Here is a 461373-nt window from a genome sequence, read left to right as displayed (position 1 = left end):
CAACCTTATTCAGAAAAAAATGTCCTGGTATAATTTCGATAAAGGAATTTGCTACTCCAATAAAAGGCTTATCGAAATCGTTATCATTTACGCCTGTGGCCCGAAATAGGGCTCTATGGGGAGTACGTTGGTATCCCTTCTTTACTTCGTCGCTTCTCATTTTTTATTAGTTATATAGTAGATTTGAGCCTACTTAATGTTTCAGGTGATATCGCCAGATAAGCTGCAAGGTTGGCATTAGACAAACGCTGTACGAGCTCTGGATTATTTTTCAGTAGATCGCGATAGCGTTCTTTAGCGGTTTGGGTTAATAAGCTGCTGAGTTTATTATTTACAACAGTTAATCCATATTCGAGGATGTAGATATAAAAATTGTCCCAGCCAGGCATATTGTCTCTCAAAAAGGTAAAGTCAGTGTTGCTGATGCTGAGCACCTCCGTATCTTCTACGGCTTGGATAAATTCTGTAGCTGGCTGTCTTGAAATGAAACTGACGATAGAGGTTAGGAAAGTATGTTCAAAAGCCATGAACCGGGTTGCCGTTGATAGTTCGTCATTGCGAAAATATAGGCGCAAACAGCCCTTGCCGACAAAGAAAAGATAGTCTGCAATAGAACCTTCGTTGAGCAGATGGTCATTTTTCTTTATCGATTGGGGTTTGAAATAAGTTAGGGCCTCCGTTAATTGCTGTTCGGTTAACGACGCTTTTTCACGTAACAATTGTAATAGTTGCTCTCTCATCGCTTATTATTTATCGGTCAAAGATGCACTTTATATTAGGATATAGTCGTTGACATTGGTCAAAAACGTCAACGATTTATTAAAGTTTTAATCTCCTTTGATAATGGAACTTTGGTAAGTTTAAAGCTAACATAAAATTAAAATATGCGCCAGTTATTTCTTTTTAAGGTGCGAAACCTGTTCGTATGACTACGGTTGGAAGCAACGGATAGATTAAGTAGATTTAATTTTTACAAAACTTCTTATATGAATTTCCATTTTAGTTATTACTATTGGTCGGATTTTATACTGTCTTCTTTGCACAAAATGAAAAGAAAGCACTTAGCCATTTAGAATTTGAACAAAAGAGCTTATAAAAGAAATGAAAAAACATCACAATATGCGCGCTGTAGCCATTGCACTATTTTCGGTGGTATTTATTTTTTCGTGTATCTCTTGCACTTCCATATCGCCCAAGTATTTAGCACAAACTGCTGCGGCACATAGCGTTTCGAAGGGTAGAATTGAAGGAGACATACATCTTTGATAATTATCCCCAGAAGATAATAGGCCATAATCATAGCAGTCAGCAGAAGAGTGCAGTCTATAATGAATATTGCCTATGGAACTATATCGAACCAAATTACTATAAAACTGATAGTCTGCACTATCTTTACAAAACTTCATTGGAGCTCACCAAAAAAAATAAAATCCATTTCAAACTAATTGATACCTTAGGAAATGTCGTGCGTGAAAGAACGAGGAAAGTTAAGCCCGAACCACAAAACTTTGTTTCTTTCAGAAATACCGATCTTGACATCTATGTATTAGTCAATAGATTCTTTACCAAAACTATTTGCTTTGCACTAGATAAACATGGTGATTTAGTCGTGCCCAGTGAGTCGACAGCAGCCGGTTTTCTTATTCTCTTTCCGCTCGCCGGCGCCCTTAACCATGATGCATATACCTATCGTCGTGTGGATACAGTCGCCAATTGAAAGATATAGATCCGAAAGAAATAATTTTAGCGGATTTGTTTCCGTCATTCAACTATTTTTGAAAGACATTTTTGGTCTGTTGTTATTCAGTCTTCTTTAGTTAGATGCAACTGAAGAAAACCGTTTTTAAGCGTCTGTGCTTTGTATCTGAACGTTGAACTTAACTCCTCATTGTTTGCTAAAATTGCTCCAGCACCAGTGATTATAGGACTGACGTTAAAATAAATATCTGTAACCAAATTCTTGTCAAAAAAAGCGTTGAAAGTACCTGCTCCGCCTCCAACAGCTATTTCCCGCACTCCTTTTGCAGACATATATGCAATTGCCTCTTCAGGACTTGCTATAGTCTTGTAGCCATCAGCCGTATAAGGTTTATCGGCCAATATGATGATTTCTATTCCATTAAAATGTTCTTTTACTTGATCTGGAAAATTTAGAAAATTTTCAAATGTTTTCAATCCTATCACTACATTTCCAACCTGCCTTACAAAATGTACGTAAAATTCCATTGCTTCCGGTGGCAGTTTATGATGCGGATTATCGGATATCAAAATTCTTCCATTAGCCGAAATATTTGCGATTACTGTTACTTTCATAATGATTTTCTTTAAATTTTTGTACAACAAAACTATTGGATATTCAATATATATTTACTATTCATTACCTTTAGGAAAGTAACTATCTGATGAGCAATAAAAATATTGGTAAAGAAACTATATTGGCATTAAAAGATGGCATTGAATTGCTCAGTGGTAAATGGAAATTTTGTATTCTGCACAATTTGCAGCAACACGGCACAATGCGGTTTAAAGATCTGCAAGAGATGGCTCAGGGAATATCCCCAAAAGTTCTATCCAAGGAACTTCAGGAATTAGAAGATAATTTACTGATTAGTAGAACGGTTAATGACACCAAACCTGTAACTGTTTCTTATGCGCTTACCGCCTATGCTAAAGAAACGGAGGAAGTTGCCAATGCTTTAATTAAATTTGGTCTAAAGCATAGAGATAAAATTAAAGCAAAATGAGGTTTCTATTTTAACAGCTCATTTGGGGAAGTTTGGAGCCTTCTCTATGTAACAATCCGAATAATTATTCCTAACCTTATTAAGTATTGATAAATAATATTTATCTTTAAGCTAATGTTATTTATCCTATGCGGCTAATCTTAGGCGTGTAAGGTTAACCAAAAGCCTAATTTATGCGTATTATACAAAAGCTTAGCACTTATTTAAACGAGAAATTCGATGGATTAGTTTTAATCGGTTTGTTATTAGTTATGATTTTTTACAGTGCAGGTTTTATGCTTTTTAATCAATACATAGCTTTGTTTTACGGACTGTTTTCTGGATTAATATTAGTTCTTTTTTTTAAAAATTGGCGGACTGAATATTTCATCAACAGATCTGGGTTGGGATTATTAACTTTTGTTATAGTGCTAGAATTTGCATTTTTGCTATATGATCAAGTTCATTTGAAAGATGATTGGTACTTTTTACCGTGGGCGGTTCTGTTGGGTGGAGCTGTGATGGTAACCATTAGTATGTTAATCGGGTTAAAAAAAATCATTATTCCAAAAGCACTTTCGAAATTCTTTTATATAAGCGCTATTTTTCTCTTTTCAACTGTCTATTCCTACGGGCTGCTATCTCTTATAAACATTTTTAATGCGCGGCAAGTCGTTAAATGGGAGCGTGCTGAAGTGGGGCTACCATCCTGGGTAATTACTTTTGGAGGAAATTACAACGATGCCATATTTGAGAACAGAGAATGGGAACTCGGTGGATGAATTTATTTTTTTTGAAATGGGAAGGTGATTTTCCGCATCCGCCAACGACTGCCGAAGTAAAAGTTTTTAAAGGCAACCTTGGAAAAGATTATATGCTCAAAACGTATGATGAGGATGAAAAGAATGACGCAATACAAATCGACTAACATGGACAAAATTATATATCTTGATAACAATGCATCCACTCCAATGGATCCTAGGGTCTTAGACGAAATGATGCCCTATTTGACAGACAAGTATGGTAACGCAGCAAGTCGTCATAAACTAGGCAAATATTTAGATACTGCGGTCGAGAAGAGCAGGAGACAGATTGCTGATCTTATAGATACCAATGTAGATGATGTTTTCTTTACAGCTGGTGCTACTGAAGCTATCAATATGGGATTACGTGGATTATTGAGGCCCGGGAAACAACATATTATAACTGTACAGACAGAGCATCCCACAGTTTTGGATACCTGCCGGTATCTTGAGACCAAAGGTATTGCGGTTACTTACCTTTCTGTCGATAGCGACGGATTGATAGACCTTGAAGAACTAGATCGCGCCTTTACACCTCTTACAGCTTTAGTATGTGTGATGCATGTCAACCATGATACTGGTGTGATTCAGGACATAGAGCGAATTGCAGAAATAACGCATGCCCATGGAGCTCTTTTCATGACCGACGGAAGTCTGTCTGTAGGAAAACTTCCTGTTCGCGCACGATCATTTATAGATATTCTCTCTTTCTCTGCCCATAAATTTTATGGACCAACGGGTATAGGCGGTATTTATTTTAGTCCCAAGGTACCTATGAAACCGCTTATCTTTTCTGGGGGACATGAAGGGGAGGCGAGAAGTGGTACACTTAATGTGCCGGGTATCGTTGGTATGGGCAAAGCCGCTGAACTCGCAGCTTCGCAGATGAATGAAGATGAAGAGCGCATCGGAAAACTACGAGATATCTTAGAACAACAATTATTAGAAATCGGAGGAGCGAAGTTAATAGGTTCTAAAACACACAGGATCTATACAACAAGTACTATTCGTTTCGATGGTATTAACAGCGAAAATATTGTTCAAAAACTCGATAATATATGTGTTTCCAACTGCTCAGTACTCAGTTATTTTGAAGCAGCACCTTCTCCTGTACTTCAAGCTATGGGATTGAGTAGAGATGAGGCATTTAATACACTACGATTTAGTTTAGGGCGTTTCACTACAGCAGAAGAAATCGTACAAACTGTGGAAGCTGTAGGCAATATCATAAAGCAATTGCACAACAAAAATCGCTATACCGAAATTAGGATTTGAATAACATTTTCTAAGAAAGGAAAAGCTATTATCTCAAATAATCTAACGATCTTTACAATCGTTGACAAGATGTATATGTCTCTTGGGAGAAATGTTTTGTTATATCCAAAAATACTTCTCGATCAGCAATCGAGAATAAGAGCATTTCAGTATAGAAAAGTTGGTCGCATTTCTCTTTCTGTCCAATCCAAAGTCTTTTTGCAATCTCTTTAATGAGGCAATTGAGTGTTTGGTATGATCGCTCTTTACTGATATATAACTCGCTGTCTATTTTGCTAATATACTTTTTGTTGCTTAGCGATGTTTTATCTGGAGCAACATATTTATGTACATATTTTAGTCTGATCAGCGTATCCATATTGAAAGCGGACATTTTAGAATTGCGGCCTTCTGGAATTGGAAAAAATTTGTGACCCGCATTTTGAGAGAGTAATATCCAATTTAGGGAGTAAGCAACACGAGAATCATAAATAATGCAGTCTTCGGGGAACATATATGCCGCAACTTTTGAGATACTCGCAATACGGTCAAATTTGGCTACTCGACTTTTGAGAAATTCCTGTATTAATAGTTTGGTACTTTCTTCATTGGCGGCTTTAATACCACCCCATTCTCTAATAATCCACATTGTCAACTTTTCAAACAATATGGAGTCATTAGTATGAGCATCAATTAAATGCGGACGCAAAATAGCTTTTAGTGTTACTTCTTTTTCATAGAAACTTTTACTATTTAGTTCATCTACCATTTCTTGTGCCAGTATTTGCAGTGGAATTAGTGCTGCCATTCACAAACCGGATAAGTGCATCAAAATTGGCGAAGAACCACTCCAACTTACCAATTATGCTGCATTCTTATTTACCATTTACAACAAGGATTGCTGTAGCGCAGAATCATCCATCTGGAACATTGAGACCAAGCACAGCAGATAGAACATTAAGCTGTTTTGTAAACAAAGGAAGCCTGTCCAAATTCATTTACAGAACTTTGACAGACTTCCATTTTAGAATAATTGTGGTATGTTTATTTAGCGGCTAAAACGTCCAATTTCTCAATAGATGGCGGATTAGCTAACAATTCAGGTGCATTTTCCATAAGCGCCTTTGCTATCTTACCACCAAGATGTGCTTGTCTGCCTTCTTCATCTGAAAATGTGTCATAAATGCCAAATGTAGAAGAGTCAATACGAAACGCATACCAAGTAATAGTGCCGACTTCTTCATTAGCAAGTGGCAACGCACTTGTAATAAACTCTTCAACGTTTTTTTCTTTTCCAGCTTTTGCTTCTAGTCGAACTAATAATCCTAATTTTTTCATATCTGTTTATTTTTTTTAAAATACACATTTTTATAACAAATGTAGCTCATTTAAGTTTTTCAGGATTTTTTATTTGGTTCAAAAACTTATGAAAAAAGGTCAACTATCGTTATAACGTAGCCTTTGGGGATATCAATAAACCCATCTTAACTTACTGTAATAGAATGTTAGAATACCTGCATCAAACTGCCTAAAATAACGCTATTTTATGGTTTATCTGTTCCTGAATTGAATGGTCATTGGTTTTTGAATCCGGACGGCCCATGTTAATCAAGATCACTGGTCAACAAATTGATCGTGTCAAAATTCCATTTAAAACTCTTCGTTTTTTGGCATACTTTCCCATCTCTGATTAACACCTTCAAAGCTTACTAAATCAAATTGTCCAAATGCTTTAAATGCATATGTCCCCACCTACGCATATCGCGGACGATCGGATAAATGCTTTCGCCGTATTCTGTTAAATAATATTCAACTCGTAAAGGAACTTCATTGAAAACCTTTCGGCTGATAATACCATCAGCCTCCAATTCCCTAAGTTGTTTTGCAATTGTTCGCTCACTTATTGTTGGCAATGTCTTTTTCATCTCCGTAAAACGGTTTCTATTTTTCCCTATAAGCATAATTAATGTAGTCTTACACTTCCCCTTTATGACCTGCAGAAAAATATCCGACGGGCAAACTGTTTCAATCTTTTCTATTTCTGACATTATTTTATCCCTTGATAATCAATAAACTAAACTTTTGTGCAGTATGTGATTATTTTGTAAGTTATTGCTTTTTAGTGTTTTAATTTTCAAATTTACTCAAAATTATTTTTATGTATAATACATTCAGGGCCTTAATGGTCAGAGAATATGAAGGAATTTTCAAAAGCAAAGTTGAAGCTGTCCCTTTCGATGAGATAACCGAAAACGATATACTGATTAAATTAGCGTATTCATCCGTAAATTACAAAGATGCACTCTCTGCTTCGGGAAATAAAGGTGTAACGAGAAAATTTCCTCATATACCAGGAATTGACGCAGCAGGAAAGGTAGTTTCTTCTAGATCCAGTCGATTCAATAAGGGAGATAATGTGATTGTAACCGGATATGATCTGGGAATGAATACCTGGGGAGGATTTGGCCAATATATTAGTGTTCCAGCGGAGTGGATCATCCCATTACCGGCGGGACTAACCCCATTGGAAGCCATGTCATTTGGTACGGCAGGTTTGACAGCTGGTATTTCTGTTTATAACTTGATTAAATCAGGGATTACCCCAAACAGCGGGAAAATTGTAGTAAGTGGAGCTACCGGAGGGGTAGGGAGTCTTTCTGCGGCTATTTTGTCAAAGATCGGGTATAATGTCGTCGCCATATCCGGGAAGAGCACTGATTATTTTCAGCGTACTCTTGGTGTTTCTGAAGTCATATCAAGAGAAGATTTTATTGCAAAATATGACGCGCGTGCCCTATCACGTACCGATTTTGCGGCAGGTATTGACTGTGTAGGAGGGAAGATCCTATCCGGAATAATAAAATCATTGCATTACAATGGAGTAGTAACCTGTTGTGGAAATGTGGCATCTGGAGATCTAAATACAAGCATATATCCATTTATTTTAAGAGGCGTCAAGCTGATCGGAATAGATTCGGTGGAGCAACCATTACAATTTAAGGAAGAGATCTGGAATTTACTGGCAAAGGATTTCAAACCTGAATTTCTATCAGACATGGTGCAGGTAATCTCAATGGATGAATTAACACACGCTTTGGATACAGTTCTAAAAGGCGGCTCTAAAAGACGTTTTGTCGTTAAACAGTAATAGATCCCAGACGTAGGCAGTGCTGATCGGATCGTCTAAATACTTCATTGGCAGGGAACGAATGCTTGTTGCGTGGTGCGTCACTACGATGTTTTGTTTCGCTTCACTTGGACCAAGACTTTCCGCCAGCCATTGTCTGGAAACGACCATAAATGTGAACCACGCTAGTGCAAATAAAATTTTAATTTTTGGATGTTTCATCGGTCCTTCCTAAATGTCAGACCGGCAAAGTCAACCACCTGTTGATTGTCTTTTTCAGATAAGGAAACATTAAATCCTCCAAAACCTGCATTTATTCCACATGTAACAGCGTATTGAGGTGATATTACACGTAAAGGTATAGACCTGAAACTGCCAAATGTCGTGAGTTTCATCATTAAAACTTTTTCTTTTGAAATATAAATTTCAATTTCTCTAAATTTTGTATCTCCAATTAGCATCTGATAACCGAAATGCTTGTATTTTCCTAATGCATTCTCCCATGAAGAACCATCAAGGTTTTTGAGCTTTAGTCCATACTCGCGTTCACGATCTTCAATTCTTTGAAATAAAAAAGTTTCGGTATTAACTTTCTTAAAAACAAATCTTTTGTTATTTCTTTCCACTAAGCTATCATTTGGAAAAATTTCGATAGGCAGAAATTCATCCTTTGATAAAGGAGTAAGAAAATATTGTCTTTCCCCATCAATAAGTTTGAGACGATCTTTTTCTAAAATGACTTTGATATAACCTTCGGCCTGCGCATAATTACCTACATGTCTTTTCAGGCTATGCTTAGATAATTTGATTGGGGCCGCTGAACTGTGAATTTTTCCTGTTATAGGAGCAGGAAATAGGTCGCTAATCTTCAGTTGGTACTTGTTCAAGAAACTGAAACAAAATTCTTCTGCAATTGCACCACCTTCTGCTGAGTTTGTCATGACAATTACCGCAAATTTACTTTTTGGAATTAATAGCAGTTTTGCCTGTGCAAATCCTGCACTTCCAGCGTGATAGACAGCAAAATTGGAATCATTTTTAAACATAAACCAGCCTAAGCCTTTTTTATTACTTTCAATAGGCACATTTTGGTTCTGCAGCGAAAACATTTCATGGATAGTTGAGGAATCGACTATTGAAGAATTTTCTCCGTTATATGCTTTCATAAGACCAATAGCATATTTTGAAAAATCATTTATATTGGTGTAAATTCCGCCCGAAGCAATATCCCGCAATTCATATTCTTTTATTTCATTTCCTTCCAGATAGATTTTCGAACGATATTTCAAATTATCCATTGCAAATCCGGTTTGGTTCATACCTAGCGGAACTAAAATATTTTGATGTATGTAGGCTGCATAATCTTGTTTGCTCAAGGCTTTCACCAATGTTCCAAGAATATTATAGCCTGCATTTGAATACAAGCCTACCATACCAGGCGGATAGGTGATATAAGTTGCATTGATTTTATCCAATACGTCGGTGTAAATTCCAGATCCCAAATCTGAATTCCTCCATATATCGGGCTGAATACCCGATGTATGAGTAAGAACAGATTTTATGGTAATATTTTTTAAGTCAATACATTTTGTTTTAGGTCTAAATGCTGGCAGATAGCTGTTTAATGGCTCGCTTATGTTTAGTAAGCCTTTTTGCTGAAGCTGCATCACGCTTAACGAAGTAAATGTTTTGGTTATCGAGCCCATATTGACAACCGTATTTGTCGTCATTGGCACTTTGTTAAATTTGTCTGCGTATCCAAACCCATTTGACCAAATCACTGAATCATTTACGATTATTGCAGCACTTAAACCAACTATGTTTTTGTTTTGCTGTAAATTCTTATTAAAGAATTCCTTAGCTGAGTGTATGAGTCTCCGCGTCATACTTAAACTACTATCTGTCTGTGCTTCGCTCTTTACAAAGACAAAACACGAAAAAAAAATAATTAATAGTCTACTTAATATTATGAATGGCATCTTTATAGAAGTTTCGGCGGTTTACAATAGCAGGTCACAGGGAAATTTTTGGCGGAGTATAGGATAAAAGTAAACTTTAGTTTTCTTTCGATCAAAATCAGCCTATTTTATTCCGTGAAGTAAACTTATAAAAAAAATCCATATGGAAGAATAGCGCATGATAAAATAATGAAGGATTTTCAGATTCAAACTTTAACAGCGTAATTTATAATTTTGTATTCTATACGATTTCACCAAAATGAGTCTAGAAATAAATCAACTGGAGTAAATGTCGCTTGCAACCGATGGTCCACTTAAGGAAATAGTGGAAAGTATGTAGCATATCATCCGACAGATCATCAGTCAGTTACTGCCCTAATAATATCTGCAATGCTTTTTTGCCACTTTCATTGGAAGGGTTAATTTCCAATGATCGGCGATACATCATAATCGCTTCTTCTTTTTTACCTGTTTTCATCAGCGCTTCAGCATAACTGTCAAAAACGTTGAAACTGCGGGGAAAAAGCATGGTATTTGTCCTCAAAACATCAAGAGCTAGCAGCAATTGTCCGTTACGCATGAGCTCAATTCCTAAAAAATTCAATTCCCCTTCATTCAAGGAGAAACGTGAATCTGTTTGGTGTTGGCCTAAGACAGCTGCTGCGTAGTCAGGTCCCCTCGATACCAAAGCGCGGACATACAGCCTTGCAAGCGAACGTGGTCTAGTAAATTTTTTTCCGCTGAGTATGATATAGAGTTCGGGTGCGATAGGAGGGTTTTCGGCATTGTCAGCTACAAAGATAAACTGTTTTTTATCCAAGTTTCTTAGCATAAAAGTATTCATTCCTGGTATACCGCCACTGTGCCAAACCACTTTTCCTCCACTGGTATCTTTGAAAATAAACCACCCGAGGCCATAAGCGGCCTGGTCTATGCCTGATCGGCGATAAGGTATACTACCATCGTTCAACCGGTTTGGGGTGAACATTTGCTCCATACTTCGTTCACCAATCAATTTGCCATTGTAAAGTGCTTGGTCAAATGCAAGCATATCATGCACCGTACTGGCCATATTCCCGGGCCGCTGAAACCCCACCCAATTAAAGGTGAATCTTTTCAGCTGCTTTACCAATTCGATGGGACGGAGGGTATCTACATAGTGTATGGGTCTATCATATTTGCGGGCATAACGTGGGTCGTAATCGAAGTCTGCGTTCAGGATTTCAGAATTTAACATTTTCGCTGGTCTAAATATGAATTGCTCCATATAATTTCGAAAGGAAAATCCACTTTTACGTTCTATAAGTAATGCTAAAATACTATAATTGGTGTTACTGTATTCAAATTTGTCGCCCGCATTAAAATGCAGGGATTTGCCAAAGGATTTCAAGGCAGGAATGATATACTTATTTGTGTACTGACGTAATGAATCTTTTTGGAGTAGTGGACCAAATAGTTCATCGGTATTAGGTAGGCCTGAGGTATGCGCTAATAGATGGCGTACTGTAATTTCGGGATAAGGAAAAGCCTTGAGATATTGGGCAACTTTCCCGTCGAGCGATAGTTTGCCTTTTTCTATAAGTTGGAAGACTCCGACCGCTGTTACCGGTTTTGAAACAGAGGCCAGAACAAAACGAGTATTTAGCTCATTGGTTTTACCAGCTGCAGCATCGGAAATGCCATAAGCTTTTTCATATAGTATCTTTCAATCCCCGGCGATCAGGACATTGCCATTGATGTTATGATCGGCATCGAGATTATCTAAAAAAGTGTCGATTTGCATGACAATATTCTGCATTTGAGCCTTTGAATATCCACTGATAATCAAGCCCAGGATCAATAAACTAGCGATGCGTACAAAATTTTTCATTTTAGTCGTTTTTTATTAGACGCAGTAAGTTGGTTAATGTTGCACTGTATACCAAACCTATTCTTAAGCATCCTATTTTGTCGCTATTTTCTATAGATATTTTAAAATCTATGCACATAAATTTTAGAGCCCAAGCGTACATCTAGCCAATATGGCCTACCTCGTTAACCCCCCAAAGGTGGCCTTTTTGTTTAATATTGTAAAATGATACCGCTAGAAATCTTTTGCCGAAATCGGGTACTGTACGCTCAAATTACCGTGCATGATAAAAGCATGGGCATCAAAGATTATCATCTTTACAACAAAAATGGTCTTGCTTTTTATGTTTTCAGGAAATCTTCGCTTTGATACCGATGTGCCAGAGTTGTTTTATCATCATGGAAAACGCCAGGTAGTGGAAGTTCGGGCCAAGAAGTACAGCCTTTGGCATATTTATCTCAATAATGCTTATGTAGGAAGTATTCAGTATGACACCTTCACTAAGCAGTTCAATTACCACCTTGATGATAATTGCTTATTGACCGATGATCACGTACAAAAGTATATAGTCCTGATACAACGTGGGGAATTAAAGTGGATAAAGGACGATATTCGATGAAAAAGGATATAAAAGGAGTAAAAAAACCTTGAGTCTGGGAGGATCTCAAGGCTTCCTAATTACTACCTATTTTTGAAAAGTATTATTAATACAATATCGAATCCTGTTTGGTTTTAAAAAAATTATTTCTAGCTGTTGAGCACGGAGTATTAGCTGTCAAAAAGTATTCTGTTACCGTATTTCTAACTATAGTTATCATAGGCACTACTGTCTTTAGCGATATAGGAGCGAACTATGTCGATTTCTTTGGCGGTCGCTCTAGAGAAAACAATGGCGGAAATATTTTAGCCATCACATTTATTTCAATGGAAATTTGGTAAGTTTAGAGCCAATACTATAGTAAAAGATGCACCAGTTATTTCTTTGTCAATTTAAAGGAGAAGAGTATTTATCAATCGGTACCTTTGAAGAGGTAATGGCTATTGTGGAGCGTTATAAACCAGAAAACTGGAACGAATTTGAAAAGTATCTGCGACGTGATGATCCTCCTGGCTATAACGAGTATCTTGCTGAATTGTATGATGGAAGGTTGCCCTTCAATAATAGAAATTTAAAAATATTAACAATAGATCGTTATAAGGGTAAAGCTCTTGAAACTGTTTTGTTTGAACAATTACAGCATTTTAAGATTCAAAAAATTAGCTTTTCAGAATCCCTATTGGATATTGAGCTGCCTAAGAATGTACTGGAGGTAAGACAACTCTATTGCAATGGGAAATCGACAAAGGGAACCATCGATTTAAGTAAATTTGCGAGGCTTGAAGAAGTCCATATTTTGGATTTTAATAAGAGTATTAAATTCGAAAATCACAGTAATTTGGTAAAGCATATTACATTATGGTATTTCAACCCTACAAGTAGATCCTTTAAATCGATTGTGGATGCTTTTCCCAATGTGGAAGAAATATTGGTCCACCATACTAATGTGCAAAATTTGGAAAGTATCGAGAGGCTCAAAAATCTAAGAACATTTCGTATCGACTACGGCAGAAACTTACAATCTGTCAAGGACGTAAACGAATGTGAGCACATCGAAATGGTTATTTTCAATAATTGTAGAAAAATAGATGATTTCGAGCAGATAGAAAAGAGTCCAGGTCGGACTGTCCTGCGTACAAGATTTCCAGGGTAATTTTTAAAAAAATAAGTAATATGTTAGATACAATTTGGGTTTTTCATGGAGAGGGGGGGCGGTTTTCAAGTGGAGTTTTTACTTCAATTGAAAAGGCGGAAATATGGAAAGATAAACATAAGTTATCAGGAGTTTTAACAGCATATCCAATTGATGAAGGCGTATACGACTGGGCATTATTTAATGATTTTTTCAGTGTGAAAAAACAAGCTCAAATGGAACCCAATTTTATCCAACAATTTACTTCCGCAAGTCAAGAGCATTATCATTATGAAAATGGAACTAGGGATGATTGATCTTCGAATACTATTTCCAGTAACCGTTAAGGTATTTGCCAATCTGATTTCTGTTGCTTAAATCGGTTAATTGCAAGCTATTCCAGTCCGCTAAAACCATTTCGTATTCTTCTCCTAAGCTATTTGATGCGTCTTTAATCAATTTGAATTGTTCTCGTGAAATTTCCGTTCGAGAAGCTGTCGTGTTGATCGAAAGTCAAATATGTTTTAAAAATTCCTTTTATTAAATTAAACCGTGCTTTTCTGCATATTCTTTGAGCCTTGCTATTTGATGTCGATTATAATTTTCTTTTGATATTTTCCTGTATTCGACTCTGGCTTTATCCAGGAGCTTTAGCTCTGTGAAAAACATCATTTTAGCGGCAGTGTGCAGTAAGGTTTCAGAAGCTTCCAGTTCGTTGATAAGCTTTTGTACTGTGTTTAATTTTTCAAAGAATGGTAAAATAAAGCTTGAAATATTGTATTTCATTTCGGTAATTAGTTCTTCAATATCTGTCATCGGTGTTATATTATACCAAATATCGCGTAGGCCTTTCATGCCGCTAATTCTTTCTCTTATCATACACTCAGGTTCGGAAGGATATGCCGGTACATCTTTGTTATGATAATTAAAGCATGCTAACCAATACTCAGGTGAAAATATTCCAACGTTTATAGTGAAACGGATATCGTCTTTAGTGCTATAATAACTTTTTTGAATATTTATGATGTGACCGATTTTCTCAAGCTGCAAATAAAAATTGTTGGCCTTCTTTTTAAAACCAAGTGGTTTTAAGATTTCAATAAAGCTTTCTTTTATGATTCTGTCAAATTTTTCTTGAGTTTCTGTTTTCATAAATTACTGTGGTACTATATTATACTGATTCTGTTTTAGCATATAATTGTTATTTTACTCAAAAGTGTATTCCCAATAATGTTCTGTCTTGTCATTACAGAGAAAACCCTCAAACAAATCGTCAGCGATAAGCGTATCCATTTTTTTATGATCTGTTGCAATGAGAAAGAAGAAGCTATCCCATTCAATGGTAAAAAGAATCTCTTTATCGGCCGAATATAGGTAATAATCTTTATGCATATGATGAGAATAGCCCTAATAGTCATAGATCCTGTTTGCCTAATCAATTACACATGCTTCTATCCACATAAGTTTTGTTGCCGTTGGAGTTGATGTAATAACAACCTCCACGAGGGCCACGGATGTAATTTCTCGAAGAAGAACTACTTTTAGAAGAATTTGTTCTGCGCGGCGAAGGGGAGGAGCTCGTACTTTTAAATTGATTGATTTTTGATGATGTAGATTTGTCTTTTACATATTCCCAGGTTCCGTCGCTTTTTAATAATACTGTTTTTCCATCCGTCGTTGTTGCATACTTGTTTTGTGCGATTACAGGAAACGAGATTGTATACAGTAAAATAATAAACAGTATTTTTTTCATCATAGCTTTAAGGTATTATATCTAACGAATTTTCAAACCGAGCACCTTTTAATAAATGGCTATTGTAAATTAAATCATTACCATATTTCAATGGCATCTTATTGAGCTCCAGTCCGAAAAGATACTTCGTGAATAAGTTAACATTGTCAATTTACAGTTTTTCCTCCACTAACTAAAAAATTACACTATCTAAAGAAGTGAAATAGCATTTCGGAATTGAATTATATTAGGAGAATATTTAAACAACATTTTCTAATAAATTAACAACAATTATCTCAACTAATCTAACGATCTTTAAAATAGATGAATGCCCAAAGCCGGTTAACATCTAGCCCAAGCGGACATCTAGCCAACATGGCCTCCCTCGACGGTTAACGAGGGAGCAGAATTTGAAGATTATTTTCTAAAAAAAGGAATTTTAAATAAAAAAATCACATTTGGAATTTATAACCCAGAATCAAAAGGTAAATTATATACTTCAAAAATTGAATTAAATCCTAAATTCGTGGAGAGGTCACTAAACAGACATTCCGTAACAAACAGAAAGAATAAAATTGGGACTATTTGATATTTTTAAAGGACAGGACAAATCCAAAAGTGAAACTGAACAATCAGTAACACCGACAGGTTTTAAAACTCAACTTGACATAGTTGAAAAAGATATTTATGCCAAACTAAAACCAGTCGGCTTTAAGAAAAACGATAGGACGTTTAACAGACGACTTGACGATGGAATAGTTCAGGTAATCAATGACGACAAAAGCCCAAACCGTTGTATGCTATTTTAAAAAGACTTCCCTATATATTATGACTCTTGAAGAAATAATTAATCATCATAGAAATACTTACATCAATCAATTAATTTCCTTTTATGGAAACAGAGGTAATGGTGTAAAAGAAATATTACTAAAATTAAGTTCTGATGAGGAAATCTTATTATTTAATTTAACAAGACCTGATTTTTTGTCAAATAACGATGGAAATTATGGTATCGAAGAATTATACCCAGATACATTTTCAAATCATCAGCCTATAAATTTTGCATATAAAAATTTAAATATAGAATTACATCCTATATTTTGGCACGGAGTTGAATTTATTTTGGATACAAAATTTGCAGAATTTGAGTGGTTAAAAAGTTGGACTATTACAGCTCTGAAAGAGAACAATGATGAATCTACTAATGAATTAGATTTGCTTGAGGCTATACATAATGTATCTATTCCGAGTATTTCGGAAAAATCAACGATTTTCGCAGTAGACTTTGGCACTTCAACATCCGAAACATTTTTCGCGTTGTTGGATACTATTAACGAAATTGGAGCTAAAAACATTATCATAAATTCCTTTGATTTAATTGAAGAATAAAAACTGCATACAACATCGTATTGGCAATAGTGAGGCTGACAGTTGTAAGCTCAGAGTCTGTAACATGAACTTTAAATCGGGTAATGTACGCTCAAATTACCGTGCATGATAAAAGCATGGGCATGAAAGATTATCATCTTTACAACAAAAATGGTCTTGCATTTTATGTTTTCAGGAAATCTCAGGGCGTGTGGCAATTGGCATACGGTGTACTTGCCGATGACATCAAGGAAGCGTACATTGATGCTTTTATACTTCGTTTTGATACGGATGTGCCTGAGTTGTTTTATCATCATGGAAAACGCCAGCTAGTGGAAGTTCGGGCCAAGAAATACAGCCTTTGGCATATTTATCTCAATAATGCTTATTTAGGTAGTATTCAATATTACACCTTCACTAAGCAGTTCAATTACCACCTTGAAGACAATTGCTTATTGACCGATGATCAGGTGCAAAAGTATATAGCCATGATCCAACGTGGGGAACTAAAATGGATAAAGGACGATATTCGCTAAAAAAGGATATAAACGGAATAAAAAACCTTGAGTCTGGGAGGATCGAATCCTGTTTGGTTTTTAAAAAAAATATTTCTAGCTGTTGAGCACGGAGTACTAGCTGTCAAAAAATTTTCTGTTACTGGATTTCTAACTATAGATGATCTAAGCACCAAAAAATATTTTACATTGACGGATCAGGTGTGGATGATCATGGAAGAACTTTTTGATAAACGATGGTTATCATTATCGAAGAGTGGGTTGATCTGGAGTGTTCGCGAAACTGATAATACTATTTGATGAAGTGGAATAGCCTTTTGGATTTAAATTATTATTAGGATATAATTTTTGAACAACATTTTATAAGAAATGAACAACAATTATCTCAACTAATCTCACGATCTTTACAGTAGATGAATGCCCAAAGCCGGTTAACATCTAGCCCAAGCGGACATCTAGCCAAAATTGCCTCCCTCGACGGTTAACGAGGGAGGCCTTTTTGTTTATTTTATTGTCTTATTAAAACCGTTGAGTAAATCGGATACGGTTTCCCGTAACCAATCCTACTTTCAAATCAATACCTTAGCCTTACAGTTTGTAATAATCTTGAGAGTTAATATCTGTAAACATATTAATTCAGAATAAATAATGTATATTAGGCTTGGGTATTAACCTTGCCCGATTGAAAAGTATAATGCCATGATAGTAACCACGACCAATTCCATCGAAGGGAGGGAGATTTCACGCTATAATGATCCAATAGCTGCCAATGTTGTTATCGGCACCAATATCTTTAGCGATATAGGAGCGAGCTATGTCGATTTCTTTGGCGGTCGCTCTACCAGCCATGAGAAGAAGATGCAGGAAATGTACAAGCGTGTCAGCGAAACGCTCAAGCAACGCGCACAGGCAATCCGTGCTGATGCTATTATTGGACTTAGTGTAGATATCGAAGAAATCTCCGGAAATGAGAGCCAGATGTTTATGATTACGGCAGTGGGTACACCGGTACATCTTAAAGAAGTTGCTCGCGTTCCTGTGGAGAGGCAGTATGATCTATTGGAACGCAAATTGATTTAGCAAAAGGTCCGAGCACTATATTCTAGAATAAAGATGGGAAATTTTAACGCTATTTTAGTAATTCTTGCTTTTGTATAAAAAAGTTGATTTTACACTCATATTTTGAATAAAAACTATCATGTTAATATTTATCGATACTAATATATTTTTTAGGAATTGGAAATTGAAAAATGCCGATTTTTCTTTTCTATTTAATTTCATCACGAATGAAAATGGTGTATTGCTATTGTCAGAATTGGTTGTTTCGGAAATAGAGTCAATAAGGAATAGGGAACTTGAAGCATCTAAATTACAATTAGAAAAATGTATTAAATCCATCGATTCAATGTGTGAAAGTCCTTTAAAGATAGATATATCAGCTATAACAAAATCATATAGTTTTAAAGATATTTTGGCGCAGAAATTGGATCCAGAATTTATTAGATATATTGATTATAGTTCTATATCCCAGGAGGTGGTGGTTCGAAGAGCCATGGATCGTGTTCGTCCTTTTAAAGAGGGTGAAAAAGGATATAGGGATACGTTAATTTGGTTATCGCTATTGAATTACTTATCGGTCAACGAAATCAAAGAAAATGTTGCCTTCATTAGTAATAATTCTGATGATTTTTTAAATTCAAGAAAGACAGATTTTCATGCTGATTTAATCAAGGATATCGAAGCAATAAAACTTAACTGTTCTATTATTCCATATAGCAGTTTATTTAATTTTATTGATAAAAATGTTGATAAAAATGAACATCTAATCGCTCACAGTGAATTGGATGAGATCGAAGACCTTATTGAGGAATATACTATTGATTATTTGAACAATTGGTCGACAGAGGAACTTAAAATATCACTTCACTCTACTTATCCCCAAATATCATCCCTCTTATCTATTGATGATCATGAATTTATAATAGATGAGGGTATGGAAGACGGAACTATAGAGAGTAAAGAGCATATTAAAGGACGTATTGTTTATGTCAGCTATAATTACAATCTACGGATATGTACCTTAAAAATAACAATTTCACGTGAAGAGTATAATAGGGTTCAATATACAGTGCCTATTTGGCACAATGTAGAGGAGCTAGGGGAAGATTATTCTCAAATCGAAATCTACTGCAGAATTTATCTTTCATCTAGTTTTGAATATGATATGGAAAACAAAACTATAGATGGTTTTAGTGTAAATAGAATTGGATATCGTTAACACTTTTATAGCACGCCACTTATGAATTTAAAAGATATCCAAAAACAATTTAACCTTGATCAGGTATGGATCATGACCATACAGGCATCTTTCCAGAGAGCAAAAGTATACAGAGGCCATACAAGTAAAGATCAACGAAAACGTGAATTGAGGAAACAGATTGAAGATTTGGCTCATCAATATGATAAAGTGGTTTCAGATGAGCAGCACATCCAAAATATTCTATCGCTGAGGTGTCAGGACGATATTGGACTGAACATTAATTTCGGTGTCGCTCAAAAACTCTTGAATCTTTATCTTAAATATTTATGGACATTGGGGTATTTGCAATATCCACCCCCTCACTTTCCCGTCGATCGAATGATTCAACAGGCATTAAAATATGAATTCTTATTTAACTGGACAGAATTGAATAATGTCGAAACCTATAAACGATTTATTGAATTTGCCAAAGTTAGGATGAGTAAAGAATCATTTGATTCTATAGCTGAGTTAGAATTGGCAATATACAATGATTGGATTAATCAAAATGGGAAGTAAAAATATAATTTAGTTATTAGACTGAACAAAATGCATAGGTGAATTAAGAACTCCAGCTAAAAATAAATCCGATTAATTATTTCTGTAAAATCCATTATCTTTAAGCCTAGCGGACTATTATCTAACTATTGTGAATTCTATGATTGAAGAGTGGTTATATCTTACTAAGACCTATAAAGTGGCTGGTGCTCGAGCCAAGTTTGAAGAAATTTGTAAATCTCTTTATAAAAAGAAATTTCCTAGAGACAATGTAAAAGGAGTGAGGGTTGTTGTTGGAGATGGGGGGATTGATGTTTTTATAGGTAACTATGGTGTTGATCCTATTACAGTAGTTCAATGTAAATTCTTTATAAATGGAATCGGACAATCACAAGAGAAACAAATAAGAGAATCTTTTAAGACAGTAGTTGATTCTAATGATTTTACCTGCTCCAAATGGATTCTGTGTATTCCTGTCGAATTATCTGTAAAAGAACATAAATGGTGGGCAGGATGGAAAGCGAGAAAGGAAGAGATATATGGTGAGGATTTTATTGAATTGCAAGATGGTGCAGATTTGATTGATGATCTGAAACGATTTGACCTTTATGATACCGTTTTCGATGAACATTTAAAGAATAAGATAACGGACATTCATGATTTTTTAATAAATTCTAAAACCGATGTAGAATCGGAGTTTTTTTCAGCATCAACCCATCTTGCCAACCTGAAAAACTACTTTTCGGATGAAAGGGAGACTCATATTTTAAGAACAGAAACTAATAAGATTTTAGAATGGGTTACGTCAGACTTAGCCGGAAAAAGCCTCGAAGAAAAGATACTTATAGTTAAAGGAAAGAAGGGAATCGGGAAATCAACTATTCTAAGGGACACCTATTCGATCTTAAAAGATTCCGACAACATGCTAGTTCTCGGAATAAAATGCGACCAATATTATGGTAAAAACATACGTGATCTATATAAAGTACTATTTCAGACCATATCATCTTTACAAGAATTAGAAAAATATATTGCTTCTTCTGGAAAATCCTGTGTCATTTTACTGGATCAACTGGATGCGCTATCCCAAACACTGTCGTCTGATAGATCATACCTTTCAACTTATATCCGATTTATTGAAGAATTGATGTCTTTAAAAGATATACGTATCATAATATCATCGCGGTCTTATGACCTTCAATATGACGCAGAATTAAAACGATATAATGACAGCAGTTTTATAACGAAAATAAGTGTAGATCACCTATTAGAGGAAGATGTACGTTCAACTTTAAGAACTTTAAAAATAGAAAATGTAAGCGAACGTTTGGTAAACCTTCTTACCATTCCATACAATTTAGAGTTATTTACTAAAATACCTGATGTCAATAAGCTATTGCAGAAGAATAGATCTGTAAGCATTTCAAAAATCTATGATGAATTATGGAAACAGGTATTATCCAATAAAGATTTTTTAATAACGGAGTGCCTAGATTTTATCGTACATCAAATGTATGAGATTACACCAAATTTAGTCTCTGAGACCTTACTAACTAAATATATAAAGGAAATTGATTATTTATTATCCCATAATATTTTGGTTAGAAATTTAGGTAAACTGTCGTTTTTTCATCAGTCTTTTTATGAATACTACCTGGCTAGATGGTTCGTCTGCTCCGATATGAATCTAATTGAATATATTTTTGAAGAAGATCAAAGTCTATATGTTCGTTCACAAGTGAAAACAGTTATCGAATACCTTCGTGAGTCAAATCACCCAAAATACATAAGCCTATATGAGGAGATTCTCACACATGACAAAATTAGATTTCATATTAAATATTTATTTATTATCCAACTAGGTTGTGTTGAAGTACCTTCTAAAAAAGAACAAAGAGTAGTCGTTGATATTGTACTGCCGACTTTCAATGCGATGTTCTTGGAAGTGGTTGATTCTAAAGGATGGCTAGATTTTCTATTTGATAATTATCTTTTGTCCGGCAGTGAAGGAGAGATTTATAATATGTTCTTTAGAAATGTAAATTATAATCCCTATGCAGTATTATTTAATATTGAAGGAAGCAATTTTCCCAGTAAAAATGAAATGATTAAGGGGCTAATTCCTAATATTGAGAATTGGGACAATGAACTTCTTCAGTCATTTGAGAAATATTATCCTTATAGCAAAGATACTGAGCTTTGGTATTTCAATACTTTAAAAAAAATAGCGCCATTCCATATAATATTTGTTTTTCAAAAACTCCGCCCCGTAGTTCTAAAGGAAAGAGATAAAAATGAGAGAATTACGTTTGATCACAGATACGATAAATTAATTGATGTATTGTATAAGATTGATGCAAAAGCAACATGTGAATTTCTACTTGGTATTCAGCTTGATTTATTAGAATCGACAAAGTATCCTTATTTCGAATTTTATCCTAAAATTACCAGCCCCTTATTCCATTCATATGTCTATAAAAATCGAATCAGATATATACATTCCGCTGATGAAAAATCATTAGAGCATTATTTGATCAAATTTTACCAAAATTGTAATAATGAGTGTTTTAATGTGTTTTTTGATAAATATAAAACAAGTAATTATGTTCCGATACTTACGACTTTAGCGAAAATCTTAAAAGACAGAATAGACCATCCGACAAGTAAAATTATCGACTTATTGGTATTAATAGAATCCAAGAACGGGTTTATTGGACCCGATGATTTTTTTCAACTATCCGTAAGAAGACTAATTGCTAAAACTATTTGCTTACTAAATGATGATCAATATATTCTAGTAAAAGGCATAATTAATAAAATCTCACATCCATGTGAGATTTACATAAGTGTGGAGAAGAATAGAAAAGTTTATAGTCTTAATATCGGAAGAAAGAAATATCTTTTTATTAAATCTCTACCAAAGGAAATTTTCCTTAAAGATCAAGCATTGTGGACTGAGCTTAAAATGTTAGAAAGACGATTTGGGGATTTAGATCACAATAAATCTCTAGATGAAAGTTCATCAAGACTGGGAGTTGTTAGGGCTCCATTACCGAATGTAAATTACAATAAATTAACTGACATAGGCTGGCTGTTCAGTATGGAGGTTATTGATGAAAATTTTCAACCAAAGGATTTTTTAGCAGGAAGCTTAGTAGAACATGCTAGGGCTTTTGAAAGTAAGGTTTCTCAAAATCCTGAATATTTCTACCCATTAATTGAGCAACTATTTTCTGAAAAAGTTTCACAAGCGTATATTTCATATGGAATCTCGGGGTTGATCAAATCCAAATTTGATCCTGATAAGGTGTCAAATGCGATCCACCATTTTATTAATCTTGACCTGAAAGCTGAGTATCGATTGTATACAATCTGGAATTTAGATTATTTATTTGAGCATAGATTAATTAGTGATTCGATTGTTAATTTTCTTATTTCTTCAATTGGTTCAATCTATAGTGATTCTATTGACGCTGAAAATCCTAATAAAAATTATACTGTTTCAACTCCAGCTGCAATTTGCGATAGACTCTTTTCGTTAACTCAATATTCTCAGTATGAAGAACAAGTTTTCTCTACTATTGAGTTTTTGGTTGATTATCCAGAAGAGGTCGCTGATGAGGTATTATGTGAGATTATGACAGAGCTATATTATCTTAATCAATGGAATATCGATAGGTCTTTTAATATTTTCAAAAAGTTAGTCAGCCATAACAAAGAGTCTATTCTAAAATGTTCCAGTAATTCTGCCCACTTTTTTAATCATAAGTTTCATCATCAAATGCAATTTTACTTTGATGAAGTTTTAAAATATCCTAATTTATACGAACACTGTTATGTTTTTGTCAGTAGCTGGTTAATTGAGTCAATTAGTGACTTTGCAATTTATGATAGCTTTTTAAAACTAGGCAAAGATGCTGCTAAATGCGCATTAACAGTAGCAGAAGAGTTTTTGATAAATGAAGAAGGAGTCAACTTTCGTGCTTTGGATGTTATCGAGCATTGTTTGTCATTTGAGTACGATGATCTTTCAGGTAGAATATCGTGTATTGTTTTGAGAAAATTTAAAATTGAATATTTTCAAGAGCTTTCCAGCTTTATAAAAAAATATATAAGTACTATTCATTTCGCTCGCGATCCCAGATATTTATTATTATATCTGACAGAATGTTCGGCGGCATATCCATTGGAATGCTTGAATTTAATAGACGAAATGATAATTCCAGAAAATGTTGATATTGCAAAGAGGGGCTATTTGGACGATGAGCCACTAACATTGATCTTGGCCATATATTCCAAGCTGCAACAAGGACAATTAAGATATCGAAGCGAGAGGAAGCGAGCGCTAGATATATTCGATAGAATGTTAGGATTACCGGCTATTAGACAGAAAGCAACGAATGCGTTGGAAGAAGTGTTGCATTAAATCTGTTTTTGATAAAATATCCTCGAAGTTTAAGACTTAATATTGCACTTAGGTGGTTTGGCGATAGATAGAGTTCTGCATTGTTTTGACAGTCTTAGGAACTGTATCAATAACGATATAACTCAATTACATGGATTTACATTTTCTATATTCAATGAAACTTAAAGATTATAAGCGATAACACTTAGATAATGACAAAGAAACTAATGAAACTTTCAGCGAATAGAGCGTTAATTAATTATTCCTGCGAAGAACTCTCTTATACCAAAATGGTCTATAATCTTAGCCCAGCTAAATTTGGAAGAACATATGGCTTAGGATTTATAGCTTTTTATCTGTTTAGTTTAATAGTCTATAATTTCTTCTATTTTTCTATAGATGACGCAAAAACTTTATTTGGTCTTTCGGTACCCGCTATTCTTTTGAATTTCTTGTGGTTTTCCAGTGCTATTTTTTTGCGAAGAGGTAGAGAAAAAAAATGGTTACGACAATATAGTAATGGCAAAGGTTTAAAATTTTCTGATGCATTATTCATGTGCAGAATTGAAAAGATTGAACATAAAATCCAGGAGCTCGAAATCAGTGCTGAACAAATTGCAGTAATTATTTCTGAATTGGATTCCCAGCGAAAAGAACAACTTTTTCAGTTAGGTACCTTCTTTGCTTTACTCGGAGGCGCAATAGCACTTGCAAATGATTCTTTAAAGGAGATTTTAAAGTTCTATCTACAGGCCAAGATACCAATGGTTGTATCAGCTGTACATATATTTATTATAGCACTTGTCGTACCTTTCACATATCTCATATTGACCTCCATGTACAAACTCGATTATGGTCAATGGAAGGTGAAAAGTACATTGAAAGAGATATTACAGGAAATCGAATTGAATAAATTATAAGGTTTGATCGTAGTGATTAAAACTGTAGCGCTTTGACTACGGTTTCCCGTAGCCAATCCTACTTTTAAACCAATACCTTAGCCTTACAGTTTGTAATAATCTTGAAAGTTAATATCTGTAAACATATTAATTCAGCATAAATAATGTATATTAGGCTTGGGTATTAACCTTGCCCGATTGAAAAGTATAATGCCATGATAGTAACCACGACCAATTCCATCGAAGGGAGGGAGATTTCACGCTATAATGATCCCCATGTTGTTGTCGGCACCACTGTCTTTAGCGATATAGGAGCGAGTTATGTAGATTTCTTTGGCGGTCGCTCTACCGGGTATGAGAAGAAGATGCAGGAAATGTACATGTGTTTTACGGAATGACTTAATTCCAATATACCAATATAGTGAAAGCAAAGTAAGACAATAAGCCAGTATATTGTATTTCTTCTTAATATAAAGTTTGGGTTATTAATTTTTTAATTTAATATAAATATGATTAGTAAAGGATCTGAGTGGAATATATGGGATTTACATGTTCATACTCCTGCATCAATTTTCCACAGATATGGAAACGATGATGACGTTTGGGAAAAATATCTTCTAGATTTGGAAAGTCTACCAAATGAATTTAAAGTAATAGGAGTAAATGATTACTTTTTTATTGATGGCTATGAAAGACTAATAAAGGAACAAAAGGAGAATGGACGTTTAAGAAATTTACTGCTATTTCCTGTTTTGGAATTTAGAATAGAAAAATTTGCTGGTATAGAGTTTAAAAATGTCAAAAGGATAAATTTTCATGTAATTTTTTCACCTGAGCTCTCAATAGAGACAATTAAAAGCCAATTTCTTAATACACTTGAACAATCGTATACACTAGAATCCGATGGTAGAACCTGGACGAGGGCTATTACAAAAGAAAGTGTTGAAGAATTAGGTCGCAAAATTAAAGAGGGTATTCCTGCGGACCAACTTATTCATTATGGGGCCGATTTAAGTGAAGGTTTTAATAATTTAAATCTGAAAGAAACCCAAATTTTTGAATCTTTAAAAAAGGATTGCTTTGACAATAAATATCTAATAGCGATTGGTAAAACAGAATGGGATGACTTAAAATGGACCGATGCTTCGATTGCACAAAAAAAATCAATAATCAATGATGCAAATATAGTTTTTACAGCTTCTGAGAATGTTGAAAAATTTATTGCAGCTAAGCAAAAATTGAAGTCTCAGAATGTGAATGATTTTCTATTTGATTGTAGTGACGCGCATTCATTTTCTTACGATAGTAAGGAGAAGGATAGAATTGGTAATTGCCTTAATTGGTTGAAGTCAGATATATCTTTTGATGGTCTAAGGCAAGTAGTTATTGAAAACGAAAGTAGACTATTTGTAGGTGAGCAACCTGAAATTCACAGTAAAATCAATGCTAATCGTACAAAGTATATTGAATCTATAAAAATTAATCAAGTTTCAGGCTATGATCCGACAAACCACGGAATTTGGTTTAGTAACGTTACAATACCAATAAACCCTGAATTAGTAGCAATTATAGGTAATAAAGGTAATGGTAAAAGTGCTTTAGCAGATATAATCAGTTTATGTGGAAACTACGATGGAGAACATGACGATTTTTCGTTTTTAAATAAAAAACGATTCGGTGATAAAAACAGTCAAATATCAAAAAATTTTGAAGCGACGGTAAATTGGTTAAGCGGAAATTCAGATACGAAAAATTTGAGCGAAAGGGTAGACCATTCATTTAATCCAAAAATCAAATATCTACCTCAAGGCTATTTTGAAAGAATTACAAATGAATCATTGGACGACTTTAATAAAGAAATTGAAAATGTTGTGTTTACGCATTTAAGTGATGAGGAAAAATTAGGTAAAACAAATTTTAAAGAACTAATTGATTATAAAAACAGTGTAAGTAAGGAAGAAATTTTAAAGATTAAATCGAAGCTAAATCTTTTAAACGAATCTATTTTCAAAAAGCAAAAAAAGCTAAATCCTATATTTATCAAAAATATTGAAGAGCTCATTAAGCAAAAAGAGGCCGAATTAGGTGCATTGATTGAGCCTATTGAAATTAAGAATCCAAATGATAACTCTAGTAATACTGAACAAAATGCGAAAGTAAATGAGACTCTAACGAAATTAAATGCGGATATAATTAAACAAGAAAAGACAATAAAAGAAACAGAGGAATTTAAAAAAAATATTCACTTAGAAATAAATGAATTAAAATCAATAAAACAACGTATTGAAAATAAAATTAAAGATATAGAAGACTTTAAGAGTAGCTTAAGATCTGATCTCCTTAGATATCCTGAAATTGAATCAGATAAATTAATAGGTATTTACTCAAATCTAGAAAGTCTAACTTCCCTAATTTCTGAAAAATCCTCTAAATACCATGAATTCCAAGAACTTTTAGGAGAGTTACCTTCTGAGAAAGTAAATTTTAAATCATACAAGCTTTTATTAAACGAACTCTTATCTGAAAGAGCTCAAATTCAAAAAACTTTAGGGGAAGCAGACAAAACATATCAAAAGTATCTTTTAGATAAAAAGGAATGGGAAAACAATAAATCAAAAATTATTGGAAATATTGCTACTCCAGACAGTTTAGAGTATTATAAACGTGAGCTTAATTATATTAAAACCGAACTTGCGAATGATATTGAGAATGAAAAGAATGATAGATTGAAAATAACTGAGAAAATATTCGAACTGAAAGAGAATGTTTTAAATACTTATAAAATTGTAAAGCAAAAAATCGATTCAATAATTCATGAAAATGCAGATTTGTTGTCTGCATATCCTATAAAAATTGAAGCGGCGTTCTCATTAACCCAAAATTTTCAAAAAAGATTTTTGGATTTCATCTCTTTAAATAAGTCAGGTACTTATTATGGAAAAGAAAATTCTGAAATACAACTAAAAAGATTATTAGATAATATTGATCTTGATATTTTTGACGGTGTATCGGATTTATTAGATGTATTAGTGCATTCGTTATTTAAGGATTTAAAAAGTGAAAATAAATTTACTTACATTGAAGATCAAGTTGATGACGTTGTTGCCCTATACGATTATTTGTTCTCGCTAGATTTCCTTGATTACAATTATGAATTAAGACAAGGTTCAAAAAATCTAAATCAATTATCTCCTGGGGAGAAAGGAGCATTATTATTAATCTTTTATTTACTTTTGGACAATAATGACATACCTTTAATCATAGATCAACCCGAAGATAATTTAGATAATCATAGCGTCGCAAACATACTCGTACCATTCATCAAAAAGGCGAAGTCTAAAAGACAAATCATCTTAGTCACGCATAACCCCAATTTAGCGGTTGTTGCAGATGCTGAACAGATTATTTATACGGAATTGGATAAGGAAAACAATTATAAATTTTCTTTTAAATCAGGAGCGATCGAAAATCCTGTAATAAATGATTGTATTGTAAAAGTATTAGAAGGAGCGATGCCCGCTTTTAATAAGAGAAAAATGAAGTATTACGGAGATAATTAATTTTATTTTAAAGATTACTACTAACATTAGCATTCAGTCTAGTTTTGGTGGAAACTCTCGTATTAGCGATATATACAGATGTTGGCGACCAAATTTTATTTTTTGTATATTAACACTATTATATTATCAGTTAGAACTATATCGAATTGGAGTCAGGGCAATTCAAGTAGCTACAGCTTAGTATTTTGATAATATGGAACCTAGCCATGAATAGAGAAGAAATTATTGAAACATATTTCAAACTTTCAGATGAAACCCAACATTCTATCGGCATAGAGAAACGTAGAAGAGGGAAGGAATTTGAGCTTCTTCTTTCGAATTTGCTTGAAATTGAGGGGCTGGAACCTAAGGGTAGTTTTAGACCAATAGGGGAAGAGATGGATGGATCATTTGTTTTTAATCAACAAACTTATCTTCTAGAAGCGAAATGGGAAGCAAAACCTTTATCAGCTTCAAGTATTTATCAATTTAGAGGTAAGGTAGACGGGAAATTGGTTGGAACAATTGGAGTTTTTATTTCAATGTCTGGCTATTCGAATGAATGTGTTGACGCATTAATATATGGAAAGTCGCTTAATATTATTCTATTTGATAAAAACGATTTTGAGAAATGCTTGCATAGAGTTAATGGGTTTTCGATTGGTTTGATGGAAAAGCTTCGTGCTGCTGCACAATCCGGAGTACCTTTTTTTCCGTTAACTTCAATAGTAATTGCTGATGAATTTAAAAATATTGACATCGATTGCATAATCCGGAGGATATGCACCCAATATCCGGCTGTTAATCCAGGCTGAAAAGGAGCTGATATCTCTGCCATTCCGGCATTTATGCACCCAAAAACAGCGTAAAGGGAGCTGTTTAGGGAGAAATTCGGAGCTGCTCCGTCGTGATTCCGGAGGATATGCACCCAGCAGGTGGATCGGGGTATAGATCCGGGACGATTCCGGAGCATGTGCACCCAGAAAAGGCACGATAACCGTTGTTTTGATCTACATAAACAGCGATTCCGGAGGATATGCACCCAGTTGGACCCTATTATTTTCTGTGCTTTTTGTTTAATTGCCAATTCCATCAAGAAAAGGCATATGGCAGGAAAAACAAAAAGAATGAGCACGATAAAACAATTACTCCGTTTACATCTCCAGGGGCTGTCCAACCGTAAGATTGCCGAGCAGATCGGTCTTTATAAGGGTACGGTGAACCGTTATGTCCAGAAGTTACAGGTCATCAGCCGCCCTGTCGGAGAACTGCTGGATATGGAAGAACCTGTTCTGGAGAGGCTTTTTACGGCAGGATCCCCCGCCTACCTACAGGACCGTTTCGAAGACTTCAAGCCTCTTATACCATATCTGGAAAAAGAACTCGGCCGCAAACACGTTACCCGCAAACTGCTCTGGGAAGAGTACCGTGCGGAGCACCCTGATGGCTACGGTTATTCGCAGTTCTGTCACCATCTGAACCAATTATCGGTAGCCCGCAGGGGCAGCGCGGTCTTCCAGCACGACCCGGCACACCGATTACAGGTTGACTTTGTGGGCGATACGCCGGGTTATATTGACCGCGACAGTGGGGAGATCATCAAGGTACAGGTGCTGGTTGCCGTCCTCCCATACTCCAATTATACCTTCGCCATGGCCGTTCCCACCCAGCACACCGACGACTTTCTATATGCGCTGGGAAAATGTCTGGAACATCTTGGAGGCGTACCTCAGGTACTCGTCCCGGACAATCTGAAAGCGGCCGTTATCCGGGCCGATAAATACGAACCGGTACTGAACAAAGTGATGGAGGACTTTGCCGAACACTATGGGCTGGTGGTCATTCCGGCAAGACCCCGTAAACCCCGGGACAAGCCCCATGCCGAGAACAGCGTACGGCTGATCTACCGCCGTGTGTTCGCCAAGCTTCGCAACAGGGTCTTTTTCTCCCTCTCGGAGCTCAATGCGGCGATCATGGAAAAAGTACGCGAGCATAACCAGACCCGTATGCAGCGTGAACCCGTAAGCCGGCAGGAGCGGTTCCTTGCTGATGAAAGGCACCTGCTCAGGCCCCTTCCCGAAAAACACTTTGAAAAACGGTATTATGCGGAGCTGACGGTAAACACCAACAACTGCGTCCTTCTTGGGCGTGACAGCCGACATTATTCGGTGCCCTTTGCCTATATCGGAAAGAAGACGCAGGTCATCTATACCCGCACACTGGTCAGTATCTACTGCGAGGGGAAAAAGATCGCCGTGCATCCACGGGAGATGGGCGCGGGATACACGACCCGTCAGGAGCACTTTGCCTCCAACAGCGGACACCAGATGCGCCGTAGCCCGGACTACTACATCGGTCTGGCAGCGCAGCGCTCTGCCGGGCTGGCCCGCCTGATCCGGCGCATCTTTGATACGGAGAATATCCCCGAACTGGCATTCAGGACCTGTGACGGGCTGCTCCAGCTGCAGCGCAAGACCCCGCCGGATATCTTTGAAGAGGCCTGCAGTATAGCCTACGACAATGATCTGCTGGGCTATAAACGCCTGAGCGGGATCATACGGCAGTGTGCCCTTTCCAGGGCACAGCAGACCTCGGAACAGACCGTTTTACTGCCCCGGCACGAAAATATCCGGGGCAAGGGCTACTACAGTTAATTACATAATCAGATAAAACATCAAAAAATGGAAGAACAAAAATCAAAGCTACAGGCATTACGGCTATCGGGTATGGCCGGATGCCTACAGACCCTTTATGAGACCCGGAAAATACATGAACTCTCGCTGATCGATGGCCTGCAGATGCTGATACAGGCCGAAAGCGATGTCCGCTGGAACAACCGCTACAGCAGGCTGCTCAAGAATGCAAACTTCCGCTACACGTCATCTCTGGAGCAGATCGATACAGGAGGGCATCGGGGGATCGACCCGGGTATGCTCAGCACACTTGCCGTGGGAAACTACATCAAAAACGGAGAATCCATCCTGATAACCGGCGCTACGGGCGTTGGTAAATCCATGCTGGCAACGGCTCTGGGCCATCAGGCCTGTAGGCAGGGCTACTCGGTGATGTACTACAATACCCAAAAGTTACTGCCTGCTCTAAAAGTCGCCAGACTGGAGGGAGCACTGATCAAAAGGCTGGAAAAGCTGGCAAAAGCGGATCTGCTCATCCTCGATGACTTCGGACTGACCGCGCTGGACGGCCAGCAGCAGAATGATATCATGGAAATAATCGAGGACAGGCATGCAAGAAAATCGACCATCATCGTCAGCCAGCTGCCCGTGGCAGCATGGTTCGACATCTTCCCCGAGCAGACAATAGCCGATGCCATACTCGATAGGATTGTGCATACGGCACACCGCTTTACTATAAAAGGTGAAAGCTTACGTAAAAAAAGGTAACTTTGTCATGCTGAACAAAAAGCACAGGAACTAAAACTGGGTGCATATCGCCGGAATCCCTGGGTGCATATCATCGGAATATGCATCGATCCGGGATCCTTATCCAAACTTGTCATTGTAACGGGGGGACAAGGTGATCAACAGATCATATCCTTTTTAGCCAGAAAAATTTTAGAATTAAATAAGATAGAACGAGAAGTAATAATAAGGACCGCGGGAGGAAAGTTGGCAATTGCAGCCTTGGTCAATGCTTTTGATGATTTTAGTGATGGTGAAATTCAAGATTTCATGCTAGTTGCTGATTCAGATGGTGAAATAGAAGATACTCAAAGAGTCTTAACCACTATGCTTAATGAAAATCTTGAACCGACCATTGTATTGCCTGATCCTGAAATTGAAGTATGGTTTCAGGAATTTAAAATCTATGATCGCAACGATATGATTGGATATGCTAAGCATCACAGAACTTCTGTTGGTATTATAAGAGAATATCTTCTTAATCGTGTTAATATTGATTATCTGCGGAACAGAGATGCTAGTTTTAAAAAATTTTACAAGGCTATTCTTGGTCTATAATAAGTAGCCTCAGCTTTTCACACTAAAAAACAACCAATAACCTTAAGACTAAATTATGCATATAAAAAAAGTCATTATTTCAAATTTTAAATCATATCGTAATCCGTTTTGCTTGGAGCTTGATAAAGGTCTTAACATTTTGGTCGGTAATAATGAAACTGGAAAATCCACGATTTTGGAAGCTATTCATTTGGCACTTTCAGGACTATCAAACGGAAGATATTTTTTAAATGATCTTTCAGAATATTATTTCAATTATGAAGCAGTACAGGAATATCTCAAAAGTTTGAGTTCCAGCAGACCTTTGCCTCCACCGGAAATTAGCATAGAAGTGTTTATCGGTGGTGACGATCTTCCATTATTTGAAGGTGACGAAAATAGTATTCAGAAAAACGAGTGTGGCATTTGTTTTAAAATTCAAATGGCGGAGAAGTATCGAGCAGAATACAACGAGTACATTGCTGAAGGAAACATTTCAGCACTTCCAATAGAGTTTTATGAGGTTAATTGGACTACCTGTGCGCGAGAATCTATAACTCCGCGAAAAATTCCAATAAAATCTGCACTAATCGATTCAAGTTCCGCTAGGTACAAAAATGGATCAGATGTTTATATCTCGCACATTGTACGTAACCACCTTGAAGACAAAGATAAAAATGGACTAACACAAGCACATCGAAGATTACAGACACAATTTGTCAAAGATGAATCGGTTAAAAATGTCAATGAGATAATTAGTTCCTTAGCTATAGATGGTTCAGCAGCGAAGCGTCTGAAGCTAACTGTAGATCTGTCGTCCAAAGATGCTTGGGAATCCAGCTTTGTGACATCAGTTGAAGAGATACCTTTTCAACACATTGGAAAAGGAGAACAAGCTGTTATTAAAACCAAACTTGCACTGGAGCATAAGAAATCAAAGGAAGCAAATATTATATTGATTGAAGAACCTGAAAACCATTTAGCCCATTCTAAATTAAATCAGCTTATTAAGGCTGTACAGGATAAATGTACCGAAAAGCAAATTTTAATTTCCACACATAGCAGTTTTGTTGCTAACAAACTTGGACTTGAAAAACTAATACTTATTGAGAATAAAATACCATTAAGGCTAAATAGTCTGTCTGAGGAGACACAAGACTTTTTTGCTAAGCTTCCTGGTTATAACACCCTCAGATTACTTTTATGTAAGAAGGCCATTCTTGTGGAGGGTGATTGCGATGAACTTTTGGTTCAACGTGCCTATATGGACAAAAATAAAGGAAGGTTACCGATAGAGGATGAAGTTGACGTGATTTCTGTTGGGACTAGTTTTAACAGATTCTTACATATAGCTGAAAAAATAAAAAAGTCTGTATGCGTAGTAACTGACACCGACGGAAATATAGATGCTTTGGAAAGAAAATATGCTAGCTATCTTGGTGATAATGCTAAGCCATTCATAAAAATTTGTTACGATAATATTATTGACTCAGGGAATCTAGTTGTAGGGGAAAAAAAGAAACCTTTCAATTATAATACATTAGAACCTAAATTTTTGAAAGTGAATAAGCAAAAGAAAGTAAATAGAATATTAGGACTAGAAAAAAGCGAGGATGAGTTGCATTTATATATGAGAGCAAACAAGACAATCTGTGCATTAAAAATATTTGAAACTACTGAAAAACTAGAATTCCCCAAATATATTTCTGATGCTATTGAATAATAAGTTATTGATATCTGTTGCCGGATCTGGTAAGACCACCTATCTTGTCCGTAGCGCTTTACGTATTAAGGATCCATTGTTGATTACGACTTTTACGGAAGCCAATGAAAAGGAAATAAGAAAAAAATTTTGTGAAATAAATGGACACATTCCCGCAAATGTGACCATTCAAACATGGTTCTCATTCTTGATCCAACATGGTGTAAAGCCATACCAGGGATCAGTATTCACGGAAAAAATAAACGGTTTATTGTTAGTTAATGAGGCATCAGGGATCAAATTTACAACGAAGACGGGCATAAAAGTGCAATATTCAGAAGCAGAAGAATTTGAAAAGCACTACTTTTCTAAGAATGGTAAGATCTATTCGGATAAGCTCTCGAAGTTCGTGATTCGTTGCAATGAAAAGTCGGGTGGCTTAGTGATTAAGAGACTTGCCAAGATCTTCAAAAATATCTATTTCGATGAGGTTCAGGATCTCGCTGGTAATGATTTAGAGCTGCTAAAATTGATATTTAAAACTAATATAAAAACAATTTTAGTAGGGGATCCAAGACAAGTCACCTATCTGACACATAATGAACGGAAAAATAGTCAATACAGAGATGGAAATATTAAACAGTTTATTTTAGATAAATGCAGTAAATATTGTATGGTTGACGAACAAATTCTTCGTTATTCTCATAGAAATAGTGCTGAAATTTGTGGTTTTTCTTCTCTTTTATATCCAGAATTTGAAAAAAGTAGACCCTGTGAATGTTGCGAGTGTAGAAGTGGAATAAATGATCATTCTGGTGTCTATCTTATTAAAAGTACGGATATTGAAAAATACTGTTTAGAGTTCAATCCTGTCGTTTTAAGGCATCAATTAGCTGTAGAACCTGAATGGAATTTTGGAAACTGTAAAGGCTTAGGTTTTGATAGGGTTTTAATTTATCCTACAGGTCCAATTAGAGATTTTTTAAAGACAGGCTTACTTACAAAAAAAGTAAAAGATCGGTCAGGTTCAATCAAAGAAAAATACTCTTTAGATCGGGCAAAATTCTATGTGGCTTTGACCAGGGCGAGATATAGCGTTGCAATTGTATGTGATTATGATGAAAACGATATTTTCATTTCTGGGCTTAAAAAATATTAATAAATAATTCTCCTGCTTCAAAAGTTCAAAGGTAGAAGTTTGTCTCCTAACGATAGCGTTCTAGCATTAAGGGAGTGTAAACTGAACTGTGTCATTGGATAATTAACCAAAATCTAAAAGCCTCTATCAAGTTTGAGCCTATCCCCAAATTTAATGTAAAGTTGGGATATGGTCAAGCCCCAGTTATGCACTGGCATTGTCCACTTTTTAGAGATGTCCTTTATTATCAGAAACATCAGCTTCATAAGAGCCTGCTCAGAACTGAATGCACCTTTAGACTTCGTTATTTTTCGGATCTGACGGTGCATTCCTTCAATAGGATTAGTGGTATAGATCGTCTTACGCACCTGCTCATCATACTCAAAAAAAGTAGAGAGGTTTATCCAGTTATCGAGCCATGACTTAGCGGCTATGGGGTATTTCTTGCCCCATTTCTCTTCAAAGACCAGTAGTTTTTCATATCCCATTTCTTCGTTTACAGCTTTATAAATGGGCTTTAAATCTTCAATAACAGCCTTTTTGTCCTTTTCTGTAACGTAGCGCATGCTTGATCTAATCTGATGGACAATGCATAACTGAACTTTTGTTTTTGGAAAAATAGCTTCTATAGCTTCAGGAAAGCCCTTCAGTCCATCAATACAGGCTATCAGGATGTCCTCTACACCGCGTAGCTTTAGATCGGTGAGTACGGATAACCAGAATTTAGCTCCTTCGTTTTCCGAACTATAAAGCCCTATCAGGTCTTTGCGGCCATCCATTCCTATGCCCAGGATATTATAAATGGCCCGGGACTCAACCGTACCGTTCTGACGGACTTTATAATGCATGCAGTCTAGGAAAACAAAGGGATAGACGGCTTCTAGCGGACGACTTCGCCACTCGTTAACAGCAGGCATGACGCTTTCTGTAATACGGGATATTTCAGTTGCAGAAATCTCCATAGCATACATCTCACGGATAAAATCACTTATTGCACGTGTGCTCATACCTTTGGCATACATGCTCAGCACATGACCTTCCAGCTGTTCTGTTATAATAAGCTGACGTTTGGGAACTACCTTGGGCTCAAATGTACCAGATCTATCCCGTCCAGATTCAAGTTCAAATGTACCGGTATTAAGACCTCGAACAGTTTTTTTGGTCTTGCCATTCCGCCGGTTGCTATTGCCCGAAGCTTTCTCTTCGTTCAAATGGTTTTCCAGTTCTCCATCCATCATTGATTCCAACAGATGCTTCATTAACGGCGCTAGGACGCCATCATTGGGAGACAAACTTTTACCTTCGTAAAGACCTTGCATGGCTTCTGCCTTGAAGCGTTCAAAACGGCGAAGCCCTCTTGAGTTCCTTTAAAAACAAAATCTAACGAAAAATCGAATGGGTCTTTTTCTTTCATGACCGTGTCGTTTGAATAATTGAATATAAATAATCTTATTGAATTATTCCGCAGTTCATGTTACAGTCTCAGCATTAATGAAAACTAATTCTACCTGATGTTCATAAGCCCATCTATCGACCTCCTTGGAAATAAATTATTCACTTGTGCCTGTTTTTGGATATTACGGTTTGATTTGTTCCAGTCATTTCGGTCGGATGGTGCCAGCTATTACGGTTCAAATGATGCCACTTTAGTGGTATAGTTTTAGTCCTTCCATCCGTATGTTTTACGGTTTGAATTGTGCCACTTTAAAAAGATCAAGAAAGAATTACCTTGTCGCTTTAAATACAGCGATATGGCCAACAAACTTGATCCGATGGACTTAAAACAAATACTCACATTACATCTGGACGGTTACATCGAACATTACCGCCGTAAATATCCAAAAGAAAAGGGTTCAATGAAACTTCAGCATATTGTGGGCGAAGAAATGTTCGTGGACTTTGCCGGGAAGAAGTTGCAGATCATCGATAAACACACCGGAGAGGTTATCGCTGTGGAAGTATTTGTGGCCATACTACCGTGCAGCCAGTACACCTATATCCAGGCATGCAGGAGCCAGAAACGCGAAGATATGATATCCTGTTGCACAGCGGCACTTCGTTTTTATGGTGGATCGCCCAAAGCGATAGTGTCCGACAATCTAAAGTCCGCCGTCAATAGATCGAGCAGATACGAAGCGGACATCAACCGTAGCTTCAAGGACTTTGCCCACCATTATAACTGTGTCATCAACCCGACTCGTAGTTACGCTCCACAGGACAAAGCGTTGGTTGAGAATGCGGTGCATCTGGCCTATCAGCGTATCTATTACCCATTACGTGAAATGACTTTCTTCTCGCTGGAAGATCTCAATAGAGAAATTGCAGTACTACTGGAGCGTTATAACAATCTATTGTTCAAACGAAAAGAATCGAGCCGTATCGAGCTCTTCCAGAGTATTGAACGAGAATATCTCAAAGCCCTTCCCGCTGATCCATATGAACTGAAAGATTACAAAAGGGCCAAAGTACAGAAAATGGGTTACGTATACTTTTCTCCCGAGAAGTGTTATTATAGTGTTCCATACCGATATATCGGAAAGGAAACAATGATCCATTACACCAGGAGCCGCATTGAGATCTTTTATAATCATGAAAGAATTGCGCTACACCAGCGCAATCTGATCAAAGGTAGCTACATCACCAACGCAGATCACCTGAGCAGCACACATAAGTTCTATTCGGAATGGAGTCCTGAGTTCTTTAGAAAAAAAGCGCTGCCACATGGGGAATATGTCCTGGCATGCATCGAAAAGATACTTGCTTCCCATGATTATCCCGAAATAAACTACAAACGCTCCCTTGGAATTATCCACCTGCACCGAGCCTATGGATCCGGGCGTCTGAACAATGCGTGTAAAAGAGCATTGGATACAGATAGCTGCTCCTATCTACGGATAAAGAATATCCTGAAAAACAATATGGACAGGCTGCTTTTATCTGTGAATGAGCTTGAGCCCCAAAAACCACATATACCTTTTCACAGCAATATACGCGGTGCTTCCGCATATGAATAATAAACAAAAATCAAGAAAATGAACAATCAGACAGTTGAAAAACTACGCGACATGCGTTTAGGAGCTATGGCACAGTTACATCAGCAGTACGTTAAGGAAAACAGGCTCGAAGGTATGACCTGCGACGAATACCTCGCGTTACTTACTGACCATCAGTGGGAAGACCGGGAAAATAAAAAGATAGAGCGTTTGCTCAAGCAGGCAAACTTTAGGCATAATGCCAGTCTAGGTGATATAAACTACGCCAGCGAAAGAAATCTGGACAAAAATATGTTTGCGCGTCTGGGTACACTGGACTTTGTGCTCCGAAAAGAAAACATTATTATCTGTGGTGCTTCCGGCACAGGAAATGTAAACCATATGATAATGTAAAGTAATTTGCTAATGTATAACCAGAACCTTTAAACGGTATGGGATTGTCTAAAGTTTACTTTACATTACATTTCTCATCATCATGATGTTATTGTCTGTAAACAATATATCATGAATACAAAAAAACAAACAGTGGATGATTTGATGAACGACTTCTTTAATTACATGAGAAGCATCTATCGCACAGAAGGAAGCCTAAAGCGTTATAAGCGCATATGGCAAAGAATAAAAGATTTCATGTCTGCTCAAAAGCTTAAATACTACAATCCAGCAGTAGAACAGGCGTACTTAAAACATGAACTTGGAGATTACGATTATTATCAGCTTGATAGGAAAAAAAGGGATCTAATAAATATAACTGAGGCCCTCGGAGAGTTTCAGAAAACAGGCCGGCTGTTTATGGGGGCAAGAAAACATCGCCCTAAAGAGTTTCGTGGATCAGCTGCAGCAAGCATCAAAGCCTTCATTAATTATAAGCAGGTTGTGTTAGGCTTATCAGAAAACACTATTGGATCTTATATTTTCCATCTTTATGCATTTTGCAACTATATACATAGAAATAAGATCAATCTAAAAGCGATAAAAGCTTCAGAAGTCTTGCTTTATGTAGAGCAAATGAATGCCAATAAACCGGCAAACAGGTATGTGTCACTGAATATCCTGCGGAACTATTTCAAACATCTGTACGAGAATAATACGTTGTCCTTGGATTACTCCAGAATTATTCCCAAGGACAATTATAAGCAGCAGCCTAAGTTGCCATCCACATTTACAGATCAGGAGATAGCAGCCCTGTTAAAATCAGTAGATCGTGGTAATCCAAAGGGGAAACGGGATTACGCCATGTTGCTATTAGCAATTAGGTTAGGTCTTAGAGCTTCAGATATATGTGAACTGACCTTTGATAATATCATTTGGGAACAAAACATCATCCAGATCATTCAGTACAAAACAGGAAAAGCATTAGAGCTTCCGCTCTTGGCGGAGGTTGGCAACGCCATCGTAGATTACCTTAGATATGGCCGTCCCGTTACCAAGGATAATCATTGTTTTATTCACGTACAGGCTCCTTATGAAAGAATCCATTCCACAGATATGGGCAATATGGTTCGAAAATATATGACGCTATCTAAAATAAACTATTCTAACCGGAGGCATGGCCCCCATTCCCTACGTCATAGCTTCGCCAGCGCCCTTCTGAGAGAAAAATTACCGTTGCCAATCATATCAGAAGCCTTGGGGCACAGTTCTATGGAATCAACTATGCTGTATTTGCGTATTGACAAGGACTCCCTAAAAAAATGTGCAATTGAAGTTCCCCTAGTTCCAGTGTCGTTTTATAAACAGAAGTGAGGTAAGCTATGAACAGAATCTATTATAGCCTGTATGGGCCCTACATTGTGAAATTTATAGCTTTAAAAAACAGCCTTGGCTACAAATATAAAGACGGAGGAAATGCACTAAGGTTGCTGGATAACTTGGCGTTGAGAGAGGATGTCACTGAAGTTCCTATCACAAAAGAACTTACTAGTAAATATGCTGAAATAAGACCTAATGAATCAGAAAAGACCCGGTATAACAGAATGCAGATATTAAGGCAGTTTGCCCAATTCCTATGTGATTTAGGGCTGAGATCTTATATCCCCAGGCTTCCAAAACTAAGCCGTACGTTCATTCCCTACATCTTTTCACAGGATGAAATTCAAGCCATCTTTGCCGTTTGCGACGGGCTTTCACCATCCTGCCGTAACCGTAATTCCGGAGTATTCCAGATCCCTTTTTTGATAAGACTACTTTATGGTACAGGAATAAGGATCAACGAGGCTCTTTACTTGTCATACAATGATATAAACCTTGCTGAGAAATACCTTGTACTAAGAAAAACCAAAAATGGAAAAGACAGGATGGTACCAATGTCAGACTCCCTAAATGATGTATGCAAAGACTATCTAACCTACCGATCCCTGTTTACTGGAGCTGATAAAACAGAGAGAATATTCATGCTGCCCGATGGGACCCCATTGAATCAGTATACTTCTTATAAATGGTTCAGAAAGATTATCTGGTGGGCAGGCATATCTCACGGAGGAAGAGGAAAAGGCCCTAGACTACATGATCTGCGTCATACTTTCAGCGTTCACTCCCTAGCAACAATGGCAAGAGAGGGACTTGATCTGTATCACTCTATGCCTCTATTATCGACCTATCTTGGGCACCAATCTCTTGAAGCGACAGATGGTTACGTACGTTTAACTGCTGAAATGTATCCATACCTCATCAAAAAATCAACCGACTTATCCGCCAGTGTATTCCCTTTGCTTCACCTAAACCAAGATGATCATGAAACCGACTGACTTTTCCCGACATCTGACTAACTTTCTTTCACGCTATCTTCCGGGAGAACGTGGAATGAGTAACCATACGATATCATCCTACAGGTTTACCTTTATTCTGTTTATCTCATTTATTGAGCAGGTAAAAAAAATACGTGTTTCCAAATTGGTATTGAGCGATATTACTAAAGAAATAGTTGTAGAGTTCCTTGATTGGCTGCAGTCAGAAAGAAAATCCTCCGCTGCTACCCGAAATGTGCGGCTGGCCGCATTACATTCCTTCTTCAGTTTTATGCAATACCAGCAGCCAGATCACATGGCAGAATGGCAACGTATCCTCTCCATAAAAGTTAAGAAGATCGCAAAAAATGCTGTCAGTTATCTTTCTGTAGAGGGTCTTAAGCTCCTATTGGAACAACCTGACACCTCTAGTCGTAAAGGAAGAAGGGATCTTTCCATGCTGGCCTTGATGTATGATTGCGCTGCCCGGGTACAGGAGATAATTGATGCGGAACCATCCTTTATCCGATTAGATAAACCCTTTACAATGAAGATTACTGGTAAGGGAAACAAGGCCAGGGTAATTCCTTTGATGGATGAGGCGATTGTTCATATAAAAAGATATATGGATGAAAACCACTTACTGGAACCGCAAATGCGCACATCCCCCTTGTTCTGTAACAGTCGCAGAGAAAAACTGACTAGGGCAGGAATCAACTGCATACTGAAAAAGTACGCCTGCATGGCCAGGAACAAGAATCCAGGACTTATACCAGAAAAGATAAGCTGCCATTCATTAAGACATTCTAAGGCGATGCATCTTTTGCAGTCTGGAGTACATCTCGTTTATATAAGAGACTTCCTGGGACATGAATCCGTTCAAACTACGGAAATATATGCCCGTGCCGATTCACAACAAAAAAGAGAAGCTATAGAAAAAGCGTATGTAGATGTGGTTTCCAAGGAAATACCTGAGTGGGTTGAAAATAATGACCTTTTGGAGTGGCTGAAGGCCTTTAGATAAAGGCTAATATAATGTAAAGTGGATTGAATGATAAAAGCTTAACATAAGGATACTAAGTATAAAAAACTTTCTGCTTTACATTATCATATGGTTTACATTTCCTGTGTAATGTAAACTTTTACATTACTGTGGAAAAAGCTACCTGTCACAGGCTCTCGGACATCAGGCATGTATTACAGGGGTAAAAACCCTATATACAGTAACTGCAAGACTGATCAAAAGGCTGAAATTGAGCAAAGTTGATGGAACATACCTTAAAGAACTGGAAAAACTAACGAAAACGGAACTACTTATACTTGATGACTTTGGCTTACAGGCTTTTGATAGCCAAGATCGGGAAACACTGATGGATATTATCGATGACCGACATGGTAAAAGATCAACCATAATATCATCCCAGATACCGGTATCGGCCTGGTACGAGGTCATCGGCGGAGAGGGCACTATTGCCGATGCGATCTTAGACCGGATTGTGAACTCCTCACATCGGATAGACCTAAAAGGTGAATCGCTTAGAAAAGGAATATATAAAAAGGAATAATCAAATCCTTTTTATATAATTGTATGATCTTTTAAGTGGCACGGTTTGACCGAAATCACTGGCATCATTACTGGTTCTTCCCCACTTTTGGTGGTCATGAAGGAGAATATACCACACGTTTCCTCAACAGATCAAACCCAGCTCTCCCGTACATCTGCCGCTTAATCGTTTTCAGTCTATTAACGTTTCCTTCTACGGGACCATTGCTCCACGGTAGGCTGAGTGCATTTTCAACAGCCTTGCAATCGGCCAGCAGCCCTTTGGCGAAAGAGGCCATCTCCTTTACTCCGGATTTGTTTGATTTGTCAATCCATTCTTTCAGATCCGTATTACCTGACCGTTCAGACATCATTTTTCGGAAGGATTGAGCAAGCGTGAAAATCTCCTGCAGGTCTTCGGAAGATGTGCATAATTCGCTGATAAGCTTTTGCTGGCCTTCTTTTAACTTAGCTTGATCGGACACGAACCAGATCGCTGTTGATGCTGGTTTGAAGGATGCTCCAGCCTGCGTAGGCAACTTCTTTGTACGCCCAGCTTTTTTACCTACCTGTACCTCATAGTATTTCAAGGCTTCTGACAAGGTAGAATAGGCTCCTTTGTATCCCTGGGATTTTAACTCCTGCCATATTGTAGTCAGCAAGATGTCGGATTCCTCCTCCATAAGCTTTCTGATGTACGGAAAAAATTTTTCTATCGGGTTGTTACGGCTTTGTGATCTGCGGGGTAAGGTTTTCATATCCAGATATCTCTTGATAGTTCGCCTGCTCATGTTCAGATGTCGTGCCATCGCACGTATAGAGTGCCCTTTTCCCTGCAGTTCTTTAAGCTGTTTGAACCGTTGAAGGCGGATTCCACCTTGGGGATTCTCTTCGGACCTTTTGTCTCCACCAGAGATATTTTGGCCGCAGACCGCTTTTTCCGCTTCGTTCAGGGGTTGCTTCGGGGACAGCATAGCGTTGATTTTGCTATACTGCCTGACCAATACTTTCTGTACTGCTTCGCTTAGATTTTTCAACAGATGCCAACGGTCGGTTACCTGTATAGCCTGTGGTGCACCGGCGATGATGGCTTTTTGGTAATTACTGTATCTGTCCCGACTCATTACCTTAATCTCCGGACGCATTTCCAGCCATTTTCGCAACGTCTCTTCTTCCCGGTCAGGCAGAAGGTCGATAGCTCTCCCTGTGTGAAGATTGACCAGGATACTACCATAGCTATTCCGTTTTTTATAGGCCCAGTCATCCACCCCGACAGCAGTCACACCTTCTGATGGTGAAAAAGCCTCGTTTTCAATCAGTCGCAGTATAGTCGTGTCACTGGAAGGCATCGACACTAAGTCGCAGATTCGCTCAGCAGGTCTGCCTCCGGCCAGTAGTCCCAGCTGCCGGATCTTGTTTTCCAAACGGTCGGTCTTCCGCCTGTAAGGCTTAAAGTAATGCTCGAAACGTTCAGTGAATACTTTAAACGGGCATTCCTGATGACGGCAGTAAAACTTACGCGAGCGAAGAAAAATCACGGATGTTTTTCCAAAAACCGGAAGATCTGCGATTTTACGTGTGTAATAACTATGGATTCTTTTCGAGGGGATACAGCAGTTCGGACAGCTAACAGACCCGGTGCCACTCTGAACATAAATACGAAGTTCGTCCTGTCTGTTGTCAACCGATATCACTTTGAAGCGATCCCCGTTTGAAAAAACGAGTTTTGAGGCATTCATTATAATCTTAACGGTCTGCACACGACAATTATGATAAGATTACCACCAAAAGTGGGGAAGAACCCATTACTCCGAAATACCCACTAGCCTATAATTTTACTAAATTTTGTAAAACCAAAATAGTCAAACATAAATATAGGAAAACCACTTAGAACCGATATCGTTGAATCTTTCTCTATATATTTTTCTTTTTGATTCTCAAATATCTTCCCTTGTGTAAAAGATTGATTAGGTAAAATATAGTTATCTGTTACTATATAATTCATTTTGCTTAAATGAGTAATTAATAAAGACTTCCAAATTTCCATTGTATATTTTGAAAATTGTAGATATATTTTTCCAGCTTCTTCTGAAACTAACTTCTTATATTTGATGTTTTCTTTCGCCTCAACTTTTAAATTTTTGAAATCTAATTCATCTGAAAAATGTTTTATACTTTCAACCATAGGATAACTAATATAAAGTTTTCCTAAGTCTGTCTCTTCATCAAAAATTTCAAGCATTTTAAACAATGCATCATCAGAAGCCAGCGTTGAATGACCATCATAATCAAAAAAGAGATATATTTCGGCAAAATCATCACGATTAAAGTCTTTTAATATCTCTTTATTATTTGGAATATTTTTTAACAATGAAAATGTATCTAAATCTCCATCATCTGCTAATGCTCGGTGGAGTTGATATATTTCAGCACAAAATGCACAAGTAATTACGGATCTATCTTTGAAAACATGTTTAGTAAAACTTGTTACAATTTGATCCTCTGTTTTCTCACCTTCAAATACAAATAATATATTAGACATCGAATGAACCGGCTTTATACATTTTTTCTAAGTTATGAGCTTCTCTTAACTCTTTTTCAGTGCTTTTTGATAGAGACTTAATATTATCTTTATTCATAACAAAATAACAATCAGGTCTTAGCAAATCATTAGTCATAATAGAGGTATTATGCGTTGTTAATACAAATTGTATATCAAGCGTTTTCAATTCTTCTACTATTAATCGAGATAACTCATGATGATAAAATGCATCAAACTCATCTATAAATAAAAATGAAACCTTAGATTCTTCCTTTAATCTTTGCATCCAAAAATAAAAAAGTGTCAAAGCTTTTGTGCCTTGCGATGCAATTCTAAAAAAAGAAATAGATTTTCCTTCAAAATCAAATGCAATAATATTTTTTTCAGATTCTTTTACAACTTTCAATTTACATTCTATTCCAGCCTTATTTAAAAATAATTCAAGATCCTCTACATTACCTCTTTCGATAATATCTTCTTGAACATCCGTAGATCCAGTTTCAATCCCCATATATGAATTACCATCTAATGAACGGAAAAATAACATTCCATCAATAAATTTCAAAAAGCATAAGAAAATATTATTGAAATTATCAGTATCGTCTAGAACAGAGTTGTTTTTTATGTATTTAAGTAATGATAAATTTAAATTCTTGATATCTTTGTTTAAACTTTCGGTTCCTTTTAAATTTATTGTGGCTTTATTGCTAATCTCTCTGTCAATTTCAGCAATTAGATTATTATCAATTGTTAGTTTTTCATAAATTAAGTTTCGATTTTCATTTTTCTTGTATAAATAACTAACCTTGGAAGCACAAATTATAAAATCGTACTTGAATATTGCAAACTTCTCATCATTCAGAGCGTTTAAATAATGTGAATATTGAAATTCACCATGCTCAGAATCTGTTAAGTGGTCAATTACATCAAAAATTGCTAATCCTAAATTCGATTTTCCTACTCCATTACGACCATATACAATAGCATTTTCAACAACACCATCAATTACACTGTCTTTATTAAAATTATAACCATTTGTATCGTTTAAATCAAATACAAATTCCTCGTTAAAACTTTTAAAATTTCTTACGGTAAAGTTTGTTAACATCTTAAATGTTTATATAAGTTTAAGCAAATGTACAAAACTAAACTCATAATGCCGTAAAAAAAATACGGCAAACAAGAAAATATGAAGAACAACACTTAAAATTGATTTTGCAATAAAAACGGTTTAGGTTCAAACTTCTATTTATTTTATCCGCAAAACCATTATTTATTTTTTTTGGAAGTATATTTTTAATATAAGAGTTAATTATCAAGATAATGAAAAAAATAATTGTAGCTATATTTTGTATCATTATTCTCCACTCTCATACGTGTTATACAGGAATTTTTATATTCATATTTAAAATAATAGATTTTAGCAATCTCTACGCTGGATGTCTTCAAAATTTTGTCAAACACAGCGTTACACTGAATATAATATTTAGAATGATCAAATGGCAAGTTAACAGGTAGCTTTGCATTATACATAAAGTATAAGAACACAGAATTATTGTATTCTGAGTTTTTGTAGAAAATTTGATATTTCTCGCTGTAATTTTGACAATAACCTAATGTGCTATCACATTTTTCATTTAATAAGATTTGTAATAATCTATTATTTTCGTAAATGTAGCGGTAAGTGCGAGTAATAAATAATGATTTGTGATTTTCTCCTACATACCTCTTTTCAATTATCTTAGCTAATCTATCTTCCTTGTCATAGAAATATTCAGCGTCCATATCATAATGGATTTTGTTTAAAATAATCTTGTTTTTATCTACAACTATATTTTTAGAAGCTAAGGTGTCTGAAATCCATTGATCATTTTTATATGCTAACTCAATAGAATCTTCTCCATTGAAGTTTATTTTTGATATCTTCTTCATCTTATTCGAACAAGATGAAGAAGATATTAAAACGCCTATTAAGAAAATATACCAAAATTTACTATGCATTATCTTTTATTATTACAATAGAGATTGCGCCTAAACCTACCTTTGAAGTACCAGATTATTGGTTGCGATAGGATTTATTCTTTCTTACTCCCACTTATAGAAATTAATTTTAAAACCTCTTCCTTCGACATCTTTTCATACTTTGCAGCATGATCTTTGTGTATAAAGATCTTTGGCGAACTATTTTTAAACAGTGCTACGATCATTTGGTTGCGTGGAGGTTTGCTGAGGAGATTTGTGATTTCAGTAAATTTCCTTTTTTCGAGTTTTTTATCCATCTGTGAATGGAGATGCTTCGCTGTCGTTGGCTTATTCAGATAACCTTCCAAAACGAGACGATCTAGTTCGTTTGCCAATAAGTTCTCTGTTGATCTTAGCTTACCACCTGTACTTTCCGCTATTGCTGCCTGAGTAGGTGAGGGTAATTTTTTTAAGTCAATTTCCTCCTTAGAGAACTCCACAAAATTCTTATATGAAACTCCCCAGACACGTGTGGAAATTTTGTTAGCATCATCTAGATTCAATTTTCTTTTTAAACGTTCAAAGGCACTATAATCGGATTGTATAATGCCTGCAATTTTTGCTGTTGTTTCTTGACTTAATTTAAATTTAAGTCTTAAATATTTAAGTGCTCTCGAGAATTCTTCGTTGGCCATTTTTGTAAATAGATTTAATTTTATTTGATTTATTCTATTTATATCTCTATATTTGTCATGTAGTTATAGCGAAAAGTAGGGTGGTAAGCCCAACTTAACGATGTCACTCTCGTTCCGAAATCGCCAAATTCCCACGAGATGACCGTAGGTTCGCCATATCTCTGCGTAATGTTTATATTTGTAAAAATTACCAGAGGGTGAACCTTATGTCAGTCTTTTGGGGAACCCTAACTTCGGTTAGGTTGGCGTTTGGCGATGCCTGGTCAGAAGCATTAAGGTTCATTCTTTGGTTAATCTACTGCGAAGCCTAGAACATTAAAGAGAGACGTCGTTCACATAAAAACCAAAACAATTATGAGAACGAAACGAACACACATCCCCCATTACCCGCATTCGATCAGAGATCGCATGAAGAGGTATTCCCGCAAATCACTTTTAAAGAACATATTCCGCGCGCCTGAATAGGTTGCGCTCCATCAAAAACAGGCTGTAAAGAGTAGTAAAAAGGGGAGGTGTTGACTTTCCTTAAAATGAAAAGACAGCTGAACCCAGTTCAGTCTATTTCCCTCTTGATGTGCCTGTCACCGACCTATACACTTATATAATTGCATTAAAAGGTAATATTGGCCAATGTTACTGCTTGATTTAAAATTCGCACCTTAAAATTAAGCAAATTTTCATTGAGTCCAAACTTTTTACCCTTAGTTTTTATTGCAAGACGATATTGCTGTAGGTCGGTTTTTACTTCTTTCCGGCAGGAAGCGCCATAATGAACCCTATTTATGCCTTGAAATTGTATCTCGGCGCTTTTCGGACTTTAATCTTATTTGTCCATTTCGCATAGGTCGCATTTGATCTGTGCAATGACAAGCCTTTTGAACGCGAAAAAATCGCGAAGGGGAAAGCTATGCCTGTATCTGAGCGAGCATCCAAAGGTTTGTCGTCGATTAAACTAAATTATGAACCAAAAATCAAACAATCTGCTATCCTTTGAGCTAGCATGTTATGAAATATACGACAATGGATACGATCCATTAAATACCATTCGGGAGTTCTGGTCCCAACAAACAATAAATGATTGTCAGGAAAGCCTATGGGCACTCTTTGAAAACTATAGAAAGAGTGAGGAACAACAAGATGCTGCTGATGTAAAACAGATGCATACCTTTTTGATGAAAGTGTGCCGTGTGCTGATGGCTTATTTCTTGGTGCACTTTCGCAAGATCGAAATCGATGCGGTGCCATTTACCTTTGCTGAACCTGCCGACACCATTACGGCCGATCTGGAAGCCAAACAAAGGATCCACGATTTCTTTAACCGAATTGCTGAATAATACCGAATCCATAAGCAGATGATAAAAACATCAAAATCATTCACTGCCTTATTGGATAAGGTAGTCAATATTCCTGTTATACAGATTACATTACTTGTAATCTTATTCATACTAGTTTCTATGTTTAGTTTATCGGCTCAGACGCCCCGCAAGGACAGCGGGGCCGATGGGCTCAATGGACTAACCGTACTCAATCCAGGTGAGCCTATTCCTGATGCTGTCTGGAAAATACCATTGGAACTTAATTATTTTGATGGCAAGAAAAAGACAGTAAAGCTAGCTGATTTTAAAGGCAAAGTGATTGTCCTTGATTTCTGGTCTACGGGCTGTAAAGCCTGTATCGAGGGAATTCCTAAAATGGAATTGATACAGGATCGGTTCAAAAAGGATATGGTCATTCTGATGGTCAATAGCAAACGCAATAAGGATACCCCACAGCGGATCAAGACTCGTTTCCAAAAATATAGGGAGGATTTTAATTACGTTCCTAAATTAGGCTCCATATTGGACGACACCGTATTTACAACACTTTTTGAACACAATACCTTGCCAACAACTGCTGTGATCAACTCCAAAGGTGAGTTTGTAGCCACTACTAATGCAAACAACTTGACAGATGGTAATATTGAAGCCTGGCTCAAGGGGGCGAAGGGAAATATCAAAAACAAAGGGATCTATTATAATACAGGTGGAGAAGGAAGAGGAGGTGGTGGATCATTATTTGATACAACAAGCACCTATTACTATTCCGCATTTGCTAAACAAAGGGATAATTTTTTGGATAGCTATCCAAATACAGTTTATAGGGACGGCACAACTTACTTGCGGATCGGAAACCATACCCTGAGTTTTATGCTGAAGTATGCGTTCCCATTGGAGATGAAAGACTATAGTGTGAGGAATGCTTACTATGCGCCTGGATTGGGAATAGACTTTAAGCTCAAACTGATCCGCAATCGGTATTGGTACGAATATTTTAATCGGGATTCTGTAACCAAAAAGGAGATACGGGATGTTTATAGAAATGATTTTGTCCACTTTTTTAAAATTGCCGTAGAAAGACGAAAAGATACAGTCGAATACTATAAAGTATCTTACACGCCTGCATTCGAAAAATTAAAGACAAAACACAATATGGTCATATCGAAAGCGAGCTCGCCCGATAATGAATCTTATGCGCAAAAGATACCAATTTATACTATTCTGTCAAATCTGTCTTATGTTTTCGAAGTACCTATCGAAATAGATCAGTCGGAGATTACCAGTGTCGATATAACAATTCCCGCTGGTTTTATCTACCGAACGGAGAAGGAAAAGCTAGACTTTTTTAAAGACAAAGGCATTATACTGACGAGGACAAAGGCCTTTAAAGAATTTCCGTACATCTATCTCACAAAATAATCATGAGAGCATTTTGGTTGACACTGCTCTGCAGTGTGTGTTTCCTGTTGGGCAAGGCCCAGCAGGAGCAACGGATAGTGATACAGGGGGTAATTATAGATAAGGATGCACAGCATACCATCGCCGGTATTACTGTTCGTTCAAAATTGGGTAATAGTAAAACTAAAACCGACCGAGAAGGCAGATTTAGCCTGACAGGAATGAATCGGAAAGATTCGGTAATCGTCTCAGGTGTCGGTTACACAACCGTCACAGTTTCGGTAGATTATTTCTTTCAGAAGGAACCGCTATCGATAAAGCATTCCGACCAATATCTTGATGTAGTCGAAGTGAATACGGGCTATCAGACCCTTAAGCCCAATGAAGTAACAGGCGCGGTAGGTATGATAACCGAAGATATGTTGAAGCAGCAGACGGGTACCAATATTATGCAGCGGCTGAACAATATGGTACCAGCGGTACGGTTTGACAATCAGCCCATCCAAAACCCGATCATTCAAAAGTTGAATGTGTCTATCCGTGGCTTGAGTACAATAAATGGACAAATGGACCCCTTGATCGTGTTGGATGGTTTTATCTATGAGGGTAATATCGCCAACATCGACCCGAATACCATTGAATCGGTATCTATATTAAAAGATGCGGCAGCAGCAGCTATCTGGGGTGCCCGGGCTGGTAACGGTGTCATTGTACTTACGAGCAAAAAAGGGAAACTAGGGACTAATGAACGGTCGAAAATATCGTTTAACAGCACCTTTTTGTTCAATCAAAAGTCTGACCTGACACAGTTATACCGAATGTCAAATCAGGATTTTATTGGAGTGGAAAAAATGCTCTTTGACAAGGGATATTATAATGTTTTCCTCAACAGCGTAGCCTATGCTGCTATGACACCTGTAATCGATATCCTGGATAAAAGAAAAAAGGAGCTGATCAGTTCTCTTGATTCTGCCAAACTCATCAATAATCTATTGTTGCAGGATGGCTTAAAAAACTATGCTGATGCATTTTATGAAAGTCCATTTACACAGCAGTACAATCTGAATATTTTCGGCGGTGGTGCCAAACATGCTTATGGTTTTGCGACAGGCTATACCACGGACAGGTCACAGTTGAATGATAGAAATAGGAAGATCAATCTCTTGTTTTCGAATACGTTCAAACCGATCAGTAAACTGCAGATTGACTTCGGGATGAATTATACCAATGCTTTATCCAAGTCGGGAAGACCTGATCTTACCGGCCTGACCTACAATGGAAAATCGGTTCCGTACCTGCAATTTGTGGATGATAAGGGGCGTGAAATCCCATTTGAGAGGGATTACAGGCAACTCTATGTGGACCAGAAATACAGTACAGGATTTTTGGACTGGTCTTATTATCCAATGTCGGAATATAAATACAGCAATACGGCCTCAAAGCTCGCGGAGCTATACGCTACCTTTGGTTTGGCTTATCAGGTAAAATCATTTTTAAAACTCAGCCTTTCGGGTCAATATCAATTGCAGTCTATAAAGGGCGAAACCAATAGTACCTTGGAAAGTTATGATGCGAGATCAACGATAAATAAATTTATTCAGATGGATGCCAATGGAAAGCTGACTTATCCTGTGCCTCAATCGGGTCTATTAAGAAATTCGCTGACTGACGGACATTCTTATACGATCCGGGGACAGGGAAATGTTGATAAGCGTTTTGGGGCATACCACATCGTGGGAATCCTAGGTGCGGAAATCAGGGAAAATAGCCAGAAAGGCAATTCATTTACCGCATATGGATACAATGATCTGCCTTTGGCTTATGCTCCAGTAGATTATGTGACCTTATTCAAGACTAATCCTGATGATCTGTATCAGAATATACTCGGTGCACCTGATTTCTCGAAGACGGTCAATAGATACATATCTACCTTTGCCAATTTTTCAACAATTTGGAAGGAAAAATATGCTCTATCCGCTTCGCTCAGACAGGATGGAGCAAATATATTCGGTGCTTTGACCAACGACAAGTGGTCGCCCTTGTGGTCGGTTGGCGGTTTCTGGGAATTGGGTAAAGAGCAGTTTATGAAGAGAAGCTGGATAGATATGCTGAAGCTGAGAGCAACTTATGGTTACAGTGGAAATGTAGATGTTTCAAAAACACCACAGCCCGTTGCCAATGTGCAGACGGATTCGTACACGAAATATCGTATCCTCAATATTTCCAAACTCAATGACCCGTCATTACGCTGGGAAAAAGTAGGTACGATAAACTTTGGTTTGGATTATAGCTTGTTGAATGGTCGTATTAATGGTGCTGTAGATTACTATGTAAAATCGGGTAAGGATCTATATGGTTCTACAGAATATGATTACACGACGTGGGGAGCAAGTAATGTGATCACGAAGAATGTAGCGTCTATGAAAGGTAAGGGACTCGATATCAGTATCACTTCAAAGAATACATTGACAGGGGTAAAATGGGATACGCGGTTAAATCTCAGTACAAATTCCAATAAGACAACTGCTTACTATCAATCTTTGAATCAGGGAGTATTGAGTTTTCTAGGAAACGGCAACAAAATAACTCCGCTTGTCGGCATGCCGCTGAATGCGATCGCCGCATACCGTTGGGCAGGTCTGAACGAGCAGGGGATAGCTCAGGGCTATGTCAATGGTGAAAAGAGTACCGATTATTCCAAAATCCGGTCGGCTTCTGTGGAAACATCCACTAGCGATGGAAGTATCCGCTTCTTTGGCTCCGCCAAGCCACAGGTGTTTGGAAATTTGATCAACAGTTTTTCATGGCATGAATTCTCCCTCGCCTTCAATGTAAGTTTCAAGGCAGACTATTATTTCTTAAAACCTGCAACTTCTTATTTTAACCTGTTCCAAAGCGGAAATGCTTATCCGGATTTTGAAAATAGGTGGCAAAAAGAAGGGGATGAGCTGCACACTAATACGCCAAAAATGTCGTACCCGCTCGTTTCGTCTGCAGATGCATTTTATACGCAATCGGAAATACATGTTTTGAAGGGAGATCATATACGGCTCGAATACGTTAATTTCTCCTGGCAGAAGGCATTTGATCAAAAGGGCAATAAAACGAATGTAAGACTCTACGGAAACTTTGCCAACCTGGGTATATTATGGCGAAGTAACAGGCAGAAAATAGACCCTGAATATCCTTATCGATTATCCCCACCTAAGGTGTTCTCGATCGGAATCCAGATAGATTATTAATACATGTATTTGCCGATTTTAATATTTAAAAGATGAAAAAGATAATTATAATCATATTTTTATGTCCTTTACTCTTGTTGTCATGCAACAAGTATCTGGATATACAGTCCAACAATAGATTGGTCGTACCCAACAGTCTTGAAGATTTACAGGGGCTGTTGGATAACTCCAAAAACATGAATCTAAACTATTGTGGACTTGGCGAGCGCTCTTCTGATAATGTGTATATACCCCTAGAGAACCTAAATACCCTTGCGGTTGAATCAAAAGAACAATATCTATGGAAGGAAACAGTGTACAACTATGCCAACGACTGGTCTGCCATGTATACAACCGTTTATAATGCGAATTTGGTATTGGAGAAAATAGAGGCCATTCAAAGAGATAGCGGCAATGTGCTCGATTGGGACCGTATCAAGGGGTCTGCATTATTGTTTCGTTCGGCGGCATACCTTAGTCTTTTATGGACTCATTCAAAAGCCTTCGACACGAATACCGCGAAAACTGACCTTGGTATTGTTTTAAGAGAGACGTCGGATTTTAACGTCAAGTCGGTGCGCTCCTCTGTGGAACAAGGGTATAACCAAGTGCTCGCCGATCTGCATGCTGCCGAACCATTACTGCCGACAGAAGCAACACATGCGATGCGCCCCAGTAAACTGGCTGTTTACGGCTTATTGGCGAGAACTTATCTTTCGATGTGCAATTATAAGCAGGCGCTCGTATATGCCAATGCCTATCTCAACATAAAGCACGAACTAATGAACTACAATGACCAAGGGGATGTAAAAGCTTCGGCAAATTATCCCTTCGCGATTTTTAATAGGGAGACTGCTTTTTTTACCCAATTGCGATCGTCGACGGTTACAGCAGCTTATTCCAGTATCGAAACGCTCTTATATCTTGCATATGATACTAATGATTTACGTAAGCAGCTGTTTTTTAAGATCACTAAAGGTATTATAAATTTTAAAGGGCAGTATACTGGTGCACTTGCACTATTTGGAGGTATCGCGACAGACGAGATTTATCTCACTAGAGCTGAATGTCTGGCAAGAGAAGGGAAGTTAGATGCAGCGCTGGCTGATCTTAATCTATTACTGGAAAAACGCTATAAAACGGGAACATTTATACCAATCAACGTGATGAATGCCACAGATTTACTGGATACAATCTTATTGGAACGGCGTAAAGAATTAGTCTATAGAGGACTGCGTTGGATGGACATCAAGAGACTCAACCTCGAAGGTCGAGAAATCCATCTGATCCGGCAAGGAGAAGATGGGCAAGTGGAACTCAAACCAAATGACAACCGTTATGCCATCGCCTTGCCCGACGATATCATTAGGATCACAGGTATGCTACAGAACCCACGCTAAAAAGGAAAGGCGGCTTACTGGTGTAAGCCGCCTAAATTGCGATCAGTAAACCGATTGCACCAATTCTCGTCCTATAAAGTTCTATTTATAGGATCAAATTGTGTTGCATTGGAACTTGGTGCTTCACTAGGTAAATAACCATTTCCTTCTTCGGCCTCGATAGCCTCAATCTGAACTTTGGAATCATCCAGCGTACCGCCACTTACATCAGAAGCATCAACTTCAAGGGCACAGGCCGCTTCTTGCGCTTCATCACAGCTCTGACCATTTGGCGAAGTTTTCCAATTTGATTCATCTTCCACTTCCGATTTATTTGTCGGATCACCATGAAAGTAAAGCATCACGCTGGAAAACGATTTGCCGGATAATTTTTCAACAGCTTTTGCGCCATTGAAACATACTGCGAAGGCTATCGCTAACATCATGTAGCCTTTGCGATTGAAGATACTAGTCATATGACTATCCTCCTTTCTGTACAGCAGACCGCTGTTATTTTTCTTTTTTAAATACTTTTTGGTCTGCGACAATTTGTGTTTATAATTTACCATAGCTTTTTTCTGAAACTACGGTCTGGTTTTCCTATGCTGTAGCCGAATTACTGTAACCCCTCTACAAGCTCGTTCGGGAACGGGGCGCCCTGCATGGGGTAGTCGAAAGCATTCTTCGATTTTCCTTTCAACAGCGCTTGGACATGACCAATGACGATAACAATAAAAAATAGGAGGAACAGATTTATTCTGTTTTTATGGCTTTTATTTTGAATATGTTGAACTGTTTTATTTGATGTTTTTCTGCTGAGAAAAAGCCCTGCGAGGGTTAGGATAAATAACAGCGCGTTTATCCAGAGGTGTGTGATCCGATTGACGTTGGTCAAAAAGCTGCTGCACATGCAAGGCGCATTTTTTAATATGCCGAATACACCCAAGGCGATATAGATACTGAAAATAAGAATCAAAAGAAGGGATACTGACCAACCTAGATATTCCAGTTTCTTAAGTGGCATAAAAAGTAAGACGGCCAAAGAAATTTCCAACAGTGGCATCAACCAGGAAAGGACAGGCGCAAAGGAGCCAATAAGCGGTTGATGAACCAGTGAGAGCTCAAATGCATCATGGATCCATATTTTGTCCATGCCAACATAGAGCCAGAAGAAGATCATTCCGCATCTTAATAGTTGATAAGTCCAATGGTATATTTTAGCTCTTTTCATGTTATTTACGATTTATCTGCCGCGACTATTTCCTTGCCCGCTCAGGCTTCTCTTTTTCGCGACTATCTTATTCCAAAGTTCGTGAGTAAAAAGCAGGTGAACTTGACTGAATCTGGAGAGTAGTATATACAGGTTTGGAATAATGAAAGGGTATAGCAATAAAAAATCCCCTCGGGAGGGGATGCTACGGTTAAATTTTCAAAGGTATTGTGGTGGCTTCTTGGATAATCTCGTCAATGAATGCCAGATATTCGTTTTCGCTTTTAAAATTTGGCGAAATTTTCCGATCTAATCGATAAAGAATATGATCGTGTATAAAAGCTTCTTCAAAAACAGAACAGATGATTACATATTTATGTGTCAGGTCAATCTTCGAAAGAAGATGATTTACTTCAAGATAATCACCACCGCTGCTCAAGATCAGTATCTCGGCTTTCGCAGCAGACAGTTCCAGCGTTTCCTCACGGATTTCTATTAAACGTGGGTGCTTAGTGAGGGTTGTCACAATATTCACTTTTGATAGATTGATCATCTGCCATGCCACATAGCTATAGCTCTTTTTAATGGGTAATGGCTGCCGTGGTGCCTCTACCTTTCTCGCATTGGACAAGAGATAATAAAGCATACCTTTAGTAGAATAAATGTTGCCAGCAGCATTTGCTGCCTTGAGTACCTCTTCATCAAGCTGATAATTTTCAGGGAAATAGGAGGCGGCCATCTCGATACAAATACGTAGCGGGCCATATTTCCAGGCTCTATATTTTCCACAGACTTTTCTCGCAATTAGCGTGCTTTTGTCAGCTGGCTCAGCTACAAAAAATTGTCCGATCACGCTGAAAAATTTTACGCTTTTTTGAATGATTTCTTTCATGTTTTTAGGTCACTAGGTTAATTTAACAATAAATTTTATAAATAGTCTTGGTTATACCGCTTAAAAAACTCCGTAGCCGTCATGCCCGTTTTCTTTTTAAAAAAGCGTGCAAAACTGCTCGGTGAGGCATAGCCCAGTTCATAGGCGATTGCATCGGTAGACATACCCTCCACAATATATTTCTTGGCGAGATCCAGCATAAATTCTACCTTCAGCTCTTGAGGACTCTGTCCGTAATAAAGTTGGATAAGCTGATGCAGATAGTCCATACTGATCCCGAGCTGCCAGGCAATATCATCCAGTTTAAAATCCTGGCCAAGCTCGGCTACTGCCTGCTTAATGGCTGCATGGGCTTCTTTGGATTTGATTTGGGACTCCGAAATCTTGTCATATTCTTCAAAGATCTTTTCCTTCGATAGCTGGATCAGTTTCTTGATACCCCAGAGGATATTGACCTCACTGTCGAGGTCACCTTTCTTGATTTTTGACGCAATGGTTTTCATCAATGAAATGGTCCTGGTGCCGGCACGGAAATCGATGCTGCACCACGAATTCGGATCTTGTTTTCGATAGGCATGGATCAAGGGGTGAAGAAACTGGAAAGGACGCTCATTGCCATCGCGGAAAATGCTGCCGCGGAAATAAAAGTTAACGAGGGTATACCTTCCGGCAGGAACATGGATTTCATAATCACTTCTGGTTAAGTAGAAGTAGCGGCCGCGATTGCAAGAGATGCTGTAACTGATCCGCTTCTGGACATCCCTGATCTGAATAGCACGATCTTCTGTAAAGAGATAAAAGATATGCATATCCGACGCTGTGACTTGCATCGGAATGACAATATCGGCAGGTAGATGCAGATCCAATATATTGATGTAACCGAGCATGCCATCAAACTGCTGCAGGCAGGTTTGCCCATGTTGGTTTTCGTAATGTTGATAGTCCGCATTGGACATGCTTATTCTTGGCTTGAGCGTATCAGTTCTCGGACTGATCGGCTGGTCAAATACCTGTGCGATATCGATCTTTAGTGCTGTTTTCATAATGGTGTATAGGTCAATAAAATCCCCCCGGTCAGGATTTCGGTATGATCGGGGGAAATGGTTTTTGGATAACGTGGTGTTGGATTACTGCTGCGGACCGATGTAGGAAATCCGGATAAACAGGGGAGTGAACATCATTGTCGCCACACCATCCTGCCATTCATCGAGGCCGTGAACCATAAGCTCCTTAAATTCTGGATCATCATCATCTCCCTTGTCTTCTTTTTGAAATTGAAGTACGTTGCCCTGCATGAGATAATTGCTGATAGCCGTGCCAAGTTGTTTCCGAAACCCATTGGGAAAATTGTAGAGCTGTATTACCTGATGGGGATCGAGGTTAAAATTGTGTTCCATCCAGACTGCAAAATCGTCTTTAAGAAGTTGCATCTCTAGTGCTCGCTCCGCTAAGGGTAGCGCAAGAAGCGTGGCTACTTTTTGCGCCACACCTGGATTGTCAAAGTTCTCTTTCATACAAATTGTGTTTTTGCAAATATTTATTTAAATAGATCAAATTAGCAACCGACCTGTCCTAACCTCCGGTATTTTGGAGGATAATCTTCTTTTGGGTGATTAAATTTTGCTTAATATTTGATTTTATTTAGTAAATTGGTTCTGTAAACCAGTATAAACCTGAGCCATTTAAGAGAGCTTGACATAACATATGAAAGTATTAAAACTAACGGTGGAGAGTTTACTCATCTCCATGCTTTTTAATTTAATCGGAAATCACGGTATTTATCTGAATCGATTCTGGACACAGACCTATTGGATGTGGACAGTGGCATTTGCAATTGCGATTGGTGTTGCGGTCGTGTTCACGCAGATGTTTCTTAAAGCCTTTTGGACTTATTGGCAGAAGCGGTACCCTGATTTGATACTCATGAGCAAGGGGAGGGTCATGACCAAGAGTATACCCAAAGGTCAGCTCTGCTGTGCAATTCTTGCTACAACTATATCGATTCTATCGATTTATCTCTTCATTATCTATTGTTTCGCTTCTGTCCGCAGCGAAGATACGTACAGCTTGTTAAGAAGCTATCTGCTGCATTATATGCCTTTTATTGGTCTAGGCTTTATAGCCTACGTGATCTATGTTTTTCGTAACGGCAAATTATGGTGGCTAACAACTGAAAATGTGATGGCTTTGTTAGGGAAAGAGGTCATGTCGCAGGAAAACACAACAGATAGAGCGGGAACTATAGCACCTCCAAGTGCATTGGATAGGACTATCGTAATCGGATCACTCTATGATGTGCTGCATAAAGATTCGCCATTCAATTTAAAGACCTTGCAGATGGATGCTGTACGTATGTTTGATGTGCCCTTTTATTTTTCCCAAAAAAGAAAAAAAGAAGTCGTCCTGATCAATGGTATCCGTTTGGAAGCCCATCATTTCATGCAGGAGCTAGAAAGGTTGGGGCTTGATAAATGGTATTTCCGCATCAATAAAACCTGTAGGGTAAATATGATGCTCGTCCGTCAACCGATATTGCCAAATGCCACTTACCTGGAGTTTCGTAAGGAAGTGTTTGACAGCCTCAAGTTGAATATGACGGAATTGGAAATCAGCAACCTGCTGCAGATAACTGAATGGATGCGCAAAGAAAAAAAACTAAAGGATTTTTTGGATAACGTCAATAACCTAGCGCATGAGGGATGGGATAACCTTATTCGGCTCAATTGAATCATCCCACTTTATAAACTTAGATAGACCGAGCGCAGTAGACAACAGGTCTGCTGCTGCGCTGGATTTCGGCGGTTAGTCGAGCTAACCTTACCCGTTTATGTTTTTTGTAAAAGGATCTCCTGATCAACAGGAGATCACCCCCTGTTTTGTGTCCAATGCGACAGCTATTCACCTTAAAATCCACTATTCTTTTCAATTAAAATCAGGCATCGGATATACGCCCTTAGAGGCCAAGCTGGACCGTATCCTCGACCTGCTGCAAGAACAGCAGTATACGGAGCTCCACAAGCTGACCGGTACAATGACCATCCACGAAGTCGCCTATTTTTTGAGCAAAAGTGTGCGCACCATCGAGCGCCGTATCGCCAAAGGCCTGCTCAAAGCCACCTATAAAGAGGGCAATGCGGATCTCTTTCTCAAAAAAGATGTGGTGCAGCTGTATGTGGCCGAATATAAAAAATGGCCGCGGCAAATGCCTTAAATCCCTACACTATTCGTACCTGCTTCGTATTGTCTTCGGGGCTGCATGTAAAAGCAGCCACTGTTAATCCGTTGCTGAACAGTATTTCCCTGTTCGGAGACTGGTGAAGGTCTGGTCAGTATCTGTACAAGATCTATTGCTGATCCGAAGCAGGTACGGAGCTGGTCCGAAGCAAAGGCCCGAGACTGCTGCTCAAACCCGTAGTTTTTGAAGTGCCAGACGGCGGTGTACCTGGAATATGCCCGATTGCCTCCGACAACACGCCGACAAAAGACGGGCTACCGCCGACGAGTCTCCGCCAACCTGTTTTATGCTATTGACAAGGGGCTGTGTGATGTGGTATGTTTGTCGAAGTAAAGCGCTACATACCGGTATAAATGAAAGCTTTATGGGTTTTAACTTTTAAATAAAGAACAACATGGCAACAATCAACAATGGTGTAATCGGAAGAGCAAGTGGTAAAGTGGGCGCAGTGATCGCCTCGTCCTGGAAATCTATCAACTACCTTAAAGGTTTGCCCAAAAAGCGGACGAAAGGGATGTCCGAAGAACAGCTGATCCAACAGGACCGTTTTCTGAAAATCTCCAAATTCCTGATGCCGATCACGCCGATCCTGCAGGTGGGGTTTGGGCTCTCCAAAACCGAAAAGATGACGCCCACAAATGTGGCGCTGCAGCTCAATATCGCACAGGCGGTAACTGGTACTTATCCAAACTTTAGCTTGGATTACAGCAAGATCGAAATCAGTACCGGCTCTTACCTCAATGGCGGTGGCATGGAGGCTACTGTGAGTGATGGAATTCTTTCCCTCTACTGGGATACCATCCTGAACAGCCTGTACAAGACCAAGGCCGATGATCAGGTGATTATCCTGGTTTATTCGCCCGAAAAGGATGAATTTATGACCGCACCTACGCCGCCCACCCGTGCCGCCGGTACGATAGACATCGTCATTCCGGCCCACCTGCTCGGAGGCAAGGGGCATGTCTGGATTTTCTTTACAGACCGCAAGGCCGAGAAAGTATCCAAAAGTACGTATTTGGGCGAATTTGACCTGGCTTAGCCGCTAAAGGATTAATTGAAAGGGAGGAGCATGTGGCTCCTCCTGATTTTTGAACACAAAACGATAAGACATGCTGGTGATTTCTGAGTTTAAAAAGCAGGTTACAGATCCGACACGTAGGGAGGCTGCGCAGGAACGCTTTCGGCTGGCACGCCGATTTTTAAATCCGCTGTACCCGCTCATCCGCAAAGGTTTTGCCCATAGCAAGTGCACGGTGCAGGCGGCTTTTGGCCGTGCCATGTCACATACGCTGACGAACGTGATACAGGGGGAATATCCGGATTTTAAGGTGGTGCCCGCCCTGGCAAAAATTAGCAATGGCATGCTGTCTCCGCTCGCAGTGAATACCTGTGTGCGTACGTCCAATACGATACAGCTGAGCTGGGATGTAACCGAATCCAACATCAAAGATTATAACCAATGGGATGACCAGGTCATACTCTGTGCTTATGATATTATTGGGGAACAGGCAGCCATCAATGAACAACAGGTGCTGCGGAAGGATCTCCAGATGACGATCGAGCTGCCTTCCATTCTGCATGATCGACCGGTGCACCTGTACCTTTTCTTGCATGATCGTGATGAAAACCTGTATTCCAGAAGTCAATACCTCGGTCTTTTCTAATGAATAGCTAGCGTATGAAATCAACAATAAAAGTTCTCCGCACAAAACAGGGCAAGCATAGCACGTTGTCCGAGATCTATGTGAACAATCAGTTTGTCTGCTACGGACTGGAGAATATTCCGCGTCCCGTGAAAAGAAGGGGCGAAACCGCCATACCAGCAGGGTATTACCCGCTGGGTTTTAACCGCGGCGGAGCAATGAATGGCCGTTACTACGACGATTACCCAAAGATGCATCGTGGTATGCTTGAGATACTTGGTATTCATAATTTTAGCTATGTCTACTTCCACAAAGGGAATAGCTACAAAGAAACTGCTGGCTGTGTGCTGGTGGGCAGTCAGTATGTACTGGAAGATGGTGACTACCGCCTGCTAGCCTCGGGAGTCGCCTACAAAAAGTTCTATCCGCTAGTGGCCGAACTGATGCTGCAGGGGCTTGTCGAAGTACAGGTCGAGTGAGTAGCGGTTCCTGCTAAATAATTGATCATCCTTAAAAAAGTAAACATGAAACCATCATGATTTATTCAATCATATTGGGGAATGAATAAATCTGATAGCTTCATCTCAATTGAAAAACAAATTTATACAGATGAAAAAGATCTTCAATAAAATAGGACAGGTGCTGCAACTGCTGTTGGTGGCACCTGTAAAGCTGCCGGGTAAGGTGGGAAATGTATTAAAATACCTGGCTTTGGGGCTTGGTATCGTGGAAACAATATTGGACGAGGCTAAGCCGCAGCCGGAGGTGGACGATAAGGATGCTTCGGTGGAAGAGAACGGTAAGAAGCCGGCTTCTGAATTGGAAAGCGATAAGTTTACTTCGGAGGGCGTTGGAGATAACATGTCCGCTAAAAACGGAGCCGAAACTACAGGTGAAAGGAGCGCGATGGATGAAAGTGAATGATATCCGCGTCTCGGCTATTGGTGGTACCATCTGCTCCATCTGGGCCAGCATCTCGCTGGGCGATGTATTGCAGACCGCCCTGACAGCTGCACTAGGTACCTTGGTCAGTTTCGCAACAAGTAGGCTACTGGCGAAGCTGGGTAAACGCAAAAAATGAGTTGAACAAAAAGGCGCACAGGATCGTGCGCCTTTTTATCTTCTCTTAATTTCCGAAAACAGCCTATCGACATCTTTCGGCAGCTCAATTCATCGACAATTTACGATACAGAAAGTGTTAGTGGATGGTATTTATTATTTTATGTTTCAAGAAATATAATGTAAGCTATTTGAATTTTTAAAAAAAATTTCAGCTTTGATTTATTATTTGTAATTTTTTAAACACATTTCGTGTGTAATAATTTAAACTAAATGCGTTTCCCGATTATAAAAAATTCGACCAAATGGACTACGGTCATGAAGATGAAGACTATTCAGAAAAACCAAAAAAGTGTTTCTATGACCCATATACAGCAAGTTGGAATGATGACGAAGCAGCATAATTGCATAACAAAAATCAAAGGATACAATATTTTTTTTATTTTCTTCCTCTTGATATTATCTAGTTCTAAAAGTTTCAGTCAGGTGCTCCCTGAACGCTATCAAAAACTGATAGATAGCGCTAGAATTTATAGGAGTACTAATAAATATAAAGAGGCAGTAACTATGCTTGAGCGCGCATTTGCCGAAAATGGTGATAAAGGGCTTGTTCAAGATAGATATGAAGCGGGAAGATTATGGGCTTTAATAGGAAATTTAGATTCTGTTGAGAATCAATTTAATAAAATAATTAAAGTCGGATATGGTAGTTACATAGAAATAGAGGCAGATAGTGCATTTAAAAAGTTAGAAAATATTCCAAGATGGGAAAACTTAAAGAGTAAGATAAAGGCAAATTATTACTTCAATGATTCTATCCAGTCTAATAATTATGAGTCTCTTGACAAAAAGCTTATTCACATCTTAGATACTATTTATGAAAACGATCAGCTCCCCAGAATGAAACTTTTAAATGTAAAGGCAGATGATAGTTTGGAAATGAAAAAGCTTTATGGTGAAATGTCTAAAAACGATTCAGAAAATCAGAATCGAATTTCTTTACTGTTAGATAGCTACGGATGGCTAGGAGCAGAAAAGGTATCTCAGAGGGGAATCAATACAGTATTTCTTGTGCTTCAGCACGCGCCTTTAGATATTAAACAAAAGTATATCGATATGGTGGAAAGAGCCGTTTCGAAAGGAGAAATAAGAGCCACCGATTATGCGTTATTCCAGGACCGATATCTTTTACAGCGCAATGATAATCAGAAATATGGTACACAAGTTGGCAAATCGGGTTCTGCATACTATGTGTTGCCAATTCAGGAGCCTGCTAAAGTCGATGAGTTCAGATCCAAGATTGGCTTACCGCCAATGAAAGAATATCTTAAGAGATGGAAGATTATTTGGAGTCTAGAAAGGTATGAAAAAGATCTATTAAAATATCATAATAAATAATTGATATTGTCTCCGTGTTTTAGGGCTTGCAAATGGTATTTTATCATTTAATATTTAAAGACTGGTCTACTAGCCAAACTGGGGAAACGGAAAAGATGAGTAGAACAAAAAGGTGCACGGGATTGTGCGCCTTTTTGTAAGGCAACATCTTCATTTGTAAGGCAAAATCCTCAGTTTTTATCTTTTTTTAATTTCCGAAAACAGCCTTTCGACATCTTTCTTAGCGAACAGTCCGGTTCCCTGCGCCATCGTGGTCGCCGAGCCACACGCAATTCCCATTTGAAGGACATGCTCCAGATCGCCTTGTTGGGCTAAGACAGAAACCATTCCGGCGACCATACTGTCACCAGCGCCCACAGTACTGCGCACTTTTACCACTGGTGAAGGTAGCTGGATTTTTTCTGCTTTTGAATACAAAATAGCGCCCTGTGCACCTAGCGAGACCACGATCAGCGTAGCTTTACGCTCCGAAATTAGCTGCTGGGCGGCTATATCCAGATCGGAATGCCCCAATTCCTCTTTTCCCACAAGCGCTGCGAGCTCGCCGGCATTCGGTTTGATTAAATAGACACCTTCATCCAGTGCAAGGCGAAGTGCATCGCCAGATGTATCAATTAGTATTTTACTGCCCTTCGATTTGTAGTTATTGATCAGTGATCGTGTAAACTCGGGCGGCATACCAGCCGGCATACTGCCGCTGATAACGACAAAATCCGGAACATAGGTGAGTTCCTCAATTGAAGTCCTAATTCCCTCCAGCTCGTTGGATTCAACTTGTTCGCCTGGAAACCCAAATCGATATTGCTGATTCGTTGCGCTGTCAACTACAATAAAGTTTTCGCGGGTCTCGCCATTCACCCGAATAGGATCTATATCAATATCTTCCAGCTTCAATAAGTTTTCGAGCAGACTGCCTGTCTTTCCCCCGGATGTAAACAGAGCAGTCGAAGCCAAACCAAGTCTTTTCAGGGCCCGAGATACGTTAATTCCTCCGCCACCAGGTTCATATACAGGTGCTTCACAACGTAATTTCTTTTCAGGAACGATATGTTGTACACTGGTACTCTTGTCTACGGATGGGTTCAGTGTTATTGTTAAAATAGATTTTGCCATTTGTTTATGTTATAAATGTGAATCATTGCTGTTGGTAGACGAGGTCTTTGCTGAGGCAGTGTTCTTCCCAGGGTAGTGTTATAAGCCGGCTATGCGCGTTTTGGGGAATAATATTTTTTGATGTCGGCAGGTAAAAATGGTTTTTGTTCCCACTCCTCAGGGTATCGCGTAGATCGGGAATCTTTTTGAGGTTGCGCTGTAAGGCGGCAAAAAATGCTTTTGCGGATTTGTCCGCTTGCTTCATGATCTGGCGCAAGTGGATGATTTCTCTTGTCCGCTCCGTTTCATAGCCACCGTTTCCTGCGATTGTATATTCGGCTACTGGTGAGTCGTAGAAGAGACCGGAGCTTGTGACCGTCTCCCGATCTGAAAAGGGATAGGTGGACAGGTAAAAACCATGATAATCCGCTGATGAAAAGCTTTCCAGAAATGCCGACGGATTTTCCTTGCTATATTTCACATAACTCCGTTCGCCTGAACGACGGTTTATCTTCTCAATATAGGCCTGCGCACCATGTTTTTTTATCGTTTCGCCGCAATACTGAAAAAATAGCTCCGCTGGAATTGCAATCCAAAAGTATTGACCCATTTTCTTTCCTATATTATTTAATTGCCATCCATCTACTAGTTAAGTAAATATACTAAAGAATCTCTTTAGCTCCCTTATAATCGAACAGCAATACTGCTGCTAGAAGTCATGCTGTTCACTAAAATAGAATTACTTTTTGGCTTACGGCGCAATTTTAATTCAAATTATGTTACTTCTTTCTTGATTGTATTGGATTCAATCGTTCAAAATTAACCGCGTACAGTATTCAGCAGATCGTGCGGATACCCGAGGCTAATGGAGCTTAAAGCATCCAGTTTGGTCAGCTCATCAGCTGTCAAATTAATTTCAGCCGCTTTCAAGCTTTGCTCAAATTGATTGATATTGCGTGCTCCCAATAAGGGAAATGCCTCTTTTGATAAATTCCATGCAAAAGCGATCTGACCGGGGGTTGCTTCCTGTTTTTCCGCGATTGCTACCAGTTCATCAATGATCAGTTTGGTTTTCTCGTCTTCCAAATATTCAGCCTCAGAAGAATGACTGATGCGACCGGCTTCTCCCTTTCTATATTTGGCGGTGAGCAGTCCGCCAGCCAGTGGCGAGTACATCATCAGACCAAGACCAAATTCCTTCGCCATCGGGATCAGTTCGCGGTCTGCTGTACGTTGCAATAGATTATATTCAATCTGTAAAGCAGTGATTTTTGTTGCTGATGCAATGGCCGATACCTTCCATGCGGGGAAATTAGTGAGCCCCGCATATACTATTTTCCCTTCGCTGACCAGATCTTGAAGTCCCAAAGCTATTTCTTCCCATGGAGTTACACCATCATCGTAATGCGGCATATAAATATCGATGTATTCCGTCTTCAGTCTTTTTAGACTTTGTTCAACAGCCTGTCGCATAGATTTACGGTTGTTCCCAAAATTACTGATTGCAGGCTTGGGATCACTACTTCGGGTATATTTTGAGCAAATGATAAAGTTACTTCGTTGCCCCCTTAGATAGTTGCCTACGATTTCTTCTGCCTCTCCAAATTGATAGACATCCGATATATCGATAAAATTACCCCCTGCGTCTGCATAAGCTGTTAAAATCTTTTTTGACTCTTCGGGATCGGCTCCGTAGCCTTTTCTTGTCCCAAAGTTGGCTGCTCCCAAAATTATTTCACTGGCATGCAGTCCTGTTTTTGATCCAAATAACTTGTATTTCATATTTTTATATTTACTTTGTTGCAAAGTTAAGGGCATAAAGTACCCGTGTCAATTACGGATAAATTTATCTATACCCACTTTATACCTTCGTAAAATATAGCAGCTATGTACGAAAAAAAGCTTCCGGTCAATCTAGATTGCGGTTTACATCTGTTCCTACAGGTGGTTCAGGGAAAATGGAAAATAAACCTGCTCTGGGCCATTCATTCAGGTATCAAGCGCCCGGGTGAGCTGCAGCGGAAAATCCCCAATGCAACCCGCCGAGTACTGGATGCGCAACTTGGCCAATTGATTGACCATGGTTTGATCAATAAGGTCGTCTTTGATCAGCTTCCGCTGAAAGTAGAATATGAACTTACTGGGCTGGGGGAAAGCCTGATACCGGTCATCGAGGTAACAGCACAATGGGGCGAGGATCACAGAAATGAATTGGAAAAGATTTTGTGAAAAATCCCGCTCGGCTGGTGATGTGCCTTTTGTGGAACCTGAGCTTTTTTACCAAGTATAATTGAGCTTTTTTGCCAAGTTGATTTAGAATGGTACAGTTAATTTTGCTATATAAAATTAGCAACATGAAAACAGTCAATCAGATTTATAGCAACGGAGAATTTGTAATCCCCCACGGAACGGAAATTTATCATCTCATCAATCCGTCTAATAACGAAAAGATAGGAGAAGTTACTTTAGCAGATGCAACCGACACAAAAAATGCCATTGCAGCCGCTAAAGCTGCCTTCCGGACATTTTCAAAATCTACCGTTTCGGAACGTATCGGTTATTTAACAAGCCTGAAAACGGCAATTGAGAAGAGAAAGCAGGATTTTATCGATACGATGATCGAAGAGTATGGCGGAACGCATCAATTTGTCACCATGAGCAACGAGCATACCGGAGCCTGGTTTGACAGTATGATCGAAGTACTCAACAGTTTTGAATTTGAACGAGCAATTAACGCCGCGTCGGTGCAATTTCAGCCTGTCGGTGTTGTCGCTATCATTACGCCCTGGAACGCCAGCAACAGTTCAGTGGCCAGTAAAGTCGCTACCGCAATTGCCGCAGGATGTACCGTAGTCGTCAAACCCAGCGAAATGAGTGCTTTGCAGACGCAAGTGCTGATGGAAGCTTTTCACGATGCGGATTTACCGAAAGGTGTTATCAATGTGGTAACAGGTCTCGGAAATGTAGTGGGCACGAAACTAACCGAAAATCCTGATGTTGCCAAAATTTCGTTTACGGGTTCTACAGCTGTAGGAAAATCCATCGCAAAACGGGCGGCAGATACCATGAAACGCATCACGCTCGAGCTGGGTGGAAAATCGCCTAATATTATACTGGATGATGCAGATCTCGATAAAGCAATTCCGATGGCCGTATACGGCGCCTATATGAATAGTGGCCAGGCCTGTATAGCGCCGACAAGACTCTTGGTGCCACAGCATAAGCTGGATCAGGTAAATGCCCTAGCAAAGGCCACTGCCGAAAGTATGGTTGTCGGTCTGCCACAAAATGCAGATACCAACATCGGACCGATGGTGAGCGTGAAGCAGTTTGATAGGGTACAGCGGTATATTAAAACGGGAATGGAGGAAGGGGCAACTTTGTTGACCGGCGGATTGGGAAAACCTGAAGGTCTGGAAGATGGCAATTTTGTGAAAGCCACCATTTTTACAGCTGTCAACAATGCGATGACCATTGCTCGGGAAGAAATTTTTGGTCCTGTGTTGTGTATTATTCCTTATCAAACTGAAGCGGAAGCCATAGAAATTGCCAATGATACCCCTTACGGACTAGCAGCTTACATCTCATCGGCAGATCGCGAAAGGGCAAAACGTGTGGCGGCAGAAATCGATGCCGGGCGAATCTGTATCAATGGATTCAGTCACGACCCACTGGTTCCGTTTGGTGGATTCAAGCAGTCGGGCATTGGACGGGAATATGGCGTATATGGTTTGCAACCTTACCTTGAAATCAAAGCCGTACTAAGCTAATTTTTTATACATTTGACAAAGCGTAGTCGCATGGACGGCGCTTTGTCTTGATCGATCGTCTTATGCTAGAAAATTCCGATATTGTCTATTCCTGTTACCACCAAGTGAGCAGAAAAGGGGAAAATTTTGTAGCGCAGCATACAATTTCATATCAGCTGTCGGGTAGTTTTATGTTGTCCGACAATAAAGACAAGCATACTGCGAATCCGGGCGATTTTCATCTCATCAGAAAAAACCAGCTGGTAAAATTTGCAAAGATTCCACCACCAAACGGCGCCTGCGAAAGTTTGAATATCTATCTGAGTGATGAAACGCTAAAGAATTTTGCGCATGAGTATCAGCTGAAATCCGAACATGCAACCGTAACGGAAGCGCTGGTTAAAATTGATATCAATGCGGTCCTCGAAAATTTTATCCTGTCGCTGAAGGCCCTTCTCCAAAGCAATTTAAATAACAAGTCGTTAACTGATCTGAAAATCAAGGAACTTTTGTTGATCCTCCTTCAGACGAAACCTGAACTCAAAAATATCCTGTTTGATTTTTCGGAGCCGCATAAAATAGACCTTGAAGCGTTTATGAACCAGAACTACAGGTATAACGTCAATTTGGAGCGTTTTGCCCGCCTTACGGGTAGGAGCCTGGCCACGTTTAAGCGGGATTTTGAAAAAGTTTTTCAAACCTCGCCGCATCAATGGATACTCAGAAAAAGGCTGGACGAAGCACATTATCTTCTAATGGAAGAACAGCGATCTGCTTCGGACATCTTTGTTGATCTGGGCTTTGAAGATCTGTCGCATTTTTCTCATGCTTTTAAAAAACAGTTTGGCTACAGCCCGAAAAGTCTACCTATTACCGAAAAGCCTACCTAATATTTAAAAAACTAAGCGGCGTTCTGAACTTCTTTCTTGATTGATATACCCCTTAAATTGGCTCCGTCGCTTGGTTTAATTTTGAAATACTCGATTAAGGATAGCAGCGATAAGCCGGCAATTAACTGCAATGCCAAGCTAAAATCCCGCATCTGATAAACCGTATCCTGATAATAACTGCTTGCCAGGTGTAGTGTCACTGCGCCTAGGGCGATACCCATACCAAGTGCCATTTGTTGTGCCGTATTATACAGTGTATTTGCATTGCTCATCTGTTCGTTTGGCACGTCTGCATAAGCCAGGGTATTTAGGCTGGTAAACTGGAGCGAGCGTGTAAGTCCCGAGAAAAAGAATACAATTGCCACCAGCCAGATCGGCGTTTGTATGGAAAGGAGGGAAAGTCCGGCGGTTACAAGGGTTAAAATAATACCGTTGCCGATCAGGACCTTGCGGAAATCATACCGTCGTGTTATCCACATGGCTACGGGTTTCATACTCATACTGCCGAACATGTTGGCCATATAGAGGAGTCCCGCATGAAAAGGGCTCAGTCCAAAACCCAGCTGTAACATAAGGGGCAATATAAAAGGAGCAACATTGATCACCATACGGGTGATGGAGCCTGAATATACCGTAACCCGGAAGGTTTTTACGTTCAGAATACTATAATCAATCAACGGATACTTGATACGTTTGGAGTGCCAGATCGAAACGGCCATCAGCGCAAAGCTCGCCACAATTGTCGCAGCTGGCTTTGTATAATCGCCTTGAGCTGCGCCGATCATTTCAGTCCCCAACATAATGCCGGCAAGACCGATACCGCTGATAAAAAAACCGATAATATCAAGGGGACGGCTATTTTCGGAATCCATCGCTGGAATAAATTGATGCACTGCCCACAACGCAAATATGCCGACGGGTATATTGATAAAGAAAATCCAGTGCCAGCTAAAATAGGTTGTAAAAAATCCGCCCAGAACTGGACCGATAATAGGGCCTAACAATCCGGCCCAAGCAATATAACCGATCGCTTCAACCAGATCTCTCTTTTCGGTGTGCTTGAGCACAATGAGACGTCCCACCGGTACCATGAGGGCTCCGGCAGTACCCTGGCAAATACGCGCAATGACGAAAGATGTTAAGTTGGTACTCAGTCCACATGCGATCGAAGAAAGTATAAATCCGATAATCGCCATATTGAAAACCTTTTTTGCGCCGTAGCGGTCGGCAATCCAGCCGCTGATTGGAATAAATACAGCTAACATGACGGTGTAAGAGGTAATACCTGCACTGAGGTGTACAACATCACTCTCAAAATCATGTGCCATTTTGGGTAAGGCTGTCGATATCGCTGTGGTGTCGAGCATCTCCATAAGTAAAGTGCCACCAACAATGAGCGATATGATGCGCGATTCTTTCTTCATCTTGCTCTTCTTAAATCCCGAACGGGAAACATTTGCGACAAAAGTAAGCCTATCGTAAAAAAGAAAAGTCATTTAAAGGCAATTAAACGACCAACATGTCCGCGTATGTGTTTTCCGAAGAACAGAAGAAAAGAATTTATAATATTAATATTATTGAGCTGGAAGCCGTACCTTAAATGTGGTTCCTCCGGCCGAGTTGCTCTCCACAGCGATATGTCCATTATGCAGTTCTACAATTTCACGGCAGAGATACAGTCCTATGCCAAATCCAGAGATTGTTCCGACCTTATCTTTTCCTGCCCTGTAAAATCGCTCGAATATTTGATCCCGGTCTTCTTCGGCAATACCCATCCCTTGGTCGCTGACAAAAATTTCTATATCCTGATTTACCGTGGGCAAATAGCCAAATGTAATCTGGGTTCCTATCGGTGAATATTTGGCTGCATTTTCTACCAGGTTTTGGACTACCTGCGAAATTTTATTCGGGTCAGCAGCAATGGACAAACTTTGTGTCAGGTCAGCGACAATCTGATGGGAGTTTATCCTCAATTTAAATTCATCTTCAAGTTCAGCAAATAACTCCTTCAGATCAAACACTTCTCTTTCTATCATCATTCTGCCGGAGTCGAATCGCGAGATGTTCAAGAATCCATTGATTAAGTTCTTCATATTGCGAACTTGTCGAAGGGATTTCATTGTAATGTCTTGGTAATTCGTGTTTGCTGTAAGGAATGCCTGACGCTGCATCAATTGAAGATAGGCGTTTATAGAGGTCAGGGGTGTCTTTAGTTCGTGGCTAACGATGCTTATGAAATCATTTTTCCGCTGTTCCTCAGCTTTTTGTTCGGTAATATCCCGCAAAGTACCGTTCAGACTTACTGCTTTTCCCTTGGCATCGTAAAATACTTTACCACGTGCCTGCACGAGTCTAACGTTCGGGGACTGCGCATGGAAAATACGGTATTCAATAAAGTAATTGCCGTCCGATTCTTCGCTAAGTGCATCAGTTATGGCAGCCATTACACGTTGCCGATCCTCTTCTATGATGGAAGAAATAGCGGCTGATAAATCCAATTGTTCCTTATCGGCTAAACCAAACCACGATTTTAACAGCGCATTTCCGGAGAACAGATTATTTTTGGGTTCATAATAGAACGTCGCAAGCTCTCCGGCATCAATAGCCATGGACAGCATGTGTTGATCTTTTTCACTTTTCCGCCGTTCAAGGACTTGGTCGGTAATTTCTTCAAGGATAATCAGAATTCCCGTGACTTTGTTCTCAGTTGAAAAAATAGGTTGATAAATCGAGTTTACGATAGCCTCCCGCAGTCCGTCACTGTGACGCAGCAATATGGAAAGTTCATTGTTTGTTTTCCGTTCGCCTTTTTCGAACGCTTCCCGGAGCCACTGATTCACTGGCTGGCCTTGCAGCTCGGGCCTCGCGGTTTCGTGAGGCTGGCCCTGCACATCTGCTAACCGATGGCCCCATATTTTTAATATTGTCGGATTGGCTATGTCAATAATCAGTTCTGGACCCTTAAGCATCGCTATGCCAACCGGCGCCTGTTCAATAATTGTCCTCACCTGCTCACGGCTTTCTGCCAGAAGTTGTAATGAACTGTTGAGCTCATCATTTGTAGCGGTCAATTCTTCTAGCGTTGCGGCCATTTCCTCCATAAGCCCTTGTTCCTTTTTTTCTTTTTCCTCTATTTGTTGCTGATGCTGCCTTCTTAAAGTAACATTGTGGGCGGTGTTCAAAATACACCAGGTTTTATTGTTTTGGTCTAATAGGGCCCTATATTCATAATCGAAATAATCAGTCACGGGAACACCGTTTTTAATAAGTCTGGCTGGTGCTTCCTTAACGGAATAGGATTTGCCCGTATGCCAAACCTCCTGCAGAATTGATAAAAACGGCTGGTCTTCCAGTTCGGGAATAGCACTGATCAGCGCCTTTCCAATAACGGACGCGTCTTTCCCCCATACGCTAAGCATACCCGCATTGGCAAACTGGATGGTCATCTCTGGTCCAGTATAGATTGATGTAGGCTCGGGAGAACAGCTCAGTGCCTGTAAGATAAGGTCTTCGCCAAAAGAGGCACTGCCAAATTTTTTCTTGATGTCCATTAGACCAAAGATAAAGAATACATTTTATAGCTTAACATATTATCTTCCGCTCTGGGAAGTAAACTCTTATCGAAAGTCGGATCAACTGCTTTCGTTATGGAAATCCCCAAAGGTTGCCTAAGGCTTTGCATAAGGTAATCGTTCAATCCGGCTTGTGGTATGATAGCTGTCAAGACCGCTTGAGGTAACCGTCCCGGCTTCTTCAATATCGATATAACCATCCTCTTTTAAACAGTTATCGGGCACGAAAGCTGTTTGTAACTTTTAAATCCGCCCAGCGAGTTTATAAAATTTGCTCTGTATCTTCTTTCAAATGCAGCAATTGCGTTCTCATTATAAATCATCGTTTATGAATTTTTATTTTTAAGGTTTAGCTATTCTATTAATCATGCCCCTAAATATGAAGCCGTGAAAAGGCCATACGGCATACCAATAGAGCCTTCCGGCAAGGCCCAGGGGCCTAAAGGTCGCGGTCTGCAGCAGGATATTATCTTCGATTTTAAATTCTAGCCATGCATCTCCAGGAAGTTTCATTTCGGCATAGAGCAGTAATCTTTTCGTGGTTCTATCGGCGATCAGTACGCGCCAAAAATCAAGTGCATCACCTGCAGCCAGATCGCTTTTATTTTTTCGCCCTCTCCGCATACCCACTCCGCCGACCAATTGATCCATGAATCCACGGATTTTCCAGAGCCAGTTGCCATAATACCAACCAGAATTTCCTCCAATGGACCAGATTTTGGTCAATGATGCTTCACTATTGTGGAGGGGAACCGAGCGGACATCCTTAAAGCAACCATAACTGGGCACTTCCAGCAGCCTGCTGAGCCCGCCCGATAAAATGTGACTGGTCTGTGCGTCTTTCCAGCTGGAAACCACATTGTCGCTTTCAATTTTTTGAAAAGCTAATTGGATGGATTTCCTGTAATTGATCAACGTAATACCGAGTTCGTCCGCTAGATTATTGGGTTTACAGATCACTTCTACTTTCATGCTATCGACCAGATTTTTGGCCAGGTTATAAGACGTCGAGGTAACAAAATAGAGCCAGTAGGAGGAAAGCCGCGGCGTCATGAGCGGGATAACAAAGATCTGTCGCCTAAGTTTTCGTTCGGCAGCATATTGCAGCAGCATCTCTTTATAGCTAAGAATGTCTGGACCGCCAATATCATAGCTTTTGTTAAAGGTATGCGGGTTGGCGATAACACCGATCATAAATTCGATCACGTTGCGTATGGCGATAGGCTGACATTTCGTCTGCAACCATTTGGGCGTAATCATAACCGGAAGTTTTTCCACAAGATCCCGAATGATCTCGAAAGATGCGCTTCCCGAGCCCACGATGATACCGGCCCGCAAGGTGGTGATCGGAATCCGTCCGCTGGCCAGGATGTTTTCAACGTTTCTTCTCGAGTCGAGATGCTTCGATAAGTGATCCGAATTAATTATTCCACTCAGATAAATGATCTGTTGTGCGCTGGTTTTTTCCATAAAGTTCCGGAAGTTGGTCGCACATTGCGCTTCCATTTGCTGGAAATCACCTGACTGCGTCGCCATAGAATGGATCAGGAAATAAGCAATATCAATTTCAAGTGGAATTTCTTTCAGACTTTCTTTATCCAGGAAATCGACTTCAACAACTTGAACATGACCCGGAATTGCCGAGGTATCAAAACGATTCTTATCTCTTACACAACAAATAATTTCATGCCCCTGTTCTAACAACACAGGCAAAAGACGTTTTCCAATATACCCCGTCACTCCGGTCAATAGAATTTTCATAGCCTGATTTGTTAAGTTCAGCTGTTATTTACAGTATACAAATATACCAAAATGCAGCCTAATTTGTTTTTATTTGGTGTGTTTTTATTCTAATACAGCAAGGCGCACGCTATTGATCTTTTATTTCTTCAGTAAGCAAAACTTTAATTGCAACATCATGTGTACAGCGTTTTTGGCTCTGCCCTGGCTTCGGCCAGCTCCATTGGGGGATAATAAAGGCGCACGAGAGCGTGCGCCTTACAGTTTATGAATGCAGTTTTTGACAAGCTGCTTTGGTGGAAACACTTAACTTCTGATTTCCCTTCGCATAAAAATGTAATAGGACCAGGCAAAACAGATCATCATGGCTGCACAGAGTCCACTGACCTGTGGCCAGACCATCAGAAAACTTTCCCGAAAGGAAAGCGGTGAGGGGATGGCACCGACCATCTGTTCCATGGAAATGGGACCTAAGCTGCGTACAGAGGGCATCAATAGGGTCGTGGTGGCATCGGTATAGAGCTGGCTCGGTGATAAGCGGAGCAGATTTAAGATGAGCTCATTATAGCCGATGTACTCCTGCTCCGAAATATAATTGGGGTTGGGCAAAAAGGGGCGTATTGCCAGATTGACCAGGATAGGAAAGAATACCGTAAAAAACAACCAGATGCCGATCGCGGTAAGTGCTGAGGTGGCCGGCTGGCGAAAGCGGATCGACAACAGGATGGAAAGGCTCAGCCAGAAGGCAACATAGAGCACACTGATCAAGGTAAAACCGAAGATACGCAGCAACTCCTGGGGTTCTATCCGGACACCTGTACCCAGGAGACCGCCGCCGATCATCAGCATGACCAGCGCAACAAATAATGTGCCCACCACGGCCAGTGGCGCCAGAAATTTGGCGAACAGCAGGTTGTCTCGGTAAATTGGCTGCGCCAGCAAACGGGTGAGTGTTCCGTTGTTGTATTCTGCATTGACGGCGTCAAAACCCAGGGCTATGCCCAGTAGTGGCGCTAGAAAGTTTAAAAAAACATGAAATGGCGGAATGGAATTATCCGTTGTGGTCAGTAGCTTGAGATAAAGAAATGACTGATCAGGATCGCGCATATTGCTGACAGCGTCTTTGAGCCCCATGGATGAAACATAGAGGGATGCGCCGAAAGTCAGTACGATGAGCAGGATCAGTATAATAAAACGCCAGCTGCGGATATGTGCCGCAATTTCTTTGCGGACCAACACCTGCATCTGAAAGGATGGCCGTTTATTGGTATCTTTTGAAGAAACCCTTGGATTTTTCATAGGCATTATCTGTAGTTATGCTGTTCTCAAAATATGTATTATAAATATCGTCGAGCTGGTAGTCGTTGCGGTTCACGGAAACGATATCAGCGCCATTGTTTACCAGCATGCGTACCACTATTGCTGTCATATCACTGTCTGTCTTTAGTTCGATCGTAAATCCGTTCACTTTAAGATTACGGAGTCCGGGCAGGGCCTTTAATGCTTCTTCAAACCGTTTGGGGTCGCCCTGGGCATGGTCAAGGGTAATGACGGTACTGATACCTTTCTGCTGCTGCAGGTTTTGGGCAAGGCTTTCGAGCGATCCTTCAACCAGTAATTTTCCGCCAACAAAAATACCCACCCGATCGCATACACGCTGCACCTGGTGGAGGTGGTGTGAAGAAAGCAGTACCGTTAGGTTATGCTCCCTGCTGAGCAGCTTGATGAGCTCAAGGAATTCGTCAACACCCTTGGGATCAATGCCCAGCGTAGGCTCATCAAGGATGGCAACCTCGGGAGCCTTGATCAGCACTTCGGCCAAGCCTAGACGTTGTTTCATACCGCGGGAAAAAGCGCCGGTTTTTTTATGCATTTCCCGTTCGAGCCCCACGACATGTAACATGTCTTTTGCAGAAGCTTGTGCATAGGATTCCGAAAGGCCATTTAATCTGGCAATAAAGCTTAGGTTTTCCAGCGCCGTCATATCCGGGTAGAAACCTACATTGTCGGGCAGGTAGCCGACTTTTCGTTTCACGGCGATCGGATTGCGCGTGGCATTATGGCCACAGACATAGGCTGTGCCGGAAGTGGGTTCGGTCAGGCCCAGCATCATGAGGATGCTGGTTGTCTTGCCGGCACCATTGGGGCCGAGCAGGCCAAAGATCTCTCCGGGATAAATGTGCAGGTCCAACTGATCTACGGCGGTTACTTTGCCATAGCTTTTTGTCAGGCCTGTCAATAGAATGATAGGATCCTTCATCATGATAATCTTTTTGTAGCGCCCTTATCTGCGGCCGTATTTGCGGATGAGAAAATACACCAAACCAATGGCCAATACAATGACAAGCATACCGATCCACCCAGAAAGCAAAGAAGTTTTCACAATCATACGGAATGAAATGTCGGCGCTGCTGTTGGATGATTTGATCTCAAATTTGGAAGCATAGTCACCGGCAATAGTTTTGTCGGGAACTTTTAGGTTGACTTTGACGTCAATAGATTTACCTGCTTCGAGCTGTTTGATGTTCGACGGATCGAAGCTTGCCTCCCATCGGCTGGGTAATTGGGACGTCAGTTCCAAGGTATTGAGCGGCAGGGTGCCCGTGTTTTTGACTTTAAGTAGAATTTCTTTGCTGCTACCAGATACGACTTCGTCACTTAGCCGCCCACTGGGGGTGGTCAACTCAAGGGCATAGGAGCCTTTGATGACTGCTTCGAGCTCAAGCTTTAAGGTATCGGTTGAGGATATAGCCCGTATCGGAATTTTATATTTATCGGGCTTGGCCGTGATCGGACAGCTGATTTCAATGCTGATTTCCTGTGCCTTATTGGGCTGCATCTGAAGGGAAGTCACTTGCGAGCCTTCTACGCGGTAGCTAATCTGCCATCCATCGGGCAGCTGGGCATTCAGGTTGTAGTTAACCAATTGAGCGGATCCGTTGGTCAAGGTCGTCGTATAACGAAAAGGTTCGTTGCTGGGGGCCTCAATATTGATGAGCCTCGCTTCGAAACCGGATTTGAGGGGCTTCAAGGCTTGCCCCGATAGATAGAAACTGTTAGCCAGCACAATAAGTGCGATAAGAAATGGCCTGAAAGAAAAACGTCGGTCTGTGTTTGTAATTAGTAATTCTGTTAACATGATCCAATAACTAAAATTTATATTTAAATAGAATATTAGCTTTTAAAAAATGTCGGTTTGGGTATCAGCTACCTTTTTGAAAAACCGCACCCAAATTAAAAATCAATTTGATAAAAATCAAGATTGAAATAAAAAAATAGTGTAAAAAAATTGTGTTTAAATGGTCTATAGACTGATAGCTTGTGTTGTATGCTAAAGTGCACTTCCGTCAGTCAAAGTTTACTGAGCGGAAGGTTTTCTTGATGATAATCTTGGTATTCTCGGCCAACTCATCCAGTGTACAGTGGATGGATCGTAATTGTGTCCGCTGAATCGTAGCGTCGCTCAGGAGAAGATTAATGCGAAGACGTCTGCTGTCTGAGGCTTCATGCTCACCGCGCAGTTCATCAAACAGTTCATGAATAATCTTTTCGCAGCTTTTTTGGTCAAAACTGGCGATAGTGATATAATGTCCGTGGCTGTACATCTGTAATTCAATATAGTAATTCGACGTTTTCATAATCTTAGTATTAAAGACTGAAAAAATAGGTTAGCCTCCCGTGGAGGCTAACCAGTAAATTTGCTATTTGGATCTTTAGGATATTTCGATCATCCGCGGTTCTTTCTGTTTGGCTTCTTCTTTCTTCGGTATTGTCAATCGGAGCATACCATTCTCATAGCGTGCCTGGATATTGTCCTGATCGACAACCTCTTTCTGAAGTTCGAAGCTGCGTTGGAAAGATTGGTAGCTGAACTCCCTGCGGGTGTAGTTGTCCTTATGCTCCTCGTTTTGTTCTTCCTTAGCCGAGGATATGGTCAATAGATTGCCGTCGAGTGTCACCTTGAAATCGCCTTTGGCCATGCCAGGTGCGGCGACCTCCACTTCGAAGCTTTCTGCGTTTTCCTTGATGTTGACTGCAGGAACGGTAGTACTTGTTGATGAGTAATTTTTGTTGTCCCAGTTTAAAAGCTCGCGGTTAAAATTATCAAACATGGGCGAAAAAAGTGAAAAATTGTTCCAGTTTCTTTTTGCAAGTTTCATAGTAACCTCCTTTTAATGAAGTATAACAATAATTTAAATCTATCAGCCGGCCGACTGTATTAAAAATCTCACAAAAAAAGTACCGAGCTTAAAAAACTGAAATTTTTGCAGCAAAACTGTCAAATTTTACCTGATAAATTGACAGAAAAGATATACGCTCTGTACAACATACCGAAAATTGAAATTTTTTCAAACGATGTTCAGCTCAATCTTGTCCTTATAATAATCCATTTGATGGATAAATAGTTAGAAAAGACCGGGCTTCCTAGAGGTTTCTGGTCTTTTCTTTTTGGTGGAAGCTGCCCACTTCGATGGCACATAAAGGCCATAGGGAAGGGACAAAGAAATGAAGCGACGCGCTAATAACTAGGTTATTTTGACAAGGCCTCCAGCACTTTTAAATGCGATCTAAATGCTGTCCAGAAGCTCCGAAACTCGTTGTATTGTATTTTATATTCCTTGCAGGTCTGCTTCACAATCCTATTGAGCGCAGGATAATGCACATGGCTGATCTTTGGAAAAAGGTGATGTTCGACCTGAAAATTGAGACCGCCAAGCAACCAGGTAAGTACCTTGCTGCTCGTAGCAAAATTTGCGGTGGACTGAATCTGATGAATCATCCATTCTTCTTCGACCTTTGATTGGTCAATGGTTTTGAATTCGGTTTCTTCCACCACATGGGCCAGCTGGAATACTGTGGCCAGACTCATACCACACACAGTACCAGAAATCAGCAAACCGATAAGTGTGGGCAGCCACCCGACGAAAATGATCGGAATAATGACAAATAAGCTGAAGTGAATGAGCTTGCTGACCCAAAAAATAATACGCTCTTTGACCGGAAAATGAAATTGCTCAGTTTTATGTCCCATGCGCCCACGGAAATATTTCTCATAATCCTGATAAAAGATCCACGCTAAATAGGAGATTCCATAGAGCAGCGGAAAATAAAAACGCTGATAGCGATGGTGTTTCCGAAGTTTCTGGTCGTGGTGTATACGCATAAACTTTACTTCGATATCGTGATCTTCGCCATCGATATTTGTATAGGTGTGGTGTGCAATATTATGTTTGAGCTTCCAAAAGTAGATATTGCCGCCCAGTAGATTGAGCGAGTAGGAGAGCACAGTGTTCAGGTTTTTATTGTCCGAAAAAGAATTGTGCCCAGCATCGTGCATAATGTTAAAACCAATCGCAGCGAGGTTAGCTCCGAAAATGACACATAATGCTATTGCAATACTCCAATGCAAAGGTGCGAATACCAGAAGGAGATACAATACCGCAAAGCTGATCAGGAGGATAGCGGCTTTCAGATAGATTTTACGATTCCCGGTTTTTGGCTGAAGTGAATTTTGAAAATAGTTATTAATTTTTTGTTTTAACGTTTTAGAGAACAATGTATTTACATTGCTGAATTTTACAGACTGGGACATTTGGATTTTTACTCGAGAGATATGCTTAATATTTATTACGTTCGATCTTGAGCGATAGAACAATGTAAATATACGCTATAAAATTTGAAAGATCGCGGTAATAAAGTTAAAGATTGTTAAAGGTCATTCTGCCATCCTTGATTTCCCATGGCCCGGAATATACACCTTTTGAATTTTTGAAGCCTCCGGTATTTATTCCGCGCCGAGGTATCCTGCACGTTAATCAACTATTCCATATCAATTTGCCGGAGCGCAGGTTTCTTTAAATGTAATACACAACTCGCACTAAAATTTATTTTACACTGTTCTGTCAGTTAAACGATTGCCTGAATGCTAAAGGTGAAACATTGGTTTTTTTCTTAAACAGTTTGTTGAACGATTGCGGATGTTCAAAACCGAGCTTATAGGCAATTTCGGCCACGGAAAGGCTTGTTGCCGTAAGTTTTTCCTTGGCTTCTTCAATTAACTTGTCGTGAATGTGCTGCTGTGTGTTTTTACCGGTAACTGAACGTAGTAAATCGCTTAAATATCGTGCTGATACATGGAGGCTTTCGGCTAAATACTCTACGGTTGGAAGCCCTTGTTTTAAAGTTTCTTCGCTGTCGAAATAATCGTCCAGCAATTTTTCCAATTGGGTCAGCAGCGCATGGTTAACCACTTTCCGAGTAATGAATTGACGCTCATAGAAACGGTTGCTGTATTGCAAGAGCATATCAATTTGGGACAAAATAATGTCTTGGGTATGCTTGTCGATATGCTGATATTCTTGTTCGATTTTAAGAAAAATTTCTATAATGTCTTTTTCTTCCCGTTCGGAGAGATGTAATGCTTCGTTAAGCGCATACGAAAAGAAATTGTAGTTTTTTATTTTGGTGGCTAGGGGATGGGTATACAAAAAATCAGGGTGGAATAGGAGCATGTAACCTTTTCCGCATTCGACCTTCATCTTTCTGATTTCGGCAATCGTCAACGATTGAATCTGCTTGGGCGCAATAAAATTCATTGTTCCTTTGTCGAAATCGTAATATTGTTGGCCGTACTTTATTTTTGCAGTAACATCTTTTTTCAGCGAGATACTATAGAAATTCACGCAGAACTGCTCCCAGATGTCGCTTTCATCGGGTTTTATTCCAGCTACATCAATTACGCTGACGAGCGGATGTAATGGGGCCGGCAAGGACAATTGCCGATGAAATTCGGATATGGAATTGATACTATGCATCCTGTTTTTGTTATACAAATTTACAAAAAACAACTGCCTCGCAAGGCAGGTGCTGATTTAAAAAATTAGGCCTCAAATTGTTTTGCAATTTCCTGCCTGAACGCTTCTTTTCCGATTTGCAATCGTCTTTCATAGAGTGCATATGCATCTTCACCTGCCAGATAACGTACCTGATCTTTATTGTCCGTGGCGGCTTCATACACCACTTGGGCAATTTGCTCGGCTGTGGATGCATTTTGCATCATCAGACCCATTTGTTCGAACAGTTTGTCTTCGATGTCCTGATAGTCGGAAGCTCGGTTTAGATCCAAAGAACGACCTGCAAAATCTGTCGCTATTCCTCCCGGAGCAACTGTTTTGATGGCTATTCCAAATTTTTTCAATTCAAAGGACATGCTTTCGCTCCAGCCCTCCAAGGCGAATTTTGTGGCATGATACATCGAATGTAACGGGAACCCCATAAATCCACCAATTGATGTGGTTGAAATAAATAAACCACTTTTCTGTGCTCTAAAATGGGGGATAAAGGCTTGTGTAACCCGCAATACACCCAACAGATTCGTGTTGATTTGGCGAAGTATCTTTTCGTCGCTCAACGTTTCAAACGCACCCATTAAACCATAACCTGCATTATTGAAAACGACATCAATGTTACTTATAGCGATTGCTTTTGCTACAGTTTCTTTGATCTGGGCAGCATCGGTAACATCTAATTTTAATAGCCTGATGTTTTCGATCCCGGTAAGTTCGGTTTCATTTTCGGGATTTCGCATGGTTGCGATCACATTCCAACCCGCCTGTTGAAATAGTTTGGCAGTTGCTTTTCCCAAACCGGAAGAAGCTCCTGTAATGAAAATTGTCTTTTGCATGCTGTTATTGTTTGATTCCATACCACAAATGTCTAAAGAAGGCATCGGGTACCTGTTGCCAAATTGAGCTTGATTGTAGCCAAAATGACGAAATCAAAATGTGTGAAAAAAATCATCGCCAATGGAGCAGGAAATTCATCGACTTTGGCACGATTATTTGTTGATATTCGTTATAAAAATGATGCAATGTTAAGCTGATTTTTGCTCGATTTTATACTTTTTGGCGTATTCGTATTGGCGTAATTGCTGTATTTTAAAAATTTTAGAAGATCTATATTTATGCAAGGCACAATTGACGGGATAAGCGGGGAACCACATCGTTCACAGGTGTTCCGTTTAACTTACAAAGGACAGGATTATCAACTGGTGTTGTTGAAAAAGTCTTTATCAAAGCTCGATACGGAATTGCCAATTTCGCTTGATGGAATTGATCAAAAAATCGTAAAAAAAGGCGGCCAGTGGTTTTTTGAAAATAGGCATTCAGATCAGCATTTTGCGACAGAAATCTGGCGCAATTTATCGCTTCGATATCGCCTCTAAGATCAAAAGTCTGCTGTATGGTGGCCCGCCGCTCAATATGCAGCAGATTTTAAGGATGCTATCTTAGCTTGTAGCCATCTTCCGTCTAAACTCCAGTGGTGAGAGCTCCGTTTTCTTTTTGAATAAACGATTGAGTGACTGCGGTTGTTCAAAACCCAGCTGATAGGCAATTTCGGCAACGGAAAGCTCCGACCTGGACAGCAGATCTTTCGCTTTTTCGATGAGCTTATGTTGGATATGGTTCTGCGCACTTTCACCGGTCTGTAACCGTAATAAATCGCTTAAATAGTTTTTCGACATATTCAGCCGCTCAGCAAAGTAGCCCACCTGCGGCAAGCCCTTGTGTTGGGTTTTGGCTTCAAAATACTGATCCAACAATTGTTCAAACCGGCTCACCAAGGGCACATTGTGTACTTTACGCGTAATAAATTGCCGGTTATAAAACCGCTGCGAATACACCAGCAACAGTTCGATGAAACTGACAATGGCATCCTGGCTATAGCTGTCGATCGGACTGTCATATTCGCTTAAAATCCCTTTTCCGATATTTCGGATCTGCTCTTTCTCCCGGTCGGACAGAAAAAGTGCTTCGTTGACTTCGTAATCGAAAAAACTATAGCTGCGGATTTTGTGTGCCAGGTCATAGGTGCGGATAAAATCGGGATGGAAAACAAGGGAATAACCTACTTCGGCATGGGCAGTATCGGGATCAACACTGATCGTCTGCCCGGGTTTAAAGAAGGTCATCAGGCCTTCCCGGAAGTCGTACTGATGTGGGCCATAACCCAATACGCATTGTGCATCTTCTTTGATGGAAATGCAGTACAGGTTGAGCTGAAAGGTGGTCTCGACCGTTGGATGTATATGCTTGTTTTTGGAGAAATCGGTGATGCTAAAAAGCGGATGCTGCGGTTTGGGCAGCTGTAGCGCTTCATGATAGTCGGCGATACTATTGATCCTGATCAGTACGGGTTCTTTCTTTGACATGCTCTTTTTGCCTGTTAAATAATAGCCTAATTTAAGTAAAATGCCATGCGGTTTTTGCTCGCATGGCATTTATATTTTTTAAGATTGCAGCGGAATACTTACATCGCGGGATCCGGTATCCAGTCCGATCGGCAGAATAGCCTCAATGCGTTGCAGCTCTTCGGCGGTCAATAGGATGTCTGTTGCGGCGATATTCTGCTCCACATAGCGCACTCTTTTTGTCCCCGGTATCGGCACGATTCCTTTTTGGATCAGCCAGGCAAGGGCCAGCTGCGACGAGGTAACGTCTTTTTCTTTTCCAATCTGTTCGAGTTCACGCACCAGATCGAGGTTTTTATAAAACTGCTCGCCCTGAAACCTCGGGATAAGCCTGCGGAAATCATCTTCGGGGATATCGTCCGGCGACTTGATCTCACCCGTGATAAATCCACGGCCCAAAGGGGAGTAGGCGACCAGGCCTATACCCAGCTCCCGTGTCAGATCGTATACGCCATTGGTCTCTACTTCGCGTCCGAACAGGGAAATTTCATTCTGCACAGCCGTGATCGGGAAGGTCGCATGTGCCCTGCTGATCTGCTCGGCACTGACTTCCGAAATGCCCAGGTACCTGACCTTGCCCGCTGTGACCAGCTCGCCCATGGCACCTACGGTTTCCTCAATGGGTACATTGGGGTCGGGGCGGTGCATATAATAGAGGTCAATCACATCGGTATCGAGGTTTTTCAGCGAGCGCTCGATAGACTTTCGGATATAATCTGGCCGACCATTGATGCGCCAGGTCACCTGATCCTTATCATCAATCTCAAAGCCGAACTTGCTGGCGAGGATATAGTCGTTGCGCTTGCCGCGTATGGCCCTGGAGATCAACCTTTCGTTTTCAAAGGGCCCATACAGATCGGCCGTATCCAAAAAATTTCCACCCAGTTCCAACGAACGGTGGATGGTAGCTATGGATTCTTTTTCGTCGGCCTTGCCGTAGATATCGCCAGTGGACGCAAAACTGCTCATCCCCATACAGCCTAAGCCGATCATTGGAATTTCAAGTCCCTGCGTGCCTAATTTTCTTGTTTTCATCTGCTTCTTATTTTTGTTACCCAAAATTACGAAGCAGCGCCTGCAGCATGTTTACCCCAATTACGGAAACTTGTAACTGAATTACGGATCTAATCGCTAATTAAGCTACCCTGAATTTATCGTTATAAGCATCTTCCAGGTACTGTCCCAACGTTCTTGTCCGCTCGGTATCAATGGTACTGATGTAGCGATGGAACATCTGCTCGGTACTGTGACCTGTAGCTTCCATGAGTAGCGGAGTAGGGATTTTACCGTAAAAATTTGAAGCAAAGCTTCTTCTTCCGATGTGGCTTGTGATCGCTTCCCATTTTTGGACAAACATTTCTACCGCCCGGAAGCCCTTTCTTTTGCGGACTTTGACGAGGCTATTGATACCGGCAAGTTCTGCGACTTCCTTGATCTGCAGATTATACTTTTGCGCGGTAAGCTTCTCGGGAAATACGTTTAAATTGCCCGACAATATGGTCCGAACGGGTATTTGCTCCGCTTTACTTCACGGTTTTACGAAAGGTCGGCCCTGGATAGGACATTGATCAATTCAGGACTATTTTTTGACAGTGAAAGATCGCTCAAAGTCGTTAAAAGCCGGATAAAACAGGAAGAGATGAAGATGCAGATCATGGGAAATATCCAAGGTTATCCATCAAGAAACGCCGCGGTGACTTCGCTGATCGTGCACAACTTCATCGAGTCGGTCCTTTTACAAGGGATATGGGAAACAGATTTCGATAAGGAACTCAGCAGGGGTACGGACAGTACAGTGCAGGGAATGGCCAACCGTTTTTCCATAATCGTACACAAGCATTATAAAGAAAATTGCAACGTCAAATTCTATGCAGACAAACTACATATTACGCCAAGAAAGCTAACGAATCTATGTACGGAAGTCTGGAATAAAACGGCAAAGAATGCCATTATCGACATCGTTCTGAAAGAAGCGCTGCGTTATATTGAACATACGGATCTTTCTATTTCCCAGATCTCCTATGAAATGGGGTTTTCAGAAGAGTCCAATTTTCGGCATTTTATCAAAAAACATTCGGGTTCCAATCCACTGCAGTACCGTGAAAGAATGCGAACGGCGAGCGATGCATATGCGCATTAGCAGCTGTTTTTTTGTGCGGATTGGTGTAAAAAAATACTGGAACGAATCCCTTCGCCCCAGTGTCCATTAATATTATATTAAATAACAACCCGCAAAAAAGTTGTTATCCAAAAGTAGGGCGATAAAAGGTGTGAAAGTATGTGAATAGCGGCAATAAACGTGTAAAAAGTGGCTACCGAAAGGAGTGTGGGGGGATGTATAGCGGACCGAAGAAATCGAGATTGGGGCGAGAAGACAGGGGGCTGGTTCGGTATTGAATGGAATACTTTAAAATAAATTAAGTTATGGAAAAATTTGAAGATCAATGGCAGGATGGTGATGCGGATGTGGGACGTAAGATTAGAGAAGCCACATTCAATGATGAAGAGATCGGCCGATTAAGGGAGAAACTCAAATCACTTTTGGTAAAATTTGCCGAGCATAAGTTGGTTGAATGTGAGCTGCATCCATTCTTTAGGGATCAGAAGGTTCAGGAGGAATACGATCATACGGTTCTTCTGATCGAAAAGAGACATGCGGAGATAAAAGGGCTGTTTTCTGTTAAAGATAATTGAAGCTTTTTTAAACGATTTCAATCTGACTCTTGTCTTTCTATTAATCCATTTGATGGATAAATAGTTAGAAAAGACCGGTGCTTCTTTGAGGTTTCTGGTCTTTTCGTTCTAAAATAACCTGTCGATCTATGGGCTCGGCAAGATTGAGAACTTAACAAGCAAGATTGAAAAAGTAAAAAGACAAGATATGAACGGATTGAATAAAAATATGCTGGGCGGATTGATCGGTGCACTCGTCCTCAATATAGTGCACAGCGCTGCCAAAAGATTTGATTCCCAGGCGCCCGAAGTGGATAAGGTTGGTGAGGAGGCAATGAAAAAAACAGTACGCGTCGCCGGATTTAAACCACCCAAAGGTAATGCGCTGGTAGCAGCTACATTTGGCGCCGATGTGGCCTCAAATGCCATGTTATATACGCTTATCGGCTATGGCGGTCAAAAAAATAGACTGCTGAAAGGAGCTTTGCTCGGTACTGTGGTAGGGCTCGCAACATTGACTATTCCGGAACAGGCCGGACTCGATGCCAAACCCATAAAAAAGACCAATCGTACGAAGTTAATGACTGTTGCTTGGTATGTCATCGGCGGTATTGCAGCCGCAATGGCCATGAAAGCGATGGAAAAACGCTAAATTTTTTATAGCTCGGGCTTTGATTACAACTTTATAGGTACTGTACGCTACGCGGCTACGGTTCAACTGTACTCTATGCAGCTATGGTTCAATTGTACTCTACGCGACAACGGTTCAACTGTACGCTACACGGCAACGATTCAACGATAGTTAGCTGCGGTGCTGTAGCGCCATTTTATTGAACTGATTAGCCAACTGTTGCGAATATGAATTAATATCCAGCGGATTGTAAATGCGATTAGCCAGATTTCGAACAATAGAAGGAAACAACTGACAAAAAGTGTAATTTACATTAATATCAGGTCTCAAGATCAGATTTTAATCGTTTTGAAATCGCTAAATTAAAAGAATCATGATGAGAAAATATGTTGGTATAATGCTCTTTTTTATTGCTGCAGCGGGTAGCCTACATGCGCAAACGCTGACGACTAAATTGGTACCGATGCGTTTAGCTGCAAGTTTTGACCGCGTAAAAGAGGGCATCCCCGATATGTCCGGCCAGTTTGTCGACAGCAAGATGAAAATCACATCCCTGGGAAGTACAGATTCGACTGCCCGATTTGAAATCGAGGAGCAGGGGATAAGCATTGAAACGGTTGTGGATAACGAAAAAGAGTATCATAAATTGGTCACGGCTGCGGCAAAAGATGTTTCCAAACCAAGTATTCATATGCTGTATACGTACTCGTTAAAGAATAAAAAATTGAAAGTACCGCCGCCAAGAAAAGTCTTTTTCTCTCCGGAGTATGGGGTAATCTGGACTTTGACGTTAAAAAAAATAGCAGAAAAGGAAACCGAAGTTGTACTTAACTACAAATCACTATCGCCTGCATTCGCCGAGAAAATCGAAAGTGAGTTTGAAAGCGACACCTATTATAGCCATAAAATCGTAAAAATCGACGTCAATGATAAGCGAATGAATCACCTGATCAAGGAGATTTTGATCAATCAGATGCATGTCGACAGGGATTATCCCGCGCCAACCTATCCCGCGCGCAATTAATCATTCCACATTAATAAATAAAGTACAGTCGCCCAACCGTTGAATCTGAATCTGAATCTACCCTTATTTTGGTTAGAAATATCCTCAATTCAGCTACAATTGTCCGCCCATAGTTGCGGAACTTTGTCCTGTTACATTTAAATAAGTTTAACATGCAGACAAATGAAATAAAAGTAGCCCTAGTTACAGGTGCCAATACAGGTGTTGGTTTTCAGATTGCCAAAGCTCTTGCTGAAAATGGATATCATGTGTTTGTTGGATCACGAGATTTAGAAAAAGGAAAGGATGCCGCCAATCAGATAGAAGGTGAAGCGCATGCCATTCAGCTGGATATTACCGACAATAATTCAATCAGGAATGCTGTCAGTAAAATAGAAAATGAGTTTGGGTACCTTACTTTGCTGGTCAATAATGCGGCGATTTCAAACGCAGGGATCCCCGGCCGTACAATGTGGGAAATTCTGAGTGCGCAGAAGGCAAGCGTCACATCCATAGCTGAAATGCGCCAGGTTTGGGAAACCAATGTCTTTGGCACGCTTGCCATAACACAGGCCTTATTGCCCTTCCTCCGGAATGCAAAACAATCTAGGATCGTAACCGTTTCAAGTTCTCTAGGCTCACTAACCCTGAATGCAGATCCGGACAATACATTCCGTAGTGGATTTGATGCCGTATATGGCGCTTCGAAAACCGCTTTAAATGGTGTTTTCCTTTCTCTTGCAAATGAATTGGAAAATACAAATGTTAAGGTGCATCTGGTAAGTCCGGGTTTTACAGCGACAGCCCTGAATAACTTTGAAGGTACAGATACGGTGGAGGAAGGCTCACTTGAACCGATACGCGTGGCACTGGCGGAAGATATACCCAATGGAAGCTTTACGGGACCGGCGACCTATCGCACAGAACAAGGCGATCAAGTGCCATGGTAGAATCACACAAAGGAAGACCTGTAGCTATAAGCTACAGGTTTTTTTATAAATTTATTGTATGAAAAAGAAAGAGGATAAGTTAAAACGCTTTATTTCTATATCCGAGAGTCACGAAGCTTTTGGCCTGCCAAAACCGCAGCATCCCCTGATTAGCCTGGTCCATTTCAATCAGGATAATCCATTCAATACCGATATGGCACCAATATACGATGTCCTAAGTTTCTACAAGATCACTTTTATAACAAAAAACAGCGGAAAACTCAAGTACGGCAGGGGTTATTATGATTTTAATGAAGGAAGTATGCTTTTCTTTGCGCCCAATCAATTGGTGGGTAGCACAGAATATAATAGGGATACCTATGCTTATCTGCTGCTGATCCATCCTGACTTTTTCCTGGGTTCCCCTTTAGCCCATAAAATTAGGAAGTACGGCTATTTCTCCTATTCTGTGAATGAAGCGTTACATTTATCTGATCAGGAAAGAGAAACGATGATAGCGATCTTGAATTTCATGAAAAATGAACTTGACAACCGGATAGACGAATTTAGCCAAGAAGTCATTATCTCGCAGGTGGAGTTGATGCTGAGCTACGTCAACCGGTTTTACAAGCGGCAGTTCATTACGCGGAGAAATATCAACAATGATATTCTACTGAAGGCAGAAGCGCTGCTGGATGATTATCTGGATCATGATCATTCGGTAATTCAGGGAGTTCCAACGGTCCATTTTCTTTCGGAGCAGTTGAATGTGTCTGCGGGTTATCTAAGCGATATGCTACGTTCGCTCATTGGCCAGAGCACGCAGCAGTATATCCACCATAAACTTATTGAGCGAGCAAAAGAGAAATTATCAACGACACAACTTACCGTAAATGAAATTGCTTACGAACTGGGTTTTGAGCATGCACAGAGTTTCAGCAAACTGTTCAAAAAGAAAACCGCCCAGACGCCACTGGAATTTAGAGGGATGTTTAAATCAAAGTAAAAATATATGTTCGGAGTATAAACGAGCAGATCAAGTTCTGCCTGATTGGCCCAGATTATAACCCCTTCGCTGTTGACCCAATGCAGGGATAGGGAGGTTTTATTGTTGCAACCCTTCAAAGGTATTGATGTCCGCCATAGATCTTTCAGATAGAAAATTTTATTCATGAGCCTAAAATAGGTGTTACAGTCCAGTTTTGAATGGGCAAAATTACGTACTCTGCAAGGGTAATAATAACGTTAAACTGCGGTATGAATACAGGTTTCAGCTAATATATATGACAATATTATGTTTTGCGCAATATAAAATTATTTTAACTTTGTTTTGTATCAAAGCATCTTAATCTTGTTCTACAAGATATAAAACACACTAGACACTTTTACTTTATTAAAACAAACAGTTTATGCGCTAGGTGTGTTTTAAAATGCATAAAATCACAAACAAATGACGACAGAAATTAAAAACAGAATAAAAGAAGTATTCGAAAAACAGAAAGACTTTTTCGGCACGCAAGCAACGAAGGAAATCACATTCCGTAAAAGACAGTTGCAAAATTTCCGTAAAGTTTTTGCGAGTTATACGGATGCGATCTGTGAAGCAGTGAATATCGATCTTGGAAAAAGCAGGGCAGAAGCAGAATACGTTGAAGTTCAGATTGTTCTCGATGAACTCGACGATATGATCGAAAATATGGAAGAATGGGCAAAACCAACCTATGTCAAATCAAAACCGCATGCTTCGGGAGCGGAAGTCATCAGTAAGTACATTTATGAGCCCTACGGTGTAAACTATATTATAGGTCCCTTCAATTACCCGGTGCAGTTGACTTTCAGTCCGCTGATCGGGGCCCTGATGGCCGGAAATACGGCTATCATCAAACCTTCTGAAAACACGCCCCATGTTGCCCAGGTGATTGAAGATATTGTTAGCGAAGCTTTTGATGAACAATATGTTGCCGTTTTTCAGGGCGCTATTGAAGAAAACACCTATTTATTGAGCCTTGCTTTTGATTACATCTTTTTTACGGGAAGCCCTAATGTTGGCAAAATTGTCATGAAAGCCGCTGCCGAACAACTGATTCCGCTTACTTTGGAACTGGGCGGAAAATCCCCAACGATCGTACACCATGATGCGGATATCGAAAAAGCCGTTCAGCGCATTTCTGCCGGCAAATGGATCAATTGCGGACAGACCTGTGTTGCTCCGGATTACGTGTATGTGCATGAATCTGTGAAGGGCGCCTTTATCGATCAGTTGAAATCTTATCTTAAAGCTACATACAACGACGAATCTTTAGGGAAAATCGGCAAGATTGTTAGCCAGCATCAGATAGGGAATTTAGCGGGATACCTGGATGCCGCTCCCGAAAAAGTTATTTATGGGGGAAAATATGATTTGGAAACGCGCCATTTTGAAGCAACTTTGATGGATGGTGTCAACTGGAATGATGCGGTGATGCAGCAGGAAATTTTTGGTCCGATCCTTCCTATTTTAACTTACAGCAATATCGATGAAGTGCTGAAAGAGATTAATAGCAGACCCAAGCCATTGGCGCTTTATGTGTTTTCTGAAAGTCAGCAATTTGCCGATGACGTGATCGCAAGAACCACCAGCGGCGATGCGGAGATCAATAGTACATTGATCCACGTCGGATCGCATTATCTTCCTTTCGGTGGCGTAGGTGCTTCAGGAATGGGAAAATATCACGGCAGATTTAGTCTGGAAAACTTTAGTCACCAGCGTTCGATCCTGCAGGTAAAATAGCGATAATTCACGCAATGGCTATAATTCACGCATACAATTAATCAATTAATCAGGACCACCTCAACGGGTGGTCCTTTTTTTGGGGGGATATTTCCGGACGTTATATTTCCGTTCCAACCTCAGGTCGGGTTAGTTAACTGTTTAATCCTCAGATCAGATTAATTAACTGTTTAATGAAAATCACTTCGACCTAGCTACTCTTTCTAGCTATCGAAGCATATGGATTGATAACCACGGGACTACCTGCTATTTTGATAAGTGTGATAGCATTGTGAAACCCTGTTTTTTTTGATTGGCAGCTCAATTATTGATATTTGGTTTGAGAGATTCTAGCGGGGTAAAATGGCTTTGAGAGGCCAGAATAAGCGCTGATAGAATCTAAACCTGTAATCCAGCACGTCCACGGCAAATCAGTGGGCGATGGATTCAAATTTTCAAATTTATGGCAAATCAAGAAGTAAATGGAAAAGTAGTTTTGATCGCAGGTGGTGCGAAAAACTTAGGGGGACTGTTGAGCCGGGATTTTGCGGCACAAGGAGCAAAGCTTGTCATTCACTACAATAGTGAGAGCACAAGAGCCGAGGCAGAAAAAACATTGTCGGATGTAAAGGCGTTTGGTGCCGAGGGACTGCTTGTCCAGGGCGACCTTACACAGCTATCAAATATAAAAGCGCTATTCGACAAAGCCGAAGAAAAGTTCGGTAAGGTTGATATCGCAATCAATACAGTCGGTAAAGTACTGAAAAAACCATTTGTGGAGACTTCAGAGATTGAGTACGACAGCATGAGTGATATTAATTCGAAGGTCGCTTATTTTTTTATTCTCGAAGCCGGCAAGCGGATCAACGATAATGGCAAAATCTGTACTGTCGTTACGTCTTTATTAGCAGCCTATACAGGCCTTTATTCGACGTATGCGGGAATGAAAGCTCCTGTAGAACATTTTACAAGGGCTGCTTCTAAGGAATTCGGACCGCGTGGAATCTCAGTTACGGCGGTAGCTCCTGGTCCGATGGATACACCTTTCTTCTATGGACAGGAATCTGAAGATGCTGTGGCCTATCACAAGTCGGCGTCTGCGTTGGGTGGACTGACCGATATTAAGGACATTGCACCACTGATTGAGTTTCTGGTAACGGATGGCTGGTGGATAACCGGACAGACTATTTTCGCCAATGGCGGGTATACCACAAGATAACATGTGTAAGCAAAAGGCAGTCAAAGCTGACTGTCTTTTGATACAGAGATAACAGAGCATGATAACATAGCACAGCTTCATAATACAGCATAGCTTCATAACATAGCACAGCTTCCAATCCGATGTGGGTTCCAAATAGGATCAGCTTATGATCTCAGACAAGTGAAGATGATCTGCAGGAGGTTTTAGTGCTGATAACTGTATAAACGCTTATCGAGACGATGATGAATAGTAAGGACCTAGAAATAGGGCTACAGGATTTTGGGATTTGTACACTCGCCGAATTCCAACAAACCGAAAGTGATATAGCAAGTGATACTTATTACATCATAAAAATAGATGAACCGATCGTCATTGCTGTAAATAGGGAGTTTTATACGCTGAATAGCGGACAGCTACTATTTGTAGGGCCTAGGAAGCGAATCAAATTCATGAACGATGCGCCAATAGGGGGCTATGTGCTATCATTTACCGCGGCGTTTTATCTGAGATCGAAATCCGACGTGAAGATGCTCAACTCCATATTGTTCTATGGCATTCAGAATGCCATACAGATTGAAGGTAAAATGGGAAATCAGGCCTATTTTGATGGGGCTATTATTGAACGCATACAAATGGCGCGGGTACAGGGACCGGAAATATTGGATCTGGTCGCTCATCACTGTGTCGAGTCAATTTTGTTGGAAGGACATTACAGGCTCTCTCTTCAGGGGATTCTATCAAAGCTGTGCAGTTCATCGGAGCAGATTGTTTTTAATAGCTTTAACATTTTGGTATACAAGTATTATCGTGAAAGTACGTCCGTCAGTTTTTATGCCAATAAATTAAAACTTACAAGCAGAAGGCTTTCCGCGCTATGCGCAGCTAACAGCGGAAAATCTGCAAAAGCATTCATTTCGGGAATTGTAGTCCAGGAGGCTATCCGCTTGATCAGACATTCGAATCTATCCATTTTACAGATTTCTTTCGAAATAGGTTTTAGTAATGTCGCAAATTTCAGAAGTTTCATCAAGAAACATACCGGCAAACAACCCCATTTGTTCCGTAACGAAAGAGATCAATAATTTTGGATATCGTATATCATTTGCGGTCTAAGGGCTGGGATGAGTATAAACCAGACAGACCGGTGAGGGCAAGCAACCGCAAACCCTAAATGGCATTTCGCAAAGACTATTTTTTCAATGAAGCAGCCCCCGGGCTGCTTCATTTGTTATGAAGCAATATCCACTGCTTCATAAAAGGCTCTCGCAAAGCGTGACTTTGCTTTTTCAAATCGTGATTCAAATCAAGTATTTATTTCAATAAATTGATATTTGTTTGCTAATTTTATTAGTATGTAAATCGTTTTTAGTATATTTGTTTAGTCAACGAAACGTTTCCCCGGATGCAATATCACGCTCAAAGCATGAGGAATGTACATAGCGCAAGGGTACCTCAAGCTCATGGCCGAACAGCCGGATCTGCTGCACAACGTACCCATGCAATATATCGCATCGTTCCTCGGCATGAACCCCAAAAGTTTAAGCCGTATCCGCAAACAGATTATTAGATGATACTCTCCTTGGCCTATCTGATGGAACACCGGGAATTGCTTTAGTGCAGATCTTGAAAATTGAATCCCACACGGATCGCTTTCAGGCCAACCAGTCCCTGTAGATCTTCCACCTCAAACTGCTCGATATTGTTGTCTAGTAATCCTTTGTGCTGTAGTAGGTTAATGTATCCCAGGTATTCTGTTTCTTCATGTATATTGGAGTAGACAATAACCAGTTTGCCTTTTTGTGTGATGCGCTCCGTCGAGCCCTTGATCTTGGCTTTATCAATGCGTTTCTTGGCAATCTCGTAGCGCACGTTGTAGGAGCCGTCGATATCGAACTGCTTCTCGTCCATACGAAAGCGGATGGAAATGGGGGTGGCAAAGACCAGCACCAATGAGGTCACCTCCAGCTGATGCGGAAGGGCGGGCTGGAGCTGCCTAAACTCGCGTTCCATCGCACACATCACCTGCAGCTGCCACAGCCGTAAATTGCGTAGGTAGTAGAGTTCAAAATTCCGACCGGGAGCGATGGAGGCCCCGATATACATGTTGTGCTCGATACCATCTGTCTTGTAGCGCTCATAATAATGAGGAAAGTATTCTTGGGCTTCTACCTGCTTTTCGTCGAGGATGGCCACCAGCTTTTTGTTGATCAGGGTGATGGAGTTGTCATAATCCTGTCGGGCCTCATAAAAACCGCCGATAGAGAGGTTGATTCGCTCAAAATAGCGGTCGACGGCCTCGGTGGCGACGCTATTTTTGTTGTTTTTCCTGAAATTCTCCAGAATAGGGTGAATATCCTGGTTAAAATAATCGAGCATAAGCTGTTCCGTATCGGTCAGCAGCGCTTGCTGCAGCGTCGTCAGGTTTCTTTCCAAGTCGAAGACCTTTTGCTCAAAGAGCGGTAATCGCTGCGTTTGGTTGACCGCAGTGAACAATGCGATCAGTTCCTTGCTCTGATTCATCAGATCTTGGCGGATGGCCTGATTGCGAGATTCCGAGGAGCCCTGTACGTCAATCTGCCCATAGAGCGGATAAACATGGTCAAAGACGATTTCCTGCAGGGCATAGTCTTTTCCAAAGGCGCGGTCGTTGAGGAAATGCATGGCTTCTTCCTGAAACCGCCATTTGACACTCGGGTGTATAGCGGTATATTCCTTTTGGATCACCGCTTCGATCTGATTTTCAGTTTCTGCAAAGGCTTTCGAGACTTTATCTTTGATAAAGGGCAAGATGAAGTTGAGCTTGTTGGCATTGACCGAATTGAGTTCTCGCACCTTGGATGAGGACATTTCCAATAGACCGAGCACTTTGTCGCCTTCGACGAGGGGAACAAAAATAAAGCTCTTCACCTGTTGCTGCTTGAGCTTGTTGATAAAATAGGCCTGCTTTGGATCATCCAGTGGCAGCTTGTCAATATCCGGTACAACAAAATATTCGTCCTTGGTGAGCAGGTTCTCCAAGGTCTCGCTGCAGAGCATGTTTTCACATTCTTCGATCGTCGAATCGTAAAGTAGATGACTGTACAGATGTTTTTCGACAATCCGTAAGTTGTACTCGTTCCTGACCTTTTCAAAGGAGGTCAATCCGATGCGCAGATCATTTATTTTATAAATCGACCGGAAAATGCTTTCTATTTCTGCCAGCTGGACAGCACTTTTTTCGCGCAGCAGATTGCTCTTGAAGCTGGATACCGCATTTTCAATGGTCGCATCAAAAAGCGTCATAATGGAAAAGCCTTTCAGGATCCAGCTCTGCTCGGGGAATTTGGACTTCCATAGGGCAATATCCGAAAAGTTGTCGACCAGTTCGGTAATATCTTCAGCCGTAAGATCGAGTGCCCGTTCTGTTGGAAGGACATCGATAAAATCGGCATTGAATAGGACGCGGTAGTGATGGATGATATTATTCTTGTCTGGAATATCCAAAAAGAGGGGGGCATCCATAGCATCCACCTTAAAGCCGTAATACTGGCTGATAATAACACAGCAATTGAGAATATAATAGGTATCGGGCGAGATATCACGAAGACTAAATTCATAGTGATCGCCGGCATCCGCTAATATTTTTTCCAGTCTTGCGGTATGGTTGAACGTATGGAGATGGAAGGGAATGGTAATGGCCTTGATCTCATTATGTGTCAGTGAGCTCGGGAACAGGTCGGCCAGCAGCACCTTGATAATAGGCTCATAGCGCAGCACTTCTTCTGCTTTTTCGACCCCATCGATAAGTTCGGGGTATTTGCTGATTTCTTCCAGTAGCGATCGGGCATAGCTGGCCTGAAAGCCAACCGGCGATAGAGCCGCTGCTTCAAAGGATGGTATAATCTTATGAAAAGCGATCAGGGTTTTAAACGGACTGGAATCAAAGGCGAAGTTAAACTGCATAATGGTTGTTCCCGACTAAATTAGATTATTGCTGGAAGATGTACAAAAATATAAAATAATCGGCGAAAAGAAAACCCAAAGCGGACGGATAAAAACACTGCAATGACATTGGCGCCATTGAACTGTGTTTCCAAATAATGTTGTATGCTTCGAAAACTGCAGTGCAAGAATATGAACGAACTGATGCGGTTTCAGCAGTTTTTGTAGTGCGTATTACTTACATTTTTTGATTTTTTCTTTTAGCCTTTTGCTTGCAGTTCTGATGCTCTCCTTTTGTTCTTCCTTGTCGTTGATTAAGAAATGCAGCGATTTAAGATAGCCCTCTTTCGCTTCCGAATATCTTTTTAAATGATAGAGCGCATCGGCTTTAATTTCCAGATGCCCCCAAAAGTCAGGTGAGCTTTTTAAACGCCGTTCTTGTTCCTGCAATATATTTTGCCATTCCCACAGATCGAAAACATAGCTTAATCCCAATCCAATGCCTACAGTTGGTGTTGCGTTGTGACTGAATCCATCAAGCCGGTTTAGTCTGTACCTGATTTGTCGCTGATGCTTAGTCAGCAACCTGTCCATTTCATCGATGTATTTTGTGATCGAAATATCGTCCCAACGTTTGTTTCCGATAGCCATGTAAAAATCACCTGAAATTGAGTTGTTTCCTAAACTGTTAAGATCATTGAATAGGTCTTTTTTATTGGGCCAGTATGCTGGACTTACAGCAATGCAAGAATTGAACAGCTCATTGTTTGTCAGGTACAGATAGGTAGCAAAATATCCACCAAAAGAATGCCCAATAAGCGTAATTTTTTGTGTGTCGTATTGATTTGCTTTTAGGTGGGGGATCAATTCTTTTACGAGAAAAGCTGCTAACTTTTCTTTTTCAAGAAATTCTGTATTTCTATCGACCTGCATAATACCGACCAGATTTGATTTGGGCATTTCACCAGTTGCGGTAAGGTTATCGGCAGATTGCAAAACAGTTCCGTTTATGTGGGTATCGTCAGCATCGAAGTAGATAACGGTCTTCCTTGCCAACGTATCCGATTTGCCCATTAACGATTTGGTCAGTATGACTTTTCTATCGGAATTAAAGATTTGTGATTTAATTGAAAGGGTATCGGATTTTCCATACTGGGTAAATTGCTGACCCTGTAGGTGCTTAAGATTGCATAGTAAAAATAGGACAATGATCAATAGAGGTTTTATTGTATTCATCATACATTTTCTTAATAATCCAAATTTCATATAGATCTAACAGTGATTAATCCAACAAATAGATCTTCTTTTCTTTTAAATTGAATCCAAGCTTTTTGCCCAGCCAATTGATGCTGGTCTTTCCTTCATAGATCAATCCTTCAACAAATGAGACTGTAGGATGCTCTACTTTTACAGAAGAATTGGAGATGGATGCTATATGTCCTTTGTAATATTTTGTTTTTATCTCGGGATTAAACTCACTAGCTCTCTCCGTTATTTCCAGTTTGGACGGATCCAATCCCAAGATAGGGATAAACCGATCGCTAAACCAAAATGAATCATCGCCAGCCCCTGAATCTAATAAAATGTTGATCCTGTACTTGTCGTTTAGATATATGTACGTGGAGATATCAAGGGATTGATCGGCATTGGTCGTCAGTTGTATCGGAATAATTTTGTCACTTTTTAGTTTTGCCTTCGGAAAAATAAGCTGTTTCTTTGTGTAGTCTATTATAAACTCCGTGTCGTAAAGCATTGGAAGGGAAATTAGGCCATTAATACCGGCCAATTTCATGTCGAATGTTGAAAACGGAATATCATTAAACTCTTTACCATTGAATTTAATGGTAGAGGATCTATAAAGAGGGATTGTCATTTTTTCACCTGTTGCGCGAAATGCCGTGAGAAAATTATAGCTTTCATTTTTTTTCAGGTCTTTGGCAAAATCTTCAAAAAAAAGATTAATCCCCCCGCCTGTATCGAAGATAAAATTTCCTTTCTTTCCTTCGATTTCAGCTTCTACTACAATATGACCGGAGGGTAATAGTTGTAATGGAAGGCTTTGGCCCAAGGTGGCAAATGGTAGGATTATGATGGCGATTACGCTTAAATAAAATTGCCTCGTTAATACGGTTTTATACATGTTGGAGTGATTTTTAGAATTAAAGATGAAATGGTCATTTTTAATCGCTTTTGCCAGAATAGCTAAGCGAATCTTTATTTCAATATAAAGATAAATAAAATTGCTTATAGTTTCATCATCTACCTTTAAAACTGGACTGTTACTTATCAGGGAAATAGAATATACAGACTGAGCATGCTACTGACCGGAATGCTTATAATTGTCGTAACCGTCTTTGCTACATGCTTCGGCTATGGTCGCGGCAAGAGCCAGGGTACCTATCATGGTGATTTCGCTCATGTGCAGGCTTGGCTCTTGCATATAGTGTCCAATTACAACCACGGTAATCAAAGCGCATACAAAGAACACTGCGGACCCTAGTAGTGTTTTTCGCGCACCGAATAGGCGGTAAGAACCATAAGGCCATTTTTTGCCAGATAATGCCGCCATCGGATCACATATTGCCAAGGTGAGCAAGGGCAAATAATAAAAAATAGCCCCTTTGTCTAACAATGTCTGTGCGAGAAAGCAAAGATAGACTGCCGCAGGATAGGCCAGGCTACCGACAGATTTTCGGTCAATTGCATGGATAGAATTTAATAAATCGAACTTGATGGACAGCAATAAAATCAAAGTGAACAATCCGCATAGGATGAAAACAGACCAGTGGCTGCTGATCAAAATCGGAAATGACATGCAGATTATCCCCGTACCTACATGGACGAGTTTTCGGGTAAACTCTGCTTTGACCTTAAACTGTTGATACAATAGTTCAGCAAGCGCGAATAGCAGCAAGAAAAGGGTGCCTAATAGGAGCATGTTCTCTAAATCGTTTTTCATAATCTTGTTTTTAAAGATAAATTAGTCCGTACATGGCTCCACTGAATATAAAGCTGTCAAATCGATCCAGTATTCCGCCATGCCCTGGAATGAGGGTGCCGTAATCTTTAATTTGACAGCTTCGTTTGTACCACGAAGCCAATAGGTCGCCCAGCAATGCGGAAAAGCAAATAAAAAGGGCGGTCTTTAAAGTTTGCGTGATGGACAGGTCGATGGATGGAAAGAGGAAAAGGCTGGTACCAGTGCCAATGACCAAAGCGCCAATTAAACCTTCAACAGTTTTATTGGGACTAACCGAGGGAATAAGTTTTCTTTTGCCGAATAATTGACCGCAGAGCTGGCTGAATCCATCAAAAATCACCACCATAAAATAGATAAAACAAACCTTTTCTGTCGATGCCCTATGGCCGAAGTTTATAAACGCAGCGATAAGAGCGAGATAAAGGACCACTACAGGACATAAGAATAGCAGCGGTCGTTCTGAATATAGGTGGGCCTTGACAATTTCGTAAAAACCGGCTATTCCAATGCAAATAGCCAAAAGTCTGACATAGTCCATATAAATGGAAAAAAAGACAAGGATCAAAATCAGGAAGTAAAAACCCAGTTTTAACCAGCGTTCTCTGGTTTGTGCAACTTGACTATTCTTATTGAGATAGCCTGTGACCAATGCTCCGATGCCAAAAAATAACAACACTATATTCGCCATTAATACATACATAATCAAGCTTTTTTTTGTAATTGGATAAGAAATATACTTTTCAGATTGGATTGCAGCTTCGGGAGAATAATCACGAGGACCAATTCTTCCAAATAGGCCAAATAACTTACGGTTAGCATCAGGTGGAAATAAAAGGTGTTAAATCCGAGTACAAAATAGCTAAAGATAAATATCCCCTGGAGATAGCCTGTTAATTTATAGGACCATAAATGGAAGCTGGGAAAGCGTTTAAATCGGATAAGAGCATAGATCTGGGGAACAATCCACAGGACAATAAGTAGGATAAATTCGATTTTATAGGCCATTACAAATCCTTTTTCCAATGTTATCATGCCGATGAATGCCATGAGGTATGTTCCGATATCTGCGATCGAATCTATTTTGGCACCAAATTCCGTCTGAAGGTTAAATAGCCTGGCGATTAATCCATCGAGAATATCGCTGATCAGGTTGATGGACAGCAATAGGATAAACAGATCCCTGTCTGCCGTTAAAAGGGCATAGCTGATAAAGGGTAATGCCAGTATACGATAGGCGGAAAGTGCATTGGGCACATTCCATCTGTTTTCTTTTTTAGTTTCCATTTTATAGTGATTTTTTTCTGCCTAATTTTTGATGCGCCTGTGTAAAATGACCTGCCGAAAGGGCCGCGGCAATAGATAATTCTCCGGCGAGCGCAAGGGCTGCAGCTATTTCGGCATATTTTATGGCCTTCCCTTCGCCATAACAGTCCATCATTTCCAGGCACTCTCTTTGGGTCGGAAGTGCTGTTCCACCACCGATAGTGCCGACAATAAGATTGGGTAAAGTCACGGCTGCATAGAGTGATCCGTCTTTATTCTGCTCCATTCGCGTGATACCCGTTGCGGCTTCGGCAACACAGGCGACATCCTGGCCCGTTGCCAAAAACAAAGCAGCCAATCCATTGGCATAATGCCCCTGTGCACCTATAGCTCCACTTTGGATAACACCCATGGTGGACGTACGCCAATAGCGATCCATCAGCTCGGCTGAAGTTTTAAGGATTTCGGACACGATGTTGGCCGGTAATGTTATTTCAGCGGTTACCTTTTTACCCCTGACATGATTGAAAGCTGCGGCGGTCGCTTTTTTGTCTCCCGAGCTGTTTCCCTCAATAAACCAGTGACTGGGCTTAATAGGACAAGAGTCAATCATAAAGCGGCAGATGGCCTCTGTGCAGATGGTAACCATATTCTGGCCAGCCGCATCGGCAGTGAAATATTCAAAGGATATGGTTAAATGGTTGCCTTCAATCTGTATGCGGGTATCGGTTAACTTAGCAAATCTGCTTGTGCGTTTGACGATTTCCTGAAAGTTTTCTTCCTCTGCGAGGAACCAGGAAACGAAAAGACTTAAATCCTTGATGTTCTCAAATTTGAATACGGGGCTTCTTTGAACTCCTTCTTGCAGACAGATCGAGGTAATCCCGCCGGCGAGCAAACAGGCTTTAGATCCGCGGTGATAGGATGCAACCAATGCACCCTCAGTTGTGGCAAGTGGAATATGGTAATTTCCGTTGGCTGAAGTGCCATGAACTTTAAGGGGGCCGATGACCCCTGTAGGGACTTGACTCATGCCGATGAAGTTTTCAATGTTGCCCTGGAAGAGCGATGGCGATAGACGGGTGTCTGTCAAGATCGGGAATCGGCTTGCTAATTCCTCTTGTTTATTTATTACGGTTTTCATAGCTGGCTTTTAATAAAATATATGTTTATTGTCTTCCAAAGTTATTGTGATAATCGCAGTTAAAATTGTGGGAAACAATAATATAAATTTTTATTTTTGTGATTATCGCAAATAATAATTGGCTTATGTATCAGGAAAAGTTGATTCAGGAAATACAGCGGAAAATTGATCCTTCGAAATCTCTTATTGAGGTGATTGCAGACGCGCTTGATATTAGTTATGATGCGGCGCACCGCAGAATTTCAATGAAGAGCAAATTTTCAATAGGAGAGACGGTGCAGCTTGCAAATCGCTTTTCACTTTCTTTGGATAAGCTATTTCAGCAAAGTGATCACATCTTAGTAAAAAAAACAGCGGAAATCCAGTCCTTTAATGATCTGTCAAATTATCTAGAGCATTCGTTTAAATCGTTAACGGAGTTTGAATCCAATCTTCAGACCTACCTGTATTACTCGGCAAAGGATATTCCGATCTTTTATACCATCAATACAGGGCTTTTGTCTATATTCAAAAAATATGTATGGCTCAATTTGTTGAGTCCAGACGGTTTGGAATTGTCTTTCGAATCTTTTTTGTCGAAAACACCCATCGATAGTAGAGGCCAGAAGCTTTACGATTATTATTCGTCCATCCGGGTGAAAGAGATCTGGAATGATACTACAATTAACAGTACACTCCAGCAGATCATCTATTTTTCCCAGGCAGGCTTACTTACCGCCGAAAACGGAAAGATGCTCTGTGAGCAGCTTAAAGAACTGCTGTTTTCACTGGAGAAAAGTTGTACGCCAAACAATGACCAGTACCAGCTGTACTACCATGAGCTATTGATTTTAAATAATAATGTCCTAGTTGGAAATAACGACAGAAAGTCATTATTCGTTCCGCATACGATGCTGGGCTATTTCATTACCAATGATAAAGACAGCTGTCGACACGCCTTCAATTTCTATCAGCATCAGCTCAAAAATTCCAGGTTATTAAATATGGCCGGAACACGGGACAAGAAAATGTTTTTTAACAAGGTTTACCAAAAGATTGATCGCTATAAAGCACAGGTAAGTGCGGATAATGAAATGTAAGAAGAGAGAGCGATTGGTACATCGTTAAGGTTGAATTTGGGGAAACAGTCCATTTTAAAATGCTGTGGTGTATGGCAAGTTACGAAATATCACTCAACTTCATCTTTACTGCCAGGATGTGTTTGCAGAGGCCTCTGTTTGTCCGGTTATTTGTAAACCAGGTACAGGTACATTGCAGATCATTCCCTTTACCGACGACAATATGGCTCAGGTCAGCACTGCCTTTTACTTCGGCCTTAATACCATTTTTGTCATGCTGCAGGAGCAGCACAGCATCTTCATCAATCAACTTAACGGCATTTTGCAACCTTGGATTAAAGCGTTTTAAGCGTGAAAGTTTGAATGGAAGCTTTCTGTAAAAATAATTGTTGCTCCACAAATCGTAACCCAATAATCCCATACTGGATAATGAGGCTTGCATGGTTTCCATGGTGCCGAACTGAATGTCATGTTTTATGGAAAGTAGCGTAGGTTGAAAAACCTCATTGGTTCTAAAATAATTATTGATACCCAAGAGCCATTCTTCCGGCAGTTGAACAAGCAGGTTTTCGATATGCTTACTTTCACTAGAAAAACCTCGATAAACGCTTTCGGAAAGTAGAAACAGCATTTGTATGTCCTTGAAATCAAGTACTACCGCTGTACTTTGCTGATCTTCGTGTTTATAGAATGACACACTGTCTACATGTATAAGGAGGTTTTCGATCAGATTGAGCCGATGAATGCCACCTATTTTTAAACTGTTAGGCTTGGCAACAGCAGAAAAAGTATAGCTGTTGCCCGATTTAGATAAAAAATATTCAGGCTTAACCACGCTTTTAGGTATAGCTTTAAAGAGCTGCAATGCTTCAATTCTGTTCAATTGAAAGGCAAGCTCCATTTGCGATAAGTAGACCTGGACATTGCCCAGTCCTTTAATCCAGCGATCGGGCAAACTCACTTTTTTTTCTATAGTCTCTGCGCAAGAAGTGATGACCCTCAGCTCATTTGAACCTACACCGACGATCAATTTATCGGTGCGGCCAACGGAATTAAAAGCCCGGATCGTTACATCGTTAAAATCAACATTGGTACAGCCAGCTTGAATAAACTCCCCGTCAATTCCTGTTTGCAGCACGTCAATGCGCGCGTAAACACTGTTGCAGGATGAAAATGCTTCAAAATGAAGCTGGCCATTACCGACAGAAACGATCGGGTCGCGCATATTGATGCGCTGATCTGGGCTAATTGCAAAATGAGAACGTACTGTTTTACCGAGTGTACTTAAACATTTTGAAGCAACAAATGAATTGATAATGCTGCCATGAAAGAAGCAGGGAACCAGATTGTCCTGTTTGATTTCAGAACAATGCGCCAGGATGAACGATTTATCCTTACTCCCCATAGCGATCGTAGAAGTATGTTGATACTGATATTCAAAGTCTACATTCATTTGCGTTTTACTTTACTTAAAAATATCGGATTTACTTCCCTTTGAAGTTGGGCCGAAACCTCAACATAATGAGCGACCAATTTCTTGCTGTTTACAGGGAGACGTTCGCCATCCAGATGTTCCAAGGTTTTTTCCAGACATACGAATTGGAACTTTTTGATCTGCTGTGCTACAAATGGGCGATCTAAATATTCGATAAACCTGTTAACAGGTGCATATCCGGCAGCAAGTAGCCTACCGATGATATCAGCAAGGTAGGAAAGATCCTGTTTTTTATTTAAAAGTGCAAACTGCACATATTCTGTCGCCAGATCTCTTGAGATCTTCTTTTCAAACAATAAACAAACAGCAATATAGAGCCATCCGCTGCCCCGTACCTCCAGGCGATTATCCATCAAGAACTGCATCGGGTATAGGCAGTTTTCCATGTCCGGGACTTCATTTCCTGAAGCGGCATCTGGGATATAGCGGCATAACAGCGGACCAATGTATTGAGGTGTTAAGCTGAGTTGAAAGGCAATGGCTTCTCGAAATGTTGTCGAAAAAGGTGCTGTATGATAGAATAACGGTGGGTAATGTTTGGTTTCTTCCTGCCTGCACCAGGTATAATTCCAGTTGTGTTCCAGAAACATTCTGTGCCAGGTTGCGTATTCGTTTTTGTCGACGACAATTTCGAATGTGATCTCAAATGGATTTACGACAGCGGGATAGCTTTTAGCTGAAGTATGCTCAAATTCCGGAAATACCTGATCGGGCTGTTTGATCCGTGTTACCTGCGCCCAGAGTGCCAATACATCTGCTTTGGGCTTAACCTGGTCTGTAGCTCCCATAAAGTACTGCATCGCAGAAGCGTAATTTCCCTTTAAGGTCTTTACAAGACGAATAGTCTCTTCATCTGTTTGTTGATATAACAATCTGTTACAGGCGACGATTAGATCTTCTATTTCAATGGCAACCTTTTTTTGTTCATACGCGAGTAGGCGTTTTATCAGTACGTTAGGATGCACGTAAAAGGGGAGGTGACTCGGTGTCGACAGAAATGGTAAGCTGTTGTTGCTGGCGAGTTTTTGTCGCATCCAATCTAGCTTATGCTGTGCAAAGGGAATACTATCACTTTTATGGCCAGTTTTTTCGCCGCTATCTTCGCCAATCCAATAATGCATAAAATCAGCGAAAGAGCGCATGTAGTCAATGTCCCAAAAACGGCTGAACAGCTGTTTGCAATAGGGTTTCAATTGCTTTTTGTAGTCTTTGGGGATATCGTTCTGTAACTGATTCAGCCCTTCGAGGAAGAGGTCGAAATCTAAAGCAGACTTCGTTCTGATGAAATGACCGATCTGAAATAACAAAGCATCCCAATTTGAAGGAATCGTGACCTGTTCCAGTTGTTCTGCCAACTCTTCAAACGCGGGGTCTGCCATGGCGGTATCTGCCACGACGGGAGTCGCCTGAGCCAAGCCGAGAATTTCGAGGGTCTTAAGTTTTAAATTAGTGCGGTGGGGTTCAACGAGATCTTTCAGGACTTCCGGATCAGCCCGTTCTACTAAAAGCTGGGCACCTTTTTCCTGTACTTTTGAATCAGTCTGGAGTAACAGCATGGATAGATCTGCGGAAATGTCAAGTGATCTATATTCTTCTTTTTTCAGCAGGTGTTCGAGGATATCCAGGCAGAGCAGCAGTGATTTTTCTATTTTCTCCTTTGGGAAAATAGTACTCACATGATCAATAAATCCATTTTCATCAAAACCTTCCATTTTATAGATTGTCTTGATCTGTCTGACCGAAAAATTAATAAGGCTTGTATTCGAGGTATTCAGTAGCGAAAACAAGAGCTGTTGTTGCTGTAGATAATCGTGTTGTGTTGTATTAAATATGCCCAAAAGTCGGATATGCCAATCTAAATGTGGCTTTTTCCAGTTATTGAGTAAGGATTCCATTAAACCTGGAATAATAGCGCGGTTAAATACATAGCCCTTCTTCTGCATGATCTGTATGACTTCGGTCCAATATTCAGTCACTTTTTTACAGACATATCCCGTACGTGCTTCCCATTTGGAAAGGTCGAGTACTGGAATTTCATAGCGGTGGAATTGTAGAAATACGTTGTCGATTACCGCAGGATTTTTCAATAAAAAATCGGCTTCCTCTTCTGTATTTCTGTCATGCGTATCTACTGTCAACAAACGAGCAACAAAATAGCTTTCATCAAAGGTGATCCAACCTTGTTGGTAAAACGCCCATAGTACCTTGAAATCAATACCGTTGAAACGTGCCTTTTCTGAAGCCTTAACGATCTTGTGCAGATAGTCGGGCAGAAAAAGCCGATAAAAGGCCATTAAGGGTTCTCCGCCGATGGTTGGATTGCTTAAGTAGGACCTCAATGGGCACAATTGCCAAGTTCCATTTAAGCGTTTAATTTTAGCGATATCCTCAAATTGGCGGGTACAGGCAATAAGTGCAAAATTGAGCGTGGCGTAGACCTGTTGACGGTTCTCATAAAAATCAAGTCGTGCCGGGCCTTGTAAACTATCGTCATCCTTTGCTAAAATATCGCGATCAATATCCAAGGCATGTAAATATGCTATAGTTGCTGCACGTTCATTGGGATTGAGCACTTTACAGTGGTTCAGTACTTCTCCCCAATTTTTGTCTCTGATATACTGTTTGAGGTTATTCATACGGTTAATTAAACATTCAAAAATATCATAAATCTGACGAGCTCCTATAAAAAATGTTTTTTTCTTTCGTTGGTATTAATCCACTCCCCGGGTATAAATGGGGATCTTATAGATGGCTGTTGAAGCGGTGATAAATAAAACCGTACGATCTTTACCCCCAAAACAGACATTGGATGTCCATGGTTCATTTACTTCAATATGGCCGATCAGCAGACCGGTCGGACTATAAATAAAGACGCCTTTGCCCGTTAGGTAAATATTTCCTTGATGGTCCAATGTTATCCCGTCAGATCCCTGATCGATAAGCGCTGTCTGTCCGCTGAGCTTGCCGTCAGATTCAATGGTGTACCTATACGTTTTATTCCGTTCGATATCTGCGACATAGAGGTATCTTCCATCGGGCGAGCCGACAATGCCGTTCGGCTTGCTTACATCATCAACTACTACGATGGCTTTTTTCGCTTTTCCTGGAGGAAGGTAGTAGACTTTCTGCCCCGCTATTTCTGGCTTTTTCCGGGTATAATAATCGCGCAGATAAAAGGGGTCCGTAAAGTAGATTCCCCCTTTCTTGTCTGCCCAAAGATCATTTGGACCATTCAGTTTCTTTCCGTCGACAGCTGTCAGCAGGACGGTAACCTGACCATCTTTGCTGATTGACCAGATCTCGTTCTTTTCGTCGGCACAGGCAAGGAGCTGACCCTGATAGTTAAAGTACAATCCATTTGCGCGGCCTGCAGAATCTTTAAAAAGCGAAAGTTGCCCTTTGGTGCTATATTTCCAGATTTTGTTATTGGGCTGGTCGGTAAAATAGATGTCCCCGGTCTTGTCCACTGCCGGCCCTTCGGTAAAGGCAAACTGTCGGGCTATTAATTTTAGGCTGTCCTGATGAAACAACTGTGCGCTGAGGTCTAAGCCATTTAAGGAGAAGAGTACGGACAGCAGGAGTGTAGGCCAGTGCCTGCGAGAATGAGCTGAATGGAACATATCAACTAATTTATCAATTTTCCGGCAATAAATAATTTTCTTGGGCTATATCACCTGGCCTTTGTAATATTTCTTTCTTAACCAAAAAGCTACATTGACCAAGGCAATCAATGCGGGCACTTCCACGAGTGGACCGATAACACCGGCAAATGCCTGGCCACTGTTGATGCCGAAGACGCCAATAGCAACTGCAATAGCCAACTCAAAATTATTACCGGAAGCTGTAAAAGAAATGGCTGCATTTTTGGAATAATCTGCGCCCATTCGTTTACCGATAAAAAAGCTCACCAGGAACATAATGGCAAAATAGATCACCAAAGGAATCGCAATTCTGACAACGTCCATAGGAATCTGAACGATCAGTTCACCTTTCAGGCTGAACATGACTACAATTGTAAATAATAACGCGATTAAGGTGATGGGAGAGATCAGCGGTACAAATTTGCTTTGGAACCATTCTTTTCCATTTAACTTAATCAGGCCATAACGGCTGATTATGCCCATTGCAAAGGGAATACCCAAATAAATTCCGACACTTTCCGCAATCTGACCGATCGAAATATTGACATCAAGACCTTTCATCCCAAATACTGGAGGCAGAACAGTGATAAAGATATAAGCATAGACGCTGTACAATAAAACCTGAAAAATGCTATTGAGGGCGATGAGTCCAGCGGCATACTCGCGGTTTCCTTCTGCGAGCTCATTCCATACAACGACCATTGCAATGCAGCGGGCTAGCCCGATAAGAATAAGGCCGATCATATATTCGGGGTAGCCCCGAAGAAATACAATCGCCAGGATAAACATTAGAATAGGCCCTATGATCCAGTTCAGGAGTAGGGAAGTCCCCAGTATCTTTGTGTCCTTAAATACTTTGCCCATATTTTCATATTTCACCTTGGCAAGTGGTGGATACATCATCAGGATCAGGCCAATGGCAAGTGGAATATTGGTGGTGCCGCTTGAGAAAGAATTGATAAAATCAGACGAATACGGGAAAAGGAATCCAATAGATACTCCGATTGCCATCGCCAGGAAAATCCATAAGGTAAGGTATCGGTCGAGGAAACTCAATTTTTTCCTTTCATGTGCTGGGGCGCAGTTGTTGGCTGACATATTTTTTTGTTAGTGGGTATGTTTATTTATCGAGATTTTCCGCTACAAATTCAGCACTGTATGTTTTGATAAGATCACGTACCCTTCTGAATTCATTCATAACTTCTTCCTCCGTCCCGGTAGCTTTTGCCGGGTCTGGGAAATTGTAATGTAGTTTTTTAGCCCTTGAAGGAAAATATGGACAACTCTCTTTGGCATTATCACAGACCGTAATTACATAGTCAAAGTCTATTGCCGCATACTCATTGACATGATTAGAGGTGTGGGATGAGATATCAATGCCGGCTTCAGCCATAACCTGAATAGCTTTAGGGTTAACGCCATGCGTTTCTATGCCGGCGCTATAAACCTCGGCTCGGCTACCTGCGAAATGTCTTAAAAATCCTTCTGCAATTTGGCTGCGGCAACTGTTGCCGGTGCAGAGTACCAATATTTTTTCCATTTTTTAATGTATTGATTAGCAGCAGCCGCCACCAGGTTTACAAACGGGGCCATCAGCAGCCAGATTAACCATTTCCAGCTTTACAGGTTCGGCTTTAGCAACGGGTGCGCAGCATTCTTCTCCAGCTGACGTGTTGCCACAGCTTCCTCCACGGTTAATGGCTTTGCACTGGGTATAATCTGGAGTAAGGTTAACGATTAAATCTTGTCCGGACACGGTAAAATTACCCGGATACATTTGGCGTGTATCGAACTGCGAGTTGCCAAATTCAATTTTTACAATAGCATTGGGATTAAGCGGTAATTTCTTTTCAACGATATCCACGATAGACATCGCTTTACTTGCCTGCATTGCACGGCCTTCTTCTGTTTCCCTTGGTTCCCATAGTTGGACAATGATTTCAGTCCAGGAGTTCATTACGCCACCACAATCGACGGATAAGATCGGAGCCTGTTTGATTTCTGTGATATGGTAGGAGGGATCTACCCATTTACCTGCTGCATATTCAAATTGTAAAATTTGATTCGGGTTTTGCTGGAGCTGCGTTTTAAACGTTTCCCAGTTGATAAATGCTGTGTTGTTCATGTTATATTGCAATTTAACGATTAATTGATATAAATTTTTTTAGCAACAGTTTGTGTTCTCTTTATAAGAGTCAAAGAAAGCTGCCAGGTTTGTTTTCAATAATTTCCAGGCTTTCGGTTCAATGCAATAGCATACCCGTACACCCTCAATGGTGCCCTGGATAATACCTGCATTCTTCAATTCTTTAAGGTGCTGGGAAATTGTTGGCTGTGCCAATCCTAGTTCCTCAACCAGATCACCACAGATACACGAATTTGCACGGATGATGGATTGAAGGATCGCAATACGGGCAGGATGGCCCAACGCTTTGAGCATTGTGGCGAGCTGATTCTGCTCTTCTGTGAATATTTCTGTCTTAGTAAGTCCCATAATGTTATTGCAATATTACGATTAATTTTTCGAAAATGCCAAATTGGAAACAAAAATTATGTTACGATGATATTAATCGTAGTCTTGCGCTCAAATCGAACTCGAAATGGCCTAAAATTAAATTTGGGGCAAAGGTTTTTTTGGGTATAAAAAAAAGAGACAACCGATACTCGGCGTCTCTTTTTGTACCTAGGGCGGGAATCGAACCCGCACTCCCTTAACGGGAACAGGATTTTAAGTCCTGCGTGTCTACCAGTTCCACCACCTAGGCAGGTGAGCGAAAAACGAGATTCGAACTCGCGACCCCAACCTTGGCAAGGTTGTGCTCTACCAGCTGAGCTATTTTCGCATTGGAATTATTATTCTTTCAATCTGTCAGAACCTTGCGTTCTTCCTTTTTGGTGGTGCCAGCTGGATTCGAACCAGCGACACAAGGATTTTCAGTCCTTTGCTCTACCAACTGAGCTATGGCACCTTTTCAATTTAGCTGTCTGCCTTATTGATGATGCAAATATAGACGGATTATTTGAATTACGAAAGCTAAAAGCGCTTTTTTTTGCGTTTAAACGCCAACCTGCTGATTTTTAAGGAAAAAAAATAAGGGGCTATTCTACACGAATAGCCCCTCTATAGGATATTGGTCGAGTTGATTAAGACAATTTACCAACTTCTAATACCAAGTCAACGATTTTGTTTGAATATCCCCATTCGTTGTCATACCAAGATACAACTTTAACGAAGTTATCATTCAATGAAATTCCTGCTTTTGCATCGAAGATTGATGTACGTGCATCACCTAAGAAATCTGAAGAAACAACTTCGTCTTCAGTATAACCTAAGATACCTTTCAATTCGCCTTCAGAAGCTTCTTTCATTGCAGTTTTGATTTCTTCGTATGAAGCACCTTTGTTCAAACGTACTGTTAAGTCAACAACTGAAACGTCTGCTGTAGGAACGCGCAATGACATACCTGTCAATTTACCTTTCAATTCTGGAAGAACCAAACCTACTGCTTTAGCAGCACCTGTAGATGAAGGGATGATATTTTGGTATGCACCGCGACCACCTCTCCAGTCTTTTACTGAAGGACCGTCTACAGTTTTTTGTGTTGCTGTAACCGCGTGTACTGTTGTCATCAAACCTTCAACGATACCAAATTTATCGTTTAATACTTTAGCGATAGGTGCTAAACAGTTTGTTGTACATGAAGCGTTTGAAACGATGTGTTGATCAGCTTTCAATTCTTTGTGGTTTACACCCATTACGAAAGTAGGGGTGTCGTCTTTCGCCGGAGCAGACATCACTACTTTTTTAGCACCTGCATCGATGTGTTTTTGAGCCAACTCTTGAGTCAAGAAGAAACCTGTAGATTCGATGATTACTTCAGCACCTACTTCATTCCATTTCAAGTTTGCCGGATCTTTCTCAGCTGTAACACGGATAGTTTTTCCGTTAACAACCAAATTACCGTCTTTTACTTCTACAGAACCGTCAAATTTGCCATGTGTTGAATCATATTTCAACATATAAGCCATATAATCTGGTTCAACTAAGTCATTGATACCAACAATTTCAATTTCTGGACGATTGATAGCCGCTCTAAATGCTAAACGACCAATACGGCCAAATCCGTTAATTCCAATTTTCATATTCTTAATTTTTATTGATATAATATTTAATTAAATTATGTATCGGTTCTTTTACAACAGTACCAATACTGATATTAAATTCGTCTGTGGCAACTTCCCGAAGCAAGTGCTCATAATTAAACGCTACTGAACCCGTAAAGTTTACGTCACTGTCCGGATATTCTTTCATTAAGGGCTTGATGTAGGTTTTTATAAACGTACGAAGCCCATTTTTAACCAATTGACTAATGAATAGATGATCTTTATTTTCGAGGACAAAGTCGGTAAATGAATTCAGAAAATTTGTCGGTTGTGGGGAAATATACACCCTTTCCAAAATGGTTTTCTTATCGATGTTAAATTCTCTTTCCAGTTTGTCCCGCAGATCAACAGGTAAGGTATCCGTCATATAATGTTTGAGCAGCTGCTGGCTATTCCAGTTTGTCGCCCCCTCATCGGCCAGAATATAACCTAGACCATAGTTATTGTCAATGATTTTTTTCCCTGTATAATAAGCTGCATTTGATCCACTCCCAATGATGCCAATAATTCCCCTTTCGTCGCCGAAAGTGGAAATTGCCGAAGCAATGACATCATGATCAACGCGTACGCGCGCATTGACGAAAAAACGTTCGAGGACGTTTTTTATTTTATCTTTACGTTCCTTCGACGAAGATCCCGCTCCGAAAAAATAGATCCGTCTGATTTTTTCGGCGTTGTTGATCAGGTTGGTGTTTTTATGCAAATGCTGTAGTATGGAGCGCTCATCTTGAAGATAAGGATTGATCCCGTTCATGCGGAACCCCGTAGTGATCCGCCCCTTGTCGGCCAATCTCCAGTCTGAAAATCGAGATCCACTATATACTACTGCTATCATGTCTGTTCAAATTACGATTATAAAATCTCAGCCATTTCCAATAAATCAGGGCTAAGTTTAATTTCCTTATTGCTGATTGCTTCTTCAATTGGAGTTGTCTTGATTTCATTACCACGAAGCCCAACAGTAACTCGTGTGTTTCCGGCCAATAATTCATTGACAGCAGCAAAGCCCAATCTACTCGCAAGCACGCGGTCGAAACTCGTTGGAGAACCACCTCGTTGCAAATGCCCTAATATACTAACTTTCGTGTCGTAATGATCAAACTTTTCTTTTACTTTTTTTGCGACATAATAAGCACCACCATTTTGGTCGCCCTCTGCAACAATAACAATAGATGACGATTTCTTTTTAATGGCGCCGTCTTCTAAATGACGGATTAAATCGTCAATGGCCGTTTCTTTCTCTGGAAGTAAGATTGCTTCGGCTCCGCCTGCAATACCTGCATTCAACGCAATACAACCTGAATCCCGGCCCATTACTTCAACAAAGAAAAGACGTTCATGTGACGCCGCAGTATCTCTGATTTTATCAATAGCTTCAATGACTGTATTGTTGGCCGTATCATAACCGATGGTATAATCAGAACCGTAAAGGTCATTATCTATTGTACCAGGTATACCTATAATAGGTATCTCAAATTCTTTGGAGAAAAAATTAGCCCCTGTAAAGGTACCGTCACCACCAATAACCACCAATGCATCCACACCGGCAGCGATCAGATTGTCATAGCCTTTTCGACGGCCTTCCGGCGTCTTGAACTCCATGCAACGCGCTGTTTTTAATATCGTACCACCACGTTGTATAATATTGCTGACCGAACGCGTATCCATTTCTATGAAATTTGCATCGATCAGACCTTGGTATCCTTGATAAATACCCGTTACTTGCAATCCCTTATGTAATGCTGTTCGAACAACAGCACGAATACAGGCATTCATACCAGGAGCATCACCTCCCGACGTTAATACACCTATTTTTTTAATTTCTTTTATCACACGCTATATTTTAGGTTTTACGAATATAAGATTTTTATAGTGTATATTCTACACTTTGAATAAATTTTTCAATATTTTTTTGCGCATCACGTTTAGGAAGCGTATAATTGTTACAGATAACCCGATGATTAGTAACCGCTAAATTTAGCTCAGTATATTGCACATAAATAAATTTAGAAGTTTTGTATAGTAATTTTACCGTTGACTGTGTCATATTAGGCTTTCACGAAGGAGAATTAAAAGTTCTTTTGGCCGAAAGAAATGAATATCCTTTTAAGGATTGGTGGGCATTGCCAGGTTTTTTCGTGGATAATGACGAAGAGATGGAAGATGCCGTAAAACGAATTTTGTATGAGAATACAGGTTTGAAAGATGTATTTATGGATCAACTGCATTCCTTTGCCGGATTAAAACGGCATCCAAAGGGGCGCATTCTGACGGTGGCCTATTACGCCCTCGTGCAGCTGGACAATACCAAATTGAAAACCAAACCTGTTACAAACTATATGAAGCAGGCGAAATGGTTTCCCGTTCGGAATGTACCTGAACTGGCATTTGACCATAAGCAGATTTTGGACCTCTGTCTGGAGCGATTGCAGCGGCGTCTTGCTTATAAGCCGATTGCTTTTGAGTTGCTGCCCGAAAAATTTACCCTCACACAGTTACAGCTGGTGTATGAGGGGATCTTGAATAAACCACTCGATAAACGCAATTTTAGAAAGAAAATGCAAAATTATGGCTTTCTAAAAGAGCTCGACGAAGTGCAGACTGGAGTTGCCTATCGCGCAGCACGGCTCTATAAACTGGATAAACGAAAATTCTTAAAACATTTTCAGAACACGGTCGCATTCTAACAGATCTGTTCGTATAATAAAAGGCAAACTCGAGAGTTTGCCTTTTTTGTTGTCAGGTTAATATCAAAATTATTACAATTTCAAAATTTATTTTGCCCAAGATGTTACTTTTTATATTTTTGAACAATTTTTGATAAAAGTCAGAAAGTAGAAAGGAGTTTTTTGAAGAATGGAAGATAGAAAAGATCAAATCATTCATGCGGCGATAAGACGCTTTATGCATTACGGTTTTAGTAAGACTACGATGAATGAAATTGCGGAGGATATAAAAATTACCAAAGCGAATTTGTACTACTATTATTCGGAAAAGAATGCACTTATACGGGATGTGATTGTGCGTTTGACAGATGAATATAGGGAAGAGGAGGAGAAGATGGTGGCGGTGCACGTGGGCACCACTTACGAGCTGATCATGAAAATACTGGAACTGCGCGATGCATTCGTCCGGAAATACTATATGCTGCACATGAACGAAAATCTGGAATGGATCAAGGGACTTTCCATGCAGGATTTTTTTCAATGTCTCCACGACCGCGATGTGAAAGCCTTGTTTGAGATCCTTCAGATCGGTGCCGAAAAAGGTGAAATCGATGGGGAGCATCTCTATGAAACAGCCGAAATCTATGTGGAATTGATGAAAAGCTTATCCTTGATGTGCAATATTTCCGATATCATTTCGGGGATTCCAAATCAGGATCGGTTTGATGAAGTATTGCAGAAACAAAAGCTGGCTACCAAGCTGTTTTTTAATGGTATAAATAAAAAGTAGATATAAAATTAGGACAAATAAATTAGGAATGAAAACAATCAGAATACTAGCCAGCCTTTTATTAGGTACGATGGTTTTCCAGAGTCATGCACAGCAACAATTGAGCTTAAGTGATGCGATTAAATTTGCTTTGCAGAACAAAGCTGATGCGAAAAAGGCAGGACTCGATGTCATAAATGCCGAACATAAAATCGCGGAAGTTAAATCAGGCGCATTGCCACAAGTGAATTTTAATGGTGGAATTACCTACAATCCAATGATCCAAAAAGTTGCTTTACCAGGAGAGCTTGTTGGTCAGCCAGGGACAACCGTTATGGCAGCTTTTGGACAAAAATGGCAATCCACAAATTCAATAAGTTTAAACCAACAGCTGTTTAATCAAACGGTATTTACTGGATTGAAGGCTGCTAAAACTACACGCGAATTTTATGTAGTCAACAAGACTTTAACAGATGAGCAGTTGATTGAGAAAGTGGCAAATAGTTATTATGATGTTTATCAGTCCAAATTGCAATTGAAAACTGTAGATAACAACTTGGAGAGCACAACAAAAACAAGGGATGTTATCGAGGGGTTGTTTAAAAATGGGTTAGCCAAGAAGATTGATTTGGACCGTACAAACGTTGCCGTGACGAATTTAAAAGCCTCTAGACAACAGCTGATAAATGCTGTTGAGCTAAAGGAAAATGCGTTGAAATTTGTGATTGGCATGTCCATGTCGGAGCAGATTTCCATGCCGAGCTCCACCTTTGAGACCGTTGCCTTAGATGCTGTATATAATCCGCTAGACGTTTCTGACAGGACGGAGATTCAGGTGTTGGCAAAACAAAATGAATTGCTTGAATTAAATAAAAAAGCAGAGATCTCCAAATATTATCCGACGCTGTCGTTGACTGCCAACTATGGAAGACAGGGTTTGGGACCTGTTTTCCCAATATTTTCTAAAGCTGAAGGTGTAAATTGGTCCGGCTTTTCGGGTATCGGACTTAATCTGACCGTTCCTATTTTCAACGGATTCCTGACACGTTCGAAAGTTCGTCAGGCGCAAATTGATATTGATAAGTTACAGGTGGATATTGCTGATACGAAACTGGCCTTAAGTATGGCAGCAGAGAATTCAAAGGTTCAGATCAAAAACTCCTTGTTGACGATCGAGTCGAATCGCAAAAATGTGGATTTGGCGAAATCGGTATTGGAAGATACAAACAACAACTATAAAAATGGTCTAGCGACATTGACTGATCTTTTGGATGCAGAAAACGCTTATGCAGATGCACAAAATAATTTAAACACTTCCTTGCTGGATTATAAAATTGCTGAAGTTCAGCTGATCAAAGCAAATGGAAAACTTAAATCACTCATTAACGAATAATTGACTAATACAATATGAAACGCGGAATTATTACCCTACTTATTATTGCTGCTGGTTTAGCAGGAATATTTTTTGTGTTAAATAAGAATAAAAAGAAAAACGAAGCCGAAACTGCGGAAGTAGCCAAGAAAAATGTGGCTATTGCTGTGCGTATCGATACAGCAAAAGTATCTTCCATGGATTTACGCTATACTGCTAACGGAACATTTTCTCCGAAACAGGAAGTAACTGTTTCGGCTGAAACTGCCGGCCGGGTAGTGAAAGTATTGGTTGATGAGGGTTCGCATGTGAGTGCGGGACAGACTTTGGCAATCATCGAGGGTGATAAACTGAATGTTAACGTGGCGAATGCGCAAGCGGCATATACCAATGCGCAGGCTGATCTGAATCGTTTTGAAAGTGCTTTTTCTACGGGAGGTGTAACCAAACAACAGTTAGATCAGGTGAAATTGCAATTTGAGAATGCGAAAAATAACTTAAAAGCTTCTAAATTAAATGCTGGCGATGTAACCATCAAAACGTCGGTATCGGGTATCATCAATTCACGTAAAATCGAACCGGGCACTTACCTGAATGTCGGTGCTGCGGCCTTCGATATTGTGAATGTTGCGACCTTGAAATTGCGTGTCAATGTAGACGAAAAGAATGTAGCGACCTTAAAGATCGGTCAATCTGTTGATGTGACAGCGAGTGTGTATGCAGATCAACGCTTTACCGGTAAAGTAACATTTATCGCACCTAAATCGGACGGTAGCTTAAATTTCCCGGTTGAAATCGAGGTAAATAATGCATCGAACCAATTGCGTGCTGGTATGTATGGCACGGCCATCTTCGGCGAGGGCGTTGCCAGCAATACATTGATCGTACCACGAAATGCTTTTGTGGGTAGTGTGAGCGACAACAAGATCTTTGTGCTGAAAAACGGTAAAGCAATCGAAACAAATGTCAAATCTGGTAGAAACTTTGGTGATTACATCGAGATCTTAGGTGGTTTGCAAAATGGCGATCAGGTGATTGTTTCGGGTCAGATCAATCTATTTGACCAAAGCCCTGTAGAGATTATTAAATAGAGCATACTGTAATCAGTAGCAGATGCAACCCCGGTTGTATGGCTATTAAAAATAAATTATTCGAATGAAAATTACCGAAATATCGATAAAACGCCCCAGTATAATTATCGTATTATTTATAATACTGACATTAGGCGGGTTGTTTTCTTATACGCGATTGGGCTATGAATTGGTCCCTAAATTTGAAATTAACGTCATTACGGTACAGACGGTCTATCCGGGAGCTTCACCTGCAGAGGTTGAGAGTTCGGTGACAAAAAAAATAGAGGATGCCATTTCATCCCTGGAAAGTATCAAAAAGGTGGAGTCGACTTCGTTGGAAGGGGTATCAATTGTCATGATCACCCTCAACAACGGTGCGGATGTCAACTTCCTGCTTACCGATGCTCAACGGAAAATCAATGCCGTGATCAACGATTTGCCGGATGATGTAAAAACACCTTCACTCTCCAAATTTTCCCTGGATGATGTGGCCATCATGAGTTTGGCCGTAACGTCCAACTTATCGGAGAAAGAACTCTATGATCTTTTGGATAATAAAATCCAGCCGGTCTTTGCGCGGATCAATGGTGTTGCAAAAGTAGACCTGATCGGTGGAGAGGAACGTGAAATCCAGATCTCTGTAGATCCGAAGAAAATTGAAGGTTATGGACTGACAATTTCTCAGGTACAGCAAATAGTAGCTGCATCCAATCTCGATTTCCCGACAGGTAACGTAAGTACCCGCGATAACCGGACAACCATCCGTCTTTCGGGTAAAGTCACTTCGATCGAGGAGCTGCGTAACCTTCCGATCACAACGCCGGCAGGGGTGCAGATCTATCTGCGCGATATCGCCGATGTACGGGATGGTATCAAAGAGATTGAAAAAGTAGCCCGTCTTGACCGTCAGAATACAATCTTATTGCAGGTCTTTAAACAGTCTGATGCAAATGCGGTAGCGGTATCCGAAGCGGTCAAGAAAACGATTGCTGTACACGATAAAAACGGAAAAGTAATTAGCGGTGTAGAGAAGGATTATGCGGCACAGAATATTAAAATTCTAGTGGCCAATGACTCTTCAGAATTTACATTGAATGCGGCCGATAACGTGATCCACGACTTAATGATTGCCATTGCATTGGTGGGCTTTATCATGTTGTTCTTCTTGCAGAGTTTACGTAATGCGGCGATCACCATGGTGGCGATTCCTTTATCTTTGATTGCTACCTTTATTGGCTTGCTTCTAATGGGCTATACCCTGAATTTGATGTCTTTACTAGGTTTATCCCTGGTGGTCGGTATTCTTGTGGATGATGCGATCGTTGTTATCGAAAATATTCACCGCCACATGGAGATGGGTAAAAACAAGGTGCGTGCGGCATTTGATGGTGCTTCGGAAATTGGATTTACAGTAACGGCGATCACCTTGGTTATCGTGGTGGTGTTCCTTCCGATCGCGATGTCTACGGGCTTGGTGGCCAATATCCTGGCGCAATTCTGTGTGACTGTAATCATCTCGACTTTATTATCCTTATTGGTGTCATTTACGGTAGTACCTTGGTTATACTCGCGTTTCGGTAAATTGGAGCACTTGAGCAAAACATCTTTCTTTGGCCGTATTATTCATGGCTTTGAAAGCGGTTTGAACAGCTTCACACATTGGGTTGCAGGATTATTGACATGGGCTTTACAAAACGTTGGTACAAAACTAGCTACTTTGTTTTTGGCTATTGGTTTGCTTGTGGCATCGTTTTTTTTGGTCGGTATGGGTTATATCGGTTCGGACTTCTTCCCGAGTATCGACCGTAAGGAGTTTTTCATCCAGTTGGAACTCGATAAAGACGCTTCCCTGGAGAAGACCAACTTATTGACGCAGAAAGCGGAGGCTTATATTAAATCGAAACCCGATGTCAAAGAAATTATTACGACAGTGGGGCAGTCCTCGGACGGTATGGCCTCGACAACGGGTTCGCGTTACAAATCGGAGATCCACGTGATCCTCGACAAAGAAAATTTTGAAGGCAACTCACAGGTATATTCAGCGACGCTGAAGCGTGAACTCGAAAATAAACTGATCGGTGCAAAAATCAAAACGGTCAATGTGGGTATCATGGGAGCGGAGCAGGCGCCATTGAAGCTGACCATTATAGGTGCTTCTGTCGAAGATGCACAGGAATTTGCGGAGAAGGCGGCAGATCAATTGCGCAAGATCCCTGGAGCAGCGGGTGTCAAATTGACTTCTGAAGCGGGAAACCCCGAGATCAATGTGAAGATCGACCGTGATAAAATGACCTCTTTGGGGCTGAATGTCTCTACTGTGGGTATGACGATGCAAACGGCATTTTCAGGAAACACGGATAACAAATACAGAGCCGGCGATAATGAGTACGATATCAATATCCGCTATGCGGAAAATGGTCGTGCCAATATCGACAACGTGCGTGATCTGAAATTTATCAATAATCAGGGTGCTTCCATTTCTTTGGATCAATTTGCCAATGTAACTTATGGCTCGGGACCTACTTTGTTGGAACGTCGCGACAAGTCGCCGGCAGTATCCATTCAGGGACAGGCCATCGGTAGACCGATGGGTACCGTAGCGCAAGAGTGGCAGGCACAGTTTGAAAAATTGCCGCGTAAACCGGGAATCGTCTTTATCTGGGGTGGTAACATGGAGAACCAAACCGAAGGTTTTGGTACTTTGGGAATTGCCTTATTGGCATCTATTATCCTAGTATATTTGGTAATGGTTGCTTTATACGATAGTTTTATCACACCATTTGTGGTCTTGTTCTCGATTCCATTGTCGTTTATCGGAGCCCTGTTGTTCTTGGCTTTGGGAAATCAGACCTTGAATATCTTTACGATTTTGGGTATCATCATGTTGATTGGTCTAGTGGCCAAGAATGCGATCATGCTGGTTGATTTTGCCAACCATCGTAAGGAAGCTGGCGATAACACGCACGATGCATTGGTGGCAGCCAATCATGCACGTCTTCGTCCGATTTTAATGACGACAATTGCCATGGTATTTGGTATGATTCCTATTGCAATCGCTACTGGAGACGGTGCCGATATGAATAGAGGTCTTGCGATTGTTATCATCGGTGGTTTGTTATCTTCTTTATTTTTAACCCTGGTTGTTGTACCAGTGGTGTACTCCATTTTTGACAGTCTTCAACGTCGTTTTGGCAAGAAGGAAAAAACAAATTATGAAGCCTTGATGAAGGAAGATTATGACCATGCAGATGTGGCAGAACACTAAAAAATAATACATTTTACAATAGAAAAAGGCGACTAATAAAACATTAGCCGCCTTTTTTGTGTTAATTCTAGGTTAATCAATCGATTGCGTAGATATTTTTTATTACATTGCGGCGCATTAACAAAATATACACTTAAAATTGAGACATACATGTGTGGAATTGTAGGATACACAGGTTATCGTCAGGCGTATGGTATCGTCATTGACGGATTACAAAAGTTAGAATACCGTGGTTATGACAGTGCTGGAGTGGCATTGCATAAAGGTGAGCAGATCGATGTTTACAAAAAGACAGGTAAAGTCGCAAACTTGGAGGAGTTTGTGTATGGCAAAGATCTACAGTCGACCACAGGGATAGGCCACACCCGTTGGGCTACCCATGGTGAGCCTTCTGATCGGAATGCACATCCGCATTATTCCAATAGCGGGCGTATTGCGATGATTCATAATGGCATCATTGAAAACTATGCTTCCTTAAAATCAGAATTAATCAATAAAGGTTATACATTTAAAAGTGATACCGATACAGAGGTTCTGGTCAACTTTATCGAAGAGATCCAAGTGCAGAATGAATGCTCTTTAGAAGAAGCGATTCGTATTGCTTTGAAACGGGTCGTAGGGGCCTATGTGATCCTTGTATTGGAGGCTGGTCATCCGGATCGTATTATTGCAGCGCGTAAAGGAAGTCCTTTGGTGATTGGTATCGGTAAAAATGAGCATTTTTTGGGTTCAGATGCTTCCCCGATGCTAGCATATACCAAAGAAGTCGTTTATATCAATGACTACGAATTGGCTATTATCACTCCGGAGGAGTTGATCCTTAAAAATCTGGGTAATGAGCGCATCACGCCTTATGTCCAAAAATTGGATCTGGAGTTGTCGGCTATTGAAAAAGGTGGCTTTGATCACTTTATGTTGAAAGAGATCTTCGAGCAACCGCAAACGATCTTTGACTCCATGCGTGGACGTCTGGATCTGCAATCCCATCAGATTACATTGAGTGGCATTGAAAAATTTGCGAATGAGATCAGCAATACCAATCGCATTGTGATTGTTGCCTGTGGTACGAGCTGGCATGCCGGACTTATTGCAGAATATGTTATTGAGGAATTATGCCGTATTAATGTAGAAGTTGAATATGCGTCGGAATTCCGCTACCGTAATCCGGTTATTCATCCAGGGGATGTTATCTTGGCGATTTCCCAAAGTGGTGAAACGGCTGATACATTGGTTGCGTTGGAAAATGCGAAAAAACAAGGCGCTATCATATTGGGGGTTGTCAATGTTGTTGGATCTTCTATCGCACGACTTTCGGATGCAGGTGCCTATACACATGCTGGACCTGAAATCGGTGTGGCGAGTACAAAAGCATTTACGGCACAGTTGACTGTATTGAACCTGATCGCCTTAAAGATTGCTTCTTTGAGAGGCTCGATCAGCGAAGAACGTTATCAAAAACTTGCACAGGAATTAAATGAGGTGCCTGAAAAGGTCCAGTGGATTTTGGATACGCAGGTTGATAAAATCAAAACCATCGCCAAAAAGTACAAAGATGCCCGAGACTTCCTTTTCTTGGGTAGGGGGTATAATTTCCCGGTTGCCTTGGAAGGTGCGCTTAAACTCAAGGAAATTTCCTATATCCATGCCGAAGGTTATCCTGCAGCAGAAATGAAGCATGGGCCTATTGCATTGGTTGACGAGAACTTACCGGTTGTTTTTATCGCTACAAAAGATGCTTATCACGAGAAGATTGTTTCAAATATTCAGGAGATCAAAGCGCGTAAAGGAAAGATTATATCGGTGGTTACCAAAGGCGATGCTGTTTCAGAAAATCTATCGGATGATTTTATGGAAATTCCGGAGGCCGATGAGATCATTGCTCCATTGATTTCGGTTGTACCATTGCAACTGCTATCGTATTATATTGGTGTAGAGCTAGGCTTGGATGTGGACAAACCACGTAACCTGGCGAAGTCGGTAACTGTAGAGTAAGGAGGCCGATGAGTGTATTGAAGAAGAAACCTTTGGAACAGCTGGGCTATGGATTTATCCCAGATGAGTTTATTCCAACAGGACAGGACGAATATACCCTGCGCTTTCAGCAAAACCCGCGTAATGACTATCGTGATCTGACGGAAACGGAGGTTCAACAGTTGATTAACAATGGAAACTGGTCCAGAGACTGGTCCAAGGTCAAAGTATCGGCAGTCTTTGATCCGAATCAGGTTCAGCACTGTAAATTCTATGGTCTGGTCCGTATTGGCAATTTGAGTCCGAGTTACCTGGATTACCGCAATTTGCAGCTGCCCATTGGCCTGTATCATTCGACGATCATCAGTTCGGACTTTGGCGACGATGTTGCTGTCCACCATGTGGGTTACTTGTCCTACTTTATTGTTGGTAATGAAGTGCTGTTGAGCCAGATCAAGGAAATGGAGACCGGTAGTACAGCCAAATTCGGTAATGGTATTCTCCGTGATGGTGAAGAGTCAGAAAAACGGATCGAGCTGGAACTCTGCAACGAAAATGGTGCCCGTTCGGTTTACCCTTTTGACGGTATGCAGGCTGCAGATGTATACCTTTGGACCCGCAATCGACATGATCATGCTTTACAGCAGCGATTTGGAGAACTGACTGATCAGAAATTTGGAAGTCAACGGGGCTATTACAGTCAGATTGGCGACCGTTGCGTCATCAAAAATACGTTAACGATCAAGAATGTCAAGATCGGAACTGATGCTTATATCAAAGGGGTGAGTAAGCTGAAAAATGTAACCGTCAATTCCTCGCAGGAATCGTATACACAGATCGGAGAGGGTTGTGAGCTTGTTAATGGAATTATTGGCTATGGCTGTCGTATATTTTACGGCGTTAAAGCTGTACGTTTTATCCTGGCTTCCTATTCGCAGTTGAAATATGGCGCGCGCCTAATCAACTCTTATTTGGGAGACAACTCGACAATTTCCTGTTGTGAAGTGTTAAATTCCTTGATTTTTCCAGCGCACGAACAGCACCATAACAACTCGTTTTTATGTGCGGCATTGGTGATGGGCCAAAGTAATATGGCTGCTGGAGCAACCGTAGGATCCAATCACAACTCCAGAGCTGCGGACGGTGAAATTATTGCGGGACGTGGTTTTTGGCCTGGACTCTGTGTGAGCCTAAAACACAACTCCAGGTTTGCATCGTATTGCCTTATTGTAAAAGGGGATTTTCTGCATGAACTGGATATCAAGTTGCCTTTTACCTTAGTGAGCAATGACGTACAACATGATCAACTGGTCTTGATTCCGGGGTATTGGTTTATGTACAATATGTATGCTTTGGTACGGAATGCCAATAAGTATGCGGCGCGGGACAATCGACATTTTAAAAACCAATATTTTGAATACGATATGTTGGCACCGGATACGGTGAATGAAATGTTTGAAGGGATGGATATGCTGGCCTTGGCCGTGGCAGATAGTCTCCACAATGCAGTTGGGAAGGATAAGCACGAACGTATTGTTGCCGGCCGGGCACTGCTTGCCAACAACATGGACCTAAAAGATCAGACAATTTTGCTGCAAGGAGCCGAAAATTCACGCAGACCGACTGTTATTCAGAAGGTTGGCGAGGCTTATCATTTATATCGTTCGTTTATTAAATACTATGGTGTACTGCACCTGATGGATGCCCTCGAGGAAGACCTGTCACTGCAGGATATTATTGGAACCTTATCGGGTAGATCGCGTACGAGCTGGGAAAATATAGGTGGACAGCTGATCGAAAGCAATGCCCTGCAAACTTTCCTAGATGACGTCAAATCAAAAAAAATAGATTCATGGGATGATATTCATGAATTCTATCATGATAAAAGTAAAGCATACCCCTTAGATAAACGTGAACATGCACTCTTGTCTTTAATAGAAATCTTAAATTTGGAAGGTATGGTTCTATCAACAGATAAAATTGTATCTTTGTTGGATCAGGCGCTTGGACACCGTATCTGGATTGGTGAACAGATTTATAAATCCCGTGCCAAAGACTACAAAAATCAGTTCAAAAACATGGTTTATGCCAATGATGAAGAACGTGATATTGTGGTAGGAAAACTAGAGGAAAATTCTTTTATCAATCAACAACAAAAAGAATTAGAGATATTTAAGATAAGGGTTGCTAATTTGAAAGGGCAATTTTAAAAGAAAGGCTTCCGCTCGGAAGCCTTTTCTTTTTTTGTGAACCACGTATTAACGGTCTTGACAGCTGGTAATATCCCAAAAGTGGCGTTGTATATTCTTTTTCTGCGATAGCCAGAAGTGGTCAAACTTTGATTTCTTCCTGTGCTGTGAAGCGCATCGCAGGTCCTTAGTCGTTGATCTTATCAAGTGGTTTGCGTTTATTGTCTTTGATCTGCTTAAAGTGGCTTGGCGTCAATCCGGTTACTTTTTTGAATTGATTGCTTAAATAAGCAACACTGGAGTAATTGAGTTTATAGGCAATTTCACTCAACGTAAGTTCATCGTAAACCAATAACTCTTTGACATATTCAATTTTCTGGCCGATGACGTATTTTTCGATGGTTATGCCTTCAACATCCGAAAAAAGATTGGAGATGTAGTTGTAATCATGGTGCACTTTCGTGCTGATGATTTCGGAAAGATTAAGGGTGGTGTCGTTATGTTGATTACGGATAAGATCCAATACGATATGTTTTACCTGTTCGATGATGACGGTTCTTTTATCGTCAATCAATTCAAAACCAAGTGCCGAAAAATTTGAGGCAAGTTGCTTGCTCTCCGCTTTGGTCAGCTCTTCTTCAATCTCAACCTGGCCCAAAGAAATATGCTTAACATGGAGATTGAGCTTAGCCAATTCATTTTCAACAACCATAATGCATCTATTGCATACCATATTCTTTATTGCAAGTTTCATATATAAATTATTACTGATTTAAGTCTGCATCCAATGGTAGTTATGAATGCTTCACATATTGTCGTTTAGAGGTCCTATGGAATTTCCTGTTGATTTTGTGCAGGTGTATTTAATTCTTGGATGCCGTGCATGCTGTGATGTGGTCATCGGTATTTGTGTTTATCACATTGGATATTCCATCGGAATTATTTTAAATACAAGTTACTAATGTAAACTCAAAAATCGATAATTTATTAGACATGGGGTTGTAATATTTCGGGTTTATCTTGTAGTATTTTGAAAACGGGGTATAGGGTTAAATAGGGGGAACGGCTAAGCGGCCAGCGGATGAGCGTAATGGGCGGGCCATTCGACGCTTTAGCCTTGAGGACGTTAGGGGTATGTTTCAGTCAAGAGTTATTTTAGTTATGTCTTTATTCCAGTTAGGGTTTTATTTCAATAGCTGTGCCTATCGGAACAGCATCAAAAAGTTCGTCAATCTCTGCATTTGTAAGTGCCATACAACCGAAAGTCCAGTCCATGTGGCGCTGCAATTTACCGATAAAGCCTAGTCCGTTTCGAAGTCCGTGGATCTTGATGTCGCCACCGGCATCTTTTCCTAAACTTTTGGCGTGGGCAATATCCTGTTCATTTGGGTAGGAGACCCCCAGGTTTTTGTGATAGCTGCTATATTGATTTTTATCGTTGATCGTGTAAAGCCCTTCGGGTGTTTTTAAATCGCCTTCAAATTCTTTGGCGCCCACAGGTTGGCCGCCCAATGAAATACGGTAAGATTTTAGGAGCTTTCCCTTACTATAGGCCAATAGTGTTCTTTTTGATTTATAGACGATAAGCTTGTCTACTTTGGCATGCTGATCCAACGTTGGTTCTGGATAAAGATTATAGCCTATCAGGCCCAGGCAAAGTAAGATGACGAGGCTGATTACTGTTTTTAAAACTATTCGACGATTTCTTGGTCGCTTCATCTTGGAGATTGTTAGCTAATGGATAAAACGTTTAGACCGAGTGCCTAACCTAGGGCCCTGCACTCGGCCTACTAATGTATTTTGATGCTGCAGCTTAGAATTCGCGGTCAACATCTTTGTCGCCACGTCCCGAGAGGTTCACAATAGCGACTTTGTTTTTGTCTTTTAGCAATTTCACCGCAAGGGCAACAGCATGGGATGATTCAATGGCCGGAATAATACCTTCCAGTCGGGAAAGTAGCTTGTAGGCTTCAATCGCTTCTGCATCTGTCACGGGGTGATAGTTTGCACGATTGCTATCTTTTAGCTGGGCATGTTGTGGCGATATCCCCGGGTAGTCAAGGCCTGCAGACACCGAGGTTGACGGGATCGGGTTGCCCTCATCATCGACCAAACAGTACGAAAAGGTTCCCTGGAATACGGTTGGTTTGCCAAAAGAAAGTGTCGCAGCTGTTTTTGGATAAGTTCCGGTTCCACCGCCTTCGCCACCATGAATTTCGACCTCATGATCATCGAGGAAACCCGAAAATAAGCCAATGGCATTTGAGCCACCACCTACACAGGCGAAGATGCTGTCTGGAAGGCGCCCTTCCTGATCAAGTATCTGCTGGCGTGCTTCCTTACCGATAACGCTTTGAAAATAGCCGACCATTTTTGGATAGGGGTGCGGGCCGACATGAGATCCCAGTAGATAATAGGATGTTGGATTTTCAACGTAATACATCAAGGCCGCATCGACGGCATCCTTCAATGTACGGCTACCTAAGTTGGTCGTTACAACTTCGGCGCCTAACAATTCCATGCGTTTGACGTTCAGCGCCTGGCGTGCAGCGTCAATTTCGCCCATAAATACTTTACATGGTATGTTTAACAATGCAGCCGCTGTTGCTGTTGCAACACCGTGTTGACCGGCGCCAGTTTCGGCAATGATCTCTGTTGCTCCCATCTGTTTGGCCAGAAGAATTTGACCGATACAGTTGTTTATCTTGTGGGAACCAGTATGGTTGAGATCTTCCCGCTTTAAATAGATTTTGGAACCGATATACTCACTTAAATTCTTGGCGTAATATAAAGGTGAGGGACGACCGACATAATGTTTTAAGATTGCAATAAACTCTTTCTGAAATTCTTCTTTTTGGACATGGCTATCGAAAAAAGAAGCCAGTTTATTTAATTGCTCTTCCAGTACCGGGGGGATATAAGATCCGCCGTACGCTCCATATTGGCCATTGTATTGAAGCATCTTTTCGTTTGCTTCGACAGATGCTGCTTGTGTTAGACTCATTTTAGGCTTAAGTTTCTTGTTGTAAAAGGATATATTATTTATTGAAGCCTAATATAGTAATCTTTGTAGGTATTGGGAAAAAAAAACAGGCATCTTTTCTAGAAAAGATGCCTGTTAAATCTTGTATTTGCAAACAAGGATATATTGCGCCCTGTTTTAAGCTTTGGTTTTCCGGAAGATAAAGTAGAAACCCACCAGGATAAAAGGTATACTCAGTAATTGGCCCATGTTTAAAGCCATACTTTGCTCGAAGGCTTCCTGATCAATTTTAAAATGTTCCAACACCATACGTGCACCAAATAATAAGACTAGGAATATGCCAAATAATTGACCTTTTTGGCGATTGGGGTTCGATTTGAATAGGGAACCGATGATAATAAAGATCAAAATATAGGCGATTGCTTCATAAAGCTGTCCCGGATGGCGCGGTACATTGTCGACACGTTCAAATACGATAGCCCAAGGTAGATCTGTAGGCGTACCAATTATTTCAGAATTGAAGAAATTTCCGATACGGATAAGTGCACCGGCAATAGGGACTACGACAACCAATCGGTCCGCTAGCCATAGAAAGTCGGTTTTTGTTTTTCTGCAGAATAAATATAATGCGAGGATAATTCCGATGGCGCCACCGTGAGAAGCCAAACCTGCAAAGCCGGTGATATGAAATCCTGTTTTATCCCATTTAAATGGAAGGAAGATTTCAAGTATATGATCTTTGTAATAGTCAAAATCGTAAAATAGGCAGTGTCCTAATCGAGCTCCGATCAAAGTGCCCAGGAAAATATAAATTGAAAGCTGATCCAGCTGTTCTTGTGTGCGGCCTTCCTTTTTGAATATACGCAACATGATCACGTATGAAACAAAAAACGCTAATAACCAGCATAAGGCATAATAGCGAAGGGCAAAGGCGCCAAAGTTGAACATTTCAGGGTCAATATTCCAATGTATTGCACTTAATATTGAATTCATAAATTTTATAGCTGTTTAAATTACTTTGGAGTAAAGATAAGCTTTAATCTCATTTTTTATTCCTACAATTTGTTTTTAAATATAATATCATTGGGCTGCGAACTTAATTTATTCATCGTGAATGAAATATTGTCTTTTGCTGATCCTTTTTACTAAAATAAAGGGCTATGATCTAAAATAAATTGCGCAAACAATATTTCAAAAAACATTTTTACTTTTGCATTTCATTGAAATTTTCATATTTTGACGAAAGTAAATAGAAAAGGAAAAGATGGCAGAAAAAAACAAGAAAAAAGAGCCGAAGCACAACGCGGTTGTGACTAAAGATTCGCTTTCATTTTTTGAAAAATATATCAATAATGCTTCTCCTACAGGATTTGAGTGGGAAGGACAGCGACTGTGGTTGGATTATTTGAAGCCTTATGTCGATGATACATTCGTTGACAACTACGGTACAGCTGTAGGGGTAATCAATCCAAAAGCGGAGTACAAGGTCGTTATAGAGGCTCATGCGGATGAGATTTCTTGGTTTGTCAATTACATTACCAAAGATGGACTGATCTATGTGATTCGTAACGGTGGTTCGGATCACCAGATTGCACCGTCTAAGCGCGTGAATATCCATACGGAAAAGGGCATTGTCAAAGCTGTATTCGGCTGGCCGGCAATTCATACACGTTCGGGAGAGAAAGAAGAAAATCCTTCGCTGAAAAATATCTTTTTGGACTGCGGCTGTAGTACCAAAGAAGAGGTTGAAGCCCTGGGTATACATGTGGGTTGTGTTATTACCTACGAAGATACATTCTCTATCCTCAACGACCGTTATTATGTTGGGCGGGCTATGGACAATCGTGCCGGTGGTTTTATGATCGCTGAGGTTGCTCGTTTGCTAAAAGAGAATAAAAAGAAATTGCCATTTGGATTATATATCGTAAATTCGGTGCAGGAAGAGATTGGTTTACGTGGCGCCGAAATGATTGCAGATCGTATCAAACCGAATGTCGCTATCGTAACCGATGTGACACATGATACACAAACTCCGATGATCAATAAGATCACGCAGGGAGATCTGTTTTCAGGAAAAGGCCCTGTATTGTCTTATGCTCCAGCGGTTCAGATCAATCTGAATAAACTGTTGGTGAAGGTTGCTGAAAAGAATAATATTCCTTTCCAGCGTCAGGCTTCCTCTCGTTTTACAGGAACTGATACGGATGCATTTGCCTATAGCAATGGTGGTGTACCGTCGGCATTGATTTCCTTACCGCTCCGTTATATGCACACAACAGTGGAGATGGTACATAAAGAAGATGTTGACAACGTGATCAGATTGATCTACGAGACATTATTGAATATCGAGAACGGACAAGACTTTAGAACATTTACAAAGTAGAATTTAAGAATATATTAACTTATCATTAGAATTATTATGGAAAATAACCAAAATCAAAACGAATTGAGCATTGAGTTGACAGAAGAAGTAGCAGAAGGAACCTACTCAAATCTTGCGATTATCACTCACTCTAATACTGAATTTGTGGTTGACTTTATCCGTGTGATGCCAGGAGTGCCAAAAGCAAAAGTGAAATCAAGAATCGTTTTGACTCCAGAGCATGCAAAACGCTTGTTAGGTGCATTGGTTGATAACGTGAACCGTTTCGAAGCATTAAATGGCCCAATTAAAATGGACTTAGGTGTTGCTGAACAACCTCAACAAGGTGGCGATCCTACAGTTGCATTCCCTTTTGGAACGCCACAAGGTCAAGCATAGTTGAGAGCAGCTATCATTGAGATATCAGAAGCGCCAATTGAACATTGGCGCTTTTTTTTGGCTTTATTTTTAGTAAGTCTTTCCGATACTCCGATTCGGTTCATGTATGAAAAAGACGATGATCCTAACTGCCTGTTAAGATATTGGATCATCAAGATCTATATTAAAATTGAAACATCTGCATACTAGGTAGTAATTATTAACATTTTTTAATCAATGTTTAGACAGTAATAAGTCAGTGCATATTCAGTGTACACTGAGCAAGCACTGAACGAGCACTGAACAATCACTGAGTAAGCACTGTCTAAAATACGAAATTGTATGCCATCTGGTGTTCGCTTGTTGCCTATTGCTAGTTTTGGACTTGGCCTTTACTTTTACTAAATTTAAATAACTAATTTCAAAAAGGAGATTTATATGGATATTCAAGTGCGTAACTTGACAAAGAAGGATTATGTTGATTTGAAAAAATCGATGGAACAGGCTTACGATGGTGTTGGCGAAACCTGGTCAAAGGAAAATATTCAGGATTTGATAGAATTATTTCCCGAAGGGCAGTTATGTGTGGAGATTGATGGACATGTGGTGGCTTGTGCCTTGTCGATTATCCTGAATTCAAAGAAGAATAATATTTACGATAGTTATTATGATATTATCGATGACGGTAAGTTTACCAAACATAGTGATGATGGAGATACACTGTACGGAATAGAAGTGTTTGTTCATCCGGCACATCGGGCCCTACGTCTTGGACGCCGTCTCTATGATGCACGTAAGGAGCTGTGTGAACAGATGAACCTCAAATGTATTGTTGCCGGGGGGCGTATTCCCAATTACCATAACTATGCGGATAAAATGAGTCCGCGGGTTTACATCGAGAAAGTCAAACGTAAAGAGATCTATGATCCGACGCTGACCTTTCAGCTTTCAAATGATTTTCATGTCAAAAAAATACTTAAGCACTATCTGCCCGAGGATGCTGAATCCATGGAATTCGCTACTCTGTTGGAATGGAATAATATTTATTATGAGTCAGAGACGCGCTCCATTTCGACGACCAAGCAGACGATCCGCTTGGGGCTGGTGCAATGGCAGATGCGTTTGTTTGATAATCTAGAGGCATTTTATGATCAGATCGAGTTTTTTGTGGATACGGTGAGTGATTATGGAACAGATTTTATCATGTTTCCAGAATTCTTTAATACGCCACTCATGAGCCCCTATAACGATCTTCCGGAGCGCCTAGCAATGGAAAGGCTTGCCCAACATACATCCGAAATTATCGATCGTATTCAACAGTTTGCTGTATCCTACAACGTCAATATCATTGCGGGATCCATGCCCTTGATGGAAAACAAAAAGCTCTATAATGTTTCCTACCTCTGCCATCGCAACGGTAAGCTGGATGAGTTTAAAAAAATTCACATCACCCCAAATGAATTTAAATATTATGGTATGGTGGGCGGAAGTGAGGTGAAGGTGTTTGACACCGATTGTGGGAAAGTGGGACTGTTGATCTGTTACGACGTAGAGTTTCCTGAACTGAGCCGTATTTTGGCCGATCAGGGGATGCAGATCCTATTTGTGCCCTTTATGACGGATACCCAAAACGGATACATCCGGGTGCGTACCTGTGCACAGGCCAGGGCGATAGAAAATGAATGTTATGTGGCTATCGCAGGCTCCGTGGGCAATTTGCCGCGTGTGAATAATATGGATATACAATATTCGCAGTCCGCTGTTTTTACCCCTTCGGACTTTGCTTTTCCCAATAATGCCATTAAAGCTGAGGCGACACCGAATGCCGAAATGGTGCTTATTGCCGACGTTGATCTTTATGCCCTGAGAGACCTGCATGAGTACGGTACCGTTAAAGTCAAGAAGGATAGACGGAAGGATCTGTATGAAGTGAAACTTTTGAAGTAAATTTAAATACTCTTTTAATCTCTTAAAATATGATACAAAAAGTCAAATGGGGGACGCTATCCATGGTCTTAATGATGATGTCATGTCAGTCAAATAAGAAAAGCGATACTGCTCAGGAGGTCCGCACAAATTTTTTTGATGTCTCGGGCATGGACACTACAGTGAATCCAGGAGATAATTTCTTCCAATATGCGAATGGAAGCTGGATGAAAAATACCCAGATCCCGGCTTCTGAAACTGGCTGGGGTTCATTTTATATTCTTGCTGATGAAAACCTGGCAAACCTGAAATCTATTTTGGAGAGTGCGGCGAAGTCTGACAACAAAAAAGGTTCCGATCAACAAAAGGCCGGCGATTTCTATGCGAGTGGTATGGATACGGTGACGATTGATAAATTGGGCGCGAAACCGATCGAAGGGGCCATTCAAAAAATCAATGGGTTGAAAAGTATCGATGAATTGATTGCTTATGCTGCGGATGGATTTAAAGAGGGTGATGGTGATCTTTTTACATTTTATGTGGCTGCAGATGACCGTATCAGCACTAAAAATGCATTGCAATTTTTCCAGGGTGGACTCAACCTGCCTGAAGCAAGTTATTACTTGGATCAGGATGACAAAGCGAAGAAAATACGGGAGGCCTATGTTGCGTATCTGGTAAAATTATTTGGACTGATCGGCGAAGGGGCAAATGCACAAAAGTCGGCGGAGGAAGTGCTGCGTTTGGAAACAGAAATAGCCAAATCACATGCTACACCGGTGGAATTGCGCGATCCCATCAAAAACTACCATAAATTTGCGGTACAGGAATTTCAAAAGCAAACACCAAACCTTAATTGGAAAGATATTTTGCAACGTTTGGATGTAAAGACCGATACCATTTTGGTACAGCAGCCCAAATTTTATCTTGCTCTCAATAATTTGTTGAAATCACAGTCCTTAGCTAGTTGGAAAACAAAACTAAAAGCAGATTTAGCGAATGCTTCTGCGACGGCACTGAGCAAAGGTTTCAGAGATGCAAAGTTTGAATTATTCGGAAAAACCCTCAATGGACAGAAACGGGAGAAAGAGCGTTGGAAGCTGATGGTGAGCTCGGCCGACGAGAACCTTGGCGAGATTGTCGGAAAGTTGTATGTGGATGAGTATTTTAAACCCGAAGCAAAAAAACGAATGCTCGAATTGGTCGACAATTTGCAAAAAGTCTATAAGAACCGTATCGAGAAATTGGACTGGATGACGCCTGAAACCAAAAAGAAAGCAATTGAAAAATTGGAAGCGTTCACCAAAAAAATCGGCTATCCGGAGAAGTGGAAAGATTACAGTGATGTGGAGGTTGCCAAAGATACCTACTATGCCAATTTACAGTCTGCTGCAAAGCATGCCTATAAAGAAATGGCAGGTAAAATTGGTAAACCGGTTGACAAGGCCGAATGGCTGATGACGACACCTACGGTGAATGCCTATTACAATCCACCATATAATGAAATAGTATTCCCGGCCGGCATCTTACAGTTCCCATTCTTTGATGCCAATGCGGACGATGCGATCAATTATGGCGCTATCGGTGCCGTTATCGGACACGAGATGACACATGGTTTTGACGATCAGGGGCGTCAATATGATAAAGACGGTAACTTGAACGATTGGTGGACGGCAGTGGATGCGAAACAGTTTACGGAACGCGCCAATCAGGTAGCGAAGTTATATGGTGGCTTTACACTGTTGGACAATCAACATGTAAACGGTGAGCTTACTTTAGGTGAAAATCTGGCAGATATCGGCGGTTTGAATATTGCTTATGATGCTTTCAAATTAACCAAGCAAGGGCAGGGACAGGATAAAATTGATGGTTTTGCACCAGATCAACGTTTCTTCCTGAGTTTTGCGCAAGTGTGGCGCGTAAAGAGCAGCGATGAGCGCATGCGGTTACGTTTAAAAGTTGATCCACATAGCCCCGAACAATTTCGGGTAAATGGTCCCGTATACAATATGGAGGCCTTCTATAAAGCATTTAATGTACAGCCTACGGCAAAAATGTATGTAGCACCTGAGAAGAGAATTTTGGTTTGGTAAGCGAAAACAGGGGTGAACAGCATTGTCCCGATACGGATTAAGACAATGCTGTTCAACTGATAACGTTTAATTGGAAACGAAAAAGTAAATTTGTCTTTGAATTATGATAAAAACTGATTACTTTTGCCCTTCATTTAATAACACATTTAATTAATTAACAATGTACGCAATAGTAAATATAGCAGGACAGCAATTTAAGGTTGCAAAAGACCAGTTCCTTTTTGTACACCGTTTACAAGGAGATGAAGGCGCTAGTATTGAATTTGACAATGTATTGTTAGCAGAAGACGGTGGTAAATTTACCATTGGTACACCTAGCGTTGCTGGTGCAAAAGTTTCGGCTAAAATTTTGTCTCATTTAAAAGGCGATAAAGTTATCGTTTTCAAGAAAAAACGTCGTAAAGGCTACAAAAAGAAAAACGGTCACCGTCAACAATTTTCTAAAATCCAGATCACTGGTATTACGTTATAATTGAATTTTTAATCAGACAAATAGTCTTAAATTAAGATAAAGAAATGGCACACAAAAAAGGTGCGGGTAGTTCTAAGAACGGCCGTGAGTCACATAGCAAGCGTTTAGGTATCAAAATCTTCGGTGGTCAACAAGCAATCGCTGGTAACATCATCGTACGCCAACGCGGTACACAACACAATCCTGACACAAACGTTGGTATTGGTAAAGACCACACATTGTTCGCTTTAGTAGACGGTAAAGTAGTTTTCCGTAAAAAAGCTAACAATAAATCTTATGTATCTGTAGTTCCTACAGAACAAGCGTAAGGTTTTGCAACAATATTGGAAAGGCATCAAGAAATTGATGCCTTTTTTTGTTGTTTATACTTTTAGCTACTGTTCCGATGTGTCTGCTATCGGGTGATGCTGGAGCAGGATAGCAGGCTGCTCTGCGGAATTGCTACCTGGTATATTGAATTTATCGTGCTTGGTACTGAGCTTTTTAAGCTTTTTGGGCTGTTTAAATTGTTATTTTCTGTTAAATGTAACCGTTTTGGTACAATTTTTATAAAGGATAGGTGTTTTTAAGACAATAGGCAAAGCATTCGTAAATATCACTGGATGCAAGCACGATTGAATAAATACTTACATATGAAATACAACAAGTTTGGATATGGTTTGTGTGCCGGGTTATTTGCCTGTTCATTTTATTCCTGTAGTTCGATTTACATGCCCAATGTGCCTTCAGCGCCGATGTTTGCAGAAGCTGGCGAGGTCTATGTTTCCGGCAATATCAATTCAAAGGCCAATGTATCGGCCAACCTGGGGGTAGCTGTAACTGATCATGTGGCTGTCATTGCCAATGGTTCATATGTCGATAATAGATCCAATATCAAAGACTATGCACAAAAGATGGGTGAAGCGGGGATAGGCTATTTTACACGCTTTGGTCGGAAAAATAATCGTGTATTTGAGGTTTACGGGGGCTATGGGCTGGGTAATACCAGCGTGGTTGATAAGCGTTCGTCGACGATGGGACAGGCCGTTGTGGAAACGAAGGACATGGATTTTGACAAGGTGTTTGTGCAGGTGAACTTTTCATCGGAGAAAAAGGATGCTCTGAAATTGTTCGGCAACCGGCATGATATTGATTACGGTACCATTATCCGGCTGAGCAATATGCGTATGAAAAATTTTGCTATTGATGGTCTTCCGGCAGAGAAAGAAGATAATATGCTTATTGAACCTGTATTTTATACAAGAATGGGGTTAGGGAAAGGATGGAAGTTGCAATATACGAACGGTATGGTATTCGGTTTTAAAAGTAATACCTATTTAAAAGCAGGGTACCCATTGTTTACACTGGGAGTTTTATATAAATTTGGAGGAAAATAGTGGCTATGAGCAAGAAAATTTTATTTGGATGTTTGGTTCTGCTGGGGTTGTTTATTTCCGGCTGTGGTGTGAATCGACAAAAGGCACAGATCGAAAATTTGGCGAAATGTAAATTCGATGTGGAATCGGTAGATAGTATTCGATTGGCTGGAACATCATTGCAACGACTGATCAGGAATAATCAAATTGACCTAGGTGCCGCGCCGAGCTTGGCATTGGCCTATTTGCGGAAAGATATTCCATTGGATGCAGTTATCCGACTTAAAATTGATAACCCGACGCTCAAAAAAGCGTCTATTAATAAGTTCCAGTATATCATTCTTTACGGCGGACAGCAGCTTGTGGAAGGGATTGTGAATCAATCATTACAAATAGAGCCCGGAGAATCTACAGTGGCCAATGTGCGTATATCCACCAATATCTATGATTTGTTGAAGAATTCGGATCTGCAGGATTTTTTAATGTCAAGCGATGAGAATAAAAAGGGAATATTTACGTTAAAAGTTAAACCTTCTATCAATATTGCAGGGCAGTCGGTGTTCTACCCGGGGTATATTACCATCGATAAGGCGGTAAGTCGTAAGATTCTGCTTTAGACACAGGCATGCTGTGATAAGATATCGAGGTTTTCCATGAAAATGGAAAACCTTTTTTATTGATCTTGATTTTCAGGCTAATTAAGTTCCCCGAGGATCCTAATCAGTATCTTGCTAAATCGTTATTACGAATGGACTATTATGTTAAGAATTAAACTGTAATAAAAAAGTTATAGTGTCAAAGTGTAAAGTATACACCTTATTTTATATTTTAGTCTCTAATTACAAACCTAAATATGTTAAAAAGAATCTTTATTCCTGTTTTGTTATTTGCTGGCGTGCACGCTATGGCTCAGAAGACGTTCGAACCGTATGAGCAACCCATTGAAGGAACCAATCTGACGTTCAAAATGCTAGCAATCCCTGGTGGTAGTTTTAAAATGGGAACTACAAGCGGCGGGAAAGAAGATGAAAAACCTGCACATGAGGTGAAGTTGGACCCATTTTGGATGGGGCAGTATGAAGTAACCTGGGATCTCTTTGAACCGTTTCTGTATAAAGATTATGAGATCGCAAAGAGTAAGGACGGTAAAGTATCCAAAGAGATTGATGCCGTTACGCGACCTACCAAACCCTATTTGGATATGACTTTTGGTTTTGGAAAAGAAGGACACCCGGCCTTGGCGATGACCCATTACAATGCCATCCAATTCTGTAAGTGGTTGTATGTCCGTACGGGTGTGTTTTATCGTTTACCAACAGAGGCTGAGTGGGAATATGCAGCCCGAGCTGGTTCAAAGACAACTTATTTTTTCGGTGATCAAGCAACGCCATTAGCAGATTATGCCTGGTTTAAAGATAACGGTGAACAGAAAACACATATTGTAGGACAGAAGAAACCGAACCCTTGGGGCCTTTATGATATTTATGGCAATGTTGCTGAGTGGACTTATGACCAATATAAGGCCGATAGTTACAATGAAGGCAAAGGAAAGGTATTGACCAACCCCGTAGTTGTTCCGACAACCCTGTATCCACATGTTGTACGAGGTGGTGCTTTTGACAGTGGGGCCGAGGACATGCGCTCTGCAGCGCGTGGTGCTTCAGATCCCGTGTGGAAACAGTTGGATCCACAAATTCCAAAAAGTAACTGGTGGTTTCCGGAAGCCCCATTTGTGGGTATGAGACTGGTAAGACCCCTTAATCCACCCAGTCACGAAGAAATTATGGCTTATTACGACAAACAGCCAATCAAAGACTTTTAATATAAAATAATCAATATAAAACTGTTATGGAAAATCTAGAAAGAAGAGATTTTATTAAAACTTCTGCTGTAGTTGCTGGGGGCGCTGTGTTGAGCTCAATGCCTTTATCAGGTGCATATGCTGCTGGTTCAGATGTTATCAAAGTTGCCTTAGTGGGCTGTGGGGGCCGCGGAACTGGAGCTACATTTGATGCGTTAAGTTCGGGAATGAACATTAAAGTGGTGGCACTTGCAGATGCTTTTAAAGATAATTTAGAAAGTACTTATAAAACGCTGAAAGAAAAATGGCAAGATAAGATCGATGTAAGTGACAACCATAAATTTGTAGGGTTCGATGCGTATAAAGATGCAATTCAATTGGCCGATGTTGTTATTTTGGCAACTCCTCCAGGATTTAGACCAATGCATTTTGAGGAAGCGATCCGTCAAGGTAAACATGTTTTCATGGAGAAACCGGTAGCGGTTGATATACCTGGTGTACAACAGGTCTTACGTGTGGCTGCAGAAGCTAAACGTAAAAAATTGAATGTTGTGGTTGGTTTGCAACGCCGTTATCAAACGAATTACCGTGAGGCTATCAAACGTATTCACGAAGGTGCTATCGGTGATGTTACCTCTGGACAAGTCTACTGGAACTCAGGTGGCGTATGGGTGCGTCCGCGCAAGCCAGAGCAAACTGAAATGGAGTACCAAATGCGTAACTGGTATTATTTTAACTGGTTGTGTGGCGATCATATCGTTGAGCAGCACGTGCACAATATTGATATCGCCAATTGGGTAAAAGGCGCTTATCCCGTATCGATCCAAGGTACAGGGAGCAGAGCACACCGTACAGGCAAAGAGTATGGTGAAATCTATGATAATTTTGCATTAGAATTAACCTATGCTGATAACAGTGTTGTTTATAGTCAGTGTAGACACTTTGAGGGTATACATAACCGTGTAGACGAGCAATTCCAGGCAACAAAAGGACGTGCTTATCTTTCTGCAGGTGGACAGGCTGTATTGTACGACTGGAAAGGAAAAGAAATCTATCGCCATGATGCCAAGGGCAATCCAAATCCTTATCAACAAGAACATAAGGAACTTTTTACAGCAATTTCGAAAGGCGAATATAAATTTGATAATGCAGAATATGGTGCTTATAGTACGTTGACAGGTATTATCGGGCGTATCGCTTGTTATACAGGTAAGGTGATCAAATGGGATGAAGCCTTGAAATCTACTATCAAACTGGGGCCAGATGTACTTGCCTGGGATGCTAAACCAAAGTTACTTCCGGATGCAGAAGGTTTTTACCCTGTAGCGATGCCTGGTCAAAACACAAACCTATATATTTAAGTTTTGGGGCCGATGGGATTAAGGTGGAATTTGTGTCTTCTATTTTTTGTCACGATTTGTTGCATTGATGTACAGGCGCAAATACCATCAACGAAACTCCATAAAATTCGGCTGGAGGGACCCGCGCAGGGCACTCAATTCCATATCACTTACTTCGCTTCCGACAGTCTTGTTAGACGGTCGGAAGTTGACAGTATTTTAACGGCGATCGATTTGTCGATGTCAATTTATCGGAAGGACTCGAGAATATCCAAGTTCAATACAGATACGGTAATGTCTATCGTGATGGATAGTCATATGGCCAAGGTGATAAAAGCTTCCTTTAAATATCATAAATTATCGAAAGGTCAATTCGATATTACTATTGCCCCGCTAGTCAACCTATGGGGCTTTGGTGCTAATAAGAGTCCGGTCGCCCCAGATTCGGCGACAGTGCTAAAAGCGAGGGAACTGATGGGAATGCACTATCTGAAGGTTAGCGGCAATCGGCTGTTCAAAAAGAAGAAAGGGATTAAAATAGATGTCAATGGTATTGCCCAGGGCTATACGGTGGATGTTTTGGCCGACTTTCTTGGGCGAAAGGGAATTGCCAATTATATGGTAGAGGTCGGTGGTGAAATCAGGGCTTTGGGGACTCCGCCAGGTGGACAGGGCTTTTCCATTGGTATTGTTCAGCCCGATGATGCGGGCGGGGAGGAATTGATGACCGCTGTTGCGCAGCTCAAAGAAGGGGCGCTCACAACGGCCGGCAGTTTTGAAAAGTTTATTAAGTACAAAGGGAAAAAATTGGGTCATCATATCGACCCTGTTTCGGGTTTTCCATACATGACCGATATATTGAGTGTCAGCGTCTATGCGAAGACTGCTATGGAAGCAGATGCACTGGATAATTATTTTATGGGCATGGAACCCGAACAAATTAAGACAAAGGCCAAAAAATTGAAGGGTGTGGAGGTTTTTGTCATTTTTAAAAATAAAAATCAGTCCATTGAAGCGATTTATTCGGATGGATTTGGTAAATTATTTAAAAATTAATCAATTATAAATAAAATGAAGAGATCGGATTTTATTAAAGGTAGTCTTTTGGCCGCCGGGGCAGGACTAGCTGGGCAGACTTTTGCGTCAACCACTCAAAATACAGCAAATACGATGGATAAAGGAAAGACATTTAACTTAAATTATGCCCCCCATCAGGGGATGTTCAAAAATCATGCAGGTGACAATTTCCTGGATGAAATTCGGTATATGTATGATTTGGGATTTCGTGGAATAGAAGATAATGGCTATTTGGGCAGAACATTGGATGAGCAGAAGAAGATCGGTGATTTATTGGCTAAGTTAGGCATGACAATGGGTGTATTTGTTGTGGATGGCGGACAAAACTGGATGCCTTCTTTAGCGACGGGTAAACAAGAGTATTTAGACAAGTTTGTCGAAACATGCAAGAAGTCTGTCGAAGCTGCCAAGCGCTGCAATGCAAAATGGCTGACTGTGGTCCCTGGCTTTTATGAAAGAAAACTGCCTTGGGGTAATCAGTTCAGCAACATACTTACTGCGATGCGTAAGGGTGCTGAGATCTTTGAACCACATGGTTTGGTGATGGTGTTGGAAACCTTAAGTGATACACCAGATTTATTTTTGCAGCAAACACATGAGACGTATGCTTTATGTAAGGCCGTGAACAGTCCATCCTGTAAAATTTTATATGATATTTATCATATGCAGCGTACCGAAGGAGATTTAATTGCAAATATGAATCGTTGCTGGGATGAAATTGCTTATATTCAAATCGGCGATAATCCAGGCCGTAAAGAACCGACTACAGGAGAGATCAATTATAAAAACGTATTCAAACACATTCATAGTAAAGGATATAAGGGTATCATGGGGATGGAACATGGTATTTCCAAACCTGGTAAAGAGGGTGAGGATCGCTTGGTGGCGGCTTATCGGGAGGTCGATAGCTTTTTGTAATATTTTAATAGTGTACTATTGACAATTAGATTTAATTTCTTAAATTGAGCAGGTAAAACCAATTAGTAGTATTGTAAAACACCATTTTTTTTATGATTTCATCAACAATAAAATTTAAACTATCCTTCATGATGTTCCTCGAATTTTTTATTTGGGGGGGATGGTTTGTCACATTAGGTACTTTCTTGAGCAAAAATCTACATGCAACGGATTTTGAAATGGCCAATGTATTTTCAACACAGTCATTGGGTGCTATTATTGCTCCCTTTATTGTCGGAATGATTGCAGATCGCTATTTCAATGCGGAGCGTATTTTGGGTGTTTTACACTTGGTCGGTGCGGTATTGATGTATCAGATGTATGGTGCTGCAGATATGTCGACATTTTATCCGTATGTATTGGCCTATATGATACTTTACATGCCAACATTAGCTTTGGCTAGTTCGGTTTCCTTTCGCCAATTAACCAATCCGGAAAAACAATTTTCAGGTATACGTATCTGGGGAACAATCGGTTGGATTGTTGCAGGTCTTGCAATCAGTTATATCTTTAGATGGGATGCTGCTGCATCAGAGGGAGCCTTGAAAAATACCTTCTTAATGTCAGGTGTTGCCTCATTGGTACTCGGGGTGTTTTCTTTTGCATTGCCTAAAACACCGCCGGTTAAACTGGATGAAAATGAAAAACCATCCTTTGCATCAATCATTGGTCTGGATGCGATCAAATTATTGAAAGACAAAAACTTTTTGATTTTTTTCATTTCGTCGGTATTGATCTGTATTCCTTTGGCATTTTACTATTCAAATGCAAATTTGTTCCTTTCAGAAATAGGTCTGGAAAATCCAACGGGTAAAATGACAATCGGTCAGGCATCGGAAGTATTGTTTTTATTAGCCTTACCTGTATTTTTTACAAAATTTGGCTTTAAGAAAACAATCCTTGTGGGGATGTTGGCTTGGGTAATCCGTTACCTGTTATTTGCTTATGGCAATGCGGGTGAATTATCGTTCATGTTGTTGATCGGTATTGCATTGCACGGTATCTGTTATGACTTTTTCTTTGTTTCGGGACAGATTTATACAGATAGCAAAGCTGGTGTTAAATACAAATCAGCAGCACAGGGCTTGATCACTTTGGCAACCTATGGTGTTGGACAATTGATCGGCTTCTGGGTAGCAAGTTATGTCGGAGACAAGTACAAAGAATTGAAAGCAACTGATATGGCGGCATTCTGGAATCATACTTGGGTTGTACCTGCAATTATCGCAGCTGTTGTATTTTTTATCTTTTTAGCTTTATTTAAGGACGAAAAGATCGACAGTACAAATGCTGCACATTAAACAGAAAAAATAACTATTTAAAAACAAATAATTAGAAGAGAGATGGCAACAAATACTTATGACGCAATTGTAATCGGTTCGGGGATAAGTGGTGGATGGGCTGCGAAAGAATTGACAGAGAAAGGGCTGAAAACAATTATGCTGGAGCGTGGTCGTAACATTGAACACATCAAGGATTATACTGCGCCAAATAAAAATCCATGGGAATGGCCTCATGCTGGCGGTCGTACGCAACAAATGATCGAAGATTATCCGGTTTTGCGTAGAGATTATCCTTTGAATGAGAAGAACCTGGATTTTTGGGTAAATGAAAAAGAGAGTCCATATACCGAAGTAAAACGTTTTGACTGGTACCGTGGGTATCATGTTGGTGGACGTTCTTTAATGTGGGGAAGACAATCTTATCGTTTGGGTGATTTGGATTTTGAAGCTAACTTGAAAGATGGCCACGGTGTGGATTGGCCGATTCGTTATAAGGATATTGCCCCTTGGTATAGTTATGCTGAAAAATTTGCGGGTATCTCTGGAAATAGAGATGGTGTGCCATCTTTGCCCGATGGAGATTACATGCCTGCAATGGCGATGAACATTGTTGAAAAAGACCTGGCTGAGCGTTTGAAAAAACAATATGGTGGTCAACGTCATTTCATCATGGGTAGAACAGCAAACATTACCGTTCCGCATCATGACCGTGTAAATTGTCAATATCAAAATCAATGTTGGTTGGGCTGTAACTTTGGTGCTTATTTCAGTACACAATCGGCGACTCTTCCTGCGGCAAAAAAGACAAATAACTTGACATTACGTCCTTTTTCCATCGTAACAAAAATTATCTACGATAAAAACACGAAAAAGGCAAAAGGCGTTGAGATTGTTGATGCTGAAACAAACCAAACTTATGAATTTTTTGCTAAAGTGATTTTTGTTTGTGCATCTGCATTGAACTCGACTTGGGTATTGATGAACTCGGCTACAGATGTTTGGGAAGGCGGACTTGGTAGTAGCAGCGGTGAATTGGGCCACAATTTGATGGATCACCATTTCCGTTGTGGTGCTGGTGGTAAAATAGATGGCTATTTGGATAGCTATGTATATGGGCGTAGACCAACAGGTTTATATGTACCACGATTCGTGAACGTCGAAGGTGATACCAAAAAACGCGACTATGTACGCGGATTTGGCTACCAAGGTGCTGCGGGTCGTGGACGTTGGTCTGGTGCTGTTGCCGAGATGGAAGTAGGTGGCGCTTGGAAAGATGCAATCTGTGAGCCAGGCGACTGGACGGTTGGCTTCACCGCATTTGGGGAAACCTTGCCATATCACGAAAATAAAATTACACTTGACAAGAGCAAAAAAGATAAATGGGGCTTACCTGTATTGTCTTTTGACGCTGAGATCAAGGATAATGAATTGAAGATGCGTGGTGACATGCAAAATGAAATGAAGGAAATGTTGGAAAGCATTGGCGTAAAGGATACCTATACATACGATAACGTATATGGTCTGGGTCAAGGTATCCACGAAATGGGAACTGCCCGTATGGGACGTGATCCAAAAACTTCGGTATTAAATGGTAACAACCAAGTTTGGGATGCATTGAATGTTTTCGTAACGGACGGTGCATGTATGACTTCTGCAGGTTGTGTCAACCCTTCATTAACGTATATGGCGCTTACTGCTCGTGCGGTTGATTTCGCAGTGAGCGAATTGAAAAAAGGTAACATCTAATAGCTAAAGATTGATAACAATGGAAAATAACTCAAATAAGACGAGTAGAAGAGGTTTTATAAAGAGCGCGGCAACAGCTGCTGCGGCTTTTATGATCGTCCCTCGCCATGTATTGGGCGGAAATGGCTTTACAGCTCCAAGTGACAAATTACAAGTAGCAGGTATTGGTGTAGGGGGTAAAGGTTTTAGTGACATCAACGCATTCCATGATTCAGGAAAAGCAGATCTAGCTTTCTTGTGTGATGTGGACGACCGTCGTGCAGCTGGTGCGTTGAAACGTTACCCGAAAGCAAAATATTACAAAGACTACCGTGAGATGTTGGATAAGGAGCACAAACGTATAGAAGCCGTTTCTGTATCAACTCCAGATCATCAACATGCGATTCAAGCGCTTGCAGCTATGCAATTGGGTAAACACGTGTACGTTCAAAAACCGTTGACTCACGATGTATGGGAAGCGAGAGCATTGACGCATGCAGCTAAGAAATATAAGGTTGTTACCCAAATGGGAAATCAAGGTGCATCAAATGATGGACCGCGTTTTGTACGTGAATGGTACGAAGCAGGTCTGATCGGTGATGTACATACGGTATATTGTTGGACAGATCGTCCGGTATGGCCTTCAGGTATTGCATGGCCTACAGGTAAAGCTGAAATTCCAAAAGAATTGGATTGGGACCTTTGGTTAGGTACAGCGCCGCATAAAGAGTATGTTGACAAATTGGTGCCTTTCAACTGGCGTGGCTGGTGGGATTATGGTACTGGCGCATTGGGCGATATGGGCTGCCACTTGTTGGAAGTTCCTTTCAGTACTTTAGGATTGACTTATGTACAAGATGTACAGGCAACTGTTGGATCGGTGTATGTGGATGAGTTCAAACGCGGATATTTCCCTGAAAGCTGCCCTCCATCGAGCCATGCGACATTAACTTTCCCTAAAACGCCACGTACAAATGGTCCTGTTACCTTACATTGGATGGATGGTGGTATTCAGCCTGCCCGTCCAGATGAATTAGGTCCAAACGAAATTTTTGGTGACGGTGGTAATGGTATCTTACTTGTCGGTACAAAAGGTAAAATCCTTGCTGATACCTACGGCCAAAATGCACGCTTGTTACCTACTTCGAGAAAAGAGCAAGTGGCACAGAAATATGCCCGTGTTCAAGGACAGGAAGGCGGACACTATGCACAATGGGTTGAAGCTTGTCAAGCTGGATACGGCAAGAAAGAAGTGAGCTCACCTTTTGAAATAGCAGGTCCGTTGACAGAAGCTTTATTAATGGCTAACCTGGCGATCAGAGGGGCTGATTTACGTATTGATGGTAAATACCCTGGACGTAACTTAAAATTGTTGTGGGATAACGATAACATGCGTGTCACCAATTTTGACAACGTCAATCAATATGTAAAACGTAATTACAGAGAAGGTTGGGAAATGAAATATAATTTCTAAAATTAAGATATTTAGTAGTATGAATAGAAGAGAAGCATTACAACGAGTTGCCTTAATTTTAGGAGGTACCGTTATCGGCGCTAATTTATTTTTGGAAGGTTGTACACGCTCAGCAACAAAAGATGTACAAGCCTTGTTTGAAGCGAAGACAACTGATTTATTAGGTGACTTGGCTGAAGCAATTTTACCAGCTACCGCAACTCCGGGCGCGAAAGAAGCAGGGGTAGGAAGTTTTATTCCGGTCATGGTTCGCGATTGTTATACGGAGAAGCAACAAAAAGCATTTTTAACGGGTTTTGGGAGCTTAGATGATAAAGCAAAAGAGGTGAAAGGAAAACCATTCCTGGAGCTTTCTGCTGAAGACAGAACAGCTGTTGCCGCTGCTTTGGATAAAGAAGCAAACGAGTTTAATAAAAAGCAAGCTGAAGATCAAAAAGATATTCTGGAGAAAAATAAAGAAAAACAAAATCAATTGTACAATTATGTTGAGAACGATCCACCACACTGGTTTACGATGTTCAAACAGTTGACATTGACTGGTTTCTTTAACTCAGAACTGGGTTGTACAAAAGCTTTGCGTTTTGTGAAGATCCCAGGAAGATTTGATGGCAACCTTCCTTACAAAAAAGGAGATAAGGCATTTGCATAACATGATGCTATATGTAAAATAGAAGGGAGGCCCAAAGCCTCCCTTTTTATTTTGTTTCTATAGCCAAAGCAAAGTGGATTCGTTGCTGTTTAGTAACCGTCATAAAGTAACCTTGATCTGTTGCATCACCATTAATTTCTACCGTATCATTATAACGTAATTCACGCAGGTAATTCATCTCCAAGGATCTGATCTGATTGGTCAATACCAGCTCAATGGGCAATCTGTCCATACACCAATCCAGGTATTTTACATTGTTGGCGTGATTGACAATATCCAGGTCAGAGAGCTTAACGCTATATTCATCAATATTTTTGACGGTCTGGGAAATATCCAATTTTGAAAATGGCTGTTGTGTTGCCGGGCGATCAGGATAGGTGGTAAAATCTTCGGTGGAAATTGCGAGTGTTTCAGAGTTCCTTTTCACGGTATTGATGACAGCCCAATAACTGGTTGCAGTAACATAGATCTGTCCATTGACTGTAATTTCAAAATTCCGCGTTGAGCGTGCGCCCTCTAATTCTTGAACCCAAGTTTTTACCTTGACATGATCCATCCATTTGGGCAACCGTGCAATCTCTATGCGTATGCGGCTAAGAACCCAGGTTTGGTTATGTTTGGCCATTTCTTTAAAACCGAATCCGACAGCATTGGCATGTTCTCCCGCGGTAAGCTGCAGGATATTGGATAAATCGGAGAAACGAATACGGCCGTTAGAATAGCATTGTGTGAAATAAATTTCCCACTCTTTTTCAAAAACAGATTTTTCCATTTACATATTGTTTTGATCAAAAATAGGCAATATGAATGATTTGGGCTATAAATTCAAAATGAAATGACACTATATTTAGATATCTCGTTATAAATGCCTGTTGGGCTTGCTAGTGACCCTCAAAGTAATGCAGTGTGTCTAAAGTACAATCGTTTTTTTATTGTAAAATAAATGATAGTTTTCAAGGATTTTATTGATTTTTATCATGGGAATCGGTAGATTTAAATAAGCCAATGGCAGAAAGAGATAAAATAAGATTGGCTTTAAAGCGTTATAAAAGTAGCATAGCGCAAAACAATAATTTACACATTAAATGCTAGTATTATGGTTGGAGAACTAATAGCTAAAGAGGAAATTCCTCAATTTAAATTTATCCCGGCGAGTGAAGATAAGACAGCGACTTTTATGGATAAATTGAAAGGGGCACTTCGGTTGGGAAATGAGTTTAAATCCAAAACTGAAATCGCCTTTGAGACTGATTCCGGACCAAAGCGTATCGAGACCACTGTATGGTCGTTAACCGATAGATATATTCAGATTAAAAGTGGCGTTTTAATACCGCTGAGATCTATTATAGCGATTGACTATTAAATAGACAAACGAAAGGCTCCTCATTTAGTTAAGGAGCCTTTCGCTTTTAATGATAGATGCTGTTAAGAAGCGTATCAGTATTGTGTTCCTTTCTAAGAGGACCTCTTGCAAAAAGAAATTTCTAATACGTTTCGCCTGTTAATTCTTTTAGGCGTATCTCGGATACCTTCGCATCATATTGCGCTGTATAGCTACGTGTCATTACATTGATGTAGTTTAACTGCGCTGTTCTTACTTCTAAGGTTGTGATGGTACCGATACGGAATTTATCCATGGTGATGTTTAAATTTTCTTTTGCCAGCTCCTCATTTTTCCGTTCTACATTAGCCAGCTCCATATTGGTGATGTAGGTTTGGAATAGGGTTCTGACCTGAGCCTGGATATCCTGTTTTTGTTGCTGTATCTGTAGCTCGGAGCCTTTAATCTGAAATTTGGCAATCCGTTCGTTTCTATTTTGCAGAAATCCATTGAAAATATTAAGGGAAGCCGATACGCCGTAGGTAAGACCTCTATTTTTGTTCTCTGTCGAGAATCCGAGGGAGGAGTGGGATTCGTTCCAGTTGTACCCACTATTTAAGCCAATTTTGGGATAACGTTCGGCCTTAACTGCTTTTAAGTTGAGCTCGGCCACCCGATTGTTGATGATGGCAAGCTGAATTTGCGGATTTTGTCGATCGGCAATTTCGATCAGATTACCAAGTTTAAGATCCGTATCAAGTTTCATGTCGTCTTCAATTTGAAAATCTAGGCTCAAGTCGCGCGTCATCAGCTGATTGAGGTAAGTCTTGGTATTTTTGAAGCTTTCCTGTTGTCTGAGTAAGTTTGTCTGATCGGTATTTAAATCGACTTTTGCATTCAGGAGGTCAAGCTTGGAGCCTTTCCCGATCTCCAGGCGATTTTCGGCAAGCGTGACACGGTATTTCGATAAGGTGATGGTTGTATCTAGGGCATTTATCAGGCGCTTTTGCTGCACCAGATTGTAGTAGGTAGCCATGACTTCGCTGAGCTGGGTAATCACTTGATATTTAATCTCCGCTTCCCCTTGACGTTGTATTTCTTTGAAGCGGTCGCGACGGGCGAACATGCCCAATCCATCGAATATCGTCCAGTTTAGGTTAACTCCATAAGACATGTTATCATTTTTGGCATTGGAAATCTGCTGTATTTGACCATCTGCTCTGACCTGCCTTGAATTCTGGATGGAGTTGCTTCTATTGAACGTTCCACTTACCGCTGGAAGCATACCGGCGCTTCCCAGACTGGTATTCTCCATATCGATGTTATTGTCATTTTTAGCCAAAAGAATATTGAAGTTATTGCTCAACGTTGTTTTTAGCGCATCTTCCAAGGTCAGTATCTCTTGTGCACGAGCTTGAAACATGAGGGAGTAAAGTAATACTAGTAGGATGAAATTTCTCTTCATGTCTTTATTATTCGTAGCTTTTAATGTTATCAAATTCAGGTCTATGCTTTTTTTGTCTTGACCACATGTAATAGATTGCCGGGATAATGAACAAGGTTAGGATAAGGGAGAATATTGTACCACCAACGATAACAACCCCCATACCAATTCTACTCGTTGAAGCAGCTCCAAGTGACATGGCAATCGGTAATGCGCCCAAGGCAATGGCTAGACTTGTCATTAAGATCGGTCTGAGGCGTGATTCGGCAGAGTGCATAATTGCTTCAAATTTTTCCATTCCCTCTTCGCGCATCTGGTTGGCAAACTCAACAATCAAGATACCATTTTTGGTCACGAGACCAATTAGCATAATCGTTCCAATTTGGCTGAATATATTCCAGGTTTGATCAAATAACCATAGACTTATCAGTGCTCCGGCAACGGCCATGGGTACCGTAAGGATAATGATAAATGGGTCGAGGAAGCTTTCAAATTGGGCCGCTAAGATCAGGTAGATAAGCAACAAAGCAAGGCCAAAGGCAAATAGTGTATTGGAACTACTTTCAACGAAGTCACGTGATTCGCCACTGAGGTCGGTGGTGAAACTCTGATCGAGGACCTTTTCTTTTATGCGATCCATTGCTGCAATGCCGTCACTCATACTCATGCCCGGCGCCAAACCGGCTGAAACTGTAGCCGACATGTAGCGGTTATTGTGGTAGAGTTGGGGTGGACTGCTCTCTTCCTTAACGCTTACAACGTTGTCTAACTGGATAAGCTGTCCGAGGTTATTTCGCACGTAAATTGACGCAAGGTCTGTAGGTGTGGCTCTACGGTCGTTTTCAACCTGGCCTATGACCTGATATTGTTTGCCATCACGCATAAAATAAGCGAAACGTTGGCCGCTTAGTAATAATTGGAGGGACTGCGAAACGTCAAGTACGGAAACGCCCAGACTGAGGGCTTTCAGACGATCAATTTCGACATGCAGTTCGGGTTTGTTGAACTTCAGGTTGATGTCCGTTGTGGAGAATGCGGGATCGCTGTTGACCTCATTCATAAATTCGGGTATCTTTTCCTGAAGTTTTTCAAAATTTTGTGCCTGGATAATGTACTGAACAGGTAATCCACCTCTACGATTCATGGATATCGTCGGCGTTTGCGAAACATTGACGCGGACACCATCGTATTTTTTTGTCCATTTAGTGAGCTCTTTGGCAATATCGTCCTGTGATTTTTTACGCTCACTTGGATCAACGAGAGTCATCCGTATACGTCCGGAGTTGACTGAGCTTGCGCCGAAACCCGGAGAGGTAATGTTTAAACTGATTTTGTTCTCAGGAATGGAATCGTAGACCAATTTGTCCAATTCCTGCATGTATCGGTCCATGTATTCATAGGTAGCACCTTCCGGGCCTGTCACATTGACGGAGATATTACTTCTGTCATCATAAGGCGCCGTTTCTTTTTTAATGGAGGAGAAAAGGATGCCAATAATGACAAAACATAGGATCAGGATTGGAAAGCTGATCCATTTGAATTTCATGAATTTCTCCAGTGCATTGGCATAACCTTTATTCATTTTGACGAACATTGGTTCGGTCCAATCGTAAAATTTCGTCTTCTTGTGTCCACCACCTTTGATTAGATAGGCATTGAGCATCGGCGTGAGGGTGAGGGAAACAAATGCGGAAACCAATACGGCCGAGGCGATGACGACACCAAACTCCCGGAAAAGCCGTCCCACAAATCCCTGAAGAAATATAACGGGTAAGAATACGGCTGCAAGTGTGATTGAAATGGAAATAACAGCGAAGAATATTTCCTTCGACCCTTTCAGGGCCGCCTCAATAGGGGACATTCCTTCTTCAACTTTCTTGAAGATATTTTCGGTAACAACGATACCATCGTCGACAACAAGCCCCGTCGCGAGTACAATAGCGAGCAGTGTCAGTACATTGATAGAAAATCCGAAAATATACATAATAAAAAATGTCGCGATCAAGGATACGGGAATGTCCAATAAAGGACGTAGTGCGATACCCCAGTCGCGGAAGAAAAAATAGATAATTAGGGTGACCAGAATGATCGAAATCAGGAGTGTCTCGGCGACCTCCTCAACAGATTTTTTGATGAATGTCGTATTATCAGAAGCGATGTTGAGTATAATATCCTGCGGCAGATCTTCTTTGATCTGATCGAGCATTTTATAGAAATTGTTGGCAATATCGAGGTAATTTGTTCCTGGCTGCGGAATAATGGCAATACCGACCAGCTGTTTACCGTTACTGACCATTTTTGTTTCGAGATTTTCAGCATCTATTTCTGCCCGGCCAATATCGATAAACTTGACGATACGGCTGCTATCGGCCTTTAAAATGATGTTATTGAATTGCTCAGGAGTAGACAGGTTGCCGACGGTTTTTACGGTGAGCTCGGTTGTGTTTCCGACAATTTTCCCCGAAGGTAATTCAACATTCTGGCTATTCAATGCCGTACGAATATCCGAAGCTGTGATACCATAGGCAGCCATACGGTCGGGGTTGAGCCATAGACGCATGGCGTAACGTTTTTGACCATAGATCTGTGTGCTGCTGACACCGGGGATGGTTTGCAACCTTTCGGAAATCACATTTTCGGCGTAGTCGCTCAGCGAAAGTTTATCGCGCGTCTCACTTTGCAATGTCAATGTAATAATAGGATCGGAGTCCGCATCGGCTTTGGATACCACTGGTGGGGCATCAATATCCTGTGGTAGGCTTCGCACGGCTTGGGATACTTTATCCCGGACATCATTTGCGGCTTCCTCAAGGTTCTTTTTTAAGTCAAACTCAATGGTGATATTACTGGATCCTTGATTGCTCGAAGAAGAGATGTTGCGGATACCATCGATCGAGTTTATGGCCTTTTCTAGCGGCTCGGTAATCTGAGATTCAATGATATCTGGATTGGCACCGGCATAGTTTGTTCTGACGGAAACAATCGCTGGGTCAATAGAGGGGTATTCGCGTACGCCTAGAAAACTAAAACCAATATAGCCAAACAATATGATGGTAATATTGACGACAATAGTTAAAACAGGACGTTTAATAAAAACTGCAGATAAATTCATGTACAACTAGTTAGCTAATGATACCTTAACTTTTGCTCCATCTTTTAACGACAGAACGCCCGTGGTTAAAACGGTGTCACCGGCACTGATGCCAGATAGAATGACGATGTCTTTGTCGGTACGCGCACCTGTTTCAACCTTCACTTCCTTGGCAAGGCCATGCTGTAATACAAAGACCTTTTTTCCATCCTGTACGGGAACAATGGCTTCTGTTGGAATGGATATCGCATCGTTTTCCACTTCGATCGGCACAATCACATTGACAAAGGATCCGACTTTCAATTTACCCTGATCGTTCGTTGCTCTGGCGCGGACGGTGAGTGTTCTGGTGTTAAGTGATACTTGCGGTTCAACGGCGTAAATGTTTGCTTTTATGATGGTTGGGTCGTTGGCTACGCTGAACTCAATGGGCATGTTTATTTTAACAATATTGCTGTATTTTTCGGGAACTGCAAAGGTAATTTTGACAAGATTGTCCTTCACTAAGTTTGTAATCAGGGTACTGGATGAGACAATGGCTCCTACGGAAATATTCCGAAGTCCAATCATGCCACTAAAAGGGGCGCGGATGGTTGTTTTGGATATTTGTGCCTGAATCAACTGGATCTGTGCTAAGGAGGTTTTTAAAGCTGCACTGGCTATATCAAACTCCTCCTGACTGATTGCTCCTTTTTGCAGCAGCAGTTTGGCCCGACGTTCATTTTCGGCATTCAGCTGGTTTGTTGTTTGTGCTTGTCTTAATTGTGCCTGAAGTTCAATATCATCAATCTTGATCAAGGGTTCGCCCTGTTTGATGCGCTGCCCTTCGGAGAAATAGATTTTGGTGATTCGACCACTTACTTCACTTCTGATTTCAACCTGCTCTTCTGCGTCAATGCTTCCTGAGAGATTAATGGATCGATCGGCGACGGAAGATTTGGCAATGATAGCCTGTGCGGGGACTGGCATATCTTTTTTCCCATTGGGCTTATCAGCTTCTTTTTTGTCTTTTTTAGCAGTTATCAGAAAGTATCCACCTCCAAACACAGCACAAGCCAAAAGGAGGTAAATGATCGATTTTTTATTCATACGGATATAGTCTCTTATGTACTTTTTACATTTAACGGGTAAATATAGGTTTATTATTATGAGGATATCAGTTGTCAAAAGGATTTTACAATAGGACCAAAACTTTGCAAATGGACATCGAAATGGGCGTATTGGGAACGATTGGAAATAAAAAAAGCCAGAAATAAGTTTCTAGCTTTATTGACTACTATTTTTTTGATTTTGCTTTTTGTTCCACTTCTTTTGAAGCCCCATTTTTTACTTTTGGCTTGATGGCAGCTTTCGATACATGTGGTCTTCTTTTTCCAAAAGAACCATTTGATATTTTTCCTCTTCTGGTCTTGATATCACCTTTTCCCATAGTGTAAAATATTTTGGTTTTAACAAATTATATTGATTACCTAAATATAACACTTTCTTTTCGGATGTTCAACCTGTTCATTTTTAAATAATTGGAAAAATACGTTTTTGAATAGCTACATTGAAGTTTTGGTTAATCGTGTCGAAAAATAAATTATTGACGAGCCTGTTTTCAGCGACTAAATAGGGGATTTCCAATATTTTGTTCTTTAACTTGATACGGTAGTAGCCGTATAATAACCCTTTGGTCGTTTGAATTGATTCGATTTTCTGAACGGCTTCTATGTCCTTAAAAATGTTAAAAGCATAATTTTCTCCTTTTAGCTGTTCAATAAAAACCTCATTGGTTTTGGCATTGTACCATATTTGTTGGCTTTTGAGCTTACTAAAGTGGTTGTTGAACAGAAAGAGATAGCCCAACAAGAAAAAGGCAATCGGAAGCAGGAACAGGACAATTTTTATCTTCATGAACAGCAACACGGTGATCAAAATGAGGATAATCCCCATAACGGCATTGGAAACACTCTTCTTTAGATTTGCCTGGATGACTGGAGATGAAGCTTCAATCAACTGAAAACCTGATTTTAAATTTCTGGACATATCCTCGGTAAACCCAAATAGATTGAATTTTTTGCGTATCATCAGATAAGCAATAAGAACAATAAGCCCAATGATCAAAAACCGCATATTTTTCTTCTAGTATTGTTCGTCTTCGTTCGGGTATTGTACTGCTTTTACTTCGGCCACATAATTTGCTACTGCTGTTGTGATTTGTTCGTGCAAATTAGCGAAATGACGCATAAATTTTGGTTTGAAATCGGCATTCATTCCAAGCATGTCGTTAATCACAAGGACTTGTCCGTCGCAATCCGGCCCAGCCCCAATACCAACTGTTGGAATCGCTAGTTTTTCGGTTACTGTTTTAGCTAATTTTGCCGGTATCTTTTCCAGAACAATTGCAAAACAGCCCGCCTCCTGCAAAGCGAGTGCATCTTCTATTAATTTAGCGGCTTCTTGCTCTTCTTTTGCCCGCACACCAAAATTTCCAAATTTATTGATGGATTGGGGAGTCAAGCCCAGGTGTCCACATACAGGGATTCCTCCGGCAATGATTTTTTTGATGTTTTCGATGATTTCAAGTCCTCCCTCGAGTTTTAATGCGTGCGCACCTGATTCTTTCATCATGCGTACAGCTGCATTGTAAGCTTCATTGGCAGAGCCCTGATAAGATCCAAATGGCAAATCTGCTAATACCATGGCACGCTCGGTACCCCGAGCAACGGCAGCGGCATGGTAGATCATATTATCTAGGGTGATAGGCAAGGTTGTTTCGTAGCCAGCAAATACGTTGGCAGCGGAATCTCCAATCAAAATAACGTCAACACCAGCTTGATCTACCATTTTGGCCATGGAGTAATCATAGCTTGTAAGCATAGAAATCTTTTCCTGACGTTCTTTCATGGCTTGCAGCATTGCTGTGCTTACTCGTTTCATTTCTTTGTTTACAGACATCTTAACTTATATTGTGTGTTCAAAAGTAAGCTTTTTATCATACATTGACCAATATTCTGCCTTGTGTTTTGTATTTTTGCAAAATGATACAAAATGAGAATCGTCTATTTAAATTTCCCAAATTTTCAGAATTAATCATCCATGAGGATGAAAATTTGATTGTTATCAATAAACCGCCGTTTGTCGCTTCTTTAGATGAACGTGAGGGTGGGGAGGTCAATATTCTTCGCTTGGCGAAGAAATATCATCCTGATGCACAGGTATGCCACCGCCTGGATAAAGAGACCTCGGGTATTTTATTAATTGCAAAAAATCCAGAAACATACCGTACAATTTCCATTGCATTTGAAAAAAGAAAAGTGAATAAGATTTATCATGCAATCATAGGTGGTACACATACTTTTCAGGATTTGCTTGTCGATTTGCCCATCTTGAACCAAGGCAATAAAAATGTATCTATTGATCGTGCAAACGGCAAACCGGCAGAGACCATCTTTAATTCGATCAAATACTACAAGAACTATACCTTAGTGGAATGTAAACCCATTACAGGACGCATGCACCAAATCCGTATTCACCTAGCGACACAACATGCCGCTATTGTGGGGGATGACATGTATCGCGGTAAACCTGTGTATTTGTCCCAAATCAAGAAAAGGGGATATACATTATCCAAAGATGAAGAGGAACAACCCATTATGAAGCGTTTTGCACTACATTCAAAACATGTTGAATTTGAGTTGAACGGAGTTAAGATGGCTTTTGAGGCACCTTATCCAAAGGATTTTGCGACCTTGTTGAAGCTGTTGGATAAGTTTGATTCTTAATAGCGGGATTACCTATGAGTCCGAAGACAAAAAAGATAATCGGAAACGTTGTATTTGTACTGCTCATCGGTTTGTTGATCTGGCCAACAAGTAGAAGTTATTTTCAGCAATTTTTAATGAAAATGGGTTTTTTCAAACCTAAACTGGAGCTTAATTCAGCTTCTAAAGATTCCGATAGGGTGGCTCCAGGGGGCGCATTCAGTCATGTCTCCTTTGTCAATTCGCTGGGAGAAACAGTCAAGGTGGCGGATCTGAAGGGAAAAGTGGTGTTTATTAATTTTTGGGCAACGTGGTGTGCACCTTGTCGCGCAGAAATGCCTTCGATCAATGTACTCTATGATCGCTATAAAGATAACGCAAATATGGTGTTTTTGATTGTGGAGATAGAAGGCAGGAAAGCAAAAGCAGAGGCTTTTATGAAGGAACAGCAGCTGACTTTGCCGATTAGTTTTCCAAATAGTGATATTCCAAAAGAGTGGCTCTCGGGTTCAATTCCTTCAACGGTGATATTGGACAAAGCGGGTAATGTAGCGACACGGCATGAAGGTATGGCGGATTATTCAAGCCCTGATGTAGGTAAATTTATTCAAGATTTAATCAATAAATAATTTTAAGATCTCTAAATATAGCATGACAAGAGCAGAACTTATTCATCAAATAAAAGCGAAACGCTCATTTTTATGTGTCGGATTAGACACAGACCTCACGAAAATCCCGGAGCATCTCTTGGATGATGAGGATCCGATCTATAGCTTCAATAAGGCTATCATAGATGCAACGGCTGATTTGTGTGTTGCCTATAAGCCCAATATTGCGTTTTATGAATGTTATGGAATCAAAGGCTGGCAATCGCTTCAAAAAACCTGGGCTGCGTTACCAAAGGATTGTTTCAGTATTGCTGACGCAAAAAGGGGGGATATTGGCAATACGTCGGGACGTTATGCGATGGCATTTTTTGATGAAAAGACGTCTGGTCTTGGCTTTGATAGTATTACAATCGCACCTTATATGGGGAAGGACTCGGTGACTCCATTTTTGGATTTTAATGATAAATGGGCAATCGTACTTGCTTTGACATCGAATGAGGGTAGCTTGGACTTTCAAAATTTTGAAAACAAAGAAGGGCTGCAATTGTTCGAACAGGTGATCGATAAAGTCAATACCTGGGGGACACCTGACAATTTGATGTATGTTGTCGGAGCAACACGCGGAGAGGGCTTTATCAAAATTAGGGAACATGCACCATACCATTTTTTATTGGTTCCAGGAGTGGGGGCGCAAGGAGGTTCGCTTGAAGATGTTTGTAAATTTGGTATGAACAAAGATTGTGGGCTTTTAGTAAACAGCACAAGAGGAATTATCTATGCTTCAAAAGGACGTGATTTCGCTGAAAGAGCACGAGAGGAAGCCCTAATTCTACAGAAAGAAATGGAAGTAGAACTGTTAAAAGCAGGCATTATTTCCTGATTTGACATTTAATAATTCATTCGTAATACTTACCTTTGCAGCATGCCAGAAAAAATTATAATTCTAGACTTCGGGTCTCAGTACACACAGTTGATCGCTAGACGTGTCAGAGAACTAAATGTGTATTGTGAGATACACCCGTTCAATAAATTGCCAGATTTTGATGACTCCGTAAAAGGTGTTATCTTTTCAGGAAGTCCTTATTCTGTTAGACAAGAAGATGCACCGCAAATTGATTTTGTCGCTATTCAGGATCGTTTCCCACTTTTAGGAGTTTGTTACGGAGCACAATACATTGCTCAAAAATCAGGTGGTGAAGTGTTACCTTCTGAAATCCGCGAATATGGTCGTGCAAATCTGCAGTTTGTCAATAGTGAGAATGAATTATTGGCAGGAGTACCAACTCAATCGCAGGTATGGATGTCTCATGGAGACACTATCAAAGAAGTTCCTGCAAATTTTGATATTATAGCAAGTACGGATAAAGTTCGCGTTGCTGCTTATCAAGTAAAAGGCACCCGTACCTATGGTATACAATTCCACCCGGAAGTAACACATAGTACTGATGGGGCTATCTTATTGAAAAACTTCGTTGTAGACATTTGTGGTTGTGCACAGGATTGGACACCAGACGCATTTGTTGAAACAACAGTATCCTCTTTGAAAGCGCAATTGGGTGACGATCACGTTATCATGGCTTTGTCAGGAGGAGTAGATTCAACAGTAGCAGCAGTATTGTTGCACCAAGCAATCGGAAAAAATTTACATTGTATTTTCGTAGATCATGGTCTGCTTCGTAAAGATGAATACGAGCAGGTATTGGATTCTTACAAAAATATGGGGTTAAATATTAAAGGAATAAATGCCAAGGATTTATTTTATGGTAGATTAGCTGGGGTTTCTGAACCAGAAGAGAAACGTAAAATCATTGGTAATTCATTTATTGATGTTTTTGATGAAGCTGCAAAAGAAATCCAAAAGGAATTACCTGAAGGAATTGAAGCGAAATGGTTGGGACAAGGAACAATTTACCCAGATATTATCGAGTCGGTTTCAGTGAAAGGACCTTCAGCAACAATCAAATCGCACCATAACGTTGGTGGTTTACCTGATTTCATGAAATTGAAAGTCGTAGAACCACTTAAAACGTTGTTTAAAGATGAAGTAAGAAGAGTAGGAAAAGCTTTAGAAGTGGATCAGGCAATTTTAGGCAGACATCCCTTCCCTGGACCAGGTTTGGCAATTCGTATTTTAGGTGATATTACACCTGAGCGTGTACGTATTGTACAAGAGGCTGATGCGATCTTTATCAATAATCTGAAGGAAGCTGGCTGGTACGATAAAGTATGGCAAGCTGGTACAATTTTCTTGCCAGTGCGTTCTGTAGGCGTAATGGGTGACGAGCGTACTTACGAGCATGTTGTTAGCTTACGTGCAGTTGGTTCTCTTGATGGAATGACTGCGGATTGGATACATTTACCATATGACCTGTTGGCAAAAATTTCAAATGAAATTATCAACCATGTGAAAGGAATAAACAGAGTTGTATATGATATCAGTTCAAAACCGCCCGCTACAATTGAGTGGGAATAAAATATGGGTTGCGGCACTTGTAGCATTATGTCTTGCAAGCTGCACAACGAAAAAAAGCACAGTATTGCGTTCGCCTTCCTCTGGTCAAGGCGAACAGCAAACTGCTGTGACTAAACCGGCAGTTGACAAAGATAAGATCGTTGCCAAAGTGGGGGATATCCAGGATGTCAACGGCCATGCTGTGAAAAATAATCGCATCGCCTTGCTATTACCATTCGAGTTAAGTGGTATTGCGGGGACGATTACAAAAGAAGATGTGGAACGTTCTTCCTTGGCACTTGATTTTTATCAGGGATTTCAATTGGGCCTTGACAAAATTGCCAAAGAGGGTGCTTTATTTGATCTACAGGTAATTGATTCTCGAGACAATGTTGCCTACAATGCGACTTTAGGGACTTCGGCGAATGTCAAAGATGCCGTACTTGTGGTCGGTCCGGTATATCCGCGTGAGATAAAAAGCTTTGGGCAAACATTTGCAAATAAGAATGTGTTACAAGTTTCTCCGTTGGCGGCGACTATGGCTTCTGAATTTAGCTTACCTAATTTGGTTTCCATCACACCATCTATTCGTACACACTCGGAAACATTAGCAAAATATGTTGCTGATCAGTATTATACGGGTGATCAGATTCTGGTATACGATGCCGGTGACGATGAAAGCAAACAGTTTCTAGTCAATTTTGTTAGCGAAATTTCAAAGGCTAATGCACAGGCAAAAGTAAAAACTGTTATGAGCGTCAACGAGCTCAACAATAGCCTTGTGTTGACTGGAACTAATCATGTCATTTCTGGTACGGCCAATAAGAATTTGGTAAAGGGGCTTTTGGATGCTATGGACGAACGCTTTTTGAATCCAGGTAACCAGTTTAAGTTGTATGGACATCCAAATATGGCTAAGCTTTCGTTTGAGAATTTCGAAAATATGGATTTCTATGGACTTACTATTACCTCTTCCAACTTGGTGAATGAGGGTGATAGTGATACCCGGAAATTTATTGGAAATTATAAATCGGCTTATAAAGTAGACCCGTCTGAGTTTTCTTATAAAGGTTATGATGCGGCATTGTATTTCGGTCGATTGATTCATAAATATGGCGTGGATTATGTTAGCCGAATGACGCAAGATAAGTTTTCGGGATTGAATAGCGATTACAAATTTGAGTTTTATCCAAAATGGGGCTATGCTAATAGAGCTTTGGGTATAATGGTTTATCACAACAAAAAATTTGAAAGAAAATAATCTTTGAATGGCTGAATTCAGTGAAAGACGTGTTCATCAGCAAATACGTAATTTTGAGCGGGCAATGGATGGTTTTGAAGCTGATCAACCATTTTCGCGTTATTTGACTACTTTTTTTAAGTTGAACAAGCAAATGGGATCTTCCGACCGGAAGTCTACCTCCCGTTTATGTTATAATTATTTTCGTTTGGGAATGGCGGCTTCGCAGTTGTCGCAACAGCGTAGATTGGTGCTTGCGGAATTTCTATGTGAACAGGAAAGTCCCTTGGTGGCCCTTTTTGAGCCTTCCTATAGCGATAAACTCCATCTGCCGCTGAAAGACAAAATTGCATTTCTAGCGTCTGAGGGTATTTTTAAACTTAATGACCTCTTTCCTTTTGCGGATTATATTTCTGAAGAGGTTGACTTGGTGCAATTTTTAGAGAGCCAGTTGATCCAGCCCAACTTATATATTCGGGTGAAACGCGGGAAGACAAAGGTCGTGTGCGCTATTTTGGATAACAATCAGATTCCTTATTCCATGATTGGCGATCAGACTATCGCCTTGAATAATGGAACATCCTTGCAGCGATTTGATGTCTTGGATGGGATCATAGAAGTGCAGGATCTGTCTTCGCAGCGCACTTTGGATTATATGGAACCCGCTGAAAGAGAATCCTGGTGGGATGCATGTGCGGCTTCGGGTGGGAAATCGCTCTTGTTGATGGATGCTTGTCCATCTGTTAATCTTTTGGTTTCTGATGTTCGCATGAGTATTCTCCGAAATCTCGATGAACGTTTTGACCGTGCCAGAATAAAGCATTACCGAAAAAAAATACTCGATCTTACCAAGGATAGCTTCGCAATTCTTGGGAGCGAACGATTTGACGGGGTGTTATTGGATGCGCCTTGTACTGGATCGGGGACTTGGGGGCGCACACCAGAAATGGTTAGACAGTTTCGGGCCGCTAAGATTGCCGAATTCAATGCACTACAAAAGAATATTGCAAGTAATGTGGTGGGGCATGTTAAAGCGGGCAAGCCTTTGATTTATATAACCTGCTCTATTTTTAAAGCAGAAAACGAAGATGTTGTCAATTACATTGTAGATAATTTTGGTTTTGAAATAGAACGTATGGACTATTTGAAAGGTTATGAAGAGAAAGCGGATAGTATGTTTGTGGCGAGATTGATTAAAAAGTAATTTATATATATAATACAAGCAAAAAGGCTATTTTTTCCAATGAAAAAATAGCCTTTTTTTATACATATGGACCGTTTAATATCAGTCACATTTACTTGGAACAACGAGTACAGGGCAGGTAGATTTACGAATGACTGATTCGGATACAGAGCCGGAAATAAAGTGATCAAAGCCCGTCCGTCCATTGGTCCCCATAATAATAAGATCTGCAGACCACTCATGGGATGCCGCCAGAATTTCTTCTTTAATGGATCCGATTCGATTAAAAAGATATACTTCGCCTGCGCCTGTAAATTCGCGGCTCATTTTCTCAAGATATTTTTGTGCATTATCCTGTTCCATTTCCGATACTTCTGGAACGATGATGGGTTGCTGACCTAATAGCGGGTCCGCACCAAAGCTGGCCGGAGAAGTAGGGGGAACAACAGTGACAAGCGCTATGGAGGCTCCAAATACCGCGGCCATTTCTTTGGCATATAGTATAGCCTTTTCTGAGCATGGTTCGTCGTCAACAGCGACGAGTATCCTTTTGAATTTTGAATTTGTATTCTCCATTTCTACTATAATTAATTTATCTTCGTCATATAATATATAATCACATTTTTGACGATTTTGTTTTGTTTAGCACATGAAATATGGTATTTGTACACTAGCTCTCGTTCCGTTACGTTTAGAACAGGCACACCGTAGTGAGATGGTTTCTCAGGTATTGTTTGGGGAACTTTTTGAGATCCTTGATGAACAGGCCGATTGGACATCAATACGTCTGTTGGAAACGGACTATTTAGGCTGGATTCAAAACTGGCAGTTTCAGGAACTAAACGACTTGGATATGCAACATTATCTGACCGGAACACCAATTATCGTTGGTAGGGAAGGGGGAATTCTGTTTACTGATACCGCAAAATTTCAGCTCTGTCATGGAACCAAGCTTTACCTAGATGCAGAGAATACTGTCAATTTATCTCCATTGAGATTAACTTATCAAGGTAGTATCAATCCGCTATCCAAAAATCAGTTTGAAAGCGAGGTAATGCAATTAGCACGCAGTTATGAGAATACCCCTTATCTATGGGGTGGGCGTTCACAATGGGGAATCGATTGTTCCGGTTTCTCCCAATTGATTTATAGCTGTTTTGATCTTTCCTTGCCTCGTGATGCTTATCAGCAGGCAGAGATGGGGCAAACTGTGGATTTTGTTTCGGAAATACGGGTAGGGGATTTGGCTTTTTTTGACAATGCCGAAGGAAGGATTACTCATGTAGGAATTATGCTGGATCGCGATACGATTATCCACGCCTCAGCGAAAGTCCGTGTTGATCGGATGGATACGGAAGGTATTTTTAATGCTGAACAGAATCGTTATACACACAAACTCCGGATTGTTAAACGGTATAATTGATAAAGGTGGACATATAAAAAAAGGCTATAAGTAATTATAGCCTTTTCTATTGTCAAACGCCTTATTGACTAGAAGTGGAATTGTACACCTAAAGTTGGCGCTAATGAGTTAACATTCAAACCAAATGTATTTACTGCAACGTCATTCGTTTTATCTTTATTGTAGTTGTAGTATAGACCTCTGACTTTTAATTCGATACCGATTTTGCTTGTCGGGAAGTAAGCTAAACCCGGAGCTAGTTCCACACCATATGATTCGAATTTATTTTTTGTCTCTACGTTATTTACTTCAGTTGTAGTTGTACCCCATGCCATTGGAACTGATAATTGAGCAAAGAATCTTACCGGGCCGTTTGCAGAGTACTTTCTAGCGAAAGGTGATACCTGGAAAGCATCGTTTTTAATACTATTATCTTTACTTGTTTCAGTTTTTCCCCAGTTATAACCAATTCCAGTACCAATTGCCAAGTTGTCACTTACAAAGTAACCAACTGTTGGGTTGATTGAGAATGAATTATTTTTATGGTCAGTATCTTTCACTTTTGATGTTTCGAAGCCAAGTTGACCACCAACCATAATTTTTCCTTGTTCAGTTTGAGCTTGTGCTGCTATTGTTAAACCTGCAATGGCAGTCAATGTTAGTAAAACTTTTTTCATGTCTTTTTTATTTAATAGTTTGTTTTAATTTGCCAGTAATTACTTCCTGACTTTTTAAATTTGTTAGTCAAATATCGAAATCTTATTTTGATTTTTTGTCACTGGATTGTCTAGATGTTTTGTTATTATTGTAAATTATAGTGGTTCAATTGATTAAAATTTGATGTATTTTTATTTTTATCGTTTCTATTTAACAATAATGATATTAAGCTGACTTTTTGTTTTTAATTGTCAATTTCAAGTAAGAAGATAAAAAAAAGCCATTTGTCAGCAGCGGACAAATGGCTTTTTTTTGTATTTGAAAGACCGGTTTTAATCGAAATATTCTTTGATTCGCTCGAAGAATGATTTTTCACTTTTACCTGGTTGAGGTTTAAAGTTTGGCGATTCTTTCAGTTTGTTCAATAATTCTTTTTCTTCGTTAGATACGGCTTTTGGTGTCCATATATTAACGTATACAAGTTGGTCCCCTTTGTGATAAGAGTTGACTTCAGGAATACCTTTTCCTTTTAACCGTAAAATTTTACCACCTTGTGTGCCGGGCTCAATTTTGATCTTCGCTTTTCCATCTATTGTAGGGACTTCAACGCTTGTGCCTAAGGTCGCATCTACGAAATTAATGTATAGGTCATAGATCACATTTAGTCCGTCACGTTTTAAACTTTCGTGTGGTACTTCTTCGATCAGGATAATTAAATCTCCTGGTACACCACCACGCGGAGCAGCATTTCCTTTTCCACTCATGGAAAGTTGCATGCCTTCACTTACTCCTGCAGGAATATTGATTGCGATTGTTTCCTCACCGCGTTCGAGTCCTTCACCTCTACAAGTTGTACATTTTGCTGTAATTTCAACGCCTTCACCATTACAAGTAGGGCAAGTGCTTGTTGTTTGCATTTGTCCTAAGATGGTATTTGTTACTCTTCTAACTGATCCGGATCCCCCACAGGTTTTACAGGTATGGAAAGAAGATTTATCTTTAGCACCAGATCCGTCACAAGAATGACAGACCACTTGTTTGTTAACCTTTACCTTTTTCTCGACGCCTTTGGCAATTTCTTCGAGTGTTAATTTAACTTTTATGCGTAAGTTGCTTCCACGAGCTACCCGACGGCCACCACGCTGGCCACCACCGCCGCCAAAGAAACTTTCAAATGGATGTCCTCCACCAAAGATATCACCAAATTGGCTGAATATGTCTTCCATATTCATGCCGCCGCCACCGCCAAAGCCACCACTTGCCGAATTACCGGCATGGCCAAATTGGTCATAACGTTGACGTTTTTGTGGATTGCTCAAGATATCGTATGCCTCAGCAGCTTCCTTAAACTGTTCCTCAGCTTCATGATCACCAGGATTTTTATCCGGGTGGTACTTTATCGCCAATTTGCGATATGCTGATTTAATCTCCTTCTCGTCCGCTGATCGCGAGACACCAAGTATATCGTAATAATCTCTTTTTGACATCGTCTTAATATTATTGACCTATAACTACCTTTGCGTGACGGATCACTTTGTCACCTAAGTAGTACCCCTTTTCGATCACGTCCACTACTTTATTCTTTAATTCTGCTGTGGGTGCAGGAATTGCCGTGATAGCTTCTTGTAATTCAGGATCGAAGGCTTGGCCTGTAGCTTCCATTTCCTTTAACCCCAATTGCGACAACGTTTGTCTGAATTTGTTGTTAACAATATCCATTCCTGTTTTTACAGATTCAACATCTGTCGCAGTTTCCATGGCTGTTAATGCTCTGTCAAAATCATCTAGTGTAGGTAATAGCTTACTAATGACATCTTTTCCCGCTGATTGAATCAATTCAACACGTTCTTTGCTTGTACGTTTTCTATAATTGTCAAATTCAGCAGAAAGACGAATGTATTTATCCTTTGCCTCTGCCAATTCTGCAGCCAATTTCTCTTCAGTAGACAGTTCATCTGCTATATTATCAGCAGGCTGTTCTTGTTGTTCAGAAGAATTTGTTTCTACTGGATCTTGACCTTCATCGTAATAATTATCTTGCTCATTCATATCTTCAATGCTAAAATTAGATTCAAAAATTTACTCTATGCTTCGTTTGTCAAAGTTTTTGCCAAACAATAAAATTCCGACAGCTTGTCAGATTTTATTAAAAAAGCCTAACAATTTGTCGGAATCTCATTTTTTATATGTCAGTTTTCCGTCTAGATACTGACATTGTCCTGTAATACCCCATCGGTGGTTTTGATGATGCGGGATGGCATATTACGGATAATGGTATAATCGTGTGTTGCCATTAAAATAGCTGTTCCCGAATTGGCAATGTCACGTAATAATAAGACGATTTCTTCTGATGTAGCAGGATCCAAGTTACCGGTAGGCTCATCTGCCAGAATGATTTCGGGGTTATTTAGTAATGCGCGGGCAATTACAATACGCTGTTGTTCACCGCCAGAAAGTTCATGCGGCATTTTCTTAAGTTTGGAACGAAGCCCAACTTTTTCCAGTACATCCAATATACGGCTATCGATCATTTTCTTATCTTTCCAGCCTGTTGCTTTCAGTGCAAATTCGAGGTTTTTCTCGATGCTTCTATCGGATAAAAGATGAAAATCCTGAAATACAATACCCAATTTTCTACGCAGGTAGGGAACATCATTTTCGTGCAGCTTCTTAAGATCAAAGCCCGCAATCATTCCCTCACCATTGCCGATGTATAAATCGCCGTAAATGATTTTTAGTAAACTACTTTTTCCACTACCGGACTGGCCGATAAGATAAATAAACTCTCCTTTACCAATGTTTAAATTGACATTGGACAATACCAAATGTTTTTGTTGGAAGATATCAACGTTTTTTAATGTAATTACTTTATTTTCAATCATGGAAGCTAAAATTCTAATTTTTTAATTTGCCCAAAAGGCATTTCTTTAACCAGTTGCATGATATATTCTGCCTTTTCTCCTAATCCAATCTTATCGAGTGATTTATCTGGGCGGTCGACTCTAAAATATGCCAGCAAGGTGAAGGCATCATCTCTTAATTGAACATAATCAGGGATTTTGGCGACACCTTTTACTTTAATGATATACATGATTTCAAAGTTAGTATTTTTAATGCAATTTATTTACTATGAATTTAAAGGAAGCTTATTGGTTTGCGAATAAAAAATCCAGTGTATTCACGCCATCAGCAAAATCATCTAAAGCAGGGCATTGGCTTTCTCCAAAATGAAATACCGGCGACGGCACATTTAATGCTATTTCTGAAACAATACATTGGATATTTTCTTGCGCTAGTTTGAGCTTATTTTCAACTTCAGCCAGTGTTTCGTATGTTTCGTAATAAACCACAGCAAGGGGAGAAGCCGTGCGCTCATCTTCTTTGAGCAATAAAAATCCATTGTCAAAATGCTTGTCGCCATTGATCAGATAGATGGATTTGTTATAGTCGTAATTGTTATTGTATTTAAAATGCTCTGTTATGCTGTTAAAAGCAGCGATACCTTCAAAGAAGTGTGCTATTGGGTAATCTTTTGGAATAAATAGCTTTGATACAGAGCGACAGCCCAACCCAAAATAATCAAAGATGTCGTGTCCCAGTGATTCCAACTGGTTAGGAGATTCTTGGCCACCGACAACGGCAATACTATTTCTATTGCGACGAATAATATGTGGTTTGGTGCCAAAATAGTAATCAAAGTAACGGGAGCTATTGTTAGAGCCTGTTGCAATAACCAGATCGAAATCTTTTAGAATGTCAACAATTTCAAAGGCATCATTAAAGTATGGGTCAATTTGTTTAAGAAGGTTGAGCACATAGCTTGTCAATCCTGCATCGTCCGATGAGACTTTGATTTTTGCTGTAAAGCCGCTAATCAGTACCGATAGGATATCATGGAAGCCAACCAATGGAATATTGCCGGCCAGAATTAACCCTACAATTTTCGTTGAATGAAGATCTGGATAAGGTGCCAACCAGTGATTCAGTTTTTCTATTGTCAAATTGGCAGCAATGGCTTGAATGGCGCGTTCAACATTTTGAGGGGTATACCAGGGGTTTTTATGTTGGGCGAATTGAATGATTTGAATCAAATCTTCAGGGCGCTTTTGCAGCTGTTCGCCTAATTTTACAAATGCATTTATTCGTTGTTGCTTTGTCAAAATATTAAAATTTTAAAAGATGAATACACAAATTTGTATTATATTTGTGCTGTTAACATTAATCAACGTGAATCAACTAGCCTTATTGTTCAATCAGACTTTGTTTCATATTGATAATGCAAAAATAGTTTATTTATCATAATTGTGAGGTTATAAATGGCGATTAAAATTACAGACGAATGCATTAACTGTGGTGCTTGCGAACCGGAATGCCCAAATAATGCAATATACGATGCTGGTGTAACTTGGAAATTCTCAGATGGGACTGCTTTGGATGGGGTTATCGATTTTGGCGATGGTGTTACACTAGATGCCAACGAGTCTCAAGAAGCAATCTCTAATGAAGTCTATTATATTGTTTCAGATAAATGTACAGAATGTGTAGGTTTTCACGATGAGCCTCAATGTGCAGCGGTTTGCCCTGTGGATTGTTGTGTGGATGACGAAGATGTACGTGAATCGAACGATGAGCTATTAGCGAAAAAAGCTTGGTTACACGCGGAATAAATTTAGTACTCCGTTAAAATATAAGGCAGGATAAGAAATTTTCCTGCCTTTTTTGTGTCTTTCTATTTTGGCGAAATCGATATTTTGTTGCGAAACTCGGCTATTTGGAATAATAATATTTGCAAAAGCATAGTATTTTTTTATTTTTGTTTTTTTGACCATTAAAATCTTTTAAATGTTAAAAACCAAAATAGGGTTGATGACCCTGATCACAGTTACATTAGCTTGTATCATTGCTGTATTATACGAATTTGAGGTTGTAGGCTTTTCGCATGAATTTCTAATGGCTGTCCGTTGGATAGTTGCTACCGTTTTGGTTGTAAATGCGCTCTTTAAGAAAAATTTGACCACTTGGATTTTAACCTGTATGATTATGGGGATATTTGTCGGGTTGGATTTTCCAAATCTAGCGATTTCCCTGCAACCTTTGAGTAAAGGTTTTATTAAGTTAGTCAAGACGATTGTGGGCCCAATTCTCTTTGCTACGCTTGTTTATGGAATTGCAGGCCATTCTGATTTGAAACAGGTGGGACGTATGGCATGGAAATCCATGCTTTATTTCTTTTGCGCAACAACATGTGCTATTTTTATTGGTTTAGGTGCGATAAACCTGACTCGGGCAGGAGTGGGCGTTGATGTTGCACATATGCCACATGAAGAACTGCCTGTACCGAAAGAAAGTATGGATGAGCATATCCTCAAAACACTTCCGGACCATGTACATCCTGTATACAAGTTTACTTCTTTTATACGCGACTTGTTCCCTGAAAATATCGTCAAATCTGTTGCCGATAATCAAGTTTTACAGATTGTTGTATTTTCAATTTTGTTTGGGATTGGATTGGCAATGGTAGATGAGAAAAAGCGTAAACCCCTGGTTGATTTTACCGAGAGTATGTCTGAAACCATGTTTAAGTTTACGAACATGATTATGTACTTTGCGCCTATTGGAGTTGGTGCCGCTATGGCCTACACGGTGGGGCATCTCGGTGTCGATATTCTAAAGAATCTTTTCATGCTTTTGGCGACGCTGTATTTTGCTTTGGTGTGTTTTTTATGTCTGGTTCTTCTTCCGGTGGCACTTTATCTAAAAATACCTGTGAAACGTTTTATTAATGCGATTAAGGAACCTGTTTCGATTGCATTTGCGACTACAAGTTCAGATGCGGCATTACCGAAAGCAATGAGTGCGATGGAGAAATTTGGTGTACCACGTAAGATTGTTTCGTTTGTAATTCCCACAGGATATAGTTTTAACTTGGATGGTACTTCACTTTATTTATCATTGGCTGCGATCTTTGTCGCTCAGGCGGCTGGTATCCATTTGTCGTTTGGACATCAATTAATGATTGCATTTACATTGATGATCACCTCTAAAGGTGTTGCTGCTGTACCAAGGGCTTCATTAATTATTTTGATTGCGACAGCGGATCAATTTGGTTTACCAACATTTGTCATTGCTGCAATTTTAGGTATCGATGAACTCATGGATATGGCGCGTACCTCTGTCAATGTAATCGGAAATTGTTTGGCAACCGTTGTTGTTGCGAAATGGGAGGGCGAGTTTGATGAAGAAGCTCCTTACCGCGAAGATACTGAAGAGGCGATCTAATAGAAATAACTGACGAATATTCGTTGAAGAAAGCAGTCTTGACATTCCGTTGAGACTGCTTTTTTATTGTCTTTAGCTCGCGTTGATGATTTGGCTACGCTTATTTATTATATTTAGCGCTGTAAATACCGTTCTTTAAACCAAATAGAACTTTAAACCAAATTCGTACAGGGAAATGAGACGATCTATGTTTTATTTTTTGTGTGTAATGATTACGATCAATATGGCATTTGCTCAAACAAAGACGACTGTTGTCGATCGTGATTCATCCGTTTATATTGAAACCCAGGATGGGGTCAAACTTTTTGCGAAGTCTGCTGGAAATGGTCCGGTTTGTATTTTCGTACATGGAGGGCGAGGTGTCTGGAGTAAGTCGTTTGAGGAGATGGGAGGTCGTGGTCTTGAAAAAGCTGCTTGCAAGCTGTTGTTGACGGCATGGTATCCTTTACACTAGCTTGCAAGCGAAATATGTTATATCAACGTCCGTCAACGTAGTACCATAAATCATCTTGTTTTTTGAACGTAGACTTTTCATGGTGAATTTGAACTTCCATCTGTGGATCCAGGTAATGTGCTTCAAACTCGACAGTTTGGAATGTAGATTTAAGGATAGAGAGTTGCATCCATTTATTCTCCCGCGCCCATTGTCCGATTGCCTGTTTATTTTGGAACCGTCGTGTTGAGGGATGAAACGTATCGTATAGGAAATCGATCTGTTGTGCTACAAAGGCGCTATAACGTGCGCGCATCAATGCCTCTGCTGTGGTTGCTTTGGCATGGAAACGATGAATTTGCTGGCAGCATTCCCCATAGGTATTGCCAGAGCCACAAGGGCATAATTGACCTGATTCCATCACTTGAATGTTTAAAATTTTACCAGCCTTTAATAGCGCCATTTTTGAAGACTTTTTTTGCTGTCGCTTCTACTTCCGGTGACTGATACGCCTGGATAAACTGCTGCACCTTCTCATCGTTTTTATTATCTGAGCGGGCAACAATCAGATTGACATAAGGCGATTCTTTATCTTCTGTGAATAAGCCTTGTTTTTCGGGATCCAACCCAGCTTGAGAGGCGAAACTATTGTTGATGATAGCAATTGTAACTTGAGGATCATCTAGGACGCGAGGTAACTGTGGGGCCTCCATCTCTATGATCTTAACCTGTTTAGGGTTGCTGACAATATCTGTTACTTTAGGTTGGATACCTACATTTTCTTTTAGACCGATAATTCCCTCGCGTTGGAGAAGCAAAAGAGAGCGTCCTCCATTGGTAGGGTCATTTGGAATGGCAATAACGGCACCAGGTTGTAACTCTGTGATTGTTTTTATTTTCTTTGAATAGGCAACAATGGGGAATACAAACGTGTTTCCGACAATGGTTAATTTCGTGAAACCGCGTTGTTTGGATTGCTCCTGTAGATAGGGTTGATGCTGAAATACGTTTACATCGATATCACCCTGATTTAAGGCCTCATTAGGTACGACATAGTCGTTGAAAGCCACTAACTCAACATCAAGATTGAACTTTTCTTTTGCAACTTTCTTAGCCGTCTCCGCAAGCTCCTTTTCTGGGCCGGACACAACACCGACTTTGAGGATATTCTCTTTCTTTTCTCTGTTATTGCATGCTACAATCGATACGAGACTGAAGGCTAAAATTGCAAATGCATAGTTCAATTTTTTCATATGATATAATTTATGTTAACGATGGTTTACTTTTTTTGAGATGTAATCTCCTGTATATTGTAACAAGAATACTATTAAAATTAATAAAATTAGAACAGAATTCATGATAAAAGTATCATATCCGACATAACCATACTGATAGCCAATCTGTCCAAGTCCACCAGCACCTACAGCACCGCCCATTGCGGAGTAACCAACAAGTGTTATCAAGGTAATTGTCGCATTGTTTACTAGTGAGGGGAGAGCCTCCGGAAGCAAAACTTTGAAAATTACCTGTTGTGCATTTGCACCCATTGCTCTTGAGGCCTCAAGCAGGCCATTTGGAATTTCCAGAAGACTATTTTCCACAAGTCTTGCTATAAATGGGGCAGCACCTATGCTCAAGGGTACCAATGCTGCGGCCATACCGATTGATGTTCCGACAACGTTGCGTGTAAACGGAATCATCCATACGATAAGTATGATAAAGGGGATAGACCTAAACACATTCACCAGCAATGAAACAAGTTGGTGCATGGCTTTGTTTTCGAGCAGTTGATGTTTTCGGGTCAAGAACAGGTATATCCCGAGTGGGAGACCAAGGATAAAACCAAAGAAGCCTGATAAGAAAGTCATGGTTAGGGTTTCTAAAGTACCCGATAGCAGAAGATTAAATACCTGATCAGACATAGCCTAATATTTTAGTTTGTGAATGCTTTTCTTTTAAGAAAGATAGACTACGCGTTACATTTTCTTTTTCACCCGATAGTTCGGCCAATATAACACCAAATTTCATTTCGCCAATATAATCTATTTGAGCGGTAATGATATTTGTTTTGACTTGATATTGTTGCTCCAAATGCTGTATAAATGGGATGGATTCTTCATTTGAAGTTAGATAGATCTCTACGAGTGGGTTTCCAGCGCTTTTTAAGCGTTCCTGAAAACTTAGTGGAATTTCAACTTCAAGTGAAGACTGAATAAAGTTTTTAGTTGTTGTTTGCTGAGGATTGGCGAATATTGATTCTACCGGGCCGGTTTCAATTAATTCTCCGTGGTCTAATACGGCAACCTGATCGCAAATACTTTTTATAACATCCATCTCATGGGTAATCAACAATATCGTAAGGTCAAGCTGCTTATTGATTTTTTTTAGCAGTTTGAGGATGGATTTTGTAGTTGCGGGGTCTAAGGCACTTGTGGCCTCATCGCAAAGTAGAATGTAAGGATCATTGGCTAATGCTCGCGCGATAGCAACACGTTGTTTTTGGCCTCCGGAGAGATTTGCAGGGTACACGTCGGCTTTATCTTCCAACCCGACCAAACGCAATAGTTCCAACACTTTTTGGCTGATAAATTCTTTCGATTTACCTTCAAGTTCGAGCGGGAAGGATATATTTCCATACACTGTTCGTGATGATAGTAAGTTGAAGTGCTGGAAAATCATACCAATTTTTCTTCTTTTCAACATCAGACCAGTGGAAGATAGCGACATCAAGTCGTCATTTTCTATAATTACTTGTCCACTGTCTGGTCTTTCCAAAAGGTTGACGCAACGGATCAAAGTACTTTTGCCGGCTCCGGAAGCGCCTATTACACCAAAAATTTCACCTTTTTCAATAGACAGTGAGATGTCTTTTAAGGCATCAATACGTGCCGCTTTTACCTCAAAAGATTTGGATATGTTGTTTAGTTGAATCATTGACCCTGTAGGGATTTAGCAATTTTAGTTGGACAAATGGATGATGTTGATATAAATGTACACAAATGCCAGGGATAAAATAAAATCAAGTGAAAGAAAATGGGTCCTTTCAGACCGAAAAAGAATGAAAGAACCCAGATATATGTTTTTTACAACGCTTGATAAGCCGAAATCACTTGTTTTGCAGATCCGAGTCCATCGATGCCATATTCGATGATATCGCCATCTTTCAGGAATCTTTGTGGGGATTTGCCCATGCCAGATCCTGCAGGCGATCCTGTGGAAATGATGTCGCCTGGAAGTAAGCTCATAAAATGGCTTAAATAAGAAATCAATTTGGGCACACGATAGATAAAATCACTTGTATTGCCATCTTGCATAAGCTCACCATTGAGTTTAAGCCATATTTTTAAATTATCGATATCTGTGAATTCATCTTTGGTTGCTATAAATGGGCCAATAGGAGCGAAAGTGTCACATCCTTTACCTTTATCCCAAGTTCCGCCACGCTCGATCTGAAATTCACGCTCTGTAACGTCATTGTGTAACACATAGCCAAACACATGGTCCAAAGCTTCTTCTTCAGTAACGTAAGAAGCTTTTTTCCCAATTACAATGGCAAATTCGGTTTCCCAATCAGATTTTACAGAGAACTTCGGAAGGGTGATTCCATCAAAAGGGCCATTGAATGCAGATACAGATTTCATAAAGACAATAGGCTCGGAAGCTTGTTGCAATTTGGTTTCTTTGACGTGATCATCGAAATTAAGCCCTACACAAAGTATTTTGGACGGAGCTTCCAATGGTGTACCGATACGCTCGTCGTCGGCTATCTCTTTAAGCGTATCGCCTTTTTCATTTATATATGTTTGAAGTCTTTCTAAATTTGCAATATCCGCAAAGAAATCGCGGTTGTATTGAAAATTTCCCTCTGAAACATCATATTTCTTTTCGTTTAAAATGACTCCCGCTTTTTCGGAGCCCTTTGCGCCATATCTAAAAATCTTCATAAGCCGCAAATATACGGATTTTGTCCCAAAAAGGGCAGAAATTAACGCGAATTAACAATTAATCAATATGTAAATTATCTATACAATTATTGTCCAAAAGGGGATATTTAAAAGGGAATTTTTCATTTACTATCTTTTTGTTGCTTACCCAAGTGCCATTGAGCACCATTTCCTGACCTTTTTTTCCAAGCATAAATTTAATCAAAAAAGAGGGGACGGGTAGGGGAATATAGAATGGACCGTATTTATGTTTAGCTATTCTTTTTGCAAACTCCGCGAGGGGAAGCGGTTCGGATGAACAGGCATTATAAATTCCGGCTATGGTATCATTTTGTATGCCAAAGAGCAGCATTCGACAGAGATCATCCATATGGATCCAACTGAGTATCTGTTTTCCAGAGCCTAATACCGGAATTGAACGAAAGGGTAGGAAACGGTTAATTTCTTTGAGTAAACCTTGATCCTTGCTGATAACTACCCCAAAACGGAAGACAATGAGTCTTTTTCCCAATGTTTCGATAGGTTTCACGCTTCCTTCCCAGAGGTTACATACCCAGGAGAGAAAATTTCCACCTTGTGGATCTCCTTCTTCAAAAGGTTTTTTTTGGTACTGATCGTCTGTTCCATACCAACCTATAGCGGAGGCCGATATGACTGCTTTTACTTGATTTGGTATTTGTTTTAGACTTTGATAGAGCAGTTGCCCGCTTTCTACCCTGCTGGCAATAATTTCTTGTTGATATGATTTTGTCCAGCGTTTCGAATTGAGGTTTGCCCCCGCCAGGTTGATGATATAGTCGGCTTCCTGAATTGATTTGACATCAATCTCCTGTTTACTGGGATCCCAATGTACGTAACGGACATTGTTTTGTATGGGATGAGACTTCGGATTTCTGGTAAAAATAATAACTTCATAGAAATTGGCAACCAATAGTTTTGTTAAATGAAGGCCTATAGCTCCAGCACCACCTGTAATAATTACTTTTTCCATGAATTGAACCTTGTTTTATAATATACGCGTGTTATCATTTAAGCGAACCAATTTCTGTTGATAATAAATATACTATTTTGGTTTATAAAAATCGACCATTGCGGCAGCAATTACAAAAAAAGGTTTATCTCGTGGGGAGATAAACCTTTTAAGAGTCGATTAAACGACCTTATTTGTTAAAGCGTTTGAATTGTGCTGCCACATGTTAGCATCTGTGCGCCGTAATATGGATTTTTGATTTCTTTATGACGGCTTAACCAAGTCGCACCTTTGCCTTTGTTGAACATTGGACACTTTTGGTAATAAACAGAAGAAGACGGTTTCGAGTTTTTGGACAAACTATAGATATCTTCTGACAATAGCGCGAAGGCTTCTCGTTGTTTACTGATATCCTTTGCCTGTTGTAGGCTCTTCACTGTCGCTTTGAGTGATGTTGTTTTGGTTTTCCAGACCACCTCTTCCGCTTTCGTTAGATCAGCAGTTTGTATTTTAGCGATTGCATCGGCAAGATCGTTTGCTAGGCCTGCAGCTTGTTTACTATCCGCAGCTACAAGTGCATCTTTAAGCAGAAAGTATTGGTCATAGATCTTTTGAAAATTGCTTGCGTTGCTGATGTCATCTACTGAAGCTACCGGCTCAGTGCTTGCGTCTTGTGGGCTATCTGAAGCTGGAGAAGCTAAATTTCTTTCGTATTGGCAGCAAGCATGTAGTTTAGCATAAGTATCTTCCGCGGCAAGGTATTTTTCATTGTCATAGCCTGCTCCTGCGATACTTTTCAATACAGCATCTAAGGAAGTTTTCTTTGCGTCATAGGCTATTGTTGCTGTTTGGTTGTCTTCGTTCCATTCAACTTTAGCCTGAGCGGAGGCTCCTGCATTTTCTATTGTTTTTTTACACATACCGCAGTTTCCCGCAATTTTAACAGTGGTGTTCACGGTGTTGTTTTGTGCATAGTTTGTTAAGGACGATAGTATTAAAGCCCCTGTTATAATATAATGTTTGATTTTCATATGATTGGATGAAAGAATAAATAAAAATAAGTAATCAAAAATGATTGATAAATGATCAACGTATGGATTAACTTATTTTTGGCGGGACCCAAGGACAAAAATATCCCTCAGAAATAAATGTTGGCGCTATGGGTTTATAATTTTTTTTGATTGCTATACCGCAAAGTTCATGATTTTGTTCAAGGGGATTGGAAATTGCCAAAAATGTACCGCTATACGTGCATTGACAATTGCAATTTTTACATGGTTTGTGATGTTTACAAAAAGCCTTTTTTTGGGAAGATTTAAATTTTGAACAACACTGGTCCTTTTTGTCAGTGATAGCATTACCTTGTGTGTGACTACTGTGTGCATTCATTTTATGGCAGGCAAAAGCGTCGGGTGCGCTTAAAAGGAAACCGAAGGTTAAAAATAGTAGTATAAGTCGCTTAAGTGCCATATCAGCTCAAATATAATTGTTTTGGGTAGAATCTGCTTCCACTTTTAACTTTTTTTGGCATTATGGACTTTTTTATACGCTCCATGTTATTTGAGTTTGGGAGGACCAGATAACATGGAGCGACGTTTGGAATTCTTTTTTCGGAAAGCAAAGAAATACTTAAAACTTAAAACCAGAAAAAAAGCCGGGCTTTTTCCAGGTACGTTTATATTCATCAGCTAAAGGAGAATGATCCGAATAGGCGAGCACTTCATCAAGCAAATTGTGTGCTTTTTTCAGATTCCCTGTTTTATAGTTTGCATATGCCTCTGCTAATTTAACCGATTCGACATCATCGTCGTAGCCCCAATCGCATTGCTGATAAATACCGTTGAAAACATTGACGTATTTATTTACTTCGTTTATATCTCCGTTTTCGGCGAAAAGTTCAATTCCAAATTTTAACCAAAGGACATAATCATTAGGCTCCATGACTGACTGTACCCAACTGTCATACGTTTGGAATATTTCTATACCCGCGCTAAATTCCGTAAGATAGTAATGGCTTTTAACAATGAGATAGAGCGTCTTTGCTTTATCGAAATTATCGATGATAAATTCCCGTTTATTTTTAAGGTATTTCCGCGCAGCGAGGTTCATGGACTTGTAATTGCTCTTTTCATTATATAGCTGCATCAACACATATTGAGGCTGTGCTTCATGTGGGTACCGTTGTGCCATATTTTCGTAATAGGAGACACGTTGCTCAAAATTATCCGGCTCAATTATCTGATAGATAATATGTTCTATCCCATTTTTTGACGCTTCAAAGTCACGATAATGATAATCATCTAAATTGGGATGATCAATATAGAATTTGTAAATAAACTCGAGGAGCTGTTGGGCCCGGGATTGAATATTCGCTGATCGACCTAGTTGGTATTCAACATCGATTTGATGCATAAGCATGCGGTAACAAGGAGGAAATACAACAGACTCCATATCTTCAGCTTCTTCATCTTCTTCGGAGGTAAATTCTTGCTGCTCAAGGGTGGCTTCCAACGAAATCTGATAGGTGTCAAAGTATTGTTGAAGCACCTCCTCCAGACGTACGTAATCTTCCAATGCTGACAAGGTATCGGCTCGGGTGAAATGAAGTTCTTCAAAGTCGGAATAGCTTAATCCTTCGGTGGCGATAGCATAGGAGGTTTCTAGTTCACCGGCTTCTTTATACGCTAATGCTAGATTATTACAATTCATAGCTCTGTTGTGGGAGCCCCCAAAGTAGTCACTTTCATATTTATTCTGTTCAAAATACTCGTTGAAAGCGTCGTAGGCTTGACGATAAAGTTCGAGGACGAGCAATTGTAGTGCAGATTGATCAACTGTGGTTAAGTTGTCCTGAGCGTGAATAAAATCAGATAGCGTGACAGCTTCATTATAACATTCACGGGGAAGGTCATGGAAAGTAGGAACCTGATCGTAAACTGTTCCATTAGCTTTAAAGGTGCATTCAACTAGGCGTCGCCAGGATGTTGCATTCCATTTTCGTTCACCTACCATTGTTAGATGCGGAATAGCCGCGGCATACTGCCCCTCGTCATAGAGATAGGCTGCCGCAAAATGGTAACCGACATAAGAATCAGGATAGGCATCGACCAATTTGAGTGCATGGAGATAATAATAGTCAAGCGGGATTCCGATTTCTTCTGAGTAATTGCGCTCAATGATAAGCTGATAGTAGAAGACCTCAGGGTGCTCATACCCCTCGGCAATCAATTCCTCAAAACGAGTATGCCATTTGACCAACTCCTGATGGATATGCAGGGCTGAGTTTTCCCCTTTGATAAGCTTAAGTAAAATTTGCAGTGCTAGGTCGATTGCTTTATTTTCGTAAGCAATTTCAGCGAGATCCACATAATTCATTTCATTGCTGCTGATGAAATGCTTAAAATCAGCTTCCATTAAAGCTAAAATATTAGACTCATTGATCTGTTTGGTACGGTCAAGCAGGTATATTTTCTTTATCCAAAAGATGGAAAAATTATGATCCAAGGTTTCCCGTTCATCCTTGAATGTTTCTTTAACGAAATCAATGCTCGCCTCCAAAACTGGAAGCATCGCTGTATCGTCCTGGAGCCCTTCGTAGATATTGGTTAAATAGTTGTGCCCATATCCGGACATATTTGGGGAAGCGATTAGTTTTTTTGCGTATTCGATGAATAGACCTTTATTGCCTTCAGTAATATGAAATTTTGGACGACCAATTTGTGCTAATGTCGCTTGATTGTCCAAAACATAATTCAGTATATGATATAGGGTCGTTTCATTATCAGGTTCGATGGCCAATGCTTTTTGAAAATAGGGGATCATTTTTTCCTGAATAACATCGAAAATAGCTTCGTGGCCTTCATAGAATGCCTGATCATGATAGGCGATGGCTAGGTGTGTCCAAAGCGTAACATCTTGATCGTTTTGTCGCAGTTGGTTTTCTCCTTCAATGATAAATAAGTCTAGTTGTCCGCTGTAGAACAAATCATATATATTCTTTTCTTCCATTTATTAATTTTTATATGTATCCAGTATGTTAAAATCTGTGGAAAATACTATTTAGCCGTTGAAAGCTTTTCAAAGCTATTACCGTTCCATAGAAATTCTTCACTTTTTTTTGTGATCTTGAAATTCGGATTTTCTGCATCGTCGTCAATAGCTTCTCCCTCTTCGATGTATTTATAGATAATCTGATTATTTTTTCCGTGTTCGGAAGGGAAAAGAATCTTTTCATCGTAATAGAACACACCAGCATCACTAACAGAATACCTGCTGGGAAGATCTACAAGTCGTTGTCCTGTCCAGGCCACATAGTTGTACTCAGAAGGTATACCACAGGCTTCCCCCAGAAATTCGATGCGTATGATTTGTTTGACATTTTGCAGCCCCATGGCCGGCAGCAATTTACTCTGAGAGAAGGTTTGTTCTGAATAGGCGAAAGGGAAGGTGTGTTCAGCTAGAAAATTTCCTTTTGCGTCGAGAAGTTTTACCACTGTTGAAAAATGATCCTGTTCCTGTTCGTTGATACTTTTGGTAAAACGTTCAAAACCGTAAATATATTGCGAGCCGTCCGAAGCGGTTTGTTTTCCGAGCGCTAATAATCCGAGCCAAATAAATCCACTTTTTTTGATACTGCCTTCGAAATAGCTTATTTGGTGCCAAGGTGCATAAAAATTTTTCAGCGTATTTCCTTTGAAAGGCGCGCTGGTGATCGTAACGACATTTCCTACCGATAAAGAATCTACGATTGCTGCCTTAAGACTAGGTTGAGCACGCACATAAGCTTTTGTGGCAAAAACAGTTGCCGACTGACCCTTTTGTATGTTCCATAGGTTGAAATTATCGTCAAATTTTAAGTTTTCCTGCGCCTTTGAACAAAATGGTCCGATGACAAAGATGATTAAATAGCATCCCATTAGTTTTCTCATTTTTCACTCTCCTTTCCTGCAAAAATAGACGAATTGGTCCATAACCCTTATCACTGGTTTCAGGTATTTTTTGTGGAGTGTCCCGAACGAAGAAATAGCTTGCGAGGAAGTTGTAAAATAAAAAGGCTGGACTTTCGTTCGAGAGAAAGTATGTTGGAATCTTTAGATAAGTGATAGGGCTAGTCGGGTCGATCTTTTTAGCACATGAATTTTAATTATATTTATCATTGCGGAAATATGAAATTACATTTAAAATAGGGGGAAAGCTGTGGAAAATGAAAACAATAAGCTGCTCGTATTAGAAGCTGGTAAGTATATTGGGAACGAAGTTAGCCAAAGTTCTTTTGCTGGTATCATTACTTCTGATATTTATTACGAGGCTGGTATTATCTCTGATTGGCATTGTCATCAGAATCCACATTTTTCACATATTTTGAATGGTGGAAGTGTTGAAATCAGGCAGAATGAGAAAAATCGGCAGCAACAGGGTACTTCTCTATATTACTATCCCGATATTATCCACCAGAATATTGGTTATATAAAAGGGACAAGAATCTTTAATCTTGAATTTACCGAAGATTTTCTAACTAAATATGATTTAAATATACCAGATGAATCCTGTATGTTTTCGAATGGTATTCAATGGGGCACAAGCGGTTTAGTAAAGATAATGGGGGAACATTATTTAGACGACCAACAAAGTTTATTGGCAATGGAGCAACTTTCCGTCCTGCTTTTGACATGTACCACTCCCATTAAGCGTATAGGGCCAGCGTGGATTTTCCGTATCAAAGATTTTTTGTATGATCATTGGGATATTCCATTATCGTTAAGTTATATTTCTGAAGAAATGAATTTGCATCCGGTTACAATCTCTCGATATTTTCCTCAATATTTTGGTTGTACAATTGGAGATTATCTTCGGCGGATTAAAATTGAAAAGGCATTACCCATGATCAGATTAAAGAAGCTATCACTCACAGAAATAGCATTCAATTGTGGCTTTGCTGATCAGGCTCATTTTATTAAAACCTACAAAAGGTTTATGGGGATCACGCCGAGTCAGTATCAACGGATGTAGAAAAAAAAGTTGAGGCTAATTGGGTACAATTTTGTCTAGCGCGTTGATTTTAACTTTGATCATAAGGAAAATGGTCCAGATGGATTATTTATGATTAAAGCTTTAATTCCAATGAAAAAGAAAATTTTAACAACTGTATTGTTGCTCTCCTCTATCTTGTACTCGAGAAAATCTATGGGACAGCATTTAAGTGCTTTACATAGGCTATTTGAAAAATACTATGAAAAAGAGTGCTATTTCAATCCGCTCCAAGCAACAGCGGATGGTATTCATGTCTACGATGACTTGCTTCAGAACGAGGGTTCTTTTGATTTTTTAGTCGCTAAGAAAAATTTCTATCAGTCATGTTTAAACGAATTACAGCAATTCGATAGGCAAAACTTGACAGAGGCAGATCGTATTTCCTATGATGTATTGGATTATACGTTAAAAACGGGTTTAGAGGGGCTCTCTATGCATTTTGAATATATTCCTTTTAATCAGTTTACAGCTTCGGTTCCAACAGACCTTGCACTATTTGGTTCGACCAATGGTCCCCAGCCATTTCATACCATTGAAGATTATACAAATTGGTCTAAAAGGATGATCTCTTTTAAGGCCTGGGCAGATACTGCTATCGCAAATTTCGAGAAAGGGAAGAAAGCGGGAGTTGTTCTACCAAGGTCTCTGGTTGGCCGTATGATTCCACAATTGATCGCGCTCGGCGAAAGAGATACTTTAAAAAGTGTTTTTTACAGGCCATTGCAACAATTTCCGGAAAACTTTTCCCATGAGGAAAGGAAAAAATTGACAATACTATACAACGAAGTTATTCCTAATTATGTCTTGAATTCCTATGCGAAGTTAGCAAGTTATTTACAATACGATTATATGCCTTTTGCATCTTTACAATCGGGCTTGAATAGTCTTCCTGACGGGGATAAAATGTACCAGTACTACATCAAGTTATATACGACCAGCTCTACACTTAGTCCCGACCAGATTTATCAGATCGGGCTTAAAGAGGTGGACCGTATAACCCATGAAATGGAACAAAATATGGTTCTCAATGGCTTTAAAGGCTCTTTAAAAGATTATTTTAGATTTTTGCGCACAGATCAAAGGTTTAGGCCATTTAAAACCCCAGAACAGGTGCTAGACGCCTATCAAAAAATATATAATAAAATTCAGCCTCATTTAAAAGATATGTTTTTAGTGGAGCCCAAAACGAAATTTGTTATAAAACGCGTAGATCCTTACCAAGAGGCGTCACAAGGAGGTCCTTATTATATTAAAGGAAACTTAAAAGAAAAGAGAGCTGGCATTTTTTTCGTTCCGATACCTGACCCGACTAAGATAAATACAGTTTTTTATGGCCTAGAATGCACATTTATACATGAGGCAATACCTGGGCATCACTATCAGATTGCATTACAGCAGGAGTATAGCGAACTTCCTACTTTCCAACAACAAAATGCCCTATATGCTTACATGGAAGGTTGGGCACTGTATTGCGAATCCTTGGGTGAACAATTGGGATGCTATACAGATCCATATCAAAAGATGGGTGCGCTAAATAATAAGATCCACCGTGCGATACGTTTAGTAATTGATGTTGGTATTCATACCGGAAGGCTGACTGAACAACAGGCAATTGTATATATGATGGATCATGAATCAATAAGCGAAAATATCGCAAAGGCAGAAGTTGAAAGATATATGGCTTGGCCAGGACAAGCACTTTCTTATAAAATCGGGGAGCTAAAAATCAAAGAATTGAGAAAAAAATACCAAAACTTACAGGGCGAGAAATTTAGTTTTCAGGCTTTTCATGCCGCAGTGTTAAAATATGGTTGTTTGCCATTGGATGTTCTTGAAAATTTCCTGGATGACTGGAATGCTAAAATTTCCAATTAAAATTTGGAATATTATCTGGTTTGATCTTCTCATTGGTCCACAAACAACATTTTATGACCTTAGGCATGTCGCTGTTATTAGGGATTAAAAGAGCTATTTGGCCAACAAGTATATCAGTGGGAAGAGTGCTGCACTACTAATCTATTTTTTGTGAATAGGGGCCTGTTTTAATGTAATCATTTCTTCTTGGTAGTAGGTGAAATGAAAAATCGTTTATAAAATTCATCTATATGCTTTATCAAATCATTCATTTTGCTGCTTACGTTTTGAGAATCGATAAATTCAATGTTATTTTAATTCGATATTATTTTCTGTTGAGGGAGAATGGATAAATTTTCTCACACATATGGGACAGGTTCCCTAGAATCATATGGATGGCGTTCTGATCATGTCAAAGATGTTGATGGCGTCATTTGTTGCAAATAATTGGATAGGATGAAAAACAAAAATTATGATATAGAGCATTTCGAATATTTTCAGGAATTGAGGGCGACAAAAGAAGAGATTCTATATTTCAAGACTGAGCGGCAGATGTTTAGAAATGAGCCTATCGGACTTGATTTTTTTTCGTTTTTGTTGTTTGAAAGAGGTGGTGGCACGCATACTATCGATGGGGTTGCCTATGAAATAAACGGTAAGCAGTTACACATAGTCTTTCCTGGCCAGCTTCATCACTGGGATATTTGGGCAGGCACGAAATCACATACCGTATTTGTTTCCGGGCGACTTTTTAAGCATTTGAGAATTTCTTTATTTATCCGATTGAATATTGTAAAAAGAATCCTGTGATGAACCTTTCGACTCGGATTTTTCAAGTGATGTTGAGAGAGTTTAGGGGAATTGATCGAGAGCTTGCGTTCAAGCAGGGGATGAAGGAGATTATTTTTTCAAAATTTAGGATTATAGCATTAATGTTCAACCGAGAAGTTTTTGGGAAATTAAAACGTAAGAAAAAAAGGTAAACTTGAACGATCAAGTATTTTTATCCGTGTGTCCACAGCACGATTGAAATCAATATCCCATTGGGTTCCCCAATGAGGCTGGGAAACTAGGATAGGTGAATGTATCAGATCGACGAGATTTGTAATTGCGCTATTGCCGGATTTTATGGTATAGATGATATGTCCGGGGTATGCGCCGCTGTTGATTCTGTATGAACGCAGGAAAATAGTTGGTCGCCCGGTTCAAACAGCTGCAATTTAACCTTAATACCTAGAAGTGTTTTTCGTATTAAATCGATGCTAGATTGAGCAATTTCAGGATTTTCGCTCTTCGAAAAATCAAGACGATCTTATATCCAAATTTCAAATTCGGGTTTGGTCATTTTAATTTAAGATGCAAATTCCTAATAGAAGCAGCAGCTGTTGGTGTATATGTAATTAATTGTAATAATAAGAATGCCGTATCTTACTACTATTTCCAATATAATAAGATCTCCCTGCGCAGTAAGGCAGTCTGCCTTCCAGAAAACAGTTTCATGAACACCATTTTTGATGACTCATAATTGCCTGATTAGGTTGGTAGCTAATCAAGAACAAAAATAAAACGGAAACATTCTAATACCAAGCGGTAGGTAATAACAATATTCAATCAATCTTTAGACAGTGATTAGTCACTGCTTATACAGTCTATACTGAGTGATCACTGAACAAACACTGAACAAGCACTGAACAAGCACTGTAGAAAGAGATAATCTGACCACCACCTGATCTTCGTTTGCTGCTACCCAAAAAGTGTACGAGAGAATAAGCTGCGCTTGTGTAAAAAATAAAAATCGCTGTCGTCATTGAGGGGGACAAACTGCAACGCAACGATGGTGATAATCTGATCAGCAAGCGAAAATAACGCAAGTGGCTTTTACAATGAATTTAATACGAGTGTAGATATACTTTAAGTGCTGCCCCTGCTCCAAAAACAAAAAAAGGCTTTCTGATTTCTCAGAAAGCCTTTTTTTGTCTTGGCGGAAGAGGCGGGATTCGAACCCGCGGTACCGTTTCCAGTACGACAGTTTAGCAAACTGTTCCTTTCGGCCACTCAGGCACCCTTCCTCGTTTTGACATTGCAAACATAAGGCAATTATTTGATTCTGCAAAGTCTAAATATTAAAAAAAATGCAAAAAAAATGTAATGTTGCAATAAGCGTTTGAAATTCAATTTGTTGTTTGACAATTAAAATTACATTGTTTTTTTGCTTAAATCATAATCTACCCGAACATGGTAGATACTTTTGAGCATTGCCTTAAAAATAACTGCAGATTCGGTGATATCTTTTAGCGTAATGTTACTATTATTGAACTGCCCCCGCATCAATTTATGTTCGATAATTTTATCGACAAGGTTATTGATAGATTCTTCAGATGGTTCTTTTAATGCACGGGATGCGGCTTCGACCGAATCCGCCATCATAAGTACAGCTGTTTCCTTGGAAAAAGGAATAGGTCCGGGGTAGGTAAATAAAGACTCGTCAACCAGTTTATCGGGGTTGTTCTTGACAAAAACGTTATAAAAATAGTCAACACGCGTTGTTCCGTGGTGTGTGCGGATAAAATCCAGGATCACGTCAGGCAATTGATGTTTTTTGGCGATATCGACGCCTTTGATGACATGTGATATAATAATCTGCGCACTTTGTTCCGGTGAAAGCTCATCATGCGGGTTTTTTTCTGTCTTCTGATTCTCGATGAAAAACTGGGGATTTGTCAATTTCCCGATGTCGTGGTACAGGGCTCCGGCGCGGACCAACAGCGGATTCCCGCCAATTTTGTAGATAGCGGCTTCCGCTAGATTAGCCACCTGTAAGGAGTGTTGAAATGTTCCCGGAGCTTTAAAAGAGAGCTCCCGCAATAACTTGGAGTTACTATTGGTAAGCTCCATGAGTGTTAGATCAGATACAATACCAAATAACTTTTCGAATGCATAGATCATTGGATAAGCCAACAAGGTAATCATGACACTTACGAAAAAGGGAAGGAGGTCGGACCAGTAAATGGTGTCTATAGATCCATTTCTCGTGACGACCAAGCCAATGTAAGCAATCCAATAGGTACCGAGGATAATAGCAGAGGAAATGAACAGCTGCTCTCGTTTGACCAATGTTTTAATACTATATATCGCAACTATCCCCGCCATAAATTGTAAAAAGACAAACTCAAAACTATTCGGTACAAAAAGACCTGCTAGCAGAACCATCAACAGATGGATATTGAGTGCTACACGCGTATCAAAAAGGATACGAATAATAATGGGGACGGCGCAAAATGGGATGTAATAGAGATTAGGGATTTTGATTTTGATCGCCCAAGATAGGACAGCGAGCATACCAATGATCACAATCATGATAATGACCAGCAACCTATTGTTAAAATAGATGTCCTTACGGAAAAGAAAAAGGAATACCATCAAAATAGACAGGGCAAGCGAGATAATCAGAAATTGCCCAAGGGTCACATAGTTTTGATTTCCGCTGATCTTGCCTTCATCTTCATATACCTTACGAAGCGACTCGAGTTTCTGGTACGTCTCATTGGATATGATTTTCTCCTTTTCAGCGATCAGTTCTCCCTTTTGGACCACACCGCGCGTAGCCGATATGTTTGCAATGGCATTTTGTTCTAAAGCTTCTGTTTGTTGATCGTTGTAGATGTAGTTAATGGTAATGTAATTTTTTAAAGTTTCCTCCAGCCAGCTCTTTTGCTTTATCTTGGTCAATTTGGGCATAATTTCATCCATATAACCATAAGAGCTTTCGATGGTGTAACAGTCGGCCGTGTTTTTTTGGCTGGCAACTTTGTCCTGGATCAGTGTAAAGTTGTAATGCTTGGAAGCTGGAGATTTGTCATTGCTGCGGTTCTGAAACCGATTGTTCAATGACAGAATGCCTTTGCCATAGAGATGGCTTAAGATGGCATTACCGGCATTTCTATAATCTACTATATTTTCATGCGTTGTATCCAATTTGCTGCTTTGCCACTTTTCGGCAAGATCCGTGTTGAACTGATCAATTTGCTCTTTGCTTGTTGTCGTATTGGCATTATAAATCGGTTGAATCGTGTTTAAGATACTTTTCTTGTCCGCATTCAATTCCTCCTGCGTTTTTAATATGGCAAAATTATAGGGTGATATCAGATTCTCATGATTCCATACTTTTCCCTTTTGGAATTCATAGCGAAAACGAGGCTGTTTGGGAAGGAATATACAGATCAGAATAATGGTGATAAGTATTAATCCAATTTTTCGGACGAGGTTCTCCGTTGTATTTAATTCTCTTCTGTATTTTATTTTTAGTCTTCCCACGGTGAGCTGTATTTTATTGTCATGTTAATATACAAATGTAATTATAATTATTTTCTGCAGCTTCAGCCAATTGTCGTTTAGAGGTATTAAATCGGGTAAACGCTGTGATGAACCAAAAATACTTGTTATCTTTGCAAAAAAATACAACATGTCAACAAAATCACATATAATTGCACCATCCGTTCTTGCTGCAGACTTTGCAAAATTATACGATGATATCATCATGGTAAACAACAGTGAGGCAGATTGGTTTCATATTGATATTATGGATGGTGTTTTCGTTCCAAATATCTCTTTTGGATTTCCAGTTATGCAGGCTATTGCAAAACATGCTGCTAAACCTTTGGATGTACATTTGATGATTGTTGATCCAGACCGTTATCTGCAGGTATGTAAAGACTCGGGTGCAGCAATCATTACCGTGCATTACGAGGCCTGTACACATTTGCATCGTACACTGGCTGCTATTAAAGAATTGGGCTGTAAAGCAGGCGTTGCATTGAATCCACATACGCCAGTAGCACTTTTAAAAGATGTTCTTGCGGATCTGGACTTGGTTTGTATCATGTCGGTTAACCCAGGTTTCGGCGGTCAGAAATTTATTCCAAATACCTATGCCAAGGTACAGGAACTAAGGGTCATGGCACAGGGAGTGAATGATGGTCTGATGATTGAAATCGATGGGGGAGTAACGACTGCGAATGCAGCACAGTTATTGAAAGCCGGAGCAGATGTGCTGGTGGCAGGTTCATTTGTATTCAACGCGACAGATCCTCTGGAAACCGTGAAAGCATTAAAAGACATTGATATAACTGTAGAAAGTATATAAAACGAAAAGGTGATTTAATAATTTAAATCACCTTTTTTTTGAAAGAAATAAATACAATATAGCGGATTTCAAAAAAAGATGGCAGGATTGCATAAATGCTGTTTAGAACAATTCCAAATTGATTTAAATAAATGGAATGCATGCGTTTAAAGTTGGATTTTCACTATTTTTGTAATTAGTCATACAAGTTGATTTACGACAAATAGATCAGCTTCAAAACATGAAGTGGAAGGGCTAATTTGTGATTTGTCAGGGAGGACCCGATAGATGGCGTATTAGCTTAATTATATTACAGACATGGTAGCATAGAAAGACAATGTGTTTTTAGGCTGCCCATAAAATAGAAAGATAGATATCTATGAGTATTTACAACGATTACGTACAAGAGGTTGTAGAACGAGAAGGCCAAGGATTACATCCTAAGCCTATTGACGGAGCAGAATTACTAAGTGAGGTAATTGCTCAGATTAAAGATTTAAACAATGAAAATAGAGCTGAATCTTTAAGATTGTTTATTTACAACACGTTGCCGGGTACTACGCCTGCAGCGGGTGTTAAAGCGCAATTTCTGAAGGAAATTGTTTTGGGTGAATCAGTTGTTGCTGAAATTACACCTGATTTCGCTTTTGAATTGTTGTCACATATGAAGGGTGGTCCTTCAATCAAGGTTTTATTGGACCTGGCTTTGGGTACAGACCTAGCTATTGCAAAACAGGCAGCTGAGGTTCTTAAAACACAAGTTTTCCTATATGACGCGGATACCGCTCGTTTGAAAGAAGCTTTTGAACAAGGCAATGAGGTTGCAAAAGATATTTTAGAAAGCTACGCAAAAGCAGAGTTTTTTACAAAACTGCCTGAGGTTGCTGAGGAAATTCAGGTGATTACTTTTATCGCTGGTGAGGGTGATATCTCGACAGATTTATTGTCGCCAGGTAACCAGGCGCACTCGCGTTCAGATCGTGAACTACATGGAAAATGTATGATCACACCTGAAGCACAGCAACAGATCGTTGCCTTACAGGCGCAACACCCTGGTAAAAGTGTCATGTTAATTGCTGAGAAAGGAACAATGGGTGTGGGGTCATCTCGTATGTCGGGTGTCAACAACGTTGCATTATGGACGGGTAAACAAGCGAGTCCTTATGTTCCTTTTGTGAACATCGCACCAATTGTAGGCGGTACAAATGGTATCTCACCTATTTTCTTGACCACAGTGGATGTGACCGGAGGTATCGGTATAGACCTTAAAAACTGGGTGAAGAAAGTGGATGAAAATGGCAACGTAATCCGTAACGAGAAAAATGAGCCAATCCTTGAAGAAGCTTATTCTGTCGCTACAGGTACTGTCTTAACAATCAATACTAAGACTAAAAAATTATATAATGGCGAGCAGGAGCTGATCGATATTTCCAAAGCTTTGACTCCACAAAAAATGGAATTTATCAAAGCGGGTGGTTCTTATGCTATTGTCTTTGGTAAAAAAATCCAAACTTTTGCAGCGGAAACGTTAGGCATTCAAGCGCCGACAGTGTTTGCTCCATCAAAAGAAATCACGATTGAAGGACAAGGGTTGACTGCTGTAGAGAAAATTTTTAATAAAAATGCGGTTGGTGTAGCTCCAGGTAAAGTGTTACATGCCGGTTCTGACGTTCGCGTTAAAGTAAATATTGTTGGTTCTCAGGATACAACAGGTTTGATGACAGCGCAAGAGCTTGAAGCAATGGCTGCGACTGTAATTGCACCTACTGTAGACGGCGCTTATCAATCGGGTTGTCATACGGCATCGGTTTGGGATAAAAAAGCACAAGCGAATATTCCAAAACTAATGAAATTTATGAATGACTTTGGATTGATCACAGCTCGTGACCCTCAAGGTGTATATCATTCGATGACAGACGTTATTCATAAGGTATTAAATGATATTACAATTGATGAATGGGCGATCATTATCGGAGGTGATTCACATACCCGTATGTCTAAAGGTGTTGCTTTTGGTGCTGACTCTGGTACGGTGGCGCTAGCTTTAGCGACAGGTGAAGCTTCTATGCCAATCCCAGAATCGGTAAAAGTTACATTTAAAGGCAGTATGAAAGAACACATGGATTTCCGTGATGTGGTTCATGCTACACAAGCACAGATGCTGCAGCAATTTGCTGGCGAGAACGTTTTCCAAGGCAGAATTATTGAAGTTCATATCGGAACGCTTTTAGCCGATCAGGCATTTACTTTTACTGACTGGACTGCAGAAATGAAGGCGAAAGCTTCTATTTGTATTTCACAGGATAATACATTGATCGAATCATTGGAGATCGCTAAAAACCGTATCCAGATTATGATCGATAAAGGCATGGAAAACAAAAACAATGTTTTGCAAGGCTTAATTGACAAGGCGAATAAACGTATTGAGGAAATTAAATCTGGCGCTAAGCCTGCTTTAACTCCAGATACCAATGCAAAATATTATGCTGAGGTTGTTATTGATCTGGATATCATCGAAGAACCAATGATTGCTGACCCGGATGTGAATAATGCAGATGTTTCCAAACGTTATACACACGATACAATTCGCGACCTTTCGTACTACGGTGGCAACAAAAAGGTAGACTTAGGTTTCGTCGGTTCTTGTATGGTTCACAAAGACGATTTGAAAATCGTATCGAAGATGTTGAAAAACATCGAACAGCAAAAAGGTGTTGTTACGTTTGAAGCTCCTTTGGTCGTTGCAGCGCCAACGTACAATATCATTGATGAGCTGAAAGCTGAAGGCGATTGGGAATTCTTACAAAAATACTCTGGATTTGAATTTAGCGATGCTTTACCAAAAAGTACTGCACGTACTGAATACGAGAATATTATGTACTTGGAACGCCCTGGTTGTAACCTTTGTATGGGTAACCAGGAAAAAGCAGCTAAAGGTGACACGGTAATGGCTACTTCAACACGCTTATTCCAAGGACGTGTGGTTGAAGACAGGGATGGTAAAAAAGGGGAGTCTTTATTAGCATCAACTCCAGTTGTTGTTCTTTCAGCAATCTTGGGCCGTATTCCGAATATCGAAGAATATAAAGCTGCTGTGGAAGGCATTAACTTAACAAAGTTTGCGCCTATTCCAACAAAATAATGAGTGATTAGGGTTTAGTAACTTAATTAAACAACATAAATTAGAGAGATATGGCTTTTGATATAGATATGATTAAAAAGGTCTATAGCCAATATGACGAGCGCATTGCTGCGGCTCGTCAAGTGGTTAACAAACCTTTGACTTTATCTGAGAAAATTTTGTATGCCCACCTTTGGGATGGCAATGCTACTGAAGATTACAAACGTGGCGTTTCTTACGTCGACTTTGCTCCAGATCGCGTTGCTATGCAGGATGCAACTGCACAGATGGCATTATTGCAATTTATGCAAGCTGGTCGTCCAAAGGTAGCAGTTCCTTCTACTGTACACTGTGATCACTTGATTCAGGCGAAAGAAGGAGCAGACAAAGATTTAGCACGAGCTAAAAACGAAAGCTCTGAAGTATTTAACTTTTTGAGTTCTGTGTCCAATAAGTATGGTATCGGTTTCTGGAAACCCGGAGCAGGTATTATTCACCAGGTTGTTTTGGAAAACTATGCTTTTCCAGGCGGTATGATGATCGGAACAGACTCGCATACGGTGAACGCCGGCGGTTTAGGTATGGTTGCGATCGGTGTGGGTGGAGCTGATGCTTGTGATGTTATGGCAGGTTTGCCTTGGGAGCTTAAATTTCCTAAGCTGATCGGTGTAAAATTGACGGGTAAGCTCAGCGGATGGGCTGCAGCAAAAGACGTGATCTTGAAAGTTGCAGGTATCTTGACTGTAAAAGGCGGGACAGGTGCTATCGTTGAGTATTTTGGCGAAGGTGCGGAGTCTTTATCTTGTACAGGAAAAGGAACAATCTGTAACATGGGCGCTGAAATTGGTGCGACAACCTCAACTTTTGGGTACGACGAATCCATGGAGCGTTATTTACGTGCTACCGGTCGTGCCGAAGTGGCGGATGCGGCAAATGTGATTAAAGAGCACTTGACAGCGGATGCCGAAGTTTATGCTAATCCTGAGCAGTATTTTGATCAGTTAATAGAAATCAATCTATCTGAGCTGGAGCCTTCTCTAAATGGTCCTTTTACGCCAGATTTGTATACACCAGTTTCACGCATGCGCGAAGAAGCTGAAAAGAATGGCTGGCCATTGCAAGTGGAATGGGGATTGATCGGTTCGTGTACAAACTCTTCTTATGAAGATTTATCCCGTGCTGCCTCCATTGCAAAACAAGCAGTTGATAAAGGATTGATTACAAAAGCTGAATTTGGTATTAATCCAGGGTCAGAGCAAGTACGTTTTACGGCTGATCGTGATGGATTGCTGAAAACTTTTGAAGACCTCAATGCGACAATTTTTACCAATGCATGTGGTCCTTGTATCGGTATGTGGGATCGTGTAGGTGCCGATAAACAAGAGAAAAATACAATCGTTCATTCTTTCAATCGTAACTTTGCAAAACGTGCAGATGGCAATCCAAATACTTATGCATTTGTTGCATCGCCAGAATTGGTAGCTGCAATCGCGATTTCCGGTGATTTGGGTTTCAATCCGGTAACTGATACCTTGATAAACAATAAAGGTGAACAAGTGAAGCTAGATCCGCCTGTAGGGGATGAGTTGCCAACGAAAGGCTTTGCGGTAGATGATCCTGGATATCAAGCACCTGCGGCTGATGGTAGTTCGGTGGTGGTTGATGTAGCTCCTACTTCTGATCGTCTTCAACTGTTGGAGCCTTTTGCGCCATGGGAAGGTACGGATTTGAAAGGGTTGAAATTATTGATTAAGGCAAAAGGTAAATGTACTACTGACCATATTTCAATGGCTGGTCCTTGGTTAAAATACCGTGGTCACTTAGATAATATTTCAAACAATATGTTGATTGGCGCTTTGAATTTCTTCAATGAGAAGACTGATAGCGTTAAAAATCAACTCACAGGCGAATATGGTCCTGTTCCTGCAACACAGCGGGACTATAAAGCACACGGTATTGGTTCAATTGTAGTCGGTGATGAAAACTACGGTGAAGGTTCTTCCCGCGAGCATGCTGCGATGGAACCTCGTCATTTGGGTGTTCGTGCTGTTTTAGTTAAATCTTTCGCACGTATTCACGAAACGAACTTGAAAAAACAAGGTATGTTGGGATTAACTTTTGCAAACAAAGACGATTATAACAAGATTCAGGAAAATGATACCATTGGTATTCTCGGCTTGACAACATTTGCACCAGGTAAACCTTTAACACTTGTATTACATCATGCAGACGGAACGCAAGAAGAGATTTTGGCGAACCATACCTACAATGCGCAACAAATTGAATGGTTTAAAGCTGGTGGGGCTTTGAATATCATTCGTAAAAATCAAGGGTAACAATTCCTTGGAAATAAAATAAATGAAAAGCTGCTTTCCTGGAAGGCAGCTTTTTTTGTTTCTGGCGTGGAATGACATTTCTGTGATCTTCGTCATATTTTTCCAATTTCCATTGATTTTATTTGCTTATAAAATAGAATGCGGGTACTTTTGCCCAACGTTTTTAGCACCGATATGAGAAAAATATTTTTAACGATTGGAGCACTTGCATTAAGTGTTTCTGCCTTATTTGCCCAAGAAAATCCTGAGATAGGAAAAAGCATTTTCAAACCGAAAAATTTGAGAACAGAAAGTAACAAGGGCAAATTCTTCTTCTTTTGGGGGTACAACTTCTCTTCTTACGCAAAATCAGATATTCATTTTACGGGTCCTAATTATGACTTTATACTCCATGATGTAAAAGCGGGTGATAGGCCAACTAAATTTGGTTCGACGTATTTTGATCCAAGCCGGTTAACTATTCCACAATTTAATCTGCACTTTGGTTATTATATCAAAGATAATTATTCAATTTCATTGGGATGGGATCATATGAAATATGTGGTCGATATTCCGCAGCAGGTGAAAATTTCCGGTTTTATCGGTGAAGAAATTTCTAATCCTGGTATCCCGACGGGAAACCGCGCCGGTCAATATAACGGTGAATTGATTACTGTAGATTCTGCTATGCTGACATTTGAGCATACAGATGGTTATAACTTTGCCTCAGTAGGTCTGGAGCGTTATGATGACATCATCAATAATCGCAAAGGTCAACAGGTGCTGACAATGGAATCTGGTGTGGATGTAGGTCTATTGATTCCTCGTTCCGACGTGCATCTTTTTGGCGAAGGGGCCAACCACTTTTGGAACATTGCGGGTTATGGTGCTTCGGCAAAAGTTGGTTTGCACTACCGTTTTTATAAAGGACTCTATCTTCAGGGGAACTTCAAAACGGGCTGGACTGATTTAACAAACATTCGTACAACAGGAAGAAGAGGGGTAGATAAAGCATCCCAACAAATATGGTTTTTTGAGAATTATTGGGCTTTGGGCTTTAGATTCTAAACATATTCATGAAACAAAAAAAGGCTACTTTCAAAGTAGCCTTTTTTGTTTATCCTTTTTCATATCCTATTTGATCTTCTTTAAAAAGACCAGCTAAATCTCGCCTAGTTTGAAAATATCCTTTACCCGGATACCTTTTTCAGTACGTTGAAGTGTACAGCATTCATGTATGGGATCGTGTTCGAAAAATAAGATGTATTCATTATCGACGATCTCATTCCAATAGCTGTTGCGTTCCTCCATGGTCACGAGGGGTCTGACATCATAACCCATAACATAAGGAATGGGAATATGTCCCACCGAAGGCAATAGATCCGCCATATAGAGGATTGTTTTGCCCTTATACTGTATCTGTGGCAACATCATAGCTTCTGTATGGCCGTGTGCATAACGGATAGCGATATTGTTTCCAAAAGGATTCTGATGATCTTCGACAAATTTTAATTGTCCACTCCCCTGTATCGGTAAAATGTTCTCTTTTAAGAAAGAAGCTTTTTCGCGCGGGTTAGGATCGGTCGCCCAAGACCAATGGTCACTATTGCTCCAAAAATGAGCATTTTTAAAAGCCGGAACCAGCTGTTCACCTTCGCGCACTATAGCGCCGCCGCAATGGTCAAAGTGTAGGTGTGTAAGGATGACATCGGTGATATCGCTTCTGTCAAATCCAATATTTTTTAATGATTTATCCAGCGTTGCATCGCCGTGAAGATAATAATAGCTGAAGAATTTTTCATTTTGTTTGTCTCCCAGTCCTGTATCGACCAGCATTAATCGATTACTGTCCTCGATGAGGAGCAGGCGGTTTCCCCAGGTACACATATTGTTTGAGTCGGCCGGGTTTGTTTTGTTCCAGATACTCTTTGGAACAACACCAAACATTGCACCGCCATCGAGTTTAAAAAATCCCGTTTCTATAGCATGTAATTTCATTCGCAGATTATGTGTCGTTTAATGGTTATATAGCATATCCAGTTTATTTTAAGCACAAGCAACTATTTGTCAGATAGCATGAAAGCCACCCTGTGCTCTTCCGTGTTCGTGCTACAATTGTAGCTATTTCATCTCTTTATCTTTACTCATGTTAGTCCGTCGGCCTGGACATTGCTGCCACTTTCAAGGATCAATGGCTGATGGACGTTACATCTTCTGTTTTTTTACTTTATTAATATTTGTAAAGGTTGGAACAATTTACGAAAAATATGTGATATTTTTTGATAGTGATAAATTGATGTGCTAAAAAAATATGCTAAAAAGTTTAATTTTTTTTACTAGCGTAAGTTGTTGTTAATGAGTTGTTTGTTTTTGTGTTTTTTGTACAATAAGCTTGATTTTTAGATAATTAAGTTTTGTTTTTAGCGAAAAATGCCTTTAAATTTGGGCACATTTTAAAACAAACAAAAAATATGAAAAAGGGTAACATTGGAAACGCGCCTGATTTGAAATATTTAAAAATTGATAGTACAAAAAATGTATTTTATCAATTGCCTGTTTCTGAATTGGTCGAACATGCCTTAGCAAATCACGAAGGTCGGCTTTCTGATACGGGGGCACTCGCTGCTGATACGGGAAAATTTACTGGGAGATCGCCAAAAGATCGGTTTCTGGTCGAAGATTCTTTAACAAAAGATAGCGTTTGGTGGGGAGAGATCAATCAACGGATGTCTCCGGCTAATTTTGAAGCACTATTTTCGAAAGTAGCTGCTCACTTAAGTGATAAAATCATCTATGTAAGAGATTGTGCTGCCGGGGCTGATCCAGCTTATCAAATAGATTTGCGTGTTGTTACGGAGACAGCTTATCAAAGTATATTTGCCAATAACCTGTTTCTGCGTCCGGAACCAAATTTGGATGCTCAGCCTGCTTGGTCGATTTTAGCTGCCCCGACGCTGCTTATCGAAGAGCCGCATCAATATGGCATTATCAACGAAAATTTTGTTGCGATTGATTTTACAAAAAAGATAGTACTGATTGCAGGGACCGGTTATACAGGGGAGATTAAAAAGAGTATTTTTTCAATATTGAACTTTATTTTGCCATTCCAGCATAATGTGCTTTCTATGCACTGTTCGGCGAATACTTCGAAAGAAGGGGAGACTGCTTTGTTTTTTGGACTTTCGGGTACAGGGAAGACGACCTTGTCAGCTGATAGAAATAGAAAGTTGATCGGTGATGACGAGCATGGATGGAGCGAAAAGGGAATATTCAATTTCGAAGGTGGCTGCTATGCCAAATGTGTAGGTTTATCGGAGGACAAAGAGCCTGAGATTTTTCACGCAATTCGTTTTGGGTCTCTGCTTGAAAATGTTGTTTTGGATGAATTTGATCGACCTGATTACAACGATATTAGCAAGACGGAAAATACCCGCGTATCCTATCCAATAGATTTCATGGAAAATGCCGAAATGAGCGGTATTGGTCGTGAACCTGAAAATATTTTTTTCCTGACGGCAGATGCTTTTGGTGTACTTCCTCCCATTTCATTGTTGACCATCGATCAGGCAGTATATCATTTCGTTAGTGGTTATACAGCAAAGGTCGCGGGTACAGAGGTAGGGGTAAAGGAGCCTACAGCAGCATTTTCAACCTGTTTTGGACAGGCATTTTTGCCGCTTCATCCTTCAAAATATGCGGCTTTGCTGCGTTCAAAACTAGAGCAAAATCGCAATATCAAAGTTTGGTTAGTGAACACGGGCTGGATTGCCGGTCCTTACGGAATAGGCAGACGTATTAAGCTAAATTATACGCGATCGCTAATTCGAGCAGCAATAGATGGTTCACTGCTGGAGTCTCACTTCAACAAGCACAATATTTTTGGACTGGAGTATCCAACGAGCTGTGGAGAGCATGTTCCTGCACAAATTTTAGATGCGCGAGGCTTATGGAACAATGACGAGGCTTATGACATGCAGGCAAAACGCCTGGCGAAGCTGTTTATTTCGAATTTTGAAAAATTCAATAATGAGATGCCACCCTCGGTGCACGCAGCAGGACCTAAAATAGAAACTACGGTTCTGGTGTCCTAATTCGTTCTGCCATTATAACAAACAGGAGGAAATACTTTTCCTCCTGTTTGTTATAATTGTACCTTTCCTAATCGACGGACCTTTAATCGTGTTTTGTGACGAAAGAATCTATTTTTTCCTGTTCACTTCCAACAAGAGCATTGATAATAAGTTTGAAGGACGCCAGGCGAGCCTTTTTCTTATTATCTTTCGCGATTTCTAGCCAAGGCGATTTTTTTGTACTTGTCTTTTTAAATAAATCCTCAATATAGCCCGTATATACATCCCATTTCTCCTGTGCCTGCTGGTCTAGCACACCGATTTTCCATTGTTTTAGGATATCTTCTTTTCGCTCTTTTAACCTTTCGGCTTGCTCTTCTTTGCTGACGTTCAGGAATAATTTGATAAGGATGATGCCATCGTCGATTAACTGCTTCTCAAATTCAGGGACCTGGTTCATAAACAGCTCATGTTGCTCCTTGGAGCAAAATCCAAATACAGGTTCAACAACAGCTCTGTTATACCAGCTACGGTCAAAAATCACAATTTCGCCGGCATTAGGGAGCTGTTTGATATATCGTTGAAAATACCATTGCCCGGCTTCCTCTTCGGTTGGTTTGGGCAATGCAACAACGCGTACCTTTTTGGGATTTAGATATTGGGTTATGCGGCCTATTGTACCACCTTTACCCGCAGCGTCCCTACCTTCAAAAATAATAAGGACCCGTTTTCCTTTTTCAATGATTTCATATTGAAGCTTTAAGAGCTTGACTTGAAGCTCGTAAAGTTCTTTCTCATAATCGTAAACATCATTGAATTTTTTTATTTCCAGAATGCCATGTTGTTCCAGATAGTTTAAAACATCTTTGTTTTCGTGGATCTTCTGAAGTTCATTTAAATCGTACTCTGCCATATGATATTTATTTATATGTTCGTTTTCCTAAAGTTACTTATTGAATTGTTAAAAAATGTCAAATTTCACATAAATCCGTAAGAGCTGCGTAATAATAAGCTTATGGTTTACGTTTAATATTCAAAACAGCGAAAGAGGCTGTTTGTATAAATTAGACTTTTCATAAATTTAGGTTAATAATTGGTTAGGTTAGCTCGGAGTTCCCCACTTCGAGCTTTTTTTGTGAACAGGATCGGAGGATCCCTGACAAGAACACGAAAAATTATGGTTTTTGCCACGCTCAAATAGAGTTTAATATTAATCTCTTCTAAACGTTAAAAAATGTTAAATGACTATTCTTGTTATAATGAATTCAAAAATGTGGCGTTTTCATTACAAATACTTTTCATAAAATAGGTTAATATATGGCTAACGAAAGCTCAGAGTTCCCCACTCTGGGCTTTTTATTTTTCAGCTCCTTTTTTGACGTGCAGACTCTTTTTTTGACTTGAGTCAATGTTTAGCTTTTTGATCCGCGGCATATTTGCACTCGAAATATAGTTAAACAAAAATTTTATGAGTGTAATTTTAGAAAAAGGACAAACAATTGGCTTCTACAAAGCCATAATTCCCATTATTGTATCGGTATTTGGAGTCTATTTGACTATTGGAATTGCTTTGGGGCTGCTTCCGAAGTTTGTTGAGGGGAAATTAGGATACGACAGTTTTATTGTTGGTTTGGTCATTGGTTTGCAATCGCTCGCGACACTTCTTACACGCGCTTACTCGGGTAAAATTACCGATACGAAGGGGGCTAAGAAGAGCAAGATGTCGGGCGCTATTTTAGCTGTTTTAGCGGGATCAGCCTATGTTTTAGCTGTTTTTTTTCAATTTAGCAGCGGTACAGCGCTTGCATTGCTTCTTTTGGCCAGAGTAATGCATGGTATTGCAGAAAGTTTTCTGGTCACAGGAGCGCTTACTTGGGGGATCGGGTTGGTCGGACCGGCGCAGTCCGGAAAGGTGATGACCTGGAACGGTATTGCGATGTATGCTGGTATCGCTATCGGCGCCCCCCTAAGTATTTGGTTGGGACGAGTATCCGGAGACCTCTCCGCCTGTTTTCTTATGTTATTATTGCCAATGATGAGCTGGCTAGCCACGGTAAAACTGCCAGCCGTAGCCATTGATAAAGACCATATCCGTACACCGTTTTGTAAGGTGATAGGGGCGATTTCTGGACAAGGGCTTAGCCTGGCATTCTCTTCCATGGCATTTGGCTGTATTGCGTCCTTCATTGCCTTGTTCTTCAAGGCAATGAATTGGGGGGAGGCTTCATTGGCGTTTATGGTTTTTGGGACATGTTATGTGTTGACCAGAGTGTTCTTTGCATCATTTCCAGATAGATTTGGCGGTCTTAAAATAGCTTTGATATCATTGTTTATCGAAGTTCTGGGACAAGCGCTGATCTGGACTGCCACATCCAAAATGCTTGCAATAATAGGCTGCGGACTTACAGGTGTAGGGTTTTCCCTGGTATTCCCGGCTTTGGGTGTGCTAGCCATAAAAAAAGTTGCACCGCAGATGCGTGGTACATCACTTGGAGCTTATGTTGCGTTTGTGGATTTGTCGCTGGGACTGGCAGGACCATTGGCGGGAATGATCGCGGGCTCGTTTGGTTATCAGTCGGTCTAATTATTTGGGGGAATCAGCTGTCTGCTGTCTATCCTTATATTGATCTGCAACAGGAAATAAGCTTACGGAAATTCACAGCATGTTGCAGCAAAGAATTTCATTAAAGGCGAGAGGAAATTAAATTGATCTGTATAAATAAGACGGACCGGGTGTAGATCCCCTGAGTCCGTCTTATTTATTGTGTATTTCGTTGCTCACTAAGCAACTTCTCTTAGATCTACTGCAACTACACGGGATACACCTTGTTCAACCATAGTTACGCCATAGATGATGTCTGTACTTGCTATCGTTTTTTTATTGTGTGAGACCACGATAAATTGTGAATTCTTGGAAAAATCCCGGATAATATTATTGAATTTATCAATATTAGTATCATCCAACGGAGCGTCCACCTCATCGAATATACAAAAAGGTGCCGGTTTAGAAAGATAGAGTGAGAATAACAAGGCTGTTGAAGTCAAGGTCTTTTCACCACCCGAAAGCTGATTGATAGACAGCGGTCTTTTCCCTTTTGGTCTTGCAATAATGTCGATGTCTGAATCCAGCGGATTGCTTGGGTCTGTGAGCACCAGGTCGCAGCTGTCTTCTTCGTTAAATAGCGAACGGAATACCTTGACGAAATTATTCCTTACGGCATCGAATGTAAACATAAACTGAACTTGAGCGGTATCGTCAATTTCTTTTATTGTTGCCATCAATGAGCCTTTTGCTTCGATTAAATCAGCTTTCTCTTTGTTAATGAAATCATAGCGTTCATTCATCTCGTCAAAAGCCTCTTTTGCCATTAGATTGATCGTTCCAAATTCATCAAGCTGTTTCTTGAGTTTACTGCATTTGGTTGCCAATGTCGTCTGATCTTCTGTGATCTCAGGCACATCTTCACGGTCAATCAGGTCTTTCAGTTCAACGTTGAATTCAACAGAAAGACGTTCTTTCAAGGCATTGAGGTCGATCTGAAGACCCGTTTTTTTATCTTTGATCTCTGAAACAAGAAAGTCACTCTGTTCTTTTGAACGACGCTGCTGTGTCAGAGCATCTTCGAGGTTATTGATTTTCTGCTTATCTGCATAGTAGCCGTCTTCCAATTCTTTGAGACCATCTTCCAGGGCGATCTTCTGCTCATACATGGCAATAAGATCCTGATCTTCTTCATCTTCAAATGGAATGGTTGTTCTTAAAGCTTCCTGCACTTCAACTAATTCTGCACTGTTTCGCTCCACACGGATTTCGTGATCATCTTTCTGCGTCTCTCTAAATTCGAGATCTTTTGTGATATTGGAAACTTTGTTTAACTGTTGATGGTAAGCGATATTCTCTTGATTGTATGCGGTTGATTTTTCGTTAAGTACCTCAGATATTTCATGGAACTGATCTTGTAAAGTCGATAATTCGGCTATACTCTGTTCTTTTTCCAGACGGAGCTCCTGAAGCTGTGGCTCCGCAATTTTTAAATCCGATTCTATACCTTCAATTTTCTCCTGAATATCTTTTTTACGGGCCTGGGAGTTATTGATGAAGGCTTGGTATTGCTCTTGCTTTGTTTTGACGGTAATTAATTCATTATTCAGTCTATTGAGCTGAAAGCGCAGCTCATCTATTAACTCTTTCTGTGAATTGCCACGCAGTGCATCCAAACGAGCTGTTTCGGCCGTTATTTTATCTTCAAGTTTTGCTATTTCCTGATTTAAGGTTTTGATCTCTTGGGATAGCACTTCCAGATTTTTCGCTCTTCCGATACGTTTGCCCTCAAATAATCCCACTGAACCACCCGAAAGGCCTAAATGATGTTTCGAATAACGTCCATTTTTTTGTAGAATCACCTGTCCTAGAGCAGGTAGCTTTTCATCCAGCTCCTTTTCATTTTCATGTTTAAGGATGAAGACTTGCTGGAGCAGCATCGTACATAAAGCCTTGTACTTTTCGTCTACGTTAATCACATCTAACGCAGACATCAAATTGTCATTTGGTGCGGAGGCAGCGCTTGGGGAATCTACTATGGCATCTAAAACAAAGAAATTAGCTCTTCCTTTTGCTGCATCGCTCAATAGTTGGATAGCCTGAACGGCATCTTGTTGTGTTTCGACAACATAATGGTTCATAATAGGCTCTAGGTAGTTCTCAATAGCCACACGGTAATCTTCCTGACAGAAAAGGACATCTGATAGGAGTGGGGGCTGCTTTTTCCAGCCTGCATTTTTCTTGAGGAAGCGAATGGAATCGGGGAAACCTTCTAAATTATCAATAAGGGATTTCGTGAGGTTGTATTCGTTTTGTTTGGCATCTACCAGGCGGAGATCTTTGGCAAGCTGGGCCTTAAATTCCTCGAGGTTTGCCTGGCACTGATTAATCTGTCCTTGGAGCTCTTCTTCCTGCTGGTTTGCTGAATCGTACTGTAGCTGCTGTGCTTCTACACGGCCTTCCAATTCCATAACAGAGGAATTGAACTGCAGCAATTCGGCTTCTTTTGCTTCTGTATCTACACTATTGCGAACAGATTCTTGCAGAAGAGCTTCTTTCTGAATTGTGAATACCGCAAGATCTTTTTCTAATTTGTATATTTTTGCCTGTAATTCAGCATTGCTCTTATTAAAAATATCGAGCTTTCCCTTTGCAGATTGTTGCTGTCCTCTCAATTCGTCGACTTCGGTTTTATCCGATTCAAGATTTGTTTTTAACGAATCGAGTTTATTTTGCTCATCAAACAATTCTTCATTCAGTCGTTTGATGGTGTAGAGGACATGATTAAGCTGTTGTTTATCGCTGTTGATATCGAGGTTCAGTCGGTTTTCTTTATCTTGAAGATTTTTGACTTTTTCGTTTTTGATCTTCTTTTCCGATTCATAACCTCGGATTTTATTGACAAATTCCTGTGTTGTCTTTTGCTGTACCGAAAGGTTTTTTTCCTGTTCCAAATTTGTCTGGCGGAGTATTTGGAGTTCAGTTTCCGCGTTCAGAATATTTTGCTGTGCATTGACGGCATCTTTTTGAACCTTGGATTCTTGTGTCTGAAGTCTTTCTAATTCGGTCGAAAAATCAGCAATTCTATAATAAGCCAAATCTATACTGCTCTGGCGGTATTCTGCTTTAAGGGAGGTATATTTTTCAGCTTTTTTAGCTTGATTTTCTAATGATTTGAGATTCTTTGTGATTTCGTAAAGCAAGTCATCCACACGGGAAAGATCGGCTTCAGTATCTCTCAGCTTTGCTAAAGTTTGTTTTTTACGAACTTTATACTTCGAGATTCCGGATGCTTCTTCAAAGAGGTTGCGACGTGAATTATCTTTGTTGTTGATAATTTCATCAATCATTTTCAATTCGATGATCGAATAACTGTCGGCACCAACTCCGGTATCCAGGAACAGATCCGTGATATCTTTTAAACGACATTTGACATCATTCAATCGATATTCACTATCGCCGTTGCGAAACAGCTTACGGGTGACCGTCACTGTAGAGAATTCCGTTGGTAAAATATTATTGTTGTTGTTGAAGGTCAGCGAAACCTCTGCAAGGTTTGCCGGCTTTCTATTTTTCGTTCCATTGAAGATAATATTTTCCATTTTATCGGAGCGAAGCATCTTTGTACTTTGTTCCCCCAGTACCCAGCGTATGGCGTCGACCACATTGGACTTTCCGCATCCATTGGGACCGACAATCGCTGTGACACCATCATTGAAGTTGATCGTGATCTTGTCTCCGAAACTCTTAAATCCTTTAATTTCTAGTTTGGTTAACTGCATTTATACCAAATTTGTTTGTCGTTATAAGCTTGCGAAAATAGTAAAATTAAACAATAATTTTTTCTTTCTTTATTCACATTTTCCTGTTTCAGGATCACATGAAGGGCCTTCTTCGCCTCTGCGTTCAAGAGGTGCAGGCTGACCGGCCAGGCATTCATTTATTGTATTGTGAAAGACTTCCATGGGCTGTGCTCCGGGGATAGCGTATTTTCTGTCAAATACAAAGAAAGGAACACCTCGGAGTCCTAAGCTGACACCTTCTTGGATATCCTGTGCAACATCATAAGCAAATTCATCCGATTCCAATAAGTTTTTTACATCCTGAGCGGAAAGCTGCTCTTGCGTTGCGATAGTGACGAGAACCTCATTGTTATTTACATCGAGACCATCGGTGAAATGAGCCTTAAATAAGGCTTTTTTGATCTGAGTGCCTTTTTGCTGCGCCTGGGCAAAATGGATCAGACGATGAGCTTTTTTTGTATTTACAACGATTGCTTTTTCAAAATTCAGGTCAATACCCAGCTCTTTTCCCTGCGCACTGAGCTGTGAAGTCATTGCAACAACATCGTCCATGCTCATGCCTTTCGTTTGAACGAGGTAATCGTAGGTTGGCATTGCCGGAGCATCTTCGGGATAGTCGGGGTTAAGCTGATACGATTTCCAGATGATTTCAGCGGCTGGCTTACTTGCGGTTTGTTGAAGAGCCAATTCAAGCTTTGTCAAGCCAATATAACAAAATGGACAAATAATGTCCGACCAAATTTCTATTTTCATATTTCTTTTTTTACTGCGTATATTGTAATCAAAAATACATATAATAACGATGATTATCTGTTTACATTGTTGCTTGGATGTAAACAAGTGTTTCATGTACTTGTATAATTATGTTGGAGAAAGCTTTTTTGAATCGTAAAGTTACCCTTGTCCTGGGCGGAGGTGGTGCAAGAGGTCTTGTGCATATTGGTATTATTCGACGGCTTGAAGAGCTGGGCTTTGAAATCGATGAGGTGGTAGGTTGTTCAATAGGAGCACTTGTCGGTGGTATTTATGCGCAGGGGAAGATGGATGTTCTCGAAGACTGGATGCAGCGCCTGACGAAGAAATCGGTCTTTAATATGATGGATTTTAGCTGGAAGGGACTAGGAATGATGAAGGGGGTCAAGGTGTTTAACGCCTTGAAATCTGTGATCCCCGATGCTAATATAGAGACTTTTCCAATTTTGTTTAAAGCCGTTGCGACAGATCTAAACTACGAAAAGGAGGTTGTGCTGGATTTTGGGAGTATGTATGATGCCATTCGGGCTTCGATTGCAATTCCAGCTGTATTTACGGCGGTAGAAGAGGAGAACCATGTGTACGTTGACGGTGGTGTACTGAATCCATTGCCCATAAATCATGTAACCAAGAAAGAGAATTTAATCATTGCTGTCAATCTGGAATCTAAACCGGATAAACAATATTCTGTTATCAAAAAACTGGATCCGAGGACTTCGAACTCCTTGGATATTCTACAAGCCTCGTACTATGTGATGCGCAGGAAAATGAGCCGTATGATTGTTGATTTATACCATCCCGATGTGGTGGTGGATATTCCCTATAATATCTGTAACCTTTGGGATTATCACCGCTCTGAATTTTTGGTTCAAAAGGGACGGGAATATATTGACAAGGCATTAAAAAACAAAACCAAAGCAAAGTAGTTGAGACGATTAACGAACTGCTTTGCTTTGGTGTGGCTTGGTTTCTCTTGGCATTGAGATGAACTAGAACTCAATTTTTTTTATTCTAAGCGAAACAAGCAAGGTGTTTGTTAAAACAAATTGGGATAATCGCTAATGATTCCATCAACCTTTACAGCCTTCAGCTGTTCTATCTCGTCCTTTGTATTGACTGTCCATGGAATAACCTTGATATCCGCTTTGTGACACTGTGCAATAAAATCGCGTGTAGCTATTTTATAGTGCGGACTTATAATAAAAGGTGTAAAGCCCAAAGCTGCAATTGTTTGCTCAACGCTTTTGGTATAGTTTGCATCAATAAGATAAGAAACTTTGATTTGAGGATATGCTTTGTGCAGATATTTAATAGCTCTGCTGTCAAACGATTGGATGACGGTTCGTGAAGCAATTTTCTTATCAGTGATCACCTGCACCATAAGGTCCACAAATTCTTCTACCCTTGGATGGAAAATACCATCTTTATCTTCCTTACTCTTCACTTCGATATTATAAAACATCGGCGCTTTCCTTTTTACACTTGCGTAGGCTTCAGTACTGTCAATAAGGTCTGATAGTTTTGCTATACGCGTAACCTGTTTTTTCTGTTCAGGAAACTCTTTATAAAATTTCGATCCGATATCGTATTTAATCAGCTCTTTATAAAGCATATCATAAATTCTCAGTGGTTTATCTTTGTCAGAAATTTCGGAGCCATTGGGTTTCAGTACAAATTTTGGGTTAAGATAATCGTCGTGAAAGACCACAACCTTACGATCTTTGGTAATGTGGCAATCCATTTCCAGTGTGGTCACCTTTGCCAGATCTATTGCATTTTTCATGGCAGCGATAGACTCTTCAGGATATAGGCCGCGGCCACCGCGATGTGCTTCCAGACTAAGTTTAGGGAAATTGCCTGGATTTGATTTTGCTGAATCTTTCATAACTGAACAAGATACAAATGGTAATAACGTGCCCCAAAAGGCGATTCTGAGAAGACTTCTTTTCATTATTAAAATATTTAAACAAAATAGGGGAGTTGTTATATATTGCCCTTTTGAATAAGCGAATATACATATATATTTTACTTATACGTATTTTAACTGTTTCGAATATTTGGTTTTGCAACTTTATGAAGGTGGATTCGAAACAGAATAAAGTTAAATGAATTTGTTTCTGTCTGAAATAGACGGAAACAAAGTGGTTAGAGTGGCAAATTTGCTGGATCTGACAGCGTTTCTGTGTCGAGCTCAACTCCGTTGCGCGGTCCTTTGCTCTCGGATAAATTTCTTAATTGTTGACATGAAATCTATTTTTTTTGTCTTTTTTGCAAGAAATTATTGTCATTCCTTTCAGAATTCCCTTTATTTGCACAAATCTCAAATTAGATGGCGAAAAATTTATTGATAGTTGAGTCTCCAGCGAAAGCGAAAACGATAGAAGGGTATTTAGGAAAGGATTTTTTGGTCAAGTCAAGTTATGGACATATTCGCGACTTGGTGAAAACCGATGATGCAATTGATACCGAAAAGAATTTTGAACAAAAGTATGAAGTTCCCTCCGACAAAAAGGCGGTTGTAAGTGAACTGAAGAAATTGGCTAAAGCTGCAGAAACCGTTTGGTTAGCGTCCGATGAGGACCGCGAAGGAGAGGCTATTTCATGGCACTTATTTGAGACTTTGGGATTAAAAGATGAAAGTACAAAAAGGATTGTGTTTCATGAGATTACGAAGCCAGCTATTCTGAAGGCTATTGACAATCCGCGTAAAATAGATTATAACTTAGTAAATGCACAACAAGCGCGAAGAGTTCTAGATCGATTAGTCGGTTTTGAATTATCTCCGGTTCTATGGAAAAAGGTGAAGCCTTCCTTATCTGCTGGTCGGGTGCAGTCTGTTGCGGTTCGTCTGATTGTAGATCGTGAGCGTGAAATCAATAAATTTGAACCAGAAGCGGCTTTTAAGATCGTTGCTTTTTTTCATACGGGCAAAATTAAAGACAGTTTTAAAGCCGAACTTCCGCAGCGTTTTGCAACAGAAGTAGAGGCAACCAAATTTTTGGAAGATTGTAAAGCAGCGCTGTTTTCAGTAAAAAATCTAGAAACAAAACCTGCAAAGCGTTCACCAGCGGCGCCATTTACGACATCAACATTACAGCAGGAAGCAAGTAGAAAGCTTGGATTTTCGGTTGCCCGCACCATGCAGGTGGCGCAAAGGCTGTATGAATCAGGACGAATTACCTATATGCGTACCGATTCTGTTAATTTGAGTGATACGGCGATTGAGGCTGCTGAAAAGGAAATCAAATCGGCTTACGGCAACCAGTACCATAAACTCAGAAAATATAAAACAAAAACATCGGGTGCACAAGAAGCACACGAAGCTATTCGTCCTACTTATTTCTCTGAGCACACCATTGATGGTGATGCATCCGAAAAAAGATTATATGAGCTCATTTGGAAAAGAGCAATTGCTTCCCAAATGAGTGAGGCGGAGTTTGAACGTACATTGGCAAAGATCGACATCTCAACCCGTACCGAAGATTTGAATGCTTCGGGAGAGGTTATGAAATTTGATGGGTTCTTGAAAGTTTACATGGAATCCTTGGATGACGATCAAGACAACGCGATGGACGAAGATAGTGACAATGCTATTCTTCCGCCGTTAGCCATTGGTATGCCATTGACTTTGAAAAACATGTCGGCAACGGAGCGTTTTACACGACCTCCAGCACGGTATACGGAAGCTGCTTTAGTGAAAAAATTGGAGGAATTGGGAATTGGCCGTCCTTCAACCTACGCCCCTACGATTTCAACTATTCAAAACCGCGGTTATGTTGTAAAGGAAGAGCGTGAAGGTAAATCGCGCGATTACCGTGTACTGACACTAAAGGATGCCGAATTAACAGCGGTAACAAAAACCGAAATAACCGGTGCCGAAAAAGGAAAAATGTTTCCAACGGATATCGGTGTTGTGGTAAATGACTTTTTGGTTGAACACTTCAACGGTATTGTGGATTTTCATTTTACGGCCAACGTAGAAAAGGAATTTGACGATATTGCGCATGGACTGACCGAATGGACAAAAATGTTGCATGATTTCTATGGGCCTTTTCATTCTGAAGTAGAAGATACTTTAGTAAATGCAGATCGTGCGAATAATGAGCGTGAGCTCGGTGTCGATCCAGTTTCCGGAAAGCCCGTTTCGGTTCGTATTGGTAAGTTCGGCCCATTGGTACAGATTGGTTCTCCTGACGATGAGGAAAAACCTCGTTTTGCTTCCTTGCGGAAGGGACAAATGATCGAAACCATTACTTTTGAGGATGCCATGGAATTGTTCAAATTACCGAAAAAAGTCGGTTTATTTGAAGATAAAGAAATGACTGTCGCGGTGGGACGATTTGGACCTTATATACGTCACAATTCATCGTTTTACTCCTTACCAAAAGGTGTTGATCCTTTGGACGTAACAGAAGAAGAGGCGATACAGATTATCAAAGACAAACGTCAGAAAGATATCGAGAAAGTGATTCGGGTTTTTGATGAAAATCCAGACGCTCAAATCGAGCAGGGACGCTGGGGGCCATTTATTCGTTTTGGTAAGCAAAATCTGAAAATCCCTAAAGGAACTGAGATCGAAAAAATCACGTATGCGGATGTGTTGAAATGGGCTGAGGCGGATGCTCCGAAAGGAAAAGCGACCAAAGCAAAAACAACAGAAAAGAAAACTGTAGCAAAAAAAGCTACAGCAAAGAAGGCTCCAGCTAAAAAAACTACAAAGTCTAAATAAGGATGAAAGCAGATTTGCCTGAAAATATTGTCAAAGACATTATGATCGCCGTTGTTTTGGAAGGTGAGACGGTGGAGACAAAAAATTGGACTGTCTATGTGATCAATGACAAGAACATTGCCATTCAGAATGTGCTGATCAGCTCAAAAGGTTATGGTGAAAAGGATGGTCGGCAAGTAACAACAACGACTTTGCGTCATTTTATTGGAAATATAGAAGCTAAATCTTTCGATCGTGTTGAAGCGATTGACGAACAGGTATTCGGGTTGACAAATGAATATTGGTTGAGTTTTTATATTGATAATATTATTTACGATAAAAAATATATCTTTTTACCCGAAAGCATTGTGGATGGCAACCTGACTAAGGTTCCTTTGGTCAATCGTCCCGGTGTAATCATAGGAGGAAACGAATAATGAGTGGACGTCACAATTTTATTATCGCCATAGATGGTTTTTCCTCCTGCGGTAAAAGTACCCTGGCAAAGGCTTTGGCAAAAAAACTGAAGTTTGCCTTTATTGACAGTGGAGCTATGTATAGGGCCGTCACACTCTATTTTATCCGGCATGAGATAGCGCTGGATGATCAAGAAGCGATCGAAAATGCACTGAAAGATATCCACATTGATTTTATCCCAAATGCAATAAAAACAGAAATTCATCTAAATGATGAGGATATCTCGGAAGAGATCCGTCAGATGTATATTTCTGATAAAGTCAGCGATGTGAGTGCAATCAAAGCTGTTCGGGTTGCTATGGTTGCCCAGCAGCAAAAATTGGGTAGCAGACGAAATATTATTATGGATGGCCGTGATATTGGTACTACTGTTTTTCCAGATGCTGATCTGAAAATTTTTATGACGGCAGACCCTAAAGTACGTGCCGCGAGGCGTTATCTGGAGTTGACGGAAAAAGGAGAGGACGTGACTTTAGAAGAAGTCGTGGAGAATCTTTCTACACGTGACCGTATCGACAGTACGCGTGCGGAAAGTCCATTACGGCAAGCCGAAGACGCTATTGTTTTGGACAATTCAAATCTGACACCAGAACAACAGCTTCATTTTGTTGAAGAAGAATATTTAAAAGCTAGGGCTGCAAAAGCACAATCATAAAACAAAAAGAAGGCCGACTATTTAGTCGGCCTCCTTTTTTTAGCTATTTTACACTATTGATCTGCTGCTGTTCCAATAGTTTTCCAACGTTGTTTTTCTCTCCGAATTCTGCTGTCTGCTCTTGAAAAGACTCCAGAAGAGCTTTGATAGCATCTGAATTATCTGCTGTACGCTGATAGATATCGGGAATTGTTTTTTCAATATTCTTATCGCCGAGTTCAATGTTATCAACTTCGATTTTGCCTATTTTTTCCAAAACAGCTTGTTGACTATTTCTGACATCTTCTAATTCTCTTGCTATTTTTTCCATCAATTGGAATTTCTTCAATTTATCCATATGAAATCGTTTTGGTTACTATAATAAGAACAAGATGCCTCGAAAGTTTGTTTTGTTTTTTTTTAAAATGCAAATAGAAAAGGAGTTTATGGGAAGGAACTATAAAAAAGAAAAAGGCGGAACATGCCTGTCCCGCCTTTCGTAAGTCCTGTTATTTTGTTATTAACTTGTACGTCCCGGATACACTTGAAGAGCTTTCTCTAGGCAAACCAATGCTTTATTGAGATCATCTTGATTAAGCACATAGGCAAGGCGTACTTCATTTACACCAGCGCCCTCCGTACTGTAAAAACCCGTAGCGGGAGCCATCATTACTGTTTCGTTATTGTAAGAGAACTCTTCCAACATCCATTGGCAGAATTTATCAGCATTGTCAATCGGTAGTTTGGCAACGACGTAAAATGCACCACCTGGGTTAGGCGAGTAAACTCCTTCAATGGCGTTAAGTCCTTTCACGAGGGTATCTCTTCTTGCGGTGTATTCTTTGGATACTGCTTCAAAGTAACTGTCTGGTGTATCAACAGCAGCTTCACCAGCGATTTGACCTTCCAGCGATGGGCTTAAGCGAGCTTGTGCAAATTTCAGTGCAGTCTGATATAGTTCTTTATTTTTGGTAATGATACATCCAATACGCGCACCACAAGCAGAGTAACGTTTTGATACTGTATCAAAAATAACCACATTATTTTCGAGACCTTCTAAATGCATTGGTGAGATAAACTCTCTGCCATCGTAACAAAATTCACGGTAGGCCTCATCTGAGAAAAGGTAAAGATCATATTTTAGACAAAGTTCACGAAGAGCGTCGAGTTCTTCTCTGGAATAAAGGTAACCCGTCGGGTTATTTGGATTACAGATGCAGATCGCTTTGGTTTTAGGGGTAATTACTTTTTCAAATTCAGCGATAGAAGGTAATGCAAATCCATTTTCAATATAGGACATGATTGGTTTGATTACAACATCAGAGGAACACGCAAAACCATTGTAATTTGCATAAAATGGCTCTGGAATGATAATCTCTTCTCCTTCATTTAAACAGGCTTGCATAGCGATCATAATCGCTTCTGAACCGCCATTCGTTACTAATATATCTGTTGGCGCAATATTATAATTTAGCTTATTATAATATTCTGCTAACTTATTTCGATAAGAGGCTGTACCTTCAGAAGGTGTGTAGGCCCACACTTTGAACTGTATATTTTTCAAAGCATTAAGCATCACTTCAGGTGTTTGGATATCAGGTTGTCCGATATTGAGGTGGTATATCTTTTTACCTTCTTTTTTTGCTTGATCAGCATATGGCGTCAACTTTCTAATAGGCGACGCAGGCATATTCAGCCCTTTTTCTGATATTACTGGCATTATAGTTTTTTTAAAATTAGTAGTGCAAAGCTAACCAAAATAAAACGAAAAAAGCCACATGATTATGTGGCTTTTTTCGTTTTATTTACGAGCATTGTTATTCTACAATACCCTTAATATATAGCGTTTTTACAGGAGTCTTGGTGTTCGACTGTACCGTGAAACTCTTTGTGAATGGAGCTTTTGCCGCCGCATTGTAAGTTACTTTGATCGTTCCGCTTTCGCCTGGTTTAATTGGTGTTTTCGTAAATTCTGCTACAGAACATCCGCAGGTAGGCACAACATTTGAAATGATAATTGGCTCACTGCCTGTGTTTGAAAACTTGAAATTATACGAAACGGGCGTACCGGCCGGAATTTTGCCAAAATCATGGGTTTCTTTTTCGAATTTAAATTCCCCTTGTCCTGTCTGCATCGAAGAAAAACCTATAAAGGAAATGATCACTGCTAAGATTGTTATATACTTTTTCATGCTTCTAAAATATTACTTTACGATTAAAATAGTACAACTGATATGCCAAATTTAATATTTATTGCCAATTTATTGTACATCTAACAACTTTATTACAGTTATATTATACCTTCTTTCAATAGATCCTGTATGTGGATAACACCAGCATAATTCCCTTTGTCGGAAACCAGTAGTTGTGTGATGTTATTTTCACGCATAATATGGAGAGCATTGGCTGCCAATTCATTTTTGTCGATGATTTTTGGTGATTTTCCCATGATATCGGCGGCAGTAATTGCCGCTAAATTGGTGTGTTTCTCCAGCATACGACGGATATCACCGTCTGTGATGATGCCGAGTATGTGGTCAGCATCCAACACCGCTACAGCTCCCAGTCTAAACTTTGTTATGGTGATGATGATATCACTTACAGTGGCTTGCGGTTGGACACTAGGTTTGCCGTTCTGATCGGATAGATCGCCGACTCTTAAGTACAGTTTTTTTCCTAATGCTCCTCCTGGATGGTATTTTGCAAAATCTTTATCCGTGAAATCGCGGCACTCTTGTAAAACGACAGCAAGCGCATCGCCCATGGCTAGCTGAGCAGTTGTACTTGAAGTCGGCGCAAGGTTGTTAGGACAAGCTTCTTTCTCAACGGTGGTATTTAAAATATAGTCTGCATTTTTAGCGAGATAGGATTCCGTATTTCCGACCAAAGCAACCAAAACATTCTTTGTCTGTTTTAAAAAGGGGACAAGTACTTTAATCTCAGGTGTATTACCACTTTTAGAGATCGCAATAATTAAATCATTTTGTTGGATAATACCAAGGTCTCCGTGGATAGCGTCAGCTGCATGCATAAAGATCGATGGTGTGCCTGTCGAATTTAGCGTTGCAACTATCTTTTGAGCGATAATGGCACTTTTGCCGATTCCAGTTACAATGACGCGGCCCTGTAAATTTAGAATACGATCGACAACGGTAACAAAATCATCATCAATATATTGAGCTAAAGCAGCTACCGCCTTGGCTTCTTCTTGAATAGCTTGAATAGCTATATTTTTTATCTCGTAGTTGTTTTTCACAAAAAATACTCTTACTTTTATGTATTAGAATAGATTGCAAAAATAGATTATTTTTCAAGATTATTTCTTCATTTATCTATCTTATTTTTGCCCAAGGCGCAATGGAAATAGAAAAATCACTTTTCGACAATTTACAAGATTTTTTTGGTTTTGATACTTTTAAAGGGGATCAAGAGGCAATTATAACTAGTATTCTTCAACGAAGAGATACTTTTGTAATAATGCCAACCGGAGGAGGAAAATCAATTTGCTACCAGCTTCCTGCTCTTATGAGTGAGGGAACTGCAATTGTTATTTCTCCGCTGATTGCTTTAATGAAAAACCAGGTAGATCAGCTTCGTGCATTCGGTGGCGAAGATAGTATCGCTCATTTTTTAAATTCATCATTGAATAAGAGCGAAATTACAAAGGTTAAGGATGATGTACTCGCCGGGAAGACCAAATTGCTGTATGTAGCTCCAGAATCCCTTGCCAAGCAAGATAATTTGGAATTCTTACATCAGATTACCGTGTCTTTCGTAGCGGTTGACGAAGCGCATTGTATTTCGGAATGGGGGCACGATTTCAGACCAGAATATCGTAAAATACGCCAGGTAATCAACGAAATAGGTGCCAATATCCCTATTATCGCTCTTACGGCAACTGCTACTCCCAAAGTTCAGTCGGATATCCGTAAAAATTTACAGATGAATGATGCTGTTTTATTTAAATCATCATTTAATCGGAGCAATCTGTATTATGAGGTGCGGCCAAAAAAGGATGTTGTTAAGGAGATTGTTCGTTTTATCAAAACCAAATCGGGAAAGACTGGTATTGTCTATTGTTTGAGCCGTAAAAAGGTAGAAGAGATCAGTGAGGTTTTGAACCTAAATGGCATCAAAGCGTTACCTTATCATGCTGGTCTAGATGCGAAAACGAGAGCTGATACACAGGATAAATTTTTGATGGAAGACGTCGAAGTTATTGTGGCTACCATCGCTTTCGGTATGGGAATAGACAAACCTGACGTTCGTTATGTCATTCACCATGATATACCAAAATCTATGGAAGGATACTATCAGGAAACTGGACGTGCTGGACGTGATGGCGGAGATGGTTATTGTTTGGCTTTTTACTCGGAAAAAGATGTTGAAAAGCTGACCAAATTTATGAAAGATAAACCTGTGGCCGAACGCGAGATCGGTACGCAGATCTTAAAAGAGGTTATTGATTATTCGGAGTCTGCAGTATGTCGTCGTAAACAAATTCTTCATTATTTTGGAGAAAATTTTGACGAGCAAGGCTGTAATAATATGTGCGACAACTGTCGCTCGGAGAAAGAATATTTTGAGGCCGAGGACTCCCTGAAAAATGTACTGGGCTTCATCCAGGAGCAGGGCGAGAAATTTGATGATCATCACGTGATCAACGTCATGATTGGTCAAAATAATCAACCTGTATCTTCCTATAAACATGATGAACATCGTCTTTTCGGAACGGGTAAAGAGAAAGGTGTTATCTATTGGAAATCTTTACTTAGACAGGCAGTGCTTGATAACTTTATCGAAAAGGATATTGATCACTATGGCCTTTTAAAATTGACAGATATTGGCCGTCATTATCTGGATAACCCTTATCAACTAAAATTTGTTTTGAATCGTCCAATAGAAGGAGGGAATAGCACAAATTCGGAAGATACAGGGCACGGCACAGGAGCCTTAGATACCGTCTTGTTGGGGATGCTTAAAGACCTACGCAAGAAAATTGCAAAAGGGAAGTCACTGCCTCCGTTTGTGATCTTTCAAGATCCTTCGCTGGAAGAAATGTGTACACATTATCCAATTGCCATCGATGAGTTGAAACAGATCCAGGGAGTAGGGAATGGTAAAGCGATTAAATTTGGCGCTCCATTTATTTCCTTGATCAAAGACTACGTTGAGGAAAATGAAATCGATAGACCTGTAGATCTTGTCATTAAAAGTACAGCTAATAAATCGGCATTAAAGGTGTCTATTATTCAAAATATCGATCGTAAAATAGCATTGGATGATATTGCTTCAGCTAAGGGGATAACTTATGAGGAAATATTGAAGGAAATTGAGACGATTGTAAATGCGGGTACAAAAATCAATATCAATTATTTTATTGATGAGATTATTGATGAGGATCGCCAGGATGAGGTATACGACTATTTTAAGACAGCGGAGACTGATTCAATTAATGATGCGCTTAAAGAACTTGGCGGGGATGATTACAGTTATGAAGATCTCCAATTGATGCGAATCAAATTTTTATCAGAGCTTGGCAATTAATATTTTTATAATTATATGATTAACAAATACATTCCCGAAATAAAGAATGGGACATCGCAGAATTTCTTTTTAATGGCAGGGCCATGTGCAATTGAGGGAGAAGAAATCGCTTTGCGTATTGCTGAAAAGATTGTTACAATTACAGATAAACTTAATATTCCTTACATTTTCAAGGGATCCTACCGTAAGGCCAATCGGTCCCGTCTAGATTCATTTATGGGAATAGGTGATGAAAAGGCGCTGAAGATTTTAGAAAAAGTAGGGAAAACTTTCGGTGTACCGACGGTGACAGATATTCATGAGAGCCACGAAGCAGAAATGGCAGCTGCATACGTTGACGTTCTTCAAATTCCAGCATTTTTGTGCAGACAGACTGATTTATTGGTTGCGGCGGCAAAAACGAATAAGGTGGTCAATGTAAAAAAAGGCCAGTTTTTGAGCGCTGGATCTATGAAATTTGCAGTAGATAAGATCGTGGAATCTGGAAATGGAAAGGTTTTTTTAACTGATCGTGGCAATACATTCGGCTATCAGGATCTCATTGTAGATTATCGAGGGATTCCCGAAATGCGTGCTTTTAACGTCCCAACAGTGATGGACTGTACACATTCCTTGCAACAACCAAATCAGACTTCTGGCGTAACAGGAGGAAAACCAGCTTTAATTGAAACGATCGCGAAAGCAGCTATCGCCGTGGGAGCTGACGGTCTGTTTATAGAAACACATCCTGATCCGGCAAATGCGAAATCTGATGGCGCCAATATGTTACATTTGGATTTACTTGAAGGCTTGATGGAAAAACTGGTACGAGTTAGACAAGCTATTTTATAGTATAATAAATAAATCACAATAAAAAGGAGCCAATAGGCTCCTTTTTTATAATCAATTATATCAAACTTAAAGCTAAATTATTATATGTTATCAAAAGTTGCGTTGACAGCGTTTTTTCTGTTGTCTTTTTCTGCCATTAAAGCGCAGGAGAATTATAGTTGGTTTTCTCCACTAGAAGATAAACATGTAGAAGGTAGGTTGGAGAATCAGAAGCTTTCAGCCTTCAACAGACTTCCCGATGAATTGGAAAGTCAGGTACGTAAACCAGTATGGGAGCTAGGTAAGAATAGCGCAGGATTCTATATTGACTTTCAAACTTCTTCGCCTGAGATTACAGTTCAATACCAAGTTGTCGGAGGCTTAAATATGCCCCATATGCCAACAACAGGTGTTAGTGGGCTGGATCTTTATGCTTATGATACGGCAAAGAAAGAATGGAAGTGGGCTTATGGCAGTTATGATTTTTCCGATACTATTTCTTATACGTGGAAGAATATCGGGCGCAATGAAAAATTTAATTACCGTTTATATCTTCCGCTCTACAATACTGTTAAGTGGTTAAAGATTGGTGTGCCAAATACGGCTAAATTAACATATACTCCTACTACAACGGAAAAACCTATTGTTGTCTATGGAACTTCGATTGGACAGGGGGCCTGTACAAGCCGTCCTGGTTTGGCTTGGACCAGTCAGGTAGGAAGGGCATTTAATCACGAGGTGATCAATTTATGTTTCTCTGGAAATGGCCGGCTCGAGCAACCTATTTTAAATATGATGAACCAAGAAGATGCCGCCTGCTATATTCTCGATTGTATTCCCAATCTGGCTATTTCGAAAACGTTAACAGAAACAAAATTGGATTCTTTGTTGGTCCATGCGGTGACATTTTTAAGAAAAGAACATCCCGCAACGCCTATCATTTTGACCCAGCATAGCTCGGGGAGTATAGCAGAAGTCTTTAATGAAGATAAAAATGCAGAGTATCAGCAAAGCAGCCGGGTATTGAAAGCTGCGTTTGAAAAATTACAATCGAAAGGAGTTCGCCAGCTTTTCTTATTGTCGAGCCAAGAGCTTAATCTGGATCTGAATTCGACTGTAGACTATGCTCATCCAAATGATCAAGGTATGGAAAGAATCGCAAATGCGTATATTAAATTGTTGAAGAAAATTCTAAAGTAGGCTTACAGTTAACAGCGACTTCACGGTATCAGCGTCCGGAATTCACTGAATCAATAATAGGGCATCGTATATGAAACAGGTTTATTGGATTAGCATACATCCGTCAGCACAAGAAATAAAAATAGAAAAGGGAAGTTTTAAACTTCCCTTTTCTATTTTTATTTCTTTTTCATTTTCATCGTCATTTTTGCCTTTTCGCCGCCTCCATAATTAAAGGTCTTGGCATTGCTTTCTTTCTTTTGGTGAAAAGCCCCGCCACGGGAAAGATCTTCTTTATTATCTTCCTCCTTGCTCGACTTTTTCTTTTTGTCGGTGATGGGATTATAGATTGCAAGATCCTCAGGTAATTCCAAAACATCCATTCTTTTACCGACGGCCTGTTCTATTTTTTTGACCATTGGTAATTCCAGATCTGTTGTGAAAGTCAACACGACCGATTCTTCATTATCGTCATTTTTAACAAGATGATTTAAGAATTCCTCCTTTTCATTTGGTAACTCAAATTGAAAAATGAATGGAATAGCGGAAAGGTCCACATCGTTTGTATTTTCCCGTGCAATAATCAAGACACGAGATTGATTATTTTCCTTGAAATCTTCCATGGTTTCGTAGCCGAAATCGTCGTAGAACAATGGATTGAGGATAGCAATTTCTTCTTTATTTCTACTGAACAAACTGCTGGCCAACTTTTGGGCAGTAAGTTTCGAGTTTACAAAGACGACTACTTTTTGAAATACTTCTTTATCCTGCAACAGAAGATTTAATAAATTGATCTTTGTTGTGAAATTAGGAACATGATATAATAATAGATCTAGGGTGTCGACAGTGTCATTTTCAAGTTCATCTATTTCGACTGAGGCACAATTTTCATTCATGAAATTGTCGATCATGTCATAAAGTTTTTGGTGTTCAACAGTACTGAAAACCAGATGTTGTACTTTTCCACAGCTTTCGGCTAATTCCCTTACTGTATTTTGCATTCCTTGTTTGATAATCTCTTCAGCATCATCAATAATTAATGTCTGAATACGATTGAGATTCAAGGCCAATTTAAGATAGATCGCTCTTGCACGATTTGGAGTAGCTACAACAATATCTTTTCCATCAACCAGTTCTTCGATTTCTTCTTCCATGCTACCTGAAGCCCGCAATCCAATTATGCGAAGACCTTTATTTTTGCTTAATTGGTAGAATCTCTCAACAATTTCGTCGATACGTTCTTCATTAGGCGCCAGGATCAAAAACTTCGGAGCTTCATCTGTTGTGAATTTCAACTTCATCAAGGTAGATAAGACATAAGTTGTGGTTTTTCCAGCACCTTCCGGAGCAATGGCAATCACATCCTGTCCACCAAGAATTCTGGAAATGCATCTACTTTGAATTTCCTTTGGAGCTAGGTAACCGAGTTCGGTCATCGTAGCAGTCAATCTTTTGCTAAGTTTTAGTTTCTCTAACGACACGTATCCTTTTATTTATGTAAGTTACAAAAATACAAATTTAGATCTTAGATCAGCTAATGTGCGCCCATTTTTGAAAAGAGATTAATAATAATGACTCCAACGACAATCAAGACCATGCCGATAATGGCTGCTGTATCGGGGATCTGTTTGAATAAAAACATACCAATCAGTGTAATGGCTACAATACCAACCCCAGACCAAATTGCATAGGATATCCCGACGGGTAGGTATTTAAGTGTGATGCTTAAAAAATAGAAGGCAATGATATAACCTACAATACAGATGAGAGTAGGCTTTATAAGGGTAAAACCTGCAGACTTCTTTAGAAAAGTGGTTGCAAATATCTCAGCGGCTATAGCAAGAAATAGATAAATGTATTTCATTGTTACAAAGGTACAATTTTTTGTTCGGTAAGGTTCGGTTAATTAGGTCAATAACAGCGAGAAGTTAAGTTTTTTTCGAGTGAATGAATTGCGTATAAGGGCAAATTTATCTAAGTTTGGCCAATTCACATAGCTAGAACAATTATTTTTTTATGGGGCATATTCAAAATTTTTGGAGATCGGTACTAATATTTTTTGTTTTTTTGTGCCTTTGTAGTGATATTCTTGCCCAAGAACAGCTGCAAGAGTTAAAGAAATCATATTACAGTCTTGCTTTAGGAAGCAAGGAGCGGTTTGTATTGACTGGAAAATATGCGCAGGCCTTATATTTTAATAATGAAAAAGTACTGGCCAGTCAACTGCTTAATGATAATATTCAGTTGGCAAGAAATTATCCTGACAAGCAATATTATGCTTATTTGAATTGTATTGCAGCAATGAACAGCTTTAACGATCATGCATATGAAAAATCACGGTATTATTTAGAACATGCTAAATCTGTGCTACCGATTGTCCGCGATAATGGAATTAAAGGCTATGTATATTATTGTGATGGATGGGTTATGACACGGCAGAATAAGGAGGATGAAGCCGTTTCTCAATTTCATAAAGCAATTTCATTTTTAGAGAAAGCTTCACAGACTGACGCAAATATCGCTCGAAAACTAGCCGTCTATAAGAAACTGACAGCAATATATGCAAACCAACGCAATTATGATTTTCAAGAAAAGTATACCTCTCTTTTGTTAGAAACGGCTAAAGAAGGGAAGAATGTCAATAGCCTATTTGACGCCTACATGCAGGCTGGTTATCTATTTGAAGAGGAGTATAGATCAAATAATGCAGATCGTGATCTATTGAGGAAAGCTGAACAACACTATCTTGAGGCTTATAATTTGATCAATAACAATGAGAAGCATCTGGTTAATCCGACTGATCTAGCGTATGTTTCAGTTAATCTAGCGAATCTGTACCATGAGTTTTATCCTGATAATGGCGGTAAGAAAGCGATATCCTACGCCAAACAGGCTTTAGATATTGCTGCTGAAACGGGGCAATATGCCATTACAATACCTGCTTATGGTATCCTCGCTGATGAGTCTTTCAAAGTGGGGCATCGCGAGGAAGGGAAAAAATATCTGCAGCAGGCACTGTACAATCTTCAAAGAGAGGCCCATTACGATTATCAAGTGGGGCTAAGCCTATTTAGTAGACTGGCTGAAGTAAGTGTTGAAGAAGGTAAATATGAAGAGGCTTTCAATTATCAAAAAAGCTACATAGATGTATTTGAAAAAGCATTTAATTCGGATAAACTCGATAAGACGAAGCAACTGGAGCTGAAGTATGAGCGTGAACTGCAAAACCAAAAGTTAATGCGGCTTCGATTGGAAGGGGAGAAAAAGGAACAGCAAATCAAGTTGATGAAAGCCTTGAATGATAGGCAGCATCAACTGGTGGAGAATTTGAAATTAAATGAACTGAATCGAACCCAGCAACTTAAAGTATTGCAGCTCGAACGGGATAAGAAGGAGCAGGATCTGCAATTAAGCCGGCTGGAAAATGAACAACGCTTACAGGAGCTTGATGTTTCCAAAAAACAGATTGCTTTCAAATCACGGATGAATTCGATCTATATCTGGTTATTTATCAGTTGTTTGATTGTGATCGTATTGTTATTTTACGCCTATTGGCAGCGTTCAAAGGCATTGAAACAAAAGGAACATTTGCATGAGCTTGAGATAGAAAAGAATAATCAACAACATGCCATTAAAAACCTGACTGCGATGTTGGCTGGGGAAGAGAAAGAGCGTACCCGTCTTGCTCGCGACCTTCATGATGGATTGGGAGGTTTACTGTCAAGTACCAAATTGGGATTATCAGCCATCAATAAAAATGCTTTGGAGCAAGACACCATGAAAGCAGGAATCGATCGAAGCATTGATTTGCTAGACGGGGCTGTCGATGAACTTCGCCGTCTTGCGCATAATCTTATGCCCGATTTAATTGTAAAATATGGTTTGAAAGAAACTTTAAGAGACTATGCAAGCCGAATGAGTCAATCTACATGTCAAGTTGAATGTGAATTTTTACAATTTGAATCAAGCCTAAGTACGGAACAGGAGATTTCTTTGTATAGAATTATTCAAGAATTGGTGAATAACGCGTTGAAGCATGCCAATGCGACCAACATTTTAATACAGCTTTCTTCACATAATAAACGTTTACACATTACAATTGAAGATGATGGCAAGGGTTTTGATATGGAAAGTGTCGATTTGCAGCATTCTGCAGGAATGCATAATGTGCGATCAAGACTTTCGTTTCTAAACGGGGAAATGAAGGTTATGTCGGAGAATGGAGCGGGTACAACCATTGAATTGGAATTACCCATGATTTAAATTTTTGGAAAATGATAAAAATAGCGATTACAGACGATCACCCTTTGCTACTTGAGGGATTGAAAAACATAATAAATGCGCATGAGGATTTTGAAGTAGTGGGCATGTATTCGAGCGCGACTGAACTGTTCCATCGTATTGCCACTGATATGCCATTGGTATTGCTACTTGATATCAATCTACCGGATGCTAACGGTATCGATTTGGTTAAAGACCTGAAGGATAGTAATAAGGATTTAAAAATTATTGCGTTTAGTGTCCACAATGAATTTGCAGTGATCAACAGCATTTTAAATGAGGGGGCAAATGCCTATTTACAGAAAAATGCGAATGGTGATGAAATACTTGCTGCCATTTCCGCTGTTCTTGTTGGAAGAAGATATCTTTGTGAAAAAACTCAGGCTATCTTGAATAAGAAAGTGGAAATGGGGCTTAAGCAAGTGCCAAAATTAACACGTCGTGAGAAAGAAGTGCTTACTTTCGTAGCGCAAGGAATGACAACAAACCAAATTGCAGATTCATTGTTTATCAGTTCACATACGGTAGAAAGCCATCGCAAGAATCTAATGGAGAAATTTCAAACCAAAAGTGTTACTGCTGCAGTAAAATCGGCTATTGAATACGGATTAATTCGGGAAACCTAATTAAATTCCCCAATTCCCTGATTTCAGGGATGAAAAGATCTCCAGGCATTTGATACTTTTGCTATTACTGATTTAAAATAGGAGGTATCAAGTGCATTGTTGAAAACTAGTATTTTGCGCTATTTCAAGAGAAGACATTGTTTCGGTCTTCGATTCATTGCTCTATTTTAAGATTCATCGGTCTATTTTAAATAGAATCTGTTTCAGAACAAAATTTCGAATCTAGGTTTTTCTTAGAGCGCCTAATACTGCGAAATATAACTTTTTCAGCTTGAGGGATCTTTCAGAGGAGCTTTTAGGAGATAAACAACCAAAATTACTGATTCAATTGATATGATTAAAAAAATAATACTTTGGACGGTAGCTGTCCTCGTACTTTTGGCGATCGTTGCCTGGGGCGGTTACATACTACGACAGCAAGAATCCTACAAATCATTGGTCCATAAAAAAAGTAAGGCTTTGTTGACCGTATCATTAGATGATATTCTTTTGAATCAGTTTTTTAATAAATGGCAGTCAGCGCCGAAAGAGGGGCAAGATTTTGGCCAAAAACTAAGTAAACTCAAAGACAACGGAATTGATATCAAAGCGAATGTATTTCTTTTTGCTTTGGAGCCCCATCCCAAAAACTTTTATGCTTTTTTTCAGCTAAAGGATAAGCAACAATTTTTGACCTTTCTAAAAGATGTGATACAGGTTGGTGCAGTGGAAAGTAATCTAGTCCCTGATGTGAGCTATGCCTATCATCAACCGAGCAAAATCGCATTTATCTGGAAAGGGGATGATCTGCTGCTAAGTCTAGGCTTTGATCTTGATACAAAGAAAGAAGAAATGCTTCAGCTAATTCAATCAAAAGAAGACCGGGTTACCATCGAACAATTTATTAACCGTCCAAGTACATTGACAGGTAAATCACTGCGTTATAGTGATATTTCAACGGATAATTTTATTGAGCTTGATTTGAAAGGAAACCATCTCGATGTGTCTGGCGAATTTTTCTCAACAGATTGGAACTTTCCGAAGGAATATCTTGTTAGAGAACTTGTTTCCGCAAAATACATAGGTAAAGCTTGGATCAATATCCCTAATAGTCAACTTAAAAATCAGCTAAAGCAATTAGTTAGCGAACTTCCTATAGCCGCTGATTCTATTATGGCACATTTGGATGGAAATTACGTCGATATTGAAATTTTGAAAAACAAGGTCATTCAAATAGATACCATTATTAATTATGCGGTTGACGAAAATTTCGAAACGATCGAAGAGAAAACACCCTACGAAACGAAAGTTCCCGAAGTAAGATTAGCGATTCGTGGAGATAACGACATGCGCAGGTTCCTCCCCAGTAAATTATTTTATCAATGGTTTCAAAAACAAGATAAGGAGTTTAGTCTGCTGACCACGTCAAAGGATATAGATAAACTTAATGTGGCTTACAATAAAACAGCTGAGCTATCCCATGTTGCAGTTCATTTGGTAGATTGGCCAAATGAAGCTAAAATATCACCGATTCTATTATTGAAAACCATCGCTTCAGATATTACGCTGAGTCTGAAAGTTGTAGACCACAATCGCTTGGTTCTCCAGGGAACTATAGCGGACTACTCGCATTAAAACACACTAATTACAAACTTTCTTCGCTTCTCAATGGTTTGTTCTTGAGTACAAAGTACAAGAACATGGATGAACGAACTAAAAGTAGAAGTAAGGTGAAAACCTATTGGCGAATTTTAAAAAGTACGGTCTTGGGATTTTTGAATGAGGATTCGATGAAGTATAGTGCTTCATTATCCTATTATACTGTTTTCTCTATTGGTCCAATATTGGTTTTAATGATTGCCTTAGCCGGAATTTTTTATGGTGAGGATGCGATTGAAGGGAAAGTATTCTTGGAACTCCGTGGATTGGTGGGAAGCAGTGCCGCAAGACAGATTCAAGAGGTTATTCAGAATTTGCAACTTTCAGGAAAGTCAAACCTGGCATTGCTTGTCAGTAGTATTACATTGATTTTAGGAGCAACGACTGTTTTTGGGGATATACAGAATTCGATCAATAAGATTTGGCATGTAAGGGCGAAGCCGAAAAAAGGCTGGCTAAAATTGATTCAGGATAGATTATTGTCTTCATCTTTGGTAATTGGTTTGGGGTTCTTGTTAGTTGTTACATTGATTGTAAATGGTGTAATATTAGCATTGACAGATCAGCTACAGCATTATTTTCCGGACATAACGGTGATGTTAATGGATGGGATTAACTTTGCATTGTCCTTCGGAATTATATTCTTGTTATTTAGTGTCATATTTAAAGCGCTTCCGGATGTCAATATACATTGGCGGACAGTACGTGCGGGCGCCTTATTTACTTCAATTTTATTTGTATTGGGACGTTATTTAATTGGAGTCTACCTGGAGCATTCTGCAACCCAAGATACGTATGGAGCGGCAGGTTCATTTGTGCTGATCCTTCTCTGGGTCTATTACACAGCAGCCATTTTATATTTTGGTGCAATCTACACAAGGGAGTATGCCACTGTAATGGGAATCCCTATTGAACCCTCGCAATATGCTGTGCACGTTGAAACGCAGGAAATTGAGCGTAATGTAACCGAAATACCTCCAGCTCCTTTAACGCTTGACGAGCAGACGGTTACCGAAGAGGATGCTAACTTTCCCAAGAAACCATAAACTTTAGATTTGATGAATTTTTACGGCCAAATTCTGTAAATTTGGTCGTAAGATCGATCTATTGTTTATGAACAAATTACAATTATTACGTGAGAAACTCAATTTAACCCAAGAGGAACTAGCACAAAAATCAAGTATTTCAGTAAGAACAATTCAGCGGATTGAAGCGGGGCAGCCACCCAAGGGCTACACCCTTCGTGCACTTGCACAGGCATTGCATGTGGACGAATCGGAGTTTTCCGCATATGATATGCCTGCTGAATCCGAAAATCTCACATGGATCAAGATTATCAACCTTTCTTCCTTACCCTTTTCTATATTGCCTCCATTAAATGTTCTGGTGCCCATTGCAATCATGCTGTTAAAAAAACAGCATTCGTATAAGGTCCGTCAGTTAATCTCAATACAAATCTTATCTACCTTAATCGCGGTGTTACTGATGCTTGTTATTTTTATACTCAACGATTGGCTAGGTATTAAAAGCAATGTGAAATTGCTTATTCCGCTATGTTGGATCCTTATGAATATAATCGTTATACTGCGAAATGCGATCGGATTAAATAAAGGTGAAAATGCACGGATTTTGCCCGATATTTGTATTTTATAGCGACTATTATACAATTGTCGGGTAACTGTCGGGACATTGTCGGGATGCAAAAGTGTACTCTTCGTCTGGTATTTTTTTTCTTTGATCTTGAAAAAAATACAAAATTATGAAAACACGCTATCAAAAAAGGAAAAGCCATATGGCCTTGGCTACCTTTGTTATTTTTCTTTCTCTTTTTACGATGACGAACGTCTTTCCACAAAATAGGATACCTTTGATCAAAGCTTCATCTGAGAAAGTCGGTATTAAAGATGGCGCCTATTGCCATGTCGACTGGAAATTAGATCCTAAAGCAAACCCTGATGTCTATTTCGTGAATATTCCAACGAAAGAAAGCACAGTCGTTTTTAAAACAGATCAGGAGGAATTAACTGTTATGACTAAACCTGGAGCAATGTATGAGTTCATCGTACTATTGAATGGTACGGATTCTTGTCACATTCGTATAAATGCTCAACTACCACCTGATCTACCTGTATTGGATCAAAATGATCCGTTTCCTATGCCAATACCTTTTCGTCTTATTGGCTCAAGGATTTTCCTGAATGGAACAATTAACAAGAAAAATGTCGCGATACAGTTTGATTTAGGAGCAGGAACAGGTGTTGTTAATAGAAATAACTCAAAGCAGCTGGATTTATCATTTTCATCGTTTACGACAGTTTCGAATACCGACGGGGTCAATAGCGAGCGGACAAGCCTAGGCAATCAATTGCGTATTGGGTCTATGGTATGGAAAAATGTATCAATGACAGAGGTCGGCAATATGAAGTCCTTTGAAGATCTTATTATAGGTAACAGTTTCTTTCGAAATCACATTATTGAAATCGATTATGACAAAATGGAATTGGTAATTCATCGCGATCTCCCCACCAAAGCAAAGGAGTATACAAAGCTTCCGATATTTTACGAACAAAATCGACCAAAGTTTAAAGCTGCTTTTAGACATAATCAACGGCAATTTGATTTTTGGTTCCTTTTTGATACAGGTCGTGATGGCACGATGTTGTTAGGTGAAGATTTTACCAGTATAGGACACAATTGGGACGATCTAGAGCCACTTACCATGATCAGTAACCGGAAGATTATCCGTTTGAATGCTTCAATAGCTGGTGTTGAATTTAAAGATATTGTGACGAATGCCGCTGATCCGGCCAAGCGTAATGGCAGACCAAGTTTATTTGGAAATCAGATTCTGAACCATTTTAATGTCATTTTGGATAATCAGGAAGGATTTCTTTATCTGAAACCAAATGGTAGGATCAAGGAACCTTATTCAAACTATGAGGGATATTTGAACCAGATGTCTCAGTCAATACAGAAAAATTAAAGTGTGCAGCCAATGTCGTTTGTTCAGGTAGCAAATGACATTGGCCACTTATGGTAAGTATATATCTAACGAATAAAATCGGTCCATTTTTGTGTTGATTTTCCCGAGGCAATCACAGTTTCTAGGAACTTCATGCCACGCAGACCATCAGCTACGGTAGGAAAATCTGTATCTTCTTCTCGCGGCTCTATACCTTGCATAGATGCCAATAGCGTGGCTGCAAAATTTCTATAAATATTGGCAAATGCTTCTATATATCCTTCGGGGTGACCGGCTGGTAGACGGATGTTATGTTTGGCGATTGGTGAAAGGTACTGTTGACCTGCACGAAATAGCTGGGTCGGCGCATCGAGCTGTTTAAAGATGAGTGTATTTGCATCCTGCTGGTTCCATTCCAATCCCCCAAGTTCACCATATACTCTAATTTTTAATGCGTTTTCTTCTCCTGCGGCAACTTGAGATGCCGATAGTACGCCTGTGGCTCCATTTTCGAATCCAAGTAATATATTGCCGTCATCTTCAAGTTTTCTTCCGGTCACAAATGTTTGAAGATCGGCGCACATTTTAGTGATTTTTAAACCTGAAATATATTCTGCTAGATGGGCAGCATGTGTTCCAATATCGCCCATACAACCACTTTTCCCACTCTTTTCGGGATCTGTTCGCCAAAAGGCCAAAGAAAGACCATTTTCGATCATCTTACTGAGCCAACCCTGCGGATATTCTACCATAATCTTTCTAATCGAACCTAATTGGCCCCCTTTGACAAGATGACGAGCTTGTTTTACCATCGGATAGGCCGAGTAGGTGTATGTAACACAGAGTATCAATCCTGTTTCAGCTACCTTTTGTTGGAGCAATACGGCCTGTTCTGTTGTCAGCGTCATCGGCTTTTCAAGCACGACATGGAATCCATGTTCCAGCGCCATCATTGCTGGTTCAAAATGAGCAAAATTCGGCGTGACTATACTGACAAAGTTCATGCGGTCATCCGCTGGGCGCTTACTTTCCTTGACAATCATTTCCTGATAACTTCCATAGCTCCTTTCCTCTGGAAGACCTAAAAGCGCGGCGGATTCTTTTGCAACGAGGGGATCAGCGCTCAGTGCGCCGCAACATAATTCAATCTGACCATCAATTCCTGCAGCCATACGATGTACAGCCCCAATAAATGCATTTTTTCCACCGCCGACCATGCCCATTTTTAGTTTTGTATTGTGCATAAAGTTGAATTTTTAATGCCGATATCTTTTGTAATTATAAACCCAATAGTTTACGGTTAAGGCTATCATTGGTTTCGACGGCAGCAAAATTATCGAATGCCTTGTCAGTAACACGGATAATATAGTCTTTAATATGCAGCGCGCCTTCCCGCGCACCATCTTCAGCATTCTTGAATGCACATTCCCATTCCAGTACAGCCCAGCCTTGATAATCATATTGTGTGAGTTTGGTAAATATAGATTTGAAATCCACTTGGCCATCACCAATTGATCTAAAACGACCGGCTCTTGACTGCCAGCTCTGGAAGCCACCATAGACACCCTGACGACCAGAAGGATTGAACTCAGCGTCTTTAACATGAAACATTTTAATTCGCTCATGGTAAATGTCGATGAATTGAAGATAGTCAAGACATTGAAGAACAAAATGGGAGGGATCATAGAGAATGTTTGCCCGCTTGTGGTAATTTACATTTTCGAGAAATAAGTCAAAAGTAGCACCGTCATGGAGATCTTCTCCAGGGTGTAATTCATAACATAGGTCGACATCATACAAGTCACATTCATCGAGAATGGGTAACCATAATTTTGCAAGTTCAGCAAAACCCGTTTCGATAAGGTTAGCTGGTCTTTGTGGCCAAGGGTATATAAATGGCCATAGAAAGGCGCCACTAAAGGTTGCTAGCGCTTTAAGTCCGAGGTTGTTGGAAGCTTGTACGGCATATTTTAATTGCTGGATCGCCCACTGTTGTCTTGCTTGAGGGTTACCATGTAAATGCTGTGGTGCGAAGGCATCAAATAGATCATCGAAACTTGGATTCACAGCCACCAATTGCCCTTGGAGATGGGTTGAAAGTTCGGTGATTTCCAATCCAAATGACTGTACTTTAGCTTTTAGATCAAGTGCATAGCTTTTATCGAGCGCTGCTTTTTCTAGATCGATAAAACGGGCATCCAAAGTTGGTAGTTGTATACCCTTATAGCCAAGGGCTGCTGCCCACTGGCAGATTGAGTCCAAAGAGTTGAACGGAGCTTCATCACCGATAAACTGTGCGAGAAAGATGGCAGGACCTTTAATTGTTGTCATATGTATTGTGTTTTGAAAAAGACTATATTACGTACAAAACAGATCAATATTCCAATGCGATGGAAGAAATGGCTCAGTCTGTCGTTTATACTTTATAATTTGGTTATCCAAGCTACCTGCTTGTTTAATACAATATTACAAAAATTTGCAACCGGTTGCAATAAAATCAAAAAAAAACCTTAAACTTGTTTAGACGATTCATGCTTACACTTTCCAAAATATAAGAATGGAGCGTCTAAACTAGGTATAACTGTCAGGCATCTTTGCAGCGCTTGATTGTGGAGGAGACTTTATTTTAAAGGGAAACTTCCCTTTGAGTAATAACCAAATAAACCAATTATAAATAAATGGCAAATAATGTTTATGATGCAATTGTCATCGGGTCTGGGATCACAGGTGGCTGGGCAGCCAAGGAACTAACGGAACGTGGATTGAAAACCATCATGTTAGAAAGAGGACGCAATATTGAGCATATCAAAGATTACCCATCACCAAACAAAGATCCTTGGGAATTTCCGCATCGGGGTCGGGTACCTTTGGATCGAGCACAGCACTACTTACCTTTTGGAATTAAAAATCAATGGATGAACGAAGGGAACATCGACTTTTGGACTAATGAGACAGAAAGTCCATATAAGGAAATAAAACCCTTTAATTGGTTCAGGGGCTATCACGTTGGCGGTCGCTCGCTTATGTGGGGGCGGCAGAGTTATCGATGGTCGGATGTTGATTTTGAGGCAAATAGCAAAGACGGGCATGGTATTGACTGGCCGGTACGTTATAAAGATATAGCACCTTGGTATAGTCACGTTGAGAAATTTGCGGGTATTTCAGGTAATAGAGACGGTATAGCGGTGCTGCCCGATGGCGAATTTATGCCGCCAATGGATATGAATATTGTGGAAAAAGATCTTGCTGCGCGCTTGAAATCGCGTTATCAGGGAAAAAGACACTTTATAATTGGCCGGGTAGCCAACATAACAGTGCCCCATCACGGCCGTGTTAATTGCCAATACCAGAACAAATGCTGGCTGGGTTGCAATTTCGGCGCTTATTTTAGCACACAGTCTGCAACATTGCCCGCAGCAGTGAAGACTGGAAAACTTACCCTAAGACCACTTTCAATTGTAAAAAGCATTATTTACAATCGCGATACGCAGAAAGCTAAAGGAGTCGAAATTGTTGATGCGGAGACGAATCAAACCTACGAGTATTTTGCTAAGATTGTTTTTGTATGTGCTTCGACTTTAAATTCCACCTGGGTGTTAATGAATTCAGCTACTGATGTATGGGAAGGTGGTCTTGGGAGCAGCAGTGGTGAACTGGGACATAATCTGATGGATCACATGTTAAATAGTGGAGCTGGGGGAAGAGTTGAAGGATTTGAGGATAAATATATTTTTGGGCGACGCGCCAATGGATTATATGTACCCCGATTTGCCAATATTGCCGGCGATACCAAGAAGAGAGATTACATACGTGGTTTTGGCTATCAGGGCGGAGCTTCAAGGGGACAATGGTCAGGTAAGGTCGATAATAAGCGCGTGGGTGGGGCTTGGAAAGATGCTATCGCCGAGCCCGGAAGCTGGGGAGTAGGTTTTACTTCATTTGGCGAAATACTTCCATATCACGAAAATAAAGTCGTATTGGATTCATCTGTAAAAGATAAGTGGGGGCTTCCTGTATTGGCTATAGATGCAGAGATTAGGGATAATGAGCGGAAAATACGGATTGATGCAAGCAATGAAATGAAGGAAATGTTGGAATCTATTGGTGTCAAAGACGTAACAACCTATGACAACGGGTTTAGTATGGGACAGGGAATTCATGAAATGGGAACAGCACGGATGGGCAATGATCCGAAAACCTCGGTATTAAACAAATTTAACCAAGTATGGGATGCTAAAAATGTTTTTGTGACAGACGGGGCCTTTATGACTTCGTCTTCCTGTGTGAATCCATCGCTTACCTATATGGCATTTACTGCAAGGGCCGTAGATTTTGCTGTTAATGAATTAAAAAAAGGGAATCTTTAATATTTTATGATGCAATAATTATGAATAGACGAGAAGCAATACAACGTGTGGCCATGCTCATGGGAGGAACAGTTATTGGTGCTTCGTTATTTTTGGAAGGATGCCAGAGGTCTGCTTCGAAAGATATAGAAATGCTCTTTGATCCAAAATCAATCGATTTTTTGGGAGATCTCGCGGAGGCGATTCTTCCTAAAACTACTACCCCAGGGGCGAAAGAAGCTGGTGTAGGTTCTGAAATTCCCGTTCTAGTGCGAGACTGCTATAAACTTGAAGAACAGCAGGTTTTTTTGACTGGATCAGCCGGAATTGACGAACGTGCCAAGAAAGAATTCGGGCGTAATTTTCAGCAACTCGACAAAAAAGACCAAACTGCTTTTGTTGATATTTTGGACAAGGAAGCGCAAGATTACGATAAAAAGAAAGCAGCTAATGAACTGCCCCATTTTTTTACGCTGTTTAAACAGCTTACACTGCTTACTTTTTTTAGCTCAAAATTAGGCGCTACGGAAGTGTTCCGTTATGTGAAAATCCCAGGGAAATATAACGGCGATTTCCCTTATCAAAAGGGTGATCATGCTTGGGCAACCTAGCTAATAAATTGTATATTGACCCCTTGTCTTTAATTGGCAGCGGGGTCAATTAAAGAGGTTGTCAAGCCTATGAACTTTAAAAGATTTTTGCTATCGAAAAGTAAAGTGGTAAAATGTGTCCCTGTTTTCATTGTTAGTCTGGTACCACCCGGAAAAGAGCTTCCAGCATCAAGTTTTTCCTTTTTAACATTGTGTCGGCTGAATTTTGAGAGCGCCTCTTTGACTGTTGTTTTATTGATCGCAAGATCAAAAGGCAACCCTTCGACAACCAGAAACTTGTCTTCAGGGATATCAAAAAATAGTTCATTGACGGATTTATCAGCCCCATAATTGCTATAAAGTTCCAAGCCGGATTTTGTGATCCATTTTGCATACTTTTCTTCGTTGGCATCTTCATAGAAGACTGTTTTTACGTTTAATGTAGCGGCTATTTTATCTATTGTCTGGGGAAATACAAATTCACTGTTTTTATTTAGCAATGATTTTAACTCCGCTTTGTTCTGCGCGAAAGTCGTTGCAGCAAAAAGGAAAAGGCCTATATTTAATGTAAATGCTTTTATCTTCATCATATCCTTGTTATATGTTTGGCAGTTGTTTATGTCCGTTAGATTAAAATTAATCAAACGAGTAACAATATACAATAGTGCTTTATACTTGTTTTGATAGCGGGATCAACCAAAGTTTTCAGCATGCGTATCGCCTATAATCGATCTAATTTAATCCTAAAAGCGCATATAAGAGATCTTTTTTATTGCTCGCAATGGGGATAGTTTTTCCATTTGAAAGCTGGACTATATTTCCATTTAAAGATTGTATGCTATCTGTATTGACAATGAATGCTCTATGAATTCGAAAGAAACTGGTGTTATGTAAAATTTCTTCCATCGCCTTAAGGGTAGATAGGGTTTGATGTGCACTGTTATGTGTGACAATATTCAAATAGTTTCCCTGAGCTTCAATATATAGAACATCATTAAGCATAATCTTTATAAATTTATTTTCACTTTTTATAAAAATTCGTTCTGTTTTTATTGGGTGGTTATTTAGTTTGTTAAAGGGTGATATTTGTTCCTTTACTCTATTTGCAGCTTTCAAAAAGCGTTCAAATCGAATGGGTTTAATAAGGTAATCTACGGCACCTTTTTCAAATCCGTCAATGGCGAAATGTCGATGGGCAGTTATAAAAATAAAGTAAGGTTTTTGGGCCAGCGTTTCCAACAGATCTAAACCAGTTAAGCGGGGCATCTCAATATCGCTAAACACAATATCGATCGGATTTTCCTGCAGGAAAGCCATTGCCTCCAGTGGCTTACTGAAGGTCTTTTTTAATTCCAAAAAAGGTACTTGTTCGACGAAATCCGTAATAAGTTCAATGCCTAAAGGTTCATCATCGATGATGATGCAACTATATTTTTCAATCATGTGGTAATGCGATATTCAATGCAACGCTAAATTCATTGGAGCTATCTATGATGTGAAGGTCGCTTTGGTTTGGGTAAATCAATTGTAAACGCTTTTGTAAATTTTTAATACCGATACCCGTAAAGCTAGGTGTTTTCACGGTATTGAATACATCTTTGTCATTTTTTATTTTAAAGGCAACCTGATCTTTGCTGATGTGAATAGTAAGTATGACAAAGGATGCTTCTTCGTTTTTTAGCCCATATTTAAATGCATTTTCGATAAGGGTGAAGGTCAATAACGGAGCAATCGTTAAGGCGTGAGCATGCGCTCGCCCCTCTATATTTAGTTCAATCTTATATGATTTTGGGTAACGCATTTTTTCCAATGAAAAGTAATTCTCTATAAAATCCAGCTCTTTAGCTAAGGAGACGTATTCTGCATCCGAATCGTATAGTGTATATCCCATAATTTCGGATAAATTTAATACGACCTCAGGTGCTGTGTCGTCTTTTTTTAGCGTCAAACGATAGAGGTTGTTGAGCGTGTTGAACAAAAAATGTGGATTGAGTTGCGCTTTTAAAAAAGCCTTCTCTACGCTAATATTTTCCAATAACAATTTTGACTTCTGCTCTAGGATTCGCATTCGGTCTTTATTTATTCTTCTGATGTCTATTAATATTTTGGTAAAGAAAAAAGGAGACAATGAATAGATAACCGACAATGCATTTAATAGCACCGCTTTAAAGCTGAATACGGACCACAGGTTGGGAATGAAATCCTTTTCCTTACCCATTAATGGATACAAATTAGAAATATCAAAATCATATTTGTAAGCTAGCACATAAAACAAATTATTGATAAATAACCAAATAAAAATACATACTGGCGCAGTTAAGAAAGGTAATATCCATAAATTTAAGTTCCTCGCGTAAGGTATAACCAAGTAGAAAAATAGGTAAAACACAACAAGAGAAGACAATAAAACACGCGATGACAAAAATATTGATTGGTTTGAGGATATTCCAGTTACATAATAGTAGTTGCTGAACAGGAGCAGGGTAAATGTAAACCACATTCCAAAATGAAGTAGGATACGTACATTCGTTGTATAAAAAGTATCGAAATCTTGCTTCCTGAAAAATGTATCTGCTTTAGTGATGTATTGATTAAGTCGAGATTGTTTCATAAATCCTTAGATAGTTCAGTTTTGCGGCTCAATGAGCCGCAAAGATAAAAAATAGTGGTACATTTATAATCTTCCTTTCTCCTCCATACTGCTTGATTCCATTCGTTTTGCTTTAAAGGTAGTGCCGGTTTTGAAGTTATATAGTAAAGAAATGGAGCATACACGCGATTGCTCCTTGTGCATTATCCAGATTTTAGTATTGTTAAAATAACTTGTCGCCCGATAATTATTGGTAAAAAAGATGTCGCTAATATTTGCCTTGGCAACCAATTGATCTTTGATTAATTTTTTCTGAATCCCTAGATCAACGGAGCCGATGGCTTTAGTTACAATATTTCCAAGTAACATTTGGGGGGTGTAAAAAGCATTCAGATTTATACTATATCCTTTGCCAAAGGAAATTTCTTGTTCTGTCTGTAATATAAAAGAAGCTTTCTTTAGATTAAAATAGGGGGAAGTTGAACGTGTATGAGTGAATAAAATCGTGTTCGTACTTGACCAGCAGGGTAGCAATGAAATGGGAGCGCTCAGAGTGGCCGTCCATACTCCTTGAGTCCCCACGTTGTCTTTAATAATCGTTAACAGTTCTTCTTCTGCCTGGTTGCGTATAATTTGCGAGATCGCATTTTTGGTATGGGAATAGTTCAAAGCAGTATAATATTTTTCTTTCCATAATCCACTAATTTCGAACGAATTTGTGAACTGCGGTTTCAGAAAGGGATTTCCTGTCTGTACGGAATAATTATCTATATAATATTTATAAGGGTTTAAATCAAAATATGAGGGCCGTTTAATTCTTCTATTGTAGGTAAGTGATACATAATTGCTTCCCTGCGAGTTTAAATTCTTCTTTAAAAAAAAACTTGGGAACAAATTGAAATAGCCTTGTGCGAGTTTGTCCCTTTGCTCGCTCAAAAGTTGTCCTTGAATATTGGATTTCTCGCCTCTTAATCCCAATTGATAATCTATTTGGGCCCATTTTCCCGTATAATTTGCATAGGTAGCATAAATTCGTTCTTTGTAATCGAACTGGAAATCAAGGGCAGGCATTGGCATCCAGGCCTGATGAAAGACCTGGTATCGATTGGTATTCATGATATCCGTTGCGGTCGCTTTTACACCAATTGATAAATTGCTTCCAGATTTAGTTATCCAATTATACTTTGCGTCGCCAGTAAAAATTTTTGCTTCGCTGGGATAATCCAATCTGAACAAAGTATCACTGCGTATGTTACCATTCGCATCGAAATCGACACTATTGCTGATACTATTTCCGCTTCGTTGATTGTGTGTATAATCGATGGCAAGGCTGAATTTCGAATGTAAACTGTCTGTTTCCAAAACATAATTTAAACCGAGATTTTGGTAGTTAGATTTTGATTCAGATGGGAAGCTACCTTGCGAGCGGATGTTTTTTGCCGCATCGGGATAGGTAATTGTCGAATGCGCCATGGATGGTCCAAGGAAACTGCTGTATTGACCGGTGTAGGAAAAGCCTAGAAATTGTTTCCCCGTGAAATCATAGGTCGCACCAAGCCGTATACGGTCGTTTTTGTTGGTCTGAGTGTTTTCCGTTTCTTGCTGATATAATCCCTGATTTGGAAAATCTCGTCGTTGTTTTAGTTCCTCGTATGACTTTGCACGACTATGGGAATAACTTGCCATTAAACCAACTTTACCTAGTTGATAATTCAAACCTGCATAAGGAGTGTACGTTACATATTTTCCAAGCCCAATTGCATAGTCATTGCCAATATAACCATTGAGTCCCTGTTTATCTTGCTTTTTTAGCACAATATTGATGATACCACCACTGCCTTCTGCATCGAACTCTGCCGAGGGATGTGCGATAATCTCAATGGATTGGATGTCGTTGGAACGCAAGGTTTGAAGGTAGTTCCTGAGATCATTTCCCGCGAGGTTAATACTTTTGCCATCGACAAGAATACGTGTTCCTACAACTCCATTAATGGAGATTTGACCATTGTTAACGAATACCCCGGGAGCCATTTTAAATAATTCCAAAGCTGATTTTCCAGAAGCATTGGCGGTTTGTGCTACGTTCATAATGATGCGGTCAATTTTTCGCTGTATTGTTGGTTTGCGCTTATTTACTGTTACTTCATCTAACATGAGGTTGGATAGTAGTGATTTTGGGACAATGAACGCTAGCGGGGCTTTAAGGTCGTTAATTTCAATTTTTTGTTGCATTTTGAGTACATTTTCCACGCGAATCGAAACGAGGTAAGTCCCTTTTTCGGTAAGCGTTAACTGAAAATTTCCATGTTCATCTGTTATTTTTTCAATGAGAGAATCTTTCTTTACATCTAGTGCACGAAAGGCTAATGAAGCATAGGGGATTGACGCGCCATATTGATCCGAGACTTTACCAACAATGGCGGTTTGGGCGAACAGGAAGTTGTTAAGAAGAAAGGTGATGAGACTGAAAGTAATTAATTTGATCATAAATTTTGAATAATTATTCAAAACTAGTTTCGCTGGTGGCTTATTTCAATTTTTTTGGATATAAGGAAACCTTTTAGGGATGGAAGCCGTAAATTTAAGGATAAGCCATTAAAAGCGACGAGGTTTATTGTTATAAAAATGAGCGGAATAAAATATCATCGTGTCGAAAACAATTTAGCGTATTGGACAGTTACAATTTAAATTGTACTTTCATAACGTTTTTAATAAAGGAAGATATTTAATTTTTATGATCACAACCAAGTATTTTAACCATCGACAAATATTTAATTTAGCGGGCGCACATTTAATATGGCTGACGCTTTGGTGCTCTCTGGTGGCGGTCATCTATTATTTTTTTAATTGGCAGTGGATGATAATTCCTTGGGTGCCATTGGCTTTGATTGGAACCGCTGAGGCTTTTTATGTCGGGTTTAAGAATAATCAGGCCTATGATAGACTTTGGGAAGCCCGGAAAATCTGGGGAGGGATTGTCAATTCAAGTCGCTCTTTCACTGCAATGTTATATGCCTTTGATACTCAAGATGGTGATCATACCGATTTGGAGGAGCGGAGGAAAAGGATTGCCTATCGCCATATCGCTTGGTTATATACTTTTCGTGAGCAGTTGTTGATCCCGACAGAATGGGAGCATGTCAGTTTGAAAAAACACTTTGGTTCAATGAATGTTAAACGGAACAGGCTGATAAAGGCTGGCTTTCCTGATTACAGTAGAACATCGATTTTTTTGCGCAAATACCTTTCTACAGATGAGTTTAAGTTGCAGAGTACCTATAAAAATTTTGCAACGTATTTGATTTCTAAACAAGCAAAGGAAGTTAATGCATTGAAAAATGATCAAATCATTTCGGATTTTAACCAAACGCAACTGCAGAATTGCCTGAATCAATTTTACGACTATCAAGGTCAGGCAGAAAGAATCAAAAAATTTCCTTCACCGAGACAGTTTGCCAGTACAGCATTTGTCTTTAATGTTATTCTCATCATTCTGCTCCCATTGGGCCTAGTAAATGAATTTGCGAAATTGGGCGACTGGGGGATATGGACGAGTATTCCTTTTTGTGTGGTAATTGGATGGATTTATATTGTGATGGAATTGGTCGGCGATTATACCGAAAATCCTTTTGGAGGACTCATGTTTGATGTGCCTATGCTTTCGATTTGTCGAACCATAGAAATTGATGTGTTGCAAATGGTGGGAGATGAGGATCTTCCGGAAGCAATAGCATCAAAAAATGGTGTTTTGGTTTAAATTTTCTTACAGATCAATTGCAATCGTATTTTTCACCTCAGCGATCATAAATGAGCTATGGGTGCTTGTAATATGCTGTAAGCTCGTTAATTTCGTTAACATAAAACTGCGATAATCTGCCATATCCTGGACACAAATCTTTAGGATATAGTCGTAGTCGCCACTCACGTGGAAACACTCGGTTACCTCCTGAAGGTTCATGACCTCTTTTTCAAATTGTAAAATATACTCCTTTTTGTGCTGTGTTAATTTTACGTGGCATAATACAAGGAAGTCTTTTGCTATTTTCTTTTTGTCAAGTATGGCGACATAGCCCGCGATAATTCCAGTATTTTCGAGTTTACGGACTCTTTCATAGACCGCTGTTACAGACAAGCTCAGTTTGTAGGAGAGTTCTTTGGTCGTTTGTTTGGCATCTTCCTGTAGAAAACGCAATAGCTTACGGTCAATCTCGTCAAATTGCATAGATTTTTTTTTGGTTTTTACTAGCTCGTTTTAAATCAGCTAGATGTTTTAACTAATTATTGTTTGTATAATAGATTTATATTCTAAGATAAGTAAAATTACTTGTAATATAATTTGAAATATCTCAATTTTAAAGATAAAAACATGGAAAATTTTAATGCAGCAAATGAAATTCAAGATTTGCAATACTTTGGTGAGTTTGGAGGTGTGAACCCGTCAATTTCAGATAGCTCTACCTATACTTTTCTTTCCGCTAAAAAAATGTTCGACACATTTGAAGGGAATGCGGAAGGCTGTTATCTCTATTCAAGGCATTCGTCGCCGATGAATTTGTATTTGGCACAAGCCTTAGCAAAAATGGAGGATACCGCTGCGGCCAATGTAACATCTTCGGGGATGGGAGCGATTACAACAGTTCTTTTACAACTATGTAAAAGTGGTGACCATATCATTTCAAGTAGGACAATCTACGGTGGAACTTATGCCTTTCTTAAAAATTTTCTCCCGCCTTTCCAGATTGAGACGACATTTTTGGATATTAATGATGTCGAAGAACTCGAAAAATCGATAAGACCTAATACAAAAGTGTTGTATTGTGAAAGTGTGAGCAACCCTTTATTGCATGTGGCAGATTTAAGAAAACTTTCGGCCATCTGTAAAAAACACAAGCTAAAACTGATTGTCGACAATACGTTTTCTCCATTATCCATCTCACCAACACTTTTGGGAGCGGACATTGTCATTCATAGTTTAACGAAATTTATCAATGGCAGCAGTGACACAGTCGGTGGGGTTTATTGTGGAAGTCAGGAGTTTATTAATGAAACGAAAAATGTGAACACAGGTGCCTGTATGTTATTGGGGCCAACGATGGACAGCTTACGTTCGGCAAGTATATTGAAGAATTTAAGAACACTTCATATACGGATGAAACAACATAGTTATAATGCAATGTATCTTGCCGAACGGTTTGAGAAAGATGGATTAAAGGTATCTTATCCGGGCTTGCAGTCGCATCGAGATCATGAACTAATGAAAAACATGATGCATGAAACCTATGGTTTTGGTGGCTTAATGACAGTTGATGTGGAAACAACCGAAAAAGCCAATGAACTAATGGAACTGATGCAGGCTGAAAATTTAGGGTATTTAGCTGTCAGCCTAGGATTCTATAAGACCCTATTCTCCTGTTCGGGTAGCTCTACGTCGTCAGAAATTCCTGAGGAAGATCGTTTGAAGATGGGTATTTCCGATGGATTGATCAGGTTTTCCATTGGTCTAGATCAAGACATTGAGCGTACCTACCAAAAAATGAGAGCATGTATGCAAAAGACTGGAATTTTGGAGTAATAAGCAGTATTTCGGTTGGGTTCATTTATGGGATAATCAGACATCTTGACATGTTTTGGAGGAAACTATGGATAGTTTTCTGATTGATTGGAGTGCAAAAAGTTTCAATTGTCACATAGACATCACTATTTACGATGAAAGGGGCTGTAATAGCTCAAAAATCTCTTTTGGCATATCATTAGCAATTTAAAATCAATATTTTAGTTAATATGGCAAAGAGACTTTTACTGATATTATTCTTATTTGTTTTGGGTGATATCTATTTTTTTCAGGCTTTCAGTACAGTTATTCGTGGTTCGATTTGGCAGAACATGTATTGGGGGATTGATATCCTGTTGTTTTTTGGTGTTTTTACATTAATTTTTTTGCGGAGAGCGGGTTATGATGTCCAGGAGACAGCAACAAGTCTGATTACAGCATTTTTAATTGTTTTCATACCAAAATTGCTTGCTGTTCCCTTTTTATTTGTTGAAGATCTGATGCGTATTTTTCGTTCCTTTCCTCCACGTAGTATATTTTTGAGTGAGATTGTATTGTTTTTGGCGGGGGCCATGTTATTGGTTATTTTTTTCGGTTTAACGAAAGGTCGTTATTTTTATAAAGTGAGAGAGGAAGTATTGAGTTTTCCTGATCTACCTACGGCGTTTGACGGTTTTAAAATTACGCAGCTATCGGATATTCATTCTGGTAGTTTATCTGATATCAAAAGGGTACGTAAAGGTATCGAATTGGCAAATGCACAAAACAGTGATCTGGTATTGTTTACGGGTGATTTAGTCAATAATAAAGCTTCCGAAATGGAACCCTGGGTTTCGGACTTCAACCGATTAGAAGCTCCTTCGGGCAAGTTTTCAGTCCTTGGAAATCACGATTATGGGGACTACGTACAATGGGAAAGTGTTGAATCAAAAGCCTTAAATTTGAATAGGCTTAAGGAAATTCATCATGAAATGGGATTTAAATTGCTGCTAAATGAATCGATAGCAATAGAAAAGCAAGGTGAGCGTATTTCGTTAATTGGAGTTGAGAATTGGGGGAAAGGAGGGTTTCATCAATATGGTGATCTTGCTAAAGCAACCCTTGGATTGGACGCGGATACCTTCAAAATTTTGATGTCTCATGATCCTTCACATTGGGATCATGTTACTTTGGACTATGACCAACATGTCCATCTGACGCTGGCAGGACATACGCATGGTATGCAGTTTGGGATAGAACTATTTGGGTTAAAATGGAGTCCAATTCAATATTTTTATAAACAGTGGGCTGGACTCTATCAAAAACAAGGAAAATATCTTTATGTCAACCGCGGTTTTGGTTTTCACGGCCTAAAAGGTCGGATAGGTGTTTGGCCTGAAATTACGGTTATTACATTACGGAAAAGCGTTGTCTGATATTTTGGTATGAGAAACAACGCTCATCTGTTCTATCAATCGATAAGATTCATTTCCTTTAATCGGCTAAAGATAATCTGATCTACGGCAGAAGTCCTATGTTTGTCCTTATAGGTTAACCATTCAAATGTCTCGATTTCATTCGCTGGATGCAATACTCCTTCGAAATCAGAAAAGTAGCAGATCATTCTTACGAGCGTACCTTGATTTCGTCCATCGGCGATTGCTTCAAAGGTGCCCAAAAGGCGCATTGATTCTTCGACGATGTGCACAGAAAGCTCCTCCAGTATTTCTCTTTTTAAACAGGTAATATCGGATTCATTATTCTCTCGTTTACCACCAGGAAAGTAAAATTTTGTTTTAGTCTTGGAACGTGTGCTCAGGATTTTCCTATCTTTAATGCTAATTAAAGCAACTTTGTCTATTATTTTATGCTGCATATTGCAAAACTAGCCATTGAGAATGAAAAATCAGATAGCATAGTGAGATACTGCTTGAAATTTTATTCAAATTTAAGTTATTTAAAGGAAGATGAACCTTTATATTTCTGATGTTAGTATCTTAACAATTTCTTTGAAGCCTCTTTGTTTTGCGTGTTGCAAAGGGCTTGTGCCATTGAAGTCAGGAATATCCAATTTTGCCCCAGCATCTTTTAGAATCTGAATAATTTCCTGATATTTTTTACTTCCGTCACCGAGTACAACTGCTTCCATCAAAGCAGTCCATCCTAAACGATTGACATGGTCCAATGGGAAATTTTTGGTATTGGCCAATAATCTTACCGTTTCTACATATCCACGTTCACAAGCCGGGATTAAAGCTGTGCCATTATATCGATTAAATAAATCAAAGCGAGCGCCGTGATATAAGAAAAGTTTGACGAGTTCAACTTGCCCACTTGCTCCTGCGTATAAAAATGGGCTGTCCATATTGTCGGCCTGAAGGTTGACATCGGCACCATACTCTACCAATAATTTAGCCATTTCAATATTTCCGTTGTTTGTCGCGATAAGTAGAATAGAACGTTTATTCGTATCTTCACTATTCACGTTGGCATTATTTTCTAGCGCTTTTTTCACTCCCTGTAAGTCATTTTTGGTGACCAATTTAATAATCTCTTCCTGGGACGGATTTTCAGTATATGAGTTTTCTGTTAATGCCGATCGGCACGAATTTGTTATGCTCATCATTATCAGGAGTATTAAAGTTGTTTTCATCATTTTATTGTGCTGTAATTTTTTCGATAAAGCCGAAGAAGCTTCGCTGTTTAATACAAAAATAGTAGCTAAGGCTGTTTTTACAATGTGGTTTTCATTCCATCTGTTGGACAATTTATTACTACAGTGTATTTTAAGTGTCGTTCTCATTGGTCTCATGCTGGCTGAAAGCACATTCGTTGTAGTTTCACCTTATGCATACTGTTGAGCAAAAGTCGGCGCTGTGATAAATTGTTCAAGTATCGAGATGTATTCTGCAAAAGATCTGGGAGAATCATTGCGACCTTTGTTTTGGTGATACTGAATAATAAAAGTGGAAAAATAATACCGTTTCTATTGTCCGGTAATTTTTAGAGAAAAAGAATATTATCAAAATAAATATGAAAGCTAAAACATATATTTTAAAAAACGTACGGCTTGAGACAGGATTCGAGTTTGATGGAATGGAAGTTATAAGCACAAATACGGCTTTATTCTGTGTAGAAGTTGAAGAGGGTAAGATCAAAGGAATCAAACCAAATACTGCAAATGCTAATGCGATCGATGCAAAAGGACATTTGATGTTGCCGGCTTTTAAGGATATGCATGCCCATTTGGATAAAATGTTGTTTGGTCTGCCATGGGAAGCTGTATCGCCAACACGGCATACCGTAAAAGATATGATCGCGTATGAGCAGAAGATGATCCCAGAATGGTTAAGCACCTCAGTCGAAAGAACGGGCAAAATGCTGAATTTTCTGCAGGCATACGGAACTGATTTTATTCGTTCACATTTCAATGTTGATCCAACATCTGGACTAAAATCGTTAACAAATTTGGAAAAGGCACTGGCATCGAAAAAACACACGGTAGAAGCGGAGCTGGTTGCTTTTCCACAGCATGGCCTCTATTATACGGATACTTTACCCATTTTGAAGGATGTTGCAAAACTGGATGCTGTTAGTTTCATAGGTGGAGTAGATCCGTACTCTTTGGACGGAAGTATCGAAAAAAGTATGGAGCAGATTACACAGTTGGCGCTTGATAACAATAAGGGAATTGACATACACCTCCATGAAATGGGAGAAAGTGGTATGAAGACAATCGAGTTTTTGATCGACCGTACATTGGAAAACCCCCAATTAAAAGGGAAAGCTTTTGTTAGCCATGCTTTTGCACTTAGTCGTCTCACAAATGTCGACGCTGAAAAAATTGCGGCACGTCTCGCAGAAGCGGGGGTGGGAATCGTGTCCTCTGTGCCCTTTGGCAATATGATTATGCCTATTCCGACACTTCGGAAATATGGGGTGGAGGTTTTGATTGGAAATGACAATATTCAGGATCACTGGAATACGTTTGGCTCGGGAAACATGCTGCAGAAAGCGAATCTTATTGCTGAGCTTTATGGTTATGGAACAGAATTCGGCTTATCTAGAACACTTGCTTTCGCGACACGCTACAAATTGCCTTTGGACAATAATGGAAATCAACAATGGCCGAAAGTGGGTGATGAAGCAAGCATGGTTTTTGTTGATGCAAGTTGTTCCGCTGAAGCAGTTTCTCGTATTTCACCGGTGACTTCCTTGATACACAAAGGCAATATTGTATTCTAAGGAGACCATCTATCGGATAATTTAGCTGCTCTCTGGAGGCCAACTGTTTTCAGGATTCCAGCGAGAAATATTGAAAATAAGAGAACAATTTTGTTGAAGAGCCGGTTATTCTTAATAACTGGCTTTTTACATACATAGCCTTGCTTAAGTCCTGATGTTACTAAGGGTGTTCACTTATAACTACAGCGAGGATAATATTCGGTTGAATAGATAATAATTTATACGATGGAATTTTCACCATTTAACGGGGTTGTCAAACTTTGCCTAAAAGGCATACAATTGGAAGAAAACGGTAGACACGATGAAGCGCTGTCCTTTTTTGCAGAGGGTTATCGGGAGGCAAGCGATGACCATGAGAAGTTTATTGCAGCCTATTTTGTATCCCGGCAGCAGAAAACGGTGTCGGATCGTCTGAAATGGCTGCACATAGCCTTAGATCACGCATTGGTAATCAGTGATGATCGGACTACCAGTGCATTGCCCAGAATGTATTTGAAGATTTGTGCCTGTTACACAAGTTTAGGAGAAGAAGCAATGGCAAGTGAATATGCTAGGTTGGCCTCTTCTTATAAGAACATTCCCTTTGATAAGGGACCTTTTTATCACGGTACAAAAGCAGATGCACAAATCGGCGACTTATTGGTTCCAGGCTTCAATTCTAACTATCAAGCCGGCTTCAAAATGAATCATATTTATTTTACAGGTATGATGAATGGGGCCGGACTTGCAGCGGCCCTGGCAAAAGGTGAGCGCAGCGAGCGGGTATTTATTGTTGAACCTACCGGTGATTATGAGCATGACCCTAATCTGACGGACCAGAAGTTTCCCGGAAATCCGACACGTTCCTATAGATCTGAATTTCCATTAAAAATTATAGGTGAGGTTGCTGAATGGGTAAAACCAGGTGTTCAGGAACTTGAAAAATTTCGTGATAAACTAGATCAGAATGGTGGCGAGATTATCAATTAAGAAACCTGGAGCGGTTGCTCCGGCAATTGGAATTATGTCTTACTGATAACAATCTTACTGATGACTTCAAAATCTGAAATTCGATAATCGTCGTCAAAAAATAACCCGTTGATATAACGTTGTATAGGATAGAACAGATCGGACGGTGTATCACCGAAAAACGTTTTGAAATCGTTCGGAATAGAATACAGATAATTGTATTGCCCTTTACCCAAACTGATACCGCCGATCTTTTTGAGATAACCCGTTATCTTATGTTTATTTTTGTTGGAGAATGCTTCTTTCGTCTCTATAAAATAATCTTCAATGTAAAAATTACGGATATCCTGAAGATTAAGTATGCTATTTGGAGCAGGTTTGATACGTCTTGAATAGGATACATCAACCAAAATACAACTGGCTTTATGCGCTTTCGAGAGATCAATAAAGTAGCCTTCATCGACCATAAGGTGTTTACTGTCTTTATATACACCGAGCAGCATTTCATTGATCTCCCGATCCGAATAATCGGATATATTAGAAGATCTTCCCAACTTTTCAAATGCGAGGTCACTTTCACTCCAATTTTTTCTAATTCTATTAAGCTCGTGTTGTTGAAAAGTTTTTATTTTCTCCATATATAATTTGTCTAACCTTACTTTAGCGAGTTTAAAGATAATTTTAAAACTTTACTTTCATCAATCTTATCGCTTGCTAAGTGCAATTTGAATCAAATCTAATTTAACAGAGTCTTTGTTTAGTGTTGTAGCACAGCGCTAATGCGCTATTTCTGAGGAAGAATAAGTGCCACACTGTTGGATTTTCCGTGCCGGTATGAGGTGACATCACAGCCTTAAGTAGTCTGTGTGTAAAAGCAGCTCGAGTAAATTATGTCGATTCTCGGTGCGATTATTCAATGAAGGAAGAGCCGCCTGTATTAACAGAGGGCTCTTATGAGGTTTTTATTTTACAGCCTTAAGCACGATATCTAAGGTGAATTCATCATCGATGGCGCGATTGCCTAAGTCGGAGAAAAAGCTTGCTGAACGATACTGTATATCAAAGTCCAGTCGATTTACCTTAACTCCTATAGCTTCAGCAGAAAGTCCGTCTGCAGTTGTGGTGACTTTTGCTGGAAAGGAGATCGATTTTGTTTTATTCTTAATCGTCAGATTACCCGTTATGATTGGATTACCTTTGCTATTATCAACTTTACTGATGACAAATTTACTGCTGGGGTAGGTAGGCACATTGAAGAAATCTTCATTTTTTAGGTGCCCGGTCAATTTAGGAGCATCAGTACAAGCCATGGAATTCATATCTATGGTAAAACCACCGCCGGTAATTTTCCCCTTTTCTGTCTGTACCGTTCCATCTTGTATATTGATTGTTCCCACATGTCCCCCGACAACTTTTTTCGCATTCCATTTGATTGTCGAATTTTGCGTGTTCACTTTGTAGCTTATCTTTTGGGCGAAGGCCATTGATGTTAAGCAAATAATTGCTAGCGTTAGACTGGTTCTTTTCATTGAAGTGATTTATATGAACTCAAATATACATGGTCTTGTGCGGATAGTTCTATGTTTAAACTTGTTTTTTTGTTTGCGCAGTGTCAATATTGTGCCTGCCTTTCTTTATTCGTCATCGATACCCGCTAACTTAGTACAGCGTAAATAGGGGATCGAAGATATCTTCGTATCCAAATTGTGGTCTATAAAAAAAGATAATATGATTAAGTCGAAAGGTTATGCGGCGAAAGACAGTAGTTCTCCACTTGAATACTGGGAGTTTGAAAGGAGAGAGCTTGGTGCAAACGATGTTTTAATAGATATCTTGTACAGCGGGATCTGTCACTCTGATATTCATCAAGTACATGATGAGTGGGGTGGAACACAATACCCAATTGTTCCTGGGCACGAAATTGTTGGTCGGATAAGTGCAGTTGGTCCTGGGGTGACTAAGTTCAAAAAAGGTGACCTGGCGGGTGTCGGTTGTATGGTTGCTTCTTGTGGCGAATGCGATAACTGTAAGTCAGACCAACAACAGTTCTGTTCAGAAAAAAAGACCGTCTGGACGTACAACAGTAAAGATGTGATGCATGATCACAGCTTTACTTTTGGTGGTTATAGCAATAATATTGTTGCGGATGCAGACTTTGTTCTGCATGTGCCTGAATCTTTGGATATTAAAAAGGTGGCACCGCTACTCTGTGCTGGAATCACCACCTATTCGCCATTAAAAAGATGGAATATTAGCAAGGGGCATAAAGTTGGCGTGTTGGGCTTAGGCGGATTGGGACATATGGCTGTTAAAATTGCAGTGGCAATGGGGGCAGAAGTCACAATGATAAGCCATTCACCACGCAAAAAGGACGATGCCGCTCTACTTGGAGCACACAAATTCTTAAACACCCATGAGGCTGATGAAATAAAGGAATTCTCCTCGTATTTTGATTTTATTATTGATACCGTATCGGCACCACATGACTATAATCTCTATCTTGCATTATTGAAAACAAAAGGAGTTTATATTTGCGTGGGGATTCCAGCTGCACCCATGGAAATTAATGGACGCTCAATCATGGGGGGAAATAAGATCCTAACGGCTTCCAGCATCGGGGGAATACAGGAAACGCAGGATATGCTCGATTTTTGTGCTGAACATAATATTCTACCCGAAACAGAAATGATTGATATCGATTATGTAAATGAGGCGTATCAAAGAGTATTGGATAGTGATGTGAAATATCGTTTTGTAATCGATATGTCGTCTATTGAAAAGTAATGAAAAAACAGGTCGGTTAAAGAGCCGACCTGTTTTTTAAAATCTTATCCTTGTCTGAGTACTTCATATGATATGAATGCTCATCTTCTCCGATAATTTCGAAACCAAGACTAAAGTAGAGCTTTTGCGCTTTATTGGTTTTTAATACATTTAATGAAATCGACTTCCCTTCGTAAATTGCTTCATCTATAAGATCTTTTAATATCTTTTTTCCTAGCCCTTTCCCTTGGTATCGGGGATCGATCTGTATTTGAATCAACTCGATATGAGCCCGTCCTTTCTCGGTTTTCAAAAGTCCGATAGGGATATGGTTGTATTCAATGATAGCAGCATGTTCAAATTTGTATTTAATTCTTTGTAGATGTGAATCCCTCGTTGTGGGTAAAGCAGCGGCTATAAAATGTTGGGTCATTGTCTTTAATCGTAGATCTAAAAGAAAAGTCAAATCACTTTCCATTGCTGGTCTATATACTATTGGGATCATAGATGATTGGGTTTTATCAATGTAATCTGTTCAATCTATCGAAGGCTTTATCTGACATGCTCAAAGAAGGTCAGATTGATATGGGCCATGAGTACGAAGATAAGATTTTTAACTATGAGCACAATGATCTGATCGAAAGTCGGCTGCAATTTAGTATAATCATAGTAACTGCGTACTAAATTGCAATAGCGTACTTTACTCTTTTTGACATTTAGATGTGAAGAATGCTGGCGTGGCTCAAGATGAATACCGTAACTTTAGCTTTATAGCTGTACTTGCATAGCGATTTTTTATTTAAAGGAACAATAAACAGATAATTTCAATGAAAAAGGTAGAAATACAACACACAGATTTGCAGATAGCTCCAATTAATTTTGGCGGGAATGTTTTTGGCTGGACATTAGATGAGCAAAAATCGTTTGAAATGCTAGATAAATTTGTAGGAGCAGGATTTAATTTTATCGATACGGCAGATACGTATTCTTGGTGGGTGAATGGAACCGGCGGGCAGTCCGAAGAAATTATTGGGAAATGGTTAAAAAGCCGTGGCAACCGTCAAAATATAGTAATCGCAACAAAAGTTGGATCCGAGACTAAGGAGCACGGGTATGATATCTCAAGAAAACATATTTTGAAATCTGCTGATGAATCGTTGCGACGATTGGGAGTAGATCATATTGATTTATACTATACCCACTTTGACGATAACGTAACACCTGTGGAAGAGACATTGTCGGCTTATGCTGACTTAATAAAAGCAGGCAAGGTACGTTATATTGCCGCTTCTAATCTATCGCCGATGCGGTTAACGGAAAGCTTTGATGTTGCGGAGAAAAATGGTCTTCCTAAATATATTGCTTTGCAACCGCATTACAATTTGGTAGAGCGTGCAGGTTTTGAAACAGATTATGCGGGATTGGTCGAGAAGTACGGTTTGAGTGTATTTCCATATTGGTCCCTTGCTGCAGGTTTCTTGACCGGTAAATACCGTACTGAAGCTGACTTTGATAAAACGGCTAGGGGGGGTGGGATCAAAAAATATTTTGATGCTAAAGGTAAAGCTGTCCTAAAAGCGCTCGATGTTATCTCCGAGAAACACGGGACAAAACAGGCTACTGTAGCATTAGCATGGTTGTTGGCTAAACCGCTAATTACCGCTCCCATTGTAAGTGCTACAAGTGAGAGTCAATTGGATACGCTATGTGCGGCGCCGACTCTTAAATTAGATACGGAAGATATTGAATTATTAAATGAGGTCAGCAAATGAAATAGTGATAAAGCGTAAAAACAAAATCCCTACATTTCTTAGGGATTTTGTTTTTATTGGGAAGCCGTTCCTAATAGAAGGTAGAAATTGCTTACGCATTTTAACAAGTTTATCGTAAATTGGAGCCTAAATTGATCGTATGAAACAGTTCCTGATATTATTTTCTTTCATGCTTTTTGGCAGAAGTTATGCGCAAATACTTACACCTTATGAACGGGGTAATGGCAATCAATCGGCAACTTTTGAGGAAATGCGGGCATATTATCAGGAATTGGCACGGAAATATACAACAATTCACTATGAAACACGGGGAGAAGACGATAACAATAAACCAATAGATGTTGTTGTATTTAATCCGTTTGGAAAGACACTGGAAGTGGCTAGGGAAGAGAAGTGCGTTTTATTGGTCAACAATGGTATTCATCCTGGAGAGCCAGACGGTATTGATGCGACTATGATGCTTATGCGCGATTTGGCGACAGGAAAGATAAAGGCACCTCAAAATGTTATTGTTGTTGCGCTGGCGAGTTATAATGTGAGTGGGATGTTAAATCGTGGGAGCTTTTCCAGAGCTAATCAAAATGGCCCTGAAGAGTATGGTTTTCGTGGAAATGCAAGACACTATGACTTAAATAGGGATTTTATTAAGACAGATACTAAAAACTCGCGGAGCTTTCAGCGGATTTTCCAATGGGTCAAACCAGATGTTTTTATAGATAATCATGTCAGCAATGGAGCCGATTATCAGTACACCTTCACCTATATCTCAACAAACAAAGAACGTTTAGGAAACCTTTTGGGAAATTATTTTAACAGCCACATGCAAAAGAACTTACTCAAGGATCTCCAAAAGAAAGGATTTATGTCTGTTCCCTATGTCAACATCCACAACGATGTGCCCGATGGTGGTTTTCCAACCTTTATGGATTCGCCAAGATACGCAACAGGCTACACCAGTCTATTTAATGTAATCGGAACTGTTGTGGAAACACATATGTTGAAACCTTATCAAGAACGTGTCAAAGCGACTTATGACTATATGCGTTGTAACCTGGATTTTATCGAACAGAATTATAAGGTGATTAAACAAAAAAGAGCTGAAAACCTAAAGCAATATCAAATAGGGGATAAATATGCCATAGCATGGAAGCTTGATTCATCAAAATATGAATCGCTGGAATTTAAGGGCTTCGAGGCAAAATATAAACCAAGTGACGTTTCTTCGAAAGATAGGTTGTGGTATGATAGAAACGCTAAGTTTTCAAAACAAGTTAAGTTATATAATACATATGTTCCGACAAAAGAAGTGACGATTCCATCGTATTATGTCATTCCGCAGTCTGAATGGAAAGTTATTGAATTGTTGACACTCAATCAAATCAAGATGATTCCGCTTAAACAAGATTCTGTTATTGCGGTGGAACAGTATAGGATTAAGGATTTCAAGACAACTTCAAGTCCATATGAAGGACATTATTTACATTTTGACACCAGCCTCCTTAGGGACTCTAACAAGGTAAACTTCAGTGCCGGTGACTTTTTGGTCCCTTTGAATCAGGACGGTGTGAAGTTTCTGCTGGAAACCTTGGAACCTGAAGCAATAGACTCTTATTTTAATTGGAATTTCTTTGATGCGATCTTAGGACAGAAAGAATACTATTCAGCTTATGTTTTTGAAGATACAGCAGCCAAGCTTCTAAAAGAGAATAAAGATTTAAGATCTGCCTTTGAACGCGAAAAGATGAACAACCCTAAACTTGCTGCAAGTAGTAGTGCGCAGCTGGATTGGATATACAAACATTCACCTTATTATGAAGAGTCACATCTTCTTTATCCCATTTATCGCATCAATTGATGAGGGTGGCTTCATAGATACATGTCTGCATCAGTCAAAAAAATGCTATTTTATAAGTACATCCAATGTAATACCAATGAAAAGTATGACGATCAAATAGGAGAAAAAACCTATTATTGAAGCGGCAAATGCTTTAAAATAGTTGATCTTTTTAGCTTTATCAAAAAACTGTCCTATGGCCCAGGAGTAATATATACAAATTACTAAAGTTGCATATAGGATTAAACTTTGGTGCGTGATACCGTCAATTATTGCAAAAAGTGCATAAATTAACATTGTCATCCCCATAATAAAACATAATAAGATGATGATTTCAAAAAGATTATAACCGTATTTTTTAAAAAATAATTTAGTCCAAAGGGCAATAAAGAACCCCATAATAATGTTAGCATAACCATAATGACCTTGTAGCCATCGAAAGATGTTGGTTGTGATGACGAGTTTGCTTTCAATACCATGGCTGTCGATTGATTGCAAATAGCGCTCTTCAGTATGGAAAAAGTGGGCAATAATAGAATACACTAAAGATGTGACAATAACGAAAATAATAGGTTTGACCAGTCGGCTGCGATTTTCAGAAATGTAGTTTTGCACATTCTTACCTGGAGCTGTCACCAATTCTCGAATGGTATAGAGAATACCGCGTTCAAAGTGAAGCACATGTTCTATTTCGTGGGTGATGTAATGAGCGTCTATCCTTTTTAGCGTCGCAGGTTGGCCACAATCGGGACAGAATTTTGATGTAATGCCCGTGCCACAGTTTCTGCATGTTATCATGTTGAAGTGTTTCTTTAAGTAATTAAGGTTTGTTAATCTGTTTCATTCGAAAGTCGCCAAAAGAGTCTTTGCTTACCGATGGTTTTATTGAAGGTATTCGGCAACCTCTACGAGTTTGTATTTGGGGCTCCGTTGCAAAAGTTCACCAAGGAAAGCTGCGTGAGTAGCGCCCGTGATTAGCAAAATTCGATCCTGCCCAGTGACTGGGATCTGATTTAAATTGGAGAATATCCGTAGATTTCTTCGGTAGAATTTACTGGCTTCATCTGCTCCTTCAAAATTACCTTTTGTACTGCTGTAGGTTAAGATATCGGCGTTTACATTGATAAACTTTTGCAAGGTCTCTTTTTGATTAAATACCTTTAATTTTTCTAAAATGGAGAGTTTATCAATATGGGTGAATTCCTGCATAATTTTTCCCATGTAGCTTTTATAGGTTACACTGTCTACCTGATTCTCCAACTCATTTGCAATGTTGTAATTATAAGCAGCAGTTTGTTGTTCATCAATTCCATAAATTTTTTTTACCCCTGCAAGTTTGCCAACTTCATATGCAATTATGGCTATTTCACCACCGAACTTAGCTTTATATCCTTTATCTTTAATAAAAGAGCTGTAATCGCCGTTCAATTCTTCGTTTTTTTCAGGAATGATTTCCACGCAGATGATAGTTGGTTTAAAGTCTGCCAATAGTTTGGCTACTTGGTATGTTTCTTTTCTGTTTTTTTGATCTTTTTCGTCAAATTCCACTTTATGTGCATCAGGCGTATAGCTCATGTGAAATGTCCCAAAATTTAGAACCTCAATTTTCTGCTGTGCATAGCTGTTTCCAAAAAATAAGATCCCGATAGCGATTCCAATATTTCGAATTTGAATAGTGTTAATAAGCATTTGTGTAAGAAGTGGTTTTATGTTTTTTCCGGCTTTTCGTTCAGTTAGCTATATTTCTTAGCTGTTTTGTCCAAAAGTATTACAGTTTGTCCAAATAAAAGCTACACTTGAGTGTAGTTTTAATTAACTTCGACATTTAGAATTTCGTTATGGATTTTAACGCGCTATTTTCACAAAAAAATACTGTTGATCGTCTTTCAGAAAAGGACATCCAGCAGACCCACGGCTATATTGAGCTCGTCAAAGCCTTCTCACGGATTACTTATCAGAGTATTTACCTAATCGATTACCAAGCTAAAAGTTTTGAGTTTGTTTCAGACAACCCGCTGTTTCTAGCTGGTTTAACAGCCAAAGAGGTGATGGAAATGGGCTATGGCTTTTATCAAAAATATGTTCCATCTGATGATTTCCAGATGCTCATTACGATTAACGAAGCGGGGTTTAGCTTTTATGAAAAAATACCCATTGAGGAACGGAAGCTTTATGTTATATCGTATGATTTTCAGATACAAAATGCACACAACAAGTTTATTTTAATTAATCATAAACTGACACCTGTTTTTTTGACAGAAGAGGGGAAAATATGGAAAGCAATTTGTATCGTGTCTTTATCCACTAATATATCTTCAGGTAACGTGACTATCGAAAAGTTGCACTCCAACTTAGTATGGGAATTGGATCTGTTGACTGGGAAATGGAACTCCCAAAAAAAGATTAATCTTACCGAACGTGAAATAGAGATTTTACGTTTTTATCATCGAGGTCTGACCATTCATGAAACTTCGGAGAAAATTTTCGTTTCCATTGATACGGTGAAATTTCATCGGCGAAAATTATTTGAAAAGCTAGGGGTAAGCAACATGAATGAAGCATTGGTTTTTGCATTGAATAATAGGTTATTATAAGGGTAGCCTGAAGGATTCTGAAATGTTCAGAGCAAGCGCCTCCAATGAGGCGCTGCAGCCTATTTTTTTACCAATAATGGCAAATACTTTTCGTAACCCTGTGCTTTCATCTTGTCTTTTGGAATAAATCGAAGTGAAGCACTGTTTATACAATAGCGCAGACCACCTTTATCTGCCGGTCCATCGTTAAAAACGTGGCCAAGGTGTGCATCACCAGTTTTGCTGCGTACTTCCGTTCTGCGCATCCCGTACGAATTGTCGGAGTGTTCTTGAATCAGGCTATCGCTAATCGGTTTGGAAAAACTGGGCCACCCACATCCCGATTCAAATTTATCTGTAGAAACAAATAAGGGTTCTCCGGTTGTGATATCGACATAAATACCTTCCCTAAATTCATCATTATAGGCATTGTCAAACGCGCGCTCCGTTGCACTGTTTTGTGTAACATCGTATTGCAATGTAGTCAACTCTTTCTTCAAGGTCTCCTTATCTGCTTTTTTATACGTGTTTTTAACGTCCGCTTTCGCTTTTTCGGGGTTGGCATTTCGCGCAAGTTTAAATAAATCAGGGCTTATATGGCAATAACCGCCAGGGTTTTTGTCCAGGTATTTTTGATGATAAGCTTCAGCATTATAATAATTCTGTAAAGGTTCTATTTCCACCACGATTTTGCTGTTGTATTGACTTGCTAAAGCAGCTATCTGTTCTTTGATAACAGCGGCATCATCCGCATTGGTATAATAGATTCCTGTACGGTATTGTGTACCGATATCGTTGCCTTGTTTATTTAATGAAGTTGGATCAATTGTTTTGAAGAAAAGGTCTACGAGAAGCTTTAGATCGACAAGCTCCGGGTCGAAGGTTACCTTTACCGTTTCGGCAAAACCTGAGGTTCCTGTCGAAACTTGTGCGTATGAAGGGTGCTGAAGGTTTCCATTGGCATAGCCAACTTCGGTTGCCGTGACCCCGCGGACTTGTTTAAAGAAATGCTCAGTTCCCCAGAAGCATCCTCCGGCAAAATAGACAACATGATCTTTTTGATTTATAGTATTCATAGTATTTTGTATTGACGGTTTTGAATCTTTCCCTTTTTGTGAAAAGCAAACCTTGCTGATCAGAAATAAGCCTGTCGCTATAGCAAGGAGGACGAATAAGTGTTTCATGGTATGAATTGCTACATGAAAGAAACAACATTGTTTCTTTCATGTAAGCCACAAACACCGTACCTTTCTGGATGTTTGTCTTAGAAGATATAAGCAGTTTTGGTTCTTATAGATTCTTTTTACAATTGAAAGACGAAGTAAATCTATGAAAGGCATGTCCTGACAAAAAGACCTTTTAGGAAAGCTTCGCAAGCTGAATGTCTGACAGGGTCGGCCCTTTGCTGTTTAGATCCTATGATCAGACCAAATGATAGTTTAATCTATATTGTTTAAGCACTACTATTGTGACTAAGTTAACTGTTTGGGGAAGACTCGTTCGGCTTAAGGCTACACCCTGAGCCTGCCGATTCGAGCGGGCCCGTGTATAGCTGTCTCACCGTGGCGATAATAGCCTGCTTATTGTAGTAATAAAGTTGGTGAAGCTGTTGCTGTGTACCCTGTACTGCAAAAGTATCGGGCAAGCCAAGTCGCTTCAAGGTCGCTGAGTAGCCATGTTCGGTCATAAATTCCAGTACTGCAGTTCCTACTCCACCAGCTATACATCCATCTTCAACAGTGATGATATAGGAATATGATTGGAATACTTCATGTAATAACGCTTCGTCGAGCGGTTTAAAGAACCGTAGATCATAGTGCCCAACCTGCATGCCTTCCCGGAGCAGTTCGTTGCATGCGTCCTGTGCATATTGACCAACGGGCCCAAGAGAGAGTATGGCAATGTCTTGCCCTGAACAAAGCCTTCTTCCTTTTCCAATTTCAAGTCTTATAAATTTGTCTGATTGCTTCTCTCGACCACCTGGGCCTTTTGGGTAGCGGATTGCAAGCGGTCCGTCAAGAGTGATGTCCTGAGCCGTGAACAACAAATTTTTAAAGTCTGTGAGCGTCATGGGCGAAGCGCCTGCGATGTTGGGTATACAGCGAAGAAAAGCAATGTCGAATGCCCCCTGATGGGTGGGGCCATCGGGGCCGACAACGCCGGCCCTGTCGATACAGAACACGACCGGTAATTTCTGTAAAGCGACGTCGTGGATTAGTTGATCATAGGCGCGTTGTAAGAATGTCGAATAGATCACACAGAAAGGAAGTAGCCCATCAGCAGCAAGGCCTGCGGAGAAAGTAATGGCATGCTGCTCGCAGATACCAACATCAAAAACGCAGTTAGGCATCTGCTGTTTCATTGCCGTCAGCCTGCTGCCGGAAAGCATAGCTGGGCTTATAGCGATAATACGGCTATTATGTTGGGCGAGCTGTATCAGCGTTTCGCCCAGCACTTGCTGAAAAGTTTCCTTGTAGAGTTGCGGTAGTTGGTTTTCTAACCGTATACCTGTCAGTTTGTCGAATTTCCCTGTGGCATGCCATTCCGCCTTGTTTAACATGGCTGGTGTAAAACCTTTTCCTTTTTGTGTTACACAATGCACTATTTTGGGCCCGGGGATATGCTTCAACTGTTCAAATATTTTGATAAGCTTGTGGAGGTTATGACCATCCAGTGGTCCAAAATAACGTATTCCTAAGGCCTCGAAAATATTGCTCGAAGCAAATAGCCCTGTTTTTATCAATTTCTCTATTTTTCTAATCGCAGCAATTGACCATTGTGTCCGATCTTTATGGGATGACAGCAGCTTTTTGATCTGTGATTTGAACTGATTATAGGCTTGCCCCGAGGTCAGGTCGGTCAGATAGTTTTGTAGGGCTCCCGTACCGGCATCAATAGACATATCGTTATCATTTAATATAATCAATAGGTTAGGCTGTTCGAAACCTATATTATTTAAAGCTTCGAATGCTAGACCGGCAGTCATGGCGCCGTCGCCGATAACAGCGATGTGTTGACGGCTGTTATCACCCTTATACCTGGCTGCGCAGGCCATACCCAGAATTGCTGATAGGGATGTGGAAGAATGACCTGTACCAAAGGCGTCAAAGTTATTTTCTTCCATAACAGGAAATCCGCTTATGCCGCCTAGAAGTCTGTTCGAATGGAAGCGAGCCGCTCTCCCTGTGAGTAGTTTATGGATATAAGCCTGATGACCAACGTCCCAGATCAATTTATCCTTAGGGGTGTTAAATACATAATGAACTGCTATAGTAAGTTCTACAACACCAAGGCTTGAACTAAAATGACCGCCATGTGTAGCAATATGGTCAATGAGGAAGTTTCTTAGTTCCTGACTTAATTCGGGTAATACCTCCTGTGGAAGAGCACGTAATTCGCTAGGGCTATTGATTTGATAATTACCTGTCATTTCTTTTTTAGACAAATTTAGATTGATTAGATTTGCGATACAGGTACAGTATAGGTAAAAGTGATCAATACAGATGAAGAGCTATAAATTTGAAATTTTTACACAAGCAATTGAGAAAAATATAAAATCAGGAGTCTATAAACCGGGGCAAAAGCTGCCTTCAGTACGCGAGTTTAAAGATTACTACGGTTTAAGTATGAGTACTATTCAGTCAGGTTATGAGTATCTTATGATTATTGGTTTGGTGGAGAGCGTTCCGAAATCTGGCTACTATGTCAGTGCGAAGAATGAAATGCTGGCAGAACCGGAAGGGCGTCGACGTCCACCGGTAGTAAGGGATGCTGTCTTTGAGCAAGGGCTTGGTCTGACAACAGCGTCACCTGTGGGGCGGGGTTTTTCGGAATTTAATGTTGCTGCCCCAGGGGACCTTCTTGTTCCTCAAAAACTTTTACTTCGGACCATGCAGCAGGTCATTCGGGAACAAGGGGCAGGGTTACTACGCTATTATCCATCTAACGGTTCGGTACAATTGAAGGACAATATTATCAGGCGTGCGGCCTCCTATCAGACCTTACTGCATGCAGATGAACTGCTGATCACAGATGGCGCCCTGCAGGCTTTGTATATCGCCTTGGCTGCTGCATGTGAAGCCGGAGATATTGTTGCTGTGGAAAGTCCGTGCGTATTTTCTGTATTGGAGGTCATTCGGGTGCTCAAGCTGCGCGTTATTGAAATTCCTGTTCTTACTAAAGATGGTTTTGATATAGACTTTTTTAGACAAGCGTGTCAAGGAAGTGCTGTAAAAGCAGTCGTCCTAACACCGAATTTTCATAATCCAACAGGTATTTTGCTCTCAGATGAACAGAAAATTGCTTTATTGGCGATTGCTCATAAATATCATGTTGCTGTAATCGAGAACGATATCTATGGAGACCTGAACTTTCAGGGGAGCAGACCATCCACACTAAAACAATTTGATGAAAGCGGATTGGTCATGACGTATTCATCGTATTCAAAAACCCTGGCACCTGGAATTCGGCTGGGTTGGTTAAGCACAGGGCGATTTCTGAAAGATGCTGAACAGATCAAGTTTGCATTGGGCAGTACAGTTTCTCCTCTGAATCAGGAGACCGTAAACCGTTTGATCGGTAGCAGCAGTTACGATCGGCATATTCGTTCACTGAAGATGCAACTGGCAAAAAATGCCTATCTGGCCACCAACCTAATCGCTTCCAGTTTTCCTGAAAAAACCAAAGTGATCACACCTGCAGGTGGGTATAATCTTTGGGTTAAAATGCCTGAAAGTACAGATATGGCGGATTTTTACGCGCAGTGTGAAAAAATTGGTGCAAGATTTACGCCGGGCTATACGTTCTCTTTTGTGAATACTTTTGAACATTATTTTAGGTTGGTCATCGCGGACAAGTTTTCTGCTAAACGAATAGAAGCGATCCAGCATATAGGTCGTTATTTATGTGGGAGCCTGTACTGATGCTAAATGAACAATGTGTATCGAATAATAGCAAGTGATAGCATGTACATTTGTGTATTTAATAGTAGATGCACATATGAATATAGTCACAAAATTTACGGTAGCAACAGAGCAGGGAATTGAAGCGTTGTCAATGCTCACCAAAACTCTAGCCCTAGAAAAATTCGGCAGCTTAGTGGAGCCAGCTGAACTAGACAATTACATTGCTGATAGTTTTAATTCCAAAACACTTGTCAACGAAATAAACAGTATGTCAAATCAATGGCTGGTAGTATATGCTAACGATCAGCCGATGGGTTATGCCAGAATAACCTCGAAAGGGCAGAAGCCGGATGGCTTGGCAGGTAAACGTGTGATTCGAATCGCGGATTTCGGTGTCTGCCAGCATGAGGCTTTGCAGCAAATGGAGGTATCATTAATGGACAAATGTCTTGCCGTATGCAGTACCTACGACGTGATTTGGATCAATGAACCCTTAAGAAGTTCGTTGATCGGACTTTTTGAACAGAATGGATTTGTAAAACAACCAGGTATTAGCAGACTCGATGGATTGAACCTGGAATCAGTAGTATATCTCAAGGAGACTTTGTAGTTCAAAGAGTCTTTATATTGATGTATAAGCACAGCATAGTCTATGTTGAGCAAAAAAGTACACATATTAAGTGTGCTTTTTTTTGTTTAATGATAGATATTTTAGTGATATAATGTATTTTTAGGGATTTAAAAGAAGATGTTTGTCAAATTCTAATAATCTCTTTTTAACTAAAAAATATCATTTATAACCGTTTTCACAAGTGTTTAATGAAGAAAATATCTATAACGTTTCTATATCTTTTGCTCAGTGCATTAGCGCTTGGACAAGAATCTAAGGAGACAAAGCCAGACAGTATCGTTCAATATTTTAGTGAAATTAAAACTGCAACTAAAATTGGTTATTCGTTATGGAATAGGGATTTATATGGTGATATTATTTTGGTGGAGCCTCAGACACGACAGCTATTTAGTAATAACTTTGGTGCCGATAGTTCGTTTGTGCAATATAAAAATAGCTATATTGGTAAATTGCCCGACAGTGTAAATATTGCCAATACGTCTTTAACGTGGAATGGCCGCACTTGGGCGATGATTATGTTGCCTTTATCTAAAGATTATTATGCACGGATCAATTTGTTGGCTCATGAATTGTTTCATTCCGCACAATCGGCTTTGGGCTTCGTTCAAAATAACAGCGAAAGTACCCATCTGGATCAAGAGAATGGACGGATATACTTACGTTTTGAATTGGAGGCGCTTAAAAAGGCGGTTTGTTCAGACGCGCAAGATGAACAACGAATGCACTTGAAGGATGCTTTGATTTTTCGGAAGTATCGAAATTCACTTTTTCCAGGCTCTGCCCATATTGAAAATCAATTGGAACTTAATGAAGGGATTGCAGAGTATACCGGAGTAATGATCAGTGGGAGAGATAAAGAAAAAACAAAAAAACATTTCATTGATGTAATAGACAGATTTTTCAAGAATCCCACTTATGTAAGGTCTTTTGCCTACAATACCACGCCCATCTATGGATATATAATGAGTTTAAAGGATTCGCTTTGGAATCAAAAGATTTCAGTAAATACAGATTTAACTGTATTCTTTATGCGCGAATTGAACGTTGAACTTCCGAAAGATCTTGCAGCAACAGTAAAAGCCATTACAGCGGAATATAATGGAAAACAGATATTCACAGAGGAACAATTACGAGCGGAAAAAATAAAGAAGCAAATTGCATTATATCGTTCCTTGTTTGTGGAACAGCCTCATATGACCATTAAATTTGAGAAAATGAATGTGTCTTTCGATCCGAGAAATATCCTCCCAATCGCGGATTTGGGAACTGTTTATCCAACCATAAGGATCACCGATAACTGGGGGATTCTAGATGTCAAAAGTGGGGCGCTCATGGCGCCCAATTGGGATAAAATAACCGTTAGTAGGCCTACTAAAATCGAAGGACAGCGAATAGAGGGTGAGGGTTGGGTGATGCAACTCAAAGATCAGTATACTGTTCAAAAGGACGAATCGCTGAATAATTACAAGCTTATCAAAAAGCAGTAGCTGCACTATCTTGATTTTTATCCACTGTGCAGCCTTATCCAATCAATAACAAATATTGGTAAATGCATGAGTATCATTAAAATATCATAAAAAGGTTTATCCAACGATATTCAATTTTTAACTATCGAAATGAGAGATAGTCGCTGGACAAGTTTAAACATAATCCAATGCGTTTAATGCTCTAAATTTTCGCGGACTAAGACCAGTATGCTTTTTTATAAACCGTGTTAATGATGCTGATGAACTAAAGCCATAATACGAAGTCAACTCTTTAATGGGAATTTCAGTAGAAGCTAGCTTTTTTGCAATCTCACTTGCAACAATTTCCTTAACGATTGTGCTGGGTGAAGTTTCACTACTTGAAAGCGTCAATCGATGTAGCGCTATTCTTGATATATTGAGCTTTTTCAAGTAGAATTGGAGGTCCCAGTGATTCTGAGGATACTGGTGAATTAGGTTTTTAAATTCTACTAGAATGGGGTGTTCTGCTAGCAATGCTGAATTTTGATCCAATTGATTTAACGTTTCGTTTTGTTCCTTTATGTTGTTTTTCATGTTTTAAGATAATCGCTCGTTATTGTCCCACTATAGTGTCAAGAGCTATAGTTTAGGTTAAATGTTCCATCAATCTTATTTGAATGAAAGTAAAATTAGCGTATTAATTTCATAGTGTACTTTTCGAATTTAACGATTCGCTTTTTAAAATTATAATTTTTTATCACCGATTGTGGTAAAACTAACCTGCAGCAGACTCTCACTGGAGAAATAGGTGGATGAATAAAAATCCTTATTCCAATAACAGACAAATCGCTTTTTTTACTCTAATTTTTGAATGCTATTTTTTTATGATTTTATTTTCATTATTCTTTGTAGTATAGATGTTTATGTTTGTTATCTGTATTAAAAGTTAGGTATAGAAACAGGTGGGTTATAACTTTTGGTTATACTTTTTTTTAGGAGTTTTTAAACTTCACGTAATCATTAATCTACGTCAAGAGAATGATATATAATTTTATTGATGGTAACAGATGTGATGATTATGTGCTGCCATGTTAATCCCTTATGATGTAGTGTTCGAGGGAATAGCGTTGGGGCTGTGTAATTAGTTTGAATAACATCTAGCTTCTACAGCAGTAGAGAATAAGGGCGTTACTCGTTTCTTATCATTTTTTTAAAACAGATTTTCTTAATAATTATTTGAAATTTATCAAAGCGAAAAGCTTTTCGTTGATTGTGCAAACGTTTGATGTGGAGCGGTTGATTATTTTTCTGTACAATATATTATATCTTGCTTTTAGATTATGAACTAAAATACTTTGCTGAAGGTGAAGTGAATTCTTTGCATGGATCATCTGGTTTTCAAGTTTCGATGAACCATAAATCGATCAGAAAAATAAAAACTTCGAAACAGCGGCTTAGGCTTTGAAGGGTGATCGGAAAGAAGTGTTGACAATTAATACAAATTATAAACTTTATTTAAAAATTATGAGAAAGACCCTGTTTTCCTTAATCACGATTTTAGTGATCGCTATGACCACTTCTTGCCGGAAGGATGGTAGCTTAATGTACACTTTACTTAACGATTCCAGTGCAGAATCCTTAGCAATAGCGGATTCGGTCCAACGATTTAAAGTAAGTCCTTCGGCTGCAACTGAGGCTGATAGACTTCAGTTTCGAGCAAATCATAATGAAATGCAAATGACCGGATTTTATGTAGTGCCAAACAGTACTATAACGATAAAAGTCAAAGTCAACTCGGGGACGACAGCAGCACGCTTGGCGATCGGGACGCCTTTTAGAGACAATATTCGACCAGTGCGGCAGTATTTCAATCTGCAGGCAGGTACGCAAAAGTTCACAGTGGACCAATACGGGGGCTTGGTTTATGTGATTTATACAGCTGATAACTACACAACAACTGGAGAAATAGAGCTTTCTTTTGGCAATGGCTTTATCCCGGTGCCTTACTTTCAAAAGGGAATTACCACCCATGAGAAATGGGTAGCTACATTGGATTCGTTGAAAAATACCGTGCCGGATGTCGTCTTCTCGTCAGATCACACCATTATGGTAACCAAAATTGCCGATGCGCTATTGTATAAGAACGAAGATCAACAGCTTATTGTGGATAGACTGGATTCAATTATTGGTTTTTCCAATAGTATAAGTGGTTTGAATGGTACGAGTGGAGTCCATGCCATACCATATAATAAACACCTGATTACCGTGAGAGATTCGAGTGCAGGTGGTTATATGGCTGCCGGTATTTCTATTTATTTTACCGATGCTTTATCTTATCGTATGTTGCAGCCAAAATACTTGTCCAATACAAATGGATGGGGAATATGGCATGAAGTAGGGCATACCTATCAACAAAAAGCTTGGACCTGGGGCAATCTGACAGAAACAACCGTGAATGTCTATTCTCTAGCCAGTGAAAGGGGATTTAGATTGCCGGTAAGCCGGGTGACTGCCAATAATTCCTGGCCTAAATTGACGACTTACTTTCAGAAAAACATCGCGGACCGCAACTTTAATTCAGGAGATAATGATTTGAAAATGATTATGTTTCATCAGCTTTGGCTAGGGTTTGGTGATGATTTCTACATCAAACTTAGCAAAACTACCCGCGAGAACAGACCCACAGTTTCAACAGACGCAGAGAAAATGCGCTATTTTATGCTGTCGGCATGTCAGATTGCACAAAAAGATCTTTCGGATTTTTTTAGAAAATGGGGTTTTAAAATCGATGAATCTGTGTATACGGCGATAAGTGATCTGAATTTGCCGGCTCCTACACAAGATTTAACCGCTTTAAGAGATTAAACTGTCTTGCGTACTGTGGCGTTGAATCTGTTAGTACAGATGTATAGGAAGTATGTGCCTTATTGATAATAAAAAAATTAATCGTTGTTTTACAATAAAAACATTGAAAAGTATTATCTTTAGTATGGAAGTTAATTCCGATAACCACATATTTATTTAATTAATTGAGAAAATGGGTAAATTTGAAGTAAAAACACGGAAAAATGGAGAATTCCAGTTTAATCTAAAAGCTGGAAACGGACAGGTGATTTTAAGCAGTGAAGGTTATACAACTAAAGCAAACTGCTTAAATGGCGTTGAATCTGTAAAAAAGAACGCTCAGGACGATAACAAATTTGATCGTAAAACTTCTACGAACGGTAAGCACTACTTCAACCTCAAGGCTACCAATGGCCAAATTATTGGAACCAGCGAGATGTATGAAAGCGCAAGTGGTATGGAAAATGGCATTGAATCTGTCAAGAAGAATGCGCCTGATGCGACGGTTGAGGAGATAGCCTAAGTCTATTTTCAAATGCCGGACTATTACACGTAAGTGTAAGCAGTCTGTCAATAAGCACGTATGATTTGATAGTAAAGAGCCGGGTAAAAACCGGCTCTTTTGTGTTTATTTTTCTGCTGTCGGGAGTGGGATGGAAAACCAGAAACTGCTGCCCAAACCCACGGTGCTATCAACTCCTATCTGACCCGCGTGTTTTTTGATTATTTCAGCGGAAATATAGAGCCCCAGTCCAAGCCCCGAGTAGGATTTGCCTTCGTGATTAGCTCTATAATATCGATCAAAAATAAATGGCTGTACTGCCGGATTAATACCTTCACCTTGATCTTTGACGGTTATTTTGATACGATCTTGCAACTGTTCAACCGTAATATTGATTTCTCTCGATTCTGGAGCATATTTAACGGCATTATTGACAAAATTGACAAGGACTTGTTCTAGACGTTGTTCGTCGGCAAAGATATCTGCATCGAGATCGCCGGTAATATTAACTTGATGGTTGCCTTGGGATATGATATTGTGACAACTGGAGGTAAGTATCTTCGATGCCTTGAAGGTTGTTTTTTCGAGATGAAGCTGCCCTTCACTGATTCGATGCATATTGAGCAGGTCGTCAACAAGAGTAACGATCTTTTTGATATTGACAGCAGACTGATCAATAAGTCTTGAAATGATGTCACTTCCAGTTTTGTCCTTGAATCGTTCCAGCAGTTGAATTGTTCCCTTTAATCCCGTGACGGGCGTCTTTAGTTCATGGCTGGCAATACCCAAGAAATCATCTTTTTGAGACTCATAATTTTTCCGTTTTGTGATATCCGCCACTACACCAATGAGGTGAGTCGCATTACCTTCTGCATCGTATTTGGGAAGACCCGACGCATTGATCCAATGCAACGATCCATCAGGCCAACGTATGAGATATTCAGCGTGATAAGTGGTCTTGTTCTGGATAGCATCCAGAACTTTTTGATAGACCATTTCGCGGTGCTCAGGGACGATGCTTTGCATGAGGACGTCATAGTCAAAGCGATCGTTTTTAGTGAGGCCAAAATTGAGTTTACAGGTTTCCGAGCAGTCCATTTTACCTGTTCTTATATCGCGATTGTAAGAACCGAGTTCACCAGCTTTTAGTGCAATTTCCAGCTGATAGTTGAGGGCTTCAAGGTGTTCGTTTCTTTTGATACGCTCCGTAACCTCATTGGCGATGACAATAATAGACTCCGTTTCACCTTCATCATTCTTCAACGGCTCATAGGTGAAATCAAAATAATGATCGCCCAATACTCCCATAGACTCAAGTCTTGCGTAGGCAGTGTCTCCAATATAATTTTGGCCAGTAGTAAAGACATCATCCAATATTCCCAAATAAGGCTGTCCCTGTAATTCGGGAAGTGCTTGCTCAAGTGGTTTGCCAAGAATGATTTCTGTTTTGTGCCAGAGTTTGAGCATCATATCATTGGCAACTTCAATGACTAATTCACGACCTGTTAAAATCGCAAATGCTATTGGGGCCTTATCTATAAAGGATCTGAATCGACGTTCACTTTTTTTGAGGTTTTTGTTGAGCAGCACTGTCAAATCATAGGATTTGTTGAGCTGGCTATTGGTACGATAAAGTTCATCATTGGCAAGTTCCATCTCGTCATTAAGTTCGAGCAGCCGTTGTTGCATGGTTGCCATGGTAATATTGACACCCTCAAGCTCATCAATTTTATCTATGGAAGAACTTCGAAGCTCGATTTGGTCCATTGCGGTCCGTGCAAGACCTTCTAATATCTGTCGATCTGCTGTAGTGAAAACGCGTGGATGTTTGTCGATGACGCACAGCGAACCGATCATAAAACCATCATGGGTAATAAGTGGTGCACCTGCGTAAAACCGTAGTCCAAAATCTCCAATTACATTTGGATTGGTCAGTAGAATATCTTCTTTCAGTGTATCTTCAAAGACCGTTACTTTCTTGTCCAGAATAGCTAGACTACACAAGCTTTGCCCTCGGTTCGTTTCCTTTGTAGTGCCCATGCCAATATTTGCTTTGAAATAGACAGATTCTGCATCGACCAGTGAGAGTAATGCAATAGGGGCATTGAAGATTTGTGTGGCTAATTTTGCAATTCCATCAAAGCTGGCTTCAGAAGGGGTTCCAGTTATTTTATAGCGTCTGAGGGCATTCAGTCTGTCATGTTCATTTTCAGGCATTATATCCATTCCAAACGTATTCTCTATCATAGTGACCGTGTAATTCTTTTTATAAAGATATAGTTTTAATTACAAAAGCGGAGATGCATTTTTTTTTCTCTTCATCGGCAATTCAAAGATTCCCTGAAATGATTGTTATTCCGCAGGAATAACATACTCTAAGGCTAATAGTCAGCGTTAAAGACCGAATAGTGTCGGGGTCCGATATTGTTGTTCAAGGTCAAGCAGGATAGACTTATTGCGAATGCCTCCGGCAAAGCCAACGAGCTTGCCCGAGGTGCCAACTATCCTATGGCAAGGGGCAATGATAGCGATAGGATTTTTATTCAACGCGCCACCAACGGCCCGGACGGCTTTGCTGTCGCCAAGTTGCTGCGCCAGTTGACCGTAAGTCCTGGTTGTACCATAGGGAACACCTAAAAGCATTTTCCAGACCTTGATCTGAAAGGCTGTTCCCTGAAAATCAAGCGGAATATCAAATATCTGTCTTTTTTTTGCAAAGTACTCATTCAGCTGCAGTTCCGTCTGTATTAAAACGGGAGTCTCTTCATTGTAGGTTGCTGTAGGAAGTTTTGTGCGGATATAATCCTTGTCCGCCCAAACTAAACCTGAAAGTCCCTTTTCGGTAGCGATTAAGTGTATAGGGCCAACTGGTGTGTCGATGATTTTATATACATAATTGGCATTTGCTTCCATATTTCCTTTGCGTCAATGTGTATTAGGAGTAAATCTACAAAAATGAACCTATATTGAAGTACACAAAGTTTTTCTACCATAAATAATCTCATCAAAAATTTTCTAAACCTATATTTGGGTTAACAGCATGTAGGAACTTCGATCTTGGTTTGCTGCTTATGGCTGGGGCAGGATGGCAATCCAACTGTAAAAACGGATCCCTTATTGGGTGTACTTTGGATGTTCACAATACCTTTGTTTCGTTCAATAAGATCCTTGCATAAGACAAGGCCCACACCCGATCCGGGCTCGTCTTCAGTGCCAAAGGACTTTTGCTGAATTTCATTAAAAAGTGCAGCAGACTTCAAGGGGTTAATTCCTATTCCTTCATCCTGAATATGAATATGTGTATAGGTTTCATCCACGCTGGTGTAGATGTTGATATTCCCATTTACATAGCTGAATTTGATCGCATTGCTAATCAAGTTGCGTAAAATAATAATGGTATGATCCCGATTGGCAATTATCTGCGTGTTGTTTGGTATATTAATATTGATTTTTAGTTGTTTAGATTGTGTATTCTCATTAAAAACTTTAATAATTTGTTGTATCATAGGTTTGATTAATTGGGGTGATGCTTTGGTATTCATACCTTGCATACTGCTGCTGCCCCATTGTAGCAAATCATCCAAAGCTTGATTCTGCTGTGTAATCTGCTGATAGATCTGTTGGATATATTCCTGGGATGCCGTACTATCGAGCATCTGATTACGAAACATAAATATCAGTGCTTCCAGGTTGGCAAAAGGGCTTTTGATGTCGTGCGCGATAATAGAAAAAATTTTTTCTTTGTCCCGATTCATGGATTCTAAGTTGAGGCGTTGCTGCTCAATTTTTTTCATATTCTTATAGATGATATCAAGAAAAAAGTTGACCGCAACGACCATAAAAGCAAGCGCATTGATAATATTGAAAACAGATCTGGATCGTGGAACTTGCTGACTCAGGGGAAGTATATCAGGAAGCAGATATAACAGTAAAATCAGGAAAGCTACCGTAATACAAAGGACTATATGGATCTTTCGGTTGTCATACATCAACATCGAGACAATCAATGTGCACAATAGAAAATATTCGCCGCCATTTTTATAAAGTAGTGCCCCAGCGAAGAAAAACACAGAATTACTTATCAATAGAGTTGCCTTAGCGATATTGTGTTTCCCATAATATTGAAGCAGAAGGACCGTAAACGAACATATAGAATTGGAGAAATTAATCGCCGATAAAACATAGCGGTGGTCGATAAGATTGAGGATTGAAAAGAAAATTGTCGGAAATAAACATAACAATGCAATCAAATTTATCATGTGCACACGTTTGAAATCGATGTATGACATGCCCGGATGTGCACCAATATGGGAAAATAGTTTCCAATATTTACGAAAATGATTCATAGAGACGTGTCTGATTTTGCTTACAATTTCTAAACACTCAAAATTAGCCATAAATCAGGAGTCCAACAATGATTTTTCTTGAAAGCAGAATAAGATTGACAAAATTTGCCATCAAAGGAAGATAAAAGAGCTAGGTCGCTCGATTAATTTGGAAAAAATAGACGGATTTCGGTCCCTTGGTTCTCCTTACTGAAGATGGCCATCTGCGCTTTGAGTCTTTCAAGAATTTCCTGAACGATAAACAGCCCAATGCCTTTTCCCTGATAATCCGTTGAATTTGAACCACGGAGTCTTTCCATGCGTATATTTTCGAGTTCATGCTGGGGAATACCGATACCATTGTCTTTGATGATATATAATACACCGTTCGTTACTTTTTCACTATAGATATGCACCGCTGCTTTCTTATTGGCCGAAGAGTATTTGACCGCATTGTTGATCAAGTTTGTAAAGATTTGGTAGATTGCATTTTGATCACTGTTTACTGGAAAAAGGTCACCAAAGATAAGTTCAGTATGTGGGCTACGGTATAGTAATTTCGCTTCCCGGCACCAATTGGGCAATGTAAGATCTAAACGAACAGGTTGTTTCCGTAGTCTATTAATTGGAGCAAGACTCAGTTCGACCGTTTTGTCGATAATATCAGCAATGTTTTCAACTGATTGATCAATGACATCATACAATTCGAGCCGTCTATTGGACTGCATATCCAAATGTTCTTTTAGTACACCTATACCCAATTTAGCAAGAGCCAAAGGATTTTTAGCATCATGTGATAGCGTATAGGATATCATGCGCAGGTTGGTTGCGGGATTGATTGTTATATTTTCTTGATCTTCAAGTTTCTCTTCGTGTATCTTATGCGTGACATCTGTGGCTGTGTGGAGGATGGAATAAGTTCGGCCACGCTTATCAAAGAGGGGTTTGTATTCAAAATCAAAATAGCGTTTGATCTTGAAATCACGGTCAATGATCGTTGCAGGGGTTTCAAATGCCTTGTAGGTGACGCCGCTTTCCCAGACATTACGGAGTATATCTGTAAACCCTTCTTGGGTAAAAACCGGAAAAACCTCTCCAAAGGAATGTCCAAATATTTCGTTCTCTGTACGCCACATATTTAGCATTCGCGAGTTGGCGAATGCGATATTGAGGTTCGAATTATCATAAATCGCCGTTGCAATCGGCATCTGATTTAATGCTTCAAAAAAAATCGGAATATCCTTTTGAGGTTTTTGCATATTGGGTATTTAATGATTATCTGCTTACCGCAGTGCGACCGTAAAATTAATCAAAAATCAAGCCAATAGCGATGGTTTTTAATGTTTTTTAGGAAAAATACGGCCAATCGGTAGGGCTGGAAATAGCGCAATAAAAACACACTAAATTATTATTATATTTAATAAACTTTATAGGAGATGTAAGTTAACAATAGACAGGGATTTGTAATCATACCAATTATGGATAAGTATTTGGAAATTAGGAAATATGATGTTCAGGACAGAAATAAGCTGATCGATATTCTTCATATGAATATACCGAAGTACTTTGCACAGAGCGAGGTTGCCGATTTCACAGAATATCTTGACCAGGAAATGGAGACGTATTTTGTTGCGCTGGTTAACGGGCAAATTATTGGTGGCGGTGGAGTAGGTTTTTCTGATGATGAGCGCATAGGTTTTTTGAGCTGGAGTTTTTTAAATCCAAAATATCACGGATTTGGTTTTGGAAAAAATCTATTGCATCACCGTATTGACTTTCTGTACACCCATCATCAGGTTGAAAAGATCGAAGTCGGTACCTCTCAATTCACGTTCGGATTTTATAAGAAAAATGGTTTTATACTAAGGGAAATCCATAAAGACTATTGGGCTGAAGGCTTTGATTTATATGATATGGTCCATACAAGAGAATAGACAGTACCGTTAACACTGATTCGATGAAAAGCTGATAAATAAAGTGTAGCTCATTGATTGAATGAGACCAAGTTTTCCTTGATTTGATTCAGGTGGTGTAAGGGATGATAGCTCATCAGAAAAAACATTTCGCGAATACTGAGTTTGCCGAGCAAAGGATGTGGTAAAACAAGGCTATCGAGCTCCTCTTCATTGTACAGTACAAATAGCTGATTGATTTTAGCCAATACTTCTTCCAGTTGCGCAATCAGCCCCTCTTTCTGTGCGGGCAGGATTTCTTCAGGCAAAAATTGACTTGGGGCCTGCCGGCTTGTTTTGAGATAATTGTTACGCACCGTGTCGTAGTCCCAGGTTGCGCGTTGCAGGGATCCGAATTTTTGGGCTATATAATCTTTTGACTGAAGTACCTTTGGAAATGGTAGAAGCGTTAAGAGAATATGTTTTAGCTGCTGACCAGCCGTCCATTTTTCATGATTACGATATGAAAAATGGGGCTCAGGTAATGCCTGGATATAGGCAATAACCGTATGGTGGTTGTCAGAAAAAGTTTTGATCAGTTCTTGTCTATTCATCCTAATTTTAGTGATAAGTGATTATTTCGATCGTTTTTTCTAGCTTATTGATAAGTCAAAGTCAGTATGATCTACTAAAAATATAAAATTATTTGCTACCCTCAATTATGAATCTCACTTATTCGGTGTTGATCAAAGCTAAAAAAGGCCGGTACTATTTGTTATACCGGCCGTTTATTCTATCGATCTAAGTTTTAATATGCACCAAAATCTGCAAGATGAGAATAGAAGAAATCACCCCAAGAACTTGTCGACTCTATTTTAAGGTATTGGGTGCTAACGGATGTAGTAAGGTCGACATTGATCCAGGAGCCCGCGACTTTGCTCAATTGTGTCGTTTTGATCAAGGTCCAACTTACACCATTTGTACTTGAGTAAATATTGACATCTTTCATCGCTCCATTTAAATTATCGCGGTTACGGAAAGCAATACCTTTCACGGTGCGTAATGCACCCATATTGACGGAAAAGAAATGTGGCTGCGGGGTTTGAGTGGACGACCACGGAGTATGCCAGACCGTACTTCTATTCATATCCAATACATTGCTGGCTGGTGATCCAGGCTCATTACTATCGCTAGCTACAATTGACCAACCTGTTGTCGGTAACAGTTTATAGGTCACAACCTTCGATAAATCGGGTATATTGTTAACGAAGTTATAGGCGTATCCTAAGGTGGTACGGCTTCCATTGACATGGAGAAATCCTATTCTCATTTCGTAATTCCCTGTCAGATCATAAAAATCAGCTAATGGGCACTCAAATCGAAAACTATCCTGTCCAATTATTTTTGTCGACCATTGTACGGCATCATAATCGTTATTCACTCCAAATGGCTCCCTATCATGCCAAACAACAATGTCATTGACCGGTTTTGTTGTTGTAAATTTCCCGGAAACGATAATCTTATTGTTCACAAAGCTTGATGACAAGGATGTTATTTCTGCAGATGCGGATGCGTACCAGTCAGTTCTTACCACAGAGCTGAATACTTGGCTATTGTTAAATGTTGCTGCTGTGGTACTGGTCAAAGAAGTTGTAGAGATTCCATAGGTTGAATTGCCCGAACCCATCAATGCCGTACCTAAAGCTGGCGCTAACGTTTTGTTCATTCTGTTGTGGCTGGCATTTAAGCCATGGCCCAGTTCGTGAATCATTCCACCTATCCATACAGTTGCTTTCCATCCAATATCACCGCCTATTCCTAAGTTTTTGGCGTCCAGATTTACATAATCTAATGCGTAGCAGCTGGTACCTGTGCCATAGAATGGAGGGCCTCCCGGATTAGCTGGATCTGTATTGTAGGTTGGAATAATGATTAGATTGTGCTCGCTTTTTTTTCCTGACGGATTTTGATTAAAATAGCTGTCCACTTCGGCTTTCACAGCGCCGCTGCCCCCTGAGTACGGATAAGTAGCTTTGCCATATTTTCCAGCGATGTAATGGATATTAATCAGGCTGTCATTGAGCAGATCCAATCCGAAGGATTTTCTGCCGAAGCCTTCGCGATCCATATTATTTGCAAACATATTTTGGGCGTCCAACAGGATCTTGCTAAGACGCTTTCTGAAGTTGGGAATGGAATCCACATCATTTGGAACAAAATAGATGACGTTCAGCTTGTAGGGATTACTGTTCCATTCATTTGTTACCGAGCTAGTTGATGTTTTTGCTTTTAGAGTTTCGACACTTTCTTCGGTATTTACCAAGGTCTTGTTACAGGATGCAGCCCCTAAAGCGAGGGTTGCAAGCATTAGATTTAAAAGTTTTCTCATAATGGTTTATATTGTGTATCAATAAATATAAATAAGGCATCTTTTATTGGTGTGTAAAAAAATAAACTTTTATCACAATTAGTTTAGTCAATCGATTGATTAATCAACTTTGAAAAATGTTTTGTAACATTTTAATTTATTTGAGCATGAAATGGTTGAGAGTTAATAATGGCTGGATAAAATTTAACCGACTTCTTACTTGCTTTTCATCCAGGTCTTATTACATTTGATTGTATGAATATTTAAATCGTATGGAAAAAATTAAAAACCTGATATTATTGTTGGGCGCACCCAATGATGAGCAGGGGAATCTCAGCGTTATGGCATTAGATAGAAATGAATGTGCCTATAATTTCTATTGTCATAATGAAGGGACTACAATTTTGTGTACCGGCGGCATGGGTGAACATTTCAATCGGACAGAAAAGCCGCATGGCGCTTATGCTCAAGCTTATCTTATGGAAAGAGGTGTCGCGGAGAAAGATTTACTTCCATGTGTACTATCCACAAATACTGACGAAGATTTTATGCTATCAAAAGAGATCATCAAAAAGATCTCTCCGGATCTCTTCATCGTGATTACCTCAGATTTTCACATGAAGCGAGCGAAATTATTGCAAGAAAAACTCATTGACTACCCAAATGTATTGTTTATTGCTGCAAAGTCGACTGTTAGTCCCGACGAACTTAATTTGTTGTTACGGCATGAACAACAAGCTATTCGAAGAATACTGAAACGTTAAACAGGTGTATTGAATAGCACTATTTTTAGCGGTTGCCTCTTATGCCGGCAAATTTTTTATACATTAACCCAGTTTCTTTCTGAGCCATTTGCGGACAGGTTCGTCATACCATTTCAAGCTTACATAGGCCATTGTAATACTTCCTACCAAAATCAATAGGGCATAAGGCAAAGCTTTTATAAGCGTCATATCCTTATTGTTGCTGATCCAGGCAACATAAAAATAGACGAAAGGGTAGTGTACGAGGTATAGCGGGTACGAGATGTCACCCAGAAATTTACAAAGCTTGTTTTCTAATCTGCTGCTTGATATGCTGCTTGTCCCCAGGTAAACGATCAGGGGGAATACAATGATAATACATACCGACTCATATATCCCGTTCATCCAGAGCTGTTCTGCTCCACCTATACGAGGCATATACAATACAATGGCGATTAAAATACTACAGTATAAAAAAGCATGTCGGATACGGCTCGGGCTCGTTATTCTGGATAGCAGGAGTCCCGCAAAAAAAGGGTACATGGTGCGGGTGATTCCTATCCGCACTTGTTCAGCATTTAATGTCCAGCCACCGCTAACATCTCCAGTAGGACTTGTGATCGCCAAATGGGCGAGTGCCACAGCTGCAATAAAGACCAAAATGCTTAACCCTGTTTTGGATAGTTTGCGAATACCGATGGCATATAGCATATTGGCAATATATTCAAAAAACAATGACCAACCGACACTATTGAGCGGATGCATTTCCTGCCAGCCTCGAATATCCAAAGAGAGGGGAACTGGAAGAATCGTATAACCAATGAGCATGACCAAAAGCATTTTCCAGAGCGGAACGGTGTGAATAAGTGGCCAGATTGTAGAATCTGTAAAATAAAAGCCTATTGCGCCAAGAGTCATACCTAATATAACCATCGGCTGAAGGCGTTCAATACGGCGTTTAAAGAAGGTACCAATAGACATTTTATGCCAGCGATCATCATAGGCATAGCCGATTACAAATCCAGATAAAAGGAAGAAAAAATCAACGGCCAAATAGCCATGGTTGACCAAGATATCGAGATGTCCTGTTCCCAATGGCTCCGTGAGATGAAAGGTTACAACGATAATCGCAGCGACGCCTCGTAGTCCGTCTAAAATGGGATAGTGTGGCTTTGTAGAAAGGTTTTTATTGTTCATGGCTTCTGATTGTATTTCGAAGATGTCTATGGACTTGCTAACTGTTTATAAATGTTATTGAATGAATGGCTGAAAATAATGAAATAACAGGTTTAAATTTGATCAAATCGTATCAAAATCCCGATGGTTAGTCTCATTTTTTGTGATGTACCGAATCGTTTATGGGGATTCACAATTTTTATTGCTGGTACACTCAGCTGCCGGCATTTTAATGCTTATAGATTGTACATTCCGAGATCCAATGACCCAAATTTTTCATATCTTGTTGTCCAATTCACAAAGGCTTTCTTCGACTGTCAGTTTACGTGAAATCGAGAAGCTCCCTTTGCGCATTGAAAATTCCGCTGTGCATTTATAAACATAAATTAATAAAAGAAATGATCGTTGTTAAAGTAACCTATAGTGTCCATGATGACTATGTACACATGAATAAAAAAATGATTGAAAGCTTTCTCAAAGATTTCAGGAAGTTAGATGGAACACAATTCCTGTATACTATTTTGCAGGGTGGTGAAAGCAATACTTTCGTACATATTTCCCAATATAAGAATAAAGAGATACAGGATCAATTGCTGAGAATACCGAGCTTTGTCCTTTTTCAGGAACAAAGAGATAAAAACCTTGCTGTTGAGCCCAAAATTGAGTTTATGAACTTTATAGGGAGCTCAAACGATCCGTTTTAGCGAAGGAGGGACCGCGCTTCATGCAAAAGATATGTTTAATCACTATAGGCAATTAAACCACTTTGTTTGTTACTTGCAATGTCAAGTATTTGGATGAAGCTATTTATGTCAGTATCCATTTGGAGTCCCTTGTTTAGTATAATTTGCTCAATTTGTTTAATCAGAGCAGTATCCAGCCTGAAATCCGTATAATAGTCAAATCGTGTGGCGATTATGCCTTTTCGCTGAAGACTGCTGAAAGTTTTTTCTTCAAGTTGTCCAGCGAAAACCAATCCTGCCTTTTCAGGGAAATCTGGTTTTACTTGTTTATCATCAATAATATAAAAATCTAACATCTCAGGATTTAATTTTTGCATGTATCTGGTTATTACGACTCGATAATGGGCCGTTTACTTCAATAGCTTGTATACCAAAGTCGTCAATCCAATCGCGGAGTAAATCATTAACTTTAGATCTAAGTTTGGGTAGATCCGACTTGTGGCAAGGTATCAAATCGGGTTCTTCAATGGGGACAAACACCAAAAGATCAATTTCGGCCAATATAGCAAAGGTCTTTTCAAAAAGGAACTGAATATTTTTCTTTGGATCAAGAATATACAGATAAGCTAAGATGTCGAGTACACATCTATCGAATATTACATTGTCTCCGCTTTGTGAAATTAGCTGGGCGGAGTAGTTAAATTGTTCAACGAAATCTTCGGCAGTGGGTTCTTCAAGGAATTCATGCCCCGATGATTCCAGCTGATAGTAAGGTTCTACTTCCAGTGTATACCCGGGAAGCTTTTCTAGCAGCTCTTCTGCTAAGGTGGTTTTACCTACTTTGTGCGTGCCAAATAGAGCAATTCTCATTTTTTAAATTTATAAGATTAAAAAAATACGATATGATTCCAACTTCCAGCTGTATTAAGCTACGTGTTTTTTTTGATACTAGTTGTAAAATATTATATTTATATGAGATTAATTTATAATTATTTCATTTTAAGTGTGATGCAGTGTGCTGGTATTGTTTGAGTGTGGTTTAGGTAGCAGTTACTTATTCTTTGCTTCAGAAATCTTTATATATTATCTTGTAATCCTTAGAAGGAAAAAACAATACTGTTATTATGAATATTTTAATTGTTTACTGCCATCCTAGTAATCTGTCGTATACATTTGATATATATAATCACTTAAAAAAGATGTTGATTTCTGAGAACTGTTTTATTGAAGTTTCCGATTTGTATGCTAACAATTTTCAGAGTAATCTGACCGTAGAAGAATACCAGCGGGAAGGGGGGAACAATATCAAATTGTCTATTCCCAATGATGTGCTCGAAGAGCATCGAAAAATAGAAAATGCGGATTGTATTATCTTCCTTTATCCTGTTTGGTGGAGCGATTGTCCTGCAATGATGAAAGGCTGGTTTGATAGAGTTTATTGCCTTGGTTATGCTTATGGCCACGTAGCAGAGCTGCCAAAGATGAAAATAATTAAGCAGGGAATAGTGATCTGTACTGCCGGACATCCTAATAAGTTTTTAGAGGAAATTGGTATTGCTCAGAGCATGGAAAAAGTTATGCTTGAGGACAGACTTGGAACACGCTTTCAGCATAAAGAAATGTTAATTCTAGGCGGAACTTTAGCAATAGATGAAGTGAGAAAGGAGCACTTAGGTCAAATTAGTGAATTGGTAAAAAAAATAGGAGTAAAGTGCGATTAATTCTTTAAAGACATTTCTACATTGTATTAAACCTAGTCAATCCTCCTTTCGAACCCTAATATTCCTAAATTAATCAGAACCTTGAAAATAGTTGAAACTATTCAAAAGCAAATACTGGGTTTCGCGCTTCCTCAAATAGACAAGAAGTGTTAGGCATGTAAGAACGTTTTGGCATGGGTGTCGTTAAAAATTAACTTCAAAACTGCTTGCAGTAATAAACAAATAACAAAACAATAATTGGTATGATAGGAAAACTAAAATATTATCTTACAAACAACGCGAGTATCACTGAGGAACACATAGACCAGATAAGCAGATGCTTCACACTACAGCATGTAACAGAAATACTTGCCTCTTATCTTGATATTACACAAGAAACGTTGAGCAGGCTTAAATCGAAATGATTTTTTGACATACATCAACGCGTCTAAAGTTGGAATGTTTTAAATTTGATTAGTTACATTTTTAAAAATAATCAATATGTATTTAGATCCAGATAACCACGCCGTTAAACTTTGTGCCCAAGGTATGGACATCGAGGGAAAACCGGAAGAAGCAAGCAAATTATTTACTCAAGCTTGGAATGAAGCGATAAATGACTTTGAAAGATTTATAGCAGCCCATTATATAGCAAGACATCAGAAGAGTGTTGCAGACAAATTGAAACGGGATGAGACGGCCTTACATTTGGCTCAAGAAATAAAGAACAACGATGTCAGCGGGGCCTTCCCGTCGCTGTACTTGAACATTGCCAAATGCTATGAGGATCTAGGCGATGCTGAAAATGCAGAAAAAAATTATCAATCAGCACTTTCGTTCACGGACAAATTATCTGATGACGGATATGGAAATATGATTAGAGGAGGTATTTTGAACGGAATTAAAAGGTTAAAGTCATTGAGTGAGAATAGATAACATAATCGTCCAGTCTTTGTCATTTATAATTCATATAAACAAAAAAAGCTAATCTTGCGATTAGCTTTTTTCTGTGATCCCGCTGGGATTCGAACCCAGGACCCATACATTAAAAGTGTATTGCTCTACCAGCTGAGCTACGGAATCTTACTTCTTTATTTTTGAACTACCGTTCCTTGTTTGAAGTGATGCAAAAGTAGGGCTTTAATCCTATTCCTGCAAATAATTTTGGCTTAAAATCACGCTCTAATGCTTAATAAGCTGATTTTAAGCCAAAAAAATTAATCATTTTCCAAATCCATGATTTCTTCTGCCAACTGCTCCCAACTCTCCTGGAATTGTGTCAATAATGCCTTTGCTGAGTTGTAAGAACGTGTAGTTTCCTGTAACTTAGTCGCATCCGAATAAACCGCTTCGTCCGCAAGCTTCGATTCTAAGTTTTTGACTAAAATTTCCTGCTCATCAATTTTTTGTTCAAAAGACGTTAGCTCCTTATTTTTCTTGCTCAACAAACGTGTCTTATCTTCCGTAAGTGGTTGCTTCTCTTTCTTTACTTTGGGTTCTTCCTTGAATTTTTTCTCGGTTTTTACCTCCGTCTTCACAACGCGTTTTGCAGCCCATTCTTCATACTCCTGGTAAGTACCTGGGTACTCCTTGATCTGTTTGTCCTCAATGTACCAGATTTTGTTCGCCACATTGTCCAAGAAATACCGGTCGTGGGATACAACGATAAATGTACCTTCGTATTGCTGCAAAGCCTGGATCAGAATGTTGACAGACTGCATATCCAAGTGGTTGGTAGGTTCATCGAGCGCTAAGAAGTTCGCGTCTGCGGTTAATGCTTTTGCAAGAGCCACACGTGATTTCTCGCCTCCGGAAAGTACTTTGATCTTTTTGAAAGCATCGTCTCCAGTGAATAGAAAACATCCAAGAATGGAGCGCAATTCGGTCTCTGTATGCTTCGGTGCAAAAGTTTGTAACTCGGCAAGGATGGAATTTTCCAGGTGTAAGGCTTCCAGCTGATGTTGTGCAAAAAATGTTTGCGAAACATTGTGTCCCTGTTCTGCCTTTCCTTCAAACTCGTGATCCGCGTTAGCCACGATACGTAAGAGGGTAGATTTACCTTTACCATTGGCACCAATTAGTGCAATCTTATCACCCTTTTCTATAATTGCTGAGGTATTTTTTAAGATCTCCAGGTTAGGGTAGGACTTGGAAATATTTTCCAACGTTACAACGTGACGACCTGAAGGTTTTGAAAATTTAAAGCTGAAGTTTACTGTAGGGTTGTCATCGTCAACATCGTCAATTCTCTCCAAGCGATCCAACGCTTTGATCCGCGACTGCGCCATTTTGGCTTTGGAAGCCTTAGCGCGGAAACGCTCAATTAAACGTTCTTCCTGTTTTATCTTGGCTTGCTGGTTTTTAAACTGATTGGCCTGCAATTCATTCCGTAATTCCTTCTCTTCAAGATAAAAACTGTAATTACCTGCATAAAGTGTTAATTTTCCTTTACGTGATTCTACCGTTTTCTTGATGATGCGGTCAAGGAAATATCGATCGTGGGAAACAATCACAATGGCGCCATCAAATGCTTGCAGATAGTTCTCCAGCCATTTGATGGAAGGTAAGTCCATGTGGTTGGTCGGCTCATCCAGTAACAGAATATCCGGAGTTTGCAATAAGATACGGGCAAGCATAACCCGCATACGCCATCCTCCAGAGAAAGTGGCCAATGGTCTTTTTTGTTCTTCTTCCGAAAAACCTAGACCAGCAAGGATTTCGTGCGCCTTAAACTCGATGTTATAACCATCTAAGGCCTCAAATTCTACTTGTTTATCGCTTAGTTTATTCAGGATGTCATCCGAATAATCTGTTTCTAGTTTGTGGAGTAAACCTTCGATTTCGGCATGTAATTGATTTTGGCGTTCAAAAGCTTCCATGGCAACATGCAAAATGCTTTTGTCAGAATGGTACGACAATAAGTCCTGGTTTAAATAACCAATCTTAAGGTCCTTCGCCATGGAAATCGTTCCTGATGTGGGCGTATATTGACCGACAATAAGGCGAAGTAAAGTCGATTTACCTGTACCATTGGCACCGATCAAGCCAACTTTATCTCCTGGTTTGATATGCCAGTTTGCTTCGTCATATAAAGCGCGAGATCCTATTTCAAATGTTAAATTATTTATTGATATCATTTCAACTGCAAAAGTACAAAAGTAATGAATATTTCTTCTTCTTTGAGTAACTTTGCGATTATGTATAAATTAGTCAAACCTATATTCTTTACAATGAATCCGGAGACGGCTCACCATAAAGTGACCGGTGGATTGAATGTTTTCTCAAAAATTTGGGGCGCCAAACAATTATTGAACGCTTTTTTTACCGTGGAAGATCCACGTTTGGAACGCGAAGTCTTTGGATTGAAATTTAAAAATCCTGTGGGCCTTGCTGCTGGCTTTGATAAAAATGCGGAATATATTGCAGATATGACTAATTTGGGATTTGGTTTTATCGAAATTGGAACGGTAACTCCCAAGCCACAACCGGGCAACGATAAACCCAGGATGTTCCGACTTGTTTCCGATGAAGCTTTGATCAATAGAATGGGATTTAATAATCAAGGGGCAGACGTTGCCGCCACAAGATTGAAAAATCTAAAGGATCGAAAAGGATTGTTAATAGGGGGGAATATCGGTAAGAATAAGGTGACGCCTAATGAAGAAGCTGTCAATGACTACATTTATTGCTTCAATGCATTGTTTGACTACGTGGATTATTTTGTGGTCAATGTGAGCTCCCCGAATACACCGGGCTTACGCGATTTGCAGGAAAAGGAACCTTTAAAACATCTATTAAATACTTTACAGAGCCTCAATGTAGCTAAAACAGCTCCGAAGCCAATTTTGCTTAAAATAGCACCTGATTTGACGGATAGTCAATTGGATGATATCGTCGAGATCGTATTGGAGACACAAATTGCAGGCGTCATCGCAACGAATACGACAATTTCAAGAGAAGGCTTAAAGAGTCAACAGGAACTGATTAATGAAGCGGGCGGGGTAAGTGGACGTCCTTTGACCAAGCGTTCAACAGAAGTTATTCGCTACTTAAGTGAAAAGTCCAACAAGGCATTTCCGATCATTGGTGTAGGGGGGATTCATTCGGCGAAAGATGCCATTGAGAAGTTAGATGCTGGAGCCAGTCTCATTCAAGTTTATACCGGTTTTATCTACGAAGGTCCAGGCTTGATTGCAAAGATTTGTAAAGGCATATTGCAGACAGGAAGATAAGGATTAGCATGGCAGTTGATTTTGATCTGAAAGATTTCTTGGATAAGAAAGTTGATGAATATAATCAACCTGGTTTTATTCTAAATGATCCCATATCGATTCCGCATCAATTTTCAGCGAAGCAGGACATTGAAATCATGGGATTCTTGGCTTCCATTATGGCTTGGGGGCAAAGAAAGACGATTATCAATAAATGCAACGAGCTGGTGGCTCGAATGGATGGTTCGCCATACGATTATATCATCAATCACCAAGAGCAGGATTTAAAAACCTTACTGGGATTTAAACACCGCACGTTCAATGATACCGATATTCTTTATTTTGTTTCTTTTTTTAAGCATCACTATCAGCATTTCGAATCTTTGGAAGATGCTTTTCTCGTAGGGCAGGAGAACTGTGAAGAGGTCGATTTAGAAATGGCACTGAATGCCTTTAAAACCTATTTCTTTTCGTTGCCTGACTATCCTGTTCGCACACGGAAACACATTAGTAGTCCAGCACAGAAGTCAACCGTCAAGCGGATCAATATGTTTTTACGCTGGATGGTCAGAAAAGATACAAAAGGGGTAGACTTTGGGCTTTGGCAGCGTCTTTCCCCAAAAGATCTAATCTGTCCGTGCGATGTCCATGTTGAGCGTGTTGCCCGCAAATTTGGTCTAATTACATTGGATAAAGTGAATTGGAAAACAGCTCAGGAATTAACGGCCAATCTACGCCTACTAGATCCGTTGGATCCGGTCAAATATGATTTTGCGTTGTTTGGTTTGGGCGTAGAAGGGGAAATGTAAAATTAAGGCGTGAAGAAAAAAGCGTCCTTGTCAACTATAGCTGGCAAGGACGCTTTTTTTATACCGGAACCTATCGTAAGATGCTGCAGGGGTAGCTAGATTATACAAGCTTGTCGATCTTGATCAGGAGGTCAACCAAACGATTAGAATAACCAAATTCATTGTCATACCAGCCTACGACCTTGACCAGACCACCCACTACCGAGGTTAACTGGGCATCAAATACACATGAATAGGGGTTATTGATGATATCTACCGAAACGATAGGGTCTTCTGTATAAAATAATACATTTTTTAAGTCGTTTTCTGCTGCAGCTTTGAACGCTTTATTAATTTCTTCTACCGTGGTTTCTTTCTCAAGTGTACAGGTAAAGTCCGTCAATGAGCCATTGAGTACAGGTACACGTATGCCTGCGCCCCCTAATTTATGCTGCAAATGTGGAAAGACATTGGTTATGGCCTTAGCAGCACCAGTAGTTGTTGGAATGATCGCCGACGATGCTGCCCGCGCTCTCCTTAAATCTTTATGTGGTGCGTCGTGAAGATTTTGGTCTCCAGTCATGGAGTGAACCGTGGTAATATAGCCATCTTTGATGCCCCAATTTTCATCCAATATTTTAACTAGGGGAGCAACATTGTTTGTTGTACAGGAGGCATTGGATAAAATCGAAGCAGATAGATCAATGACACGATCATTAATGCCCAATACCACTGTTGGAATGTCTTTATCTTGTGCCGGTGCGGAAATAATCACTTTTTTTGCACCAGCTTCCAAGTGCAGCGACGCTTTGTCACGACTGGTAAAGTACCCCGTAGATTCTATGACGACATCAATCTGAAGCTCCTTCCAAGGCAGTTCCGCCGGATCTTTTTCATTGGTGACCAAGATGGAAAGACCATTGACAATAATATGTTGGTCATCGTGGGTTACGGTACCAGGAAAAGGACCATGTACAGAATCATATTTAAATAGGTGGGCCAACGTCTTGGTGTCTGTCAGATCATTGATAGCAATGACCTGCAGTTCATCGAAAGCCCCTCTTAAAAAGATATTACGTAGTGTATTTCTACCGATACGTCCGAATCCATTGATTGCTATGTTTAGCATTTCAGATTATTTATGAAATTGGCTGATTGCTTCGTTAATATTTTTTTCACCTTCCCAATGTGCTTTTAGCTTTCCATCAGCACCATACACATAATTTGCCGGAAATTGTGAAGGCACATGGATTGTTTGTATAAACGTTTGGTCTTTATCAATCAATACCTCTACGTTAGATGCTTTGGATAGTTTAGGAGCGAATGTGTCAAAAAAACCTAATACTAATGCCGGGTCATTCATGGAAATATAATAGATATTGACGTCTTTTATACGATCAATATTCTTTTCTAGCTCCGTAGCTTCATGTTGACAATGACTACATCCTGGATCAAATAGGATAAAAACGGTATTCTTGTCTTTGGCAACGTTTTCCTGCGTAACACGGATGCCCGAACGAAGCTGATAAAATGTGAAATTAGGGAGAATGGCTGCAGGGTCGGAAGATTGTGTTGGTGCAGCTTGACTATGGTCGTGGCCTGCATGATCGTGACTTGCATGGTCATGGCTTTCGGCGCTGGCTTCCTGGGTCGTATTTGCAGTATGATCTGTTTTCGGTTTGTTGTTGTTACATGAGGAAAGAATTCCGGCAGCCAATGCCACTGTCACTCCTAAGATTATCTTTTTATTCATAGAATACGTTTGCTTTTAAATCAGTTTTAGTGATTTTATCGTTTTAATATTTATGCTTAATAAATCGTCAAATTCTGCGTAGAAAACATTGAACAATCTATTGTATTAATGATTCAAAACTATAAAAAAAAAGGGATTATCAATCGTTGAATCTCATTTATGACAGTTTACTGGATATTGATGCATTTGTGATCAAATCAACTTAACCTATTGAAGTGCCCTTATTCTATAATGTCAGGGCTGTCATGAGTAGACTTTGTGTCTGTCAATGAGGTAGATTGAATGATTTCAGGCGTACTTCGTCCAAATTCAATACTGTAGACTTTCAGGAGTACGCTAACGCAGGATAAAATGAGCGGACCGAAGATCAATCCCAGCATACCAAATAGATTTAATCCTAACAATACACCGAACACGGTTATTAGTGGATGTACATCGCCCAACTTTTTCAATATGGTAAACCGAAGTACATTATCAATACTCCCGATGATAATGATCCCGTATAAGGCAAGACCTATTGCATTTCCGGACTGCCCATTCGCAAGTAGAAAAAGCGCTGCCGGTAGATAGACCACCATCGTTCCCAAAATAGGAATTATGGTGGAAACAGCGGTGAGTATCCCTAGAAAGATAGGGCTTTCCAAGCCAAAGAACCAATAGCCAAGACCGGCTACAATACCTTGGCACATGGCCAAAATCGGGATACCGATTGCATTGGATTTTACCATCATGTCAAACTCTTTCCACAATTCGGCTTTACTGGCCTTGGTGAAAGGGATCGCTTGATAGATAGTTTGTTCTAATTTTTTGCTGCTAACCAACATGAAATACAAAACAAACAGAGCAACCAATATATTGACACCCACTTCTGCAACGGAATTCAGAATATTGGGTATGAATTTAGCTGCTTTTTGAAGCGCTCCCATTAAGGCAGTATCTGAAAGATCAATATTGCTTAAATAAGGGCTGTCTTTAAAGTAGGTTTTGATCGAGTCAAACTTGTGCATCAGATCGTCTTTGTTGCTAATGACTTCTGTTACCTGAGGTACCATGTAGTTGATTAACAGATAGAGTGGTCCTACCAAGAATATGATGGTCAATAATATCAATAAAATACTGGCGAAAGATTTATTCCATTTTTTTTCTTCAGTCAACTTAAAGTTGATTTTTCTAAAAAGAACATATAAGGTAACTGCCCCCAGAAAACCGGGTAGGTAGTAAAATAAGCTTGTAAAGATCAATATACATATCGCCAGAATGATGACGATTAGCATGATTTGATTGATGGAATTATTGTTGATTTGTTTGTACTTCATATAGCTGACAAATATACTGTCTATCGATTGTTATTTATCGTATGACAATATTTTTTTAGAAAAGTTTTATCTTGTTAAATTAAACTTCCTTTTTTATAATTTCAATGATTTTTTGAATTTCTTTTTTTGTCCCCGGAGCAGTTTGGATGAGGTGGCTACATGAGAATGGCAATGACGCTATTTTGCATCCGGCAACTCCAAACCAATTGTTCACTTTTGGATAGAAAGATAAGCCTTTTTATTCGAATTTAGTTTTGATTCTGCGGCATTAAAACCTCCCTCAAGATCGTTAGGATATCGTATTGTTTGACAAAAAGCATGGATTGTGTTGTCCTTAATGGACTGGAATCTTTAGCTGAAAAGGTCGTGTTGACTACTGCTTTGGTCGCTTTATGAAAAAAAGGATGAGACCCTTTTCCTTTTTTGTTGTTTGAAAATAAGCCCATAATCTTTTGTTTTTGTTGGTTATAGCGATCAGGCTTGTTCAGCGGGACCGCTATAACTAATATACAAAATAAAACGGAATTAATTGATAAAAATTTGGCTACCTTGTTCTTCGTCCTTTTCTATCGAAAGGGACACTGGAATACGTTCTTTGAGTTCTTCAACATGTGAAATAATGCCGACGATCCGGTTTTCCTTATGTAAATCCAATAGCGTTTCGAAAACAATATTAACAGAAGTGATATCTTGTGTTCCAAAACCTTCATCGATAAAAAAGAAGTTTTTGGCCGCACGTGAATTTGACTGTACACTTTCTGCCAAAGCCAAAGCCAAACTTAGGGATACCTGAAATGCCTGTCCACCGGATAGTGTTTTTACGCTGCGACTTTTTCCTTCATTCAAATAATCTATAATTTCAAATTCATTGTTGTCGTTCAGCTGTAAGCTAAGCTGATTTCGGGTCATGCGATGGAAACGAATATTCGCATGATCACACAGCTGTCGTAGGTAAATCGAAGAAACATATTGTACAAAGCCCGCACCTTTAAAGAGATTAAAAAGTTGCTTCAAATTGTCATGGCGTAAGTTTAGTTTTACCTGTTGTTGCAGGAGATTTTCCTTTTTTGCATAGGCGATTTTTAGCTGATCGCGCTCCTGCTGAAGTCGGGCAACAGCTTCAGTGCTCGCTTTCAATTGTTGGGCGCTCTCATCCAAGATTTTTTCTTGTGCAAGAAATTCGTTCTCGTCATATACCTGGTCGACGAGTTTCTTTTCCAACTGACTGATCTGTGCCTTCGCAGTTTCAAACTGGATTTGAAACTGTTCAAGCTCTTGTCGGATCTGTATGACAGACAAATTCTCGGCAAGAATTTGCCGAATCTCTGCCAAAGTTTCAAAGGGTGAAGCCACAAGTAGCTGCTGGATTGTAGCATCGGTTTCTTGACTTTCACGACGGATATCTGCAAGCTGTTCAACAATCGTCTGTACCAAGCTGTATTGTGCTGCAAATTGACTGTTTAACTCATTTAATCGTTCGCTTAAAGTAATGTAATCGTGCTCAATATCCAGATTTGATCTTTTCAGTGCAATATATTCCTTTTCAACTGCTTCGGATTCCCGCATCTCATAATCAGACCAGCGCAGCGCTTTCAGGTTCCCCATATTTTGATTAATCTGGGCCTGTTTGCTTGCTTCATCACGTTCAAACTGATGCAGTGCTTTATTGTATTTCTCCAGCTTTTCCTCAACGGAAGCGAGTGTAGCCTGGTGCTCACCAAGCTGTTGCTCCACTGTTGTTATCTGTGTTTCGATCCGGGCAAGTTCCTGCTTATTTGATGTGTAGCTGGATTCATCCGTAGCGCTATAACCGATCCATGTAAATTGCTGAGCATGCACAATTTTGTTATTGGCATTCAGCTGAATTTTCGTGTTTAGATCTTGTTGCTGATCATTTAATGACTGCAAGCGCAGCTGGAGTTTTTCGACTTGGAATTGTTGCTCCTGTTGATGCTTAAGACTTTCATTTGCCTCGGCAATCAATTTTTCATTGGCGGCAACTTCCTGGGAAATATCCTGTCCTTGGTTGATAGCAGGATGTTCCAATGCTCCACATAGTGGACATGGGGATCCTGCTTTAAGGTTTTCTGCATATTGGGTCAACCTTTGCTGCAGGAGAAGATGTGATTTTTCATCTTGGAGAGACTGAAGTTTTTGCTCGACGGCACTGGCTACAAGGAGGTGATTTGATCGGAATTTTTCGAGGTCCGGATGAATGGCCTGGAGTTCCTGCTTCAGCACAGCTATACTTGTTTCTAAATCAATGGCCTGCTTGTTTAGATCGTCTTCCTGTTGTTGGATGCCCTGCTGTTTGGTGTACCACTGGCCCAGCTCCATGAGTTCATGGGCAGAAGGCTTTGATTGCTTTAGACTAGCGATCTGAATTTCTGTCTCTTGGATTTTGGCTTTAAAATGTCGTTGTTGCGCTCTTGTTTCCTCCACAAAATTGCGCCCCTTCTGTGCCCGATCCTGTAAACTCTTAATTTCATTTGAAAACGTAATCAATTGGCTTATCAATTCAAGATCCAGTTCCTGGACACGACGTTGCGGCAGCAGTTCGTATTGTGATTTCAACAGATTGAGATTTGAGGAATGCTCCTGCATCAGCTGCTGAATTTCGGCCTGTCTCTTTTTTTCGGTTTCTACTCTTTTATGTGCAATTAGGCCTTCTTGTGCTAATTTTTCCTTGGATTTAAGAATATGTAGAAAGTTGGTTTGCGCTTCCTCAAAGCGGTTTAACTTTAATCGTAAGGTCTCTTTTTCACCTTTTTGTTCTAGCAATTGCTGAAAGAGCGCCTTCACCGTACGAAGCTCTAGGACATCCTCTTTAAGTTTTTTGAGCCTTAAGAACTTTTCATGATGCGACTTGTACGACGATTCAATCGCGACAAAGGACTCGACTGCTAGTTGGAGATTTGTTTCGGTCGTTTCTATCTGTTCGCTTGTAACCTCGTCAAAACCTATTAATTGACCGTTGAGGTGATCCAGTTCGGACTGATTTTTTTTATAAAGGTTGGAAACTTTATCCTGCAGGTCAAATCGATGCAGTTGAAAAATCTCTTTCATCATATCTGTCCGTTCCTTGGCGCCAAGTTCTATAAACTCTTTGAACTGCCCTTGGGGAATGATGATTGTTCTTTTAAAGTTCTCATAGCTTAATCCAATGATATGCTGTGTATTGCTGCTTTCCAGTGGAACCCATTCTTCATTTATTTTTTCGTAGAGTACAACCGTGGGGGATTTTACATCATCGAAATTTTTGGAATTGCGTTTAAATTCGCGGGTAATTCTAAATGTACGGTCTTCGAAATTGACAAAATCAAGCTCGATATAAGATCGATTGGACTTGAGATTCATCATGTTATAAGCGCGTTTATCCCGTGCATTCAGGCGTTCCGTTTCTCCAAATAAGGCGTAGGTAATCGCTTCCAATATCGATGATTTACCGGAGCCTACAGCACCGAAGATACCAAAAAGCCCCGCTTGAGAAAGCGCCGTAAAATCGATCGTCTGACGTTCTTGATAGGAGTATATCCCCTCTAGAGTTAGCTTTAATGGAATCATGGATTAAGAGTTTAGGATTTCGCGAAAAAGATCAAGGATGTCATCATTGGGCGCCTGATTGCCATTCTTGGATTTGAAATAATCGTTGAATAAGGTCGACATGTCTTGTGTAAGATTGATTTCTTTGTTATCTAGAAGCGCTTGCTCCTCTTGTTTAACGAGCGGAATGAGATAGATTATTCCCGAATGGCTCTGATAGATTCGCTTGCGGTCCTCGGCTTTTAAGAAGGTTTCTGATTTTAGCGTGAGCTCCACCAAAGCATCGGGGTTTTCAGACAACCAGGATATGCACAGTTCAATATCGTCGAACGATTTTCGGATCAGTGGTTTGCCCTGAGTTAGTGGAATGGGCTCAACACTTGCTTGCTCGCCGGCCGATACATTGACCAGCGCAACGTATTTTACTTGCCCAGCCTCCGAAAAACTATAACATAGAGGCGAAGATGCATAAACCACCGGTTTTTCGGCAGAACCGATATTTTTATACCCGTGGAGATGCCCTAATGCGGTGTATTGGACCTGTGGTGGGATGGCCTCTGAATAGATTAAGTCTGCATTGCCAATTTTGACCGGTTTTTCGCCGTCAGGCTCCTCTAAAAGTGCGCTGCCCAATTTATTCATGTAAAGATGTGCCGTCAATATATTCACGCCTTTATCATCGCAATAGGTATTGGCTATTTTTTGCCAATTTGCTGCTAAGACCTCATTTAATTTACTTTCTTTCTCTTCGCCTAGATATTGTTTTAAGCGTATTTCGTTAGCATAGGCTGTATGAAGAATACGAATCGGGTAGTCAAATTGCGGTAAGCTCAATTCAATGAAGCCCGTATCTGACTGTAACACGGTGAAACCATCTGTTGCGAAAGGGGTAACCACAGCATGCGGATGCCCGATTAGGATGATGCCCGACGCTCGTGCCAAAGGATCGGGCGCGTCAATCAAATGGGGGGAATCGTGATTGCCCGCGATTGCTATTACTGGGCGTATACCATTCTTGGTAAGACGCTTGATTGTTCGGTAGAATAGCTCGATGGCTTCCACACCGGGATTGAAGGCATCGAACAGATCTCCTGCGATGATCACGAGATCCACGTTTTCCCGGTCTGCGATATCAACGATTTCATCCATGACCAGTACTTGTTCATCTATCCGGGAGAAACTGTCCAATCGTTTTCCTAAATGCCAATCGGCGGTATGCAATATTTTCATGTGAGAGCTTGGATATTTTGCGCAATGTTACAAACTAAGATAAATTTGGCATGAAATGCAATTATAATTGGATGGAATCTTTCAAATGATCAGTTTGGGCCAATATGGGATGAAGTCTTTGCTTTGTGCTAAAGTGTAATGCTGTCGCAGTTGAAATGTTAAAACATGTTAAATGCGTGCCATAAAAGTCATTTAATTGTATTTTTAGTGCTCCAAAATTAAGCTAGGTAGTCATAGACAAGAAATATGCGAAAAGTTTACCTGTATATCTGTTTTTTCTTTATGCTGTTGATGCGCGTAAACGCGCAGGAAATACACGCTATAAAAGGAGAAACTGCTTATCCTTTTTTATTGAAAGATGCCGCACCGGATTCTTTGGAGTCTGAAAAACAGCCTGTATTTGTGTTTTTGCATGGAAGAAGTTTGTCCGGGACAAATTTAGATCGTGTAAAGCGTTATGGTGTATTGTATGCCATCAACAAAGGGCAGGAGGTGCCTGGGATAATTGTTGCGCCACAGTCCCGGGGAGGATGGGATCCGGACAAAGTAATCGAAATTATTGACTATGTTATTGAACATTATAATGCTGACCCCGACCGTATTTACGTTTGCGGCATGAGTATGGGGGGCTATGGTACCATGGATGTGGCTGGTAAATATCCCGAAAGGGTGGCTGCTGCAGTAGCAATATGTGGCGGCGGATCGAGTCAGTATGCATCTAACCTGACGCAGGTGCCGATATGGCTTCATCATGGTACCGCTGATCGTGCCGTGCCAATTTCGGAATCCAGAAAAATTATGAATGCGATCAAAAGAGAAGATCCGGATGCAAATGTGAGCTTAAATGTGATAAAAGGGGGGACGCATGGAAGTGTGGAGCGATTGTTCCATGATGATGCAATTTACAATTGGATGTTGAAATTTAAGAAAAAGCATAAATCTTAGAATCGTGTTGGTCCGGTAGCGGTGTATCGAAAGACAATTTATAAATAAAAAAAGCCTGATGAAGTATTTCCATCAGGCTTTTTTTATTTATTAGCCTTCGTGATCAAATGCAGGCGGTCTTTTTTGAAATTGCGCCATCAATATATTGGGTTGATGGATCAAGTGTGTCTTTGTGAGATACTCGGAGTTGTCGGCATAAATAAACAACAACGTTCCATCTTTGATGGTGTTAATGATAGGGCCTGCAAATTCCCTTGGTACTGCGGGGCAGCCGTAGCTTTTACCGAGTCTGCCTAAGTTTGCTATTGTTCCTGTGCTACAGTAATCGGCGCCATGCATCACAACATATCTTGCTTTTGCATTGTCATTTATACCTTCTTCAAGACCATTTAATACCAAGGAGTAACCATTCTCGCCGTTGTACGTGTTTTCTGTTGTGAAGAACCCTAAAGAACTTTTAAGTGACTCCTGTTGATTTGAAAAATTGACAGCATAGTTTTCTCCGCTATTTTTTCCATGCGCAACCAGTGTGTTGAAAAGTACTCTTTTGTGCGCAAGGTCGAGTACCACAAGCCTTTTTTCCGTTGATGCCAATGAAAAGTCAATGACGGTCATGATGTCCTTGTTGTGGATCGGAAGTTCTTTTCTGCCTTCCATTGCTTGACGAAACGCTTCGTATTTTAATACTTTGCCTAGATTCATTTCATCATACAACGAGTCAACTTCGGTGCGTTGACGTTCGACATTGATACGATGAGTGCTGGTGGTTTGTTGATCTGTTGTTTTTAATTCTTCTTGTGAAGACAATGCTGTATTGAGTGCCATCAAAAGAAACATAAACGTATTTCCCATTCTTCTCCCTTTTCTGTGTAGATGTTTACAAAATTAATTATTAAAGTTAATACATATTTGATTTACAGAATGTTAAATATTGTTAATCAATAACAACGACCAGTGAAGCGAGGTCTTTTGACCGTTTATAGACAAATTGAGCGTGAGATGACGCATTTCTGACGCACATATGCGACTTGGGTGTTGTGCCTAGGCTCTCACTATATTCGATAATGCTGCCATTGGGATTGTTGACTGGAACTCCATGTATATAGGCCCCGGCGGTAAATCGGGTGGCATAAGGTGCGAAACCGGCGTAAGTTTTGGTACCGTCTTCATAATAAAACATCTTGGATTTGTGTTCCTGCACAACAAAGAGGCCTGTTGGAGTTTCCTGGGCATGGGGAGGTTTGTGCCGACCACTCGTCACAGGATTCATGCTTCGGACAAGCCATTCGTTTCCGACTTTTTCCAAGGTGCAGATATTTTGGTTTTTTACATCGACGACATTGATGATCTTGAACTGCACAGTGTCGCTAATAATACGCAGATACCTTTTGGGAACTGTATATTTTCCTTCGAATGAAATACCTTCAATCGGAATTCGAGCTATGCTGTCGGGGCCTTGTATGCGGACGAGCCAGCCGTCCCGACCGTAACGAACAGCTTTGGCGCTGTTAAGATCGTAGAGTGGTGCCGCTTGATAGCGTTCGACGTTGAAACTGTCGGATACGCGTTTATAAGAGTCCCGTTTATAGTCCTGTATTGTTGGGGCTTCGCCTTTTTCATTTTGATAATTCTGTAGAACCCCATACAGCGATGGCGTCTGTTGAAAATTTTCGATAAAGGCCAGGCGTTCTTTGATCTTTTCCCATTGAAAACTGCGTGTGGTGTCTTTGTAAGGATAGCTGTCTTCCAGGGTGTATTTGTTGTAAAGCAGCTCTTTTTTTAAGATAATATCCTCAGCGGTAAGTATTTTTTTCTGCTCAACCTGCTCTTTAGGGGGAGTAGGTTTTTGCTGCTCAGTTTGCTGATTGGTTTTTGCTGTGTTTTTCTTGTCCTGCTGGCATCCCGGCAATAGAAACAATATGCTTAGTATTAAACAGGTTAATCTTCGATTCATATATGGAAGTATAGATTATCGTTTTATACCTTAAACTTAGATAATTAGTTTATTATTTGCAATTTTATTGCAGTTGAAGGAAATAGATTTGCTGTTAAACCTTACTATTCGTTTTGTGAACTGTAACAGATTTTCAATGATAAGGCGTTTATTGCGGTAAAATTTTATTTTAAAGAGCTGTCTTGAATGCGGGGGAGATATTTCTTCGATGATGGATAAAAAGTTAGTTTTGTGATATGAAATAAATGATATGGACAAAATTGTTATTTGCTCGGCGGTGATGCTTGCTCCGGAAGGAGATTTGCTAATGGTTCGTAAAAAAGGGTCTAGCTATTTTCAGCTACCTGGGGGGAAGGTAGGGCCGGAAGAAAGCCGTGAGCAGACCTTAATTCGTGAACTGAAAGAGGAGCTTCGGTATGATGTGAGCAGCATGGAAATAAGCTTTATTGGTAGTCACAGTACACAGGCTGTAAATGAGGTAAATACGGTGGTCGAGGGCTATATCTATTTAATCAAACTGGCAGAGCGTCATGCATTTGAGGCTTATGAAGAACTGGAAGAAGTGCTGTGGATCAGTAGAGCTGATTGGCAAAGTTACCAATGGGCCCATCTGGCATCCGAGTTTGTTCTTCCAAAATGGCTTTCGGGTGATTTTGATCGTTAAATCGTGTAGGGTAAACAAATTAAACCTTTGTTTGTTAGAGTTTTATATAAACTATAAATAAACAAAGATTATGGAAAATCAGCTTTTAAAAGGGGCGAAGGACTTTTTTGACGAAGAGGCGGTCGCTCAGATAGGGCAAGTTTTAAATCAGGATAAAGAAGGGGTAAAGCAGGGTTTGAATGTAACAATTCCCGCCTTGTTTTTAGGTTTAAGCCAACATTCCGATTCCGGTAGTGGGATTTCGGCGATACTTGAAAGGGCTAAGCAGCACTTTGCGAATTTTGATTTCCGCGAGCTTCTCGGTAGTGTAACCAAAGCAGATGAGCCCGCAGCGGATCCTGCTGTGAAAGGCGAGAATGCTCAGGGTTTATTGGGATCAATATTTGGTGGCGGTCTGGATACTGTTTTGAGTACTGTTGCCGGTTATTTGGGGTATGATGGCAGTTCTATTGGGAAATTAATGAATTTTTCTTTGCCCGCGATATTCTCCAGTCTAACAAATAAGGGCCAAAATTGGGATTTTGATCGTATCGGTCATGTTTTGGAGGAAAATAAAACCGCTTTTGCTGCTGCTGTTCCAGCTGGGTTAGGCTTAGGCGCCTTTGGGAAGCTTTTTGATGGTGCACATTTTTCTGCGCCGGAAGAATCCGCGACTGAACATGCAATTCCTGCTGATGTTGTCAAGGAGGTCGATAGGCATAAGTCAAGCTCTATTAATCCGGCAAATGAACTGGAAGCACATAAAGAGCCCTTGTCATTGCCAAGAGCGGAAGATTCCAGGGCAGCAATCGCTGGAACTGGTTCTGGAAGCGGTTCCGGTGGCGGTTGGTGGAAGATTTTAATCGCCCTGGTCGTATTGGCTGCGCTTTGGTTTTTATTTGGAAAAGGCTGTAGTGGAAGCAAGCAAGACGGTGCTACCGACACCAGTGTAAACAATACAAAAGTAGAGTCAGATACTATGAAAACGGGTTCCAGTATGGTCGAGCGCGAGCAAACGGAGGTCATCCTACGAAACGGTGTCAAACTTGCTGCTTTTAAAGGCGGGATAGAGGATCACTTGGTCCAATTTTTAAAATCCGATTATAATTCGATGGGTGAAGATTCCCTGAAAAATACCTGGTTTGATTTCGATAACCTGAATTTCAAAACAGGTACAGCCGAGGTACTGCCTGAAAGTCAAGTGCAACTAAGTAATCTTGCAGCGATATTAAAGGCTTTTCCTGCAGCTAATATTAAGATCGGTGGCTCTACCGACAAAACGGGCAATGAGGATTTTAATAAAAAGTTATCGCTCGAGCGGGCAACGGTTGTAAAGGATTACCTGAGTAAAGAGCAGCTTTCCAAACAGGTGATAGGTGCAGAGGGGTACGGCTCACAGTTTGCCAAGTATATGGCAGATGCGCCAGAATCTGATCGTATTATGGATCGGCATGTTTCGATAAGTGTTCGATAATTGCTTTGTGCAGCATAGCTAGACCGCTGTGAAAATAAAAAAGAGCAGATTCCACTGGAACCTGCTCTTTCCTTTTAGATGTAATGCATGTTGTTTAGAAACTGTAGACACAGGCCAACAGAAATTGTCCTGCAGATTTGGTTGGGCTTAGATCGTTTTTGATGAATCGTTCGGTATTTCCTTTGTCAATTCTGATTTCGGGAATAAATTTGAATCCATGGTAATTATATTCTGCTGTCAAAGTGGTTGCTAGGATATTGGAACTAGGGATTCCATTTTCTTCCTCTTTATGCGTTTGGAAAAACTCTTCGCGTAATCCTAGGCCAAAATGTTCTGAAAAATGAATTCTTGGGTAAAGTGCTACTCCAGAGTAACCCCCACCATCTCTCTTTTTATAATTTGTAGCATTTAAACCAAGGAAAAATTTGGAGGTGAAATCATAATTAGCAACGAGATCGATCAAGGTTCCAGAACTGTAATTGGTTTTACCGCCAGCAGAGGATCCTGTCAGGAAATTGAGATAAAAGCTGCTTTTATCATTGGGGGTATAGGCTAGTTGGGAGCCGACATGGGAAACTCCGTTCATATCTTGATAGACATTCCAGTCGTTAAATAGTCCGACCATTAAAGCCACTTTATCTGAGAAACTATACGTAGCTTTTAAACCAGCGTCTTGAAATGGGCCGGCGCCGAATAAATAAGAAGTTGAATAATGGAAGTTGTAGGTTGGTGATATTACTTCAAAACCCACAAATGTTCCCATGAATCCTGCAGTAAGATTGAGTTTCTCGGTTAGATCATAGCCTACATATAGATTTTGGATATGAAAACTGTTTTTGTCGTCGCCAGCCTGGCCGTCGCCATTCATAATGGATCGATATTGCCCTCTGGGGCCAAAAGATAATTCTCCGACAAATGATGCCTTTTTAAACTTCTTTTTTACAGCCAAATCCACCATCCCAATAGAGACGGAGTTGTTGTCTTCGGTAAAGTAGGTGTTGATGTTAGGTTTGTTTTGAAAATCATATTTCCAATAAGTATCCACTGATCCGGATATTTCTATCCCTTTTTCTTTGGTTTCTTCTTGTGCTGTGGTTATTTTTATTAGAAATACTGATAAAAAGATGGTTGTTAGAAGTTTTTTCATGTTTTTTTGGTTTAAGTTTGATTTTTTAAGGCTTAATTCTTTTGTTTTGTCTGTTTTGTGTTGGTTTTTGTTTAAAAATTAATTGGTAATTATGGTTTTTGTGTTTGTTTTTGTGAAATTATGTAAAAAAAATCATAAAAAATAAAATAGCATAGTATTTTTTTAACAAAAAGACTTTATATTTGAAAAAATTATAAGGGAAAGTAGGTTTTTGTTTTGTTCTTGTATTTTTTTAACAATTTTATTAATATATTGAAAACACTAATCAGTTTAAACAAATGAAAAAAATTATTCCACTCATTGTTCTAGTTCTTTTGGGAGTATTGGGACTTGTATTTCCGTCCATCGACTTGTCTGATTTAAACAAGGCAGAATTTGATACGGGAGATACGGCCTGGTTGTTAACTTCTTCTGCATTGGTGTTGATTATGACACCTGGACTTGCCTTTTTTTATGGCGGTATGGTTAGCAAGAAGAATGTAATTTCAACGATGATGCAAAGCTTTATATGTATGTGTTTAATGACAATCCTCTGGGTCATTGTTGGCTTCAGTTTGGCTTTCGGCGATGATATCGGTGGTATTGTCGGTGATCCGCGTACATTTTTTATGATGAAAGGTACATTAGGGAATGTTGCTTGGGGAGCGCTTCCCACTATACCTTTGGTTTTGTTTGCGATGTTTCAATTGAAGTTTGCGATTATCACACCAGCATTGATTACGGGGGCTTTTGCGGAACGTATTCGTTTTAATTCATTTATGCTATTCATTATTCTGTTCAGTATTTTTATTTATATGCCGTTGGCACATGCTACTTGGCACCCTGAAGGTATATTGGCAAAATTTGGTGTTCTTGATTTTGCCGGGGGTACAGTTGTGCACATGTCGGCAGGTTGGGCAGCATTGGCAGCAGCGATTTATTTAAAAGGACGCAAAATGCAAATTCATAATCCGGCGCGCATAAGCTACGTGATATTAGGTACAGCACTCTTGTGGTTTGGCTGGTTTGGATTTAATGCAGGTTCAGCTGGTGGAGCAAATTCTTTGGCAGCTTACGCTTTTGCGACAACGACTACAGCATCAGCAATGGCCGCCATGGCATGGATATTTGTTGATATCATACGTGGAAAGAAACCTTCAGCAATGGGAGCATGTATCGGTGCCGTTGTAGGTTTGGTTGCGATTACACCGGCAGCTGGTTTTGTCAGTATTCCACATGCGATGATCATTGGCTTGGTTGGCGCGTTGGTTAGTAATCTGGTTGTATATCTGAGAAGTAAAACAAGTATCGACGACACCTTGGATGTATTCCCTTGTCATGGGGTAGGTGGCATGGTTGGTATGGTACTTACCGGTGTGTTTGCCCATCATAACATTAATCCTGTTGTTGTGGACAATGGTTTATTTTTTGGCGAAACGAAGTTGTTTTTTGTCCATATGGTCGCACTATTTGCCGTGTCATTTTTTGCCTTCGTTGGTTCACTTGTGCTATTGAAGATCACCGATCTTATTGCTCCATTACGCGTCGAAGAGACAGATGAAGAGCTTGGTTTGGATGTTTCTCAACATGCAGAAGCATTGTAACCTAGTGTCGCAGCATAACGCATAGTTTATCCCAAACAATCTACTGCTTAGCGGTACATTGTTTGGGATATTTTTTGCATTTTTGTCCTGCCAGGAGGGGAATGTATGATACTATGTGCTATTTCCAGCAACTGTGCCTCTAAAAAGATTTTCATGACTACTGAAATTAAAGATACTTTGCGTTCTGATTTTGAAAAAATGATGCGTTATTCCCTACAGAAAAATGGTGATTTCGGTTTTAACCTGTTTGGCGAATATGCAGTATCTGTATTAAATTTTTATGTCGGGAGTTCAATTTTGCCGCTCAACGAAAAACGTGCGGGTGCCCTGTTCCTTGTAAATCTCTACAATGCAGGTATCAGAAATGCAATCACGCCGGAAGATATTGAGGAAATAGCTGATGTACTCACACAGGACAAGACGCTAAACTACCCGCTATTAGCTCCGATCTTCGACTAATGTTTGGTCCATACAAGATCGCCGGTTTCATAGCCACATTGCAGGGCATAGGTTAAAAATTCATTTCTGATTTTATCTGGAATCTCCGTCTCACGGCCCAAAATCCACATATAGTCTAGATTGTCGCCAAAAATGAGTGCGTATTTATAATCCGGCGTTATTTTTACAATATTATATCCACTGTAGAAAGGACCAAAGAACGATACTTTGAGTGCGCCTTCATTGGGACTGTTGACAAATTTGGCTTTTCCGATAGACTGTTTCCAGCGTTCTTTGTCTTCGGAGTACCCTTGGTTATTGACACGTATCGTACCATTTTTATTTTTGCTATATTCCGCGGAAACTTGACTTAAGCCTTTTTCCCAATAGAAGTCGAGTCTAGCTATTTCAAACCATTTTCCAAGATATTTATCCAAGTCAAAAGGATCCACGACGTCAGGTCGCGAGACGACAGGTTTAAAGGCGTTATAAGCCACAGCCCCAAGTGCTATGCCAGTTAATAGTAACAGTGATTTTTTCTTATCCATGTTCATCTTCGAATATGTTTATTGTTAAAACAACAATTTTGATACCAATAAGGTTTAGACATACCGAGCTATTTTACTAATTTTGTTGACTAAAATTTTTATCGGTGTATTCAAGGGAAGAGATAAAACAATTGAAACAATTATTCTGGACGAAGTTTGGCCAATTTATGGCTTTACATGCATCGGCAGATGGGGAGAAGGCAAATTGGATTAACTATAAGACAGGTATTAAGCATTTATACTTCAGAATGGATGCGGATAAGAAGCTGGCAACTATTGCGATACAGTGGTCCCAACCTGATGCTGGGCTCAGGGCATTAATGGCAGAACAATTTCTTCAGTTTAAAGTATTGTTGCAGGATCTTCTTGAAGAAGAGTGGATTTGGGACATGGACGGAATGGACGAATATGGAAAGCCGATTTGTCGGATCTATACAAGCTTAAACGGTTACAGTGTTTTTAAAGAGGATGACTGGGCCGAGCTCATTTCTTTTTTTAAGCCTCGAATAATTGCTTTGGATGAGTTTTGGTCTTCGGCTAAGTATACGTTCGATATTTTCAAATAATTAACATTCAGTATAGTAAGATGAGTTATTACAGGTCTGATTCCGCTTTTCAAATCCAGTTTGTGGGGGCGAACGGCGTTTTTCTAACAGGTAGGAGCTTCGTCATCATTTAAAACAACAATCTAATGAAAAAAATGATCAAGGGTTTGCTGGCAATGGCATTGTGTTTTCAGCTTTCTTCGGTATTTGCGTGGGGGACAACAGGGCATCGTGTCGTGGCTGAAATTGCGGAACGCCATTTGACTAAAAAAGCCAAAAAGAATATTGGAAAAATTATTGGACAGCAAAAGCTGGCCTATTGGGCCAACTGGGGGGATTTTATCAAATCAGATCCCAATCCTGAATTTAAAAAACTGGGAAATTCTCATTTTATAAATTTAAACTCAAATTTACCCTGGGCCGATTTTCAATTGGGTTTAGAAAATTCAGCTGATGAGAATCTGTATAAGACAGCGCTCCGTATTGAGAAATCCTTTGCAGATAAGACTATTCCAATGGATCAACAAAAGCAAAACCTGTATTTCTTGATCCATATTCTGGGCGATGCGCATCAACCCATGCATGTTAGCCGTGCCGAGGATCAAGGTGGTAATAAGATTGAAGTAAGCTGGTTTGGAAAAAAATCAAATATTCACCGTGTTTGGGATAGTGATTTGGTCGACAATGAGAAGTATAGTTATACCGAGTTTGCAACTGTTTTAGATGTGAATAACAAAAAAGAGAATGAACAGCTGGCGGCTGGAGAGCTCGCTAACTGGTTGTATGAATCAAATCAATTGGCTGAAAAGATTTACGCTGACATAGCTAATAATGCCAATTTATCGTACTCCTATGTTTATCAAAACAAGGATATTATGGAGCAATGTATGCTAAAAGGTGGCTTGAGGCTAGCTAAAGTATTAAACCGAATTTTTGGTTAATATTACGGCTACCATAAATTATTAAAAAGGCGTATCCTGAAACGATACGCCTTTTTTGTCGTAGTACGTTATTGCGATCACATTGATTTTATGCTTTCATTTAAACAATGTCCCTAGATTAGTTGTTTCCTCTGTATTAAAATCAATTTCAATGACTATCCCGCAATTATTTAAAAAAATTGTTCCCTTTGCCAAACCTTATCGTCAGTTGATTATTTATACCTTGCTATTAACGGTAGTGGGGTCTTTTGCTGCGCAAATAAACGCTTTTATTTTACGTTATACAGTCGATCGGATTAATGATCTGATGGTCGCCAAAGAACCCTTATCAAAAGGCATGTATCTAGTAGGCATGATCAGTATTATTTTGTTAATTAAAGAAATTGTCTACGCTTTTGTTCAGTTTGGTCAGAAATTTTACGGAGAGAAACTTCGAATTTATATCGCACGGGACTTCTCTCAATCCATTGTAAACCGCATTTTAACCTATAAGTTAGCCTTTTATACCTCAAGTGATAATGAGAGTGGAAAATTGGCTACCCGAATAGACGCCGGTATTAGCTCGTTGACACGTTTAGTCCAAAATTTCTTTATTGATATTCTGCCTTTGTTTGCAAATGCAATCATAGCATTAATCTGTATGTTCTATGCTAATGTATATGTAGGGCTGGTGGGAGTGGCTGTTATTCCTTTGTACCTTTATATTAGTCAGACTCAAGCCTCCAAGTTGACAGGCTTTAGGCGGCAGATGCGCAATTACAGGGAGTCGAAAAATAACCGGATCATTAGTTTGATCGATTCAATTTTAGTAATTAAATCATTCGTTCGGGAGCCAGAAGAAGCTAAACGTCATGAAAAGATCCAATTTGAAATGACGGAGAATCAAATGGAAACTCGAAAAACGAGTTTTCTTTATGATAGCATTAAAAATTTTGTCGAACAGATTGCTGTCGTCATTATCATCGTTTTAACTGCTTATCTTGTTCTCTCTGGCCAAATTACTATTGGTGCGATTATGTTTCATATCATGTTATTTAATAACGTTTCGGCGCCGATACGTCAGTTGCACCGTATTTATGATGAGGTAAACGATGCCCTGATCTATTCAGAATCTTTCTTCGAAATTTTGGAATCTGACGAGCATATTGAATCAAAGGGTGATTATAAGCCAGCACATATTCAAGGACATTTGGCGTTACGGAATGTATTTTTTGAATATCCAAATGGAACCGTTGCTTTAAAGGACGTGAATTTTGAGATCAAGCCGAATGAAATCACAGCTTTAGTGGGGCTGAGTGGGGCCGGGAAAAGCACGATTATCAACTTATTGGATAAATTTTATGAACCTAGCAGTGGCCAAATTTTTTTGGATGGGGTAGATCTGGCAAAGTATGATACAGCGTTTCTCCGTCGACATATCGGTATGGTATTGCAGCGTAATCATATTTTTAAAGGGACTATCTTTGAAAATATCGAGTATGGTAAGATGGGAAGTTCTAGGGAAGAAATTATTGAAGCAGCCAAGAAAGCCTATATTCATGAGCAGATTATGGATCTGCCCAAAGGTTACGATTCAGATGCGCAGTCACTATCAGGGGGCCAACAGCAGCGGATCGCCATAGCCCGTTTATTTTTAAAAAATCCACCGATTATTTTTCTCGACGAGCCTACGGCTAATTTGGACGCCATCGCGACCGAACAGATTAAAAATAGTTTGGATGCCATAAAGAAAGACCGTACAGTAATTATCGTTTCCCATAGTATCTCTCAGATCATCGATTCCAATGCCATTGTGGTTATGGAAAAGGGAATGGTGGTGGAGAAAGGGCAACATGAAGATCTATACGCACATAAAGGAACTTATTATGATATTTTCTCAGCAATGGCCAATAGTTTAAACCTGAGTAAAATAAGCCGAACATTACACGCAGATGAAAAGTGAGGGTATTATTAACTTGTGCGACTATGTAGAATCATGCCAATGACCACCATGACAATACCAATACAGGAATATACATTCGGAAGCGCCGCCTGCAGGATAAGAATTTCGCCAACCAACGTAAAAATGACTTCCATGGCCTGTGTTGCCTCTACAGCTGCCAATGCTTTATGGTCCTGATGAACGAAATCGGTAGCTGAGAAAAATAAAAGTGTGGCAATTACTCCCGAACAGATGGCTACTAAAAAGGTTTGGAAAAGTTGACTATCAGTAGGCAGACCATTATCTAAATAGCCAAATAGGCTCAGGATAATCCAAAATGGCATACTACAGAGTGTCATACCGAGTGTACGTTGAAAAGCATCCAATCTATTGTTCGATATTTTCATCATTTTACGGTTACCTAAGGGATAGGCAATAGCGCCGATCAACACTGGGATGGTTCCCAATAGCATTGTATTTAAGGAAGTTGACTGAGCTTCTGAAATTTGCATCAAAAGAATACCTAAAAAAATAAGGATGGAGAAGAGGAGTGAAGCTTTTGAAATGCTTTTTCGTTGCCCTTTTTTATCAAGTAGCGGACCAATAAACATGCCGGCTATAATGGTGAATTCGAAGGTGCTAGCTACGAGCCAAGATGGGCCATAATTTGCGCCATAGGTAAGTGTTGCATAGAATAGCCCGAATCCGATCGTACTCCAAAGAAGCCATTGCCAAAGGTTGGATTTGATTTCTTTGAGTAAATCGATGAGGTTTCCTCTTATGGCAACAATGATAAGTAAGATTGGAAGCATCCAAATAAAACGTAAAGACGCTGTCCATTGCCAACTTCCTCCGGAGACTGCCATAATTCGGTTTAGAACAAAGGTGCTGGCAAAAAATAATGCAGCTAGCGTTCCTAAAAAAAGTGCATTTTTTTTATTCTTTTTTATTGTAAATTGGATTGGCATAAATAAAAGGAGTGCGATGTATACTTAACTTTGTGAAAGTAAGCAAATGTCCGTTCAAATGGAAATGAAACAAAAACTAATTGATTTTTATCGCGATTTTCTCATTTAAAATTCCTTATTTTGCCTAATCAATAAAACAAGTAGTAAGAAAATTAATCAAGATGATTATACAACCAAGAACTAGAGGTTTTATTTGTTTAACCTCGCATCCACAAGGGGCTGCGCAAAACATTAAAAATCAAATTGAATACGTGAAATCCAAAGGTGAGATCGCGAATGGTCCAAAGAAAGTATTGGTAATCGGTGCTTCTACTGGATTTGGTATTGCATCTCGGATTTCTGCAGCATTTGGTTCTGGAGCTGCTACAATCGGTGTATTTTTTGAAAAACCTGCGGCAGAAGGCAAGCCAGGAACTGCTGGATGGTACAATTCGGCAGCTTTTGAGAAAGAAGCCCATGAGGCGGGATTATATGCCAAAAGTATCAATGGCGATGCGTTTTCGGACGAAGTGAAAAAACAGACTATTGAACTTATTAAAAAGGATCTAGGACAGGTTGATTTAGTGGTTTATAGTTTGGCATCACCACGTCGTACGCATCCAAAAACTGGCGTAGCACACGCTTCTGTTTTGAAACCGATACAAGAGCCTTTTACCAACAAAACGGTAGATTTTCATACGGGTGTAATTTCAGACATTACCATTCAGCCAGTTGAAAATGAAGAAGATATTGCGAATACTGTAGCTGTTATGGGTGGAGAAGACTGGAAGTTTTGGATCGAAGATCTTAAAGCTGCTGGTGTGTTAGCTGAAGGAGCAAAAACAGTTGCCTATTCTTACATAGGTCCTGAACTTACTTATCCAATTTACCGTAATGGTACGATTGGTCGTGCAAAGGATGATTTAGAAGGAACAGTGCCTGCAATAAACGCGATTTTGAGCGATATTAATGGTGTATCCTATGTATCGGTGAATAAAGCCTTGGTTACGCAATCAAGTTCAGCTATTCCAGTTGTTCCTTTATACATTTCTTTATTGTATAAAGTCATGAAGGAAAAAGGTATTCACGAAGGTACAATTGAACAAATGCAACGTTTGTTTGCTGAGCGACTTTATACCGCTGACGGAAAGGTATTGCTTGATGACAAAGGTCGTATCCGTGTTGATGACTTAGAAATGCGTGAAGATGTTCAGGCTGAAGTTGCAGCATTATGGGAGAAAGCAACAACCGAAAATTTAGCCGAAATTTCAGACATTGAAGGTTACCGTAACGAGTTTTTCAATTTGTTCGGTTTCAATTTCGACGGTATCGATTACAACGCTGATACCAATGAAGTTGTTGGTGTACCTAGTATTGAAGGTTAATTTTAACGGATATACCTACAAAAAGAGCGGATAATGTTTAAACATTATCCGCTCTTTTTGTAGGTATATCTTTGATGCTATGTTTATATGTTTGGGAGACTATGGTGTCAGCTCCCGCCGCTTTTGATAGAGTAGGTTGCCAACAACGGCAAAACCAATAGAGACCATAATGGTACTAAATGGGTATATCGCTGTCATACCCATATTATTGGCCACAAAGCCAACTAAAGGGCCTGTGATACCTAGTGAAATGTCTATAAATAGTCCGTAAGCAGCCAGAGCAGAGCCTTGTTGACTTTGATCTACCCGCTTAATGGCTTCGACACCAAGCGCTGGAAATACCAGTGAGAAGCCAAAACCCGTTAATGCTGCGCCCAATAGAGTCCATAATGGATCAATAGCCACGGCGATAACCATGAGACCTAATGCTTCAACGAAAAGACTTACTAAAGCAACTTTAAGTCCGCCATATTGGTCAATAACCTTATTGAAAATAAGCCGTGTTAAAATGAAGAATACGCCAAATATAGTTAAGCAAGCTGCGCCATTTTGCCAATTGAAATGTTCATAGTAAAGCGTCATAAAAGTGGAGATACTGCCAAAGCCTAGACCTCCTAAAGCAAGACAGATTCCAAAAGGTGCTACTAAAAGCAATACGCGTTTAAAACTCACTTTTTCAGCCTTTTTTCGTGCCACTTGGTAGGGTGTTTTAGCGCGACAATAAAAATAACCAAGGAGGCCAACTGCACTGGTCAGTAGAGCCAAAGCTTCGTAATTGATATGATCCACCATCAAAACACCTAAGGGGGCACCAATAGCCAATGCACCATAGCTGGCTATTCCGTTGAAAGAAATCGCTTTTGCGGCATGTTCATCGCCGAGTTCCATTAATGCCCAATTTATTGGGCTCGCGCCCACCAGCCCCTCTCCAATTCCAGTAAACAAGCGGGTAATAAGCAGAAGCCCTAAACTGATAAAAGGCTGTGATTTAAATAAGAAAACAAGGAGCAGAAGAAGTCCAGATAATGCAAAAAATAACATGCTGCGCAAAACTGAAATCTTGGGGCCCTTGGTGTCCACAATTTTTCCTGCATAACCGCGGAGTAAGAATGTAGCAACATACTGAACACTAATGACCAATCCCGCAATAATTGTATTAAATCCTAAAGTCTGGTGAATAAAGATGGGAAGGGTTGCAAGCGATAGGCCGATTGTGAAATAACCAAGGAAAGTTAAAGAGACATAGCCTAAAATCTTTTGATTGACCTCCCGAAGAGAAATTGTCATTATAAAAAATTTTAGGCGAAATTACGTCTTTATGCTTGTTTTTAGAAATAAAATCAATAAACAACTGTCTCTTTAATATCACAATTTTTCTCGAGCCATTCTTGATCAAATTGTTTTGGTGAAATTCTTTTGCCTTGATAGATATAGTAAACTTTTTCAGATTCACCCTTTACTGGAGGGCCGGGGATTTTATTGACAATCTTCTCTTCAGGACAGTCTTGTATTAAAGCCTGTTCTTTGACTTGACGAGTTTTACATGAAGTGAACGCAATTACAAAAATAAAAAGGTACAATAGTTTATTCATGAGTTTAGTTTTAATACAGCTGTTAACGTAGGCACTGTCTAAAATGCGACATCAATTTATTCAATAGTGTACAACTTTTTGATCGACTCTTTGTTCTATAAAAGATACCTGAAAAGTTAGAAACGCGACAGGAGAAATTGACATAGGAAAAATTAAATAATTGATCGTAGAAAACATGAGAAGAAAAGCAACAGCCCAATGGAATGGCAATCTGAAAGAAGGAAAAGGTAGTCTGACTACAGACAGTACAGCGTTGGATCATACGCAATATTCATTTTCGACACGTTTTGAAAATGGTATTGGGACAAATCCCGAAGAATTATTGGCAGCAGCGCACGCTGGATGTTTCACCATGCAATTGAGCGCTTATCTTTCTGAGTCTGGTTTTGTTCCCGAGGAATTAACGACAGTGTCAACAATTGTATTCGAAAACGGTTCAATTGTGCGATCTGAACTGGAGCTGAAAGGAAAGGTCCCAACGATTACAGAAGCTGAGTTTCAAACAATAGCGCATAAAGCAAAGGAAAACTGTCCTGTGAGTAAGGCGTTCAGTTTCGAGAAAACCTTAGATGCAAAGCTAGGCTGATAAAGGTACAGTATTGAACAAAAACCCGGTCTTTTTTCGTAAAAAGGAGAAAAAGCTGTTATTTTGAGAATATCATAAATAATTAGCAATATTGAATTTTAATCAATTGAGTTTTGGTTCAGAGAAAGAAAAATAAGTTAAGTTCAGCAGCGCTTGCGGAAAAGAATCTGGAGGCTGGAAAGGTCTTTTTGGAAAAGTATGCACAACAAGATGGAGCTGTTGTATGTGCCTCGGGTTTGCACTATAAGGTATTAACAAAGGGGGCGGGGCAGATTCCCAAAAAGTCCGCGAAAGTTATCTGTCATTATAAAGGCGAGCTTTTAGACGGAACCGTATTCGATAGTTCGTATAAGCGGAAGCGTCCCGAAACGTTTTATATCAATGAACTCATAGTCGGTTGGCAAGAAGCAATTTCAATGATGCCTGTTGGGTCAATCTGGGAAGTGTGTCTTCCACCAAAGCTGGCTTATGGAAAGGAAGAATTGTTACCTCGAAAAGGAGGGGAATGTACGTTGATATTTCAGATTGAGTTGATTGCCATTTTAGCTTAACACAAAAAAGACTTTCATAAAAAAGCCCGCATCTTATTATGCGGGCTTTTTTATGAAAGTTTATTTTTTTATTCTACTTCTTTGATCTTAGCATTGATTTCGGCAGTTTTAGCTTCGTCTTGCATAAAAATATAGTAGTTCTTTAAATTCGTTAAAGCATCTACATTTTTGGGCTGCAAAGAAACTGCTTTCTCTAAGTACGGAAGCACTGGCTTTAATTCTGCTTTAATCTTATTTAATTCTGCATCATATTGGGCCTGCGTCAATTTTCTGTTATTATTAACAACATTTAATTTTTCACGTGTTTTGTTCATCAACGTGATCGCCAAATTTGTATTTGCTTCAAAAAAGTTAGGGTCGATCTCCAAAGCCTTTTTGTATGCTGCAACTGCTGCATCCTCATTTTTTGCTGAAGATTGGGCAATACCTAAGTAATAATTTAAGCTTTTATTGTTTGGATCTTTTGCTAATTGTGCTGTAATGGCATCAATTGTTTCTTTTTCGTGACCTGTAATCAAATTCAATTCGATGTTTTGAGTCATTGCTGCATTGTCATCTGGATAAGCTTCAGCTGCTTTTTTTGCATATTCAAGTGCTGAAGTCGTATCTTGCATAGAGAGGTACAATTTAGGTAAATCGACCATAATCGTTTTATGCGAAGAGAAATCTTTTCTTGGAATTAGTTCTTTATAACGTTCCACAGCATTCTTATAATCTTTGTTTGATAGTGCTGCAACGCCACTGTAATAAGTAACTAATGTATCTCCAGGAAGATATGTCAATGCTTTTGTAAAGGAGCTATAAGACTCAGCATATTTTTGTGCTTGATAGGCTTCTGCACCCAAATTGAAATTATATTGTCCCAGAATTTGTTCTGCAACAGTAATATTCGCTTTATTTGCACCGTCTGTATCGAGCTGTTTTGCTCTAGCAATTCCGTCCTCAGCCAATTTCGCTAATTCAGATGACTTATCTATTGTTGATAGGTTTGCATTTACCAATGCGTATACCGTCCATGCCTCAGCATTATCTTTTGTTTTGTCATTGACAACAGCTGCGTCAATAGCTTCTTTTGCCGATTTCAAATTGGAGATACCCAATTGAACTGTACCAGCGTCTTTCAATTCTTGGAATTTCGCCAGGGCTGACTTCGCCTTTTTAACATTACCCGTCTGCGCAAAAGAAACTGAGGTAGATACAGTACCTATTGCTGCTAATAATAATAGAGATTTTAAATTCATATCTATTTAACTGTTAATTGATTCAATAATAAATTCACTCTGTCTAATTGTGATGCGTCATCAATAAGCTTATAATATTTAGCCAAAGCTTTAAGCGCATTGACATCATAAGGCTTAATCTCATTTGCCTTCAACAGATACTCGATGGTCAACTCTTGTATATCTTGGTTGGAAGGTTCCTTTAATAAAGTCTCCAGATTAATTAGTCCTAATGCAAGATTAGATTCATAATTATTCGGATCCAACCGCAATACATTATTATAATACTCTTTCGCTCGTTTTATATCATTGGCGTTTTCATAAGAATAGCCCGCAATATAGTTCAGTTCGACATTTTCAGGTTCTAAACGAATGGCATCAGCAATGACATTTAAGATAGCGTCATAAGAATTATTGGCTGAATACACATCAATTAATCTAAAAAGTATCTGTTTATTTTCAGGAAATATAGCATGTCCTTTTTCAAGAACGTTCAAGACATCCTGTTTAGTACCTCCGAGCGAATAAATCTGTGCCAATTCAAGAAAGTAATTAGGTTTGGGATGTTCACTTTTAATGAGTTCGTCATAATATTTGATCGAATTCATATAATCTTTATTCTTGCCGGAGAGTACGGCCAGATTATATTTGAGATCATTATTTTTGAAGCCAAGTGAATCTATTCGAAGGTAAGCTTTATACGCTTTGTCAAACTTGCCATCTTTTAAAGCCAAAGCTCCCTGATAAGAGATGGCTCCAGCAAGATTTTGACGAATATAGTCCATCTCTGCAGGAAAGTTTCGACGTGCTTTTTTTTGATCCAGAAGCTTAAGTGATTTGATGGATACGTCGATAGGATCCATTTTATATGGCTGCTTCCTTGTTGAATCTGCAACTGCCAAGGAGCTATATACCAATGCTCTTAAAAGATTATTGTTGACAGAAGCTGAATCTTTCTTCGATTGGAAGGCGGCGTCTGCAAACTTTCGCGCATTTTCAAGATTTTTAAATTCGCCAGTTTTGGTATATAAAGCAAAACTGTTGCTGCCCTCTTTCAGATTGGATTGGGCAACAACAGTTAAACTACTTGCAGATATTAACAATGATATCAGTAAGTTTTTCATTAGACTATTTATTCTTCGTTTAAGTCCGTGTTTTCTTCAGAAGTTGAATCGCCATTTTCCGTTGACTCTTCGGTCAGTTCAGACTCTTCTTCAGATTCTTCTTCACGATCGACTTTCGTAATAGAAGCGATCTCGTCGTTATCTTTTAAATTAATGAGTCTTACACCTTGTGTTGCACGTCCCATTACTCTTAATTCTTCCACAGCAATACGGATAACAATACCAGACTTGTTGATGATCATTAAATCTTCGTTGTCTGTAACGCCTTTTATCGCAACGAGTTCGCCTGTTTTATCTGTAACGTTGATTGTTTTCACACCTTTACCACCACGATTCGTTACGCGATAATCCTCGATATCTGTCCGTTTTCCGTATCCTTTTTCAGAAACGACCAACACGGTAGTTTCCGAATCATTCACACTAATCATGCCAATCACTTCATCACTTTCGGCTCCCAAGGTGATACCACGTACACCTGTTGCCGTTCTGCCCATTGGACGAACTGTAGATTCATTGAAACGAATTGCTCGACCAGAACGGAGAGCCATGACAATTTCACTGCTTCCAGTAGTCAAACAAGCTTCAATTAATTGATCGCCTTCATTAATATTGATGGCATTGATACCGTTTGCTCTTGGGCGAGAATAGGCTTCCAAAGACGTCTTCTTAATCGTACCTTTTTTGGTACACATAATAATGAAGTTGTTTTCCAAATATTCTTGGTCTTTCAAGTTCTTCACCAGGATGAAGGCCTTGATTTTTTCTTCTTTTGGAACATTGATGATATTTTGAAGTGCTCGACCTCTAGAAGTACGGCTTCCTTCAGGAATCTCAAATGCACGCAACCAGAAACAGCGACCTGCCTCTGTAAATAGCAGCATATAATTATGTGCTGAGGCTGTGATGATATGCTCGGTAAAATCTTCTTCACGTGTGTTTGTGCCAATTGATCCACGACCACCGCGTCCCTGACGTTTGTATTCGGATAATGGAGTACGTTTTACGTAACTATTGTGGGAGATTGTGATAACGATTTCTTCATCATCAATAAAATCTTCCATACGCATATCTTCAGCAGAGTGTACAATCTGAGATCGACGTTCGTCACCGTATTTTTCCTTGATTTCAATTAACTCGTCTTTGATAATTTTCATACGAAGCTCTTCGTCTTCCAATATCGATTTCAAATAGTCAATTGTTTTCATCAATTCAGCATATTCCTCTTTAATCTTATCACGTTCCAGTCCTGTTAGACGACGTAAGGTCATATCGAGGATCGCGCGAGCCTGAAGGTCGGACAGGCCAAATTTTTCCATTAATCCAACGCGTGCATCTTCTGGTGTATCCGAGTTACGGATCAATTTGATGACTTCATCCAAATGATCTAAGGCAATTAAATACCCTTCTAGAATATGAGCACGTTTTTCAGCTTCTGCCAGTTCATAGCGTGTACGTCTAACGATTACATCATGTCTATGCTCCACAAACTCATGAATCATATCTTTCAGATTCAATAGCATTGGCCTTCCTTTAACTAAAGCAATGTTGTTTACTGAAAATGAAGTTTGTAGCGCTGTATATTTAAACAAATTGTTTAAAACAACATTTGCATTTGCATCACGTTTGATGTCGTACACAATACGCATACCCGTACGGTCAGATTCATCACGGATGGCAGAGATACCTTCTAGTTTCTTCTCATTAACCAGTTCGGCTGTACGCTCGATCATATTCGCCTTGTTCACCTGATAGGGAATTTCGGTAACAATAATCTGCTCTCTTCCAGACTTGGTTGCTTCTATTTCAGCTTTTGCACGCATGACAATACGGCCACGTCCCGTATTACAAGCATCTTGAACCCCGGCATAGCCGTAGATCAATGCACCTGTAGGGAAGTCTGGGCCTTTGATGTGCTGCATCAATTCTGGAACCTCAATATCACGATTATCAATAAAAGCGATTGTACCATCGATAACCTCAGATAGGTTATGTGGAGCCATATTTGTAGCCATACCTACAGCAATACCCGAAGCTCCATTTACCAGGAGGTTTGGAATACGCGTAGGAAGGACTGTTGGTTCTTGTAAGGAATCGTCAAAGTTATTTTGGAAATCAACAGTGTCTTTGTTGATATCGGATAGCATTTCCTCGGCAATTTTCTTTAATCTTGCCTCAGTGTAACGCATCGCCGCAGGTGGATCGCCATCAATGGAACCGTAGTTACCTTGACCATCTACCAAAGGGTAGCGTAAACTCCAATCTTGAGCCATACGAACCATGGTGTCATAAACGGACGAATCACCATGTGGGTGATACTTACCTAATACGTCACCGACGATACGGGCAGACTTTTTGTAAGGCTTGCCACTGGTAACCCCTAAGTCCAGCATGCCATAAAGAACACGTCTGTGTACTGGTTTCATGCCATCACGGGCATCAGGAAGTGCTCTTGATACAATGACAGACATGGAATAGTCAATGTAGGCAGACTTCATCTGATCCTCGATGTTGATTGGGATAATCCGGTCGTTTGCCGGAACAAGATTGTTGTCGTTTTCTGTTTCTTCAGCCATATGAATTTGGTTTCAATAAAACTAGTAAGCAAGCCCTGTAAACTGGCTTGCTACGCATGCGAAGTTACAAAAATTTAACCTCAAAAGCGAATGATTTAAGCCCTAATATACACAAAAAAGACAATCTTTTATGGATTGTCTTGGTACTTATGGGGTATCGTTTTTATTTGATTTTTTTAAAGCGGAGTCGAATCGAATTGCCTATGACAATTAAGTCTGAAAAGGCCATGCTTAAGGCTGCAAGCATAGGTCCGAGAAAGCCCACAGCGGCAAGCGGTATGGCCACAATATTGTACGCGAAGGCCCAAAATAGATTTTGTTTTATTGTCAATAGGGTATGGTGACCAATCTTTAGCAGCTTTTCAATGGATTTAAGATCATTGTTTAATAAAACCACCTTGGCCGATTGAATAGCAATATGTGTCGAATCACCGAGCGAGATGCCAACATCGGCAGCAGCTAATGCCGGAGCGTCATTGATACCGTCACCAACCATTGCGGTAGGGCCATTCTTTTTGAGCTTGAACAATATTTCTAGTTTTTCTTCTGGCGACTTATCCCAGTATACATCAGCAATACCAAGCTTTTGCGCTGTGCGTTCACATTTACTTTGTCGATCCCCACTCAAAAGAATAGGGCGTATCCCTTTATCTTTGAGGTATTGGATGAGTTCCTTTGCATAGGGCTTAATCTGATCTTCCAATACAATGCCAGCAATTACAACGCCATTGATTGTTAAGGCAAGATCATAGCGATTGGAGTAATCCTTTTCACCAAGTTTTGCATTGCAAATGGAATAGTTATTACCATTTGTGTCTGTAGCAAATATCCCTTTCCCTTTTATTTCATTGACTTCCTTAAAGATAATGCGGTAAGATTTTATCTCCTTGAGTTGTTTTCGGATCGACTTGGCAATCGGATGACTCGAATAACTCTCCAATTGTGCTATGATCGATTCGACTTGCGATTGTTCAATACCAAAGGTCTGAATTGCTTTGATATTAAAATCACCAGTTGTTAAGGTGCCCGTTTTGTCAAATACCATCTGTTTGAGATCGGACATCTCCTCAATGGTGCTTCCGCCTTTGATCAGTATTCCTTTTTTTGCGGCTCTTCCCAGACCAACCATGACAGCTGTAGGTGTTGCTAACCCCATGGCGCATGGGCAAGATACAACAAGTGTAGCTATCGCATTCATGAGGGATTGTTGGAGCGGTAATTGTGCAATAAAGTAAGTAATAAAAAAAGTGAAAAATGATATCGTAACGACGATTGGGACGAAATAAGCGGCTACTTTATCACCGAATTTTTGAATAGGTGGCTTTTTACTTTGTGCATCTTTAATTAATTGAATAATTTGATACAGTACACTTTTAGACCCAACTTTGGTCGCCACGATTCTGATATTTCCTTCAGTTAGTAACGTACCACCAATGACAGCATCATATTTGAGTTTTTCAATAGGTAGACTTTCTCCGGTTAGCATAGATTCGTCCACCCAAGCCTGTCCTTCCAAAATATCGCCATCAACAGGTATCTGATTTCCTGAATTTACCTTTAAAATATCACCTGATTTAATATCTCGGGCTAATATCTCTACTTCTTGGTCGTCTTCAATTTTAATAGCAGGTATATCCTGATATTTAACCAATTCTTTGATTGCTGATGTGGTTTTGGTAACGGCTCTTTTTTCGAGGACATTCCCCAAAAATACCAATGTTATAATTGTTGCGCATGTTTCGTAGAACTGGTAATCATGCCCTAGATTATAATATGTTCCAATGAGGCTATAGCTAAACGCAGCTGTAGATCCAACAAAGATGAGTACATCCATATTGGGCATTTTGTTCCAGATGGAACGGAATGCGCTGATTCCAAAATAGGAAAAACCAATGATATAAACTGGGACACATAGCGCAAGTTGGATATAGGGATCATGCAGAATGGGTAAGTCTGTAAACATGTGGCTCCACAGGGGGATGGTGAAGATGAGGCAGCAAAGGAACTTAAAATCAATAGATTTCCAAAAGCTAGGCTTCTTATCCTTACCCGAAATAACTTTGTAACCCAAAGACTCGATACCTTTGACCAGCACAGGTATTTGTTCCAGGGGGATCTCCGAAAATTTCACTTCATCTGAGGCGAAATCGACGTAGATATCCTTAGCGCCGTTGTTTTCTAGGTATTTGTGGATTGAAATAGCACAATTTGCACAATGCATTCCGCTTACGTTAAGTTCAGTCTGCACGTTCGATTCCTTCATTTAATAGCATGTAATGTCTTTAGGCAAAGATAGCTATTTCCTGATAATGCTTTTTACGTAAAGTAAAATTGTTTAGTTTAGCAAGCCTGTTTGGGACCGTTTTACATGAACTATCGTGCATAGCGAATGGGAGAACATTAAAATTTGACTAGACAGACAACTTAAGCTTGTGTAAAAAATGACAAAACCAATTTCAATTTCTTTTATTGTACGAATTATACTGCTGATTGCGTTAACGGCATCATTTGTTCAATTTGAAACCTTTTATATGCAGCGGGAGGTCATCCGGAATATGGCTTACGGCTTAAATACTTTTCTAACAGCTAGTGTCCTGATCTCAATCGGTCATTTTATCCTTGTAAAACTATACAACAGTCGAAATGAACAGCAGGTTGTCCGGGGTAATTTTGTGCTCGGAATTACACGTGTAGCTACAGTAGGCAATGTTTTTTTTATTATAGTCAGCCTAATGATAGCGGTTGGTATTAATCCAAAAGATTTTATCACCAGCATGACAATTGTCGCAATGGCGATTGCGGTAATTTTTAGAGAATATATCACGAATATGATATCCGGTTTGATTATTATGTTTTCGGATCAATTTTCCGTTGGAGATCGCATAAAAATAGGTGAATATCAGGGGAAAATTGTTGATATCACATTGGCCAATCTGGTTGTGCGCGATGAAGATGATGATGCTGTGATGATTCCCAATAATTTGGTGTTTACCGCGACTTTGGTCAATAAGACTTCTCAAAAGTCAAATAAAATTGTTGTAAAGTTTGAACTACCGATTGATCGCTCATTTGCAGTGGCGGAATTGGAACAGTATTTAAGTCCATTATTTCAGAAAAACCCAAATTTAGCTCATTCCCAGGGCTTTACAATCAAGGTCGCCGATATGACTAAAGACTATATCAAGTATAAAGTTGAGGTAAGTACAATCTCGTCCAGCAACAAAATACATCAGCAGGTCCAGAGCAACATATTAAATGAAATCCTCCAGTTCACAAGAATGCAGGGTTAAATCTTTCTTACTTTGACATTTTTAACAAAGTGGTGGCTTCCTTTTTCTAAAATGAGATCCGCGCGATATCTAGTCGGCAAAATGTTTTTAAGTAGATTGGGCTTATTAATTTCGTTCCAGATATTTACAGCCATGGCATGGCTTTCATCAGCTGTCATATTTGCATATTTATGGAAAAATGAAGCCGGATTTTGAAATGCCGTAGCACGCAGTGATTCAAATCGATTGGTATACCATTCAATAAGATTTTTCTCGCTGGCATGTACATAGATTGAATAATCAAAAAAGTCGGAAACGAATACGCTATGTCCCTTTCGTGGTCGTTGGGAATTGACTTGTAATACATTTATCCCTTCTACAATGAGGATGTCGGGTTGTTCAATCACTTGTTGTTGTTCGTCTGGTAAGACGTCATAGACCAAGTGGCTGTATACTGGTACCGCAATTTTTGGAGCCCCTGATTTCACTGCTGAAAGGAAATGAATCAATCTTTTGGCATCATAGCTTTCAGGAAAGCCTTTTCGGTTTAGAATACCACGTTCGATAAGTTGTTGGTTGGGGTATAAAAAACCGTCTGTGGTCACCAAATCGACCTTCGGCTTGGACGGAAGCAAAGTTAGGACACGCTGCAAAACCCGGGCAGTAGTACTTTTTCCGACAGCGACCGACCCAGCTATACCAATGATATAAGGCAGTTTGCTCTCTTCTTTGCCAAAGAACCGGTTTGTACGCTGGTGAAGGCTCTGGAAACGATCAATATGAATCTCAAGTAGATGACTTAAGGGAAAGTAGACTTCTTCTATTTCCTGATTTGTCAAAGGTTCATTCAGTGCATGTAGATTTTCCAGGTCTTCGACACTGAAATTGTGCAATACCTTCCCGTTTAAATTTTTCCAATCTTCCCGTTTGATCGATCTAAAAGGCGAGTCTATTGCTATTTGCGGATCCAATTGCATCGTTTGCTTTATTTTTATTACAAATATCTATATTGCAGGACTAGTAAACCTTTACTATTCGATTCTATCGACTATTAAAGGTCTTTTTTGCGCGGACAAATATAAATAGTGTTATCCGTTATCCCAAGAAACATTATAAATGATTTGAAGTTATTACAATAGGATTTGATAATATTTTATGAACAGGACACTTTTCAGCTATTTTAAACAAACGCTGCTTTTGAACCTCATCTAAATCTCCTTTAAAGCTAATAAAACATTGTATATAGGTCGTTTGTTGCTGTTCACTTGTTTGCACCTCATAAGATAAACGCACCAGCACCTCCTCCAGGGGCCAGTTTTTGCGGTCAGCATACATTTTGACTGTAATGGCTTTGCAGCTCCCTAAAGAGGATAGTAATAGTGGAGTAGGGTTTATGCCCTGATCTTCACCACCTACATCTTCGGGTTCATCAACCGTTATTTGATGTTTGCCGTATTGTACTGTAGTTGTATAGGGTGTTTTCCCTATTGAAACGATTACTTCATTGTCCATAAGCGATTAAAATTAGGATTCCACGTCTTCTAATAGTCCTTCAATGATGAGGCTTCCTGTTGCAGGGTTTGTTGCCAAAGGGACATTATAAAGATCACATACACGCATGAGCATTTGAATATCTGGTTCATGTGCGTGTTTCCCTAGTGGATCGCGAAAGAAAATAATACCATCAACTTTTCTTTCGGCCGCCAAAGCTGCGATTTGTGCATCACCACCCATGGGGCCACTCAATTTCAATTCCACAGGCAAGCCTGTCTGTCTGACGTAAGAGCCCGTAGTACCTGTGGCAATGATATTGGCGCGCTCCAATAATTCCTGGTGGTCTTTGACAAATGCGACCATTTCAGGTTTTTTGCCGTCGTGGGCTATTAGTGCAATTGTTTTTTTCATCAGTATATAATTATATGTAAAAGAATCGGCTCAAATCTAAAAACAGAACCTTTCTAGATCCGTTTTGTATACTATTTAAAAAATATATAGGATATAATAATTGCGGCTATCACACCAGCCAATTCAGCTAGCAGAGCGCAGGGTAATGCATGCCGTGTACGCTTTATTCCCACTGCACCAAAATATACCGCGAGGACATAAAAAGTAGTTTCTGTTGATCCCTGAATAACACAAGCAACCCTGGCAGCGAAGTCCATTGGCCCCTTGGCATTCATCAAATCGACCATAAGTCCACGTGCACCGGATCCACTGAGCGGCTTCATAAAGGCTACAGGTAAAGCGTCTACAAACGATGTATCTAGACCACATAATGCGATAGCTTTGGAAATTCCAGCGACCATATAGTCCATGGTTCCTGATGCTCTAAATACAGCGATACCGACAAGCATCGCGACGAGATAGGGTATTATTTTTACAGAGACTTCGAAGCCCTCTTTGGCACCCTCTATAAATGAATCGTATACATTCACTTTACGGAAAAGAGCCAAACCTATAAAAGAGGTGAATAAGCTAAATAAAATAAGATTGCCGAATACCTTGCTGAATATTTCAATTTCTGTTTGTTGCAGTCCCGAAAAGTAATAAAGTAGTCCACCGATAAATAGTCCCATTGCTCCCAGGTATCCTAGAATTACACGGTTAAATAAATTGATTTTTTGGTAGATGGAAACGAGAATCAATGCCACCAATGTGGAAAAGAAGGTTGCGATCAGAATTGGCAGAAATACATCTGAAGGATCTGGTGCACCAGCTTCTTTCCGATAAGCCATAATTGAAATAGGCAAGAGGGTTAAGCTAGATGCATTGAGCACAATAAACATGATTTGTGCGTTGGTAGCTGTTTCCTTATTTGGATTGAGCTCCTGGAGTTCTTTCATGGCTTTAAGCCCCAATGGCGTTGCCGCATTATCTAATCCTAGTGCATTAGCCGAGAAATTCATAAGAATAGAACCAAGCGCAGGGTGATTTTTGGGTATCTCTGGGAATAGTTTATGGAAAAAAGGTCCCACGATTTTTGCGAAGATATTGATCATACCACCTTTTTCGCCAATTTTCATAATCCCAAGTGCAAAACTCATCATGCCGATCAGTCCTAAAGAGATTTCTGCTCCTGTTTTTGCACTGTCAAAGATTGAATTTACAATTTGCTGAAAGATTTCCGTATCTCCGAAAAAGATTAGTTTTACAAGGGCTACGGCAAATGTGATTAAGAAAAATGCAACCCAAACGTAGTTTAATGCCATATAGATTTAAAATATGCGTAAAAGTAATCTTTTAGAACTTATCCATCAACTGGCTCCATGGATTTTTCTTCTTATTTTGACTCTTTTCTTTAATGAGATGCGCAACGATATAATCCAATGTATCCTCATGCTCACTGATCATTTTATCGGATAAGGAGATCAACTTCTGTATATTATTGGACGAGGCTGCATCTAATGATGCATTGATGCTCGATAGATTGGCTGGTTCTATGCGGAGATAATTTTGTTGCTTACCGTTACTTTGAAATAGTTGCCGAATAAAAAATTCGGTACTTTCAGAAGATGCACTTGTCATAATGTCAACTAAAGCAGGACCGATTTGTATAGCAAGTTTCTTCTTAAAATGTTCGTAATTATAAGCTGTTTTTGACATTCCGGTACCTAAGGATACCATAAACATGTCGTTTATCTGCGTACTGTTAAAAGCCTTTAAAACTTCAAGTAAACCACATATGGAGGGGTTTTGAGCAAACACACCGCCATCAATCAAAGGATATCTTGTTTTTGAAAGCGAATAGATCTCTGCAACAGGAAAAAATGTGGGTGCAGCGGACGTAGCCTTGCAGACATCTTTAAGATAGAAATCCCGCGCTTCCCCGTGCGTAATTGCCTTTTGTTGTCTAAAAAAATGATTCTTCCGCAATTCAATGTTATACGCAGTGATGATACAGGGTTTGATAAGATGGCTCAATCGTGCATTTTGAAAATACTCATCCAAAACGTCTGATAATGTGTTGGACGAGTAGAGCTCGCTGACAAGACCAAATCCACCTAAAAAACGCCGCCATTTGGAAGCGTTGAAAATTTCAGTGCCATGATTAACAAATAGATTTAAGGCATCTCGCGCAGAAAATTTCGGATGGGTGGGATTGCCTTCTTCCGGATACAAAAGAATGCTAGTCAGAATTCCGCCGCTGCTTGTACCTGCAATAAAGTCAAAGTAGGAAGCAATCCGTGCATTGGGATCCATGGTCTGCTTTTGTAACTTCTCTTCCAGAGCGACAAGAACCATTGCAGGAATGATACCCCGGATACCACCACCATCAAGCGCGAGAATATTATTCATATGCTAAAAACTGACTTAGTTAACGATATGTAAATATAATAAATGTCTCCAATTGACGGGAGTCATATATTGGTGACAATTGTGTCATATATCCTTTGCTTAAATGCATAGCGCATCTTTTTAGCTGTATTACGTTGCATAGCATCGTGCTATCCTCTTAACAGCTTCTGAATTGATGGGGATTTACCATACTTATTGTAGGGGGTTAGCAGGGGATTAACAAGGGTTTACCCCTGTTATACCCCTGCTACCCCCCTGTTAACCCCCTGTAATCTCCCTGTTAATATAGAGGCTGATGAGCGGATTATACAAATCTGATAGGATCGGAGATACTACAGAAAGGAATCTCGGGGTTTGTGGGTCGCATTGGACCATTTTAAACATTTTTACAAGATCGCTCTAAACAAAAAAAGCTGCCTCAAATTTTATTGAGGCAGCTTTTTTAGCGATTATAGATACCGATTTAATTGAACCAAGCAAATACTTCGTCTTTCGTTGGCATATTGATATCTAGTTTCAGTTTTTTACGCATACCACCAAGGTCATTAAAAACCTTGTTCGGATTCGCTTCTTTTAAAGCTTCAATGGTTGTAAAGCCCATTTTTTGTAAGGCAGGAACCCAAGCTGCAGGAATACCTTGTTCCTCATAATCTTTCACTTCTGCTACTTTGGCGACTTTTTCAGGTCTCATTTGTGGGAAGAAAAGAACTTCTTGGATTGACGCATTATCGGTCAAGAACATGATTAAACGGTCCATACCGATTCCAAGTCCAGAGGTCGGCGGCATTCCATATTCCAATGAACGAAGGAAATCCTGATCAATAAACATGGCTTCATCATCACCTTTTTCAGAAAGGCGCAATTGATCTTCAAATCGTTCGCGTTGATCAATTGGATCATTAAGCTCTGAATAAGCATTGGCAATCTCTTTTCCACAAACCATCAGCTCAAAACGCTCGGTTAAATCAGGATTATCTCTGTGCTTCTTCGTTAAAGGAGACATTTCTTTTGGATAATCTGTAATGAATGTTGGTTGGATGTAGTTTCCTTCACATTTTGCACCGAAAATTTCATCGATCAGTTTGCCTTTACCCATGGTTTCGTTTACATCGATGCCCATTCCTTTGGCGGCAATACGGATTTCGTCTTCAGATTTTCCAGTAATATCAAATCCAGTAAATTCCTTAATGGAATCTGTCATCGATATCCGTTTATACGGTGCTTTGAAGTCAATTTTATGTTCCCCGAAGGTAGCTTCAGTCGTACCGTTTACAGCCAAGGCACAATGTTCTAATAGACGTTCTGTAAAGTCCATCATCCAGTTGTAGTCTTTATAAGCTACATAAATCTCCATTACGGTGAATTCTGGGTTATGGGTACGGTCCATTCCTTCGTTGCGGAAGTTTTTAGAAAATTCGTATACACCATCAAATCCACCAACGATTAGTCTTTTTAAATAAAGCTCGTTGGCGATACGAAGATATAATGGAATATCTAAAGCATTATGGTGTGTAATAAACGGACGTGCTGCAGCACCGCCTGGAATGGATTGCAGGACAGGTGTTTCTACTTCCATATACCCCGCGTCGTTAAAGAACTGACGCATCGCATTAAAGAGCTTCGTACGCTTGATAAATCTATCTTTGTTACCTGGATTTACGATCAAATCCACGTAACGCATTCTATAGCGTTGCTCTGGGTCTGTAAAGGCATCAAAAGTTTTACCTTCCGCAGATTTAACGACAGGTAGGGGACGTAACGATTTGGATAAAACGGTAAGTTCTTCTACGTGTACTGCAATAGCCTCGGTTTGTGTTGTGAAGACATAGCCTTTGATACCAACGATATCTCCGATATCCAATAGCTTTTTGAAAACGACATTGTATAGGTCTTTATTCTCATCAGGACATACATCGTCACGCTTAATATAAGCTTGAATACGTCCGGTAGAGTCTTGAATTTCAAAGAATGAAGCACTACCCATCACACGACGACTCATGATACGTCCAGCAATGGTAATGTTCTTATAATTCAATTTATCTCTATCGTAATTTTCTAAAATATCAGCAGCATGTGCATTGACGACAAATTCGTTTGCTGGAAATGGATCAATTCCCATATCCAACAACGATTGCATCGCTTGTCTTCTAAGTTGTTCCTGTTCGGATAATACAGTACTCATTCGGTATGAATAATATTTAAAATGTGAAAATCACGCAAAAATAGCCATTTTTTTCAATTCTTTTTATGGATTTTTTTTGAAAACGCTGTAGCGAAAGGAAATGGCATTCCGTTATATGGGATAAAAATAGTTAAATAGTGATATTATTACAAGGGGACATTCGACTATTTGATTTTGAGTTTTATAATTTTAATTTCGTTATCTCCTCGAAAAAAACGTTCATAATGAAGGGGAGAATTCGATAGATTGTTTACATAGCATGTGTTATTGATTGCATATGAAAGGCGATTTGTCTAAGTTTGAAACTTAATAATTAAATGGTTTAAGTGGGTATAATTCGGTCATATTTTTATAACAAGAAGCTATCATCTTTACATGATGCCTTAGAGCGTTGCTTGCGCGATCGTGAAGACGGCAAGGCTTTCGTTTATAAGAAGTATTATGGTTATCTCATGGCTATTATTATTCGTTATGTAAAACAGGATGTGGACGCGGAAGAGCTCGTGAATGAAAGCTTTGTTCGGGTATTTCGAAAATTGGAATCATTTAATAGGGATATTGAAGATGAAAATCTCGAAAAATCGTTTAGAGCATGGATAGGACGGATTGCTGCCAATATTTCGATTGATTTTTTACGAAGTAAAAAGCAGTTTTATTCGGTTGAAGATTTGGGAGAAGGGGATATGCATACACCGGCAGTACAATTGGACAGTCGACTGGAGGTCAATGAGATTATGCGGCTGCTCGATCAGCTCCCTGAAATTCAAAAAACTATTTTTAATCTCTATGAAATTGAGGGGTATTCACATGATGAAATTGCCCAGATGCTTAATATACCAGATAGTACGTCAAGGACTTATCTGACTAGAGCGAAACAAAAACTTAGAAAATTATACTTGGATTATACAGGCGTAGTTCAAGAAATAAGATAAATATTGTTGTTACGATGAAAGACAATAAGAAAAAGGAATTGATAGAAGAGATCATTGGACAATTAAAAGACCATGAACTACCTTATAAAGAAGGTTCCTGGGAGAAATTTGCCTCAAATTATGGCGTTTCAGCACATCGTTCCTCTAATTGGAAGTATTGGAGTGCTGCTGCGGCTGTGTTATTGTGTTTTGGTGTAGGATATTGGGGGCTAAAGACGAATGTGGAGACTGATTTACCTGCAGTCGTTTTAACACATCTACCAGAACGAGAAGATGTGTTAGGTGATCATAAGGATTTAAAAGAATCGATACAGCGTTCGTTATCGGATGTTACGGGCGATAGGATTGTAAGTGCAGAGGTATTATCAGCGAAGAAGCCCTATACCTATTCTGTGCCAGTGGACCATTCAACTGAAAATTTGGACAATCACCACTTGGTATTGAGCACTGGGCAATTAATGCGGGGCCATGATGTGGCTGTATCAGCCGATTTAAGAAGGCTGCAGTCCATGCAATTGAAAAATAATTCATTTTCAGCGCAGGTTGGTTTAACGGAAAGTGAAGTGGAACGAGTAAGCGCGTCAACAAATACCACTGTAACGAATAGTGCCGTTATTGCTTCGGCCAATTCAGGGTTTATGTCACCTGTTAATCAAACGCAACGCGATGCTGCAAAACTATCACAATTGTATGCTGCACAACAAGGAGCGGCAAGGAATAGTGTTGTACACACGAACATTAACCAAGATAAGAAATGGGAAATGGGCGCTTTTGTATCACCTGCTTCTACGTCAGAAAGTATAACGTTGGGGGGCGGGGTCGCACTAGCCTATAATATTTCGAGTAAGGTAAGTCTTCGTTCAGGAGCTTCCATTCAACATTATGGAGCTGTTTCGGGTAATTCACCCATTACTCCTGCAATGGGATCAAATTCTCTTAATGCAGATGCGCCAAATTATATTTCTCAATCGAATTTGAATAATTCCTTTGCGATGCGGGCAGCAGATGCAAAAGATGCAAAGAGTAATGAACGGGTTTCAGGTAAAATCCTAACAGTTGATATCCCATTGGATGTTAGATACGCGATAAACAAGAATTTCTATACCTCAGTCGGTGTATCCTATGTTGGTGTATTGGATCAGGAACGGGCAACGATCTATGAAACAAATAATACGGAGTACAGACAAAAATCCCAAGACAAAAATGTTGATGATAAAGGTGTGAACGGCTTTATTAATTTTTCAGTTGGTCGGAAACAGAAAGTTGGAAAATTATCCATTTCTGTAGAGCCTTATTATAAAGCTCCAATCGGAAATTTGAAATCATCCGATTTGAACTATAGCAACGGGGGAGTGAAAATAATTACTAGTTTTTAAATAGCATAATGCTATAAAAAAAGCCGCAGTAAGCTTGAAGTTTACTGCGGCTTTTTTTTATAGTCTGCAAATCGGGGTTTATTAAATTTCATCAACGCGAACCCAACCCATTCCTGCGGCTTTCGCACCTTCAACTCCTGGGGTCCCGTCTTCGTAGACCAGGCATCTTTCCGGAGCAATATTCAATTGAGCAGCTGCCAAAAGAAAGGGTTGTGGTGAAGGTTTTCCCTCAGCTGTATCTCCAGCACAAACCAGTGTTTCCAAATCATCCCATACACCAATGGTGGTTAATGTCATGGATAAGGTTGTTCTGGTTCCTCCTGAAACGGCAGCGATGTGTTTTTTACCTTTCTGATATTTTAGATGTTCAACAACGTAATCTACAGGCTTAGTCTTGAAAACATACTCGTCTCGAAAAATAGTAGACTTCAGTGTGGAAAATTCTTGATAATCGAAATCTACCTCATAGCGTTTGCTGATTTCCTCTGCAACAGCCACAGTGGGCCATCCGGCAGTTTCATCAATCAAATTGACGTCCAACTCGACCCCGTATTGTTGAGCTGCAGCCTTATACGATTGCTTGTGTGCATCCATATTATCAGCCAGGGTACCATCGACATCAAATAATAGCGCGTCATAGGATTCGGCAAGAAGGTTTAGTAATTCAAATTTTCGTTGTGATTCAGGTGACATATACTTTTAATAGTGAGCGGTAAAAATAAAAAAATATAATTGGACGAGCAAAAAAGAAGCCTTCCCCTTGTTACAAGGAAAGGCTTCTTGCTGTTAGCTCCGTGTGGATTCTTCACAGAGGCAGCGTATAATTAGTGTGAACTTAAATTTTTCGCTTTCTCTTCATCGAAATTAGCTTCTAATTCAGCCAATTTTTTCTTACCGTATGCCATACGTGTAATCACAACGAATAGCACTGGAACGATAAAGATCGCTAGGAGTGTCGCAGCTGTCATACCACCAAATACCGTCCAACCGATTGTTTGGCGAGAAATTGCTCCAGCTCCATGGGATAGCATTAATGGAATAATCCCCAAGATGAAGGCAAAGGACGTCATGATAATTGGGCGTAAACGCAATTTTACAGCATCTAATGTCGCTTCATAAAGGTTCATCCCAATATCAACCCGTTCCTTAGCAAACTCAACGATTAGAATCGCATTCTTAGCAGCAAGTCCAATGATGGTGACCAGACCAATCTGTGCATAGATGTTATTATCCAATGTAGGGATTAATGTTAGGGTTAATATAGCCCCAAATACACCTAGTGGTACAGATAACAAAATGGAGAAAGGTACAGACCAACTTTCGTATAAGGCAGCCAATAGTAAGAACACAAATAGGATACACAAAGCAAAAATTTGAATGGTCTTTGACCCGGATTGCATCTCTTGAAGAGATAGACCGGAGAACTGATAGTCAAAACCTTCTGGTAATGTTTGTGCAGCCACTTCTTGCAAAGCTTTCAATGCATCTCCAGATGAGAAACCGGGAGCCGAACTACCATTGATCTCGATACTTCTAAAGATATTGTAGTGGTTGATGATTGAAGGCATTGTCATTAATTCGTACTTGACCAGTGTACCCATCGGTACAGGGTTCCCTGAAACATTGTTGACATACAATTTGTTGATGTCTTCAATATTCATACGGTACGGAATATCAGCTTGTGTCACGACACGGTAGCTACGACCATACTTTGTAAAGTCATTGACATAGCTACTTCCCAAATAGGATGATATTGTCGAATAAATACTTGAGATAGGCACGCCCATGCGTTTTGCCTGTTCACGGTTTACTTCCAATTTGTAGTTTGGAGAGTTGGTGTTAAATAGGGTATAAGCCATTCCAATTTCCGGACGTTGGTTGGCTGCCATCAAGAATTTGCCGACTGTTGCTTCGAAATCTTTGATATTTATAGTCTGTAAATCCTGTACTTGCAAAGAGAAACCTCCAGATGTACCTAAACCTGGAATTGCCGGCGGTGTAACAGCCAATACCCGAGCTTTGGTATAGCCCTGATATTTTCCCATAATCATACCGGCGATATCGTTTGCTGTGCGCGTACGGGTTTCCCAAGGTTTTAGAGAAACGAACACTGTTGCACCATTGGATTTAAACGCGCGGTTTAGAATATTGATACCTGAGATCGCCGTAACATACTTGATTTCAGGGAAAGTCTTGTGTAGATCGGCTTCAATCTCTTTAAGAACTTCATTGGTACGCGCAGAAGAAGAGCCTTCCGGCAAAGTAATACCTGCAAAAAATGCACCGCCATCTTCAGAAGGAATAAACCCTGTCGGTTTGGTTGTAAACATCCAGCCGGTTCCGATAAAAATACACAACAGAATAATCAACACCAGTAGTGCTTTTTTGATTGCTTGTTTTACACCATTCGAATATCTGATGGTAACTTTTTCGAACCAGATATTAAACTTATAGAAAAACTTGTTCAATCCTTTTGCACCTTCATGTACGGCTGTAGGCTTTAATAAAATTGAACATAATGCGGGTGTTAACGAAAGTGCAATAAATGCAGATAACATAACGGACACAGCGATCGTGATGGCAAATTGTTGATACAATTTACCGACCATTCCAGGGATGAAACCTACGGGAACGAATACGGCTGCCAAAATTAATGCAATTGCAATAACCGGAGCGGTAATGTCGCCCATGGCACGACGTGTCGCTTCTTTTGCATCCAGCTTATAATGGTCGATATAGTGCTGGACAGCTTCCACCACAACGATGGCATCATCCACCACAATACCAATGGCCAATACAAAGGCGAGCATGGTCAGGTTGTTGACCGAAAAGCCAAACATCAGGAAGAAGATGAATGTACCTATGATGGATACCGGAATTGCCAATACGGGGATTAATGTTGCCCTCCAGCTTTGAAGGAAGAAAAATACCACCACTGTTACCAGGATCAATGCTTCAACTAGGGTATGGATAACCGAAGAAATTGAGGCATTTACTACCGAAACTGTCTCGTAACTGATGGTATAATCTACGTCAGTTGGAAAAGATTTCTTTAATTTTTCCAATGCTGTCACAATACCTTCTGCAGATTCTACGGCATTTCCTCCCGGGGTCTGGTTAATCATCATCGCAGATGAGGTCATACCATTTACGGTAGATGATGTACCATAATTAAATTGACCCAGTTCAACACGTGCGACATCCTTTAAAAGTACGATAGATCCATCTTTGTTGGTTTTTACAACGATGTTTTCAAAGTCTTCTGGATTTGAAAGGTCGCTATCGGTAATGATTGGGTATTCAAATACTGTCGAAGACTCTTGTGGACGTCCACCCACACTACCACCAGGTATGCGGGAGTTTTGTTCCGCAATTGCTGTTGATACATCGGCCGGAGTCATGCTTAGATTAGCCAATTTATTTGCATCTAGCCATACACGCATTGAAAATGGTTGCCCAAAAGCGGTTACATCACCGACTCCTTTCACACGTAATAGTGCATCTTTAACATATAAGTTGTTGTAGTTGGCTAAGAAATTTTCGGATCTTGTTCCTTTTGGTGAAGTTAAGGCAACCAACATCAGGATATCGTTATTGGCTTTACGGGTCGTAATTCCCAGACGTCTCACAGCTTCGGGGAGGGCTGGTTCAGCAATTCCCACGCGGTTTTGTACGTCTAAGGTCGCAATATCGATATCCGTACCTACTTCAAATGTCACCGTAATGGTTGCTTGACCATTTGACGTACTATTGGACGACATATAAATCATGCCAGGTGTACCATTGATCTGACTCTCGATAAGAGTTGTCACGGTTTGTTCAACCGTCTGTGCATCAGCTCCGGTGTAGTTGGCCGTAACCGTTACTGTTGGAGGTGCAATAGAAGGATACTGGCTAATTGGCAACGTGGATACTGCAATGATCCCGATAATTGAAATCAATATCGAAATAACGATTGCGGTAACTGGCCTCTTAATAAATACTTCTGAAATCATTCTATATCTTTTAGATTCTCTTTAAAAAATTAATGGTGTTATTTTCCTTGAGGTGCTCCTTTCGCAGCCTGTTGGGCAGCGACTGCAGCATCAACTACTTTAACTCCATTTTGGACATTCATGGTACCGTCGACGATAATCTTTTCACCGTCTTTGACACCTTCTTTAATCACAATTTTATCACCAGCTTTAATACCTAATTTTACTTGACGTATTTCGGCTTTACTGCTATCATTCACAGCATAAAGGTTAAATACCCCGAGCTGTTCAAAGACCGCTTTGTAAGGTACAACAACTTCTTCTGTAGCCGAGGTTGTTGATACATTCATCGTAATATTCATACCAGCCCGCAATTCGTTGGCATTGTTCGGGAAAGTAGCCCGCACTTTGATTGTTCCGGTAGCAGGGTCAACTGCGCGGTCAATGGTTGTGATCGTTCCTTTGCCTTCATAAGTGCTTCCATTTGGCAATAAAAGAGAAAGGTCCGAAGATGAATGGCTGCTTTGCAATTGGGTAAATTTGGCAATATCCTTTTCGTTTACCTGAAACTCAACAGCAATTGGACTGGTTGAAGACAAGGTATTCAATAGGGTTGTGCCTGGGTTAACTAAAGCTCCCAAACGCACCTGTGATATCCCTACAGTACCACTGAAAGGAGCGCGGATCGTTGACCGTGATAAGTTTGTATTTGCAGTGACCAATGCCGCACGAGCCGACTCTACCTGTGCCTGAGAAGCCGCTACATTTGATACTGCATTGTCAAAAACCTGCTTCGCAATCGCGTCTTTATCGGCCAATGTCTGGTAACGTGCTAAATCTCTTTTTTGTCGGTCCAAATCAGTCTGTGCGACCTGTAAGCTTGCTTTAGCTTGTTGGACAGCTGCGTTGTAGCGTGTTCCATCAATTTCATAAAGAGCTTGTCCTGCGGAAACTACTGCACCGTCAGAAACATATATTTTTGTGATATAGCCGCTTACTTCCGCATATAGATCTGCTTCGTTCAACGGTTTGACTGTTGCTGGATAGCTGATTGTACCTGTAACAGTCTCATGCGATGCGACACCAAAGCTGACAGGGACAACTTTTTCAGCCTGAGCCTGTGCTGCACCTTGCTTTTTTGCATCTTTATTTCCACAAGAGGTCCATACTAATGCCGTCCCAAGGAAGAAAGCGAATAATAATTGTCTTTTATTCATGATTTGTATTAGTTTCCGTTTATTGATTAATTTGTGTGGATTGCCCCAACTGCTTTCTGAACATCCAATTTACTTGACAATAGCGCATAAAGGGAGTTCAAATAATTGAGCTGTGTTGTTTTGAGATCAGTCTCTGCTGTCATTAAATCGAGGTAAGTTTTGATACCTTCGTCATATTGAAGTTTGATTGTCTCATATACTTCTTTGGAGAGATCCACATTTTCTTTAGCTGTTTTCCAGTCATTTAAATTCGCATTATAGGTTGCCTTTGCCAACGAATATTCTGTGTTAATGCTGTTTTCTAAATTTTTGATATCCCAGTCAATTCTTTCTTCCTGCAATCTGGATTTATTGATTTGTTTTTTACGTTTAAACCCGTCGAAAATTGAAAAAGAAACATTTAGGCCAGCTACTGAACCCGGGAAATTGTCGGAATAAAGCTTACTGAATTTATCATTTCTATAGTTGAATGCGTAATTATAAAAAGCACTTACGCTTGGTAAATATGTCCATTTATAATACTGTGTGCTCAACTGTTGAATCTTTTTCGATGTTTCCAATTGTTGGAATTCAATTCGATTAGAGACACTTATTCCTGCAGTTGTATCAAGTAGAATCTCTGATTCCATACTGCTATTGTCAAATGAAAGCGTCAAATTTTTGCTTTTATCCAAAGCTAGCAATTGTTTAAGGTATTCGTATTTATATTTACGAAGCTCAACCGTTCTTTTCTCGTCAGCATTCGAATTTGCCAAAGCAATTTGCGCTCTCTTATAGTCGGTTTTATCAACTAAACCCACATCATATTGTGACTTTGCATCTTTCAATTGTTTTTGAAGGCGAGCAATATTTTCGCGAACAATCTTGATCTGCTCTTCCGACGTCAGGATGTCATAATAGGCCTTACTGACCTCCACAACAGCTGTTATTTTTTTGTTCTCCGTATTTTGTTTATTACCGAGACGTACCAGCTCAGCGGCTTTTTTCGCCTGCATTAGCTCTGGATTAAGGATCTGTTGGTCTGCTTGAAGCGTTAAGGCACTCGCATTGTTCTGCCCCATTTTGATATTATTTCCACCAATATTTGCTAATGGAACAATGACATTATAATTATAACTTCCTTTTAGACCCAATTGTGGGTACCAACCTGAAAGGGAGATGTCAATATCTTTTTCACCGATGGCCTCGTCCAATTGTGCTTGTTTTACAGAGATTTGATTACGTAAGGCGTAATCAATCAGCTGCTGAAGTGTTGCATTTGCCGGCAAGTTTTCAGATTGCTGTTGTGCAAATCCTGTATTACTCAAAAGCGACAGGGCCGCCAAGGAATAAACGATTCTATTAAACTTCATATATGTAATTAATTATTTTTTTCTCTATTAATAGCTCCATCCCAAATAATCCCAATTAAATCTTCTACATTCTGTTCAGAGAATTTGAGATCTTTAAATTTGATACTGTGAACAGTCGATAAGGCTACACCAATATAACTGGCCACCAAAAGATGGACGTCTACCTGTTTCAATATTTTTCGGTCAATGCCTTCTTGTAAAAAATCAACAACTTTATTTTGTCCACCTACGGGTTCTTGTATCTCAGCTTTGTTTTTCTCGTAATAAGGAGACGAAAAAAACTGTTCAAAAAAACTGAAGATATGCCCATTTTCTAAATAGAACTTGACAAAGTTGCGCCAGATATGAATAAAGGAATCTTTATAATCGAAATCATCTTTTATACCATCTAAAATGTAATCATTCAGTAATGTTCTACAATGCTTGAACAGTGCAAAGATTAGGTCATCTTTTGATGGAAAATAATGGTAGATAGTTCCTATTGCTACATCAGAATCTTGTGCGATTTTGCTCATCGGCGTTCCATGGAAGCCGTTTGTTTGTATAAGTTTTAGTGTGCTGGCAAGTACTGCCGCAATTTTTTCATTGGAATTCATCAATCGAACGTTCATTCGGTTGCAAAATTAACGATTAATTTGGATCCAAAATGTCAGAATATTGTTATAAATCAATAAATATAAAACGATTTGAACCAATAATACAATAAGGAAAAAAAGGTGAAATTGTTTTCAACTTTTTATTTTTTTTGATGGGCGGAGGGGAAGTAGCATCAAGAACGCCAGGGTTGTAGCATGAGTTTCGCTTGCAAATTAGCCTGAAGGTCTTTATTAAAGGAGGTGGAGCGGTTGCAAATAAAAAAAGCGTTGGTTTTATAAAACCAACGCTTTTTTTATTTGCAATTTTTTAAACTTTTCTCCACTTCTTCCAAAGGATACAGATTCTTTCCTTTGTTGATCTTGGTATTGATATATGTTAATACATAAGCGATATCAATTGCGGAAAGATTTGAAGCGGGCATGGTATTATTAAACTTTTTGCCTGCTACTTCAAGTTCTCCGGAAGTCCCGTGCTTGATGATACAAGCAAGCTCCTGACGATGCGTTTGCAGAAAGGTGGTATCGGTTAGGGGAGGATAGAGATTTCCCAATCCTTCGCCTTTCTCTCCATGACAATTTTGACAATGTGTCCGGTATACCTTTTGACCATTAACCGCATATTGTGCCGTTTTGATATCAACTTCCTGCTGACAGCCAATCAAGATCGATAAAATAACCCCGATCGTTATACCTGTTGTTAAGAGAATACGCATGTTATTTTTTAACCCCACTCAAGAGTAAAGGTAAATCGTTCATCAATTTTTTTACTTGCTCATCGTTTGTACCGTCGTAGGCACCCCGAATTCTTTTATCCTTGTCTATTAAGACAAGGTACCCTTGATGATCGTAACCCCCAGGTGCATTTTTATCTTCAGCGGTATAAACCAGGTATTGATTGGCTAGACCATATATTTCTGCTTTAGTCCCCGAAACAAATTGCCAATGATTATTGGTTACGCCCAATTTATTGGCATAATCTTTCAGTACGTAGGGTTGATCATATTTAAAGTCTATACTATGGGACAGGAAACGAACTTCTTCATTATCCTTATATTGCTGGTATATCTTTAATAGGTTGCGATTCATCGTCGGACAGATACTTGGACAATGGGTAAAGAAGAAGTTGGCGATATATACTTTACCCTCAAAATCTTTGTCTGAAATCATTGTACTATCCTGATTGAGCAGTTTAAAAGGCGGAATAGTATGATAGACTGTATCTACGATTTGTTTTCCATCAACTGTTTTTTCTACAGCTTCTCTTTCGCCATAGATGGGTAAGCTTGTCTGGCTATTGTTTTTACAGGAAAATAAACCGAGTAAAAGGCCAGTTGCGCAGTAAAATTTAGTTATGGATCTCATGTGTTTAATAGTTTTGTTTGTTAAGCTTGATCCCATCTTTACACGAACAATTTAATGTTAATCTAAAGCTGGGCGGACTGCGTTATTTGAATTTTTGGATTTAAAAATTCTTTAATTTGTCTTGGCTTTCTTTAGAAACACTATCAAATATCTTTTTCATATCACTTACTTTTTGAAGCTCTGTTTCAAAATATTTAACATCTGTTGAATCCGGGTTATATCCTTTCATCCAGTCCATCATATGGTCTGTAGCGCTTTCTAAATTAGCTTTCAATGTACTTAGCTCTTTTCTTGTTAAATTGGTGTCTAAATCAGCCTTAGTTGTTTTTAGGTTTTTTAAATTTGCCAAAATAGAATCTATCTTAACAGCATCGCGATCGAAATGAGCGATTTGAGGCATAATTTCATCATGTATCTTAATAGTTGAATCTTGCAGGGCTTTTACACCTGTTGCACCATTTCCCTGAGTTCCACATGCTGCTATTGCCAAGGATGCGATAGCTACAAACGCGATTTTATTCATGTTTTTTGTTTTTTGGTAATTGGACAAATATATTAATTTCTTATGGCTCAATATTTCGATTTCTGGAAGGGAATGTAAAATTCAGGTCACGAATATAGGTTTCACAACGTACCGTGGCACAGAGATCGCCAGACTTATCTTTAATTTCCAGCGTAAAATCCTTTACTACTTTGCCTTTTGTGCGGATAATATGGGCACATTCTTCAAGGATTTCCTCGGAGAGTTGCACAGAATATTCCACGCTGGTTTTGCCAGGTTTCTTAAAGGTGATCTGTGATGATTTTAACCAGGCCACCGTTTTCTTAAAACCAATCTTTTGAAGATACTGATCAATGAGGATGGGGAATATTGGATCTGCTGCAGAAAAGATCGTTCCACCAAATAATGTTTTGTTGGTATTGATATTGAATGGTGTCTTATAAATTTTTACTTTGGCGCCTTGGAAGCCGGGGCTAATTTTTTTAACCCAGATTCCCTGAAATAGAAATGGTGGGTAAATACGTAATAGCCATGTTAAGGCAAGTGGACTATATCTCATGATGCAAAAATAAAACAATGTGTCGGATTATTTTTCGAAATCTTGGTTTTATAGCTTCACTATGGTATTTTTACAGATCAAAAAACCTAAAATGTCAACAATAAAAGAAAAACAATCCAGCAGGAAAGTATGGTTACTGGTTATGATTGCGTCACTGGGCTATTTCGTCGATATCTACGATTTGATTATTTTCTCCATAGTTCGTATTCAGTCCTTCACTGATATTGGAGTCCCTGCGGAAGAAATGCGGGTAAAAGGTGAATTTGTGCTCAATATGCAAATGGGCGGTTTGCTGTTGGGTGGAATTCTTTGGGGGATTATAGGGGATAAATTTGGACGTTTAAAAGTGCTTTTTGGATCGATTCTTTTATACTCTGTAGCGAATATTGCAAATGGTTTTGTACATGATGTGCTTATGTATGGTATTATTCGTTTTATAGCGGGCGTTGGATTGGCCGGAGAACTGGGGGCGGGAATTACCTTGGTTTCTGAAAGTATGCATAAATCAAAACGTGGTTATGGGACCATGTTGGTTGCCGGTGTCGGTGTTTTAGGCGCTATATTGGCCTATTTTGTCTCGGAAGAATTTGACTGGCGGACGGCCTACTTTGTCGGAGGCGGAATGGGCTTACTGTTGCTACTGTTGCGCATTGGCTCTTTTGAATCAGGATTATTTAAGGATCAAGATAAATCGGGTGTTGTGAAAGGGGATATCCGTATGCTTTTTACAAATAAAAGCCGGTTAAAACGGTATGTTAACTGTCTCTGTATTGGCCTTCCAATCTGGTTTGTTGTCGGTGTTTTGGTTACACAGGCTCCGGAAATCGGCAAGGCCTTGGGGGCTAGAGGTACACTGAGTGCTGGTCAAGGGGTGATGTTTACCTATATCGGTATTTCTATCGGGGATGTACTGGCAGGAATATTCGCACAGATTTTAAAATCCCGCAAAAAAGTGGTGTTTATATGTCAATTAATTATCATTGGAAGTTCACTATGGTATTTATTGAGTGATGGTATTACAGCGACAAAGTTTTTAAGTCTTGCCTTTATAATGGGCTTAGGAGTAGGGTATTGGGCAACCTTTGTGACTATCTCAGCGGAACAATTTGGTACAAATCTCAGAGCAACTGTTGCAACGACGGCCCCCAATTTTGTACGGGGTGCACTCATTCCGTCAACAATGCTATATGGACTTCTAGTAAATGCATTTGGAATTGTGCCAGCAGCAATTACAATGGTTGTCGTTCTTTCGGGTATAGCAATTTATTCGTTGACCCAGTTAGAAGAAAGCTTTGATAAAGATTTAGACTACCTGGAAGAGTAGTCAACAAATAGCTATTTTTTTCGTCCCGGACATTTTTTACAGCGTTTGCCTTCTTTATATTTTTTGCAACACTTTTTAAAGCAGGCACAAGAAAAGTCAGAAAAAGGGTTCATAGCCGTATTCCGAAACTGAAACAACCCGGCTTTATTTTCTGATTCATCGATCTCCAACACAGATTCAATAACTTCGTTCATAATACAAAGTTACAATTTGTTTAAAACAATTCTAAATAATAGAATTGTTTTTACATTTTTTTGATAAGATTTTCAATTATTTTAGGGAAGTACTGATGTTCGAGTTGCTGCCCTTTAAATTTAATAATGTCTAAAGTATCGTTGGGATCCACTTTGAATCGTGCTTGGTATATAATTTCCCCCTCGTCAAAATGTTCATTTGCGAAGTGGATCGTAATGCCATGTTCCTCTTCCTTATTGGCCAAAACGGCTTTGTGTACATGGTCACCATACATACCTTTGCCACCATATTTTGGTAGGAGAGCAGGATGTATATTTATAATTTGATTTGGAAATGCTTTCAGAAGGTTGTTGGGAACGAGCCAAAGAAAACCTGCCAAAACAATCAGATCAATATTTAAGTTTTTAAGAATATTGACAACGTTGTCGGTTTTGTAAAATTCGTCACGATCAAATATATGTGCAGGTATTTCAAAATTGTCGGCTCGCTGAATAACGTAAGCATCAGGGTTATTGGATAAAATCAAGGCAACCTCAGCTTCATCTGAATACTTGAAATGTTCCATTATTTTTTGAGCATTGGACCCTGAACCTGAAGCAAAAATAGCAATTCGTTTTTTCACGATTAATAAGTATTAATAGATTTGATCGATTTAAAAATTAGCCCAAACTTACGGATTTTTTGTAAAAAAACTAAAATAATAGTTGACTGAAGCGCATTTTTAAGTATTATTGATTAAAATTAATTGAATAGTCACTGTTGGTTTAAATTTCTTTAACATGAGGTTCCTTTGTTCCCTATTTTTTGTAAGTGTATTTTTCTTATTTCAACCTGTTTTTGCACAGGCACCCAAAACACTTCCATCGTTTACTTTTGATGAGGTCTATCAGGCTAACAAGTTTAATTCGGACAAGCTTCCAAAATCGGGCTATATTGTGCTGGATTTTTACGACCCGGGTTGTGGCCATTGTCAGAAAATGGGGGCTGGTATCGCACAGCACTTGTCCAAATTCAAGAATGTATCCTTCTATTTTATTTCCATGAATGACAAGCCTTATGTCGATGGATTTATTAATATGCATGCGAAGGCATTGAAAAGTGCTCCAAATGTCAAATTCTTGTTTGATGCTGGAACTCAATTTATTGAAAAATTTAAGCCAAGCAATTACCCTTCGCTCTATATCTATGATGCAAAAACCAAAGTCTTGGTACAGCATTTGGACGGCGAAGACGATGTAAACAAGTTGTTAAAAGCTTTAGGTATTACAGGTTAAATGTTTAAAAATTAACAATAAAAAAAAGAAGGTCCGATAGTACTATCGGACCTTCTTTTTTTTATTGTTCTTGTTTATTGATGAACACAAATTTACCGTCGAATACATCCAGACGAATAATCGAATCGCGATTTACTTTTCCGGATAAAATTTCCTTTGATAATTCATTTAAAATTCGTTTTTGAATAACACGTTTTAGTGGCCTAGCCCCATAAATTGGGTCATAACCAAGCTGTGCCAACCAATCCATTGCTTCATCAGAAGCCGTAATGAATATATTTTGTTCGGCCAGCTGTTTCTGAACATGTGCAAATTGTAAACGAACAATATCTCCAATTTCGTCTCGACTTAATGGCGTAAACATAATCACTTCATCGATACGGTTCAAAAACTCGGGGCGAATCGACTGTTTTAAAAGATCGAAGACCTCATTGCGTGTTTTGGCGATAATTTCATCCCTATTATCATCGGTCAGATGACTGAAATTCTCCTGTATAATGGTTGACCCCGTATTGGAGGTCATAATGATAATGGTGTTTTTGAAGTTTACCGTACGACCTTTGTTGTCTGTAAGATGGCCATCATCCAATACCTGCAATAGGATATTGAATACATCGGGATGAGCTTTTTCAATTTCATCTAACAAAACAACAGAATAAGGTCTTCTTCGGACTGCTTCAGTCAACTGTCCGCCTTCATCATAACCGACATATCCCGGAGGCGCTCCGATTAAACGAGACACTGCGTGTCGTTCTTGATATTCCGACATATCAATACGAACCATGGATTGCTCGTCGTCAAATAAGAACTCGGCAAGTGCTTTTGCAAGTTCGGTTTTTCCGACTCCAGTAGTCCCCAAAAATATGAACGATCCTATTGGCCGTTTCGCATCATTTAATCCAGCACGTGATCGACGAATGGCATCGGAAATAGCTTCTATTGCTTCATCCTGACCGGCGACACGTTTATGAAGCTCTTCCTCTAGATTCAATAATTTTTCGCGTTCTGATTGAATCATTTTACTCACAGGTATGCCCGTCCATTTTGCAACAACATCAGCAATGTCTTCTGAAGTAACTTCTTCTTTGAGCATACGCTTACTTTCTTGTTTTTCGGCGAGTTCAGCCTTTAGTTTGTCCACTTTTTCTTGCGCTTCTTTAATTCGTCCATAACGAAGTTCTGCTACCTTTCCATAGTCTCCGGAACGCTCGGCCTGCTCAGCTTCGAGTTTGTAGTTTTCAATATTCTCAATCTCTTGATTGACATTGTCAACAAGACTCTTTTCTTCTTGCCACGATGCTCTCAACGTATCTCTTTCTGCAGATAGATTAGCGATACTTTCCGACAGTTCTGCGACTTTTTTATCGTCATTTTCACGTTTCAAAGCTTCACGCTCAATTTCCAATTGCATGATACGACGTTCAAGCTCATCGACAGCTTCCGGTACAGAATCCATTTCAAGGCGCAATTTGGATGCTGCCTCATCAATTAAATCAATCGCTTTATCTGGTAGAAAACGATCGGCAATATAGCGCTGTGACAATTCCACTGCAGCAATGATAGACTCATCCAGAATGCGTACCTTATGGTGTGTTTCGTAGCGTTCTTTTAGGCCACGGAGAATGGAGATGGCATCTTGCGTGTCAGGTTCTTCAACCATAACTTTCTGGAACCTGCGCTCCAATGCTTTATCTTTCTCAAAGTATTTTTGGTATTCGTTTAAGGTTGTCGCTCCAATTGCACGTAGTTCACCTCTAGCTAACGCCGGTTTGAGGATATTAGCCGCATCCATTGCGCCTTCACCACCACCAGCCCCCACTAATGTATGGATTTCATCGATAAAGAGTATAATGTCTCCATTGGAATCGGTAACTTCTTTTACAACCGCTTTTAGACGTTCTTCAAATTCACCTTTATATTTAGCTCCGGCAACCAAAGCGCCCATATCTAAGGAAAATACAATCTTAGATTTTAAGTTTTCAGGTGCGTCGCCTTTTATAATTCTGTAAGCAATACCTTCCGCAATAGCCGTTTTACCAACCCCAGGTTCACCAACGAGTATTGGGTTGTTTTTGGTACGACGGGAGAGTATCTGCATCACCCGTCTAATTTCCTCATCACGGCCGATAACAGGATCCAATTTGCCGGATTCGGCATATTCATTTAAATTTCGTGCATATTTCCCCAGAGCATTATAGGTGGCCTCCGCATTTTGATCAGTTACCCGACTGTTTCCGCGCAATTCTTTTATGGCGGTCTTTAAGTCTTTTTCTGTAACGCCCTGTGACTTAAGTAATGTTGAGGTCTTATCAGAGGTCGCCAGGATACCCAATAATAAATGCTCTACCGAGACAAATTCATCATTGAATTCTTTGAGATAGCCCTGTGCTTTCTGAAGTGCATTGTTGGCATCGCTACTTAAATAAATATTGCTACCACTAACCTTCGGAAAACCTTCAATTTGTTTGTCAAGTTCAGTTCCGAGATAGCTGATGTTGACATTTAACTTTTTTAATAAGTGGCTGACAACATTTTCATCCACTGTGAGTAAAGCTTTTAAAATATGCGCTGTCTCAATCGCCTGTTGTTGATGGCCAGCCGCAATTTCGGATGCTTTTTGTATAGCCTCTTGGGCTTTAATTGTATAGTTGTTAAAATTCATTTTTATTCTCTTATTTAAAGTTTCGTTGATACATATTGGTTATAACAATTGAAGTGCCATTCGGTTTTTAAGCCATACTTCGGAAAAAATGGCAATATTTTTTATTGAATCATGACAAATTTTCAGTTATTGAAAATAATGCGCTTGATTTTTAAATAATTGGCTTAACAGGGTATAAAATTCTTGAAATCGACTTGCATTTTTGGTTTAAGCTTTCGATATTTGCAGCATCTTAAAACGGTCAGACGTTGTAAGATTGAAAAGAAGTAACGCCTCTTTAGCTCAGCTGGTAGAGCAACTGACTTGTAATCAGTAGGTCATTGGTTCGATTCCGATAAGAGGCTCTTTTAAGCAACATGCATTAAACTTCTTTAAAAAGCCTCTTTAGCTCAGCTGGTAGAGCAACTGACTTGTAATCAGTAGGTCATTGGTTCGATTCCGATAAGAGGCTCTTTGAGCGACACTCATTAAAATTCATGTGAAAGCCTCTTTAGCTCAGCTGGTAGAGCAACTGACTTGTAATCAGTAGGTCATTGGTTCGATTCCGATAAGAGGCTCATAAAAAAGATCCCCAAGATTTCTTGAGGATCTTTTTTTGTTTAGTCCAAACTAAGTTGTGCTGCTGTAGCGATTTTCTTTGGTATATCTGTGTTATCCATTTTCTGACTGAATTGCTCGGAGCCAACTCCGATCGCATATACCGGTGCATAGGCGGCCGAATGGTTGTTAGAGGCCCAGCTTATTGATCCCATCCGATTTAAGATTGAAATACTCAATGCGGCTATTTTGTCGTCGCTTGCGTAAAGGCTTTTTGCGGTTTCATTTTGATGATCGACAAAGCTTTTTTGATAGGCAGCTTCTAAAGCACTACGATCAGTTTCATGGATTGTAATTTTGGAAAATAAACCAGTTTGAGCAGCAATGAGATTCTTGAGATCGTCCCATGTTGCATTTGGATTATTCTTACGAAGGTTGCCAATTGCGTTCGAAAGTTCTGCATGCGAGGTTTTTTGGTGGGACAAGAATTTTGTTTTCAGCGAAGAACTTCCATTACCGACACCTAATCCTCCTGTTTCATGGTCCGCCGTAACGACTATAAGTGTTTCATTTGGGAATTTTTTATAAAAATCATAGGCGAGTTGTACGGAGGCATTGAAATCCAATACTTCCTGAATCGTTGTAGCCGCATCATTTGCATGGCATGCCCAATCAATTTTTCCACCTTCAATCATTAAAAAGAAACCATTTGTATTGTTTTTATGCAGTGAAGTGATAGCTGCAGATGTGATATCTGCCAATTTTAAATCACTTGGCTTTTGGTCTATGGCATATTTAAGGGCATCTATAGGACTGCCATCTGAATTCATCAATATGATCTTATCTGATTTATTTGGTAGTTGTGCATAAGCATCTTTTCCTTTAAGCACTTTATAGCCGGCTTTTTCTAATATGGGGAAAAGCGATGGCGCCTTTTTATGATCAAATGTTGTTTCGGGTTTGAGAAAATTGGATCCGCCAAAAAAGTCAAAATTGGAAGTGACAATTTCTTTACCGATTTCATAATACATGTCGCGGTCTGCTTGGTGCGCATAAAATGAAGCCGGGGTAGCGTGGTCTATGCTGACGCTTGTAATAATACCGACTTTCTTTCCTTTTTGCTTTGCGGCATAAGCTATACTCTTATAGGGGATAGTTCCTGTACTATCCATACCGATAACGCCATTTTTGGTTTTTTTTCCAACGGCTAATGCGGTACCTCCAGCGCCTGAGTCCGTTACGCCATTGGAGAGTGAATGTGTGGAGGCAAATCCAACATGAGGAAATTGGGTAAACACAAGTGGGATGGGATTATCTTTATGCTGTACTTCAGCTTGATGAATTTCGGTGAGATTAACCTGGTTGAGGCCCATGCCATCACCAATTAAATAAAAGATGTATTTTGCTTCTTGGCCAAAAGAGGGGAAAACATGTACAAAAACGAGGAGAAACAGAAATAAAACGTGTTTTTTCATTTGAATGGTTGTTATTTTAAAAAAACACAAATTACAGCCTTAGGATTAGCTTACTGTTAATTCAATATTATGAATTATTTTTTACTTGTTTCAACTGGTTTCTGCTGCTAATTTCTGGATATCTTTCACGGTTACAGTATGGATACCTGTTGTGTAATGATTGATCGCCTGTAACATTGCCATAGCAACTTGTCCTACTGAAAGAGGCTCGTATGTTTTGAATAATCCTATTGTATTAAAGATACGGAGGGCAGCTATGGCTGTTTTTTCACCCAAGCGATCTGTATTTGGTCGGATTAGTCCTCCAGGCTGGAAAATAATAAGCCGATTGAAATCAAGTGCCTTAACATCCTGTTCAAGGCTTCCTTTCATGCGGTTATAAAAAATTTTTGATGCAGGATCCGCAAGAACAGCCGATAATAAGAGAAAGGTAGGAAAACCATTTTTTTTAGCCAATGCCGCAAATTGTAAATTAAGATCATGATCTATTTTCCATTGTGCATCTTTACTGCCTGCGTCTTTTAATGTGGTGCCAAGGCAGGAAATTGCGACATCGCCCTGTATCACTTGCTCAAAATCCGTTAGATTTTCAAAATCTACGATAACCTGTTTCAATTTAATATGCTCCTCAAACGAGACACGTCTTAAAAGCACAACGATTTCCGTAATTTCCTTAGATTTTAACATCAATTGAACGAGCGCTCTTCCTGTAGCGCCAGAACCACCTATTAAAACTACCTTCATTATTTCCTTACTTATTTTCTTTACTAATTATCTTGATTTAATTGCTTTACTGATAGTTATTTACCCATATGATTGAGTATGCAATTAATCTTTATAATTGGGCTTGCCCGGAGTAAAGCGCACAATAGATTGATCCAATCGGAGGGTGTCTGCTACAGTGATTAGATCTTCTTCGACAATAAAATTTTGATCAATAGCGGTCTTTATTGTTGTAAAATCCTCTTGATCGGCATCCTGAAAATAGAGGAGGGATTGAATCGTAGATACAGCCACCAGTTCGAGCAATTCGTTTTCACCTTCTAATCCAACATAGAAAAAATCTGCCATAATAATGATATTTGATGTTATACGAATATACTTTTTTTATTTTTAAAATTTGTCAATTAGCACGAGAACTTCTTGAAGAGTGATAGACACTATGTCAAAAAGTTGTTGAAATTTTTGTTTCTTTGAAACAGTTTTGGGTAGCCATCGTAAAATATATTATATTTGATATAGTCATTTTAAAGATAATTAACAATAAGTTTTAATAACGATGGATAAAGAGCAGATACAAAATTGGTTAGATAATGGGTATGATATACTTCATCATGGAAGACCAGTGAAGGTTGAAGGTGATTTGTGGGACTACATCGATGGATTGGGAAGCTATGAAAATGTATATGTTTTGCGCGAATTGATCTACTGGACAGAAGAAGAATTGGCAAATATAGGTAAGTAGTGTGGAGACCCTGAAATAGAGGTTCAGGATCCCATGAATGTTTTATTGTACTAGAATATAATATTACGTTTGAAAGCACAGCCTAATTCAATAAGGGAATCTGTTTTTGCAATTCCTGGAATGCTATCGATTTTTTCATAGAGTAATTGTCGCATATGTTCGTGGTTTTTAGCAATAATTTTTACATATAGCGTGTAATTGCCCGTAATGTAATAGCATTCTGTAACTTCTGGTATTTTCTTAAGTTCTTCAATAATTCGGCTCGAGTCATGATCTTTTTCTAAACTTAGCCCTGTAAAAGCACCCCAATCATAGCCTAGCTTTTTTTCATTTAATACAGGCTTTATACCGGCCAGTATTCCTTGTTCCGTCAATCGGTTGATTCGTTGATGAATCATCGTATTGGATACGCCCATAGCTGTTGCAATTGCAGAGTAGGCCATCCGTCCATCTTCGTCTAAATATTTTAAAATCTGCAGATCAAAATCATCGATACTATTCATTGTAGAAAGTGGTTTAAAAGTTAATTTTAATATTTTTATGCTAATTTAGTGTTAAATTTTATTTTTAATTCAATAAAAAAGTAAATATTGTATATTTGTTATTATTAGAAAAAATCTGAATTATGAGTACAGTAGCTAAACAGGGTAAGGGCGAGATGTTCATTGCCAAAGAAGAAAAATATGGAGCGCACAATTACCATCCTCTTCCAGTCGTATTGGAACGAGCTGAAGGAGTCATGGTGTGGGATGTTGATGGAAAATCTTATTTTGATTTCTTATCTGCATATTCTGCTGTCAATCAGGGACACTGCCATCCGCGAATTATAAATGCTTTAAAAGAGCAAGCTGCGAAATTGACACTTACATCGAGAGCATTTTATAATAATAAATTGGGCGATTTTGAAGAAATGCTTTGTCAGTTATTTGGATTTGATAAGGCTTTGGTGATGAATTCGGGAGTTGAAGCGGTAGAAACTGCAATGAAGCTTTGCCGTAAATGGGCCTATCAGGTGAAAGGTGTAGCAGCCAATCAAGCGAAAATTGTCTTTGCCAAAGACAATTTCCATGGTAGGACAATCTCTGTTATATCGGCATCCAATGATCGTACTGCAACATATGAATTTGGCCCCTTTTTAGATGGCATAGTACTCGTTCCCTATAACGATGTTGATGCGCTAGAACAGTTATTCAAAGCAGATAAAAATATCGCCGGTTTTATCGTTGAGCCAATTCAGGGCGAAGCGGGTATTGTCGTTCCTGATGAGGATTATCTGATGCGCGTGAGACAATTATGTACAAGATACAATGTATTGTTTATTGCAGACGAAATCCAAACCGGTATTGCTCGGACGGGAAGTATGTTGGCATCCTATGATATTGATGATACGCAAAGTCAAAGCAAACCAGATGTTCTGATTTTAGGGAAAGCTTTATCGGGCGGTGTATTGCCGGTATCGGCAGTGTTGGCAAATGACTCCATTATGTTGTGTATTAAACCGGGCGAACATGGTTCTACCTATGGTGGGAATCCCTTAGCCTGTGCAGTAGCTATGGAAGCGCTAAATGTTGTGCGGGATGAAAATTTGACTCAACGGGCGTTTCAGATGGGGGCATTGTTTTTGGATGGATTGCGTCAGATTGCCGCTAAGTGCACGTTAATTACAGAAGTGCGAGGAAAGGGGCTCTTGACTGCCATTGTAATTGATGCGGATGAAGAAAGTGATTTGGCCTGGAATATCTGTCTCAAATTTAAAGAAAATGGACTTTTAGCGAAGCCTACACATGGTAACAAAATTCGATTGGCTCCGCCGCTGGTTATTACAAAAGAGCAAGTCGAGACTTGCTTAGGGATTATTGAGCGATCGTTGACTAATTTGAAATAGTGTATGGAGAAAATGATTGAATTGATCAAAAACAGATCGGATATAGGAGCAGGGACTAGGGGTTCAGATCTGGGCATCGACGCCATCGAGATAGCTGCAATTAATAAAGGAAGTCAATATTTCATTAACTATCCATTTGTTGATGTGCCGACTCGAAATAGCTCCATTTATCAGAATGATAATCATCCTTTTGCGAAACATATTCAGCAGATTTATGAACAATGCAAACAAGTAGCTTCCACCGTTGAAGATAGCTTATCTTCCGGCAATTTTCCATTGGTGTTTTCAGGGGATCATTCCTCCGCAATGGGGACGATCAGTGGTATAAAGTCCGCTTATCCCGATAAACAACTCGGTGTAATCTGGGTAGATGCGCATGCCGATATTCATTCTCCGCACACAACACCTTCTGGTAATATGCATGGAATGCCTTTAGCGGCGATGTTGAATGAGGATAATATCCCATGTAAAATCAATGAAATAGACGAATCGACACAAGAATTTTGGAATAAACTAAAACGAATAGCTGGCCCAGTAGGTAAAATACTATCCAATCATTTGATTTATTTTGGTGTAAGGGATACGGAAGAACCGGAAGATCTGGTCATTGAACGACTTGGCATTAAGAACTATCGTGTGGAAGATACGAGACAGCGCGGAATAACCGATTGTGTGGCTGAAGCATTGAAAATCCTAGAAGCATGTGATATGATTTATATCTCTTTTGATGTGGATAGCATGGATAGTGAATTGATATCGGATGGCACGGGAACACCAGTACCTAAGGGTTTTTTGCCAAGGGAGATTGTGTTGATTTTAGAAGAGATCATCCGATCTGGAAAGGTGATTTGTTTTGAAATTGTTGAAGTTAATCCGTTATTGGACAATAAAGGTAATAAAATGGCAGAGGTGGCATTTGATATATTAGAACGGATCACTCCGCTCATTGAATTGAAATCGGGTAATTAACCGGTTTTGGGATTGTCTATTTTCAAGCCCTTTTATTGATGTGTATCGTCAATAAAAGGGCTTTTTTAATAGTATATCGTTGAGCTTGGCGGATAAAAATAAGTCAGCCTTCCTTATGTTAAAACTCGTATTGCTTTATGTGATTTAATATTGTAAGACCGTTGCAAAATAATGTTGATATTTTCTGATCGGTTATTTTTGCTTTTTTTTGCAGTTTTTTCCGATTTGGATTCGGAAATCTAGTTGCGTTTTCTTGAAAAATCCTCTTTTTGAGGCCTTTTCAACTGCTTAATTTGTGTTTTTTATTGCATTGGACACAAGTATCCCAGGTGATCTGTAAAGATTGTACGCCATGGCTTCCATTAGATTTTGTGTATGCATTTTGGCGATCCCCTTATACCTTGCACAGCTTGAGTTGAACCATCGCCGGATGCTCCCGAAGGTCCGTTCAACTTTGAACCTGATCTTGCCGATCAGTTTGTTTCTTAACTTCTCTCTTTCGGTTAACGCTGTTCCTTTCTTTGCCTTATGCAAGATCCTGCTTTTTAGCTTTCCTGATTTGATCAATTCCTCATTTTTAGAGGAACGATATCCCTTGTCAGCATAGATATGGATGCCCTTTGGAAGGTCAGCCGAAGATATTACCTGTTGAAGATTGGCAATTTCATTTACATTTGCTGGAGTGGTTACCACGCCCAGAACCAGGCCTTCTGTATCGGTGACATAATGCTTTTTATAGCCATAACGTGTTTTCCCAGCCTTCTTTATCCAACGAGCTTCATGGTCAACACCCGGGCTCTCTTGTTGGATCAATAACTGTTCACTATTCTCTTTATCCAGCTCAGAATCTTCGCGAGGATGTTCACTACGGTCACTTTCGATCTCGTAAATAACTTTGCCTTTTGGTTTTAGCGGAGAATCAACAATACTGGCATCAACGATAGCTCCACGTTTTACCAATATTTTATGTTTATTCAACTGCTTGTTCAGCTCCTTGAATAGATTCTCATAAACACCCTTTTCTGTCAGCGAGCTGCGAAAACGGCTAATAACACTGTGATCGGGAACCGAATCGTCCAAACTGATGCCAACAAAGCGACTAAAGGAGATACTGTCGTTTATACGGTCTTCTACTTCGTAGTCACTCAGACCATACCAGGTCTGTAGAAGTGTCATTTTGAAGAGGACAAGACCAGAATAACTAGGGCGTCCCATTTTGCTTTCCCCTTTGTGGTAATGCTTGTTGATAATATTTGAAATCGGATGCCAATTTACCAATGTATTGATCTGATCGAAGAATTCCTGCTTGATTTTCCGTCTTTGAACCATGTAATCAACAAAGCTAACTTTTTCTGTCTTTTCCATACCTTAAATATAACGAAAATCAACAAGAAACAAATTAAAAACTTGAATATCAATAAAATAAAAACCAAACACTTTTGCAACGGTCTTATTGTGTTAACATGTTTCATGTACATTTGCAATTCGATTATTTACGTTAAATATGAGGATTTCTGATAAAATTATTTTGTTTCTACTTTTTTTTATACAGCTTTTTTTGTGTCACCCGGGTACTGCGCAGGTTGAATCCTTTAAGGATATTAGAGGATTAAGTCAAAACCATCCTGATTCTGCAATTATGCTCGTCAAAAAACGTTATGCAAAAGCTGTTACGGATAAAGACTTATTATTACAAGCCAATTGTTTACAGGCGATTGGATGGTTATGTGTCAATCAGGGACATTATGGACAGGCGCAGGACTACTATTTTCAAGCCGATCGAATCTATACGCAATTAAATTCAAAACAGCATCTTGTTTCGAATTGGAGTGATATCGGGGAGCTCAATATTTTCAACAAACAACATGATGTAGCGAAAGTTTATTTTAACAAGGCGCTACATTCTTTCCGAACAGAGGGGGATAAAAATGGAGAGGCAGGTACATTAGGGAATATAGGTCATTTATTTGAAAAGGAAGCGAACTACGACTCCGCCTTTGTCTACCAGCATCTTGCTTTGTCCATTTATAGCAGTGTGGGTAATAAAAATGGAGAAGCCAAGATCCATGAAAATTTGGGCAGTATTTATGAAGATCTTGCAAGGTATGACAGCGCTTTTCTTCATTTTGAAAAAGCAAGTAAGCTCTATACGGAAACAAAAGACAATTATGGAAAAATTGTGGTCATCAATAATATGGGCGATATCTTTAGAAAGACCAATAAATATCCGGAAAGTATCAAATTGACACAATTGGCTTATCAGATGGCGGAAAATTTGGGTGATGTGTATCAAATGGCTGCTACGACAAAAGATTTGAGTAGAACATACGCCTTGCGTGGCCAAATGGATAGCGCATATTTTTATGCCGAAAAGAGCCGTAAGTTGGTGCTTGAACTGTATAGCGTAGATGTTGCTCGACATACAGCTTTTTTTCAGGCGCTCTACGATATGAACCAAAAAGCTGAGGAGATTGAAAAATTACAGGTGACAAAAAGAATCAACTTAATCATGCTGTGGGGTACAATTGTGGTTTTAATTTTGTTAATTGTATTATCCTATGTATTGTATAGTCGCCAGAAAATTAAGATCAAAAATCAGATCGCCGAATCGCGAAAACAGGAGGCCGAACGTGAGTTGACTGAAGTAGCCCTTAAAAACCAGTTACTTGAAGATAAACAGCTCAAGCAAGAACTGTCGCTCAAGCAAAAGGAATTGACATCCCATACCTTAAATCTAATCCGTAACAATCAATTTTTGGAAGAACTTCGTGATGAATTAAAAGGAATGGTTAAGGACGAACGCAGGGATCAAAAACGACAAATGCAGAAGTTGGTGTTGCAGATCAATGAAAATATCACACAGGGCATCCATTGGAAAGAATTTATGGGAACTTTCGAAAAGGTGCATCACAGCTTTTTTGAAAAACTTATTCAGCGATTTCCAGATTTGACGGCCGCAGATATGCGATTAATAGCATTGCTTAAAATAAATTTGAATAATATCGAGATTGCCGTCCTATTGGGCATATCACAAGATAGCCTTCGTGTTGCCAGACATCGATTGCGAAAAAAATTAAGATTGGAACAAGGAGAGGATCTAGCGGGTTATCTCGTTGGTATTTCATAATTTTTTAACACAGGAGTAATAGAATGTTAATGGTGTGTAATTTGTTTTTAAACTACTGTTTATTAGCGTTTTAAATCTTTCTGTTTCCTTGCTGTATAGTGCTCTTTTTACCTTGTTTCCTTGTTGTAACGCTAGATATTTTGTGTGATTAAAATTGGCTGCCATCTTTGCGACAACAATCAAAGATTCATAATAATCTAAGCAAAATGAAAAACTTTTTAACGGTATTACTTGCCTCCAGTATTTCGGTCAGCGCTGCTTATGCGACCAAAATCAAAGGTAAGGTATTGGATGGTCAAACTGGTGAAGCTATTGCTGGTGCAACAGTATTCTTGGAACAGCGTGGGCTATCGACCAAAACACAATTGGATGGTTCGTTTGAATTCAAAGGATTATCTGCAGGTGTGGATAGGGTTCATATCAAGCATATGGCCTATGCCGAATTAATTAAAGAAATCGAAATTCAAAAAGAAAATACACCTCATTTTATTTTTCAGCTGACGTCTACGGAACAGACATTAATGGAAGTAACCATAAAAGGACGTCGGAATGGGGGGGATGATGATCCTAGTGCAAGGCGTTTGGAAAAGAATGCGTCACAAATTATGAATGTTGTTTCGGCGCGTGCAATAGAGATTTCTCCGGATATCACCGTTGCAAATGTTGTGCAGCGTGTTTCGGGTGTATCTATAGAAAGAAATTCGAATGGCGAGGGACAATATGCTATTCTGAGGGGGATGGATAAACGTTACAATACCACTTTAGTGAATGGTGTAAAGGTTCCAAGTCCGGATAATAAATACCGTTATGTGCCTTTGGATTTATTTCCTTCAGATATGTTGGAACGCTTAGAAGTCTATAAGTCGCTAACACCAAATATGGAAGCCGACGCGGTGGGTGGAGTTGTCAATATGGTTATGAAATCGGCGCCGACTAAATTATTGCTTCAAGCAAATTTGGCAACAGGCTACAGCCAACGTTATTTTAATCGTGATTTTGGAAGCTTTTCAACAGGCGGAACCTCGGCTAAATCTCCCTACGAACAGCATGGGAAGAATTACAATGCAACCGCTGCTGATTTTAATAAGGGGGCATTAGATTATACCTATAAAAAGCCCCTTCCAGACCTTGTAGGCAATTTGACAATAGGCAATCGGTATTTGGATGATAAATTGGGGGTTATTTTGGGTGCGAGTTATCAAAATTTACATCGAGGTAGTCGTTCTATTTTCTACAAATCGGCTGTCGTTGGCGTAAATCCCAATGCGGTAATTACTGAGCAGAGTGATCGTCAATATGATGAACAGCAACAACGCTTAGGTTTGCATAACAAGATCGACTATCGATTTAATCCAAATCATCGGATTAGCTTTTATCAAATGTATGTGAATTTAAATAACATGCAATTGCGTGATGCTGTAAATACGATATATAATGGCCAGTATGATCCCAGTATTGGTAAAGCCGAACTGACCTATGTGACAAGAAGCCGAAAAACACAGCAACAGATCTACAATGGTACACTACAGGGGGATCATCATTTTTTAGATAATCGTCTGAATGTCCGTTGGTCAGGTGTGCTTTCTTCAGCGCGCAATCAATTACCGCAAAATACGATGATCAGTTTGGATGGAGTAGAAGAAAATTTTGAACGTAAAAGGACTTCTCTCGTGAATAAATCTCCTGTAACCTATCGTTGGGAGCGGAATACCGATAATGATCATGCAGGCTATTGGGATGTAGCTTATAAAGTTCCAATGGAAAACAGTAAGCTGGAGCTATCGACCGGAGGTTTGTATCGTGATAAACAGCGTAGTAGTTTTTACAATAACTACAACTTATCACCAGCTTCGGCAGAAGAGGCAAAGTATAAATACGGCGTGGATTTTCAGCGCTATACCGATCTCAATTTGACTGTTACCAATCCTACTGGAGCGGTCGCAAATCCATTAACTTACGACGCCGGTGAGAAGACAACAGCATTGTACGGCATGTTCAATTATGAGAATGACAAATGGCAGATGATCGGTGGTATCCGGATGGAGCATACCAATCAGAATTATAAATTATTGTTTCCTGCAGGAGAAAAAAGACCAGAAGGATCTCAAATTTATACAGAGTGGCTGCCAAGTTTGACCATGAAATATCATTTGGACGAAAAACAACAGCTTCATGCGGCCTATTATCGTGCGTTAAACCGACCTGGATTTTATGAAATTGTACCCTCAAGTGTGGTTAATGAAGAGTTTTTAGAAAAAGGAAACCCAGATTTAAAACATGCCTTAGCAGATAACTTCGATTTAAGGTATGAATTATTCCCTGAAGCTTCCTCTCAATTTCTTGTGGGTATGTTTTACAAGAAAATCAAAAACCCAATTGAATATACCTTTCAACCGGATGAGGTTCGTAATCAGGATGTATACTACACCCCCGGTAATTTTGGTAACGCCAACAACTTTGGTCTCGAGGTTGATTATATCAAGTATATCCAAAAATTTGGTGTTAAGGCCAATTATACCTATACACATTCACGTATAACGACCGCCAAGATGTCACGTCGAATCAATGAAACCACACAGGACCCTGAAGCGATTATCGTGGATCAAACGAGGCCGCTATATGGGCAAGCTGCACATGTGGCCAATCTATCGCTACTTTACAAAGATGCTAATAATGGCTGGGAAGGACAGTTAGCTGGATCTTATACCGGCTCACGAATCAATACAGTGTCGCAATTTTTGAACGATGATTTATGGCAAAAAGGATTTGTTCAGTTAGATGCTTCTATTGAGAAGAAGTTTAGAGCTGGCTGGGCCATTTTTGCCAAAGCTAACAACATCTTGAATACACCAATGGAATTGTATGTGAAAGGAACAAATCCCGAAAATGAGAAGATCGCCGAAAAGCTTATTGAAGGCGGAAATACATTGATTAGAAGGGATTTGTATGGGCAGAACTATATCCTTGGTTTACGTTATTCGTTTAGTAAATAATAGACCCGCGTAAAACAGGGCATGTTTTAATCTGAACATGTGCGACGTTAAATAAGAACAGTTTGTTTCGGTGAAGCTTTCACTTTTTTGGAAAGCCAATATTTTGGATAAGTGAAATCTGCTTCATCATTAAAAATTAAATATATACAGATGAAAAATAAATGTATTTTATCGTTTCTAGCGTTTTTTATTGTGGTGCTAAGTGCCTGTGAAAAAGCAAATATTGATGTTGATACTTCTGATGCTGATGGAAGTGCTATAGGTGAGGTATCCGGTGTGTGGAGCAAAGGGAGTGTGCAGCATATCAAGGGAGATATTATTATTCCCGAAGGCAAGAGCCTGACGATTGAGGAAGGTGTAACCGTATTGATGGATTCTGTCAATAAGCCTGAAATTGTTGTTTTGGGTAATTTGTATGCACTAGGTACAGCTGAAAATCCTGTAAAGTTTACAGTTGAAGATGGGTATAAGACGAAGACGAATGAATTTGGCAAGTTATGGGGAGGAATTTTAGCCGCTCCAAGCTGCCAGGAACTTGTTTTGGACAATACCGTCATTGAATATGGTGGTGCAATTACATCGGATGCGTCGACTTCTGTAAAAATGGGCTTGTATAAAAAAGTGTCTGGTGAAGCTTTGCCAGCTTTGTGGTTCTCAAATCCAAACGGAAAGCTAGTTGTTCAAAATAGCACTGTAAGTCATTTTCACGAAGACTGTACGTATATTGAAGGAGGAAAAATCATTTTCGCTAACAATCGTTTCTTTTCTAATGGAGTGACAGGTGGAGAAGCGATGAATTTCAAATCCGGATGTCTTGCAGATGTCGCTTATAACCTCGTGTATAGTGTAAATACCAATGCATTAAAACTATCCAATTCGGGAGACCGTACACCTCAGGCTTATATTATTGTTTATAATAATACCATGCTCAATACAGGGTGGCGCAGACCTACAGCCAAAGGAGGTTCCATATGGTTAGAGGCCTCTGTCAGAGCAGAAATTTATAATAATCTTTTTGCCAATACACGTTTTGGAGTCAAGCGTGATCCTAAAAAACCAGAAGATAGCCGTTCTGTGTCAGGTAATAATTGGTATTATGGTTACGGTCAATTGACTGTAGATCAGTTTCAGGTCGGTAAAAATGATATTGTAGGCGGTATTAACGATGTTAGAGGTAAAGTGGCAGGGGAGAATAATCCTAAATTTGTTTCTTATCCTTTAGAAACATCGGTTGACAATTACGTATTTGATTCAACCTGGGATTTTCATCTTCAAGGGAATTCACCTGCATTAAAGGCCGGTACTTTGGCTTTTAAACCCCATTTTACGAGTGGCCTTGTGATGTCAAACGGCCTAACATATAATTCTCCTCAGCCTGCAGCTTATGTTGGGGCATTTGGTTCCAAATTCTAATTTACTTCATATAATGACAAATTTAAAAACAATACTAACACTAACTTTGGGAGCATCAACCCTGCTTCAAATAGCATGCAAAAATGCGCAAACAAATACGGTAAACTCAGTTAAACCTGTTATTGTGACCGATGCTGTACGCTATGATTCGGATGATCCTGCAATTTGGATCAATAAGAACGATCCGAGCAAGAGTCTGATTATAGCAACGGATAAAGATGCCGATGGAGCTTTATTCGTGTACGATTTACAGGGTAAAACGGTCAAAGAAAAAGTGGTTTCCAATTTAAAACGACCAAACAACGTTGATGTAGCATACGGTTTGGTATTGGGGGGGAAACCTGTTGATATCGCTGTCACAACAGAGCGTATGACCCATAAATTGCGTATTTTTTCACTACCTGACATGAAGCCGATCGATCAAGGGGGATTAGATATGTTTGTTGGTGAAACTGAACCTGAATTCAGAGATCTAATGGGGATTGCTCTATATACTTCTCCAAAAGGAGAGATCTATGCTATTGTTGGGCGAAAAAATGGACCAAAAGAAGGCTATTTGGGACAATATTTATTGGAGGATAATGGCTCTGGTTCAGTAAAAGCTACACTGCTTCGCAAATTTGGTTCATTTAGTGGAAAGAAAGAGATTGAGGCAATAGCGGTGGACAATGAGCTTGGGTATATTTACTATTCGGACGAACAAATTGGCGTAAAACAATACTATGCGGATCCAGCAAAGGGAAACCAACAGTTGGCATTATTTGCTACAACAGGTTTTAAAGAAGATCATGAAGGTATTTCGATTTATAAAGTGACCGACAGTACTGGATATATCTTGGTGTCGGACCAGGGTGCAAATCGTTTTCAGGTTTTTAGTCGGGAAGGAACCAAAAGCAATCCTTTCGAACATAAATATCTGAAGAGTGTACCGGTTATGGCAACACAAAGTGATGGTTCAGAAACTACCTCTTCTAATTTAAATGAAACCTTCAAACATGGCTTGTTTGTTGTTATGAGTGATGATAAAACATTCCATTATTATCGATGGGAAGATATTGCCGGAGCCGATTTGAAAAAGAAATAGGTTATAGAATAAGCGTTTCAGCAACAGTTGTGATTTGATTACAGCTGTTGCTTTTTTTTGCTATTGGAAATTTTTGTTAAAAATCCCTAGCGTTATGCACCGACCGGAATTTTAAACCAAAAGGTTGACCCTTGGCCGATCTGGCTGTCGACCCCAATTTCTCCTTGATGTTTTTGAATAATTTCTTTGCAAATAAACAGTCCTATGCCAAATCCCGATGCATAACGGTCCGCATCGTCATTTACACGATAGAATTTATTGAATATTTGTTTTTGATCCTTATGATTGATGCCTTTTCCTTGGTCTTTGATCTCGACTTCAAAATAACCTGAATGTATAGCCACATGCATGGTAATTGTTGAATTACTGGGCGAATATTTAATGGCATTATCCATGAAGTTGATTAACACTTGTTCGATTTTATCACGATCGGCGATAATCTCCAAATTCGAATCTATTGCTCCTGAATAATGAATGAAGTGCTTGACAGATTTTAAAGAATAGATATTTTGAATATAATCGAGTAAAGAACAAACGTTAAATGTCTTTTTGCGAAGTACTAACTTACCCTCATTTAGTTGAGTAACATTTAGAAAGCCGTCGATTAAGCCACGCATACGCGTTGCTTGCTCATTCGATTGGTGGAGATATTGCATGCGCTTTTCGCTGCTCAATGTACCTTCTTTGGCTTGTAGTAATTGGATATAGGCAATGAGTGAGGTCAAAGGTGTTTTGAGTTCATGACTTGCGATACTAATAAAATCGAGCTTTTTCCTTTCTTCTTCCTTGTCATTGGTGTTGTCTATTATGGCGCCATAGATCATGTGTCTTGTTGTATCCGATTCCAATTGACTTCCGCCTATTGACCTTAACCATTTTATCTTACCCGTTTTTTTATCTTTTATCTCACATTGACAATCGAAAAGCGATTGCTTGCGTGTTACTTCCTGAAAAACATGCTGAATGATATTTCTATACTGAGGTAGAATTTGGGCGAAAAAGTCAGCTTCTTTTATGTTGTCATGCTGGTGGAAGCCAAATAATTCACGGCAGCGATCATTGAGTTCCATTTTCTTGGTTTCCATGTCAATAGAAAAGATACCAATACCGGCGGCTTCAACAATCATTCTGAACTGTTGATCTCTTTTGGCGATAAGTTGATTAATTGCTTCAAGTTTTTCATGCTCTTGATGCGGGGTGGTAATATCTATAGCGGTGCCAGCAAACCATTCGGGCTGTTGGTCTTGGTCAAAGTATACTCTTCCTTTACAGTGCAACCACCGTAATTGAAGATCTTCTGCTTCAATGGTTCTAAATTTTACGTCATATACACCTTTGTTTTGAAAAGTCAGTGATTTTTTGACTTCTTGATCGATTCTATTCCTATCTTCTGGATGAATATATTTGAGGACCTCATTGTATGGAACATATTCACCTTTCGCAAAACCAAAGAGTTCTCGAGTCCGTTCATCCCAATTGACGAGGTAATTTTTGCAATTTAAGTTCCATGTTCCCATCTCGGCCGACTGTAATGCAAAATGGTAATGTTCTTCACTCTCTATGATTTTCTTGAGTGCCCCCTTGAGTTTTTCATTGAGATCTTCGGTATGTTTAGGTGATAAGGTGTAATTATTCGTGGGAATTTTGTAGTGATTTCCTGCTACTGTATATTTTTGAGTTAATAAATCTTGTAGCAGTTTTCGTTCAATGGTATTTTTTTCTTGTGTAAGTGGATGGTTGTCTTCATTTTCAGGTAGCAGTCTAATTTGATTAAATATGCCATAAATTTCACCCTTTTCATTGATGAGCGGATGATATTCAAACGTGTGCGTATATCGGAGTGAAGACTGTTGTTCGCTTTTGAGTTTAATCTTTATCTTGTCGATCAGCTGTGTATTTTCATTTCCCCAAACGTTTTTCAAGAGAGGGATATAAGGCGTTAATTCCTCTTGTTGAAGACAATTCTCAAGATATTGCCCAATCGCGCTGTGATCACAATTCCACAATTTTAACATGTTAGTGCTTGCATAAGAAATACGGAGATCTGCGCTATCATAAATTGCGCAAGCATCCAATGAAGAGGAGAGAACGGCTAAAATATCTTTATCTGAACAAATCATAACATATCAAAAATTAAGCGTTGATTAAGCGATATCACGTATAGCTAGATTTAATAGCGTACAAATATTGTTCCTTTTCTCATGAGTTTTCTCCTTGTCGATATGGAGCAGCAATTATTGGTCCCTAGGAATACCTACTTTTTGATCTGTTAATCATCCTAGAGGCTGTTTAATATGGAGTCATGAGATCAATAGTACAGTGAATAGAAATTCGTATCTTTATTTTGTTTATGCAGTCTGTTTCTTTTTTATTCCAAATCGGAAAATACAATACACCATCATTGTGGTATATAGTTGGAAGAAAATAGAATTGAACGTTTATATTTAAATGCTAAAGAAGATGAATACGGTTAAAATACTATTGGTTGAAGATCACATGGTGGTACGGAATGGTATTAAACTACTTTTAGAATCCGAAGGAGAATTTACAGTGATAGGAGAGGCTTCTGATGGTATGGAAGCCCTGTCTAAATTGGCGAATGGTCTAGCTCCCGATATTGTCTTAACTGATATAAGTATGGAGCATATGGACGGGATGGAGCTCTTAAAAATCATCAGTCAAAAATATCCGCTGGTCAAAGTTGTGATATTATCCATGCTTAGTCAAATTCATTATGTAGTTGAAGGGTTTGAGCATGGTCTTTCAGGCTACCTGTTGAAAAATGTAGGTTATAATGAATTACTTTTTGGATTAAAACATGTCGCTGAGGGCGGGCGGTATATGAGTGAAGAAATTAGCTTAGCCTTACTTGAACAAGTTTCTTCGGGTCAAGTTTATACGGATGCTGGTTCGAATACTATCCTAGATTTGGAAATAAGCGAACGTGAGCTAGACGTATTGGAATTGATCGCGGACGGGTTTACAAATCTAGAAATTGCAGATAAAATCTTTTTGAGTAAGCGAACTGTTGAAGGATATCGGCAGAGCTTGATCGATAAAACAAGAGTGAAGAACACTGCGGAATTAGTAAAATATGCTTTTCAACATGGTTTATTAAAAAAATCATGATAAAATTTCTGTTCCTGGTGGCCACGTCATAGGTGATGATTTTTGGAAGTACTGCGCATCCCCTTACTTAAATTTGGGTATTCTTCCTTGAAAACGGTTGAAAATAAATAGACCAGCTCCAATAATAATAAATGGTATGCTAAGTAGCTGTCCCATATTGATGAATAGGGAGTCTTCAAAATGCTCTTGATTGATTTTCAAAAACTCATCCAAAAATCTGAACGAAAACAGCAAAACCAACAGCAAGGCGAAATAGTTTCCATTGTTACGTCGAAGCTCTTTTTCTTTCCACAAACGATATAACAATACGAATAATAGGAGACAAAATAATGCTTCATAAAGCTGTGCCGGATGCCGGGGTATCGAATCAATATGGGTAAACACAAAGGCCCAAGGTAAACTACTTGCTGTGCCAATCATTTCAGAGTTCATTAAGTTGCCCAGGCGAATGCAAGCCCCTGCTATAGGGACGACCAAAGCAACCCGATCTGCAACCCAAAGAAAAGGAAGCTGCTGTTTTTTTGCAAATAAATAGATCGCAATCAGGATACCTATACCTCCGCCATGGCTTGCCAGCCCACCTTCCCAAATGGCCATTATTTTTAAGGGATGATCCAGGTAATAACTGGGGCCGTAAAATAATACGTGCCCCAATCTAGCACCAATAACAGTACCTAAAACGATATAAATGGTTAGCTGATCTAAGAACTCGGTTGGCCGACCTTCTTTCTTAAATAATGAACCTAGTATCTTATAGCATAATACAATGCCCAATAACCAAAATAGTCCGTACCAGCGAATAGGGTGTTCAATGATTGGAATAACAAAGATGTCACTATCTATATTCCAGTTTATGTAAGTTAAGATTAGATTATTTACCATATGACGTTTTAGCGTGATGCTCCATAGTATAGGTATGCGGTAGGGATATTTCGTTACACACTTTGATGAAAAAACACGAAATTCTCTTTATTGATGCAAATATTGAGTCATATACTGCGATTATTAAATATGAAGTTTTCGTTGTTTGACCAATTTGTATGTTTGTGGGGAGTAAAAGCAAATTACCTATAAGCGAGTTCAATGGTTGCGATCTATGTTTTTATTGGAGAAGAATATTAGTATAAGTATCAGCCGGGTTAAATACTTATGAAAGTATATCTTGTTTTTTTGATAATATTCCGATATTCGGCAATTGATAACATGATATGGACAGCACCTTGCATATTTCTTTAATAGCTGCTTACATCTTGTGAAGGCTTATCATAGTTAATGAACGAGGTTATGAAAAAATATAGGCACCTTCATATAAATTTAAACAGATAGTTATATTCTGATGATACGAAATTTAACAAGATTTACTTTTTGTTTTTTATCTCTTGTGCTCATGGCACAATTACTCTCTTGTCATCAAAGTGGCCAACAGGCGTCTAAAAATAATACGCATATCGAAGATAACTCGCTTGATTTAACCTATCAGGATACGCTATTAAAATTTCTCGCTTTACAAGATTTTAGGGATCAATCTATTATAGCAAAGAAGATAGCGGAGTTTGCTCAGGATAAGTATTTTAATAATTCTGGTTATAATTGGATTTTTTTGGCGTACAACTATTTGTTGGACGATAAAATAGATTCAATAGAAATCGCGCTGAAAAACCTTGATGGGAGAAAACTGTCTCCGGATTTGCTTGTTCTGAAAGATTACTTTAAAATAAGGGCTAATTTTAGTTTTAATGATGTGACCACTATTGGCATCATGGAACAGATTATCGATGCTAAAGAATATGCTTTAGAAAATAAGAGTAGGTTTAGCTTTCTTTTTTTCAATCTATTGGCCAATGCAAATTATCGTCGAGCTGACTATAACCAGGTGCTCAAAGATAACGAGTCATGGTATCATTATCATCCCAACAGATCCGACGCCCATGTTGCGCAAGCGTATCAGGAGATCAAATTTATGCAGTATATTGAATTGCATGATTTTGAGAAGTTAAAAGCAACACTGGACAGCTGCAAATATTACGCAAATAAAACGGCTGATTCTGCTATTATTATGCGCATGTATAATTTACAGGCACAATATTTCTTTAGCATAGGGAATAGTCGAAAAGCGGTAGAGGCATCCCAAAAATATTTTAATTATTTATCTTCAAGCAAGGTGCTCAATGCCTATGCGTATGCGAATTTGGCAAAAAATTTTTTGAATAATCATCAAGTTGACTCGGCGATCTATTATTTTAATGCTGGATTGCAGTTTATCAAAACACATAAAGGCAAGCAAAATAAATTATTCTATTATCAGAATCTACAAGTAGCGCACGCATTAAAAGGAGATTATGAACGGGCTTATTTTACCTTGGATTCGGCCTATCAGGACTATAAAAATAGTACAAAGAGTATTGAAAATGAACGTATAAATGAGATCAATACACGGTATGAAACTGAAAAAAAGGATCAGGCTATTAAGCTTTTAAAAACAACAAATGCATTCAACCATAAGATTATGGTCCAACAGCGCTGGATTTTTGTTATTTTATTTGCGCTGATCTTTAGCATTGCATTCTTCATTTATTACCGGAATAAACAAAAGCTATTGAAAAATATTAATCAGCGTATTATTGCCGAAAATAGACAATTAATTTTAGAGCAGAAGACCCGACAAAACCAGCTTAATCCCCATTTTATTTATAATGCTATAGCTAATTTGCAAGGTTTGATCAGTAGTGAGCAAAAAGCAAAGGCAAATCAGTACCTCATCTTATTGTCCCGTCAAATTCGTGACATACTCGAATTAAATAGGGAAGAGTATATTTCTTTGGATCAAGAAATTAAATCATTAAAGAATTATATACTTTTACAGCAGATGCGCTATCAAGATGTATTTGATTTTGAAATTGAGAGCGGTAACTTGGATGTTGATGATGTCATGATTCCCCCTATGTTGATTCAGCCTTTTGTTGAAAACGCTATTGAACATGCTTTCAAAAATTTGAATTATCGTGGACAATTGCAAATTCTTTTTAATCAGGAAGCAGATCAATTGCATATTGTTATCAGTGACAATGGCTGGGGAATGCAATCTTATCAGAAAAATAATGCACACAAGACCTCTCTTTCACAAGTTATCACGAAAGAGCGCCTTGAGCTTTTGTTTAATGATCCTCAGCAAAAAGCAAGGATTGAAATAAAGCCCAATTATAGAGAAGATAAAAGTGGATATCGCGTAGAACTCTATATCCCACTCGTTTTATATTTTAATTAAATACGTGAAATTATGAAAGTTTATATTCTTGAAGATGAGTATAATATCTATTTGTACATTAAGTCTTTATTGGATGCTATTCCTTATGTCCAGATCGTTGGTTATAGTCCATCAATCGCCCAGGCAGAACGTGAGTTACTTGTATCTAATCCAGATCTTATTTTAGCTGATATTCAATTGAAAGATGGATCAAGCTTATCCTTCCTCTCAGAGCTGAAATTGGACATAAATACAATCTTTATAACCGCATTTAACCAATATGCTATAGAAGCCCTTAATATAGGCGCTATTGCCTATTTATTAAAGCCTTTGGTTCCGGAACAATTTATAGAGGCTATTGAAAAATGCTATAAGAAAAATACAGAGTTTAGATTCAATAGTATGCAATTAAGTATGGCCGAAAACTATCTGAAGTCACCAGTTAGACCAAAGAAAATAGCACTACGTACATTTGAATACACTCAGATTGTGAATATCGATGATATTCTTTATTGCCATGGAGATAAGGGTTATACCACATTTTATATTAAAGACAATAAACCGATGATGGTTTCGAAAGTCCTCAAACATTTTGAAACTATGCTTCCTGAATCCGAATTTATTCGTTGTCATCAATCTTATTTAATCAATGCAAACTATATAAAAAAATATTTCAAGGATGGCCAGATAGAAATGTCCGATGGTAAAATGATTCCTGTTGCGACAAGAAAAAAAGATGTTATCCAGCAATTCTTGAATGATATATAAGGCTTGAAGTAACAAAGGCTCTACGATTCGAAGTTTTGCTGTTTGTACTAAAAAATATAGCATTCTCTTTTATTGCTAAAATAATTAGTATTATATTTGTATGTAATATTAAATAAGAGGGGCTATGATGTTAGAAGATAAACAGGCTTTGATCAGCAAACTTAAAAAGGACTTGCTTGCCTGGCAAGGGGTACCTCAAAGGTCAAATGATGAAAGCACGATGGGGTTGGGGCCATTGGAGAAAGCTTTTCCGAATGGAGTTTTTCCTAAAGGGGTAATACACGAGTTTGTGAGCTTTAACCGCATGGATAGTGCTGCATCCTGTGGGTTTATTGGTGGTCTTCTTGGAAAACTTATGCAAGCTGATGGGATTTGTATTTGGATAGGCTCTATTCAAACGGTATTTCCAGCGGCAATCAGATCATTTGGGGTCGATCCAGCATCGATTGTTTTTGTTTCTATGCAACGGGAGAAGGATGTGTTATGGGCGATGGAAGAAGCATTGAAATGTCATGGCATAACAGCTGTATTGGCCGAAATACATCAGCTGGATTTTGTTCAGTCAAGGCGCCTTCAACTTGCCGTAGAAAAAAGCCGAGTTACAGGGTTTATACTTCAACATAACCCAAAGATCTTATTGGCGACAAGTTGTGCGGCACGTTGGAAAGTCACTTCTTTACCTAGTCAATCGGATGATGGATTACCTGGTATTGGCTACCCCTGTTGGGATGTAGAGCTCCTTAAGGTAAGGAATGGTAGTCCAGCCAAAGAGCAAATAACCTGGTCTCCACAGGGGTTTAAAACATTTTCTAAAAAGGAGATACAGGTAAAAGACTGGAATTATAACTACCAAAATCTTGGCTAATCATGAAAAAAAGATTTGCCTCACTTTGGTTTCCTCATCTGAAAACAGATTGGCTCACTGTTTGCAAACCACATTTGCAAAATATTCCCTTTGTATTGTCCATCGCCGCTCAAGGAAGATTAATCGTCAGTGGGAGTAACTTATTAGCGGAGCAAGTGGGGGTGCATTCAGGTATGGCCATAGCGGATGCACGGGCATTTATTCCATCACTTAAAATAATCAATGAGCAAGCTGGATTGGCTGAAAAGTTACTCCATTCGATAGCAGAGTGGTGCATCAGGTACACACCACAAGTGGCATTAGATACGCCCGACGGTATCATTCTGGATATTAGTGGTTGTACTCATCTTTGGGGCGGGGAGGCGGCCTACTTAACAAGTATTGTCTCGAAATTTAGACAACATGGTTATGAGGTACGTATGGGGATTGCTGATACCATTGGGGCCGCATGGGCGGTAGCACATTTTGGACACGAAGATATCATTATAAATGAACAGGCGCAGTCGGAAACGCTTCTTCCATTAAGTCCTGCTGCATTACGACTGGAAGATGTTCAATTGAAGCGCTTACAATCACTTGGATTACGGTCAATCGGAAGTTTTTCAAAAATGCCACGTTCAGTGTTGCGTAGAAGGTTTGGCGATAGTTTACTGCTCCGACTGGACCAGGCCATGGGGTTGGAAGATGAATTTGTTATTTCTATAAAACCCATCTTACCGTATGAAGAGCGTTTACCTTGTTTGGAGCCTATCTGTACAGCAAATGGTATTGAACTGGCTTTGGAAGATTTATTAAACAAGTTGTGTAAGCGTTTGTCGGGGGAGGGTAAAGGATTACGTGCAGCCGAATTGAATTGTCATCGCGTGGATGGAAAAATAGAGACCATTACTATTGAGACTAATCGTGCTACTGCTCAGGTTAAACATATCCTTCAATTATTTGTCCTAAAGATTCCGCAAATTGAACCGGCATTGGGAATTGAATTATTTACCTTGGGCGTATCCAAAGTTGAGACGGCAGATCCAGTTCAGGAAAATCTTTGGAACAATAGAATTGGTCTCAAAAACCCGACGGTTACCGAACTTTTAGATCGCTTGAAAAGTAGGGACGCCAATTGTGAGATTTCACGCTATGTGCCATCTGCGCACTACTGGCCGGAACGATCCATGAAAATAGCGGCTAAAATGGATGAGGTTGCAGCTGTTGACTGGCAAACTGCAAGGCCACGTCCAACACGACTATTGAAGATCCCTGAACGTATTATAGTCACAGCACCCATACCCGACTATCCACCCATACTGTTCCGTTATAAGGGAGATACCTATACTATAAGGAAAGCAGATGGCCCCGAACGTATTGAACGCGAATGGTGGATTGATCCTGGTGAACATCGGGATTACTATGCCGTGGAAGATCTGCAAGGTCGGCGCTTTTGGCTATATCGCGCCGGGCATTATGACGGACAGGCAGATCAATGGTTTATACATGGTTTTTTTGCATAAAGTTAGTGTATGGTATATTGTGAATTACAGATAACAAGTAATTTTAGTTTTCTCGAAGGTGCCTCTCATCCGGAAGAGCTGATCGAGCAAGCGGCGCGATTGGGGTATAATTCTGTTGCAGTAACTGACCGCAATAGCCTTGCTGGAATAGTCCGTGCACATATGGCTGCAAAAAAAGCCGGTATACGACTGATTCCTGCTTGTCGTCTAGATTTACAGGATGGACCAAGTTTATTGGCATACCCGACAGATAAAGAGGCTTACGGGCGGCTTTCAACATTGTTAACTGTGGGAAATCTAAGGACGGAAAAAGGAAAATGCGAATTGTACAAAAATGATGTGTTTCAACATGCTGAGGGGATTGTATTCATTATTTGTCCACCTGAAAAATTAGTGGTCGGTTTTGAGCTGGAGCAGTCATTTATAGCGTTTGTACAGGAATGTCAACAGCGTCTCCAGGGTTGTCTTAATTTAGGAATAAAAAAACTCTATCGTGGTGATGATGCTAAATTATTGTTCAGAATTAATCAGTTGGGTGAACACCTGGCCATTCCTCTTGTTGTACTTGGTGATGTATATTATCATGTGCCCGAAAGGCGTGAATTGCAGGATATTTTAACCTGTATTCGTGAAAAATGCACGATACATACGGCTGGATTTAATTTATATCCCAATGCAGAGCGCTATCTAAAATCAATAACTGAAGTTGAACGCTTGTTTAGACTGTACCCTGAAGCTGTAGAACAGAGTGTAAAAATTGCCAATGCTTGTCGTTTTTCCTTAGATGATTTGAAATACATCTATCCAGATGAATTATCATCTCATGGTCGGACCACACAGGAAGAATTAAGTTATTTAACTTGGGAAGGTGCCAGTAAACGATTTAACGGAGATATCCCGGATGCAATTCGCGAAACGATTCAAATGGAACTTGATTTTATCGAACGCAAAAATTATGCTTCTTATTTTTTGACGGTGTATGATTATGTTCGATTTGCGAAGGAAAAGGGAATTTTATGCCAAGGGCGTGGATCTGCAGCAAATTCAACCGTATGTTACTGCTTAGGTATTACTTCTGTTGACCCGTCAAAATACAGGCTTTTGTTTGCGCGATTTATGTCCGATGCACGCGATGAACCACCAGATATAGACGTCGACTTTGAACATGAGCGCCGTGAGGAAGTCATCCAGTATATTTATGAGAAATATGGCCGCAATCGTGCTGCTATCGTAGCAACTGTCACACAGGTACGCTCCAAAGGGGCTATACGTGATGTTGGCAAGGCCATGGGACTTTCCATGGATGCTGTAGGGCGTTTAGCAGGGGTTGTGAGTAGCCATTGGGACGATTATATCAATTTGGAACGTTTGGTTGAACAGGGCTTTAATCCTGAAGACCAACATTTGCGAAAAGTTCTCGAATTGACACATCAGTATATTGGCTTTCCACGTCAATTAGGGCAGCATACAGGCGGATTTGTTATTACGCAAGGTAATTTGCATGAGCTTTGTCCTTTAATAAATGCCCGCATGGATAATCGGACAAATCTCGAGTGGAATAAAGATGATCTTGAAGCACTCGGCTTTCTAAAAGTTGATGTACTTGCTTTGGGGATGTTGACCTGTATTCGCAAAGCTTTTGATCTCGCTAAAAAGCATTATGGAAAAGAGCTTACCCTGGCTGATATTGGGGCAGAAGACGATCCAAAGGTTTACGATATGATCTGCCATGCAGATACTCTAGGTGTATTCCAGATCGAAAGCCGGGCCCAGATGTCGATGTTGCCGCGATTAAAACCACGAGAGTTTTATGATCTGGTCATTGAAGTAGCTATCGTTCGGCCTGGACCGATACAAGGCGATATGGTGCATCCCTATTTGCGCCGTCGGAATAAAGAAGAGGATGTTGATTATCCCAGCACTGAGATCCAAACCATTCTTGAAAAAACCTTGGGGGTTCCTCTCTTTCAGGAGCAGGCCATGGAAATTGCCATAGTCGCTGCCGGATTTACTCCTGCGGAAGCCGACGAATTGCGGCGTAGCATGGCTACATTCAAAGCAAAAGGACAGGTATCTGCTTTTCACAAAAAAATGGTCGATGGTATGGTAAAGAAAAACTATACGGAAGAATTTGCCAATAGAGTTTTTAAGCAATTGGAAGGTTTTGGGAGTTACGGTTTTCCAGAGAGTCACGCAGCGTCTTTTGCCTTACTGGTGTATGTGTCCTCATGGCTTAAGTATTACTACCCCGATATTTTTGCGGCATCCTTACTCAATAGTCAGCCCATGGGCTTTTATCAACCTGCTCAAATTGTTATTGATGTACAGAAACATGGCGTAAAAGTACGTCCTATTGATATCAATCATTCTTCATGGGACAATACTTTAGAGGGAGAAATTGGAAAACCACATGCTCTTCGATTGGGTTTACGTCAGATCAAAGGATTTTCAAGGGAAGAGGCCGTTGTGTTGACTCAAGGTCGGCAGTCTGCCTATTCATCCATTACTGGTATGATGGATGTTGGACTATCTCTTATTGCGTTGGAGAAATTGGCTGATGCAGATGCCTTTACATCATTAGGTATTGATCGTCGGCAAGCGCTTTGGGAAATTACAGCATTGGGTGATCGGCCGATTGCATTATTTGAAGGCCAAGCATCTGAAAGTATCATGGAGGGGCAAATTGAATTACCATTGCTAACAAAAAGCCAGCATGTTGTGGCTGATTACGCAAGGACCTCGCTATCCATTAAAGCACATCCAGTAAGTTTCTTGCGCGGAAAGCTCGATCTTCTCCATGTAGTGCCCACAGCAAAATTGGGCTTGATACAAAATGATATGCCTGTGAAAGTATGCGGGTTGATTACTGTTAGACAACGACCAGGAACCTCCAAAGGTGTTTTATTTATCACTATTGAAGATGATACTGGTTTTTCAAATATTGTCGTTTGGAGTAATGTATTTGAAAAATATCGTAAAGAAATCCTTCGGGCAAAACTCCTTATGGTTGCGGGTAAAATCCAAGTTGAAGGTGAAGTTATTCATGTAATAGCGCAACGATGCTTTGATATGTCAGGTTTGTTAAAAGATCTGACCACAGACGGAGATCATGCTGCGGATATTTTTCATGGGGGAAGAAATTTTCATTGATCTCTCATTTATTAATCTCATTTTTGAAGTAGAATGCTTTTACTTTGCGTAGGTAGCAAAGCATTCTAATTCATAGAAAATTAAAAGATATGACCAAAAATATTCTCGTCAATACGATCGAAATTGATAAAGAAACTATTCGCGAATTCATTAAACAGGGTGATGTAAATGCTGCTATTGACCTGATTGCCATCCAGGCAAATGTAAAGTATAAAACTGCTCGGGATATTGTAGAGATGTTTAAAGAAGACCATATTGATCTTTTTGATGGTAAAGACCTGTTTTTGGCTGATTATGATATGGTTGAACATCGCGGCGATTCTCAAGAAGCAGATCACAAAGGATCTTCTTTTTTGGAAGTAGAAACAAATGAGCGTGGGCGAACTAGTATTTGGAAGGCACTTTTTATCTTTTCAGTCCTTGCCCTGTTGGCTTTCGTTATCTTAAATTACGTTGTGGGTTTTAATCAAATAGGGCATCATATTTCAGAACTTACGCAGCTATTCGATAAAAATGAAGGCTCAGCTGCCGCTGATACTGATACATCCAAACAAAATATTGTATTAAGTGCTGGTGTTACCCGGGCGGGTGATGTTGAAGACCTCCATCCCGTAGATACAAATCTCTTACCATTGGATGTGAGGCAGGCTGAAATAGCGCGAATATATCGGGCTCAGTTCGATCAATTGAAAGCAGCAAAACATTCACCAACAGATGAAGATGCACAGATCGCTCTAATTCACCTTACAAATGGGCGGTTGACTGATGTTATTATTCAGCAAAAATTAACTGTAAAAATAGGGAAGTGTTATGAAAATTCGACCATGAAAGATAAGGGCACCTGCGTGAGTTGTATGATATTACTTTACAATAGGGAGAAGAAAAACTGGCAAGAAGCTCCCAATGGGGAGAATTTCCTGCGTAATGCCTATGATTTCTATTTGCCCAGCGGTTCAGACTTATGGGAAGCCAGCCCGCTGAGCATCCGTATTCCTTACGACTACGCTTTAGTAGACAAGTATGAAGCAGCAAATTAGCTACATTAATCCTGAGAGAAAGTATGATAGACCCAGCGAAATCATGAACGAATTACCTGCTATTTTACTTTTTTTGAGGGTAAATAAGCTATTGTACATACGACAAATAAGAGTAATATGACCGATAGTACGATCGAGTAGCCATAGGCAGATGAGATGTTCTGCAAAATAAGAAATTTAGTCTCTTTCCGATGGAGGAATATACCGACAATAAAAGCGATTCCCAAGCATATAGATAACTGTTGTACAGCAAGATAGATGGCGGATCCTACGGAGATTAGTTTTTCGTTAAGGTCTTTTAATGCAAGTGTCATTAATGCCGGCAGTACACTACCGCAGCCAATACCATAAAAAAAGAAGAGCGCGTGTATTTGGTTGCTATCTATGATCATCGTATTGAAAACGAAAAGATGAGACAGCAAACCCAAAATCATTATTCCTAATCCATATAGGACAATGATCTTTCCGTGGCGCTGTATTAACTTGCTGACAATAACACTTGCCAATACGTAACCAATACCCTGAAAAACAAACGCAATTCCTGTCATTGTTGCCGTATAATTCTTTTGATTTTGAAGGTAATTGGAGTTAATAATAAAATAAGCATCTTGGACCATATAATAGGCTAAAGCCGCTAGAAGGCCTAAATTGAAAACCCGATTATTAAATAAGGAGAAATTGAGTAGACTAGAACAGCCCGTTTGTTCTAATTTATGTTGTTTTTTTAGAAACAACAGGACGAGAACAATTGCTGCTCCCAATAGCAGTAATGACCAGAATGGCCATTTCAACTCAGGTCCCATGATTAAAGGAAAAATTATTCCCATTAAAAGGATAAACAACGTTATCATAGGGATAAAAGAGATCTTAGATTTTCCAGTAACTTGATCATTGAATGTATAGCGATAGACAGCAAAGCAGGCAAGTACCCCAATGGGAACATTGATCAAAAAAATAAGACGCCAACTTTCATGTATCCAAGTCTGATCCGGAAGAATTCCGCCTAATAATTGACCTATTACTGAGGCAATACCTGCTATGCTTCCATAGATACCCAAAGCCATCGATCGCTTCTCCGGATTTTCAAAAAGTAACGTGATCAATGCGATGCCCTGTGGAACCATAAGTCCAGAGCTAATCCCCTGGATCAATCTTCCGGCCAATAAAATGTAAAGATTATTGGCTAAGCCACATAAAAGGGAGGCTACAGTAAAACAAGCCATCCCAATTAAATATAATTTCTTCTTTCCATAATGATTTCCGGCATTCCCAGCATTGATTAGAAGACTTGCATACCCAATAATATAAAGTATTATAATCCATTGCGTATCACTGTCTCGTAGATGTAGTCCATGTTGAATTGTGGGAAGGGAAACATTAATAATAAAGAGATCTATGACAAATAGAAATATACCAGTTGAAAGGAGGAAAATATGAAGTAAATCTTTAATTTGAAAGCGCATATAGAAAGTTTTTAATAATTTTATGGTTAAAAATAGCTTGGATATTTTCTACAATCAAGTAGTTATAAATTATGTACTTGGTATGTTTTTATGAACTAATGGTCAGTATGAGGTGAATATGAATGAAAAAAAAAGTGAAAATTTTGGCGCCTGCTGTGATGTCAATGGAATTTTTAAGATAATAGGTGGAAAATGGAAAGTTTCGCTCATTAAGGCTGTTGCTAAACAATGCCCCAAAAGATTTGGTGAGCTACGACGGGAAATGGAAGATCTGGCACAAACGACATTGACTGTTCAGCTCCGTGAGCTCGAACGCGATGGTATTTTATGTAGACAGATTTACGCTGAATCTCCACCACGCGTGGAATATAAACTCAGCGAATTAGGTAAAACTTTACTACCCGTCATTGAAAGACTTGATGAGTGGTGGTCAGATTACAAGCGCGAAAGGGGATAGGCATTTAGCTTATCCTTTTTCGCTCCTCATTTTTGGTGATGCCCAATAAGACTATTGTACCGATAATACAAAAAGTGCCGATCCAGTCTGTTTCTCTAAATGGTGTATTTAACCACCAGACAGCTAATAGGGCCGCCGATAAGGGTTCGGCAGAAGCTAGAAGACTTGTCTTTTGTCCACCAATAAGCTTAACTGCTGTTAGATAAGCATAAAAAGGGATTAGTGTGCCGAAGACAACAATAAAAGCAGTGTAGCTATAGGTATATATATCCCAGATTCCATCAATTTCCCAAGGAGGTTTGACAAAGCAAAAAACGAGACCTCCCAATAGCATTCCCCAACCGATAACTATTGCCGCATTATACTTGTTTAACAAGTGGATTGGTTGTAGTGTATAAAAAGCAAGCGTAACAGCTGACATCAAACCAAAAAATAATGCGAGAGGAGAAATCGACAGGGAACCAAAATTCCCATGTGTGACTAAAAGAAATGTGCCCAGTATAGCTAAAAGTATGGCCAGGCAGGCAACTTTCGAAGGGAATTTTCTCTTGTTCAACGCCATATAGATTGCGATCAGGACCGGACCTGTATATTGTAGCACAGTTGCGGTAGCAGCGTTGGAATAATTTATGGCGGCAAAATAAGTATATTGGACGGCTAATACACCAAAAATACTGAATAGAAGAAGTGCTAAACTATCTTTACGATGACGCCAAATCTGCCAAATCTCATTTTTCTTGTGCATTCCCGCCAAAAGCAATAATACAATGCCTGTCACAAGCATTCTTACCGTAATAAGCCATTCTACGTTAACTGCCCTTTTTTGAAAAAGAAATTGGCCAAAAGTACCCGATACACCCCAAAGAATAGCCGCCCCGATTGCCAAGAGGAATCCTTTCAAAACATGGTTTTTCATTGTTTTATCCGAAATAAATTTGATATTAAGTCTTGCTATAGCAAGACTTCTGCGTCAGTGATCCCTTTGGTTGATAGGTCGGAGATGCTTCGAAGCGTTCTTTGAGAAATTTCTGTTAATGCTTCTGTTGTGAAAAAAGCTTGATGCGCCGTAACCAAAACATTCGGATAACTCATCAATAATTGTATTGTTTCATCTTCAATAATTGTTGTCGATAAGTCTTTAAAAAACAACTTTTCCTCTTGTTCATAAACGTCAATACCTAATAAGCCAATTTTTCGTTCTTTAAGCGCTTTAATAGCATCATTGGTATTGATTAGATTGCCTCTGCTTGTATTAATAATCGTCACCCCATCTTTCATCTTGTCCAATGACTCCTTATTAATGAGATAGTGGTTCTCGGGAGTAAGCGGGCAATGAAGAGAAATAATATCTGATTCTTTGAAGACTTCATCCAACGATCTGTAATTGACACCTTGTGCTGTAAGCTGCTGGTCTGGGTATAAATCATAGGCAATTACATTTGCCCCAAATCCCAATGCGATTTTGATAAAAGCCTTTCCAATTTTTCCAGTACCAATAACGCCAATTTTTTTCTGATGGAGATTAAATCCCAAAAGTCCATTCAATGCAAAATTTTGCTCCCGTACGCGATTATAGGCTTTATGTGTTTTACGATTCAATGTCAATAACATGGCCATGGTGTGTTCAGCGACCGCTTCAGGGGAATAGGCGGGCACCCGACAAACTTTTATCCCAAATTCCCTAGCAGCTTCCAGATCAACGTTATTAAAGCCAGCGCAACGTAAGGCGATCAGATCAACACCTTTTTGAGCAAGTACTTCAATAACTTGCCGGTTGAGTTTATCATTGACAAATGCGCAGACTACCTTCTCATCTTCAATAGCATTGGCAATGTGTGGACCTAAATGCGTTTCATAAAAATTAAACTGAAAGCCATAGGTGCTGTTTTCTTGCTCAAAGAATAATTTGTCGTATGGTTTTGTCGAAAAGAAAGCGATTTTCATAAAATTGTTTGTTACGTAATAGTATAGTATAAATATACGGTATAAATCGCTTATTTGGAACCGAAATGCAGGATGATTTTCTAGTATTATAGTATAATTTGTTTTAAAATAGCTTAAATTAGAACAATCACATGAAAGCTATTTTAGTTGAATCTTAAGCATATTAATTACTTCCGATATGAAATGGTCAAATCAAATTACACAATTAATAGGTATTGATTATCCGATTATCCAGGCACCCATGTTTGGTGTTACCACACCAGAAATGGTCATTGCAGCATCGCGTGCCGGAGCGCTCGGGTCGTTATCGTTAGGTGATTTACCAGCAGAACGCTGTAGTGAGCTTATTCGTTCAACCGCTGCATATGTAAAGAAGCCTTTTGCAGTCAATATTTTTGTAAATCATGTTCCTGAAGTTTCAGTGAATTTGAGGACAGCGTATAATGAAACAAAGGTTTTTGTGGAACAGTTAGCCCTGAAATATGGTTTAGAAGTAGCTTTACCGGAGCTCGATAGCATCCATATTACAGATTACAGGGAACAAATTGACGCGATCATAAGCCATCAGTGTAAAGTTGTGAGTTTTACTTTTGGAAATCTGGATGCACAAAGTATAAAACGATTGAAAGACAATGATGTGATGATTATTGGTACATGCACTTCAGTGGCAGAAGCAATTGCTTTGGAAGAAGCTGGTATTGATGTGATCTGTGTACAGGGATTAGAAGCTGGGGGACATCGCGGAAGTTTTCAGGAGGCACCTGTTCCTGAGATTGGCGGATTTTCTCTGCTACCACAAGTGAAAGAGCATGTAAACGTGCCGCTTATTTATGCCGGTGGATTATATAATGCAAGCACGATCCATTCTGCAAAGCTATTAGGTGCCAATGGTTTTCAGATTGGCAGTTTATTGCTCAAATCTAAAGAAAGCGCACTGCTGGACTTTGAGAAAGCGCGTCTTTCTCATGTTAAGGAATCAGATATTGTCTTGACAAGGAGTTTTTCAGGGCGCTATGCCAGAGGTATAAAGAATACATTTATTGAAGCTTTGGACAAGTCGCACTATATCTTACCATATCCCTATCAAAATAAACTCACCGGGGAATTACGAAAAGTAGCCAAGGCCAATAAAAATGTCGATTTTGTAAATATTTGGGCCGGACAATCGATCCATTCTTACAGTGAACTTTCGACAACAGATATTATGCAAACGTTAATCCGAGAAGTTGAAAATTTGCATACTAGTTTAGTTGTTTAATAATATAATAGCGTCCGCCTCCTGTCAACATACGGTCATTTTAATTAAAACTAATAACTAAAATCTTTGTTTAAATTATTTAAACGGAGTTGTAGTGGTTAATCTACAACGAATTCTCTTTTTTTTTTGAAACTTTGTGTCACCGTGAAAAACTAAAATTTTACCGCTATGGGGAACGAAAAAAAGAGAATTCTTGTTATCGAAGATAATGAGATTCTATTAAGCACAATGCAATTTGTTCTTGTAAGGGAGGGCTATGACCTATTACTTGCTAAATCTGGCAAGGAAGCGCTCTCGTTGGTTTCTGACGAAACCATTGATTTGGTCATAACAGATCTGGCATTACCTTTTGCTAATGGTTACGAAATAATCAATCGCATTCGGAAAAGCGATACGAATAATCAGGTACCTGTTATTATTATTTCTGGTTACCGTGATGATAATAGTATTGTGGAAGGCTTTGAAGTCGGAGCCAATGATTATATTAAAAAGCCTATCTCTCCGTCAGAACTTATATCTCGAGTACGATTAAGAATAGGTCATGCTTAGTAAAATTGAACATATAATCCATTTCATTCGATCCTTTTTCGAAGGTGAGGGCTGGTCTATTTAGGGGGGGATCACGATCAATTAACGCTGGCTGGTAACATCGTATAGACAACTGGGGTTTTACACTCATGGGCGGTTGGAGCTGTTACAAAGTTGCTGAAAATAGATTTATGAATCAGTATGACCTAAATCTATCATTAAGGAAATATTTTTAATATGATGTGGAAGTTTATGTTATGTCTATTGTTAATGGTAACGATAGTTCAGGGTAAAGAAAGAATTACATTGGTTGATCAAGGGAGAACGGGTTATGTTATTCAAGCGGATGCAAATGATCCTGTTTTACAAAAAGCGGCTGCAGTGATAAACACTTTTACAAAAGAAAGTACAGGTGTAGATTTTGCAATACAAGCTAAAGGCGAAGTCACACATGCCATTATTTTGGAAAAAAGCTCAATAACTAATACGTTTCCCGAAGACAGTTACTCCATACAAGCTGTAGGAAAGAATATTTATATCAAGGGAAGTGGTAAAGGTGTACTATTTGCGGCATATCGTTATGTCAGGGATATTATTGGTGGACGAAAGTGGTATGTAGGTAAAGAAAATACATATGTTCCAAAATTGACATTCCTGGCAGTGGATTCAGATCTGAAGATTTATTCCAAACCAAATTTTGAGTTTAGAGAGGTTTATTTCCCGGTTGAATTAGATCAGGAGTATATGGATTGGTATGGTTTACATAATTTGGAAGAACGCTGGGGAGATTGGGGGCACACTTTCAGTAAAATATTGCCGCCATCAGTTTATTTTAAAGAACATCCGGAGTATTACTCCCTTTATGATGGAAAACGTCAACCTATTCAACTTTGTCTATCTAACGAGGACGTTTTTAATCTTACAGTAGCTTATTTCAAGCGTAGGATAAGCGAAAATCCCACAGCTACTTATTGGTCTATCGCGGCCAATGACGATATCGGAAGCTGTACTTGCGATCGTTGTCAGGGAATAGATAAGCGGGAAGGTGGAGCGCAAGGCTCACTGATTCACTTTGTGAATAGAGTGGCCGCACAATTTCCCGAAAAAAAAATTACAACACTGGCGTATTTAGAATCAGCAAACGCCCCAACACACCTCAGGGTTGCCGATAATGTTTCTGTTATATTAAGTAATATCGATGCTTTTAGAAAAAATGACATTGGAAGCGAACCATCAGCAGCAACTTTTCGTAGACAATTAGGAGCTTGGAAAGCTAAAGCCAAGCATGTATTTGTATGGGATTATCTGACACAGTTCACCAATTATCTTGCGCCATTTCCGATCCAAGGAACCATGCAGGAAAGTCTACAATATTTGAAAACGCAAGGTGTCGAAGGGGTCTTTTTGCAAGGTGGAGGAGCGACTTATAGTGATATGGCCGAGCTAAATGCCTATATATTGGCTAACCTCGCCTGGGATACGACGCTTTCAGAAGAACAGCTAACCAACGAGTTTATCGAGGGCTATTATGGCAAGGCTGCACCCTTTATTAAAGCATACCTTGCTGAAAGAAGAAATCACTTGCCTGGGCCTTCATCAGCTTTATCTATTTACGGAAACCCGATCGATAATAGACATGACTTTTTAAGTCCAGAGGCCATGGATAAGTATAGTACATTATTGGAAAAAGCGGAAATAGCCAGTGAAGGTAATCCTTTATTGGAATCCCGTGTCAGGCGTATTGGACTTGGGTTGGATTATACCTATTTGCAACAAGCAAGATTCTATGGACCGCATCAACATGGCATATTTGAACAAGAGGGGGAGCGTTGGGTTGTGAGAACAAAGGTAAGTCGTAAAGTAACACAATTTGTTGAAGATGCAAAAAAATTGGGCGTTATAGAGCTTGCCGAAGGTGGTGCATCACCCGATCGTTATGCGAAGGAGTGGTCTGAAATATTCAAAGCCGGCGTTAGAGCAAATAAGGCCTCTGAAGCAAATATTAAGTTGAGATATCCATTTGATCCTTCTTTCCCTGCCAATGGGCTAAAAACACTTACAGATAGTGTGCCGGGCTATATGGATTATAGCTATAATTGGTTGCTATGGAACGGGGAGCCGATGGATATTACTTTTGATTTTGAAAAGGAAAGGCGAATAGATACCATAGCGCTTAATTTTCTAAAGGATGCCCGACATTGGATATTTCCACCAAAAGAAATTCGAATTTCGGTATCTAAGAATGGAAAAGATTTCCAAGATGTATTTCTCAGTAAGCTTGAATCCGTTGAGGAGGATTACACCTTGGACAAGATACCTTATCAAGTATTATTAAATGACAGTGTTAAAGTGATCCGAGTTTATGCTGCACCTTTGGCAAAACTACCCGAATGGCGGTATCATCCTAACCGAAAGCCTCTTATAGCCTGTGATGAAATCTGGTTAAATTAATATAGAAAAGCTTATTAACGTTGGTTTTAAAGCGGTGTGGATATTGTTCTACAATAATTTATTTAGCAGTATAATTTTATACGGAAAATGATTAAATTAGAGTTAACTAATTTATAAACAGATTCATATGGAAATTAAAACATCTTCAAAATTTATCGCCGAACTAATTGGAACATTTGGTTTGGTACTTTTTGGTTGCGGTGCGGCCGCTATTGCAGGAGCCAATACCACAGCTGGGCTTTCTGGTCTTGGTCTTTTGGGTATTGCTGTCGCCTTCGGACTTTCGGTGGTGGTATTTGCGTACGCGATCGGTGGAATTTCAGGCTGTCATATCAATCCTGCGGTGACTGTTGGTGTGTTATTGGCAGGTAGAATGTCTGCCAAGGATGCGGTTGTCTACATTGTTGCTCAGTTTATTGGTGCACTTTTGGGGGCATTTGTCCTTCAGCAGATTTTAAGCGGGCAATTGGCCGGATTTACCGCAGGAGAGTGGGCGTATGGATAAAACGGTTGGGGTAAAGGATATCAAAACGAGTATGGTACTGCTTCCGCCTTTTTGATTGAAGCAGTGTTAACCTTCATTTTTCTGTTTGTGATACTGGCAACAACTTCGAAGGTAGGAAACAGCACAATGGCTGGGCTTGCAATCGGCTTTACGCTTCTTTAGATCCATTTGGTTGCTATTCCCGTAACAGGTACGTCGGTTAATCCTGCTCGTTCATTTGGGCCAGCGATTCTGGCCGGCGGTCAGGCTTTATCGCAGCTTTGGCTCTTTATTGTAGCTCCATTAGTAGGGGCAGCTGTAGCAGCAGGGGTATGGAAAGCCCTTGAACCTAAAGACTAGTTTTTTAATTTTATAAGATGCGCCCAATACGTAAAATATTACCTATTGGGCGCTTTCGTGTATATAAGATTTATTGGCTAGGGCGGAACAATCCCTAGGAATTCAATATATCATTTATAAAGTTAGTAACCTGTTTCTCTTCCGTAGCCCAGGACGTGATCAAACGAACCGCTGCATAATCTGAATCGATATCCTTCCATATATAAAATTGATAATTTATAAGCAGTGCTTCGATGAGCGATTTAGGTAAAATGGGAAAAATCTGATTGGTGGTTGATTCCGTTAGAAAGGAATATCCTTTGTCTTTGATAGCCTTCGCCATACGCATCGCAAGCGAATTAGCTCTCAATGCCAGCTCTAAATACAAATCATCCTGAAATAGCGTTAGAAATTGAATTGAAAGCACTCTGCCTTTGGCAAGCAAGGCGCCTTTCTGCTTGATCGCATAGTCAAAATCTACGGCTAATTCGGGACGGTTAAACACAACTGCCTCACCCAGCAGAGCTCCGTTTTTTGTTCCGCCAATGTAGAAAACGTCAGTATACTTAGCAATAGCTGCAAAGGTTAAATCGTTGTTTTCCGCGGTCAAAGCATGGCCCAGGCGTGCGCCATCCAAATAAAGTAACAGTTGTTGCTGCTGACAGCACACATATAGCGCTTCCAATTCTGCCGAAGAATATATTGTGCCGATTTCAGTGGAATTAGAAATATAAACTATTCTTGGTTTTACCACATGTGGCGCCAAAGCATGTTCCCTGAGTACCGTAGTAATATCGTTAGGTGTCAATTTCCCATCAGACGTTTCAACGGTAATGACTTTATGTCCAGTTGCTTCTATAGCACCAGTTTCATTTGCAGATATATGCCCTGTTTTTGCACTGATCACTGCTTCATGGATACGTAAAAGAAAAGATATGACAAGAAGATTTGTTTGTGTGCCCCCAGATAAAAAGTGGATAACGGCTTGCTGATTCGCTATCTTTTTCTTCAAAATCGATCTGGCTTCTTTGGAATAGTCATCCTCCCCATAGCCTAATTGCTGTATCAGATTCGTTTCAATAAGCTTATCTAAAATGCGGGGATGTGCCCCTTCTGAATAGTCATTTTTAAAGTTGTACATAAATTTATCTATTTAATGCGGATGCTTTATTAAACTCTTTTCCTAGGGTAGGCTGCTCGAGTCTTGTGTAGGTCAAATGTATACATACAATCTCATTTTTTAACAACCTTAATCTAGAAAAAATTAGGACAAAAGCTATGCGTTTTAAGTACTGGTGTTGTAGGATAAGAATGTTTTCTGAAGCGCCGTAAATGTTTTGTCAAAACTAATGATTAAATTCGGGAGAGAAGGCAGAATAACTGATTTGTCCTTATTAAATTATGAAAAGAGTCGTATTTGTTGCAAGTATTTTGCTGGCATTTGGAATGGGGTATGCTTTTAATAACTTGAGCCATTCATATCGATCCACCGAGTTGAAAAGAGTAACCGGTATAGGTGGAATTTTTTTCAAATGTAAAGATCCTAAAAAAGTAAGCGCTTGGTATGCCGATCATTTGGGACTGGCTACAAATTCTTACGGCGCTGTATTTGAGTGGTATCAGGGAGCTGACAGTACGAAAAAGGGATTTACGCAATGGAGCCCTTTTAAAGAGAGCACTTCCTATTTTGGCCCTTCGGAAAAAGATTTTATGATCAATTATCGGGTAGCCAATATTGAGCTTTTAATAGAAGAATTGAAGAAGGAGGGGGTTACGGTACTTGATACGATCGAATCCTTTGACTACGGCAAATTTGCTCATATCATGGATATTGAAGGAAACAAAATAGAGCTTTGGCAGCCCAATGATCTTGCTTATGAAAAGATGGGCATCGATTTGGGGGCCAAAACCACGAAGTAGGTCTATTTAGTTCGTAACGTAGGGTCTGTCTTTAACATTTGATAATTAAGATAATCAATGCATGCAGCTCCGACGGCTCCCAGGCAGTAAGCCACAAGATCCGACCATAAAAAGCCCTGTCCAAACACGAGCCGCAAAAGCGGATTGTTTCTTATCCATATAAGTAAAGGATGTTGTACAAGCTGTAAAAATTCGATGGCAAAACAAAATATAAGTGTCGCCGTAAAAGAAAATAATAACGATTTCCTCGTAAATAAAAAACGTGACAACCAATAAATCATAACCGCATAAAGTACATCGCCGGTAATGGTAGGAATGGCGGATATTTTCCGTGACAACAAACCCATGAAGATGGTTAAAGCAACGCGAAGTAGATAGTGTATTTTTGGTTTCATCGAAACGAATGCGCTACAGTGTTATTGCCTAAAATAGGAGATCGTTTCAACGGGATTACCAAAGATCTTTTTGGTCCCTTTTTTCTGTGTAAATCCACCATGTTGCGCGATTATATTTGCAATGGAGAAAATAACATTCATATCGTTTTGAGGGTGAATAGTGGTAAGTAGTTTTCCATTCTGGTCGAATAGTTGAAGTTGGTTGACCAAGGAACGATTTATTTCCATGGAATGAATTACTTCTAACGGAATAATTTTGTTCTCCTTTCTCGGTTGTTTAATAGATAAGTTATTTTTATCAACTTGTATTTCTATCTTGGGATTGATGAATTGCAATAGTATAACTAGGGGACCAATTACGACGACAGCAACCAATATCCCAAGACCTTTTGCCGAACCAAAATTGTTTACAGCATCAGCTAATCCATTTATGCCGCCAAAAATTAAACAGCATAGGATAAAAACAACAATTAGGTAACCAAATCCAAAGATCAAACCTTTTTTAACATTATGTGATTTAAATTGAAAGGTATTCATCGTGGTGACTTCTATTTTTACACGTTTTATTTTAGTAAAGATATTTATATTTATGCAATCAGCGCTATCTTAGCAAAAGAGATTTTGTTATTTCATTAGAGGACCCATTGGAAAAAAAGAACACATCGGAAAATATCATTGAAATTAAAAGAACTAATTTTCAGCGGAAGTCAGCATATTTTCAACTGTTGAATTATGCGCTGTTTCCAATACTCGGAATTGTAAGTATATTTTGGGATTGGAAAGCCAGCATTGCGCCAATAATCTGCGTCATTGCTTTCTATTTAATCGAGCGGAAAATTGATTTTTGGTCAAATGTCCTCTGGTTTGTCATTGCTTTTTTAATCCTTTCATTTTCTTTGTCGTGGATATTCAGCTTGTCTTTTGGTATATTTATTTTTCAATGTCTATTGCTTGCAGCCATTAAGCCTGCTATCGTTATATGGAAAGAAACCAAACAGGAGCATACCGATGTGATCTTCGCAATGAGTTCGGAGTATTTTGTATGTTTAAGTCCAGATAACAGTGACTACAAAGGCTATGCAATGAACCCTATGGGGTATAAAAAGCGCTTTCCAATGTCGGCCGTTATTTCAGCTCAGCGAGATGGAAATACTTTACTTATTGCCTTGCAGCAGCAGATAGTACGTCCTCGTGAATTGCGTTCAGACGAAATCGAAATTATTCTCGAATATTTTAGAAAGAATAGACCGGATGTTTTAGCCGCAGTTGAAACAAAAATTATCCGTAAGGAAGAAGACCGAATATATTGGGTCAAGCTTATTGTTATCGGTATTCCATGTATATTGGCTGGACTATCCATCTATTTTTTTGCAGATAACGGAAGGAATACATTGGTCACAATACTTAGTATTGTTGCTGCATTGTTTCTTGGTCTAATTTTATTGAAAATTACAAATTTGATATATCGTTCATAAGGATGGAGAAGCCTCCATTTATTTTAAAAAGTCTCCGTACCAACGTCCAGAGGATTTGACGATGCGCTGTTGATTGTTGAAATCAACATAAACTAGTCCAAATCTTGGACGGTATCCTTCAGCCCATTCGAAGTTGTCCATGAATGTCCATACAAAATACCCTTTGACATTTATTCCTTCTTGTTTTGCACGGTAAACCTCCTGTAAAGCGTGCTGTAAATAGCTCAATCTTTTGGGGTCATGCACTAAACCATTTTCAATTTTATCAGGAAATGCAGCACCATTTTCGGTAACAATTAAAGTGGGGATATTAGGGTAGGCGCTAAATTTCTTGAGCATATAATAAATGGAGGCTGGGTAAACTTCCCAGTTCATTTCGGTCATTTCAACTTTGCGATCTTTCGCCGACACTATCTTCGCTTGAAGATAAGGAACGAACATGGCGTATCGTATAATTTCCCGTGTATAATTTTGCACGCCAATAAAGTCCATATCAAATTTCAGATCTCGCTCATCATTCGCGTGCATATACTTTTCAATTCTACCCAGTATTTTAATCTCTTGGGTTGGATAGCCCATTCCTAGTAGTGGTTCTATAAATAGGCGGTTGAGCAATACATCTGCTTTCTTCGCCGCAATAATGTCTCTGTCTTTCGACGTAAATGGTTCAACATGGGAGCAAGAAAAAGTCGTTCCTACTTCGCTATTAGGCTGTAAAGACTTAATAATTCGGCCGCCTTGAGCTTGTGCTAATGCAGCATGATGGGCCGCAGCCAAAAAATTGCCCAAACCTTTTCTCTCTGGTGCATGTACACCAAAGAAATAACCTGCAGCAGTAAATACTGTAGGTTCGTTGAGAACCATCCAATGCTTGACGCGGTCCCCGTAGGTTTGCACACATTTGGAAACAAATTCTCCAAACCAATCTTTCACATCACGGTTTACCCAGCCACCTTTCTTTTCCAATGCATGTGGAAGATCCCAATGATATAAGGTAGGCCAAGGCGTTATCCCTAACTCAAGGGATAAATCGATCAAACGATCATAAAAATCCAATCCAGATTGATTTACCGCACCAATGCCAGCAGGAAATATACGACTCCATGATAAAGAGAATCTGTAATTAGGAATATGCATTCCCTGCATCAAATGCAGGTCCTGAACATAGCGATTGTAAAAATCACAGGCCTCATTACCATGTTGATTTTGAAATATACGGTTTCTTTTTTTGACGAATATATCCCAGATAGAAGGGCCTTTTCCATGCAAATCATGTGCTCCTTCAATCTGGTAGGCAGCTGTAGAAACTCCCCAAATAAAATCTTTGCCAAAGGCATCTTTGGTTAATAGCATTTACAAAAATAAAATTATCGGACCTCAATGCCGTTTTTAAAAACAATTAAGTTTTGTGGAATCTTAATGGTGAATAGAATGAACTGAATCGACCTAAAAAGATTCTAAATATAATCCGCTGGAAAAAATAGTTTATCGTTTTCATAATAGATACATTAACTCCGTTGACTACATTAATTATCGCATTATAAAGTAACAGAACTTATATGAACTGGATATAAACTATATGTTAAATATACGAAAAAATAATTTCGATAATCATCAGTAGTTAATTCGTCCGCGTAACGGCTAACACACTATCCCTCGAGCATTATTTTTTCATTCAACCATTGTATCAAGGACGCTGGTTGATTGGAGACAGAATCGGTTGGCACTTATTTGATTTCAAATTCCGTAAATATCGTTCTTTTAAATTCTAAAACTTCAGGAGCAATTTTAAAACCTTCACCACCATAGCCTTTATTGAATGTTTCTAAAGCCATTCCTGTTCTGTACTGCGTTGATTCGTTGGATGCGCTTCCATCATTGGACAGAAATAGCAGTTTTCCGATTTTAACATCAGCCCTAGATGCAAGTTTTTTTGCCGATTTTAAAGCATCATCATATGCAATAAGATCTGCTTCTCTTAAAATACTGTCTGCTTTGGAGTGGTCAAATGAGATGGAGCCGATTCCACTAATTTTTGTTTCTAACAATTTTCCCGTTAATTCTGTGAATTTTGATAAATCGTGTAAAACAAAATCGATGGTTTGCTGTGCTTGATAACCTATAAATTTATTGGTATTACCAATGTATTGATAGTCTTTATTTGCAGACACGCTACTCGTTTTGATATCTTCTTTTTGATGCCCATATTTTTGGAGCAACGCTATTACGGTGTCGACTGTTGCTTGTGTTTCTCGTACCGCGTCTACCATTCTGGGTTTTGTGAAAGTTGTATTGATGGTCAGGGTGACCTGGTCGGGCATGATCCTAATCTTTCCTTCACCACTTACACGAATTCTGTTTTCACTTTCCTTTGATACCGAACCACACGACGATATTAAAATTATGCTGCTCAAGCATATAAAAAAAATAGCGGTTGTTTGCTTCTTCATACTACATGATGTTCAAAGTGATATAATTAGTAAGTTTCACCCTAAATATAAAAAATATATCCAGAGGTAGGGGTGGCGACTCAAACAATAATAGCCAAAATAACGGGGTGTAAATTCAAAAAGCAGGCTATAACCTGCTTTTTGTTCTTAAAATAGGACTATTTTTTTAATTAATACTTTTTGAGTAAATCTTAAGCTGTTTTTGCAAGGACTTTCGTGCCATGTGTATCCGAGTTTTCACAGTTCCTTCCGGTATTTGTAAGTGCTCTGCAATTTCATAATATTTAAATCCTTCCAAAAACATGGCAAAAGCGTCGTAATAGTCTTTCGATAAATTATTGAGTGCATGCTGAATGTCAGAAGCAACAAAACTATCTTCTCCACGATTGGTTGTTATTTCATTGCGATAACCAGTGCTGATGTATTCGCTTCTGTAATTCTCTAACCTTTTGTTACGTGTATATTGATTGATATACGTGTTTTTCATAATGATATAGAGCCAAGACATCAATTTTGGATGTTTCAGGAATTTTTCGATAGATGCTAGCGACCTCACCATGGTCTCTTGAACCAAATCTTCCCGTTCATCCGGATCGTTTGTAAATTGCGCTGCCAAATATTTTAATGTAGGTCTTTTTTCCTTAAACAGTTGATCGATTGTTGTATTTTCCATATTATCAAATTTTAAGTGTCTATCTTGTCTATCTCACTGCAATTAAGATGCTAGAAAAAGTAATGCAAAAGGGTTGACTGAGCTCAACGCTATCAAGTAGGTATATTTATTTATTATTTTAAATAGCTTATTTACAGTATTTTGAATAATTTATTTGGAGGCGAGAAAATGTTTTATTGTAACTTTTTTACTTTAACAACAAGTGTTTTCCTGTTTAAATTCCCCCATTTATCTTTTTTATATACGTATTTATACGTAGTACTTTAAAGGATACATCTTTTATCTAAATAGGTGTTAATTTTTAAAACTGTTCGTGCCCTGAAGTGGTTATTAGTTACAACATGAAATGGAAAACAATATGGGGGACGTGAACAAAAAAACATACTTTGACTTATCAGATAGTCCGAAAGGGCAATCTGAAGGTCTTAAAGATCAGTCGGAATTAAAGGAGGTGTGGTACGGTAGTCAAGAAGACTTTTATAAATCGATTATTAGAAATCAACAGGAAGATCTCGGAAAAATAGGACGGTATTTTCGTGATGAATTGGCACAGGAGCTCTATGGAATGCGTATATCGCTTCAGAATTTTACAAATCGCTATGGTGATTTTGAAGAATTACGTTGCCTAAGTGATTCATTGACTTCCTTAGTTGTAGAAATCCGCAATAAAGCTGGATTGCTATATAATCCCATATTAAATGATCTGGGAATTTTCCATGCCGTTGATGAAGTCGTGGCCACTTACAAAAAACGATCTGGTTTTACAATTGATACGCTACTTGATCCGCATCTGAGAGAACTGCATCAACCGTCACAAGTTCATTTATTTAAACTCTTGACAGCTATTTTTCAGTACTTAAATGATGAGATACCCGCACAGGCCATCTCAATTTCAGTGCAGGTGATCGAATTTGACATCCTTATTAAAGTATCACCGTTTTTTCAGCAAGGAGGAGCCTTGTCAGTATCAAAACTCGAAAACAGCCCAATGCGTTTAATGAAGATTGCCGAGCTTTACAATGCGCGGATTATGAATGATACGCTTGCGGCAGGTATTTTACTAAAATTGACTATTTAAAAAGATAATAATGATAAAAATCCTATTGGTTGAAGACCACATGGTTGTACGTAACGGAATAAAATTACTATTAGAATCTCAAGAAGGATTTGAAGTCGTTGGCGAAGCGTCGAATGGCAAAGAGGCGCTTGACTTCCTGAGGGCAAATCCTGTTCCTGATATCGTCTTAACGGATATCAGTATGGATGAAATGGACGGCATGGAATTGCTTCAGATCCTAAACACACAGTATTCCTCTATTAAAGTGGTTATACTATCCATGCTCAATCAGATTAATTATGTCATTGAAGCGTTTGAATCTGGTCTTGCTGGCTATTTGGTTAAAAATGTTGGCTATAACGAATTGCTTTTCGGGTTGAATCATATTGCTAAGGGTGGACGGTACATGAGCGAAGAGATCGCCATGATACTTTTAGATCAAGTCCGTTCTGGTCAAAGCTATGCGCAGATCCCAGGAGAATTGCAGACGGATTTTGATATTTCGGAGCGGGAACTGGAAGTATTAAAACTGATTGCGGAAGGCTACACGAATGTCGAAATTGCAGATAAGATTTTTTTAAGTAAGCGTACTGTTGAGGGGCATCGTCAGAATCTCATAGACAAAGCGGGCGTAAAAAACACGGCACATCTGGTTAAGTTTGCTTTTGAAAGAGGCATTTTAAATTAGCGAAAATTTTCCCGGCAAATGATCAGGGAAATTTTGATCCGTAAAGATAGTGTCAGTATGTTGGTGTATATATCGAAATGTTTTCGGATAGAAAAAGTCTGGATAGTAAAATGGGGTTGTGGAAATAGAAGAGGAATGAATTTCGATAATTTTGTCAGGAGATTTTTAAATTGATACAAAATGATATTCAATTGATACAATTTACCTCCAGTTTTAGCAAATATTTATTCAATTTTAGGTTTTCACCTCTATGATGTTTTATAATCAATGAACAAAATATATTTGCTGCCTATTGCTCTCTTGCTGTTTTTTGTCCAAAGGACTTCTGCGCAAACGATAAACAACCAAATTGAAAATGTACACACACCGATAAACGGCATTTTTCAAGCGGATCCGACCATATTCTATCACAAAGGATATTATTACCTCTACGGTACGAATGGTGATCAACATGAACAGCAGGGCTTTAAAGTATACCAGTCCAAGGATTTAGATTCCTGGGTAAGTCTGGAGGGAGTTAATTCAGGTTTTGCGGCTGTAAAGGGCGATATCTTTGGATCAAAAGGGTTTTGGGCTCCGCAAGTATGGTTTGAGAATGGTAAGTTTTATATGGCTTACACAGCCGATGAGCATATTGCAATCGCAGTCGCTGATGCTCCAACAGGTCCTTTTAAGCAAACTGCCAAAGTGCCAATTGCTATCGGGCAAAAGCAAATTGATCCATTTGTATTCCATGATAAAGATGGGAAAAAATACCTATTTCATGTAAGGTTAAAGGAAGGGAATAGAATTTTTGTGGCGGAGCTGAAGTCAGATTATTCCGGAATAAAGGAAGAAACGCTGAAAGAATGTCTCCATGCAGAACTTCCCTGGGAAAATACGGCAAATGCCGACTGGACAGTAAGTGAAGGTCCCACCGTCATTCGAGAGGGAAAATATTATTATATGTTCTATTCGGCGAATGATTTTCGGAATAAGGACTACGCTGTGGGCGTTGCTATCGCTGAAAATATTTATGGACCCTGGAAAAAACTAGAAGGTCAGCCTGCATTAAGCCGTAAGAATAGTGGATTTGCTGGAACTGGACATGGCGACATTTTCAAAAAAGGAAAACAATGGTATTACGTCTGTCACACACATTTTTCAGATGAAAACGTTGCACCTCGGCGGACAGCCTTAGTGCCTATTCATTTTGTGGCAGATAGCAGTGGTGTCTTGGTTCCCCAATTCGAAACTGCAAAGTTTCGCTTTTTAAGCACAGACAAACAACTGAGACAAACTAGAAAATCCTATCAAACAGATGTAGCCTTTGGTGATCCTTTTATTGTATTCGATCCACCTTCGGATCAATACTATTTATATGGAACCGGCGGGACTGAAAATGGATTTATAGCCTATAGTTCCAAAGATCTAAAGACATGGAAAAAGGAGGGAAAAGTATACGATGCCAAACAGCCGAATGGTTGGGGGGAAAAGGATTTCTGGGCTCCTGAAGTTTATCGTGTGAATAACAAATATTACATGTATTATAGTGCTCATTGGAAAGAAAATCCCAAAAAAAACCTAGAAAACTATCGTATAGGAATTGCAGTGGCGGATAGTCCATTGGGGCCATTTAAAGATCTGACCGGGAAACCTATTTTTGATCCTGGATATCCCATCATTGACGCGAATGTTTTTAGAGATACAGACCATAGAAATTATCTGTTCTATTCACGTTGCTGCTACGAACATCCTGTTGAATCAGAAATTGCAACCTGGGCGAAGAAGAAATTTGGCTATAAAAATATTGAAGAAAGCTGGGTTTACGGAGTCGAATTGGATAGCAGTATGACGAAGGTGATCGGTAGTCCCCTTCTTTTAATGCGCCCCCCAGTTACGATGAACGATGCACAATCAGAATGGGAAAGTAGATCAGTTACTTCAGGTGAGGTCAATAGACGATGGACTGAAGGTTCTTTTTTGGTCAAAGAAAACGGATTATATTATATGATGTATTCGGCCAATTATTTTGCAGGAGCCAATTATGCTGTTGGTTATGCGACAGCAACAACTCCTTTAGGAAGCTATCAAAAATCGGCATCTAATCCAATCATTGAAAAGAATACCAATAGGGGTGGGGTGGTTTCGGGTACTGGACACAATAGTTTATTTCAGGACAAGGAAGGAAAAATCCGCTGTGTATATCATGGCCGCACCTTAAAGACGGGAGATCAGCGTATCGTTTTTATCAGCGATGTTTTTTTTGATGAAAAAGGACAGTTGAACATCTTTACAGATTGACCAATCGGTCAATCTGTCTTTTTGGATATGGCCCGATTTTCGACATTTTCGGTCTGGGTAGCGGGAGATTTCTTTCCAGGTCTTGTGCTGTTTCCTGTCCTCAGATCTTTATATTTATAGTTGATATTTTCCTCTTCTTCCGGATCTGTCTCATCTATAGCTGGTTCAGGATGTTCGATGGGATCAGTGTCATTTGGATCGGGAACAGTACGTTCCCCGAACAATCCTTTACGATACCAGATGTTACTAAAATAATAGGCAATAATTAAACCTCGTTTTACTACTGTATGTTGCAATATCTCTTCCATTTTTGATTTCATTTTAAGTGGTACAATCCTTTTTATTGGATGGTATACTCTCCTTAAATGAACAACATTAGATGGAAAATAGTTTGAAAGATTTCAGGATTTGAAACAAAGATCAATCGAGTAGCATTTGCTCAGGAAATGGTTTGACAATCGGGAAGTAAAGGTGGACAATGGTGCCCAAACCGACCTCTGATTCAATTTCGATACTTCCTCCCAATCGTTCCATTATCCGTTTCACCAGCGAAAGCCCAATGCCCGTACCAGGTATTGATCCCACATTGTCGGCTCTGGTAAACATTTCGTAAATATGGGGCAGGTGGTCACTTGGTATGCCAATACCATTATCCTTGATCTGATAATGGGTATAGTCATCTTCATGAGAACTATCTATTGTCACTAAAGGTCTTTCGGATTGTGCCGAATATTTTATTGCGTTAATAATTAGATTGGAAAAAATTTGATACGCGGCACTTTTTTCGCCCCAAATTGGTAATAGGGTACCAAAAGTGGGCTGGCAATTATTGACGTTATATAAAATGCTGTTTTCTTGAAATATGCGCTGAATTGTATAGGCCATAGGAAGTGGTTCCTTGTCTAAAACGCTAGAACGGTGCTGGCTCAACTGGACCATATTGTTGATAATATCTTCAATGTTTGTAACGCTTCTGCTGAAATTCTGGTACCACTTATTGATTTTTGTAAAATCAATATTGTCGGAGTGCTGCTGTAGAAACTGTATGCCCATTTTTAAGATGGACAAGGGATTTTTTAAATCATGAGAAAGGGTATGTGTAAACATTTCCAACTCATTGTTCAAGCTCAGAAGCTCTTCATTCAGCAACTGACGTTCCTTTAGTTTTGCAAAAATGGATTCCTTGATAATCTGATTCAGACGAAGGACAAAATTGATTTCAGCATCATTCCAGGGTTTGGCAACGTCATAGCGCATATCTTCCCAGATTTTGAGCTGTTTGCTTTCATGTGGCTCATTTTTCAGCTCCATCTGCATCACCTGATTGCGGTTTTCCTTTCTAAACCAAACCAGGTAATAATCGTTTTCCAAGCCAACCTTTAGATACATGAGGCCCGCAAAATCAAGTTTATCGTTAAAGTTATCTTGATGATTCAGCCGAAAGTTATAATCTTTGAAGAGGGCTTTATCGGTATGTTTTTGTAGGAATTGAATAATTTCATAAAATTGTGCTTTCTGCGGAGAATGACCATAGTTAAAGACATCGCCCTGATTAAATATGGCCAATCCATCTGCATTGACCAGCTGGGTAAGAATATCCATATGCTGTATCAAAGCACAATTCACCATTTTATTTTCAGAAAGACTCCTTTTTAACTCTTCTTCGGCAAGTTTAAGAAGCTCCGTTCTTTCCAACAGATTCTGTTTGACATGGCTCTCATACTTGCTGGTGGCTGCCTGGATGGCAAACGTACATAGTTTTCGCTGCTGCAGATCGACTAGCCGCTCTTCATCGTTCTGTGCGACCACAAGACCCCAAAAGTCATCATCGATACAGATTCTAAAAAACAAGGCGCTTTGTACATTTATCTTTTTTAAAAAAAGCCGATGAAGTTCAGGTAGAGGTGATAATAAACTCGAGACCGGATCAATTCCTTCGTCAGTATAGTAGAATTCCTGTCCCTCGATATTAATATTGGGAGCATATCGATATGAATAGCTCCGATAGTACGACAAGACTTCTTCAGGCATGAAGTCTTTCGAGAACTCCATTCCTCTGAAATGGGCTTGTCCATCTGCTGTATGTTCAGCAATCACGGAACTATATCCCGTTTCCTGAACCTGCAAAACGAAAACCCGATCGTAATTCAGTAATTTGTTGATGGCCGAACAAACACGGTCCCAATTATTCGGTTGAATAGTATCCAGCAAAAAATTAAGCTCATTTATTTTTTTCGCGGCAATGTATTTTTTGTGTTGTTGTTCCCACTCGATATAGAAGTATTCATCGTGTCTTCGTAATTTTACGTAGACACGTTCTTTTCTCATTTTAATGGGTAAAATATGGCGCGACTGCCTGTTTTCAAGTAGATCAGTTACTGCATTTTTGATTTTGGATAACGCTTTACCAAATGTATTGCTAAAGCTATCAAAGAAATGAGTTCCTAATAGGTTCTCTTTGGCGTCGTGATCATTTACGACAGATTCGGTTACCCCAACGACATTAAAATGTCGATCTAAGATGACCAGACTGCCAAAAGATTGAAGCGTAATGATGGTTTGATTGTTCGGTTGAAATGTATGATTCATAATACCCCAAAACTTCTTATGATATACATAAATATACAAAAAAAATTACGACTACATAAATCGAATCTTTGCTAACAGAACGTTATAAAGTTATATAAAATTGTCTTATTGTTTTTTTTACTTTTAAATTAAAGCTGCTGCAAATTTCCGTTCGGCAGAAGGAACTAATGCTGAACATTAAACTCTTTGGCGATTGCATGAGCCATCCCTTTAAGAAGTGATTTCCATTGTGGGTAAGATGCCCCCATTTTAGCTGCTAGACCAATGACATAATTCCTGACATTATCACTTATATTCTCATTGTCGACATTGATGATCTCGTTTCTTCCGGCGTACTGGAACAAAATACTATTCCTCCGTTGTTCGATCAAAAAGGTTGAAGATGAAATCCCTTCAAAAAAATGAGCTGTATTTTTATCCCCAGGATGGCTAGGATCGGGGCAAGGTTTTAATGTTATGGCAAAAACACTATAATCGTCCGTTTTGTCTGATATGAGACTGACTACATTCACCCAATCATAACCATTACTACTGGGAAGTCCCGGTCCTGGAATATCGAGTCTGATATAATCATGTAATTCGAGTAAACGATCTATTGGAGTACCATAACCCGTCGTTAATTGAAATACAGTGGAAGGAATCTGAGCGAGTTCATACCAATGATTGACCTTTCTAAGATTGTTTATAGCCGAAGTATAGGCTAAATCGGCAATAGCCTCACTTGCAAATTCGAGGGATTCAAAGCAATCCAGGTGCTTGCCTTCTTTCTGTTCCGGTATGATATTCTTCATCTTATTTCACTTCTTATGCTTAAAATATTGAATTTCTTGCTCGTGTTTTTTTGCCTCCGCAAGGGTATCAAAAGTACCCATGTTCCGACGTCTGTTCGTCTCTTTATCTGGATGCCTGGCATATATTCGATATTGTCCCGACTTTAGTTTACGTATCATGGCACAGGGTATTTTGTTTAACCAAGGCTTGCTTTAAGTTTTGCAAGCAAATCGTCCGCTTTTGTATGCTCTACCTTCATCTTTCGAATGGTAGGACGTTTACCCTTGTCTTTTTGTTTGATTATTTTGAGCAGGTCGTCCATATATTCGTTTTTATAGCTGCTGATATCGAAAGATGTACTGTGTTGCTTGATCAGCTGTGTAGCCATATCCATTTCTGCTTTTTGAATTTTAATTGTGTTAGGTAATTTAAGCTCATCAAGTGCCCTGATTTCCTGTTGATAACGTATTTTATTCAAAACCAATGCATTTTGATAAGGCTTTATAAGGGCTAGATGTTCTACATTTCGCATCACAAAAGATCCTAAGCCCGCCATTTTAGTTTTTTCCAATGCTTTGAGCAACAACTGATAGGCTTTTTCTCCACCTTTCTGTGGCTCCAGATAGTAGGGCGTTTCAAAATATATACTGTCCACATCCGTCAGTTCGACAAAAGCATGAAGATTGATAAGTTTGGTCTTTTCCGGACTTGCGTCTTCAAAATCCGCATCTTCCAATACGACATAATGATCTTTCATGAAATATCCCTTAACGATATTGTCCCATTTTACTTCTTTGCCGGTTTGTTCGTTTACCCGCTTAAATTTAATATTGGACAGATCTTTTCGATCAAGCATATCCAGATCTAAAGCAGCACTCTCCGTTGCACTATATATTTTAATTGGGATATTGACCAAACCAAAACCAATAGCCCCGGTCCAAATTGCTCGCATAAGTAATCTATTAATTGCTAATAGGATAACCTTGGTAATGATCAAATGGTTTGAATTTTTATAAAATGTCCGCCAAACTATTCTGGAAAGAAACAGTTATACAAACATTCAATATGCTTTTACTACAATGGATTTAAAGTCAAATGAACCTTTCTGGTTAATAAAAAACGGTCTTCTTAATAGTTACCCTTCCTTGCAAGATGATAATAGCTGTGATGTTCTTGTCGTTGGGGGCGGCATTACAGGGGCCCTGATCGCACATCAATGCATAAACGATGGAAAGAAATGTATTCTTATTGACAAGCGTGAAATTGTAAATGGGAGTTCGGCGGCAACAACCTCTATGTTGCAATATGAAATTGATGTGCCTTTGTATAGATTAAAGGAATTAATTGGTGAAGAGGGCGCAATAGCGAGCTACAGCGCCTGCGGTGAAGCAATTGTCAAATTGGGGAAAATCGCAAAGAAAATCCGGTCCAAAGCTGGTTTCCGAACAAAAAAATCACTCTACTACGCGGCAAGGAAAAAAGATATCTCCTGGTTGAAGCAAGAGTTTGAAGCCCGACAAGCGGCGGGTTTTGACGTTAAATGGTTGACGGAACAAGATATCAAGGATCGTTATGCTATATATGGCGCTTATGCTGGGATTCTCTCTGCTCTAGGGGCAAGCATAGATGCCTTTTGCTTTACACATGAACTGCTGGCATACAACGTTAGAAAGGGATTATTGATTTTCGACAAAACAGCCTTAGACACTGTATTATATAAGTCGGGGCATAATCTTGTAACCACTTCAACAGGCGCTAAAATCAAAGCGAAGAAAATTATTTATTGTACAGGATACGAAACGACAAACCTTATTCCTGAAAAATTTGTCGATCTATTGAGTACCTTCGCAATCGTGTCAGAAGTCGATAAAGACAATTATGATCGGTATCGCGATCTGCTTATTTGGAATACCGCTGAACCTTATCTGTATATGCGCACCACAGACGATCATAGGTTTCTGATTGGGGGCGAAGATGAAGAATTCAAAGACCCTGTTAAGCGAGATAGTCTCATTTCAGCAAAATCACTTAAATTGGAAAAGTCATTTAACAAAATTATTGCCAATAGGGTCTTTCACGCAGATTTTGCCTGGGCTGGTACATTTGGAACAACCAAAGATGGATTGCCCTATATCGGAAAACATGAAAAGTTTAAAAACTCATATTTTGTGTGTGGTTTCGGTGGAAATGGTATCACATTTTCGGTGGCTGCCATGGATATGGCAGCATGCTGGATGAACAACCTACGCCATCCACTGGACAAATGGTTTAGGTTTGGGCGTTAAACAATTGCCTTAGCGGTGTGTTTAAGCAGAAAACGGTATAATTTATCCTCTAATTTCGCGAGCGGTAATTTACTTTTTATGCTGGGGAATCTTCCCTCCATAAATAAACGTTGTATGTCGGGATGGATATAATATGTCTGTGAAACAGTCTTTGTATTACCGAGTTGCTCAGCAACATGTTTAATGACCTTGTTTAACTGTCTTTTTCGCGCATTAAGTGTATCTGCCTGTTTTGTTTGGGCGAGCTGGTAAAAAGCTTCTCGACTGGCTCCCCAAATACGAATGCTTTTACAGCTGATCTGACCCGTAGAATTCTCCCGGAGATACTGATTAAAGGCGGCACCGCAGAACGTGCTTTCGCACGTAGCACTATCAATCTGAAATATCCTTTTTCCCTTCATTTTTAAAAGTTCTTCCAGAAGCTTAGCTTGTTGCCTATTGGACCATGACTTTTGCTGAAAAACCCCCTTTTTGCCTTTATAAGCCAAAGATATCGTGTTGTTTTCGATGGTGACGTGCCTTTTTTCCAGTGTACTTAGGCCATATGACTTATTGGACAATGTATAGCGCTTATTGCCGATACGGATTAATGTACTGTCCATAATTTTAAAAGCAATTGCACACAATTTGTCCATATCCCAAACCTGACGTTTGAGATGTTTAGTGCTGATCTTTCTTAATTCTTGCAAATATTTACCCATAAAAAGAATATTGCTGAACTTTGCCGCTTGTCGTTGGTCAACGAATTTCGTATGGTAGATATATTGTTTACGCTCTTTTTGATCGAATCCAAAAGCTTGCAGATCACTGGTCTTACTTTTGGCAATCCATACATCCTTCCAGTTGGGTGGAATAACCAGTTTCATAATTCTTTCTAAGATCTTTTTATCAGATACTTCTGTTCCTGATGTATCAAAATATTTAAAAGACTTGCCTATTTTCTTTCTTGTATAACCGGCTTTTACTTTCATATAATAATCTCCAAAGTCAACGTATGCTTAAACCCAAAAATGTTATTTAAATTTCTTATGTGAATGCTTGAGACCATATCAGTTGCCATTTGTTAATCAGCAGTTCGATCATGGTTGATCTGTATAAGATCGTTGATCATTCTATGGTCATTTATAAGTTTGGTTTCCATTGTATCATGCTGATGAGTGAATTTTTAATCTTTTTTGTAAGAACGGAAGAGAGGCATCCCCGGTTTTCGAAAAAAATAAGATGCGTATTATTCACATAAATCAAGGGTTTTATACAGGAAAGGGGAGACGGACTATCAGGTAAATAGAAAGAAAAATATATTAAAAAGGGTTACTTTCTTAACAAAAGCAACCCTTTCTATGGATAAATTTCAATGTTCTATGAGTAAATTCTCATCTATTTTGTTTTATTTACAGAAGGAGATTTTTTACCTTTTTCTGTCTCTACTTTAGTTTGATTTTTGTCTAATGTGTCCGTAACTACCGCTTGTACAATGGTCTTACCATTTCCTTTTCCAATGGGACCGCCACAGATAATCAGCGTAATGACCATATTGTGCTGATTTTTTGTTTTAACTTCTGATTTCATATATTTATTATTTAGCGAATTGTCAGCTATCCGGTTAAGTTACTTTAGGTAGATAACCTCAAAAGCTACGTTTTGTTTTATTTTAATTTGTAAATTTTAAGTTGTTTTTGAAGTTTTTTTCGCGTCATGTGTATCCTGGTTTTGATTGTTCCTTCAGGCATGCCAAAATAGGTGGCGATCTCATGGTATTTGTATCCCTCAAGGAATAATTGAAACACCTGGTAATTTTCTTCCGACAAACTGCACATCGCTTTTTGAATATCATCAGCGATAAACTTGCTGTCACTTTTATTGGATTCTACAGTGTTAGTGCTTTCTAGACCGATGTATGTTTCATGGATGTCGTTTATACGTTTGGCTTTACGATATTGGTTAATGTAAACATTTTTCATAATAACGTAGAGCCACGACATTAATTTGGGATGACGGATAAAATCATCGATCGATTTCAATGCACGAATAAGCGTCTCTTGAATTAAATCCTCTTTTTCATCGGGATCATTGGTGAATTTTCCCGCAAAATGTTTCAAAAGACTTCTTTTTTCCTCGACTAAAATATTCAAATTGGAATTGCTCATAGTATCGTTTGTTAAATTGATTGATGTTTATTTGATACATGGAGGTGCAATTAAAGTGCTACATTTACGTTTTCAGGTTCATCTAAAACTTGTTTAAACAGGCATAGGGGAAAAATACGTACACCTGCGTATTGATTATTTTGTGGCCTAAACGCTACAAGAGTACACAATTGAAAGCGTCCCGATAAAAATAGGCGACCGATTTGGGCCCGGTTAATTGGGTATTTGTTCCATTAAAAAATGTCTTTATTACGGGTATCCTTCTGTATTTAGTGGAGTGTGGGAACTGTCTGTTTTTTTAAGCAGAAGTTTAAATGATTGTTTTTTATCAGTTTTTATTAAACTAATAAGTTCTGAATGTGGTTCTTAAGAAAAAGATTGATCACAAAAACAAAATAAAATATGAAAAAGAGAAAGAAATTCACGGTAGTTTTGGGAACGTTATTATTTTGCAGCACACTATTCTTTGCGTGCCAAAATCCAAACAAAAATCCAGCAGAAGGAAGTGGTCAGGCGGACAATATCGCGCCGAGCGCTGCCGATGAAACAAGATACAATTTAAGCGAGCAACAAAAAATGAGCATGCAGAAGGATACCAGTTTAGCAGACACGCTTAGGAAGGATAGCATCAATGCTATACAATCTAAACCTTAAAGGAGCACTTAGAAAAGGTCACTCGGACCTCTTCGTTATATTCACAAAAAAACTCCCTTAGTTGTGGGAGTTTTTTTTGTCCTTTTCTTTTTGATCTGAATCAGCATCATAAATATCTTCTTCTGAATGATCTGGTTTCTCTTTATGTTGATCCTCTTCTGTATTAATCTTTTCTCTAGTTGTGCGGTCGCGTTGTTCTTCTTCACTTGGATCGGGGCCAGCCATACTTTTTGGAGAGTTAAGTTTGCGATTGACCGCATCTCGATCCGAAACCTTGGATGGACTAAATACGGACTTAAGACTGTAGCTGTCCGGTTGGTTTTCCATTGGGGCTATTTCGTGCAAGAATAGGGAGCTTTCTTGGAAATAATCTGAAATAGCATCACCAAATTGAATTGCTGTATTCATCGTCTTTTTAATAGGAACATGAGTCAAATCTGATTGGTTCTCTTTTTTACAAAATGACAAAACGATATATTTTAAGAATAAATTTAAAACTTTTCATTTGTCGATCTTGTTATTAAACTAAAGTAATTTAGATAATAGAGATACTATGAGAAAATTGACACTTCTTTTATTAATAACAGCAGGAATTGGGTATCAGGCCCATGCTCAGAAAATTGAAACTACGCCACAGATGTCCTCGGATGTCGGAATTGAACCTATTCGACAAGGAAATTGGATGGTCGGTGGATCGATCGGTAATCTTGGCTATAGTTTTGAAGGAAAATCATTTAATGTAGCACTTCAACCACGAGCTGGTTATTTCGTGTCCGATGGATTGGCTATTGGTGCACAGGCAAATCTTGGCTTGGCTACTCAAAAAGATGCTGATAATGAATGGACTTATGGTGTAGCGCCATTTGTGCGTTATTACTTTCCAAATGCGGGATCAAGTACAGGTCGGTTTTTTGGACAGGGAGATATTGGTATTTCAGGAAGTTCTAGGGGCAAAGATGTCGCACTGGCTGTAGGAGCCAATGTTGGATATGCACATTTTATCACACGAACTGTTGCTTTGGAAGCTACCTTTGGCTACAATTATAGCAAGGCTAATATTAATACAGGCAGCGGTGCGAGTGGTTTAGGCGTTGGCGTAGGTTTTCAAATCTATTTACCAGGTAAACGCTAACAAAAAATAGTAAAAGCAATCTTTAACAGTATGTTTCCAATTAATCAATTGGAAACATTTTTTTTGGACGCCACCGTATAATTACTTGCTCTTGTGTATGAAAGACCTATTCTTTTCAAAATGACAAAAATTAGAAAACATTTGAAGCAACGTAGCTGTTTTTCTAATAAAAGGAGCTGAAATGATGACAGGGACAAAAAATATTGGTTTGGTACTCAAAGATAAAATGGGTAAATGGTCTTCTTATAATATTCCGTTACTCAAAGAGTGTCACCTGAACAACAAGCTTGTGAAGAGCAATGAGCTGGAAGGTATTTTTGTCATAGGGAGTTTGGCAACGGGTTTATACATATTTTCCTTGTATAAAAACCGTTTTATAGACTTGATGGGCAAGCGAATCGGGATGGAGGAGATCTGTGAACATTTTGACAGCTATAAACAGACATTAATATAAAAGTACATACATTTCATTTTTTAAAAACAAGGAGCATTTATGAGTAATTTAACATGGAAAGGCCGTTGGAACGAGCTGAAAGGTAAAGTGAAACAGCAATATGCAGATTTAACCGATGATGATCTGTTGTATGCCGAGGGAAAGGAAGATGAATTGTTGGGTAAATTGCAACAAAAGACCGGAAAAACCAAAGAAGAGGTAGAAAACTGGCTGGATAAATTGTAATATTTTATCAAGGCCATTTAATTGGCAATTATAAGCGTAAAAATGTGCGATCAATTTATTTTGATCGCACATTTTGTTTTTATGTCATTGAAAAATTGGTTTATCTAATTTGATGGCAAGACGATAAACGGCATTCATCAAGCCAACGTGACTGTAGGCCTGTGGGAAATTGCCCCATTGGCTGCCATTGTCCTCGGTAACATCTTCACTGAACAGCCCCAGGTGATTGCTGTAGGTCAGCAAACGTTCGAGGATCTCTTTCGCTTCCTCCACACGGCCGACACAGGCTAGCGCTTCCACGTACCAAAATGCACAGACTAAGAAAGTGGATTTGGGTCTGCCGAAATCATCCTGATGTTTATAGCGATAGAAAAGTCCATTTTCACCTTTTAATTCTTTTTCCAGCATTTCGAGATGATGAAGGGCGCGTTCCGATTTTGGGTCAAGGTAATCCATGACAATGAGCTGCAAGGTACTGGCGTCTAAATTCCGGCTATCAATAGCATTCTGATAGACTTTTCGCTCTTCGTCATAACAGGCCTCGATGTAAGCTTCTGCTTTTTTTAAGAGGACATTCGCGCGATCCTCCATATCTTGATAACCATTTTGACGCGCAATCAATAGGGCCGCCTTACATCCGACCCATTGAAAAAGATTGGAATAACAATGGTGGTTGGCAAAATTTCTAAACTCCCAGATACCGGCATCTTTTTCCTCGATAGTAGCCTCAATCTTTTCGAGAATGAAATTTACCCAGCCTAAAACATTCTTGTTTTCATGGATTTTAAAACGCTGATCAGTGAAAAGAGGTAACAAGGCAATCATTGCTTGGCCGTATACATCATTTTGGATATGTTCAAAAGCTTGATTGCCAATCCGCACTGGACCGTTATCCTGATAGCCTTTTAGGTAAGGTAAGATCTGTTCTGTCAGTTCGGTGGTACCAAGGATACCATACAAAGGTTGAAGTCTTCCAGGGTTGCGATGCGTGATGCCAGCAATATAATTAGCAAAGCTTTCCATTTCTTCAAACTGACCGATGTGTGTCAATGCTGTTAAGACATAATAACTATCACGTACCCAGCAATAACGGTAGTCCCAGTTTCTTCCCGAACCTGGATATTCGGGAAGACTAGTTGTTGATGCGGCGATAATTGCTCCTGTATCCTCATATTGATGAAGTTTCAGCACCAGAGCCGATCGGATTACTTCTGTTTGATAAATGTTGGGGATACTACACCTTTTAATCCATCGCTGCCAATAACTGAGCGTCTTATGGAGGAAATCCTCACAGGTGCTTACAATGGCCGATTCGAAAGCTGCATCATACGTCAGTATAAGGTATTTATTTTCACTGATAATGGTCCAGCTTTCCTCTTGGAAGAAATGTGAAATAGGCAGATCAGTGGTAAGTCGAATCCGTTCTCCGACCTGATCGTTGCTATAAAGAATATGGTTACTGCCACGGGTAGGCTTAAGTGGCAATCGGCCGTAGTCAGCAGTCGGCTGACATCTGATGTTGACGCTAGGGGCACCATGCAGTGGTTCGATCTTTCGTATCAGCATCAACGGTTTAAAATACCGCCCGAATTGTTCAAAACGTGGTGCAAAATCTGTAATACGATAGGCATAGGATTCCGTATGGATTTCCGTGCAGAGCACATTTGAATTTTTGATGTAATATTGCTTGGTTTCCACAACTGCTTCCTCTGAACTGATCTTGAAAGTTCCACCTTGATTTTTATCGATCATACTGCCGAATACAAAGCTATCTTCGAACGATGGCCAGCACAACCATGATATGTTTGTATCGATGCCAACATGCGCTATGTAGGAACAATTTCCAATGATTCCAGATTGGTAGATATGTCTGTTTTCTGTTGTATTTTCGTTCATTATTTTAGGATAAGTTGATTTAAAAATTGAAGAACATCTTCTTGTTCATCTAAATAATATTTTGCTGCAGATTTGTTGCTGCCTACCTTAATACTTATGGTCGATTGCGGTAGATACCTGAATAGATCCTCGTCGGTAATGTCGTCGCCAATAGCCAACATGAAATCTGCTTTTATATGTCCTGCGATTTCCAATGCCGCCTTACCTTTATTAATTTCTGTATTTTTGACCTCAATGACAGCATTTCCGTCTAGTAACTGTAATCCATAGTCGTTGAGCATTGGGATTAAGATCTCCTTTAGCTCGGTTGCTTTAAGTTCGCCTAAGCCCAGTTCCACTTTTCTATAATGCCAAGCTAACGAGTAGGGCTTGACCTCGATGTAAGCCCCCGGAGTTTGATCGGCCAGTTTTTCCATCAGCTTTTTTACTTCAGGCATCCAGTGGAGGGCCAATCCTTTCTTATACGACCAGTTGAAATTTGGGAAATTTGACCAAATGCCATGTTCGGCAACTAAATAGTACGATCGACCGTCAAACCAAGACGATAAGCTCTCTTGTGATCGGCCGCTTATGATGACCAATGTATTGAGTGGATCAGAAATGATATTATCCAAAAGGTTATACAACAGGGTCGTCGGACTCGCTTTCTGGGCATGATTCTGGAATTTGACCAAAGTACCGTCATAGTCCAGAAAAAAGAGTCTATTGCTACTTTTGCTATACCTTTCTGAAATACTATTCAATACCTTATCCGAGATTCGTCTTGCCCATTCGTCACGTTGTATGGCTTTGGTCTCGGCCAAACGATTGGTAAAGAGCTGCACCCAATGCTGCACATTAAACTTCTGTATAATCTGAATATTGGCATCGGTACGTTCCTGAATTTCTTCGGGCGGCATTTTAAGCGCTTGGTAAATACTGTCTGCCGTTTCTGTACGATTATAGGGGTTAATAATCAAGGCATCAACGAGTTCCTTGGAGGCGCCTGCAAACTCACTTAAAATCAATACCCCCTTTGATAAAGTCTTACTGGCGATGTATTCTTTACTTACAAGATTCATCCCATCTCGCGTAGATGTAATCATACAGATATCGGATGCAACATATAATCCAACCAGCTCCTCGAATGGAAGTGATTTGTAAAAATATAGTACCGGCGTCCAGCTTAGATTGCCATAAATGGAGTTGATTTCACTCACCTTCCGGTTAATCTCATCTTTCAGTTTTTTGTATTGCGATACCTTATCCCTAGAGGGTACGATAAGCATATACAATATAACTTTTGTATGCCATTCGGGGTATTTTTCAAGGAAAGTGAGAAAAGCACGTAATCGCTCTAATATGCCTTTGCTATAATCGAGCCTATCGACAGCTATAATAATCTTTTGATCGGGAAAATGGCTCCGGAATTGGCTTGCAATCGACTGGATTTTAGGCTGACTGCTGACTTCGACGAATTTATCAAAATCAATGCCCATCGGAAAGGATTCTATAAATATATGACGGTCTTTGTACTTGAGCTGGTTATGTCCAGATGATACATGCAATATTTTTTTGCAGGCATTTAGAAAGTTCTGACTATCGGCGAAAGTATGAAATCCGATAAGATCTGCTCCCAGTAAACCTTCAACCAATTCTTTACGTTGCGGAATGTTCATAAAGAGTTCCTCCGAAGGAAAAGGAATATGGTGAAAATAACCGATGTTGAGCTCTTGTTTCTCTGAACGCAGCAGTTGAGGGAGCAGCATAAGCTGATAATCATGGACCCAAATAAAATCGGATGGCTCATCGATAGAAAGCGCAGCCTCGCAGAATTTCTTATTTACCATGACATAGGTAGACCAATATTCGCGGTCAAAATGGATGTAGCTCGGCTGATAGTGGCAAATAGGCCAGAGGACCTCATTGGAATAACCTTCGTAGAAATTATGTATTTCATCTTTTGATAAGAAAACAGGAAGTAAGCTCATCGGTTTGAGAAGCTCGACAATCTTTTCTTTTTCCTCTTCATCTTTGGGAACAATTCCCGGCCAGCCAACCCAAAGTATTTCATCCGTATCAAAGGCGGAATTTAAACCGGTTGCCAGTCCGCCCGCACTAGGCTTGATGATTAATTTTTCTTTTTTTCGTTCTATTTGTATCGGCAGTCTATTTGAAATTATTATTTTCTTCTTTTTCTTCATAAGAATATTAGATCGATTTATTTGCAGTGTGGAAGAGTTATATTGAAATAACGATGGGCTTGTAATCCACTTATCTGAACAACCTCGGGAGAGAATAGTTTGAATAAATTCAAATTAGAAAGACAAGAGGGAAGCTGTTGAAGAAAGAACACGGTAATTTGCAAAAAAAAGACCTTTATTTCTACAGGTCTTTTTTTTGCTATTTCATTAGATTACGATATACTGACCGCAGCAGCTTTTTCGTTATCCAGCTTTTTCATGAATTGATCGAGAATATCACCTAATCTCCCTGAAATTTCTCCTAAAATACTTTCCCAATCTTTAACTGTGCCATCACAATTGTCTGAAACAATTTTAATACTATGAAAGGTGAGATTTTTTTGAAAACAGAAATTCGCTAGGGCATAAGATTCCATATCAAATGCCAAAGGATTAAAATGTTTGATATCCTGATAAAAAGCAGTATTTACATTGATAAAACGATCCGATGTCAAAAGTGCATCTTCGTAGCGAAATTCATCACGAGATATGGATTCCAATACGCCTTGACCTTTAAAAAACAAGGTGTTTTCCAGGAAAAATCCATCCGTATAAGCATCCCCTTGTGCATAGTATGCCGGATAAAGGACATGGCCTATCGGATGCCTTGTACAACCTACCGTGCCAACATTGAGAAGAACAGGACTGATCCCTAATGCTTTGATGTCTTCGTAAAGCGTAGCTACGGACAGGAGCGCATTTACTTTACCTACACCAATTTCGTATACAAAAGTCGATTCACTTGTCGAATTAAAAGATAGCTCATTTTTATTTGCTACCAAGATAATCGTTTCAATATCTTTATTCAGGATCATTTAATTTTCTTCGATATATGGATACTCAAATTCCAATTCTTCGGCAGTAATTAGATTTAAGAAGTTAACACAAGCCTGTTTTGAGGTGGGAAAATCCATGAATGTGTAGTTTCCGCAGCTAATTGGATTTTGGAAAGGTACTTCGTATCCTTCTGTAAGAACAGTCTCTAATACTTCTTTCATCAATTCCGCCACGTTCTGAGGAGTTTTCGCTGTTCCAGCCAGTACAACATAAAATCCCGTGCAACAGCCCATTGGCCCAACATAAATAACTTCATCACCTAAGATGGTTCTAATTTCTGTTGCAAAACAATGTTCTAAGGTATGCATGACCTCAGGTGATAGCATACGCTCCGGAGAATTCGGTCTGATCATGCGAATGTCGTAAGTTGTATAACTCTCAACATTGCTGTTATTGGTTGTAGAAGCTTTAGCGTAGATCCCTTGTTTTAACTTGGTATGATCTACCGTAAAACTATTTACTTTTGCTTTTTCTTTTGTGTACATCTTGTTCTGTTCAAAGCTATAACGCTTGTGACGTTATAGGGGTTAAAAGTTGAATATCAAAAATTTCTACAAAGATACTAGATTATTGTAGAAAAGGACGACAAAACTACTATTTTAACACTTCATAATGTTCGACTGTTGGAAATGGATCGTAGTAATGGTGTAAAAGTTTCTCCCATTCCTTAAATAATGCCGACTCCCTGAAACCAATGGTATGGTCTTCTAAAGTTTCCCATTCAACCAACAAAATGTACTGGTTATCTTTTTCAATACATTTACGTAAGGAATGCGTGATATAACCTTTACTCGCACTAATATACTGGCAAGCTGTTTTATAATCTCTTTCAAAATCGGACTGTTGCCCTTCAATAATTTGTAATACAGCTACTTCTAAAATCATAATTCGTTTTTTAAATAAAGTTTAGTAAATATATCAAACTTAGAGAATTTGTTTTTTATATGCAATACAATAACAAGCTTATCCGAACAATTTATTTGACATTCTTTTGATGCAGGCTTAGCTATTATTGTTTATGTCGGCAGTATCAGGTCCAGCTTTGTTGGTTTGCGAAGCGATGATCTGAATAACTAATGGAATACCGGGATTACGATTTTGGGCATTCCAAACTAAAGAGAGCGTTGTTCGTTGTGGTAAAGTGGTCAATTCAAGGAAAGTGACATCAACATGGTATCCGTTCTTTAAAGATGAAGGAACTATTGCAACACCCAGTCCCTGAGCAACCATATTGAAAATAGTTAAAGCATTCACTGTGCGTAAAGTAACTTTGGGGATAAACTTATGATCACTAAAAATACTCATCACGAGATCATAATAAGAGTGGCTATAGTTTTTGGAAAATAAGATAAATGATTCATTTTTGAACGCATCAAGACTTGGTTGCGGCGACTTCAATAGGGGATGATCGTTGGGTAAAACGAGGCTAAAGTGCTCTGTATGTATAGGCAGGCTACATAACCCGGGGGGCGTTTCGGAAAGACGAACAAACCCTAAGTCCAGTTCTTTTTTCTCCAGCAGATCCAGCTGGGTTTCATTCGCTAGTTCGTGAAGTGATAACTCGATATCAGGCTGCTGCTGTTTTAAGGTGACAAGCAATTGCGGTAAGATTGTTTGAACAGCCGACCCGATAAACCCCAGCTTTAAGGTGCTTATTTTACCGTTGGCAAAACTTTGAAGTTGAGTTTCAATCTGATCCAAGTGCCTAAATAGTTCTTTCACCTCCTGAAAGAGATACATCCCCGCTTCAGTCATTTGAACATTTCGTTTATTACGCTCAAAGAGTGTTACGCCATAGGATTCCTCCAGCTGCTTAATTTGCCTGCTCAAGCCTGGCTGCGCAATAAACAATTTTTCGGCAGCCCTTCTAAAATGCAGTTCTTCCGCCAATACTTTAAAATACAGTAAATGTCTTAGCTCTATTTGATAATTCATGGTTATCAATTGATGATAAAAATGGTATTTCTAATTATCAAATATAGCAAGTACATTTGAGTAAAGCAGTTATGATAATGGAAAAATTTTTATATGGCAGTGGGCAGCTAACATGCTCCACAGCTTTAGCGATAGCAAAAGGAACGGTTACCGGGGAAATTTCCCCCGAAGTCAAGGATAAGATCGAGCAAAGCGCCAGTTATGTCAGGAAAATAGTAGAGCGCGGTGAGGTTGTCTATGGGATCAATACAGGTTTTGGTCCATTGTGCACCACACTTATTGATGCAAGTCAAACGCAGCTGTTACAGGAAAATATTCTAAAAAGCCATGCTGTCGGTATGGGAGAACCTATAGCCAACGATTTGGCCAAATTGATGCTTATTCTTAAAGTTCACGCGCTTTCTAAAGGATTTTCAGGAGTTCAGTATGCGACGATTGAGCGGATTATTTGGCATATTGAAAATCATGTCATTCCTGTGGTTCCCAAACAAGGTTCTGTCGGCGCATCGGGTGATTTGGCCCCATTGTCACATTTATTTTTACCATTGATTGGTTTAGGAAAAGTTAACGTAGAAGGGGAGATTGTGGAGACAGCTGCCGTTTTGGAAAAACACGGTATGGCACCGGTTCAGCTGGGCGCAAAAGAAGGGCTGGCTTTAATCAATGGAACTCAATTTATGGCGGCACATGGTGTGATGGCTGTTGCCGAGTTAAATCGTGTACTTCAGAACGCTGACATTATTGCTACCTTAATGATTGAAGGCTTAAATGGTTCAATAAAACCATTTTTTACAGAATTACATCAATTACGCCCGCACCCAGGAAACCGCTATGTCGCTGCAAGCATTTTTAACATGCTTCATGGCTCGGCCATTTTGGAAAGCCACAAAGACTGTTCTCGTGTACAAGATCCCTACTCGCTGCGCTGTATCCCTCAGGTCCATGGAGTATCACGCAATGCTTGGTTTCATTTGAAGGATACCATAGAAATCGAAATAAATGCAGTGACCGATAATCCTGTGATCATTAATGATGAACTAACCATTAGTGGCGGTAGCTTTCACGGACAGTCAATTGCTCTGCCTTTGGATTATGCCACACTGGCCGCATCGGAAATTGGCAATATTTCGGACCGAAGGGTCTATTTGTCTTTAGAAGGTCAAACCAACGGAGTCCCAAAATTGTTAATGAAGTCAACCGGTCTCAATTCAGGATTTATGATCTTACAATATAGCACTGCCGCGATAGCAAGTGAGAATAAAGGACTTTGTTTTCCTGCAAGTGCAGATAGTATTCCTACCTCTTTAGGCCAGGAAGATCATGTCAGTATGGGATCTATTGCCGGCCGAAAATTACTGCAGGTCATTGACAATGTCGATAAAATACTAAGTATTGAACTGTTATGTGCGGCACAGGCCAAAGATTACCATCAGCCATTAAAATCGACTGCAGCATTGGAAGCTATCCATGCAAGAATTCGCCAGTCTATTCCGCATATTGAATCCGATCAACCTATGGAAGAGCTGCTGACGGAGGCACTAAGCCTCGTAAAATCAGGCGAACTGATCACATTGCATCGTCAATATGCTACAGGTGAGATTGAAGCGGATTTGAAACAAAGGTTTGAAATGTTTTAAACGAAGAATGATGGAAAAAGAGCTGAAATTAGTTGGACCTTTTAGGCAGGTATTAACGCTGTCAAATATGCCCGTAAATGGGGCACTCCACGATAAACAATTGGCTATTATTAAAGAAGGAGGTATTTTAATAGCGGGTAACCATATATTGGAAGTGGGGGATTTTGAGCAATTACAACTGCAATGGGGAAAGGAGGCGGCACTTGTACTTGTAGAAGGGGATCAAGTCGCTCTGCCAGGCTTTATTGATTGCCATACACATATTGCTTTTGCCGGTAATCGAGCGAATGATTTCGCCCTTCGAAATGCAGGCTCAAGCTACCTGGAGATTGCAGCGGCAGGAGGTGGGATCTGGAGCACCGTTTCCCATACGCGGGATTGTAAGGCAGAAGAATTGATTGATCTCACTATCCAGCGCGCAAATTTTCTATTAAGGCAAGGAATCACAACAATTGAAGTTAAAAGTGGTTACGGCCTCAATGTTAAAGAAGAACTTAAGATATTACGGGGCATTCAGAAATCGGATCGTCGTACAGCATCAGACCTTATTCCAACTTGTTTGGCTGCACATATGCTCCCACGGGACTTCGACGGATCCGCAAAAGATTATCTTCATCTGATCACAACAGATCTTTTTCCCCTATTGAAATCAGAAGGGCTATCGAATCGGATTGACGCATTTATCGAAAAAACGGCTTTTCAGGGGGAAGACATTGTGGCCTATTTACGAAAAGCAAAAGAAATGGGTTTTGATCTGACTATTCATGCCGATCAGTTTACCACTTCGGGAAGTCAGATTGCTGTAGAACTCGGTGCGCAATCCGCGGATCATCTTGAAGCATCAACTGCGGCTGAAATAGAACTCATCGCACACTCAGCTACTGTTGCTGTGGCGCTGCCTGCAGCCTCTATCGGTCTGGGATGTGGTTTTACACCTGCTAGAAAGTTGCTGGATGCAGGGGCATGTTTGGCAATAGGAAGTGACTGGAATCCAGGTTCCGCGCCCATGGGACAGTTACTGACGAGTGCGAGTATTTTGGCAACAGCAGAAAAGTTGACGAATGCTGAGCTGCTTGCGGCACTAACCTACCGTGCTGCAAAAGCCTTAAACCTGTCGGATCGCGGCGTGTTGACCAAGGGCATGAAAGCAGATTTTAGTTTATTTAAAACAGATAATTATCAGGATATTACCTACTACCAAGGAAGCTTGCAGCCTACAGCAGTATGGAAAAATGGTCAGGAAGTATTCTCAATATAACAACATGGAAGATACATTTAAGAGTGAGGTTGCGGAAGGTATTCCGACCGTATTACCTCCAAAAGTAGAACGAGATCATACAATAAGTCATGCCCCCAGACGAAAGGATATTCTCACCAAGTCGGAAGAGAAGCTGGCCCTACGGAATGCATTGCGTTATTTTCCAAAACAATGGCATACGGTTTTAGCACCTGAATTTTTAGAGGAGCTTCGTAGTTTTGGGCGAATCTACATGTACCGCTTTAGACCCCAATATGCAATGCACGCTCGACCGATAGATGATTATCCAGCAGTGAGTAAGCAGGCGGCAGCTATTATGTTGATGATTCAGAACAACCTCGATCCAGCTGTAGCACAACATCCCCATGAACTGATTACCTATGGTGGGAATGGAGCTGTTTTCCAAAATTGGGCTCAATATCGCCTCACCATGCAGTATCTTTCGCAGATGACAGATGAGCAAACTTTACATCTTTACAGTGGTCATCCAATGGGGCTTTTCCCTTCCTCACAACATGCACCTCGTGTTGTTGTAACCAATGGCATGATGATTCCAAACTATTCGAAACCGGATGACTGGGAACGTTTTAACGCCTTAGGTGTTACACAATATGGACAGATGACAGCAGGTTCCTATATGTATATTGGTCCGCAGGGTATTGTGCATGGCACCACAATTACTGTCATGAACGCTTTTCGAAAACATTTAGCAGTAGACGATACCATTCAAGGCAAGGTGTTTTTGACTTCTGGTTTGGGAGGTATGAGTGGCGCACAGCCCAAAGCAGGTAATATTGCCGGCTGTATCACCGTATGCGCTGAAATAAATCCCGCTGCGGCAAAAAAGCGGCATGAACAGGGTTGGGTAGACCGATTGATAGAAAATATCAATGAACTCGTTGAACAGGTACAGTTGGCGATGGATCAAAAGGAAACAATTTCCTTCGCCTATATCGGTAATATTGTCGAAGTGTGGGAAGCCTTTGATCGCGAAAATATCCACATCACGGTAGGATCTGATCAGACATCATTACATAATCCCTGGTCTGGGGGCTATTATCCAATGGGGCTGACCTTTGCAGCATCCAATGCGCTGTTAGCGACCGATCCTGACCGGTTTAAGCGATGTGTACAAGAAAGCTTAGTACGACATGTCGATGCCATCAATAAGCATGTATCCAAGGGAACCTATTTCTTTGATTACGGCAATGCGTTTCTGTTGGAAAGCAGTCGTGCTGGTGCAGCCGTATGGAATGATAAAAAGGATCAGTTCCGCTACCCATCTTATGTGCAGGATATTCTTGGTCCAATGTGTTTTGACTATGGTTTTGGACCATTTCGCTGGGTTTGCACGTCTGGAAAGACTTCGGATCTCCAAAAATCAGACGAAATAGCCATGACAGTTTTAGAAAAGCTCCGAAAAGAAGCCCCTGTGGAGATTCAGCAGCAGATGCAAGATAATATTCAATGGATCAAAGAAGCTGGTAAAAATAGACTTGTAGTAGGCTCTCAGGCGCGTATTCTTTATGCAGATTCCAATGGACGTATTGCCATAGCAAAGGCTTTTAATGAAGCCGTAAAAAGTGGCTTATTTGAAGCACCTATTGTTTTGGGAAGAGACCATCATGATGTGAGCGGTACCGATTCACCTTATCGGGAAACAAGCAATATCTACGACGGCAGTCAATTTACAGCAGATATGGCTATTCATAACGTAATTGGCGACAGTTTCCGGGGGGCCACTTGGGTATCTATTCACAATGGCGGCGGAGTCGGTTGGGGTGAAGTCATCAACGGAGGCTTCGGTCTACTGCTAGATGGCTCTGAAGAAGCAGCTTTTAAGTTAGAAAAGATGCTGTATTTTGATGTGAATAATGGGATTGCTAGGCGCGCCTGGGCTAGAAATAAGGAAGCTAATCAGGCGCTAGATCGTGCAATGGAGAAAAATACGACATTGCAAGTTACCCGCGCGCAACTTGTAGATGACGATATTATCGAACAATTATTTGATCTGAGCGAATGAACTTATTGTTGAATAATCCGGAAATATACAACAAAGGAGACCAAGCGGTCTGGAAGGGGCGTATCGATGGGCAGGATCGTGAATGGATGCGCTGGCATCAATTAATGGATTGTGTTGATCTTCTCGGGCAGCCCGATTTAAGGCAGTCCATTGCTTTTCTCGGATTCTGTAGCGATGAGGGGGTTGGACGCAATCAAGGTCGTGTAGGAGCCAAAGATGGACCGACAGCACTTCGGAATGTATTAACAAACCTTCCTGTACATTTTTCTGATAAACTAAAACTTAAAGACTGCGGTGATATACTTATAAAAGACAGTGATTTAGAGCTATCTCAACAGGGGCTTGGGGCTGCATTAAATTGTATTCTCGAACAAGAAGGATTTCCAGTCATCTTAGGTGGTGGCCATGAAGTAACTTACGGCCATTATTTGGGTGTTAAAGAATTTCTAAAGAGTCGTAACCAAAGTCTTGGCATTATTAATTTGGATGCCCATTTAGACATCCGTCCATTGCAGGATGGCAAAGGGAATTCTGGAACGGGCTTCTTTCAAATCGAGCAGGATCAGTCTAAAGCTGATTTGCCATTTCATTACTTGGCGATCGGTATTCAGGAAATTAGTAATACCAAAGGATTGCTCGCCTATGCCAAAGAGAAGAATGTGCGGATTATTGCGCGAGAGAGTCTGGTCATTGAAAAACTTGATCTGATCCGGGAGCAAATTGTTAGTTTTTCCAAATTAGTGGATTATGTGTATTTGACGGTTGATCTTGATGCTTTCGCTGCAGCCTATGCACCGGGAGTAAGTGCATTGGCATTTAACGGTATTGTCCCTGATCATTTGTTTTTTATGATCTACGATATGCTACTGGATCTGCCTAATCTAAAATCTGTCGATTTTGCCGAATTCAATCCACATTTTGATATTGATTCCAGAACGGCCAAACTAACGGCTGATCTCATTTTTAAGTTGATAAACAAATTAGCAATCAAACTTGATTAGCAACTGCCCATTAGCTAAACAGGGAGCAAAGAAAGATGGTTAGATACATTGCTACAGCAATCTAACCATCTTTTTTCACATTGGCGAGGTCTTAAAAAAGCACATCGGCTAATGCTGGGTCCTTATCAAAAACTGATTTTGCAAAAGGACATAGAGGCATAATTTTTAATTTTTCTTTACGTGCATAAGTCACTGCCGCCATCAATAGCTGTTTACCTAGCCCTTTTCCTGCGTATTCTGAATTTACTTCCGTGTGGTCTATAATGAATTTTGTAGGGCCAGCCCAGGTATAGGTCATTTGTGCCACTGACTTTTCCTGATCGATAACCTCAAAGCTACCATGTTTATCGTTATTTTTTTGTATTACTTCCATGAGCATGAATTTAATTAAGAAAAGCCAAAATAAACAAAATCCAGCAATATATAACATGAACAGTAGTTTAGAAAAACAGCTATTTCTATCAGCTAGATTGTATAATTGGCGTCCGTGTTTTGTAAAATTGCGGTGATCCTTTTGAATAGCTAATATTTTTAGTATGTTTGCTTTGCGTTATGAGTGTAAATCAAAGCAAAAGACAAGAATTTGCCATTGTGGACATAGAGACTACAGGTGGCAATGCAAAATCGAGCAGGATCACAGAGGTTGCCATTGTTATTCATGATGGTAATCAGGTTTTGGAACGTTGGGAGACCTTGGTGAATCCAGGGAAAGAGATTCCGAATTCGATTTTTGCGCTTACGGGTATAAACAATGACATGGTGAAGGACGCTCCGTTATTTGATCAGGTAGCCGAGCACATTTATGAAATGCTCAAAGACCGTATTTTTGTTGCACATAATGTAAATTTTGATTATTCATTCATTCGATTTCAGCTTCAGGAATCGGGTTTCGAGTGGTCGGCGATTAAATTGTGTACAGTACGCTATGCGCGAAAAATAAAGCCGGGATTATTGTCCTATAGTTTGGGACGCCTATGTGATTATCTAGATATCCCGATTGAAAATAGGCACCGTGCGGGTGGCGACGCTGATGCAACAGCCATTCTCTTTGCTTATTTGAAAGTGCTAGATACCGAACAGGTATTTCAGGATATGATTAAACATAAAGCGCTAGATCAACGTTTTCCACCGCATTTAAATCCCTTGGAGTATGAACAATTGCCCAACGAGGCTGGAGTCTATTATTTTCATGACAAAGCTGGAAAAGTAATTTATGTTGGCAAAGCCGTCAATATAAAAAAAAGAGTATTGTCTCATTTTACAGGGAATAATATTCAAGCGCAAAGGCAACATTTCTTAAAAGAAATTCATCATATAAGTTATGAGTGCTGCGGGACAGAGCTGATGTCATTGTTGTTGGAATGTGCGGAAATCAAAAAGTTCTGGCCAAAATATAATAGAGCACTTAAACGGTATGAGCCTAAATTTGGTTTGTTCTCTTATGAGGATCAAAATGGCTATCTCCATCTGGCTATTGGGAAGACAACAAGGGGACAAGAATGTATTCAGCTGTTTCAGCGTGAATATGACGCTATTCAGTTGTTGCAAAGCTTTATTCAGCATGACGCTATTAATCCGCAATTTTGTCAGTTTGGGCACGCCAGTTTGTCTACGAAAGCGCTAAAAAAGACCGAATTACCCGATCGAGACCTACACAATACACGGGTGGAACGTTGTATCGAGGATTGGCTCAAACAGCAGCCATCCTTTGTATTGATCGATAAAGGACGTAATTCGGATGAAAAAAGCTGTATTGTCATCGAAAATGGTGTTTTTTATGGGATGGGATATATTGATCAATACGGCCAGTATAGCGGGTTTGAAGATATAAAAGGACAAGTAAAAAGATATCAGAGCAATCACTACATGATGGAATTGGTCAAATTGGCAGCAGAAAGACAACCCGCTAAAATACATTTCTTAACAAAATCAAAGATTTTACCTGATGTTGCGGCAGAACCTGATTTCTCTTATGAAAAATTGGCTCCGAATAGCCTCTTTAATTTCTGTTAACAGTATATGTTCTATTCTTATTTTGGAAATGTCTTCCGTTTAGTCATTTCAATCTCAGTAATCTGTTAAAGAAATGTGAAATAGTAATTTATGCGCGATTTTGGTCCAATAGTTGAAATATTCTTTGTGTAGAATATTAAAAAAAGACTTTTCATAATTTAGGTTAATAATTGGTTAGTTAAAACCTGGGGCTCCCAACCTCAGGTTTTCTTTTTTTTATATTTCCGGACAAGAATTTTAAGCGAAGTATGGCTTCTATTATGGTTATTTAAAATAAATTAGCGTTTTTTTTTATTTAAATATGTGTTTCAATTTGCTGTTTTTCAGGTAATTGGTTTTTGTCCCCCCTTTGTCCCCCTAAGTTTTTTCTCTGTGTAGTTAGTTTGAGCTATTTTAGCGTCAGCATACTGTAATAGCGGAATTAGTAAAACAAAGATGGGGCGTTTTCTAAAAGTAGCTGCGGTATATCTTATCCATATCTTTATATATAAAAAGGGCCTTGGCCCTTTTTTTTATTCCTATTATTCAGATTGCCTATTTTAAGCCAAAGCACCTTGACCTAGATTTTGATATAGATCTTGTTCTTCCGTAGGCCATATGCGATCAACCAATTCAAAGCGACAAATAGCAGCGCAAATAGGGCGGAGGATAATCGTTGGTTTTGCCAGCTATCAAACAGGGAGTGGTAGCTTAAGTTCCAAAGATTTTGATGTGTATCCCCGATGAGAATAAAAGAACAAATCGTGGGGATTAAGCCGCTAAGACAATAGATAAATAGTGTATTCTTACCGAAATCGTCAAGGACAGTGTAAATTTTCCCTCTGATGTTTTGAAATTCAATAAGATAGATTAATATACCAAGAAAAGAGAGTGCAATTCCAGTGCTGAATACGGCGTAGCTGCTGGTCCAGATCTTCTTATTAATAGGAAAAACAAATGACCATAGATAACCAATCAGGGTAAAGGACAGACCTACGACAACTAGGTTCATCAGCTCCCTTTTTCCTGTCAGTTTGTGAATAATGTACTTTCCGGTAATATACCCGAATATCGTTTGACTGATGGCTGGTAATACGCTCCAGATATCCTCTGGATCAAATGCTGTGCCCTCGCCGTGATAGAGGTGGGATGCACCAAAGATTCGAATATCAAGTGTAGTTCCGAACCAACCATCCAAACTGTAAGGATCCGATGGATTACTATAGTAGCAAATCAACCAATAGAACAAGAGAAATGCCGCACCGATGATAATTGTGCCTTTATCTTTCAAATAATATATTAACGTGGCGCAACTGAAATAACAGATCGCAATACGTTGCAATACGCCGAAATACCTGTACTTGGCAAATGGAATCCATTCCAGCTTGTGAAGGCTATTCCATTCTACAAAAGGAAAAACATTTAAAAAGATGCCCAGCATAAAAAGGATGCCCGTTCTTTTCGCAACTTTTTGCCAATAGGCTGATGGAGCCTGTTGATCTATATTTTTTAAAAAAAATGCCATCGAGTTTCCAACAGCAAATAAGAAAAATGGAAATATAAGATCTGTAAATGTGCATCCATGCCAGATGGAGTGCTCAAGTTGAGGAAATACATGATGATAGTTGCCGGGATTATTGACGAGAATCATAGCCGCAAGTGTAAATCCACGGAAGATATCCAGTGATTTAAAACGAGTCATAATAAAGTGTATGAGTAAAAAAGGCTGTTCAAAGAGTAAATTCTCAGAACAGCCTATGATTGGTCTAATTAATAGCCTGGGTTTTGAGTCAGGCTTGGGTTTGCCTGCATTTCCAATAATGGTATTGGAAGGAGAAGGCTATTTTGGTTAAAATTATACTTAATCAACGTGGGGTTGCTCTGTTTGCCGTTATCGCATGTAAATTTTATTTCATTTAATTTATTCATTACATCTACTGTGACACCATAACGATTTAAATCATCCCAACGTTGACCTTCGAAAGCAAGTTCTAATCGGCGCTCGTTGAGAATGATGGCCTTTAGTGCACCGGAGCTGACACCGGATAAATCGGACAGCCCTGCGCGATGACGTATGACGTTGATGGTGTTTATCGCACCAGAAGTATTTCCCAAGGCGTTTTGAGCCTCTGCTTTAAGCAGAATGATGTCCGCAAGCCGCAAAAGGTAAAAATGATCGCCGCTTTGGAAGCTGTTGGCATGTTTTTGCTTTACATTAAATGGGATTTCTGTTTCGGCATCTCCACAAGGGTTCCAAAACTCATCTGCCCAAGGGACAGAGAAAAACCAGATGTTGGCATTCTTTCGTTCAGTGTCGCCAGCGCTGTCATAAGCTTCAACAAGATCTTTCGAAGGTGTGCCATACCGGCGCCATTCGTTTTCGTTGATTTGGCCATTTTCATCAAGATCCGGGAAAAAGAATGCGCCACCCCAACAGCTTAGATTGGGACTGCCGGCGATATAGGGAATCTCTATGATAGATTCACTATTATAGTTATGTTTACCGTCAAAAAGATCCGCATAGTTTTGAAGGAGCTGATAGCCACCTTTTCCAGTAATCACTGCATCGGCGTATTGCAATACCTTATTGTAATCTCGATCAGGGCGTTGTGCCCATATCTTGGTCAGCAAGGCATTTGCAGCACCTTTTGTAGCTCTAACCTTGTCAATAGAGGCTTGTCCAAATCCATCGGGAAGATTGTTTGCTGCCACTTGTAGATCCGAATCTATAAAATCATAAACCTCCTCTACAGTTGATCGCTTGATGCGTAATACTTCGGCATCTGTACTGTTGGAGTGTTTTTCCAAGGGTACACCACCATAAAGTTTGACCAATTGATAATAATGGAAGGCTCTTAAAAATGAAGCTTCTCCAAGAATTTGTTTGCGTCTTTCATCCGAAAAAGTAGGATCTGTGACTTTATCAACATTGTCGATAACGATATTGCATTTTGAGATTGCTCCATACAGTTCTTCCCAATCCCTGCGTACCATTTCATTGGTATTGGTAATGGTATTATAGTCAATTTGTGCAAAATCTATTTCGCCACCACCGGCCGCATGCGCATTGTCCGAACGGATATCGGTCTGTAAAATCATCTCCCATTGATAATAATTGGCATTGCTTCCTGGGCGGGTACCATTGCCTATAAAAGAATTATAGGCCCCGTTTAATGCTTTCTCAATATTGTCTCCCGTGAGATAGGCATTTTCACTCGTTACCGTGGAGGTAGGCTGAAGATCTAAAAACTTTTTGCAGGAATTTAGAGCAAGAGAAGCCAATAAGGCGATGGCTAATGAGGTATATCTATTTGATTTCATTGTTTGTAAGCTAAAAGGTTAAAAAGTTAGGTTTAAACCAACAATAAAGGTGCGTGCCTGCGGCGAAGTACCAAAATCGATGCCCGGCGCCATATTGGAGCTCACGTTTTCCTGGTTAGTTCCCCCATACATGCTTACCTCAGGATCTAAACCTGAGTATTTTGTGAATGTTAACAGATTCTCGCCTGTCACATAAAAACGGACCTTATTGAGCTTCCATCTTTCAAGCACTTGTTTAGGTAGCGTATAGGCCAAGGTCATCGATTTTACCCTGAGGTAGGAGCCTTTTTCTACAAAACGGGAAGAAATCTGTGAATTGTAGTTGTCATCTGTATTGTTTAGATCCGGACGGGGCATAATACTATTTTTGTTATTGACTGTCCATCTGTTTAACACGGCAACACTTTGGTTTCTCGGTTCCCACATACCTTCTGTATAAATACGTGTCGCATTAAGGATATCATTTCCCTGTACACCCTGTAAGAAAAAAGAAAAGCTGAAGTTCTTATAACTGAAATCATTTGTCATGCCATAAGAGAATTTTGGTGTAGCATTACCAATGATAGCCATATCACTCGTTTGAAGACCTGCATCAGGATCGGCCGTCTGATAGATCATATCTCCGGTCTCTGGATTGACGCCTTTCGCGACGTAACCCCAGAATGACCCCAATGCAACCCCTTCTTTTGCAATCGTACTATTGCCGCGGCCATCAATATTTCCGTCATAGTAGGTTCCGCCATCAATATTCAGTACTTTATTGCGATTGAGCCCAAAGGTGACTGTTGTATTCCATTTGAAATCGTGAACGAAATTTCGGCTACTCAATTCGAATTCGAAACCTCTATTCTGTAGGTCGCCGAGGTTTTTCAGTGCAGTTCTATAACCGGAACTATACGGAACTCTTGAGTTGAGAAGTAGGCCTACAGTTTTTTTTGCATAATAATCTGCACCAAATATCAATCTGGAATTAAAGAAACTGGCATCCACACCAATGTCGGTCTGGTTTGTTGTTTCCCATTTTAGATTTGGATTGTCCAAGGTAGCAGGTGTATACCCCGGTACAACTTGGTCGCCGATGTTGTATGACCCTGTCACGTCGACTAAACCGAGATAGGAAAAGGCCGGAATTTGGCTGTTTCCAACCTTACCCCAACTAGCACGGATTTTCAAATCGTTTACCGTGTTTTTCAGCGAACTAAAGAAATCTTCATTGGATAAACGCCAGCCGGCAGAGAAAGAAGGGAAGTACCCCCAACGGTTATTAGGCCCAAATACAGATGACGCGTCAGCTCTCAGATTGGCTGTAAATAAGTACTTGTCGTTATAATCATAACCGATTTTTGCAATGCCGGAGACAGTGGATATAGCAGCATCTATCGCTGTTGGCATCGCCGTAATCATCGAACCTCCATTGACGGTGTGAATCGCTGGATTAGCAAAATTCTGGGTAGCAATATTTGAGATTGTTGTTTGTGTTTTAGTGGTAATATAACCTAATAAACCTGTGAAGTGGTGCTTGTCACTAAAAGTTCTGTCATAGTTTAATGTATTTTCGGACATCCAATACTGATTGTCCTGCTGCTGGAGCGTCGCCATCCCTTTATATTTTCTACCCTCTGTCGTGCGGAACGGATCCACAAAAGTGCGATACTGGTTGTTAAATTTCTCATACCCAAACAGCGATTTGAATTTTAGTCCCGGTAGGATATTAGCCTCCACAAAGGCATTTCCTGTAAATCTGTTGTTGATATAGCTGTGCTCGTTGCCTGTTGCCAATGCAACGGGGTTGTCAAGATCCGTATAGAATGGATCTACTGTGAAAGCCCCCTTGTCACCGTATATGCCGATGACTGGAGAGCCCAGGTAAGCATTCATGATGACTCCATTTCGGGAGTTCTCGTTAATGTCCACATCGTACCAACGGTTGTAAGATAAGCTTGTTCCAACTTTAAAGATTTTATTGATCTGATGATCCAAATTAACCTTAAAATTGACCTTGTTTACTGTATTTGTGATGACCGTGCCATTATCTTTTTGATAAGATCCAGAAATATAAAACCCTGTCTTTTCATCTCCACCGCGTACTGAAGCCTGGTATTTTTGGCTGTGGCCGGTGCGGAATAGCTGATCTGGCCAGTTCGTATCAGCGGTATATTTCGACCAATCCAAGGCTTCTCCCATCTCAGTCATTAATTCTCTATACTGTGCCGCATTTAGAACGCTAGGCTTTTTTCTGATGGCTGAAAATCCTTGATAGGTTTCGAAATTTACCTGTGTCTTACCGTTTGTTCCTCTTTTGGTCGTAATCAACACAACGCCATTGGCTCCAGAAGATCCATAGACAGCGGCAGAAGCAGCATCTTTTAATACCGAAATGCTTTGAATATCTGATGGATTGAGCTCCGATATATTTTCGGTAGGAACGCCATCTACAATGTATAATGGATTGCTACCTGCAGTGATTGTTGAAGTTCCACGAACACGAATGGAGAAGCCAGCTTGCGGTTGTCCGGAGGATTTTACAATTTCTACCCCCGCCATCTTACCTTCCATGGCACTCGCCAATTGGGTCACAGGGCGATCTTCAATATCTTTTGTGCTCATGGTTGCAATGGCTCCCGTGATGTCCTTTTTCTTCTGTGTTCCAAAACCGACCACAACGATCTGTTCCAGTTGGTTGTTGGCAGTTTTCATCTGCACGTTGAGGAAGCTATTGGAGCCTACCGTACTACTGATAGTCTCATAACCTATCGAACTAAAGCTGAGTTGATGTGTAGAGGTCGCTTCAATCGAGAATTCACCTTTGCTGTCTGTTTCCGTTTGTTTACCTGTTGTTGTATTGCGGATTGTTACCCCTGTTAATGCTTTACCATCGCTATCGGAAACACGTCCTTTGACAAGCTGTTGTACATTAATCGTGTTTCTTAAGGGCATGTCATCTGTTTTCCTTTTTAAGACAATGGTGTTGTTGACAATTTTATAAGAATACGATAGCTCTTTCAGATTGTCATCCAGAATTTCAACAATAGAACCATCTTTATGGTTTATTCGGATTTTTTGGTTATCATTAATCTGTGAGTTATCGTACAGAAACACATAAGAACTCTGACGTTCGATCTCTTTAGCAAACTTTGCCAAAGTGTATTCCTTGTCTTGTAACTTGATTTTAGTTTGGTTTACATTCGCCATCGCCAAATTATTTGCATGGGAAACGCATTGGATCGCAAGTAAAGCAGCAAATAGTTTTGCCTTTTTACCAGCCCCTTGGATGGTTTTAAGTTTATACATAATTAGTTGGGTAAGTTTGTTTTATATTAAATAATTTAGAGTTCAACTTCAATTTTATTGTTTTGCAATCGACATTTTATATCCAGGAAGTTGAGGGTCTCAACCAGTTGCTGGGCCGTTGAATTACGTTTTATTTTTCCTGTCAGTTCACGCTTTTCATTTGTTCCTTTATAGACAATATCTACATTATACCAGCGTTTTATGGCGGCGAGTGCATCTTTTATTGGTGTCGATTCAAAATAGAAAAAGCCATTTTTCCAGGCCATTGCCTCTTCGATATTGGCTTCTGCTACGATAAGATTTCCACCTGTGGTAAATGCTGCTTGACCAGGTTTCAGCATTTTTGACTTGCCGAATTGCGAGACTTGTACAGAACCCGCTATAAGTGTGGTTTTATTGTTTTCATTTGGATAGGAGCTTACGTTAAAATGGGTTCCAAATACGCGAATGGTTTGTTCATTCGATCGCACATAGAATGGTCGATTACTATCGTGGCTGACTTCAAAATAGGCTTCACCAGATAATTTTACTTCACGGCTATTCGACGCAAAAGATTCAGGAAATGTCAAAACGGAGCCAGCGTTTAGCCACACCTTACTGCCATCGGCCAAAATTATCGTATACTCTGTTCCAATCGGCGTTTCAATGGTATTGGTACGGCTAGCAGCGGTATTCTTACTGGCTGTAAATTGATATTGCACGGTTCCGGAAGCAGTTGTAACAACTTTCACCTGTTCATCCTGATGGAGAACGCTCTGTTGGTGGGCAGAAAGGTCAATTTTAGTTCCATCGGCTAAAGTTAATACGGCTGCTTTAATACCCGGATGAACTTGCTGTTGCGTCTTCACAGCTACCTGCGGGGTATCTCCGGTTGTTCTTTTAACAAGGTAAAGGGGCAATATAAATAACAGTGCCAAAGCAGCAGCTATTCCACTCAATTTCACCCATTGTGGAATTCGCTTGATTTTTGACGCTTGGATTTCCTGCTTGATATGTAAGAATAACAGCTCTTTGAGTTGTTGTTCATCCGTTGCGAGCTCCTCGGGGATAGGGAGAGGTTCGCCATTACTTGTTTCATACCATTGTTGCAGTTCGGCTTCTTCTTCAGGGGTACATGTGCCTTGAAGCCATTTATAAGCCAATTGCTTTATCCGGAATTGATTATGATCAACCATATTTAGGGGTTATTTATATATAGAGTCCCTAAATTGGGCTGATACCCTGACAAGAAGAGAAAAAAAATTACAAAGTAATCAGAAAGCGCTGAATACCAGTGCGTATTTTTTTTAAGGCACGGCTTAATTGGGTTTCGACAGTTTTCACAGAGATGTTCATACTTTCAGCGATCTGTTTATAGGAGAGTCCCTCTTCGCGGGATAATTTGAAAACAAGCTGGCATTTTTCAGGCAATTCCGAAACAAGCTGATCTAGCCGAACACGAAGCTCTTCAAACTGAAGCCAATTTTCCGTCGAGTTATCAAAATCCACCCATTCCGTATCATGCTTAAAAGCTTCCTGCTTGTATTGTTGTGCGAGATATTTAAATACTTTGTATTTAACGGCCACAGCGAGGTAGGAGGCGAGATTGCTTTCAATTTGGAGTTGATGGCGTCTCAGCCAAAGTGAAGTAAAGATATTTTGTACAATTTCCTGCGCATCTTCCAGTGAATTTGTTTTGCGGGCAGCCTGGTAATAAAGCTTTTTCCAATAGCGATCGTACAAAGCTTCGAACGCTAAGCTATCGTCTTGTTGAATCAACACGATCAACTCTTCATCTGAATGGCCTCCAAAATCTCTCATGCAAGACAATAATTTGTTTTTCTATGGTTATACGACGTGAAATGCTAATTGCGCTATAAATGTAGGGACTAAATTATGAATAATGCAACTTTAATAAATAAAAGCTGGCTTTAAGCAGCTAAACGCACATTTTACAAAGGAAAGCAGCTTCGAATAGACAAAAAAAAGGAGTATCTGAATCAACAGATACTCCTTTTTTGAAGTGGTGCTTCTTAGAAGTTTGGTTTCAACAAGTATTTATCGTAGAATCGGAAAATATGATCAGCTGCTTCCTCGGCAGTATCCACAATTCGAAATAGTTTTAAATCCTCTTCACTGATATATTTGTTTGAAATCATTGTATTTTGAACCCAGTCCATTAATCCTTTCCAATATTCAGAGCCGACCAATACGATTGGAAAACGCGCAATTTTACCGGTTTGAATCAGTGTGATTGCTTCAAAAAGTTCGTCCATGGTTCCGAAACCTCCAGGCATAACAATATATCCTTGAGAATACTTCATAAACATGACCTTTCTGACGAAAAAGTACTTAAATTCAAGCAATTTGTCGCGGTCAATATATTTGTTGTGAAATTGCTCGAATGGCAATTCAATGTTTAGACCAACAGACTTCCCTCCAGATTCGTAGGCGCCCTTATTGGCTGCCTCCATAATACCCGGTCCACCACCGGAGATAATACCATAACCGCGTTCCGTCAATAAGCTAGCAATATCTACCGCCATTTGATAATATTTGTGTTCGCGTGGGGTACGTGCTGATCCAAATATTGAAACACAGGGGCCAATTTTTGCCAATTTCTCAAACCCATCCACAAACTCTGACATCACTTTAAAAATCTGCCATGAGTCCTTTACTTTAATTTCCTGCCATGTTTTGTTTTCAAATGCGCGGATAATTTTATCTTCTTTTGTAATGTCCATATATAACGTTATACATTTAATTTCTAAAACCTAATTTTTCAAAAAGGAATACAATATAGCTATTTTTTTAATACTAGCTACTTTTTCTGATTATTCTTACATTTGCATTATGAATTTTTCTTCTAAACTTCTCGAGAACGCAGTTGCCGAATTTGGAAAATTACCTGGCGTGGGACAAAAGACGGCATTAAGACTGGTTTTGCATCTGTTGAAGCAATCCGATGCAGATGTAGCGCGTTTTACGGCCTCTATCGATCGCTTGAAAGAAGATATTCAATATTGCCAAGAATGTTTCAATATTTCTGACCACAGTATATGTGAGATATGCGCCTCATTCAAACGCGATAAAAGTTTGATCTGTGTTGTAGAAGACACGCGAGACGTGATGGCCATCGAAAATACAAATTCCTATCAAGGGGTATATCATGTATTGGGAGGGTTAATTTCGCCAATGGACGGTATTGGCCCCGCTGATCTAAAAATCGAAGGGTTAATTAATCGAATCCAGAGAGGTGAAGTAGAAGAAGTTATTTTGGCACTTTCAGCAACAATGGAAGGGGATACCACCATTTTTTATTTATACCGTAAATTGCGTGAGTTTGATGTTAAAATTACAACGATTGCCCGCGGTATAGCCTTTGGTGGCGAGCTGGAATATGTCGATGAGCTGACCCTGGGACGATCCATTGCGACACGGGTGCCTTACGAGCGCAACGTTGGTTAATTGTATTTCAGATAGATTTGTTTCACGCCTTCGTGTACTTTTCTTCCTTTGTCAATTTGTTGTTGTCGCCATAAGCTGTCGGTAACCATACGATTTGCTTTTTTATTTTTTAAGATATTCACATAAGCCATTTTACCGAGTACCGTCTTCTTTAAACCCAATAGTGAACAGGAATAGTCTCCCAATAGATAATGATTGTAGTAGAGATGAATTTCGCGCATGAGCTTTCGTCCCCATTTGTTTGTGGGGTAGGCCGCTTTAATGGGCTCTTCCATTAGCGCTTTTGCTAAAGCTAAACTATCCTGATCTCCTGATTGTTGTGTCATGGTCCAATAATACAAAGCTTCAATGGCTTGCTCCTCTGTGTCGGGGAGAAGTTGCATTGGAATACCCAGCAATGTTCCGATAAATTTCCAGACATGGAATAAACCTTCAATCTCGTTTTTCAATACATTGAATTTCATGCGTTTTAGTCCCGTTAGGTAAACAAGAGAAAATCCGAGATTGGTTGCAAGCATATCCCATGTATTTAATGGAATGCCCCATTTTTCTGTTTGCCACTGACCGTGCTTTAGGATGTTTAATCGCGCATACGAATGGATACATCGGGTGAGTAGAATGGCCTCTATGCCAATATTACCCTTTTTCAGCGCATCATCGCCTGTGATATCAACCCAAAAGGTTACCGTTTCGGTGAGCCGTTTTACGGCACCTTTTTTTAGTGCTCCCGTAAAGATTAAGGGTTTATTGATCGCACTGGATTCATAGCCTCCCATGAGGACATAATCCCGTAACACAATAAGTCCTGATAAACCAGAGCGTTGACTGAGCCCAATGCCTTGTTCTATTTTATTCCAATCTAACCAAGAAGGGCTGAGATCTAATGTATTTAAAAAATTCAGCAATACATGTTCGTATGCTGCATCAATAGGCTTGCCTGCAAGTGCATCTTTAAGCAGTTGTTGACCTTGATGGAAACCAATTTTTAGGTGTAGCTGCTCGACAAGTTGGTCGCAGCTATTGTCAAATTGATAGAGTAAAGGAGTAAATTGATCGGCAGCAGCGATGGAAAGTTTCGTCGGCAATTTGCGAAGCAATTCGACACCAAGACCCCTTGACCAATAAAAAGAAAATGAACTTGTATTAACTTGATAACGTTCGGGTACTCGCATATCTTTTATTGAATTGTCCAAAAGGTATAACTTCCAGTTAGTGTGATACTATCATTTGATTTATTAAACTTAAAGTCTATATAATCCATTTGACACGATGAGAGATCACTACAACAAAATTGACGATCAATTTTAAAATGAAGTCTAAAAGAACCTTCGGTACTATTTGTATAAAAAGTCAATCCACTTATGCTAAAGTCACTTAAATGCGGTGCGCCATCTTTATCTTCCAATTGCTCGATAACGTAATCATTGATTTCTTGCTGATGTTTGTCGATGAATGGTATAAGATCTTGATTGCTGAATGGTATGATTAAATCGTCTTTTTTTAGTTGGATTCTGATGTTAATTTCTGTCATCTTATTATGCTGTACTAATAAAGATCTCTCCAGTTTGGAATATATAAACTGAAAATTGCCTCTGTTTCTTTTTGCGTCTTATGAGCAAATTTACAGAAAGCCTTTAGAATAATTAGATTGATGTGTTCTTTTTCGAAATCAATGAGTCGATTTGAAAAATGAAATCCACCTTCAACGATTCTAAAATCGTTTTTGGATAATTTATGGATGGTTACTGTAGCTACATCATATATATCCAACTGTTCTTCCCAATAAGCAATCTGCTTGATTATTTCATGATAGAGTAATTCCTGACTCCATTTGTGCAGTAATTTCAATGTATTCGTGCTCTTCTTTTGATATACACATATGCTTGTAGCTGTCAGTTCAACGGTTGCTAGCGTTGTGGAAGGATAGATTTTGACCAAATAAGGTTTTCCAAATAGGTAGTAGGGATTTTCTAAATAGGAATAGGATATACCTTCCGATTTACTTTCTGGCGGGTTTAACTTGATGTATTCTTTAAGGAAAGCAACATCGCAATGTGCCGGAGCATGTACACGATAGGGTGATGAACTACCCGAAATTTGGATATAATCTTTATTCCAGGGAACTATTTCATAAAATATACGACCGATTTCGATTTGCATTTCTCGATTTTAAATTAGATTTGGGGCGTCGGCATTCAATATCGCTTGACACCCTAGCAGCCGCGTTAAAGTAACATTTTTTTATATTAAACAATAGTTATAATCGTAACAATTTTCTTTTATACAAAGAGTCCAAACAATAAGAGTTTCGTTTGAACAAATTATGGACTAGGAGTAACCAACTTCGGACTGTAAGCAGTATGTCTGTACGATGCATCCATAGTAAATGCACTTAGAAAAGGGGACTCAACGTGGACTCACTGTGGACTCACTGTGCTTACAGGACGAAGTTGGTCATAAGTTAGTCGTAATTTGTAGCATTGTTACCAGCTCTCACTAGTTTTTGTTTTTAATATTTAGATACTATCTTTGGAATACTGTTTATGTATCAACCCAACGACCATTTTCCAATATTAGACCTGCAGAAATTTCAGGAAGGGATTATCGCTGACCGCGATTTGCTTTTTCATGAGCTCATTGGCCCTAGAGAAATTAGTGAACCGCACAAACACGATTTTTTTATCCTTTTATTGTTTCAGGAGTCTGTAGGCACACATACAATAGATTTTGACCGTTTTGTACTAGGCGCAAATCAGTTACATCTGGTTTTTCCGGGACAGGTGCATCAGTGGCAGATGGCCGATCCTACCTATGCACTGCAGCTCATGATCAGTAGGCGTTGGTTCGAAAGCTTATTACCTGCGTTGCGATTTCCTATTTCCTATTACCTTAAGCATTTGGTCATTGATCTTTCAACAGCCAATTTCCAGTCCTTATTAACAGAATTCAAGGCAATTGCAGATGATTTACAGGATGGCGAGATCCTATGGGAATTGATTTACGCACGGGTCAAAGTAATTACGCTTCTGATCAGCAAGATCGTTCAGGATAATTATGATGATTATGAACAATATCAGGCTAATCCAATTATGGCAAAATTTGTGCAGCTTATCGATGAATGGTATAAAAGTGAAAAATCAGTCGCTTTTTATGCCGAGAAGCTAAATATTTCGGCAAATTATCTGAATGTGTTAAGTAATCGGGTTTTACAGAAATCAGCTTCATTTTTGATTCAGGAACGTGTGTTACTGGAAGCAAAGCGATTGCTTAGAATTTCGGATAAAACGATCAAAGCGATTGTTTTTGATTTAGGGTTTTACGACAATGCAAGCTTCAGCAAGTTTTTTAAAAGCCATACGAATATGACGCCAAGTCAGTTTAAAGCACAGCCATAATATCTACATAAGCTGTGATAATTCGTACAAAGATCATTGGCTCAAATCACTTAGCTTTGGTGAAAAATGATATAGGCATGAATGAAATCAATCAGAATCAAGAGACATATTTGTTGAAGAATGTATTGCTAGAAACAGGCTTTCTTTATGAGAAGGACGAAATTGTTGCTACGAAAACGGCATTATTTGATATTCAAATTGAGGCAAATAAAATAAAAAATATTGAGCGAGCGCAATCGGTAGCGAATGGAAAAGCTTTTGATGTGAAAGGTAAATTGGCATTGCCACCATTCCGTGACATGCATATTCATTTGGATAAAACATTATACGGCCTGCCCTGGAAGGCGGTATTTCCAAAAAATAGAACTGTAAAAGATATGATTGCCAAGGAACAGGTGATTATCCCCGAGTTGTTGAAAACCTCTGTCGAACGGGCCGAAAAGTTAATCGCGCTTTTACAGGGCTACGGAACAAATTTTGCACGTACGCATTTTAATGTAGACCCAACATCGGGAACAAAGTCATTGGAGCATTTGTTACAGGCGCTGGAACATTTAAAATATTCATTTGCTGCAGAACTGGTCGCATTCCCCCAGCACGGTCTATTCTATACAGAATCGGCGAAACTAATGGAGGAGGTAGCTAAATGGGGGCAGGTGGATTTTATTGGTGGTTTGGATCCCTTTAGTATTGACGGCAGTATTGAGAAACCGATGGACTTGACCGTTCAACTTGCATTGGATAATAACAAGGGAATCGATATCCACTTGCATGAGGGAGGGGAATCAGGTGTTAAGACCATACATTATTTGATTGATAAAGCATTGGAAAATCCGGTATTGCAGGGACGTACATTTATCAGTCATGCTTTCGCCTTAGGTTACATGCCGAAAAAGGACTTAGCACATACGGCCGAAAGATTGGCAGAAGCGAAAGTTGGTATCTGCAGTTCGGTTCCTTTTCGCAATATGTTGATGCCATTTCGGGAATTGAAAAAAGCGGGAGTGGAAGTTTTTGCAGGAAACGACAATGTTCAGGACCATTGGGGTACTTTCGGTAGCGGTAATATGCTTCAAAAAGCCAATCTGGCTGCGGAATTATATGGTTATGAAACTGAATTCGAGTTATCCCGTTGCCTTCGTTATGCGACCAATGGCAAAATTCCGCTTGATTATCAAGGGAATTCCGTATGGCCGAAAGTTGGAGATGATGCTAGCCTCCTTTTTGTCGATGCGAGTTGTTCTGCAGAAGCAGTTTCTCGCATCTCAACTGTCTATGGGCTTATCCATCAGGGAAATGTGGTCAAATGGAACAATAGTTCCCAAGCTTAATTGAAAGTAGCAAATAATCATAAATTGAAAATGCCAATTTATCGTCTAGAAAATTGGCATTTTCAATGCTGGCGGTAACGTTTAGTGTAGGAAAGTCGTCTTGCAATAATCTATTTTATAAGAACCTTGCTCATTGACCAATTGAACTTCATTTTTTGTTCGGATGTCATTACCGTAATCAATAAATACGATAAATTTGCTTTCAGTTACTCTGTCGATTTTGACATCCTTGATATCCAATGCGTCGTCATTACCTCTTCCAAATAACCAGGTTTCCGCTGTATATAAGGGGTAGATTTTTCCCCATTTGGCCTTGTAAGCTGCCTCAGCTTTGGGTAGTTCTTCATCTGTGAGGTTGGAGGGCCCGTAAATTTCATTCGCATCTTTTAAAAAGGCTTGGAATCGCTTGGTACATAATGCGTCCTCTTTATCCAGATAGTAACAATATTTCCCAGATGCGGAACCTGTACATTGAAAAATTCCTTTCAACCAAGCTTCTGCTTGCTGATTCTGACCCACTGCCGTGTCTTGCTCCGCTGTCCTTGTGCTGTCTTTGATTGGTATTTGCTTTGCAGGATGATTTGCAGGATGATTTGCAGTAGCGCTTTTATGGTCTTGCGCTGAATTTGTACAGCTTGCTAACATGCAAAACAGCCCTATTGTTGCATATAAACTTTTCATTTTTGATATCGTCTTAATATTGGAATAAAATTAGGATATAAATTGGATAACATGATCACGGATTACCACTATATTCAACAGAATATTCATCAAAAAATCTAATTTTCCATTCTTTTTGAAACAATGCAGAGGGCCGTAAGTCTATCGTGTCGATTTAAGACGCAATGAATTTGCGTAGTTCAGGACTTCTAAATCTTTTTTTACAGCAATTATTTATTTTATCACCTGTATATCAGTACTATATAGTTTTTCATGGGTTTTTCTTATTTCTTTTTATTGTTACGCAAATTCCCTGCGTAGTAAACCAACGATATTTGTAATGTCAACAATGACAAACGTTCTTTGATGGAAATTATAGCGAAAAGCTTTAAGATATATACTTTATTATGAAGTATAAAAGAGCCTTTCTTCTTCAGATGGCATCCTGGTCACCTGTTTCAGTATAGCAGGTTAGTATTGTTCTCTATGAGCTTCAATATACTGATAAAACGAGAAGTTGAAAGGAAAGTGCTCGTGTTAGAGGTTCGAATCCTCTCCTGTAAAAAAGGTAGCTCAAGGGTAGAGCAAAGCAGTTAGTTGTGGGTCGTAGGTTCGATTCCTACTCCTGAGCAATCAGGATAGTTCAGTCTGGTTAGAATAACAACACAATCGTGTGGGTTCGAATCCCACTCCCATTTTCGGATGGAATAGCATAAGGGTATTGCATCGAACTGTCCATTCGGACATTCAAAGTTAAGACTTTCTTCAAAAAGGTCGTTTGGTAGAAGCTTGCTATCTTTTATCCTGCTTATACGCTGTTTTCATGCGATTGAGCAATTGATTGATGGCCTGAGATTCCTAAGTGAGGTATCTGCATTTATAATAAAATGTCATGACAATAAGATGGGGTATTTGTTCATCGACTTTTGATTTTAAAAAGGGGATCTGGACTTTCGAATCCCGCTTGAGGTCAAGGGATAAAAAATAGCAGGTTTTATAATAGAAATGAGGAAAATTTAAAAGAATATACAATGAAAAGAGTACAACTAACTACAGACGAAATCGGATTGGTTGTTAAGAACAATGCGTTGATCCGTGTTTTGAAATCCGGTAACTACTGGTTGGGATTTGGTGAAAAACTGGAGAAGTACACGACTACTCATCCATTTCCTTCCGGTCGCAATGTCGATGTACTGTTGCAGTTGACAGGTTTTCGCGAATTGGTCGATATCGTTGAAGTGGGTGATACGGAGATCTGTCTTGTTTTTTTGAATGGTAATTTTGAAAAGACGTTAGCGTCTGGCAGACATCTTTTTTGGAAGGAATTGCGCGAACGCAGATTTCAATTAGAAGACATTACGGAGATTGAGATCCCTACATCTGTTAATCGTCAATTGCTGGAGAAGCAGAGCTTAGGCTATTATGTACGTCAATATAAAATTGAACCAAATGAGAAAGCATTGCTTTTTGTGGACGGTGTGTTTGTAGATATTTTGAAGTCGGGAACGTATTGTTGGTGGAAGAATGCAAAAACCATAGCGATTTCAAAAGCTGATATGAGAGTCTTGACGTTGGAGGTGGCGGGACAGGAGATCTTGTCCAAAGATAAGGCACAGATCAGAATCAATTTCACGCTGCAATATCAGATTGTGGATATTGTCAAAGCGCTATTGGATAATAAAGAATATGAAAAGCAATTGTATTCGTTGATGCAGTTGACCTTACGGTCCTATATTGGCCAGATGACTTTGGACGAGTTGATGGAGCGAAAGACCGAAATACAAGGCTATGTCTTAGAAAATACATTGCCACAAGTCGCGGGCTTGGGTATAACACTGTTGACCTGTGGCATTAAAGATGTTATTTTACCAGGAGATGTGCGGGACATCATGAACCAGGTGTTGATTGCAGAGAAGAGGGCGCAGGCAAATAGCATCATGCGTCGTGAAGAGACTGCTTCAACACGGAGTTTGTTGAATACCGCGAAGCTGATGGAAGAAAACAGTATGTTGTTTAAATTGAAGGAAATGGAATATGTGGAAAAGATTGCTGAAAAGATCAATACGATTTCGGTTTCCGGAAATGGACAGATTGTTGACCAACTCAAGCAATTGTTTGTGAAATAAAAGATTAATAAGTTGAAAGAGGTGCAGGTAGCAACGTAAAGAGATGTTGTTACCTGCTTTGGAGAAGTTGTATGGCTGCTCCATCAAAAAAGAACGTAAAAAAATGGAAAATAAAAGAATAAATGGCAATGATTTAATTGCATTAGGATATAAAGAGAATCATTCCTTGGGCGTGGCATTAAAGATCAATAGTAAAAGACACGGTTTTACGCGGGTAGAAATGCTCGAAAAGTTCAAGTCTGTCCTGGAAGATCCGACCGGGTATTCAGAAGATGCTGTTTTCGGAATTTTGGCTCATGCCATACTTGGACAAGAGGCTGTTGATAAGTCGTTAATTGCATTGAACGAGACTCCGGCGGAATATACAATTTATGGCGCGTCTGAAATCGAAACAGGGGCGAAAGTACAGATGAATATCGCTATGAAATTGCCTGTTTCAGTTGCCGGAGCGCTGATGCCGGATGCGCATCAAGGATATGGGTTGCCAATTGGTGGAGTACTGGCGACTAATAATGCGGTGATTCCTTATGGGGTCGGTGTCGATATTGGCTGTCGTATGGCTTTGTCTATCTTTGATTTGCCAGCCTCATTTTTGGAAGAGAATTTAATGACCTTGAAAGACATTATTCTGCGTAATAGTAAGTTTGGTGCTGGCAATGGATATTTGAGACATGAACGTGTAGATCATGCTGTATTGGATAACGAATTGTTCACTGAGAACAGCTTCCTTTCCGCATTGAAGGATAAAGCCTGGACGCAATTGGGATCTTCAGGTGGGGGGAATCATTTTGTGGAGTTCGGTATAGTCAAATTTGAAGAAAGAGATGAGGTTTTGAACATTGATAGCGGAGCCTATTTAGGCTTACTGACCCATTCAGGTTCAAGAGGAATGGGCGCCACCATTGCTGCACATTATACAAAATTAGCCAAATCCTTGTGTAAGTTGCCTTACCAAGCTGAAAATCTAGCCTATTTAGACTTAGATACTCATGAAGGGCAAGAATATTGGCTAGCGATGAATCTCGCCGGCGATTATGCATCAGCTTGCCATGAAGTGATCTATGAAAAGATTACGTTGGCTTTAGGGGCCGAATTGTTGGCGAAGGTCGAAAATCACCACAATTTTGCATGGAAGGAAACGTGGAATGGTCAAGAGGTTATTGTCCATCGAAAAGGTGCTACGCCAGCTGCAAAAGGGGTTATGGGGATTATTCCAGGCTCCATGGCTACACCAGGATTTTTGGTTCGTGGAAAAGGGGAGTCGAATGCGATACAATCGGCATCTCATGGGGCAGGTCGACTAATGAGCCGTACGCAAGCGATTAAAACGCTATCTTCCCATGATCTCCATTCGATGCTTAAAGATAAAGGTATTATGTTGCTTGGGGCAGGGATGGATGAAGCGCCGATGGCCTATAAAGACATCCATACCGTAATGGCTTCACAAAAAGATCTTGTTGATGTCGTGGCAAAGTTTTCGCCTAAGATAGTCCGTATGGCAGATGATGGGAGCAGGGAAGATTAAATCATGAAAAAAGCGCCTCAAACGTATTTGAGGCGCTTTTTTATTGTGATTTGATCATGTTTTATTGATCAATCAGTGAGATTAAAATGGTTTGGCTGTCGCTACTTCCTTATAGGTGTATACATTATAAGGATATAGTTTTTTTGCCAGCGCTTTCGCAATAAAACTACTGATGAGTAGCGGTGCTAGTAATAAATACCCTGAAGGAACAAGGCTTGCAATAATAAAGATTGCCGTAAATGGTGCGTGTATAGCCGCAGAAAGCATTGCTGCTGCACCAAAAAGAGCAAAATTTATAACCACCAATTGTGTGCCTAGGTAATGATTACAAAGCTGTGCAAACAAAACGCCTAACAATGCACCTGTAACAATACTTGGGGCAAAAACGCCGCCATCACCACCTGCACCTAAGGTCAAAGAGGCTACAAAAGGTTTTAAGAGAACAAGCAGGATCAGCGGAAGAAAGTACAGTAAATTAACAGAATCATGCAGACTGCTTTTTAGAATTTCTCCAAGACCATGATAGCTGTCGCCATACAATGCCGGCAAGAAAAAGATAAATGTCCCAACGGTGATTGCGCCCAAATTGACACGGATAAAATTACTTTTTATGCCTGCAAAATAGGACTTTGCATAAATAACAATTTTAGTGAAATATAACGCTAAGATCCCGCCAATCAGTCCTAAAATGGCTACAAAAGGGATCGCCTGCCATCGCCATGCTTTTACCTCAAATGTAAATAAAGGACTTGCATCAAGGTAATAAACAAGTACGGACGCCACAGCCATTGAAGTTAGTCCACTAATGAGTAAAGTCTTATTATATCTCCGTGCAATTACCTCAAAAGCAAAAAGAAAACCACCCAATGCGCTTCCAAACAACAGTGTGACTCCAGCAATTACGCCAGCGCAGATCAACTCGGTTTTGTAGGCCCAAGCCGGATGCAATCTCCTATACGCTTGGTTGCCTACTGTAGCTGTGGCAACAACTGTGGAGACTTCAACACCGGTTGAACCACCAAAAATTACAGTTAGAAAACCATTGATATAATGGGAAGGAATCTTAAAAAAAGGCAAATGGTCTTTTCTTGTTTCCAATGTTGTATAGATTTCTTTGATCCCTTTGTTTTTTCTGTTTTGAAAAGCGTATTTCCGTAAAAAATAAATAGCTGTAATACCGATGCTGGGTAGAATAATAAACAGTTTAGGATTCCAGGAAGATACTCTTTCAAACAATTCTTCCTGTACATAACCTGTGCTGTGCTTGAGACTGTATGCCAATAAGCAACAAATGATACTAACGAGAGCTGAACTTCCAATTAATTTTAAATAGCTATATCGAACAACTTTTTTTCTGTATGTCGTATTGCCTTGCATAATGTTTTTCTTTAAATCGGCACAAAGGTAAGTGTTATTTAGTTTAAAATAAATGATTAATATCTTAAGACATACTTTTTGTTACGATAGCGGGCTTACTGGATACCGATGAAAATATCCACTTTTGCGTCTTGTGGATTTTGAGCTTTTTCGCCATATATTTCGAAGTCTGCAGCATATGTTCTTGGTAAATCCGAACTCCATATCTTTTGCCAAGTTTCATAAACGATGCCATCTTCTAAACTTCCTTCCGCGGTAAAGTGTTGGTAATGATTTTCAGCGATATGAATACCATCCAAGTCTTCGGGTACTTCTTCAAGATTGCTTACTTTACAGCCCAAGAAAGTCGTATAAGGTAGGGTATGATCCTTTTCATATTCGGTATAGATACAGTAAAGTTCGTTGGATATCTTGTTGGGAATACGGCTTAATACATCTTCTTTAAAAAAGCGGGCCCAAAGTTCCGGAATGTCCTTAGCTGCCTGTCCATTTTGGTTGCTCGTACGGATGGCGAGGCCAATTATACTGAATGAAGGGATTGTTTGATTTTTCATGTCTTTTAGTTTTCCCCAAAGTTAGATCGGCAAATGACAGCTGTATGTCACGAACAAACAGCTAATGTTGTTTTTTCCAGATTTTATCTACTTGGGACAGGTATTCTGCCAAAGCAGCTGAACCATACCAAGGGTAAAATGAAGCTTCTAAGAGACCATTCTTTATCGCTGGATCGTTTTCTAAAATATGCTTTGCCGCATCAATAGAAGCCATGTTATTTAAGATAAAAAGCCCCCGGAAGTTATTGTCATTTTTCCCAAACGGGCCAGCAACAATCAGTTGCCCATTTTTTACGAGAAGACTGATATTTTCCATGTGACCTTTGAAACATTCATTAATAAATTGTTTGTCTGTTGTTTTATTCTCGCCAGTTTTCAGGAGGACAAAGATGTAGGATTTCATTCCATAATCATCGGCCCCTAATTTTTTTGCGAGTTCATGATCGTAATTTGGGTTCGCTACGGTCGTTGTGGGTACGATTTTAGTCGCATAAAAAGATCTGACTTTTCCCGATTTTCCTTCCACTGCAATATGAAGTCGGTTTGTAGCGACGCGTGTATATCGAATGAAATTAGGGAAATCATGGGTCTCATTGACAAAAGAATAGGTACTATCCTGATAATTTAGCTCAAAATTGACTTTTTTCCCATTGTTTTGTCCGATGACCAGTGCTGTATATATAATTTTATCCTTTATTTTGGTCAATTTTAGGTATTCACTGACTATCTTTTGACCATTTTTCAACGCATAGGAAAGGCCTATTAATTCATGTTCGTTTATACGATCCCATTGTTCGTATTCCTCTTTATTGTCAACCTTCCACGTCCCTTCCAAGAAAGAAGGAAAAGATACTTGTGAAAAAAGGGGTTGAGCAGCTCCCAAGCAAAAGAGTAGGGTGGCGATTAAAATTGTTTTCATATAGGTTTTATATTTTGATGCTTAAGTGCTTTTATTTAAAGAAAAAGTATGGTACGAAAGCCCCGTGCCGCATAATAGGAGATCGCGCCATTATGATAGGTGAAAACTTGGTTGTGACGTCTGTCACCAAATAAGGCGCCACCAAGCTTACGAATACCCGCTGGAGTTTGTATCCAGCTGGAAGTTTTTAAATCAAATTCACCTAACATTTGGAGTTGGCGATAGTGTTGTTCAGAAAGCAGCTCGGTCCCCATTTTTTTAGCTTCTTCGACAGCGCTTCCAATAGGCTTGTTTTCCTTCCTGTCATCTAAGGCTTTTTGGTCAAAACAGAGACTTCTTCTTCCTTTGGGACTTTCTTCTGTACAATCCACAAAAGCATACTGCTTTTTGTTTGGATCAATAATAACAAGGTCGGGCTCGCCACCGCTCTTTTCCATTTGGAACAAACTCCATAATTTTTGGGGGCTTTCAAGCAATTTATGCACTACTTCGTCCCAGCTGATCTGTGGGTGTCGTTTGGGGAATTTCTGAAACCTTTCTTTTAGCGTTTCAAGTAGCATTGACTGTTCCTCTTGTGTAAGCAAATTTTTCATAATGGTTGTCCTTGTGGTATTAAAATTACGTATTTAATTCAAAAGTAATGTAGCTTGATATTGCAAATGGATTAAATTCCTTATTTCAAAATTGAATTAAATTTATATTTTTACGTTCAATTTTTATATAAATATGGCTTCAGGAATATTTGCAATTCTAGATGATATTGCAGCGTTGATGGATGATGTGGCAGTAGCGAGTAAAATCGCAACAAAAAAAACTGCTGGAATCTTAGGTGACGATTTAGCGGTTAATGCCGAGAAAGCGACTGGCTTTTTAGCTTCACGCGAGCTCCCGGTTTTATGGGCAATTACAAAGGGCTCACTGCTCAATAAGTTGATAATTGTACCAATAGCATTATTACTGAATGTCTTTTTTCCAATTGCCATCAAATATATTTTAATCTTGGGAGGCTTCTATCTTGCTTTTGAAGGTGTTGAGAAGATTATTGAATACCTGTTCCATCGCAAACATCCTACGGAGGAAACAAAAGTGGAGACTGTCGTTGCTGAAAACTCAGTTGCCGCTGAAAAAGCGAAGGTAAAATCGGCTATTACTACAGATTTTATTCTTTCTGTGGAAATCGTCATTATTGCTTTGGGAACGGTTCTGGGAAAAAGCTTATCCTTACAAATTATTACGGTTTCGGTTGTTGCTTTTCTAGCCACAGTCGGAGTCTATGGTATTGTAGCACTTATCGTTCGTATGGACGATGCAGGTTATAAATTAATTAAAACCTCCCGTGAAAAAGGTCCTGTTGCGAGCCTAGGTCGGTTTTTAGTCCGTGCGCTACCCTTCGTTATCAAATTATTGGCTGTTGTAGGTACATTTGCTTTAATTCTGGTTTCAGGTGGAATATTTGCGCATTATATTGATTTCTTACACCATGCGCTACCAGCCCTGCCAGGAATGATAAAAGAGCTGTTGTTTGGCTTAGGAGGAGGTATTATCGTGGTGATTTTATTTACGATCGGCAAAAAGCTGTTTAAAAGGAAAAAATAAACTCCTATTGATCTTTGATGATCGGCAACCGTATAACAAAAAAGGCAGCAGGTATATCTGCTGCCTTTTTTGGTTTCTGGTTCTTAAATTGTGTCTGTTGCCTCTGCAGCGGCATCTATTTCTACACGTTCACCTTTTGTATTAATCAAAATTACATCGTCCGAATCCGCTAATGAGACAGAAGCTACACCATCACTGAAAGAGGTGGCCCCGCTGTATATAAACGGTATGGCCACTTTTCCCTGGCCATCTAAATAACCATATTTTCCATCTTTACTAGCAAGGAAAAGATTAGGTTCTTCTGTAACTGAAATCAAATCGTAGTCGGGAGCAACGATTTTATTGGTTTTTATTTCCGTAAGATTATACGTGTCGTTTTCAATACTGATGAAATGCGTTGAATTATTTTCAGAAATATAGCTATAGGTCGCCGGGACAATTATTTTGCCTGCCTGATTCAATATACCATATTTATTTTTCTGCTGAAATACGGCATAACCACCGTTAATGAACGATATCATATCATAATTTGCGGAAATTAAAATTTTGCCAGATTTATCCATGACCCCATATTTTTCGTTTAGTCCAAAAACCAGTTGTCCAAGGTGATCATCGTATCCTAAATAATCGTATTGGAAGGGAATGATTGGTTTACCGGCCAGATTAATGGCACCATATTTTTCATTTTTATATTGAACTATACTAATATCGCCAACAAATGGTGCGATGTATAGATATTGTGCTGGTACAATTGTTTTTTCTTCACCGTCTTGTACCCCTAGGAGATTAGTTGCAGCATCTTCAAATAAATACAGGTTTTCAGCAATCTGGTTGCTTTCTTCCGAATCTTCCTCGTCGTCATAAATGGATGCTACTTGCTCATAATCCTCAGGAACGATAAAATCTTTATCGTCCAGTTGGCTATCGGCGATGTTCTGGGCAATCATATCCATTCCAAGAGGTGTTGTTAACTGCAGCACCGCCCCGGGGATTTTTTTAAACAGATCAAATCCCTCCCAATAGGTGGCTGGCAATTTATCGCTATACCAGATCGATAAGGTGCTGTTTTCGTCGTTATCTTCTGAAATAGGAATTTCGACCTGAGCTAGTTTGCAGGGATAACCGGCAATCATTTTCGTCTGGTTTGGGACGAATTTGATTGCATGTGGGCTGAGCGCATTTTCTTTAACGACGTATTTTGCCAGTCCTGGGTACAATATAATTGATTGCTCTTCATTTTTTTTAATGAGAAAGATTGACTCTTCGCCGTCTCCGGAAGCCGATATGACTTTTATTTTATCATTGTTAACATACGCTTCGTACACAGAAACTGGAGCTGCTTGTGCTTCTTCACTGGGATCGACAGCATACGTAATAGCATAGTTGATCTTGAATGCTTTATTGATCTGTGCAAACGACATTGTGCTGGCCGCTAAGATAGCTGCGAATGATAGGGATATTTTTTTCATCTTCTTAAACTTTGAATGACAAATATCCTGATTCAAAGTGGGGAGTTTTATCCCTGAAATCCGTTATTTAACGATAAATCAAAATGTTTCAAATGAATACATTGATTTGGGGAGTTAGCTGAACGGTCTTCCCTATATTTAATCAATAACCAGCTGATATTTAAGTAGTAGGCCAGGCAGTTGTTCCGGGCCAAATTTACTTTTTTTCATACGATTGACCTCTGGATCTAGCTGGATATTGATCGAAGACCGAAAATCGCAGCCCTCGAGATTGCATTGTACAAAGCGGGCATTTAGCAAATTCGTTTTTTTAAACAGCACCTGTTGAAGATTGGCCCGTTCAAAATCCACATGTTGCAAAGAGCATTGTTCAAACTGGAACTTCTTTATATTTCTTTCAAAAAAAGAGGAGTAATCCAGAACTGAGTTGCTGAAATTGGCATGAAAGGAAAATGAACTACATTCATTAAAGTGTATGCCGAGCATTTTGCAGTCATTAAAAACAACATGATCTAATTGTGTGCCCTTTAGACTGACATTAGAAAGATTACATGATTTAAATTCACAATTTGTGAATAGTAGATCTACGAGTTCTGCGTTCTGGAAATCACATTGCTCAAAGGTGCATTTGTAGAATTCCTGAACTTGCTTCAGTTCAGCTGTAAATGTTTGTTTAGTGATTGTTTGTTCGACAAGTTCTTCCATTCTGTATCGTGTTAGCATTGATTTTAGCGAAAATAAGCAATTCTGCCGAATGATTTTACTTTAAAATATAGTCAAAGGCGCTATTTCCGCTTGCGAACAAAATACCTGATTTCAGGGATAAAAAGGAGGATTTTTTATAGCTATTTTTGGCATAGCCATAAAACATAATTCTTGGGGTGCTGGGGATAAGACTGATGTATTGTAGAACTCTGGTAGGTTTTTATATAGTTTGTTAAAGGGCACTGATCAGTGCCCTTTACTTTTTTAGATATTTCGATGCGCTAATTTGGACAATGTTAGTTGTTCTTTAAATACTGACGCAGCACATATTGTAGAATACCGTCATTCTTAAAGTACTCTATTTCAATGGCTGAATCGAATCTTGCTTTCACTTGAAATGTGGTTACTGTTCCATTGTCATGTACCGCCTTTACCGAGAGAAGTTTATGGGGTGTTAAATCGTTCTCAAGTCCCGAGATGCTATAGACTTCTGTTCCATCTAGTCCTAATTTCTCTGCGTTTTCGTCATTGATAAAAACAAGAGGTGCGACGCCCATACCGACAAGATTACTTCGGTGAATACGCTCGAAACTTTCAGCAATAACCGCGCGTACGCCAAGGAGGAATGTTCCCTTTGCCGCCCAATCTCTGGAGGAACCCGAACCATACTCTTTTCCTGCCAGTACGATGAGCGCTGTGTTGTTTTTGCGATATTCCATTGCGGTTTCATATACCGTCTTCACCTCATTGGTGGGGAAGTAACGGCTAAATCCACCTTCACGATCGGTAATTTTGTTTTTAATACGCACATTGGCAAATGTTCCGCGCATCATGACTTCGTGATTCCCACGTCTAGATCCATAAGAATTGAAATCTTCTTTACTTACCTGATGTGATCTGAGGTATTGTCCAGCTGCAGTTTCTTCTTTGAATGAACCAGCGGGTGAGATATGATCTGTTGTCACCGAGTCACCGAGATAAAGTAATACTCGTGCATTCTGAATATCCTGTATTGGATTAGGAATTGCTTGTAAATTTTCAAAAAATGGCGATTCTTTTATGTAGGTGGACGTATTGTCCCACTGGTAATTTTGATCAAGATTCACTTCAAGTTCTTGCCAGTCTGTCGACCCGTCGAAGATGACATCATAGACTTCTTGGAAATCCGATTGTTTGACACAGGCATTGACGGTTTCGATAATATCCTCGCGGCTTGGCCAAATATCTTTCAGATATACGGGCTGACCGTTAGGGTCGTAATCCAATGGTTCCTCCAAGAGATTAATATCCACTCTTCCCACCAGTGCATAGGCAACAACAAGCATCGGCGACATTAAGAAGTTCATTTTTACCTGTGGATGCACACGGGCCTCAAAATTTCGGTTACCGGATAATACCGAGGCAACAATCAGTTCACCTTTTTCTACCGCTTCTGCTATCTGTGGTGGAAGAGGACCGGAGTTTCCAATACAGGAGGTACAACCGTAACCTACAGTGTGAAAACGCAGGGCATCAAGATCAGCACTAAGTCCTGATCTTTCAAGGTATTGTGTGACGACTTTTGAGCCAGGAGCTAAAGAGGTCTTGACCCAGGATTTGGTGCGAAGTCCGCGCTCGATGGCGTTACGGGCCAATAATCCTGCACCGATCATGACAGTCGGGTTCGAGGTATTGGTACAGCTTGTTATAGCTGCAATCGCAATACTGCCATCACTGACTATATACTCCTTATGATTGTGTTTGATGCGAACGGCATGAATAGACTCTTGAATAACTTCATGAGGTGAATCATGTTCGACAGGTACCTTACCAAAGGTAAACTCTGTTCCTGAACCGCCGTCAGCAAGCCAGGCAGATTCCGATCGCTGCAAAACAGGGACATATTGTCGATGGTGTTCGCTGTCTAAGAGTTGTGAAAATGTGGTTTTTAAATCCTTCACTAGAATTTTATCCTGAGGCCTTTTGGGGCCAGATACAGTTGGTTCTAGGCTTGATAAATTGAATTCAACCACCGACGAATATTGAATTTCTTCCTTGCCCGTGCGCCAGAGTAAGTTGCTTTTACAATAATCTTCAACAATTTTAATCTGCTCTGCGCTTCGATTGGTGCTATGCATGTATTCAAGGGTTCGGTCATCAATCGGAAAATAGGTAACCGTACAGCCAAATTCTGGGGACATGTTGGATATTGTCGCGCGGTCTGTCACCGAAAGGCTGTCCAATCCTTCGCCAAATACTTCAACAAATTTGCCCACAACACCTTTATCGCGAAGTATTTTTGTTATCGAAAGGACCATGTCTGTCGCGGTGCAAGTCGCGGGTATTTTGCCGATAAGTTTAAGGCCGATAACTTCAGGACAGGTGAAAAAGATGGGTTGTCCAAGCATGGCAGCTTCAGCCTCAATACCACCAACTCCCCAACCCAGTACACCAATACCATTCACCATTGGTGTATGAGAATCCGTCCCTACTAAGGTATCCGGAAAAAGCCAATTGTCGCGTTCAATTACTCCTTTGGCAAGATATTCCAAATTAACCTGATGGCAGATACCCATACCCGGAGGAACAACAGTGAAATTTTTCAATCCTTTCTGTGCCCATTTAAGGAGTTCATAACGCTCGCGGTTGCGTTCATATTCCAACTCGACATTCCTGTCATACGAGTAGTCTGTGCCAAAGTAATCGACTTGAACGGAATGATCAATAACTAGATCCACAGGTATAGCGGGATTTATTTTTTGTCCATCCTTGCCATGACGGATAAATTCGGCACGTAGGGAAGCCATATCGACTACAGCAGGTACTCCGGTAAAGTCCTGCATTAAAATTCTAGCCGGCTTGAAGGGTATATCTTTGTCAACAGGTTGCGGAGTCCAATGAATCAGGGTATTGACATGCTCGTCCGTGATACTGAATCCATCATGGTTACGCAATACATTTTCCAGTAATATCCGGATGCTGAATGGTAGGTGCGTGATATTACCTTCAGGAAGATCTTTAATAGAACTATACTGGTAAATTTTTCCGTTAATTTCAATTTCTCGTATTGATTTCTCTTTGCTCATATTCATTTACTTATTTTCATACTATATAATACACATATCCCCAAATTTGTTTGTAATATCTTTTACACATATCTTTCCGCTTTTGTATTCCAAAACGGAATTTATGCCTATATCGGCGCTAAAAAATGAATTAAAAAACAGGATAAAAAAAAGATTGTTTTTTCTGATTTAGAGACAATCAAATTAGGATGCAAACGTTATGTTAATGTTTATGCTTAGAAACAGTGTTGTATGAGAATAAGAGTAAATTATAGTGTCCTTTTCTTGATTAGTTTGTTGTTTTGCAGCCCATTTCCGGGTAAAGCAAATACGCTTTCTGTTACCAAAGGGGAGGGTAATGGCTGGACCGAAGGGTATGATCTTAGCTTTAGGGACAGTAAAAACAATGTGTTGAGCCTAAATCAACTCAAGGGGAAAGTTGTGGTTATTAATTTATGGGCAACATGGTGTCCACCTTGTCTTGCTGAGATGCCTTCATTGGATCAACTCTATCAGGATTTTAAAAGCAACGATAGGATTATTATTTTGTCTGTCGATATTGATGGAAATCTTAGTGCTTCGAGGAAATTTATGGCGAAAAGAAAATATAGTCTACCTGTGTATCAGTTAAATTCGGCGTTGCCGAATGAATTGAGTACCACAAGCATACCCACAACAATTATTTTGGACAAGGCTGGTAAGCTGGTCATTAAGCATGTAGGTGGAATGAATTTTGGGTCGCAGAAATTCAGAAAATCCCTATTGGATTTAAGTAAGGAATAGATTTTGGTGTTGGAGATTATAACAATATAATGGAAGATAATTTATGTTTCATTTAGCATTTATGGCATTTTCTTGCTAATTTTGCATGCTAATTGTATAAGGAGAAATTATCTATGCCGGTCAAACTTCCTAATAACCTTCCTGCCATTGAGCTGTTGAAAAAGGAGAATATATTTGTCATGAGTGATTTAAGAGCAAATGAGCAGGACATTAGACCGCTTCGCGTTTTAGTACTGAACTTGATGCCGCTTAAAATCACGACAGAGACAGATTTTATTCGTTTGCTGTCAAATAATCCTTTGCAGGTGGAAATGGAATTTTTGCGACTTGAAACGCATGTTTCAAAGAACACTCCCGAAGAGCATTTGGAGATGTTTTATAAGAGCTTGACTGAGGTTAAGGAGAATTTCTACGACGGGATGATTATTACGGGGGCTCCAGTTGAAATGGTTGCATTCGAGGAAGTGACCTACTGGGCAGAAATTCAGACCATCTTCGATTGGGCACGAACCCATGTAACATCAAGTTTGTATATCTGTTGGGCGTCTCAAGCTGCATTGTATCATTTCTATGGTGTAGAGAAGAAGCCACTAGCGGAAAAGCTTTTTGGTGTATTTAAGCATACTACGTTAAACAAAAGACATCCGCTATTCCGTGGATTTGATGATGAGTTCTTTATACCGCACAGCCGCCATACAACCATTGAGAAGGATGATCTACTGGCGAAAGAGGGTTTGGAAATTCTTTCGGAATCGCCGGAAGCAGGTATTGCTATTGTTTCTTCACGAGGTGGACGAGAATTTTATTTGACGGGACATTCAGAATATGCTCCTTTTACATTGGATGAAGAGTATAAAAGAGACTTAGAAAAGGGGCAGGAGATTGCTATGCCAGCAAATTATTATGTCGATGACAATCCCGAAAACCGTCCTCTAGTGCGCTGGACAAGCCATGCGAACCTGCTTTTCAATAACTGGTTGAATTACTTCGTGTATCAAGAAACTCCTTTTGATCTAAAAGATGTGGTTTACTTAGGCGAAATCAAACAAGGATAATTTAATTCATTTCAAACAAAAACGGCTAAAAAAGCATTCTATTCATGTTAAGTGATTAAATATGAAAAAGACTGCTTTACTAGTTGGTTCTGTTCTTTCATTTTTTTTATTGAAAGCACAGGTTACGCTAGAAGAAAATCAAAAACTGAAAGAAGCGAATGGTACTTTATGGTATGCTAATCCGTGGATCTGGATCGCAGGTATTGCCTTGTTCTTACTGATTTTTATCCTTGTACTACGTAAATCAACCCGCAATAAAGCATAGACCCAACTATGCTTCTTAATTTTGGTTGTCATTAGAACCATATTTGTTGCATCAACAATAGAAGAACTTTTCTTAAGTTTGTGTATAGCGATAAACAAACTAAATTTTTATATGAAGAAAAATCTACTTTTTGCAGCCTTGTTAGCCTGTGGCTCATTGACAGGCCATGCGCAAAACAATGCAATCAATGTGAGTTACATGGATAAGAGTGTTCGTCCTCAAGATGACTTTTATAACTTTGTGAACGGGCAATGGATGAAAACAGTCAAAATACCTTCCGATAAAGCACGTTGGGGTTCTTTTGACGAATTACGTGAAAATACTGATATTGCTACTTTGAAGGTTTTGCAAGAATCATTATCTGGACAGTTCCAAAAGGGTACAGACAATCAGAAGATAGGTGATTTGTATAAATCATTTGTGGATATGAAAACGCGCAATAAGCTTGGTTTAGCGCCTGTTAAACCTTATCTTACTAAAATTGCAGCCATTAAGAATTTCGATGATTTATATAAATATCTTGTTGAGGTAGCACCCATTGGTGGAAATCCTTTTTTTAGTGGCTATGTATATGCGCATCTTAAAAATTCCGATGTTAATACGGTATACCTTGGTGGCGGAAGTCTAGGTTTGGGACGTTCATATTATCAAGTAAAAGACAAGAAGAACGAAGAAACCTTAACTGACTATTCAAATTATATTTCTGCACTTTATGCTAAATCGGGCCAAGTTACGAAGGATTTAAAAGGTCCAAAAATTGTTGCCTTTGAAAAGCAGATGGCCACAAACCTTAAAACTGTTGAGCAATCACGTGATGCTAATGGTCGATATAATCCGATCGCTGTAGCTGATCTAAAAAAGATGGTTAAAAACGTGGATATTGCAAAGTACCTAAAGGATGTCGGTTTTAAGGCTGATACTGTGATTGTGCCGGAAATAAAGTATTATGAAAATTTGGATCGAGTTTTCAATCCTGAAAATCTACCGCTAATCAAAGAGCTATTGACATTTCATATTTTAAATAATGCAGCGTCATATACTACACAGGAACTTAATGATCTGTATTTTGACTTCTGGGGTCGTAAGTTAAAAGGACAAAAGGAGCAGCGTGCTTTAGATAAGCGTGGTGTGGAATTTGTCAATTCGATCGCAGGGGAGCTATTGGGGAAATTATATGTGAAAGAAAACTTTCCTCCGAAGGCCAAAGCTGAAGCTGAAGAACTTGTAAGCTATCTTGTTAAAGCTTTCGGGCAGCATATCAAGGGATTAACTTGGATGTCGGATGAAACGAAAGTAAAGGCATTAGACAAACTGGCTAAGTTTAAAGTTAAAATTGGTTATCCGGATAAATGGAAAGATTATAGCAAACTTGATATTGGTACATCGTTGTATGAAAATGTATTGGCTTCGAGTAAATGGGCATTTTACCAAAATTTGGCGAAGCAAGATAAGCCAGTAGATAAGTCAGAATGGGGCATGACTCCACAAACTGTAAACGCTTATTATAGCCCATTGTTTAACGAGATTGTCTTTCCGGCAGCGATTCTTCAGCCACCATTCTATGATTATAAGGCTGATGCTGCAGTTAATTTTGGTGGTATCGGTGCGGTAATTGGTCATGAACTTTCACATGGATTTGACGACCAGGGTGCGAAATACGATGGAAACGGAAACCTGAACAACTGGTGGAGCGACAGTGATAAGGCGAAATTTGAAGCAGCGGCTGATGCTTTGGTACGTCAATTTGAATCCTATGAACCTGTACCAGGCGTTTTTGTGAACGGTCGCTTTACATTAGGGGAGAATATTGGCGATTTGGGAGGTTCATCAGTTGCTTTTGATGCATTGCAACTTTATCTGAAAGATAAGGGAAATCCTGGATTAATAGATGGTTTTACGCAGGACCAGCGCTTTTTCCTTTCCTGGGCTACAATATGGAGAACGAAGACAACAGATGAGTTTGTGGTCAATCAGGTGAAAACTGATCCGCATTCTCCGGCACAGTACCGTGCTTTTGCGCCGATCATTAACCTAGATGCTTTCCATAAAGCTTGGGATACAAAGAACGGTGACAAAATGTTTGTTCCAGTCGATAAACGTATCAAAATTTGGTAGTTTATCAATCATTTTACAAAAAGCGGGTGTATTTAAAATTAAATACACCCGCTTTTTTTTATTTAGTTTATACTATTTCATCCATTTTAGAACCAAATAGAACCCGATTGCTGTTGCAGATAAGGTCAATGCCGTCGCCCACCATAGTGTTGTAAAACCAAAGGAGTCGACTATGCTTGTTCCTAAAAGTGGTGAAAATATATTTGCTGCTGAAAAAGCAAGGGAATTGAAGCCCATGTATGCTCCTTGTGTTTTGGGTGTCGAGCGGTTAACAGAAACCGTTGCCATGAAAGGTAATGTCAGCATCTCACCTAAACCAAAAATAAAGAATGTGAAATATAACCAACCGAGCCCGCCTGTAAAATTTAGCATGGCATAAGAGCTGGCGCATAAAAATGTTCCAAAGACGAGCGTGCTAATTAACGAGAATCTTTTTTCAGCTATATGGACAATAAACATCTCCAGCAATACAATAACGAAACCACTCCAACCGAGTAGAAATCCGATTTGATGGTCGTTCAAATGATGAACCTCACGGTAGAAAAGCGGTAAAGTCGTAATCAACTGAAAGAAACAAAAAGAGAAAATACAACAAAAGATATTGAATAAGACAAATGGTAAGTCTGTATAAGGATTTCGTCCTTTTTGAGGCAATTCGTTTTCAGGAATAATCTCTTTTTTTGATTTGATATCGCTTCTTTTTTCTCGTTTATGAAAAAAGACAAAGAAAATGACTGCAGCGCAAAGGACGGCAAAAGAATTTCCATAAAAGATCCAATTGAATGAGATGGTGGCCAAAAAGCCAGCAACCGCTGGGCCGATTGAAAATCCCAAATTTATCGCTAGGCGATTCAATGAAAAAGCACGCGTGATATTTTCTGGTTTAGCGTAACTCGCCACTGACACCGAGTTTGCAGGTCTAAAGGCATCAAAGATTAAGCTTAACGTAAAAATCATGATGGATAACGACTGCACCTCTTTGAAATGTGGAATCAGTAAGAATAAAGGAGCGGCCAATACGAGACTTCCGAACTGAACCTTGAAGCTGCCAATCCGGTCAGTCAGCCAGCCACCTATATAAGAACCACAAACGGATCCGAATCCATAACTCATCAATACCACACCGACCTGTTTAATGTCAAAATGTAGAACCTGGGTCATGTAGAGACCAAGAAAGGGAATCACCATACTTCCCATTCTATTGATGAGCATGACTATGGCAAGTAGCCATGCGGCTTGAGACAGTCCCTTAAAGGAGTCGAGGTATATCGATAAAATTCTTTTCATTGAATGATGAATCAGCTTGTATAGATCGTATAAGTTTTTTAATTCATACGTCTTCTTGTACTATTGGTAAAAAAAATGCCAAATTGATTAGTCAACTTGGCATTTATTAAAATTAGATCATATTATGCCAACATGGACTCCGGAATTGAAGGATTGACTTGATAGGTACTTGCGACCATTTGTTTCTTCTCAGACCCCGGTTCCATAATAAAGTCAATACGCCCCAGATTAATCCCGGCAAAACCGACTTGATTCACAACGGTCTTCGTTCCTTTTAAATTAGTAACCAGTGTTGGTTCATTTAAGAAGGTGTGAGTATGGCCGCCGATAATTAGGTCAATATCTGAGGTTTTAGCGGCAAGGATCAGATCTGACACTTTATCGTTTTCATATTGATAGCCCAAATGCGATAAACAGATGACTAAATCACATTTGTGTTTTTCCTTCAATATGCGGACCACCTTGTTGGATACTTCAATAGGATCCAAATATCTCATTCCCTTGAAGTTATTGGGGTCAACCAATCCTTCAATATCTACTCCTAGTCCAAACACGCCTATTTTTATTCCACCTTTATGGAATATGGTATAATCCTGGGTTTTCCCCTCCAATACAGTCCCTTTGAAGTCGTAATTGGCCGTTAAGAATGGAAATTTAGCGTGATCCAGGTATTTTACAAGACCGTTAAGACCATTGTCAAATTCATGATTTCCGAATGTCCCCGCATCATAACCCAGTTTTGTCATGAGATCAAGTTCAAGTTTTCCTCCAAAAAGATTAAAATAGGGGGTACCTTGAAACATATCGCCTGCATCCAGTAATAGAAGGTGTTCTTCTTCTTTGCGGATTTTATTGATAAGAGTACTTCTGCGCGCAACACCAGCCAATCCCTGATATTTACCGCCGTCCATTGGAAACGGTTCAATACGGCTATGAACATCGTTGGTATGTAAAATTGTAAGTTTTACCTTTTTGCTCTTCGCGTCGACTTGAAAAGGAAGTGATCCCAAAGCAACTGCAGCAGAAAATCCACCAACTTGCTTGATAAATGATCTTCGGTTAATTGATTTTAATTCTTCCATCTAATTCTGCATTTACTTTTTTGCCTTCTTTCGTTAATTCACTCACATATTCAATCAAACCTTCACGCATACGTTGCGGATAATCTGCTCGCGATACAGGTTGTGTCAATAGGGTAAGGTTGTCACCACCATTGGCAAGATAATCATAGGTCACTAGTTTATATAACTTATCGTCTTCAATAGCTTGACCTTTGATCTTGATGTCCTGAACTTTGTTGCCTGTAATAGTCAAAGTCATTCCAGCAATAGGTTGACCATGTGTTGTTGCGATATAGTCAGCAAGCTGACGAATCTGACTACCCTTTAGTTCGAGTATAGTCAACGTGTTCTCAAAAGGCATAACCTCGAAAATATGTCCTACGGTAATATCTCCTGCTTTAAGGTCATTTCGAATCCCACCCTTTGTTGCGAAAGCTAAATCCGCAGGATTATGGGCATTATGTTCACTCATCCACAACAAGGCTTCACAAAAAAAGTTGCCCATTAATGTTTCCGCTGTTTTCTCTTTTGTCAATGCTTTGTCCGCATGTCCAATCACACGGTTCATTTCCGCTTCCATTTTGTGCTTGAAGGGCTCGTAGATTGATACGACTGCAGGATCAGCTTGCATATCGCTATTGATATGATATTGTTGGAAATCTTTTTGCGTTGGATGGAGCTGTTTTGTACAACCTGTAACCATCAAAAGCGAAGCGACACCAAGGCTACCAATAAAGGCAATTTGCTTCGATATATTCATTCTTTTTAATTTAACCAAATACTTTGCAAAGTTAGCCAATTATATATGAACAAATCTTATCCAATGTTAGCTAATTTTTAAAAACAACAAAAGCTTAACATTGTTACACATTAAGCTTTGTCCATATAATTAGAAAAATAACAACCTAGTGAACTAATTCCGTGTCAGGAATAGTATTGGCATCCATTTGGCGATCTGCTGTTTTCAAGTTCTCCAGCTTATTACCTTGTTGAATGATCTTTTTCCTTTTGCTGCGCGACGACAGTTTGGTGCGATACGCTTTCCAGTTCATCAACAAGACTGAAAATAGAATAACGGCTAAACCGACAATTTGCAAGGAGGTTACCACGTGCGAAGTGAAAAAATGACTTAAAATAAGTGCAATAATTGGGTTCACATACGCATAGGTACTTACTTCCATTGCTGGACGCACCTGCAATAACCAGATATAAGAACTAAAAGCAAGAATTGAGCCAAATGTAATTAAATACCCCAAATTAAACCAGTCAACAGGTGCCACACTACGCAGTGTAAATGATGCATATTCGCCGGTAAAAAGCGCTGTGATATTAAAGAGGACACCTGCGGTAACCATTTGCCAAGCGGTCTTCACCATAACATGCAGATCCTCTTTTTCTTCTTTTTCAGATTTTTTAAAATACTTGGAAATCAATGAACCTACAGTCCAAGCGATAGAACCCAATACTAAAATCGATAAGGCAATCACCTTAAGGGTGCCATCTGTATTGTCATTGGTCGCCATGATCTGTTCAGCAAATAGCATCACAACACCACAGAAACCTAATGCTACGCCGGCAACTGTGCTAATGCTGCTAAAGTTTTCTTTCCATTTTGGTTTGTCCAATAATATAAACCAGATTGCAGCAGCAGCAGCAATAATAGCGGCAACACCACCAGATACATATTGCTCGGCCCAGATAACCCCTGCCATATCGACAAAGAGCAATAAAAAACCTACGATTGCGGCCTCCTGAATAGAACGCTTGTTAAATAATTTATATCCTTTTATGGCGCAATATGTCATTAGGATTGCACTGGCTGCAACAAATCGAAACGAACCCAAAATAAATGGCGGGAAACTATGCAATGCTTTTTCTATAAAGAAAAAGGTAGAGCCCCATACCACATAAATAATAAAATAAGCAACAACAACCATTAATGGGCTAGCTGCCTTTTTTTGTCCTTGCAACATAATTAAACCTCCTTTCTATTACTCAGGTATCACAACCTGCTGATCTTCCTTGACTGTCTGAAGTACAATTGTTGTCCGCGTTGAAATAATACCTTCAACTTTACTTAAGGTATTTCGCATGAGATCCACTAAACCTGTAGAATCTGCAGTTCTTACTTTAATAAGGTAACCATCATCACCTGCAATGTCATGTACTTCTTGAACTTCGGGGATTTCGGCAAGTGCCAACCCTACACCCTGTTCGCCAATAATATCATTGGCTTTGATAAAAATAAACGATAAAAGTTTTTGATCGACCGCGGCAGGATTGATCTTGGCACTATATTTTAAAATCACATCTTTTTGCTCAAGCTTCTTTACGCGCTCGAGGATTGCTGATGGTGCCATACCTAATTCTCTTGCGATATCAGCATTGTTGATCCGTCCATTATCCTGCATTAAACGCAAGATTTTATAGTCGACTTGGTCTAAATTATATTCTACTTTTGTCATTTCGACTGCAAAGTTAGGTAAAAAAGTATAATATTCAAAATTATTTACGCTATTCTGAATATTATTCTGATTAAACGGAATAATATGTGAATTTTATTCGAATTTATTGTAAAGAAATCTTAACCATTTGGGCTATGGTGCTGAAAGTAAGTATATTGCTTTTAGGTCGCCCAAAGGTATAATTCAACAATTATACCTTTTTCTTAATTTCAGAATAATATTTCTTGTAGAAAGGATTACCCCCAATCCAATCAGACAACCTAAACAGACACAACCAAAGCGATCCAAGGCGGCGAAGTAGGAGCGGCTTTGCTGTTCATGAAGGTAGACGATAATTAGCGCGACCATAGATGTTCGCGCCACAGCCATGATGTTGAGTAGCTTACATGTAATCAACGACGCGACAATGCCGATAATCATGGCGTACAGTTGTGAAATAGGTACAAAATATAAGCTAAGCCCGATTGCCGAACCTATAAAATTGGATTTAGCGCGATCGATAGCTATTTTCTTTGACTCATTCTCTTGTGGCGAAATGACCAGTATAATCGATATGAGTGTCCAAGAAACAGAATACTGGGGAAAGGATACAAAGAGTGGGTAACCTATAAGGAAGCCAATCAATACCCGAATGGTGTATATAATAAAATCAGAATGAAGCGTATAGCGAAGGAATAGATTACGCATATAAGGAAGATATCAATCGTTAACTAAATGATGTAGCGCCACAAAAATACACGCATTGTTTGAAGGAACGAAATAAAATTGACTTTTGTGGTAAATTACCCTGTTTTGCGTTTTTATGCGTTTTTTGTTTTTGATTTGTGCGTTTCTTGCATTCATCTCTTTTTCCGATGCATAAATTTGACTAAATTTGTTTCATACATTAAATGCAGATTAAGTGAAAGATCAAAATCAATTAGCCTTATTAGCGTCTCAACTCAAGGGGGAGCTCTTTTATACCAATGAAACCAAGGATCAAACGATGTTGCTTGCCTATTCGACCGATGCGTCTGTTTATCAGGAAAAGCCGTTGGCTGTAGCAATACCAGCTGATATTGATGACATTAAAAAATTAATTGATTTTGCGCGGCAGCATAGGATAACTATAATACCCCGTACTGCCGGTACCTCTTTGGCGGGACAGGTTGTAGGCCATGGTATTATTATGGATATTTCGCGTCATTTTAACGGTATTATTGAACTTAATGTCGAAGAGCAGTGGGTTCGGGTGCAGCCAGGTGTGATTCGTGACGACTTAAATAGTTATCTTAAACCATTCGGACTGATGTTTGGGCCTGAAACTTCGACGGCAAGCCGTGCCATGGTTGGTGGAATGATTGGCAATAACTCTTCGGGTTTGCATTCAATTGTCTGGGGAGATACACGGCACAATTTGATTTCGGCCAACGTACTTTTGGACGACTGTTCTGAAGTGACTTTTGAGGCGATTGATGAAGCAGCATATTTTAGGAAATTATTATTAGCTGGTCGTGAGGGGGATATCTATCGTAATATAAATGAATTATTGACAGATCCACAGCATTTAAGTGCCATAGAAGCGGGCTACCCCAAACGATCCATCACAAGAAGAAATACCGGTTATGCATTGGATATTCTTGCTGATCGTTCGGCCCCTTTCAATATGTGTAATTTATTAGCGGGATCCGAAGGAACTTTGGCTATCGTTACAGAAGCGAAACTCAAACTGATGTCCTTACCACCTCAGGAACTAGGTTTACTCTGTGTTCACTTTGCAGATATGGTGGAGTGTATGCATGGCAATGTGATTGCCCTGGAGCATAAGCCAGAAGCATCTGAACTGGTAGACAAATACATCATGGATTTCACGGTTGGGCATCCAACCTATAAGTATAATCGTTTTTTTATTGAGGGGGATCCACAGGCTTTATTAATTGTTGAGTTTAGGGGGCTTACAGCTACCGAAACAGAGGCGAAAGCAATGGCCTTGAAAGCGGATCTAATTGCCCGCGGCTTAGGATATGCCTATCCTTATATTACCGGTATTGAACAGACGAATTTAGTTTGGGATGTGCGCAAAGCAGGACTTGGTTTAATCCGTAATTTGCCTGGGGACAGTCAGCCTGTAAATTTGATTGAAGATTGTGCTGTTTCGCCTGAGGACCTACCTGCTTACGTGCGTGATATTCAAAAGCTTTTGATCGAAGAGGGAGTACATGCATCTTATTATGCGCATGCAGGAGCGGGAGAGCTGCATATCGAACCCTTTGTAAATCTGAAAACAGCAGCCGGTAAACGTACTTTTCGTTCAATCCTTGAGAAAACGAGTGATCTTGTGTTAAAATATAACGGTTCGCTGAGTGGTGAGCACGGTGATGGTCGTCTGCGCGGAGAATTTATAGGCAAAGTGCTTGGCGAAAAAGTTTACAAATTACTTGAGGAAGTCAAATTCATCTTTGACCCACAGGGAGTTTTTAATGCAAATAAGATTGTTAACACACCGCCGATGGATTCTCATTTGCGCTATGACAACGATAGCAACCGAACTGAAATAAAGACCTACTTCGATTTTTCCAAAGATGAGTCTATCCTTCGATTGGCGGAGAAGTGTTCTGGTTCGGGAGATTGCCGAAAGACTGAAATTACCGGTGGAACAATGTGTCCGTCGTTTATGGCTACACGTGATGAAAAAGATACAACACGGGCCCGGGCAAATATGCTGCGTCAGTTTTTGACGAATTCTACAAAGAAAAACCGTTTCGATCATGAAGAGATCAAAGAGGTCATGGATCTCTGTTTAAGCTGCAAAGGCTGTAAAACGGAGTGTCCTTCCAGTGTGGATGTAGCCAAAATGAAAGCCGAATTTTTGCAGCACTATTATGATGAGCATGGTGCGGGATTTAGAACAAAATTAATCGCTAATTTCACCCAGTCTCAGAAACTCGGATCGTGGGTAGCACCTCTTTATAATTTTGTGGTCAAAAATGATTTCTTGTCAGGAATGGTCAAAAAAACAGTCGGATTTGCGCCAAAGCGTTCCTTGCCAACCGTCAATGGCACGACCTTAACCCAATGGGTAAAAAAACAAGCAGTGGTAAGTGATGCCAAGCGTCGTGTTTATCTTTTTTCGGATGAGTTTACGGAATATAATGATGCAGAGATCGGTATTACAGCATATAAATTATTGACGGCATTGGGGTATGAAGTAATCATTCCAAAACATGTGCAAAGTGGGCGGACTTATCTTTCCAAAGGGTTTGTGAAAGAAGCAAAGAAGATTGCGAATCAAAATATCCATTTCCTAAAGGGGTTAATTACGGATGATACGCCACTTTTAGGCGTTGAACCATCAGGGATAATTACATTTAGAGACGAGTATTTGAGTTTAGTAGACGATGATTTGCGGGTTGACGCACAAAAAGTAGCCAAAAATGCGTTGATGATTGACGAATTTCTGTTGACTGAAATGAAGGCTGGGCGTATTCATCCGGAACAGTTTACTGGAACAACAAAAAAGATAAAGCTGCATGGTCACTGTTACCAAAAGGCTTTTCACCTCGTGACTGTGACAGAACAGGTTCTATCATTCCCGACGAATTTTAGCGTAGAAACTATTCCTTCGGGCTGTTGTGGTATGGCAGGATCATTTGGTTATGAGGCTGAACATTATGATGTTTCGATGAAAGTGGCCGAGCTGGTTTTGTTACCAACCATACGTAAAACATCATCCGATACGCTAATTGCTGCGGCGGGTACTTCCTGTAGGCATCAGATTAAAGATGGTGTAGGAAGAAAATCTTATCATCCTGTGGAAATTTTATACGATGCTTTATTGAAATAAAATAAAAACATTGATAATAGTTGTTTGTTATCAGTAATAATGGTAATATTATAAGAGCAATATTCATTAATAACTGATAACAAACAATTCAATATGTACAAGATTCAATCTATAGCATTTCTTGCAACCGCTACGGTGCTGATGGCTAGTTGCGGAAATTCCAATCAGAAGAAAACTGATGGAAGTGATACAACAACGGTTAACAAAATTGAAGGTGTAAAAATCGAACAATTTACGAATGGTACACCGGGCGCAGAAAAGAAGAACTTTTTTCTACGTATCACAGATGAGATCTTAACCGATTCAAGTCGGATTTATATCACAAAATCTCTTTACAAACAAGATACTGTTGGAGCGAAGTTTGAGATTATAGATTTTATACCCGCAGGTATAATAGACGGCCAGCCGAGTGATGACGTCGGTTTTACCAAAGGTAAAATTAGAATCTCGTCATCGGGTCAACAGTCTGATAATTTAATTAAAGCGTTAGGTGACTTATTTCAGACGCCTACAACTGATTCTTTTACAAAAGATGTAATTCTTCCGAATGTCTTTTCATCCAATAAGGTGAATGCTGACTTGTCCAAAAAAACAGCATATAGCTTTAAACTATTTTTGGACAATAAAAAAGCTGCTCCAGCGGAGCTCTTCTTTAATGTAGACACGTATAAGCATTCTATTGAATTTTCAGAGAAAGATCCTTCGTTCCGAGCTGGATTTTTATCAGCGTTAACCGGTAAATAGTGAAGCTGTGACATGTGCCACTACTTCGATGAGCCCTAAGTTATATGCTCAGGTGTAGTATATAGATTGATTATAAAATAAAAACGGCTAGAAATTATCTAGCCGTTTTTATTTTATATGAAAAAGAGATAGATTTGTGCTAATATATTTAGTTTACAATGAAACGGTCCGGCATTGCAGATCTCCCATTACACTATGGAAAAGTACCAGCGTGGCTTTACGAACGTATGGCTTCTCTAGGTCGTTCAATAGTTGAAGTTATACTCATGGATTATGGTAAAGATGAAGTTTTAAGAAGACTGGCGGATCCATTCTGGTTTCAGAGTTTTGGTGCCGTTCTCGGGATGGATTGGCATTCTTCGGGGATCACAACGGCTGTTATGGGAGCATTAAAACGCGCTATTAATCCAGATGCGAAGTCGCTGGGGCTTTATATCTGTGGGGGGAAAGGCAAGTTGTCTATGCAGACTCCACAGGAGCTACTTCGGTTGTCAGATCGAATTGGGTTGGATGGCAACGGCTTGATTCGCAGCAGTAAGCTTGTCGCTAAAGTGGATAACACAGCCATTCAAGATGGTTACCAACTGTATTTACATAATTTTATCGTAACAGATCAGGGAAATTGGTCTGTTGTCCAACAAGGTATGCATGAAAAGGACGGTACTGCTCGTCGCTACCATTGGCATTCTGAAAAGGTAAAATCGTTCGTTGAAGAACCTCATGCTGGTATCAGTGGGCCTTCGCAAGGTATAATCCTCAACTTGACAGCTGCAGAAGCGGCAGCCAATAGAGCAGGTATCATGACTATAGTGGGAGAGGATTCAAGTAAAGTAATGCAAGATTTCGCTAAACTTATTATGCCAGCTCATCACGATGTACGTGCTTCGGATGTTGACTTGAAAAGATTGGGAGCGATGTTGTACGTCGCCCGAGAAAGTCAACCAAGCCATTTTGAAGATCTGCTGCTGTTAAAAGGAGTTGGCCCCCGCACGTTACAGTCATTGGCCTTGGTTAGTGAGGTGATCCACGGTGCGCCTTCACGGTTCAATGACCCCGCTCGATTTTCCTTTGCTCATGGAGGAAAAGATGGACATCCTTTTCCGGTTCCATTGACCATTTACGATGAGAGCATTCAGATTTTACAAAAAGGTGTTGAAAAATCTAAACTGGGTTATGGTGAAAAGTTAAAATCAATCAACAAGTTGCACCAGATCGTCCTGGATAGCGAAAAAGATTTTCAGCCACAGTTTGATATTCAGCAAATTATAGCAGAGGAACGAAGGGATTCTTGGAAGTATGGAGGCAGGACAGTCTTTGGAGATGCAGCACCTTTGCGAACAAATGGACGGGGTTTGCAATTATCACTTTTCTAGCGGAAATCTGTGGATTGTAATTGTTTTGTTAAAATGTGTTAAAGATCGTTAAAATTATTTGTACGCTAGTATATTTGCTCCGCAATGAAAGCGGTTATTACCATACTCCTTTTCCTATGCTTCTTATTTATCAGAAGCAGTAATAGCCATGCTGTGCTCATTGAATCCGATCGACCAGCTGTCAGTTTTATGTATCAGCATAATCATGCCGACGTGCAGAAGTATATTGATGCATCGGTTAATCACATCGATCCACTATTTTATGGTAATATACACAGTGATAATCCCGTTATAGAGGAGTTTGATGCCGAGAATTTTCAATTGACCAAGGATTTGCAGGTAACGTCTCAATTTGTTGCGCTGCTGCTTTTTGCAATTGTCCTTTTTGTTTTTGTTTTTCGATTTGCAAAGAAGATTCCTTTTTGCAATTTCATAGCCTATCTTTTCCCTCAAAGATACGTTCTTCAACAAAACTGGAGAATTTAAAATATACCCTTCGAAATTTCATATGCTCTGGTGGATATCCTAAGGGATGCTCCTTTATTATGGAAAGCTTTCCATAATAAGGGCTATGACAACAATATGGATATGTAAAGTCCATTATCAGATCTCTTCTCAAAATTCATTTATAGCCAATTATTAATACGACTACACATAATTGCTTTCCATAACGTTAGTGTTGCATATTACAATATATCAACATAAATAGTAAAAGTTATGGAAATTCAAAATCTTATTGAACGTACTAACCAACTTTTAAAAGAGGCCAGATATTCAGGCAGTCGTATCTACACCTATAATTGGTTGTGGAAGAAAGGCATCCTTGTTTATATGCACTCAAGAGGCTTGGTTGACTACGACGAAAACGTCGGCAACGAATATATGCTGACGTGCCGTGATGGTTTCAACGTTACATTCCATCATCGCGACCTTATTAAAAGTATTGAAGTGTTGACCCATGTTTTGTTGGATAGCAATCTGGGAGGGAGAAGACAGCATGTGGTACAACATCCCTTACGGGGTGACATCGGCGCCGCCGCTATTCAGTATCTTGAATACTTGAAATCCCTGGGCTTAAATGAGAAGAAGACACTTCAGCGTTACAGAAAAACAATGAGCAACTTTATAGAATATCTACTCGAACTGGGAATAGACAATCGTTCGGGAATAACCGAAGAAGATATAGTGAGGTATGTTGAGAGTCGCGAATATCAACAGAAGGAGTATATTGATACTACGCGCCGCTTTCTATTATTTCTCTTCCGCGAAAATATAATTGCAAAGGACTATTCCTATATGCTAAAATCACTTGGTAAAAAAATCAAGCGTGTAAAGGCCCCTTCGTTCTATGCTCCAGATGAAGTA

Annotated in this window: 413 protein-coding genes, 9 tRNA genes and 2 pseudogenes (2 of these 424 only partly in view); 205 read left to right on the top strand and 219 right to left on the bottom strand. The window is 39.6% G+C overall.

Annotated features, from left to right (window positions below):
- Positions 1-160, bottom strand: the 5' portion of a protein-coding gene (gene ilvD / locus CBM24_RS15510; protein WP_088161871.1) for a dihydroxy-acid dehydratase. The gene continues 1535 nt to the left of window position 1, outside the view; only the first 160 of its 1695 coding nucleotides appear in the window; its start codon is at positions 158-160; its stop codon lies beyond the left edge, outside the window.
- 10 nt (positions 161-170) lie between these two features.
- Entirely contained in the window at positions 171-740 is a 570-nt protein-coding gene (locus CBM24_RS15505; RefSeq protein ID WP_088161870.1) for a Crp/Fnr family transcriptional regulator, read from the bottom strand.
- 503 nt (positions 741-1243) lie between these two features.
- On the opposite strand from CBM24_RS15505, the gene CBM24_RS15495 reads away from it, so the two are divergent.
- The gene (locus tag CBM24_RS15495; protein WP_157698478.1) at positions 1244-1717 is read left to right on the top strand and encodes a hypothetical protein; all 474 of its coding nucleotides are present in this window, start codon (positions 1244-1246) and stop codon (positions 1715-1717) included.
- 86 nt (positions 1718-1803) lie between these two features.
- Here CBM24_RS15495 and CBM24_RS15490 read toward each other — a convergent pair whose 3' ends face one another.
- On the bottom strand, positions 1804-2313 hold the full coding sequence (locus CBM24_RS15490; RefSeq protein WP_088161867.1) for a dihydrofolate reductase family protein: 510 nt from the start codon (positions 2311-2313) through the stop codon (positions 1804-1806).
- Between the two features lie 89 nt (positions 2314-2402).
- Between CBM24_RS15490 and CBM24_RS15485 the strand changes: the two genes are divergently transcribed.
- From CBM24_RS15485 to CBM24_RS15475, 4 genes are all read left to right on the top strand, one after another.
- A complete protein-coding gene (locus CBM24_RS15485) occupies positions 2403-2744 on the top strand; it encodes a winged helix-turn-helix transcriptional regulator (RefSeq protein WP_088161866.1) in 342 nt (113 codons plus the stop codon).
- A 173-nt stretch (positions 2745-2917) separates the two neighbouring features.
- On the top strand, positions 2918-3505 hold the full coding sequence (locus CBM24_RS15480) for a hypothetical protein (RefSeq protein ID WP_088161865.1): 588 nt from the start codon (positions 2918-2920) through the stop codon (positions 3503-3505).
- The gene (locus CBM24_RS27320; RefSeq protein WP_157698477.1) at positions 3502-3651 is read left to right on the top strand and encodes a hypothetical protein; all 150 of its coding nucleotides are present in this window, start codon (positions 3502-3504) and stop codon (positions 3649-3651) included. Before CBM24_RS15480 ends, CBM24_RS27320 begins: the two co-directional genes overlap by 4 nt.
- A gap of 1 nt (position 3652) precedes the next feature.
- Complete coding sequence (locus tag CBM24_RS15475) at positions 3653-4801, top strand: cysteine desulfurase family protein (protein WP_088161864.1); 1149 nt, start codon at positions 3653-3655, stop codon at positions 4799-4801.
- A 52-nt stretch (positions 4802-4853) separates the two neighbouring features.
- Here the strand turns inward: CBM24_RS15475 and CBM24_RS15470 are convergent, their stop codons facing one another.
- From CBM24_RS15470 to CBM24_RS15460, 3 genes are all read right to left on the bottom strand, one after another.
- Complete coding sequence (locus CBM24_RS15470) at positions 4854-5588, bottom strand: hypothetical protein (protein ID WP_088161863.1); 735 nt, start codon at positions 5586-5588, stop codon at positions 4854-4856.
- A gap of 236 nt (positions 5589-5824) precedes the next feature.
- A complete protein-coding gene (locus CBM24_RS15465; protein WP_070566204.1) occupies positions 5825-6118 on the bottom strand; it encodes a putative quinol monooxygenase in 294 nt (97 codons plus the stop codon).
- A gap of 371 nt (positions 6119-6489) precedes the next feature.
- Positions 6490-6828 carry a winged helix-turn-helix transcriptional regulator gene (locus tag CBM24_RS15460; protein ID WP_075993032.1) on the bottom strand — a complete coding sequence of 113 codons (339 nt, stop codon included), beginning with the start codon at positions 6826-6828 and terminating at the stop codon, positions 6490-6492.
- A 110-nt stretch (positions 6829-6938) separates the two neighbouring features.
- Here CBM24_RS15460 and CBM24_RS15455 point away from each other — a divergent pair, with 110 nt between their 5' ends.
- Complete coding sequence (locus CBM24_RS15455; protein ID WP_088161862.1) at positions 6939-7928, top strand: YhdH/YhfP family quinone oxidoreductase; 990 nt, start codon at positions 6939-6941, stop codon at positions 7926-7928.
- 197 nt (positions 7929-8125) lie between these two features.
- Here the strand turns inward: CBM24_RS15455 and CBM24_RS15445 are convergent, their stop codons facing one another.
- The 3 genes from CBM24_RS15445 to CBM24_RS27315 form a co-directional block, all read right to left on the bottom strand.
- On the bottom strand, positions 8126-9793 hold the full coding sequence (locus tag CBM24_RS15445) for a serine hydrolase domain-containing protein (protein WP_157698476.1): 1668 nt from the start codon (positions 9791-9793) through the stop codon (positions 8126-8128).
- A gap of 439 nt (positions 9794-10232) precedes the next feature.
- Positions 10233-11567: a serine hydrolase gene (locus CBM24_RS15440; protein ID WP_088161859.1), complete on the bottom strand. Its 1335-nt coding sequence runs from the start codon at positions 11565-11567 to the stop codon at positions 10233-10235.
- Between the two features lie 3 nt (positions 11568-11570).
- Positions 11571-11735 (bottom strand): hypothetical protein, encoded by a 165-nt coding sequence (locus CBM24_RS27315; protein ID WP_157698475.1) that lies wholly within the window; start codon positions 11733-11735, stop codon positions 11571-11573.
- Between the two features lie 262 nt (positions 11736-11997).
- Between CBM24_RS27315 and CBM24_RS15435 the strand changes: the two genes are divergently transcribed.
- The 3 genes from CBM24_RS15435 (at position 11998) to CBM24_RS15420 (ending at position 13761) form a co-directional block, all read left to right on the top strand.
- Positions 11998-12333, top strand: coding sequence for a hypothetical protein (locus CBM24_RS15435; protein ID WP_088161858.1), 336 nt, complete (start codon positions 11998-12000; stop codon positions 12331-12333).
- 346 nt (positions 12334-12679) lie between these two features.
- On the top strand, positions 12680-13465 hold the full coding sequence (locus tag CBM24_RS15425) for a hypothetical protein (protein ID WP_088161856.1): 786 nt from the start codon (positions 12680-12682) through the stop codon (positions 13463-13465).
- A 20-nt stretch (positions 13466-13485) separates the two neighbouring features.
- The gene (locus CBM24_RS15420) at positions 13486-13761 is read left to right on the top strand and encodes a hypothetical protein (protein WP_088161855.1); all 276 of its coding nucleotides are present in this window, start codon (positions 13486-13488) and stop codon (positions 13759-13761) included.
- 223 nt (positions 13762-13984) lie between these two features.
- Here the strand turns inward: CBM24_RS15420 and CBM24_RS15415 are convergent, their stop codons facing one another.
- Genes CBM24_RS15415 through CBM24_RS15405 form a run of 3 tightly spaced genes read right to left on the bottom strand, consistent with a single transcriptional unit; the run spans position 13985 to position 15200 of the window.
- Positions 13985-14596, bottom strand: a complete 612-nt coding sequence (locus CBM24_RS15415) for a DUF4304 domain-containing protein (protein ID WP_088161854.1) — start codon at positions 14594-14596, stop codon at positions 13985-13987.
- 54 nt (positions 14597-14650) lie between these two features.
- Positions 14651-14836 carry a hypothetical protein gene (locus CBM24_RS15410; RefSeq protein ID WP_088161853.1) on the bottom strand — a complete coding sequence of 62 codons (186 nt, stop codon included), beginning with the start codon at positions 14834-14836 and terminating at the stop codon, positions 14651-14653.
- Positions 14837-14879: 43 nt separating this feature from the next.
- Entirely contained in the window at positions 14880-15200 is a 321-nt protein-coding gene (locus CBM24_RS15405; protein WP_157698598.1) for a DUF3157 family protein, read from the bottom strand.
- 804 nt (positions 15201-16004) lie between these two features.
- On the opposite strand from CBM24_RS15405, the gene CBM24_RS15395 reads away from it, so the two are divergent.
- The 15 genes from CBM24_RS15395 (at position 16005) to CBM24_RS15320 (ending at position 35516) form a co-directional block, all read left to right on the top strand.
- A complete protein-coding gene (locus CBM24_RS15395) occupies positions 16005-16565 on the top strand; it encodes a hypothetical protein (RefSeq protein WP_088161851.1) in 561 nt (186 codons plus the stop codon).
- Between the two features lie 122 nt (positions 16566-16687).
- Positions 16688-17080 carry a hypothetical protein gene (locus tag CBM24_RS15390; RefSeq protein ID WP_157698474.1) on the top strand — a complete coding sequence of 131 codons (393 nt, stop codon included), beginning with the start codon at positions 16688-16690 and terminating at the stop codon, positions 17078-17080.
- Between the two features lie 678 nt (positions 17081-17758).
- Complete coding sequence (locus CBM24_RS15380) at positions 17759-18139, top strand: YbjQ family protein (RefSeq protein WP_088161848.1); 381 nt, start codon at positions 17759-17761, stop codon at positions 18137-18139.
- Positions 18140-18257: 118 nt separating this feature from the next.
- Positions 18258-19337: a PIN domain-containing protein gene (locus CBM24_RS15375; protein WP_088161847.1), complete on the top strand. Its 1080-nt coding sequence runs from the start codon at positions 18258-18260 to the stop codon at positions 19335-19337.
- 21 nt (positions 19338-19358) lie between these two features.
- On the top strand, positions 19359-19877 hold the full coding sequence (locus CBM24_RS15370) for a hypothetical protein (RefSeq protein ID WP_088161846.1): 519 nt from the start codon (positions 19359-19361) through the stop codon (positions 19875-19877).
- A gap of 139 nt (positions 19878-20016) precedes the next feature.
- Entirely contained in the window at positions 20017-24282 is a 4266-nt protein-coding gene (locus CBM24_RS15365; protein WP_088161845.1) for an NACHT domain-containing protein, read from the top strand.
- 191 nt (positions 24283-24473) lie between these two features.
- Positions 24474-25181, top strand: a complete 708-nt coding sequence (locus CBM24_RS15360; protein WP_157698473.1) for a hypothetical protein — start codon at positions 24474-24476, stop codon at positions 25179-25181.
- 194 nt (positions 25182-25375) lie between these two features.
- Complete coding sequence (locus CBM24_RS15355; protein ID WP_088161843.1) at positions 25376-25558, top strand: heavy metal-binding domain-containing protein; 183 nt, start codon at positions 25376-25378, stop codon at positions 25556-25558.
- 111 nt (positions 25559-25669) lie between these two features.
- Positions 25670-28720, top strand: coding sequence for a TrlF family AAA-like ATPase (locus tag CBM24_RS15350; RefSeq protein ID WP_088161842.1), 3051 nt, complete (start codon positions 25670-25672; stop codon positions 28718-28720).
- A 206-nt stretch (positions 28721-28926) separates the two neighbouring features.
- Positions 28927-29514: a restriction endonuclease gene (locus CBM24_RS15345; RefSeq protein WP_088161841.1), complete on the top strand. Its 588-nt coding sequence runs from the start codon at positions 28927-28929 to the stop codon at positions 29512-29514.
- Positions 29515-29805: 291 nt separating this feature from the next.
- Positions 29806-31353, top strand: coding sequence for an IS21 family transposase (gene istA / locus CBM24_RS15340; RefSeq protein ID WP_088160577.1), 1548 nt, complete (start codon positions 29806-29808; stop codon positions 31351-31353).
- A 27-nt stretch (positions 31354-31380) separates the two neighbouring features.
- The gene (gene istB / locus CBM24_RS15335) at positions 31381-32100 is read left to right on the top strand and encodes an IS21-like element helper ATPase IstB (protein ID WP_088160576.1); all 720 of its coding nucleotides are present in this window, start codon (positions 31381-31383) and stop codon (positions 32098-32100) included.
- Positions 32101-32163: 63 nt separating this feature from the next.
- Positions 32164-32676 (top strand): hypothetical protein, encoded by a 513-nt coding sequence (locus CBM24_RS15330; RefSeq protein WP_088161840.1) that lies wholly within the window; start codon positions 32164-32166, stop codon positions 32674-32676.
- Between the two features lie 55 nt (positions 32677-32731).
- Positions 32732-34378: an ATP-dependent nuclease gene (locus tag CBM24_RS15325; protein ID WP_088161839.1), complete on the top strand. Its 1647-nt coding sequence runs from the start codon at positions 32732-32734 to the stop codon at positions 34376-34378.
- Positions 34365-35516, top strand: a complete 1152-nt coding sequence (locus CBM24_RS15320) for a UvrD-helicase domain-containing protein (protein ID WP_198385918.1) — start codon at positions 34365-34367, stop codon at positions 35514-35516. Before CBM24_RS15325 ends, CBM24_RS15320 begins: the two co-directional genes overlap by 14 nt.
- 113 nt (positions 35517-35629) lie before the next feature.
- On the opposite strand, the gene CBM24_RS15315 is transcribed toward CBM24_RS15320, so the two are convergent.
- Positions 35630-36814 (bottom strand): IS256 family transposase, encoded by a 1185-nt coding sequence (locus tag CBM24_RS15315; RefSeq protein WP_088161838.1) that lies wholly within the window; start codon positions 36812-36814, stop codon positions 35630-35632.
- A 432-nt stretch (positions 36815-37246) separates the two neighbouring features.
- On the opposite strand from CBM24_RS15315, the gene istA (CBM24_RS15310) reads away from it, so the two are divergent.
- From istA (CBM24_RS15310) to CBM24_RS15285, 6 genes and pseudogenes are all read left to right on the top strand, one after another.
- A complete protein-coding gene (istA, locus tag CBM24_RS15310) occupies positions 37247-38509 on the top strand; it encodes an IS21 family transposase (protein WP_088161837.1) in 1263 nt (420 codons plus the stop codon).
- An 18-nt stretch (positions 38510-38527) separates the two neighbouring features.
- The gene (locus CBM24_RS15305) at positions 38528-38881 is read left to right on the top strand and encodes an ATP-binding protein (RefSeq protein ID WP_232475545.1); all 354 of its coding nucleotides are present in this window, start codon (positions 38528-38530) and stop codon (positions 38879-38881) included.
- 111 nt (positions 38882-38992) lie between these two features.
- Positions 38993-40234, top strand: coding sequence for a tyrosine-type recombinase/integrase (locus tag CBM24_RS15300; protein WP_088159863.1), 1242 nt, complete (start codon positions 38993-38995; stop codon positions 40232-40234).
- A gap of 8 nt (positions 40235-40242) precedes the next feature.
- A complete protein-coding gene (locus CBM24_RS15295) occupies positions 40243-41235 on the top strand; it encodes a tyrosine-type recombinase/integrase (protein WP_088159864.1) in 993 nt (330 codons plus the stop codon).
- A complete protein-coding gene (locus CBM24_RS15290; protein ID WP_088163413.1) occupies positions 41222-42238 on the top strand; it encodes a site-specific integrase in 1017 nt (338 codons plus the stop codon). Before CBM24_RS15295 ends, CBM24_RS15290 begins: the two co-directional genes overlap by 14 nt.
- Positions 42239-42377: 139 nt before the next feature.
- A pseudogene (locus tag CBM24_RS15285) lies at positions 42378-42779 on the top strand (ATP-binding protein); the annotation flags it as partial.
- Positions 42780-42873: 94 nt separating this feature from the next.
- On the opposite strand, the gene CBM24_RS15280 reads toward CBM24_RS15285, so the two are convergent.
- From CBM24_RS15280 to CBM24_RS15260, 5 genes are all read right to left on the bottom strand, one after another.
- Positions 42874-44496, bottom strand: coding sequence for an ISL3 family transposase (locus CBM24_RS15280; RefSeq protein ID WP_088161836.1), 1623 nt, complete (start codon positions 44494-44496; stop codon positions 42874-42876).
- 83 nt (positions 44497-44579) lie between these two features.
- Positions 44580-45299, bottom strand: a complete 720-nt coding sequence (locus tag CBM24_RS15275; RefSeq protein WP_088161835.1) for a hypothetical protein — start codon at positions 45297-45299, stop codon at positions 44580-44582.
- Positions 45292-46407, bottom strand: coding sequence for an AAA family ATPase (locus CBM24_RS15270; protein WP_088161834.1), 1116 nt, complete (start codon positions 46405-46407; stop codon positions 45292-45294). Before CBM24_RS15270 ends, CBM24_RS15275 begins: the two co-directional genes overlap by 8 nt.
- 200 nt (positions 46408-46607) lie before the next feature.
- Complete coding sequence (locus CBM24_RS15265) at positions 46608-47231, bottom strand: hypothetical protein (protein ID WP_088161833.1); 624 nt, start codon at positions 47229-47231, stop codon at positions 46608-46610.
- A gap of 143 nt (positions 47232-47374) precedes the next feature.
- Positions 47375-47956, bottom strand: coding sequence for a helix-turn-helix domain-containing protein (locus CBM24_RS15260; protein ID WP_088161832.1), 582 nt, complete (start codon positions 47954-47956; stop codon positions 47375-47377).
- A gap of 959 nt (positions 47957-48915) precedes the next feature.
- On the opposite strand from CBM24_RS15260, the gene CBM24_RS15255 reads away from it, so the two are divergent.
- From CBM24_RS15255 to CBM24_RS15240, 4 genes are read left to right on the top strand one after another with little or no spacing between them, the layout of a single operon-like run.
- Positions 48916-49290, top strand: a complete 375-nt coding sequence (locus tag CBM24_RS15255; protein WP_088161831.1) for a hypothetical protein — start codon at positions 48916-48918, stop codon at positions 49288-49290.
- 18 nt (positions 49291-49308) lie between these two features.
- Complete coding sequence (locus CBM24_RS15250; protein ID WP_088161830.1) at positions 49309-50691, top strand: TlpA family protein disulfide reductase; 1383 nt, start codon at positions 49309-49311, stop codon at positions 50689-50691.
- Positions 50692-50693: 2 nt separating this feature from the next.
- Positions 50694-53912: a SusC/RagA family TonB-linked outer membrane protein gene (locus tag CBM24_RS15245; RefSeq protein ID WP_088161829.1), complete on the top strand. Its 3219-nt coding sequence runs from the start codon at positions 50694-50696 to the stop codon at positions 53910-53912.
- A gap of 32 nt (positions 53913-53944) precedes the next feature.
- Positions 53945-55291, top strand: coding sequence for a RagB/SusD family nutrient uptake outer membrane protein (locus CBM24_RS15240; protein WP_088161828.1), 1347 nt, complete (start codon positions 53945-53947; stop codon positions 55289-55291).
- A gap of 71 nt (positions 55292-55362) precedes the next feature.
- Here the strand turns inward: CBM24_RS15240 and CBM24_RS15235 are convergent, their stop codons facing one another.
- The 5 genes from CBM24_RS15235 to CBM24_RS15215 form a co-directional block, all read right to left on the bottom strand.
- On the bottom strand, positions 55363-55839 hold the full coding sequence (locus CBM24_RS15235) for a hypothetical protein (RefSeq protein WP_088161827.1): 477 nt from the start codon (positions 55837-55839) through the stop codon (positions 55363-55365).
- 47 nt (positions 55840-55886) lie between these two features.
- Positions 55887-56501 carry a MauE/DoxX family redox-associated membrane protein gene (locus CBM24_RS15230; RefSeq protein WP_157698472.1) on the bottom strand — a complete coding sequence of 205 codons (615 nt, stop codon included), beginning with the start codon at positions 56499-56501 and terminating at the stop codon, positions 55887-55889.
- A 190-nt stretch (positions 56502-56691) separates the two neighbouring features.
- Positions 56692-57372, bottom strand: a complete 681-nt coding sequence (locus CBM24_RS15225; RefSeq protein ID WP_088161825.1) for a hypothetical protein — start codon at positions 57370-57372, stop codon at positions 56692-56694.
- 35 nt (positions 57373-57407) lie between these two features.
- Entirely contained in the window at positions 57408-58415 is a 1008-nt protein-coding gene (locus CBM24_RS15220) for a helix-turn-helix domain-containing protein (protein ID WP_088161824.1), read from the bottom strand.
- An 84-nt stretch (positions 58416-58499) separates the two neighbouring features.
- Positions 58500-58886, bottom strand: coding sequence for a hypothetical protein (locus CBM24_RS15215; protein WP_088161823.1), 387 nt, complete (start codon positions 58884-58886; stop codon positions 58500-58502).
- A gap of 190 nt (positions 58887-59076) precedes the next feature.
- Here CBM24_RS15215 and CBM24_RS15210 point away from each other — a divergent pair, with 190 nt between their 5' ends.
- The 8 genes from CBM24_RS15210 to CBM24_RS15180 all read left to right on the top strand — a co-directional run bounded on the left by CBM24_RS15210 (position 59077) and on the right by CBM24_RS15180 (position 64707).
- Complete coding sequence (locus CBM24_RS15210; RefSeq protein ID WP_088161822.1) at positions 59077-60099, top strand: hypothetical protein; 1023 nt, start codon at positions 59077-59079, stop codon at positions 60097-60099.
- Between the two features lie 100 nt (positions 60100-60199).
- Positions 60200-60583, top strand: a complete 384-nt coding sequence (locus CBM24_RS15205; RefSeq protein ID WP_088161821.1) for a DNA-binding protein — start codon at positions 60200-60202, stop codon at positions 60581-60583.
- Positions 60584-61001: 418 nt separating this feature from the next.
- Positions 61002-61646 (top strand): DUF6266 family protein, encoded by a 645-nt coding sequence (locus tag CBM24_RS15200; RefSeq protein WP_088161820.1) that lies wholly within the window; start codon positions 61002-61004, stop codon positions 61644-61646.
- 70 nt (positions 61647-61716) lie between these two features.
- Positions 61717-62271: a DUF6266 family protein gene (locus CBM24_RS15195; RefSeq protein WP_088161819.1), complete on the top strand. Its 555-nt coding sequence runs from the start codon at positions 61717-61719 to the stop codon at positions 62269-62271.
- A gap of 14 nt (positions 62272-62285) precedes the next feature.
- Positions 62286-62729, top strand: coding sequence for a DUF5675 family protein (locus CBM24_RS15190; protein WP_088161818.1), 444 nt, complete (start codon positions 62286-62288; stop codon positions 62727-62729).
- A 130-nt stretch (positions 62730-62859) separates the two neighbouring features.
- Positions 62860-63174, top strand: a complete 315-nt coding sequence (locus CBM24_RS15185; protein ID WP_088161817.1) for a hypothetical protein — start codon at positions 62860-62862, stop codon at positions 63172-63174.
- On the top strand, positions 63143-63331 hold the full coding sequence (locus CBM24_RS27310) for a hypothetical protein (protein ID WP_157698470.1): 189 nt from the start codon (positions 63143-63145) through the stop codon (positions 63329-63331). The genes CBM24_RS15185 and CBM24_RS27310 overlap by 32 nt, the downstream gene beginning before the upstream one ends.
- A 302-nt stretch (positions 63332-63633) precedes the next feature.
- Positions 63634-64707, top strand: a complete 1074-nt coding sequence (locus CBM24_RS15180) for a DUF6624 domain-containing protein (protein ID WP_157698469.1) — start codon at positions 63634-63636, stop codon at positions 64705-64707.
- 177 nt (positions 64708-64884) lie between these two features.
- Here CBM24_RS15180 and CBM24_RS15175 read toward each other — a convergent pair whose 3' ends face one another.
- The 3 genes from CBM24_RS15175 to CBM24_RS15165 form a co-directional block, all read right to left on the bottom strand.
- Positions 64885-65820: a 1-phosphofructokinase family hexose kinase gene (locus CBM24_RS15175; protein ID WP_088161815.1), complete on the bottom strand. Its 936-nt coding sequence runs from the start codon at positions 65818-65820 to the stop codon at positions 64885-64887.
- A 22-nt stretch (positions 65821-65842) separates the two neighbouring features.
- Entirely contained in the window at positions 65843-66409 is a 567-nt protein-coding gene (locus tag CBM24_RS15170; protein ID WP_088161814.1) for a hypothetical protein, read from the bottom strand.
- Between the two features lie 209 nt (positions 66410-66618).
- Entirely contained in the window at positions 66619-67581 is a 963-nt protein-coding gene (locus CBM24_RS15165) for an aldo/keto reductase (RefSeq protein ID WP_088163580.1), read from the bottom strand.
- Positions 67582-67686: 105 nt separating this feature from the next.
- On the opposite strand from CBM24_RS15165, the gene CBM24_RS15160 reads away from it, so the two are divergent.
- The 3 genes from CBM24_RS15160 to CBM24_RS15150 all read left to right on the top strand — a co-directional run bounded on the left by CBM24_RS15160 (position 67687) and on the right by CBM24_RS15150 (position 70438).
- Positions 67687-68028, top strand: a complete 342-nt coding sequence (locus CBM24_RS15160; RefSeq protein WP_088161813.1) for a winged helix-turn-helix transcriptional regulator — start codon at positions 67687-67689, stop codon at positions 68026-68028.
- A 125-nt stretch (positions 68029-68153) separates the two neighbouring features.
- Positions 68154-69569 carry an aldehyde dehydrogenase family protein gene (locus CBM24_RS15155; RefSeq protein WP_088163579.1) on the top strand — a complete coding sequence of 472 codons (1416 nt, stop codon included), beginning with the start codon at positions 68154-68156 and terminating at the stop codon, positions 69567-69569.
- Positions 69570-69631: 62 nt separating this feature from the next.
- A complete protein-coding gene (locus tag CBM24_RS15150; protein ID WP_088161812.1) occupies positions 69632-70438 on the top strand; it encodes a helix-turn-helix domain-containing protein in 807 nt (268 codons plus the stop codon).
- Between the two features lie 11 nt (positions 70439-70449).
- On the opposite strand, the gene CBM24_RS15145 is transcribed toward CBM24_RS15150, so the two are convergent.
- The 12 genes from CBM24_RS15145 to CBM24_RS15090 all read right to left on the bottom strand — a co-directional run bounded on the left by CBM24_RS15145 (position 70450) and on the right by CBM24_RS15090 (position 83434).
- A complete protein-coding gene (locus tag CBM24_RS15145; RefSeq protein ID WP_198385917.1) occupies positions 70450-71934 on the bottom strand; it encodes a DHA2 family efflux MFS transporter permease subunit in 1485 nt (494 codons plus the stop codon).
- Positions 71935-72012: 78 nt separating this feature from the next.
- Positions 72013-73989 (bottom strand): ATP-binding protein, encoded by a 1977-nt coding sequence (locus CBM24_RS15140; RefSeq protein WP_088161811.1) that lies wholly within the window; start codon positions 73987-73989, stop codon positions 72013-72015.
- Positions 73989-74210, bottom strand: coding sequence for a hypothetical protein (locus CBM24_RS27305; protein WP_157698468.1), 222 nt, complete (start codon positions 74208-74210; stop codon positions 73989-73991). Before CBM24_RS27305 ends, CBM24_RS15140 begins: the two co-directional genes overlap by 1 nt.
- A gap of 142 nt (positions 74211-74352) precedes the next feature.
- Positions 74353-75771: an SDR family oxidoreductase gene (locus CBM24_RS15130; protein ID WP_088161810.1), complete on the bottom strand. Its 1419-nt coding sequence runs from the start codon at positions 75769-75771 to the stop codon at positions 74353-74355.
- A 285-nt stretch (positions 75772-76056) separates the two neighbouring features.
- Complete coding sequence (locus CBM24_RS15125) at positions 76057-77049, bottom strand: ABC transporter permease (protein ID WP_088161809.1); 993 nt, start codon at positions 77047-77049, stop codon at positions 76057-76059.
- On the bottom strand, positions 77012-78013 hold the full coding sequence (locus CBM24_RS15120) for an ABC transporter ATP-binding protein (RefSeq protein WP_232475544.1): 1002 nt from the start codon (positions 78011-78013) through the stop codon (positions 77012-77014). Before CBM24_RS15120 ends, CBM24_RS15125 begins: the two co-directional genes overlap by 38 nt.
- A 21-nt stretch (positions 78014-78034) precedes the next feature.
- Positions 78035-78889, bottom strand: coding sequence for an NEW3 domain-containing protein (locus CBM24_RS15115; protein WP_088161807.1), 855 nt, complete (start codon positions 78887-78889; stop codon positions 78035-78037).
- Positions 78890-79097: 208 nt separating this feature from the next.
- Positions 79098-79388, bottom strand: a complete 291-nt coding sequence (locus CBM24_RS15110; RefSeq protein WP_088161806.1) for a hypothetical protein — start codon at positions 79386-79388, stop codon at positions 79098-79100.
- A gap of 75 nt (positions 79389-79463) precedes the next feature.
- Positions 79464-79910 (bottom strand): Hsp20/alpha crystallin family protein, encoded by a 447-nt coding sequence (locus tag CBM24_RS15105; RefSeq protein WP_088161805.1) that lies wholly within the window; start codon positions 79908-79910, stop codon positions 79464-79466.
- 371 nt (positions 79911-80281) lie between these two features.
- Positions 80282-81343 (bottom strand): fatty acid desaturase family protein, encoded by a 1062-nt coding sequence (locus CBM24_RS15100; protein ID WP_088161804.1) that lies wholly within the window; start codon positions 81341-81343, stop codon positions 80282-80284.
- A gap of 310 nt (positions 81344-81653) precedes the next feature.
- The gene (locus CBM24_RS15095) at positions 81654-82565 is read right to left on the bottom strand and encodes a helix-turn-helix domain-containing protein (protein ID WP_088161803.1); all 912 of its coding nucleotides are present in this window, start codon (positions 82563-82565) and stop codon (positions 81654-81656) included.
- Between the two features lie 65 nt (positions 82566-82630).
- On the bottom strand, positions 82631-83434 hold the full coding sequence (locus CBM24_RS15090) for an SDR family oxidoreductase (RefSeq protein ID WP_088163577.1): 804 nt from the start codon (positions 83432-83434) through the stop codon (positions 82631-82633).
- A 279-nt stretch (positions 83435-83713) separates the two neighbouring features.
- On the opposite strand from CBM24_RS15090, the gene CBM24_RS15085 reads away from it, so the two are divergent.
- Complete coding sequence (locus CBM24_RS15085) at positions 83714-83974, top strand: hypothetical protein (protein WP_088161802.1); 261 nt, start codon at positions 83714-83716, stop codon at positions 83972-83974.
- Positions 83975-84037: 63 nt separating this feature from the next.
- On the opposite strand, the gene CBM24_RS15080 is transcribed toward CBM24_RS15085, so the two are convergent.
- The 3 genes from CBM24_RS15080 to CBM24_RS15070 all read right to left on the bottom strand — a co-directional run bounded on the left by CBM24_RS15080 (position 84038) and on the right by CBM24_RS15070 (position 86495).
- A complete protein-coding gene (locus tag CBM24_RS15080; protein ID WP_075992932.1) occupies positions 84038-84961 on the bottom strand; it encodes a helix-turn-helix domain-containing protein in 924 nt (307 codons plus the stop codon).
- 78 nt (positions 84962-85039) lie between these two features.
- Positions 85040-86035, bottom strand: a complete 996-nt coding sequence (locus CBM24_RS15075) for an aldo/keto reductase (protein ID WP_075992931.1) — start codon at positions 86033-86035, stop codon at positions 85040-85042.
- 100 nt (positions 86036-86135) lie between these two features.
- Complete coding sequence (locus CBM24_RS15070; RefSeq protein ID WP_088161801.1) at positions 86136-86495, bottom strand: hypothetical protein; 360 nt, start codon at positions 86493-86495, stop codon at positions 86136-86138.
- 144 nt (positions 86496-86639) lie between these two features.
- Here CBM24_RS15070 and CBM24_RS15065 point away from each other — a divergent pair, with 144 nt between their 5' ends.
- From CBM24_RS15065 to CBM24_RS15025, 9 genes are all read left to right on the top strand, one after another.
- Entirely contained in the window at positions 86640-87140 is a 501-nt protein-coding gene (locus tag CBM24_RS15065; protein WP_157698467.1) for a helix-turn-helix domain-containing protein, read from the top strand.
- A 284-nt stretch (positions 87141-87424) separates the two neighbouring features.
- Positions 87425-87694 (top strand): hypothetical protein, encoded by a 270-nt coding sequence (locus tag CBM24_RS15060; RefSeq protein ID WP_088161799.1) that lies wholly within the window; start codon positions 87425-87427, stop codon positions 87692-87694.
- A gap of 187 nt (positions 87695-87881) precedes the next feature.
- Positions 87882-88325 carry a hypothetical protein gene (locus CBM24_RS15055; protein WP_088161798.1) on the top strand — a complete coding sequence of 148 codons (444 nt, stop codon included), beginning with the start codon at positions 87882-87884 and terminating at the stop codon, positions 88323-88325.
- A gap of 352 nt (positions 88326-88677) precedes the next feature.
- A complete protein-coding gene (locus tag CBM24_RS15050; RefSeq protein WP_088161797.1) occupies positions 88678-89328 on the top strand; it encodes a transcriptional regulator in 651 nt (216 codons plus the stop codon).
- 152 nt (positions 89329-89480) lie between these two features.
- The gene (locus tag CBM24_RS15045; RefSeq protein WP_088161796.1) at positions 89481-90257 is read left to right on the top strand and encodes an SDR family NAD(P)-dependent oxidoreductase; all 777 of its coding nucleotides are present in this window, start codon (positions 89481-89483) and stop codon (positions 90255-90257) included.
- 58 nt (positions 90258-90315) lie between these two features.
- Entirely contained in the window at positions 90316-91242 is a 927-nt protein-coding gene (locus CBM24_RS15040; RefSeq protein WP_088161795.1) for a helix-turn-helix domain-containing protein, read from the top strand.
- A 444-nt stretch (positions 91243-91686) separates the two neighbouring features.
- Entirely contained in the window at positions 91687-93006 is a 1320-nt protein-coding gene (gene mdlD / locus CBM24_RS15035; protein WP_088161794.1) for an NAD(P)-dependent benzaldehyde dehydrogenase MdlD, read from the top strand.
- Positions 93007-93448: 442 nt separating this feature from the next.
- A complete protein-coding gene (locus CBM24_RS15030; RefSeq protein ID WP_088161793.1) occupies positions 93449-94204 on the top strand; it encodes an SDR family oxidoreductase in 756 nt (251 codons plus the stop codon).
- Positions 94205-94425: 221 nt separating this feature from the next.
- Entirely contained in the window at positions 94426-95268 is an 843-nt protein-coding gene (locus CBM24_RS15025; RefSeq protein WP_075992922.1) for a helix-turn-helix domain-containing protein, read from the top strand.
- A gap of 529 nt (positions 95269-95797) precedes the next feature.
- Here the strand turns inward: CBM24_RS15025 and CBM24_RS15015 are convergent.
- From CBM24_RS15015 to CBM24_RS14985, 7 genes are all read right to left on the bottom strand, one after another.
- Positions 95798-98128 carry a GAF domain-containing protein gene (locus CBM24_RS15015; RefSeq protein ID WP_088161792.1) on the bottom strand — a complete coding sequence of 777 codons (2331 nt, stop codon included), beginning with the start codon at positions 98126-98128 and terminating at the stop codon, positions 95798-95800.
- A 213-nt stretch (positions 98129-98341) separates the two neighbouring features.
- On the bottom strand, positions 98342-99346 hold the full coding sequence (locus tag CBM24_RS15010) for an alpha/beta hydrolase (RefSeq protein ID WP_232475543.1): 1005 nt from the start codon (positions 99344-99346) through the stop codon (positions 98342-98344).
- A 43-nt stretch (positions 99347-99389) separates the two neighbouring features.
- Positions 99390-100247, bottom strand: coding sequence for a retropepsin-like aspartic protease (locus CBM24_RS15005; RefSeq protein ID WP_088161791.1), 858 nt, complete (start codon positions 100245-100247; stop codon positions 99390-99392).
- A gap of 177 nt (positions 100248-100424) precedes the next feature.
- Positions 100425-101045 (bottom strand): phosphatidate cytidylyltransferase, encoded by a 621-nt coding sequence (locus CBM24_RS15000; protein WP_232475542.1) that lies wholly within the window; start codon positions 101043-101045, stop codon positions 100425-100427.
- Between the two features lie 31 nt (positions 101046-101076).
- Positions 101077-101787 carry a phosphatidate cytidylyltransferase gene (locus CBM24_RS14995; protein WP_088161790.1) on the bottom strand — a complete coding sequence of 237 codons (711 nt, stop codon included), beginning with the start codon at positions 101785-101787 and terminating at the stop codon, positions 101077-101079.
- 2 nt (positions 101788-101789) lie between these two features.
- Positions 101790-102371: a CDP-alcohol phosphatidyltransferase family protein gene (locus CBM24_RS14990; RefSeq protein ID WP_075992917.1), complete on the bottom strand. Its 582-nt coding sequence runs from the start codon at positions 102369-102371 to the stop codon at positions 101790-101792.
- Between the two features lies 1 nt (position 102372).
- The gene (locus tag CBM24_RS14985; protein WP_088161789.1) at positions 102373-103494 is read right to left on the bottom strand and encodes a hydroxymethylglutaryl-CoA reductase; all 1122 of its coding nucleotides are present in this window, start codon (positions 103492-103494) and stop codon (positions 102373-102375) included.
- 125 nt (positions 103495-103619) lie between these two features.
- Here CBM24_RS14985 and CBM24_RS14980 point away from each other — a divergent pair, with 125 nt between their 5' ends.
- Positions 103620-104573 carry a hypothetical protein gene (locus tag CBM24_RS14980; protein WP_088161788.1) on the top strand — a complete coding sequence of 318 codons (954 nt, stop codon included), beginning with the start codon at positions 103620-103622 and terminating at the stop codon, positions 104571-104573.
- Positions 104574-104652: 79 nt separating this feature from the next.
- Here CBM24_RS14980 and CBM24_RS14975 read toward each other — a convergent pair whose 3' ends face one another.
- The 13 genes from CBM24_RS14975 to pfkA form a co-directional block, all read right to left on the bottom strand.
- Entirely contained in the window at positions 104653-106005 is a 1353-nt protein-coding gene (locus CBM24_RS14975) for an SWIM zinc finger family protein (RefSeq protein WP_088161787.1), read from the bottom strand.
- Complete coding sequence (locus CBM24_RS14970) at positions 106002-108683, bottom strand: DUF6493 family protein (RefSeq protein ID WP_088161786.1); 2682 nt, start codon at positions 108681-108683, stop codon at positions 106002-106004. Before CBM24_RS14970 ends, CBM24_RS14975 begins: the two co-directional genes overlap by 4 nt.
- A 75-nt stretch (positions 108684-108758) precedes the next feature.
- The gene (locus tag CBM24_RS14965; RefSeq protein ID WP_088161785.1) at positions 108759-109667 is read right to left on the bottom strand and encodes an SMP-30/gluconolactonase/LRE family protein; all 909 of its coding nucleotides are present in this window, start codon (positions 109665-109667) and stop codon (positions 108759-108761) included.
- A gap of 45 nt (positions 109668-109712) precedes the next feature.
- Positions 109713-110786 (bottom strand): ACR3 family arsenite efflux transporter, encoded by a 1074-nt coding sequence (arsB, locus tag CBM24_RS14960; protein WP_088161784.1) that lies wholly within the window; start codon positions 110784-110786, stop codon positions 109713-109715.
- 22 nt (positions 110787-110808) lie between these two features.
- Entirely contained in the window at positions 110809-111228 is a 420-nt protein-coding gene (locus tag CBM24_RS14955) for an arsenate reductase ArsC (protein ID WP_075992911.1), read from the bottom strand.
- Positions 111229-111243: 15 nt separating this feature from the next.
- Positions 111244-111813 carry a DUF6428 family protein gene (locus tag CBM24_RS14950; RefSeq protein ID WP_088161783.1) on the bottom strand — a complete coding sequence of 190 codons (570 nt, stop codon included), beginning with the start codon at positions 111811-111813 and terminating at the stop codon, positions 111244-111246.
- A 39-nt stretch (positions 111814-111852) separates the two neighbouring features.
- Complete coding sequence (locus CBM24_RS14945) at positions 111853-112182, bottom strand: ArsR/SmtB family transcription factor (RefSeq protein WP_075992909.1); 330 nt, start codon at positions 112180-112182, stop codon at positions 111853-111855.
- 186 nt (positions 112183-112368) lie between these two features.
- A tRNA-Leu gene (locus CBM24_RS14935) sits at positions 112369-112453 on the bottom strand.
- Between the two features lie 5 nt (positions 112454-112458).
- Positions 112459-112531 (bottom strand) — tRNA-Gly (locus CBM24_RS14930).
- A 50-nt stretch (positions 112532-112581) separates the two neighbouring features.
- A tRNA-Phe gene (locus CBM24_RS14925) sits at positions 112582-112657 on the bottom strand.
- Positions 112658-112832: 175 nt separating this feature from the next.
- Entirely contained in the window at positions 112833-113831 is a 999-nt protein-coding gene (gap, locus tag CBM24_RS14920; RefSeq protein ID WP_070561154.1) for a type I glyceraldehyde-3-phosphate dehydrogenase, read from the bottom strand.
- A gap of 4 nt (positions 113832-113835) precedes the next feature.
- The gene (locus tag CBM24_RS14915; protein WP_075992907.1) at positions 113836-114687 is read right to left on the bottom strand and encodes a hypothetical protein; all 852 of its coding nucleotides are present in this window, start codon (positions 114685-114687) and stop codon (positions 113836-113838) included.
- A gap of 17 nt (positions 114688-114704) precedes the next feature.
- Positions 114705-115682 carry a 6-phosphofructokinase gene (pfkA, locus tag CBM24_RS14910; RefSeq protein ID WP_075994837.1) on the bottom strand — a complete coding sequence of 326 codons (978 nt, stop codon included), beginning with the start codon at positions 115680-115682 and terminating at the stop codon, positions 114705-114707.
- 185 nt (positions 115683-115867) lie between these two features.
- On the opposite strand from pfkA, the gene CBM24_RS14900 reads away from it, so the two are divergent.
- The 7 genes from CBM24_RS14900 (at position 115868) to CBM24_RS14870 (ending at position 127178) form a co-directional block, all read left to right on the top strand.
- Entirely contained in the window at positions 115868-116539 is a 672-nt protein-coding gene (locus CBM24_RS14900) for an NUDIX hydrolase (RefSeq protein WP_075992906.1), read from the top strand.
- Positions 116540-116708: 169 nt separating this feature from the next.
- Positions 116709-117308 carry a TetR/AcrR family transcriptional regulator gene (locus CBM24_RS14895; RefSeq protein ID WP_088161779.1) on the top strand — a complete coding sequence of 200 codons (600 nt, stop codon included), beginning with the start codon at positions 116709-116711 and terminating at the stop codon, positions 117306-117308.
- Between the two features lie 28 nt (positions 117309-117336).
- Positions 117337-118680 (top strand): TolC family protein, encoded by a 1344-nt coding sequence (locus CBM24_RS14890; RefSeq protein WP_075992904.1) that lies wholly within the window; start codon positions 117337-117339, stop codon positions 118678-118680.
- Between the two features lie 14 nt (positions 118681-118694).
- Positions 118695-119750 (top strand): efflux RND transporter periplasmic adaptor subunit, encoded by a 1056-nt coding sequence (locus CBM24_RS14885; RefSeq protein WP_088161778.1) that lies wholly within the window; start codon positions 118695-118697, stop codon positions 119748-119750.
- Positions 119751-119814: 64 nt separating this feature from the next.
- The gene (locus CBM24_RS14880) at positions 119815-122997 is read left to right on the top strand and encodes an efflux RND transporter permease subunit (RefSeq protein WP_088161777.1); all 3183 of its coding nucleotides are present in this window, start codon (positions 119815-119817) and stop codon (positions 122995-122997) included.
- Positions 122998-123147: 150 nt separating this feature from the next.
- Positions 123148-124989 (top strand): glutamine--fructose-6-phosphate transaminase (isomerizing), encoded by a 1842-nt coding sequence (gene glmS, locus CBM24_RS14875; RefSeq protein WP_075992901.1) that lies wholly within the window; start codon positions 123148-123150, stop codon positions 124987-124989.
- 8 nt (positions 124990-124997) lie between these two features.
- Positions 124998-127178: a DUF4954 family protein gene (locus CBM24_RS14870; protein WP_088161776.1), complete on the top strand. Its 2181-nt coding sequence runs from the start codon at positions 124998-125000 to the stop codon at positions 127176-127178.
- Between the two features lie 166 nt (positions 127179-127344).
- Here CBM24_RS14870 and CBM24_RS14865 read toward each other — a convergent pair whose 3' ends face one another.
- The 4 genes from CBM24_RS14865 to lgt (CBM24_RS14850) form a co-directional block, all read right to left on the bottom strand.
- Positions 127345-127911 (bottom strand): helix-turn-helix domain-containing protein, encoded by a 567-nt coding sequence (locus tag CBM24_RS14865; protein WP_075992899.1) that lies wholly within the window; start codon positions 127909-127911, stop codon positions 127345-127347.
- Positions 127912-128333: 422 nt separating this feature from the next.
- On the bottom strand, positions 128334-128876 hold the full coding sequence (locus CBM24_RS14860; RefSeq protein ID WP_075992898.1) for a murein L,D-transpeptidase family protein: 543 nt from the start codon (positions 128874-128876) through the stop codon (positions 128334-128336).
- Between the two features lie 94 nt (positions 128877-128970).
- A complete protein-coding gene (trpB, locus tag CBM24_RS14855) occupies positions 128971-130161 on the bottom strand; it encodes a tryptophan synthase subunit beta (protein ID WP_216640366.1) in 1191 nt (396 codons plus the stop codon).
- A 156-nt stretch (positions 130162-130317) separates the two neighbouring features.
- Positions 130318-131133 carry a prolipoprotein diacylglyceryl transferase gene (lgt, locus tag CBM24_RS14850; RefSeq protein WP_075992897.1) on the bottom strand — a complete coding sequence of 272 codons (816 nt, stop codon included), beginning with the start codon at positions 131131-131133 and terminating at the stop codon, positions 130318-130320.
- A gap of 271 nt (positions 131134-131404) precedes the next feature.
- Between lgt (CBM24_RS14850) and CBM24_RS14845 the strand changes: the two genes are divergently transcribed.
- The 16 genes from CBM24_RS14845 to CBM24_RS14765 all read left to right on the top strand — a co-directional run bounded on the left by CBM24_RS14845 (position 131405) and on the right by CBM24_RS14765 (position 149032).
- Complete coding sequence (locus tag CBM24_RS14845) at positions 131405-132523, top strand: M42 family metallopeptidase (protein ID WP_088161775.1); 1119 nt, start codon at positions 131405-131407, stop codon at positions 132521-132523.
- Positions 132524-132559: 36 nt separating this feature from the next.
- Complete coding sequence (locus CBM24_RS14840; protein WP_046672455.1) at positions 132560-132901, top strand: DUF3467 domain-containing protein; 342 nt, start codon at positions 132560-132562, stop codon at positions 132899-132901.
- A gap of 417 nt (positions 132902-133318) precedes the next feature.
- A complete protein-coding gene (locus CBM24_RS14830; protein ID WP_075992894.1) occupies positions 133319-134827 on the top strand; it encodes a carbon-nitrogen hydrolase family protein in 1509 nt (502 codons plus the stop codon).
- A 29-nt stretch (positions 134828-134856) separates the two neighbouring features.
- Positions 134857-136899, top strand: coding sequence for a M13 family metallopeptidase (locus CBM24_RS14825; protein ID WP_088161774.1), 2043 nt, complete (start codon positions 134857-134859; stop codon positions 136897-136899).
- A 160-nt stretch (positions 136900-137059) separates the two neighbouring features.
- Positions 137060-137371: a 50S ribosomal protein L21 gene (rplU, locus tag CBM24_RS14820; protein ID WP_028068281.1), complete on the top strand. Its 312-nt coding sequence runs from the start codon at positions 137060-137062 to the stop codon at positions 137369-137371.
- A 44-nt stretch (positions 137372-137415) separates the two neighbouring features.
- Entirely contained in the window at positions 137416-137679 is a 264-nt protein-coding gene (gene rpmA / locus CBM24_RS14815) for a 50S ribosomal protein L27 (RefSeq protein ID WP_046672918.1), read from the top strand.
- Positions 137680-138003: 324 nt separating this feature from the next.
- Positions 138004-138747, top strand: coding sequence for a hypothetical protein (locus CBM24_RS14810; RefSeq protein WP_075994835.1), 744 nt, complete (start codon positions 138004-138006; stop codon positions 138745-138747).
- 5 nt (positions 138748-138752) lie between these two features.
- Positions 138753-139343 (top strand): hypothetical protein, encoded by a 591-nt coding sequence (locus CBM24_RS14805; RefSeq protein ID WP_088161773.1) that lies wholly within the window; start codon positions 138753-138755, stop codon positions 139341-139343.
- A 236-nt stretch (positions 139344-139579) separates the two neighbouring features.
- Positions 139580-140548, top strand: a complete 969-nt coding sequence (locus CBM24_RS14800; protein ID WP_075992891.1) for a formylglycine-generating enzyme family protein — start codon at positions 139580-139582, stop codon at positions 140546-140548.
- A gap of 26 nt (positions 140549-140574) precedes the next feature.
- Positions 140575-141888 carry a Gfo/Idh/MocA family oxidoreductase gene (locus tag CBM24_RS14795; protein ID WP_046672915.1) on the top strand — a complete coding sequence of 438 codons (1314 nt, stop codon included), beginning with the start codon at positions 140575-140577 and terminating at the stop codon, positions 141886-141888.
- Between the two features lie 12 nt (positions 141889-141900).
- On the top strand, positions 141901-142923 hold the full coding sequence (locus CBM24_RS14790) for an FAD:protein FMN transferase (RefSeq protein ID WP_075992890.1): 1023 nt from the start codon (positions 141901-141903) through the stop codon (positions 142921-142923).
- A gap of 15 nt (positions 142924-142938) precedes the next feature.
- Positions 142939-143862: a hydroxypyruvate isomerase family protein gene (locus tag CBM24_RS14785; RefSeq protein WP_075992889.1), complete on the top strand. Its 924-nt coding sequence runs from the start codon at positions 142939-142941 to the stop codon at positions 143860-143862.
- Positions 143863-143957: 95 nt separating this feature from the next.
- Entirely contained in the window at positions 143958-145202 is a 1245-nt protein-coding gene (locus CBM24_RS14780) for a nucleoside permease (protein ID WP_075994834.1), read from the top strand.
- A gap of 42 nt (positions 145203-145244) precedes the next feature.
- Positions 145245-146930, top strand: coding sequence for a GMC oxidoreductase (locus tag CBM24_RS14775; protein WP_075992888.1), 1686 nt, complete (start codon positions 145245-145247; stop codon positions 146928-146930).
- Between the two features lie 19 nt (positions 146931-146949).
- Entirely contained in the window at positions 146950-148383 is a 1434-nt protein-coding gene (locus CBM24_RS14770) for a Gfo/Idh/MocA family protein (RefSeq protein ID WP_075992887.1), read from the top strand.
- Positions 148384-148402: 19 nt separating this feature from the next.
- Entirely contained in the window at positions 148403-149032 is a 630-nt protein-coding gene (locus CBM24_RS14765; RefSeq protein ID WP_075992886.1) for a gluconate 2-dehydrogenase subunit 3 family protein, read from the top strand.
- Positions 149033-149078: 46 nt separating this feature from the next.
- Here CBM24_RS14765 and CBM24_RS14760 read toward each other — a convergent pair whose 3' ends face one another.
- Complete coding sequence (locus tag CBM24_RS14760) at positions 149079-149804, bottom strand: acyl-[acyl-carrier-protein] thioesterase (RefSeq protein WP_075992885.1); 726 nt, start codon at positions 149802-149804, stop codon at positions 149079-149081.
- Positions 149805-150128: 324 nt separating this feature from the next.
- On the opposite strand from CBM24_RS14760, the gene CBM24_RS14755 reads away from it, so the two are divergent.
- Positions 150129-150395 (top strand): hypothetical protein, encoded by a 267-nt coding sequence (locus tag CBM24_RS14755; RefSeq protein ID WP_172840699.1) that lies wholly within the window; start codon positions 150129-150131, stop codon positions 150393-150395.
- Positions 150396-150516: 121 nt separating this feature from the next.
- On the opposite strand, the gene CBM24_RS14750 is transcribed toward CBM24_RS14755, so the two are convergent.
- The 6 genes from CBM24_RS14750 to panB all read right to left on the bottom strand — a co-directional run bounded on the left by CBM24_RS14750 (position 150517) and on the right by panB (position 157828).
- Positions 150517-151818, bottom strand: a complete 1302-nt coding sequence (locus tag CBM24_RS14750; RefSeq protein ID WP_088161772.1) for a TolC family protein — start codon at positions 151816-151818, stop codon at positions 150517-150519.
- A 7-nt stretch (positions 151819-151825) separates the two neighbouring features.
- The gene (locus CBM24_RS14745; protein WP_075992882.1) at positions 151826-154909 is read right to left on the bottom strand and encodes an efflux RND transporter permease subunit; all 3084 of its coding nucleotides are present in this window, start codon (positions 154907-154909) and stop codon (positions 151826-151828) included.
- 6 nt (positions 154910-154915) lie between these two features.
- Complete coding sequence (locus CBM24_RS14740; RefSeq protein WP_075992881.1) at positions 154916-155977, bottom strand: efflux RND transporter periplasmic adaptor subunit; 1062 nt, start codon at positions 155975-155977, stop codon at positions 154916-154918.
- Between the two features lie 187 nt (positions 155978-156164).
- Positions 156165-156317, bottom strand: coding sequence for a 30S ribosomal protein THX (locus tag CBM24_RS14735; protein ID WP_075992880.1), 153 nt, complete (start codon positions 156315-156317; stop codon positions 156165-156167).
- A gap of 83 nt (positions 156318-156400) precedes the next feature.
- The gene (locus tag CBM24_RS14730; protein ID WP_157698466.1) at positions 156401-157003 is read right to left on the bottom strand and encodes a hypothetical protein; all 603 of its coding nucleotides are present in this window, start codon (positions 157001-157003) and stop codon (positions 156401-156403) included.
- A 9-nt stretch (positions 157004-157012) separates the two neighbouring features.
- A complete protein-coding gene (panB, locus tag CBM24_RS14725) occupies positions 157013-157828 on the bottom strand; it encodes a 3-methyl-2-oxobutanoate hydroxymethyltransferase (RefSeq protein WP_088161770.1) in 816 nt (271 codons plus the stop codon).
- An 83-nt stretch (positions 157829-157911) separates the two neighbouring features.
- On the opposite strand from panB, the gene CBM24_RS14720 reads away from it, so the two are divergent.
- The 6 genes from CBM24_RS14720 to CBM24_RS14695 are packed head-to-tail and all read left to right on the top strand — an operon-like array spanning position 157912 to position 164138.
- Entirely contained in the window at positions 157912-158655 is a 744-nt protein-coding gene (locus CBM24_RS14720) for an RluA family pseudouridine synthase (protein WP_088161769.1), read from the top strand.
- 14 nt (positions 158656-158669) lie between these two features.
- Complete coding sequence (locus CBM24_RS14715; protein WP_088161768.1) at positions 158670-159263, top strand: TlpA family protein disulfide reductase; 594 nt, start codon at positions 158670-158672, stop codon at positions 159261-159263.
- A 22-nt stretch (positions 159264-159285) separates the two neighbouring features.
- The gene (gene pyrF / locus CBM24_RS14710; protein ID WP_088161767.1) at positions 159286-160122 is read left to right on the top strand and encodes an orotidine-5'-phosphate decarboxylase; all 837 of its coding nucleotides are present in this window, start codon (positions 159286-159288) and stop codon (positions 160120-160122) included.
- 42 nt (positions 160123-160164) lie between these two features.
- On the top strand, positions 160165-161715 hold the full coding sequence (gene guaA, locus CBM24_RS14705; protein WP_075992875.1) for a glutamine-hydrolyzing GMP synthase: 1551 nt from the start codon (positions 160165-160167) through the stop codon (positions 161713-161715).
- Entirely contained in the window at positions 161672-162955 is a 1284-nt protein-coding gene (locus CBM24_RS14700; RefSeq protein ID WP_083663650.1) for an ABC transporter substrate-binding protein, read from the top strand. The genes guaA and CBM24_RS14700 overlap by 44 nt, the downstream gene beginning before the upstream one ends.
- 7 nt (positions 162956-162962) lie before the next feature.
- The gene (locus tag CBM24_RS14695; RefSeq protein ID WP_088161766.1) at positions 162963-164138 is read left to right on the top strand and encodes an RNA methyltransferase; all 1176 of its coding nucleotides are present in this window, start codon (positions 162963-162965) and stop codon (positions 164136-164138) included.
- Between the two features lie 81 nt (positions 164139-164219).
- On the opposite strand, the gene CBM24_RS14690 is transcribed toward CBM24_RS14695, so the two are convergent.
- Positions 164220-164693 (bottom strand): universal stress protein, encoded by a 474-nt coding sequence (locus CBM24_RS14690; RefSeq protein ID WP_075992873.1) that lies wholly within the window; start codon positions 164691-164693, stop codon positions 164220-164222.
- 73 nt (positions 164694-164766) lie between these two features.
- Between CBM24_RS14690 and CBM24_RS14685 the strand changes: the two genes are divergently transcribed.
- Positions 164767-165540: a C40 family peptidase gene (locus tag CBM24_RS14685; RefSeq protein WP_088161765.1), complete on the top strand. Its 774-nt coding sequence runs from the start codon at positions 164767-164769 to the stop codon at positions 165538-165540.
- Positions 165541-165608: 68 nt separating this feature from the next.
- Here CBM24_RS14685 and CBM24_RS14680 read toward each other — a convergent pair whose 3' ends face one another.
- The 6 genes from CBM24_RS14680 to CBM24_RS14655 all read right to left on the bottom strand — a co-directional run bounded on the left by CBM24_RS14680 (position 165609) and on the right by CBM24_RS14655 (position 170336).
- Complete coding sequence (locus tag CBM24_RS14680) at positions 165609-166196, bottom strand: porin family protein (protein ID WP_075992871.1); 588 nt, start codon at positions 166194-166196, stop codon at positions 165609-165611.
- 312 nt (positions 166197-166508) lie between these two features.
- The gene (gene dnaJ, locus CBM24_RS14675; RefSeq protein WP_046672894.1) at positions 166509-167663 is read right to left on the bottom strand and encodes a molecular chaperone DnaJ; all 1155 of its coding nucleotides are present in this window, start codon (positions 167661-167663) and stop codon (positions 166509-166511) included.
- 10 nt (positions 167664-167673) lie between these two features.
- A complete protein-coding gene (locus CBM24_RS14670; protein ID WP_075992870.1) occupies positions 167674-168225 on the bottom strand; it encodes a nucleotide exchange factor GrpE in 552 nt (183 codons plus the stop codon).
- 152 nt (positions 168226-168377) lie between these two features.
- Complete coding sequence (locus tag CBM24_RS14665) at positions 168378-169058, bottom strand: cell division ATP-binding protein FtsE (RefSeq protein WP_070561120.1); 681 nt, start codon at positions 169056-169058, stop codon at positions 168378-168380.
- 5 nt (positions 169059-169063) lie between these two features.
- Complete coding sequence (locus CBM24_RS14660) at positions 169064-169267, bottom strand: fructose-6-phosphate aldolase (RefSeq protein ID WP_070561119.1); 204 nt, start codon at positions 169265-169267, stop codon at positions 169064-169066.
- Positions 169268-169322: 55 nt separating this feature from the next.
- Positions 169323-170336 carry an acyl-CoA reductase gene (locus CBM24_RS14655; RefSeq protein WP_075992869.1) on the bottom strand — a complete coding sequence of 338 codons (1014 nt, stop codon included), beginning with the start codon at positions 170334-170336 and terminating at the stop codon, positions 169323-169325.
- Positions 170337-170492: 156 nt separating this feature from the next.
- Between CBM24_RS14655 and CBM24_RS14650 the strand changes: the two genes are divergently transcribed.
- The 3 genes from CBM24_RS14650 to CBM24_RS14640 all read left to right on the top strand — a co-directional run bounded on the left by CBM24_RS14650 (position 170493) and on the right by CBM24_RS14640 (position 172909).
- Complete coding sequence (locus CBM24_RS14650) at positions 170493-170843, top strand: 4Fe-4S dicluster domain-containing protein (protein ID WP_046672889.1); 351 nt, start codon at positions 170493-170495, stop codon at positions 170841-170843.
- A 175-nt stretch (positions 170844-171018) separates the two neighbouring features.
- Positions 171019-172455, top strand: a complete 1437-nt coding sequence (locus CBM24_RS14645; protein ID WP_088161764.1) for a dicarboxylate/amino acid:cation symporter — start codon at positions 171019-171021, stop codon at positions 172453-172455.
- 175 nt (positions 172456-172630) lie between these two features.
- Entirely contained in the window at positions 172631-172909 is a 279-nt protein-coding gene (locus CBM24_RS14640; RefSeq protein WP_157698465.1) for a hypothetical protein, read from the top strand.
- Between the two features lie 22 nt (positions 172910-172931).
- Here CBM24_RS14640 and CBM24_RS14635 read toward each other — a convergent pair whose 3' ends face one another.
- The 9 genes from CBM24_RS14635 to CBM24_RS14590 all read right to left on the bottom strand — a co-directional run bounded on the left by CBM24_RS14635 (position 172932) and on the right by CBM24_RS14590 (position 182730).
- On the bottom strand, positions 172932-173351 hold the full coding sequence (locus CBM24_RS14635; RefSeq protein ID WP_232475541.1) for a YchJ family protein: 420 nt from the start codon (positions 173349-173351) through the stop codon (positions 172932-172934).
- Positions 173329-174141, bottom strand: a complete 813-nt coding sequence (gene metQ / locus CBM24_RS14630) for a methionine ABC transporter substrate-binding lipoprotein MetQ (RefSeq protein ID WP_088161762.1) — start codon at positions 174139-174141, stop codon at positions 173329-173331. Before metQ ends, CBM24_RS14635 begins: the two co-directional genes overlap by 23 nt.
- Positions 174142-174156: 15 nt before the next feature.
- Positions 174157-174810: a methionine ABC transporter permease MetI gene (gene metI / locus CBM24_RS14625; RefSeq protein ID WP_088161761.1), complete on the bottom strand. Its 654-nt coding sequence runs from the start codon at positions 174808-174810 to the stop codon at positions 174157-174159.
- A complete protein-coding gene (locus tag CBM24_RS14620; protein WP_088161760.1) occupies positions 174803-175822 on the bottom strand; it encodes a methionine ABC transporter ATP-binding protein in 1020 nt (339 codons plus the stop codon). Before CBM24_RS14620 ends, metI begins: the two co-directional genes overlap by 8 nt.
- A gap of 149 nt (positions 175823-175971) precedes the next feature.
- On the bottom strand, positions 175972-176832 hold the full coding sequence (locus CBM24_RS14615) for a fumarylacetoacetate hydrolase family protein (RefSeq protein ID WP_075992861.1): 861 nt from the start codon (positions 176830-176832) through the stop codon (positions 175972-175974).
- A gap of 58 nt (positions 176833-176890) precedes the next feature.
- Positions 176891-177823, bottom strand: a complete 933-nt coding sequence (locus CBM24_RS14610; protein WP_088161759.1) for a TIGR01777 family oxidoreductase — start codon at positions 177821-177823, stop codon at positions 176891-176893.
- A 176-nt stretch (positions 177824-177999) separates the two neighbouring features.
- Complete coding sequence (locus tag CBM24_RS14605) at positions 178000-178833, bottom strand: DUF3347 domain-containing protein (RefSeq protein WP_088161758.1); 834 nt, start codon at positions 178831-178833, stop codon at positions 178000-178002.
- A 598-nt stretch (positions 178834-179431) separates the two neighbouring features.
- Positions 179432-181810: a hypothetical protein gene (locus tag CBM24_RS14595; protein ID WP_088161756.1), complete on the bottom strand. Its 2379-nt coding sequence runs from the start codon at positions 181808-181810 to the stop codon at positions 179432-179434.
- Positions 181811-181857: 47 nt separating this feature from the next.
- Complete coding sequence (locus tag CBM24_RS14590) at positions 181858-182730, bottom strand: SH3 domain-containing protein (RefSeq protein ID WP_145326880.1); 873 nt, start codon at positions 182728-182730, stop codon at positions 181858-181860.
- A 268-nt stretch (positions 182731-182998) separates the two neighbouring features.
- Between CBM24_RS14590 and CBM24_RS14585 the strand changes: the two genes are divergently transcribed.
- The 3 genes from CBM24_RS14585 (at position 182999) to CBM24_RS14575 (ending at position 186496) form a co-directional block, all read left to right on the top strand.
- Entirely contained in the window at positions 182999-183811 is an 813-nt protein-coding gene (locus CBM24_RS14585; RefSeq protein WP_232475540.1) for a helix-turn-helix domain-containing protein, read from the top strand.
- 111 nt (positions 183812-183922) lie between these two features.
- The gene (locus CBM24_RS14580) at positions 183923-185707 is read left to right on the top strand and encodes a DUF885 domain-containing protein (RefSeq protein WP_157698464.1); all 1785 of its coding nucleotides are present in this window, start codon (positions 183923-183925) and stop codon (positions 185705-185707) included.
- Between the two features lie 435 nt (positions 185708-186142).
- A complete protein-coding gene (locus CBM24_RS14575; RefSeq protein ID WP_088161753.1) occupies positions 186143-186496 on the top strand; it encodes a hypothetical protein in 354 nt (117 codons plus the stop codon).
- 1169 nt (positions 186497-187665) lie between these two features.
- Here CBM24_RS14575 and CBM24_RS14570 read toward each other — a convergent pair.
- Both CBM24_RS14570 and CBM24_RS14565 read right to left on the bottom strand, forming a co-directional pair.
- Positions 187666-187755: transfer RNA gene (locus CBM24_RS14570), tRNA-Ser, on the bottom strand.
- Positions 187756-187882: 127 nt separating this feature from the next.
- Positions 187883-190000, bottom strand: a complete 2118-nt coding sequence (locus CBM24_RS14565) for an HD family phosphohydrolase (RefSeq protein WP_088161752.1) — start codon at positions 189998-190000, stop codon at positions 187883-187885.
- A 148-nt stretch (positions 190001-190148) separates the two neighbouring features.
- Between CBM24_RS14565 and rpe the strand changes: the two genes are divergently transcribed.
- The 4 genes from rpe (at position 190149) to CBM24_RS14545 (ending at position 197312) form a co-directional block, all read left to right on the top strand.
- Positions 190149-190829 (top strand): ribulose-phosphate 3-epimerase, encoded by a 681-nt coding sequence (rpe, locus tag CBM24_RS14560; protein WP_088161751.1) that lies wholly within the window; start codon positions 190149-190151, stop codon positions 190827-190829.
- A 358-nt stretch (positions 190830-191187) separates the two neighbouring features.
- Positions 191188-193950, top strand: coding sequence for a bifunctional aconitate hydratase 2/2-methylisocitrate dehydratase (locus tag CBM24_RS14555; protein WP_075992853.1), 2763 nt, complete (start codon positions 191188-191190; stop codon positions 193948-193950).
- A gap of 50 nt (positions 193951-194000) precedes the next feature.
- Positions 194001-196265: an aconitate hydratase gene (locus CBM24_RS14550; protein WP_088161750.1), complete on the top strand. Its 2265-nt coding sequence runs from the start codon at positions 194001-194003 to the stop codon at positions 196263-196265.
- Between the two features lie 174 nt (positions 196266-196439).
- Positions 196440-197312, top strand: coding sequence for a hypothetical protein (locus tag CBM24_RS14545; protein ID WP_046672928.1), 873 nt, complete (start codon positions 196440-196442; stop codon positions 197310-197312).
- A gap of 93 nt (positions 197313-197405) precedes the next feature.
- Here the strand turns inward: CBM24_RS14545 and CBM24_RS14540 are convergent, their stop codons facing one another.
- On the bottom strand, positions 197406-198242 hold the full coding sequence (locus CBM24_RS14540; RefSeq protein ID WP_088161749.1) for an MBL fold metallo-hydrolase: 837 nt from the start codon (positions 198240-198242) through the stop codon (positions 197406-197408).
- Positions 198243-198715: 473 nt separating this feature from the next.
- On the opposite strand from CBM24_RS14540, the gene pckA reads away from it, so the two are divergent.
- Entirely contained in the window at positions 198716-200335 is a 1620-nt protein-coding gene (gene pckA, locus CBM24_RS14535; RefSeq protein WP_075994830.1) for a phosphoenolpyruvate carboxykinase (ATP), read from the top strand.
- An 82-nt stretch (positions 200336-200417) separates the two neighbouring features.
- Here the strand turns inward: pckA and ppk2 are convergent, their stop codons facing one another.
- Positions 200418-201227 (bottom strand): polyphosphate kinase 2, encoded by an 810-nt coding sequence (ppk2, locus tag CBM24_RS14530; protein WP_075992850.1) that lies wholly within the window; start codon positions 201225-201227, stop codon positions 200418-200420.
- Positions 201228-201782: 555 nt separating this feature from the next.
- Here ppk2 and CBM24_RS14525 point away from each other — a divergent pair.
- Positions 201783-202898 (top strand): MFS transporter, encoded by a 1116-nt coding sequence (locus CBM24_RS14525; protein WP_088161748.1) that lies wholly within the window; start codon positions 201783-201785, stop codon positions 202896-202898.
- 197 nt (positions 202899-203095) lie between these two features.
- Here CBM24_RS14525 and smc read toward each other — a convergent pair whose 3' ends face one another.
- Complete coding sequence (gene smc / locus CBM24_RS14520; protein ID WP_088161747.1) at positions 203096-206638, bottom strand: chromosome segregation protein SMC; 3543 nt, start codon at positions 206636-206638, stop codon at positions 203096-203098.
- Positions 206639-206707: 69 nt separating this feature from the next.
- Entirely contained in the window at positions 206708-207412 is a 705-nt protein-coding gene (locus CBM24_RS14515) for a DsbA family oxidoreductase (RefSeq protein WP_075992847.1), read from the bottom strand.
- A 110-nt stretch (positions 207413-207522) separates the two neighbouring features.
- On the opposite strand from CBM24_RS14515, the gene CBM24_RS14510 reads away from it, so the two are divergent.
- Positions 207523-208338: a patatin-like phospholipase family protein gene (locus CBM24_RS14510; RefSeq protein WP_075992846.1), complete on the top strand. Its 816-nt coding sequence runs from the start codon at positions 207523-207525 to the stop codon at positions 208336-208338.
- A 110-nt stretch (positions 208339-208448) separates the two neighbouring features.
- Here the strand turns inward: CBM24_RS14510 and CBM24_RS14505 are convergent, their stop codons facing one another.
- Positions 208449-209363 carry a glycerophosphodiester phosphodiesterase family protein gene (locus tag CBM24_RS14505; protein ID WP_075992845.1) on the bottom strand — a complete coding sequence of 305 codons (915 nt, stop codon included), beginning with the start codon at positions 209361-209363 and terminating at the stop codon, positions 208449-208451.
- A 378-nt stretch (positions 209364-209741) separates the two neighbouring features.
- Between CBM24_RS14505 and topA the strand changes: the two genes are divergently transcribed.
- Genes topA through cmk form a run of 3 tightly spaced genes read left to right on the top strand, consistent with a single transcriptional unit; the run spans position 209742 to position 213252 of the window.
- Positions 209742-212141: a type I DNA topoisomerase gene (gene topA / locus CBM24_RS14500; protein WP_088161746.1), complete on the top strand. Its 2400-nt coding sequence runs from the start codon at positions 209742-209744 to the stop codon at positions 212139-212141.
- 2 nt (positions 212142-212143) lie between these two features.
- Positions 212144-212557, top strand: coding sequence for a hypothetical protein (locus CBM24_RS14495; RefSeq protein ID WP_046672862.1), 414 nt, complete (start codon positions 212144-212146; stop codon positions 212555-212557).
- Positions 212557-213252: a (d)CMP kinase gene (gene cmk, locus CBM24_RS14490; RefSeq protein WP_075992844.1), complete on the top strand. Its 696-nt coding sequence runs from the start codon at positions 212557-212559 to the stop codon at positions 213250-213252. The genes CBM24_RS14495 and cmk overlap by 1 nt, the downstream gene beginning before the upstream one ends.
- Before the next feature lie 43 nt (positions 213253-213295).
- On the opposite strand, the gene CBM24_RS14485 is transcribed toward cmk, so the two are convergent.
- From CBM24_RS14485 to CBM24_RS14470, 4 genes are all read right to left on the bottom strand, one after another.
- Positions 213296-213589 carry a hypothetical protein gene (locus CBM24_RS14485; RefSeq protein ID WP_075992843.1) on the bottom strand — a complete coding sequence of 98 codons (294 nt, stop codon included), beginning with the start codon at positions 213587-213589 and terminating at the stop codon, positions 213296-213298.
- 162 nt (positions 213590-213751) lie between these two features.
- Positions 213752-214951, bottom strand: a complete 1200-nt coding sequence (locus CBM24_RS14480; RefSeq protein ID WP_075992842.1) for a pyridoxal phosphate-dependent aminotransferase — start codon at positions 214949-214951, stop codon at positions 213752-213754.
- Between the two features lie 97 nt (positions 214952-215048).
- Positions 215049-215423, bottom strand: coding sequence for a DUF1573 domain-containing protein (locus CBM24_RS14475; protein WP_075992841.1), 375 nt, complete (start codon positions 215421-215423; stop codon positions 215049-215051).
- 98 nt (positions 215424-215521) lie between these two features.
- Complete coding sequence (locus tag CBM24_RS14470; RefSeq protein ID WP_075992840.1) at positions 215522-216487, bottom strand: SIS domain-containing protein; 966 nt, start codon at positions 216485-216487, stop codon at positions 215522-215524.
- A gap of 101 nt (positions 216488-216588) precedes the next feature.
- On the opposite strand from CBM24_RS14470, the gene recQ reads away from it, so the two are divergent.
- The 3 genes from recQ (at position 216589) to CBM24_RS14455 (ending at position 220788) form a co-directional block, all read left to right on the top strand.
- Entirely contained in the window at positions 216589-218778 is a 2190-nt protein-coding gene (recQ, locus tag CBM24_RS14465) for a DNA helicase RecQ (RefSeq protein ID WP_088161745.1), read from the top strand.
- A gap of 15 nt (positions 218779-218793) precedes the next feature.
- Complete coding sequence (gene kdsA / locus CBM24_RS14460) at positions 218794-219609, top strand: 3-deoxy-8-phosphooctulonate synthase (RefSeq protein ID WP_088161744.1); 816 nt, start codon at positions 218794-218796, stop codon at positions 219607-219609.
- A gap of 84 nt (positions 219610-219693) precedes the next feature.
- The gene (locus CBM24_RS14455; RefSeq protein WP_075992837.1) at positions 219694-220788 is read left to right on the top strand and encodes an SGNH/GDSL hydrolase family protein; all 1095 of its coding nucleotides are present in this window, start codon (positions 219694-219696) and stop codon (positions 220786-220788) included.
- A gap of 158 nt (positions 220789-220946) precedes the next feature.
- Here CBM24_RS14455 and CBM24_RS14450 read toward each other — a convergent pair whose 3' ends face one another.
- On the bottom strand, positions 220947-222248 hold the full coding sequence (locus CBM24_RS14450) for a DEAD/DEAH box helicase (protein WP_088161743.1): 1302 nt from the start codon (positions 222246-222248) through the stop codon (positions 220947-220949).
- A 53-nt stretch (positions 222249-222301) separates the two neighbouring features.
- Positions 222302-222631, bottom strand: a complete 330-nt coding sequence (locus CBM24_RS14445; protein ID WP_075992835.1) for a DMT family transporter — start codon at positions 222629-222631, stop codon at positions 222302-222304.
- Positions 222632-222834: 203 nt separating this feature from the next.
- On the opposite strand from CBM24_RS14445, the gene CBM24_RS14440 reads away from it, so the two are divergent.
- The 6 genes from CBM24_RS14440 to CBM24_RS14415 all read left to right on the top strand — a co-directional run bounded on the left by CBM24_RS14440 (position 222835) and on the right by CBM24_RS14415 (position 230295).
- Positions 222835-225030, top strand: a complete 2196-nt coding sequence (locus CBM24_RS14440) for a sensor histidine kinase (protein ID WP_198385916.1) — start codon at positions 222835-222837, stop codon at positions 225028-225030.
- 11 nt (positions 225031-225041) lie between these two features.
- Entirely contained in the window at positions 225042-225674 is a 633-nt protein-coding gene (locus CBM24_RS14435) for a response regulator (RefSeq protein ID WP_075992833.1), read from the top strand.
- A 333-nt stretch (positions 225675-226007) separates the two neighbouring features.
- Positions 226008-227288: a hypothetical protein gene (locus CBM24_RS14430; RefSeq protein WP_088161741.1), complete on the top strand. Its 1281-nt coding sequence runs from the start codon at positions 226008-226010 to the stop codon at positions 227286-227288.
- Positions 227289-227353: 65 nt separating this feature from the next.
- Positions 227354-228358: a YihY/virulence factor BrkB family protein gene (locus tag CBM24_RS14425; RefSeq protein WP_088161740.1), complete on the top strand. Its 1005-nt coding sequence runs from the start codon at positions 227354-227356 to the stop codon at positions 228356-228358.
- 67 nt (positions 228359-228425) lie between these two features.
- A complete protein-coding gene (locus CBM24_RS14420; protein ID WP_088161739.1) occupies positions 228426-228965 on the top strand; it encodes a helix-turn-helix domain-containing protein in 540 nt (179 codons plus the stop codon).
- 106 nt (positions 228966-229071) lie between these two features.
- Positions 229072-230295: a retropepsin-like aspartic protease gene (locus CBM24_RS14415; protein ID WP_088161738.1), complete on the top strand. Its 1224-nt coding sequence runs from the start codon at positions 229072-229074 to the stop codon at positions 230293-230295.
- Positions 230296-230360: 65 nt separating this feature from the next.
- Here the strand turns inward: CBM24_RS14415 and CBM24_RS14410 are convergent, their stop codons facing one another.
- Together CBM24_RS14410 and CBM24_RS14405 are read right to left on the bottom strand one after the other, a co-directional pair.
- Positions 230361-231518 (bottom strand): Gfo/Idh/MocA family protein, encoded by a 1158-nt coding sequence (locus CBM24_RS14410; protein WP_075992829.1) that lies wholly within the window; start codon positions 231516-231518, stop codon positions 230361-230363.
- A 34-nt stretch (positions 231519-231552) separates the two neighbouring features.
- Positions 231553-232605, bottom strand: coding sequence for a sugar phosphate isomerase/epimerase family protein (locus CBM24_RS14405; protein ID WP_075992828.1), 1053 nt, complete (start codon positions 232603-232605; stop codon positions 231553-231555).
- 347 nt (positions 232606-232952) lie between these two features.
- On the opposite strand from CBM24_RS14405, the gene CBM24_RS14395 reads away from it, so the two are divergent.
- Together CBM24_RS14395 and CBM24_RS14390 are read left to right on the top strand one after the other, a co-directional pair.
- Positions 232953-234641 (top strand): GMC oxidoreductase, encoded by a 1689-nt coding sequence (locus CBM24_RS14395; protein ID WP_088161737.1) that lies wholly within the window; start codon positions 232953-232955, stop codon positions 234639-234641.
- 20 nt (positions 234642-234661) lie between these two features.
- On the top strand, positions 234662-235231 hold the full coding sequence (locus CBM24_RS14390) for a gluconate 2-dehydrogenase subunit 3 family protein (RefSeq protein WP_088161736.1): 570 nt from the start codon (positions 234662-234664) through the stop codon (positions 235229-235231).
- 29 nt (positions 235232-235260) lie between these two features.
- On the opposite strand, the gene CBM24_RS14385 is transcribed toward CBM24_RS14390, so the two are convergent.
- The 4 genes from CBM24_RS14385 to CBM24_RS14370 all read right to left on the bottom strand — a co-directional run bounded on the left by CBM24_RS14385 (position 235261) and on the right by CBM24_RS14370 (position 240287).
- Positions 235261-235800, bottom strand: a complete 540-nt coding sequence (locus CBM24_RS14385) for a hypothetical protein (protein ID WP_145326854.1) — start codon at positions 235798-235800, stop codon at positions 235261-235263.
- 142 nt (positions 235801-235942) lie between these two features.
- Complete coding sequence (locus CBM24_RS14380; RefSeq protein WP_198385915.1) at positions 235943-236653, bottom strand: LytR/AlgR family response regulator transcription factor; 711 nt, start codon at positions 236651-236653, stop codon at positions 235943-235945.
- A complete protein-coding gene (locus CBM24_RS14375) occupies positions 236646-237476 on the bottom strand; it encodes a sensor histidine kinase (protein ID WP_157698463.1) in 831 nt (276 codons plus the stop codon). Before CBM24_RS14375 ends, CBM24_RS14380 begins: the two co-directional genes overlap by 8 nt.
- A gap of 408 nt (positions 237477-237884) precedes the next feature.
- Complete coding sequence (locus CBM24_RS14370) at positions 237885-240287, bottom strand: outer membrane beta-barrel protein (protein WP_075992822.1); 2403 nt, start codon at positions 240285-240287, stop codon at positions 237885-237887.
- Positions 240288-240534: 247 nt separating this feature from the next.
- On the opposite strand from CBM24_RS14370, the gene CBM24_RS14365 reads away from it, so the two are divergent.
- Complete coding sequence (locus CBM24_RS14365) at positions 240535-241557, top strand: bestrophin family protein (RefSeq protein ID WP_075992821.1); 1023 nt, start codon at positions 240535-240537, stop codon at positions 241555-241557.
- 6 nt (positions 241558-241563) lie between these two features.
- Here the strand turns inward: CBM24_RS14365 and CBM24_RS14360 are convergent, their stop codons facing one another.
- Positions 241564-242022 (bottom strand): Lrp/AsnC family transcriptional regulator, encoded by a 459-nt coding sequence (locus CBM24_RS14360; RefSeq protein ID WP_088161733.1) that lies wholly within the window; start codon positions 242020-242022, stop codon positions 241564-241566.
- Positions 242023-242166: 144 nt separating this feature from the next.
- Here CBM24_RS14360 and CBM24_RS14355 point away from each other — a divergent pair, with 144 nt between their 5' ends.
- Entirely contained in the window at positions 242167-243372 is a 1206-nt protein-coding gene (locus tag CBM24_RS14355; RefSeq protein WP_075992820.1) for an aminotransferase class I/II-fold pyridoxal phosphate-dependent enzyme, read from the top strand.
- A 209-nt stretch (positions 243373-243581) separates the two neighbouring features.
- Entirely contained in the window at positions 243582-244766 is a 1185-nt protein-coding gene (locus CBM24_RS14350) for a metallophosphoesterase (RefSeq protein ID WP_088161732.1), read from the top strand.
- Positions 244767-244801: 35 nt separating this feature from the next.
- On the opposite strand, the gene CBM24_RS14345 is transcribed toward CBM24_RS14350, so the two are convergent.
- A complete protein-coding gene (locus tag CBM24_RS14345; protein WP_075992819.1) occupies positions 244802-245206 on the bottom strand; it encodes an NUDIX hydrolase in 405 nt (134 codons plus the stop codon).
- 99 nt (positions 245207-245305) lie between these two features.
- A complete protein-coding gene (locus CBM24_RS14340) occupies positions 245306-246133 on the bottom strand; it encodes an ankyrin repeat domain-containing protein (RefSeq protein ID WP_232475539.1) in 828 nt (275 codons plus the stop codon).
- A 230-nt stretch (positions 246134-246363) separates the two neighbouring features.
- Between CBM24_RS14340 and CBM24_RS14335 the strand changes: the two genes are divergently transcribed.
- Entirely contained in the window at positions 246364-247575 is a 1212-nt protein-coding gene (locus tag CBM24_RS14335; protein WP_088161731.1) for an amidohydrolase, read from the top strand.
- Between the two features lie 225 nt (positions 247576-247800).
- On the top strand, positions 247801-248544 hold the full coding sequence (arr, locus tag CBM24_RS14330) for an NAD(+)--rifampin ADP-ribosyltransferase (RefSeq protein ID WP_075992817.1): 744 nt from the start codon (positions 247801-247803) through the stop codon (positions 248542-248544).
- A 32-nt stretch (positions 248545-248576) separates the two neighbouring features.
- Here the strand turns inward: arr and CBM24_RS14325 are convergent, their stop codons facing one another.
- Both CBM24_RS14325 and CBM24_RS14320 read right to left on the bottom strand, forming a co-directional pair.
- The gene (locus CBM24_RS14325; RefSeq protein ID WP_075992816.1) at positions 248577-249161 is read right to left on the bottom strand and encodes a hypothetical protein; all 585 of its coding nucleotides are present in this window, start codon (positions 249159-249161) and stop codon (positions 248577-248579) included.
- Between the two features lie 324 nt (positions 249162-249485).
- A complete protein-coding gene (locus tag CBM24_RS14320) occupies positions 249486-250052 on the bottom strand; it encodes a YceI family protein (RefSeq protein WP_075992815.1) in 567 nt (188 codons plus the stop codon).
- Between the two features lie 199 nt (positions 250053-250251).
- On the opposite strand from CBM24_RS14320, the gene CBM24_RS14315 reads away from it, so the two are divergent.
- On the top strand, positions 250252-251307 hold the full coding sequence (locus tag CBM24_RS14315) for an NAD(P)-dependent alcohol dehydrogenase (protein ID WP_075992814.1): 1056 nt from the start codon (positions 250252-250254) through the stop codon (positions 251305-251307).
- Between the two features lie 16 nt (positions 251308-251323).
- On the opposite strand, the gene CBM24_RS14310 is transcribed toward CBM24_RS14315, so the two are convergent.
- Positions 251324-251791, bottom strand: coding sequence for a GNAT family N-acetyltransferase (locus CBM24_RS14310; RefSeq protein WP_198385913.1), 468 nt, complete (start codon positions 251789-251791; stop codon positions 251324-251326).
- A gap of 322 nt (positions 251792-252113) precedes the next feature.
- Here CBM24_RS14310 and CBM24_RS14305 point away from each other — a divergent pair, with 322 nt between their 5' ends.
- Positions 252114-253058: an aldo/keto reductase gene (locus tag CBM24_RS14305; protein WP_075992813.1), complete on the top strand. Its 945-nt coding sequence runs from the start codon at positions 252114-252116 to the stop codon at positions 253056-253058.
- 139 nt (positions 253059-253197) lie between these two features.
- On the top strand, positions 253198-254913 hold the full coding sequence (locus CBM24_RS14300) for a hypothetical protein (RefSeq protein WP_075992812.1): 1716 nt from the start codon (positions 253198-253200) through the stop codon (positions 254911-254913).
- A 45-nt stretch (positions 254914-254958) separates the two neighbouring features.
- Here the strand turns inward: CBM24_RS14300 and CBM24_RS14295 are convergent, their stop codons facing one another.
- Positions 254959-255690, bottom strand: a complete 732-nt coding sequence (locus CBM24_RS14295) for a DUF3667 domain-containing protein (RefSeq protein ID WP_083663647.1) — start codon at positions 255688-255690, stop codon at positions 254959-254961.
- Between the two features lie 84 nt (positions 255691-255774).
- The gene (locus tag CBM24_RS14290) at positions 255775-256581 is read right to left on the bottom strand and encodes a DUF5694 domain-containing protein (protein ID WP_198385912.1); all 807 of its coding nucleotides are present in this window, start codon (positions 256579-256581) and stop codon (positions 255775-255777) included.
- A gap of 149 nt (positions 256582-256730) precedes the next feature.
- Between CBM24_RS14290 and CBM24_RS14285 the strand changes: the two genes are divergently transcribed.
- Positions 256731-257486: a response regulator transcription factor gene (locus tag CBM24_RS14285; protein WP_075992811.1), complete on the top strand. Its 756-nt coding sequence runs from the start codon at positions 256731-256733 to the stop codon at positions 257484-257486.
- Between the two features lie 59 nt (positions 257487-257545).
- Here CBM24_RS14285 and msrB read toward each other — a convergent pair whose 3' ends face one another.
- The 3 genes and pseudogenes from msrB to dxs all read right to left on the bottom strand — a co-directional run bounded on the left by msrB (position 257546) and on the right by dxs (position 260895).
- The gene (msrB, locus tag CBM24_RS28090) at positions 257546-257965 is read right to left on the bottom strand and encodes a peptide-methionine (R)-S-oxide reductase MsrB (protein WP_349681391.1); all 420 of its coding nucleotides are present in this window, start codon (positions 257963-257965) and stop codon (positions 257546-257548) included.
- A 108-nt stretch (positions 257966-258073) separates the two neighbouring features.
- Positions 258074-258541, bottom strand: a pseudogene (gene msrA / locus CBM24_RS28085) (peptide-methionine (S)-S-oxide reductase MsrA); the annotation flags it as partial.
- A gap of 401 nt (positions 258542-258942) precedes the next feature.
- On the bottom strand, positions 258943-260895 hold the full coding sequence (gene dxs / locus CBM24_RS14275) for a 1-deoxy-D-xylulose-5-phosphate synthase (protein WP_088161730.1): 1953 nt from the start codon (positions 260893-260895) through the stop codon (positions 258943-258945).
- Positions 260896-260968: 73 nt separating this feature from the next.
- Here dxs and CBM24_RS14270 point away from each other — a divergent pair, with 73 nt between their 5' ends.
- The 3 genes from CBM24_RS14270 (at position 260969) to CBM24_RS14260 (ending at position 264487) form a co-directional block, all read left to right on the top strand.
- Positions 260969-262387 (top strand): PLP-dependent aminotransferase family protein, encoded by a 1419-nt coding sequence (locus tag CBM24_RS14270; RefSeq protein ID WP_198385911.1) that lies wholly within the window; start codon positions 260969-260971, stop codon positions 262385-262387.
- Positions 262388-262463: 76 nt separating this feature from the next.
- Positions 262464-262979, top strand: a complete 516-nt coding sequence (locus CBM24_RS14265; protein ID WP_088161728.1) for an N-acetyltransferase — start codon at positions 262464-262466, stop codon at positions 262977-262979.
- A gap of 209 nt (positions 262980-263188) precedes the next feature.
- On the top strand, positions 263189-264487 hold the full coding sequence (locus CBM24_RS14260; protein WP_088161727.1) for a hypothetical protein: 1299 nt from the start codon (positions 263189-263191) through the stop codon (positions 264485-264487).
- A gap of 153 nt (positions 264488-264640) precedes the next feature.
- Here CBM24_RS14260 and CBM24_RS14255 read toward each other — a convergent pair whose 3' ends face one another.
- Positions 264641-265042, bottom strand: coding sequence for a helix-turn-helix domain-containing protein (locus CBM24_RS14255; RefSeq protein WP_088161726.1), 402 nt, complete (start codon positions 265040-265042; stop codon positions 264641-264643).
- Between the two features lie 930 nt (positions 265043-265972).
- On the opposite strand from CBM24_RS14255, the gene CBM24_RS14250 reads away from it, so the two are divergent.
- The gene (locus tag CBM24_RS14250) at positions 265973-267313 is read left to right on the top strand and encodes a M60 family metallopeptidase (RefSeq protein WP_088161725.1); all 1341 of its coding nucleotides are present in this window, start codon (positions 265973-265975) and stop codon (positions 267311-267313) included.
- 172 nt (positions 267314-267485) lie between these two features.
- Entirely contained in the window at positions 267486-267815 is a 330-nt protein-coding gene (locus CBM24_RS14245; protein WP_075992803.1) for a YegP family protein, read from the top strand.
- A gap of 105 nt (positions 267816-267920) precedes the next feature.
- On the opposite strand, the gene CBM24_RS14240 is transcribed toward CBM24_RS14245, so the two are convergent.
- The 4 genes from CBM24_RS14240 to CBM24_RS14225 all read right to left on the bottom strand — a co-directional run bounded on the left by CBM24_RS14240 (position 267921) and on the right by CBM24_RS14225 (position 273378).
- A complete protein-coding gene (locus CBM24_RS14240; protein WP_088161724.1) occupies positions 267921-270041 on the bottom strand; it encodes an ATP-binding protein in 2121 nt (706 codons plus the stop codon).
- A gap of 147 nt (positions 270042-270188) precedes the next feature.
- Positions 270189-270707, bottom strand: coding sequence for a methylated-DNA--[protein]-cysteine S-methyltransferase (locus CBM24_RS14235; RefSeq protein WP_088161723.1), 519 nt, complete (start codon positions 270705-270707; stop codon positions 270189-270191).
- A gap of 119 nt (positions 270708-270826) precedes the next feature.
- Complete coding sequence (locus CBM24_RS14230) at positions 270827-272140, bottom strand: sensor histidine kinase (RefSeq protein ID WP_157698462.1); 1314 nt, start codon at positions 272138-272140, stop codon at positions 270827-270829.
- Between the two features lie 143 nt (positions 272141-272283).
- Entirely contained in the window at positions 272284-273378 is a 1095-nt protein-coding gene (locus tag CBM24_RS14225) for a PAS domain-containing sensor histidine kinase (RefSeq protein ID WP_088161721.1), read from the bottom strand.
- Between the two features lie 219 nt (positions 273379-273597).
- On the opposite strand from CBM24_RS14225, the gene CBM24_RS14220 reads away from it, so the two are divergent.
- Entirely contained in the window at positions 273598-274053 is a 456-nt protein-coding gene (locus tag CBM24_RS14220; protein ID WP_075992798.1) for a GNAT family N-acetyltransferase, read from the top strand.
- A 50-nt stretch (positions 274054-274103) separates the two neighbouring features.
- Here CBM24_RS14220 and CBM24_RS14215 read toward each other — a convergent pair whose 3' ends face one another.
- Together CBM24_RS14215 and CBM24_RS14210 are read right to left on the bottom strand one after the other, a co-directional pair.
- Positions 274104-274625 carry a DinB family protein gene (locus CBM24_RS14215; protein WP_088161720.1) on the bottom strand — a complete coding sequence of 174 codons (522 nt, stop codon included), beginning with the start codon at positions 274623-274625 and terminating at the stop codon, positions 274104-274106.
- Between the two features lie 194 nt (positions 274626-274819).
- Entirely contained in the window at positions 274820-276400 is a 1581-nt protein-coding gene (locus CBM24_RS14210) for a discoidin domain-containing protein (RefSeq protein WP_198385910.1), read from the bottom strand.
- 251 nt (positions 276401-276651) lie between these two features.
- Here CBM24_RS14210 and CBM24_RS14205 point away from each other — a divergent pair, with 251 nt between their 5' ends.
- Positions 276652-277143: a YdcF family protein gene (locus CBM24_RS14205; RefSeq protein WP_088161719.1), complete on the top strand. Its 492-nt coding sequence runs from the start codon at positions 276652-276654 to the stop codon at positions 277141-277143.
- Between the two features lie 63 nt (positions 277144-277206).
- Here CBM24_RS14205 and CBM24_RS14200 read toward each other — a convergent pair whose 3' ends face one another.
- Entirely contained in the window at positions 277207-278319 is a 1113-nt protein-coding gene (locus tag CBM24_RS14200) for an acyltransferase family protein (protein WP_088161718.1), read from the bottom strand.
- A gap of 377 nt (positions 278320-278696) precedes the next feature.
- Here CBM24_RS14200 and CBM24_RS14190 point away from each other — a divergent pair, with 377 nt between their 5' ends.
- Entirely contained in the window at positions 278697-279002 is a 306-nt protein-coding gene (locus CBM24_RS14190; protein WP_088161717.1) for a hypothetical protein, read from the top strand.
- A gap of 35 nt (positions 279003-279037) precedes the next feature.
- On the opposite strand, the gene CBM24_RS14185 is transcribed toward CBM24_RS14190, so the two are convergent.
- Together CBM24_RS14185 and CBM24_RS14180 are read right to left on the bottom strand one after the other, a co-directional pair.
- Positions 279038-279358 (bottom strand): hypothetical protein, encoded by a 321-nt coding sequence (locus CBM24_RS14185; protein WP_088161716.1) that lies wholly within the window; start codon positions 279356-279358, stop codon positions 279038-279040.
- Entirely contained in the window at positions 279339-279851 is a 513-nt protein-coding gene (locus CBM24_RS14180; protein WP_088161715.1) for an AAA family ATPase, read from the bottom strand. Before CBM24_RS14180 ends, CBM24_RS14185 begins: the two co-directional genes overlap by 20 nt.
- Positions 279852-280105: 254 nt before the next feature.
- Between CBM24_RS14180 and CBM24_RS14175 the strand changes: the two genes are divergently transcribed.
- Together CBM24_RS14175 and CBM24_RS14170 are read left to right on the top strand one after the other, a co-directional pair.
- Positions 280106-280702 carry an NAD(P)H-dependent oxidoreductase gene (locus CBM24_RS14175; RefSeq protein WP_088161714.1) on the top strand — a complete coding sequence of 199 codons (597 nt, stop codon included), beginning with the start codon at positions 280106-280108 and terminating at the stop codon, positions 280700-280702.
- Between the two features lie 480 nt (positions 280703-281182).
- Positions 281183-281617, top strand: coding sequence for a hypothetical protein (locus CBM24_RS14170; RefSeq protein ID WP_088161713.1), 435 nt, complete (start codon positions 281183-281185; stop codon positions 281615-281617).
- Positions 281618-281691: 74 nt separating this feature from the next.
- Here CBM24_RS14170 and CBM24_RS14165 read toward each other — a convergent pair.
- A tRNA-Lys gene (locus CBM24_RS14165) sits at positions 281692-281764 on the bottom strand.
- 134 nt (positions 281765-281898) lie between these two features.
- Positions 281899-283818: an ABC-F family ATP-binding cassette domain-containing protein gene (locus tag CBM24_RS14160; protein ID WP_088161712.1), complete on the bottom strand. Its 1920-nt coding sequence runs from the start codon at positions 283816-283818 to the stop codon at positions 281899-281901.
- Between the two features lie 60 nt (positions 283819-283878).
- On the opposite strand from CBM24_RS14160, the gene CBM24_RS14155 reads away from it, so the two are divergent.
- Together CBM24_RS14155 and CBM24_RS14150 are read left to right on the top strand one after the other, a co-directional pair.
- Positions 283879-284913, top strand: coding sequence for a quinone-dependent dihydroorotate dehydrogenase (locus tag CBM24_RS14155; RefSeq protein ID WP_088163570.1), 1035 nt, complete (start codon positions 283879-283881; stop codon positions 284911-284913).
- Between the two features lie 8 nt (positions 284914-284921).
- On the top strand, positions 284922-285701 hold the full coding sequence (locus CBM24_RS14150) for a TIGR02757 family protein (RefSeq protein ID WP_198385909.1): 780 nt from the start codon (positions 284922-284924) through the stop codon (positions 285699-285701).
- A gap of 100 nt (positions 285702-285801) precedes the next feature.
- On the opposite strand, the gene gap (CBM24_RS14145) is transcribed toward CBM24_RS14150, so the two are convergent.
- From gap (CBM24_RS14145) to CBM24_RS14120, 6 genes are all read right to left on the bottom strand, one after another.
- A complete protein-coding gene (gene gap, locus CBM24_RS14145; RefSeq protein ID WP_088161710.1) occupies positions 285802-286809 on the bottom strand; it encodes a type I glyceraldehyde-3-phosphate dehydrogenase in 1008 nt (335 codons plus the stop codon).
- 6 nt (positions 286810-286815) lie between these two features.
- On the bottom strand, positions 286816-287433 hold the full coding sequence (locus CBM24_RS14140) for a TlpA family protein disulfide reductase (protein WP_088161709.1): 618 nt from the start codon (positions 287431-287433) through the stop codon (positions 286816-286818).
- A 221-nt stretch (positions 287434-287654) separates the two neighbouring features.
- Entirely contained in the window at positions 287655-288749 is a 1095-nt protein-coding gene (locus CBM24_RS14135; RefSeq protein ID WP_075992785.1) for an AI-2E family transporter, read from the bottom strand.
- Between the two features lie 248 nt (positions 288750-288997).
- Positions 288998-289195: a hypothetical protein gene (locus CBM24_RS14130; protein ID WP_088161708.1), complete on the bottom strand. Its 198-nt coding sequence runs from the start codon at positions 289193-289195 to the stop codon at positions 288998-289000.
- Between the two features lie 79 nt (positions 289196-289274).
- A complete protein-coding gene (locus tag CBM24_RS14125) occupies positions 289275-292313 on the bottom strand; it encodes an AAA family ATPase (RefSeq protein ID WP_088161707.1) in 3039 nt (1012 codons plus the stop codon).
- Between the two features lie 3 nt (positions 292314-292316).
- Positions 292317-293522: an exonuclease SbcCD subunit D gene (locus tag CBM24_RS14120; protein ID WP_088161706.1), complete on the bottom strand. Its 1206-nt coding sequence runs from the start codon at positions 293520-293522 to the stop codon at positions 292317-292319.
- Between the two features lie 246 nt (positions 293523-293768).
- Between CBM24_RS14120 and CBM24_RS14115 the strand changes: the two genes are divergently transcribed.
- Positions 293769-294467 carry a prolyl oligopeptidase family serine peptidase gene (locus tag CBM24_RS14115; protein WP_088161705.1) on the top strand — a complete coding sequence of 233 codons (699 nt, stop codon included), beginning with the start codon at positions 293769-293771 and terminating at the stop codon, positions 294465-294467.
- A gap of 90 nt (positions 294468-294557) precedes the next feature.
- Here the strand turns inward: CBM24_RS14115 and CBM24_RS14110 are convergent, their stop codons facing one another.
- Positions 294558-295319, bottom strand: a complete 762-nt coding sequence (locus CBM24_RS14110) for a murein L,D-transpeptidase catalytic domain family protein (RefSeq protein ID WP_232475537.1) — start codon at positions 295317-295319, stop codon at positions 294558-294560.
- An 82-nt stretch (positions 295320-295401) separates the two neighbouring features.
- The gene (locus tag CBM24_RS14105; protein ID WP_088161704.1) at positions 295402-296421 is read right to left on the bottom strand and encodes a L,D-transpeptidase; all 1020 of its coding nucleotides are present in this window, start codon (positions 296419-296421) and stop codon (positions 295402-295404) included.
- Positions 296422-296671: 250 nt separating this feature from the next.
- Between CBM24_RS14105 and CBM24_RS14100 the strand changes: the two genes are divergently transcribed.
- Together CBM24_RS14100 and CBM24_RS14095 are read left to right on the top strand one after the other, a co-directional pair.
- Positions 296672-297085, top strand: a complete 414-nt coding sequence (locus CBM24_RS14100; RefSeq protein ID WP_088161703.1) for an NUDIX hydrolase — start codon at positions 296672-296674, stop codon at positions 297083-297085.
- Positions 297086-297155: 70 nt separating this feature from the next.
- Complete coding sequence (locus CBM24_RS14095) at positions 297156-298538, top strand: OmpA family protein (protein ID WP_088161702.1); 1383 nt, start codon at positions 297156-297158, stop codon at positions 298536-298538.
- 94 nt (positions 298539-298632) lie between these two features.
- On the opposite strand, the gene CBM24_RS14090 is transcribed toward CBM24_RS14095, so the two are convergent.
- Positions 298633-299685 (bottom strand): outer membrane beta-barrel protein, encoded by a 1053-nt coding sequence (locus CBM24_RS14090; RefSeq protein ID WP_088161701.1) that lies wholly within the window; start codon positions 299683-299685, stop codon positions 298633-298635.
- Positions 299686-299963: 278 nt separating this feature from the next.
- On the opposite strand from CBM24_RS14090, the gene CBM24_RS14085 reads away from it, so the two are divergent.
- Both CBM24_RS14085 and CBM24_RS14080 read left to right on the top strand, forming a co-directional pair.
- The gene (locus tag CBM24_RS14085) at positions 299964-301268 is read left to right on the top strand and encodes an ammonium transporter (protein WP_075992776.1); all 1305 of its coding nucleotides are present in this window, start codon (positions 299964-299966) and stop codon (positions 301266-301268) included.
- 153 nt (positions 301269-301421) lie between these two features.
- The gene (locus CBM24_RS14080) at positions 301422-301727 is read left to right on the top strand and encodes a hypothetical protein (RefSeq protein WP_088163568.1); all 306 of its coding nucleotides are present in this window, start codon (positions 301422-301424) and stop codon (positions 301725-301727) included.
- Here CBM24_RS14080 and CBM24_RS14075 read toward each other — a convergent pair.
- A complete protein-coding gene (locus CBM24_RS14075; protein ID WP_088163567.1) occupies positions 301724-302254 on the bottom strand; it encodes a lipocalin family protein in 531 nt (176 codons plus the stop codon). The genes CBM24_RS14080 and CBM24_RS14075 overlap by 4 nt on opposite strands.
- A gap of 131 nt (positions 302255-302385) precedes the next feature.
- On the opposite strand from CBM24_RS14075, the gene CBM24_RS14070 reads away from it, so the two are divergent.
- The 3 genes from CBM24_RS14070 (at position 302386) to CBM24_RS14060 (ending at position 305682) form a co-directional block, all read left to right on the top strand.
- Entirely contained in the window at positions 302386-302820 is a 435-nt protein-coding gene (locus CBM24_RS14070; RefSeq protein ID WP_232475536.1) for a DUF4268 domain-containing protein, read from the top strand.
- A 125-nt stretch (positions 302821-302945) separates the two neighbouring features.
- Positions 302946-303740 carry a S1/P1 nuclease gene (locus CBM24_RS14065; protein ID WP_198385908.1) on the top strand — a complete coding sequence of 265 codons (795 nt, stop codon included), beginning with the start codon at positions 302946-302948 and terminating at the stop codon, positions 303738-303740.
- Positions 303741-303891: 151 nt separating this feature from the next.
- Positions 303892-305682 carry an ABC transporter ATP-binding protein gene (locus CBM24_RS14060; RefSeq protein ID WP_088161700.1) on the top strand — a complete coding sequence of 597 codons (1791 nt, stop codon included), beginning with the start codon at positions 303892-303894 and terminating at the stop codon, positions 305680-305682.
- An 8-nt stretch (positions 305683-305690) separates the two neighbouring features.
- Here the strand turns inward: CBM24_RS14060 and CBM24_RS14055 are convergent, their stop codons facing one another.
- The gene (locus CBM24_RS14055; RefSeq protein WP_088161699.1) at positions 305691-306629 is read right to left on the bottom strand and encodes a multidrug resistance efflux transporter family protein; all 939 of its coding nucleotides are present in this window, start codon (positions 306627-306629) and stop codon (positions 305691-305693) included.
- A 161-nt stretch (positions 306630-306790) separates the two neighbouring features.
- Between CBM24_RS14055 and fabV the strand changes: the two genes are divergently transcribed.
- On the top strand, positions 306791-307993 hold the full coding sequence (fabV, locus tag CBM24_RS14050; protein WP_088161698.1) for an enoyl-ACP reductase FabV: 1203 nt from the start codon (positions 306791-306793) through the stop codon (positions 307991-307993).
- 99 nt (positions 307994-308092) lie between these two features.
- On the opposite strand, the gene CBM24_RS14045 is transcribed toward fabV, so the two are convergent.
- Both CBM24_RS14045 and CBM24_RS14040 read right to left on the bottom strand, forming a co-directional pair.
- Positions 308093-309280: an MFS transporter gene (locus CBM24_RS14045; protein WP_088161697.1), complete on the bottom strand. Its 1188-nt coding sequence runs from the start codon at positions 309278-309280 to the stop codon at positions 308093-308095.
- A gap of 53 nt (positions 309281-309333) precedes the next feature.
- Positions 309334-309585, bottom strand: coding sequence for a hypothetical protein (locus CBM24_RS14040; RefSeq protein ID WP_088161696.1), 252 nt, complete (start codon positions 309583-309585; stop codon positions 309334-309336).
- Between the two features lie 175 nt (positions 309586-309760).
- Here CBM24_RS14040 and CBM24_RS14035 point away from each other — a divergent pair, with 175 nt between their 5' ends.
- The gene (locus tag CBM24_RS14035; protein WP_088161695.1) at positions 309761-310171 is read left to right on the top strand and encodes an OsmC family protein; all 411 of its coding nucleotides are present in this window, start codon (positions 309761-309763) and stop codon (positions 310169-310171) included.
- Between the two features lie 113 nt (positions 310172-310284).
- Positions 310285-310722, top strand: coding sequence for an FKBP-type peptidyl-prolyl cis-trans isomerase (locus CBM24_RS14030; RefSeq protein WP_088161694.1), 438 nt, complete (start codon positions 310285-310287; stop codon positions 310720-310722).
- Positions 310723-310790: 68 nt separating this feature from the next.
- Here CBM24_RS14030 and CBM24_RS14025 read toward each other — a convergent pair whose 3' ends face one another.
- The 4 genes from CBM24_RS14025 to CBM24_RS14010 all read right to left on the bottom strand — a co-directional run bounded on the left by CBM24_RS14025 (position 310791) and on the right by CBM24_RS14010 (position 317902).
- Positions 310791-311963, bottom strand: a complete 1173-nt coding sequence (locus tag CBM24_RS14025) for a tetratricopeptide repeat protein (RefSeq protein WP_075992766.1) — start codon at positions 311961-311963, stop codon at positions 310791-310793.
- A gap of 2 nt (positions 311964-311965) precedes the next feature.
- Positions 311966-313066, bottom strand: a complete 1101-nt coding sequence (locus tag CBM24_RS14020) for a tetratricopeptide repeat protein (protein WP_070568880.1) — start codon at positions 313064-313066, stop codon at positions 311966-311968.
- Between the two features lie 8 nt (positions 313067-313074).
- The gene (gyrA, locus tag CBM24_RS14015; protein WP_088161693.1) at positions 313075-315639 is read right to left on the bottom strand and encodes a DNA gyrase subunit A; all 2565 of its coding nucleotides are present in this window, start codon (positions 315637-315639) and stop codon (positions 313075-313077) included.
- 163 nt (positions 315640-315802) lie between these two features.
- Positions 315803-317902 (bottom strand): heavy metal translocating P-type ATPase, encoded by a 2100-nt coding sequence (locus CBM24_RS14010; RefSeq protein ID WP_088161692.1) that lies wholly within the window; start codon positions 317900-317902, stop codon positions 315803-315805.
- Positions 317903-318080: 178 nt separating this feature from the next.
- On the opposite strand from CBM24_RS14010, the gene CBM24_RS14005 reads away from it, so the two are divergent.
- Positions 318081-318929 carry a mechanosensitive ion channel family protein gene (locus tag CBM24_RS14005; protein ID WP_088161691.1) on the top strand — a complete coding sequence of 283 codons (849 nt, stop codon included), beginning with the start codon at positions 318081-318083 and terminating at the stop codon, positions 318927-318929.
- Here the strand turns inward: CBM24_RS14005 and coaA are convergent.
- The 6 genes from coaA to lysS all read right to left on the bottom strand — a co-directional run bounded on the left by coaA (position 318926) and on the right by lysS (position 325386).
- Positions 318926-319885 carry a type I pantothenate kinase gene (gene coaA / locus CBM24_RS14000; protein WP_088161690.1) on the bottom strand — a complete coding sequence of 320 codons (960 nt, stop codon included), beginning with the start codon at positions 319883-319885 and terminating at the stop codon, positions 318926-318928. The two genes, CBM24_RS14005 and coaA, sit on opposite strands and share 4 nt — an antisense overlap.
- A 133-nt stretch (positions 319886-320018) precedes the next feature.
- A complete protein-coding gene (locus CBM24_RS13995; protein ID WP_088161689.1) occupies positions 320019-320420 on the bottom strand; it encodes an OsmC family protein in 402 nt (133 codons plus the stop codon).
- Positions 320421-320432: 12 nt separating this feature from the next.
- On the bottom strand, positions 320433-320813 hold the full coding sequence (locus CBM24_RS13990; protein ID WP_046673562.1) for a methylglyoxal synthase: 381 nt from the start codon (positions 320811-320813) through the stop codon (positions 320433-320435).
- A 71-nt stretch (positions 320814-320884) separates the two neighbouring features.
- Positions 320885-322117, bottom strand: coding sequence for a nucleoside recognition domain-containing protein (locus CBM24_RS13985; RefSeq protein ID WP_075992759.1), 1233 nt, complete (start codon positions 322115-322117; stop codon positions 320885-320887).
- 31 nt (positions 322118-322148) lie between these two features.
- Positions 322149-323204 carry a patatin-like phospholipase family protein gene (locus CBM24_RS13980; protein ID WP_088161688.1) on the bottom strand — a complete coding sequence of 352 codons (1056 nt, stop codon included), beginning with the start codon at positions 323202-323204 and terminating at the stop codon, positions 322149-322151.
- A 463-nt stretch (positions 323205-323667) separates the two neighbouring features.
- Positions 323668-325386 (bottom strand): lysine--tRNA ligase, encoded by a 1719-nt coding sequence (gene lysS / locus CBM24_RS13975; RefSeq protein WP_088161687.1) that lies wholly within the window; start codon positions 325384-325386, stop codon positions 323668-323670.
- Between the two features lie 326 nt (positions 325387-325712).
- Between lysS and CBM24_RS13970 the strand changes: the two genes are divergently transcribed.
- Together CBM24_RS13970 and CBM24_RS13965 are read left to right on the top strand one after the other, a co-directional pair.
- Complete coding sequence (locus CBM24_RS13970) at positions 325713-326318, top strand: RNA polymerase sigma factor (protein ID WP_075992756.1); 606 nt, start codon at positions 325713-325715, stop codon at positions 326316-326318.
- A 14-nt stretch (positions 326319-326332) separates the two neighbouring features.
- Complete coding sequence (locus tag CBM24_RS13965; RefSeq protein ID WP_088161686.1) at positions 326333-327694, top strand: hypothetical protein; 1362 nt, start codon at positions 326333-326335, stop codon at positions 327692-327694.
- 81 nt (positions 327695-327775) lie between these two features.
- On the opposite strand, the gene CBM24_RS13960 is transcribed toward CBM24_RS13965, so the two are convergent.
- The 9 genes from CBM24_RS13960 to CBM24_RS13920 form a co-directional block, all read right to left on the bottom strand.
- Complete coding sequence (locus CBM24_RS13960) at positions 327776-328387, bottom strand: HAD family hydrolase (protein WP_088161685.1); 612 nt, start codon at positions 328385-328387, stop codon at positions 327776-327778.
- A 131-nt stretch (positions 328388-328518) separates the two neighbouring features.
- Positions 328519-331689: an efflux RND transporter permease subunit gene (locus CBM24_RS13955; RefSeq protein ID WP_088161684.1), complete on the bottom strand. Its 3171-nt coding sequence runs from the start codon at positions 331687-331689 to the stop codon at positions 328519-328521.
- A 38-nt stretch (positions 331690-331727) separates the two neighbouring features.
- The gene (locus tag CBM24_RS13950) at positions 331728-332885 is read right to left on the bottom strand and encodes an efflux RND transporter periplasmic adaptor subunit (protein WP_075992753.1); all 1158 of its coding nucleotides are present in this window, start codon (positions 332883-332885) and stop codon (positions 331728-331730) included.
- 26 nt (positions 332886-332911) lie between these two features.
- Positions 332912-334237 carry a TolC family protein gene (locus tag CBM24_RS13945; protein ID WP_075992752.1) on the bottom strand — a complete coding sequence of 442 codons (1326 nt, stop codon included), beginning with the start codon at positions 334235-334237 and terminating at the stop codon, positions 332912-332914.
- An 8-nt stretch (positions 334238-334245) separates the two neighbouring features.
- Entirely contained in the window at positions 334246-334833 is a 588-nt protein-coding gene (locus CBM24_RS13940; RefSeq protein WP_157698461.1) for a TetR/AcrR family transcriptional regulator, read from the bottom strand.
- A gap of 293 nt (positions 334834-335126) precedes the next feature.
- Complete coding sequence (locus CBM24_RS13935) at positions 335127-335546, bottom strand: c-type cytochrome (protein WP_088161682.1); 420 nt, start codon at positions 335544-335546, stop codon at positions 335127-335129.
- 1 nt (position 335547) lies between these two features.
- Positions 335548-336195, bottom strand: a complete 648-nt coding sequence (locus CBM24_RS13930) for an SCO family protein (protein ID WP_088163564.1) — start codon at positions 336193-336195, stop codon at positions 335548-335550.
- A 100-nt stretch (positions 336196-336295) separates the two neighbouring features.
- Positions 336296-336718 (bottom strand): transposase, encoded by a 423-nt coding sequence (locus tag CBM24_RS13925; protein WP_088161681.1) that lies wholly within the window; start codon positions 336716-336718, stop codon positions 336296-336298.
- Positions 336719-336758: 40 nt separating this feature from the next.
- A complete protein-coding gene (locus CBM24_RS13920; protein WP_070563819.1) occupies positions 336759-337256 on the bottom strand; it encodes a PaaI family thioesterase in 498 nt (165 codons plus the stop codon).
- A gap of 91 nt (positions 337257-337347) precedes the next feature.
- Here CBM24_RS13920 and CBM24_RS13915 point away from each other — a divergent pair, with 91 nt between their 5' ends.
- Positions 337348-338580 (top strand): MFS transporter, encoded by a 1233-nt coding sequence (locus CBM24_RS13915; protein ID WP_088163563.1) that lies wholly within the window; start codon positions 337348-337350, stop codon positions 338578-338580.
- A gap of 244 nt (positions 338581-338824) precedes the next feature.
- On the opposite strand, the gene purN is transcribed toward CBM24_RS13915, so the two are convergent.
- Positions 338825-339397: a phosphoribosylglycinamide formyltransferase gene (gene purN, locus CBM24_RS13905; RefSeq protein WP_070563826.1), complete on the bottom strand. Its 573-nt coding sequence runs from the start codon at positions 339395-339397 to the stop codon at positions 338825-338827.
- Positions 339398-339554: 157 nt separating this feature from the next.
- On the opposite strand from purN, the gene CBM24_RS13900 reads away from it, so the two are divergent.
- Positions 339555-340049, top strand: coding sequence for a TlpA family protein disulfide reductase (locus tag CBM24_RS13900; protein WP_088161680.1), 495 nt, complete (start codon positions 339555-339557; stop codon positions 340047-340049).
- A 61-nt stretch (positions 340050-340110) separates the two neighbouring features.
- On the opposite strand, the gene clpB is transcribed toward CBM24_RS13900, so the two are convergent.
- Positions 340111-342711, bottom strand: coding sequence for an ATP-dependent chaperone ClpB (clpB, locus tag CBM24_RS13895; protein WP_075992745.1), 2601 nt, complete (start codon positions 342709-342711; stop codon positions 340111-340113).
- Between the two features lie 271 nt (positions 342712-342982).
- On the opposite strand from clpB, the gene CBM24_RS13890 reads away from it, so the two are divergent.
- The 3 genes from CBM24_RS13890 (at position 342983) to CBM24_RS13880 (ending at position 343268) form a co-directional block, all read left to right on the top strand.
- Positions 342983-343055 (top strand) — tRNA-Thr (locus CBM24_RS13890).
- 34 nt (positions 343056-343089) lie between these two features.
- Positions 343090-343162 (top strand) — tRNA-Thr (locus CBM24_RS13885).
- A gap of 33 nt (positions 343163-343195) precedes the next feature.
- Positions 343196-343268, top strand: a tRNA-Thr gene (locus CBM24_RS13880).
- Between the two features lie 42 nt (positions 343269-343310).
- On the opposite strand, the gene CBM24_RS13875 is transcribed toward CBM24_RS13880, so the two are convergent.
- From CBM24_RS13875 to CBM24_RS13865, 3 genes are all read right to left on the bottom strand, one after another.
- On the bottom strand, positions 343311-344723 hold the full coding sequence (locus CBM24_RS13875; RefSeq protein WP_088161679.1) for an alkaline phosphatase: 1413 nt from the start codon (positions 344721-344723) through the stop codon (positions 343311-343313).
- A gap of 90 nt (positions 344724-344813) precedes the next feature.
- Complete coding sequence (locus CBM24_RS13870; protein ID WP_088161678.1) at positions 344814-345467, bottom strand: NAD(P)H-binding protein; 654 nt, start codon at positions 345465-345467, stop codon at positions 344814-344816.
- Between the two features lie 84 nt (positions 345468-345551).
- Entirely contained in the window at positions 345552-345794 is a 243-nt protein-coding gene (locus CBM24_RS13865) for a hypothetical protein (protein ID WP_088161677.1), read from the bottom strand.
- 208 nt (positions 345795-346002) lie between these two features.
- On the opposite strand from CBM24_RS13865, the gene CBM24_RS13860 reads away from it, so the two are divergent.
- On the top strand, positions 346003-346188 hold the full coding sequence (locus CBM24_RS13860; RefSeq protein WP_046673540.1) for a hypothetical protein: 186 nt from the start codon (positions 346003-346005) through the stop codon (positions 346186-346188).
- Between the two features lie 50 nt (positions 346189-346238).
- On the opposite strand, the gene CBM24_RS13855 is transcribed toward CBM24_RS13860, so the two are convergent.
- Positions 346239-346691: an Lrp/AsnC family transcriptional regulator gene (locus CBM24_RS13855; RefSeq protein WP_088161676.1), complete on the bottom strand. Its 453-nt coding sequence runs from the start codon at positions 346689-346691 to the stop codon at positions 346239-346241.
- 122 nt (positions 346692-346813) lie between these two features.
- Between CBM24_RS13855 and rocD the strand changes: the two genes are divergently transcribed.
- Complete coding sequence (rocD, locus tag CBM24_RS13850) at positions 346814-348073, top strand: ornithine--oxo-acid transaminase (RefSeq protein ID WP_088161675.1); 1260 nt, start codon at positions 346814-346816, stop codon at positions 348071-348073.
- A 3-nt stretch (positions 348074-348076) separates the two neighbouring features.
- Positions 348077-349042: an arginase gene (locus CBM24_RS13845; RefSeq protein WP_088161674.1), complete on the top strand. Its 966-nt coding sequence runs from the start codon at positions 348077-348079 to the stop codon at positions 349040-349042.
- A gap of 288 nt (positions 349043-349330) precedes the next feature.
- Here the strand turns inward: CBM24_RS13845 and CBM24_RS13840 are convergent, their stop codons facing one another.
- Positions 349331-350353 (bottom strand): IS5 family transposase, encoded by a 1023-nt coding sequence (locus tag CBM24_RS13840; RefSeq protein WP_157698597.1) that lies wholly within the window; start codon positions 350351-350353, stop codon positions 349331-349333.
- A gap of 193 nt (positions 350354-350546) precedes the next feature.
- Between CBM24_RS13840 and CBM24_RS13835 the strand changes: the two genes are divergently transcribed.
- The 4 genes from CBM24_RS13835 to CBM24_RS13820 all read left to right on the top strand — a co-directional run bounded on the left by CBM24_RS13835 (position 350547) and on the right by CBM24_RS13820 (position 357659).
- The gene (locus CBM24_RS13835; protein WP_088161673.1) at positions 350547-352169 is read left to right on the top strand and encodes a tetratricopeptide repeat protein; all 1623 of its coding nucleotides are present in this window, start codon (positions 350547-350549) and stop codon (positions 352167-352169) included.
- A gap of 206 nt (positions 352170-352375) precedes the next feature.
- Positions 352376-355162 carry a TonB-dependent receptor gene (locus CBM24_RS13830; protein ID WP_088161672.1) on the top strand — a complete coding sequence of 929 codons (2787 nt, stop codon included), beginning with the start codon at positions 352376-352378 and terminating at the stop codon, positions 355160-355162.
- A gap of 150 nt (positions 355163-355312) precedes the next feature.
- Positions 355313-356575 carry a right-handed parallel beta-helix repeat-containing protein gene (locus CBM24_RS13825; protein ID WP_088161671.1) on the top strand — a complete coding sequence of 421 codons (1263 nt, stop codon included), beginning with the start codon at positions 355313-355315 and terminating at the stop codon, positions 356573-356575.
- Positions 356576-356588: 13 nt separating this feature from the next.
- Positions 356589-357659 carry a phytase gene (locus tag CBM24_RS13820; RefSeq protein WP_088161670.1) on the top strand — a complete coding sequence of 357 codons (1071 nt, stop codon included), beginning with the start codon at positions 356589-356591 and terminating at the stop codon, positions 357657-357659.
- Positions 357660-357751: 92 nt separating this feature from the next.
- On the opposite strand, the gene CBM24_RS13815 is transcribed toward CBM24_RS13820, so the two are convergent.
- The gene (locus CBM24_RS13815) at positions 357752-359779 is read right to left on the bottom strand and encodes an ATP-binding protein (protein WP_088161669.1); all 2028 of its coding nucleotides are present in this window, start codon (positions 359777-359779) and stop codon (positions 357752-357754) included.
- Between the two features lie 340 nt (positions 359780-360119).
- On the opposite strand from CBM24_RS13815, the gene CBM24_RS13810 reads away from it, so the two are divergent.
- Positions 360120-360788 (top strand): response regulator, encoded by a 669-nt coding sequence (locus CBM24_RS13810; RefSeq protein ID WP_088161668.1) that lies wholly within the window; start codon positions 360120-360122, stop codon positions 360786-360788.
- Between the two features lie 63 nt (positions 360789-360851).
- Here CBM24_RS13810 and lgt (CBM24_RS13805) read toward each other — a convergent pair whose 3' ends face one another.
- A complete protein-coding gene (gene lgt / locus CBM24_RS13805; RefSeq protein WP_088161667.1) occupies positions 360852-361670 on the bottom strand; it encodes a prolipoprotein diacylglyceryl transferase in 819 nt (272 codons plus the stop codon).
- A gap of 505 nt (positions 361671-362175) precedes the next feature.
- Between lgt (CBM24_RS13805) and CBM24_RS13800 the strand changes: the two genes are divergently transcribed.
- From CBM24_RS13800 to CBM24_RS13775, 6 genes are all read left to right on the top strand, one after another.
- Positions 362176-364053 carry a sensor histidine kinase gene (locus tag CBM24_RS13800; RefSeq protein WP_157698460.1) on the top strand — a complete coding sequence of 626 codons (1878 nt, stop codon included), beginning with the start codon at positions 362176-362178 and terminating at the stop codon, positions 364051-364053.
- Between the two features lie 12 nt (positions 364054-364065).
- The gene (locus CBM24_RS13795; RefSeq protein ID WP_088161665.1) at positions 364066-364800 is read left to right on the top strand and encodes a LytR/AlgR family response regulator transcription factor; all 735 of its coding nucleotides are present in this window, start codon (positions 364066-364068) and stop codon (positions 364798-364800) included.
- Positions 364801-364924: 124 nt separating this feature from the next.
- On the top strand, positions 364925-365665 hold the full coding sequence (locus CBM24_RS13790; protein ID WP_147420905.1) for an ImuA family protein: 741 nt from the start codon (positions 364925-364927) through the stop codon (positions 365663-365665).
- Between the two features lie 2 nt (positions 365666-365667).
- Positions 365668-367167, top strand: coding sequence for a Y-family DNA polymerase (locus CBM24_RS13785; RefSeq protein WP_088161663.1), 1500 nt, complete (start codon positions 365668-365670; stop codon positions 367165-367167).
- Positions 367168-367176: 9 nt separating this feature from the next.
- Positions 367177-370317, top strand: a complete 3141-nt coding sequence (locus CBM24_RS13780) for an error-prone DNA polymerase (protein WP_088161662.1) — start codon at positions 367177-367179, stop codon at positions 370315-370317.
- An 89-nt stretch (positions 370318-370406) separates the two neighbouring features.
- Positions 370407-371354 (top strand): hypothetical protein, encoded by a 948-nt coding sequence (locus tag CBM24_RS13775; protein ID WP_088161661.1) that lies wholly within the window; start codon positions 370407-370409, stop codon positions 371352-371354.
- A 59-nt stretch (positions 371355-371413) separates the two neighbouring features.
- Here the strand turns inward: CBM24_RS13775 and CBM24_RS13770 are convergent, their stop codons facing one another.
- Positions 371414-372817, bottom strand: coding sequence for an MFS transporter (locus tag CBM24_RS13770; protein ID WP_088161660.1), 1404 nt, complete (start codon positions 372815-372817; stop codon positions 371414-371416).
- A gap of 118 nt (positions 372818-372935) precedes the next feature.
- Here CBM24_RS13770 and CBM24_RS13765 point away from each other — a divergent pair, with 118 nt between their 5' ends.
- Entirely contained in the window at positions 372936-373274 is a 339-nt protein-coding gene (locus CBM24_RS13765; RefSeq protein WP_088161659.1) for a winged helix-turn-helix transcriptional regulator, read from the top strand.
- A gap of 4 nt (positions 373275-373278) precedes the next feature.
- Here CBM24_RS13765 and CBM24_RS13760 read toward each other — a convergent pair whose 3' ends face one another.
- Positions 373279-374190: an EamA family transporter gene (locus CBM24_RS13760; RefSeq protein WP_088161658.1), complete on the bottom strand. Its 912-nt coding sequence runs from the start codon at positions 374188-374190 to the stop codon at positions 373279-373281.
- 35 nt (positions 374191-374225) lie between these two features.
- A complete protein-coding gene (locus tag CBM24_RS13755) occupies positions 374226-375218 on the bottom strand; it encodes a 2-hydroxyacid dehydrogenase (RefSeq protein WP_088161657.1) in 993 nt (330 codons plus the stop codon).
- Between the two features lie 178 nt (positions 375219-375396).
- Here CBM24_RS13755 and CBM24_RS13750 point away from each other — a divergent pair, with 178 nt between their 5' ends.
- The 5 genes from CBM24_RS13750 (at position 375397) to CBM24_RS27990 (ending at position 380299) form a co-directional block, all read left to right on the top strand.
- Entirely contained in the window at positions 375397-376476 is a 1080-nt protein-coding gene (locus CBM24_RS13750) for an NAD(P)H-dependent flavin oxidoreductase (RefSeq protein ID WP_088161656.1), read from the top strand.
- A 168-nt stretch (positions 376477-376644) separates the two neighbouring features.
- The gene (locus CBM24_RS13745; RefSeq protein WP_075992723.1) at positions 376645-377025 is read left to right on the top strand and encodes a PleD family two-component system response regulator; all 381 of its coding nucleotides are present in this window, start codon (positions 376645-376647) and stop codon (positions 377023-377025) included.
- A 249-nt stretch (positions 377026-377274) separates the two neighbouring features.
- Positions 377275-379455 (top strand): DUF4838 domain-containing protein, encoded by a 2181-nt coding sequence (locus tag CBM24_RS13740; protein WP_157698459.1) that lies wholly within the window; start codon positions 377275-377277, stop codon positions 379453-379455.
- Between the two features lie 127 nt (positions 379456-379582).
- Positions 379583-379960 (top strand): aquaporin, encoded by a 378-nt coding sequence (locus tag CBM24_RS27995; protein WP_317042001.1) that lies wholly within the window; start codon positions 379583-379585, stop codon positions 379958-379960.
- 168 nt (positions 379961-380128) lie between these two features.
- Positions 380129-380299: an aquaporin gene (locus tag CBM24_RS27990; RefSeq protein WP_317042000.1), complete on the top strand. Its 171-nt coding sequence runs from the start codon at positions 380129-380131 to the stop codon at positions 380297-380299.
- A gap of 94 nt (positions 380300-380393) precedes the next feature.
- On the opposite strand, the gene CBM24_RS13730 is transcribed toward CBM24_RS27990, so the two are convergent.
- Positions 380394-381419, bottom strand: a complete 1026-nt coding sequence (locus CBM24_RS13730) for a threonine aldolase family protein (protein WP_088161654.1) — start codon at positions 381417-381419, stop codon at positions 380394-380396.
- A 260-nt stretch (positions 381420-381679) separates the two neighbouring features.
- Between CBM24_RS13730 and CBM24_RS13725 the strand changes: the two genes are divergently transcribed.
- Positions 381680-382198, top strand: a complete 519-nt coding sequence (locus tag CBM24_RS13725) for a VOC family protein (RefSeq protein ID WP_198385907.1) — start codon at positions 381680-381682, stop codon at positions 382196-382198.
- 2 nt (positions 382199-382200) lie between these two features.
- Here CBM24_RS13725 and CBM24_RS13720 read toward each other — a convergent pair whose 3' ends face one another.
- A complete protein-coding gene (locus CBM24_RS13720; protein WP_088161653.1) occupies positions 382201-382593 on the bottom strand; it encodes a DUF2809 domain-containing protein in 393 nt (130 codons plus the stop codon).
- 21 nt (positions 382594-382614) lie between these two features.
- Positions 382615-383130 (bottom strand): hypothetical protein, encoded by a 516-nt coding sequence (locus CBM24_RS13715; protein WP_088161652.1) that lies wholly within the window; start codon positions 383128-383130, stop codon positions 382615-382617.
- Between the two features lie 107 nt (positions 383131-383237).
- Between CBM24_RS13715 and CBM24_RS13710 the strand changes: the two genes are divergently transcribed.
- A complete protein-coding gene (locus CBM24_RS13710; protein WP_088161651.1) occupies positions 383238-384068 on the top strand; it encodes a hypothetical protein in 831 nt (276 codons plus the stop codon).
- Positions 384069-384086: 18 nt separating this feature from the next.
- Here the strand turns inward: CBM24_RS13710 and CBM24_RS13705 are convergent, their stop codons facing one another.
- From CBM24_RS13705 to CBM24_RS13695, 3 genes are all read right to left on the bottom strand, one after another.
- Entirely contained in the window at positions 384087-385421 is a 1335-nt protein-coding gene (locus CBM24_RS13705; RefSeq protein ID WP_088161650.1) for a GH1 family beta-glucosidase, read from the bottom strand.
- A 374-nt stretch (positions 385422-385795) separates the two neighbouring features.
- The gene (locus tag CBM24_RS13700; protein ID WP_088161649.1) at positions 385796-386518 is read right to left on the bottom strand and encodes an SIMPL domain-containing protein; all 723 of its coding nucleotides are present in this window, start codon (positions 386516-386518) and stop codon (positions 385796-385798) included.
- A 166-nt stretch (positions 386519-386684) separates the two neighbouring features.
- A complete protein-coding gene (locus CBM24_RS13695; protein ID WP_088161648.1) occupies positions 386685-387191 on the bottom strand; it encodes an RNA polymerase sigma factor in 507 nt (168 codons plus the stop codon).
- Positions 387192-387537: 346 nt separating this feature from the next.
- Between CBM24_RS13695 and CBM24_RS13690 the strand changes: the two genes are divergently transcribed.
- From CBM24_RS13690 to CBM24_RS27570, 3 genes are all read left to right on the top strand, one after another.
- Positions 387538-388269 carry a hypothetical protein gene (locus tag CBM24_RS13690; protein ID WP_088161647.1) on the top strand — a complete coding sequence of 244 codons (732 nt, stop codon included), beginning with the start codon at positions 387538-387540 and terminating at the stop codon, positions 388267-388269.
- Between the two features lie 10 nt (positions 388270-388279).
- Positions 388280-388936, top strand: a complete 657-nt coding sequence (locus tag CBM24_RS13685) for a response regulator transcription factor (RefSeq protein ID WP_088161646.1) — start codon at positions 388280-388282, stop codon at positions 388934-388936.
- A gap of 267 nt (positions 388937-389203) precedes the next feature.
- Positions 389204-391219, top strand: a complete 2016-nt coding sequence (locus CBM24_RS27570; RefSeq protein ID WP_198385906.1) for a glycoside hydrolase family 43 protein — start codon at positions 389204-389206, stop codon at positions 391217-391219.
- A gap of 8 nt (positions 391220-391227) precedes the next feature.
- On the opposite strand, the gene CBM24_RS13670 is transcribed toward CBM24_RS27570, so the two are convergent.
- From CBM24_RS13670 to CBM24_RS13650, 5 genes are all read right to left on the bottom strand, one after another.
- Positions 391228-391527, bottom strand: coding sequence for a hypothetical protein (locus CBM24_RS13670; protein ID WP_157698457.1), 300 nt, complete (start codon positions 391525-391527; stop codon positions 391228-391230).
- Positions 391528-391639: 112 nt separating this feature from the next.
- Positions 391640-393808, bottom strand: a complete 2169-nt coding sequence (locus CBM24_RS13665; protein ID WP_088161644.1) for an ATP-binding protein — start codon at positions 393806-393808, stop codon at positions 391640-391642.
- 164 nt (positions 393809-393972) lie between these two features.
- Positions 393973-394599, bottom strand: a complete 627-nt coding sequence (locus CBM24_RS13660) for a hypothetical protein (RefSeq protein WP_088161643.1) — start codon at positions 394597-394599, stop codon at positions 393973-393975.
- Between the two features lie 6 nt (positions 394600-394605).
- Positions 394606-394758, bottom strand: a complete 153-nt coding sequence (locus tag CBM24_RS27565; RefSeq protein WP_088161642.1) for a hypothetical protein — start codon at positions 394756-394758, stop codon at positions 394606-394608.
- Positions 394759-394775: 17 nt separating this feature from the next.
- The gene (locus tag CBM24_RS13650) at positions 394776-395531 is read right to left on the bottom strand and encodes a Ku protein (RefSeq protein ID WP_088161641.1); all 756 of its coding nucleotides are present in this window, start codon (positions 395529-395531) and stop codon (positions 394776-394778) included.
- A gap of 127 nt (positions 395532-395658) precedes the next feature.
- Between CBM24_RS13650 and CBM24_RS13645 the strand changes: the two genes are divergently transcribed.
- Entirely contained in the window at positions 395659-396864 is a 1206-nt protein-coding gene (locus tag CBM24_RS13645) for an NAD(P)/FAD-dependent oxidoreductase (protein WP_088161640.1), read from the top strand.
- Here the strand turns inward: CBM24_RS13645 and CBM24_RS13640 are convergent.
- From CBM24_RS13640 to CBM24_RS13630, 3 genes are all read right to left on the bottom strand, one after another.
- Positions 396861-397835, bottom strand: a complete 975-nt coding sequence (locus CBM24_RS13640) for a DNA topoisomerase IB (RefSeq protein WP_088161639.1) — start codon at positions 397833-397835, stop codon at positions 396861-396863. The genes CBM24_RS13645 and CBM24_RS13640 overlap by 4 nt on opposite strands.
- A 406-nt stretch (positions 397836-398241) precedes the next feature.
- Positions 398242-398433 (bottom strand): hypothetical protein, encoded by a 192-nt coding sequence (locus tag CBM24_RS13635; protein ID WP_088161638.1) that lies wholly within the window; start codon positions 398431-398433, stop codon positions 398242-398244.
- A 77-nt stretch (positions 398434-398510) separates the two neighbouring features.
- Positions 398511-399011 (bottom strand): RNA polymerase sigma factor, encoded by a 501-nt coding sequence (locus CBM24_RS13630; RefSeq protein ID WP_088161637.1) that lies wholly within the window; start codon positions 399009-399011, stop codon positions 398511-398513.
- A 402-nt stretch (positions 399012-399413) separates the two neighbouring features.
- On the opposite strand from CBM24_RS13630, the gene CBM24_RS13625 reads away from it, so the two are divergent.
- On the top strand, positions 399414-399665 hold the full coding sequence (locus CBM24_RS13625) for a hypothetical protein (RefSeq protein ID WP_088161636.1): 252 nt from the start codon (positions 399414-399416) through the stop codon (positions 399663-399665).
- 57 nt (positions 399666-399722) lie between these two features.
- Here the strand turns inward: CBM24_RS13625 and CBM24_RS13620 are convergent, their stop codons facing one another.
- Positions 399723-400073: a hypothetical protein gene (locus tag CBM24_RS13620; protein WP_088161635.1), complete on the bottom strand. Its 351-nt coding sequence runs from the start codon at positions 400071-400073 to the stop codon at positions 399723-399725.
- A gap of 145 nt (positions 400074-400218) precedes the next feature.
- On the opposite strand from CBM24_RS13620, the gene CBM24_RS13615 reads away from it, so the two are divergent.
- From CBM24_RS13615 to CBM24_RS13605, 3 genes are all read left to right on the top strand, one after another.
- Positions 400219-400797, top strand: coding sequence for a hypothetical protein (locus CBM24_RS13615; protein ID WP_075992701.1), 579 nt, complete (start codon positions 400219-400221; stop codon positions 400795-400797).
- A 181-nt stretch (positions 400798-400978) separates the two neighbouring features.
- On the top strand, positions 400979-401251 hold the full coding sequence (locus CBM24_RS13610; protein WP_088161634.1) for a hypothetical protein: 273 nt from the start codon (positions 400979-400981) through the stop codon (positions 401249-401251).
- A gap of 39 nt (positions 401252-401290) precedes the next feature.
- A complete protein-coding gene (locus tag CBM24_RS13605; RefSeq protein WP_075992699.1) occupies positions 401291-401476 on the top strand; it encodes a CsbD family protein in 186 nt (61 codons plus the stop codon).
- Positions 401477-401560: 84 nt separating this feature from the next.
- Here CBM24_RS13605 and CBM24_RS13600 read toward each other — a convergent pair whose 3' ends face one another.
- The 6 genes from CBM24_RS13600 to CBM24_RS13575 all read right to left on the bottom strand — a co-directional run bounded on the left by CBM24_RS13600 (position 401561) and on the right by CBM24_RS13575 (position 408366).
- Positions 401561-403372 carry a glycoside hydrolase family 15 protein gene (locus CBM24_RS13600; protein WP_088161633.1) on the bottom strand — a complete coding sequence of 604 codons (1812 nt, stop codon included), beginning with the start codon at positions 403370-403372 and terminating at the stop codon, positions 401561-401563.
- A complete protein-coding gene (locus CBM24_RS13595) occupies positions 403372-405555 on the bottom strand; it encodes a bifunctional alpha,alpha-trehalose-phosphate synthase (UDP-forming)/trehalose-phosphatase (RefSeq protein WP_088161632.1) in 2184 nt (727 codons plus the stop codon). The genes CBM24_RS13600 and CBM24_RS13595 overlap by 1 nt, the downstream gene beginning before the upstream one ends.
- Positions 405556-405767: 212 nt before the next feature.
- Positions 405768-406409: a hypothetical protein gene (locus CBM24_RS13590; protein ID WP_075992696.1), complete on the bottom strand. Its 642-nt coding sequence runs from the start codon at positions 406407-406409 to the stop codon at positions 405768-405770.
- Positions 406410-406916, bottom strand: a complete 507-nt coding sequence (locus CBM24_RS13585; protein ID WP_075992695.1) for an S-ribosylhomocysteine lyase — start codon at positions 406914-406916, stop codon at positions 406410-406412.
- Between the two features lie 109 nt (positions 406917-407025).
- Positions 407026-407316, bottom strand: coding sequence for an antibiotic biosynthesis monooxygenase family protein (locus CBM24_RS13580; RefSeq protein WP_088161631.1), 291 nt, complete (start codon positions 407314-407316; stop codon positions 407026-407028).
- 117 nt (positions 407317-407433) lie between these two features.
- Positions 407434-408366 (bottom strand): LysR family transcriptional regulator, encoded by a 933-nt coding sequence (locus CBM24_RS13575; protein WP_088161630.1) that lies wholly within the window; start codon positions 408364-408366, stop codon positions 407434-407436.
- A 77-nt stretch (positions 408367-408443) separates the two neighbouring features.
- Between CBM24_RS13575 and hutH the strand changes: the two genes are divergently transcribed.
- Genes hutH through hutG form a run of 4 tightly spaced genes read left to right on the top strand, consistent with a single transcriptional unit; the run spans position 408444 to position 414285 of the window.
- A complete protein-coding gene (gene hutH, locus CBM24_RS13570; protein ID WP_232475534.1) occupies positions 408444-410003 on the top strand; it encodes a histidine ammonia-lyase in 1560 nt (519 codons plus the stop codon).
- Between the two features lie 7 nt (positions 410004-410010).
- Positions 410011-411261 (top strand): imidazolonepropionase, encoded by a 1251-nt coding sequence (gene hutI / locus CBM24_RS13565; RefSeq protein ID WP_172840693.1) that lies wholly within the window; start codon positions 410011-410013, stop codon positions 411259-411261.
- Positions 411262-411265: 4 nt separating this feature from the next.
- Positions 411266-413284 (top strand): urocanate hydratase, encoded by a 2019-nt coding sequence (locus CBM24_RS13560; RefSeq protein WP_075992691.1) that lies wholly within the window; start codon positions 411266-411268, stop codon positions 413282-413284.
- A complete protein-coding gene (gene hutG / locus CBM24_RS13555; RefSeq protein ID WP_088161628.1) occupies positions 413281-414285 on the top strand; it encodes a formimidoylglutamase in 1005 nt (334 codons plus the stop codon). Before CBM24_RS13560 ends, hutG begins: the two co-directional genes overlap by 4 nt.
- 91 nt (positions 414286-414376) lie before the next feature.
- On the opposite strand, the gene CBM24_RS13550 is transcribed toward hutG, so the two are convergent.
- Positions 414377-414658 carry a GNAT family N-acetyltransferase gene (locus CBM24_RS13550; RefSeq protein ID WP_088163560.1) on the bottom strand — a complete coding sequence of 94 codons (282 nt, stop codon included), beginning with the start codon at positions 414656-414658 and terminating at the stop codon, positions 414377-414379.
- Positions 414659-414837: 179 nt separating this feature from the next.
- Between CBM24_RS13550 and CBM24_RS13545 the strand changes: the two genes are divergently transcribed.
- The gene (locus CBM24_RS13545) at positions 414838-416298 is read left to right on the top strand and encodes an exonuclease domain-containing protein (RefSeq protein WP_232475533.1); all 1461 of its coding nucleotides are present in this window, start codon (positions 414838-414840) and stop codon (positions 416296-416298) included.
- Positions 416299-416857: 559 nt separating this feature from the next.
- On the opposite strand, the gene CBM24_RS13540 is transcribed toward CBM24_RS13545, so the two are convergent.
- The 6 genes from CBM24_RS13540 to CBM24_RS13515 all read right to left on the bottom strand — a co-directional run bounded on the left by CBM24_RS13540 (position 416858) and on the right by CBM24_RS13515 (position 425606).
- Positions 416858-417979 (bottom strand): acyltransferase family protein, encoded by a 1122-nt coding sequence (locus CBM24_RS13540; RefSeq protein ID WP_088161626.1) that lies wholly within the window; start codon positions 417977-417979, stop codon positions 416858-416860.
- Positions 417980-418047: 68 nt separating this feature from the next.
- A complete protein-coding gene (locus tag CBM24_RS13535; RefSeq protein WP_088161625.1) occupies positions 418048-419598 on the bottom strand; it encodes a RagB/SusD family nutrient uptake outer membrane protein in 1551 nt (516 codons plus the stop codon).
- A gap of 18 nt (positions 419599-419616) precedes the next feature.
- Positions 419617-422889, bottom strand: coding sequence for a TonB-dependent receptor (locus CBM24_RS13530; protein WP_088161624.1), 3273 nt, complete (start codon positions 422887-422889; stop codon positions 419617-419619).
- A gap of 35 nt (positions 422890-422924) precedes the next feature.
- On the bottom strand, positions 422925-424064 hold the full coding sequence (locus CBM24_RS13525) for a FecR family protein (protein ID WP_088161623.1): 1140 nt from the start codon (positions 424062-424064) through the stop codon (positions 422925-422927).
- A 67-nt stretch (positions 424065-424131) separates the two neighbouring features.
- Positions 424132-424689, bottom strand: a complete 558-nt coding sequence (locus CBM24_RS13520) for an RNA polymerase sigma-70 factor (protein ID WP_088161622.1) — start codon at positions 424687-424689, stop codon at positions 424132-424134.
- Positions 424690-424901: 212 nt separating this feature from the next.
- The gene (locus tag CBM24_RS13515) at positions 424902-425606 is read right to left on the bottom strand and encodes a TIGR00730 family Rossman fold protein (RefSeq protein WP_167512255.1); all 705 of its coding nucleotides are present in this window, start codon (positions 425604-425606) and stop codon (positions 424902-424904) included.
- A gap of 115 nt (positions 425607-425721) precedes the next feature.
- Between CBM24_RS13515 and recR the strand changes: the two genes are divergently transcribed.
- Positions 425722-426336, top strand: a complete 615-nt coding sequence (gene recR / locus CBM24_RS13510; RefSeq protein ID WP_088161620.1) for a recombination mediator RecR — start codon at positions 425722-425724, stop codon at positions 426334-426336.
- Here the strand turns inward: recR and CBM24_RS13505 are convergent.
- From CBM24_RS13505 to CBM24_RS13495, 3 genes are read right to left on the bottom strand one after another with little or no spacing between them, the layout of a single operon-like run.
- Complete coding sequence (locus tag CBM24_RS13505; RefSeq protein WP_088161619.1) at positions 426333-427508, bottom strand: oxygenase MpaB family protein; 1176 nt, start codon at positions 427506-427508, stop codon at positions 426333-426335. The two genes, recR and CBM24_RS13505, sit on opposite strands and share 4 nt — an antisense overlap.
- A 5-nt stretch (positions 427509-427513) precedes the next feature.
- Complete coding sequence (locus CBM24_RS13500; RefSeq protein ID WP_088161618.1) at positions 427514-427867, bottom strand: hypothetical protein; 354 nt, start codon at positions 427865-427867, stop codon at positions 427514-427516.
- Between the two features lie 14 nt (positions 427868-427881).
- Complete coding sequence (locus CBM24_RS13495; protein WP_088161617.1) at positions 427882-428496, bottom strand: hypothetical protein; 615 nt, start codon at positions 428494-428496, stop codon at positions 427882-427884.
- A gap of 383 nt (positions 428497-428879) precedes the next feature.
- Between CBM24_RS13495 and CBM24_RS13490 the strand changes: the two genes are divergently transcribed.
- Positions 428880-429731, top strand: a complete 852-nt coding sequence (locus CBM24_RS13490; RefSeq protein WP_088161616.1) for an AraC family transcriptional regulator — start codon at positions 428880-428882, stop codon at positions 429729-429731.
- A 77-nt stretch (positions 429732-429808) separates the two neighbouring features.
- Complete coding sequence (locus CBM24_RS13485; protein WP_088161615.1) at positions 429809-431062, top strand: amidohydrolase; 1254 nt, start codon at positions 429809-429811, stop codon at positions 431060-431062.
- A gap of 81 nt (positions 431063-431143) precedes the next feature.
- Here CBM24_RS13485 and CBM24_RS13480 read toward each other — a convergent pair whose 3' ends face one another.
- Entirely contained in the window at positions 431144-431743 is a 600-nt protein-coding gene (locus CBM24_RS13480; RefSeq protein ID WP_232475532.1) for a hypothetical protein, read from the bottom strand.
- 546 nt (positions 431744-432289) lie between these two features.
- Between CBM24_RS13480 and CBM24_RS27300 the strand changes: the two genes are divergently transcribed.
- From CBM24_RS27300 to CBM24_RS13470, 3 genes are all read left to right on the top strand, one after another.
- Positions 432290-432351: transfer RNA gene (locus CBM24_RS27300), tRNA-OTHER, on the top strand.
- Positions 432352-432753: 402 nt separating this feature from the next.
- Entirely contained in the window at positions 432754-433848 is a 1095-nt protein-coding gene (locus CBM24_RS13475; RefSeq protein WP_088161614.1) for a slipin family protein, read from the top strand.
- A 103-nt stretch (positions 433849-433951) separates the two neighbouring features.
- Entirely contained in the window at positions 433952-435373 is a 1422-nt protein-coding gene (locus CBM24_RS13470) for an RtcB family protein (RefSeq protein WP_088163558.1), read from the top strand.
- An 81-nt stretch (positions 435374-435454) separates the two neighbouring features.
- Here CBM24_RS13470 and CBM24_RS13465 read toward each other — a convergent pair whose 3' ends face one another.
- From CBM24_RS13465 to CBM24_RS13450, 4 genes are all read right to left on the bottom strand, one after another.
- Entirely contained in the window at positions 435455-436750 is a 1296-nt protein-coding gene (locus tag CBM24_RS13465; protein ID WP_088161613.1) for a chloride channel protein, read from the bottom strand.
- 95 nt (positions 436751-436845) lie between these two features.
- Positions 436846-437304 (bottom strand): GyrI-like domain-containing protein, encoded by a 459-nt coding sequence (locus CBM24_RS13460; RefSeq protein WP_088161612.1) that lies wholly within the window; start codon positions 437302-437304, stop codon positions 436846-436848.
- Positions 437305-437365: 61 nt separating this feature from the next.
- Entirely contained in the window at positions 437366-438223 is an 858-nt protein-coding gene (locus CBM24_RS13455) for a DUF6265 family protein (protein WP_088161611.1), read from the bottom strand.
- A 35-nt stretch (positions 438224-438258) separates the two neighbouring features.
- Positions 438259-438816, bottom strand: coding sequence for a DUF4256 domain-containing protein (locus CBM24_RS13450; protein ID WP_088161610.1), 558 nt, complete (start codon positions 438814-438816; stop codon positions 438259-438261).
- Between the two features lie 133 nt (positions 438817-438949).
- Between CBM24_RS13450 and CBM24_RS13445 the strand changes: the two genes are divergently transcribed.
- Complete coding sequence (locus CBM24_RS13445; protein WP_088161609.1) at positions 438950-439819, top strand: DUF808 domain-containing protein; 870 nt, start codon at positions 438950-438952, stop codon at positions 439817-439819.
- 83 nt (positions 439820-439902) lie between these two features.
- On the opposite strand, the gene CBM24_RS13440 is transcribed toward CBM24_RS13445, so the two are convergent.
- From CBM24_RS13440 to acnA, 3 genes are all read right to left on the bottom strand, one after another.
- Positions 439903-441288: a WG repeat-containing protein gene (locus CBM24_RS13440; RefSeq protein WP_088161608.1), complete on the bottom strand. Its 1386-nt coding sequence runs from the start codon at positions 441286-441288 to the stop codon at positions 439903-439905.
- Positions 441289-441426: 138 nt separating this feature from the next.
- Complete coding sequence (locus CBM24_RS13435) at positions 441427-442011, bottom strand: pentapeptide repeat-containing protein (protein ID WP_088161607.1); 585 nt, start codon at positions 442009-442011, stop codon at positions 441427-441429.
- 278 nt (positions 442012-442289) lie between these two features.
- Positions 442290-445058, bottom strand: coding sequence for an aconitate hydratase AcnA (gene acnA / locus CBM24_RS13430; RefSeq protein ID WP_232475531.1), 2769 nt, complete (start codon positions 445056-445058; stop codon positions 442290-442292).
- A 231-nt stretch (positions 445059-445289) separates the two neighbouring features.
- On the opposite strand from acnA, the gene CBM24_RS13425 reads away from it, so the two are divergent.
- The 4 genes from CBM24_RS13425 to CBM24_RS13410 all read left to right on the top strand — a co-directional run bounded on the left by CBM24_RS13425 (position 445290) and on the right by CBM24_RS13410 (position 449255).
- Positions 445290-445820 carry a TlpA family protein disulfide reductase gene (locus CBM24_RS13425; RefSeq protein ID WP_088161605.1) on the top strand — a complete coding sequence of 177 codons (531 nt, stop codon included), beginning with the start codon at positions 445290-445292 and terminating at the stop codon, positions 445818-445820.
- Positions 445821-445933: 113 nt separating this feature from the next.
- Positions 445934-446875, top strand: a complete 942-nt coding sequence (gene metA, locus CBM24_RS13420; RefSeq protein ID WP_088161604.1) for a homoserine O-succinyltransferase — start codon at positions 445934-445936, stop codon at positions 446873-446875.
- A 61-nt stretch (positions 446876-446936) separates the two neighbouring features.
- Positions 446937-447140: a hypothetical protein gene (locus CBM24_RS13415; RefSeq protein ID WP_088161603.1), complete on the top strand. Its 204-nt coding sequence runs from the start codon at positions 446937-446939 to the stop codon at positions 447138-447140.
- A gap of 111 nt (positions 447141-447251) precedes the next feature.
- The gene (locus CBM24_RS13410; protein WP_088161602.1) at positions 447252-449255 is read left to right on the top strand and encodes a M13 family metallopeptidase; all 2004 of its coding nucleotides are present in this window, start codon (positions 447252-447254) and stop codon (positions 449253-449255) included.
- A gap of 72 nt (positions 449256-449327) precedes the next feature.
- Here the strand turns inward: CBM24_RS13410 and CBM24_RS13405 are convergent, their stop codons facing one another.
- The 6 genes from CBM24_RS13405 to CBM24_RS13380 form a co-directional block, all read right to left on the bottom strand.
- Positions 449328-450542, bottom strand: coding sequence for an MFS transporter (locus CBM24_RS13405; protein WP_088161601.1), 1215 nt, complete (start codon positions 450540-450542; stop codon positions 449328-449330).
- A gap of 122 nt (positions 450543-450664) precedes the next feature.
- On the bottom strand, positions 450665-451624 hold the full coding sequence (locus CBM24_RS13400; RefSeq protein ID WP_088161600.1) for a bifunctional metallophosphatase/5'-nucleotidase: 960 nt from the start codon (positions 451622-451624) through the stop codon (positions 450665-450667).
- Complete coding sequence (locus tag CBM24_RS13395) at positions 451602-452363, bottom strand: 5'-nucleotidase C-terminal domain-containing protein (protein WP_232475530.1); 762 nt, start codon at positions 452361-452363, stop codon at positions 451602-451604. The genes CBM24_RS13400 and CBM24_RS13395 overlap by 23 nt, the downstream gene beginning before the upstream one ends.
- Before the next feature lie 145 nt (positions 452364-452508).
- Entirely contained in the window at positions 452509-453576 is a 1068-nt protein-coding gene (locus tag CBM24_RS13390; protein ID WP_088161599.1) for an EamA family transporter, read from the bottom strand.
- An 18-nt stretch (positions 453577-453594) separates the two neighbouring features.
- Positions 453595-454068 carry an Lrp/AsnC family transcriptional regulator gene (locus tag CBM24_RS13385; RefSeq protein WP_046673335.1) on the bottom strand — a complete coding sequence of 158 codons (474 nt, stop codon included), beginning with the start codon at positions 454066-454068 and terminating at the stop codon, positions 453595-453597.
- Positions 454069-454251: 183 nt separating this feature from the next.
- Positions 454252-454755 carry an FUSC family protein gene (locus CBM24_RS13380; RefSeq protein WP_075992664.1) on the bottom strand — a complete coding sequence of 168 codons (504 nt, stop codon included), beginning with the start codon at positions 454753-454755 and terminating at the stop codon, positions 454252-454254.
- A gap of 214 nt (positions 454756-454969) precedes the next feature.
- On the opposite strand from CBM24_RS13380, the gene CBM24_RS13375 reads away from it, so the two are divergent.
- The 5 genes from CBM24_RS13375 to CBM24_RS13355 all read left to right on the top strand — a co-directional run.
- Positions 454970-457891 (top strand): FAD-binding and (Fe-S)-binding domain-containing protein, encoded by a 2922-nt coding sequence (locus tag CBM24_RS13375; protein ID WP_232475529.1) that lies wholly within the window; start codon positions 454970-454972, stop codon positions 457889-457891.
- Positions 457892-457984: 93 nt separating this feature from the next.
- On the top strand, positions 457985-458635 hold the full coding sequence (locus CBM24_RS13370; RefSeq protein WP_088161598.1) for a hypothetical protein: 651 nt from the start codon (positions 457985-457987) through the stop codon (positions 458633-458635).
- A 158-nt stretch (positions 458636-458793) separates the two neighbouring features.
- Positions 458794-460008, top strand: coding sequence for a DUF763 domain-containing protein (locus CBM24_RS13365; protein WP_088161597.1), 1215 nt, complete (start codon positions 458794-458796; stop codon positions 460006-460008).
- Between the two features lie 84 nt (positions 460009-460092).
- Positions 460093-460494, top strand: a complete 402-nt coding sequence (locus CBM24_RS13360; RefSeq protein WP_075992660.1) for a hypothetical protein — start codon at positions 460093-460095, stop codon at positions 460492-460494.
- A 231-nt stretch (positions 460495-460725) separates the two neighbouring features.
- A protein-coding gene (locus CBM24_RS13355; protein WP_070568339.1) for a tyrosine-type recombinase/integrase crosses the window boundary here: on the top strand, positions 460726-461373 show its 5' portion. 585 nt of this gene lie beyond the right edge of the window; 648 of the gene's 1233 nt are visible here — the first part of the coding sequence; the start codon lies at positions 460726-460728; its stop codon lies off the right edge, out of view.

Origin of the sequence: Sphingobacterium sp. G1-14 (assembly GCF_002196555.1) — a bacterium.
GTDB classification, from domain to species: Bacteria; Bacteroidota; Bacteroidia; order Sphingobacteriales; family Sphingobacteriaceae; genus Sphingobacterium; species Sphingobacterium siyangense.
The sequence above is the reverse complement of the archived record's forward strand: the minus strand, read 5'-3'. Positions and strand labels throughout refer to the sequence as shown.

Coding starts and splice junctions, on each gene's coding strand:
- CBM24_RS15505 (WP_088161870.1), bottom strand. CDS start 740: ATGAGAGAGCAACTATTACAATTGTTACGTGAAAAAGCGTCGTTAACC.
- CBM24_RS15490 (WP_088161867.1), bottom strand. CDS start 2,313: ATGAAAGTAACAGTAATCGCAAATATTTCGGCTAATGGAAGAATTTTG.
- CBM24_RS15485 (WP_088161866.1), top strand. CDS start 2,403: ATGAGCAATAAAAATATTGGTAAAGAAACTATATTGGCATTAAAAGAT.
- CBM24_RS15480 (WP_088161865.1), top strand. CDS start 2,918: ATGCGTATTATACAAAAGCTTAGCACTTATTTAAACGAGAAATTCGAT.
- CBM24_RS27320 (WP_157698477.1), top strand. CDS start 3,502: ATGAATTTATTTTTTTTGAAATGGGAAGGTGATTTTCCGCATCCGCCA.
- CBM24_RS15475 (WP_088161864.1), top strand. CDS start 3,653: ATGGACAAAATTATATATCTTGATAACAATGCATCCACTCCAATGGAT.
- CBM24_RS15470 (WP_088161863.1), bottom strand. CDS start 5,588: ATGGCAGCACTAATTCCACTGCAAATACTGGCACAAGAAATGGTAGAT.
- CBM24_RS15465 (WP_070566204.1), bottom strand. CDS start 6,118: ATGAAAAAATTAGGATTATTAGTTCGACTAGAAGCAAAAGCTGGAAAA.
- CBM24_RS15460 (WP_075993032.1), bottom strand. CDS start 6,828: ATGTCAGAAATAGAAAAGATTGAAACAGTTTGCCCGTCGGATATTTTT.
- CBM24_RS15455 (WP_088161862.1), top strand. CDS start 6,939: ATGTATAATACATTCAGGGCCTTAATGGTCAGAGAATATGAAGGAATT.
- CBM24_RS15445 (WP_157698476.1), bottom strand. CDS start 9,793: ATGACGCGGAGACTCATACACTCAGCTAAGGAATTCTTTAATAAGAAT.
- CBM24_RS27315 (WP_157698475.1), bottom strand. CDS start 11,735: ATGAAAAATTTTGTACGCATCGCTAGTTTATTGATCCTGGGCTTGATT.
- CBM24_RS15435 (WP_088161858.1), top strand. CDS start 11,998: ATGATAAAAGCATGGGCATCAAAGATTATCATCTTTACAACAAAAATG.
- CBM24_RS15425 (WP_088161856.1), top strand. CDS start 12,680: ATGCACCAGTTATTTCTTTGTCAATTTAAAGGAGAAGAGTATTTATCA.
- CBM24_RS15420 (WP_088161855.1), top strand. CDS start 13,486: ATGTTAGATACAATTTGGGTTTTTCATGGAGAGGGGGGGCGGTTTTCA.
- CBM24_RS15415 (WP_088161854.1), bottom strand. CDS start 14,596: ATGAAAACAGAAACTCAAGAAAAATTTGACAGAATCATAAAAGAAAGC.
- CBM24_RS15410 (WP_088161853.1), bottom strand. CDS start 14,836: ATGCATAAAGATTATTACCTATATTCGGCCGATAAAGAGATTCTTTTT.
- CBM24_RS15405 (WP_157698598.1), bottom strand. CDS start 15,200: ATGATGAAAAAAATACTGTTTATTATTTTACTGTATACAATCTCGTTT.
- CBM24_RS15395 (WP_088161851.1), top strand. CDS start 16,005: ATGACTCTTGAAGAAATAATTAATCATCATAGAAATACTTACATCAAT.
- CBM24_RS15390 (WP_157698474.1), top strand. CDS start 16,688: ATGAAAGATTATCATCTTTACAACAAAAATGGTCTTGCATTTTATGTT.
- CBM24_RS15380 (WP_088161848.1), top strand. CDS start 17,759: ATGATAGTAACCACGACCAATTCCATCGAAGGGAGGGAGATTTCACGC.
- CBM24_RS15375 (WP_088161847.1), top strand. CDS start 18,258: ATGTTAATATTTATCGATACTAATATATTTTTTAGGAATTGGAAATTG.
- CBM24_RS15370 (WP_088161846.1), top strand. CDS start 19,359: ATGAATTTAAAAGATATCCAAAAACAATTTAACCTTGATCAGGTATGG.
- CBM24_RS15365 (WP_088161845.1), top strand. CDS start 20,017: ATGATTGAAGAGTGGTTATATCTTACTAAGACCTATAAAGTGGCTGGT.
- CBM24_RS15360 (WP_157698473.1), top strand. CDS start 24,474: ATGACAAAGAAACTAATGAAACTTTCAGCGAATAGAGCGTTAATTAAT.
- CBM24_RS15355 (WP_088161843.1), top strand. CDS start 25,376: ATGATAGTAACCACGACCAATTCCATCGAAGGGAGGGAGATTTCACGC.
- CBM24_RS15350 (WP_088161842.1), top strand. CDS start 25,670: ATGATTAGTAAAGGATCTGAGTGGAATATATGGGATTTACATGTTCAT.
- CBM24_RS15345 (WP_088161841.1), top strand. CDS start 28,927: ATGAATAGAGAAGAAATTATTGAAACATATTTCAAACTTTCAGATGAA.
- istA (WP_088160577.1), top strand. CDS start 29,806: ATGGCAGGAAAAACAAAAAGAATGAGCACGATAAAACAATTACTCCGT.
- istB (WP_088160576.1), top strand. CDS start 31,381: ATGGAAGAACAAAAATCAAAGCTACAGGCATTACGGCTATCGGGTATG.
- CBM24_RS15325 (WP_088161839.1), top strand. CDS start 32,732: ATGCATATAAAAAAAGTCATTATTTCAAATTTTAAATCATATCGTAAT.
- CBM24_RS15320 (WP_198385918.1), top strand. CDS start 34,365: ATGCTATTGAATAATAAGTTATTGATATCTGTTGCCGGATCTGGTAAG.
- CBM24_RS15315 (WP_088161838.1), bottom strand. CDS start 36,814: ATGCAAGGTCTTTACGAAGGTAAAAGTTTGTCTCCCAATGATGGCGTC.
- istA (WP_088161837.1), top strand. CDS start 37,247: ATGGCCAACAAACTTGATCCGATGGACTTAAAACAAATACTCACATTA.
- CBM24_RS15305 (WP_232475545.1), top strand. CDS start 38,528: ATGAACAATCAGACAGTTGAAAAACTACGCGACATGCGTTTAGGAGCT.
- CBM24_RS15300 (WP_088159863.1), top strand. CDS start 38,993: ATGAATACAAAAAAACAAACAGTGGATGATTTGATGAACGACTTCTTT.
- CBM24_RS15295 (WP_088159864.1), top strand. CDS start 40,243: ATGAACAGAATCTATTATAGCCTGTATGGGCCCTACATTGTGAAATTT.
- CBM24_RS15290 (WP_088163413.1), top strand. CDS start 41,222: ATGAAACCGACTGACTTTTCCCGACATCTGACTAACTTTCTTTCACGC.
- CBM24_RS15280 (WP_088161836.1), bottom strand. CDS start 44,496: ATGAATGCCTCAAAACTCGTTTTTTCAAACGGGGATCGCTTCAAAGTG.
- CBM24_RS15275 (WP_088161835.1), bottom strand. CDS start 45,299: ATGTCTAATATATTATTTGTATTTGAAGGTGAGAAAACAGAGGATCAA.
- CBM24_RS15270 (WP_088161834.1), bottom strand. CDS start 46,407: ATGTTAACAAACTTTACCGTAAGAAATTTTAAAAGTTTTAACGAGGAA.
- CBM24_RS15265 (WP_088161833.1), bottom strand. CDS start 47,231: ATGAAGAAGATATCAAAAATAAACTTCAATGGAGAAGATTCTATTGAG.
- CBM24_RS15260 (WP_088161832.1), bottom strand. CDS start 47,956: ATGGCCAACGAAGAATTCTCGAGAGCACTTAAATATTTAAGACTTAAA.
- CBM24_RS15255 (WP_088161831.1), top strand. CDS start 48,916: ATGAACCAAAAATCAAACAATCTGCTATCCTTTGAGCTAGCATGTTAT.
- CBM24_RS15250 (WP_088161830.1), top strand. CDS start 49,309: ATGATAAAAACATCAAAATCATTCACTGCCTTATTGGATAAGGTAGTC.
- CBM24_RS15245 (WP_088161829.1), top strand. CDS start 50,694: ATGAGAGCATTTTGGTTGACACTGCTCTGCAGTGTGTGTTTCCTGTTG.
- CBM24_RS15240 (WP_088161828.1), top strand. CDS start 53,945: ATGAAAAAGATAATTATAATCATATTTTTATGTCCTTTACTCTTGTTG.
- CBM24_RS15235 (WP_088161827.1), bottom strand. CDS start 55,839: ATGGTAAATTATAAACACAAATTGTCGCAGACCAAAAAGTATTTAAAA.
- CBM24_RS15230 (WP_157698472.1), bottom strand. CDS start 56,501: ATGAAAAGAGCTAAAATATACCATTGGACTTATCAACTATTAAGATGC.
- CBM24_RS15225 (WP_088161825.1), bottom strand. CDS start 57,372: ATGAAAGAAATCATTCAAAAAAGCGTAAAATTTTTCAGCGTGATCGGA.
- CBM24_RS15220 (WP_088161824.1), bottom strand. CDS start 58,415: ATGAAAACAGCACTAAAGATCGATATCGCACAGGTATTTGACCAGCCG.
- CBM24_RS15215 (WP_088161823.1), bottom strand. CDS start 58,886: ATGAAAGAGAACTTTGACAATCCAGGTGTGGCGCAAAAAGTAGCCACG.
- CBM24_RS15210 (WP_088161822.1), top strand. CDS start 59,077: ATGAAAGTATTAAAACTAACGGTGGAGAGTTTACTCATCTCCATGCTT.
- CBM24_RS15205 (WP_088161821.1), top strand. CDS start 60,200: ATGTTTTTTGTAAAAGGATCTCCTGATCAACAGGAGATCACCCCCTGT.
- CBM24_RS15200 (WP_088161820.1), top strand. CDS start 61,002: ATGGCAACAATCAACAATGGTGTAATCGGAAGAGCAAGTGGTAAAGTG.
- CBM24_RS15195 (WP_088161819.1), top strand. CDS start 61,717: ATGCTGGTGATTTCTGAGTTTAAAAAGCAGGTTACAGATCCGACACGT.
- CBM24_RS15190 (WP_088161818.1), top strand. CDS start 62,286: ATGAAATCAACAATAAAAGTTCTCCGCACAAAACAGGGCAAGCATAGC.
- CBM24_RS15185 (WP_088161817.1), top strand. CDS start 62,860: ATGAAAAAGATCTTCAATAAAATAGGACAGGTGCTGCAACTGCTGTTG.
- CBM24_RS15180 (WP_157698469.1), top strand. CDS start 63,634: ATGAAGACTATTCAGAAAAACCAAAAAAGTGTTTCTATGACCCATATA.
- CBM24_RS15175 (WP_088161815.1), bottom strand. CDS start 65,820: ATGGCAAAATCTATTTTAACAATAACACTGAACCCATCCGTAGACAAG.
- CBM24_RS15170 (WP_088161814.1), bottom strand. CDS start 66,409: ATGGGTCAATACTTTTGGATTGCAATTCCAGCGGAGCTATTTTTTCAG.
- CBM24_RS15165 (WP_088163580.1), bottom strand. CDS start 67,581: ATGAAATACAAGTTATTTGGATCAAAAACAGGACTGCATGCCAGTGAA.
- CBM24_RS15160 (WP_088161813.1), top strand. CDS start 67,687: ATGTACGAAAAAAAGCTTCCGGTCAATCTAGATTGCGGTTTACATCTG.
- CBM24_RS15155 (WP_088163579.1), top strand. CDS start 68,154: ATGAAAACAGTCAATCAGATTTATAGCAACGGAGAATTTGTAATCCCC.
- CBM24_RS15150 (WP_088161812.1), top strand. CDS start 69,632: ATGCTAGAAAATTCCGATATTGTCTATTCCTGTTACCACCAAGTGAGC.
- CBM24_RS15145 (WP_198385917.1), bottom strand. CDS start 71,934: ATGACTTTTCTTTTTTACGATAGGCTTACTTTTGTCGCAAATGTTTCC.
- CBM24_RS15140 (WP_088161811.1), bottom strand. CDS start 73,989: ATGGACATCAAGAAAAAATTTGGCAGTGCCTCTTTTGGCGAAGACCTT.
- CBM24_RS27305 (WP_157698468.1), bottom strand. CDS start 74,210: ATGGTTATATCGATATTGAAGAAGCCGGGACGGTTACCTCAAGCGGTC.
- CBM24_RS15130 (WP_088161810.1), bottom strand. CDS start 75,771: ATGAAAATTCTATTGACCGGAGTGACGGGGTATATTGGAAAACGTCTT.
- CBM24_RS15125 (WP_088161809.1), bottom strand. CDS start 77,049: ATGAAAAATCCAAGGGTTTCTTCAAAAGATACCAATAAACGGCCATCC.
- CBM24_RS15120 (WP_232475544.1), bottom strand. CDS start 78,013: ATGATGAAGGATCCTATCATTCTATTGACAGGCCTGACAAAAAGCTAT.
- CBM24_RS15115 (WP_088161807.1), bottom strand. CDS start 78,889: ATGTTAACAGAATTACTAATTACAAACACAGACCGACGTTTTTCTTTC.
- CBM24_RS15110 (WP_088161806.1), bottom strand. CDS start 79,388: ATGAAAACGTCGAATTACTATATTGAATTACAGATGTACAGCCACGGA.
- CBM24_RS15105 (WP_088161805.1), bottom strand. CDS start 79,910: ATGAAACTTGCAAAAAGAAACTGGAACAATTTTTCACTTTTTTCGCCC.
- CBM24_RS15100 (WP_088161804.1), bottom strand. CDS start 81,343: ATGTCCCAGTCTGTAAAATTCAGCAATGTAAATACATTGTTCTCTAAA.
- CBM24_RS15095 (WP_088161803.1), bottom strand. CDS start 82,565: ATGCATAGTATCAATTCCATATCCGAATTTCATCGGCAATTGTCCTTG.
- CBM24_RS15090 (WP_088163577.1), bottom strand. CDS start 83,434: ATGCAAAAGACAATTTTCATTACAGGAGCTTCTTCCGGTTTGGGAAAA.
- CBM24_RS15085 (WP_088161802.1), top strand. CDS start 83,714: ATGCAAGGCACAATTGACGGGATAAGCGGGGAACCACATCGTTCACAG.
- CBM24_RS15080 (WP_075992932.1), bottom strand. CDS start 84,961: ATGTCAAAGAAAGAACCCGTACTGATCAGGATCAATAGTATCGCCGAC.
- CBM24_RS15075 (WP_075992931.1), bottom strand. CDS start 86,035: ATGAAAACAAGAAAATTAGGCACGCAGGGACTTGAAATTCCAATGATC.
- CBM24_RS15065 (WP_157698467.1), top strand. CDS start 86,640: ATGAAGATGCAGATCATGGGAAATATCCAAGGTTATCCATCAAGAAAC.
- CBM24_RS15060 (WP_088161799.1), top strand. CDS start 87,425: ATGGAAAAATTTGAAGATCAATGGCAGGATGGTGATGCGGATGTGGGA.
- CBM24_RS15055 (WP_088161798.1), top strand. CDS start 87,882: ATGAACGGATTGAATAAAAATATGCTGGGCGGATTGATCGGTGCACTC.
- CBM24_RS15050 (WP_088161797.1), top strand. CDS start 88,678: ATGATGAGAAAATATGTTGGTATAATGCTCTTTTTTATTGCTGCAGCG.
- CBM24_RS15045 (WP_088161796.1), top strand. CDS start 89,481: ATGCAGACAAATGAAATAAAAGTAGCCCTAGTTACAGGTGCCAATACA.
- CBM24_RS15040 (WP_088161795.1), top strand. CDS start 90,316: ATGAAAAAGAAAGAGGATAAGTTAAAACGCTTTATTTCTATATCCGAG.
- mdlD (WP_088161794.1), top strand. CDS start 91,687: ATGACGACAGAAATTAAAAACAGAATAAAAGAAGTATTCGAAAAACAG.
- CBM24_RS15030 (WP_088161793.1), top strand. CDS start 93,449: ATGGCAAATCAAGAAGTAAATGGAAAAGTAGTTTTGATCGCAGGTGGT.
- CBM24_RS15025 (WP_075992922.1), top strand. CDS start 94,426: ATGATGAATAGTAAGGACCTAGAAATAGGGCTACAGGATTTTGGGATT.
- CBM24_RS15015 (WP_088161792.1), bottom strand. CDS start 98,128: ATGCAGTTTAACTTCGCCTTTGATTCCAGTCCGTTTAAAACCCTGATC.
- CBM24_RS15010 (WP_232475543.1), bottom strand. CDS start 99,346: ATGATGAATACAATAAAACCTCTATTGATCATTGTCCTATTTTTACTA.
- CBM24_RS15005 (WP_088161791.1), bottom strand. CDS start 100,247: ATGTATAAAACCGTATTAACGAGGCAATTTTATTTAAGCGTAATCGCC.
- CBM24_RS15000 (WP_232475542.1), bottom strand. CDS start 101,045: ATGCTCCTATTAGGCACCCTTTTCTTGCTGCTATTCGCGCTTGCTGAA.
- CBM24_RS14995 (WP_088161790.1), bottom strand. CDS start 101,787: ATGTATGTATTAATGGCGAATATAGTGTTGTTATTTTTTGGCATCGGA.
- CBM24_RS14990 (WP_075992917.1), bottom strand. CDS start 102,371: ATGGAAACTAAAAAAGAAAACAGATGGAATGTGCCCAATGCACTTTCC.
- CBM24_RS14985 (WP_088161789.1), bottom strand. CDS start 103,494: ATGAAAACCGTAATAAATAAACAAGAGGAATTAGCAAGCCGATTCCCG.
- CBM24_RS14980 (WP_088161788.1), top strand. CDS start 103,620: ATGTATCAGGAAAAGTTGATTCAGGAAATACAGCGGAAAATTGATCCT.
- CBM24_RS14975 (WP_088161787.1), bottom strand. CDS start 106,005: ATGAATGTAGACTTTGAATATCAGTATCAACATACTTCTACGATCGCT.
- CBM24_RS14970 (WP_088161786.1), bottom strand. CDS start 108,683: ATGAATAACCTCAAACAGTATATCAGAGACAAAAATTGGGGAGAAGTA.
- CBM24_RS14965 (WP_088161785.1), bottom strand. CDS start 109,667: ATGTTCCATTCAGCTCATTCTCGCAGGCACTGGCCTACACTCCTGCTG.
- arsB (WP_088161784.1), bottom strand. CDS start 110,786: ATGTCAGCCAACAACTGCGCCCCAGCACATGAAAGGAAAAAATTGAGT.
- CBM24_RS14955 (WP_075992911.1), bottom strand. CDS start 111,228: ATGGAAAAAATATTGGTACTCTGCACCGGCAACAGTTGCCGCAGCCAA.
- CBM24_RS14950 (WP_088161783.1), bottom strand. CDS start 111,813: ATGAACAACACAGCATTTATCAACTGGGAAACGTTTAAAACGCAGCTC.
- CBM24_RS14945 (WP_075992909.1), bottom strand. CDS start 112,182: ATGGGACTTACTAAGACAGAAATATTCACAGAAGAGCAGAATCAGCTC.
- gap (WP_070561154.1), bottom strand. CDS start 113,831: ATGAAAATTGGAATTAACGGATTTGGCCGTATTGGTCGTTTAGCATTT.
- CBM24_RS14915 (WP_075992907.1), bottom strand. CDS start 114,687: ATGATAGCAGTAGTATATAGTGGATCTCGATTTTCAGACTGGAGATTG.
- CBM24_RS14895 (WP_088161779.1), top strand. CDS start 116,709: ATGGAAGATAGAAAAGATCAAATCATTCATGCGGCGATAAGACGCTTT.
- CBM24_RS14890 (WP_075992904.1), top strand. CDS start 117,337: ATGAAAACAATCAGAATACTAGCCAGCCTTTTATTAGGTACGATGGTT.
- CBM24_RS14885 (WP_088161778.1), top strand. CDS start 118,695: ATGAAACGCGGAATTATTACCCTACTTATTATTGCTGCTGGTTTAGCA.
- CBM24_RS14880 (WP_088161777.1), top strand. CDS start 119,815: ATGAAAATTACCGAAATATCGATAAAACGCCCCAGTATAATTATCGTA.
- glmS (WP_075992901.1), top strand. CDS start 123,148: ATGTGTGGAATTGTAGGATACACAGGTTATCGTCAGGCGTATGGTATC.
- CBM24_RS14870 (WP_088161776.1), top strand. CDS start 124,998: ATGAGTGTATTGAAGAAGAAACCTTTGGAACAGCTGGGCTATGGATTT.
- CBM24_RS14865 (WP_075992899.1), bottom strand. CDS start 127,911: ATGAAACTTGCAATAAAGAATATGGTATGCAATAGATGCATTATGGTT.
- CBM24_RS14860 (WP_075992898.1), bottom strand. CDS start 128,876: ATGAAGCGACCAAGAAATCGTCGAATAGTTTTAAAAACAGTAATCAGC.
- trpB (WP_216640366.1), bottom strand. CDS start 130,161: ATGAGTCTAACACAAGCAGCATCTGTCGAAGCAAACGAAAAGATGCTT.
- lgt (WP_075992897.1), bottom strand. CDS start 131,133: ATGAATTCAATATTAAGTGCAATACATTGGAATATTGACCCTGAAATG.
- CBM24_RS14845 (WP_088161775.1), top strand. CDS start 131,405: ATGGCAGAAAAAAACAAGAAAAAAGAGCCGAAGCACAACGCGGTTGTG.
- CBM24_RS14840 (WP_046672455.1), top strand. CDS start 132,560: ATGGAAAATAACCAAAATCAAAACGAATTGAGCATTGAGTTGACAGAA.
- CBM24_RS14830 (WP_075992894.1), top strand. CDS start 133,319: ATGGATATTCAAGTGCGTAACTTGACAAAGAAGGATTATGTTGATTTG.
- CBM24_RS14825 (WP_088161774.1), top strand. CDS start 134,857: ATGATACAAAAAGTCAAATGGGGGACGCTATCCATGGTCTTAATGATG.
- rplU (WP_028068281.1), top strand. CDS start 137,060: ATGTACGCAATAGTAAATATAGCAGGACAGCAATTTAAGGTTGCAAAA.
- rpmA (WP_046672918.1), top strand. CDS start 137,416: ATGGCACACAAAAAAGGTGCGGGTAGTTCTAAGAACGGCCGTGAGTCA.
- CBM24_RS14810 (WP_075994835.1), top strand. CDS start 138,004: ATGAAATACAACAAGTTTGGATATGGTTTGTGTGCCGGGTTATTTGCC.
- CBM24_RS14805 (WP_088161773.1), top strand. CDS start 138,753: ATGAGCAAGAAAATTTTATTTGGATGTTTGGTTCTGCTGGGGTTGTTT.
- CBM24_RS14800 (WP_075992891.1), top strand. CDS start 139,580: ATGTTAAAAAGAATCTTTATTCCTGTTTTGTTATTTGCTGGCGTGCAC.
- CBM24_RS14795 (WP_046672915.1), top strand. CDS start 140,575: ATGGAAAATCTAGAAAGAAGAGATTTTATTAAAACTTCTGCTGTAGTT.
- CBM24_RS14790 (WP_075992890.1), top strand. CDS start 141,901: ATGGGATTAAGGTGGAATTTGTGTCTTCTATTTTTTGTCACGATTTGT.
- CBM24_RS14785 (WP_075992889.1), top strand. CDS start 142,939: ATGAAGAGATCGGATTTTATTAAAGGTAGTCTTTTGGCCGCCGGGGCA.
- CBM24_RS14775 (WP_075992888.1), top strand. CDS start 145,245: ATGGCAACAAATACTTATGACGCAATTGTAATCGGTTCGGGGATAAGT.
- CBM24_RS14770 (WP_075992887.1), top strand. CDS start 146,950: ATGGAAAATAACTCAAATAAGACGAGTAGAAGAGGTTTTATAAAGAGC.
- CBM24_RS14765 (WP_075992886.1), top strand. CDS start 148,403: ATGAATAGAAGAGAAGCATTACAACGAGTTGCCTTAATTTTAGGAGGT.
- CBM24_RS14760 (WP_075992885.1), bottom strand. CDS start 149,804: ATGGAAAAATCTGTTTTTGAAAAAGAGTGGGAAATTTATTTCACACAA.
- CBM24_RS14755 (WP_172840699.1), top strand. CDS start 150,129: ATGGTTGGAGAACTAATAGCTAAAGAGGAAATTCCTCAATTTAAATTT.
- CBM24_RS14750 (WP_088161772.1), bottom strand. CDS start 151,818: ATGAAGAGAAATTTCATCCTACTAGTATTACTTTACTCCCTCATGTTT.
- CBM24_RS14745 (WP_075992882.1), bottom strand. CDS start 154,909: ATGAATTTATCTGCAGTTTTTATTAAACGTCCTGTTTTAACTATTGTC.
- CBM24_RS14740 (WP_075992881.1), bottom strand. CDS start 155,977: ATGAATAAAAAATCGATCATTTACCTCCTTTTGGCTTGTGCTGTGTTT.
- CBM24_RS14735 (WP_075992880.1), bottom strand. CDS start 156,317: ATGGGAAAAGGTGATATCAAGACCAGAAGAGGAAAAATATCAAATGGT.
- CBM24_RS14730 (WP_157698466.1), bottom strand. CDS start 157,003: ATGCGGTTTTTGATCATTGGGCTTATTGTTCTTATTGCTTATCTGATG.
- panB (WP_088161770.1), bottom strand. CDS start 157,828: ATGTCTGTAAACAAAGAAATGAAACGAGTAAGCACAGCAATGCTGCAA.
- CBM24_RS14720 (WP_088161769.1), top strand. CDS start 157,912: ATGATACAAAATGAGAATCGTCTATTTAAATTTCCCAAATTTTCAGAA.
- CBM24_RS14715 (WP_088161768.1), top strand. CDS start 158,670: ATGAGTCCGAAGACAAAAAAGATAATCGGAAACGTTGTATTTGTACTG.
- pyrF (WP_088161767.1), top strand. CDS start 159,286: ATGACAAGAGCAGAACTTATTCATCAAATAAAAGCGAAACGCTCATTT.
- guaA (WP_075992875.1), top strand. CDS start 160,165: ATGCCAGAAAAAATTATAATTCTAGACTTCGGGTCTCAGTACACACAG.
- CBM24_RS14700 (WP_083663650.1), top strand. CDS start 161,672: ATGATATCAGTTCAAAACCGCCCGCTACAATTGAGTGGGAATAAAATA.
- CBM24_RS14695 (WP_088161766.1), top strand. CDS start 162,963: ATGGCTGAATTCAGTGAAAGACGTGTTCATCAGCAAATACGTAATTTT.
- CBM24_RS14690 (WP_075992873.1), bottom strand. CDS start 164,693: ATGGAGAATACAAATTCAAAATTCAAAAGGATACTCGTCGCTGTTGAC.
- CBM24_RS14685 (WP_088161765.1), top strand. CDS start 164,767: ATGAAATATGGTATTTGTACACTAGCTCTCGTTCCGTTACGTTTAGAA.
- CBM24_RS14680 (WP_075992871.1), bottom strand. CDS start 166,196: ATGAAAAAAGTTTTACTAACATTGACTGCCATTGCAGGTTTAACAATA.
- dnaJ (WP_046672894.1), bottom strand. CDS start 167,663: ATGTCAAAAAGAGATTATTACGATATACTTGGTGTCTCGCGATCAGCG.
- CBM24_RS14670 (WP_075992870.1), bottom strand. CDS start 168,225: ATGAATGAGCAAGATAATTATTACGATGAAGGTCAAGATCCAGTAGAA.
- CBM24_RS14665 (WP_070561120.1), bottom strand. CDS start 169,058: ATGATTGAAAATAAAGTAATTACATTAAAAAACGTTGATATCTTCCAA.
- CBM24_RS14660 (WP_070561119.1), bottom strand. CDS start 169,267: ATGTATATCATTAAAGTAAAAGGTGTCGCCAAAATCCCTGATTATGTT.
- CBM24_RS14650 (WP_046672889.1), top strand. CDS start 170,493: ATGGCGATTAAAATTACAGACGAATGCATTAACTGTGGTGCTTGCGAA.
- CBM24_RS14645 (WP_088161764.1), top strand. CDS start 171,019: ATGTTAAAAACCAAAATAGGGTTGATGACCCTGATCACAGTTACATTA.
- CBM24_RS14640 (WP_157698465.1), top strand. CDS start 172,631: ATGAGACGATCTATGTTTTATTTTTTGTGTGTAATGATTACGATCAAT.
- CBM24_RS14635 (WP_232475541.1), bottom strand. CDS start 173,351: ATGGCGCTATTAAAGGCTGGTAAAATTTTAAACATTCAAGTGATGGAA.
- metQ (WP_088161762.1), bottom strand. CDS start 174,141: ATGAAAAAATTGAACTATGCATTTGCAATTTTAGCCTTCAGTCTCGTA.
- metI (WP_088161761.1), bottom strand. CDS start 174,810: ATGTCTGATCAGGTATTTAATCTTCTGCTATCGGGTACTTTAGAAACC.
- CBM24_RS14620 (WP_088161760.1), bottom strand. CDS start 175,822: ATGATTCAACTAAACAACATATCCAAATCTTTTGAGGTAAAAGCGGCA.
- CBM24_RS14615 (WP_075992861.1), bottom strand. CDS start 176,832: ATGAAGATTTTTAGATATGGCGCAAAGGGCTCCGAAAAAGCGGGAGTC.
- CBM24_RS14610 (WP_088161759.1), bottom strand. CDS start 177,823: ATGGAAAAAGTAATTATTACAGGTGGTGCTGGAGCTATAGGCCTTCAT.
- CBM24_RS14605 (WP_088161758.1), bottom strand. CDS start 178,833: ATGAAAATCAAACATTATATTATAACAGGGGCTTTAATACTATCGTCC.
- CBM24_RS14595 (WP_088161756.1), bottom strand. CDS start 181,810: ATGGAAGAAAAGAATATATATGATTTGTTCTACAGCGGACAACTAGAC.
- CBM24_RS14590 (WP_145326880.1), bottom strand. CDS start 182,730: ATGAGAAAACTAATGGGATGCTATTTAATCATCTTTGTCATCGGACCA.
- CBM24_RS14580 (WP_157698464.1), top strand. CDS start 183,923: ATGAAAAAGAAAATTTTAACAACTGTATTGTTGCTCTCCTCTATCTTG.
- CBM24_RS14575 (WP_088161753.1), top strand. CDS start 186,143: ATGAAAAACAAAAATTATGATATAGAGCATTTCGAATATTTTCAGGAA.
- rpe (WP_088161751.1), top strand. CDS start 190,149: ATGTCAACAAAATCACATATAATTGCACCATCCGTTCTTGCTGCAGAC.
- CBM24_RS14555 (WP_075992853.1), top strand. CDS start 191,188: ATGAGTATTTACAACGATTACGTACAAGAGGTTGTAGAACGAGAAGGC.
- CBM24_RS14550 (WP_088161750.1), top strand. CDS start 194,001: ATGGCTTTTGATATAGATATGATTAAAAAGGTCTATAGCCAATATGAC.
- CBM24_RS14545 (WP_046672928.1), top strand. CDS start 196,440: ATGAGAAAAATATTTTTAACGATTGGAGCACTTGCATTAAGTGTTTCT.
- CBM24_RS14540 (WP_088161749.1), bottom strand. CDS start 198,242: ATGAAATTACATGCTATAGAAACGGGATTTTTTAAACTCGATGGCGGT.
- pckA (WP_075994830.1), top strand. CDS start 198,716: ATGAAAAAGGGTAACATTGGAAACGCGCCTGATTTGAAATATTTAAAA.
- ppk2 (WP_075992850.1), bottom strand. CDS start 201,227: ATGGCAGAGTACGATTTAAATGAACTTCAGAAGATCCACGAAAACAAA.
- CBM24_RS14525 (WP_088161748.1), top strand. CDS start 201,783: ATGAGTGTAATTTTAGAAAAAGGACAAACAATTGGCTTCTACAAAGCC.
- smc (WP_088161747.1), bottom strand. CDS start 206,638: ATGCAGTTAACCAAACTAGAAATTAAAGGATTTAAGAGTTTCGGAGAC.
- CBM24_RS14515 (WP_075992847.1), bottom strand. CDS start 207,412: ATGAAAATAGAAATTTGGTCGGACATTATTTGTCCATTTTGTTATATT.
- CBM24_RS14510 (WP_075992846.1), top strand. CDS start 207,523: ATGTTGGAGAAAGCTTTTTTGAATCGTAAAGTTACCCTTGTCCTGGGC.
- CBM24_RS14505 (WP_075992845.1), bottom strand. CDS start 209,363: ATGAAAAGAAGTCTTCTCAGAATCGCCTTTTGGGGCACGTTATTACCA.
- topA (WP_088161746.1), top strand. CDS start 209,742: ATGGCGAAAAATTTATTGATAGTTGAGTCTCCAGCGAAAGCGAAAACG.
- CBM24_RS14495 (WP_046672862.1), top strand. CDS start 212,144: ATGAAAGCAGATTTGCCTGAAAATATTGTCAAAGACATTATGATCGCC.
- cmk (WP_075992844.1), top strand. CDS start 212,557: ATGAGTGGACGTCACAATTTTATTATCGCCATAGATGGTTTTTCCTCC.
- CBM24_RS14485 (WP_075992843.1), bottom strand. CDS start 213,589: ATGGATAAATTGAAGAAATTCCAATTGATGGAAAAAATAGCAAGAGAA.
- CBM24_RS14480 (WP_075992842.1), bottom strand. CDS start 214,951: ATGCCAGTAATATCAGAAAAAGGGCTGAATATGCCTGCGTCGCCTATT.
- CBM24_RS14475 (WP_075992841.1), bottom strand. CDS start 215,423: ATGAAAAAGTATATAACAATCTTAGCAGTGATCATTTCCTTTATAGGT.
- recQ (WP_088161745.1), top strand. CDS start 216,589: ATGGAAATAGAAAAATCACTTTTCGACAATTTACAAGATTTTTTTGGT.
- kdsA (WP_088161744.1), top strand. CDS start 218,794: ATGATTAACAAATACATTCCCGAAATAAAGAATGGGACATCGCAGAAT.
- CBM24_RS14455 (WP_075992837.1), top strand. CDS start 219,694: ATGTTATCAAAAGTTGCGTTGACAGCGTTTTTTCTGTTGTCTTTTTCT.
- CBM24_RS14445 (WP_075992835.1), bottom strand. CDS start 222,631: ATGAAATACATTTATCTATTTCTTGCTATAGCCGCTGAGATATTTGCA.
- CBM24_RS14435 (WP_075992833.1), top strand. CDS start 225,042: ATGATAAAAATAGCGATTACAGACGATCACCCTTTGCTACTTGAGGGA.
- CBM24_RS14430 (WP_088161741.1), top strand. CDS start 226,008: ATGATTAAAAAAATAATACTTTGGACGGTAGCTGTCCTCGTACTTTTG.
- CBM24_RS14425 (WP_088161740.1), top strand. CDS start 227,354: ATGGATGAACGAACTAAAAGTAGAAGTAAGGTGAAAACCTATTGGCGA.
- CBM24_RS14420 (WP_088161739.1), top strand. CDS start 228,426: ATGAACAAATTACAATTATTACGTGAGAAACTCAATTTAACCCAAGAG.
- CBM24_RS14415 (WP_088161738.1), top strand. CDS start 229,072: ATGAAAACACGCTATCAAAAAAGGAAAAGCCATATGGCCTTGGCTACC.
- CBM24_RS14410 (WP_075992829.1), bottom strand. CDS start 231,518: ATGCACAATACAAAACTAAAAATGGGCATGGTCGGCGGTGGAAAAAAT.
- CBM24_RS14405 (WP_075992828.1), bottom strand. CDS start 232,605: ATGACAACAATTAAAGGTCCTGCCATCTTTCTCGCACAGTTTATCGGT.
- CBM24_RS14395 (WP_088161737.1), top strand. CDS start 232,953: ATGGCAAATAATGTTTATGATGCAATTGTCATCGGGTCTGGGATCACA.
- CBM24_RS14390 (WP_088161736.1), top strand. CDS start 234,662: ATGAATAGACGAGAAGCAATACAACGTGTGGCCATGCTCATGGGAGGA.
- CBM24_RS14385 (WP_145326854.1), bottom strand. CDS start 235,800: ATGATGAAGATAAAAGCATTTACATTAAATATAGGCCTTTTCCTTTTT.
- CBM24_RS14380 (WP_198385915.1), bottom strand. CDS start 236,653: ATGATTGAAAAATATAGTTGCATCATCATCGATGATGAACCTTTAGGC.
- CBM24_RS14370 (WP_075992822.1), bottom strand. CDS start 240,287: ATGATCAAATTAATTACTTTCAGTCTCATCACCTTTCTTCTTAACAAC.
- CBM24_RS14365 (WP_075992821.1), top strand. CDS start 240,535: ATGATCACAACCAAGTATTTTAACCATCGACAAATATTTAATTTAGCG.
- CBM24_RS14360 (WP_088161733.1), bottom strand. CDS start 242,022: ATGCAATTTGACGAGATTGACCGTAAGCTATTGCGTTTTCTACAGGAA.
- CBM24_RS14355 (WP_075992820.1), top strand. CDS start 242,167: ATGGAAAATTTTAATGCAGCAAATGAAATTCAAGATTTGCAATACTTT.
- CBM24_RS14350 (WP_088161732.1), top strand. CDS start 243,582: ATGGCAAAGAGACTTTTACTGATATTATTCTTATTTGTTTTGGGTGAT.
- CBM24_RS14345 (WP_075992819.1), bottom strand. CDS start 245,206: ATGCAGCATAAAATAATAGACAAAGTTGCTTTAATTAGCATTAAAGAT.
- CBM24_RS14340 (WP_232475539.1), bottom strand. CDS start 246,133: ATGAGAACGACACTTAAAATACACTGTAGTAATAAATTGTCCAACAGA.
- CBM24_RS14335 (WP_088161731.1), top strand. CDS start 246,364: ATGAAAGCTAAAACATATATTTTAAAAAACGTACGGCTTGAGACAGGA.
- arr (WP_075992817.1), top strand. CDS start 247,801: ATGGAATTTTCACCATTTAACGGGGTTGTCAAACTTTGCCTAAAAGGC.
- CBM24_RS14325 (WP_075992816.1), bottom strand. CDS start 249,161: ATGGAGAAAATAAAAACTTTTCAACAACACGAGCTTAATAGAATTAGA.
- CBM24_RS14320 (WP_075992815.1), bottom strand. CDS start 250,052: ATGAAAAGAACCAGTCTAACGCTAGCAATTATTTGCTTAACATCAATG.
- CBM24_RS14315 (WP_075992814.1), top strand. CDS start 250,252: ATGATTAAGTCGAAAGGTTATGCGGCGAAAGACAGTAGTTCTCCACTT.
- CBM24_RS14310 (WP_198385913.1), bottom strand. CDS start 251,791: ATGATCCCAATAGTATATAGACCAGCAATGGAAAGTGATTTGACTTTT.
- CBM24_RS14305 (WP_075992813.1), top strand. CDS start 252,114: ATGAAAAAGGTAGAAATACAACACACAGATTTGCAGATAGCTCCAATT.
- CBM24_RS14300 (WP_075992812.1), top strand. CDS start 253,198: ATGAAACAGTTCCTGATATTATTTTCTTTCATGCTTTTTGGCAGAAGT.
- CBM24_RS14295 (WP_083663647.1), bottom strand. CDS start 255,690: ATGATAACATGCAGAAACTGTGGCACGGGCATTACATCAAAATTCTGT.
- CBM24_RS14290 (WP_198385912.1), bottom strand. CDS start 256,581: ATGCTTATTAACACTATTCAAATTCGAAATATTGGAATCGCTATCGGG.
- CBM24_RS14285 (WP_075992811.1), top strand. CDS start 256,731: ATGGATTTTAACGCGCTATTTTCACAAAAAAATACTGTTGATCGTCTT.
- dxs (WP_088161730.1), bottom strand. CDS start 260,895: ATGACAGGTAATTATCAAATCAATAGCCCTAGCGAATTACGTGCTCTT.
- CBM24_RS14270 (WP_198385911.1), top strand. CDS start 260,969: ATGAAGAGCTATAAATTTGAAATTTTTACACAAGCAATTGAGAAAAAT.
- CBM24_RS14265 (WP_088161728.1), top strand. CDS start 262,464: ATGAATATAGTCACAAAATTTACGGTAGCAACAGAGCAGGGAATTGAA.
- CBM24_RS14260 (WP_088161727.1), top strand. CDS start 263,189: ATGAAGAAAATATCTATAACGTTTCTATATCTTTTGCTCAGTGCATTA.
- CBM24_RS14255 (WP_088161726.1), bottom strand. CDS start 265,042: ATGAAAAACAACATAAAGGAACAAAACGAAACGTTAAATCAATTGGAT.
- CBM24_RS14250 (WP_088161725.1), top strand. CDS start 265,973: ATGAGAAAGACCCTGTTTTCCTTAATCACGATTTTAGTGATCGCTATG.
- CBM24_RS14245 (WP_075992803.1), top strand. CDS start 267,486: ATGGGTAAATTTGAAGTAAAAACACGGAAAAATGGAGAATTCCAGTTT.
- CBM24_RS14240 (WP_088161724.1), bottom strand. CDS start 270,041: ATGATAGAGAATACGTTTGGAATGGATATAATGCCTGAAAATGAACAT.
- CBM24_RS14235 (WP_088161723.1), bottom strand. CDS start 270,707: ATGGAAGCAAATGCCAATTATGTATATAAAATCATCGACACACCAGTT.
- CBM24_RS14230 (WP_157698462.1), bottom strand. CDS start 272,140: ATGAATCATTTTCGTAAATATTGGAAACTATTTTCCCATATTGGTGCA.
- CBM24_RS14225 (WP_088161721.1), bottom strand. CDS start 273,378: ATGCAAAAACCTCAAAAGGATATTCCGATTTTTTTTGAAGCATTAAAT.
- CBM24_RS14220 (WP_075992798.1), top strand. CDS start 273,598: ATGGATAAGTATTTGGAAATTAGGAAATATGATGTTCAGGACAGAAAT.
- CBM24_RS14215 (WP_088161720.1), bottom strand. CDS start 274,625: ATGAATAGACAAGAACTGATCAAAACTTTTTCTGACAACCACCATACG.
- CBM24_RS14210 (WP_198385910.1), bottom strand. CDS start 276,400: ATGAGAAAACTTTTAAATCTAATGCTTGCAACCCTCGCTTTAGGGGCT.
- CBM24_RS14205 (WP_088161719.1), top strand. CDS start 276,652: ATGGAAAAAATTAAAAACCTGATATTATTGTTGGGCGCACCCAATGAT.
- CBM24_RS14200 (WP_088161718.1), bottom strand. CDS start 278,319: ATGAACAATAAAAACCTTTCTACAAAGCCACACTATCCCATTTTAGAC.
- CBM24_RS14190 (WP_088161717.1), top strand. CDS start 278,697: ATGATCGTTGTTAAAGTAACCTATAGTGTCCATGATGACTATGTACAC.
- CBM24_RS14185 (WP_088161716.1), bottom strand. CDS start 279,358: ATGCAAAAATTAAATCCTGAGATGTTAGATTTTTATATTATTGATGAT.
- CBM24_RS14180 (WP_088161715.1), bottom strand. CDS start 279,851: ATGAGAATTGCTCTATTTGGCACGCACAAAGTAGGTAAAACCACCTTA.
- CBM24_RS14175 (WP_088161714.1), top strand. CDS start 280,106: ATGAATATTTTAATTGTTTACTGCCATCCTAGTAATCTGTCGTATACA.
- CBM24_RS14170 (WP_088161713.1), top strand. CDS start 281,183: ATGTATTTAGATCCAGATAACCACGCCGTTAAACTTTGTGCCCAAGGT.
- CBM24_RS14160 (WP_088161712.1), bottom strand. CDS start 283,818: ATGATATCAATAAATAATTTAACATTTGAAATAGGATCTCGCGCTTTA.
- CBM24_RS14155 (WP_088163570.1), top strand. CDS start 283,879: ATGTATAAATTAGTCAAACCTATATTCTTTACAATGAATCCGGAGACG.
- CBM24_RS14150 (WP_198385909.1), top strand. CDS start 284,922: ATGGCAGTTGATTTTGATCTGAAAGATTTCTTGGATAAGAAAGTTGAT.
- gap (WP_088161710.1), bottom strand. CDS start 286,809: ATGCTAAACATAGCAATCAATGGATTCGGACGTATCGGTAGAAATACA.
- CBM24_RS14140 (WP_088161709.1), bottom strand. CDS start 287,433: ATGAATAAAAAGATAATCTTAGGAGTGACAGTGGCATTGGCTGCCGGA.
- CBM24_RS14135 (WP_075992785.1), bottom strand. CDS start 288,749: ATGAAGTACAAACAAATCAACAATAATTCCATCAATCAAATCATGCTA.
- CBM24_RS14130 (WP_088161708.1), bottom strand. CDS start 289,195: ATGGGCTTATTTTCAAACAACAAAAAAGGAAAAGGGTCTCATCCTTTT.
- CBM24_RS14125 (WP_088161707.1), bottom strand. CDS start 292,313: ATGATTCCATTAAAGCTAACTCTAGAGGGGATATACTCCTATCAAGAA.
- CBM24_RS14120 (WP_088161706.1), bottom strand. CDS start 293,522: ATGAAAATATTGCATACCGCCGATTGGCATTTAGGAAAACGATTGGAC.
- CBM24_RS14115 (WP_088161705.1), top strand. CDS start 293,769: ATGCGAAAAGTTTACCTGTATATCTGTTTTTTCTTTATGCTGTTGATG.
- CBM24_RS14110 (WP_232475537.1), bottom strand. CDS start 295,319: ATGGGAAATACGTTTATGTTTCTTTTGATGGCACTCAATACAGCATTG.
- CBM24_RS14105 (WP_088161704.1), bottom strand. CDS start 296,421: ATGAATCGAAGATTAACCTGTTTAATACTAAGCATATTGTTTCTATTG.
- CBM24_RS14100 (WP_088161703.1), top strand. CDS start 296,672: ATGGACAAAATTGTTATTTGCTCGGCGGTGATGCTTGCTCCGGAAGGA.
- CBM24_RS14095 (WP_088161702.1), top strand. CDS start 297,156: ATGGAAAATCAGCTTTTAAAAGGGGCGAAGGACTTTTTTGACGAAGAG.
- CBM24_RS14090 (WP_088161701.1), bottom strand. CDS start 299,685: ATGAAAAAACTTCTAACAACCATCTTTTTATCAGTATTTCTAATAAAA.
- CBM24_RS14085 (WP_075992776.1), top strand. CDS start 299,964: ATGAAAAAAATTATTCCACTCATTGTTCTAGTTCTTTTGGGAGTATTG.
- CBM24_RS14080 (WP_088163568.1), top strand. CDS start 301,422: ATGACTACTGAAATTAAAGATACTTTGCGTTCTGATTTTGAAAAAATG.
- CBM24_RS14075 (WP_088163567.1), bottom strand. CDS start 302,254: ATGGATAAGAAAAAATCACTGTTACTATTAACTGGCATAGCACTTGGG.
- CBM24_RS14065 (WP_198385908.1), top strand. CDS start 302,946: ATGAAAAAAATGATCAAGGGTTTGCTGGCAATGGCATTGTGTTTTCAG.
- CBM24_RS14060 (WP_088161700.1), top strand. CDS start 303,892: ATGACTATCCCGCAATTATTTAAAAAAATTGTTCCCTTTGCCAAACCT.
- CBM24_RS14055 (WP_088161699.1), bottom strand. CDS start 306,629: ATGCCAATCCAATTTACAATAAAAAAGAATAAAAAAAATGCACTTTTT.
- fabV (WP_088161698.1), top strand. CDS start 306,791: ATGATTATACAACCAAGAACTAGAGGTTTTATTTGTTTAACCTCGCAT.
- CBM24_RS14045 (WP_088161697.1), bottom strand. CDS start 309,280: ATGACAATTTCTCTTCGGGAGGTCAATCAAAAGATTTTAGGCTATGTC.
- CBM24_RS14040 (WP_088161696.1), bottom strand. CDS start 309,585: ATGAATAAACTATTGTACCTTTTTATTTTTGTAATTGCGTTCACTTCA.
- CBM24_RS14035 (WP_088161695.1), top strand. CDS start 309,761: ATGAGAAGAAAAGCAACAGCCCAATGGAATGGCAATCTGAAAGAAGGA.
- CBM24_RS14025 (WP_075992766.1), bottom strand. CDS start 311,963: ATGAATTTAAAATCTCTATTATTATTAGCAGCAATAGGTACTGTATCT.
- CBM24_RS14020 (WP_070568880.1), bottom strand. CDS start 313,066: ATGAAAAACTTACTGATATCATTGTTAATATCTGCAAGTAGTTTAACT.
- gyrA (WP_088161693.1), bottom strand. CDS start 315,639: ATGGCTGAAGAAACAGAAAACGACAACAATCTTGTTCCGGCAAACGAC.
- CBM24_RS14010 (WP_088161692.1), bottom strand. CDS start 317,902: ATGAAGGAATCGAACGTGCAGACTGAACTTAACGTAAGCGGAATGCAT.
- CBM24_RS14005 (WP_088161691.1), top strand. CDS start 318,081: ATGACAAAACCAATTTCAATTTCTTTTATTGTACGAATTATACTGCTG.
- coaA (WP_088161690.1), bottom strand. CDS start 319,885: ATGCAATTGGATCCGCAAATAGCAATAGACTCGCCTTTTAGATCGATC.
- CBM24_RS13995 (WP_088161689.1), bottom strand. CDS start 320,420: ATGGACAATGAAGTAATCGTTTCAATAGGGAAAACACCCTATACAACT.
- CBM24_RS13990 (WP_046673562.1), bottom strand. CDS start 320,813: ATGAAAAAAACAATTGCACTAATAGCCCACGACGGCAAAAAACCTGAA.
- CBM24_RS13985 (WP_075992759.1), bottom strand. CDS start 322,117: ATGGCATTAAACTACGTTTGGGTTGCATTTTTCTTAATCACATTTGCC.
- CBM24_RS13980 (WP_088161688.1), bottom strand. CDS start 323,204: ATGAATAATATTCTCGCGCTTGATGGTGGTGGTATCCGGGGTATCATT.
- lysS (WP_088161687.1), bottom strand. CDS start 325,386: ATGAGTACTGTATTATCCGAACAGGAACAACTTAGAAGACAAGCGATG.
- CBM24_RS13965 (WP_088161686.1), top strand. CDS start 326,333: ATGAAAGACAATAAGAAAAAGGAATTGATAGAAGAGATCATTGGACAA.
- CBM24_RS13960 (WP_088161685.1), bottom strand. CDS start 328,387: ATGTCACCTGAATCACAACGAAAATTTGAATTACTAAACCTTCTTGCC.
- CBM24_RS13955 (WP_088161684.1), bottom strand. CDS start 331,689: ATGATTTCAGAAGTATTTATTAAGAGGCCAGTTACCGCAATCGTTATT.
- CBM24_RS13950 (WP_075992753.1), bottom strand. CDS start 332,885: ATGAATAAAAGACAATTATTATTCGCTTTCTTCCTTGGGACGGCATTA.
- CBM24_RS13945 (WP_075992752.1), bottom strand. CDS start 334,237: ATGAAGTTTAATAGAATCGTTTATTCCTTGGCGGCCCTGTCGCTTTTG.
- CBM24_RS13940 (WP_157698461.1), bottom strand. CDS start 334,833: ATGAATTCCAATGAAAAAATTGCGGCAGTACTTGCCAGCACACTAAAA.
- CBM24_RS13935 (WP_088161682.1), bottom strand. CDS start 335,546: ATGCGTATTCTCTTAACAACAGGTATAACGATCGGGGTTATTTTATCG.
- CBM24_RS13930 (WP_088163564.1), bottom strand. CDS start 336,195: ATGAGATCCATAACTAAATTTTACTGCGCAACTGGCCTTTTACTCGGT.
- CBM24_RS13925 (WP_088161681.1), bottom strand. CDS start 336,718: ATGAATAAAATCGCGTTTGTAGCTATCGCATCCTTGGCAATAGCAGCA.
- CBM24_RS13920 (WP_070563819.1), bottom strand. CDS start 337,256: ATGAGATATAGTCCACTTGCCTTAACATGGCTATTACGTATTTACCCA.
- CBM24_RS13915 (WP_088163563.1), top strand. CDS start 337,348: ATGTCAACAATAAAAGAAAAACAATCCAGCAGGAAAGTATGGTTACTG.
- CBM24_RS13900 (WP_088161680.1), top strand. CDS start 339,555: ATGAGGTTCCTTTGTTCCCTATTTTTTGTAAGTGTATTTTTCTTATTT.
- clpB (WP_075992745.1), bottom strand. CDS start 342,711: ATGAATTTTAACAACTATACAATTAAAGCCCAAGAGGCTATACAAAAA.
- CBM24_RS13875 (WP_088161679.1), bottom strand. CDS start 344,723: ATGAAAAAACACGTTTTATTTCTGTTTCTCCTCGTTTTTGTACATGTT.
- CBM24_RS13870 (WP_088161678.1), bottom strand. CDS start 345,467: ATGAAGGTAGTTTTAATAGGTGGTTCTGGCGCTACAGGAAGAGCGCTC.
- CBM24_RS13865 (WP_088161677.1), bottom strand. CDS start 345,794: ATGGCAGATTTTTTCTATGTTGGATTAGAAGGTGAAAACGAATTGCTC.
- CBM24_RS13860 (WP_046673540.1), top strand. CDS start 346,003: ATGGATAAAGAGCAGATACAAAATTGGTTAGATAATGGGTATGATATA.
- CBM24_RS13855 (WP_088161676.1), bottom strand. CDS start 346,691: ATGAATAGTATCGATGATTTTGATCTGCAGATTTTAAAATATTTAGAC.
- rocD (WP_088161675.1), top strand. CDS start 346,814: ATGAGTACAGTAGCTAAACAGGGTAAGGGCGAGATGTTCATTGCCAAA.
- CBM24_RS13845 (WP_088161674.1), top strand. CDS start 348,077: ATGGAGAAAATGATTGAATTGATCAAAAACAGATCGGATATAGGAGCA.
- CBM24_RS13835 (WP_088161673.1), top strand. CDS start 350,547: ATGAGGATTTCTGATAAAATTATTTTGTTTCTACTTTTTTTTATACAG.
- CBM24_RS13830 (WP_088161672.1), top strand. CDS start 352,376: ATGAAAAACTTTTTAACGGTATTACTTGCCTCCAGTATTTCGGTCAGC.
- CBM24_RS13825 (WP_088161671.1), top strand. CDS start 355,313: ATGAAAAATAAATGTATTTTATCGTTTCTAGCGTTTTTTATTGTGGTG.
- CBM24_RS13820 (WP_088161670.1), top strand. CDS start 356,589: ATGACAAATTTAAAAACAATACTAACACTAACTTTGGGAGCATCAACC.
- CBM24_RS13815 (WP_088161669.1), bottom strand. CDS start 359,779: ATGATTTGTTCAGATAAAGATATTTTAGCCGTTCTCTCCTCTTCATTG.
- CBM24_RS13810 (WP_088161668.1), top strand. CDS start 360,120: ATGAATACGGTTAAAATACTATTGGTTGAAGATCACATGGTGGTACGG.
- lgt (WP_088161667.1), bottom strand. CDS start 361,670: ATGGTAAATAATCTAATCTTAACTTACATAAACTGGAATATAGATAGT.
- CBM24_RS13800 (WP_157698460.1), top strand. CDS start 362,176: ATGGCACAATTACTCTCTTGTCATCAAAGTGGCCAACAGGCGTCTAAA.
- CBM24_RS13795 (WP_088161665.1), top strand. CDS start 364,066: ATGAAAGTTTATATTCTTGAAGATGAGTATAATATCTATTTGTACATT.
- CBM24_RS13790 (WP_147420905.1), top strand. CDS start 364,925: ATGATGTTAGAAGATAAACAGGCTTTGATCAGCAAACTTAAAAAGGAC.
- CBM24_RS13785 (WP_088161663.1), top strand. CDS start 365,668: ATGAAAAAAAGATTTGCCTCACTTTGGTTTCCTCATCTGAAAACAGAT.
- CBM24_RS13780 (WP_088161662.1), top strand. CDS start 367,177: ATGGTATATTGTGAATTACAGATAACAAGTAATTTTAGTTTTCTCGAA.
- CBM24_RS13775 (WP_088161661.1), top strand. CDS start 370,407: ATGACCAAAAATATTCTCGTCAATACGATCGAAATTGATAAAGAAACT.
- CBM24_RS13770 (WP_088161660.1), bottom strand. CDS start 372,817: ATGCGCTTTCAAATTAAAGATTTACTTCATATTTTCCTCCTTTCAACT.
- CBM24_RS13765 (WP_088161659.1), top strand. CDS start 372,936: ATGAATGAAAAAAAAAGTGAAAATTTTGGCGCCTGCTGTGATGTCAAT.
- CBM24_RS13760 (WP_088161658.1), bottom strand. CDS start 374,190: ATGAAAAACCATGTTTTGAAAGGATTCCTCTTGGCAATCGGGGCGGCT.
- CBM24_RS13755 (WP_088161657.1), bottom strand. CDS start 375,218: ATGAAAATCGCTTTCTTTTCGACAAAACCATACGACAAATTATTCTTT.
- CBM24_RS13750 (WP_088161656.1), top strand. CDS start 375,397: ATGAAATGGTCAAATCAAATTACACAATTAATAGGTATTGATTATCCG.
- CBM24_RS13745 (WP_075992723.1), top strand. CDS start 376,645: ATGGGGAACGAAAAAAAGAGAATTCTTGTTATCGAAGATAATGAGATT.
- CBM24_RS13740 (WP_157698459.1), top strand. CDS start 377,275: ATGGTAACGATAGTTCAGGGTAAAGAAAGAATTACATTGGTTGATCAA.
- CBM24_RS27995 (WP_317042001.1), top strand. CDS start 379,583: ATGGAAATTAAAACATCTTCAAAATTTATCGCCGAACTAATTGGAACA.
- CBM24_RS13730 (WP_088161654.1), bottom strand. CDS start 381,419: ATGTACAACTTTAAAAATGACTATTCAGAAGGGGCACATCCCCGCATT.
- CBM24_RS13725 (WP_198385907.1), top strand. CDS start 381,680: ATGAAAAGAGTCGTATTTGTTGCAAGTATTTTGCTGGCATTTGGAATG.
- CBM24_RS13720 (WP_088161653.1), bottom strand. CDS start 382,593: ATGAAACCAAAAATACACTATCTACTTCGCGTTGCTTTAACCATCTTC.
- CBM24_RS13715 (WP_088161652.1), bottom strand. CDS start 383,130: ATGAATACCTTTCAATTTAAATCACATAATGTTAAAAAAGGTTTGATC.
- CBM24_RS13705 (WP_088161650.1), bottom strand. CDS start 385,421: ATGCTATTAACCAAAGATGCCTTTGGCAAAGATTTTATTTGGGGAGTT.
- CBM24_RS13700 (WP_088161649.1), bottom strand. CDS start 386,518: ATGAAGAAGCAAACAACCGCTATTTTTTTTATATGCTTGAGCAGCATA.
- CBM24_RS13695 (WP_088161648.1), bottom strand. CDS start 387,191: ATGGAAAATACAACAATCGATCAACTGTTTAAGGAAAAAAGACCTACA.
- CBM24_RS13690 (WP_088161647.1), top strand. CDS start 387,538: ATGGAAAACAATATGGGGGACGTGAACAAAAAAACATACTTTGACTTA.
- CBM24_RS13685 (WP_088161646.1), top strand. CDS start 388,280: ATGATAAAAATCCTATTGGTTGAAGACCACATGGTTGTACGTAACGGA.
- CBM24_RS27570 (WP_198385906.1), top strand. CDS start 389,204: ATGAACAAAATATATTTGCTGCCTATTGCTCTCTTGCTGTTTTTTGTC.
- CBM24_RS13670 (WP_157698457.1), bottom strand. CDS start 391,527: ATGGAAGAGATATTGCAACATACAGTAGTAAAACGAGGTTTAATTATT.
- CBM24_RS13665 (WP_088161644.1), bottom strand. CDS start 393,808: ATGAATCATACATTTCAACCGAACAATCAAACCATCATTACGCTTCAA.
- CBM24_RS13660 (WP_088161643.1), bottom strand. CDS start 394,599: ATGAAGAATATCATACCGGAACAGAAAGAAGGCAAGCACCTGGATTGC.
- CBM24_RS27565 (WP_088161642.1), bottom strand. CDS start 394,758: ATGATACGTAAACTAAAGTCGGGACAATATCGAATATATGCCAGGCAT.
- CBM24_RS13650 (WP_088161641.1), bottom strand. CDS start 395,531: ATGCGAGCAATTTGGACCGGGGCTATTGGTTTTGGTTTGGTCAATATC.
- CBM24_RS13645 (WP_088161640.1), top strand. CDS start 395,659: ATGGATTTAAAGTCAAATGAACCTTTCTGGTTAATAAAAAACGGTCTT.
- CBM24_RS13640 (WP_088161639.1), bottom strand. CDS start 397,835: ATGAAAGTAAAAGCCGGTTATACAAGAAAGAAAATAGGCAAGTCTTTT.
- CBM24_RS13635 (WP_088161638.1), bottom strand. CDS start 398,433: ATGAAATCAGAAGTTAAAACAAAAAATCAGCACAATATGGTCATTACG.
- CBM24_RS13630 (WP_088161637.1), bottom strand. CDS start 399,011: ATGAGCAATTCCAATTTGAATATTTTAGTCGAGGAAAAAAGAAGTCTT.
- CBM24_RS13625 (WP_088161636.1), top strand. CDS start 399,414: ATGAAAAAGAGAAAGAAATTCACGGTAGTTTTGGGAACGTTATTATTT.
- CBM24_RS13620 (WP_088161635.1), bottom strand. CDS start 400,073: ATGAATACAGCAATTCAATTTGGTGATGCTATTTCAGATTATTTCCAA.
- CBM24_RS13615 (WP_075992701.1), top strand. CDS start 400,219: ATGAGAAAATTGACACTTCTTTTATTAATAACAGCAGGAATTGGGTAT.
- CBM24_RS13610 (WP_088161634.1), top strand. CDS start 400,979: ATGATGACAGGGACAAAAAATATTGGTTTGGTACTCAAAGATAAAATG.
- CBM24_RS13605 (WP_075992699.1), top strand. CDS start 401,291: ATGAGTAATTTAACATGGAAAGGCCGTTGGAACGAGCTGAAAGGTAAA.
- CBM24_RS13600 (WP_088161633.1), bottom strand. CDS start 403,372: ATGAACGAAAATACAACAGAAAACAGACATATCTACCAATCTGGAATC.
- CBM24_RS13595 (WP_088161632.1), bottom strand. CDS start 405,555: ATGAAGAAAAAGAAGAAAATAATAATTTCAAATAGACTGCCGATACAA.
- CBM24_RS13590 (WP_075992696.1), bottom strand. CDS start 406,409: ATGATCCTGAATAAAGATATTGAAACGATTATCTTGGTAGCAAATAAA.
- CBM24_RS13585 (WP_075992695.1), bottom strand. CDS start 406,916: ATGTACACAAAAGAAAAAGCAAAAGTAAATAGTTTTACGGTAGATCAT.
- CBM24_RS13580 (WP_088161631.1), bottom strand. CDS start 407,316: ATGATTTTAGAAGTAGCTGTATTACAAATTATTGAAGGGCAACAGTCC.
- CBM24_RS13575 (WP_088161630.1), bottom strand. CDS start 408,366: ATGAATTATCAAATAGAGCTAAGACATTTACTGTATTTTAAAGTATTG.
- hutH (WP_232475534.1), top strand. CDS start 408,444: ATGGAAAAATTTTTATATGGCAGTGGGCAGCTAACATGCTCCACAGCT.
- hutI (WP_172840693.1), top strand. CDS start 410,011: ATGATGGAAAAAGAGCTGAAATTAGTTGGACCTTTTAGGCAGGTATTA.
- CBM24_RS13560 (WP_075992691.1), top strand. CDS start 411,266: ATGGAAGATACATTTAAGAGTGAGGTTGCGGAAGGTATTCCGACCGTA.
- hutG (WP_088161628.1), top strand. CDS start 413,281: ATGAACTTATTGTTGAATAATCCGGAAATATACAACAAAGGAGACCAA.
- CBM24_RS13550 (WP_088163560.1), bottom strand. CDS start 414,658: ATGGAAGTAATACAAAAAAATAACGATAAACATGGTAGCTTTGAGGTT.
- CBM24_RS13545 (WP_232475533.1), top strand. CDS start 414,838: ATGAGTGTAAATCAAAGCAAAAGACAAGAATTTGCCATTGTGGACATA.
- CBM24_RS13540 (WP_088161626.1), bottom strand. CDS start 417,979: ATGACTCGTTTTAAATCACTGGATATCTTCCGTGGATTTACACTTGCG.
- CBM24_RS13535 (WP_088161625.1), bottom strand. CDS start 419,598: ATGAAATCAAATAGATATACCTCATTAGCCATCGCCTTATTGGCTTCT.
- CBM24_RS13530 (WP_088161624.1), bottom strand. CDS start 422,889: ATGTATAAACTTAAAACCATCCAAGGGGCTGGTAAAAAGGCAAAACTA.
- CBM24_RS13525 (WP_088161623.1), bottom strand. CDS start 424,064: ATGGTTGATCATAATCAATTCCGGATAAAGCAATTGGCTTATAAATGG.
- CBM24_RS13520 (WP_088161622.1), bottom strand. CDS start 424,689: ATGAGAGATTTTGGAGGCCATTCAGATGAAGAGTTGATCGTGTTGATT.
- recR (WP_088161620.1), top strand. CDS start 425,722: ATGAATTTTTCTTCTAAACTTCTCGAGAACGCAGTTGCCGAATTTGGA.
- CBM24_RS13505 (WP_088161619.1), bottom strand. CDS start 427,508: ATGCGAGTACCCGAACGTTATCAAGTTAATACAAGTTCATTTTCTTTT.
- CBM24_RS13500 (WP_088161618.1), bottom strand. CDS start 427,867: ATGACAGAAATTAACATCAGAATCCAACTAAAAAAAGACGATTTAATC.
- CBM24_RS13495 (WP_088161617.1), bottom strand. CDS start 428,496: ATGCAAATCGAAATCGGTCGTATATTTTATGAAATAGTTCCCTGGAAT.
- CBM24_RS13490 (WP_088161616.1), top strand. CDS start 428,880: ATGTATCAACCCAACGACCATTTTCCAATATTAGACCTGCAGAAATTT.
- CBM24_RS13485 (WP_088161615.1), top strand. CDS start 429,809: ATGAATGAAATCAATCAGAATCAAGAGACATATTTGTTGAAGAATGTA.
- CBM24_RS13480 (WP_232475532.1), bottom strand. CDS start 431,743: ATGAAAAGTTTATATGCAACAATAGGGCTGTTTTGCATGTTAGCAAGC.
- CBM24_RS13475 (WP_088161614.1), top strand. CDS start 432,754: ATGAAAAGAGTACAACTAACTACAGACGAAATCGGATTGGTTGTTAAG.
- CBM24_RS13470 (WP_088163558.1), top strand. CDS start 433,952: ATGGAAAATAAAAGAATAAATGGCAATGATTTAATTGCATTAGGATAT.
- CBM24_RS13465 (WP_088161613.1), bottom strand. CDS start 436,750: ATGCAAGGCAATACGACATACAGAAAAAAAGTTGTTCGATATAGCTAT.
- CBM24_RS13460 (WP_088161612.1), bottom strand. CDS start 437,304: ATGAAAAATCAAACAATCCCTTCATTCAGTATAATTGGCCTCGCCATC.
- CBM24_RS13455 (WP_088161611.1), bottom strand. CDS start 438,223: ATGAAAACAATTTTAATCGCCACCCTACTCTTTTGCTTGGGAGCTGCT.
- CBM24_RS13450 (WP_088161610.1), bottom strand. CDS start 438,816: ATGAAAAATTTGCTTACACAAGAGGAACAGTCAATGCTACTTGAAACG.
- CBM24_RS13445 (WP_088161609.1), top strand. CDS start 438,950: ATGGCTTCAGGAATATTTGCAATTCTAGATGATATTGCAGCGTTGATG.
- CBM24_RS13440 (WP_088161608.1), bottom strand. CDS start 441,288: ATGAAAAAAATATCCCTATCATTCGCAGCTATCTTAGCGGCCAGCACA.
- CBM24_RS13435 (WP_088161607.1), bottom strand. CDS start 442,011: ATGCTAACACGATACAGAATGGAAGAACTTGTCGAACAAACAATCACT.
- acnA (WP_232475531.1), bottom strand. CDS start 445,058: ATGAGCAAAGAGAAATCAATACGAGAAATTGAAATTAACGGAAAAATT.
- CBM24_RS13425 (WP_088161605.1), top strand. CDS start 445,290: ATGAGAATAAGAGTAAATTATAGTGTCCTTTTCTTGATTAGTTTGTTG.
- metA (WP_088161604.1), top strand. CDS start 445,934: ATGCCGGTCAAACTTCCTAATAACCTTCCTGCCATTGAGCTGTTGAAA.
- CBM24_RS13415 (WP_088161603.1), top strand. CDS start 446,937: ATGAAAAAGACTGCTTTACTAGTTGGTTCTGTTCTTTCATTTTTTTTA.
- CBM24_RS13410 (WP_088161602.1), top strand. CDS start 447,252: ATGAAGAAAAATCTACTTTTTGCAGCCTTGTTAGCCTGTGGCTCATTG.
- CBM24_RS13405 (WP_088161601.1), bottom strand. CDS start 450,542: ATGAAAAGAATTTTATCGATATACCTCGACTCCTTTAAGGGACTGTCT.
- CBM24_RS13400 (WP_088161600.1), bottom strand. CDS start 451,624: ATGGAAGAATTAAAATCAATTAACCGAAGATCATTTATCAAGCAAGTT.
- CBM24_RS13395 (WP_232475530.1), bottom strand. CDS start 452,363: ATGAATATATCGAAGCAAATTGCCTTTATTGGTAGCCTTGGTGTCGCT.
- CBM24_RS13390 (WP_088161599.1), bottom strand. CDS start 453,576: ATGTTGCAAGGACAAAAAAAGGCAGCTAGCCCATTAATGGTTGTTGTT.
- CBM24_RS13385 (WP_046673335.1), bottom strand. CDS start 454,068: ATGACAAAAGTAGAATATAATTTAGACCAAGTCGACTATAAAATCTTG.
- CBM24_RS13380 (WP_075992664.1), bottom strand. CDS start 454,755: ATGCGTAATCTATTCCTTCGCTATACGCTTCATTCTGATTTTATTATA.
- CBM24_RS13370 (WP_088161598.1), top strand. CDS start 457,985: ATGTACAAGATTCAATCTATAGCATTTCTTGCAACCGCTACGGTGCTG.
- CBM24_RS13365 (WP_088161597.1), top strand. CDS start 458,794: ATGAAACGGTCCGGCATTGCAGATCTCCCATTACACTATGGAAAAGTA.
- CBM24_RS13360 (WP_075992660.1), top strand. CDS start 460,093: ATGAAAGCGGTTATTACCATACTCCTTTTCCTATGCTTCTTATTTATC.